Below are 458,035 nucleotides of genomic sequence, written 5' to 3' on the forward strand. Positions count from 1 at the left end.
CGTTCTCCCAGCGCTCGGGGGTCAGATGGGCGACCGTGTCGGCGAGTGTCATACGACGGCCACCGCCCTCTCGAACCGCTCCCGTGTGCAGAAGCTCAGCAACGCCGTCTTCTCCGGCTTCTGTATCTCCCGTGCGGGCACGAACCCGACGGCCTCGTTCAGTGCGTGCACGGCCTTGTTGCGCACGTCCGGCTCGACGACGATCCGGCGGGCCGCCGGGTCCTCGAAGAGATGGGCGACGACGGCCGTGATGACGGCCCTGGTGAAGCCGTGCACGGGCGTGTCGGTGGCGGGGGTGAGGAAGTGCATCCCGACGTCGCCCGGTTCGGGCTCGTACAGCCCGACCAGCTCCCGGTGGGCGGGGTCGTACCGCTCCATGAGGAAGGCGGGCTCACCGTCCTGGCCGAGCCCCAGCAGCGCGTGGTGGTGCTCGTCGGCCGCGATGTCCATGTACGCCCGCTCGACGTCCTCCAGCCTGGCGTCCTGCATCATCCAGAAGGCCGCCTTGGGGTGCGTGACCCAGGAGTGGAGCAGCTCGGCGTCCTTCAGCGGGTCCAGGGGACGGAAGGTGAAGGTCATACCGCGAACTCCTGGAAGGCGATCGTCTTCTCGACCGGGTAGTACTCGGTGCCCAGCAGCTCGCGGATGATGTATGCGTTCCGGTACGGGCCCATGCCCAGGTCGGGGCTGGTGATGCTGTGGGTGTGGACACCGGCGTTCTGCAGGAAGACGCCCCGGCCGGTGACGTCGATCGCGTAGTTGCGGGCGACGTCGAAGTTGCCGTGCGAGTCGTAGCGCAGCCGGTCCTTGACGGGGCTCAGGAACTCGGGCTCGGTGTACTTGTAGCCGGTGGCCAGGACCAGGCCCTGGGTCTCCAGCTCGTAGTCCTTCTCCTGCTCCTCCTGGCGGAGGCCGAGGGTGTAGCTGCCGTTGTCATAACTGGCCGCTTCGAGCAAGGAGTTGGTGAGCAGGCGGGTGGGGACCGGGCCGCCGAGGCTCTTCTGGTAGAGCAGGTCGAAGATCTCGTTGATCAGGTCGCCGTCGATGCCCTTGAAGAGGCCCTTCTGCCCGTCCGTGAGCCGGTAGCGGGTCGCCTCCGGGAGGGCGTGGTAGTAGTCGATGTACTCCGGGCTCGTCATCTCCAGCGTGAGCTTGGTGTATTCGAGCGGGAAGAACCGGGGGGAGCGGGTCACCCAGTTCAGGCGGTAGCCGTGGACGTCGATCTCGCTGAGCAGGTCGTAGTAGATCTCGGCGGCGGACTGGCCGCTGCCGACCAGCGTGATCGACTCCTTCGACTGGAGCGCCTCCTTGTGCCGGAGGTACTGGGAGTTGTGGATGAGATCGCCGCCCAGGCCCCGGCAGGCCTCGGGGATGTGGGGCGGGGTGCCGGTGCCGAGGACGAGGTGACGGGCGCGGTACGACCCGCCGGCGGCCGTCGTCACGACGTATCCGTCGTCCTCGTACCGGACCTCCGTGACCGTCGTGTTGAAGCGGAGGCTGGTGAGTTTGCCGGCCGCCCAGCGGCAGTAGTCGTCGTACTCCACCCGCAGCGGATAGAAGTTCTCCCTGATGTAGAACGAGTACAGCCGGCCCTTCTCCTTCAGGTAGTTGAGGAAGGAGTACGGCGAGGTGGGGTCGGCGAGGGTGACCAGGTCCGACATGAACGGGGTCTGGAGGTGGGCGCCGTCCAGGAACATGCCGGCGTGCCACTCGAAGTCGGGCTTGGAGTCCAGGAAGACGCCGTCCAGTTCGGCGATCGGCTCGGTGAGACAGGCGAGGCCGAGGTTGAAGGGGCCGAGCCCGATCCCGACGAAGTCGTAGGTCTTGTCCGGGGACTCAGGGGCTTCAGGACGCGCGGTCAAGGGACTCTCCCAGGTACTGCTCGGCGTGGCCGGCGATCAGATCGAGGACGGCGGAGACGTCGGCCGTCGTGGTCTCGGGGTTGAGCAGGGTGAACTTGAGGTAGTGGCGGCCGCCGACCTTGGTGCCCGCCACCACCGCGTCGCCGGAGGCGAACAGGGCCTTGCGGGCGTACAGGTTGGCGCGGTCGATCTCGGCCGGGTCGGTGACGGCGGCGGGGATGTAGCGGAAGACGAGGGTGGACAGGGACGGCTCGACGACGACGTCGTAGCGCGGGTCGGCCGCGAGGAGCTGCCAGCCCTCCTGCGCCAGCTCGCAGACCTCGTCGAAGAGTTCGCCGATGCCGTCGGCGCCCATGGTGCGCAGGGTCATCCACAGCTTGAGGGCGTCGAAGCGGCGGGTGGTCTGCAGGGACTTGTCGACCTGGTTGGGGATGCGCTCGGTGACCATCCGGCGCGGGTTGAGGTACTCCGCGTGGTAGGTCGCGTGCCGCAGGGTCGAGGCGTCCCGGACCAGTACGGCGGACGAACTCACCGGCTGGAAGAAGGACTTGTGGTAATCCACGGTGACCGAGTCGGCGCGCTCGATGCCGTCGATGCGGTCCCGGTACTTCAGGGAGGCGAGCAGCCCGCAGCCGTAGGCCGCGTCCACGTGCATCCAGGTGCCGTACTGCTCACACAGCTCGGCGATCTCCGGCAGCGGGTCGATGGACCCGAAGTCGGTGGTGCCGGCGGTGGCGACGACGGCCATGGGGATCAGGCCGTCGCGCCGGCAGCGCTCCAGCTCGTGGGCGAGGGCGACGGTCTGCATCCGCTTGTCGTGGTCGACGGGGATCGCGACCACGGCGTCCTGGCCGAGGCCGAGCAGTTTCGCCGACTTCTTCACGCTGAAGTGGCCGACCTCGGAGGCGAAGATGCGGAGCCCGGCGAGGCCGGCCGCTTGTTCCCGCCCACCCGGCCCTGGCTTGGCTTCCTCCCTCGCCAGCAGCAGCGCCTGGAGGTTGGACTGGGTACCGCCGGAGGTGAACACGCCGTCGGCGGCCTCGCCGAGGCCGATCCGGGCGGTCGTCCAGTCGATCAGTTTCCGCTCGATGAGGGTGCCGCCGGCCGACTGGTCCCAGGTGTCCAGGGAGGAGTTGACGGCGGAGAGCACCGCCTCGCCGAGCACTGCCGGGATGACCACCGGGCAGTTGAGGTGGGCGAGGTAGCGGGGGTGGTGGAAGTAGATCGCGTCCCGGAGGTAGACGTCCTCCAGTTCGTCCAGGACCGCGGTGGTGTCGTACAGCGGCTGGTCGAGATCGATGGTGTCGATGCGAGGGGAGAGGGCGTCGACGGTGACACCCGTGAACGGCCGGTCGGTGGTCGCGAGTTTGGCCGCCACCCGCTCTACTCCTTCGGTCACGGAGCGGCGGTAGTGCTCCGCGGTGAGGTCATTGAGCAGGTGCGAGCGCATGTGGGGGTCCTCCGGGGACGATCCGTGCGGGGGAGCGAACTTAGGTTAGCCTAACCTAAGTTCCATCAGGGAAAACATGCCTCTCCCGTGACTGCCGTCACTTCGGTGGAGGGGGGTTGTCAGGGGGCGAGGGGTGGCTACTCGTCCGCCACCCGAAGCTGTTCCTCCGTCAGACCCTGCCGCCAGTACCCGACGAAGGTGACCCGGCGCCGGTCGATCCCGCGCTCCCCGACGAAGTGCCGGCGCAGCTCCTTCACCCGCCCGGACTCCCCGGCGATCCAGACGTACGGCCGTTCGGCGGACGGGAGTCGGGCCCCGCGGACGGCTTCTGTGGCCGTGTCGCCCACCATCCACTCGATATGGGCGTCGGCGAGGGTGGTCACGTCCTGGATGTCCCCGGCGTGCGGCACCTCCAGCCAGGCGCGCACGCGGGTGGTGGCGGGGAGGGATTCGAGGATGGCGGTGGCGGCGGGTACGGCGGTCTGGTCGCCCCAGATCAGCACGAGGTCCGTGTCCTCCGGGGGCCGGAAGCGGATCGCCCGGTTGTCGGCGAGGGCGGGGCCGAGGAGGAGGACCCTGTCCCCGGCGCAGGCGCGCGCGGCCCACCGCGAAGCGGGCCCGGCCGGAGCGGCCGCACCCGGCTCGACACCGTGCAGTGCGAAGTCGATGTCGATTTCGTCGGGGTTCCGGCGCAGTGCCCGCAGCGTGTACGACCGCATCACGGCCCGTATGCCGTCCGGGAGTTCGCGCCAGGCCTGCCACCAGCCGTCGCCCAACTCGATGGGCACGGCGGGCTCGATCCGGCCCTCGGCCGGGATGAACAGGGAGAGGGACTGGTCGCGCCCCTGGGAGTGGAAGTGCACCAGGTCGTCACCGGCGAAGGTGACCCGGACCAGAGACGGACCGAGCCGCCTCGTCCGTACGACCTGGAGGGAGAAGAAACGGAACGGGGCGGCTACGGCCGTCGTCATATGAGCTCCTGAGATGGGGTCAGGAAGGGTTGTGGACGTCTGCTGGTGGTCAGCTGACCTTCTTGGCCGTCTCCAGCGCCTTGGCGAGGTTCTCGACCATCGCGACGCACTTGTCGTAGGAGAAGATCGGCTCGGGGGAGCGGGCGATGACCTGGCCGGCCTTGACCGCCGGGAGCTTCTTCCAGGTGGCCTGGGTGATGTCGGCGGGCTGGATGGTCGCTGAGCGGTCGTCCATCATGATGATGTCGGCCTTGTACTTGTCGACGTTCTCCCAGCTGAGCGACTCGTACCAGCCGCCGCCCTGCTTCTTGGCGGACTCCGGCGGCTCGACGAAGTTCACGCCGAGGGCCTTGAAGTACTCCAGGTCCACCGAGAGGTTGGTGCCGGAGACGTAGAACAGGTCCTGGGCGGCCGAGCCGGCCATCACCTTGAGGTCGGGGTGTGCCTTGGCGGCGGCGCGCAGCCGGGTGGCCGCCGCCTCGAAGCGCTTCTTGGCATCCGTGACCTTACTGGCAGCCATGTCGGCGCCGAGGGACTCCGCAAGGGCCCAGACGCGCTGCAGCGGGACGGTGAGCTGGCGGTCGTAGGCCGAGATGCCGACGCTCGGGGCGAGCCCCGCGATCTTGTCCTTGGACTCGTCCGGGACGTACCAGAGGGTGCCGGCGCCGTCGAACATCGTGGTGATGAGGACGTCGGGGGCGAGGGCCGCGTACTTCTCGACGTTGAACTGGCCCCACTCGTTGCCGAGGACGGTCAGCTTGCTGATGTCCATGTCGCCGGCCTGGACGTCCGCCTTGCCGGCCTTGGTCTTCGTCGGGCCGAAGACGCCCTTCACGTCGATGCCGTAGTCGTAGAGCGCGGCGGCGACACCGACGAACGCGACGATGTTCGCCGGGGCCTTGTCCAGCTTCACCGTGGTCCCGCGGTCGTCCTTGAACGTCCAGGGGCCGGACTTCGCGGCCGTCGTCTCCTTGCCGGAGGAGCCACTGTTTTTGTCGTCGTCACCGCACGCGGCGAGCACGGCACCGAGACCGAGCGCGCCACCGGCGGCGAGGACGCCACGGCGGGTGGGGCGGGTGACTCTGACGTTGGACATGAGTGTGGCTGCTTTCGGACGTGCGGAAACACCGCCGGACAAGTCGTTGATTAGGTTAGCCTAACCTCAGATCTTGTCCAGGGTCCCGGGCCTGTGAATCCCGCCGCGAGCCGGTTCGAACGCCCCAACACGCCTGTGACGGACCGCCGTTGGCCCGGGGCGGGTCACCGCCTCGCCAGCTCCCGCAGCCATGGATGCCCGGGATGCATGCGCGTCAGCCACCCACTGAGGACTTCGCATCGAGCCCGGCTCAGCAGGGGCAGGACCCCGTCGAAGTCGGCCCGGTCCTTGGGCCGCGGCTCCTTCGCTTTGAACAGCAGCACCAACTCCGGCACCAGGAAGGGGATGCCGTCCACGGTCCGCGCGATGATCGCGTCGTACGGCAGCCGCAGGCTCTCGTCCCGCCGGCAGATCCAGGTCCCGCCCTCGTGCGGCTCGCGGAAGACGTCGAACAGGTACCGTCCGCTCGCCCGGTCCCGCAGCCAGGTCTGGTGCGTGGCCGCGAGCACATCGGTGTCCGCCCCTTCCCAGATCCGTCCCGAGCCCACCGCGTCGAACGCGCACTCCGGGAAACGGTCCCGTACTTCGGCGAACCCCGCCTCGGGCACCGCGATCTCCAGGTCGCCGTGGGGCCGCGACTGCCCTCCGCGGAACAGGTCCAGCGCCCAACCCGCCACCACGCACCAGGGCGTGCCGACCCCGTCCAGCCGCCCCGCGACCTGCTCCGGCCGCCAGGCATCCGCCCACCGGGCGGCCAGTTCGTCCGGGTCGACGACATCGCCACCGGGAGGCATGGGATCGGTCATCCGGCCAACGTACTGCCGCAGACGTTCACCGGCGGCTCGGGAACGGTATGCCGGCCGCCGGTCGCGTGCGGAAATGGTTCGCCGACCACCGGCCGGTCCGGTGAGAATGTGCGGATGATCGCCGCGTCGCCTCGGGAACCCGTCGACTTCCCACGTGCCGTCACCGAGCTCGCGGCCGGGCGGCCGGCGCGGGCCGTGTGGAAGAACGAACTCGGCGGACTGACGTTCCAGATCGGCCTGGGCGACGCACGGCAGTTCGTGAAGTGGGCGCCGGCCGGCAGCGGCCTCGACCTCGCTGCCGAGGTGGCCCGCCTGCGCTGGGCGGCGAGGTTCACCGTGGTGCCTCGCGTGCTTGACGAGGGCGCCGACGACACAGGGTCCTGGATCGTCACACGAGGCCTGCCGGGACGCATGGCGGCGGACGACCACTGGAAGCGCGACCCCGGCACCGCGGTACGCGCGATCGGCGCCGGGCTGCGCGCACTGCATGACTCGCTGCCCGTCGCAAACTGCCCGTTCGACTGGTCCGCCGAAAGGCGTCTGCAGGCAGTGCGATCACGAGCGGCGGCCCAGCGGATCGATCCGGCGGACTGGCACCGGGATCTTCGGCACTTCGGCACCGTCGAGCGCGCGCTCGACGTGCTCGCCGACATCCCGTCGGCCGACCGGCTCGTCGTCTGCCACGGCGACGCCTGCGCTCCCAACACCCTGGTCGGCGACGACGGCACGTGCACGGGACACGTCGACCTCGGCGCGCTCGGTGTCGCCGACCGCTGGGCCGACCTCGCTGTCGCCACCTGGAGCACCCAGTGGAACTACGGCCCGGGCTGGGAAGAGACCCTGCTCGATGCCTACGAAGTCGACCCGGACCGGGAACGGATCACGTACTACCGGCTGCTGTGGGGACTGTCGGACTGACCGCCGCTCGGCACGCGTACGTCGGCGTGATCGCCTCAGCTCACCAGACCCAGCTCCCGGGCGATCAGCATCCGCTGCACCTCGCTCGTGCCCTCGCCGATCTCCAGGATCTTGGAGTCGCGCCACATCCGGGCCACCGGGTACTCGTTCATGAAGCCGTAGCCGCCGTGGATCTGGGTGGCGTCGCGGGCGTTGTCGACGGCGACGGTGGAGGAGTAGAGCTTGGCGAGGGCGGCTTCCTTCTTGAAGGGTTCGCCGGAGACGAGGCGGGAGGCCGCGTCGCGCCAGGCGAGGCGGGCCGTGTGGGCCTTCATCTCCATGTCGGCGACCTTGAACTGGATGGCCTGGTTGGCCCCGATGGGGCGGCCGAAGGCGTGGCGTTCCTTCGCGTACTTGACGGACTCGTCGACGCAGCCCTGGGCCAGGCCGGTCGCCAGCGCCGCGATCGCGATCCGGCCCTCGTCCAGGATGCGCAGGAACTGGGCGTAGCCGCGGCCCTCCTCGCCGAGGAGGTTGGCGGCGGGGACCCGGACGTCCGCGAAGGACAGCTCACGGGTGTCGGAGGCGTTCCAGCCGACCTTGGAGTAGGGGGCGGCGACCGTGAAGCCGGGGGCGCCGGACGGCACGATGATCGCGGAGATCAGCGGCTTGCCGTCGGGCTTGCGGCCGGTGACCGCGGTGACCGTCACCAACCCCGTGATGTCCGTACCCGAGTTGGTGATGAAGCACTTGCTGCCGTTGATCACCCATTCGTCGGTGGCGGGGTCCAGACGGGCCGTGGTGCGGGTGGCGCCCGCGTCGCTGCCGCCGTCGGGCTCGGTGAGGCCGAAGGCACCCAGGATCTCCCCGGCGCAGAGCCTCGGCAGCCACTCCTGCTTCTGCTCCTCGGTGCCGAAGAGGTGGATCGGCATGGCGCCCAGGGAGACCCCGGCTTCGAGGGTGATCGCCACCGACGAGTCGACGCGGGCCAGTTCCTCCAGGGCGATGCCGAGCGCCAGGTAGTCGCCGCCCATTCCGCCGTACTCCTCGGGGAACGGCAGTCCGAACAGGCCCATGCGGCCCATCTCGCGGACGATCTCGTAAGGGAACTCGTGGCGCTCGTAGAAGTCGCCGATCTTCGGCGCCACGACGTCGTGCGCGAACTCCTCCACCGTGCGGCGGAGTTCTTCCAGTTCGGGGGAGAGGCGGTGGTCCATGGTCGTCACTCCTGGTGGGAGAGGGCGCGGACGGTGCGGGACGGGCTGGGTCGGCCCAGTTGTCCGGCCATCCACACGCTGGTGGCGGTGAGACGGCCGAGGTCGACTCCGGTCTCGATGCCGAGGCCCTGGAGCATCCAGACCAGGTCCTCGGTGGCGAGGTTGCCGGTGGCGGACTTGGCGTACGGGCAGCCGCCGAGCCCGCCGGCGGACGCGTCGACCGTCGTCACGCCGTGTTCCAGGGCCGCGTAGGTGTTGGCGAGCGCCTGGCCGTAGGTGTCGTGGAAGTGCACGCCGATGACGTTCGTCGGCACGCCTTCCTCATTGAGCAGGGAGAGCAGTTCGAGGACATGGCCGGGGGTCGCGACGCCGATCGTGTCGCCGAGGCTCAGCTCGTCGCAGCCCATGTCGCGAAGCGCCCTGCAGACCCTGACCACCTGGTGGAGGGGGACGGCGCCCTCCCAGGGGTCGCCGAAGCACATCGAGACATAACCGCGGACGTGGGCGCCGGCGTCCTTCGCCTGCCGGACGACCGGGTCGAAGACGGCCAGGGACTCGTCCAGCGTCCGGTTGAGGTTGGCCTTGGCGAAGGACTCCGTGGCGCTGGCGAAGACGGCGATCCGGCGGGCGCCGAGGGCCAGTGCCCGGTCCAGGCCGCGCTGATTGGGGACCAGGACGGGGAGGGTCACCCCTGGAAGATCGCTGACCTGAGGGAACAGGTCCTCCGCGTCGGCCAGTTGGGGCACCCACTTGGGGTGGACGAAACTGGTCGCCTCGATCGTCGTCAGGCCCGCGTCGGCCAGCCGCCGGATGAACTCGGCCTTGACGTCGGTCGGCACGCTGGACTTCTCGTTCTGCAGTCCGTCGCGGGCGCCGACCTCGTGGATGCGGACCCGGGCGGGGAGGTCCGTCGCCGGTACGACCATGGGGAGCGTCACTGGTCCTCCTCTGCCGGGGCTGCCGTGGCTGCCGGGGTGATCACGGCCAGCACCTGGTCCATGGCGACCGTGCTGCCGGGTGTCACGTCGAGTTCGGCGACCGTGCCGGCGTGCGGGGCGGAGACGACGTGCTCCATCTTCATCGCCTCCACCACCAACAGGCTCTGACCGGCCGTGACTTCGTCCCCGACGGCGACCTTCACGACGGTCACCGTGCCGGGCATCGGCGCGGTGAGGGAGTCGGCGCCGGAGTGCGCGGTGCGGCTCAGCGAGGCGGCGACCGGGTCGTGGTCGCGGACCTGCCAGGCGTCGCCGTCGCGGCCGATCCAGTCGGCGGCGCGGTGGAAGGTGTGCGTGATGTTGTTGAGTCGGAGCGTGAACCGGTGCCTGCCGTCCTGCCGCGGGGGCACACCCACGGACCCCTGGAGGGGTTCCCCGGTTCCGGGGAGGAGCAGTTCCGCCGCTCCGCCCGGGGTGCGGCGCACGCGGACGGTCACCGGCTCGTGGCCCGGCACCTGAAGATGGTGCGAGGTCCAGGCCCGCCGGCCGCCGAGGCGCCAGCCGTCGGCGGTGGCGAACGGGTCCGTCCAGCCGGAGCCGCCGACGGGGGCGATCGCGTCCTGGCGCAGCAGTGCCGCCGCCGCGTACACCTCCGCCGGCACCGTGTCCGACACCAGTCCGTCCGCCTCGCGCTCCACCAGCCCGGTGTCCAGCTCTCCCGCCACCACCGCCGGATGGGCGAGGAGCCGGCGCAGGAACCCGGCGTTGGTCAGCACGCCCAGCGTGACCGTCTCGGCGAGGGCCGCGCGCAGCTTCCGGAGGGCGGTCTCCCGGTCCGGGCCGTACGCGATCACCTTGGACAGCATCGGGTCGTACAGGCTGCCGACCTCGGTGCCCTCGCTGAGCCCGGAGTCGGTGCGGATGCCGTCGCCCTGCGGTTCCCCCAGCAGCAGCACCGTGCCGCCGGTGGGCAGGAAGCCGCGCGCCGGGTCCTCGGCGCAGATCCGTGCCTCGACGGCGTGCCCGGTGAGCGTGATGTCGGCCTGGGCGAAGGCCAGTCGCTCACCCGCCGCCACCCGCAGCTGCCACTCCACCAGGTCGAGGCCGGTGACCAGCTCGGTGACCGGGTGCTCCACCTGGAGCCGGGTGTTCATCTCCATGAAGTAGTACGCCGAAGGGTCGCCGCCCGGCACGATGAACTCCACCGTGCCCGCGCCGACGTAGCCGCACGACCGTGCCGCCTGCACCGCGGCCTCGCCCATCGACGCCCGGGTCTCCTCGTCCAGGAGCACGCTGGGCGCCTCCTCGACGACCTTCTGGTGCCGTCGCTGCAGGGAGCACTCCCGCTCCCCGAGGTGGACGACGTTCCCGTGGCCGTCGGCCAGCACCTGGATCTCGATGTGCCGGGGCCGGTCGATCCACCGTTCGACGAGGAGCGTGTCGTCGCCGAAGGAGGCGCGGGCCTCGCGGCGGGCGGCCGCGATCTCCTCGTCCAGGAGCGCCAGGTCCCGCACCAGCCGCATGCCCTTGCCGCCCCCGCCGGCGGACGGCTTGAGCAGCACAGGTGCGCCCAACTCGGTGGCCGCGTCCACTAGTTCGGGATCACGCCCGCCCGGCACCACCGGTACCCCGGCCGCCGCCACGGTCTCCTTCGCCCGGATCTTGTCGCCCATGAGCGCGATCGCGTCGGCCGGCGGGCCGATGAACACCAGCCCCGCCTTCTCACAGGCCCGCGCGAACCCGGCGTTCTCCGCGAGGAAGCCGTAGCCGGGGTGGACCGCCTGGGCGCCACTCGTAAGAGCCGCATCCAGCAGCCGCTCCACGGACAGATAGCTCTCGCCCGCCGGTGCCGGACCGAGGCGTACCGCCGTGTCGGCCTCCCGGACGTGCCGTGCGTCCGCGTCGGCGTCGGAGTACACGGCCACCGAGCGCACGCCCAGCGACCGCAGCGTACGGATGACCCGGACGGCGATCTCGCCCCGGTTGGCCACGAGTACGGTGTCGAACACGAGTCCCCTCCTCACATCCGGAAGACGCCGAACTGGGGCTCACCCAGCGGCGCGTTGCCACAGGCCGTCAGCGCGAGACCGAGCACCTGCCGGGTGTCGAGGGGGTCGATGACCCCGTCGTCCCAGAGGCGGGCGGTCGCGTAGTAGGCGTTGCCCTGGCGCTCGTACTGGGCGCGGACGGGCGCCTTGAAGGCCTCTTCCTCCTCGGCCGGCCAGTCCTCGCCGCGCGCCTCCAGCTGGTCCCGCTTCACCGTCGCGAGGACCGAGGCCGCCTGCTCGCCGCCCATCACCGAGATCTTGGCGTTGGGCCACATCCACAGGAAGCGGGGCGAGTAGGCCCGGCCGCACATGGAGTAGTTCCCGGCGCCGTACGAACCGCCGACCACCACCGTCAGCTTCGGCACCCGCGTGCAGGCCACGGCCGTGACCATCTTGGCGCCGTGCTTGGCGATGCCGCCGGCCTCGTAGTCCTTGCCGACCATGAAGCCGGAGATGTTCTGCAGGAACACCAGCGGGATCCCGCGCTGGTCGCACAGCTCGATGAAGTGGGCGCCCTTCTGGGCGGACTCGGAGAAGAGGATGCCGTTGTTGGCGACGATGCCGACGGGGTGGCCGTGGATCCGGGCGAAGCCGGTGACCAGGGTCTGCCCGAACTCGCTCTTGAACTCGGCGAACCGGGAGCCGTCGACGACCCGGGCGATGACCTCGCGGACGTCGTAGGGGGTGCGGGAGTCGACGGGGACGGCGCCGTAGAGGCCGTAGGGGTCGGCCTTGGGCTCGACGACCGGGGTGACCTCCCAGGGCAGGGCGCGCCGGGCGGGGAGGGTGGCGACGATGTTCCGGACGATCCGCAGGGCGTGCGCGTCGTCCTCGGCGAGGTGGTCGGTGACCCCGGAGACCCGGGAGTGGACCTCGCCGCCGCCCAGCTCCTCGGCCGTCACCACCTCACCCGTGGCGGCCTTCACCAACGGGGGCCCGCCGAGGAAGATCGTGCCCTGGTTGCGGACGATGACGGCCTCGTCGCTCATGGCCGGGACGTACGCGCCGCCCGCCGTGCACGAGCCGAGGACGGCGGCGATCTGCGGGATCCCCGCGCCCGACATCCGGGCCTGGTTGTAGAAGATCCGCCCGAAGTGGTCGCGGTCCGGGAAGACCTCGTCCTGCATGGGCAGGAAGGCGCCGCCGGAGTCCACGAGGTAGAGACAGGGCAGCCGGTTGTCGAGGGCCACCTCCTGCGCCCGCAGGTGCTTCTTCACGGTCATCGGGTAGTACGTGCCGCCCTTGACGGTCGCGTCGTTGGCGACGATCACGCACTCGCGCCCGCTCACCCGCCCGATCCCGGCGATCACACCGGCGGCCGGAGCCGCTCCGTCGTACATCCCCTCGGCGGCCAGCGGAGCCAGTTCCAGGAACGGGGACCCCGGATCGAGCAGGGTGTCCACCCGGTCCCTCGGCAGCAGCTTCCCGCGCGCCGTGTGCCGGGCGCGTGCCTTCTCGCCGCCGCCCAGTGCGGCCGCGGCCAGCTTGGTGCGCAGCTCCTCCACGAGGGCGCGGTGCGCCTCCTCGTTGGCCCGAAAGGCCTCCGACGCGGGGTCTGCCGCGCTCGTCAGCTCCGGTGCCTGGTCCATGCCGCGATCCCCTCACCTTGTTAATGAGCGTTAACGCATTTCCCTCAGGTTAACGACCGCTAACCTCCCTGTCTAGAATTGCCTTCATGGTCACGAGAACCGACGCCCCGAGCCGTCGCGAGCAGATCCTCAAGGAGGCCGCCCGGCTGTTCGCCGAGCGCGGCTTCCACGGTGTCGGCGTCGACGAGATAGGCGCCGCGGTCGGCATCAGCGGGCCCGGTCTCTACCGGCACTTCGCGGGCAAGGACGCGATGCTCGCGGAGCTGCTGGTGGGGATCAGCGGGCAGCTGCTGACGGGGGCGAAGCGGCGCCTGGCGGAGGCCGACGGGGTCCCCGCCGAGGAGGTCCTCGACTCCCTCATCGAGGGCCATATCGACTTCGCCCTCGACGACCGCCCACTGATCACCCTGCACGACCGGGAGCTGGACCGCTTGCGCGACAGCGACCGGAAACTCGTCCGCCAGCTGCAGCGGCAGTACGTCGAGCTGTGGGTGGAGGTCCTCCGGGAGGTCCACCCGACCCTGTCGGAGCCCGCCGCCCGCTCGGCCGTCCACTCGGTCTTCGGTCTGCTGAACTCGACCCCGCACTTGGGCCGACCGGGTTCCCTGCCGGGCCGCACGGCGACGGCGACCCTGCTGCACCGGATGGCGAAGGGGGCGTTCGGGGCGGCGGCGGGGGAGTGACGAGCGTTACGCCCGTCCTGCCTCCCGCACCCTGGACCCATCCGCCTACCCGCCGGTACGGTGATGTTCTGAGCAAGCGCTTAGACAGATGGACGTGCCTGGAGGTGGCGGCGTGCGCCGTACGTTGTTCAACGAGGATCACGAGGCGTTCCGGGAGACCATCCGCGCCTTCATCGAGGCCGAGGTCGTACCGGTGTACGACGAGTGGTTCGCGGCCGGCCAGGCGCCCCGCGACTTCTACTACAAGCTCGCCGAGCTCGGCGTCTTCGGCATCCGCGTCGACGAGGAGTACGGCGGCGCCGGTATCGACTCCTACAAGTTCGAGGCCGTCCTGTACGAGGAGACCGCCCGTGCGGGCGTCGCCTTCGGCGGCTCCGGTGTGCACGTGCTGCTCGGCCTGCCGTACATCAAGCTGCTGGCGACGGACGAGCAGAAGAAGCGGTACCTGCCGAAGTTCGTCTCCGGCGAGGAGATGTGGGCCATCGCGATGACCGAGCCGGGCACCGGCTCCGACCTCGCGGGCATGAAGACCACCGCCAAGCTCAGCGAGGACGGCACGCACTACGTCCTCAACGGCGCCAAGACCTTCATCACCGGCGGTGTGCACGCCGACCGCATGATCGTCTGCGCCCGCACCTCCGCGCCCTCCGCCGAGGACCGCCGGCACGGCATCTCCCTCTTCGTCGTGGACACCAAGGCCGAGGGCTACTCGGTCGGCCGCAAGCTCGACAAGCTGGGCCTGAAGACCTCCGACACCGCCGAGCTCGCGTTCGTCGACGTCAAGGTCCCCGTCGAGGACCTCCTCGGCGAGGAGAACAAGGGCTTCTACTACCTCGGCCACAACCTCGCCTCCGAGCGCTGGGGCATCGCCTTCGGCGCCTACGCCCAGGCCAAGGCCGCCATACGGTTCGCCAAGCAGTACGTCCAGGACCGCGTCGTCTTCGGCCAGCCCGTCGCCGCCTTCCAGAACACCAAGTTCGAGCTGGCCGCCTGCCAGGCCGAGGTGGACGCGGCCGAGGCCGTCGTCGACCGCGCCACGGAGGCCCTCGACGCCGGTGAGCTGACCCCGGCGGAGGCCGCCAGCGCCAAGCTGTTCACCACCGAGGTCGCCCACCGCGTGATCGACCGCTGCCTCCAGCTGCACGGCGGCTACGGCTTCATGAACGAGTACCCGATCGCCCGCCTGTACGCGGACAACCGTGTCAACCGCATCTACGGTGGCACCAGCGAGATCATGAAGACGATCATCGCGAAGGACATGGGCCTGTAAGGCTCCCGCAATTACCGGCCAGTAGAAAAGGTGCCATGAACCAGGCACTGAACGATCTCCTCGATCTGCTCGACCTGGAGCAGATCGAGGAGAACATCTTCCGCGGCCAGTCCCGGTCCGCCGTCGTCCCGCGTGTCTTCGGCGGGCAGGTCGCGGCCCAGGCGTTGGTCGCCGCCGGGCGTACTGTCCCGGCGGACCGGCACGCCCACTCGCTGCACGCGTACTTCCTGCGCCCCGGCGACCCGGGCGCGCCCATCGTCTACACAGTCGAGCGCATCCGCGACGGCCGCTCCTTCACCACGCGGCGCGCGGTCGCCGTCCAGCACGGCCGGCCGATCTTCGCCCTCTCGGCGTCCTTCCAGACGTTCGAGGAGGGCCTCGACCACCAGGCCCCGATGCCGGCCGCGCCCGACCCGGAGACCCTGCCCACCTCGGCGGAGCGCTTCCACGGGTACGACCACCTGGACCCGGTCGTCGTCGGGAAGTTCCTGGAGGCCCGCGAGGCGATCGACCTGCGGTACGTCGAGGAGCCGCCGTTCGGCAAGTACGGCGAGCCGCGCGAGCCGCACAGCCAGGTCTGGTTCCGCACCAACGGCAAGCTCGACGACGACCCGCTGCTGCACGTCGTCCTCGCCACGTACGTCTCCGACATGACCCTCCTCGACTCCGTGCTGCTCGCGCACGGCCGCGGCGGCTGGGCCGTCGGGGACGTGGTGGGCGCCTCGCTCGACCACGCCATGTGGTTCCACCGGCCGTTCCGCGCCGACGAGTGGCTGCTGTACGACCAGGAGTCCCCGTCGGCCCACGGCGGCCGCGGCCTCGGCCAGGCGCGGATCTACACCCAGGACGGTTCGCTGGCCATTTCCGTGATCCAGGAGGGTGTCGTCCGCGTCCCTCGGGAAAACTGAGGGGCGTGACGGAAGCAGGGATACAGAACGGCGGCGGCGAGAGCACCCTCACGGTGATCGTCGCCGCCGCGGCCAACCTCGGGATCGCCCTCGCCAAGGCGGTCGCCGGGGTGATCAGCGGCTCCAGCGCGATGCTCTCCGAGGCGGCGCACTCGGTCGCCGACACCGTCACCGAGCTCCTGCTGCTCACCGCCCTCAAACGCAGCGAGAAGCCCGCCGACGAGGAGCACCCGCTGGGCTACGGCCCCGAGCGGTACATCTGGGCCATGCTCGCCGCCGTCGCCACCTTCGTCGGCGGCGCGGTCTTCTCCCTCTACGACGGCATCCACACCCTGGTCCAGGGGGAGACACCGGGCGACCCGCTCGTCTCGTACATCGTGCTCGGGGTCGCCTTCGTACTGGAGGGGTACTCGCTGCGGACGGGGCTGAAGCAGGCCCGCGGCGAGGCGGCCCGCTTCAAGGCGCCGTTCAAGCGCTACCTGCGGTACACCCCCGACACGGCGGTGAAGGCCGTGGTGATGGAGGACTCGGCCGCGCTCGTCGGCTTGGTGCTCGCGGCCGGCGGCCTGCTCGGCGGCCAGCTCACCGGCTCCGGAGCCTGGGACGGCCTCGCCTCCCTCCTCATCGGCCTGCTCCTGCTGTACGTCGCCTGGGTGCTGGGCCGGTCCAACGCCGAGCTCCTCATCGGGCGGCCGCTGCCGAAGTCCGTACGGGAGCGGATCCGCGCGGAGCTGCTGGAGTCCGAGCACATCGTGGCCGTACTGGAGCTGACCACGCTGGTGCAGGGGCCGCACGAGGCGCTGGTCGCCGCCAAGGTGGACTTCCGGGACGTGTCGACGGCGGCCGAGATCGAGTGGGCGTGCGAGCGGGCCGAGCAGCGGCTGCGGGCCGCCTTCCCCGCGATCGGACGTGTGTATCTGGACCCGACTCCGGGACCTGTGAGCTCCGGGGATGACACTCGGTGATCGTCCGGGGTGCCGTCCGGCTTGTCCAAGATTAAGCTCTATGAGTGAAATGCCGCACAGTGCATGTGCCGCATAGCGGACGTGCCGCGTAGCGGACGTATGTCCGGCAGAAAGGTATTTCCCATGCGAGTACAGCGCGCGAGGCGTCTCGCCGCGATGTCCGCCGCCGGCCTGCTGCTGGCCGGTGGCGCCGCGATCGGCGCCGCGGGTCCCGCTTCGGCGGCCCCCGCCTCTCACCAGACAGTCGTCACCGGCGGCTTCGGCTGCAACTCCCGGTTCGGCGGGTTCGGCGGGTTCAACAACAACTGCCGCTTCGGCAACTTCGGGTTCGTCCCCGTCGTACCCGTAGTCCCCGTGGTGGTCGTCCCCACCGTCGGCTTCGGCGGCTTCGGTGGGTTCGGCGGCTTCGGTGGCTTCGGAGGGTTCGGCGGCTTCGGCTGAACCGACCGGGTGCGACCAGACCAGGAACTGAAGGGTCTAGGGCCAGGCCACGATGTGCGGCTCCCGCTTCCGGGGGCCGCACATCGGTCCGTCGGGCCGGTCCGACGTACCAGCCCGTCAGGGCAGTCCGTCAGGCCAGTCCCGCCTCGGCCAGCAGATAGGCGGTCAGCGGGTCGTAGTACCGCGGGCTCAGCACATGGTCGTCGAGCGGTACGGCCACCTGGAGGGTGCCCTCCGCCTCGGCGAGGAACAGCGCCGGGTCGTTGCAGTCGGCGTAGCCGACCGAGTCCAGGCCCGCCTGCGCCGCGTACCCCGCCCAGCCGTGGTCGGCGACGACCAGGTCAGGCAGCGGACGGCCCTCGCGCTCCAGCCCGCCGAGGATCGCCTTCATCGGCTCCCCGGAGTGGGTGTGCCACAGCGTCGCCCCGTGCTCCAGCACCGCCACGTCGGCGAACTGCATGACGTACCTCTCGTCCGTCTGCAGCCCGTCCGGGATGACCACGATCTCGCAGCCCGCGGTGCGCAGCGCGGCCGCCGTCGCCCGGTGCACATCCAGCAGCCCGCCCGGGTGACCGGTCGCGAACAGCACCCGCTGCCGCCCCTCGGCCGCCTTGCGCAGCCGCGCCGCCAGCCGCTCCAGACCGTCCACGGTCAGCTCGGGGTCGATGGTGTCCTGGCCGTACCGGTACTCGGCGTCGTCGTTCACCCCGACCCGCTCGGCCATCACGGCCAGTACGTCCTGCTCGTCGCTCCAGCGGTCGCCGAGTTCCAGTCCCAGCCACCAGTTGCGCTCGCCGTTGGCCAGCTTGCGGTAGTGGAGCAGGTTGTTCTCGCGGGGCGTGGCGACATCGCCCGCGATACGGGTCTTCACAAGGTGCTCGACGAGCTCGGCGCGGCTGGGTGTCCCGGGTATCGGCATGGCTCCATTGTGGGGCAGGGCGCTGTGCGATTCCCCTGCGTATCGCGCGCTGGGACGTGGGTCACTCACTCCTGACGGAGTGCGAACCACAGCTCCATCCGCACGTCCGGGTCGTCGAGTTCGGCGCCGAGGAGTGCCGCGCAGCGGGCGATGCGCTGCCGCACGGTGTTGCGGTGCACGGCCAGCGCGACCGCCGTGCGGTCCCAACTGCCGTGCAGGGAGAGCCAGGTGCGCAGGGTCTCGGTGAGGGCGGGGTGTTCGGCGAGGGGGGCGAGCAGGGTGCGGGCGTGCGCCTGGGCCTCCCGGCGGGGGACCAGGTCGGTGAGGGCGGGGCGGGTCCCGTGCCGGAGCAGGGGTTCGCGGGTGGCGCGGGCGCGGGCCAGGGTGCGGGCCGCGTGGGTGTCGGCGAGCGCCAACTGCTCCGGGGGGACTGCGTCGCTGACGCCGAGGGTCCAGCCGGGGTGCGGTTCGGGTTCGCGGTCGGCGGGGAGCAGGATGCGGACGACTTCCCCTACGGGGTCGATGAGAGTCGAGCCCAGTGAGGCGCCCAGTGCGGTGGCGGCGAGGAGGTCGGGCGGGTGCGGGTGGTTCGTGGCCGGTCGCGCCCCGCGGCGGAGCCGCATATCGACAGGGCCCCGCGCCCCTGGAAGGTCGGCATGCTCCCGTTGGTCATTCCGGCGGGCGTGTACGACGAACCAGCTGTCTCCCTTGCCGAGCAGCGGGGCCACCTCCTCCGGTGTGCCGCCCAGCAGCAGTCGTACCAGGGCGCTGGTGCGGGCCGCGCCCGAGCCGCTCTGCTGCTCCCCTGTGAGGAGGGTGAGCAGGACCGCCGCCACCGAGGCGATCGTGTGGTCGCCCGGTTCGCGGGCCGGGGTGGCCACCCCGAGGGCGAAGCCGGTGCCGAGGGCGTAGGCCGCGAGGTGGGTGCCTGCGGTGGCGTGGGTGGCGGAGGTGGGGGTGCCGGGGCCAGAGGGGCGTAGGACCTCCGCCAGCTCGGTCAGGGCGCCGCGCACCGGTGCCTCCGGCTCGCGGCCCGCCGACGCGATCTCCGTGCCCTCCGGGCCGTACAGCGCCGTCCAGCCGCCGAGGCGGGCGGCCAGCTGGCGCAGGACCGAGGGGACCGGGTCGGGACGGGCGGCGGCTGCCGCGAGGCTCTGCTGGGCCTCGGTGACCCGACGCAGCTCGGCCGTGCGGGCCTGGGCCAGCAGCTGCCAGACCGCCCGGGCGACGGCGGAGAACTTGGTCTGCGGCGGGACCTCGATCAGCGGGAGGTCGTAGGTGTCGCAGGCGGCGACCAGGGCGCGCGGGACCGTGTCGTGCACGGGCGCGACGCCGAAGCCGAGGGCGGCGCCGCCCGCCGCCACGATCCGGGAGACGTAGTCGTCGAAGTACGTCCCGGAGCCGGCCGCCTCCGGGATGTGCACCCCGGCCGTCAGCAGCAGCTCGCCGCCCAGCAGATACGGATACGGGTCGGCCATCTCCGAGGTGTGCGCCGCGTGGATCACCAGGGAGGGATCGGAGGGCCCGGCGATCTGGCGCAGGGCGAGGTCCTCGCGGGCCAGGAGAGCCGCGAGGGGCACGGCGGGTGTCGGGGGCGTGGGGGGAACAGCGGGTTCCGGCATGGTGTGCGTTTCCTTCATCCCGCATGGATCGAATGGATGAAACGTACACTTCGCAGTTGCCTTCCGGCCACCTAGTGTCGGTGTCCGTCACCCGCCGGCGACTCCGATTCATTCGAGTGAGGGAGGTCCTATGGCCGTCGACTACACCGTGATCGTCCTCTATCTCGCCGGCATGCTGGCGATGGGCTGGTTCGGCATGCGCCGCGCCAGGTCGAAGAGCGACTTCCTGGTGGCCGGGCGCCGGCTCGGGCCCGCCATGTACTCCGGCACCATGGCCGCGATCGTCCTCGGCGGCGCGTCCACCATCGGTGGCGTGGGACTGGGGTACCAGTACGGGCTGTCCGGCGCATGGATGGTCTTCACCATCGGCCTGGGGCTGCTCGCCCTCTCCGTCTTCTTCTCCGCCCGCATCGCCCGCCTCAAGGTCTACACCGTCTCCGAGATGCTCGACCTGCGCTACGGCGGCCGGGCCGGGGTCATCTCCGGCGTGGTCATGTGGGCGTACACGCTCATGCTCGCCGTCACCTCGACCATTGCGTACGCCACGATCTTCGACGTCCTCTTCGACATGAACCGGACCCTCGCGATCGTCCTCGGCGGTTCGATCGTCGTCGCCTACTCGACGCTCGGCGGCATGTGGTCGATCACCCTGACGGACATGGTCCAGTTCGTGGTGAAGACGATCGGCGTGCTGCTGCTCCTGCTCCCGATCGCGGTGGTGAAGGCGGGCGGCTTCGCCGCGATGAAGGCGAAGCTGCCGACGTCCTACTTCGACCCGCTGGGCATCGGCGGCGAGACGATCTTCACCTACGTCCTCATCTACACGTTCGGCATGCTCATCGGCCAGGACATCTGGCAGCGCGTCTTCACCGCGCGCGGCGACCGGACGGCGAAGTGGGGCGGCACGGTCGCGGGCACCTACTGCCTGGTCTACGCCCTCGCCGGTGCGGTGATCGGTACCGCGGCCAAGGTGCTGTACCCGAAGCTGGGCAGCCCGGACGACGCCTTCGCGACCATCGTCAAGGACGAACTCCCGGTCGGTGTGCGGGGGCTGGTGCTGGCGGCCGCCCTGGCCGCCGTGATGTCGACGTCCTCGGGCGCGCTGATCGCCTGCGCGACCGTCGCCAACAACGACATCTGGTCGCGACTGCGCGGGAAGGTCACGTCCGAGGACGCCTCCGGCGACCACGACGAGGTCCGGGGCAACCGCGCCTTCATCCTGATCATGGGGATCGGTGTGATCGGTACGGCCATCGCCCTCAACGACGTCGTCGAGGCGCTGACCGTCGCGTACAACCTGCTCGTCGGCGGTCTCCTGGTCCCGATCCTCGGCGGACTGCTCTGGAAGCGCGGCACGGTCCAGGGCGCCCTCGCCTCCGTGACCGTCGGCGGCCTCGCGGTGATCGGCCTGATGGCGGGGTACGGCATCCTCGCCAACGAGCCCGTCTACTACGGCCTCCTCTCCTCCCTCGTCGCCTATGTCGTCGTCTCCCTGGCGACGAAGCCGACCGACGCGGCCGTGCTGGCGAACTGGCGCGAGCGGCTCGCCGGCCGGGGCACTCCCGAACTCGTGTCCGAGCCGGTCCCGGCCCACCAGTAAAGTCGTAGCCAGAAGCAGTACATACGCGATGAAGCGTAGGAAAGAAGGCATTCCCTCATGAGCAGCAACGAGACACCCCGCGGCCCCGTCGACTCCTCCCGCATCCCCCGGTACGCGGGTCCCGCGACCTTCGCCCGGCTGCCCCGCCTCGACGAGGTCGGCACCGCCGATGTCGCCGTCGTCGGCGTGCCGTTCGACTCCGGTGTCTCGTACCGGCCGGGCGCCCGCTTCGGCGGCAACGCCATCCGCGAGGCGTCCCGGCTGCTGCGCCCCTACAACCCCGCGCAGGACGCGTCCCCCTTCGCCCTGGCCCAGGTGGCGGACGGCGGCGACATCGCGGTCAACCCCTTCAACATCAACGAGGCCGTCGAGACCATCGAGGCGGCCGCGGACGATCTCCTCGGCACCGGCGCCCGGCTGATGACCCTGGGCGGCGACCACACCATCGCGCTCCCGTTGCTGCGCAGCGTCGCGAAGAAGCACGGCCCGGTCGCGCTCCTCCACTTCGACGCGCACCTCGACACCTGGGACACCTACTTCGGCGCCGAGTACACGCACGGCACCCCGTTCCGGCGCGCGGTCGAGGAGGGCATCCTGGACACCTCCGCCCTCTCCCACGTGGGCACCCGCGGGCCGCTGTACGGCAAGCAGGACCTCACCGACGACGAGAAGATGGGCTTCGGCATCGTCACCTCGGCGGACATCTACCGCCGTGGTGCCGACGAGGTGGCCGACCAGCTGCGCCAGCGCATCGGCGACCGCCCCCTCTACATCTCCATCGACATCGACTGCCTGGACCCGGCGCACGCCCCCGGCACCGGGACGCCGGAGGCCGGTGGTATGACGTCCAGGGAGCTCCTGGAGATCCTGCGCGGCCTGGCGTCCTGCAACCTGGTCTCGGCGGACGTCGTCGAGGTGGCCCCCGCGTACGACCACGCCGAGATCACGTCGGTGGCGGCCTCGCACACGGCGTACGAACTGACCACGATCATGACTCGACAGATTGCCGAGGCGCGTTCGAAGTGACCCACGACCACGACCTGGTGCTCCGCCCGACCGAGGCGCAGACGGCCGCAGCCCTCCACCCGCCCGCCGGGCGCAACGGCGGAGACCTGGTCGTGGAGACCCTGGCCGGGCTCGGCGCGACGACGGTCTTCGGCCTCCCCGGCCAGCACGCCCTTGGCATGTTCGACGCCCTGCGCCGCTCGGACCTGCGGTACATCGGGCTGCGGGTGGAGAACAACGCGGGCTTCGCGGCGGACGCCTACGGCAGGATCACCGGCGAGGCGGCCCCGCTGCTGCTGTCGACGGGCCCGGGCGCACTGACGTCCCTGGCCGCGCTGCAGGAGGCGGCCGCCGCCTCCGCCCCGGTGCTGGCGATCAGCAGCCAGATCCCGACCGCGGGGCTGGGCGGCGGCAGGCACGGGTATCTGCACGAACTCCCGGACCAGTCCGCCTCGTTCCGGGGTGTGGTGAAGTCGGTCCACACCGTCCGCACCCAGTCGCAGATCCCGTCGGCGATCGCGGCGGCCTGGAAGTCGGCGCTGACGGTTCCGCACGGCCCGGTGTGGGTGGAGATCCCGCAGGACGTGCTCCTCGCGGAGACGGCGATCCCGGTGGTGACCGCGGTGGACGCCACCCCGGACGAACTGCCGCCGCGCCCCGAACTCACCGCCGTGGCGGCCGACCTGCTGTCGCGCGCGGCCCGTCCGGCGATCATCGCGGGCGGGGGAGTGGTACGGGCGGACGCGTCGAAGAAGCTGCGCCGGCTGGCGGAGACGCTCCAGGCGCCGGTCGTCACGACCCCCGGCGGCAAGGGCGCGTTCCCCTGGACGCACCCCCTGTCCCTCCAGTCCTGGCTGGAGGACCGCCACACCACGGACCTCCTGGAGGACGCGGACGTCCTGCTGGTGGTCGGCTCGGGCCTCGGTGAACTCTCCTCGAACTACCACACGTTCAAGCCGCGCGGCCGGGTCGTGCAGATCGAGGCGGACCTCGGCAAGCTGGAGTCCAACCACCCGGCGCTGGGCATCCACGCGGACGCCCGCCTCGCTCTCCAGGCCCTGCTGGAGACGGTGACGCCCAGGGAGGACCCCGAGGCCCCGGCCCGCGTACGGACCCTGCTGTCGAAGGTCGCCGAGCGCATCGCCGCCCAGGAACTCACCCTGGAACAGGACCTGTTGGCGTCGATCCGCAGGGCCCTCCCGGCGGACTCCCCGTCCTTCTGGGACATGACGATCCTCGCCTACTGGGCCTGGTCGGCCTTCGACGCCAAGGGCCCCAACCACCTGCACTCGGCCCAGGGCGCCGGCGGCCTCGGCTACGGCTTCCCGGCGGCGCTGGGCGGGGCGGCCGCCGACCCGACCCGCCCGGTGCTTGCGGTGTCGGGAGACGGCGGAGCCCTCTACTCCATCGCGGAACTGGCGACGGCGAAGCAGTACGGACTGAACGTCACCTGGCTGATCGTCGACGACGGCGGCTACGGCATCCTGCGCGAGTACATGACCGACGCCTTCGGCCAGGCCACGGCGACGGAACTGACCCGCCCGGACTACGTGGCGCTCGCTGAGTCCTTCGGGGTCCCCGGGGTTCGTACGACCCCGGAGAACCTGGAGACCGACCTGGCGAAGGCCCTCGCCACACCGGGCCCCTCCGTGGTCGTACTCCCGGCCCTGCTACGGATGTTCGCGCCGACGCATCTGGACTAGGGCGGCTGTCAGAGGGGGCAACTACCGTGCCCGTATGACTCATTGGATACGCCGACCCCTGCCGCCCTACGAGGAGATCAACGTCGTCTTCTTCCGGGGGATGCCGTTGGACACCCTCGTCCGGGGGCTCCTCGCCGGTCGGCGCCTGCCCCTCGCGTACGGCAAGGGCGCCGACTGGGGAGTGGTCCTGCACGACATGCTGGGCTGGAGCAGCGGCGACTACGACCTGGTCGACTACGGGCGGCTGTGCCGGGGAGGCGGTGAGCTCGCCGTCTTCGTGACGGAGCCGTGCATCGCCAAGGGGCACCGCCCCGAGTTCGACTACTACCGCGACGGACGTCTGGTCACCGGCCTCAGCTTCGAGACCCCGTCCTACGGGGTGGGCGCGCGGCCCGACCTGCTGGCACCCGCCCTCACCGCGGCGAACCTGGCCGGGCCGCATGCGGAATACGACGAGGACAGCGACACGCGGATCGCGCAGTCGATCGCCGCCCACTTCGCACTGCCCGAACTGGATCTGCCCGGACTCGACCTGCCGTGATTCAGCAGGCCCCCGGGCTCACCCCGTCCATGCGGCCGCCGAAGTCGCCGCCGTACTGGGAGCGCCAGTCGCCGTTGTAGACGTCGCGCTTCTCCTGCGGGTCCCAGTTGACGAAGCAGGCGCGGGTGGAGGCGACGAAGGAACCGACGTTGTCGTGGAGGTTCGGCGGCAGGTCGCGGTAGCCGCTGCGGGACGTCCACTCCCAGTAGTCCCCGCCGAAGCCCTCACCGCTCCAGAAGCACACCGAGCCGTCGGGACAGGAGGGCGCGGCGGCCGCGTGTGCGGAGGCGCTCTGCACGGGAACGACGAGTGACATGGACATGAGGACGTGCAGGTAAACGGGACGTAAAAAGAGGCCCCCGACCGAGTAGGCGGGGGCCTCTGAGAGGGTGGGACTACGTCAGCTCACGTCCGACGGGTCCAGTTGGTAGAGGGTCGAAGTGCTGCTCTGCGAGGAGGAGTCCGAGGACTTCGAGGACGTCGAGTTCGACTTGGACTTCGAGGTCGAGTTCGAAGTCGAGCCGCTCGTCGTGCTCTTGCTGTACGCGCTCTCCTTCACCGCCGTGCCGTGCTTCTCCACCCACGCGGTCACCGCGGAGCTGACGCTGTTGCCACCGCCCATGCCACCGCCCATCCCGCTGCCGCCGACCTGGATGTAGTGCAGCTTGCCCGCCTTCACCAGTTCCTTCAGCTTGGCGACGGTCATCGCGTCGTCGGATCCGGTGAAGCCCCACATGGAGATCACGGGCTCCTGCGAGCTCAGCTCGATCTGCGCCGCGGACGACGAGTTGGCGACGGCCAGCAGCCAGGTGGCGCCGTCCATGTGCTTCTTGAGGTAGGCGATCAGGTCGCTGGAGACACCGCCGCCCATGCCACCGCCGCCGCCCATGCCGCCGCCGAAGCCGCCGCGCGTGCTGCCGGACCCGGAGCCGGATCCGCCGGGCATCTCGCCGGTGCCGCCGGGCAGTTCGCCGTTGCCGGTGCCGCCGCTCGGCAGTTCGCCGTTACCACCACCGGGGGTCATCTGACCGCCGCCGTTGCTGTTGCCGGTGCCGCCGGGGGCCTGGCCGTTCATGCCGCCGCTCGGGGCCTCGCCGTTCATACCGCCCGGGAAGCCGCCGCCCATCTCGCCGCCGGCCTGGCTGTTCTGGCCACCGCCCTGCTGTGTGCCGCCCGGCATCTCGCCGCCGCCCGGGAAGCCGCCGCTGCCGCCCCGGTTGCCGCCGCCCCCGCCGGGGCCGCCGCCGAAGCCGCTGCCCGTGGAGGGGCCGGCGGTCGGGTTCACCCCGCCCATGCCACCACTGCTGCTGCCGAACGGCACCGAAGCGGCGTAGGCCGTCGGACCCGCGAGGGCCGCGATCACGGCCGCCGCCAGGGAGGCCGTCAGCAGCCGGGCCTTGTTGCCCGAGCGGAAGAGGATCATGCCCGCGACGCCGGCCACGGTCAGCACGCCGATCGTCGGCCACAGCCAGGTGTTCCAGCCGGACGCCCGACGGAGCAGGACGATCGCCCAGATACCGGTGACGCCGAAGGCGGCCGGGAGGACCCAGATCCACCGCTTGTCGTTGCGGAACGCGTCCAGCAGCATCACACCACCGCCGGCGCACAGCACCGCGATGCCGGGGGCGAGCGCGGTCGTGTAGTACGGGTGCATGGTGCCCTGCGCGGTCGCGAAGATCACGTAGTGGAGCAGGGTCCAGCCGCCCCACAGGACCAGCGCCATGCGCCGGAGGTCGGTGCGGGGGGCGCGCCCGCACAACACCAGACCGCCGATCAGGGCGATCGCGGAGAAGGGGAGCAGCCAGGAGATCTGGCCGCCGAGGATGTCGTTGAACATCCGGCCGAGGCCCGAGGAGCCGGAGAAGCCGCCGCCTCCGCCACCGCCGCCTCCGCCATTGCCCTCGCCGCCGAAGACGCGGCCGAGACCGTCGTAACCCATGATCAGGTCCCAGGCGGAGCCGTCCGTAGAGCCGCCGATGTACGGGCGGTCGGAGGCCGGTACCAGGGAGACGGCGATCGCCCACCAGAAGCTGGAGACGGCGAGCACGACCGCGGCGAGAGCGAGGTTGACGGCCCGCTTCGCCCACGACGCCCTCGATGCGTAGAGGTAGAGCGCGAAGGCGGCCGGGAGCGCGATCCAGCCCGCGAGCAGCTTGGTGTTGAAGGCGAGACCGAAGCACGCGGCCGAGCCGAGCAGCGACAGCAGCCTCTCGTCACGGGTCGCCCGGAACGCGAGCGCCGCGCCCGACACCATGAGGAAGACCAGGAGGGTGTCGGGGTTGTTGTCGCGGTTGATCGCCACGGTGATCGGGGTCAGCGCCAGCACCAGCGCGGCGACGGTCGCCGCGCCGTGTCCCCACACCCGCTTCACGGTGGAGTGCAGGATGTAGATCGTGGCGAGCGCCAGCACGATCACCGGCGCCGCCATCTGCCAGGTGCCGAAGCCGAAGATCCGGCTCGACAGGCCCATGACCATGGTCGAGAGCGGCGGTTTGTCGACGGTCAGGAAGTTGCCCGGGTCCAGCGAACCGAAGAACCAGGCCTTCCAGCTCTTCGTGGCGGCCCAGACGGCTCCGCTGTAGAAGGTGTTCATGCTGGAACCGGAGAGGTTCCAGGAGTAGAGCACCGCCGCCAGGATCAGGATCGCGATCAGCGCGGGCAGCGACCAGCGCGGTGCCCTGTCCGGCAGGGTGCCCGCGGGAGTCGCCGTGGGCGGGGCCCAGTCGGGGGACACGGTCGTGTGGGGGGTGGGATCGGTGGCAGATGTCACCACCCCAACATGCAGCGGCGCCATGAGGGAGCGCTGTGCTGATCCTGGGAGCAGCCTGTGCGTGGATGAGATGTCGGTAAGAAGGGCCCCGGGCCGACTCCGCCGGCCATCACGCCGCTTCCGCCGACAATTAAATGGTGAATCCTTGGCCAAAGCTATAGGGTCCCTGTGATCGATCAGACCGCTCGATCAGAGACTTCCGGGGGGAATGTCCATGCGCGCGATCACGCGCCTCGCCCTGTTCAGCACCAGCGCTGCACTTGTCGCCACGGCGACCGGTGCCACCGTCGCCCAGGCGGACGACGGCGGAGCGGGCAACATCACGATCGACAAGGTCGTCGTCAACGGCGGCAAGCCGGTCGTGGTCGGTACCACCAAGACGGTGTCCGCCAAGGTCTCCGTGACCGCCTCGGACGATTCGGGCATCGCCGAGACCTCGTACATCTACGCCGTCGGCCCGAACCCGAACTTCGCGCAGATCTGGTACGACGACGGCGACATCACCTGTGTCAAGGTGAGCGCCACCACGTCGACCTGCACGGGCACGCTGACGTTCGACCCGCAGGCGGCGGTGGGCTTCGTCGGCAACAGCGCGGCGGCCACCTGGAACCTCCGCACGCTGGTCACCGCCAACGACCACGACTACATCCACCGGGACGCGGCCGCCACGTTCAAGGTGCAACGCCAGTCGTCGCTGACGGTCAACGCCTCGCCGGAGCCGGTGAAGAAGGGCAAGGCCATCACGGTCACCGGCAAGCTCGCCCGGGCCAGCTGGGACGACAACAAGAACCACGGCTATGCCGGCCAGCCGGTGAAGCTGCAGTTCCGCAAGAAGGGCAGCAGCACCTACACCACGGTGAAGACCATCAGGACCAACTCGACGGGCAACCTGAAGACGACGGTCACCGCCTCCCGCGACGGCTGGTTCCGCTACGTCTTCGCGGGCACGGCGTCGACCGCGCCGTCCACCGCGGCCGGCGACTACGTGGACGTCCGCTAGCCGCAGGGCGAGCGTGGCACCGGGGGCCGTTTCCGTTGATGGCGGGAGCGGCCCCCGGTGGCGTGTCGGCCGGTCAGTGCACGCGGACCGACAGCCGGTAGAAGCGGGTCGTCTGGGCGGCGTTCTGGTTGTCGTCGCTGACCAGGAGGACCTTGTAACGGCCCTTCTCGCGGCCGGTGACCACCATGCCTTCGATGTTGTCGAGGAGCGGGTTGGGCTGCGGCTGCCTGGCCGTGGCGCCCAGGGACGGGCAGGTCGCGATGTCCGTGAGCAGCGTCTTCCTGATCAGGTGGACGTCCGCCTGGCCCGTCAGGTTCTCGATGCCGCTGGTGTCCGTGGCGTGCCGCGGGTCGGCCAGGAAGAGGCGGACGGTGTTGCCGACGCCGGAGGTGAAGCCGCGCTCCAGGACGAGCAGCCGGCCGTCGGGCAGCGCCTGCACCTCGGGGACGCCGAGGGCCGGGTCGTCGGTGCGGTAGGCGTACTGGGCCGACAGCCTGAAGTGGTCGCCCTTGGTGCGCTGCCAGGTCTGGAAGCGGACGATTCCGGGGGTGTCGCCGGAGATCGCGTCCTCCATGGAGGCCAGCAGGGTGCGGCCGCCGTTCAGGAGGGTCAGGCCCTCGAAGGTCTGGTTGCCCGTCGCCCGTCCGGCGGGGGACACCAGCAGCGAGGCCGGCACCGGGAGCCGGTCCAGGATCCTGCCGTCCACCGAGTAGCGGCGGATGGACGGCTCGGTCTCGGAGGTGACGAGCCGGGTGCCGTCCCGGTCCACGACCAGGCCCTCGGAGTCGAGCGCCGCGCCCTTCTCGTCGGCGAGTCCCACGACGGACTTCGGTGCGAGCGTCTTCGCGTCCAGGTCGAAGAGGTAGGACCGGTCGGCGAGGGCGGCGATGGAGCCGTCCTTGTCCACGGCGAGCGCGGAGAGGTTGCCGACGAAGTAACCGCCGAAGGCCGTCTTGTCGAGGGCGTCGGAGAAGCCGTCGATGGAGACCGAGGACGAACAGGCGTGGGCGTCGGCCGTGTTGGCGGTGACCGCGTCGGCGGCCCCGGCGGCGGACAGACAGGTGGCCGCCGCCGCCAGGCCGGCGGTGACGGTGGCGAGTACGGTTCGCAGGCGCATGCAGGTCACCGTAGGACGCGACGGTGACGGGCGGGAGGCCCGTTCATGAAGGCTCAGCTCGCGGCGAGGTCCTTGTGAATGACCTTCGCGACGGCCTGGATCGTGTTGATGCCGTACTGCATCGTGCTGTTGTCCTGCGTCAGCACGGTCATCTGGTAGTCGTGCCCGCCGCCGCTGAAGGTGCCGAGGCTGTGCACCCGCCAGCCGTGCGTGGAGCGCTGCAGCCAGCCGTTCTTGACGTGCACGGAGACGCCGGACGGGACGCCGTACGGAGTGCCCCACCGCTGGGACGAGATGACCTGCCCCATCAGCTTGAGGATGTAGGCCCGCGAATTGTCGCTCAGCACGGTGTTCTTGGCGGTGACGAGCGCGAGCAGCTTCTGCTCGTCGTGCACGTCGATCTGGGTCAGCCCCCAGTAGTTGTTCGCGCCCGGGGTCGTCTGGGTCATCCCGGCGGCGGCCAGGAAGCCCTTGATCTTCGTCAGGCCGAGCTGCTTCCACAGTTTCGAGGTCGCGTCGGTGTCCGACTTGGTGATCATGGCCTTGGCGAGCGACTGCTCGGTGGTCGTGAGGTAGCGGTTGTGCTTCTTCGCGTCCCACAGCAGCGTGGCGAGGACGGTCACCTTGACCGTGCTGGCCGAGTCGTAGTGCGTGGTGGAGCGGAGCGTGCAGGTCGTCTTCGTCGACCGGTCGTACAGTCCGACGGCGACGGTTCCCTTGCGGTTCGCCAGGGCCGCCGTGATGTCCGTCTTCAACTTCGCGGCGAGGCCTGCCTTCGCGGACGTACAGCTGACGGTCGGTGTGGCGGCGGAGGCGGGCGCGGCGGCCACGCCCGCGGCGAGCGCGGCCCCGCCGACGACCGCTGCCAGCGCTCTGGCGCGTCTGGGTATCCGGTGAGTCATGCCGGGAATGACTCACCAGTTCGCCTGAAAGGTTGTACGAGCGTTGGTGATTTTGACGAGTCATTTGCCTGCCGTCACCGGGAACACCCGTGGGCCCGCCCCTCGTTACCGCGGGTATGACGACGAACCTGCCACGGCCCGAGGTGCTGCGCTACACAGCTTTCTCCGGTGTCCCCGAAGGCGGCAACCCCGCCGGTGTCGTTCTGGACGCGACCGGTCTGGACGACGACGACATGCTGGCCATCGCCGCCGACCTCGGATACTCGGAGTCCGCGTTCCTCACCGCGCCGCCGGAGGGCCTCGGCGGCACGGACGGACGGGCGTACACCATCCGTTACTTCAGCCCGAAGGCCGAGGTGCCGTTCTGCGGGCACGCCACCGTGGCGACGGCCGTCGCGCTCGCCGAGCGGATCGGCCCCGGGGAGCTGGTGTTCGCGACGCGCGCGGGCACCGTGCCGGTGGTGGTGGCCGAGGAGGGCGGGACGGTCACGGCCACGCTCACCAGTGTCGAGCCGCACATCGAGGAGATCGCCGACGCGGACCTCGCTCAGGCGCTGGCCGCGCTCGGCTGGCCGGCCGACGACCTCGACGCGGCCTTCCCGCCCCGTATCGCGTTCGCCGGCGCCCGCCACCTCGTGCTCGCGGCGGCGACCCGCGCCCGACTCGCCGACCTCGCCTACGACTTCGCGCGCCTCGAAGCCCTGATGCACCGACTGGACCTCACCACGGTCCAGTTGGTGTGGCGGGAGTCCGCCACCGTCTTCCACGTCCGTGACCCGTTCCCCGTCGGCGGGGTCGTCGAGGACCCGGCGACCGGCGCGGCGGCCGCGGCGTTCGGCGCGTACGCCCGTGAGCTGGGTCTGGTCCCCGAGGCCGCCGTCCTCACCCTCCACCAGGGCGAGGACCTGGGCCGCCCCGGCGAACTCACGGTGACCCTGCACCAGGGCGACCCCCGCGTTCGGGTGGCCGGCACGGGGGCCCGTATCGGCTGAGCGCTCCGCCGGATGTGCCGTGCGGCGCCGTCGCTCGTCTTTGCGGCGCCGCCTGGCTGGTCGCGCGGTTTCTCCCCCAGCCTTCGGCCGGGGTACCCCCAGCGCCCCTTCAGAGCGCGGCTGACCGACCGGCCCTAGAGATCGAGGACGACCTCGGTGGTGGGTGTGCTGCAGCAGACCAGGACGCTGCCGGGCCCGGGGAGCTCGAGGGGCGGGGTGGTGTAGGCGATGTCGCCGGTCACGAGGGGGGTGACGCAGGTGTGGCAGACGCCGGTGCGGCAGGACCAGCGGGTGGGGATGTCGCAGGCTTCGGCGAGTTCGAGGAGTGAGGCACGGGCGGGCGACCACGGGGTGGTGATGCCGCTGCGAGCGAAGGTGATGAGGGGGCCGGTGCCCGGGGGACCGGACGGCTGGTGCGGCCTGACCGCGGCGGTGGGGGTGACACCGGGGTTGACGGCGGCGAGCGCGCTGAACCGCTCCGTGTGGATCCGCTCGGGACGCAGACCGTGACCTCGAACTCGGCCTCGCCGACGCGGTACCGGTCGCCGATGCACACCTCGTCGTCGGGCAGGCCGTCGACGGTGAAGTTCTCCCCGAAGATCCCGAAGGTCAGGTCGTCGCGCCCGAGCTGCTTCCGCCAGTACTCGTAGGACTGCGCCTGGTAGACGAGAACGGCCCGGATCTCGCCGCCGTGTCCGGCAAGATCGCCCTGGCCGTCTCCCTCGACGTTCAGCCGCCGCACCATACGACGGCCGGACACCGGGGACTTCCACGCTCCGGTGCGGACGGTCCTCCCCTGCCAGGGGACGTCCTTGGGCATCCCCACATTGACGGAAAGCAGCGTCGACATGGCGACCTCCTGGGGGCGGCCGGTGCCGTCACAGCCCCCTTGCGATGAATTCTGCTGCCTCGGCCGACCCACCGCGAACCGTCAGCCCAGGAAGTCCGTCAGCCGGTCGTTCAGCTGCTCCGGCGCGGTGAGGGGCAGGGAGTGATGGGTGGCTCGGGGGAGCAGGGTCAACTCGCCCTGCGGAAGTGTCCGGCGGACCCTGTCGGCGACCTTGTCGGCGTGGTGGGCGCGGCTGTGCTCCGCGAGCAGGACCAGGACCGGCATGCGGAGCTCGGCGGCCCGGGGACGGCCGCCGGCGACGATCTTGCGGCCGGGAGCGGCGCTGGCCAGCGCGTAGAGGCGTTGCCAGGTCTCGTCCGGGTGGCTGCCCGCCGTCTCCCAGGCCAGGAAGGCGCGGGCGCGGGCCTCGCTCGGGCGGATCAGGCTGGGCAGCGCGCGCATCAGGTAGCCGGGGCGGAACCCGGCGAAGACCTGGGTGGGGTCGACAAGCGCGAGGCGTTCGACCCGCTGGGGAGCGTGCAGCGCGTACCGGACGGCCAGCCAGGCGCCGTACGAGTGGCCGCACAGGTGGGTACGGGCGAGTCCGAGCCCGTCCAGCAGCGCATCCAGCCAGGCCATGAGATCGTCGGCGCTCTTCAGCGGGGTGCCCCTGCGCTCGGTACGGCCGGCGTCGCCCAGCAGGTCGACCGCATGGACCCGGTGTCGCGCGCCGAGGGCGGGTGCGTTGGCGAACCAGACCAGGCCGGTGGCGGAGCCGCCGGGCAGCAGTACCAGCGGACGGCCGTCCGCCGGGCCGTAGACATGGACCCGGGTGGGTCCGTACGGCGTGGCGACGTCCCGCTCCTCGGTGGACTCGGGCCAACGGGCACGCAGCTCGTCGTAGGCGCGGTCGAAGGCGGACAAGGACACGGGCATTCCTCTCGCCGAGCGATAATCTCGTTGAGCGAGATATTAGGCGAGGAGCCTAAGGATCCGAGAGGTTCCGAGGGATCCGAGGGGTCCGAGGAGGGTGCATGGACGAGCAGAGCCCGGCGATGCGGCTGGTTCACCTGCTGCGCGCGGTCACCGTGGAGTTCGACCTGCTCGGCGCCGAGTTCGCCGCGCGTCACGGGCTGCATCCCACGGATGTGCGGGCGCTGATCCACCTGCTGGACGCGGCGCGGGCCGGTACCCGTGCCACGCCCGGGTGGCTCGGCGGGCAGCTGCGCCTGAACTCGGCCGGGACCACCGCCCTCGTGGACCGGCTGGAGCGGCTCGGACTGGTCCGGCGCAGCAGGGACACGGCCGACCGGCGCCGCGTGCTCCTGGAGGTGGAGGAGAAGGCCACGGAACTCGGCTGGGCCTTCTTCGGGCCGGTGATCGGCGAGGTGGTGGCGGCCGCGGAGGGTTTCGAGGCGGGCGAGCTGGAGACGGTACGCCGCTTTCTGGCCGCGGTACTGGAGTCCGCCGGGCGGGCGCGTTCGGTCTGACCCGGCCCGTCACATGGGGAGCGAGAACAGCCGTACCGGCCCCGAGGGCCACCGGGCGTCGTCGCGCAGGGGCGTCACCATGGTCCGTAGCGGCATGGTCACCAGACGGCCCTCGGGCTGCTCGACAAGCACATCCGTGTCCAGCGGGTGCCATCCGAGGCGCCGGTAGAGCGGCACGAGGGGAGGGCGGCAGAACAGGAGCGCGTGCCGGGGACCCATCGTGCGGGCGTGCTCCAGCGCGGCCGTCACGACGAGCCGCGCCAGCCCCTGCCCCTGCACGCTGGGTGCGACGGCCACCCCGCCGACACCCACCACCTCCGTCTCGGCGCCGCCGATCGCGATCGGCAGCCGCAGCAGGCCGGTGTGTGCCACGAGCCGGCCGCCGTGTCTGACACCGAAATGTTCGTCCTTCGGCAGCCAGGTCAGACCGGCCGAGTCCACACCGAAGGGATCGTCACCGGTGCCGAGAATCTCCTCCTGGTCCGCCTTCGTGTACCGGGGGAGTCGCACCACGGTCGGAGCCGCAAAGGTTCGGTCTTCAGACATTCCCTCATGATGATCTCCTGCAGGGTGTCGGCCAAGCGATTACCGGCGGGCGGCTGCCGGGCCATGGGAGGGGCGGCCACGCGGATCTCCGGGCGCACCCCTCCGACACCACCGGGCGCCGCGAGCTGCTCTGCTCTCGGCAGAGGCCGCTGTGCCTCCTGCGGCCTCTGCGGCACGATCGTCGTATGCAGCCGGTCTTCGTACTCGTGCACAGTCCGTCCGTGGGTCCCTCGACCTGGCACCCCGTGGCCGAGCACCTGACGGCGGCGGGACACCGGGTCCGGGTGCCGTCGCTCCTGCACATCGGCGACGGCGCCCCGCCCTTCTGGCCCCGTGTGGTGGACGCCGTCCGTGACGAGCTGCGGCAGGTGCCGGCGGGCAGTCCGGTCACGCTGGTGGGACACAGCAACGCGGGCTTGTTCCTCCCGGTGATCCGTGCGGGCCTCGACCACCCGGTGACCGGTTCGGTCTTCGTCGACGCCGCACTGCCGGCCCGGCGCGGACCGACCCCGGTCGCCGCCCCCGAGCTGCTGGAGTTCCTCCGCCCCATGGCCGCGAACGGCAGGCTGCCACGGTGGACCGACTGGTGGGACGAGGCGGACGTTGCCCCGATGTTCCCCGGTCCGGTGCTGCGGCGGACCGTCGTCGAGGAGCAGCCCACCCTGCCGCTGTCCTACTACGAGCAGCGGATCCCGGTCCCCGACGGCTGGGACGGCCATCCCTGTTCCTACCTGCTGTTCGGGCCGCCGTACGACGGCCTCGCCGCCGAGGCGCGGGCGCGCGGCTGGCGGGTGGCCCATCTGCCGGGCGAGCACCTGCACCAGATCGTCGACCCGGCCGGCACCGCCCGGCACCTCGTCGAACTGGCCGACCCGACCTGATCCATCGCCGCCCCGGGGCCTACGCCCAAGGACCGACCCCCTCCGCCTTCCGCCCGAGTTTTGTTGCGGAGGGATGAAATCCGGTTCCGTTCGTGTTGTGACCATGCGGAAGACCAGGGCGAACGGAGGGCTACCGCGTGGCAGCGCAACAGGGGGAGCAGCAGGGCTGGGCGCGCAGGCTGGCGGGGTATGCCTGGCGGCACCCCAGGGACGTCGTGCTGGCGCTCGGCTCTTCGCTGGCCGGCATGGCCGTACTGGCCGTCGTACCCCTCATCACCAAGGTGATCATCGACGATGTGATCGGTGACCACAGCCGGTCCATGGGACCGTGGGCCGGGGCCCTGATCGCGGCCGCCGTCCTCGTCTACGCCGCCACCTACGTCCGCCGCTACTACGGCGGCCGGCTCGCCCTCGACGTCCAGCAGGACCTGCGGACGGAGATGTACGACACCATCACCCGGCTCGACGGACGGCGGCAGGACGAGCTGTCCACGGGCCAGGTGGTCGGCCGGGCCACCAGCGACCTCCAGCTCATCCAGGGGCTCCTTTTCATGCTGCCGATGACCATCGGCAACGTCCTCCTCTTCCTGCTCTCCCTTGCGATCATGGCCTGGCTGTCGCCGCCGCTCACCCTGGTCGCCCTCGCCGTCGCCCCGGCCCTGTACTGGATCGCCAAGCGCAGCCGCAGCAAGCTCCACCCGGCCACCTGGTACGCCCAGGCCCAGGCCGCCGCCGTGGCCGGCGTGGTCGACGGCGCCGTCAGCGGTGTGCGGGTGGTCAAGGGGTTCGGGCAGGAGGAGCAGGAGACCGGGAAGCTGCGGGAGGTCGGGCGGAAGCTGTTCGCCGGGCGCCTGCGGACGATTCGGCTGAACAGCAGGTTCACCCCGGCGCTGCAGGCCGTCCCGGCCCTCGGGCAGGTCGCCATGCTGGCGCTGGGCGGCTGGCTGGCCGTCCGCGGTCACATCACCCTCGGCACCTTCGTCGCCTTCTCCTCCTACCTCGCCCAGCTGGTCGGCCCGGTCCGGATGCTCGCCGTGGTCCTCACCGTCGGCCAGCAGGCCCGCGCCGGCACGGAACGCGTCCTGGAGCTGATCGACACCCGCCCGACCATGCAGGAGGGCACCAAGGTCCTGCCCGCCGACGCACCCGCGACGGTCGAGTTCGACGACGTGTCCTTCGGGTACGACCATGAGCGTCCGGTCCTCCAAGGGCTGAGCTTCGAGATACGCCCCGGCGAGACCCTCGCCGTCGTCGGCTCCTCCGGCTCCGGCAAGTCCACGGTCTCCCTGCTGCTGCCCCGCTTCTACGACGTCACCCACGGCGCCGTCCTGATCGGCGGCCACGACGTGCGCGAGCTGACCCTCGACTCGCTGCGCGCCGCGATCGGCCTGGTCCCCGAGGACTCGTTCCTCTTCTCGGACACGGTCCGGAACAACATCGCCTACGGCCGCCCGGACGCGACCGAGGACGAGATCCTCGCCGCCGCCCGCGCCGCCCAGGCCGACCGCTTCATCTCCGAGCTGCCCGACGGCTACGACACCACCGTCGGCGAACACGGCCTCACCCTCTCCGGCGGCCAGCGCCAGCGCGTCGCCCTCGCCCGCGCCCTGCTCACCGACCCCCGCCTGCTCGTCCTCGACGACGCCACCTCGGCGGTCGACGCCCGTGTCGAGCACGAGATCCACGAGGCGCTCAAACACGTCATGCGGGGCCGTACGACCCTGCTCATCGCGCACCGCCGCTCCACCCTCAACCTCGCCGACCGCATCGCCGTCCTCGACGGCGGCCGGCTCGCCGACATCGGCACCCACGACGAACTCCAGGAGCGGTCCGCCCTGTACCGGCGGCTGCTCACCGACCCCGACGAGCTCGGCGGGGTCTCCCCGGGACACGCGCTGCCCGCCGTCCCGCCCGAGGACACGTCCGTACGGGACGAGCTGGACGCCGAGTTCGACGCCGAGCGCGGGGTGACCCCGCGGCTGTGGACCGGTGACCGCACCCCCCGGGACCCCGCCCTTTCCGGCACCCCGGCCACCCCGGAACTCCTCGCCCAGGTCGACGCGCTGCCCCCGGCCACCGACACCCCCGACATCGACGAGGCGCGTGCCGTACGGCCCGAGGACTCCTACGGTCTGCGCCGCCTGCTGCGCGGCTTCGGTCTGCCCCTCCTCGCCAGCCTCGGCCTCGTCGCCGTCGACGCCGGTATGGGCCTGCTCCTGCCGATCCTGATCCGGCACGGCATCGACCAGGGCGTCAGCAAGATGGCGCTCGGCGCGGTCTGGGCGGCCTCGCTGCTGGCGCTGGTCGCGGTGTTCGCCCAGTGGGCGGCGCAGATCGGCGAGACCCGGATGACCGGCCGCACCGGCGAGCGGGTCCTCTACTCGCTGCGCCTGAAGATCTTCGCCCAGCTCCAGCGGCTCGGGCTCGACTACTACGAGCGTGAGCTGACCGGCCGGATCATGACGAGGATGACGACCGACGTCGACGCCCTCTCGACCTTCCTGCAGACGGGGCTGGTCACCGCCTTCGTCTCGGTGGTCACCTTCTTCGGCATCATGGTCGTCCTGCTGGTGATCGACGTACAGCTCGCGCTCGTCGTCTTCACCACCCTGCCCCCGCTGATCGTCGCGACCTTCTTCTTCCGCCGGGCCAGCGTGAAGGCGTACGAGCTCGCCCGTGAGCGGGTGTCGGTGGTCAACGCCGACCTCCAGGAGTCGGTGTCGGGGCTCCGGATCGTGCAGGCCTTCCGCCGGGAGCGGGACGGCTCCCGGCGCTTCGCGGAGCGCAGCGAGAGCTACCGCAAGGCTCGTATCCGGGGCCAGTGGCTGATATCGGTCTACTTCCCGTTCGTCCAGCTGCTGTCCTCGGTCGCCGCGGCGAGCGTCCTGATCGCGGGCGCGCACCGGGTCGAGGCGGCCACCCTCACCACCGGCGCCCTGGTCGCGTACCTCCTCTACATCGACCTGTTCTTCGCGCCCGTCCAGCAGCTCTCCCAGGTCTTCGACGGCTACCAGCAGGCGACCGTCTCGCTGGGCCGCATCCAGGAGCTGCTGCGCGAGCCGACGTCGACGCAGGCCGCCGACCAGCCCCGCGAGGTCCCGTCCCTGCGCGGCGAGATCGCCTTCGAGGACGTGCACTTCGCGTACGGCAACGACGAGGAGGCCCTGGGCGGGATCGACCTGGCCATCCCGGCCGGGCAGACGGTCGCCTTCGTCGGCGAGACGGGCGCCGGGAAGTCGACCCTCGTCAAGCTGGTCGCGCGGTTCTACGACCCGACGGGCGGCCGGGTCACGGTCGACGGCACCGACCTGCGCACCCTCGAACTCACCGAGTACCGGCACCGGCTCGGGGTCGTCCCGCAGGAGGCGTACCTCTTCCCGGGGACCGTCCGGGACGCCATCGCCTACGGGCGGCCGGAGGCCACCGACGCCGAGGTGGAGGCGGCGGCCCGCACGGTCGGCGCCCACGAGATGATCGCCACCCTCGACGGCGGCTACCTCCACGAGGTGGCCGAGCGCGGCCGCAACCTCTCGGCGGGCCAGCGCCAGCTGATCGCCCTCGCCCGCGCCGAACTCGTCGACCCCGACGTCCTCCTCCTCGACGAGGCGACGGCGGCCCTGGACCTGGCGACGGAGGCCCAGGTCAACCTGGCCACCGACCGCCTCGCGGGCCGCCGTACGACGCTCGTGGTCGCCCACCGGCTCACCACGGCCGCCCGCGCCGACCGGGTCGTGGTCATGGACCACGGCCGGGTCGTGGAGGACGGCACGCACGACGAGCTGCTGGCCCGCGACGGCCGGTACGCCGAGCTGTGGCGCACCTTCATCGGCCAGGCCCAGGAGCCGGAGGAGCCGGTGGGCGTGGCCGGCTGAGGGGCCCGGCTCAGCGGCCGGCCGTGCGTACGGCGGTGAGGACCAGCGCGGTGCAGCGCATGGTGACGCCGCCCCCCATCGCGTCCACGACCTCGCCGATGCCGGCGAGCAGCGACTCGCGCCTGTCCGGTCTTGCTGACGGTCGTGCAACCATCCGACATACGTTCTGCGTCCGTACATCAGTACGTCCATGGATGGTGCACAACTGCGGTACGGGAGGGGACGACTGTGGACAATGGTGTTGTACGTCGGTGGCTGGCGCTCGGCGCGGCCGCGCTGGCCGCCTCCGGGGCGCTCACCCTCGTGGCACCGGCCGAGGCCCAGGCCGCGACGGCCGGCAGCTGCGCCGGGCGCGAGGTGTGGACGATGCCCTTCGCCACCGGCATCGTGCACGTCTACCGGCAGGGCGGCTACGTCTGTGCGATCACCCTTGCCGGCGGCTCCGACGCCCAGCGCCCCATGTCGGTCAGCGTCCAGGCCCGCGGCAACCGGCCGGTCGTCGACAAGGGCCAGTTCCGCCATCGCGCGGGTCCGGTGACGGTGCACGCCGGGCACCGGTGTGTGTGGGTGAAGGGCTCGGTGGGGCGCAGTTCGGTGAGCTCGGGCTGGATCCTGTGCTGAGGCGCGGATCGGGCCGGGGCTGACTTCGGACGTTCACACCGGGCGGGCGCAGCCCACCGGCCGTTCCCCGCCGAGCTGGACGTACAGGGCCGTCGATACCGGGCAGCCGGCCCGGGAGGTCACCGCCCGTACCACCTTGTACTGCGGTTTCCGCTTCCCCGAGCCGTCGCAGGCGGTCTCGCGGACCTGGCCGCGGCCCGAGCCGTACACACAGTCACCGACGATGGTGCGCGGTCCACCGCCCCCACCGGGGTCGCCGGGGTGCGGCGGCTCCAGGTTGCGCATACAGGCGTAGCCCCGCGGGATCGTTCCGGCGCCGGTTCCGCCACCGGTGCGCTGGGCGCTGATGTGCAGCACGAAGTCGGTGGTGCCCGGGCACAGCGGCCCGTCGGCGATGCTGCCGTCGTACCGGGCCACGACCCGGGCCGCCGCCCGCTCGCTGGTGCAGGGCACCTCGGTGAAGCCGGCGGTCCCGAAGGAGCTGCACTCGTCGACCGCGAGGAACCGCTCGCCGTACCCGGACACCGGTGGATCTGTTGTCGACCGGGCGCTGCCCGCCGGCTCCCCGGACGAGGTCAGCCGGCATCCGGCGAGCAGCAGGGCGGCCGCGAGTGCCAGCGGCACCCTCACAGAACGTCTCGCACGCATGCCAATCCCCCCGGGCCGGCCCCTCAGCCAGCGTGGCCCGCGACCACGGTCCACGCCAGCTGTGCGGGAGGCTTTCCGCCCATTGAGGGCGTTACGCCCGGTCCGTTACGTACGTCTGGTACGTCAGCCCATGGCCGATGGGATACAGCACCTGCGCCGGAACGTCCGCCCGCTGCACCGGCACCGGCAGCTTTCCGCGCGGCGCGACCCGGCCCGCGATCACCCGGGCGGCGGCACGCAGTTCGACGTCGGTCCAGGAGTACGAGGCCAGGAAGGCCTTGACGGCGGGCAGTTGGGCCACGTCGTACGGATTGCGCACGGCCACCGCCACCACCGGCCGCCCGGTGGCGAGGAGTTGCTCCACGAGCCGCTGCTGTCCGCTGCCCGCCGTCACGTTGTACGTGCCGACGACGACCGCGTCCACCCCCCGCGCCGCCGCGACCGCCTTGTCCACGGCCTCGGCGGAAGGTTCCGTACCGGTGGACAACGCGCTCGCGGAGAAGCCGAGTTCGGTGAGGGCGGCGGCGAGCACGCCGGTGGGCGGGCCCGTCGTACCGGACGGGGAGACCGGGTCGGCGCCGACGACCAGCACCTTGCCGTGGGTACGGCGGGAGAGGGGGAGCAGGCCGCCCTCGTTCACCAGCAGGGTCGTCGTCCGCTCGGCGATACGGTCGGCGGCCGCGAGGTGCTGCGCCGTGCCGACCACCCGGCCGACGTCCTTGGCATGGACGTACGGCCGGTCCAGCAGCCCCAGCCGGGACTTCAGCCGCAGGATCCGGAGGATCGATTCGTCCAGCCGGGACTCGGTCAGCTCCCCGCCCTGTACGGCCTTCAGGACGGCGTTCCAGGCGACGTCCGGGGCGGGCGGGTCGAGGAGCTGGTCGACGCCGGCCTTGAGGGCGAGCACGGGCACCCGGTCGTCGCCGTACTTGGTCCGTACGCCCGCCATGCCCAGCGAGTCGGTCACCACGACCCCGTCGTAGCCGAGTTCGCCGCGCAGGATGCCGGTGACGACCGGGTGGGAGAGGGTGGCCGGGTCGCCCGAGTCGTCCAGGGCCGGGAACTGGATGTGCGCGGTCATGACCGAGTCGATACCGGCCTCGACCGCCGCCCGGAACGGCACCGCGTCCAGCTTCTCCCACAGCTCCCGGCTGTGTGTGATGACCGGGAAACCGGTGTGGCTGTCCACGGCGGTGTCGCCGTGCCCCGGGAAGTGCTTGGCGGTCGCCGCGACCCCCGCGGCCCGGTACCCCGCCACCTCGGCGGCCACCAGCGCGCCGACCGCCTCCGGATCGGCGCCGAACGACCGCACGCCGATGATCGGGTTGGCCGGGTTCACGTTGACGTCGGCGTCGGGGGAGTAGTCCTGCAGGACACCCATCGCCCGCAGTTCCGTGCCGGAGATCCGGCCCACGGTGCGGGCGTCGGCATGCGAGCCGCCCGCCCCGATCGCCATCGCGCCCGGGAAGAGGGCCGCGGGCCTGCCGATCCGGCAGACGGCGCCGTGCTCCTGGTCGGTGGCGATGAGGACGGGCAGACCGCGCGGCTGCTCCAGCGACGCCCTCTGGATCCCGTTGGAGAGATCGGCGATCTGCCGCGGATTGCGGGTGTTGTGCGTCCAGGTGAAGTAGATGATCCCGCCGACCCGGTACTTCGCGATCAGCTCGGCGGCGGTGCGGACGCCGATCTCCTTGAGGTTGGCGTCGATGTCGGCCTGGTCGGGTTCGGTGGCCGAGTGGCCGTAGAACCGCATCACGAACAGCTGGCCGACCTTCTCCTCAAGGCTCATCCGGGAGATGAGGGAGCGGAGCTTCGTGTCGTCGGAGCCGAGGGCGTACGCGCCGGCGCCGACGGCCAGTCCCGCGGTGACGCCCGCGGTCGCGGCCAGAACGGTGCGTCTGGAGGGCATATGCGCTCCTTTTGGTGGGGAACCGCTGAAACGCACGTTAACGGGAAAGGGGCCGCCATCGGCGCATTGGAGGGGGGCACGTCGATGGCGGCGGGCCGGCGGCCGTGGTGCGGCGGAGAGGGTAGGTCAGCGATCGCAGCCAGCAGCGAGGGCCGACACCACACCACGGAGACTCTTCCGACAGCCTGGGCTTTGGACGGGAGGAGGAAGGGGTGGGTTCCCGGCAGGGGGCGGATTTTCGTAATTCGGTGCCGGGGGGATTCAAGAGGCTCCAGGGACAGCGCCCCTTTCAGGGGCGCTGGGGGTACCCCCGGCCGAAGGCTGGGGGAGGAACTGCGCGATCAACCCCCACCGGCCGGCACGCATCGAACCACGCGTTCCACCCTCCGGAACGCCCGGACGCCGCACCCCTTATCCGGCGATCATGGGCGGATGCCCCTCGTCGAGATCCCCGGTTCCAAGTCCGTCACCGCCCGCGCCCTCTTCCTCGCGGCCGCCGCCGACGGAGTCACCACCCTCGTCCGCCCCCTCCGCTCCGACGACACCGAGGGCTTCGCCGAGGGCCTCGCCCGGCTCGGCTACCGCGTCGGCCGCACCCCGGACACCTGGCAGGTGGACGGCCGCCCGCAGGGCCCAGCACTGCCCGAGGCCGAGGTCTACTGCCGGGACGGCGCCACCACCGCCCGCTTCCTGCCCACCCTCGCCGCGGCCGGCCACGGCAGCTACCGCTTCGACGCCTCCGAGCAGATGCGCCGCCGCCCCCTCGCCCCGCTCACCCGCGCCCTGCGCGACCTCGGTGTCGACCTGCGCCACGAGGAGACGGAGGGGCACCACCCGCTGCGCATCGAGGCGGCCGGGGTGGAGGGCGGCGAGGTGACGCTCGACGCCGGGCAGTCCTCGCAGTACCTGACCGCGCTGCTCCTGCTCGGCCCGCTCACCCGCAAGGGCCTGCGGATCCGGGTGACGGACCTGGTCTCGGCGCCGTACGTGGAGATCACGATCGCGATGATGCGGTCGTTCGGGGTGGAGGTGGCACGGGAGGGCGAGGTCTTCGTCGTCCGGGCCGGCGGCTACCGGGCCACGACCTACGCGATCGAGCCCGACGCCTCCACTGCCAGCTACTTCTTCGCCGCGGCGGCGGTGACCGGGCAGGAGGTCACCGTCCCGGGGCTCGGACGCGGCGCGCTCCAGGGCGACCTGGGCTTCGTCGACGTGCTGCGGCGGATGGGCGCGGACGTGGAGATCGCCGAGGACCGTACGACCGTCCGCGGCACCGGCGGACTCCGGGGCCTGACCGTCAACATGCGGGACATCTCCGACACCATGCCCACCCTCGCGGCGATCGCCCCCTTCGCGGACGGTCCGGTCCGGATCGAGGACGTGGCCAACACCCGGGTGAAGGAGTGCGACCGGCTCGACGCCTGCGCGGAGAACCTGCGCCGGCTGGGCGTCGGGGTCAGCACGGGCGACGACTGGATCGAGATCCGGCCCGGCACCCCCGCCCCGGCCGAGATCAAGACCTTCGGCGACCACCGCGTCGTGATGTCCTTCGCGGTGACCGGCCTGCGCACGCCCGGCATCTCCTTCGACGACCCCGGATGCGTGAGGAAGACGTTCCCGGGCTTCCACGAGGCGTTCGGGGAGCTGGCCGCCGGGTGGGGAATTCCGTTCGACGGCGCATGACCGGGTCGGCGAGACTCCGGGCGTGACCTACATCTTGCAAGGGCCGGTGCTGGAGGGCGGGTTGGTGCGCCTGGAGCCGCTGGAGCACCGGCACACGGATGATCTGGCGGTGGCGGCGGAGGAGAACCGCGGGACCTACGACTTCACCTGGGTCCCCCGGGCCGGGGAGGTCGGCGGCTACATCGACGCCCAGCTCGCCCGCGCGGCGACCGGACGGCTCGCGCCGTACGCGCAGGTGTCCCTGGCGACCGGGCGGGCCGTCGGCGCGACGGCGTTCTGGGATCCCCGGTGCTGGCTCGGTGAGGACCGGCTGGACGCGGTGGAGATCGGGTTCACCTGGCTGGCCCGCTCCGCGCAGGGCACCGGGGTGAACGCCGAGGCCAAGTACCTGCTCTTCCGGCACGCCTTCGAGGTCTGGGGTGTCTCCCGCGTCGACCTCAAGACCGACGCCCGCAACGAGCGCTCCCGTGCCGCCATCGCCGCCGCCGGCGCCCGCTTCGAGGGCGTGCTGCGCAACTGGTCCCGCTCCTGGGCGCCGGGCGAGGACGGCCGGCTGCGGGACTCCGCGATCTTCTCGGTCACGGCGGCGGAGTGGCCCGGGTGCCGGGAACGGCTGGCGGAGCGGATCGCGGGGTACGACGCCGTACGGCCACGGCCTGTGTGAGGCCCGTCCTCACGCCGACTCGTTGAGCAGCCGGGCCAGATGCTCCCGGCCCGCCGCCAGCAGGTCCGGCAGCGGGGCCGCTGCCTCGTACCAGCGTTTCTCGTACTCCCAGCACAGCCAGCCGTCCCAGCCGTGCCGGGACAGCACCTCCACGCACTCGGAGAGCGGCAGGATCCCGGCGCCGAGCGGCAGCGGGGTGGTGTCCTCGGCCGAGGCGATGTCCTTGACCTGGACATAGCCGAGGTACGGCGCGAGGGCCGCGTAGCTCTCGGCGGGCTGCTCGCCGCCCAGCCAGGTGTGCATCACGTCCCAGAGCGAGCCGACCTGCCGGTGGCCGACCGGGCCCAGCACCCGGATCGCGTCGGCGCCGGTGCGGTGCGAGTCATGGGTCTCCAGCAGGACCCGGACACCGAGTGCGGAGGCGTCCTCGGCGACCGTGCCCAGCCGCCCGGCGGCGATCGCGTCGGACTCGGCCGCGGGCAGCGCGGGGTCGGCGCCGGGGAAGACCCGGACGAAGGACGCGCCCAGGTCGTGGGCCAGCTGGAGGAGCCCGCGCATCTCGTCGAGGACCGGGCCGTCCGCGCCGGGCGCCGCGACGCGCGCGTACCCGGCGACGCCCAGGACCTCGACCCCGCAGGACTTGAACTCGGCAGCGACATCGGCCCGTTGGGCCGGGCCGAGGCCGGGATGCACAGGTTCCTCCGGGTGGGCGCGCAGCTCTACGCCGTGGTAGCCGTGGGCCGTGGCGAGCGCAAGCACGTCCGTCACCGGCAGACCGGGAACTCCGAGGGTGGAGAAGGCGAACCTCATACCCACCAACCTACTTCTCAGCCGCCGGTCCCGTGCAGGTCCAGCCGCCAGTCCTGGCCGACCAGGTCGTTGCCGAAGGAGCGGTGCGGTTTCTCGGCGGTGAGGACGAAGCCGTGCCGCTGGTAGATGCGGCGGGCGGCGGACAGGATGTCGTTGGTCCACAGGACCAGGTCGCGGTAGCCGACCCCGCGCGCGAACTCGATCACGGCGCCGACCAGCCGGTCGCCGATGCCGAGCCCCCGGGCCTCCGGTTCGACGAGCAGCAGCCGCAGCCGTGCGGTGCCGGGGGCGTCGTCCCGTACGCACATCACGCAGCCCATGGGCCGCCCGGCCCACTCGGCGATCCAGACCCGCTCCAGGTGCGGGTCGTGGTCCTCGGCGAAGTCGGCGACGATCCGGGCCACCAGCCCCTCGTAGTCGGCGTTGAAGCCGTACTCGGCCGCGTACAGCGCGGCGTTGCGCTGCACGATCCAGCCGAGGTCGCCGGGGTGCGGCTCGCGCAGGACGACCTCGCCGGCGCCCTCGGGGGTGTGCCCGTCGCCGAGGATCGTACGGATGGTGCGCATGGCCTCGGCGAGGCGTGGCCGCTCGCCGGGGTCGACGGCGCCCAGCAGCGAGCCGACCGAGTCCCGGGCCCGCTCGTCGAGCAGCTCGGCGGCGGCCCGGCCGCCCGCGGTGAGGGACACGCGCCGGCGCCGGGGGTCCTTCTCCGAGGGGGAGCGCTCGACCAGCCCGGCCTCCTCGAACTTGTTGAGGATCCGGCTCAAGTACCCGGCGTCGAGTGCGAGATCCGACCGCAGGTCGGCCGCGTCGGTATCGGTGGAGTGCGCGAGCTCGTACAGCACGCGGGCCTCGGTGAGGGTGTACGGGGCGTAGAGGTGGCGGCCGTAGTCGAGGGCGCCGATGAGGTTGGTGTAGAAGCGGTTGAAGGCGCGGATGTCCTGGACGGTCATGGCTGGGCCTCGATGGTTGACTGAGTCAGAGATACCGTCCTCCGAGGCTATCCCGGCACCCTGTCCGGCTGGAAGGTGTCGGCCCGAACAGCGGCTCTGCAGGCTTTACTTGTTCTTTTTGCCTAGGCCTGGTCCTGCTTTTGACTTCGTCGCATCCGAGTCGTAGGTTTATACACGAACGTCACTTATGTCCGTTTCAACTTCGGGCGTTGACGTGGTCCGCCGGAGAGCCCGGGGCGGTGCGGAAACCGACATCGCGGGCGGCGGACGCGCTCAGAGCTGCGCGCAGGCTCTGGAGTGCACGCAAGGCGGCCCCTGACGGGTCGTCGGTAACACAACTACACCCTCTGAGAGGGGCGAATCATGCGCGCGCACAGCACTCGGATCAGGAGAGTCGCCATCGCTGCCATTTCGGCACCGATCCTGGCGCTCGCGGCCGGAGCCGGCGTTGCCAGCGCGGCCACCCACTCCGCACCGGACCACGTTGTCACCTACCAGGAGCACGGCGGAGGCGGCGGTGGTGGCGGAGGTCACGGCGGCGGTGGCGGTCACGGTGGTGGCGGCTACGGCGGCGGAGGCCACGGTGGCGGAGGTTACGGCGGAGGCCACGGCGGCGGAGGTTACGGCGGCGGCCACGGCGGCCACGGCGGCTACGGCGGTGGCGGCTACGGCGGCGGCTGGTGGGGCGGCGACGATGACTACGGCTATGGCGGCTACGGCGGTCACGGCGGTGGCGGTCACGGTGGCGGTGGCTACGGCGGTGGCGGCTATGGCGGCGGTGGCTACGGCGGCGGCGGTCACGGTGGTGGCGGCTACGGCGGCGGTGGCCACGGCGGCGGTGGCTACGGCGGCGGCGGTGGCGGCGGCCACGGCGGCGGTGGCGGCGGTCGCTGATCAGACCCTTGTGACCGACACTGCCTGACGGCAGATCAAAGGATGGATCCGGGTGCCCGAGCCGCGGGCACCCGGATCTGTGCGCGCAGAACCCGCACGGGCCCCGGCCCCGTGGCCGTGGAGGCGGTGACCGGGTGAGGACCGTCCGCGGGGGCGGAGGCCCGGGGCGGGCCCTGCCCGGCGGCCGCCGGCCGGCAGCGTCCGCTGCCGGCCGGTCCGCGTCTTCGGGACGGCGAGGATGTTCGGGGGCACCTGAGCCGCGTCCCTCGACCTCCTCACCGCGGTGCCCGGACCGCGGCGTACCCGCACATCAGGCTCGCGGCACGCCCGAGGAGCCCCGCACCATCAGCTCCCCCCGGACCGTGGCGATCCCGCCCGGCGGCGGCTCCTCGCGGCCCATGGCGATACGGCCGGCCCGCGCCCCCGCCTCCGCCAGCGGCAGCCGTACCGTCGTCAGCGAAGGCACCGCGTCGATGCTGAACGGCAGGTCGTCGAAGCCGGCCACCGACACGTCCGCCGGGATCCGCAGCCCCGACTCCCGCAGCGCCGCGCACGCACCCAGCGCGACGGAGTCGTTCGCCGCCACCACCGCCGTAAGCGTCGGGTCCCGGCGCAGCAGCTCCAGCGTCGCCTCGTACCCGGCCCGCCGGTCGTACCGCCCGTGCACGGTCCAGCGCGGGTCCTCCTCGATCCCGGCCGCGGCCAGCGCCGCCCGGTGCCCTTCGAGGCGGTGCCGGGTGGTCGTCCGCTCCTCCGGTCCCGCGATGTAGCCGAGCCGCCGGTGCCCGAGCTCGATGAGGTGCTCGGTCAGCTGTTTGCCGCCCCCGCGGTTGTCGAAGGTCAGCGCCACCGCGTCCGTGTCCGGCGCCGGCGGCCGCCCGCACAGCACCACCCGGGTCCCCGCGTCCGCCAGCTTCCGCAGCTTCGCCGCCACCGCCGCCGCGTGCGGCACGTTCTCCACGGCCCCGCCGGTCAGGATCACCGCCGCCGCCCGCTGCCGCTGCAGCAGGGTCAGATAGGTCAGTTCGCGCTCCGGTGACCCCCCGGTGTTGCAGGTCACAGCCAGTCGCTCGCCGCCCGCGCGCCCGCCCGGACCGCCGATCTCGCCCTGGATCGCGCTCGCCATGATCCCGAAGAACGGGTCCGCGATGTCGTTGACGAGGATGCCGACCAGGTCGGACGTGGCCGCCGCGAGCGCGCTCGCCGGCCCGTTCAGGACGTAGTCCAGCTCGTCCACCGCCCGCAGCACCCGCTCGCGTGTGGTCGCCGCCACCGGGTAGTTGCCGTTCAGTACGCGCGACACCGTCGCGGGCGAGACCTGGGCGCGGGCCGCCACGTCCGCCAGGGTCACCGTCATCTCGTCGTCCTCCGGTCGCGCATCTCGTCGTACACCGTCGTACACAGCCTGATCAAAGGAAGCCCCCTTGCCGAGCAGACCATAAGGCCAATCACCCCGGTCGTTCGCCCCCTCGAACAACTCGACCCCATCACGGTCTTGTACAGACCACCGCTGAAAGGCTAGCTTCAGACTGTATAGAAAGCGCTTGCTGCGTTGCTGAGACGCACGCGGACGAAGGGAAACACGTGACACGCAAGACGGTGCGTATCGCCATGAACGGCGTGACCGGACGCATGGGCTACCGCCAGCACCTCGTCCGCTCGATCCTCGCCCTGCGCGAGCAGGGCGGTCTCGACCTCGGCGACGGCACCGTGCTGTGGCCGGAACCGATCCTCGTCGGCCGCCGCGAGCACGCGCTCCGCGAGATCGCCGACCGGCACGGCCTGTCGGACGAGCACATCTCCACGGACCTGTCGGCCGTCCTCGCCGACCCCACCATCGACATCTACTTCGACTCCCAGGTCACCTCCGCCCGCGAGGAGGCCATCAAGCAGGCCATCGCGGCCGGAAAGCACATCTACACCGAGAAGCCGACCGCGACCGGCCTGGACGGCGCCCTGGAGCTGGCCCGGCTCGCCTCCGCGAAGGGCATCAAGCACGGCGTCGTCCAGGACAAGCTCTTCCTTCCCGGCCTGCTCAAGCTGAAGCGGCTCATCGACGGCGGCTTCTTCGGCCGGATCCTGTCGGTGCGCGGCGAGTTCGGCTACTGGGTCTTCGAGGGTGACTGGCAGACCGCCCAGCGCCCGTCCTGGAACTACCGCGCGGAGGACGGCGGCGGCATCGTCGTCGACATGTTCCCGCACTGGGAGTACGTGCTGCACGAGCTGTTCGGCCGGGTGAAGTCCGTCCAGGCCCTCACGGCCACCCACATCCCGCAGCGCTGGGACGAGGGCGGCAAGCCCTACGACGCCACCGCCGACGACGCCGCCTACGGCATCTTCGAGCTCGACGGCGGGGCCATCGCCCAGATCAACTCCTCCTGGGCGGTCCGCGTCAACCGCGACGAACTGGTCGAGTTCCAGGTGGACGGCACCGAAGGCTCAGCGGTCGCCGGCCTGCGCAACTGCCGTGTCCAGCACCGCAGCGCGACCCCCATGCCGGTCTGGAACCCGGACATCCCGGCCACCTACGCCTTCCGCGAGCAGTGGCAGGAGATCCCGGACAACGGAGAGTTCGACAACGGCTTCAAGGCCCAGTGGGAGCTGTTCCTCAAGCACGTCTACGCCGACGCGCCCTACCACTGGGACCTGCTGGCCGGCGCCCGCGGTGTGCAGCTCGCCGAGCTGGGCCTGAAGTCCTCGGCCGAGGGCCGCCGTATCGACGTTCCGGAGGTCGCGCTGTGACCATCCAGCTTCCCGACCCCGACGGGGGACTGCGGGCGTACGAGCCGCGCAGCGAGCCGCTCGCCGTCACCCCCGGCACCCCGTTCACCTCCCGCACGGTCTTCTCGGCGGCGCACGTCGTCGCCGACCCCTTCGCGGACACGAGCCCCGACTCGCCCGCCGCCGTCGACTGGGACGCCACCCTCGCCTTCCGCCGCCACCTGTGGTCGCACGGCCTGGGCGTCGCCGAGGCGATGGACACCGCCCAGCGCGGCATGGGCCTGGACTGGGCGGGTGCGGCCGAGCTGATCCGCCGCAGCGCCGCCGAGGCCAAGGCGGTCGGCGGCCGGATCGCCTGCGGCGTCGGCACCGACCAGATCACCGGCCCGGCGACCCTCGCCGAGGTCCGGGCCGCCTACGAGGAACAGCTCGCCCTCGTCGAGGAGACCGGCGCCCAGGCCATCCTGATGGCCTCCCGGGCGCTCGCCGCGGCCGCCTCCGGACCCGAGGACTACCTCGACGTCTACGGCCACCTGCTCCGCCAGGCCACCGAACCGGTCGTCCTGCACTGGCTCGGCCCGATGTTCGACCCGGCTCTGGAGGGCTACTGGGGCTCGTCCGACCTGGACGCGGCCACCGGCACCTTCCTGGAGGTCATCGCCGCCCACCCCGACAAGGTCGACGGCATCAAGGTGTCGCTGCTGGAAGCCGGCCGCGAGATCGACATCCGCCGCCGTCTCCCGCAGGGCGTCCGCTGCTACACCGGCGACGACTTCAACTACCCCGAGCTGATCGCGGGCGACGAGCAGGGCTTCAGCCACGCCCTGCTCGGCATCTTCGACCCGCTGGGCCCGCTGGCGGCCGAGGCGGTCCGGGTCCTGGACACGGGGGACCGGAACGGCTTCCGGGCACTGCTCGACCCGACCGTCGAACTCTCCCGCCACCTCTTCCAGACCCCTACCCGCTTCTACAAGACGGGCGTGGTCTTCCTGGCCTGGCTGGCCGGCCACCAGTCGCACTTCACCATGGTCGGCGGCCTCCAGTCGGCCCGCTCCCTCCCGCACTTCGCCCGCGCCTACGAACTCGCCGACGGCCTCGGCCTGTTCCCGGACCCGAAGCTGGCGGAGGAGCGGATGAAGACCCTGCTCGCCCTGTACGGAGTCAACCAGTGACCGGCGACCTGTCCCGCTTCTCCATCAACCAGATGACCGTCAAGCAGCTGTCGATGCCCGAGCTGGTCGAGGCCTGTCTGGACCTGGGCGTGCCGGGCGTCGGCCTGTGGCGCGAGCCGGTGCAGTCGTACGGCGTCGAGGCGACCGCCAAGCTGGTCCGCGAGGCGGGCCTGGCGGTCACCACGCTCTGCCGGGGCGGCTTCTTCACGGCCGTCGACCCGGACGAGCGCGCCGCCGCCCTGGCCGACAACCGGCGGGCGATCGAGGAGGCGGCGACCCTCGGCACGGACACCCTCGTGCTGGTCTCCGGCGGCCTGCCGACGGGCTCCAAGGACCTGCACGGCGCCCGGGAGCGGATCGCCGACGCGCTGGCCGAGCTGGGCCCGTACGCCGAGCGGCACGGCGTCCGGCTGGCCATCGAGCCGCTGCACCCAATGTACGCGTCCGACCGCTGCGTGGTCTCCACCCTCACCCAGGCGCTGGACCTCGCGGAACGCTTCCCGGCCCACCAGGTCGGGGTCACGGTCGACACGTACCACATCTGGTGGGACGACCAGGCACCCGCGCAGATCGCCCGGGCGGGCGCGGGCGGCCGCATCCACACCTTCCAACTCGCCGACTGGACCACCCCGTTGCCGGAGGGCGTCCTCAACGGCCGCGGCCAGATCGGCGACGGTGCGATCGACATGCGGGAGTGGAAGGGCTACGTGGAGGCGGCCGGCTACACCGGTCCCATCGAGGTCGAGCTGTTCAACGACGGGCTGTGGGCGAGGGACGGCCGCGAGGTGCTGGCGGAGACGGCGAACCGGTTCGTGGAGCACACGGCGGACTGACGGATCCTTGGCCTGCCCGCTTCCCGCGCTGACGGGCAGGCCACGGCCCTAAGATCGGGTGCGACACCCGAATGAACGGACGCCGACGCCCATGTACGTCAGCCGGATCATCGTGAAGGACATCAAGTCCTTCCACGGTCCCCGCGAAGTCGACCTCACCCTGACCCGCCCCGACGGCAGTCACGCCGGGTGGACGGTGCTCGCCGGGCGCAACGGCTCGGGCAAGACGACGCTGCTGCGGGCCATGGCGCTGGCGCTCAGCGGGCCGGGGGTGGCCCGCAGTCTGGTGCCGGTGTTCGAGAACTGGGTGACCGAACAGAGCACGACGGGCCAGGTCGAGGTCGAGATCATCCGGGACACACGTCACGACCGGTTCTCGCAGGGCCGCCCGCCCGCCGGTGTCTTGCGGGCCGGACTCAGCTGGAAGACGCCCCGCGAGGGCTTCGCCGGCCGGGTTCCGGTCCGCCGGGGCGCCCTGCCCGGGCTCGACGAGATCAGATACACCAAGGCGCAGACCAGTGTCGCCCGCCGTGGTCCGTGGGCGGACAATCCCGCGGGCTGGTTCTCCGCGGCCTACGGGCCGTTCCGGCGGATGGCCGGCGGCTCGGGCGAGGTGCAACGGCTGATGCTGGCGTCCGGGCCCGTGGCCAGGCACACGAGTCTCTTCCACGAGGACGCCTCACTCGCCGAAGGCGTCGCCTGGCTGATCGAGCAGCACTTGCGCGCGCTGGAGGGCAGAGGGGGCGCCCAGGGGCTGAAGGCGTTCGCGCTGGCCCTGCTCGGCGACGGACTGCTGCCGGACGGGTACCGGATCAACGACGTCGACTCCGAGGGCCTGTGGGTCGAGCGGCACGGCAGCCGCTTCCCACTGAGGGAGATGAGCGACGGGTTCCGTACGGTGGCGGCGCTCGTCGTCGACATCCTCAAACAGCTGCACGACGTCTTCGGCGAGCACCTGTGGGAGTCCGACTGGCAGGGCAGGGACGACGAGTCGATCGCGTTGATGACACCCGGCGTCGTCATCATCGACGAGATCGACGCCCATCTGCATGTCTCCTGGCAGCGCCGGATCGGCCCCTGGCTGACCGACCACTTCCCCCGCATCCAGTTCATCGTCACCACGCACAGCCCCTACATCTGCCAGGCGGCGGATCCCGGCGGCCTCATCAGACTGCCCGGCGTGGACGAGGCGCGCCCGCCCGAGGTCATCGACCAGGACCTGTACGACCGGGTGGTGTACGGCAGCGGCGACGACGCCGTGCTCTCCGACCTATTCGGTCTCGACACGCCCTACTCCGAGCGGGCCGAGCAGGTGAGGGCCGAGTTCGTGGAGCTGGAGGCGGAGATCTACGACGGTGCCTCATCGCGGGAGTCGCTCGCCCGCTACCGGGAGCTCAAGGAGCGGCTTGCCAGCTCGCCGTCGGCCCGTGTGGACGAGATGAGCGCGCACCTCCAACGGATCGCGGAGGAGATCAAGGACGAAGCGGAGTGATCCGGCTTCGGCGCGCAGTCCTGCCGGCGGCAACGGCGGAACGACTGAGGGACTACACCGACGACATCCGGCAGCACGCCACGGAGAAGGAACGCAAGGACAGGGCGAAGGAACTCTGGGAGAGTCGCCGGCGGGTCCGCCCCGCACTTCTCAGGGGGCTCGCGGAGATGGCTCCGGGCCACGAACGCTGCATGTACTGCGGTGACGGCCAGGGCACGGACATCGACCACTTCGAGCCGAAGAGCCTCGCTCCGCTGCGTACCTTCGACTGGCTCAACCATCTGCTCGCCTGCTCGTTCTGCAACAGCAACCAGAAGCGGAACCTCTTCCCCACCGAGGCCGACGGCAGCCCTCTGCTCGTCGACCCGACAGCCGAGGACCCCTTGGACCACCTACGACTGGTGCTCCCGCTCGGCGTGTACCGGGGCCTGACCGCCCGGGGGCGGGCCTGCATCGAGGTGTTCGGCCTCAACGCCAGAGCGGTCCTGGTCAAGGGACGCGTGGACGCCTACGCGACTGCCAGGCACTCCATCGAACTGTGGCGCATAGCCATGGACAAAGGGCAACGCGACAAGGCGACCGAGATCGTCCGGGTCGCCTGGAACCGTCCCCTCATCGATGTACTGGAAGCCATGTTCCACCAGTCCGGCCATCCGGCGGCCGATGCCCTGTTCGCGGGTGAGGAGGAGACCCTCGACCTCCTCCGCGATTCCGAACTGCGGACCGCTTTCCTGCACTTCCGGGGCGTCAGCTACTGATACACCCGTCCCGCACTGCCCCTACGAACGCTGCCCAGCCGTCGGACGAGAAGACCAACGCCGGGCCGGTGGGCCCCGCTTTGCTGTCACGGACGGGTACGACGGCGTGGCCACGGGCGATCTCCAGGCAGTCGTCGTTGGTGCCACCGCTGTAGCTGGACTTGTACCACCCGGTGAAAGCGGACGAGTTGGAGACGGTGTGTTCATTGCTCGCCATGTGCGTGATCCTCCGCTGCCGCTCTGACGACGGCAAGTGACTGCTGATGCGACAACGCGTCGCTCAAGGCCAGAGCGTAGGCCGTCTGGCTGGCGGTCACCAGCGCCGGATCGTCCATCAAGTTGCCCGTGAGAAAGCCTTCGACGTAGGCCACGGGGCGGAGTCCTCGAAACTCATGAGGGTGAGATAGCTCTGCAGGAGAGCGTGTGCTCCGACACCGTACGGAAGCACGTGGAGCCGCAGTCGTCCTGCTTCGTCCATGTCTGCGATCTTGTGCGGCTGTACTGCCATGACCTGGGAGCCGCCGACGCGGCGCCGCAGCACCGACTCGTCGAGCAGCGTCCACACGACCGGCTGCTGGGGGCCGTCGAGGATGCGGCGGCGTTTTGTTCGGTTGACGAGGAACCCGTCAAGCTCCTCAGCCGTGTAGGTCGGCCGGTACGCACGGAAGAGTGCACTCGCGTAGTCCTCGGTCTGGAACAAGCCGGGAACCAACGACAGCGCGAACTGTTGGATGAGCGTGGCCTGTTTCTCCAGTTCGGCCACAGCAGCGAAGTAGTCGTTGTACTTCGAGTCCAGGTCCTCCAGCCACCGCTCGAAGAACCCGTCCGTCTTGAGGGCCCGGTCGATCCGTCGTGCGTCGTCGGACTTCGGCAGCCGCCTCCCCGCCTCGAAGTGGCTGATCAGTGTGGGCGAGCACACGACCAACTCGCCCAGTTCCCCTTGAGTCAGACCGGCCGCCATCCGCCGCAGCCTCAGCTCCTCTCCGTACTTCTCCCGTTGCGTCCGAGGCTTCTGGCGCTCGCTCATGCGGCCAACTCCCGTTCCTGACAAAGGCTCTGTCAAGTCCACACCCCTGGAAGCGTAGCCAGTCCCGACCTCACTCTGTGAGGGAGTCACCACACAACGAAGTCACCGCAGGTGAGAAAGCAGGTCGGCATGACACATCTCCTGGCCCGGCTGGTCGAGCCGTTGCTCCGGTTCTTCCTGCCCGCTCGCGGGCGACGGCGCCGTAGGCCGGTCGTACCGCTCGCGTACACGTATCCGTACTCGTGCCCGTACGTCGGCCGCCCGACGGCGTACCGCAGGGGCGAAGCTCCCTTGCGCGGCGAGGACAACCCGCTCGTCCGTCCCTATCTCGACCATGTGGAGACCTACGCGTGAGCGGGCGCCTGCTTCCGTGGACCGGTGCGGACGGCAAACCCTGTTACCTCGTGGGCGACGGCACGGGTCATGTCTCCCGTCTCGCGGACCAGATCGAGAGCCTGCACCTCGGCATGGCGGGCGACCTGCTCGACCACACGGCCGAACTCCTCGCCGAGCAGCGGCTGACCGGTGAGGAACTTCGCTACCTCGCCCGGCGACTGAGCGAATCGCTGAGGGACGTCAAGCGCGTCGCCGAGAGCAGGGGTGCGCGGCCAGGTTGACCCTCGACCTTGTGCAGGGCCCAGAGTGCCGGTGTGGAGAACGACATGCGCAGCATCGGCGAGATGGCCCGCGACAGCGGCCTGGGCGTGAGCGCCCTGCGGTTCTACGACCGGGCCGGTGTGCTGGTGCCTGCCTGGGTGGATCCGGTGAGCGGTTACCGCTGGTACGAACCCGGGCAGGTGGAGGAGGCCCGGGTGCTGGCCCGCCTGCGTCGGGCCGGGATGCCGCTGGCGGACATCCGGCTGGTGCTGGCCGGCTGGTCCGGCCCGGACACCGATCTGGTCCGGAAACTGTTCAAGGCGCACCTGCGCCGTCTCGAACAGGGGCTGGTCGATGCCCGCATCGAGTTCTCCGCGCTCCGAGCGCTACTCGATCACCGGGAGAATGTCATGACCTCGCTCCGCACCGCCACCGTCCGGCTGTCCGTCGCCGCGCCGGAGCTTGCAGCCGCGCTGGACACGGTTCGTTTCGCGGCGAGCACCGACCCCGAGCTGCCGATGCTCGGCGGGGTTCTGTTCGACATCGAGGGCGAGAGCCTGCGCGCGGTGGCCACCGACCGGTACCGGATGGCGGTCGCGCGGGCCGGGGTCGCCGGGCATGACGGGGGCCGGGTGCAGGTCATCGTGCCCACTCCGCTCGCCGACGCGATGCGTGCGCTGTCGGACGGCGAGGGACCTGTGCGACTCTCTCTTGACGGTGACCGCGTGACACTGGAGGCCGGGGACCGGCAGGCGGCCGGTCGGTGCCTCGACCACGACTTCCCCGACTACCGTCGTCTCCTGCCCCGGGCCGGCGGACGCCGCACCGTCGTCGAGGTGGCGGCCTTCCGGCACGCTCTGGAGACGGGTCCTGTCCGTTCCGGAGAGGCCGGGGCGCCCGACCTCAGCGTGCTCAGGGTGGAGGACGGCGGCACGGTGACCCTCTGCGCCGACGGCGACGGAGCCGATGCAGACGAAGACCCGAACCGCGTCGCCGTCAACCGTGAGTTCCTGTTGGCCGCGCTGGCTGCCGGGGCCCGTGACCGACTGATTTTGGAGCTCGGCGCGCCCACAGCGCCGATCGCGATCCGCCGGCCCGACGACGAGGACGCCTTCTCGCTCCTGATGCCGGTCCGCCTGGATCACTGACGGCATGTTCACCCTGATCCGGCCCGCTCGAACCCCTCGGCCGGAGCCGGATCGCTGGTGCGGGAACCTGTGCGAGAACCTCTTCGCACAGGTTCTTTCTATATTCCCTGTTCGCGCAGACCATTTGTTTTGAACGGCTGTGCTCAGACTGTAGGTTCGCGATTCATAAGGCCTTGGGAACTGCATTCGTTCTGCTTGTGTCTATACGATTCGATTCAGCCGCAAGGGTGAGTTGGGGACTCGGAATTGCGGCGGAAAACAGGCCATTCAAAGCCAAGGAGTTTCTTGTGAACGTGCGTATCGCCATTGTTTCCGCAGTTTCCGCCGTGCTCCTCGCCGCCGGTGCCACGGCCGCCGTCGCGGCCCCCGCCCCGGCCCTCAGCATCAAGGCCAGCGCCGCCCACGTCCAGCTGGGCGACCCCGTCACCCTCACCGGCAGGGCCACCGGCATCAAGGACGGCAGCAAGGTGACCCTCCAGATCAAGAACGGCAAGAAGTGGCAGACCCTCCCCGAGACGGCGAAGGTCAAGAAGGGCGCCTACAAGTTCGCCGAGAAGCTCGACGACAAGGGCGTCGCGGTGCTGCGCGTGAAGGACGGCAAGACGGTCTCCAAGTCGGTCTCCGTCGACGTCCGCTGATCACGGCGGTCACCCCTGACCGACCCGGCTGAGATCCTGCCCCACCCCGTCCGATCCGGGGTGGGGCAGGTGCCGTCGGGGCGTGAGCGCTCCTTGTGGGTCCGAGGATCCCACGGTGGGCCGCTGCTCCGGGCACCTGCCCGGGCTCGCGGAAAATTTCCGGGACCCCCGTACAACCCTCCCCCCACCCTGCCGGTCATACCTGGCATCGGAGCTTTCGGAGGGGGATCCGGGGGGATCGCGGGGGTTCTGATACGGAGGGGAAAGCCGAGGGGGTTCGGTCGACGGACCGGGCCCCCTCGAAGCATGTTCACGGCTGATTCCTGAGTTGTTCCCGGGGGCCGGGTGCCCCAGGCTGCTCCCTGGGCGGGACGACTGTTCGACTCGGGGGGTCTCGTGCTGCGCATCCACTTCACGCCTGAGGACCTGGGCCGGGTCCGGGTGGCCGGCGCCCCCGATCCGCTCTGGGAGATCACCTTCAGCCTGCACCGCCTACAGACCTCGCGGGGCCGCTGGGCGTACGCCGACTGGTACCGCGAGACCCGGACCGTCCTGGCCGGCACCCCGCTCGGCGCCGCCGTCCGCCGGCTCCTGGTCCCGGTGCTGCCCAGGGCCCGCTACCTGCCCGACTTCCTCACCCCGCACGAGGCCGCCGACGGCCTGGACCCCGGGCTCGCGGCGATCGTCGACACCCCGCCCGTCCGGGTCGCCCACGAGATACGCACACTGGACCGGCTCACCGGCGCCCCGGACTGGGCGCCCCGGCTGGTGGAACGCGAGGCCCGGGAGGATCTGGCCGGACTCCTGCGCGCCTACCACGAAGCGGTCATCGCCCCCCACGAGAGCCGCATTCACGCCAAGGTCGCCTCGGAGTGCGCCCTGCGGGGCCGGGACACCCTCGCGGCGGGGCTCGACGGGCTGCTCGCCGGTCTGTCCCCCGCCATCCGCTGGCATCCGCCGGTCCTCCTTGTCGACTACGTCATCGACCGCGACCTGTACCTCGAGGGCCGCGGACTGCGCCTGGTCCCCTCGTACTTCTGCTGGCAGTCACCGGTCTCCCTGGCCGACGACACCCTCCGGCCCGTCCTGGTCTACCCCGTGCAGGGCGATCGCCGCGCCGTCCCCGGCCGACCGCCCGACGCCTCGCTCGCCGCGCTGCTCGGCCGGACCCGGGCGGCCGCGCTGCGGTCCCTCGCGCTCGGCGCGACCACCTCTGAACTGGCCCGGTTCCTGGGGGTGTCGGTGCCGACGGCCACCCACCACACCACCGTGCTGCGCGACGCCGGCCTGGTCATGAGCCACCGCCACCACAACACCGTGCTGCACACCCTCACCCCGCTGGGCGCCGCGCTGCTCGGACCCGCGCCGGCCCGCCCCGGGGCCCTGGACCGCGCGGACGGCTCCCCCGCCGCCCCGGGCAGCTGAACGCTCGCGCGCGGCGCACACCCGCGCCCGGTTCGTCATCCGAGTGGGCCGAGCAGGGCCGCCGCCCGCGTCAGGGCCTGTCGCCGGTGCTGCCAGACCTCCTCCAGGCGGGTCCGCGTCCCGGCCGGCTGCCGGCCAAGGAAGACGTCCCGCTCGGTGGCGCCCGCGCGACGCAGACCGCTCGCGTCGTCGCAGTGCTGATCGGCCGTCGCGGCCGCGCGCTGCTCGCGCGCCAGCTTCGCGGCGCTCGCCCCCTGGACCGCCTCGGCCTGCAGCGACTGGATCAGCGCGGCGGGCGTCTTCGCCCTACGGCCGGCGTCGGCCATGCAGCGCTGCCACCGTTGCAGGGCCTTCTGGTAGGCGGGGGCGGTGGCCAGGTACCGCTCCAGGAGCTGGTCGACGTCCTGCGGTACGAGCGTGTCCTCCAGGGCCGCCCGTACCGTGCCGTACAGTCCGGCCCGGGCCCGCGCCGTGCAGCCGCCCGTGGCATAGGTCCCGCTGGACCCGCTGGGCAGGGTCAGCGGGGCGGTCCGGCCGGCGGGGCCGTCGAGTACCGCCGTGTAGCGGGCCGCTGCGGCGGTGGACAGGGAGCGCACATACCGGTCCTGGGCCGTGCCGCCGCCGTTCAGGCTGCCCAGCGCGGTGGAGACGCCGTAGCCGGGTGCCGAGCGGGAACCGATCGACTCGGCCGTGGTCGCCCCGGCCGGTGGCTGCGGGCCCGCGCTCGTGATCAGGTAGCGCAGTCCGTGCTCGCGCATGCAGCGCTGGGTGAGGATCTGCAGGGCGCCGAAGAGCCGCCAGCGCTGGCGCTGGGCGGTGGCGTCGTGGGTGAGGACGGCGGCGGCGTGACCGGACTCCCGCGCCGACGGCGCCGCCTCGGCGGATGCGGCCGTGCTCGGCCCGGTGCACGCGGTCGCGGCGGCACAGACCAGGGTCACGGTCAGGATCAGCAGGGGCAGCAGGCGTACGGGTGCGCGCCTGGTACGGCGGCGCGAGAGCTCTGTCATGGGTGGTCGCCCGTCATCCGTGGGCCGGAGCAGGCCCGGTCAGCAGTTGGAGGTCCAGAAGTTGCTGCTGATCGAGTCGTTGAAGCTGGTGTCGGTGTCCGGCCAGACGAGTTGCGAGAAGTCGTTGTGGGACCAGTCCTTGGGCAGGCACGCGGACAGCCCGGTGTAGCTCGTGCCGCTCCACACCTCGACGCCCAGACCGCTGGTGCCGTGGTTGTACCCGGAGGAAGCGCAGTCGCTCCACGTCCCGTTGGCACAGCCGCTGTGCGAGTAGGCGCCCCAGTTGGTGTTGTTGCCGGAGAACTTGCCCGGCGTGCCGGGGTAGCCGGCGTCCTGCCAGAAGCAGAAGTAGGTGCTCGGGCAGTCGGACTTCGCCTGCGGGGAGAGCTCGTCGGAAGCGGAAACGCTCCCCTGCACCGCCTGCGGGGCGGCGGCGGCCGGCCTGCTGTGCCCGTCCGCGGCGGCGGCGCTGCCGGACAGGGAGAGGCCGAGCGCGGCGGCCAGGGCGAGGGCGGCGAGTGCCGCGGCTAAGCGGAAGAATCTCATGCGGGATTCCCTCATCTCGGGCTGTTCGTACCTGGGTTCTCCGGACGCGTTGCGGGCCAGGCACGGCGGAGTCCGCCCCGCGGCGTACATGGGGCGATTTGCAACGCTGTCGAGTGATATTGCCAACCAGGACAGAGGGCGGCCATCACGTTTCAACAGGATGAAAAGTCCCAGGTGCGGCCCGGGAACCGGGTGCTCCGCATGCACCCGCCCTAGAAGAACACCCCGCACCGCAGCAGTACGTTCGCGTAAGGCCGGGCCTCGCCCGTGCGGACCACCAGATGCGCGTTTGCCGACAGCTCCTTCAGCGTCTCGTGCGGGACCAGGGCCAGGTCGGCGAAGTGTCCGTCCAGCAGCTTCGCGGCGGCCGGGTTGGCCCGGCGGACCTCGGCCGCCGCCGTCGCGCCCTCCACGACCAGCTCGCCCAGCAGCCCCTCCAGCACCTGAGCGAAGGACGGCACCCCGGCCCGGAACGCGAGGTCCACGACCCGCGGCCCCTTCGGGATCGGCATGCCCGCGTCGCACACCAGCACCGTGTGCCCGTGCCCCAACTCCGCCAGCGCGCCAGCGAGATGACGGTTGAGGATTCCCGCCCGCTTCACAGCGCGTCGACCTCCGCCGCCGTCGGGTACGACTCCTGCGCGCCCCGCCTCGTCACCGCCGCCGCCCCGACCCGGGCCGCGTACGCCGCCGCCCCGGCGAGCGACTCGCCCGCCCCGAGCCGTACCGCGAGGGCCGCCGTGAAAGCGTCCCCGGCGCCCGTGGTGTCCACCGCGTCCACCTTCACGGACGGCACCGACTCCACCCCCTGGCCGTCGGCGACCAGCGCGCCCTGCGCGCCCAGCGTCACCACCACCGACTTCGGGCCCTTCGCCAGCAGGAGCCGCGCCCAGTCGGCCGGTTCCTCGCTCACGCACGCCTCGCCCAGGATCACCTTCGCCTCGTGCTCGTTCACGATCAGCGGGTCGCAGGCCGCCAGCACCTCACCCGGAAGGGGCTGCGGCGGGGAGGGGTTGAGGACGAATCGGCTGCCCGGGGCCACGCTCCGGACGACCTCCAGCACCGTCTCCGACGGGATCTCCAGCTGCGTGGAGACCACCCGGGAGGCCTGGAAGAGGCTGCCCGCGGCCCGGACGTCCGCCGGGGTGAGCCGGCTGTTCGCGCCCGGGGACACCACGATGCTGTTGTCGCCCGAGGGGTCCACCGTGATCAGCGCGACGCCCGTCGGTGCCCCGCCCACCAGCACACCCACCGTGTCCACACCGGCCGCCCGCTGCGAGTCGAGCAGCAGCCTGCCGTGCGCGTCGTCGCCGACCCGGGCCAGCAGGGCGGTACGGGCACCGAGCCGGCCGGCCGCGACCGCCTGGTTGGCGCCCTTGCCGCCGGGGTGCGTGGCGAGGTCGCCGCCGAGCACCGTCTCACCGGCGGCCGGACGCCGTTCGACGTCTATGACCAGGTCGGCGTTGGCCGATCCCACGACCAGGAGGTCGTAGTCGTACATCAAAGACTCCCTAAGAGAATGGATCGAGGCGGCCGGGCGTCCATTGAACCGCCCGGCCGCCTCCTCGGTGGCTCAGCCCGTGAACCCGTCCACGTTCTCCTTCGTGATCACCTTCACCGGCACCTTGATCGTCGGGTCGATCTTCTCGTCCTTGATCGCCTTGAGCGCGTTGTCCACGGCGATCTTCCCGAGCTCGGACGGCTGCTGGGCGACCGAGGCGTACAGCGTGCCGTTCTTGACCGCCGTCAGTCCGTCCGGGGTGCCGTCGAAGCCGACCACCGAGACCGACGTGCCGGCCTTGGAACCCAGCGCCTTGATCGCGCCGAGCGCCATCTCGTCGTTGGCGGCGATGACGCCCTGGACGTCCGGGTGGGCCTGCAGCAGGTTCGACATCACGTCGAGGCCCTTGGTGCGGTCGAAGTCGGCCGGCTGCTGGGCCACCACCTGGATCCCGGGGTAGGCCTTGAGGCCTTGGGCGAAGCCCTGCGCGCGCTCCCGGGCGGCGGAGGTGCCGGCCTGGCCCTGCAGGATCACGATCTTGCCGTGGCCGCCGAGCTTCTCCGCGATCGTCTTCGCGGCCAGCTCACCGCCCTTGACGTTGTCGGAGGCGACCAGCGTATCGGTCTTCGCGTTGTTGACGCCCCGGTCGACGGCGATGACGGGGATGTCCGCCTTGTCGGCGGCCTTCACGGAGTTGCTCGCCGCGTCCGAGTCCACCGGGTTGACGATGATCGCGCCCAGTCCCGAACTGGTGAAGTTCTGCAGCTGGTTGGCCTGCTGCGAGGCGTCGTTCTGGGCGTCCGTGACGGTCAGGTCCACACCCAGCTTCTTCGCCTCGCTCTCGGCACCGGACCGGATCTGCACGAAGAACGGGTTGTTCAGGGTGGACAGGGACAGCCCGACCCGCGGGGTGGCGGAGGCGGAGCCCGTGTGCAGGAGGGAGGTCGCCGCCGCCAGCGCCACCGTGATGACCGCCGCGAGTACGTACGTCCCGGCCTGTTTGCCCTTGCTCCCGCCGATCCGGGGGGCCGCCGGGGTGGCCCCGGCCTTGCGGCGCACGGTGTCGAGGAGCACCGCCAGGGCGATCACCACACCGATGACGACCTGCTGCCAGAAGGCCGACACGTTCAGCAGGTTGAGGCCGTTGCGCAGCACCGCCAGGATCAGCGCGCCGATCAGCGTCCCGGACGCCTTGCCCGTGCCGCCGGCCAGCGACGCGCCGCCGATCACGACCGCGGCGATGGCGTCCAGCTCGTAGCCGTTGGCCGCCTGCGGCTGCGCGGAGGCCAGCCGGGCCGCCAGCACGATGCCCGCGACGGCCGCGAACAGACCGGTCAGCGCGTAGATGGCGAGCTTCTGCCGCGACACCCGCAGTCCGGACAGCCGGGCGGCCTCCTCGTTGCCGCCGATCGCGTACATGGAGCGTCCGATGTACGTCCGGCCCAGCACGAAGGCCGCGACGAGCCCCATGACGATCATGACCAGCACCGGCACCGGCAGCCAGCCGCCCAGCGTGTCACCGAGGTGCGAGACCGAGTCCGGGAAGGCGATCGGGGAGCCGCCGGAGATCACCAGCGACAGACCGCGCGCCACCGACAGCATCGCGAGTGTCGCGATGAACGACGGCAGCTTGCCGTACGCGATCAGGAAGCCGTTGACGAGACCGGCCGCGATGCCGGTCAGGACCGCCAGCACCACCGCGACGAAGACCGGGACCCCGTGCTGGGTCGCGCTCCACGCCAGCACGGTCGCCGACAGCGCCGCCACCGAGCCCACCGACAGGTCGATGCCCGCCGACACGATCACGAAGGTCGCGCCGAAGGCGAGGATGGCCGTCACGGCCGCCTGGACACCGACGTTCAGCAGGTTGTCGGTGCTCAGGAAGTCCCCCGACAGCGCCGACATGGCGATGACGAGGACGATCAGCGCGCTCAGCGCGCCGTTGTCGAGGAACAGTCTGCGCACGGCCGCGGCGCCACCGGCGCCCGATGCCTTGCCCTTGAGCGTGTCAGTGGCCACGAGCGGCCTCCTTGTCGGTCGTGGTGGGATTGCTGACGGCGAGCGCCATCACGGAGTCCTGGGTGGCCTCGGCGGCGGACAGCTCGCCCGCGATCCGTCCCTGGGCCATCACCAGCACCCGGTCGCTCATGCCGAGGACCTCGGGCAGATCGCTGGAGATCATCAGTACCGCGGCTCCGGCGGCCGTGAGCTCATTGATGAGCTGGTAGATCTCGACCTTGGCGCCGACGTCGATACCGCGCGTCGGCTCGTCGAGGATCAGCACCTTCGTGTCGGCGAGCAGCCACTTGCCGATGACGACCTTCTGCTGGTTGCCGCCGGAGAGCGTGCGCACCTGCTGCCCGAGGCCCGCCATCCGGACGCCCAGTTGCAGGGCGATCCGCTCGGCGGCGGCGTGCTGCGCCTTGAGATCGACGATCCCGGCCCGGGTGGCTTTCCGCAAGGTCACCAGGCCGAGGTTCTCCTCGACCGAGGCGTCCAGGACCAGCCCCTGCCCCTTGCGGTCCTCGGGGACCAGCCCGATCCCGGCGGTCATGGCCGCGTTGACGTCATGGCCCCGCAGAGCGGTGCCGGAGACCTTCACCGCCCCCTTGTCGTACCGGTCGGCGCCGAAGACGGCCCGGACCACCTCCGTACGGCCGGCACCCACAAGGCCCGCGATCCCCACGACTTCCCCCGCGTGCACCTCGAAGCTCACGTCGTGGAAGACCCCGTCCCGGGTGAGCCCCTCGACGGAGAGCAGCGCGGCGCCCTTCTCGCCCCGCTCCCGCGGGTACTGCTGCTCGATGGACCGTCCCACCATGAGCCGTACCAGCTCGGCCTCCGGGGTGGCGGCGGGCACCTGTCCGACGGACTTCCCGTCGCGGATCACCGTCACCCGGTCCCCCAGAGCGGCGATCTCCTCCAGGTGATGCGTGATGAAGACGATCCCGACGCCGTCCTCGCGCAGCTGCCGCACGATCGCGAAGAGCTTCTCGACCTCCTCCGAGGTGAGCACGGCGGTCGGCTCGTCCATGATCAGCACGCGCGCGTCCAGGCTGAGCGCCTTCGCGATCTCGACCATCTGGAGACGGGCGATACCGAGCTCACGCACGTGCGCGTCGGGCGGCACGGCGACCCCGACCCGCTTCAGCAGGACCTCGGCGTCGGCCTCCATCCGCTTCCGGTCGATCATCCCGAAGCGGCGCGGCTGGCGGCCCAGGAAGATGTTCTCGGCGACCGTGAGATCGGGTACGAGGTTGAACTCCTGGTAGATGGTCGCGATCCCGAGGCGCTCGGAGTCCTGCGCACCGTGGATGCGCACCTCCTCGCCGCCGGCCAGGATCCGCCCCTCGTCGGGCGTGTAGGCGCCGGAGAGCATCTTGATGAGGGTGCTCTTGCCCGCGCCGTTCTCACCGAGGAGTACGTGGACCTCGCCCCGGCGCAGATCGAAGTCGACGCCGTCGAGCGCGACCACGCCGGGGAAGGACTTCCGTATGCCCTCGATGCGCAGCAACTCGTCCGGGTTGCTCACGACGTGCTCCTTTGCACAGGGGTCTGGTTGTCGTCGCGGTTGTCGTTGGCGCGGCCCTCGCCGCACGAGCGGCGGGCGACGAGCCGGGCGGGGAGGGTGACGGACTGCGGAGGCCGGCCCTCGATGCGGTCGACCAGCGCGCGCACGGCGGCGCGGCCCAGCTCGCCGGTGGGCTGGGCGATGGCGGTGATGGGCGGGTCGGTGTGTACGAACCAGGGGATGTCGTCGAAGGCCGCCAGTGCCATGTCACGTGGCACCTGGAGCCCGCGCGCCCGGATCGCGTCCAGCGCGCCGAGCGCCATCAGGTTGTCCGTGGCGAACACGGCCTCGGGCGGCTCGGGCAGGTCGAGGAAGCCCTCGGTGACCCGCCGGCCGCTCTCGGCCTGGAAGTCGCCCTGGCCTATGTAGGCGTCGGGGAGGGGGGCGCCGTACTCGGCGAGCGCCTCCCGGAAGGCCTCGACGCGCTCGCTGCCGGTCGTGGTGGCGGCGGGCCCGGCGATGATCGCGAGCCGCCGGTGTCCCAGCCGGTGCAGATGCGCGACGAGGTCGCGGATGGCGGCCCGGCCGTCGGCGCGTACGACGGGGACGTCGAGGCCCGGGATCCACCGGTCGACGAACACCATCGGCGTCCCGGCCCGTGCCGCCTCCAGCATCAGCGGCGAGCCGCCTTCGGCGGGGGAGACCAGCAGCCCGTCGATCCGCCGGTCGAGCAGCGTCCGTACGTGATGGTCCTGGAGGTCGGGCCGCTCGTCGGCGTTGCCGATGATCACGCTGTAGCCGAGCGCGCGGGCCTCTTCCTCGACCGAGCGGGCCAGTTCCGTGAAGTACGGGTTGAGTACGTCGCTGATGACCAGGCCGAGGGTGCGGGTCTGGTCGGTGCGCAGGGAGCGGGCGACGGCGTTCGGGCGGTAGCCCAGCGTCTCGACGGCGGCCAGGACCCGGGTGCGGGCGTCGTCGCTGACCGACGGATGGTCGTTCAGGACACGGGACACCGTGGCGACGGACACGCCGGCCGCGGCTGCGACGTCCTTGATGCTCGCCATCGTCGCTCCACCTCCTCGTGGAACTCGGGACTCCATGGAGTCCGTGGAATCGATTACACGCTGTCGTGTACCGAGGATTGGAATCGATTACACGGGGGTGTGGCAAGGGGGTGGCGGTGGCTGAAATCCAATCGTGACCGATGTGGTGTGGGCGACATGGCCGAGTGGGGGTGTGTGCCGGTGGCCGGGCGTGTCGTGACCTCGGCCGGGTTGCGGTGCGGCCGGGTACGTGCCTGATATATGTGGTGTGGGCTGGTTGCGTGCGCACGATCCGGACCTGGCGGCGACCCGGCGGGCCGCACGGACCGCGCTGGTGATGCCCGCCCTGTTCGCGCTGTGCGGTCAGGTGTTCCGCTCCCCGACGATGGCGAGCTTCGCCGCGTTCGGCTCCTTCTCGATGCTGCTGCTGGTCGATTTCACCGGCCCGATGGTCGAACGGCTGCGGGCGCAGGCGGGGCTCGCGGCGGCTTGGCTGGTTCTGATCAGCGTGGGCACGCTGGTGGCGCGCCCGCTGTGGCTCGCCGTGTCCGTGACCGTGCTGGTCGGCTTCGCCGTGCTGTTCTCCGGAGTCGTCAGTTCGGTGCTGGCCGGGAGCGCGACGGCGCTGCTGCTGGGCTTCGTCCTGCCCGTGGCGTCACCGGCACCCCTGTCCGAACTGCCGGCCCGGCTCGCGGGGGCCGGCCTCGCGGCGGCGGCGGCGCTGCCGGCGGTCTGCCTGCTGTGGCCGCGCCCGGTCGCCGACCCGCTCGGCACACCGGCGGCGCGAGCATGCCGAGCGGCGGCGGAGGACCTACGGGCCGACGCGTCGGGGTTGGCGGGGCGGGGCCCGGTTCCTTCGGGGGCCCAGACCGCGGATGCGGCGCGGCGGCGGTTTGCTGCGGAGTGCACTGCTGGTGCCAGTGCGGAGTTGCGGGCCGCGTTCGATGCCACGCCGTACCGGCCCACCGGGCTGTCCGCGACCTCGCGTGCCCTGGTGCGGCTGGTCGACGAGCTGACCTGGCTGTGCGGCATCCTGGCCGACCGGCCCTTCCGTACCGACCCCGCCCCGGCCTGCGATCCGGCCGCCCGGACCGTGCGTCTGCTGGCCGCCGACGTCCTCGACCACGCGGCCGATCTGCTCACGGACCTGTGCAACGGCGACACCGGACCGCTGTGCACGGCCGCCGACGAGCTGGATGCGGCTCTGCACGGCATGGAGCGCAGTTCCACGGCCCGGCTGCCCGCCGACCATCCCGTCGGCGCCTGCGAGGCCGACGTCTACGGATTCCTCGCCGTCCTCGACCTGTCCTTCCGCGCCCAGGAACTCGGCTTCGCCGTCCTGCAGATCGCCGGCAACGTGCGGCTCGCGGCCGCCGCCGAGCAGCGGCACTGGTCCGACCGGCTCCTCGGCCGCGACCCGGACGCGTCGGCCGCCGCGCTGACCTCGGCCCGTGAACGCGCCGTCGCGCATCTGGGGCGGGGCTCGGTGTGGCTGCACAACAGCCTGCGCGGTGCCGTGGGACTGGGCATCGCGGTGCTGCTGGCCGGCGTGACCGACGTACAGCACTCCTTCTGGGTGCTGCTCGGCACCCTGTCCGTGCTGCGGTCCAACGCGCTCAACACGGGCCAGAAAGCCCTGCGCGCGGTCGCCGGCACGGTCGTGGGCTCGATCCTGGGCGCCGGGCTGCTGCACCTGATCGGGCACCACGGCACCGCCCTGTGGTTCGTCCTCCCGGCCGCCATCCTGATGGCCGGGATCGCGCCCGCCGCCGTCTCCTTCGCGGCGGGGCAGGCCGCGTTCACCGTGACCCTGGTCGTGCTCTTCAACATCGGCCACGACCCCGACTTCCACATCGCCCTGCTGCGCGTCCAGGACATCGCCCTGGGCTGCGCGGTCAGCATCGTCGTCGCCCTGTTCTTCTGGCCCCGGGGCGCCGCGGCCGCCGTCCACCGGGCGCTCGCCGCGGCCTACACCGACAGCGCCGGCTACCTCGCCGACGCCGTGGCACACGCCCTCGGCCACCCCGCGGCCGCGGCGGACACGGCCGGTCGCGAGGCCGCGGCCGCCGCCCGCCGCCTCGACGACGCCTTCCGCACCTTCCTGGCCGAACGGGGCGCCAAGCCGGCGTCCCTGGCCGACATGTCCACGCTGGTCACGGGGGTGGTCGCGCTGCGGCTGGCCGCGGACGCGGTGGTGTCGCTGTGGCGGGAGGCGGGGGCGGCCGGAGAGAGGGGCGACGGGCAGACCGAGGCCCATCGGGCCGTCCTCGGGGCCGCGGACCGGGTCGCGGGCTGGTACCGGTCGCTGGCGGTGTGCCTGGACGCCGGTACGGTGGCCCCCGCGCCCCTCCACCGCCGCCCCGAGGTCGCCGCACGGCTCGTCAAGTCCATCCGCACGGACCTCGTCGACGGCACGGGCCGGGCCACCGGTACCGCCGTCCGCGTCATCTGGACCGGCGACCATGTCGACGTCGCCCGCCGACTGCAGCCCGGCCTCGCCACGGCGGCGAAGGGGAGCGCGGGGGGCGGGTAGGGGAGGTGCCGGTGGTCGGCCGTCTGCTGTATGCAGGGGGCATGACTCGTGGCGAGATACGCGAAGGCCTGCTCCTGCTGTTCGTCGCGTTCATGGAAGGCTCCCTGATCGTCGGCGGGAAACTCCCTCCTGCCTGGGCGACCGGGGTGACCGTCCTCTATGCGGTGTTCCTGCTGGCCTATCTGCGGGGGCTGGTCCGCCGTCGGCGGTTCGGCGATGCCGAATGACCGTCACCAGCGCACCGCGGTGAAGTCCACCGGGCGGGGTCGGAGTTCCCGGGTACGGGCTGCCAAGTGCTGTAGCCGGGAGGCCATTTCGTCCTCGGGCAGGCGGCGGCGGTCGCCGTGGCCCGGCAGCAGCCACTCGAAGCGGAGTCGGCCTGCGGCCCGGGTCAGCGAGGCGGCCAACTCCTGGACGGAGTACCAGGTGACGCTCTCGGCCACCTCCAGGTCCGCCGTCGTACGCGACCAGTAGAAGCTGTCGCCACTGAAGCAGTACCGCTCGTCCGCGAGGTAGAGCACGCTTCCCCGGGTGTGCCCGGGGAAGGGGAGGGCGAGCACGCCGTCGGTGATCTCGGTCGGCTCGGTGCCGCGCAGCACCCGGTCGGCGTCCGGGGCCGCGTCGAGGTCGCCCTCGTGGATCCAGAGCCGGGCGCCGAAGCGGTCGGCGTACCGGCGGCCGTGCGCCGCGTGGTCGCGGTGGGTGAGCAGGAGGTCGGTCACCGGGCCCAGTGCCTCATGGCGCGCGGCGAGGGCCGGGCTCCAGCGCGGGGTGTCCACCATCAGCGACGTGCCGTCGGGGCGGTGGAGGAGATAGGAGTTGGCCCCGGCGGTGTGCGGGGAGTTGTGCCCGCACAGCCGCACGGTGTCGTCCAGGGCCAGGGGAAAGGGGTCCTGCGCCGCGTCGAGCCGCCCGCCCGGGGGACGGACGGAGCGGGTGGGGCAGGCGTGCGCGGCCGCGTGTAAGAGCCCCGTCTCCGCCGCGTCGCGCGGCTGGCGCAGCACGGCGGAACGTCCGCCGACCTCGCCGATCAGCCCCGGTGCGAGCTGCCGCGCGACATCGCAGTTCGTACAGCGCCCGTCCACCTGCCAGCCGTGCTCGGCCTGTTCCGTTCCCATGGCTCCGCTCCCCTTCCGCTTTCCGTACTGCCGGTCACCTCAGGTCACCTCAGGGGTATCCCGAGCCGCGCCGAAAGAGGAAGGGGGTCCGGATCTGGTGCTTACGGCAGAGGGTTGCTCTCTCGGCTCAAGCTCATCGGCTCAAGCTCATCGGCTCAGTCCATCGACTCAGCCCATCGGCTTCGGCTTGAAGGCCGCGAAGACCGCGCCCTGCGGGTCGGCGACCACGGCCATCCGGCCGGCCATCATGTCGAACGGCGGTGCGAGCACCGTGCCGTTCCGCTTGACCAGCGCGTCCACGGTGGAGTCGACGTCGTCCACGGCGAAGTACGTCAGCCAGTGCGGCGGGGTGTCGGGCCGTTCGTTGCCGAGCCGGGCGGCGCCGCCGACGCCCTTGCCGCCGACGTTCAGCGACCAGTAGTTGCCGCCGGCGCCCTCCATCGGCTGGATCTCGATGCCGAAGGCCTCGCCGTAGAAGCCGGTGGCGCCGGGTACGTCGCTGGTGTTCAGCTCGTTCCAGATCAGCGCGCCGGGCTCGTTGACCAGCCCCGCGCCATGGAACTCGACCGGCTGCCACACCCCGAACACCGCGCCCTGCGGGTCGGCGGCGATCAGCATCCGGCCGATCGTGCCGACGTCCATCACGGGCGCGATCAGGGTGCCGCCCGCCGAGACGATCGCGTCCTGCGTGGCCTGCGCGTCGGTGCTGGCCAGATAGGTGGTCCAGACGGTCGGCGGCTCCGGCTGCCCCTCGGGGGCCATGGCCGCACCGATGCCGGCCACCGGCTTGCCGTGCAGGGTGCAGACGGCGTACCCGCCGAAGTCGGCCCCGCCGACCTCGCCCTGCCAGCCGAACAGGTCACGGTAGAAGTCCAGCGCCGCCTGCTGGTCCTGCGCCATCAGATCGACCCAGCACGGAGTGCCGGTCGCGTACGGAGTGGTGATCTCGGGCATCTGCAAGTTCTCCCTGCGCGCGATGAAGTCCTCCGCCGCCCACCTTCACCGCCCCCGCCCCATCCCGCCACCCGAGTCGGCGGGTATTACCGTCGGCTCACCGGCAGCCACGGCAGCCACGGCAGCCACGGCAGCCACGGCAGCCACGGCAGCCACGGTGGCCACGGTGGCCACGGCAGCCACGGCGGCCACGGCAGCCCCGACCGCCTTGGTGGCCCCGGCGGCCCTGACCACCCCTGCCGTCCCGGCCGCCCCCCATCGCCCCGGCCGTCCCGATCGCCCCGACGGCCCCGGCCGTCCTCGGGGTACCGCCAAAATTGTTCATATGTGCGTCGGGCGTGTGTGCGATGATCCGCTCTCATGTTCGAGAGGAATGTGACTCCATGTCATCGCACAGACGTCACCTCTGCGTGTCGGTAGTCGTCGCCGGGGCAGTGGCCGTCGCCGGGACAGTTGCGTCCGTCCCCGCCGCCTCGGCCGCTTCCGGCGTGACGACCTCACTGCCGGCACGGAACACCTCCGCGCCGTCGGCCGACGAGGTGTCCGGGTCGGGACGGGCGGTCGTCTGGGAGCAGAAGACCTCCGCCGACCGGCTGCCGCACGGCTGGCTCTCCGTCTCCGGAGGCACCCCACAGAATCTGGGGGCGCTGGCCGACAACAGCGAGGGGGTCTCCGTCCGCACGGTCTCGGTCCAGAACTCGGTGGTGGCCATCGCCACTTCGACGAATCCGAACGGCGCCCTGGCCGACCATGTGACCCTGCGGCACCTCGACACCGACCAGCAGGAGACCCTGGCCGTCGCGTACGACAGCTCGGGCGCGGCGGGCGACGAGCGGTACCGGGCCCAGGCCGGTGACGGCATCCTCGTACAGCAGAGCTATTACGACGCCGATTCGGCGTACCGGGTGCGCCTCGTGCTGCGCACCTCCCAGGGCGACCGTGTGCTGTTCTCCGACGACGAGCAGTACGAGGTGCTGGCCTCGGACGCCGAGGGCGCACTGGTGCTGCGGCGGACCGCTCCCGGCTGGGGCTACCGGATCGACTACGTCGACTTCGCCAGCGGCGCGAGCGTCACCGTCGCCGAGCCCGACACCGGCGAGCTGCCTCAGGGCCTGGAGTTCACCCCCTCCCACTTCGGGGCGATCGACGGTGCCACCCTGACCGAGTGGCGGCGGTCCGCGCCCGGCGAGGGTCCGGCGACCGTCACCCTGCCCACCGACAAGGCCCGCTGGATCAGCGACGACACCCTGGCCTGGTACGCGTGGAGCGCTGACGGCAACGAGCTGTACGCGATGTCCCGGGACGGCTCCACCCCGGCCGCCGACCTCGACGGCACGTTCGGTGACATCTCCGTGGGCGACGACGGCAGGATGCGCGCGGCGCTGTACCGGCCCGACGTGGACGCCGCCGTCCAGACCCTGACCGACGGCAGGGTCTCCACCGCCGACGGCGACGCCTCCGCCATCCCGGCCGGCCTCGCCCGCCTGGACGCCCTGGCACTGTCCGGCGGAACCCTCTACACCGCCGACGACTCCTCCCGCCGTACCGGCGTGCTGCTCTCCTCCGCTCTGACGGTCGGTCCGTCCGGTGCGTCGGCCACCGCGCCGTCACGCGTCCTGGCCTACTCGACCGGCACCGTGCACCAGACGCTGGCCGCCGCCGGGAACCGGGTGCTCGTCGAGCAGGGCGGCGCCTACGAGGTCTATGACAAGGGGACGCCGACCGGTGTACCGCTCCAGCCGAGCGACATCTCGGCCGACCAGGTCGTGGACTTCGACGGCGGCCACCTCCTGCTGTCGGACAAGACCACCGTCTACAACGGCACGCTCCTGCTGTACACCGTGGCCACCGGTGCGAGCGAACGGGTGCCCACAGGCTCGGCCCTGTACGGCGGTGCCCTCTACACCTCGGTGAAGGACGCCACCTCCAGCTGGTCGATCCGGCGCACCGATCTGACCACCGGAACCACGTCCACGGTCACCACGGTGGACTGCCTGCCGGGAGGCCTCCAGGTGCGCGGCTCCTGGATCCTGCTGACCACCTGCGGAGCCGCCTCCACCCAGGGCCTGCTCCTGAAGACGGGGACCACCACCCGTACGACGGTGGACTCCTCCGTGGAAGCACCGATCCTCGGCACCGGCGTCCTGTACACGTTCACCAAGGACGCTGCCGCGGGCATCACGCTGAACGCTCAGGTCCTGGGCGTGAACGGAGCCACGGCGCAGGCCCTGTTCGCCCTTCCCGGCAGGGCCGACACCGCTGCCGCGCAGCGGTGGGCGGTGGACCGCGAGGCGCCCTGGGCGGCGTGGATGGGCGACGACGGCGTCACCCACGCGGTGTGGGCCGGGGCTCCCTCGACCGTCTCCGCCTCCGTCTCCGTCCCGGCCGGGTTCAGCCCCAACGGCGACGGCTCGTCCGACACCTGGGCGCCGGTCTGGACGTACAACCGGCCGGTGACCTGGACGCTCACCCTCAAGTCCGGTAGCGCGCAGGTGCGTACCCTGACGGCGACGGCCTCCTCCGGCAGCGTCGCTCCGGTCTGGAACGGCAGGAACGACGCGGGCGGCACGGCCGCGGAAGGCACCTACACCTGGACCCTGGCCGTCAAGGACGCGGCCACCGGCGTGCCGGCGGCCGACATCAGCGGCAAGGTCGCCCTGCGCAGGACCGTCCCCGCCGCGTCCGTCACCGCACCGGCCCTGGCCAGCGACGCCTCGACCCGCGCCGTGATCCCGGTGAGCTGGGCGGCGAAGACGGCGGGCGTGACGTCGTACGACGTCGGCTGGCGGGTCGCCACCCGCAGCGGCACGGGTGCCTGGACGCTCGGACCGCTCAAGACCTGGCGCAGCGGCACCACGACGAAGTCCGGCAGCTTCGGCTCCTTGGGCAGCCCGGCGACTCCGCAGCCGGGTCTGACGTACCGCTTCTACGCACGCGCCCACGACGACGCCGGACAGACCGGAGCCTGGACAGCGGCCGTCACCAGCGGCGTCCCGGTCGACGACCGGTCCTCGGCGCTGTCCTTCCGCGGCACCTGGGCGTCCTCGTCGGTGGCTTCCGCCTGGTCCGGGACGGAGCGGGTCTCCGCCACGAAGGGGGCCACGGTGTCCTTCACGGCGGACGGCACCAAGCTGCGGATCGTCGCGACCCGCAAGTCCGACGGCGGCCGTTTCGCGGTCGTGGTGGACGGGGTCACGGTGGGCACGGTGAACACCTACGCCTCGACCACGGCATACCGGAAGGCGGTGTTCACGTACACGCTCGGTACGAAGATCACCACGCACAAGGCGCAGTTGAAGGTGCTGGCCGGCAGCGCGCGGGGCCGCTCCACCGTGCACCTGGACGCGGTCATGGTCACCCGCTGACCGGTTCCCCGCCGGAGAACGTCCGCATCAGGACGACGTGACGCGCCGCTCGGACCCTGGTCCGGGCGGCGCGGTGCTTGCAGCATGGTCAGCAGGTCCCGATGGAGCGACAATGCCGGGATGTGGCGCGGAGCGGGGGGCCGGTGGGGGCGGCGGCGCACTCCGGAGACGGACGGAGCCGAAGCGGAGCTCACGCGGTTCGGCGAACGGCTGGCGGCGCATCCCTTCAGCCCGAGCAGCTCCCGTGCGACCGGCGAGATGATCGCGGACTACGCCGCGGCCCTGGACGCCTACGAGCTGGCAGGCCGCCGCGTGCGCCGGGACGCGCAGGGCACCCTTCGGGCCCTGGACGACGGGGAGCGCGCGCTGGCTCGGCTGGACGCCCGCCTCGCCGGCGGCCCTCTCCCCGTACTGGGTCCGCTGTGCTTCTTCGATCCCCGCCACGGCCGTTCGGTCCGCGAGGTGTCCTGGACTCCCGACGGCGGAACGGCACGCATGGTGCCCGTCTGCGCGGCCGACGCCGTACGGCTCACCGAGGGGAACCCGCCGATCCGAACCGGCCGGCCGCCCGTCCCCGCCCCGCGAGAGGCACCGACCGCCACCGCTCCTGCTGCCGGACCCCGCCTGCGGGACAGGTACCCCACCCGGCAGTTGCTGCTGTGGGGCGCGTTGGGCGCCAGTGCCGGCTGTCTCGCGGTGCCGGTCGCGCTCGGCGAGGCATGGCTGGCGCTGACGGGCCTGGTCCTCCTGGCCACCATAGGCTCCCTCCCCTTGCCGCTCGGCCTGGTCGTACGTGATACGTCGGTCGCCCTCCGGGCGCTGATCCGCCGCGGACACCTGGTGACGGCGCACCACACGAGGACTCTGCCCCCGGACGTCCTGGCTTCGCGGAAGGGCTGGAGACACGAGTACGCCCACACCACCGACGACGGCTCACAGCTGACCTGGGATCGCGCGGCCTGGGACGGCACCGTGCAGCCGTTGCCCCGTCGGCGCCTGTGGTACGTCGCCGGGCACAACCCCGGGCAGGACGAACTCCACGGACCGTCCTATCCGTTCGGCCTCGGCGCGGCACTGCTCGTCAGCCTCCCGGTCTTCCTCGCCGGAGTGGCGGCCGATCTCGCGGTCTGCCCCGGACTGCTGATCTGGGCGCTCGTACACTGAGGCGGCCGACGTCAGTTCGTGTTGCCGATGGTGCCGCGGGCCGCGAGCCGGAAGTCCCTGACCGCCCGGTAGAGGATGCGCTCCCGATCGGCGGCGAGGGCGGTGTCCCCGGCTTTGCGGGTGGTGTCTCCCGCGTGGGCGTTCTCCGCCATCCGCCGCATGACCTCGGACAGTTCGCGCGAGGCACGGGTGACGCGGTCGGCCACTTCCGCGAGGGAGGCCGGTCCTTCGAGGACGACGACCTCGGCAGCGCGGTGCACCTCGCGGGCCAGGGCGACGAAGTGACGTATCTTCTCGTCGACGTCGGACAGGTCGGGTTCGTCGGGACCCAGCGCGTCGAGGATCGCGTCCATGGCGATGTCGCGGTCGTGGAGGGCGCTGAGGTAGCCCGCGTAGGCGTCACGGCGGTGTTGACGGCGCCACTGATCGTGTTGCGTTCGGGCCTGTGCCCGTCCGCTCACGACCGCGGCGCCGAGGGTGGACAGGGAACCGACGGTGGCGCCCAGCAGGGCTGCAATACCTGCGTCCATGGGGCCAGTCTGCCGGGCCGCGGAGCCTGGGCCGCGGCCGGTTCGCGCCACACGTACGCGCCCCGGTTGTCGAGGCCGTTCCGGCCGTTCCGGGTGTTCCGGGCGGGCGATGCGCGGCGGGCGCAGCGCACACACCGTGCGCTGCGCCCGCCGCGGTCGGTTCAGCTCAGCGTGCTGTCGACCGAGGACAGCGGTACGGAGTACAGCAGCCGCTGCGGGCGCGCGTTGTCGGTGCCCGACCATTTGGCGTTGATGTCGGCCGCCCACTCGGTGACCGTCCACAGCCGGCCGGTGTTCCACCAGTAGGACATGCCCTCCGTGTGCATGCCCCAGCAGGCGTAGGTGATGTCGCCACCGCAGTTGGCGGCCGCGCCGGCATTGTCGGTGAGGTTCTGCCGCCACAGGATGCCGTGCTGGTCGACGCCGCCGCGCGCGTCGTCGACGTAGAAGTCCGGTGTGCCCCCCTGGGTCTTGCTGTGCGACAGCACGCCCTGCAGACCGACGGCCTTCGTCTCGTAGATCTTGCCGTCGGCCTCCACGTAGCCGTTGCTGTCCTTGGCGAGGTAGCCCGGGTCGTTTCCGTCGAAGTTGTAGCGCCAGATGCGGGCCGGCTGGGAGCCGCCGGAGGAGAACCACTCGGTGGCGACCAGGCTGTCCGGCACGCTGCTGCGGTCGAGCGAGATGGAGGCGAAGCACGGGAAGGAGTCGTCGCTGCTGGAGACGCAGCCCCCGCCGGTGAGGCTGTAGGAGCCGATCGCCGGCATCACGTACTGGTAGCCGTCGGCGGACCAGCCGTTGCTCACCTTGCCGACCACGGAACTGTTGACGGTCGCCTGCAGGATCCGGCTCATGTCGAAGATGTACAGCTGGTTGTGATCGGCATCCCCCTCGTAGGAGGTGACGATCAGCTTGTCCTGGTACCAGACCATGCCGCCGATGTGGGACTTCAGGGCGCGGTAGTCGGTGCCGCCGTTGAGGGGGATGACGGGCAGGACCCAGCGGTACTTGAAGTTGCCCGGGTCGTTGGCGTCGATGAAGGCGATGCGGGCCATGTGGTCGCTGGTGGTGGAGCCGTTCTGGCCCCAGCCGGACAGGATCACCTTGTTGGTGCCCCACATGCCGTCGTTGTCGGCGTCGCCGCTGGACGTCACCGACTGCGGCAGCCAGTCCTGGGTCTTGTCGTCACCGGAGTCCCAGCAGTAGTAGGACTCGGCCGCCGGCTTCAGCGGCAGCGCGCTCTTCTCCATGCTGGAGCAGTCCGCCGCGTTGCGCATCGGGTGGTTGGCGCTGGCGAGCACCTGGTCGACCCCGCGGGCGGTGCCCATCTCACTGGCCAGGTTGTCCAGTGAGGAGGTCGGGACCCGGTGCTCCTGGAGTTCCAGCTTCGCGTACTCCGACGAGGAGGTGAGGGTGGTCAGTTTGCCGGGGTTGTCGCCGGGAGCCGCCTGCGCGGGGCCCGTCGGTACGATGACGAGGGCCACCGCGGAGAACGCGGCGGCCACCCCAAGTCTCAGACGGTTACCGAATATTTCAGAAGTCTTCACTCGGTAGATGCTAGGGCGCTTGTCGTGTCATGATCAATGCGGCGTGGATTCAACTGTCTTATGAAGGACGGGAGTTTACGGCCCGACCGACTCTCGGCCGCCCGCCGGCCGTGCGAACTCGGGCTGGTCGAGCAGACGCAGCCAGCTGCCGTCGGGCTGGCGCCTGACGACCTGCGCCCGTGCCCCGGTCCCGTCCTTCGGCGGGGTCGACGTGAGGGCGATGTCTCCGCTGACCAGCGTCGGCAGCGGCTGCTCCGGCTCGAAGCGGGGACCGCCGGCCAGCACCTTCTCCCACAGTGCCCGGATCGCCTCCCGACCCACCGTCAGCTCGCCGGGCGGGTATGCCAGCACTGCCTCCTCCTCGTAGAGCGCGGCGACCCCGGCCGCGTCACCGGCGTTGGACCGCTCGACGAACAAGCGGGTGATGTCCTCGGGCCGCATGGCCTTCTCGTACTCCGGCATGGCTGCCTCCTGGTGTCGGGCTCCGGTACATCCCAGCCTGGTAGCGCACCGATCAGAAGTCCAACAGATGCATCTTCTGCACACTAGAATCAGGAGTCATGGATCTGAGGCAGCTCGAATACTTCGTCGCGGTGGCCGAGGAGCGCAACTTCACCCGGGCCGCCGAGCGGGTGCACATCAGCCAGTCCGGCGTCAGCGCCCAGATCCGCCAGCTCGAACGCGAGCTCGGCGCCGAGCTGTTCGACCGGTCCGCACGCACCGTCACGCTCACCGTCGCGGGAAAGGCGGCGCTCGAACACGCCCGTGCCACGCTTGCCGCGGCCGGGGCGGTCGGCCGCGCGGTGGACGAGGTGACCGGCCTGGTCCGGGGCAGGCTCACCGTCGGGATGGTCATCGGCTGCACGCTCACCCCGCTGTTCGACGCCCTCGCGGCGTTTCACGAGGAGCATCCCAGCGTCGAGATCCTGCTGCTGGAGGACAGCTCCGACCGGCTCGTCGAAGGGGTGCGCAACGGCGCCCTCGACCTGGCGCTCGTCGGAGCCGCGGCAACCACCCCCGACGGACTGGACGCGCTGACCATCGTCAGTGAACGGCTCGTCGCGGCGGTCCCGGCCGGCCACCCGCTGGCGGAACGGCGACGGGTCACCCTGCCCGACCTGATGGGCCATCCGATCGTGTGCATGCCGACCGGCACCGGCCTGCGCACGGTGTTCGACGAGGCCTGCGCCGCACAGGGGCTCCGGCCCGCGATCGCGTTGCAGGCCAGCGCCGCGGACGCCATCGCCGACCTCGCCGCCCGCGGGCTCGGTGTGGCGGTCCTCAGCGAATCGATGGCCGTGAACCACCGTGACCGGCTCACCGCCCACACCATCGCCGACGTCGAGACACCGGCGCTGCTCGCCCTGGTCTGGAAGAGCGCGCACCAGCCCGCGGTGCGCGAGCTGCTTGTGCACAGCCGGCGGGCGTTCGCCTAGTCAGGCCGCGGCCAGCTCGCACCACACGCACTTGCCCCGGTTGCCGTATCTGGACAGCGGCTGCCAGCCCCACAGGTCCGAACAGGCCCGTACGAGCGCCAGCCCCCGCCCCTCCTCCGACTCGGCGACCTGCCCCAACGGCAAGGGAGGCTCCGGAGGTTCGGGGTCGGCATCCCGCGCCCCGATCCTGAGAGTGCCGGGAGGTGACCAGCGCACGCGCAGCGCGGCGGGGCCCTTCGTGTGCCGTACGGCGTTGGACACCAGCTCGGTGGCGAGGAGTTCGGCGACGTCCAGGAAGCGGGCGAGTCCGTGTGCGGTGAGGACGAGTCTGAGGGTGTGACGGCTGACGGCGACGGCCCGGAGGTCGTTGGGGATGGTGAGCGTGTACTCCCAGGCTTCGGGCATGCGTCATCAACTCCGCTACGTGTGGGGGAGATTCACGCACGGTGGCATTGCCGCAGCCGTCATGGCAGGAGGGAGCGGTGCGCTTCCGTAGCGTGTCCGTTGCGTCACCGACGGTAGGGGTAACATGTGTGCTCGGGCAAGCCGATCGCGTAGTAAGCCCCCGAACGAGGAGCAGTTGATGACTCTGAGGCGCGAAGCAACCGCACGTCAGATGCGCTTGGGCGTCGAACTGCGCAGACTTCGTGAGGCCGCGGGGCTCACCGCCATTGAGGCGGCAGCGCTGCTCGGGGCGAATCGCGCGCAGATGAGCCACATCGAATCAGGATTCGCGGGTGTGAGCGAGGAGAGGCTACGACGTCTCGCATCCCACTACGCCTGCACGGACGAGGAGTTCATCGACGCCTTGGTCGCCCTGTCCACCGACCGGACGCATGGCTGGTGGGAGGAGTACCGGGGACTGCTGCCCACTTCGTTCCTGGACCTCTCCGAGCTGAACCATCATGCGTCCTTCCGGCGCGACGTCGCGATCCTGTACGTACCGGGACTGTTGCAGACGGAGGAGTACGCCCGTGCCGTCTTCTCCGGCAGGGTGCCCGAACTTACCCATGAGGAGCTTGAGTTGCGTGTCCGCCACCGTATGGCGGGCCAGGAGATCAGCATCCCGTACGAGCTGGTGATCCACGAGTCGGCTCTACGGATCAGGGTCGGCGACCGTACGGCCTCCCGTGCGCAACTCGTCAAGCTCCTGGAGCTCTCCGAAGAGGAGAACACCAGCGTGCGGGTCATTCCCTTCGACCTGGACGGCTTCTCCAGAGCCGCCAGCACCATGACGTACGTGGGTGGTGCCGTACCGAAACTGGACACGGTTGTGCGTGACGTACCGCATGGGTCGGCGTTCATCGATTCCGAATCACAGCTCATCGCCTTTCGAACGCGCTTCCGTAAAGTGGAAGCCGTATCGCTCGATCCCGAACGATCGCGTGACTTCATCAACCGGCTGGCGAAAGAGCTGTGAGGCACCTCATGGACAACTGGCGGAAGTCGTCCTACTCGGGCCCGGACGACGGCAACGAGTGCGTGGAAATAACCACCACCCCCACCCACATAGCCGTCCGTGACTCCAAGGCCCCGGCCCGCGCCATTCTGACCGTCCCGGCCGGAGCCTTCACCGCGTTCATCGAGGACCTCAAAAAGGCAGGCTGGCGGAAGTCGTCCTACTCGGGCCCGGACGACGGCAACAACTGCGTGGAGATAGCAACCACCCCCACCCGTACAGCCGTCCGCGACTCCAAAACCCCCACCCGAGCCACCCTCACCTTCCCCACCCCCACCTTCAACCTCTTCCTCGAAGCCCTCAAGACCTCCCCGTCGGCGTCTCCTCGATAAGGCCGGCGTACGCACGGCAGCGCCGGCCACCGAATCGTGGCCGGCGCTGCCGTGCGGTCGGTTACTCCCCGATCGGGTTGAGGTAGGTGGCCGGGTGGGTGGCGCCGTCCTGCTTGAGGATCTGGCCGCCGAAGGGCCACTTCAGGGTGAAGGACTTCGTCTCGTTCGGCGGGGTGACGACGAACTTCGCCGGGACGAACTTCTGCTTCTTCGGCGTGGACTTGGCCACCGGGGCCAGGTTGATGCTGAAGTCCACCGTGTCCCCCTTGTGCAGGGTGATCTTGTGGGTCCTCTTGGCGGAGCGCACCAGCGACCAGGTGCCGTCGGTCGACTGGGCGCCGACCATGTCGACACCGGCGAAGCCGGACAGCGTGCAGGTGCGGTTGCTCTTGTTGGTGAACCAGATGAACGCCTGGGTCTGGTGGCGGGTCTGGTTCATTTCCGGCGCCGCGTCGCCCCCCGTGGCGAAGCCGGCCTTCAGGTCGGCCGTGTGGCAGCGGGTCGGCTGGGCCGTGGCGGCCGAGGCCGGGATGGCGGTGGCGGCGGTACCGGCGGCGGCGACGGTCGCGATGAGCACGGCGATCAGCTTGTTCTTCATGGTGTTTCGGGTTCCCCTCGGATACGGAAGTCGCGGATACGAAAGTCGCGTGGCACCGGTCGTTGTGCATCACGCTGTCCGACGACCACAACCTTGCAGCGTGATCCGTTCCAGCTGCCACACCGCCGGGGATTACGGGACGCTGGAACGCTCGCATCCACCCTGACCTGCGCAAACGGCACGTCCTTGGAACGCCCGCCGGGACGGGGGGACGACTGTCAGTCCGTGCCAGTACCGTCGGATCATGGCCAATCAGGAGGGGGCGGGGACCCCCACGGGCGAACGGCGGCTCGCCACCGTCGAAGGCGTGCTCGAACGCATCACCTACGCCAACGAGGAGAACGGCTACACCGTCGCCCGTGTCGACACCGGCAGAGGCGCCGGCGACCTGCTCACGGTCGTCGGGGCGCTGCTCGGTGCCCAGGTGGGGGAGTCGCTGCGGATGGAGGGGCGCTGGGGGTCGCATCCGCAGTACGGGAAGCAGTTCACCGTCGAGAACTACACGACCGTGCTGCCGGCCACCGTCCAGGGGATACGGCGTTACCTGGGGTCGGGGCTGGTCAAGGGCATCGGGCCGGTCTTCGCCGATCGCATCACCCAGCACTTCGGGATGGACACCCTCCGGATCATCGAGGAGGAGCCGAAGCGGCTGATCGAGGTGCCGGGGCTGGGGCCGAAGCGGACGAAGAAGATCGCCGACGCCTGGGAGGAGCAGAAGGCGATCAAGGAGGTCATGCTCTTCCTCCAGACCGTCGAGGTGTCGACGTCGATCGCCGTGCGGATCTACAAGAAGTACGGGGACGCCTCGATCTCCGTCGTGAAGAACCAGCCCTACCGGCTCGCCGCCGACGTCTGGGGCATCGGGTTCCTGACCGCCGACAAGATCGCCCAGTCCGTGGGGATCCCGCACGACAGTCCGGAGCGGGTGAAGGCGGGGCTGCAGTACGCGCTGTCCCAGTCCGCCGACCAGGGGAACTGCTACCTCCCCGAGGAACGGCTCATCGCCGATGCCGTGAAACTCCTCCAGGTCGACACCGGTCTTGTCATCGACTGCCTCGCCGAGCTGGCCGCGGAGCCGGAGGAGGGGGAGGACCCGGGTGTCGTACGAGAGAAGCTCCCCGGCCCCACCCCCGACGCCGAATCCGTCACGGCCGTCTACCTCGTCCCCTTCCACCGGGCCGAAGTGGCCCTCGCCGCACAGCTGTTGCGGCTGCTGCGGACGGGCGACGACCGTATGCCCGGTTTTCATGACGTGGACTGGGACAAGGCGCTCGCCTGGCTGAAGGACCGTACGGGGGCGGACCTCGCCCCGGAGCAGGAGGCCGCCGTCAAGCTGGCGTTGACGGAGAAGGTCGCCGTGCTGACCGGTGGGCCGGGCTGTGGCAAGTCGTTCACCGTCAGGTCCATCGTGGAGCTGGCGCGTGCGAAGAAGGCCAAGGTGGTGCTCGCGGCCCCCACCGGGCGTGCCGCGAAGCGGCTCGCCGAGCTGACCGGCGCCGAGGCCTCCACCGTGCACCGGCTGTTGGAGCTGAAACCGGGTGGCGACGCGGCCTACGACCGGGACCGGCCGCTCGACGCCGACCTGGTCGTGGTCGACGAGGCGTCGATGCTGGACCTGCTGCTCGCCAACAAGCTCGTCAAGGCCGTGGCGCCCGGCGCGCACATCCTCTTCGTCGGCGACGTCGACCAGTTGCCCAGCGTCGGGGCCGGTGAAGTGCTCCGGGACATGCTCGCCGACGACAGTCCCGTCCCGGCCGTCCGGCTCACCAAGGTCTTCCGGCAGGCCCAGCAGTCGGGTGTGGTGACCAACGCGCACCGCATCAACGCGGGGCAGCACCCCGTCACCGACGGCATGAAGGACTTCTTCCTCTTCGTCGAGGACGAGACCGAGGAGGCCGGACGGCTCGCCGTCGATGTCGCCTCCCGGCGTATTCCCGCCAAGTTCGGGCTGGATGCCCGGCGGGATGTGCAGGTGCTCGCGCCCATGCACCGGGGGCCGGCCGGCGCCGGTGTGCTCAACGGTCTGTTGCAGCAGGCCATCACCCCCGGCCGCCCCGACCTCGCCGAGAAGCGGTTCGGCGGGCGGGTCTTCCGTGTCGGCGACAAGGTCACCCAGATCCGCAACAATTACGACAAGGGCAAGAACGGTGTCTTCAACGGCACCGTGGGCGTGGTCACCTCGCTCGACCCGGTCGACCAGCGCCTCACGGTGCTGACGGACGAGGACGAGGAGGTCCCGTACGAATTCGACGAACTGGACGAACTCGCCCATGCCTACGCGGTGACCATCCACCGTTCGCAGGGGAGTGAATATCCCGCCGTGGTGATTCCGGTCACCACGGGAGCGTGGATGATGCTTCAGCGGAACCTGCTCTACACGGCGGTCACCCGGGCCAAGAGGCTGGTCGTCCTGGTCGGTTCACGCAAGGCGATCGGGCAGGCGGTGCGCACGGTGTCGGCAGGTCGGCGCTGTACGGCGCTGGACTTCAGGCTCGCCCGCGGCGGCATCACGAAAAATGATCGATCAAATGAGTCGTGAAGGTCACAGAGCACTTCCGGTTGGGGAAACAAGGGGGCAGGATGAGCAGGTTGGCGGCACTGAGTGCCGCCGATGGGCCCAATGGTCGACCCCGAGTGCACTCTCCTGCGCCAAATGGGGGATGGTAGAGACAGTCAGGGCACCTCGAAGAAGAGGCACAACGTCGGTGAGGGATGACGTGAGCGACAACTCTGTAGTACTGCGGTACGGCGACGGCGAGTACACCTACCCGGTGGTTGACAGCACCGTCGGCGACAAGGGCTTCGACATCGGGAAGCTCCGCGCCCAGACCGGTCTCGTGACCCTGGACAGCGGCTACGGCAACACCGCCGCCTATAAATCCGCCATCACCTACCTCGACGGCGAGGCCGGCATCCTCCGGTACCGCGGCTACCCGATCGAGCAGCTGGCGGAGCGCTCCACCTTCCTTGAGGTGGCGTACCTGCTGATCAACGGTGAGCTGCCGACGGTGGACGAGCTCACCGTGTTCAAGAACGAGATCACGCGGCACACCCTGCTCCACGAGGACGTCAAGAACTTCTACCGGGGCTTCCCGCGCGACGCGCACCCGATGGCCATGCTGTCGTCGGTCGTCTCGGCGCTGTCCACCTTCTACCAGGACAGCCACAACCCGTTCGACGCGAAGCAGCGCGACCTCTCCACGATCCGGCTGCTCGCCAAGCTTCCGACGATCGCCGCGTACGCGTACAAGAAGTCGGTCGGCCACCCGTTCGTCTACCCGCGCAACGACCTCTCCTACGTGGAGAACTTCCTGCGCATGACGTTCTCGGTGCCGGCGCAGGACTACGAGCTGGACCCGGTCGTCGTCTCGGCCCTGGACAAGCTGCTGATCCTGCACGCGGACCACGAGCAGAACTGTTCGACGTCGACGGTCCGTCTGGTCGGCTCGTCGCAGGCGAACATGTTCGCGTCGATCTCCGCCGGCATCTCCGCGCTCTGGGGCCCGCTGCACGGCGGCGCCAACCAGTCCGTGCTGGAGATGCTGGAGGGCATCCAGGCCAACGGCGGCGATGTCGACTCCTTCATCCGCAAGGTGAAGAACAAGGAGGACGGCGTCCGCCTGATGGGCTTCGGCCACCGGGTCTACAAGTCCTTCGACCCGCGCGCCAAGATCATCAAGTCGGCCGCGCACGACGTCCTCTCCGCTCTCGGCAAGTCCGACGAGCTGCTGGACATCGCGCTCAAGCTGGAGGAGCACGCGCTCTCCGACGACTACTTCGTCTCGCGCAACCTCTACCCGAACGTGGACTTCTACACCGGCCTGATCTACCGCGCCATGGGCTTCCCGACCGAGATGTTCACGGTCCTGTTCGCCCTCGGCCGGCTGCCGGGCTGGATCGCCCAGTGGCAGGAAATGATCAAGGAGCCGGGTTCCCGTATCGGCCGCCCGCGCCAGATCTACACGGGCGTCGTCGAGCGCGACTTCGTGCCCGTCGAGGAGCGCTGACACCTGTCGGCCAGGGGGGCGCCGTGCTGATCGGTGCCCCCGTCGTGCGGACGTAGCGCGTACGGACGTAGCACGCGCCGACATACGCGTACGGACGTACGCGTACGGACGTACGCGTACGGGCATAGCAGAAGGCGCCCTGGAGCACCGGTCCCCCCACGGGCCGGCGACCAGGGCGCCTTCCCGTGTCCCGGTGCGGATTCCCCCCACGGGATCCGGCCGGGCGCTCGGTACGGCAGCGCCTGAATCGCTGCTTTGAGCACAACGAGCAGAACTCGCCGTACTACTGCATCCAGTGATGCGGTGCGATCTGCCGGGACCCGTACAGCACGGGAGGGCCGCTCAAAGCTTCCCGTCGTACGTGCCCCGGCAACGCATCTCTGAGGAAGTCCCCCAAGACATCCCCAGATGCCAGGTCAGCGCCCCCCAAGACGCTTCTCTGACATCGCCAACTTAGACCTTCGAAGCCCTTCGATGGTTACGTTCACATCACTGTGATCTGCGTCTCTTGCATCTGTCCTATAGATGCGCAAGAGCCCCGATATGGCGATCGGAGCTCAAGCGTAAGGATGATGCGCGAGCCTTGTGAAGAGCTTATGTGAGGTGCGCGTTGGACTCTAGGGGGACCGTGACATCCGATGGGTCGAACCGTCGGTAACTTTCAGCGGAAGGTACGCAACCGCAGACTGTTGGTCACCACGAACACCGACGAGAAGGCCATTGCGGCCCCCGCGATCATCGGGTTCAGCAGCCCGGCGGCGGCCAGTGGGAGCGCGGCCACGTTGTAGCCGAAGGCCCACACCAGGTTGCCCTTGATGGTGGCGAGGGTCCGCCGGGACAGCCGGATCGCGTCCGCCGCCACCCGCAGATCGCCGCGCACCAGGGTCAGATCGCCGGCCTCGATCGCCGCGTCCGTCCCCGTGCCCATCGCGAGCCCCAGATCGGCGGTGGCCAGCGCCGCCGCGTCGTTGACGCCGTCACCGACCATGGCGACGCTCCGCCCCTCGCCCTGCAGCCGTCGTACGACGTCGACCTTGTCCTCGGGCAGCACCTCGGCGATCACGTGCTCGGAGTCGATGCCGACCGCCCGCGCGACCGCCTCGGCCACCGCCCGGTTGTCCCCGGTCAGCAGTACCGGCGTGAGCCCGAGCGCGCGCAGTTCGCGCACCGCCTCGGCGCTGGACTCCTTGACCGTGTCGGCGACGGCGAGCACACCCCGCGCCGCCCCGTCCCACCCGACCAGGACGGCCGTACGACCCTCCTGCTCGGCCCGGGAACGCGCCAGTGCCAGCTCCTCCGGCACGGTCTCGAAGAGGCGCCCCACGGTCACCTCGCGGCCCGCCACGCGCCCGCGTACGCCCCGTCCCGGGATGTTCTCGAAGTGCTCGACCGCGGGCAGCTTCCCGACCCGGTCCTCGGCCCCCGCGGCGATCGCCCGGGCTACGGGATGCTCGGAGGCGTGTTCGAGGGCGCCCGCGAGCCGCAGCACCTCGGCCTCGTCGGTGCCCTCGGCGGCGTACACCTCCTGAAGGCTCATCCGCCCGGTGGTCACCGTCCCCGTCTTGTCCAGGACGACGGTGTCGACCCGGCGGGTGGACTCCAGCACCTCGGGGCCCTTGATGAGGATGCCGAGCTGCGCGCCCCGCCCGGTGCCGACCATCAGGGCGGTCGGCGTGGCCAGGCCCAGGGCGCACGGGCAGGCGATGATCAGCACGGCCACGGCGGCCGTGAACGCGGCGGCCGTGTCACCGGTGACGCCCAGCCAGACCCCGAAGGTGGCGAGCGCGATCACGATGACGACCGGGACGAACACGGCGGAGATCCGGTCGGCGAGGCGCTGCACCTCGGCCTTGCCGTTCTGCGCGTCCTCCACCAGCCTCGCCATCCGCGCCAGCTGGGTGTCGGCGCCGACCCGGGCGGCCTCGACGACCAGCCGGCCCCCCGCGTTGACGGTCGCGCCCGTGACGGCGTCGCCGACGGCCACGTCCACCGGCACCGACTCGCCGGTCAGCATCGACGCGTCCACCGCCGACGCGCCCTCCACCACGGTCCCGTCGGTGGCGATCTTCTCCCCGGGCCGTACGACGAACCGGTCGCCGACGGCCAGGGACGCCACCGGAACCCGCACCTCACGGCCGCCCCGCAGGACGGCCACGTCCTTGGCGCCCAGCTCCATCAGGGCCTTGAGGGCCGCGCCCGCCCGGCGCTTGGAGCGCGCCTCCAGATAGCGGCCGAGCAGGATCAGCGCGACGACCCCGGCCGCCACCTCCAGATAGATCGTCGACGCGCTGTCCATCCGCGAGACGGTGAACCGGAACTCGTCGTGCATCCCGGCCATGCCCGCGTCGCCGAAGAACAGCGCCCACAGCGACCAGCCGAACGCGGCCAGCGTGCCGACCGAGACCAGGGTGTCCATGGTGGCCGCACCGTGCCGGGCGTTGGTCCAGGCGGCCCGGTGGAACTGCCAGCCGCCCCAGACGACGACGGGAGCGGCGAGGGTCAGGGACAGCCACTGCCAGTTGTCGAACTGCAGGGCCGGAACCATGGCGAGCAGCACCACCGGCGCCGCGAGCAGGACGGAGACGAGGAGACGGTGGCGCAGGGCGGCGAGTTCGGGATCCCGGTCGGGCCCGGCTTCCTGCGAGGGCTGCGGCTGTGGCGGCGCGGGTTCCTCGGCCGTGTACCCGGTCTTCACCACCGTGGCGATCAGGTCGGCGACCTGAACCCCCCCGGGGTATGTGACCTTCGCCTTCTCGGTTGCGTAGTTCACGGTGGCGGTGACGCCGTCCATACGGTTGAGCTTCTTCTCGACCCGGGCGGCACAGGAGGCGCAGGTCATGCCGCCGATGAGCAGCTCGACCTCGGAGGTCCCGGCCGGCGGTGGCGGGGCTATCGGTGTCTCGGCGGTGGTGGTGCTGGTCATGTCCGGACTCCAGACATCGGACCGGGCCGCACGGATCCAGTATCAGCTGGTCGGCGCGGCCCGGCGGAGAGATACGTGTCAGTCGTACGTACTGCTCGTACTGCTGGTGTTGCTCGTGCGGTGGATCTCAGGCGCGGCCGACGAGCTCGTAGCCGGCCTCGTCGACGGCGGTGCGCACGGCCTCCTCGTCGAGCGGGGTCTCGGAGACCACCGTGACCTCGCCGGTGGCCGCGACGGCCTTGACCGACGTGACGCCCGGGAGCTCGGAGAGCTCGGCGGAGATGGAACCCTCGCAGTGTCCGCAGCTCATTCCGGTCACCTTGTAGACGGCGGTCACGGAGCCCGGGGCGTCGGTCTGGGCGGTCATGTCGTTCTCCTCGTCGAGGCGTGTGGGGCCGATGGGGCCGATGGGGCTCACGAGGGAGCTCCACTGTTTCCCAAACACTATACCCCTAGGGGGTATTTCTCCAAGAGGGGTCGCGGCGCGCCAGCGAATTCACCCAGGCGATGCCGAGCAGCGAGACGAGCACCAGCAGACCGACCGAGAACAGGGTGAAGAGATGTTCCTGTTCGGCCGTGGGGCGCGGGATGTATCCCTCGGCGAACAGCTGCCGCTCCGGTCCGCCGCCGGCCAGCTGTCCCACCAGCCAGATCGCCACGCCGTGCGTGGAGTCCCACAGAGCGTGCAGCAGGGTGACGCCGAGACAGGTGGCGAAGGCCGGAGCGGTGAACCGGAAGCGCCCGTTCGGGCGGCGGTACGACAGCAGGACGCCGCCCGCGATCGCCGTCCACAGACCGTGCCCGAAGGGGGTCAGCACCCCGCGCAGGATCTCCGTCTCGATCAGCGCCCGCAGGTCGATGCCCTCGGTGGAGACCGCCGCGTTGAAGGCGTACCCCGAGCTCTCCAGGGCCGCGAAGCCGAAGCCGACGGCGGCGCCGAGCACCAGACCGGCCCGTATGCCCCGGATCCCGGGCAGCCGGCGCAGCACGAACACCAGCGCGGCGAGCTTCACCGCCTCCTCGATCAGGCCGACGGACACGAACATCCCCCAGGACGGGTGGACGAGGTAGAACTCCATCACCGAGGCGCCCAGCACCCCGAGCGTGCCGCCGGTCAGGAAACAGCCGAGGATCGCGCTGACGCCCAGGTCGCGGCCGTGCCGCTCGTACGCCCACAGCACGAAGGCGACCGGCACGAGAAAGCTGCCGAGCAGGATCAGGGTCGGCAGCAGCGTGGTGTTCCGCGTCGCGTACGTGACCATCGCGGTCAGCACCCACAGGGCGAGCCCGCCGCCGAGGCAGCGCTTCCACAGGCCCGCGCCGATACGAGGGTACGGCGGTGGCGGCTGCTGCGGACCGGGGATACGGGCCTGCGGCCGGCCGGGGTACGAGTGGGTCACGGCGGGGTCCCCCTGGTGCTCCTGCGGGTGCGCACGGCTGTATATGAAAATGGGGCGATTCAGTCGAACTTTAGGCATTCGCATCGCATGTCGCAGTTCGAAGAACCCGGGGGAGTGGCCGTTCGGCGCCCGCGTGGCCCAACCCGGTCGACGTGCCGGCGCCGGGCGCGTGTCTCTGCGATGCACTTCACGCGCGTGACATCGAACTTCGCAGCCTCCCCGCGGATCTTGTATGCGCCGGCCTTCGCCCTGCGAGACCTGTCCACCCGGTTGCGGCGACCGGCCCCCGTACCCACGAAAAGCGACCTCTGTGATCCACGAGACGGCCCAGCCCGACAGCACGGCGTTCCCGCGGCCCCAGGCGGGAGCAGGCCGGTGAGAGTCAGCATCGTGGGCGGGGCATCGCGGGTCTGGTGTGCGCCCTGAGCCTGCACGCCGTGGGCTTGATGGGCATGAACGGCGGCTCCCGGTCCGTCGTCGACGGCCGGGTGCCGGCCTGGTGCCTGGCCCGGGACGACGACCCGGTGGCCGCGATGCGCCATTACGACGAGATGCGCCGCCCCGCGGTCAACGCGATCGTGCTGGGCAACCGGGAACCCGGGCCGGAAGCGATCACCGCCCGAGCCGCGGAACACGGCGGCCCCCTGCCCCACGGCGAGGCCGAGAGGATCCCGCACCGCTACAAGGAACTGGCCGGTGCGACCGCGACCCAGGTGAACGACCATCCGTCATGGAGCCGACCGACACCCGGAGAACGGGGCACGGACCTCGATCGCAGCGCCTAACCTTCCCGGAGTCGTCCGAAGGGAATGTGCATGCGAGCCGTCGTCTTCGAGCACTACGCCACGCCCGCCGAGGTGCGGGACGTCCCCGACCCCCGTCCCGCGCCTCACGGCGTGGTGGTCCGCGTCGAGGCCACCGGGCTCTGCCGGAGCGACTGGCACGGCTGGATGGGTCACGACCCGGACATCACCCTCCCGCACGTCCCCGGTCATGAACTCGCCGGTGTCGTCGAGTCCGTCGGCGCCGGGGTGACCGGCCGGCGCCCCGGCGACCGGGTCACGGTCCCCTTCGTCTGCGCCTGCGGCAGCTGCCCGTCCTGTGCGGCCGGTGACCAGCAGGTCTGTGAACGCCAGACCCAGCCCGGCTTCACCCACTGGGGCTCCTTCGCCCAGTACGTGGCCCTGGACCACGCGGACGTGAACCTGGTGGCCATCCCTGACGACATGTCATACGGCACCGCCGCCTCCCTGGGCTGCCGCTTCGCGACCGCCTTCCGCGCGGTGGTGCAGCAGGGCGGGGTCGCGGCGGGGGAGTGGGTGTCGGTGTACGGCTGCGGGGGTGTGGGCCTGTCGGCGGTGATGATCGCGGCCGCGTCGGGGGCGCGGGTGGTGGCGGTCGACGTGTCGCCCCAGGCCCTGGAGCTGGCAAGGAAGTTCGGTGCGGTCCACGGTGTGGACGCGAGGGACACCGACGACCCGGCGGCGGCGGTCCGCGACCTCACCGCCGGCGGCAGCCACCTCTCCCTGGACGCCCTCGGCTCACCGGCCACCGCCGCCGCGTCGGTCAACTCCCTGCGCCGCCGCGGCCGTCACGTCCAGGTGGGTCTGCTCCCGTCCCCGGACGGCAACACCCCGCTGCCGATGGCCCGCGTCATCGCCCTGGAACTCCGACTCCTCGGCAGCCACGGCATGGCCGCCCACACCTACCCCGCCATGCTGGAACTGGTCCGCGCCGGCATCCTGCGCCCCGACCGCCTCGTGACCTCCACGATCACCCTGGACGCGGTCCCGGCGGCCCTGGCGGCGATGGGCACGGCCCCGGGGGCGGGGGTGACGGTCGTCGAACCGTGGGCCTGACGCGTTCGCCGCCCCGCCCCCCCGGCGGGCGGGGCGGGGCGGCTCAGGCCTCTCTGCGGCCCCTGTTGCCCGGCCGGGAGGCGACCCAGGCGCGCACCGTGTCGGCGTACCAGTAGGGCTTGCCGCGCTCGACATGGTCGGGGGGCGGGAGGAGACCGTGTTTGCGGTACGAACGGACGGTGTCGGGCTGCACCCGGATGTGTGCCGCGATCTCCTTGTAGGACCAGAGCCTTCGGTCGGTCATGAGATGCACCTCCCTGCGCGCACCGCGGCGGCGACCGGGGAGGTCGGCGGGGGAGCCGGGCGCTGCGCTGGCGATCACAAAGCCTGTGCCCGGTGAACGACGGAGAGTGACTGCGCGCTAGGGGCTGTGGACCAGGTGTGACCAAGAGCCCGCGTAGGTGTGACATGTGTGACACAAGGAGGGTGTTTGTGACACGACTGAGGCACTCGCGCATCCACCCGTCAACGTGAACGACTCTCATCCTCTCGTCCGAATGTCCAGACAAACCATTGACAGCACTCCCGCTGCGGGGCTACAAACCGGGGGAGAGCCGTGACGAAGGGAAGCCGATGGCGTACGACCTGATCACCATGGGGCGGATCGGGGTGGACCTCTATCCACTCCAGACCGGCGTCCCGCTCGCCCAGGTGTCGTCCTTCGGCAAGTTCCTCGGTGGATCGGCGACGAACGTGGCCGTCGCTGCCGCCCGGCTCGGTCACAGCACCGCCGTCATCACCCGCACCGGCGAGGACGCCTTCGGCGCCTATCTGCACGAGGCCCTCCAGGGCTTCGGCGTCGACGACCGCTGGGTCACCTCCGTACCCGGCCTCAACACCCCCGTCACGTTCTGCGAGATCTTCCCGCCGGACGACTTCCCGCTGTACTTCTACCGGCAGCCCAAGGCCCCGGACCTGGAGATCGACGCCCACGAACTGGACCTCGACGCCATCCGCGACACCCGGATCTTCTGGATCACCGGCACCGGCCTGAGCGAGGAGCCCAGCCGCACGGCGACTTTCGCGGCCCTCGCCCACCGCGCCAAGTCGGGTACGACGGTCTTCGACCTGGACTGGCGGCCGATGTTCTGGAAGGACCCGGCCTCGGCCCGCCCGTTCTACGCGGAGGCGCTGAAGCACACCACCGTCGCCGTCGGCAATCTCGACGAGGTCGAGATCGCGACCGGCGTGCGCGAGCCGCAGGCCGCCGCGCAGGCGCTGCTGGACGCCGGTGTCGAGATCGCCGTGGTCAAGCAGGGCCCCAAGGGCGTCCTCGCCGTCCACCGGAACGGCGACTCCGCCGAGGTGCCGCCTCTGCCTGTGAACGTTCTCAACGGCCTCGGCGCCGGAGACGCCTTCGGCGGCTCCCTCTGCCACGGCCTCCTCGAAGGCTGGGACCTGGAGAAGATCATGCGGCACGCCAACGCGGCCGGCGCCATCGTCGCCTCGCGACTGGAGTGCTCCTCCGCGATGCCGACCCCGGACGAGATCGACGCCGCGCTCGCCGCCGGAGCGGTGCTGTGAGGGCCGGCCGCGTCGCGGGCGCGCACTCCGACGGCGGCGCCGGTGCCCCCGCCAAGCAGCCGAGCGTGGACATCCCGGCGCTCGTCCGCACCCGCACCCACCACCCCGAGGCCATCGCCGAGGCGGCCACCCGACGCGCCCGCCGTCCGCTCCTCAACGAGGACGGCAAGCTGATGATCGTCGCCGCCGACCACCCGGCCCGCGGCGCCCTCGGCGTGGGCGGCGACAAGCTCGCCATGGCCAACCGCGCCGACCTGCTGGAGCGGCTGTGCCTGGCGCTGTCCCGGCCGGGCGTCGACGGTGTCCTCGCCACCGCCGACATCCTCGACGACCTGCTCCTGCTCGGCGTCCTCGACAACAAGGTCGTCATGGGTTCGATGAACCGGGGCGGCCTGCAGGGCGCCTCCTTCGAGCTCGACGACCGGTTCACCGGCCACCGTGCCGAGGACATACAGCGTCTCGGGTTCGACGCCGGCAAGCTGCTGCTCCGTATCGACTACGACGACCCGGGGTCCTTGACGACCCTGGAGTCCACCGCCCGCGCCATCGACGACATGGCCGCGCGCCGACTGCCCGTCTTCGTCGAGCCGTTCATCAGCCGCCGCACCCCCGAGGGCAAGGTCAGGAACGACCTGTCCCCGGAGGCGGTCACCAAGTCCATCGCCATCGCCTCGGGCCTGGGCGGGAGTTCGGCCTACACCTGGCTCAAGGTGCCGGTGACGGACAACCCCGACGACATGGCCCAGGTCATGGAGACGTCCACGCTCCCCGCCGTGCTGCTCGGCGGTGAGGTCGGCGACGATCAGGACGGGGCGTACGAGAAGTGGCGCAGCGCCCTGCGACTCCCCACCGTGCGCGGCCTGGTGGTCGGCCGCTCGCTGCTCTACCCGGCGGACGGCGACGTGGCCGCCGCCGTCGACACCGCCGTAGGACTTCTGTGAGGCCCTGATGACGACCAACGAGCTGCACCTGAGCAAGGGTTCGACCGCGAACGCCCAGTACACGCTCGACATCGACCCCAAGCGGGCCGGTTGGGCGCACAGCAGCCTGAGGATCGTCGAACTGCCCCCGGGCGGTACGCATTTGTTCACCACCGGGGACAGTGAGTGGATCGTGCTTCCGCTGCAGGGCGGATGTACCGTGCGAACAGAGGGACAAGAGTTCCAGATCCTGGGCCGGGAGAGCGTGTTCAGCGGAGTCTCGGACTTCGTGTACGTGCCCCGGGACGCCCAGGCCCAGATCGCCTCCGGCGCGGGAGGCCGCTTCGCCCTGGCAGGAGCGAAGTGCGAGCGACGACTCCCCGCCCGCTACGGCCCCGCGCCGGAGGTCCCCGTCGAAGACCGCGGCAGCGGCACCAGCGCCCGGCAGGTGCGCAACTTCGCCTCCGCCGCCGCCTTCGACTGCGACAAGCTGATCGCCGTGGAGGTGATCACGCCCGGCGGCAACTGGTCCTCGTACCCGCCGCACAAGCACGACGAGCACCGGCCCGGCGAGGAGTCGGAGCTGGAGGAGATCTACTACTTCGAGATCGACGGACCGAACGGTATCGGGTATCAGCGCGTATTCCCCTCCCGTGAGGGCGGTACCGACGTCCTCGCCGAGGTCCGCTCCGGCGACGCCGTGCTGGTCCCCGACGGATGGCACGGCCCGTCGATCGCGCAGCCCGGGCACGACATGTACTACCTGAACGTCATGGCGGGGCCGGGTGAGACGCGGGAGTGGCGGATCTGCTTCCACCCGGCCCACGTTGAAAGCACAGGGGGTTACCGATGACGATTCGGTTGACCGTCGCGCAGGCGCTCGTCCGCTTCCTCGCCGTCCAGTACAGCGAGCGGGACGGCGAGCGCCGCCGCCTCATCGCCGCCACCTGGGGAATCTTCGGCCACGGCAACGTGGCCGGGCTCGGCCAGGCACTCCTCCAGCACATGGACGAGATGCCGTACCACCAGGGCCGTAACGAACAGTCCATGGTGCACGCGGCAGTGGGCTACGCGCGTCAATCGAACCGTCTCTCCGCACACGCCGTCACCACCTCCATCGGCCCCGGCGCCACCAACCTGGTCACCGGCGCCGCCCTCGCCACCGTCAACCACCTCCCGGTCCTGCTCCTGCCCGGCGACGTCTTCGCCACCCGCCCCGCCGACCCGGTCCTCCAGCAGCTCGAAGTCCCGTACGCGGCCGACGTCTCCGTCAACGACTGCCTGCGCCCGGTGTCCAGGTTCTTCGACCGGATCACCCGCCCCGAGCAGCTGATCCCCTCCGCCCTCGCCGCCATGCGGGTCCTCACCGACCCCGTCGAGACCGGCGCCGTGACCCTCGCTCTCCCGCAGGACGTCCAGGCCGAGGCGTACGACTGGCCGGAGGAGTTCTTCGCGGACCGGGTGTGGACCGTACGACGGCCGGGCGCCGACCCCGCCGAACTCGCCGCCGCGGTACGGGCGATCAGGAACGCCCGGCGGCCCGTGGTCATCGCCGGCGGCGGGGTCCACCACAGCCGCGCCGAGGCCGTCCTCGCCGAGTTCGCCGAGGCCACCCACATTCCCGTCGCCTCCACCCAGGCCGGCAAGGGCTCGCTGCGCTGGGACCACCCGCAGGACGTCGGCGGCGTCGGACACACCGGCACCGCCACCGCCGACGAACTCGCCCGCACCGCCGACCTGGTGATAGGCGTGGGGACGAGGTACACCGACTTCACCACGGCCTCCGGCACCCTCTTCGAGAACCCGGACGTCCGTTTCCTCAACCTCAACATCGCGCCCTACGACGGCCACAAGCTCGCCGGGCTGCCCCTGATCGCCGACGCCCGCAGCGGCCTCGCCGAACTGACCGAGGCGCTGGTGATGCACGACCACACGGTGGCCGACCCGTACGTCACCGAGTACACCGAGGACAAGGAGCGCTGGGAGCAGCGCGTCGACGCCTGCTACGAGGCCGACGAGCCCGACATCCGGCCGACCCAGCCCCAGGTCCTCGGCGTCCTGGACGCCCTCGCCGACGAGTCCGACGTGATCGTCAACGCGGCCGGCTCCCTCCCCGGCGACCTGCACAGGCTGTGGCGGGCGCGGTCGTACGACCAGTACCACCTGGAGTACGGCTACTCGTGCATGGGCTACGAGATCCCCGCCGCCATCGGGGTGAAACTCGCCGCGCCCGAGCGGAACGTGTGGGCGCTGGTCGGCGACGGCACGTATCTGATGATGCCCACCGAGATAGTCACCGCCGTACAGGAGGGGATAGCCATCAAGGTGCTGCTGGTGCAGAACCACGGCTACGCCTCCATCGGCGGCCTGTCCGAGTCCGTGGGCGGAGAGCGGTTCGGCACCGCCTACCGCTACCCCTCGGACGACGGCACCTTCACGGGTGCCCCGCTGCCCGTCGACCTGGCCGCCAACGCGGCCAGTCTGGGTATGCGCGTCCTGCGTGCGAAGACCGTCCGCGACCTGCGCACGGCGCTCGCCGAGGCACGGGACGCCGACACTCCCACATGTGTCTACGTGGAGACCGAAACCGCAGACACAGTGTCGGGCCCGCCTCCGGCGCAGGCCTGGTGGGATGTACCTGTGGCCGCGACCGCGACCCGATCCGCCGCGGTCAAGGCACGTGAGCTCTACGAACGGCACGTCTCGACCCGACGCCGCCATCTGTGAAGGAGTAACCGGTCATGACGAAGATCGTCAACCACTGGATCGGCGGCAAGTCCGTCGAAGGCACGTCGGGCAACTTCGGGCCGGTCACCGACCCGGCCACCGGCGCGGTCACCACCAAGGTCGCGTTCGCCTCGGTCGACGAGGTCGACGCCGCGGTCCAGACGGCCAAGGACGCCTACGTGACCTGGGGCCAGTCCTCGCTGGCCAAGCGCACGGAGATCCTCTTCAGGTTCCGCGCGCTGCTCGACGCCAACCGGGACGCGATCGCCGAGCTGATCACCGCCGAGCACGGCAAGGTGCACAGCGACGCGCTCGGCGAGGTCGCCCGCGGCCTGGAGATCGTCGACCTGGCCTGCGGTATCAGCGTGCAGCTGAAGGGCGAGCTGTCCACGCAGGTCGCGACCCGTGTGGACGTCTCCTCGATCCGCCAGCCGCTCGGTGTCGTCGCGGGCATCACGCCGTTCAACTTCCCGGCGATGGTCCCGATGTGGATGTTCCCGATGGCCATCGCGTGCGGCAACACGTTCGTGCTGAAGCCGTCCGAGAAGGACCCGTCGGCCTCCATCAAGATCGCCGAGCTGCTGGCCGAGGCCGGCCTGCCCGACGGCGTCTTCAACGTCGTGCACGGCGACAAGGTGGCCGTGGACCGACTCCTGGAGCACCCGGACGTCAAGGCGGTCTCCTTCGTCGGCTCGACCCCGATCGCCCGCTACATCCACACCACCGCCGCCGCCAACCACAAGCGCGTACAGGCGCTCGGCGGCGCCAAGAACCACATGCTGGTCCTGCCGGACGCCGACCTGGACGCGGCGGCCGACGCGGCCGTGAGCGCGGCCTACGGTTCGGCCGGCGAGCGCTGCATGGCCATCTCCGCGGTCGTCGCCGTCGGCTCGGTCGGCGACGTGCTGGTGGAGAAGATCCGCGAGCGCGCCGAGAAGATCAAGATCGGTCCCGGCAACGACCCGACGTCCGAGATGGGCCCGCTGATCACGGCCGTGCACCGCGACAAGGTGGCGTCCTACGTCACCGGCGCCGCCGCCGAGGGCTGCGAGGTCGTCCTGGACGGCACCGGCTACACGGTCGAGGGCTTCGAGGACGGCCACTGGATCGGCATCTCGCTGCTGGACAAGGTGCCGACCACCGCGAAGGCGTACACGGACGAGATCTTCGGCCCGGTCCTGTGCGTCCTGCGCGTGGACACGTACGAGGAGGGCGTCGCCCTCATCAACAGCTCGCCGTTCGGCAACGGCACCGCGATCTTCACCCGGGACGGCGGCGCCGCCCGCCGCTTCCAGCTGGAGATCGAGGCCGGCATGGTCGGCATCAACGTCCCGATCCCGGTCCCCGTCGGCTACCACAGCTTCGGCGGCTGGAAGGACTCCCTCTTCGGCGACCACCACATCTACGGCAACGACGGCACGCACTTCTACACCCGCGGCAAGGTCACCACCACCCGCTGGCCCGACCCGTCCGAGGCCCCGGCGGGCGTCGACCTGGGCTTCCCGCGCAACCACTGAGTGCGAGCGCTCCACCCCGTTGAGGCCGTCCGATATTCGGATGGCCTCAACTTTTTTTGTCACCGCACCTTCGGTTCTCGTTTCCATGGGATGAAACGGGTGACTTAAGTTCTTTGCGTTTATGACCTTCGAAAGCAAGGTCATGCTGGCAGTGGTCTTGATGATTGCCTTACTGGGGCGTTCGGCCCTACGAAAGCGATGCGAGACCCGTCGCTTTAAGAGTGCGGAATCCGAAGGTAAACGGCCATTGACGCAGCGGTTTTCGTCGGGGTTCCATGCAGCACAGCCCAACCGCCGGAGGCATCCGCACAAGCCGATCGGAACCGCCGCATGACCGACACGCTCCGCCCTGTCGAGACCGCCGTTGCAGAGGCGTCCGACACCCCCAAGACGCTCAAGCGCTCCATCGGAGTGGTAGGCGGCACCCTACTGACCCTCTCCTGCGTCACCCCGGCCTCCACGCTCTTCGTGGTCGTCCCCGATCTGTTCGGCTCCCTCGGCACCGCCACGGCCCTCACGATCGCCATCGGCTCCCTCCTCTGTATCGCCGTGGCGTTCTGCTACTCCGAGCTCGGCACGCTCATCCCGAGCGCGGGCGGCGAGTACGCGATGGTGTCCACGATGGCGGGCCGCCTGGCCGGCTGGCTGGTCTTCGTCCTCTCCCTCCTGGTCGTCATGATCGTGCCGCCGGTGATCGCGATGGGTACGGCCGACTACCTGGCCCCGATCGTCCATCTCGACCCGGCCATGACCGGCGCCGGCGTGATGCTCCTCGCGACCCTGGCCGGCCTTCTGGACCTGCGCGCGAACGCCTGGATCACCGGCATCTTCCTGGTCCTGGAGGTCATCGCGGCGGGCGTGGTGGCGGTGCTGGGCTTCTCCCACAGCCACCGGGGAGTAGGCAGCCTCACCTCGATGCAGGTCGCGGACACGGGCGGCCACGCCACGACCGTCACCGCGATGCTCGTCGTCTCCGGCCTGGCCATCGCCCTCTTCGTCACCCAGGGCTTCTCGACCGCTGTCTACCTCTCCGAGGAACTGGAGGACCCGCGCCGCAACGTGGCCCGCACCGTCCTCGCCACCCTCGCGATCTCCACGGTGATCATCCTGGTCCCGGTCGCCGCGATCACCATGGGCGCGACCGACCTCAAGGCCCTCACCGGCGGCGACATCAGCTCCATGGTCACCGCCTGGTCCAACTCCGCGGTCGGCACGTTCGTCAGCCTCTGCGTGGCCCTCGCGATCATCAACGCGGGCATCGTCATGGTCATCCAGAACTCCCGCGTCCTGTTCGCCTCGGCCCGCGACAAGGCGTGGCCGGCCCCGGTCAACAGCGCGCTCTCCCGCCTCGGCCGCTTCGGCTCCCCCTGGGTCGCCACGCTCGCCGTCGGCGTCCCCGGTGCCCTCCTCTGCTTCGTCAACCTCGACACCCTCTACGGCGTGACGGGCGTCTCGGTGACCGGCATGTACCTCCTCGTCGCCGTCGCGGCCCTCCTCTCCCGCCGCGGCCACCACAAGCACACCCCGGCGTGGCGGATGCCGCTCTGGCCGACGATGCCGATCCTCCTCATCGCAGTCCTGGCCTACATCCTCACCCAGCAGGAGACGACCTACCTCCTCTGGACCGGCGGCATCACAGCAGTGGCCACCCTCTACTGGGCCTTCTACCTCCGCCCCCGCAAGGAGACCCACTGGGTGGTGTCGATCCCGGAAGACGCCCAGGCGTAAAACGCCCGGTCGGGGGCCCGGCGGTGCGTCGTGAGTGCCGGGCGGGCAGCCGCCCCAGGGGCGCGGGGAACTACGCGACCGGCCCCCACCGGCCCGCAGGTGCCCACGACCCGGTTCGGCACCGCCGTAATCCGCCGTCCTGGCTGATCGCCGCCGCGGCGGGAATCGGGGGACCGGCAGTGTTCTGGGGCCGACGGTGTTCTGCGGGACCGGCGGTGTTCTGGGGGCGGCGGTGTTTTGAGGGCGGTTCGTTGTACCGCGCTCGAAGTATGTGGTGACACCTCCGTACTCCCGAGGGATGGGCCGGGGTTCACCCCTCCGTCGGCATCGGACGTCGGTCCCGCACCGTACCGTTGAAGCATGGATCTTCGACCCCCCGGCCTGCGAGGGTTGCTCGGGCGGCCGCGGCGGCTTCTGGCCGCCGCGGCCGCCGTCGTCGTGCTCGCCGGTGCCGGTACCTGGACGGCCGTCGCCGCCTCCGACGACGCACCGGCCGTCCACCGCACCGACAAGGTCATGGCGGTGGACGGGGTACGTCTGGACACCTCGTTCTTCACCACGCCCGGCACCGGCCGGCGCCCCGCGGTCCTCCTCGCCCACGGCTTCGGCGGCAGCAAGGACGACATGCGCACGGAGGCCGAGGACCTCGCCCGCGACGGCTACGCGGTCCTCACCTGGTCCGCGCGCGGCTTCGGGAAGTCCACCGGGAAGATCGGCCTCAACGACCCGAAGGGCGAGGTCGCCGACGTCTCCCGGCTCATCGACTGGCTCGCGAAGCAGCCGCAGGTGCAGCTGGACAAGACCGGTGACCCGCGCGTCGGCATGGCGGGCGGCTCGTACGGCGGTGCCATCTCGCTCCTCGCCGCCGCCTACGACAGCCGGGTCGACGCGATCGCCCCGTCGATCACCTACTGGAACCTCGCGGACGCCCTGTTCCCGAACGGCGTCTTCAAGAAGCTGTGGGCCGGGATCTTCTTCAACACCGGCGGCGGCTGCGCGAAGTTCGACCCGGCACTGTGCGCGATGTACGACCGGGTCGCCGAGTCGGGCAAACCGGACGCAGCCGCGGTCGAGCTCCTCGAAGAGCGGTCACCGTCGGCCGTCGGCACCCGCATCAAGGTGCCGACCCTCCTCTTCCAGGGTCAGACAGACTCCCTCTTCACGCTCTCCCAGTCCGACGCGGCCGCGAAGGCGATCAAGGCCAACGGCGCCCCCGTCGACGTCGACTGGATCGCCGGCGGCCACGACGGCGGCGACCTGGAGACCAGCCGTGTCGAGGGCCGGGTGACCTCCTGGTTCGACCGCTACCTGAAGGGCGACAAGGCCGCCGGCACCGGCCCGGCGTTCCGGATCACCCGCACCGGAGGCGTCGACTCCACCGACGGCGCCGCCCAGTTGCGGGGCGCCGACGCGGACAGCTACCCCGGGCTGGAGAACGACCGGAAGTCCATCGCCCTCAAGGGCGGCACCCAGCACGTCGAGAACCCGGCCGGCGCCTCGCCGCCCGGCGTCTCCGCCCTGCCCGGCCTCGGCGCCGCAGCCGGCCTCTCCCAGCTCTCCTCCCTCGGCATCGGCGTCTCCCTGGACTTCCCCGGCCAGTACGCCCGCTTCGACTCGGCCCCCGTCACCGACAACCTGCAGATCACCGGCGCACCCACCGCCACCGTCCACATCACCTCGACCAGTGACGACGTCGTCCTCTTCGGCAAGGTGTACGACGTCGGCCCGGACGGCACCCAACAGGTGCTGCCCTCCCAGCTGGTCGCCCCGATCCGCATCGAGGGAGCCAAGGCCGGCAAGGACGTCACGATCACCCTCCCGGCCATCGACCACGAGGTCCAGAAGGGCCACCGCCTCCGTCTGGTCCTCGCCTCCACCGACCTCGGCTACGCCTCCCCGGCCGCCCCGGCGACCTACACGGTCTCCCTCAAGGGCGCCCTGAGCGTGCCGACGGCACCCGGCGTGGACACGGCCGCCGCCGCCCTGCCCTCCTGGGTGTGGTGGCTGCCGCTGGCCGGTGCGGTCGCCGCGCTGGCCCTGCTGCTCACCGGCCGCCGCCGTACCGCCGGCCCGGCCCCCGCCCCGGAGCTGGCCGAGGTCCCCCTCCAGATAACGGACCTGAGCAAGCGCTACGCGGGCTCGACGGACCGGTACGCGGTCCGGGAGCTGTCCTTCCGCGTCGAGCAGGGCCAGGTCCTCGGCCTTCTCGGCCCCAACGGCGCGGGCAAGACCACCACACTCCGCATGCTGATGGGCCTGATCACACCGGACGACGGCGAGATCCGGGTCTTCGGCCACGCCATCCGCCCGGGCGCGCCCGTCCTCTCCCGGGTCGGTGCCTTCGTGGAGGGCGCGGGCTTCCTGCCGCACCTGTCCGGCCGGGAGAACCTGGAGCTGTACTGGGCGGCGACCGGCCGCCCGACGGAGGACTCCCACATCGAGGAGGCCCTGGAGATCGCCGGCCTCGGGGACGCGCTGGCCCGCGCGGTCCGCACGTACTCGCAGGGCATGCGGCAGCGCCTCGCCATCGCCCAGGCCATGCTCGGCCTGCCGGACCTGCTCATCCTCGACGAACCGACCAACGGCCTCGACCCGCCGCAGATCCGCGAGATGCGCGAGGTGATGATCCGCTACGCGGCCGCCGGCCGCACGGTGATCGTCTCCAGCCATCTCCTGGCCGAGGTCGAACAGTCCTGCACCCACCTCGTGGTGATGGACCACGGCCGGCTGATACAGGCCGGCCCCGTCGGCCAGATCGTCGGCTCCGGCGACACCCTCCTCGTCGGCACGGAGACACCCGTGGAGGAGCCGGTCGTGGAGAAGGTCGCCGCGCTGCCCGGCGTCGCCTCCGTGACCAGTACGGACGACGGACTGCTCGTCCGCCTCGATCCCGGCGGCAGCGCACCACGCCTGGTCGCCGAACTGGTACGGCTCGACGTACCCGTGGCGTCGGTGGGCCCCCACCGCCGTCTGGAAGACGCCTTCCTGACCCTGATCGGAGGTTCCGCATGAGCACGCTCACCGAGGGGGCCGCGGTCGCCTCCGGTTACCGGGCGGGCCGCACCCTGCCGCTGCGCGTCGAACTGGTCCGCCAGCTCAAACGCCGCCGCACCCTGCTGATGGGCGGGATCCTGGCCGCACTGCCGTTCGTCCTGCTGATCGCGTTCGCGATCGGCGGCCAGCCGGGCGAACGGAACGGCCAGGTCACCCTCCTGGACACGGCCACCGCGTCCGGCGCCAACTTCGCCGCGGTGAACCTGTTCGTGTCGGCGGGCTTCCTGCTGGTCATCCCCGTCGCCCTGTTCTGCGGGGACACCGTGGCCTCGGAGGCCAACTGGTCCTCGCTGCGCTACCTGCTGGCGGCACCCGTGCCCCGGGCCCGCCTGCTGTGGTCCAAGCTGGTCGTCGCGCTCGGCCTCAGCCTGGCCGCGATGATCCTGCTGCCGCTGATCGCCCTGGCCGTCGGCACGGCCGCCTACGGCTGGGGCCCGCTCCAGATCCCGACCGGCGGCGCGCTCGACACCGGCACGGCGACCCAGCGCCTGGCCGTCGTCGTGACGTACATCTTCCTGTCCCAACTGGTCACCGCGGGCCTCGCGTTCTGGCTCTCCACGAAGACCGACGCACCCCTCGGCGCGGTCGGCGGCGCGGTCGGCCTGACCATCGTCGGCAACGTCCTGGACGCGGTGACGGCCCTCGGCCACTGGCGCGACTTCCTGCCCGCGCACTGGCAGTTCGCCTGGGCGGACGCGGTACAGCCGCATCCCGAGTGGTCCGGCATGATCCAGGGCACCGCGATTTCCATAACGTACGCCCTGGTGCTGTTCGCCCTGGCCTTCCGGGGTTTCGCCCGCAAGGACGTGGTTTCCTAGGTCACCGGACGATCTCCCTCCGGCCTCGACGCCCCTGGTCCGTGGCCGCTTCGAGATTCATCCGCAACGCATCGGGGCGCACGTTCCAGCCCCCCGTGCCGTCAGAGTCGGCAGAAAGTCAGGAAGCCGACTCCGACCGGCACAGGGGGCACATGCGATGGAACGGCACCGGACCCGACGAGGCACGTGCAGGGCACTCCTCGCCCTCACCACCACAGGCGCCCTGCTCCTGGCAGGCTGCGGCGCCGACGACGAGTACAACGGCCCGAACTACACCGGCCTCCCGGCCCCCCCCGCACCCTCCCAGGCCCAGCGCAACGAAGCCCCCGAAGCCACCCCCTCCGCCCCTTCCTCCGACGACGACCTCTCCACCTTCGCCCTTGACGTCGAGAGCGCCTCCTGCGGCTACGGCCGCCGCACCTTCGACGACGGCGGACGCTCTGGCCCCCCGGCCATCCGCGCCGAGGGGTTTGCAACAGCTTCCGCCAGGACTACCGCACCGTTCCTTGGCAGTGAGCGGGAGCGAGTCCCTTCACTGGCACGCCCCGAACGGTCTTGAGCGCACTGGTCCCTGGCGTTCTCGTCCCCGGGGCGGCGACACGCATCCAGTGCGTGGTCCGATCCCGGGAGGCCAGTTCCCTCACGACCTGGCCAGTTGGGTGGGCCAGAGGCGACGGGGAGGCCCTGAATCATCACTCTGGTGGAGCAGGGGCCCCGCACGCCGACGCCGCACCCGGTGTCCCAGATCGCGCCGCTTACGCTATCCCGGCACCTGCAGAGTACTGCTGTCCGCGAGCCCACCATCACACGATCGAGTTAAATCAACCTCGCATAAGCTCCCAGGCGAGCAGCTCCAACCTCGAGGGCGTCGCGACCGGCTACGCCACCGCCGTCCAGGGCCTGCGCAAGAACGCCACCAACCGTGTCGTCCTGATCTCCGACGGCCTCGCCAACGACGGCGAGACCGACCCGGACGCCATCCTCGAACGCATCGACGGCGACCGCCGCGAGTACGGCATCACCCTGTTCGGCGTGGGAGTGGGCAGCGACTACGGCGACGCGCTGATGGAACGCCTGGCCGACAAGGGTGACGGCCACACGGTGTACGTCGCCGACACCGCGACCGCCGCCGACGTCTTCTGCCGCCAACTCCCGCAGAACATCGACCTGGTGGCCCGCGACGCCAAGGCGCAGGTGGCCTTCGACCCGCACACGGTCGCCGAGTTCCACCTCATCGGCTACCAGGACCGCAAGGTCGCCGACGAGGACTTCCGCAACGACCGGGTCGACGGTGGCGAGGTCGGCCCCGGCCACACGGTCACCGCCCTCTACGCCGTGCGCACCAACCCCGGCACGGACGGCCACCTGGCGACGGCCACGGTCCGCTGGCTGGACCCCGACACCCGCACCCCGCACGAGAACACGGGCGCCATGGAAACGGGCTCCCTGCACGGCTCGGTCTGGACGGCGTCCCCACGCTTCCAAGTGACGGCGGTGGCGGCATACTTCGCGGACGCGCTGGCGGGGGGGCGACTACGACATCCCGGGAGCGCCGAGTCTGACCAAGCTCCAGTCGCGCGCAGCGACCCTCGCAAAGGTGACTGAGGACAAGGACGTAGCCGACCTGGCGACAGCCATTCGGGAGGCAGCGCCCCGATAGGGGCGCTGGGGGTGCCCCCGGCCGAAGGCTGGGGGAGGAACTGCGCGACCAGCCACGACGCACCCGCACCCGGCAGACGGCCGCAATCCCTACGGCGAGAGCCATTGACCAACCCTTACTTATGAGTAAGTTGACGCCCCATGGGCGTACGCAAGGACCTCAAGCGGGCAAGACGACGTACCGACCTGGCCGACCGAGGCAAGGTCGAAGTCACCAAGGACGCGGACGGTGTCGTACGCGAGGTGCACCGGGAGCGCCTCGCCCCGCCCCTCACCACCGGCTCCCTCGCCGACCTCCCCTACACCAACGCGGCCGAGGCTCCCGACGCCACGGCCTTCCGGCGCAGCGAGGGCACCGTCACCGCAGCCGACTTCGCCGACCAGGTGACCTCCGTCGCCAAGGGCCTCATCGGCGCCGGCCTCGCCGCAGGCGACCGCGTCGCCGTCATGTCCCGCACCCGCTACGAGTGGACCGTCCTCGACTTCGCCATCTGGGCGGCCGGCGGGGTGACCGTCCCGATCTACCCCACCTCCTCCGCCGAGCAGGTGGAGTGGATCGTCAGGGACTCCGGCGCCCGGCACGTCGTCACCGAGACCCCGGAGAACACCGCCACCGTCACCACCGGCACCGCCGCCCACCCCGAACCCCCGCGCATCTGGGAGCTGGACGCAGGCGCGGTCACCGACCTGACCACCCTCGGCCGGGACACCCCGGACGACGAGGTGACCAAGCGCCGTGGCACCCTCACCCCCGACTCCACGGCCACGGTCTGCTACACCTCCGGTACCACCGGCCGCCCCAAGGGCTGTGTTCTCACCCATGCCAACCTGCACGCCGAGGCGGCCAACACGGTCGAGCTGCTGCACCCCGTCTTCCAGGCGGTCACCGGCCAGACCGCCTCCACCCTGCTGTTCCTCCCGCTCGCCCACATCCTGGGCCGCACGCTCCAGCTCGCGTGTCTGCTGGGCCGGATCGAGATGGGCCACTTCCCGAGCGTGAAGCCGGACGAACTACGGCCCGCGCTCCGGGAGTTCCGGCCGACGTTCCTGGTCGGGGTGCCGTACCTCTTCGAGAAGATCCATGACACCGGGCGGGCGACGGCCGAGAAGATCGGGCGCGCCGCCTCCTTCGACCGGGCCGAGCGGATCGGGGTGCGGTTCGCCGAGGCCTATCTCGGCAAGTTCCTCGGCACGGGGAAGGGCCCCGGACCCGGTCTGTACGCGGCCTGGGCGCTGTACGACCTGCTGGTCTACCGCCGGGTCCGCAAGGAGCTCGGCGGCCGGATGCGGTACGCCATCAGCGGCGGTTCGCCGCTCGACCGCGACCTCAACCTGTTCTTCCAGGCGGCCGGGATCGTCGTCTACGAGGGCTACGGCCTGACCGAGACGACCGCGGCCGCCACCGTCGTACCGCCGCTGGCCCCGCGCCCCGGCACGGTCGGGCAGCCCGTCCCCGGGACGGCCGTCCGCATCGCCGACGACGGCGAGGTGCTGATCAGGGGGCCGGTGGTCTTCGGGTCGTACTGGAAGAACCCCGCCGCGACCGCCGAAGTCCTCGCGGACGACGGCTGGTTCGCGACCGGCGACCTCGGGGCGCTGGACGAGGACGGCTACCTCACCATCACCGGCCGCAAGAAGGACATCCTGGTCACCTCGGGCGGCAAGAACGTCTCCCCGGCCGTCCTGGAGGACCGGCTGCGCAGCCGGTCGCCCGTCGGCCAGTGCCTGGTCGTCGGTGACAACCGGCCGTTCGTCGCCGCGCTGGTCACCCTCGACCCGGAGGCGGTCGCCCACTGGCTGTCCGTACGGAAGCTGCCACCGGACACCCCGCTGTCCGAGCTGGTGCGCGACGACCGGATGCGGGCCGAGGTCCAGAAGGCGGTCGACTACACCAACGAGGCCGTCTCCCGTGCCGAGTCGATCCGCTCCTTCGCCCTGGTCGAGGGCGAGTTCACCGAGGACAACGGGCTGCTCACCCCGTCCCTGAAGCTCAAACGGCATGCGGTGACGGCCCGGTACGCCGACGAGATCGAGGCGCTGTACCGCAGGTGAGCAAAACAACGGCGGCGGGCCACCGGCAGAACCGGTGACCCGCCGCCCGCGGAGCGTCTCGCTCAGCTGTTGTGGGCGCCGTTGGCCGACAGCACGGCGATGTCGTCCAGGATGTGCGACAGCGGCTCGTCGCCCTTGGCCTGGGTGGAGTTCTCGACGCACTGCTGGTTCTGCGGCGCGGAGAGGATCGGCACGTCCTGCAGGATGCCGATGGGGGCCGCACCGGCGACGCTCTGGATGTTCAGCTTCGCCGGGAGGCCGATGCACGGCTTGTTCAGCGAGCCCTGGACCAGCGAGAGCTGCGGGCTCATGTCACCGAACGTGGCCGAGTTGCCGAACTCCGACTTGGCGCCGTTGCCGCTGGCCGACGTGGTGCCGTGGTCGTTGCCCGTGGCCAGGGCCTGGGGGGCGGCCGTGACGGCGAGGCCGGCGACGGTGGCGGCGACGGCCGCGGTTACCCACAGCTTCTTCATGTTGGTTCCCTTTCGAAAGGCGGACTCCGGGGAGGAGCTGCGTGATCGTCAACTGTGAAATCTTGCACTGGGTTGCGTGATTTGCCCCGATTGGCGTAGCGCAGTCCGACCAAGCGACAAACGCTCCGCCGGGGCGGGTGCGCCGGGCGCCACACAGGCCGACGGGCCGCCGGGAAGTCGGCGGCCCGTCGGCCGAGGGGTCCGCGAAAGAAGCCCGCGAGGATCTGGACTACCGGTTCTTGACGCCGTTGGCCGCGAGCACGGCGATGTCGTCCAGGATGTGCGACAGCGGCTCGTCGCCCTTGGCCTGGGTGGAGTTCTCGACGCACTGCTGGTTCTGCGGCGCGGAGAGGATCGGCACGTCCTGCAGGATGCCGATGGGGGCGACACCGGCGACGCTCTGGACGTTCAGCTTCGCCGGGAGGCCGATGCACGGCTTGTTGAACGAGCCCTGGATGAGCGCCATCTGGGGGCTCATGTTGCCGTACGTCGCGGAGTTGCCGAACGCCTGGTACGCGCCGTTGCCACTGGCCGAGGTGGTGCCGTGGTCGTTGCCGGTGGCCAGGGCCGGGGCGGCGGTCGCTGCCGAGACGCCGACGACGGAGGCTGCCACAGCGGCGGAGGTCAGAATCCTCTTGATCACTTGTCAATTCCCTTCTGAAGACACCCCGTCCACCGGAGCGCTCTGGTCAACTCCCCGCGATCCGGTTGGTTGCTCCCCTTCACCCCAATGGCCCAAGGCCCGGCGCGCCCCGATTCCGTCGTCGGCCCAGTGTTCACGGGGAATTCCGGTCGGGCCGCCGGTCCGATCGGGTGACGTGCCGCGCCCGTGCCGCAACCATTCCGGACGTGGGCGGTTGATGCCGGGCAGGAACGTCCGTCTTGGCTCAAAGCCGGGAAAGGAAAAGCGAAATGCTGAAGAAGGCAATGGCCGCGGCGGCGGTCGCCGTGTCCGTCGTAGGTGTGTCGGCGGCGGCAGCCCCTCTGGCGCTTGCCACCGGCAACGACCACGGCACCACCTCCGCCAGCGGTAACGGCGCCCATGAGGCGTTCGGCAACGCGGTGACCAAGGGCAACATGAGCCCGCAGGCCACCCTGGTCGGGGGCTCGCTGAACAAGCTGTGTATCGGCCTCCCACTCAAGGCCAACGTGCAGACCGTCGCCGGTGCCGTCCCCGTCGGCGTGCTGCAGGACGTGCCGATCCTCTCCGCGCCGCAGAACCAGCAGTGCGCCGAGAACTCCACCCAGGCCAAGGGCGACGAGCCGCTGTCGCACTTGGTGGACGACATCGCCGTGCTGTCTGCGAACGGCGTCGCCAACCAGTGACCCCGGTCCGGTGAGATCCGCTCGGGCGGTGCGTTTTCACGCGCCGCCCGAGCGGTTTTCGCTTTAATTCCCTTTTCCCTGTCCGACGGCTTTCCGGAGAAGCGTTTCCTCTCGGGATCGTCAATTCTGGGACAGCGTTCGAGTGAATTGTCCGAAGGTGCGCGTTCCGTAGTTTCCTTCGTCGTCTATTCCTCGTTCTACAGCCTGCCGGTCATGGTGCGAGCCGTCCATGCTGTGCTCGCTCGGTTTCGGCCGGCACACGGGCATGACCGCAGAGAAGGGACAGTTTATGAAGAAGACCGCAGCTGTCGTCACCGGCGCGATCCTGGCCCTGGGCGGTGCCGTCCCCGCCTTCGCGGACGCCGGTGCGCACGGCGCCGCCGTCGGTTCCCCGGGTGTTCTCTCCGGCAACCTGATCCAGGTCCCGATCCACGTGCCGATCAACATCTGCGGCAACAGCGTCGATGCCCTGGGGCTGCTGAACCCCGCGTTCGGCAACATCTGCGTCAACCACTGACGAAGTCGGCGCAGCGCTGCAGCCTCCCGGCTGTGTCACGGCCGGCCCCGGACCGTCGATCCTTCGCATCCGCGCTCCGAGGCCGGCCTTCCCCCTTCTTCAAGCAGGAAGACAACGAGATTGCGACCGACCCTCAGCAGGGGAATGTTCGCGGCCGCCGCCGCGACGAGCATTCTGTCCCTGTACGGCAGTCCCGCGTTCGCCGACGCGGACGCGACCGGCGCCACCGGCGGCTCGCCGGGCGTCCTGTCCGGCAACAACGTCCAGGCCCCGGTGAACGTGCCGGTCAACATTTGCGGCAACTCGGTCGACGCGGCCGCCGCGTTGAACCCGGCGTTCGGCAACTCCTGTGCCAACGAGTCACATGAGCACCGGCATGCCGACAGCCGCTCGCACGAGATGCCCTACGGAGACCACGAGAACCCGGGCTACGGCGACTCGGGTCACGGTGGCCCGGGCTATGACAACCCGGGCTACGGCGACTCGGACCACGGACACGGGACGCCCCCCTCGTACGGGGACACGGCCCCGCCCCCGTACGGCGACAAGAGCTCTCCCCCCTGCACCGATACTCCGCCCCCGAGTTCCACCCCGCCCGGGCACACGTCCCCTCCGCGGGCCACGCATCCGCCGACGTCGCCGCCGCCGACCACGCGTCCCCCGACGTCACCGCCGCCGGTCCGGAGCTCGCCCCCGCCGAGCCAGACCCCGCCCGGCCACACGCCGCCGCCCGGTGGCGGGCAGCACGCGGGGCCGCCGCCGACCCTGCCGCACACCGGCAGCGACAGGGAGGCCATGCTCGTGACCTCGGCCGCCAGCGCCGTACTGATCGCGGGCGGGACGATCCTGTACCGACGGGGCCGAGCCGCGACCCGTCGGTCGTAGTCCGCGTTCCGGCGGACGCCGGGTGCCGGGCGCCCCAATCGTCCGGCACCCGGCGTCCGTCAGCTGCGCACCGCGTCCGGAGCCGGCTCCGGCTCCCGGCGCCCCGCCGGCACACCCCAGCCGGCCGGGCCCGAGCGCAGCCGCCGCCGCACCCCGTGCACCAGCGTGTCCGCGGTGAACGTGGCGCCGTGCACGAAGCGCATCGCCGGGCCGAAACCCGCGGCCGTGATCAGACCGGCCAGGAACAGCCCGGGGTACGACGACTCGAAGTCCCGGCCGACCTCCGGCGCCCCGTCGGCCCCCGTCACCAGCGTCGACCGCACCTCGCCGGTGAGCAGCCCGAGCCGCTCCCGGGTCGCCTTGAACCCCGTGGCCGCGATGACGTGTCCGGTCTCCAGGGTGCCCAGCCCGCCGCCCGGGCCCGCGGTGTCCAGGCGCACCCCGCCCGCCGTCGCACGGGCCGCCGTCACCTCCCGGCCGAGCAGTACCTCCACCCCGGACTCCACCCGCTCCCGGACCCACCAGGCACCGGCCGGACCGAGCGCCGTGGCCGCGATCCGGGCCCGGGTCGGCTCCGGGAGCCGCCGGTACAGGCCCGGCCGCTCGGAGTAGAACCAGTTGCGCCAGCCGGGGCCGAGGCCGCTGTGCGGGGAGCGGACCGACTGCCACCAGGGCCGCTCCCAGGGCGGTGGCACCTCGTTCCAGTACAGGCGGTCCGCGCGCACCAGCACCCGTACCCGGCTGCCCTGTTCGGCGAGGATCGCGGCCGTCTCCAGGGCTGCCTGGCCGCCGCCGATCACGGTGACGTCCCGGTCCTTGAAACGGTCCAGGTCGGCGTGGTGGCTGCTGTGCGAGACCAGGTCGGGGGAGAGGCCGCGCAGGGCGGCCGGGATCTCGACGAACGGCAGCACACCGACGGCCAGGGCGACGGTCCGGCCCTGCACGGTCTCGCCGTCCTCCGTCGTCGCCACGAAGCCGCCGGTGCGGGGCGCGACCCGGGTGACCGTGCGCTCGTCGACGGGCGGGGCGGCGTTGCGGGCGAACCACAGGCCGTACTCGCTGAACATGTCCAGTGGGATCGGCCGCCCGTGCCCGGCCGCCACGCCCCGGCTCGCACAGTAGGCGCCGAGCCCCCAACGGCCCTCCGGATCGGACAGGTTGGAGGCCCAGGGCTCGGACTTGAGGAACATCCCGCGGGGCATGTGGTCGCGCCAGGACGCCATCGGGCGGCCGAAGACCCGCACGTTCAGGCCCGCCGCCGCGGCGTGGGACGCGATGGACAGGCCGTACGGGCCCGCGCCCACCACCAGCAGGTCGTACATCAGCAGCTGCTCGCTTTCTCGTCGTCGGACATCTCGGACCGGTCGGTCAGACCGGAGAGTTCCTCGTCCAGGCCGGTCAGGACGGGCTCCGCGGTCCGTTCCGTGGTCCGTTCTCCCGCCGGTTCCCCGGCCTGGCGGACCACGGCGGACCGCGGCGGCGGGGCCGGGGCGGTCGCGGCGTGGCTCAGCCGGTCCAGCAGCCGGCCCGCCACATGCCGGGACCACAGCGCCCACATCGCGAGGCCCGGCCCCCGGTCGTCCGGCGCGCTCCAGGCCAGCTCCCGCCCGCGCGGGGCCGGCAGCAGCGCGCACAGCGGTGCGTAGTTCTCCACCACGAACGCCCGCCCGGCCAGCGGCACCCCGGCGGGCAGCGGACGCTGGGTCAGATCCAGATGCAGGGCGCGTACGACGTCCAGGCCCGCGCCGTCGGCGAACAGCCGGAACTGGGCGCCCGGACGCGGGTTGAAGTCGAGCAGGTGGTACCGGCCTGTGGTACCGCAGCGCCGGAAGTCCAGGTCGAAGATGCCCCGGAAGCCCAGCTCACCGGTGATCCGCTCGGCCAGCGCCTGGACCTGCGGGTTGGGCGTCCACAGGCCGACCGCCGTCAGGCCCGCCCCGCGCGGCCAGGCCCGCTGCTTGCGGCCGGGGCCGCCCGCGCGCACCGCCCCGGTGCGGTCGGCGTAGCCGTGGAAGAACCAGTCCCGGTCCGGGCCGGGCGGCAGGAACTCCTGCAACAGCAGCCTGCTGCCCGCCTCCTGGGCCCGCAGGAACAGCTCCCGCGCCTCCCGCGCAGAGCGCACCACGACCGTGCTGCGCAGCCCGGACCCGGCCGGCACCAGCCAGGGCCGGCTCCACTTGGCGACCACCGGAAGCCCCAGCCGCCAGGCGGCGCCGGCGGCCTGCTCGGCGCTGTCCGGGACGAGCGTCTGCGGGTGCGGGATCCCGACCGCGGCGCACACCTCGGCCAACTCCGCCTTGTCGGCGACCTGTTCGGGCAGCGTGCCGGGCTGCTGCGGAAGCAGATAGGCAGGGGCGAGGTCCGCGCGGAGCCGGCCCACGGCGATCGCGCTCGCGTCGTCCATCGGGATCAGCACCGCCGGACGGCCGACCCGCGCCGCCACGCCCTGCAGCACGGCCGCGATCTCGGCGGTCGACGCGCCAGGCGCCGGCGGTGGATGCAGTTGCCTGACGAAGCGGGACCTGCGGACCGGACTTCCGGTGGAGTCGGCGACCACATGGACCTCCACGCCGGCTCTGCCGAGCGAGCGCACGGCCCCCAAGGTGCCGTGGTGAAAGGGATTCCGGTCGATCCGCAGCAGAACCGCGGGAACCCGGATGTCTAGCAGCGACACGGACCTTTTTTCCTTTGCGTCGGTTCACCCGTGCGGGCGGTCGGGGCACCCGAAAGCCGCAATCGCACTGGCGGAATTCATATTGATATGACTGAGTGTCAGTAACCGGCAGATACTCGGTGAATGTGCGAAAGCAGCCGTCCGTCGAACGAGAACTGGTGGAGAGAGGAGCAGGTATGGCTCCACAGCGGCGAAAGCGGCCGAGGTCCCGGTCGCGCCGGTCGGCCGTCGTCGCGGCGGCGGTCGTCGTCATGTCGGCGACCCTGGCGACCGGTCCGGGATTCGCGGCGGGTGCGGACCCCACACCGGCTCCGACCCCCACGACGTCCGTCCCGGCGTCGGCGGCTCCCCTGCCGGTACCGACCCGTCCCACACCCGTACCGGTGAGTCCCACACCTGCGTCGGCCAGTCCCGCACCCGCCTCGGCGCGTCCCACACCCTCGTCGGTCGGTCCCACACCCGTGCCAGTCACGTCCGCGCCCGTCAAGGTGGTGCCCCCGGCCTTCGGGGCCTTCCTCGATTCCGGTCCGATGGGCGTGGCACGCATGGCCCAGCTGAGCAGCTGGCTCGGCGGCGCGGAGCTCAAGGTCGCGCACACCTACCTGCCCGGCGACCGGTGGAGCGACATCGAGGGCGCCCCCGGCTTCCTCGACGTCTGGGCGCAGTGGCGACGGGACAAGGACGACCGGATGCTCGTCCTGAACGTGCCCATGCAGGAGCACAACGAGGAGGGTATCGGCGACGCCGAGGTCCGCGAACTGCTGGCGCAGGGCGCCGCCGGGCAGTTCGATCACCACTTCCGGGCCTTGGCCGAGCGACTGGTGGAGCTGAAGGTGCCGGACACGGTCATCGTGCTCGGCTGGGAGATGAACGGCACTACCTACACCCATCGTTGCGGGCCGGACCCGGAGGCCTGGAAGAAATACTGGAACAGGATCGTCACCGCCATGCGTGCGGTGCCGGGCCAGAAATTCCGGTTCGACTTCACGCCGAGCCGGGGACACGACGCCGTACCGTGGACGGAGTGTTATCCCGGGGACGACACGGTCGACATCATCGGCATGGACGCGTACGACCAGCCGACCGGTCTTTCCTTCGACCAACAGGTGCGGGAGCCTTATGGACTTCAGCAGCACGTCGATTTCGCGAAGGCCCACGGGAAGCCCATTTCCTATCCGGAATGGGGTCTCTTCCGCAACGGTGACAACTCCGAGTACATGCGGCGGATGCTCGCCTGGCTGGACGAGCACAAGCCGCTGTACAACACGCTGACCGACTACTGCCCGCACGGCGTCTGGCAGTGCTCGGCCAACCCGCTCTCGGCGAGGGTCTACCGCTCCGAACTCTCCGACCACACGGAGACCGCGACACCGACGCCGACCGTGACGCCGACACCGAAGCCGACAGCGGCGCCGACTCCGAAGCCGGCACCGACTCCGAAGCCGACATCCACACCGACACCCGCGCCGGGGATCTCGCCCCCCGCCCCCAGGCCGGTCGCCAAGCCGCCGGACAACTGCGTGCGCCTGGACCTGGGCGACTGGGTCGAGCGCCGGCTCGGCGGGAAGGTCTGCATCCGCCTCGACTGGTGGTCCCGCGCGAGCTAGTCCTGCCGGTGTTCCTTCCATCGCTGCAGCACCTCCTTGACCCGCTGCCGGGCGGCGACGTCGCACAGTGCCGCCGTCAGCAGCGGGGCGGTACGCCGCCGGGCCAGCAACAGCCGCTGGTTGACGACCGGCTGGGGCCGCCAGTGGTGCTTGTACGGCTCGTTCCCGCGCAGCAGGCTGAGCGCGCCGCGCTCGCTGGTGCCGGTGTGCTGGGCGCAGGCGTCCAGGAGCATCACCGCCACGTCCGCCTTGCGCTCCCGCAGCCCCGGATGCGCCCCGTACAGATAGCCGCCGGCCAGGCTGGGCGACAGCAGGGTCAGGTCGACGGCGACCACCTCGTCGTCGAGCCGGAACTCGGTGACCACCGCGTCCCCGGAGCGCACCATCGGACCCACCGAGCGCACCAGATGCTCCCGGAACCGCGGCTGGAGATGCTCGGTGGTCACCTTCCGCCCCTGCCACTGGAGCCGGTGCAGATCGAGGAGCCGGTGCAGCGCCGCGTCGACCCCGTCGGGCGGTACGACGTCCCGGCGCACCCCGAGCGAGCCCAGCTTGCGCAGCTTGGCGCGCACCCGCTGGGCCTTGTTCGAGGGCAGCCGGGCGACCAGTTCGTCCATCGACACGGCGGGCAGTTCCAGGCACAGCGAGTCGGGCACCTTCCGGCACGGCCCGGTCCAGCGGTCGTAGACCCGCTCCACCGCACCGCCGGGCCGCACCTCGCGGAAGTCGATCAGCGCCGTCCGGGCCACGGCCGCGAGCCCCTGGGTGAGCGCGCCCGCCGCCCGGCCGTCGTCGGCGTCGGCGAGCAGCACGTCCGCGTAGTCCGAGATCGCCCCGCCGAGCGGCACCAGTGTGGGCAGCGGCCGGCGCACCAGCATCAGCGGGGCCGCGGCGACCAGCTCACTGCCGTAGCGCACCAGGACGAGGCGGAGCCGGCCGGGAATCCCGTACGAGCGCCACCAGGAGTGCAGCCAGGCGTGGCTCTGGAACGGGGTGGCCGTGCCGCACCGCTGGTAGAGGCGGCCCCAGGCGGGGGCCAGCTCGGCGAAGGCGCGCTCGTCGGTGACGAGTTCGGTGGCGTACGCGGCGAGCGTAGGGTTGGCCGTCGCCGTCACAGCTGTCCGTGTACGTCGGCGGCCATGGCCGGACCGGGCACGGAGGCCTGTACGGCGGTCTCCTCGCGGCGCCGGGGCCGCACCAGCAGGACCAGGCCGCCCAGCAGCCCGCCCGCGCTCGCCCCCACCAGACCGGTGATCTTCGGGGATGCCGAGGTCGGTGCGGTCGGCTTCAACGCGCGGGAGAACTGCAGGAGTTCGACATGGGTGTCGGCCTTGGTCTCGTTGGCGTGCCGGGTGAGCGAGCGGGCCACCGCGTTCGCCATGTCGGCGGCCTGGAGGGCGTGCGGCGAGGTGGCCGAGACGGCGACCATCGGCGCGTCCGGCGAGGTCTCCGTCTGCACGCTGTTGCGCAGGGTGTTCGCCGGCACCCCGGCCCACAGCTGCGCGTCCCCGAGCACCGCGAGCTGGGTGGCGACCCGGCCGTAGGCCTGCGCGAAGCCCTGCGCGGACGCGGTGTCGGACCTGTCGGTGGGGACGGCGATGACATAGCTGGTCGCCGTGTAGGTGCGGGGCTTGAGCACTCCGTAGGCGCCGCCCAGCGCTCCGCCGGCGACGACCCCGGCCGCCAGCAGCGCCCAGGGCCGTACCGCGCGGACGAACGGGCGTGGTGCTCGGACGGTGTTCTCTGTCATGGCGTACTGACTCCCTGAGGTGTGGTGGCGAGTGCGGCCGCGTAGACGTCCATGAGCTGGGCGGCGCTGCGGGTGATGCAGTAGCGGCGGGCGGCCTCCGGCGCGGTGCGCGGGCCTGGTCCGGCGGCGCGGACGGCGGCCAGCGCCTCGGCGTAGGCGCCGGCACCGCCCTCGACACGGCGGGCGCCCGGAGCGGCGGCGGGCGGCAGGTCCTCGACGGCCGGGCAGGAGCTGTAGAGCACAGGCAGCCCTGCGGCCAGCGCCTCGACGACCGCGAGCCCGAACGCCTCCTCCGCCGACGGTGAGGCGAGCACGTCCATGGCGGAGGTGAGCGAGGGCAGGTCGGGATCACGTGAGCTGTCGGAGGCGTACGGCCGTTCACCGGCGAACAGCACCCGGCCGGCGACCCCGGCCTCGTGCACGGCGCGGCGCAGCGCGCTCTCCTCCGTGCCCCCGCCCACCAGCAACAACCGACAATCGGAGGGGAGTTGAGCCAGCGCCCGGATCAGTACGTCGAACCGCTTGCCGGCTGCGAGCCGTCCGATGCCACCGATGACATAGGCGTCCTCGGGGAGCCCGAGGCGGGCCCGGGTGCGCCGCCGCACGGCCGGGTCGAACCGGAAACGCTCCAGGTCGATGCCGTTCGGTACGACGTCGATGCGCGGCCCCGGCACCCCCCACCGGCGCAGCCGGTCGGCGACGGTGGGGGTGACGGCGACGGTGGACCGGCCGAGCCGCTCGCCCGCGAGGTACAACGCCCGTACCCCGGAGGTCAGTTCGCGGCCCTCCAGCTGTGTGTCGCCGAGGGAGTGCTCGGTGGCGACGACGGCCCGGACCCCCGCCAGCCGCGCGGCGACCCGGCCGTACAGACAGGCCCGGTAGAGATGGGTGTGGACGAGGTCGTAGCGTCCCCGGCGGATGACCCGGACCAGCCGGGGCAGCGCGGCCAGGTCCCGGTTCCCGGCCATCCCGAGATGGACCACCCGCACCCCGTCGGCGGCCAGCCCGCGCGCCACCGGCCCGGGGTTGGTGAGCGTGACGACATCGCAGGAGACGGGCAGGTGGCGGAGCAGCAGCCGGAGCTGCTGCTCCGCCCCGCCCACTCCGAGGCCGGTGATGACGTGCAGGGCCCTCATCTCACAGCCCCTCGACGGGACGGCGGCGCAGCCGGTGCAGCCGGTACTTCAGGAAGAGGCGTACGGCGTGGTCGTTCTCGCCGATGTGCACCCGGGGCAGGGCGTGCACGCCGTTCAGGTCGCCGGGGTCGATGGCGCAGGCGTAGCCGTAACCGGCGTCCCGCACGGCGTCGACGGCACGCCGGTCGACGGTGCCGTAGGGGTAGCAGAAACCGTCGACCGGGGACTGGATCAGGTCTTGCAGCAGGCTGCGGCTCTCCGCGGTCTCCGCCCCGAGCGTGTCCGCGTCCGCCTTCGTCAGATCGACATGGGTCAGCCCGTGCGCACCGATCTCCACCCCGCCGGCCGCCGCCCGCCGGATCCCGTCCGCGGTGAGCAGCGGCTTGCGGGGGCCGAGCGGATCCCAGGCGTTGTCGCCGCCCAGCCTGCCCGGCAGCACGAACAGGGTGGCGCCGCAGCCCCAGCGGTCGAGCAGCGGCAGCGCGTGGTCGAGGAAGTCGGCGTACCCGTCGTCGAAGGTGAGCCCCACCAGCCGCCGCCCCTCGCCCCGGGCCCGGGCGGCGAGCAACTCGGCGACCGACACCCCGCGCAGCCCCCGCCGGCGCAGCCAGCGGAGCTGTTTCTCCAGCCGCCCGGGGGTGACGGTGACGCGATACGGATCGTCGGAGCAGTCCCCCACCGAGTGGTACATGGCGACCCAGGGGACCGGGCCGGTGAGACGTCCGGCCTTCTCGGCGGACTCAATGGAGGACGGCATGCGCGAGCCTTCGGGTGACGGTGCCTACGAAACGGAGTGCGGGTGCGAAGCCCTGGGCGTCCAGGGCCCAGCCGAGCAGGACGAAGACGAACGTGACGGTCGCGGCCCCGGCGGCCAGACCGGTGAGCGGATCCGCCGGACGCCCCGCGACCAACGTCCCGACGACGGTCGCGACCACGGCGGCCCGCACCGGCCGGCTCAGCTCGGCCAGCACCCGCCGGGTGCGGATCGGGACGCTGCGCCTGCCCATGCCGGCCAGCAGGAGCGCGGCGGTCGCGGTGATACCGGTGGCGTTGGCGGCGGCGATGCCGACGACACCGTACGGGCCGACCGTCAGGACGCCGATCCAGGAGGTCACCACGATCCCGGAGGCCATGGCGCCGACCGGGTACCAGGTGGCGCGGCCCGCCGAGAAGTAGGAGCGGACCAGCACACCGACCAGGGTCTGCCCGAGCAGCCCGAGCGCGTAGACACGCATCACGCCGGCCGTGGCGCCGGTGTCGGCCGGGGTGAACGCGCCGCGCTGGAACAGGATGCGGATGACCTGCGGCGCACAGGCCACGACCACGGCGGTGCCGAACAGTACGACGCTCGCGGCCACCGACAGGTCCCGCTCCACCCGGTTCCGGGCCCGCTCGGTGTCGCCCTCGGCCAGCGCCCGGGCCACCACCGGGAAGGTGACCGTGCACAGCATCATCGACATCGTCATCGGGATCTGCGCGACCTTCTGCGCGTAGTTCAGGTACGAGATCGCCCCGGAGTGCAGATGCGAGGCGAGGAACCGCTCGATCAGCACCTGCGACTGCCGGCACAGCGCGAACAGCAGCACGGTGGCCATCAGCCCCACGTTCATGGGCTTCGCCTCGGCGACGACGGTCCCGGTGGCCGGCCGTTGCACCTTCCGCCGCAACTGACCGAGCAGGGCCGGAAGCTGTACGGCGACCATCAGGCCACCGCCGGCCGCGACCCCGAGCGCGGCCGACCGCACCCCCCAGTGCCCGCCGAGGGCGAACATCGCGGTGATGATGCCGGCGTTGTAGGCGACGTAGATCGCGGCCGGCGCGAGAAAACGCCGGTGGGCACGGAGGGCGGCACTGCAGTACCCGGCGAGCCCGAAGGTCAGCACACAGGTCGCGGTGAGCCGGGTGCAGTCCACGGCGAGCCCCGGGTTCCGGAGCCCCGGTGCGAGCACCTCGACGAGCTGCGGGGCACCGCCGACGAGCAGGGCACCGACCGCGGTGAACGCGAGCGCGAGCTTGGGGAGCGTGCCGGCGACCAGCGCCCGGACGGGGTCGCCGGGCGCCCCCTGCGCCCTTCGTGCGAGGGCCAGACTGAAGGCGGGGATGAGCGCGAACGCCAGCCCGTCCTCGATGAGCAGGGTGGCGGCGAACTCGGGAACGGTCCAGGCGACGAGAAACGCGTCGGTGTCCTGCCCGGCCCCGAAGAGCCGCGCGAGCGACTGATCCCGCACCAGCCCGAGAACCGACCCGAGAACAGAGAAGACAGCGGTGACCAGGGCGGCCTTGGCGAGGAATCCACGAGTAGGCGGTGCCTCGTCAACTCCGGCGGCGGCAGTGCCCTGCTTGGGGGCGCGGGGCCCTGACATGTGCGGCTCCGCCGCGTGGGCGCGCTCAGCCCCCACCGGCCCGCAGTCGACATCCGACCCATGCACACCCGGTGTCACACTCATCCCGCCCGCTCCGCCCCCACCAACGCCCACCAGGCCACCACCCCGAAGACCACGGCCGTGAGCACGGTCGACGGCCCTCCGATGTCCGCGTACGCGAAGTCCACGAGCTGCCAGATCAGCAGCCCGCAGGCCACCAGCGCACAGTCGAGCCCGTCGCCGCCGCGCACCCGCCACAGCCCCCGCAGCCCGCACACCAGCAACGCCAGCCAGCTCCCCGCCAGCGCCAGCAGCCCGATCAGCCCCTGCTCGCTGAGCACCAGCAGATACATGTCGTGCGGCGACAGCAGCGGCTGCTTCCGGTACGCCGACCCCGCCCCCTCCGTGTCGCTCCCGGAGGACAGCGCCAGCGACGCATGCCCGTCCCGGTACTCCGGAAAGTTCTTCAACCCGACCCCGTCGACGGGGTGCTGGCGCCAGATCCCGGTCGCCGCCGCCCACAGCGTGTACCGGTCGACCACCGACTGGTCCGGCGCGTCCGTGACCTGCCCGATGCTGCTGAGCCGCTCCTGGAGCATCGCCGTACCGACCCCGAAGCCGCCCACCAGCACCACACCCGCCGCGACCGCGACCGCGGCCACCTTGAGCGCCCGCCGCAGCCCGGCCAGGGACAGCTGCACACCGCAGGTCAGCACCGTCGCGATCCAGGCGCCCCGGCTGAAGGACACGGCCAGCGGCAGCAGCAGCCCGAGCGCGCAGGCGCCCGCCGCCGCCCGCTGCCGAACCGGCGACCGGCCGAGCGCCAGTCCGAGCGCGCACACGAGCCCGAAGGATACGACCGTCGCCATGCCCATCACGTCCTGCGGCCCGAACGTGCCGACCGCGCGGACCATCTCACCCTGGTACGACGCCCCGGTCCCGGTGACGTACTGGTGCACGCCGACCGCGCCCTCCCACCCCGCGAACCCCACGAAGGACCAGGCCAGCAGCCGGAAGTCGGCGCGGTTGCGGACCAGCAGCAGCACGGCGGCGGGAACCAGGACGAACACCTGGAGATAGCGGCCGAGGCCGGTCAGCCCCGCCCCCGGCGAGGACGCGCCCGTCGCGGCGACGGCCAGGCCCACGACCGGCATGGCCAGCACCACCGCGGCCGTGGCCGACAGCGGTCGCCGCCGCTCCCGTACCGTCCGCAGCGCGGCGTACAGCACGACCAGCCCGGACACCGCGTCGGCCGGTCCGGCCCCGCTGTCCCCGCCGCCCGGCGCCAGCGGCAGCGCGAGCACCGCCAGCACGCCGACCACGGCCAGCACCGGCGGCAGCCGCAGCGACCTGGTCGGCGACAGTGCGAAGCTCATCGTCAGCTCCCCGTCGAGCGCACGAGCGAGGCCGCGGTGCGCAGCAGGATGCAGACGTCCTGCCACAGCGACCAGTTGTCGATGTAGGCGTTGTCGAAGCGGGCGCGGTCCTCGATGGAGGTGTCACCGCGCAGCCCGTGGATCTGGGCGAGCCCGGTGATGCCGGTCCGCATCCGGTGGCGGGCCGCGTAGCCCGGGTAGGACTGGCTGAACTGGCCCACGAAGTACGGCCGTTCGGGGCGCGGCCCGACCAGGCTCATATCGCCCCACAGCACGTTCCACAGCTGGAGCAGCTCGTCCAGGGAGGTCTGCCGCAGGAAGCGGCAGAAGCGGCTCATCCGGACCTCGCCCGCGACGCTCCACCGGGTGGCCGCCTCGTGCTCGTCGACCGGGCGGTGGGTGCGCAGCTTCAGCAGGGTGAAGGGACGGCCGCCCTCGCCGATGCGCTCCTGCCGGAAGACCACACCGGGTCCGTCGGTGAGCCGGAGCACCGTCGCGCAGACCAGGAGCAGCGGGCTGACCAGTACGAGCGCCGTCCCGGAGACGGCGATGTCGAGGATCCGCTTGCCGATGCTGCCGCGCCGCCGCGAGCCCATCTCCAGACGGCGGCAGGAGAACCCGGCGAGCTGGTCGCGCATCTCGTACGCCGGTGAGTCCGCGTCGACCTCCCACACCACGCAGCCCGACTCGGCCAGCGCCCGCAGCAGCGGGCCCTGTTCGGTGCGGACTCCGGGGTGGACGGTGAGGACGGCCCGGACCCCGTTCTGGATGAGGGCGCGCTCGACCTGCAGGCCGGTGGTCAGCACGGGCAGCCCGTCGGGGCCCTCTGGGTGCTCGGCGACGACACCGACCGGCCGTACCCCGCAGCCGGGGTGGCGCAGTACGGCGGCGGCGACCCGCTGGGCGGTGGCGGCGGGGCCGATGACCAGGGCGGCACGGGGGCGGCGCAGCAGGGCGCGGCGGCGGCGCCAGTGCACCAGGCCGCGGCCGGCACAGGCCGTCGCCGTGTGCAGGGCGAAGCCCAGCAGCAGGGCGCGGGCGGACAGCGCATGGTCCGGGTCCCAGGTGGCGACGGTGGCGGTGAGGCCCAGCCAGACCACGGCGATCCGGCCGCAGACGGCGGGCAGTTCGTCGAGAACTCCCGCCATCCGTCTGGGCGCGGGCGGGCGCAGCAGTATCGCCCCGCACACCAGCAGTGCGAGCAGGGCGGGCCGGCGCACGGCCTCGTCGAGCGCGGCCGCGCCGAGCAGCACGGCGCACAGGTCGGCGGCGAGCAGCGGCACCGGGGAAGTCGGCCGGGCGGGCGGCCGCCGCAACGGGAACCGGAAGCCGCCGGCGGTGCGCGCCGGCAGGACCGAGACGGGGGAGAGTCCGTGGTCCCGTGCCTGCGGGCCGGGGGAGGGGACGGTGCTTTCCGCGGTCACGAGTGGATGGACTCCCTGGACTCGAAGGACACCAGCGGCCGCTCGCCGAGGAGTTCGCGGTACAGCCCCGCGACCGCCTCCGCCGTGCGCCGCACATCGTGCGTGGACAGGACGTGCCGACGTCCCCGGTCGCCGAGCGACAGGCGCAGCTGCGGGGCGAGCAGGAGATGGGCGACGGCCTCGGCCAGCACGCCCGGCCGCTCCGGCGGCACCAGGCAGTGCGCGGCATGAGCGGGCGGCAGGCTCTCGCGGGCGCCGTCGACATCGGTGACCAGCACCGGCCGCCCGCAGGCCATCGCCTCCAGCGGAGCCAGTGCCATGCCCTCCCAGCGGGAGGGCAGCACGACCAGGTCGGCGGCCCGGTACCAGGGGCGGGCGTCGTCGACGGCGCCCACGAACTCGACGGAATCGGGGGCGAGCCGACGGAGCGCGTCGCGGTCGGGTCCGTCGCCGACCAGCGCCAGCCGGGCGGTCGGCACCCGCCGCAGCACCTCGGGCCAGGCCCGCAGCAGCAGGTCCTGGCCCTTCTGCCGGCACAGCCGGCCGACGCAGACCACCAGAGGGGCCCTGTGCTCCGAGGGGCCGGGGGTGAAGTACTCGGTGTCGATGCCGTTCGGAACGACGGCGTACCGGGCGTGAACACCGGCGCGTACGCCGGTCGCACGTTCCGCCTCGCTGACGCACAGCACCCGGTGCGCCCAGCGGGCGCCCCACCGCTCCCAGCGCAGCGCCAGCGCGGCGGTGGCGCCGTCGACGGCCTCGAAGGACCAGGCGTGCGGCTGGAACAGGGTCGGGACGCGGCCGCGCACGGCGAGCCGTCCGGCGAGGCCCGCCTTGGCGCTGTGGGCGTGCACCAGTTCGGGCCGTACCTCGTCGAGCAGGTGGGCGAGCCCTCGTACCTCGTCCCGGAGACCGGCGCCCGGGGAGCGGTCGGCGCGCCACCGGCGCACTTCGGCGCCCAGTTCCCGCGCGCGGACGGCCAGTTCACCACCGGGGCAGGCCACCGTGACCCGCAGACCGGCCGTGAGCTGGGCCTTCGCCAGATCCAGGACCACCCGGGCCACCCCGCCCTCGACGGGTTGCGTCAGGTGGAGGACCCGTCGCCGAGGGTCGGTTGCTGATCGGTGCATTCGCGGGATTCCTCGCTCACGGGGGGCGCTCGGGACTGCGGGCGGGAACGCGCCGCACTACTGCACGTCCACGGCGGCGAAGAGCGCGCCCGCCCACGCCGCGTCGCGCTGGGAAACGAGCCGGAAGGTCGGCTGGTCACCGCCCTGCGCGAGACCGGTACCTAGATCGAACACATCCGAGTCGTAGCCGAGCGTGTTGGCGTACGCGGGCTCACGCCGGGCGCGTACCGGGCCTGGGTCGTTGATCGTGGAGTTGAGTACGTCGTCGGCAGGGTCGGCGGAGTCGCCGAGGGGGAGGGGGGTGCGGCCGCGTGTGCTGAGCGTGAGCGAGTCTCCGGTGCCGCCCCGGTCGCCGTTGTAGGCCACCAGGCCCGCCCGGCCGGTGGCGCCACGCCGGACGTGTACCCCGTTCAGCCGTACCTCGGCCGGTCGGTCGAGGGAGTCGAAGCCGTCCCAGAGGGAGAGCGCGCGCAGCGGTTGCGCCGGGTCCTCGTACGCCGTGACCAGCGTCCAGCCGCCCCAGGTGCCGGACCGCGACTTCCCCATGGCCACGTCCACCTGGCCGACCGTCCACAGACCCGCTCCGCTCGACCGGACCAGGTCGGTGACGTCCGCCGAGGCCTGGAAGGCGTCCGCGCCGTGCGCGACCCGGTGCCCCACGACCGTGTCGGCGAGCAACTCCTTGTACCGGCCGCCGGGTTCGGCGACCAGTACCCGTCCGGCGTCCCTGGCCGGCTTCTGCTCACCGGCCCGCAGGTTGCCGCCCCAGTACAGGCGCGCGTACGTCACCCGGGCGCCCGCCGGCAGTCGCAACTCGGCGCGGGAGGAGTTGTAGGTGTCGGGGTCGCTGTCGACGTCCACGTAGAACATGTCGAAGTTCCCGTTCACCGCCGGGACCCGGCCCTCCCGAGCCGCCGTGCAGGGGGGCTCGGACGGCCGGACCGCCGTCGTACGGCAGCTGACGGACGCGTTGGCCGCGCGGACGAACCCGCCGTGTTGCACCGCGTGGTAGCGCTCGGCGAAGGGGATACGCGCGGACTCCGGGGCTGCCTCGGCGGACGGAGCGGGCGGGGCGGTCGCCCGGGCGGTGCCCGGTACCCAGATCACGGCTAGGGCGAGCGCGCTCACCGACGCGCGGCGCAACAGCGGGCCCAGGGGATGACGCATGACCGGCTTCGCCCTTTCGGCATGAAGGGGAGAGGTGCGATGGGATGTCAATACGGGTAAGTCCACAGATATACAACTCTAGTCGCGATCCGTACTTATCCGTCGAAACCGTGCAAGTGTGTCGGAATCGTGAAGGCGGCCTCTCGGGAGATCACCCCATTGGCGGCACAACCCGGGCCGGTGCAGCGCGTTGACACAGCGCTGGGCATCCGCCCGGATGTTTGTTTCGACCCCAAGGAGTACCTCTCCATGTCGCGTATCGCGAAGGGCCTGGTCCTGTCCACCGCCGCCGTCGCGGCCGTCGCCGGCGGCGCCGGTGTGGCTGCCGCCGACAGCGGCGCGAACGGCGTCGCCGCGCACTCCCCGGGTGTGCTGTCCGGCAATGTGATCCAGGTTCCGATCCACATTCCGATCAACCTCTGCGGCAACACCCTCGACGCGGCCGGCCTGCTGAACCCCGCGTTCGGCAACACCTGCGTCAACCACTGACGCTGCGGCTGTTCCCTTCGGCCGGCCGTCCGCCCGCGCACCCCGCGGACGGACGGCCGGTTCGTGTGTCCGAGCAACCACCGCCGCCCGCACACCGGCCGGGACCGCACAGGTGATTCCGGGATCTCATATGTCTTCCGGACGCGGGGTTTCCGGCTTGCCCGGACGTCGTTGGACACAGCGTCAGATCTGCCGCCGGTGGCTTGCGTTGCCGGAAGTCGCCGAAGAAAGGAATCCGATGAAGTCCCTGAAGGCTGCCGCCGTCGTTGCCGGTTCCGTGGCCCTCGCCGGCGTCGCCGCGCCCGCGTTCGCCTACACCACCGCCGACCTCACGCCCACCAGCCTCAACGGCGCCGTCAACACGCTCACCAAGGGTCCGCTGACCCTGGACCAGGCGATGCCGCTGCAGCACCAGTCGGACGCTCTCGACACCGAGAACAAGAACTCCGTGCTCAGCACGGTCAAGGGCGCGACCGCCTCCCTGAACCAGCACAACCCGCTGCTGGGCGGTCTGCCGCTGCAGAGCTGAGGCGATACCGCCGGGACGTCGCAGGGCCGTTCGAGGGGCACCGTTCACGCCGTTCGAGGGGCGTCGAGAGGCGTCCCTCGTTCGTGTGGCGGAGCCCGCCAGGCGTCCGCCGGTCGGGTGAGCGGGCGCCCGGCCGCCCCGCGGCCCGTCGATAGGGTCGCGCGGTGACCTCAACCCCAAGCGCAACCCGCCCCTTCCGCCTCGCCGACCTCGGCACCCTCGTCGTACTGGCCTGGAGCGGCGAAACCCCCGACGGCAGTGACATGCCCTACCTGCTGGCCTACTCCCTCGGCGACGCCGAGGGCGGCCCGGAGGCCACCGCGGCCGCGATCGAGGCGCTGCTGGAGAACAACGGACTGCCGGTCGGCGGCGACCTCGTCGACGGCACCGCCCGGCCCAGCCTGCCCGTCACCCTGCTCGTCGAGGCCGGCCAGGCCGTCCTCAACCTGGCCCCGCTCAACGCCCAGTGCCCCGCGCCCGCGGAGTGGCTCGCCGCGGTCGGCGAACGCGGTTACGCCTACCTGGTGTTCACCACCCGTCCCTGGCCCGACGCCGAGCCCGGCAGGCCCGTCACCCCCGAGGCGCTGAAGGACTTCGCCGGGGCAGAGGAGACCCTGACGGCCGCCGCCCACGTCGTGCTGCCGGCCCGCAGTCTGCGCAGCTGATGACCAGGACCGCGGGCGCCGGGCGGGGGTTCGCGCTGCTGACGGTGATCGCGGGGGCGGCCGGACTGCTGGCCTCCTGGGTCATCACCCTCGACAAGTTCAAGCTGCTGGAGAACCCGCACTTCGTCCCCGGGTGCAGCCTGAACCCGGTGGTGTCCTGCGGCAGCGTGATGAAGAGCCACCAGGCCTCGGTGTTCGGGTTCCCCAACCCGATGCTGGGCCTGGTCGCCTACGGCATCGTGATCTGCGTCGGCATGAGCCTGCTGGCCGGCGCCGGCTTCCCCGCCTGGTACTGGCTCACCTTCGACGCCGGCTGCGCCTTCGGCGTCGGCTTCGTGTCCTGGCTGCAGTTCCAGTCGCTGTACCGGATCAACGCGCTGTGCCTGTGGTGCTGCCTGGCCTGGGTCGCCACCATTCTGCTGTTCTGGTACGTCACCTCCTTCGCCGTACGCCATCGCTTCCTGCCCGCTCCGCAGTGGCTGCGCGCGTTTCTCGACGAGTTCACCTGGGTGCTGCCGCTGCTGCACATCGGGGTCGTCGGCATGCTGATCCTGACCCGATGGTGGGACTTCTGGACCAGCTGAACAGCCGATTTCGGGACAAGCGGATGAGTGAACAGCCTACTAATGCTGCACCCGGGCGAATTGTGAACTGATGCCGTTTTCCGGCTCGTTACGCGGTACGGACGTCGCTCCCCCCGGATCCCGAAAGGCCCGTACCTGAGATGAAGCCGACCACCCGAGGAACCCTCGCCGCCGTCGTCACGGGCGTCGCGGCCGCGGCAGCCGCCGTGGGCGCCGCCGCCACGCCCGCCGCCGCGGCCGGCACGATCCCCGTGACCGTGCCCCTGGACGGCGTCTCGGAGTCCCTCGACACGGAGATGCCCAGGCTCGGCATGGAGCTGCCGTTGCTGACGCCCGGCGCCCCCGACGGACCGCGCTACGTCGAGGGCCGGCTCCTCCCGGACCGGGCGCTGCCGCAGGTGCCGGTCAGCGGCGGACTGCCCGGCCTGGATCTGCGCGCCCCGCTCCCGCACGTCCTCGGCGACCGCTTCGACCACGCCGGTGTCGACGCCCCCGCCGCCGGCCTGCGCACCCTCGCCCCCGGCCTGTCGGCGGACGCCCCGCTCACCGCGCCCGACCCGCGGAACTTCGGCCTGCCGGGCCCGAAGCTGCCTCAGGCCGGCGTGCTCGCCCCGGTTCTGCAGACGGTCGCCGGCGGCGAGCTGGGCACCGGACCCGGCCTCTGACTTCCCGCGCGGTGCGGCCACTTCGGGCCGGTCGTGTGCACCGGACGGCGGCGCGGCGGTGACCGGGCAGCCCCTCGGACGGTTACCGGTATCGACACAGATCGGTGAACCGTACGAGGAGTGAGCATGGTCGTCGGAGTCGGTGGCGTGACGGTGGGCGCGGAGCCGGGAGCCGGGCAGCCGGACAGAGCCGGGACGGGCAGAGTCACGCGGCGCGAGATGACGAGGGGACTGCTCGCCTCCGCGGCCGCGCTGGCACTCGCCCCGCTCGTGGCGGCCTCCCGGCCGGTGCCGTCGACGGGCATGCCGACGGGCACCTCCTTCGACGAGACCTACCGGGGCCGCCGTATCCACGGCGTACTGGTGCCGACGGAGGGGCGGGCCGTCGGCGGGGGCGAGTGGCAGGTCACCGTGGACGGCCGGCCGCTGCATCTGATGCGGCGGGCCGACGGCACCTGGCTGAGCATGGTCGACCACTACAGCTCCTACGCGACCCCGCTGGCGGCGGCCCGGGCGGCCGTCGACGAGATCGGGCCCGGGCAGCGGCTGCGCGACCTGGCCCCTGGACCGATGGGCGGGGGACACATGCACATGGGGGGCGGCCATGGCGTACGTGCGTAAGAACGTCGGCAGGCTGACGGCCGGTGAGCGAAAACGGCTGGTGAAGGCCTTCCTGGAGATCAAACGGCGGGGCGAGTACGACGAATTCGTGCGGATGCACATCGACTACTACACCCCCGACGGCGACGACGGGCTGCGCACCGCCCACATGGCGCCCTCCTTCCTGCCCTGGCACCGACGCTTCCTGCTGGACCTGGAGCGCGCCCTGCGCAGGGTGGACTCCTCGGTGACCGTGCCGTACTGGGACTGGACCAGGGACCGTACGCGGTCCTCCGTCCCCTGGACGAAGGACCTGCTCGGCGGGAACGGCCGGGCCCGGGACCAGCAGGTGATGACCGGGCCGTTCGCGTACTCCGCCGGGCACTGGACCATCAAGGAGGGCATCACCGACGGGCAGTTCCTCGCCCGGGACCTCGGACGCGCCCGCGACCCGATCGAGTTGCCCACCAGCGCTGAGCTGAACCGGGCGCTGGACGACCCCACGTACGACGCCCCGCCCTGGGACTCGACCGTCACCCGCGGCTTCCGCAACAAGCTGGAGGGCTGGGGGACCGGCAGCGGCAGCGCGTCCTGGCACAACCACAACCGGGTGCACCGCTGGGTCGGCGGCGCGATGCTCGGCGGGGCTTCCGTCAACGACCCGGTCTTCTGGTTCCACCACGCCTTCATCGACCTGCAGTGGGAGCGCTGGCAGGCCCGGCACCGCGGGCAGCGCTATCTGCCGGCGAACCCGCCGGGCCTCACGGACCCGCAGCACGAACGGATCGTCGCCCGCGGCGAGAAGCTGCCGCCCTGGGGCGTCACCCCGCAGTCGCTGGAGGACGTGAGCCGGATCTACCGGTACGCCTGAGGCGCCCCGGAGACGGGATGAGCCCCGGTGCCGAGGGCACCGGGGCTCATCCGTATGCGGTGGCTCAGTGGCCGTAGCCGCCGCCCTTGTTGTCGCCGTCCTTGTGGTGGTGGCCGCCGTCGTTGACGCAGGTGTTGCCGAAGGCCGGGTTCAGCAGGCCGGCCGCGCTGACGGTGTTGCCGCACACGTTGACCGGGATGTTGACCGGCACCTGGATGACGTTCCCGGACAGCACGCCGGGCGAGCCGACGGCCTCGCCGTTGGCGCCCGCGTCGGCCAGGGCCAGGCCGGCCCCGCCGATCACCACAGCGCCGGTGCCGAGGGCGACGACCGCGGCCTTCGCGATGCGAGACATCACGTTCTCCTTCTTGTTGCTTGGGGAGTGCGGCGGCAGGACCAGCCGCCGCACTCCCCGTTCAACGCCCCGACCTGCGGCTGGTCACGCCGATCGGCGGACGATCACCCCAAGGGCCGGGATCAGGGCAGCCGCCGTAGCGGGGAGCCCGTCAGGAAGGAGGTGATGTTCTCCACCGCCTGGCCGTAGTACGTCCGGTAGTTGGCGTAGGAGACATAGCCGAGGTGCGGGGTGGCCAGGAGCCGGGGCGCGGTGCGCAGCGGGTGGGCGGCGGGGAGCGGTTCGATGTCGAAGACGTCGACTCCGGCGCCCGCGATACGGCCCTCGTGCAGCGCGGCGAGCAGGGCGTCCTGGTCGACGAGGGCCGCCCGGGAGGTGTTGACGAGGTAGGCGGTGGGCTTGAGGAGGGCGAGTTCGGCGGCGCCGAGCAGACCGCGGGTGCGGTCGCCGAGCGCCAGGTGGACGGAGACGAAGTCGCTGCCGGCCAGCAGTTCCTCCTTGCTCGGGGCGAGTTCGACGCCCACCTCCTCGGCGCGCTTCTCGGTGAGGTTCTGGCTCCAGGCGCTCACCCGCATCCCGAAGGCGAGCCCGACCTGCGCGACCCTGCTCCCGATCTTCCCGAGCCCCAGCAGCCCGAGCCGCCGCCCGTGCAGATCGGCGCCGACCGTGGACTGCCAGGGGCCGCCGGCGCGCATCGCCGCGCTCTCCTCGACCAGCCCCCGGGCCAGCCCCAGCAGCAGCGCCCAGGTCAGCTCGACGGGAGGGGTCGAGGAACTCTCCGTACCGCACACCGTGACCCCGTTCGCCTCGGCGGCGGCGTAGTCGATGACGCTGTTGCGCATCCCGGAGGCGATCAGGAGGCGGAGCCGGGGAAGCCGGTCGAGGAGGGAGGCGGGGAAGGGGACGCGCTCGCGGAGGGTGACGACGATGTCGAAGTCGGCGAGGACGGCGGCCAGTTCGTCCTCGTCCGTGAGGTGGTCGCGGAGGGCGACGACATCGACATCGTCGGCGAGGGCCGACCAGTCGGCGCACTCCAGGGCCACGCCCTGGTAGTCGTCCAGCAGCGCACAGCGAAGACGCATCAGTAACTCCCCGGCAGGCAGTGTGCGGTGCAGCAGCCTACTCAGGGGCCCGCGCATGGGGCGGCGCCGCCCGACAGGCGGACGGCGCCGGTGCACGTGGTGGTGTGCGCGTGCTTACTTGAAGGCGTGGATGTTGCGCTCGGCCCAGCCCGCGAAGGAGCCGGCCGGGCGGCCGAGGATCTTCTCCACGTCGGGGCTGACCCGCTGCTCGGCGGGGAGCGGCGTGCCGATGATGTCGAGCGTGCCGTCGATCACCGGCTCGGGCATGAACCGCGCCATGTGCTCGCGGGCCTGCTCACGGGTGAGCTCCACGAATCCCACCTCCTCGCCGAGCGCCGCGGCGAACGCGGCGGCCTGCTCGCGCGGGGTGACGGCGGCCGGCCCGGTCAGCTCGTAGGTCTGCCCGGAGTGGCCCTCCTCGCGCAGCACGGCGGCGGCGACCTCGGCGATGTCCGCCGGGTCCACCACCGGCAGCGCCACGTCGGCGAACGGGGCGATCACGGCCCGCTGGGTGCGGACCGCCTCGGCCCAGCCGTAGGCGTTGGACGCGAAGCCGCCGGGCCGCAGGATCGTCCAGTCGAGGCCCGAGGAGCGCACGGCCTCCTCGAACTCGCGGAGCCGGCCGTGCGAGAGCACGTCCGGGCGGGTGCCGTTGATCTGCGAGGACAGCAGCACCACGCGCCGTACACCGCCCGCCGCGGCGGCCGCCACCACCTCGGTGGCCGGGGCTCCGCCGCCGAGCAGGTCGCCGGCCAGCAGGATGAAGAGGGCGTCCGCGCCGTCCACGGCGGGGCGCAGCGTATCGGGTTCGGCGAGGTCGGCCCGGACATGCCGGGCGCCCTCCGGGAGGTCGTAGGAGAGGGGACTGCGCGAGACGGCGGTGACCTTCGCGCCCGCCGCGGCGAGTGCCTCGACGAGCGGACGGCCGACGTTTCCGGAAGCTCCGGTGACAACGATCACGATGACTCCAAAGAGGGTGTTGTAAAGGGGAGTTGGTTGATGTCCACGACGCTAGCATCCTTCAGATAGTAGGTACCTAGAGGAAAGTGGCTATGCCGCCGCCGTGTGGGTGACGGACGCCTCCCGCGGTCCGTCGTACTGCTCGGTGAGGGCGCGGCCGAGGCGGGCCAGGTGTTCGCGGGCCAGGGGCGGCCCGACCACCTCGACGCGGGTGCCGAGGCCTGCCAGCTGCGCGGCCAGCACCTCCACCGACGGGCCGGCGGCCTCGATCTCCCGGCGGCCGTCCGGCAGCAGCCGGCCGATGCCCAGCCGCCCGCCGAACAGCTGCTGGAGCAGGGACAGGGCGTCCGGTTCCGCCCGGGCCTGGACGGTCGCCGCGAACAGCCGGTCCTCCAGCTGGGTGACCAGGGTGCGCCAGGCGGCCGCGAGGTCGAAGTCGGCGGGGCGGCTCACGGGTTCGCCGGTCGGTTCGACCGAGGTGACGCGGCCCAGCCGGAAGGAGCGCAGCCCGTGGTCGGTGCCGGCCACGAGGTACCAGTGGCCCGCCTTGAGGACCAGGCCGAGCGGGTCCACCGTGCGGTCGCTCGGCGTGCGGTCGCTCGGCGTGCGGCCCGGGCGGGCGTAGCCGAGCCGCACCCGTACCCCGTCAAGCACCGCGCGCTCCAGCGCCCTGTGGTGCGTGCCGCCGGTCATCATCGCCGTGCGCGACCAGTCCAGGTCGTCGACCATCCGGGCCCGGGACGCCGCCTCCGCGTGCGGGCGCAGCGGTTCCGGGATCGCGCGCAGTAACTTGCGTAGTGCCGCCCGCAGTTCGGGAGAGGCCGCCGACGAGCCCGCAGCCAGGAACAGGGCCTGGATCTCCGGTGAGGTGAGCCCGGTCAGATCGGTCCGGGCGCCGCCGACCAGCCGCCAGCCGCCGCCCCGGCCGCGCTGCGCATAGACCGGTACGCCGGAGGCGGTCAGGGCCTCCAGGTCGCGCCGCGCGGTGCGTTCGGAGACCTCCAGCTCGGCGGCGAGCTCCGCGGCGGTCACCCGGCCCCGCGCCTGGAGGAAGAGAAGAGCGGCCACCAATCGGTCAGCTCGCATCAGAGATCAGCCTTTCGTGGAAAGTGGCCGGAGGGTGGCCTGTTTGGTCGGGAGACTCGATGACATGACCGACACCACGAAGCCCGCAGACCCCCGCGACGGACTGCTGAAGGCCGTCGACCTGGCCGGCTCCGTCCTCGCCGCGCTGCGGCCCGAGGACTACGACGCCACCACCCCGTGCCCCGACTACTCGGTGCGCCAACTGTCCAATCACCTTGTCTCCGTGGTCCGCAGGGTTGCCGTGATCGGCGCCGGCGGACAGTTCTTCTCCGTTCCGCACTTCGCCGAGGACGTCGCCGACGGCGACTGGGCCAAGGCCTGGGCGGCCGGCGCCGAGGAGCTCCGTTCCGTCTGGTCGGACCCCGCGATCCTGGGCCGGGAGATCGGCCTGCCCTGGGGGCCGGTCCCCGGCGCCGCCGCCGCGGTCATCTACACCAACGAGTTCGTCCTGCACACCTGGGACCTGGCCAAGGCGACCGGCCAGGAGCCGGAGTGGGACGACACCGTGCTGGCCGCCCCGCTCGCCGCCATGCAGCGCGCCGTCCCCCGCGAACCGCGCGGCGGCCAGGTGCCGTTCGGCCCCGTCGTCGACGTCCCGGAGGACGCCCCCGCCATCGACCGCCTGGTCGGCTGGTACGGCCGCAGGCCCTGAGCCCGCGACGCGCGAGCGTTCGGGAACCGCTTCGAGAGGCCGCCGGACTGCGTTGTCCGGCGGCCTCTCGTGTGTGCCCGCCAAGTTCCTGCGGGTGCCCGGGGGATGTGGCGCCGGGAACCTGGCGGGCGGTCCGGGGAGGTGCGGTCAGACGGTGCCTATGGCCTGCGGGAAGCAGAAGAAGCGGTACGGGTCGTACTTGGCCTTGACGCGGGCCAGCCGGGAGTAGTTCTCCGCGTAGTACGACGCCTTCCAGGCCTTCAGCGACGGGTCCATCCAGTTCTGGTAGGTCTCGCCGTTCGACAGCGGGTCGATCGTCGCGAAGCCGTTGCCCACCCAGGAGTTGGCGACCGCCTTGGCCTCGTCGGTCACCTGGGCCGGGTCGTTGATGAAGACCCGGTAGTTGACCGAGAAGAGCGAGTCGCGGTGCACATACGCGGTGTCGGTGCGCGCCGGGGTGTTGGCCTCGCCGCCGAAGAAGTGGAAGTCCAGGTAACGGGACTGGCCCGTCCTGCGGTTGGCGTCGAACGCGGTCATCACGTCCGCCCAGCCGCTCGCCGGGTACGGGCTGCTGCCCAGGCGGGTCCGCTCCACGCCGTAGGCCGGGCGGGACAGCGTGCCCTGCGGGGTCTTCCCGGAGCGCTGGCACTGCGCCTCGGTGAGGTTGGAGCAGCCGAAGATCATCATCATGAGCTGCTGGTACGTCATGACGCCGCTCTGCTGCTGCAGGGGAGCCCCCGTCAGGGCGGTCAGCCGGGCGGCCTCACCGGCCAGTTCGGTCGGCGTACCGCGCGAGGCGAGGAAGACGTTGGCCTGCGGCACCGAACCGGGCGCCGCGTCGGGCTGCACCACATAGGCGCCGCCGCCGATGGTGTGCGGGGCGTCCACCAGCCAGCGGGCCACCCCGTCCAGCACGTCGGCCATGCTGTCGTAGGGGAAGATCAGGTTGCTGAAGGCCATCTGGTCGCCGCTGTGCGGGGTGACCGTGAACTTGGTGACGATGCCGAAGTTCCCGCCGCCGCCGCCGCGGATCGCCCAGAACAGGTCCGGGTACTGGGTCGCCGACGCGGTCACCGTGGAGCCGTCGGCCAGCACCAGGTCGGCGGACGTGATCGCGTCGCACGCCATGCCGGTCGGCCGGGTCAGGAAGCCGAAGCCGCCGCCCTGCAGGAAGCCGCCGGCGCACACCGTCGGACAGCCGCCCTCGCTGACCACCAGGCTGTGCGGGGCCAGCGCGTTGAGGATGTTGACGTTCTGCGCGCCCGGACCGATCTCCACGGACGAACTGCTGTTCACCGTGACGGCGTTGAGCCGGGACACGTCGATGATCAGGCCGGGGGTCGTCGACCAGCCGCCGTAGTTGTGGCCGCCGCTGCGCACGGCGGTCCGCACGCCCTGGTCCTGCGCGAAGCGCACACAGGCCGCGACGTCCGCCGGGCTCTGGCAGTACGCGACCGCCTGCGGGTTCACGGCGTCGAACTGCGCGAGTTCCACCTGCCGGGCGATGGTGTAGTAGGAGTCGGTGGGCAGCACGAGCGTGCCCGAGAGCCGGTTCGCCAGCGAGCTCCACGGCGTCGAGGAAGCGGTCGACGAGACGGTCGACGAGGTTTCGGCGGCGACCGGGGCGGCGGGCAGGAGGGCGAGGCCGGCAGCGGTCGACCCGGCGCCGAGCAGAGTTCTACGACTGATCACACGGTGTCCCATGGTTGATGCGGGTGTGGTGGAGAAATGGCTGGTGGGGGAAGCGGCCCGCGCGGGGAGCGGAGAGTGGGTGGCACCGCACCCCGCGCGGGCCCGTCGGTGGGGCGCGGTCAGGAGACCTTCTTGCCGCGCGCGGCGGACTTGACGACGCCCTTGAGCATCGAGCGGCCGAGGTCGCGCATCTCCTTGGGCCCGTTGGTGCTCGCCCACCACATGAACTTGATCATCGTGGGGGTGGTGGCCCGGTAGAAGCGGTGGTCCTCGCCGTCCTTCCAGCCGAAGGGCGTGTTGACCGACTCGCAGTCGTTGATGGCCTGGAAGACGATGTCCGCGGCCTTGTCGCCGTCGATCTCGCCCGCCTCGTACCGCTCACAGGTCTCGTGGGTCACGTCGAGCAGGTGCTTGAAGGCGTGGCTGTCCGGCCACCACAGGCCCGGGTAGGGGGCGTTCTCCATCTCCCGGAAGTGCCGGTCGTCGCCGTCCAGCTGGTACTCCTGGCGGGCCTGGATCTGCCGCATGGTGGCCGGCGTGGTGAAGCAGGCCCAGACCCGGAACACCGCGTTCCAGAGCCGGAAGTGGGAGAAGGCGATGTACGAGCTGTTGACGATCATGTCGTTGTAGGTGAGCAGCCCCTGCTCCAGGCGCTCGACGTACTCGAAGCGCTTCGCGGAGAAGTCGTCGTCGCGCAGCGCCTCCAGGAGGCGGTAACACAGCGCGTCCACCACCTCGAAGGTGTTGGACAGACCGCGCGAGTACAGCGGGTCGACGAACCCGGCCGCGTGCGACATCAGGCACCAACGGTCGCCGATCGTCTGCTTCGACGAGTACTGGATGCGGTCCGGCGTCGACACCCACTCGCGCACCCGGCGCGCACCCTCGAACTGGCGCTTCACGGCCGGGTACTTGTCGAGGTAGTGGTTGAACTCCTCGTCGGGGGTCATGTCCTTGGGCTGCGGGTACAGCCGCTCGTCGAAGGTGAGGCCGACGCTGCACATCGGGTTGCGGGAGTCCTCGTAGTTGTCGAACGGGATGATCCAGAACCAGCCGCGCTCGATCAGGTGGTGCAGGGTGCCGCCGTGGAACGGGGACTCGGCCGGGGGCCGCAGCGCCTCGGGGTAGTTGCACACGTCGTCGTACGGCTTGATGCCGACGTAGTGCGTGAAGAGCGACCGCGCGTGGTGCTTGATGCGGGACGGCTTCTCGCGCAGGTCGAACTTCTGGGCGAGCGGGGAGCGGAAACCGCTGGCGTCGATGAGGTACTTGGCGCGGAACACCTCGCCGTTCTGCCCGGTGACCGTCACCCCCTCGTCGTCGAAGTCGAGGTCGGTGGCGCGCCAGTTCTGCCGCAGGGTGCAGCCGTATTTGGCGGCCACGTTGAAGTAGTAGGTGTCGGTGTCCTGGCGGAACATGTGCGTTGCTTCGGTCAGCATCTTCGGGATGACGAACATCGTCGCCTCGCGCGGGTCCGGCTCCCGGTCCGGGACGTGCCGGACGAAACCGAAGCTCTGCTTCCTGCCGTGGTGGGCACCGATGTACTTGGTGACCGCCTTGACGTCGAGCAGGTGCTTGAGCTCGGGCACGTCGTAGCGCACGGCGAGGATGTGGAGCCACTCCACGAGCTGCGGGTTCTGGGACTCGCCGACCGCGAACCGCGGGTGCTGGCCGGCGTCGACGAGCACGACCTTCGCGCCCTGCCGGGCCAGGATCGCGCCGGTGATCGAGCCGCCGATCCCGGCACCCAGGATGACGACGTCGCACTCGGTCCACTGGTCGGCCGCGGGGGCCCTCTTCTCCGCCGGGGTCTTGGCGGGTATCTCTGTCTCGGCCTTGCCGGTCAACTCGGAACTCCTCTTCTGACGAGGCGTCGGCGCGGGTGGTCGACGCCGACCGGGCGTGCGGTCAGCTGTCGGTGGGGGCGCCGAACCAGCGCTCCAGGGCGGCGGTCAGACCCTCGGCGGAGCCGTCGGGGGAGACCCAGGCGATGTAGCCGTCGGGGCGGACCAGCAGGTCGGCGGCCGGGGCCTCGGGGTCGGGCCGGGAGGCGGTGACGACGTCGACGCGGCCGGCCCAGCCGGCGGCGGCCGCGGTGAGGGCGTCGCCGCCCCGCAGGTTCAGCAGCAGCGCGCGGCCCCGGGTGAGCAGTTCGTAGGTGGTCGTCTTCTCGTCGCCGACGATCAGCTCCTGGTCGGGCAGCCGGTGGCCGAGCAGCGGGTGGCCGCCCTCGCCCATGTCGTAGGTGATGTCCAGGCCGGTGACCAGGCCGACGAGGTGGCGGCGGACCGCCTCGATGCCGACCAGTTCGCCGAAGAGCTCGCGCAGCGGCTGCATCTCGGGGCCGCCGAGGTACAGGGAGCGCTGCACCAGGGTGTTGGCGACGATCCGGCCGCCGACCGGGTGGCGCTCGGTGTGGTACGTGTCCAGCAGGCCCTCGGGGGCGTGGCCGTCCAGTGCGGCGGCCAGCTTCCAGCCGAGGTTCACCACGTCGCCGACGCCGGCGCTGATGCCCTGCGCGCCGATGGGCAGGTGGATGTGGGCGGCGTCGCCGGCCAGGAAGACCCGGCCCGCCCGGTAGGCGGCGGCCTGGCGGCTGGCGTCGGTGAAGTAGCTGGTCCACAGCGGCCGGTAGCCGTGGATGTCCTCGCCGGTGACGCGCTGGAAGGCGTCCGCGACCTCCGGGAAGCTGGGCGCCTCCTGGGTCGGGCGGACGCCGGCGCCGCGCTCGAAGACGACGACCCGGGTGGCCTGCGGGCCCAGCGGGAGGACCACGACCATGCCGGACCCGCCGACCTCGCCGGTCGGGCGGATGCGCAGCTCGTTGGTGGCGACGTCGGCCATCAGCATCTCGATGGTGGCGCTGTTGCCGGGGAAGTCGATGTCGGCGAGCCGGCGCACGGTCGAGCGGGCGCCGTCGCAGCCCACCAGATAGGCGGCGCGCAGCCGTTCCACGCCGTCGGCGGTGGCCACCTCCACCTCGACACCGGTGTCGTCCTGGGCCGTGCCGATGACCTCGTGCCCGCGCCGGATCTCGGCGCCGAGACCGGTCGCCCAGGCATTCAGAATGGCCTCGGTACGGGACTGCGGAACACCGCGGACACCGAAATTTCCGCCCTCGATGATGCGGTAGTCGATGGGCAGTCCACCGAAATGACCGAAGGGTATCGTCTCGAGTTCACCGAATTTTTCGAGAAGTCCGCGCTGTCCGAACTCCTCGATGGTACGGGCCGAGAACCCCAGCGCCCGGGACTGCTGCATGGGCTCGGTCAGCCGGTCGAGCACGATCACCGAGCGCCCTGCCAGGCGGAGTTCACCGGCGAGCATGAGTCCGGCCGGGCCGGCTCCGGCGACAATTACGTCGGCATGAAAATCGTCCATGTTTCCTCTCCCAACTGGACTTTTCTCCAGTATTCCGGGGGAGCCCGAGAAGCTGAACGGCCACAAGTACAGGTCTCTGACAATTTTCGTCAGAGGATTTCCAGCTGTGTCAGGTGCCGGAAACGGGCGGGGGTGCCGGGAGAAACGCGCGAGGGTGCCGGCGGGAAATCTCCGGCACCCTCGGTCGGCCTCGCTGTGGGTCCTTGCTGTGGGTCCTTGCTGTGGGTCAGAGCAGGCCCAGCACCCGGTCGACCCGGATCTCGATCACCACCAGGCCCGGCGGCTCCGGCGGCGGCGACCAGTAGCGCTTGGCGTACTGGCGTACCCCCTCCTGGATCCGTAACGGGTCCTCGCTGACGGTGCCGGTGCCCTCCAGGGTGACCCAGTGCGGGCCCACCGTCTGGCAGAGGGAGACCCGGCTGCCGGGGGCGGCCAGCAGGTTCCTGGCCTTACGCCGTGTCACCGCGGTCATGACCCGGGCCAGGCCCGCCTCGCCGTCCCAGGTGAACCGCACGGGGGTCACATGGGGCGAGCCGTCGGGGCGGATCGTGGTGAAGGTGCACAGATGGTTCTCGGCGAGGAAGGCCTCGGCCGCGGGCGACAACCGCAGTGACGTCGGCATACCGGCTCCGTTCTCAGGCCTTGGCGGGGGCGGCGGCCGGCTGGTGCGACGCCTTGGTGAGCGGCATCAGGATCAGGGTCAGCAGCAGACCGGCGGCGGCGAAGCAGGCGCCCGAGATGAACGCGTCGTGGAAGACCTCGGTGCGGGCGTGGTCCACCCGCGCCGGGTCACCGTGCGCCCAGGCGGTCAGCTCCGCGACCCGGCGGAAGGCGTAGGTGGCGGCCACGGCCAGACCGAGGGCGCCGCCGACCTCCTGCGCGGTGTTGATGAGACCGGCGGACAGACCCGACTCGTCCTCCTGGGTGCCGCTGAACGCGGAGACCTGCACCGGCACGAACGACAGGCCGAGGCCCAGTCCGGAGAGCAGGAACGCGGGCAGCAGGTCGACCAGGTAGGAGGCGTCGGACGGGGCCCGCCACAGCAGGAACATGCCCACGCTGGTCAGGGTCAGACCGGTCATCAGCACCGGCTTGGCGGCGACCTTCGTCACCAGCTGGGAGGCGACGCCGGCGCCGACCGCGACGATCACCGCGAGCGGCACGTACGCCAGACCGGTCTTCAGGGCCGACCAGCCGAGGACCTGCTGCATGAAGAGGCTGGCGAAGAAGAACAGGGTGACGCAGGTGCCGAGCAGCAGGATGGCGACCACGTTGGCGGCCGTCAGCGACCTGCGCTTGAAGACGCTGAACGGGATCAGCGGGGCCGCGGTGCGCTGCTCGATCACCACGAAGGCGATCAGCAGCAGGGCGGAGAGGGTGAAGCCGCCGTAGACCCGGGCGGTCGGGACGTGGGAGTCGGAGACGGTCTGGCCGAGGCTGAAGATGAGCAGCACCAGACCGGCGGTCAGCGTGACGGCACCGGCGACGTCGAAGGAACGGCGGGGACCCTCGGCGCGGCTCTCGCCGACGACCCGGGGAGCGATCACCGCGCACAGCAGACCGATCGGCACGTTGATGAAGAAGATCCAGCGCCAGCCCGGCCCGTCGGTGAGCAGACCGCCCAGGGTGACACCGGCGACGGCGGCGATACCGCTGAGCGCGCCCCAGGCCCCGAGCGCCTTGTTGCGCTCGGCGCCCTCCTTGAAGTTGTTGGCGAGCAGGGACAGCGCGGCGGTCGCGATGAACGCGGCACCGAGACCCTGGGCACCGCGCGCCACGATCAGCATGGGCGCGTTCTGCCCGAACCCGGCGAGCAGCGAGGCGCCGGAGAAGAGCAGCAGGCCCGTCTGCAGCATCCGGCGGCGGCCGAAGGCGTCGGCGAGCCGGCCGGTCAGCAGCAGGAAGCCGCCGAGCAGCATGCCGTACGTGGTGACGATGTACTGCAGGGACGTCTGCGAGATGTGCAGTTCCTTCTCGATCGTCGGCAACGCGACGTTGACGATCGACACGTCGAGGAAGGTCATGAAGCCGGCCAGGCAGAGGAACGCCAGGATGAGTCCGGGGCGTTGGGGCGGGGCCGAGTCCGAGCTGGTGGGGGGACGGCGCAACGACTCTTGGGTCGACATGTCGCTCCTAGTGGATGTGACGGGGTGTGAGGGGCGGGTGTTCCGTAGGGACGGGGAAGAGAAACGGAGAAGCGAAAGGCTGGGCGCCGGCGGGGAGTTGGCTGCGCTCACCCGTCTTCCGGGAAGCTAGCATCCTGGGTAAAGTAGGTACCTAGAGGAAAGTGACTTCCTGGGAGGGTCCGAATGGGCAGCATGGCCGCCGACGCGCAGGGCGCACGGGTCGAATCCGAGCTGGCGTGCCCGGTGTCGCCGGTGCTCGACATCGTTTTCAGCCGCTGGACGACGCCGATCCTGTGGACGCTGAACGAGTACGGCCGGCAGCGCTTCGTCGAGCTGCAGCGCAACATCGCCACCATCACGCCGAAGGTGCTCACCCAGCGGCTGCGGCAGATGGCGCGCGACGGCCTGGTGGTGCGCACGTACTACCCCGAGGTGCCGCCCCGGGTGGAGTACGAGATCAGCGAGCTCGGCCGCAGCCTCGCGCCGATCTTCGCCCACCTCGCCGACTGGTCCGCGGAGAACCTGCGCAAGGTCGAGCGCGCCAGGCAGGAGTTCGACGCGGCGGACGAACCGGTGGCGGTGTCGCTGCGCTGACGTGTCCTCGGTCAAAGCCATGGAACCCCCTGAGCTTCTGTCGCGCCCCGAAGGGGCGCGGGGCTGTATCGATGTGCGGCTCCGCCGCGTGGGCGCGACCAGCCACGACGGAGCCGCAGCCGGACGACGGCCAAGTACGGTGTCTCCAGCGGAGCGCCTAACCGTCGGCCGGTGTCGCGCCGGCGCCGTGCAGCGCACGCATCGAACCCCGGTAGAAGACCAGCGGATCGGTCTCCTCGGCGTGTGTGCCGAGGCCGGTGACCTCGCCGAGCAGGATCGCGTGGTCACCGCCGTCGTACTCGTCGGCGAGCCGGCACTCCAGGTACGCCAGCGCGTCGCTGAGCACCGGCAGCCCGCCCGGGGACCTGTGGTGCGGTACCTCGGTCAGACGCGCCGACTCACGGCCCGCGAACTTCCAGGCGAGCCGCTCCTGGGTATGCGTCAGGAAGTTGACCACGAAGCCCCCGGACTCCTGCAGGACAGGGCGGAGCCGGGACTGCCGGTGCAGGCAGAACAGCACCAGCGGCGGCTCCAGCGAGACGGAGGTGAAGGAGTTCACCGTGGTGGCGGAGCCGCTGCGCTCGTCGCCGGTGGTGATGACGGTGACGCCGGTGGCGAAGTTGCCGCACACCGTGCGCAGCGCGCGGCCGTCGACCGGCGGCGGCAGATGTCGGTTGTCCGGGTACTGGGTCGGCGGCTGGACGGGTATCACTTGAGCCCCCTCGTCAGGTGTGCGGAGCCGTGGCGTCCGCGACAGGTGTACGAGCCTTCTGGGTGCCGCCGGCCGTGAGCTGCTCGCGCGGGGACAGCAGCGGGGCCGCCATCGCCGTCGTCACGAGGGCCATGATCACCAGCATGGTGAACATCCGGCCGTCCAGGACTCCGAGGCTCACGGCGGCGTTGAGGATGATGAGTTCGGTCAGACCGCGGGTGTTCATCAGCACGCCCAGGTCCTTGGCCTCGCGCCAGGACAGACCGGACAGCCGGGCCGGGACGATGGCGCCGAGCAGCTTGCCCGCGCAGGCCACGCCGATGACCAGGACCAGGGCCAGGCAGTCGGTGGCGGTCAGCGCACCGAGGTCGACCCCGAGACCCGTGACGATGAAGAACACCGGGAGCAGCACGAGACTGGCGTTGTCCAGCGGCCGGCGCAGATGCGCGGCGAGCACCCGGCGGGGCTCACGCGGCATCACGAAGCCGAACAGGAACGCGCCGAAGATCTGGTGGATGCCGATCCACGAGGTCAGCCACGACGAGGCGAACACGCCCGCGCACAACACGGCCAGCAGCAGGTTCCAGCGCTCCATGGCGGCCCACCGCCACACCAGCCGGGCCACCAGCGGCCGTACCACCAGGAACATCAGCGCGATGTAGCCGACGCTGTACATCCCGATCCGGGCCAGCCCGCCCAGGTCGCCGTCCGAGGTGACCAGGGCCGACACATACGCCAGCAGACACCAGGCCAGCACGTCGTCGATGGCGGCACTGCCCAGTGACAGCGAGCCCAGCCGGGTCTCCGTCAGCCCGTTCTCGGTCAGGATCCGGGCCAGCACCGGGAACGCCGTGATCGACATGGCGGTGCCCAGGAAGGTGGCGAAGGCGACGAAGGAGATGTGGTGTCCGGCCACGGTGTCGTGGCTCGGGTACAGCACGACCGCCGCGGCCACGCCCAGCCCGAAGGCGAGCGCGATCGACGACAGCGAGACAGCGGCCGCCAGGCGCGCGTACGGCCGGATCAGCTGCCGTTCGAACTCCCAGCCGACCACGAACATGAACAGCACCAGGCCGACCTGGGAGACCGCCGACAGGAACGGCCGCACGTCGGTGGGGAACAGATGCTGTGTCAGGTGTCCGGGGAAGAGACCGAGGACACTGGGTCCGAGCACGATGCCGGCCAGGATCTCGCCGATCACCTTGGGCTGGCCCAGCCTGCGGGCGAGCGCGCCGAGCAGGGCGCCGACCAGCAGGATCACGCCGATGTCGAGCAGCATGGTGGCGATCTGCCGGTCCTGCACCCCGGCCGCGAGGACGGTCGGCCCGGTCATCGGGTCCCCCTCGGCCGCGGTGGGGTACCGGTCGACCAGACCGCCCGGAACGACAGCTCCGTCAGCCGCCAGCCCCGCTCGGTGCGCCGGGCCTCGCCACGGGCGAGGGTGCCGGCCACGAACAGCGGATCGCCGGGGGCGTCCGGGTGGTGTACGTGGGTGGAGACCAGGTTCGCGCGCAGCACCGCCCGCTCCCCGTCGACCAGGTCGACGACGGCGGGGGAGTTGAGGTGCTGGGTGCGCGCGAAGGCGTCGAGGGCCTGCCGGTGCCAGGCGGCGAGCCCCTCGATGCCCTCGTGCCGGCTCATCGGGAACTCGACGCGGGCGTCGGCGCTGAACAGCGCGTCCGCCCAGGCGTCGTCCAGTTTGTCGTCGTCAAGGCCCATCAGATATCGGTCCAGCAGGACACCGATTTCGGCTGAGGCCGCGTCTGAATTCATTACCCGAGCATCGCGCGCGGGCCAATTGGCACCCAAGTGCAGTTGTCGAAGACCTGACGCAGTTGCCGAAGATCTGACGCAGGCGGGGAAGACCTGACAATCCGCGCGCAGTCCTGAACACGGCGGACTTCAGACAGGCGTGCGACCTTGCCATGCTGGCTCAGGAGGCACCGGCCAGGGAAATCCCGCCCGGTGCCCCATCCCTGAGATTCATCCCTGTCCCTCATCCGTGTCTTACCTCTACCGGAAGAGAAGAGAGAATGCCGAAGATCGCAGCCGACGGTAAGAACCTGACCGTGCTCAACCTGTTCTCCACCGATTCCGCCGAGAAGCAGGACAGCCTGCTCGCCGCGATGCGTGAGATCGTCGACGCCGCCACCTACGAGGGGTGGATGTCCAGCACCGTGCACAGCGGCCAGACCAAGTTCGGTACGGCCAACTTCATCCAGTGGCGCTCCACCGAGGACCTCGAGACCCGGTACGCCGGCGAGGAGTTCAAGCACCGCACCCTGCCGCTGTTCGGTGAGATCACCACCGCGATACGGCTGCTGCAGAACGAGGTCGTCTTCGCCCAGCAGAAGTCGGGCGTCGAGGAGACCGAGATCGGTCCGTCCCGTGACGACTACACGGTCATCGACCTGTACGGCGTCATGGAGCCCACCCAGGACGCCCTGGTCGACGCGCTCGGTGTGTCCCAGAAGTGGCTCCAGGACGTGCCCGGCTACCGCAGCCACACCGTCCTGCGCGGCCTGCGCGGGCGCGGCATCGAGGGCAAGTGGGTCGTCGTCTACTCGCAGTGGGACAGCAAGGAGGCGTACGACGCCTTCCGCGACCAGCCGGCCGGGGAGCGCTCGGCCGACCGGCAGAAGACCGACGCCCAGGTGGACGCGCTCGCCGTCTGGCGGGACTCCAACACCTACCGCGTGGTGCACACCCGGTCGGCGGGCGAATGACCGTCCGGGCCGCGGCCCGGGGGCGTCCGGCGTCACCGGGGAGCGGCCCGGCGTGGAGTGGTCCGGCGTGGAGTGGACATGCGCGTACTAGTGATCGATCCGGATGACGGGACCGCCGAGCCGCTGGTCTGCCGCCTGGTGCGCAACGGCCACCAGGTCCGGCGGGCCCGCACCGGGCGGGCCGCGCTCGAACAGTGGGAGCAGGCCGAAGTAGTCCTGCTCGACCTGGAGTTGCCGGATCTCGACGGGCTGCGGGTGTGCGCCGAGATCCGGGCCCGGGGCAGTACGCCACTGATCACCTTCACCAGCCGGGACACCGAGATGGACCGGGTGCTGAGCCTGCGGTCGGGTGCGGACGACTGCCTGGTGAAGCCGTACGGGTTCCGGGAGCTGATCGCCCGGATGAACGCGGTGGCGCGCCGGGTCGCCCCCGGCGGGGACGCGGCCGGCGTGTCCTGCGGGGCGCTGCGGCTGGACCCCGGAGCACGTGCGGCATGGGTCGGCGACCTCCCGCTGGAGCTGACCCGCAAGGAGTTCGACATCCTGCTGCTCCTGGCCTCGGCACCGGAGACCGTGGTCTCCCGCCGGGACCTGATCGCCAGGGTGTGGACGGACGAGTGGGCCATCTCCACCCGTACCGTCGACACACATGTCAGCGCCCTGCGCGCCAAGCTGGGCGACGGCTGGATCGTCACGGTCCGCGGCGTCGGCTACCGCCTGGAGGACGCCGCCCCGACCCACGCGGGCACCGGCGGACTGGACACCACCTGACCCGCACCCCCCGGGCGCGACGACGGGCCCGGGCGGCGGGCGCTCGTGCGGTGGGGTGGGCGTTCGGGTGGTCGGGGTGTCGTCGGGTGAGTGGCCGTCGGGTGAACCGGGCGACGGGGACGGGTGTTCGGCTTTGTGCGCAGTGGAACCGCGGCCTGAAGTCGCCCCTGTTCCGGGTGTACCGGGAGCAGACCGGGGTGCCGGTTTCGAGAGCCGTGCGAAACCGGCACCGGGTCAGGCGGAGCTGTCCTCCCCCTCCGGGACGGCTCCGTTCCCCGCTTCCGTAGCGCCCGCTCCTGTCGTGCCCTCCGCGAAGACGCCGGCCTCCGGCAGCGCGTCGGTCTCCGAGATGCCCCCGCTCCCCTCGTCGAGCGGCTCCGGCTGCCCGTCGAGCACCGCGTCACGGGAGGCCAGCAGGCGTTCCGCCCGGTCCGGGGCGAGGTCGAGCGTGGGCAGTATCTGCGGCATCGCGATGCTGGGCAGCAGATGCCGGAACATGACGATCGCCCGGCGCATCAGGTCCTTGCGCTCGCACAGGACCTGGGACGTCCACTGGATGCCGGTGAAGGAGCCCGCGAGCAGCTCCGCCGTCTCCGCCGGGTCGACGTGCGGCAGCAACTCCCCCCGGTCGCGCGCCTCGACGAGAACCTCGGTCAGCCGGTCCGCCCAGGACTGGAACGGCGTGCCGTGGAACGGGTTGTCGCTGTCCACCCCTTCGTTCCACTGGTCCATCGCCAGACCCACGCTCGCTCGGGTCAGCGGGTCGTTCTGCAGCAGGTAGGCGAAGAGCAGCCCCTGGTCGGCGAGTTCCTGCAGTCTCGTCCGCTGTGCGGGCAGCGGCCCGAGGTCCAGCTGCGCCGCTATGACTCCATGGGCGAGCTCCTCCTTGGAGGAGAAGTGGAAGTACAGGGCCCCCTTCGTGACGCCGGCTCGGGCGATGATCTCCGTGATGGTCGCCGTGGTGTAGCCGCGTTCGTCGAACACCGCGGCGGCGGCCAGCAGGATCGACTCGCGGGTCTGGATTGCTCGTGCTTGTCGTGCCATGGCCTCGGTGCCTGTTTCTATGTCAGAGCTTGGTCAGGTCGCCCCACAAAGAGAACCGGACTGCCAGTCTTTTGTCGAGAGGGGGAACGATCCCCGCACTCATCGACCCTGGGGGCAAACCATGTCTGACTGTGACATACGTGTAATGGACCGGTTAGTCGCTACTCATGGTGGTACGGAACCGGCTCCGAGCCGGCCCGACTCCCCTGCCACGGCCGCTGCGGCGACCCTGACGGCACCCGCATCATCGCAGCTCAACACCATTGAACCGGCATCCGGCACCGCTTCTGTCGGGACCCTGGAACACCACGACGGACCGAGCTGTCGCAACAACGGGCAGAGTTCCCCGATCAACGGGCAGAGCGGTCCGATCAAAGGCCAGAACCTGCTGCTCGACGCCGCGAACATCGCTTCCCCGCCCGGTTTCCGGACCGACGCGCCGGTTCTGATACCGGACCATGACACCCCAGTCCACCGGCCCGGCCCCGCCGCACCGTGTCACCCCGCCGAGGGCAGGGCCACACCCGAGCTGTGTCACCGCCCGTACGTCGAGGACCGCTTCCCGGTGGAGTGGCTGCGGCTCTCCGAACACCGCTTCCTCGTCTCGGTGGAGTGGCCCGTCGCGCACCGCTTCTTCGCTCCGCTGCCCGACGGCCGCCAGGACCCGATGCTGGTGGCCGAGACCACCCGGCAGGCGACGATGATGCTCGCGCACGCGGCGTTCGGGGTGCCGGTCGGCGACCAGTTCGTGATGCGCGAGATCGGATACACGCTGGAGACACCCGACTTCACCGTCGCGGGCGCCTCGGGCCCGATCGAGGTCGTGGTCGACTGCTCCGACGTCCGGCTGCGCGCCGGACGCCTCGTCAGCATGCGGGTCGACCTGCGCTTCCAGCGCCTGGGCCGGCTGCTCGCCACCAGCATCGGCGTCCTCGTCGTCACCTCGGCTCGCGTCTACGGCAGACTGCGGGGCGAGCGGATGTCCGCCGTCGGCCGTCCGGTGCCGTTGCTGCCGGCCGTGCCGCCGCACGAGGCGGGCCGTACCGACCGCAGGGACGTCGTCCTCGCCCTCTCCAAGCACCGCCCCGGCTGGCGGCTGCGCCTGGACACCACGCACCCCACCCTCTTCGCCCGCGCCAACGACCACGTCCCCGGGATGGTGCTCCTCGAAGCCGCCCGGCAGGCGGCCGCCGTACTCACACCCGGGCATGTCTTCCACCCGGTGTCGCTGCGGGTCACCTTCCAGAAGTACTGCGAACTGACCGAACCCTGCTGGATTCTGGCCCGGCACGACAGCTGCCCGGAGCAGGGGGCCGTGCTGCGGGTGGAGGGGCTGCAGCAGGGGCCGCAAGGGGACGAACCCGTCTTCGCCGCGACGCTGGGCGGCACGGTGCGGGGCAGAAGGTGAGCCCGCTCGTCCTGGTGACGGGATCCGGCGGATTCGTCGGCGGTCATGCGGCGGCCGCGGCCCACGTCGCGGGGGACGTCCGGTTGCGGCTGCTGGTCCGCAAGCCGCCGCCCGGAACCGGCACACCGGTCGGCCACGGCCGAGGGGACCGGACCGGCCATGTACGGCGGGACCGGACCGACTACGTACGGGGGGACCTCACCGACCCCGCCTCGCTCCGTGGCGTCTGCGACGGCGTGGACGCGGTCGTTCACTGCGCCTCCCAGGTCGGCGGCGATCCCGGGCAGTTGCGCAGGGTCAACGACCTGGGTACCCGCGCGCTGGTCGAGGAGGCCCGGCGGGCCGGAGTCGGGCGGTTCGTGTACCTGAGCACGGCGGCCGTGCTCGGGCGGGGTCCGTTCCACGGGGTCCGTCCCGGGGAGGTGCCGATCGCGCCGCTCTCGGACACCAGCCGCACCCGGGCGGCAGCCGAGCGGCACGTCCTCGCGGCGGGCGGCACCGTGCTGCGGCCCCATCTGGTGTACGGGGTCGGGGACCGCTGGGTGGTTCCCGGACTGCTGGCGCTGTTAAGGCAGTTGGGGGCGCGCCCGCACGGCTGGGGCGGCCGGCAGTCGATGATCGACGCCGGGACCCTGGGGCGCGTGCTGATGGCGGCCGCGCTCTCGCCGACGGCGCTCGCCGGCCGGGTCCGCTTCGTCAACCACCCGGATCCGGTGCCGGGTTCACTGCTGGTGTCGTCGGTGGCCGACCTGTACGGCCTCCTTCCGGCGGCCGTGCCCGGCATCCCGGCCGAGACCGCGTCGGCCCGGGTCCGCGCCGACCGGACGGCCCGCCACCACCTGGAACTGCTGGCGGCGGACCACTGGTTCGCCGACGACCGGGTCTGGACCGACCTGGGCTGCGACCCCGGCGCGGGGTTCGCCGAGCGGCTGCCCCGGTACGCCGACTGGTACCGGAGCCGACGGCCGGTCCCGGATCACAGCGGCCCCTTGGCCGCCGTCTCCACGCCGGCCGCCTCGGCCGGTTCGTAGGGCAGGTAACGGGACGCGGTCACCGCGTAGTCCACCAGATCGGTGGTTCCGCCGGGGTTCAGCTCGCCGAGCACGTGCGGCGCGGCGAGCCCCGGCAGGAAGCCCTGCCAGAACCCGGTGAAGGCTCCCCGGGTCTGCTCTCCGGTACGTCCCTTGATGAGCACTCCCATACCGGTCGTGGCCGCGACGATGGCACAGGTCAGCGGCTGCGGCTGGATCTGCTCCCGGAGCGAGCCCCGTTCTTCCGCGCGGTCCAGCAGCCGCCGCAGACAGGCGTGCCAGGCGTGGATGAACTGCTGCCGCCCGCCGCGCGGCCACTCCGTGTCCAGCCTGAACCCGGACCGGGCCACCACGTCCCAGGACAGCAACTGGCCGAGCGTGTGCGATATGTCGACGAGTGACTGCAGCGGCTCGCCGTTCTTCTCGTACGGGATCAGGGCGGCGCGCCACAGGATCCCGCGCGCCTCGTTCACGACCGTCCGGGCCAGGTCCTCCTTGTTGGCGAAGTGGAAGTGCAGCGCCCCGGTGCTCATTCTGGCGTGGGCGCTGATGTCCGCCAGCCTGGCCGACGCGTAGCCCTCGCGGTCGAAGACCTCCGCCGCCGACTTCAGCATCAGTCGGCGGGTGCGGGTCGCCCTCTCCTGTTGGTGTCCCACCTGCCTGCATCCTTCCATCCCGCGATCCAGAGAACAGACTTGACGGTCTGTTTATAGCGGCTCCGTGTCCAGCTCGCGTCGGGAGGGTCTGTTCGACCCGGAACCCGCGCTGTCGACACTCCGTCAATACTGCCCAGAAGATCACGCTTTTCCACATCTTGGCCAGAGTGAATGCCGGGTGGAAGCGGGGAATCGGACAGTCAAAAACGTTTCGGAAGGTCTACCAACGCCTGCGGCGCCGCGCAACGCATATACGCATGGTCGTGCCGGCGCATGCCGGGCGATCAAGGCGAGTTGGTTGACGCCAAGAACAAACCGCCGCCCCCGTCAGTGGCCTCAGAAACGGAACTCGCGATCCCAAGTCTGCAGTTGGCAAGATCCCTAAGAGTGATGTTGATTACGTTTTGACATGGATCTCGAACCAGGACTCGTGCCTAACTACCGTAAACCGGACTGAGGATGTGACGGAGTGTAAGTTTACTCAGTCTTTTTTTGACAAACCGAGAGGTAGGTTTTTAAGCTCGGGACGTCAGGCGCTCGAGCGTGAACGACATGTTCAGGGGGAGAGCAAGTGAGCCAAGGCGCAACGAGCAGCACCCTGGAAGCAAGGAAGTCCCTCGCAGCTCAGATCCGCAGGCCCTCGGCGAGTTGGCGGGTTCTGGTCGTCGAGAACGACCAGAGTGACATGGACACCCTGGCCGCCGGACTGCGACGGCACGGACACCAGGTCGAAGGAGTGGGCACGGGAAGCGCCGCTCTGCAGGCCTACCAGGTGTCGGACATCGTCCTGCTGGATCTGGAACTGCCCGACCTGGACGGACTGGAGGTGTGTCGCTCGATCCGGTCGCTCAGCGACGTGCCCCTCATCGCCGTCACCGGATGGGGTACGGAACTCGACCGCGTCCTCGGCCTCCAGGCCGGCGCGGACGACTACCTCGTCAAGCCGTACGGCTTCCGGGAGTTGATGGCCCGGATGGACGCCGTCATGCGCCGTGCCCGGCCGCAGTCGGTCACCGCGCGAGTGGTCTCGTGCGGACCGCTGCGTATCGACGCCTCGTCACGCGAGGTCAGTCTTCACGGTGAGGCGGTGGAGGTGACCCGCAAGGAGTTCGACCTGCTCTTCCTCCTCGCGGCGCATCCGGGGACGGTGATCACGCGCAAGCGCATCATGCAGCAGGTCTGGGGCGGTTCCTGGTCCCGGCGCACCGTGGACACCCACGTCAGCAGCCTTCGCGGGAAGCTCGGAGGCAGCGACTGGATCGTCACGGTCCGCGGCGTGGGGTTCCGCTTCGGAACGGTCTGACATCCCTCCGGCGGGACGTCACGGCATCTCCACAGATCATTGAACGCGGATTTCTTGCACACGGATTTCTCGTACACGGATTTCCTGCACGCAGATCATCCAACGCAGATCCTTCAACGTCCTTCAACGCAGATCCTTCAGCGCAGATTCTCGAACAGGGCGGGCTCCGGACGGCGGAGCCCGCCCTTTCGTATGCCGGCCGCGCCACGTTCCCCGGCATCCGCGTATTCGGCCGACGGCCAACTGTTCGCCACCCGAGGACGGTTCGGCGCCGCTTCTGACAATTCTCTGACACTGGCCTGGCAGTGTGCCAACAAAGTCGTAGCCCACCTGCAGATCTGGTCTGAAGGCTTAATGGTTGGCTGTTGAACGCACCGATGTGCCGCGCCGACGATGGACAGGTATTCGGGCGACTGCCCGGGAGCGGGATTCCCCCGGACACGCTTGATCATCCCAGAATTCCTGCCGAATGAGGAGAGGGCCCGTCGTGCGCAAGGTGCTCATCGCCAACCGTGGCGAAATCGCTGTCCGCGTGGCCCGGGCCTGCCGGGACGCCGGGATCGGGAGCGTGGCCGTCTACGCGGACCCGGACCGGGACGCTCTGCATGTCCGCGCCGCGGATGAGGCGTTCGCCCTGGGCGGTGACACCCCCGCCACCAGCTACCTGGACATCCAGAAGGTGCTCAACGCCGCCCGTGAGGCCGGGGCGGACGCCGTCCATCCGGGCTACGGCTTCCTCTCGGAGAACGCGGAGTTCGCGCAGGCGGTCCTGGACGCGGGCCTGACCTGGATCGGCCCGCCCCCGCAGGCCATCCGTGACCTGGGCGACAAGGTGGCGGCCCGTCACATCGCCCAGCGTGCCGGTGCCCCGCTGGTCGCCGGCACCCCGGACCCGGTCGCGGGCGCGGACGAGGTGGTGGCGTTCGCCGAGGAGCACGGCCTGCCGATCGCGATCAAGGCGGCCTTCGGCGGTGGCGGACGCGGTCTGAAGGTCGCCCGCACCCTGGAGGAGGTCCCGGAGCTGTACGAGTCGGCGGTGCGTGAGGCGGTGGCCGCGTTCGGCCGCGGCGAGTGCTTCGTCGAGCGCTACCTGGACCGCCCCCGGCACGTGGAGACCCAGTGCCTGGCCGACACCCACGGCAACGTGGTCGTCGTCTCCACGCGTGACTGCTCGCTCCAGCGCCGCCACCAGAAACTCGTCGAGGAGGCCCCCGCACCCTTCCTGACACAGGAACAGACCGCTCAGCTCTACCAGGCGTCCAAGGCGATCCTGGCCGAGGCCGGCTACGTCGGTGCGGGTACCTGTGAGTTCCTGGTCGGGCAGGACGGCACGATCTCGTTCCTGGAGGTCAACACCCGTCTGCAGGTCGAGCACCCGGTGACCGAGGAGGTCGCCGGTATCGACCTGGTCCGTGAGATGTTCCGGATCGCCGACGGCGAGGCCCTCGGCTACGGCGACCCGGAGCTGCGCGGTCATTCGTTCGAGTTCCGGATCAACGGTGAGGACCCGGGCCGCAACTTCCTGCCCGCCCCGGGCACCGTCACCCGCTTCGACGCGCCCTCCGGCCCCGGTGTCCGCCTGGACGCCGGTGTCGAGGCCGGCAGTGTGATCGGCCCGGCGTGGGACTCCCTGCTCGCCAAGCTGATCGTCACCGGCCGCACCCGCGCCGAGGCCCTCCAGCGGGCCGCCCGGGCCCTGGACGAGTTCCAGGTCGAGGGCATGGCCACCGCCATCCCCTTCCACCGGGCGGTGGTCAGGGACCCGGCCTTCGCCCCTGCCGAGGGCCCTTTCGCGGTCCACACGCGCTGGATCGAGACCGAGTTCGTCAACGAGATCAAGCCCTTCACCGCCCCGGCCGACGCCGAGGCCGAGGAGGAGAACGGCCGTGAGACGGTCGTCGTCGAGGTCGGCGGCAAGCGCCTGGAGGTCTCGCTGCCCGCCTCGCTCGGCATGACCCTGGCCCGCACCGGCCTGGCCGCCGGAGCCAAGCCCCGGCGCCGGACGGTGCGGAAGTCCGGCCCGGCCGCCTCCGGCGACACCCTCGCCTCGCCCATGCAGGGCACGATCGTCAAGGTCGCGGTCGAGGAGGGCCAGGAGGTCAAGGAAGGCGATCTGATCGTCGTCCTGGAGGCCATGAAGATGGAGCAGCCGCTCAACGCGCACAAGGCCGGCACCGTCAAGGGCCTCGCCGCCGAGGTCGGCGCCTCCCTCACCTCCGGCGCCCTGATCTGCGAGATCAAGGACTGACCACATCCCGGCGAGGCGCGATCCAGACGTACGCGGAATACGACCTATTTCCGCTCCCCCTGTCCCACGCACCATCACAAGGAGAGAGCTTCATGCACAGCACCTTGATCGTGGCACGCATGGAACCGGGCTCGGCAGCCGACGTCGCCAGGCTGTTCGGCGCGTTCGACGAGTCCGAGATGCCGCATCTCATGGGTACCCGGCGCCGCCAGCTGTTCCAGTACCGGGGCCTCTACTTCCATCTGCAGGACTTCGACGCGGACAACGGCGGCCGGCTCATCGAGGGGGCCAAGTCCGACGAGCGGTTCGTCCGCATCAGCGAGGACCTGAAGCCCTTCATCGAGGCATACGACCCGGCCACCTGGCGGTCGCCCGCCGACGCGATGGCCACCCGCTTCTACAACTGGGAGGCCTCCGCATGACCGGCCGTCGAGTCGTCGTCACGGGCATCGAGGTCCTCGCCCCCGGTGGCGTCGGCAAGGACAGTTTCTGGGAGCTGCTGAGCGAGGGTCGTACCGCGACCCGGCGGATCTCCTTCTTCGACCCCGGTCCGTTCCGCTCGCAGGTCGCAGCCGAGATGGACTTCGACCCCGAGCGGCACGGCCTCGCTCCGCAGGAGGCCCGCCGGATGGACCGGGCCGCCCAGTTCGCGGTGGTCGCCGCGCGCGGCGCGGTCGCCGACAGCGGGATCGACCTCGCCGCCCACGAACCGCACCGGGTGGGCGTCACCATCGGCAGCGCGGTCGGCGCGACGACCGGTCTGGACGAGGAGTACCGGATCGTCAGTGACGGCGGTCGGCTGCACCTGGTCGACCACGAGTACGCCGTACCGCATCTGTACAACTACTTCGTCCCGAGCTCCTTCTCCGCCGAGGTCGCCTGGGCGGTCGGGGCCGAGGGCCCGAACACGGTGGTGTCCACCGGCTGCACCTCCGGCATCGACTCGGTCGGCTACGCCGTCGAGCTGATCCGCGAGGGCTCGGCCGACGTGATGATCGCCGGTTCGTCCGACGCGCCGATCTCGCCGATCACCATGGCCTGCTTCGACGCCATCAAGGCGACGACCCCGCGCCGGGAGGACCCGGCGCAGGCCTCCCGGCCCTTCGACGGCACCCGCAACGGCTTCGTGCTCGGCGAGGGCTGCGCGGTGTTCGTCCTGGAGGAGCTGGAGAGCGCCCGCCGCCGCGGCGCGCACATCTACGCCGAGATCGCCGGCTACGCCACCCGCAGCAACGCGTACCACATGACCGGCCTCAGGCCCGACGGCGCGGAGATGGCCGAGGCCATCACGGTGGCGCTGGGCGAGGCCCGGATGAACGTCGACTCGATCGACTACATCAACGCCCATGGCTCCGGCACCAAGCAGAACGACCGGCACGAGACGGCCGCCTTCAAGAAGAGCCTCGGCGAACACGCCTACCGCACGCCCGTCAGCTCCATCAAGTCCATGGTCGGGCACTCGCTCGGTGCCATCGGCTCGATCGAGATCGCGGCGTCCGCGCTGGCCATGGAGCACAACGTGGTGCCCCCCACGGCCAACCTGCACACCCCCGACCCGGAGTGCGACCTGGACTACGTGCCGGTCACCGCCCGCGAGCAGCTGACCGACGCGGTGCTGACGGTGGGCAGCGGGTTCGGCGGCTTCCAGAGCGCGATGGTGCTCGCCCGTCCCGAGAGGAGCATGGCATGACCGCGGTGGTGGTGACGGGCCTCGGCGTCACGGCGCCCAACGGCCTGGGTGTCCAGGACTACTGGGAGGCGACCCTCGCCGGGAAGAGCGGCATCGGCCGCATCACCCGCTTCGACCCGGCGCAGTACCCGGCCCGGCTGGCCGGTGAGATACCCGGCTTCGTGGCCGAGGAGCACCTGCCGAGCAGGCTGCTGCCGCAGACCGACCGGATGACCCGGCTTGCCCTGGTCGCCGCCGACTGGGCCCTTGAGGACGCCGGGATCCGGCCGCGCGACCTGCCCGAGTTCGGCATGGGCGTGGTCACGGCCAGCTCCTCCGGCGGCTTCGAGTTCGGCCAGGGCGAGCTGCAGGCCCTGTGGAGCCGGGGCAGCCAGTACGTCAGCGCGTACCAGTCGTTCGCCTGGTTCTACGCCGTCAACAGCGGCCAGATCTCCATCCGGCACGGGATGAAGGGCCCCAGCAGCGTGGTCGTCAGCGACCAGGCCGGCGGTCTGGACGCGGTGGCCCAGGCCCGCCGCCAGATCCGCAAGGGTACGGGCCTGGTGGTCTCCGGGGCCGTGGACGCCTCCATCTGCCCGTGGGGCTGGGTCGCCCAGCTCGCCGCGCAGGGACTGACCACGAGCGACGAGCCCAGCCGGGCCTATCTGCCCTTCGACGAGGCGGCCGACGGGTACGTGCCGGGCGAGGGCGGCGCGCTGCTGGTCATGGAGTCCGAGGAGACGGCACGCTCCCGCGGCGCGCGGATCTACGGCGAGGTCGCCGGATACGCCGCGACGTTCGACCCCAAGCCGGGCAGCGGACGCCCGCCGGCGCTGCGCCGGGCCATCGAACTCGCCCTGGACGACGCCGGGGTGGCGGCCGACGCGGTGGACGTGGTGTTCGCGGACGCGGCGGCCGACCCCGAGCTCGACCGGATCGAGGCGGCCGCGCTCACCGCGGTGTTCGGCCCGGCGGCCGTCCCGGTCACCGCCCCCAAGACGATGACGGGCCGCCTGTACTCCGGTGCCGCGCCCCTCGACCTGGCCGCCGCTTTCCTGGCGATCCGGGACGGCGTGATCCCGCCGACGGTACATGTCAGCCCGTCCCCCGAGCACAACCTCGACCTCGTGACCGACCGCCCCCGCGAGGCCCGTATCCGCACCGCCCTGGTGGTGGCCCGCGGCCACGGCGGCTTCAACTCGGCGGCGGTGGTACGGGCCCTGTCCTGACCCCCGCCGCTCCGACCGGACAACTGACCCGAAAGGAACAGCACGTGGACAAGCACGAGTTCACCCTCGACGACCTCAAGCGCATCCTGATCGAGGGCGCCGGCGCCGAGGAGTCCGTCGACCTCGACGGCGACATCCTCGACGAGGACTTCGAGCACCTCGGCTACGAGTCGCTGGCGCTCCTGGAGACCGGCGGCCGTATCGAGCGCGAGTACGGCATCGTCCTGGACGACGACGTCCTGACGGAGAGCAACACGCCCCGCGCCCTCATCGACGCGGTCAACTCCCAGCTGGGGGAGACCGCCAGCGCCGCCTGACGTTCCGTCCCCCCGACTCTGTCGAGCCGCCGTCGGCCACCCGCGGTCGGCGGCGGCACCCCCCCACCAAGCAGCCCCCCACCAAGCAGCCCTCCATTCAAGGGAGTTGAAAGAGCATGCCCGAACAGACGCAGCGGGTCGCCCTGATCACCGGGGCCACCAGCGGAATCGGACTGGCGGTGGCCAGGCAGCTGGGCGCCGCCGGGCACAAGGTCTTCATCGGGGCGCGCAACGCCGACAACGTGGCCGCGACGGTCAAGCAGCTCCAGGAGGAGGGCGTCGAGGCCGACGGCGCCGCCGTGGACGTCCGCTCGGCGCAGGCCGTCCAGGACTTCGTGCAGTCGGCCGTCGACCGCTTCGGCGCCGTCGACATCCTGGTGAACAACGCCGGCCGCAGCGGCGGCGGAGTGACCGCCGACATCGCGGACGAGCTCTGGGACGACGTCATCGACACCAACCTCAACAGCGTCTTCCGGCTGACCCGCGAGGTGCTCAACACCGGCGGCATGCGCGGCCGCAGCTGGGGCCGGATCGTCAACATCGCCTCCACCGCGGGCAAGCAGGGCGTGGTGCTCGGCGCCCCGTACTCCGCCTCCAAGCACGGCGTCGTCGGCTTCACCAAGGCCCTCGGCAACGAACTCGCGCCGACCGGCATCACCGTCAACGCCGTCTGCCCCGGGTACGTCGAGACGCCCATGGCCCAGCGCGTCCGGCAGGGCTACGCCGCCGCCTACGACACCACCGAGGGCGCGATCCTCGAGAAGTTCCAGGCCAAGATCCCGCTCGGCCGCTACTCCACACCGGAGGAGGTCGCGGGGATGGTCGGCTACCTCGCCTCCGACACCGCCGCGTCCGTCACCGCCCAGGCGATCAACGTCTGCGGCGGCCTGGGCAACTTCTGACCCGCCACGAACCAGCGGAACACGGACAGGAAGAAGAGGACGAGGACGTGACCACGACGGACGCAACGACCACTCGCCAGGTAGCCCACGAGATCACCGTCTCGGCCCCCGCCGACGCCGTCTACCGGCTGATCGCGGAGGTGCAGAACTGGCCGCAGATCTTCCCCCCGACCATCCACGTCGACCACGTGGAGAAGGACGAGCGCGAGGAGCGCATCCGGATCTGGGCCACCGCCAACGGCGAGGCCAAGAACTGGACCTCGCGGCGCACCCTGGACCCGGACGGCCGCCGGATCACCTTCCGCCAGGAGGTCTCCGCGCCCCCGGTCGCCGCGATGGGCGGCGCCTGGGAGATCGAGGAGCGGGGCGGCGAGTCGCTCGTACGGCTGCTGCACGACTACCGGGCCGTCGACGACGACCCCGAGAGCCTCGCCTGGATCGACGAGGCGGTCGACCGCAACTCCCGCTCGGAGCTGGCCGCCCTGAAGGAGAACGTCGAACGCGTCCACTCGGCACGTGAGTTGACCTTCTCCTTCGAGGACACGGTGCTGATCGAGGGTTCGGCCAAGGACGTCTACGACTTCATCAACGACGCCCACCTGTGGGTGGACCGGCTGCCACACGTGGCCCGCGTCGGGTTCGAGGAGCCGACGCCCGGACTGCAGGTCCTGGAGATGGACACCAGGGCCAAGGACGGCTCGACGCACACCACCAAGTCGTACCGGGTGACCTTCCCGCACCGCGCGATCGCCTACAAGCAGGTGACCCTGCCGGCCCTGATGACCCTGCACACCGGGCTGTGGACGTTCGAGGAGTACCCGCGCGGCGTCGCCGCGACCTCGCAGCACACGGTCGTGCTCAACCCGGACAACATCGCGCGGATCCTCGGTGCGCACGCGACGGTCGAGGACGCCCGCGAGTACGTCCAGGGCGCGCTGAGCACCAACAGCCGTGCCACGCTGCGGCACGCCAAGGACTACGCGGAGAAGAGCCGCTGACCATGGCCACCGACAGCTCCCCGGCCCGGCCCCGCACGGGCCCGGCGGACACCCGTGTGATCGTGGTGGGGGCCGGGCCCGTGGGCCTGTTCCTGGCCGGTGAACTCCGGCTGGGCGGCGCCGACGTGGTCGTCCTGGAACGGCTGCGTACCCCCACCACGGAGTCCCGCGCCTCCACCCTGCACGCCCGCACCGTGGAACTGTTCGACTGCCGCGGGCTGCTGGCCGCACTCGGCGATCCGTCGCGCGAACCGCGCGGCCACTTCGGCGGCGTGCCCATGGACCTGACCATGCCCAGCCCGCACTCCGGCCAGTGGAAGGTGCCCCAGACCCGGACCGAGGAGCTGCTCCAGGAGTGGGCCGGATCCCTCGGGGCGGATGTGCGCCGCGGCTGGGAGGTGCGCGGCCTCACCCAGCGCGACGGGCACGTGGACGTCGTCGCCGAGACCCCGGACGGGCCGCGGCGGCTGCGGGCGGCGTACCTCGTCGCCTGCGACGGCGAGGACAGCACCGTGCGCCGGCTGACCGGGGCGGACTTCCCCGGCACCCCGGCCGGGCGGGAGCTGCTGCGGGCGGACATCGCCGGCATCGACATCCCGAACCGGCGCTTCGAACGCCTTGAGCGCGGCCTCGCCATCGCGGCCCGGATGCCCGGCGGGACCACCCGGGTGATGGTGCACGAGTTCGGCACCCCGGCCCCCGAGCGGACCGGCCCGCCCGCCTTCGCCGAGGTCGTCGGCGCCTGGCGGCGGGTCACCGGCGAGGACCTGGGTGGCGGACGCCCGGTCTGGCTCAACGCCTTCGGCGACGCCAACCAGCAGCTCACCCAGTACCGGCACGGGCGGGTGCTGTTCGCCGGGGACGCCGCCCACCGCCAGATGCCCAGCGGCGGCCAGGCCCTCAACCTCGGACTGCAGGACGCCGCCAACCTCGGCTGGAAACTGGCCGCGGTGGTCTGCGGCCGGGCCTCGCAGGGACTGCTCGACACCTACCACGACGAACGGCACGAGGTCGGGCGCCGGGTGCTGGCCAACATCCGGGCCCAGGCACTGCTGCTGCTCGGCGACCGGGCGGTGGAACCGGCGCGCACCCTGCTCGGCGAGCTGATCGCCGCGGGACCCGCACGACAGCACCTCGCCGCCATGATCACCGGGCTCGACATCCGGCACCCCGTGGGCGGCGGCAGCCACCCGCTGCTCGGCGCGCGGCTGCCGCTCGGCACCCTGCCCACGCCGGACGGCCCGGTGGAGGTGGCCGCACTGTTGCGCACCGGACGCGGGCTGCTGCTCGTCTCCGAGTCCGCGCGGGCCGAACTGCGCTGGCTCGGCAAGGTCTGGTCGGACCGGGTCACCCCGGTCGCGGTGCTGCCGGACGCCACCGGTCCGCTGCACGACACCGAGGGGCGGCCGTACGACGCCAGGTCGCCGCTGCACGACGCCGACGGGCTGCTCGTCCGCCCGGACGGCCATGTCGCCTGGGCCGGCTCGGACCCCTGGGCGGCGACCGCGGCGATCCGGCACTGGTTCGGCCGTCCGGACCCCGGGCTGTGAACCCGGTTCAGCCGATTCATCAGATCAGAGAGGAAGCGCTGTGGACACGGATGTGATCGTCGTCGGCGCGGGGCCCACGGGCCTCATGCTGGCCGGGGAACTGCGGCTGGGCGGCGCCCGGGTCGTCGTCGTGGAGAAACTGGCGGCACCGACCGGGCAGTCCCGCGGGCTGGGGTTCACGGCCCGCGCCATGGAGGTGTTCGACCAGCGCGGGCTGCTGCCCCGCTTCGGACAGCTGGAGAAGAGCCCGATGGGCCACTTCGGCGGTGTGCAGTTCGACTACACCGTCCTGGAGGACGCCCACTTCGGGGCCCGCGGTGTCCCGCAGTCGCAGACCGAGGCCGTCCTGGAGGACTGGGCCGGGGAGCTGGGCGCGGACATCCGCCGGGGCTGGGAGCTGACCAAGCTGGCCGAGGACGCCGACGGCGTCGAGATCGTCGCGCAGGCGCCCGACGGCGAACAGCGGCTGCGCGCCGGGTACCTCGTGGGCTGCGACGGCGGTCAGAGCGTGGTGCGCCGGGCGGCCGGGTTCGACTTCCCCGGCCTGCCGGCCACCCGCCGGATGTACCTGGCCGACGTCACCGGCTGCGAGATCCGCCCGCGCTTCCTCGGCGAGCGGCTGGAGCACGGCATGGTGATGGCCGCGCCGCTGGCGCCGGGCGTGGACCGGATCATCGTGTGCGAGCACGGCACCCCGGCCGGGGACCGGCCCGAGGACGTGCGGTTCGACGAGGTCGCCGCCGCCTGGGAGCGCATCACCGGAGAGTCGCTGGCCGGCGGCGGCGCCGACTGGGTCAGCTCCTTCACGGACGCCACCCGCCAGGTCTCCGCCTACCGCAAGGGCCGGGTGCTGCTCGCCGGGGACGCCGCGCACGTCCATCTCCCGGCCGGTGGCCAGGGGTTGAGCACGGGCGTGCAGGACGCGGCCAACCTCGGCTGGAAACTGGCCGCGGTGGTCCGGGGCGGGGCGCCGGAGGGCCTGCTCGACACCTACCACGGCGAACGGCACCCCGTCGGCGCGCGGTTGCTGATGAACACCCGGGCCCAGGGCATGATCTTCCTCGGCGGTCCCGAGGCCGACCCGCTGCGCGCCCTGTTCACCGAACTGATGGGGCTGCAGGAGGTGCGCCGCCGTCTCGCCGGCGTCGTCAGCCACCTCGACGTCAGCTACGACCTGGGCCCCGGCACCCACCCCCTGCTCGGCCGCCGCCTGCCGCCGCGCCCGCTGCACCTGCCCGACGGCACGGCCACCACCACGACGGCCCTGCTGCACCCGGCCCACGGCGTCCTCCTGGACCTGACCGACAACCCCGCCCTGCGCGAGGCCGCGGCCCCGTGGGCGGACCGGGTCACGGTCGTCCGCGCCGCCCCGGACCACCTCGGCGTCTTCGCCGGCGCGACGGCCCTCCTGATCCGCCCCGACGGCCACGTGGCCTGGACAACGGGCGGCGGCCCTCTGCCGACCGGCCCCCAGCCCGCCCTGGCCACGACCGGCCCCGGCTCCCTCACCGACGCCACCACCCGTCCCATCTCCGACCCCGAATCCCGAGCGGAGGCTGCTTTGTCAGGCACTGACACAGCCGATCCCCGCGCTGGGGCCGCCTTGTCGGGCACCGGCGCAGTCGATCTCCGTACGGCGGCTGCCTTGTCCGGCGCCGGTACAGCCGATCCTCGTGCGGAGGCCGTCCTGTCCGGCACCGGCGCACCCGATCCCCGTACGGCGGCCGCCCCGACAGCCCCCCGGCCCACGGGCGCCGCCTCCGACCCCGCTTCCGCCACGCCCGCCCCCGCGTCCACCCGCACGGACCTCGCCACCTCCGTGGACGCCCTGGTCGTCGCCCTCCACCACTGGTTCGGTTCCCCGGAGGTGGGGTGATCCCATGGGCACCGCGTCCCTGTCCGTCGGCCCGCGGGTGCGGCGGATCACGCTCGACGCCGCCGGGCACACCCTGTCGGCCCTGCTGAGCGCACCCGAGGGCCCGCCGCGGGCCACCGTGGTCGCCCTGCACGGTGCCGGTATGAGCGCGGGGTACTTCGACGGCGGGGCGCAGCCCGATGCCTCCCTCTGCGCACTGGGGGCGCATCTGGGGTTCGCGGTCCTCGCCGTCGACCGGCCCGGTTACGGCGACTCCGCGACCGGGCTCCCCGAGGGCCTGGACCTGGCCGGGCAGGCCCGCGTGCTGCGGGCCGCGCTCGACCGCTTCGGCGCCGAGTACGACATCGGCGGTGGAACGTTCCTGCTCGCGCACTCCTTCGGCGGCAAACTCGCCCTGACCCTGGCCGCCGAAGCCCCGCCGGCCGGACTCCTCGGCCTGGACATCTCCGGCTGCGGCCACCGCTACGCCCCGCGCTCCGCGGAACTGCTCGCCGGACCCGAGCGGGCCCGCTGGAAGTACAACTGGGGCCGGCTGGCCCTGTATCCGCCGGCCACCTTCCAGCACAGTGCCACCCTGGTGAAGCCCATCCCCGAGCGGGAGCTGAGTGCCGCGTCGGACTGGCCGGGGGTGTTCGACGCGCTCGCCCCGCACATCCGCGTCCCGGTACGGCTCACCTTCGCCGAGCACGAGCTGTGGTGGCGGCACGACGCCGACGCCCTCGACGACCTGCGGGCCCGGCTCAGCGCCGCGCCCCGGGTGGTCGTCGACCGGCAGCCCGACGCCGGGCACAACATCAGCCTGGGCCGCACCGCCCGCTCCTACCATCTGCGCGCGCTCGCCTTCTTCGAGGAGTGCCTGCCGGAGCGGGACGGGCCATGACACGTGACATGACACGGGCCATGGCCGAAGGACCGGCCCGCCGGCTGCTGACCGGCAGCCTGCGCTCGCTGACCGTGCGGAACTTCCGGCTCTTCGCGGCCGGCCAGGTCGTCTCCGCCACCGGCACCTGGATGATGGTCGTCGCCCAGGACTGGCTCGTCCTCGACCTGTCCGGCGGCTCCGGGACCGCACTCGCCACCGTCACCGCGCTGCAGTTCACACCGATGCTGCTGCTGACCCTGTACGGCGGCCGGCTCGCCGACCGCCACGACAAGCGCGCCCTGCTGACCGGAGCCAACGTCGTCTCCGGGGTGTTCGCGCTGGCCCTCGGCCTGCTGGTGGTGTCCGGCGGCGCCCGGCTCTGGCAGGTCTGCGTGTTCGCCGCGGCCCTCGGCGTCGCGGGCGCCGTCGAGGTGCCCGCCCGGCTGTCCTTCATCGCCGAGCTCGTCGGACCCGACCTGGTGCCCAACGCCTCCGCGCTCAGCGGCGCCTACTTCAACATCGCGCGGGTGCTGGGCCCGTCCCTGGCCGGGCTGCTGATCGCGGCCACCGGCACCGGCACCGTGATGCTCCTCAACGCGGTGAGCTACGCGGCCACCGTGGCCGGGCTGCGCGCCATGCGGCCGGAGGAGCTGCACCGCCCGCCCCGCCCGGCCGCCGGCCCCGCCCGGGTCGTCGAGGGCCTGGCCGAACTCCGCTCGCGCCCCGACCTGGTGGCCACCCTGTCCCTGGTCGCGGCGGTGGCCCTGTTCGGCCTGAACCTCCAGCTCACCCTGCCGCTCATGGCACGCACCGTGTTCCATACGGACGCCGCGTCCTTCGGCCTGCTCACCGCCGCGCTCGCCGCCGGTTCGCTGCTGGCCGCCTTCGCCGGCACCCTGCGCCGCAGCCGCCCCTCGGCCCGCCTGGTCACCGGCTGGGCCTGCGCCTTCGGCGCGCTCGCCGCGGCCACCGGCTGGGCGCCGAACCTGCCGACGGCACTGGTGCTGCTCGTACCGACCGGCTTCGCGTCCCTGTACTTCGCCCAGGCCGCCAACCACCGCGTCCAGCTGGGCAGCGACCCCGCCCACCGGGGCCGTGTCATGGCCGTCTACACCCTGATCCTCCAGGGCACCGCACCGCTCGGCGCCGTCTTCGTCGGCGCCGCCACCCACTACCTGGGAACCCGCTCCGCCCTCTGGGCGGGCGGCCTGATCTCACTGGCCGCCGCGCTCGTCGCGGCCGCCGCCGACCGCGGCGACGCGCCCGCCGGGCGATCCCCGGCCGTGCGGACGCCGGCCCACACCACCGGAACCGGGAGCCGCCCGTGAACCTCCCCGTCGTACCGAACGCCCCGCGCTCCACCCTGGAAGTGGGCGCGTCGGACCTGCACATCTGGCTGCTGCCGCCGCCCGCCTCGGAACGTGACGTACCGGTCGTCGAACTCGACATCGAGGAGCGACGGCGGGCCGCGGCCTACCGCCGGCAAGAAGACCGGCAGATGTACGCCGCCGCCCATGTGGGGCTGCGCCGGGTGCTGTCGGTCTACACCGGTGTCGCGCCGCAGCGGCTGCCCCTCGGCCGGGAGTGGTGCGAGGAGTGCGAGGAGCGGCACGGCCGCCCGGTCCTGGTCGACCTGCCGGGTGCCCCCGAGTTCTCCCTCTCGCACAGCCACGGTCTGGCCATGGTCGCGATCGCGCGCACCCGGGTCGGCGTCGACGTCCAGGTCCTGCCGTCACCGTCCACCGTGGAGGCCTGTCTGTCCTCGCTGCACCCGGCCGAACAGCAGGAGATCACCCGGCTGTCGGAGGACCGGCGGCAGATGGCCTTCGCCCGGCTGTGGTCCCGCAAGGAGGCCTATCTGAAGGGGCTCGGCACCGGCCTCGCCCGTGCCGCCGACATCGACTACCTCGGCGAGGCGGCCGAGTCCTGGCGTCCGACCGGCTGGGCGGTGCGCAACGTACCGCTGTGCGACGGCCATGTCGGCGCCGCGGCCGCGGCCGGCGACAAGGACTGGCGGGTCTCCATGTACTCCGTGCCCGCCGAGTGGCTCTACGCCCGGGACGCCGTCGAGCGGATCGCCACCGTCGAACCGGGCCTGCGCACCGTGCTGCGCGCCCACAACCCGTCCTCCGTCCAGACGCACGCCCTCATCGACACCAGGAACAGGAAGGAAAGGGCCCAGGCATCATGACCGTCACCGATCCCGAAAGTCCCGTGCTGGAGACCGCCCCGGACACCCCGGACGCCTGCGAGGTCGACCGGCTGACCGAACTGCAGACCATCAAGGACCTGGCCCGCACGGGCCACGACCCCAAGGCCACCGAGCGCCAGCACGCCAAGGGCAAGCTGACCGCCCACGAACGCATCGAACTGCTCCTGGACCCGGGCTCGTTCACCGAGGTCGAGCAGTTGCGCCGGCACCGCGCCACCGGCTTCGGCCTGGAGAAGAAGCGCCCCTACACCGACGGCGTGATCACCGGCTGGGGCACGGTCCACGGCCGTACCGTCTTCGTGTACGCCCACGACTTCCGGATCTTCGGCGGCGCCCTCGGCGAGGCCCACGCCCAGAAGATCCACAAGATCATGGACATGGCCGTGGCGGCGGGGGCCCCGCTCGTGTCCCTGAACGACGGCGCCGGCGCCCGGATCCAGGAGGGCGTCTCCGCGCTCGCCGGCTACGGCGGCATCTTCCAGCGCAACACCCGCGCCTCCGGGGTGATCCCGCAGATCAGCGTGATGCTCGGCCCCTGCGCGGGCGGCGCCGCCTACTCGCCCGCCCTGACCGACTTCGTCTTCATGGTCCGCGACATCGCCCAGATGTTCATCACCGGACCCGACGTGGTCAAGGCGGTCACCGGCGAGGAGATCACCCAGAACGACCTCGGCGGCGCCGACGTGCACGCCAGCGCCTCGGGCGTGGCCCACTTCGCCTACGACGACGTCCGCAGCTGCATGGAGGACGTACGGCACCTGCTGTCGCTGCTGCCGTCCAACAACCGCGAGCTGCCGCCCCGGACGCCCGCCACGGACCCGGCCGACCGGCGCACCGACCGGGTCCTGGAACTGGTCCCCGGGGACCCCGGCCGGGTCTACGACATCCGTACCGTCATCGAGGAGATCGTCGACGACGGCGACTACTTCGAGATCCACGCCGACTGGGCGACCAACGTGGTGTGCGCGCTGTCCCGGCTGGACGGCGAGGTCGTCGGGATCGTCGCCAGCCAGCCGGCCTCCTTCGCCGGTGTCCTGGACATCGACGCCAGTGAAAAGGCCGCGCGGTTCGTGCAGTTCTGCGACGCCTTCAACATCCCGCTGGTCACCCTGATCGACGTACCGGGTTTCCTGCCCGGCGTGGCCCAGGAGCACAACGGCATCATCCGCCGCGGGGCCAAGCTCCTCTACGCCTACTGCAACGCCACCGTCCCCCGGATCTCCCTGGTCCTGCGCAAAGCCTACGGCGGCGCGTACATAGTCATGGACTCCCGCTCGATCGGCACCGACCTGGCCCTCGCCTGGCCCACCAACGAGATCGCGGTGATGGGCGCCGAGGGCGCGGCGAACGTGATCTTCCGCCGGGAGATCGCGGCGGCGGACGACCCGGAGGCCACCCGCGCCCAGAAGATCAAGGAGTACCAGTCGGAGCTGATGCACCCCTACTACGCGGCCGAGCGCGGGCTGATCGACGACGTCATCGACCCGCGGGCGACCCGCTCCACCCTCATCCGCGCCCTTGCGATGCTCCGCAGCAAGCAGGCCGACCTGCCGTCGCGCAAGCACGGCAACCCGCCGCAGTGAGCGCGGCGGAGGGCGCGGACGGCGCCCTGGTCATCAAGGTGGTGAAGGGCGAGGCGAGCCCCGCCGAGCTCGCCGCCCTGACCACCGTCCTGCTCGCCCGCGCGGCCGCCCTGGCCGCCGCGGACCCCAGCCCCCTGGCACCCCGCCCGGTGGCCGGCTGGCACCGCCCGGAACGCCTCGCGATCCACCGCGACCCCCGCGGCTGGCACATCGCGGGCGCCCGCGCGGCGTGATGCCGGTCCCCGGCTCGGTACCCGGCCACACCCACCCCGGACGAAAGGACGACGAGACCGTGTCAGTCATACCGACGACGAGCGCGCTGAACCTGGGCGCGCTGCGGGAGACCCCCGACGACGACCGCCGGCAGGTGTTCGAACTGTTCCTCTGCCGGAACCTGGCCCGGCACCTGGACATCCCCCCGGCCCACCGCATCGCCCGCGACCGCCCCCTGCACACCCAGGGCCTCGACTCCCTCACGGCCCTGACCCTCCAGCGCACCCTGGAGTCGGCCCTGAACATCCCGGTCCCGGCCCACCACCTCCTGCGCGAGCAGTCGGTCGGCGAACTGGCCGCGACCCTGAGCGAGTTGGTCGACCGGTCCTGAACCTCCGGCACAACCGCGGCCCCGCGGTGGCTCACTCCCTCGTACCCGCCGACTTCACGGCCCCCCGGCGCAGGGCGACCGCGGCGGGTACGACGGAGGAGACCACCGCGAGCACCGCACAGGCGCCGACGGTCGTGCCGAGAGCCGGCCAGGGCAGCGCGACCGTTGTCCGCACCGACAGCAGCCCCAGGGCACCCCACATGCCCGCCAGATCGGCCGCGGCGACGAGCAGCCCCAGTAGCGCGCCGACCGCCACGACCGTCAGGGCCTCGGCGCCCGCCAGCCGCAGCACCTGCCACCGGGTGGCCCCGGCCAGCCGCAGCACCGCCAGGTCGCGCACCCGGTCGGAGGTCGCCATGACCATGGTGTTGGCCACGGAGATGCCGGTGTACAGGAGCGCGATGCCGAGGACCAGCAGGAAGCCGGTCCGGGTCGTCCTGTTCGTCTCCGGGCGACCGGCCCGCACCCACTGGTCCCCGGAGCGGACCTGCCCGCCCCCGGGGCCCACCGCGGCCCGCAGCCCCGCGGCCACGGCGCCCGGGCCGGCGCCGTCGACGAGCGCCACGTCGACCCGGTCGACGGGCGCGCCGGCGGCGTTGCGCGGGGTGAGATAGACGCCGTTGCCGCCGGTCCCGGCGGCCATCACCGCGACGATCCGCAGCGTCCTGCGCGTACCGTCGCCGACCCACACCCGTACCCGCTGCCCGAGGGTGTGCTGCCGCCACTCCTCGTTGACGACGATCGAACCGTCGTCGAGATCGCCCGCCCTCCCGGCCACGACCGGCAGCCGGGTGGTGGCGGCGAGCGCACCGGGGTCCGCCGCGCGGGCCTCGTCCCTGACGAGCGCAACACCGTCCTCCAGGCGGTAGACGGCGCTCGACGAGGTGGCGGACACGACGGCGCCCGGCACCTCGCGCAGCCTGTGCAGGGTCGCCGCGTCGAAGCCCGCCGCACCCGCCGGGGTGGAAGGGTGCTGGCGGTCCTCGCCTACCTCCGCGCGTGACACCGGCAGGGCGGCGCGATGTTGGCACGCCCTGGTGGTGGCGCGACGTGGGCACGCCCTCGTGGCAGCGCGTCGTGGGCAGGCCCTGGTGGTGGCGCGGCCATCTCCCGCGGGGCGGTGCCTAGTTGCACCTCCCGGGTTTCATATGCACACTGACTATAAGTGCACATATGATTTTGGGGGTAGGCGGTATGTGGGAGTTCGAGCACGCTGTCGAGGCCGATGTCACCCCGGCCCAGGTCTGGGCGCGTTACGCGGATGTCGCGACCTGGCCCGAGTGGGACACGGGGATCGTGCAGGTGACCCTGGACGGGGCGTTCACGGCGGGCACGACCGGGACGATGACGCCGGAGGGGCAGGACCCGCTGCCCTTCACCATCACGGAAGCCGTGCCGGGGGAGGGCTTCACCGATGAGACGGTGATCCCGGACGCGGTCACGCTGCGGTTCGTCCACCGGCTGGTCGCCCTGCCGGAGGGCGGGACGCGTATCACGCACCGGCTGGAGATCGAGGGGCCGGCCGCCGCGGCGCTGGGGCCCGAGCTCGGCCCGCAGATAACCGAGGACTTCCCTGAGGCCATGGAGGCCCTGGCCAAGGCCGCCGGGCAGCGCGGATGACTCCTCGCGAGCCGCGGGAGCAGGGACCCTGGAGCAACCCGGGGTTCCTGCTCTGGCGCGTCACACTCAGGTGGCAGCGGGCCGTCGCGGGCGTGCTGCGTCCCCTGGGACTGACCCATCCGCAGTTCGTCGTGCTGGCCAGCACCTGGTGGCTCGGCCGTGACGGACAGCCGCCCAGCCAGCGCGAACTCGCCGAGCACACCGACATGGACGCCATGACCGCCTCCCAGGTCGCCCGTGCTCTGGAGGCCAAGCGGCTCATCAGGCGCGAGCAGGATCCGTACGACACCCGCATCAAGCGCCTGTACGTCACCGAGGAGGGACTGGCACTCGCCCGGAAGGCCATCGAGGCCGTCGAGTCCGTCGACGGCGCGTACTTCGAGCCGGCGCCGGACGGGGCCGCCTTCGTCGAGGCGCTGCTGGCCCTCGCGCCCCCGCCCGGCTCGGCTGCGGCCCACCCCTCGACGCCGGTGGTCGCGGGCGCGGGAGGCGAGCACCGCGCAGGTCGCGCCGACGACCGCGAGGAGTGAGAAGAGCACCAGGCGGCAGAAGGCAGCGGCAGACACGCCTCCAGGACGAACAGCGGGGCGTCCGCCGGCAGCAGGGCCGCCGGTACCGGGGACACGGTGTGGACGAGCGGGAGTTCGAACGTCTGACTGCGTACTACGGCCAGTGGCAGGGCTACTGGGGTCACCACCTGCGTGTCGGCGGGTGACGTCCCTGTAACCCTTGAGCGGAGATCGGCCAAGTTCCAGGTGTTCCCGCAGGGCTCGCCCCGGTGGCCGGCCGCTCGCGCTTCACGCTCTGGGGGAGAGGCTGTGACCTGCGGCGATTCCCGGACGGTGCGGACCGCGGGTGGCGCCCCCGGCAGGACTCGAACCTGCGGCCAAGCGCTTAGAAGGCGCCTGCTCTATCCACTGAGCTACGGGGGCCGGTAGTGCTGGCCTCGTACGCACTGCCCTGGTGTGGGCGGGTCCGCCACGCTGCCGGGGACAAGGATAGAACTCCCCGATCCTCGTCCCTGCTGCTTCGCCTCCGTGGCTCAATGTGGAGGTTCGGTGAAGCGGTCCTGATAATCGCAGGCAGGTACGAATCGTGCACCGCTTTTGGTGTCTGACGCACCGGGTGTTGTGCACTCGTTATGCCTGGACTGTGCCTCCGTCCCAGTAGTCCCTTCCGCCCGTTGTGTCCTGTCGGCACGCAGACATGTCTATATGCTTCAGAATTCCCCTAAAATTGGGCATTCTTCGCATGTGGTGACCTTGGACGTACGGCCCCAGCTGCTCGACACACTTTCCGCCCTGCGCGACCGTGTCGCCGCCGCACGCTTCCCGCTGCCCCTGGCGGGGGCTCCACGCGCGCGTGCCAACCGCGACGAACTGCTCGCACAGCTCGACAACTATCTGGTGCCCCGCCTCAGAGAGCCCGACGCACCGCTGCTGGCGGTCGTGGGCGGATCCACCGGCGCCGGCAAGTCGACCCTCGTCAACTCCCTGGTGGGCCGCCGCGTCAGTGAGGCGGGCGTGTTGCGGCCGACCACCCGCACACCGGTGCTGGTCTGCCATCCGGAAGATCATCACTGGTTCAGCGGCATGCGCGTGCTGCCCGACCTCACACGCGTTTGGGTACCGAACCGTGACCCCGGCGACGACCTCCTCCTGCCCGGCGAGAACCCCGGGCGCGTACTCCGCGTCGAGACCGCCGACAGCCTCCCGCGCGGCCTCGCCCTCCTCGACGCCCCCGACATCGACTCCTTGATCGTCGACAACCGCGTCCTCGCCGCAGAGCTCATGTGCGCCGCCGACGTCTGGGTGATGGTGACCACCGCCGCCCGCTACGCCGACGCCGTCCCCTGGCACCTGCTGCGCACCGCCAAGGAGTACAAGGCCGCTCTGGTGACGGTCCTCGACCGGGTCCCCCACCAGGTCGTCTCCGAGGTCGCCCGGCAGTACGGCGCCCTCCTCACCAAGGCCGGACTCGGCGACCTACCCCGGTTCACGGTGCCCGAGCTGCCCGAGTCGGCGTGGGGCGGCGGGCTGCTCCCGGCCACCGCCGTGGCCCCGCTGCGGGCCTGGCTCGTGCACCAGGCGCAGGACCCCGGCGCCCGCACCCACATCCTGGCCCGCACCGCCCACGGCGTCCTCGACTCCCTCAAGGCCCGCATGCCCGAACTGGCCGGGGCGGCCGCCGCCCAGCACGCCGCCGCGCTGCGCCTGACCTCCGCCGTCGACTCGGCGTACGACAGCGAGCACGCGCGCGTGCGAAGCAGGCTGCAGAGCGGGGCCGTGCTCGCCGGCGACGCCCTCAAACGCTGGCGCGCCTACCCCCTCGACTGCGCCGCCGGCGAACTCCTCGACGCCCTGGTGGAGAGCCTCGCCGCGCTGCTGCTGTGCGCCGTCACCGCCGCCGACGAGCGCGTCGACGACGCCTGGCGCCGCGAGCCCGCGTCCGCTGCTCCCGGGCTCAGCGGCCGCGACCCCTCCCTGGAGAGCGCCGAGCACCGCATCGGCCTCGCCGTCCGGCGCTGGCGGCGCGAACTGGAGGAGTACGCCGAGGACGAGGTGCGCGAGCTCGACCGCAGCGTCGCGCCCGACTCCGAGTCCGTCGCCGCCCTCGTGGCCACCGCGCTCCTGGGCGGCCGCCGCACCAAGGAGGCGGGGGAGCGGCTCGCCGAGCGTGTCGGCGCCCACGGTGCGCTACGGCTGCGTGACCGCGCGGGACGGCTGCTCACCGAACACGTGGACCGCGTCGTGCACACCGAACGCGAACGCCGCCTGGCCCCGCTCGACGCCCTCGACGTCCACCCCGAACCCCAAGCCGAGCTCATCGCCGCCCTGTCCGTCCTCCAGAAGGAGAGGTGACCGGTGACCGCCGTCACTGACCACGACCACACGGATCACATGGAACGCCTGGATCACACCGGTGAGTACGCCGGTGACTACACCAGTGGCTTCGACAGCGGTCTGACCGCGGCGGACTCCGCGCCGGACGCCGTACCGGAGCCCGCACACGCCCCGGTACACGCCCCCGCACCCGGCGCCGCGCCGGACTCCGCAGGGGACGCGGCGCAGGGCCGGGACGGGACCGAGGGCGAGCCGCCCGCAGACCTTGCGCACCCCGCCGCCGAGACCGAGAACGTCCCGCACGCACGCGTGCGGGAGCAACGAGAGCCGGCCGACGGCGACCCGGCCACCGCCGAGGACGCCTGGGACGACGGACTCATCGCCCGCCGGGTCACCGAGACCTCCAAACCCGCCGTCCCCGTCCTGGAGACCCGCGGCCCGGGCGCCCCGGCCCCCGTCCCGCTGGCGTACGACGGCCCGCTGCGCTCCCGCCTCGACGCCCTGCGCGAACTCGTCGGCCTCTCCCGCACCCGCCTCGACAGCCACACCCTGGCCGAGGCCGGCCGGGTCCTGGACGAGGCGGCCGCCCGGCGCAGGCTCTCCGGACAGCACACCGTCGTCGCCATCGCCGGCGCCACCGGCAGCGGCAAGTCCCAGCTGTTCAACGCGCTCGCCGGAGTCGCCATCTCGGAGACCGGCGTACGGCGCCCCACCACCGCCGCGCCCATCGCGTGCACCTGGAGCGACGGCGGCGCGGCCCTCGTCGACCGGCTCGGCATCCCGGGCCGGCTGCGCCGGCGCCCCGTGCACAACCCGGAGGCGGACGCGCAACTGCGCGGACTGGTCCTCATCGACCTGCCCGACCACGACTCGGCGGCCGTCCAGCACCGCGAACACGTCGACCGGATCCTGAAACTGGTCGACGCGGTGATCTGGGTCGTCGACCCGGAGAAGTACGCCGACGCCGTCCTCCACGAGCGCTATCTGCGGCCCATGGCCGGCCACGCGGAGGTCATGTTCGTCATCCTCAACCAGACCGACCGGCTCCCCGGCGACGCCGCCGACCTGGTCCTGCACGATCTGCGCCGGCTGCTCGACGACGACGGCGTCGCGCTCGGCGAGTTTGGGGAACCGGGCGCCACCGTGCTCGCGCTGTCCGCGCTCACCGGCGACGGCGTCGGCGAACTGCGCGAGATGCTCGGCCAGTTCGTGGCCGAACGGGGCGCGGCGGCCCGGCGGATCGCCGCCGACGTGGACGCCGCCGCGGACCGGCTGCGCCCCGTCTACGCCACCGGACGGCGCGCCGGGCTCAGCGAGGAGGCACGCGACGAGTTCGCCGCGCGGCTCGCGGACGCGGTGGGCGCCACCGCCGCCGGCGAGGCCGCCGAGCGGGCCTGGCTGCGCAACGCCAACCGGGCCTGCGGCACGCCCTGGCTGCGGCTGTGGCGCTGGCACCAGAAGCGCGCGGACGCGCCCACCGGACGCCTGCAGAGGCCCCAGCCGGAGGAGGAGGCCACCGCCCGGCAGCGTGTCGAACAGGCGGTGCGCACGGTCTCCGACCGGGCCTCGGCCGGACTGCCCGCGCCCTGGGCGCAGGCGGTGCGCGAGGCGGCCGTACGCGGCTCGCAGGGCCTTTCGGAGGCGCTCGACGAACTCGCCGCACAGGCCGGGCTGCCACCGGGGCGCCCGCCGCGCCCCGGCTGGTGGCCGGTGGCGGTGTTCGCCCAGGCCGCCATGACGCTCCTCCAGGTGGTGGGAGGGCTGTGGCTGGTGGGGCAGATCGCCGGGTTCATGGCACCCAACCTGGGCATTCCGGTGCTGCTGATGATCGCCGGGATCGTCGGCGGACCGCTGGTCGAGTGGGGATGCCGGATGGCGGCACGGGGGCCGGCCCGGCGGTACGGCCTGGAGGCGGAGCGCCGACTGCGGGAGGCGGCGGCCGGCTGCGGCCGGGCCCGGGTGCTGGACCCGGTGGCTGCGGAGCTGCTGCGGTACCGGGAGGTGCGCGAGCAGTACGGGCGGGTGACGCGGGCGGGGGCCGGGGTGGGGTGATCTCTCCGACGTGATCCGACATGACCCGATGCGGCTTGGCGTGTTCCGGCGCGTTCCGGGGGACGCGCCCCCGTGGGCGTACGGGGTTCACTCGCGCGGGTGACGGAGTTCTCCACAGCCCCGAGGGCCGTCCACAGCCCGCAGCGGGCCCGGCCCGGCGGCGGCAGTCTGGTCCCGCGGCGATCACCACGAGCGCGGCGGACGCACTCGGCACATCACGAGCGCGGACGTACTCGACGTACCCGGTCGCCGCGGTGGACACAGCCGTACGGGACGGCCCGTACGTGGATCCGCCCGGTCCCGGCGGCCGGGTGAGGGAGGGGTTCGTGATGAACGAGACGATGGTCTGCGCGGTGGGCAACGTGGCGACGCAGCCGGTCTTCCGGGAGCTGGCGGCGGGTCCGTCGGCCCGGTTCCGGCTGGCGGTGACCTCGCGCTACTGGGACCGCGAGAAGAGCACCTGGACGGACGGCCACACCAACTTCTTCACGGTGTGGGCCAACCGGCAGCTCGCCACCAACGCGGCCACCTCGCTGTCGGTCGGCGACCCGGTCGTCGTACAGGGGCGGCTGAAGGTGCGCACCGAGACCCGGGAGGGCCAGCAGCGGGCCTCCGCCGACATCGACGCGGTGGCGATCGGCCACGACCTGGCACGCGGTACGGCGGCCTTCCGGCGGACCGGCAGGCCGGAGACGGCGGCACCGGCGCCGCCCCGCCCGGAACCGGACTGGGAGACACCGGCGGAGTCCCCCGACGCCGCCCGACAGCAGCCGGAACCGGTGGCGGTGACGTGACGTCGGCCCGCAAGCCCGCCCGCAAGCCCGCCCGCAAGTCGGCCCGTGCCACGCACCGTTCGCCATGGACCTGCCGAACTGCGGGCGAATGACCGCTCATTGACGGCTTATCGGCGAATGCGCTCAGAAGTGCCTGCCAGGACGACCCGGCGGATTTGTCGATAAGCCCTGACCGCCCGAGGCTCCGCGATAACGATTGCGGATCGGATCGCTCATCCGACCATCTCACCGCGAAGGGCCGGTCCGGCTGATCCATAGGATGCCGGGCATGGCCCCTGGGGCCGCTGATTCTGCTGGTGGGACTGCCCTGCGGCCAACGGGTCCTGCTCGAAGGGGAATTCTGTGCTCGCTGCGTTCTCTGGTTCCTCGGCGGCCCGCGCGTCCGCCAGGCACTCCGGTACGGCCGTGCCCGCGAGAGGCGTCGCCCGCCTCGCCGCCGGGACACTGGCGTCCGGCCTGGTGGCCGCCGTCGTGCTGACCGGCGCCGGCCGGGCGGCGGCGGACGACGGGACCGCCCAGAGCCAGGGCGGGGCGACAGCGACCATAAGCGGCCTGAAGACCTACGGCGAGGCCGTGGTCCACGGCGACAGCGGCGACGAGCAGGTCGCCGCGGGCCTGTTCGAGATGTCCGTGGACGGCGGCGGCACACTCCAGACGTACTGCGTCGACCTGCACAACCCCACCCAGCGGGACGCCAAGTACCACGAGACGGCCTGGAGCGGCACCTCGCTGGGCGCCAACAAGAACGCCGGCCGGATCCGCTGGATCCTGCAGAACTCCTACCCGCAGGTCAACGACCTCGCCGCGCTGGCCCGCAAGGCCGGGGCCGGCAGCCTCACCGAGCAGGACGCGGCGGCCGGCACCCAGGTGGCGATCTGGCGCTACTCGGACGGCGCGGACGTCGACGCGGTCGACCCGCAGGCCGAGAAGCTCGCCGCCTACCTGGAGAAGAGCGCCCGCGACCAGCCGGAGCCGCAGGCCTCCCTGATCCTCGACCCGCCGGCCGTGTCGGGCCGCCCGGGCGGCCTGCTGGGCCCGGTGACGGTCCACACCAACGCCCGCACGGTTACCGTGATCCCGCCGTCCGACGCGGCCCTCAGCGGCGTGAAGATCGCCGACAAGACGGGTAAGCCCGTCACCACCGTGCAGGACGGCAGCCGCCTGTACTTCAAGGTGCCCGACGACGACACGACCGGGGGCACCACCCACACGGCCGGCAGTGAAGCGGGCTCCGCCGAACTGTCGGTCCAGGCGTCCACCACCGTCCCGGTCGGCCGCGCCTTCACCTCCGAGAGCCGCAGCCAGACGCAGATCCTGGCCGGTTCCAGCGAGTCCACGGTCACCGCGACCGCGAACGCGACCTGGGCGGACGAGGGCGCGATACCGGCACTGTCGGCGGAGAAGAACTGCGCCAGGGGCGGCGTGGACATCACGGCGGCCAACACCGGGGACAAGCCGTTCACCTTCGAGCTGATGGGCACCAAGCACACCATCCCGGCGAACGCCTCGCGGACGGTGACCATCCCGCTCCAGGAGGACCAGCCCTACGACTTCACGATCACCGCCCCGAACGGTCTGGAACGCCGCTTCACCGGCGTCCTCGACTGCAAGACCCAGGGGACCGACGCCGACCTCACCACCCAGACCCTCAGCGAGCCCAGCCCCGCCTCGGTGGGCGGCACCACCGGCGCCGTCAACCTGGCCGCCACCGGAGGCGACTCCGCGACCGGCGTGATCACGGGCGTGGCCATCGGCCTGGTGGTGATCGGCGGCGCGGTCCTGGTGATCCTCCGTCAGCGGGAGAACCCGACGAACGACTGACCAGGTCCCCTGTGACTGCCTGAAACTCACCGGCACCGACACGTGGTCCCCACCTACACTCCTCCGGTGGACAACATGCGGTGCACCCAGTGCGGTCATGTCGGGCTTGAGCAGGGCTTTGTCGGCGACACCGGTCAAGGCGCCCGCGGGGATGCGCGTTGGTTCGGAAGCCTCATCGACCGGGGCCTGATGGGCATAGCCAGGACGCGGGGCCTGCCGCAATGGCAGATCGATGCCTTCCGCTGCCCGAACTGCGCGCACCTGGAACTGTTCGCCGCCGTGCCGTTGAACCGTCATGCGAAACGCGCCGACGGTTTTTGATCAAGGTGACCGTGACACTGGCGCGTTCGGGCGCCCTTGCGCCTTCTTGACGGGGTGACGGAAGCCAGGGGCCTTGCCTCACCCATGCCTGACGCCGGGTCACCACCGCTGCCCGCCGGTCCGGGCACCCTGAATTCCCATCCGTCACGGCACGTACCGAGGAGCGCTTCCATGACCGCCCGATTCAAGGACAAGGTCGTCGTCGTCACCGGGGCCGGAGCCGGTATCGGCCGGGCCAGCGCCAGGGCCTTCGCCCGTGAGGGTGCCGCTGTGGTCGCCGCCGGAGCCCGGCCGGACTCCATCGAGGAGACCGTGCGGCTCGTCGGCGAGGACGGCGGCACCGCGAGCGCCGTGGTCGCCGACGTCACGCGGCCCGAGGACATGCAGCGCCTGGTGCGCACCACGGTGGAGCGCCACGGCGGCCTGCACGTCGCGCACAACAACGCGGGTGTGTTCGGCAGGCCCGCCCCGGTCGGCGACCTGGACCTGGCCGCGTGGCAGGCCGTGCTGGACGTCAACCTGACCGGCGTCCTGCTCAGCATGCAGCAGGAGATCGTGCACATGCGGGCGCACGGCGGTGGCGTCATCGTCAACACCGCGTCCAACATCGGCTACCACGGGCGCCGCCCCGGCATGGCCGCCTACGCCGCCTCCAAGGCCGCCGTGAGCACCCTCACCCGGGTCGCCGCCCTGGACCACATCAAGGACAACGTGCGCATCAACGCGGTGAGCCCCGGCGCCACGGACACCGGCATGTCGCTGCGTCCCGGGGAGACCGACGCCGATCGCGCGGCCCGGCTCGCCACGACGGTGCCGATCGGCCGCGTCGCGACCACGGAGGAGATCGTCAACGCGGTGCTGTGGCTGGCGTCCGACGAGTCGAGCTTCGTCGTCGGCCACGACCTCGTCGTCGACGGCGGCGTCACCAGCTGACACCGGGGCCGACGGCGGGCGTTCGGAGCGCCCGCCGAGCCACCCGGGTACGGACGCGCAGGGAACAGCCCCCTCGGAACAACTCCGAGGGGGCTGTCGTGGCCCAGGGCAGGGACGGCGTCCACCGTCGCCACCTCGACCGGGCTCTCAGGGAGCCGGGGCGGTGTTCAGTACTGCTCGGTCTCCACGAACCCCGAGCCCCCGTTGTCGTCCGCGTCGAAGGCGGCAGCGGTGGGGTCGAATCCGGGCGGGCTGTCCTTGAGGGCCAGGCCCATGCCGGCCAGCTTCGCCTTGACCTCGTCGATGGACTTCGCACCGAAGTTGCGGATGTCCAGGAGGTCCGCCTCGGAGCGTGCCAGGAGCTCACCCACCGAGTGCACTCCCTCACGCTTGAGGCAGTTGTAGGAGCGGACCGTGAGCTCCAGCTCCTCGATCGGCAGTGCCAGGTCGGCGGCGAGGGCGGCGTCCGTCGGGGACGGGCCCATGTCGATGCCCTCGGCGTCGATGTTCAGCTCGCGCGCGAGACCGAACAGCTCGACCAGGGTCTTGCCGGCCGAGGCCATGGCGTCACGCGGACGCATCGCCTGCTTCGTCTCGACGTCGACGATCAGCTTGTCGAAGTCGGTGCGCTGCTCGACACGGGTCGCCTCGACCTTGTACGTGACCTTCAGCACCGGGCTGTAGATGGAGTCGACCGGGACCCGGCCGATCTCCTGGCCCACCTGCTTGTTCTGCACGGCCGAGACATAACCGCGGCCACGCTCGACCGTCAGCTCCATCTCCAGCTTGCCCTTGCCGTTGAGCGTGGCGAGGACCAGGTCGGGGTTGTGCACCTCGACACCGGCCGGCGGCGCGATGTCGGCGGCGGTGACCAGACCCGGACCCTGCTTGCGCAGGTACATCACAACCGGCTCGTCGTGCTCCGAGGAGACGACCAGCTGCTTGATGTTGAGGATCAGGTCGGTGACGTCCTCCTTGACGCCCGGCACGGTGGTGAACTCGTGCAGCACGCCGTCGATCCGGATCGACGTGACAGCCGCGCCGGGGATCGAGGACAGGAGGGTACGGCGAAGGGAGTTGCCGAGGGTGTAGCCGAAGCCCGGCTCCAGCGGCTCGATCACGAACCGGGAGCGGAACTCATCGACGACCTCTTCGGTCAACGAGGGACGCTGAGCAATCAGCACGGGGTATTGCCTCCAGTGTTTGGCGCCCGCTATGTGACGCCGTAGTCCCCGAAGGGTACGGGCGGTTCGGCCGTCTTTGAAGCCGAACCGCCCGACCCGGCCCGTCTGCCGACCGGTCGGCGGGCGCAGCATCCGCCGGATCGGGGTCCGATGATCGGTTGTCCGGCCTGTGAGACTCGGCCACGAGTGCGGCTCGTTGGCGCATACTGAGGGCAATGACAAAGCCTGTTGCACCGAAGCGTCATCTGCCCACCAGCCCCTTCAAGGCTCCGGTCACCCCGGCTCTCAAGCACTTCGCCGTCGGTGACCAGGTCACACACGACATGTACGGCCTCGGCCGGGTGATCGGCGTCGAGGACGGAATCGCGGCACTCGTGGATTTCGGCTCGGCCCAGATGCGGATCCTGAGCCCGTACGCCAAAATGACCAAGCTGTAGGACCGCTGTGCCCGGTCACGGCACGCCAGGCCCCCTCGGGGACCTGTAACGAAAGCGAGACCTCCCATCGATCCCACGTCGCTGTTCTCCGCCCTGGAAGGGCAGTCCCGCCGCGCCACCGCGGCGTCGCCGCCTCCGGCGACAAACCCCTTCCAGGCCCCGGACTTCGGGGAAGACATGACCTTCCTGCCTGAGGAGGGACAGGCGCTCGCCCCGGGCATACCTGACGCGCGCTCCGAGGCGGCTTAGCAGGATCCGATGTCACCGTGACGTCGAACTCACGATGACAGCGCCACCACGACGGCCTTCCAGACCATCGATATGGCCGGTCCCCGACTTCCCCGCTTCCACGACACCGCGCCCGATGTCCGCCTCCGGCATGGAGACGCCGCTGGAGGAGCAAGGCAGCCTCGCCGGGGACCGCCACGGCCCCAGTTGTCGGCCGACAGCCGTTCGGCGTCTTCCTCCTCTTCGACGGCGTGCCGAACGCGGTCGGACTCGCCGAGATCACCGCCATGCCCCACCGCATGGAACTGGCCGCCCTGGGCGCTACCGGCACCGGCGAGGTGATCTGGCACGCGGACCACAACCGCCGGCTGAAGATCCGCCTCGACGAATGGCAGGCACCCGGCTGACCGCCCCCGCACGGTCCCGTCTGGTCCTACTTCCTGGACGGCGGGCCGGACACTGGAGGAGATCCGCAAGGTCTCCGGTGACCAGGAGGCCGGACCCCTCGACACCGACCGCGTCGTGACGGGCCGGCCGGCACAGAGCGAGCAGCTCCGCCCCGAGATCGTCCTGGGATTCCACGGGCTCTGTCTGGTGAAAGCCGTCAACGACGAAGACTGGTACACGGGCAGCCTGAACGAGGACGGCAGCGTCACCTGCTGGAGCATCTACGGCAGCCTTTACGAGGCACTTGGCGGCCTGTAGGCCGACCAGGATGAGGGGGGTGGGGATCCACGGCATGCGACATGGGTCCCGAGGTGGCTCCCGGGGACCTTTGTGCCCACCCCCCCTTGACCGCGGACCTCGAAGGTTCTCTGACCGGTCTCACTCCGCCAGGAAAGCTACCAAGCGCCACTGACAACGGCCCGGGGGAGCGACAGAGCCCGCTGCGGTACAGCAACGACGCCGGACCAGCGCATGGGCCACGGACGCACAAGGGCCGACCAGGGCCCCTGCGGGGTGCCGGTCCCTTGACCGTGAACACGCGTGGGAGGAGGATCCTCCTCCCGATAAAGGAGTGGTGATGCTGCGGTTCATGGACTGGTCCGTGGTCGCGATGGGGTGCGCACTGGTCCTTATGAGTCTCGGCACCCGGTGGTGGGAGCGGACCGAGGTTCGGAAGGGAAAGAGCCCCGATCACAGCATGCGATTCTTTTGGGCATGGCTCCCCCTCCTCATGGGCCTGGAGCTGATCGGAGCCAGGATGCCGAGCTTGTTGCGCGCGTCCCACTCCGTCGTCATGATCACGGACACTCTCAACGGCGCGCTGGCGGTCACGGTGCTGATCTTGGTGCTACGGGCGGCGCATCACGTCTTTCGGGCGCGGAGTCCTCGCACTTGAACCGCGCTGGACGGTGCTGACGCGGACGACGCCCTCCGATACGGTCCCGAGCCATGGCGAACGGCGGCGATGTGCCGGAGAAGGTGGCGTGGATCCTGGTTCGGGACGACCGGGTGCTGGTGACGCGTAGTCACGGCAGAGATCGCTTCTACTTGCCGGGCGGTCATCGTGAGCCGGGCGAGTCCGACGACGAGACCCTGGTGCGGGAGATCGACGAGGAACTGCGGGCGGCGATCGACCCCGCCTCCATGGTGCACTTCGGCACTTTCGAGATCGGCGAGGGTCATCCTGATCACGGCCCTTTCCGGATGATCTGTTACACCGCCGATCACCGCGGTGAGCTGACCCCGTCGAGGGAGATCGCCGAGAAGGCGTGGTTCCGCCATGCCGACCGGGATCGGGTCTCGGCCGTCGACGAGCTGGCTTTCGACGCGCTTCACGAGGCCGGGCGGCTTTCCTGATCCCGTGACCGCTGTACGGCGCGTGACGGCTGCCTCCTGGGCCGTCCGAGGCTCCACGAGGTCACTCGGCGGCGACCCACAGTGACAGACAGGTCACCGTGGGCGGCTGTGAAACCCCAGGTCACAGCCCCCGGACCAAACGGGTTAACACCCAAGGCTGGACGTCAGGCAAGATGGGGTGTATCTGCCCACTGCCAGATTTCAAGCTGCCGGACGGTTTCTCTTGGCTGAGTTCATTTACACCATGCGCAAGACGCGCAAGGCGCACGGCGACAAGGTGATTCTTGATGACGTCACCCTGAACTTCCTGCCCGGGGCCAAGATCGGCGTCGTCGGTCCGAACGGTGCCGGTAAGTCGACCGTGCTGAAGATCATGGCGGGGATCGAGCAGCCGTCCAACGGCGACGCCTTCATCTCGCCCGGGTACAGCGTCGGCATCCTGATGCAGGAGCCCACGCTCAACGAGGACAAGAACGTCCTGGAGAACGTCCAGGAGGGTGTCGCCGAGGTCAAGGCGAAGCTCGACCGGTTCAACGAGATCGCCGAGCTCATGGCCACCGACTACTCCGACGCCCTGCTCGACGAGATGGGCAAGCTGCAGGAGGAGCTCGACCACGCCAACGCGTGGGACCTCGACGCTCAGCTGGAGCAGGCCATGGACGCGCTGGAGTGCCCGCCCGGCGACTGGCCCGTCACCACCCTCTCCGGTGGTGAGAGGCGGCGTGTGGCGCTGTGCAAGCTGCTGCTGGAGGCCCCCGACCTGCTGCTCCTCGACGAGCCCACCAACCACCTCGACGCCGAGTCGGTGAACTGGCTGGAGCAGCACCTCGCCAAGTACGAGGGCACCGTCGTCGCCATCACCCACGACCGGTACTTCCTCGACAACGTCGCCGAGTGGATCCTCGAGCTCGACCGCGGGCGCGCCTACCCGTACGAGGGCAACTACTCCACCTACCTGGAGACCAAGGCCACCCGTCTCAAGGTCGAGGGCCAGAAGGACGCCAAGCGGCAGAAGCGGCTCAAGGAAGAGCTGGAGTGGGTGCGGTCGAACGCCAAGGGGCGCCAGGCCAAGTCCAAGGCCCGTCTCGCGCGGTACGAGGAGATGGCCGCCGAAGCCGACAAGATGCGGAAGCTGGACTTCGAGGAGATCCAGATCCCGCCGGGCCCGCGGCTCGGCAACATCGTCGTCGAGGTCGACAAGCTGAACAAGGCCTTCGGCGAGAAGGTCCTCGTCGACGGGCTGTCGTTCACGCTGCCGCGTAACGGCATCGTCGGCGTCATCGGCCCGAACGGCGCCGGCAAGACCACCCTGTTCAAGATGATCCAGGGTTTTGAGACGCCGGACTCCGGTGACATCAAGGTCGGCGAGACCGTCAAGATCTCGTACGTCGACCAGGGCCGCGCCAACATCGACCCGAAGAAGACGCTGTGGGAGGTCGTGTCCGACGGGCTCGACTACATCAACGTCGGCCAGGTCGAGATGCCGTCGCGCGCGTACGTGTCCGCCTTCGGGTTCAAGGGTCCGGACCAGCAGAAGCCGGCCGGGATCCTCTCCGGCGGTGAGCGCAACCGCCTGAACCTCGCGCTCACCCTCAAGCAGGGCGGCAACCTGCTGCTCCTCGACGAGCCCACCAACGACCTGGACGTCGAGACCCTCAGCAGCCTGGAGAACGCGCTGCTGGAGTTCCCCGGCTGCGCCGTGGTCGTCTCCCACGACCGGTGGTTCCTCGACCGGGTCGCCACCCACATCCTCGCCTACGAGGGCGAGTCCAAGTGGTTCTGGTTCGAGGGCAACTTCGAGTCGTACGAGAAGAACAAGATCGAGCGGCTCGGCCCGGACGCCGCCCGTCCGCACCGTGCCACCTACAAGAAGCTGACCCGGGGCTGATCGATCTTGCGCCACATCTACCGCTGCCCCCTGCGCTGGTCCGACATGGACGCGTACGGCCATGTCAACAACGCGGTCTTCGTCCGCTATCTGGAAGAGGCCCGGATCGACTGGCTGTTCCGTCCGGACAAGGACTTCAAGCAGGGGTCGGTCGTGGCGCGCCACGAGATCGACTACAAGCGGCAGCTCGTCCACCGGCACCACCCGGTCGACATCGAGCTGTGGGTCACCGAGATCAGGGCCGCGTCCTTCACCGTCACCTACGAGGTGAAGGACGACGACCTGGTCTACGTACGCGCATCGACGGTGGTCGTGCCGTTCGACTTCGAGACCGAACGGCCCCGACGGCTCACCGCCGAGGAACGGGACTTCCTCTCGGAGTACCGGGACGACGACAAGGACGAGGCCGTCGCCGCATGACGGTGCTCCATCTGGCCGACGACGGGGAGGCGGCGGATCTCGCGGCCTTCCTCTCCCGGCTGCTCCGCTACGACCGTTCGGCCGCGGTGCGTCTGCAGGCGGCCGGAACCGCGCTCGCCGTCTTCGGGCGCCCGCCCTCCTTCGAGGTGCTGGCGATCCGCGCGGTACGGCTGGCGAAACCGTACGAGGACGGGCTCGACGTCACCCTCGACGTGACCGTGTCGGCGGGAGAGCTGCTGGAGTCGGTGGACGAGTCGGCCGCCACCGCCGCCGTGCCGGGCGCGGTGACCGGGCCGCCGTGGGCCGGTGTGCTGCCGCCGCGCGGTGGCTGGCAGCCGGAGCCGGGCCTGCCCGTGCCGCAGGCGCTGCGGGCGACGGTGGCCGCCGCGATCGGTGAATTCCGGGCCCGTACCGAGGAGTTGGGGCCGGACGGCCGTACCCGCGCCGAACTCGACCGGATCGGGCGGGACATCTGGTCCCGGACCGTCGCCGGGACCCCGTTGCCGGTACGGGCCGTGCACGCGGCCCAGTCGCTGGGCTTCCTGCGGCCGGAAGGCGGGGGCGAGGCCGAGGCCGAGGCTGTGCTGCTGTCCGCGGGGGCGTGGCTGCGGCTGCGCACGCCGTTCGGGTCGATCGCCGTACGGCGGGCGGGACTCGGCGCGTTCGGCGTCACCGTGCGCTGAAGGTCCTCACGTCTCCCCGCTGTCGTCGGGCCATACGCCGATGTGGTCCGGCTCCAGTTCCAGGGCCACCCGGTCGCGCATGCCGAGCGCCTCGGTGTACTCCGCGGGCAGCTGCAGCCGGCCCGCCCGGTCCAGCATCGCGTACTCGCGGGCGACCACCGTCTCATGGCCGGTCGTGGCGTCGACCTCGCTGCGGCGCAGCACCTCCGTGGAGGTACGGCCGTCACGGATGGCGACCGTGCGGCGGACCTCGCCGGCCACCGCCTGGTCGTGGGTGACGATCACCACGGTCGTGCCGAGCTGCTCGTTCGCCGTGCGGAACGCGTCGAAGATCCGGGCGGCGGTGTGGGAGTCCAGTTCGCCGGTCGGCTCGTCGGCGAGCAGTACCGCGGGGGCGTTGGCGAGGGCCACCGCGATCGCGACGCGCTGCTGCTGGCCGCCGGACAGCTGCTGCGGGTGCCGGTCACGGCAGTCCGCCACCTCCAGCAACTCCAGGAGTTCCCGGGCTCGGCCGGCGCGCCCGCTGCGCTTGCCGGAGCCGGCGAGCTGCATGGGCAGGGCGACGTTCTGGGCGGCGGTGAGGTAGGGGAGGAGGTTGCGGGCGGTCTGCTGCCAGACGAAGCCGACGGTTTCACGGCGGTAGGCGAGGCGGTCCTTCGCGGTCATCGCGAGCAGGTCGTGCCCGGCGACGCGGGCCGCTCCCGCGGTGGGGGTGTCGAGGCCGGCGAGGATGTTCATGAGGGTGGACTTGCCGCTGCCGGAGGCGCCGACCAGAGCCATCAACTCGCCCTCGCGGACGAGGAGGTCGAGGCCCTGGAGGGCCTGCACCTCGACGCCGTCGGCGGAGAAGATACGGACCAGGCGGTCGCAGGAGATGAGGGCGTCGTGGCCGTAGGCGGGGCGGGTGCGGGATGCGGTGAGGCGGGTGGTGAGGTCGGTGAGGGTGGGGGGCGCGTCGGGATCCGTGGTCATGGGGTCTCCTGGGTGGCTGGCCGGGGTGGAGGCTGGGTGGGGGTGGGGACGCTTACCGGCGCCGGCAGGGTGCCGCTGCGCCCACCCGTGCCGCCCCAGGCGGCACGCATGCCCGCAGCTGAGACATGTCTCTTGAGGGGCGCGGGGAACTGCGCGGCCAGCCCCCACCGGCCCGCAGCCGGACTCATCTGCCGTCCCCCGCTCTCAGTTCCGTCGTCGATCTTCTCCGTCCCGTCCACCACGCCTGAACTCCCGCCACACCCGCCGTCGTCGCCACCACAGCCACGGCCGGGGCCGTCAGCGACCACGTGTTCATGTGCAACTCGGCCTGAACCAGCGCCGGTTGTGCGGTCGGCAGGGCGATGGTCGTCAGCTCGATCCCCGGTGACAGAAGCCGGATCGTCGCCCAGCCGGTCAGCGTGCCACCGGCCGCCGCCAGGACCGACTGGGGGAGCGATTCGAGGAGCAGCAGGCGGCGGCCCGCGGCCCTCGTGAGGCCCATCGTGCGGAGGCGGGCCAGCAGGGCCGTGCGCTCGGGGGCCGCGCGGAGGAGGGCGAGGAACAGGGCCAGCACGGCGTACCCCGCGCCCGCCGCCACCGCCGCCGCGTACACCCGCTCCGCACCGGACTGGAGGGGCGAGTCGGTGTAGGCCGCCCGTTCCTCGGATCGCACCCGGACACTGGCCGTCACGCCGCCCCCGCCCCCGCCCCCGGCCCCGGTCGTGGCCGCGCGCAGCGCCCCCGCGTCCACCCCGCCCCCGGTGATCAGCAGCGACGTCGGCCGGCCCGCCGCCGCGTCCAGTCCCGTCCGGTCCACGACCAGGAAATCCGCACCGGGCACGGCAGGCGTGCGCTGCCGGACGAGTGCGATCCGTACGGTGATCTCGCCGCCGTCCTCCAGACGCACCCGGAAGGGCCCGGTGCCGTACGTCGTCGCGACCGAGGGGGACGCCAGCGCGGGCAGGACCCCGTTGCCCGGGGCGCGGCTCAACTCCCTTACGGGGAAGGGGCCGAGGTCCGTTCCCGCCGCCAACTCCCCGTATGCGCCCGGGTCCACGCCCACCAGAGGCACCGAGTCCTGCCCGTCCCCGGGCTTCGCCTCGTACGCGATGCTCACCGCCGCCACCCCACGCACCCCGCCCAGGACGCGCACCCGTTCGGCGAGACCCGTCGGCAGTGGCGAGGCCGCGTCGACGCGGGCGTCCGCACCCACCGTGAGGAGGGCCGCGCGATCGCGGGCGTCGGCGACCCCGGCCAGTACCGAGCCGCCGAAGGCCGCCGTGGTGAGCGCGGTCAGCAGGGCCAGCAGGGGGAGTACGGAGGAGGCCGACGGGGCGCGTCCGGCACGGGCCAGGGAGAGCGGGGCGACAAGGCCGCGGAGGCGGGCGGCCGGGCGGGAGGCGGCACGGAGCAGGACCGGGTACACGCGGACCAGGACCAGCGCCGCGATCAACCCCACCGACACCGGAGCCGCCGAGACCAGCCGGCCCGCCGACGTGCCCTGCCGGCGCAGCGCCTCCACCGCGGCCGCCGCCAGCACCAGCAGGGTCACTTCCGCGACCGTACGGCGCCGGGACGGTCGTAGCCCCGTCACGTCCTCGCGCGGGGCCGTGACCCGCACCGTGCGGTGGCCGAGCGCGGCACGCAGGGGGAGCGCGGCACAGGCGGTGGCGGTGACCGCCACGGCGGCGGTGACCGCGTACGCCGTACGGCCCTCGGGGAGCGCGAGGAGCGCGGCCGCCAGACCCAGTGTGCCCGCCGGCACGGCGACCACGGCCGTCTCGGCGCACAGCCGGCCCGCGAGGCCGCGCAGGGAGGCGCCGCGGGCGCGCAGCAGGGCCAGTTCGGTACGCCGGCGGTCGGCGGCCAGCCCGCCTGCCATGAGCAGGACGACCACGGCGACCGTCCCGGCGCCCACGACGGCCACCGCCACCAGCGAACCGATCCCCGAACGCAGCCGGGCGAAGGAGCCGAACACCTCGTCGAGGTCGGTGGTGATCTCGGTACCGGCGTCGGTGAGGTCGCGGGCGCGTTGCAGTGCCGGTCCGGCTTCGAGGGCCGCGACCGCCGAGGTGAGAGCGCCGAGCTCGTGGGCGCGCAGCCGGTCCGTGTCGGGGGCGACGAACCAGGTGCGGACCGGGTCGCCGCGCGTGCCGAGCAGCGCGGGGGCCGCCTCGGGGGCCAGCAGCAGGGCGCCCAGCCAGTACGTCTCCGGGTCCGGGCCCGGCGTCGGCAGCCGCATCAGCGCCGGGGTGCGCAGCAGCGGCTGGGTCGACCAGTAGGCGCCCGCCGGGTCGCGCGGGGCGAGGATGCCGGTGATCCGGACGGCGAGCGGCGCGCGGGCCACGGCCGGCACATGGATCACCGAACCCACCTCGATGTGCAGGCTCTCGGCGGTGGCGGCGGTGACCGCGGCCTCCACCCCGGCCGTCGTCGCCTCGACGTCGGCGCCGGCCCGGGGCAGCCGGCCCGCGCGGACGGCGGCATGCGCGCCGACCCCGCTCTGTGCGACCAGCGCCACCCGCGCGGGCAGCCCGCTCGGACGCGGCAGCCAGGGGTCGGGGACGGCCAGGTTGTCGGTGGTGCGGACGCCGTACGCGGACTGGGCGCGGTCGACGGGGAGGGCGCGCGGCACGGTCTTCAGCAGCCGCTCGTACTGCTGCCCGAGCGGCCCGGGGCGCAGGGCCGCCGAGCGTCGGTCGGAGGCGAGGGCGAAGTCCGGCTGCGGCGCGGTGATCTGGAGGGTGGTGCGGTCGGGGCGGGCCTGGCGGACGGCGTGCAGCAGGCCCGCGTCCTCGTAACGGTCGACCGCCCGCGGCACGGCGGCGGCCAGACAGGCGGTGAGCGCGACGAGTACGGCGAGGGCCGCGGCGGCCGCGGGGGCGGCCCGCAGACGGGTGCGGACCCAGGGGGCCGGGACGGGGGCGTTCACTTCACTCGGCTCCCTGGTCACGCAGCGCGCTCGCCGGGTTCGCTCCGCGTCGGCTCAGGGCGACCGTCACCGCCAGCGGTGCGGCGGCGACCGCGACGAGCAGCAGGGCGACCTGGCCCGGCGGGAGGCCGACCCGCAGTTCGGGGACCGGGCGGGTGGCCCGCGAGGTCAGCACGATCAACGGCAGGACGGCACGCGTCAGTACGGTCCCCAGGGCGACGCCGACCACCAGGGCCAGGCCCACCAGCACGCCCAGCTCGGCGGCCACCGCCCGGGCCAGCCGGCGGCGCGGGGCGCCCAGGGCCCGCAGCACCGCGAACTCCGCGTCCCGCTCTCGCAGCGACCCGGCCGCGCTCACCGCGAAGCCGACCGCGGCGAGCGCGGCCGCCACCACGGCCGCCGCGACGAAAGCCGCCTGCGGACCGGCGCCGAAGGGATCGTCCCGCAACCGGGCGTCGATCTCGTCGCGTACGACGACCTCCCCCGGGTCCACGTCCGGCAGCGCCCGCACTGCGGCCGCCGTCCGGGCCTGCGCGGAAGTGCCGAGCCACCACTCGGTCGGTTCGGCGCCCTGCCCGTAGCGGGCCGCCAACTGCCGGTTCACGGCTCGCAGATCGAGCAGCAGGGCCCCGCCGTCGTCACCGGTGGTCGGCAGCGCCCGTACGGCCGCCGTGATCCGTACGGGCAGGGTCTCGCCGCCGATCGTCACATCGACGCGTTCGCCGGGGCGGGCGTTCGCCGAGTCCAGGAAGCGGTCGGTGGCGAGGGCGGTGAGCTCGGGCGGCGCGGGCTGGGTGACGTACAGCCGGATGGTCACGGTGGCGATCGTCCAGATGTCCGCGTCGGGGAGGTAGCCGGTGCCGTAGTCGACGGTGAGGGGGCGGGTGGAGGTGATGCGCGGCCGGCCCGGGCTGGTGACGGCGGTGGCCACGGCGGCGCCGCCGGTGAGCGCGGACGCGGTCCAGGGGGCGGGGAGCGGCAGGCGGGTCGCCGTTCCGTCCGTGCCGGTGGCGGTCAACCCGGTGATCCGCAGGCGGTGTTGCTCGGCGCGGTAGGCCGGCTGCGCCATGTCCAGCTGGAGTCCGGTGAGGGTGGCGGGGCCGGGTGCGGCGGTGAGGTCCAGGGTGAGGGCGTGCGGGCGGCCGTCGGTGGGGAGCCGGCCGAACGGGAGCCGGTAGGGGACGCCGTAGCTGTTCTCCAGGGTGACCGTGACGTCGATGGACGTGCCCGGGCCGGTGGAGCTGCGCACGGACGCGGTCAGGTCGAGGCGGGCCGTGTGCGCGGGGATCCGCGCCCCGGCCGTGCCGCCCTCGGCGGCGAGGCCGGACAGCAGCGGGCGTACCGGCCGGTCCGCCAGGTCGCGGCGCATCAGCACGGTGTCCGCCGCGTGTGCCGTGTCCAGGGCCAGCACGGTCGCCGTGCGGTCGCCGGAGAGGGGCAGCGTGGTGCGCACGGCGGGGGCCGCGGCGCGTACGCCGGGGAGGGCGGCGTAGATGTCGGTACGGCCGAGCCCGCCGTCCCCGGCGGCCAGTACGCGCACGGGGGCGCCCGCGGCGAAGTCGGCCTGGTCGTCCTGGGAGCGGGTCCAGGAGGTGGCCTGGCCGATGGCCAGCATGCCGAGCGCCACCGCGAGGACGAGCAGCAGGACGGGGGGTGCGTTGCGTGCCGGGCGCCTGCCGAACTGCCAGGCGGCGAGCGCCGACGACAGGCCCCGGCCGGCCGCGGCCCGGCGTTCGGCGAGACGGGCGAGGGGCGGGAGCAGACGGAGGGTGAGGACGGTGCCGGCGAGGAGGGCGAGGGCGGGGGCGGCGATGAGGAGGGGGTCCAGGTCGGTGGCTCCGGCGGGGTGCCGGCGGAGTTGCCAGTAGGCGACGGCGGCGAGGGTGAGGAGGCCGAGGTCGGCGCCGGCCTTGGCGGAAGAGGCGAGGGTAGGGGGGCGGACGGTCCGGAGTGTGCCTGCGGCCGAGTGGGGGCTGGTCGCGCCGTTCCCCGCGCCCGTTACGGGGCGTCGTACAGCCGCATGCCGAAACAGTTCTGTGCCTCCGAAAGAAGCGCGTTGTGCCAGCGTGACCGCCAGCGCACAGGTCAGGGAGCTTGCCGCCGCCACCAGCCACACCGTCCCCCGCCCTCCCGCCGGAACCTCCAGGCGCAGGTCGATCCGCGCCAGCGCCCCCTCCCCGGCGAGCCACCGCGTCAACGGCCCCGCCAGCAACGGCGCGCACACCGCCGCGGGCAGCGCCAGCAGCGCGGCCTCCGCCGCCGCGAGCCCCGCGATCCGCATCCCCGACGCACCCCTCGCCCGCAACAGGCGTGTCTCCTCCCGCCGTTCCGCGCTCAGCAGGCGGGCCACCAGCAGCAGTGCGTAGCCGGCCAGCAGGGTCAGCTGGAGGGTGACGATCAGGAGGGTCGAGCGGGCGACCCGGAGGGAGCGGTCGACGCGGTCCAGGACGTCCGGGAGGGACGTCGTCGACGCCGTCATGCCGGTCAGCGCGGGGTCCTTGCGCAGGGCCGCGACCCCCGACCGGGCCGCCCTGCGCAGCGTGTCCGTGTGCCCGGTGGTCACCGCGGCGAAGTCGGCCGACGCCAGCCACGCCGACGTCCCCGCGCTGACCCGGCGCCCGCCGAGCACCGCGGGGTCGGCGAGCAGCGGGCCGTACGTCGTGAAGCCGGACTTCTTGATGCCCCGGCCCAGGAGGTCGTCGAGCTGCCAGTAGGGCGCGGTGACGTCGGCCGGGCGGTACAGGCCGGTGACGCGTACGCGCACCGCGGGGCCGTCGAGCCGGTCGGTGAGGGTGAGGCGGGCGCCCGGCCGCAGCCGGAGCTGCCGGGCGGCCGTCTGCGGGAGCGCCACCTCCACGTCCGTCCCGGCGGCGGGCCCCGGCATCCGGCCGGACACCAGCCGGACCTGGCCGGTGTCCAGCGCCGCGAAGAAGGTGAGGTCGGGGTCGCCGGACCCGTCGGTCCGTCCGGGCAGCGCGTACGGGCCCGACCTGGTCAGCGTCCGTACGGTGAGCGGCAGCCCGTCGAAGACCCGCCGCGCTCCCTTCCGTACGGCGCTGTCCGCGGCCGTACGGCCCTCGTACGGAACTTCGGCCTTGACGACCAGGGAGGTGTCGGCGGCGTTGCGCGGGTCGTCCAGGGAGTGACGCAGGGCCGCGTCGCCGATCGCGCCGGAGTAGGCGGTCAGGGCCGCCAGCACCGCCGTCGTCAGCAGGACGGTGAGCAGCGCGGCGGCGAGCAGCAGGCGGTGCGCCCGCACCCGCGCCAGGACGAACCCCGTCACCCGACCCCCCGGTTGTCCGGACCTCCCGGTCGTCCGGACCTCCGGGCGATGCTGTCAGAGGGGACCGAGCGCGGGTAAGCGTTTGTGGACCGGACGTGACCGGATCGTGACCGGTCGGCCGAGGGCCGTCAGTCGGGGGTGTTGACCATCGACGCGGCCGCGTACGTGAGGTAGTTCCAGAGCTGTTCCCGGTGTTCCTCGGAGAGACCGAGTTCGTCCACGGCCACCCGCATGTGCCGCAGCCAGGCGTCGTGCGCCGCCCGGTCCACCGTGAACGGGGCGTGCCGCATGCGCAGCCGCGGGTGGCCGCGGTTGTCGCTGTACGTCGTGGGGCCGCCCCAGTACTGGATCAGGAACAGGGTGAGCCGCTCCTCGGCCGGACCCAGGTCCTCCTCCGGGTACATCGGCCGCAGGAACGGGTCCTCGGCGACGCCCTCGTAGAAACGGTGGACCAGCCGGCGGAACGTCTCCTCTCCGCCGACCTGCTCGTAGAAGGTCTTCTCCTGAAGCGTGCCGCGCCGAATCTCTCTCACCCGTACATGGTCTCAGACGGGGTGACCCAGGACGTAAGGCTTAGGACCCGCAGCGGGGCCGCGGTCCTAGGGTGGACGCATGAGCGCCTACGACTCGGACATCGAGGGGCTCGCCGCCGTGGCGCGGGGCGAGCTGGTGCGGGAGATCGACGCGGAGGGGGTCTGGGCCGGGGAACCGGTCTGGCGGGAGGCGTTCGAGGCGGTGCCCCGGCATCTGTTCGTGCCCTACTACTACGTCGCCGGGGAGCGGGGGTACGAGCGCCGGTGGGGCGAGAGCCCCGACCGCGCGGCCCGGGAACGGTGGGTGCGGGGTGCGTACGAGGACGTTCCGCTGGCCACCCGGCTGCGCGACGGCGAACTGCTGTCCTCCAGCAGCCAGCCTTCGCTGATGGCGCGGATGCTGGTCGAGCTGCGGGTGGGCGACGGGGACCGGGTGCTGGAGATCGGTGCGGGGACCGGTTACAACGCGGCGCTGCTGGCCCGCCGGCTGGGCGACGACGATCTCGTCACCACCGTCGACGTGGAACCGGAGATCGTCGAGTCCGCGCGGCGGCATCTGGCCGTGGCGGGGTACCGGCCGGTGGTGGTCACCGGGGACGGGGCGCGGGGGGTGCCCGAGCGGGCGCCGTTCGACCGGATCATCGCGACGTGCGCGGTGCCGGGGGTGCCGCGGGCGTGGGTCGGACAGTGCGCGGAGGGGGCGCGGATTCTCACGCCGGCGTCCACGGGGTTGCTGGCGCTGACCGTGCGAGGCGGGTGCGCCGAGGGGAGGTTTCTGCCGTCGGCGGCGTTCTTCGTGCCGTTGCGGGGGATGGGAAGGGCGACGGAGACCGTGGATCTGGGCGGGGTGCCGTCACGCGCTCTCGAGGACGAGTTGTTCCGGTTCCTGCTGGAGCTGACCCAGGGGGTGCTCACTGCGCGCGAGGCGTACGCGGTGTGGGTGCGTGAAGGGATGCCCGGGCGGGAGCGGTACGGGGTGAGCGTCGAGAAAGACAGGGAGTGGGTGTGGCTGGACGACCGCGAGGGGCCGTGTGTCTGGCCTCTCCCGGTCTGAGGTGCGTTTTCGGCTCCGCCGCGTGGGGGCTGGTCGCGCCCACGCGGCGGAGCCGCACATCGTTACAGTCCCGCGCCCCTGAGCAGGGATGTTCACCCTCGTCGGACGGTGATCGTCGTCCAGGCGCCTACGTGCACCCGGTCCCCGTCCTGCAGCGGTACCGGGACGAACGGCTGGATCGGCTCCTCGCCGCCGTTCACCGTCGTGCCGTTCGTCGAGTTCTGGTCGACGACCGCCCAGTTGCCGTCCGGCTGCTGGACCAGGACCGCGTGCTGGTGCGAGACGCCCGGGTCCTCCGGCGGTACCGACAGGTCGATGTCGGGGGTGTCGCCGGTGGAGTGCCGGCGGCGGCCGATGGTGACCTGGTTGCCGGTGAGCGTGCGCTGCTGCTCGGGGGAGTACGCGGGCAGGTTGAGGCCGGCCGCCTCCGGGCCCGAGCGCTGCATCATCGCCATGAAGTACTCGCGGTCCGGGCCGATCGTCGCCGTCCAGGTCGCCGGGCCCTGCGGGGCCTGTGGGAAGCCGGGGCCGGGCGGGGCCTGGGTGGCGCCGGGCTGCGGGTAGCCGTAGCCGCCGGGCCGGGCGGGCGCGCCGGGGCCTGCCGGACCCCCGGCCGGGCCGGGCGGGGAGATCACCCAGTCGTCGTCACCCCCGCCGAAGGACGGGCCGCCGGCCGGCGGCCTGGTGGTCTCCTGCGGGAATCCGGGCGGGGCCGACTGCTGGAAGGCGCCGGGAGCGCCACCGGTGGTCGCGCCGGGACCGCCGGGCGGCGGCGGAACCGGCGGCCGGGACGGGTCCCCGCCGCCGAAGGGGTCGCGGGTGTAGGGGCCGGAGGCCTGGCCGGTGCCGGTGCCCTGGCCGGGAGCGCCGCCGAAGGCGGACGGGCCGCCGGCGTTCTGGCCGGGGGCGCCACCGAACTGCGGGGGCGGCGCCGAGGGGCCGCGCTCGCCGCCGAAGGGGGGCGGGCCGGACTGGCCGCGGTCACCGCCGAAGGGCGGCGGAGAAGACTGGCCGCGCTCGCCACCGAAGGGCGGCGGGCCGGACTGGCCACGGTCGCCGCCGAAGGCCGGAGAGCCCGACGGACCGCGCTCGTCACCGAAGGCCGGCGGGCCGGACTGGCCACGGTCACCGCCGAAGGGCGGCGGCCCCGACGGACCGCGCTCGTTGCCGAAGGCCGGCGGGCCGGACTGGCCCCGGTCACCGCCGAAGGGGGGCGGGCCGGACTGGCCGCGGTCGCCGCCGAACGCGGGCGGTGCCGGGGGGCCCGACGGGCCGCCGCGCTCGCCCGCGAACGGCGTCGGGCCCGAGGGCTCGCTGCCGAACGACGGGATCGGCTCGGCCGGACGGTTCACCTGCGAGGGACGCGAGCCCTGGTACTCGAACGAGTCGCCGCCACCGCCGTAGGACGGCGGGCCGGGCGGCTGGAAGCGCGGCGCGGCCGGGCCGGCGCCGCCCGCCGGCGGGCGCGGGGCGGCCGGGGTGTACGAGGTGGCCGTGTTGGTGAGGAAGTTCCAGCGGCACTCCTCGCAGAACGGCGCACCGCCCTCCCGGGGCGTACGGCACTGCGGGCACAGCTCCGGCTCGCCCGAGTTGGGCACGGCGGACAGATGGCGGCCGCCGCCGGGGCCGCCGGCCGGGGCGCCGGGCGCGGGCGGCGGGAAGCCGTAGCCGCCGGAGGCCGGCGGGGGCGGCGGAGGTACGGCACCGGCCATGCGGTGACCGCACACCTCGCACCAGTCGTCGGAACCCGACTGGTGTCCGTTCGGGCAGGTCGGCATGTCGGCGCTTCCCTCTCTGTCAGGTTCGTCCTGAGCCTGTCTGGGTGTCCTGCGTGTACTGCTAGGTCACTTCTTTACACGAACAGTCTTTGTGGACCTTGTCTCGAGAGTCATCTCGTCGGCCTCCGCAACCTTCGCTTTCAATCGCACAGTACCTGTCGCGGCGTCGACCACGTCCACCACCTTCGCAAGCAGTTTCGCAGTATCCGCGTTCCCGGAGGCACTGGCGAGCTGAACGGCTCGGCCCAGTTTGGCGGTTGCTCCGTCCATATCGCCCGATTTGCGTAGATCGAGACCCTGTTGGATGGCTTGTGCCAGTTCGGCCTGACCGGTGTAATGGGCGACCTGGGGGTTGATGGAGGTCGAGGCGACCATGTCGTCCGTCCATACGGCCCTGATCAGCCCCTGTGCGCCCAGGTTCTGGACGCTGCCGTCGGGCTGCGGGACGATCAACGAGACGCGGGCCGCGAGCATTTCCTGGCCGAGGCCGGCCGTCGGGACCTCCACGCATACGTGGTAGTCACGGGACTCGTCGCCCCAGGAGCCGGTCGGATAGTCCCCGGCCCGCGGCCCCGCCTCGGTGCGCCGGCCGGTCAACTCCTCGACCGTGGGCGCCACTTGCTTGACGAACTTGATGGTGGTGCCGACCGGGGTCCACAGCCGCAGCGCGACGTCCGCGACCTCCTTGCCCATCGCCGTCTCCATCATCTGCGTGAAGTCGGCGGCCAGACCGGTGGGATCGGCGACGATGTCGGCGGTGCCGAGCAGCGCCGAGGCTATCCCTGTGACTTCTTTCACTTCCCAGTCGGTACCCACGCCCCGCGCGTCACAGGTGAACCGTCCGGCGCAGGAGTCCAGGGCGGCCTTCAGGTCCTCCGGCGCCTCGTGTTCGTTACGGCCGTCGGTGAGCAGGATGCCGTGCCGGATGCCGACGTCCGCCGAGGACAGCAGCCGGTCGGCGAGCCGCAGCCAGGTGCCGATCGCCGTGCCGCCGCCCGCGCTCAGCTTCCGCAGCGCCTGCTTGGCCTGCTCCCGGGTGGTGCGGTCGGCCACCGCGAGCCGCCCGCCGCCCGGGAAGACCTCCTTGGCGACGTGGGTGCCGCCGATCACCGCGAAGTGGGTGCCGTCGCGCAGGGTGTCGATCGCGGCCGCCGTGGCGTCCCGGGCGTTGCGCATCTTGGTGGGCGGGTAGTCCATCGAACCCGAGCAGTCGACCATGATCGCCACCCCGGCCGACGGACCCTGCCCGGGTGCGTACGACGCGCCGACCGCGGTCCCGACGGTGCCGCCGCCGGTCGCCGTGACCGTGACGATCGCGTTGACCTCGCGGCCGCCGTCCGGCAGGTACTCGTTCTGGTACACGTCGACCGAGAACTGCGGCACGTTCGACTTCGAGAAATTGGCCATGACTGCTCTGGTCCCCCTCCACCCACGCATGGGTGCTGACGGTGTGCGGACCGGTCCCCTCCGGTCCGCGGGTGCTGCTCAGTGTGTGACTCAGGTGTGAGTCGTGTGACTGTCGTCGATTCCCGTGGTGTCACTATCCCGTTTACGGCCGTTTTGAGGCGGCCTCAGGCGGATCCTGCCCCCTGCGGCGGCGCGGGGAACGGGAGCAGCGCCACTGTTACGTTGTCGTGGCCCCCGCCGTCCAGGGCGTGACCGACCAGGACCCGGGCCGCGTGCAGCGGTCGCTGGACGGCGTCGGCGGGCACCACCTCGGACATCTCCTCGGCCGTCTCCGCGTAGTTCCACAGGCCGTCCGTGCACACCACCACCACACCGGGCCGGTCCGGCTTGAAGGAAGCGGTGTGCGGCTCCAGTTCGTAGGCGTCCGCGCCGAGCCAGCCGGTGATCGCGTGGGCGCGCTCGTCGGCGTACGCCTCCGCCTCGCTCATCAGCCCCGCGGCCACCATCTGCGCGGCCCAGGAGTCGTCCTCGGTGAGCCGGACCGCCGGGGTGCCGGGGTCCACCGGCACCCAGTAGGCGCGGCTGTCGCCGACCCAGCCGACGACCAGCAGGCCCGAGGTGACGATCGAGCCGACGATCGTGCACGCCGGGGCGTTCTGGTGCGGGGCGTGCTCACGGGCCGAAGGGGGCTCCTCGGCAAGGGCGTTGACGGCCTGGGAGGCGGCGACGATCGCCTCGTGCAGCGCGGCCTGCGGATGCGTGCCCTGGGGCAGCGCGGCCAGCAGCGCCTCGCTCGCGGCCCGGGAGGCGGCCATGGAGGCCTCGTCGGGGCGGGTCGCCGAGGAGACGCCGTCGCAGACGATCGCGAGCAGGGCCGGGGTGCCGTCGGGCAGCACGGCCCGGCCGACGGTGAACGCGTCCTCGTTGCGGTGGTGGCGCAGCCCGCGGTCGCTGACGGCGGCCACCGGGCCCGACTCCTGCTCCATGTGGTCGCGTTCGCGGGGCTGGGCGTGCCCGCAGTTCTCGCAGTAGCCGTCGTCGTCGACCCGGCCCGCCCGGCAGGCCACGCACACCTTCGCCGGCCCGGCGGACTCCACGGACCCGGAGGCCCCGGCGGACTCGGCGCTCTCGGCGGCGGAGGCGGCCACCCGCGGGTCCGGCGCCTGCAGCGCGTAGTCCTCGTCCGGCTCCGGCGTCCGGTCGAACCGCACCCCGGAGGCCGGCGACACCGGCGAGCCGTGCGGCGGCGAGCCCGGCAGCGGCCTGCCGCCCGAGTCGGTGCCGGGCAGGTCGGTCGGCAGATGCGGGGCAGCGGGCGTCTCGGAGCTCTCCGGCTCGGGCGGGGGCCAGTCCACACCGGAGGGTCCCACACCGGAGGCGCCCATGGTGAGGGTCGGGTGATCCTGGGGCGCGGCGGGCACGGCCGACAGGTCGTACCCGCACGCACCGCAGAACAGGTCACCCGATTCGAGCGGCTCCGCGCAGCTCGGGCACTTCGCCGGTGCGGCCTGCTGGGGCATCTGCGACATCAACTACACCCACGTCCGGGGGCGGTAACGGTTGGCCCGTTCCACCAGGTCGATCCTCTCCTCACCGCCGGTCGCCAGTCTGGCCAGCGTGCGGTACGAGCGTTCCAGGCCGAAGCGGAGGCCCCGCTCGTCCAGACCACTGCCGAGCAGCACCCGGCCGCCGGTCGCGGGCTGTACGCCCTGGCCCCCGGAGAGTATCCAGTCCAGCGCGCAGCCGAGGACTTCCGCCGACAACTGCTCACGCCGGGCCGGGTCCAGACCGTACGCGTCCAGCGCCTCGATCTGCCCGGCGGCGGCCGTCAGATCGTCCAGGAACGGCGTGTCGTCGGCCGCCGCGGTCCGGTGCCGCAGCCGCGCCCGTACGGCCGCCACCCGGGCCGCCGTGTAGTGGATGGAGGCCTCCGGCACCGACTCCAGCGTCCGTACGGCACCGCGCCGGTCCCCCGCCGCCAGCTTCACCCGGCCCAGGCCGAACGCGGAGCTCACGAATCCCGGGTCGGTCGCCCACACCAGCCGGTAGTACTCGGCCGCGTTGTCCAGCTGGCCGAGCACCTCCGCGCACAGGCCGAGCGCCAGCTTGGGCGCGCTCTCGCCGGGGAAGGCGTCGTAGATCGCGTCGAAGGACAGCGCGGCGCCCTCGAAGTCGCCGGTGACCAGGGCCCCCACGCCCCGGTACCAGACCACCCGCCAGTCCTCCGGGTGCTCCTCCTCCAGCTCGCCCAGCTCGGTCAGGGCGGCCTGGTGGTCGCCGCTCTCCAGCCGGGCGCGGATCTGGCGCAGCCGGGTCTCCACGGTCCGCGCCGGCGCGGCGGCCAGCGCCCCGAGCAGCTCGCCCGCCGAGGAGGTCATCATCAGGCCCGCCAGGAAACCGGCGTTGGGGTCGTTCGGGTCGACCAGCGGGACCGGCAGGGCGAGGGCGGCGGCCGGGGTGGCTATCGGCCTGACGAGAGCGGGGGCGGGGCCGTTCGCGGCCGCCTCCACCCCCGGCGGTTCCAGCGCGAGGGTTCTGGAGGCGACCGCCCGCGCGCCCAGCCGGGACACGTCCCCGGCCAGCTTCGGGAACAGCTCCGTGTCCGTGACCTTCACCTCGGGCCCGAACAGCGTCGACAGGGCGGGCCGGGCCGTGCCGGTCTGCACCGACACGACCTCGCGCAGCACCCCGGTCAGCTGCTCGGCCATCTCCTGCGCAGAGGCGAACCGGCGGGCCGGGTCCGGGTCGGTGGCCCGGACCAGCAGCCGGTAGAAGGACTCGTACTGCCGGAAGACCTCGATGTTGTCCGGGTCGGGCAGCGAGTCCACGAAGACGGTCGTGTAGCCCTGGAAGTCGAAGGTGAGGACCGCGAGGGTACGGCCGACCGTGTACAGGTCGGAGGCGACCGACGGGCCGACCTCGGCGACCTCCGGGGCCTGGTAGCCGATCGTGCCGTAGATGGCCGACTCGTCGTCGTCCATCCGGCGCACCGCGCCCATGTCGATCAGCTTGAGCTGGTCCTCGGTCTGGATGGCGTTGTCGACCTTGAAGTCGCAGTACAGCAGGTTGCGGCTGTGCAGGTGGCCCAGGGCTTCCAGGGCCTCGATACCGTACGCGCACGCCTGCTCCACCGGCAGCGGGTCGCGGCGGCCCTCCGGGGTGCGGCGGGCGTTGGCGATCTCCTTGAGGGACTTGCCGCCGACGTACTCCATGACGATGTAGCCGTCGAGGGAGCCGGTGCGCTGGTCGAGGTGCTCCACGAAGTTGTAGATCCGCACGATGTTGGCGTGCTCGATCTCCGCGAGGAACCGCCGCTCGGAGATCGCGGCCGCCATCGCGTCCTGGTCGCCGGTGTCGAGCAGACCCTTGAGCACCACCCAGCGGTCGGCGACGGCCCGGTCCACGGCCAGGTAGATCCAGCCCAGACCGCCGTGCGCCAGACAGCCCGCGACCTCGTACTGGCCGTGCACCACATCGCCGGACTTCAGCTTGGGCACGAACGAGTAGGGGTTGCCGCACTTGGTGCAGAACCCCTCGGTCCGGCCCGGCTGGTCACCGCGTGCACGCCCGACCGGCGCCCCGCAGTCGGAGCGCGAGCAGAACCGCTTCCGCTCGGGCACCTCGGGGTTCTCCAGGACCATCTCGCGCGGATCCGGCTTCGGCACCTGCGGCACCGCGACCAGGCCCGCGCCCAGCCGGCTGCGCCCGGACCCGCTCGTCGCCGAACCGGAGCTGCGCACCGACACCGAACGGCCCGTCGACTTCCCCGACAGGGAGCGCGAGAGCCGCCCCGATACCGAGCGCCGTGACTTCGACGACTGCGACGACGTACGCGAGGTGCTACGGCTGCTGCGGCCGCTGGAGCGCGAACTCCCGCTGCCCGCCGAGTCCTTGCCGCCCGCTGTCAGCCCGGTGGCCGGCGAGCCGACCATCCCCTTGGCCGAGACGACCGGGGCCAGACCGCAGGTGTCGCAGTACAGCTCACCGCCGCCCATGTCCTCGTACGACCCCTCACAGCCCGGCCGCTGGCACGACTGTCCCGCCTGACTCACCGTCACTCCCCCCTCCGGTCCTCGGGTCCGCTCTGCTGCGGCACGCGCGGGGCGCCCAGCGCCTCCGCCGCCGCCTGCTGGTAGCGCAGCACCGCCTGCCCCGCGACCCGCAGGTCGCAGGGCGCGCTCCACAGCATCCGCCGGGCCGCGTCGTACCGCTCGATCAGGAACGGGTCCTCCGCCAGCCCGTGCCGGGCCATCTTCGCCTTGTACGCGTCCAGCCGGCCGCGCAGCTCCGCGCGCACCGCCAGCGGCGCGGTGACCGCCGTCAATGACTCACGGGCCCTAAGCAGTTCGTCCTCGGCCTTCTGCTCCAGGGACTCCAGGAGCGGTGAGAGCCGGTGCCACTGGGCCTGCCTGCGGTACTCGGCGGCCGTCGCCAGCTGCTCCTGCAGCACGGTCGGCGGGCCGCTCACCACCGGCACCTCGGTCGCCGCGATCTTCGCCAGCACCTCGCCGCGCGCGGTGCGCGCCTCGGCGAGGGTGCGGTCCGCGCGGGACAGCACGTCCCGCAGCTTGATCAGCCGGGCCTCGGCGTCCTGCCGTACCGTCAGCACGGCGTCGATCTCCCGCCGCACCTCCTCCAGCGCCCGCGCCTGACGGTCGTACACCGTGGTGTCCGGACGGCCGCCGCCCGGCGCCGAACTCCCCGGCGCCGGAACCCAGAAGGCCAGCGGGTCCGAGACCACGTCCTCGCGCAGCTTCGTCAGTATGCGGGTGATCCGTTCCAGGTCGTCGCCCGCCGGGTGCTCGCCGGGACGCACCCCGACCGAGTGCGCCAGCTTGCGGGTGCGCTGCAGCTCCGCGGCGAGTAAATCGATCCGCGCGGGCAGCGCCGACCACACCGCGTCGGCGGTGACGACCATGTCCAGCGAGGTCGCGTACAGCTCGTTCATCCGGTCGACCAGGGCTGCCAGCGAGAAACGCTCGCTGAGCCGGCCCGCCGCCGACAGCAGCGTCGGCGCGTTCGCCGTGGCCGTCGCGCTGCCCGCCACGGTGATCGAGTCGCCGCGCAGCAGCTCGGTCAGCTCCACCAGGTCCTCACGGCTGGACCAGCGGCGCCGGGCCCGGATCTCCCGGGCGGTGTGCAACGCGTCCGTGTAGGCGTCGAAGTACGCCCACAGCAGGGTGATCGATGCCTCCGCGGCCGTCCACCGCTCCCGGGTCGTCCCCGTGAGCTCGGCGCCTTCGAGGAGTCTGCGGCCCGCGTGGTCCTGCAGGGCGAGGAGCGAGGTCTCGATCGCCTCGTGCTCCGCGCCGAGCCGCGCCAGCGCACGGTCCACCTCGTCCCGGTCCATCACCGGCCCGGCGGGGTCCGTGACGCCCATCGATCACCTCTCGCTTCGCTTGTCGGGGCTGGGCTCGCGGATGCGGGTCAGCTCTTGCGCAGGTACTGCGGCGCGGGCGGTTTCGACGCCGACGAGTCCGTTCCCAGTGTCGCCGACAGCCATCGGTCGTACGACGCCTGCCAGCCGTCGGCCCGGTAGTCGACCAGAATCTGATTGACCCGACGCACCAGGTCCTGTGCCGACTTGTTCATCGCCACGCCGTAGTACTCGGTGGTGACCGCCGGGCCCTCCAGCTTGAGCGTCGGATCCTGGGCGGCCTGGCTGGCGGCGAGCGCGCCGTCGGTGATCACCGCGTCGACCTCGCCGAGCTGCAACCGCACCAGGCAGTCCAGCTGGTTGGGAACGGTGACGACCTTGACGGAGGAGGGCAGCTTCCCGGAGGCCTTGTCGGCGGTCACCTTCTTGAACGCCGTCGAAGTGTCCGCCGTGCACACCGTCTTGTGCGCCAGGGTCGCGTCGTATCCCCTGATCGACGAGGACCTGGGCGCCAGCACCTGCTGGCCGGTCTTGAAGTACGGCGCGGAGAACGCGACATCGGCGAGCCGCTCGCAGTTGATGGTCATGGTGCGCACCACCATGTCGACCTGCTTGTCCTCGACCGCCGGTATCCGCTGGCTCGTCGGGATCGCCTTGAAGATCACGGCGTTCGCGTCGCCGAGGATGTCCCGGGCGATCTGGTGCACCAGGTCGATGTCGAACCCCTCCAGATCCGCATCGGAGTTGTTCGGGTTGCGGTAGCCCCAGCGGTAGCTGTTCTGGTCGACGCCGACGATCAGCTTCCGGGCGTCGCCCTTACGGGCCTTGATGGCCTCGATGGTCGGGCCGTCGGCGCTCGACGGCGACCAGGTGTCGTTCTGCGCCTCGGACTCCTGGCAGGAGCCGGCCTTCGCCTGGCTGCCGTTGGCGAGGCCCTGCCCGCCGAGCGTGCCGCCGTCGCCGCCCTCGCCGTGGGACTGGGTCAGAGGCAGCAGCAGGACGAACGCCAGTGCCAGGACACACCCGACGGCCATCGCACCCACCCCGCCCCAGCCGCGCAGGGAGGACCTCAACCTTCGCACGAACACCGCCACGCCCCCTCTCACCGGTACTCCGAAAGCCTGCGCCCGATGCCGAACAGCGCGCCGGACGCGGCCGCGACTCCCAGCATGGCGGCACCGATCGGCAGTCCGGTCATCGCGTCCCGCCCGTCGGTGGCCCGCTGCTGGAACTCGTGCTTCTCCAGCGTCAACGCGGTGTTCAGGTTCTTGTCGACGCTTTCGAAGCACTCGGCGGTCGCGTCCTTCGTGCCGATCACCTCGTCCAGCGCCGTCTGGTAGTCGCCGTTCTCGTCCGCCTGACGGGCGGCCGAGTGCCGCTGCTTCCACGCCTTCATGTTCGCCTCGGCCGCCACGACGGGCTTGCTGTCCGCCGGGCCGTCCGCGAGCTTCGCGGCCTGTGCGAGGCCGTCGCCGAGGGCGGCCATCTCCTGGTCGAAGTGGTAGTAGTACGTGTCGTAGCTCTTGCCGTCGACCTCGATGGTCTCGGCACCCCGGGACACCAGGCTCAGGTTCTCGTTCCCGCGCGCCTTCAGGGAGGCGATCCGGGCGTCGTGCAGCACGGTCAGCGAGCGGACGCCGTGCTCGTAGGAACCCTCCAGGCCGGAGCGGGCGACGGCATGGCCGACGACCAGCCACAGCAGCGTGACGACGGTCGCCCCGGAAGCCGCGACCAGGCCGTGGTTCAGCAGGCGGTTGGTACGGCGGTAGTGGCGCAGCTGGGCCCAGGCGAGCGCGGCGAGGGCGACGACGCCGAGGGCCATCGCCGCCCACGGGTACGGGGTCGCGTCCGCGTAGTCGGACGACAGCCGCGTGTTCTCCGTCTCGTAGAGGTCCTGCGCCGTCGGAAGCATGTCCTGCTGCATCTTGTCGTTCGCGTACCGCAGGTAGGCGCCGCCGACCGGGTAGCCCTGCCGGTTGTACACCCTGGCCCGCTCGACGAGCCCCTTGTACTCCGGCAGCAGCGTGTTCAGCTTCGTCACGGCCTTGTCGGCGGGCGAGCCGGGTTCCGCGTTGGAGGCGGCGGTGACCAGCAGCGTGGCGGCGTTCCGGATGTCCGACTCGTACAGCTCGCGGGATGCGTCCGTCTCCTGACCGCCCGCCAGGAAGGCGCTGGACGCGGCCGTGTTGGCGTCCGCCAGCGAACGGTAGATCTCGGCCGCGTCGGAGCTGAGCGGCTGGCTGTGGTGCAGCACGTCGTCGGCCGCGTTCGCGCGGGCGGTCATCTGCCAGGCGGTGACGGCACCGAAGGCGACGATCAGGAGGGCGAGGACGGCGCCGATGAGACGGAGCCGGCCGGGCTCCGTCGTCGCCGCGGTGCGCAACTGGTCGATGCCCTCTGCGAATGCGGTGCGCCGAGGGGGTGGCGGGGTGGGCAGGGCGGAGCCTGCTCCTGGCGGTGCCGCGCTGCTGATCGGCGGGTGTGTCACTCGACCTCCCCCATGGCCATCCGGTCGCCGACCAGTATCGCCGCCCGGACTGACATTCGGCACCGGCCGTCACTGGATCTTGATCGGATCGCAGTGGAACCCCTGCCCATGAACACGCCGGGGGAATCGGTTCGGTTCCGGAGGGGTGGTGCGGAAGCGCGCGTTCCGGGGCGGGGGCCGGGGGCGTGGGGTTGGCTGGGCGCCGTCCTCGGCTGCGGGTCGGTGGGGGCTGGTCGCGCAGTTCCTCCCCCAGCCTTCGGCCGGGGGTACCCCCAGCGCCCCTGACGGGGCGCTGCAGTCGCGTCAGTCACATAGCTGCGGGCAGGCGTGCCGCAGGGCGGCACGGGTGGGCGCAGCGGCACCCTGCCAGCGCCGGTAAGCGACACCCCCCGCCCCAGCCCCCACCCCCGTCACCCCTCGAAGTACCCCCGCACCCTCCCCTGCACGTCGGCCCCCGCCCCCACCGCGTCCAGTCCCAGCAGGGCCGCCCCCAGCACCGGTCGCGCCGTCACCACCCTCGGGACCGCCTTCGGGGCGCGGGCCGCCAGCAGTTCGCGTACCCCGTCGTCGAGTTGGGGATGGCCCCCCGCCAGTACCCCGCCCCCCAGCAGCACCGGTGTCTCCTCGTCCAGCAGTTCCAGGCGGGTCAGCGCGACCATGGCCATGGTCACCACCTCCTCCGCCAGCCGGTCCACGATCGTGCGGGCCACCGGGTCGCCGTCGGCCGCCGTGGCGAACAGCACCGGCGTCAGCTCGTGGCGGCGGACCGGATCGACCTCCTCCACGTGCAGCGCCTCGATCAGCGCGAGCATGGTGCCGTACCCGAAGTGCGCGGGCAGGGTGCGGGCGAGGGCCGTGCTCTCCCCGCGGCCGTCCTCCGCGCGCGCCGCGTGCCACATGGCCTCCTCCGCGAGTCCCCAGCCGCCGCCCCAGTCACCGGAGATACGGCCGAGCGCGGGGAAGCGGGCGGTGCGGCCGTCGGGGCGCATGCCGACGCAGTTGATGCCGGCGCCGCAGACGACGGCGACTCCGCGCGGCTCGGTCGCGCCGGCCCGCAGGATCGCGAAGGTGTCGTTGCGGACCTCGACCGTCGCACCCCACCCGCGGGTGTGCAACGCGGCGGCCAACTGCCGTTCCTCGAAGGGGAAGTCGGCGTTGGCGAGGCAGGCCGAGACATGTGCGACCGAGGTGACCCCGGCGGCGTCGTACGCCTCGGCGACCGCCGCCGCCACCTCGTCCACGGCCTGTTCCACGCCCACCACCGGCGGCCGGAACCCCCCGCCGCGGGCGGTGGCGAGGACGGTGCCGTCCGCCGCCACCACCGCGACGTCGGTCTTGCTGTTGCCCGCGTCGATGGCGAGGACACTTGCGGTCAGGCCCACGCGAGGTGCTCCCGGTTGTGCGCGATCAGTCGGTCGGTCAGGCCGTCGGCGTACTCGTACTGGCCGACCAGGGGGTGGGCGAGCAGCGCCCTGAAGACGCGGTCCCGGCCGCCGCGCAGCGCCGCCTCCAGGGCCAGTTCCTCGTACGCCGTCACGTTCGCCACCAGGCCCGCGAACAGCGGGTCGACGTCCGCCACGGCCAGCGGCAGGGCGCCGGACGGGCCCACCGCCGCCTGCACCTCGATCACCGCGTCGTCGGGGAGGAAGGGCAGCGTGCCGCCGTTGTAGGTGTTCACCACCTGGTAGGGGTTCCCGGTGCTGCCGAGCAGGGCCGCGGCCAGGTCCACCGCCGCCTCGGAGTAGTAGGCGCCGCCCCGCCTGGCGAGCAGCTCCGGCTTCTCGTCGAGGGCAGGGTCGCCGTACATCTCCAGCAACTGCTGCTCCATTGCCGCGACTTCGGCGGCCCGGGAGGGCTTGGTGCCCAGCTCGCGCACCACTTCGTCGTGCGCGTAGTAGTAGCGCAGGTAGTAGGAGGGGATGACGCCGCCCAGGCGGTCGAGGAGGGCCGGGGGCAGCTTCAGGTCCGCGGCGATCGTCTCGCCGTGCTCCGCGAGCAGCTTGGGCAGGACGTTGTCGCCCTCGGGGCCGCCGAGGCGGACCGCCGTCTCCCAGGTGAGGTGGTTGAGGCCGATGTGTTCGAGGTGGACCTCGGACGGGGTGGTGCCGAGCAGGTTCGCGAACTTCCGCTGGAAGCCGATCGCCACGTTGCACAGCCCGACCGCCTTGTGGCCGGCCTGGAGCAGGGCGCGGGTCACGATCCCCACCGGGTTGGTGAAGTCGATGATCCAGGCGTTCGGGTTGGTGCGGCGGACGCGTTCGGCGATGTCCAGGACGACCGGGACCGTGCGCAGGGCTTTCGCCAGGCCGCCCGCGCCGGTCGTCTCCTGGCCGATGCAGCCGCACTCCAGCGGCCAGGTCTCGTCCTGCTGGCGGGCCGCCTGGCCGCCGACGCGCAGTTGCAGCAGCACCGCGTCGGCGCCCTCGACGCCCGCGTCCAGGTCGGAGGTGGTGACGATACGGCCGTCATGGCCCTGCCTGGCGAAGATGCGGCGGGCCAGTCCGCCGACCAGTTCAAGGCGTTCGGCGGCCGGGTCGACCAGGACCAGTTCCTCGACGGGCAGGGTGTCCCGGAGCCGTGCGAAGCCGTCGATGAGTTCGGGGGTGTAGGTCGAGCCTCCGCCGACCACGGTGAGTTTCATGCTTGGTTAACCCTTCACTCCGGTGAGCGTGACGCCCTCGACGAACGCCTTCTGGGCGAAGAAGAAGACGAGGATCACGGGGGCCATGACCAGCACGGTCGCGGCCATGGTCAGGTTCCAGTCGGTGTGGTGCATGCCCTTGAACGACTCCAGGCCGTAGGAGAGGGTCCAGGCGCCCGGGTTCTCCGAGGCGTAGATCTGGGGGCCGAAATAGTCGTTCCAGGCGTTGAAGAACTGGAAGAGGGCCACCGCCGCGATGCCCGGCTTCGCCATCGGGACGACGACCGTGAGCAGGGTCCGCAGGTCGCCGCAGCCGTCCACCCGCGCCGCGTCCAGGTACTCGTTCGGAATGGTCATCAGGAACTGGCGCAGCAGGAAGATGGAGAACGCGTCACCGAACGCCAGCGGGACGATCAGCGGCCACAGGGTGCCGGAGAGGTCGAGCTGCTTCGCCCAGAACAGGTACATCGGGATGACGACCACCTGCGGCGGCAGCATCATCATCGAGATCACCAGCATCAGGGAGAGATTGCGGCCCCGGAAGCGGAACTTGGCGAGCGCGTACGCCACCGGCAGCGAGGAGACGACGGTCAGGACGGTGCCGAGGCCGGCGTAGAGCAGGGTGTTCTTCCACCAGGTCAGAAAGCCCGGGGTGTCGAAGACCCGACGGTAGTTGCCCCATTCCCAGGTGTGCGGGATCAGGTCCCGGCTCAGTGCCTGGCTGTCACTCATCAGCGAGGTCAGGAAGACGAACACGAAGGGGAGCGTGAAGAACAGGGCGGCGGCGACGCCGAGGGAGTGCACCGCCACCCAGTTGAGCAGGGCCTTGCGGCGGGCCGAGCGTTCGGCCGCGGACACCGGCTGGGGCGTCAGCTGCGCCGGCCGGTCCAGCACTTGGGTCATCGTCAGTCACCTGCCTGGATGAGACCGCCCCGGCGCCGCATCAGGAACGCGGTGAACACCATGGACAGGGCGAAGAGGACGAGGGCGACGACACACGCGGAGCCGTAGTCGAAGCGCTGGAAACCGAGGTTGTAGATGAGCTGGGGGAGGGTGAGGGTCGACTTCTCCGGGTAGCCGGGCTCGAACTGGGTACCCGCGCCCTGGATCACGCCCGAGGCGACCTTTCCGGCGATCAGGGGCTGGGTGTAGCACTGCATGGCCGCGATCACGCCGGTGACGACGGCGAACATGATGATCGGCGAGATGTTGGGGAGGGTGACGAACCGGAACCGCTGCCACCCCGAGGCGCCGTCCAGCTCGGCCGCCTCGTACTGCTCCTTGGGCACGTCCAGGAGCGCGGCCATGAAGATCACCATCAGGTCGCCGACGCCCCACAGGAACAGCAGGGTGAGGGCGGGCTTGGACCACGCCGGGTCGTTGAACCAGCCCGGTGCCGGGATGCCGATCTTCTCCAGGATCGAGTTGACCGGTCCCGTCCCGGGGTTGAGGAGGAACGCGAAGGCCATGGTGGCCGCCACCGGCGGGGCCAGGTAGGGCAGATAGAAGAGGGTGCGGAAGACACCCGTACCCGTCTTGATCTTCGTGATGAGCAGGCCGATGGCGAGCCCGAACAGGACCCGGAGCGTGACGGTCACCAGGACCAGCCAGAGCGTGTTGCGCAGTGCGGGCCAGAAGTAGGGGTAGTGCTCGAAGACGTACGTCCAGTTCTTCGTGCCGCTCCACGTCGGCGGTCTGAAACCGTCGTAGTGCATGAACGAGAAGTAGACCGTGGAGAGCATCGGATACGCGAAGAAGACCGAGAACCCGATCAGCCAGGGCGACATGAAGGCGGCCGTCCGAAGCGCCGACCTGCGGCGCTTCGACGCCAACGTGATGGTGCTCATCGCTACTTCGCCTGCGCGATGTCCGTGTCGATCTGCTGGGCCGTGGCCTCCAGACCGGACTTCAGGTTCTTGACCTTGCCGCTCTCGTAGTCGTATCCGAAGTTCTGGATCGTCGCCAGGTACACACCGCCGTTGATGGAGGCGGGGGACGTCGTGGAGTTCGGGTTCGCGGCGATGTCCAGGAAGGTCTTGAAGCGCGGGTCGTACTTCAGCTTCGGCGACTTCAGGGCGGCCAGCGTCGAGGGCACGTTGTGGATGGCGTTGGAGAAGTTCACCACCGCGTCCGTGTCCGTGGTGATGTACTTGACGAACTCCCAGGCCGCGTTCTGCTTCTTGCTGGTGGCGGCGATACCGGCGATGGTGCCGGTGATGTAGCCCTTGCCGTACTGCGCGACCTGGTCGTCGGGCACGGGCAGCGGGGCGACGCCGATGTCGAACTTCGGCTTGGTCGCGAGGGCCATGCCGAGCCGCCACTCGCCGTCGAGCTGCATGGCGACCTGGCCGGTCTGGAAGGGGTGCTTGTCGCCCCACTCGTCGCCGAGCGTCGCCCGGTACTTCTCCAGCTTCTGGAACCCGCCGAGGCCGTCGACGAGGTTCTTCTGCAGCGTGAACGCCTCGGTGAAGGCGGGGTCCTTGGCGATGTTCGACTTGCCGTCGGAGGTGAAGTACGTCGGCGAGAACTGCGCCGCGTAGTGCTCGGTCGTGGTCTCCCAGCCGTGGTAGTCCGGCATGAAACCGAGCTGCTTGTAGCCGTCGCCCTGGGTGATGGTCAGTTTCTTGGCGTCCGCCTGGAATTCGGTCCAGGTCTTCGGCGGGCTGGTGATGCCGGCCTTCTTGAACGCCGTCTTGTTGTAGTAGAGGCCGTACGCGTCACCGAGCAGCGGAGCCGTGCAGCGGTTGCCGTCGTACTGGGTGTACTCGTTCATCGCCTTCGGGAACGTCGTCTCCGGGTCGATGCCGGACTTCTTGAAGAACGGGTTCAGGTCGACCAGCGCGCCCGAGGAGCAGAACTTGCCGACGTTGTTGGTGGTGAACGACGAGATGACGTCCGGGGCCTTGTCGCCGCCGCTCCGCAGCGCCTGGTTGATCTTGTCGTCGGTCATGTTGGAGACGACGTTGACGTGGATGTTGGGGTGCGCCTTCTCGAAGCCGGCGATCAGCGCGTTGACCGCCTTCACCTCGTTCGGGGCGCTCCAGGCGTGCCAGAAGTTGATGGTGGTGTTCGCGGAGGCGTCGTCGGAGGCGCCGGAGGAGGACTGGCCGGTACAGGCGGTGGTGAGCAGGGCCAGCGAACTGGTCAGCACAGTCAGGGCAAAAGCCGTCTTTCGGGCAGCGAAGGGTATGGGCATGGCGGGATCTCCCAGGGGCGGGCGGAACAGAGAAGGACCGGTGCGGAGCGGGAAAGGGCCTGTGCGGGGGTCTGTTGCGGGTGCGGGTGCGGGTGCGGGTGCGGGGGCGGGTCAGCGTGAGGTGTCGAAGACCTCGTCGCGGGTGGTCGCGAGCGCGCTCTCCAGCGCGCCGCGCAGCACGGGGTGTTCACGGACGTCGCCGACGACGAGCCGCGGCCGGGCGGCCGCCAGCTCCTCCAGCTCGGCCTGGACGAGGGCGCGAAGCACCTCGCCGCCGGCGGTGAGGACGGTGCCGCTGAGGACGACGAGTTCGGGGTCGAGGACGGAGACGAGGGAGGCGAGACCGGTGGCGAGCCGGGTCGCGTAGGTCCGCAGGAGTTCGTGGTGCGGTCCGGTGCCGTGATCGGCGGCGCGGCCGACGAGTTCGGCGGCGACCTCGGAGTGCGAGCCGGTGGGCAGGTCCTCGATACCCAGCTCGCGGGCGAGCCGGGGCACCGCCTGCGAACCGGCGAGCTCCTGGTAACCGCCGCTGTTGGCCTTGGTGACCTGGCGCACCAGCGGGGTGCCCGGCACCGGCAGGAAGCCGACCTCGCCGGCGCCGCCGGTCCAGCCGCGGTGCAGCCGGCCGCCGAGGACCAGGGCGGCGCCGAGGCCCTCCTCGTTCCAGAGCAGCACGAAGTCGCCGTGCCCGCGGGCCGCGCCGAGCCGCTGTTCCGCGATGGCGGCGAGGTTGACGTCGTTCTCGTACTCGACGGGCATCGGCAGCGCGGCGGCGAGTTCGTCGAGCAGCGCGGGGGAGTGCCAGCCGGGCAGGTGCGAGGCGTAGCGCAGCCGGCCGGTGTTGGGGTCGAAGGCGCCGGGGGTGCCGATGACGACCCGGCGGATGTCGTCGCGGGCCAGCCCGGCCGCCTTCACGGCGCCGTCGAGGGCGTCGGTGACCTGCCGTACGACGGACTGCGCGGGGCGCCTGCCCGGGGTCGGCAGCTCGAACTCGCCGACGGTACGGCCGGTGACATCGGCGACGGCGGCGCGGATCCGGGCGGGGTTGACGTCGAGCCCGGCGGCATGGGCGGCGGCGGGGTTGACCGAGTAGAGCTGGGCGTTGGGCCCCGGGCGGCCCTCGCTGGTGCCGGTCGCCAGCACCAGCCCGGCCGCCTCCAGGCGGGCCAGCAGCTGGGACGCGGTCGGCTTGGAGAGGCCGGTGAGCTTGCCGATCCGGGTGCGCGACAGCGGGCCGTGCTCCAGCAGCAGGTCCAGTGCGGCGCGGTCGTTCATGGCGCGCAGCACGCGAGGGGTGCCCGGCGTACCGGCGGTTCCTGCCATGTGGTTCGACACCTGCCTTTCCAGCCGCTCAGTTTCCCAGTGACCTGGGTGATCGGTCCACCCGGGAGACCCGTCGGAGTCGTTCGTCCTTGATCACTGTTAGGAAAGTTTCCTGTTGGCTGGAAAACGTAGGCCGCCGGAAGGGGGGCGTCAATAGCCCGCCGGCGCGGCAATGCAGTCGTTACCTGGGCTTGAACGGGCACGGACATGCGAAAGGCCCGCCCGGGAGACCGGGCGGGCCCTGTGGCGAGGGGGTCGAAGGTGCTAGTTCACCTTGATGTAGTCGCCCGCGGCCTTCGTCGCCGCGGTGGTCGCCGTACCGGCGAAGACATAGCGGTAGTAGCCGCTCTTCGACGCCTTCACGGTCGTGGACAGCGCGCCGCCCGTGCCGGAGGTGATGGTCTTGACGGTGGTGTACGTCGTGCTGCTCGCGGGGCGGAACTGCAGGACGGCCTGCTGCCCCGAGTAGCCCTTGTACGCGGCGGCGTTCCAGTCGGCCCGGGTCAGCTTGCCCTTGACGGTGATCGTCCTGCCCTTGGCCACCGGCTCCGGCGAGGCGTCGGCGGTCAGCTTGGCCGCGCGCTGCAGCTTCGCCGTGCCCAGGTTGCCCCAGACCGCGGTGCCGGAGTTGAAGCTCAGGAAGTCGTCCGAGCTGGTGCCGTCGGTGTAGGAGTAGAGGCCACCGGCCTTCCAGGTGGTCGCGTCGGCGGCCTCGGACAGGTCGCCCTGCGGGTCGATGACGATCTTCTCGGTGCAGCTGGCGGTGACGGTCGTGTCCGTCGTCGCCGTCGTCGTGCAGGTGGGCACGTCGTCGGGGCCGACCATGTTCTGCAGCGACTTCAGGGTGCCGCGGTACAGGATCACCCCGGCGAACGTCGTGTCGCCGTCGATGTTCACGTCCACCGGCCGGGTCAGGGTGTACGTCACCGGCACGCTCACCGTCTTGGTGGTGCCGACGACGATGGCCTTGCCGTTGTTCACCGTCACGCCGGTGAACTTCAGGTCGGGCGTGCTCGTGGCCGCGGAGGCGGCGGGCGCCGCGATACCGGCCAGGGCCAGGGCACCCGACAGGGCGGCGCCTATGGCGAGCTTTCTCATGTATCCCCACATTCGGAACGGGTCCCCGGGCGACGTCGCGCTCCAGAACAAGGACCCGTGGTGGGGTGACCCTAGATCATCGCGGTGCGCGCCGATAATGCGGGGGAGCTGTGAAGGTCATCTGAATCCGGCCGGATGGCGGGTGAGGGTCACGGCTCCGTCACGATCTTCGTTGTGCCTGGTCAACAGGCCTCTTCATAGAGCTTCCTGTCTCTTGATCCCGACACCGGCCAGGAGAGCGCGAAGATCATGACCCCTCGAAGACGGCTGTTCGTACGGCTGCTGCTGAGCGCCTTCGCCGACTTCGTGCCGCTGATGCTGACGATGTGCGTCATGGACTTCGTCGACGACGGCATCGCCTGGTCGGCCTTCGGCCGGTTGGCGGGGATCCCGGTGGCCTGGGCGCTGCTTGCCCTGCCGTGGGCCGCCTGGCGGACCGGTGTGCTGGTGCGCGCGGCGCGCGGGCTGGGCATCGAGGCCTCCGAGAACGCCCTGGACCACACTCAGACATACGTCCTCACCGGCATCCCGCTCGCCCTCGTCCGTGCCGAACTGGGCTCGGCCCGGCGGGCGTTCGAGGTCGGCGAGGGCAATCCGGTGGACTTCCGCTGGCGCCCGCTGCGGGGCAGGGCGTCCGCCGACGGGACGGTCACCTTCGACGAGTCCTCGGGGGAGGCCCGTGTCGAGGTCCGCGCAGGCAAGGGCCTCAAGAGCGACGTCCTCCTCTTCCAGGGCGCCGTCTTCATCGCGCTCTGTCAGATATTGCGCACGCTGCAGCCGACGAAGCGGGCAGGGTGAGATCCGGTCAGTCCTCGAGGAACGGGGCCGTGTCCAGGGTGGGGTAGGGGGCCGGGAGGGGGAGGGGCTCGCCGAGGTCGACCTTGACGTCGGTGTTGTAGTAGGCCTCGGTGGGGTCGTCGCCGGGGAGGACGGGGTCCGAGTAGCAGTGGGCCGTCTTGGTGCGGCGGTCGATGAGCACGTAGACGGGGATGCCGACGGCGGCGTAGGTGCGGAACTTGGGCCCGGTGTCGGTCTCGTGGTTGCTTGAGGTGACCTCGCCGACGAGAGCGATCATGTCCACGGGGTACCAGCCCTTGTGCGCTTTGCGATACGACTCGTCGAGTTCGGTCGCCCTGCGTCGGCGGATGTAGAAGTCGGGGACGAACAGCGTCATCGTCTTGCCGTCCTCGTGGGCGGCTCGATAGCCGTTGCCCATGCCCACGAGTCGGAAGCCGGCTGAGCGGAACTGGAAACTCAGCTCGAACGCGCCGTCGTTGTGGTTGTCGTTCGCCGTCGGCGGCACGATGGCCATCCCCTCGATGTACTCGGGCCGAATCGGCGCCACCGACGCCTCTTCGATCGCGATCAACAGATCGATGGGGTCCTGCTCCGTCATGATTTTCTCCATGATCGGCTCGGCGCTCATCCCTGGTTCTCCTCACGCTGATGCCAGGCTAAGCCCGCGCTGGGCGCCCCGGCAGAACGATGGGGCACCCCGGGCGCTGTAAGACGCCGGAATGCCCCACCCTTCACTCGAACGAGCGTGCTGAACCGTTCCGCTACTTCCCGGGCGTCGCCGGCCGCTGCGAGGCGATCGGCGCCGTAGCCGCCACCTGCGGCGAGTCCGAGTCGGAGAAGACGGACGGGGCCGCCACCACCGCCACCGGGTCCGCGGCCTCCTCGTCCAGCAGTACGGCCGATTCGCCGCCGACGATCCGGATGTGCGCCGCGTCGAAGGCCCGCTTGATCCGCCAGCGCAGCTCGCGCTCCACGGTCACCGCCTTGCCCGGCATGGTCTTGGCGGAGAGGCGGACCACCATCGAGTCGATGAGGACGGAGTCCAGGCCGAGGATCTGGATCGGGCCCCATAGGAGCTCGTTCCAGGGCTCCTCCTTGCTCATCTTCTCGGCGACCTCGTCGAGGGTGGCCCGGACCCGGTCCAGGTCCTCGGTGGGCCGGACGGTGACGTCCACCCCGGCCGTGGCCCAGCCCTGCGAGAGGTTGCCGATGCGCTTGATCTCTCCGTTGCGGACGTACCAGATCTCGCCGTTCGCGCCGCGCAGCTTGGTCACCCGCAGGCCGACCTCGACCACCTCGCCGGAGGCCACCCCGGCGTCGATCGAGTCGCCGACGCCGTACTGGTCCTCCAGGATCATGAACACGCCGGAGAGGAAGTCCGTGACCAGGTTGCGGGCGCCGAAGCCGATCGCGACACCGGCGACACCGGCCGAGGCCAGCAGTGGCGCGAGGTTGATCTGGAAGGCGGACAGCGCCATCAGCGCTGCCGTGCCCAGGATCAGGAAGCTCGCCACCGACCGCAGCACCGACCCGATCGCCTGCGAGCGCTGCCGCCGCCGTTCGGCGTTGACCAGCAGTCCGCCGAGGGTCGTGCCCTCCGCCGACTCGGCCGTCCGGTTCATGCGGTCGATGAGCTTGGTGATCGCCCGCAGCACGACGTTTCTGAGCACCACCGCGATCACCAGGATCAGCAGCACCTTCAGACCGATCGCGAGCCAGGTCGACCAGTTCTGCTCGACCCAGCTCGCGGCGTTCGTGGCGCTCTCCTGGGCGTCCTGGAGCGTGGGCACCGCCGGGGTCGACGACTCCGAGGGAGTCGGCGACGGTGACGAACCGGCGGCCAGTAGGACGGCGGGCAAGGACACGGCGGGTACCTCCAGGCGGTGCGGTACTGCCCTCCGGTACGGCGTTCCGGGTCAGGTACGGCGGTCAAGGTCACGAAAAGGTCACCGGACGGGCAGGACAACCACACTAACGGGGCACTGGGTGTGCGCCCCACCGATACAAGAAGGAGAGACTGTGCTCACCCCGCCTGAACAGGCCCGCTTGAAGAGGCGGGCAACCGGGGGATGAATGCGGTGTGGTCGAAAACACTCCCAGCCCGTTACCGGGACATGGTGGCGCGTCCACCAGGCAAGAGGGGAGACTGGCCACAGATCGTCCCGGCGCGAGCCACGCGCCGCCGACGCCCAAGGAGGCACCCGTGCCGCATGTCCTGGTCCTCAACGCGTCGTACGAGCCGCTCGGCGTCGTACCGCTCCGCCGCGCGCTCATCCTCGTCCTGGAGAACAAGGCAGTCGCCTTGGAGGAATCCGGCGCCTATATGCACAGCGCAACCGTCACAGTCCCCGCACCCAGCGTGGTCCGGCTCAAGCGATTCGTACGGGTTCCCTACCGGGGGCCCGTTCCTCTCACTCGAAGGGCGCTCTTCGCGCGCGACGGGGGCCGGTGCATGTACTGCGGTGGCGTCGCAACCAGCGTCGACCACGTCATCCCGCGCAGTCGCGGGGGTCAGCACGTCTGGGACAACGTGGTGGCGTCCTGCCGCCGCTGCAACCACGTCAAGGCCGACCGCCATCTCTTCGAGATCGGCTGGCGGCTGCGGCACAAACCAGCCCCACCCACCGGCCTGGCCTGGCGCATCATCGGCACCGGCCATAGGGACCCGCGCTGGCTGCCGTACCTGCAGCCGTACGGCGCGGACGACGCCCTGGCCCGGATCGACGGCATCTCCGCCTGACGATCCGGGCTTTCGCGTACCCCGTGGCTGCGGGTCCGGCCACGGGGCCCTACGGCGTGGACGGGGTGTCTCAGCCGAACCAGCTCACCTGGACGATCACGATGCGCTCACCTCGCACGTCGGTCAGATAGGTGAGCATCAGCAGCCCCCGGCTCTCGTCGCGCACACCGGGACCGGGTCCGGTATAGGCGGCCCCCTCCAGGAAGACCATGGACTCGCGCACGGCGATCTCATTCGCCAGTCGCTCCGTCTCGGCGCGGGCCGCATCCGGAAGTCCGTCCAGCAGGTCGTCCTGGAACAGCTCCCAGCGCCAGTCAGCCACCACCCGCGACCTTGCGATGCGCGGCGCGCACGATCTCCCCGGCGGCACGGATGGCCTGTTCACGTACGGCCGGGTCGGGGCTGTTGACGGCCTGCTCGGCGGCGTGCAGCCGACGCGCTGTCCCGGGGTGGCGCTCGATCTCGACCACGACACCCCACTGCCGGTAGAACATCCGGATCGGTACGACACTGTCCTCGTCGCCGGCCCGTACGAACGCCTTCTGGAGGTCCTCGAAGAACTCGGGGAGGCGGGACGGCGCGACGGTGGCCACGGCCTGCCGGAGTGCGGGAAGCTTCAGTTCGGGCATGGGAATGAGCGGAGCGTCCTCGTCCGCGTACGGCATCGTCATCGGCCGCCCCTTCCGCTCGTCGAGCACCTTTCCGGCACGGGCCCACGCTAGCGCCATTCCCGTCACTCCTCCGGCCGCGCGAGCGGATCCGTACCGCAGAGGGTGAGAGCGAGGCTCCACTCCGCCCAGACGGTCTTGCCCACACCGGCCCGCGGCCCCACGCCCCGGTCGTCCGCGAGTGCTCCGACCAGCAGTAACCCTCGCCCGAACTGATCCTCTCCGGTTACGCCACGCATACAGGGCAGCCGTTCACCGCGGGGGTCGCTCACCTCGACGCGGAGTGCAGCGGGTGTGGTGGCGCAACTCTCGCTCGTTCCCGGCCTGTTCCAGACTGCCGAGTACGCCCGTTCGCTGGCCATCAGCGAAGGCGCGGGGGTGTGGGAGGACCCCGATGAGATCGAGCGCCTCGTCGAGATCCGCATGCGCCGACAGGAACGCCTCCATGAGGAGCGCCCGCTTCAGGTGTACGCCATCGTCTGGGAGGCCGCGCTACGGCAGTTGGTCGGTGGGCCCGACACGATGCGCGCGCAGTTGGAACACCTGCTGGAAGTGGCCAAGCTGCCGAACGTACGACTCCAGGTGCTGCCCTTCCACGCGGGTGGACATCCGTGTATCCCGGGGGCGTTCACGATCATCTCGTTCGCCGAAGCCGCTGCGGTGGACGTGGTCCACGCTGACACCATCGCGTCTACTGTGTGGGTGGAGAGTGAGGCCGAAAGCACCGCGTACAGCGCGTTTTTCGAACGTACTGCGAGGCTGAGCCTCGCCCAGCACGACTCGGCTCTGCTGATCGATGCCATTCGCCAGGAGATGTGACCTCATGCATGAGTTCGACTTCGCCAAATCCAGCTACAGCAGTACCGCCGGCGAATGCCTCGAAGTAGCCCGCAACATCCCCCGAACCGTCGCCGTGCGCGACTCCAAAACCCCCGACGGCCCGATACTCCGCCTCGCCCCGAAGGCCTGGGCGGAGTTCGTCGCGTCGCAACGCTGATCGGTCAGCCGCCGCTGCGTGGGCCCTCGGGACGCGCGCCGTGTACGACGTACAGTCCGCCGCCCACCGCGAACGCGCCCAGCGCCGCCGCCCAGGCGGCCGGCTGTGCCCCGGGTTGCACGGGCCACGCCCACAGAGCCGTCCAGCGACCGTGCGGCCCCGCTGAGGCAAGGTACACGGCACCGACATAAGCGAAGGGCGGCAGCCAGCTCAGCCGGGCGCCGAGCAGTACGGCGGCCGCCGCCGTGACACCCGTACAGCCCAGGGTGTTGCGGATCACGGTCGGCGGCCCGAAGACCTCCGGATGCCCCAGCACGGCCAGTGGCAGCAGCACGGCCGCGAGCGCGGTGAGCCCGGTCAGCGCTTTTGCGTACCCGGGCACGTGCGTGCTCCGGTCCCGGGGGCCCCTGCGCCTCCGGGACCGGACGCTCGTCCGGCGGTCACGCGTAGCGCAGCTCCGCCGGGTGCACCGAGCGGCGCAGCAGGGGCAGCGAGGTGGCCGCGGCGAGCAGGCAGCAGACGTACACGACCACCGGGACCAGCAGCGCCCCGTACGGCACCGCCGAGGCGGTGTGCTCTGTGGCGAGCGCCGCGTACCAGACGCCGATCGCCATCCCGCCCGCGCCCGCCACCGTGACCGCGGGCAGCAGCGGCAGCGCGGTCTCCAGGAGCAGCGCCCGGGCCAGCACCCCGCGCGGCACCCCGGCCGCGGTCTGAGCCGCCAGGCCCCGGCGCCGGGTGGCCAGGGACTCCGCGGTGCCCACGACGAGAGCGGACAGGACGATCACCAGGGCGACGAGGAGCGCGGCGGCCGTCAGGTCGATCCCCGTCGTGTAGAAGGCCATGTCCGTGCCGAGCGAGCCGTCGCGGCGCATGGCGTGCAGATCGGCGAGCAGCACCTGCCGTACACCGGCGAAGCCCGTGCCCACGAGCGTCACCAGCAGCACGGCCGCGTTCGTGCGGGCCGCCGCCCAGGGGTCGTCGCGCAGCCGTTCCGCCGCGATGAGCAGCGCCGGCCGGCTCGCGCGGACCGCGACCACCCGGCCGAGCAGCCCGGACCACCAGCCCGGCAGCCACACCACCGCGACGCCGACCAGCACGATCAGCGCGAAGACCGACAGTCGGGCGGGTGAGGAGGCGAGACGGTCGCCGTTGTCGGGGGTCAGCACGGTCAGCAGCACCAACACCGTGCACAGGGCGCTCACCACCAGGAACACCCGCCCAGGAGGCCGAGTGGGCCGCACCCGGCGTACCCGGCCGAGCGGCGAGGCCACCACCCGGCGCAGCGCCAGCGCACTCACCGCCGCGCCCAGCACCGGCACGCCCACGGGCACCAGGACGATCCCGGCCCAGGCCAGGACGGCCGGCCGCGACCAGAGGGACAGCAGGACCGGAATCGCGACCGCGGTGGCGAGCCCGGAGCCCAGCAGGCAGGCAAGGCCCGTCTCCAGTGCCGCGATCCGTCGTACCTGGCCCGGTGCGGCCCCCGCGAGCCGCAGCGCGGCCAGCCGGCGGTCCCGGTGCACCGCGCCGATCCGCGCGCACTGTCCGAGGAACCCGAACACCGGGACGAGCAGCAGCATCAGTGCGACGACCACTCCGTCGCGCGTTCCGGGCTGGTCCAGGAGCCCGGAGCCGACCGCCACGCTGTACTGGCCGTCCAGCGACAGGAGGACGGCGACCGCCAGCCCGAGACCGGTCGCGAGGCCGGCCCCGGCCGCGGTCAGCGCGACCCGCCACCACTCCCGCCGGTCCGACCCCCGGGTCAGCAGCCAGGCGAGCCGCAGATCGGCCCTCATGCGGCCACCTCCGCCGGCCGCACGGCCCCGTCACCCATCCGCACTTCGCGGTCCGCGTACGCCGCCACCTGGGCGTCGTGCGTGATCAGCAGGACGGCCGTGCCCGCCTCCCGGGCCGTGTGCACCAGGGCGGTCATCACCTGCTCGCTCGCCAGCGAGTCCAGCGCCCCGGTCGGCTCGTCCGCGAAGACCACCTTCGGGCCGGTCACCAGCGCCCGGGCCAGCGCGGCCCGCTGGGCCTGCCCGCCGCTCATCGAGCCCGGCCGCAGTTCCCCCTGCCCGCGCACCCCGAACCGCTCCAGCCACTCGCCGGCCCGCGCCCGGGCGTCCGTACGCGTCGCCCCCGCGAGCATCAGCGGCAGCGCCACGTTGTCCAGCGCCGTGAGCTCCGGGATCAGCTGCCCGAACTGGAAGACCACCCCGAAGTCGGTCCGCCGCAGCTCGCTCAGCCGCTTCTCCGGCAGCCGGTCCAGCCGCTCCCCGGCGTACGTCACCGAGCCCGCGTCCGGCCGGACGATCCCGGCGAGGCAGTGCAGCAGCGTGGATTTCCCGCTGCCGCTGGCGCCGGTCACGGCGAGGATCTCGCCCGCGCGCAGCTCGACCGAGGCGCCGCGCAGGGCCTCGGTCCTGCCGTGCGCCCTGGCCAGGTCCCGGCCCGCCAGCAGCGGTGGTGGGGTGCCCCCGTTGTCGGTCATGCTGAGTCGACCTCCGCGGTCAGAGTGGTGAGCCGGTCCGCCGTCGTGTTCATCCAGCGGAGGTCGGCGTCGAGGTGGTTGAGGGCGAAGTCCGCCGAGAGCACGGTCGTCAGATCGGCGTTCCGCGCCGTCTTGAGAGCGGTGAGCTCCCGCATCCGCTCCATGTGTGCGGCGCGCTGGTCGCGCAGGTAGGCGGCCGGGTCACCGCCGGCGAGGATCGACACCACGACCTTGGCGAAGATCTCGTTCGTCACGAACGGTGCCGGCGGGGAGATCGCACCCGCCCACCGGGCCAGTTCCTGCGCGCCCGCCTCCGTCGAGCGGTAGCGGGTCCGCTCCGGTCCGCCGTCGGCGTCGGTGCCGTCCACCGCCGCCAGGCCGTCTCGGACCAGGCGCTGCAGGGTCGTGTAGGCCTGCCCGTAGGCCAGCGGGCGGGCCTGCGGGAAGCGCTCGTCGTGGCGCCGCTTGAGGTCGTAGCCATGACTCGGCCCGGCCTCGAGCAGCCCCAGGAGGATGTGCCGGGTGCTCATGGAGATCAATATACACCCGCTACATGTACTGAGTGAATAGTGCGCCGGTCCGGTGCGCTCCGGCGCCCGTCGAGAGTGCCGTCCCGTTCACGGGGTAGGCCTGCTCTGACCCGGCGAACGCCCCCACCCGACGGCATGACGAGGAGGCCACCGTGGCCGCAACGGTTCACCATCCGATCCCGGCCCAGTTCAAACCCCCGGCGGAGACCGAGCAGGAGCCCCATCTGTGTGTGTTCAGCGCCGAGGGCGCCTGCGCACAGGCGCCGCTGACCAGTGAGCCGCCGCTGCCCGACGCCGAGCCCCTCACCAGCGAACCGCCGCTCGCCGACGCGGCGCCGCTGACCAGCGAGCCGGGGTTGTAGATGAGCGAAGCCGCTCCTCTCGACGGGGAGCTGTCCCGGCTGGCGGAGCTGCACGGCGTCGCCACCTCCTACAGCCCGTCCCCGGACCGTACGGTCGCCGCCTCCGCCACCGCGGTGATCGCCGCCCTCGGCGCCCTGGGCGTCGACGCGAGCGGTCCCGAGGCCGTCCGCACCGCCCTCGCCGACCGGGAGCGAGACCTCGCCGAACGGCTGCTGCCGCCGACCGTCGTGCACTGGACGGGCGCCGGCGAGATCGCCCTCGGCCTGCCCGCCGGCACCCGTCTGGAGCTGCGGACGGAGGACGGGGAGACACACGACGACGTACGGGACCTGCCGCTCGGCGTCCATCTGCTGACCGCCACCGCCCCCGACGGCCGTACCGCCCGCACCCACCTCGTCGTCGCCCCCGACCGGCTGCCCACCCCCGCCACCCGCTCGTACGGACTCCTCGTCCAGCTCTACTCGCTGCTGTCCCGCCGCTCCTGGGGCATGGGCGACCTCGGCGACCTCGCCGACCTCGCCGACTGGGCCGCACGCACCGCGGGGGCCGGATTCGTGCAGGTCAACCCGCTGCACGCGGCCGTGCCCGGCGCCCCGACCGACCCGTCCCCGTACCGCCCCTCCTCCCGCCGCTTCCCCGACCCGGTGCATCTGCGCCTCGAGTCCGTCCCGGAGTACACCGCCGTGGACTCCTTCGCGGAACGCGCCGAACGGCTGCGGTCCGCCGTCCTCGACAAGGGCGCCCTCATCGACCGGGACGCGGTGTGGGAGCTGAAGCGGGAGGCGCTGGAGACGGTGGCCGCCGCAGCGCTCACCCCGGCACGGCAGGCCGAGTACGACGCCTTCCTCGTGGAGCAGGGCGAGGCGCTGGAGGACCACGCCACCTGGTACGCACTCGCCGAGAAGTACGGCTCCGACTGGCACCGCTGGCCCCAGGCCCTCCAGGACCCCCGCTCACCGGAGACCGCCCGGGCCCGCGCCGAGCTGGGCGACCGCGTCGCCTTCCACTCCCGGCTCGCCTGGCTCACCGACACCCAGCTCATCGCCGCCCAGCGCACCGCCCGGGAGGCCGGGATGCCGGTCGGGATCGTCCACGATCTCGCCGTCGGCGTGCACCCCCAGGGTGCGGACGCCTGGGCGCAGCGCGACGTCTTCGCCGCGGGGATGTCCGTCGGCGCCCCGCCCGACGCCTTCAACGCCCGCGGCCAGGACTGGGGCCTGCCGCCCTGGCGCCCCGACCGCCTGGCCGCCTCCGGCCACGCCCCCTTCCGCCGGCTCCTGCGCGCCCTGTTCCGCTACGCCGGCGCCCTGCGCATCGACCATGTGATGGGTCTGTTCCGGCTGTGGTGGGTGCCGGAGGGACGGCCGCCGACGGAGGGCACCTACGTCCGTTACGACGCCGAGGCCATGCTCGCGCTGCTGGCCCTGGAGGCCGGCCGGGCGGGAGCCGTGGTGATCGGGGAGGACCTGGGCACCGTGGAGCCGGGGGTGCGCGAGACGCTCCAGCGGCGCGGGGTGCTCGGCACGTCGGTGCTCTGGTTCGAACGGGACTGGGAGGGCGACGGCCGGCCCCTCCTCCCGGACCGCTGGCGTGCCGACTGCCTCGCCACCGCCACCACCCACGACCTGCCGCCCACCGCCGCCCGCCTCACCGGCGAACACGTCGAACTCCGCGACCGGCTGGGCCTGCTGACCCGCCCGCTGGAGGTGGAACGGGCCGAGGCGGCGGCCGACACCGCCGAGTGGCTGGCGCTGCTGACCCGGCTGGGCCTGCTCGCCGCGTCCGACGCCGGTGACGAGGAGGCCGAGATCCGGGCCGTCCACCGCTTCCTGCTGCGCACCCCCGCCCGCATGACCGGCGTCTGGCTCCCGGACGCCATCGGCGACCGCCGCCCGCAGAACCTGCCCGGCACCTGGGACCAGTACCCGAACTGGCGCCTGCCGATCGCGGACGCGGAGGGCCGCCCGGTGACACTGGAGGAGCTGACGGGGTCGGGGAGGGTGCGGGCGCTGCTGGAGGTCTTCCAGGACCGCACCGGCCCGTAGGGGTACCCCGGACGCGCGCCACTCGAATGGGCCAGCTAACTTGGGACCGTGGACAAGAAGAACGCCCTGCGCGCCGGCGCCCTGGCTGCCGGTACGACGCTGATGATGCTGCTCATGTCGTCCCCCGCGCTCGCGCTCACGCGTGACGACGGCGACGACCCCGGCCCGGGCCTGAGTGTCATCCAGACGCTGGGTCTCTACGTCCTGACCCCGCTCGTGCTGTTCGCGGTCATCGCGGGTCTCGTGATGGTGCTGGACAAGTCCAAGATCCGGGTCGTCAAGCCGAAGACCAAGGCCTGACCCCCGCTTCTCCACTTCTTCACCGAGGGCGCCGATCGCCTTCCCTGCGTACCCCGAGGGGACGTGGAGAGGCCGACCGGCGCCCTCGGCGCGTTTCAGGGGCTCGGCGCGGACAGATACCGCTGCAGGGTCGGTCCGAGCCAGGCCAGGATCTCCTCCCGCGCCAGCTCCGCCGCGGGCGGCAGCCGTAGTACGTACCGGGTGAGCGCCAGCCCCATCAGCTGCGAGGCGCACAGTGCCGCCCGCGCCGGTACCTGTTCGGGGTCGGGGCACACCTGCTGCGCCACCGGCACCACCTGCTCCCGGAAGATGCCCTGCAGCCGCTCGGCCCCCGCCTTGTTGGTGACGGCGACCCGCAGTACGGCGGTGAGCTCCTCGTTCTCCTCCCAGATGTTCAGGAAGTGGGCCACCAGCGCCCGCCCGACCTCGGTGCGCGGCGACCGGGACAGGTCGGGCATCCGCAGATCGAGCGCGACGGCGGCCGCGAACAGGCCGTCCTTGTTGCCGAAGTAGCGCATCACCATGGACGGGTCGATGTGCGCGTCCTTGGCGATGGCGCGGATGGTGGCGCGCTCGTAGCCGTCGGTGGCGAAGCGTTCGCGGGCGGCGGCCAGGATGGCGGAGCGGCTGGCGTCGGAGCGGCGCGCCGCGGAGCCGTTCGCGGAATCTGTGCTTCTACTGGGGGTGCCGGTCATGCCAACGAGCGTAGGCCAACATTTGTGGGCCAACAAGCGTTGACTGCCGTGTGCGTCCTGCCCTACCCTTGCCAACAAGCGTTGACCAACAAGCGTTGGCCAACAGGTGTTGGCTTCCCTGGGAGGCTCCCATGAACGGCACGACCGGCCCCACCCCCGCCGCCCCCCGAGTGATCGTCGTCGGCTCCGGCCCCACCGGTCTGCTCCTGGCCGGTGACCTCGCCACCGCCGGCGTCCCGGTCACCCTCCTCGAAAAGCGCCCCCACAAGATCAGCAACCTCTCCCGCGCCTTCGTCCTGCACGCCCGCGCCCTGGAGCAGCTCGACGCGCGCGGTCTCGCCGACGACCTGGAGGCCGTCGGCCGGCCCGTCACCCGGCTCAACCTCTTCGACGGGCTCACCCTCGACCTCGGCACCCTCCCCTCCCGCTTCCACCACGTCCTCGTCCTGCCGCAGTACGAGGTCGAGAAGGTGCTGGAGCGCCGGGCGGTCGAGGCCGGCGTCGACTTCCGCCACGACTCCGAGGTCACCGGAGTGACCCAGGACGCCGACGGCGTCACCGTCCACGTCAAGGGCGCCGAGAGCCTGCGCGCCGCGTACGCCGTCGGCGCCGACGGGATGCGCAGCGCCGTCCGGGAGGCCGCCGGGCTGCCGTTCCCGGGGCGGTCGGCGATCAAGTCCGTCGTCCTCGCCGACGTGCTGCTCGCCGAGCAGCCCGAGACCCTGATCACGGCCGCCGCGGTCGGCGACGCGTTCGCCTTCCTCGTCCCCTTCGGCGACGGCTACCACCGCGTCATCTGCTGGCACCGCGGCCGCGACGTCCCCGATCACGAGCCGGTCGACCTCGCGGAGGTCAAGGAGATCACCCGGGAGGCCCTGGGCCGGGACTACGGGATGCACGACGCCCGCTGGATGTCCCGCTTCCACAGCGACGAACGCCAGGTGCCCAGCTACCGGGCCGGCCGGCTCTTCCTGGCCGGCGACGCGGCGCATGTGCACACCCCGGCCGGCGGCCAGGGCATGAACACCGGCCTGCAGGACGCGGCCAACCTGAGCTGGAAGCTCGCCGCCGTGCTGCACGGCCACGCGTCCCCCGACCTGCTCGACACCTACCAGAGCGAACGCCACCCCGTCGGCAGGACGGTCCTGCGCAGCAGCGGCGCCATCGTCCGCCTCGCCATGGCCAAGGGCTGGCAGCTGCCCGTGCGTGCCGCGCTCGCCACCGTCCTCGGCCGGCTGGCCCCCGCCCGCCGCCGGGTGCTCGGCCAGATCACCGGCGTCGGCTACCGCTACCCCGCTCCGAGGGGCGCCCACCGTCTCACCGGCGCCCGCGTCCCCGACCTCGCCCTGGGCGGCGGCGGCCGCCTCTACGAGGCCCTGCGCGGCGGCCGGTTCGTCCTCGTGACCCCGGGCTCCCACGACCTGGGCGCGGGCCGCGCGGACCGGCTGGCCGTGGCGCACTGGGCGAGCGGCCGCCGTACCACCCTGCTGGTGCGCCCCGACGGATACGTGGCCTGGGCGGCCGAGAACGCCCGGCACGCGGACATCGACAGGGCGCTCGCCGCCCACCTCGGCTGACCGGGACCCGTGCGGCCCGTGCGGCGGACCGGTCCCCACAGCCACCCTTGACAGGTGCTGCCCCGGGAGTTCCCATGGGAAAGCTCAGGCTCAACGTCCTTACTGAAATGGGGAGTTGAAATGGCAACCAAGATCGAGATTCGCCCGTTGGACAAGAAGGAGACCACCGGGGACAGCAACTCTCAAGGCGCCTGATCGGAGGGCCCGCGTGCGGACATCGTCGTCCCGGCGCCCGCTCTACCCGGGCGTCGATGAACTGGAGCGGCAGGCCCGCACGCTGGCCGCCTTCGCACCGAAGGTCCTGCGGCTGCGCGAGGCCGGGCGCAGCAGGGCCGGACGGCCCCTCCACGTACTCTCCGCCGGGCACGGGCAGCACCAGCTCCTGACCGTCGCGGGAGCGCACGCCAACGAACCCGTCGGCGGCGCCTCCGCGCTCCGCCTCGCCCGGCTCCTCGCCCACCGGCCCGAACTGCTCCGCGGGCTCGACTGCACCTGGCACTTCCTGCTCTGTCTCGACCCGGACGGCGCCCGCCTCGCGCACGGCTGGCAGCCCGAGGAGCCCACCCCGTCCCCGGAGGAGTGCCACCGGCACTTCTACCGGCCCGAGTTCGCCTGCCAGCCCGAGTCACCGCCCGCCCCCGGCACCGGCCGGGAGCCGCTGCCCGAGTCCACGGCGCTCGTACGGCTCCTCGACGAACTGCGCCCGACGGCCCAGTTCACCCTGCACGGCATCGAGATCGGCGGCGCCTTCACCATGCAGACCCGGGAAGTCCCCGGAGCCGCGCGGGCCTTCCGCGAGACCGCCGCCCGGCTGCGCATCCCGGTCGACGACCACCCCTGCGACGGCCCCGACTGGCGGCCGGACCCGCCCGGTGTACTGCGGCTCCCGCCCGCCAGCGGCAGCAGCGAACGCGACCCCAGCGGCTTCGTCGCCAAGAGCACCTGGCTGCACCCCCGCCGGTACGGCACGCTCACCGCCCTCGTCGAGGCACCGGCCTGGGCCGTCCCGGCGGTGAGCGACTCCCGGCCCGAACCCGACCCGCGGCGCGCGGTCGGTGCCGCCTGCGACCTGCTGCTGGCCAGGACCCGGGAACTCGGCACCCTGCTGGAGCCGGTCCGCTCCGACGCCGTGCCGCACGAGCTGCTGCCCCTGCACACCGCCGCCGCGGAACTGCTGCGCGTCGCCCCGTCGCTCGCGGTCGGCTGGGCGGAACAGGAACACACCGGCTCCCGCGGCCACTTCGCGACTCTCGGCGTCTCCGCCCGCCGTATCCCGCTGCGCGTGGCGGCCATGGCACGCCGGGCCGTCGCCCGTACCGCGCCCGCGACCGCCGACGTCCTCGCCGACCTGGTACGCGAATGGTGCCGGGAACTCGACAAGACCTACGAGCCGCGCTGGATCCCGGTGTCCGCACAGACCGGGCTGCATGTACGGACGATGCTGGATCTCGCCGGCCGGCTGTGCGCGTAGCGGGGAAAGCCGCGCCGTAGCGGAAAAAAAGGGGGCGCCCGGTATGTCACCGGGCGCCCCCACCGTCGTACCGGCTACTGGGCCGCCGCGTCCGCGGCCTGTGCCTTCAGCGCGCGCTCGACGCCCGCGCGGGACTCCGAGACGAGGCGGGCCAGGGCCGCGTTCGGCTGGGCCGCGGCCAGCCAGGTGTCCGTCCTGGTCAGGGTCTCCTGGGAGACCTGGAGGGACGGGTAGAGGCCGATCGCGATCTGCTGGGCGATCTCGTGCGAGCGGGAGTCCCAGACCGACTTCAGGACCTCGAAGTACTTGTCCGTGTACGGCGCCAGCAGCTCACGCTGGTCGGTCTGGACGAAGCCGCCGATCACCGCCTCCTGCACGGCGTTCGGCAGCTTGTCGGAGTCGATGACCGACGCCCAGGCCTCCGCCTTCGCCTCCTCGGTCGGACGGGCGGCGCGGGCGGTGGCCGCGTGCCGCTCACCGGCGGCTGTCTTGTCCCGCTCGTACTCGCCCGCGATCTCCGCCTCGTCGAAGCGGCCGACCGCCGCCAGCCGTTCCACGAACGCCCAGCGCAGCTCGGTGTCGACGGCCAGGCCCTCGATGGTGTGGGTGCCCTGCAGCAGGCTGTCCAGGAGGTCCAGCTGCTCCGGGGTGCGGGCGGTGGCCGCGAAGGCACGGGCCCAGGCCAGCTGGTGGTCGCTCGCCGGCGCGGCGGAGCGCAGATGGGCCAGCGTGGCGTCGGTCCAGCGGGTGAGCAGGGCCTCGCGGGCGGTCGGGTCGGCGTACAGCTCGACGGCGAGCTTCACCTGGCGGTGCAGGGACTGCACGACACCGATGTCGGACTCCTTGCCGATGCCGGACAGCACCAGCGACAGGTACTCGCGGGTCGGCAGTTCGGCGTCGCGGGTCATGTCCCAGGCCGACGCCCAGCACAGGGCGCGCGGGAGGGAGGACTCGAAGTCGCCCAGGTGCTCGGTGACGAAGTGCAGGGACTTCTCGTCCAGGCGGACCTTGGCGTACGACAGGTCGTCGTCGTTGAGCAGGAACACCGCCGGGCGGCGGCGGCCGGTCAGCTGCGGTACGGCCGTCAGCTCGCCGTCCACGTCCAGTTCGATGCGGTCGGTGCGGACCAGCTTGCCGGTCGCCTCGTCGAGGTCGTACAGGCCGATCGCGATCCGGTGCGGACGCAGCGTCGGCTCGCCCTTGGCACCGGCCGGCAGCGCCGGGGCCTCCTGGCGGATGGCGAAGGAGGTGACGACACCGGCCCCTCCTTCGCCGTCTGTCTCCACCTCCGGACGCAGGATGTTGATGCCCGCCGTCTGCAGCCACTTCTTCGACCAGGTGCTCAGGTCACGCCCGGAGGTCTCCTCCAGGGCGCCCAGCAGGTCCGACAGGCGTGTGTTGCCGTACGCGTGCCGCTTGAAGTACGCCTGCACACCGGCGAAGAACTCGTCCATGCCGACGTACGCGACGAGCTGCTTCAGGACGGACGCGCCCTTGGCGTACGTGATGCCGTCGAAGTTGACGAGCACGTCGTCCAGGTCGCGGATCTCCGCCATGATCGGGTGCGTGGAGGGCAGCTGGTCCTGCCGGTACGCCCAGGTCTTCATGGAGTTGGCGAACGTCGTCCACGAGTGCGGCCAGCGCGAGCCGGGCGCGTACGCCTGGCAGGCGATGGAGGTGTACGTGGCGAACGACTCGTTCAGCCACAGGTCGTTCCACCACTCCATGGTGACCAGGTCGCCGAACCACATGTGGGCCAGCTCGTGCAGGATGGTCTCGGCCCGCGTCTCGTACGCCGCGTCGGTCACCTTGGACCGGAAGACGTACTGGTCGCGGATGGTCACCGCGCCCGCGTTCTCCATCGCGCCCGCGTTGAACTCCGGCACGAACAGCTGGTCGTACTTCTTGAACGGGTAGTCGTAGTCGAACTTCTCCTGGAACCAGTCGAAGCCCTGCCGGGTCACCTCGAAGATCGCGTCCGAGTCCAGGAACTCGGCCAGCGACGGACGGCAGTAGATGCCCAGCGGCACGCTCTGCCCGTCCTTCTCGTACACGCTGTGCACGGAGTGGTACGGGCCGACGATCAGGGCGGTGATGTACGACGAGATACGCGGCGTCGGCTCGAAGACCCAGGTGTCGTCCTTGGGCTCGGGCGTCGGCGAGTTGGAGATCACGGTCCAGCCGGTCGGAGCCTTCACCGTGAACTGGAAGGTCGCCTTCAGGTCCGGCTGCTCGAAGGAGGCGAAGACCCGGCGGGCGTCCGGCACCTCGAACTGGGTGTACAGGTACGCCTGCTCGTCGACCGGGTCGACGAACCGGTGCAGACCCTCACCCGTGTTGGTGTACGCGCAGTCCGCGACCACGCGGAGCACGTTGCGGCCCGCCAGCAGGCCCGGCAGTGCGATCCGGGAGTCCGCGAAGACCTCGGCCGCGTCGAGCGCGTCGCCGTTCAGGGTGACCTCGTGGACCGCCGGGGCGACCAGATCGATGAAGGACGCGGCGCCGGATTCGGCGACGTCGAAGCGCACCGTGGTCACGGACCGGTAGGTACCGCCCTCCTGCGCGCCGGAGAGGTCGAGATCGATCTCGTACGAGTCAACGGTGAGCAGCTTCGCCCGCTGCTGTGCCTCTTCGCGAGTCAGGTTTGTGCCAGGCACGCGGTCATCTCCTCGTTATGTGTGGGTTGCGCCATCCTTCCATGGGACAGTGCCCGGGACGTCGAGGGAAAACCCGAGAGATTGCAGTGCCCCGTAAGGGGCGCGGGGAACTGCGCGACCAGCCACGACGGTGCCGCAGTCGCACGACGGCAGACCGCGGCACCCCTGAGGCGCTTGAGACCCCCTTACTTCGACAGCTCCACCGCCACCAGCTCCGCGATCTGCACGGCGTTCAGCGCAGCGCCCTTGCGGAGGTTGTCGTTGGAGACGAACAGCGCGAGACCGTTGTCCACCGTCTCGTCGCGGCGGATCCGGCCGACGTACGACGGGTCCTGGCCGGCCGCCTGCAGCGGGGTCGGGATGTCGGAGAGCTCGACACCCGGCGCCTCGGCGAGCAGCTCGGTCGCCCGTTCGGGGCTGATCGGGCGGGCGAACCGGGCGTTCAGCTGGAGGGAGTGCCCGGAGAACACCGGGACGCGCACACAGGTGCCGGAGACCTTCAGCTCGGGGAGCTCCAGGATCTTGCGGGACTCGTTGCGCAGCTTCTGCTCCTCGTCGGTCTCGTTCAGACCGTCGTCGACGAGGTTGCCGGCGAACGGCAGCACGTTGAAGGCGATGGGCCGCTTGTAGACCTGCGGCTCGGGGAAGTCGACCGCCGAGCCGTCGTGGGTCAGCTTCTCCGCGTCGGCGGCCACCTTCTGCACCTGGCCGTGCAGTTCGGCGACGCCCGCGAGACCGGAGCCGGAGACCGCCTGGTAGGTGGTCGCGACCAGCGCCTGAAGGCCCGCCTCCCGGTCCAGCACCTTCAGGACCGGCATCGCGGCCATCGTGGTGCAGTTCGGGTTGGCGATGATGCCCTTGGGGCGGTCCGCGATCGCGTGCGGGTTGACCTCGGAGACGACCAGCGGGACCTCGGGGTCCTTGCGCCAGGCGGAGGAGTTGTCGATCACGACGGCACCCTGTGAGGCGACCTTCTCGGCCAGCGCCTTCGAGGTGGCCCCGCCCGCCGAGAACAGCACGATGTCCAGGCCGGTGTAGTCGGCGGTCGCCGCGTCCTCCACCGTCACACCGTCGAGCACGGTCCCGGCCGAGCGGGCCGAGGCGAACAGGCGCAGCTCCGTGGCCGGGAAGTTGCGCTCCGTGAGGATCCTGCGCATGACCGTGCCGACCTGACCGGTGGCTCCGACGATTCCGACCCTCACGGTGACTCCCTCTGCGTACGTTGACGTGTGTCTGCGGCCTTTCCATCATGCGGCCGACCCGGGTCAGCCTGTCCAATTCTTTGCGCGCCACGCCCACCGACTGGACCAGCCGCCCCGTGGAACTCCCGCTCGCACCCGCGCTGAGCTGCAGAAATTACCTCTCCGTGGCCGTCGCGCCGCAAGCTGTGCTGCGCCGGGCGCCGGTGTGACGTACGCCTCGGAAAAGATTTCGGCGCCCCGGCCGAACGTTTCCGGGGGCTGCGGCGTCGTAGGGGAAACGCAGTGAGGGGGGTGGGTCGTGCTGCGCAGAAAGGCCCGCCGCGCCCAGGAGGACCAACAAGGGGATCCTCTGGACGCGGACCAGGAGCGCAGGGTGCGGGCGGTGCTCGCGCTGGGCGGCGTACCGCAGGCGGACCTGCCGGACGGGGTACAGCAGGTACGCCTGCGGTTGCTGGAGCGGACCGCGAACGGCCAGGAGGCCCCGCGGGACGTCTCGGCGTGGGCGGCGGTCGTCGCCTCCCGCCTCGCCATGGACTGGCACCGCGCCAAACGCCGCCAGGAACGCCTCGGCGAACGGCTGGCCTCCCTCCGCCAGCCCGACCACGCCCTCGGCGAGGACCGCAGCCTGCTCTCCGTCGCCGTCGCCCGCGGCCTGGACGACCTGACGGACGCCCAGCGCCAGATCCTCGTCCTGCGTTTCTACGCCGACCTGCCGGTACGCGGGATAGCCGAGGAACTCGGCATCCCCGAGGGCACGGTCAAGAGCCGGCTGCACACGGCGGTACGGGCCCTGCGCGCCCGCCTGCACGAGGACGAGGTGGTGTGAGCATGACCGCCGAACACGAGAACAACGCCGGTGGGCCGGGGAATGCCGTTGGGCCGGGCGAGGTCGATGCCCTGCTCGCCGTCCTCATGGACGAGCCGCTCTCCGCCGAGCAGCGGGCCGATCCCGCCTTCATGGCCGAGCACCGGGCCGCGACCGCCGACGTGGCGCTGCTGCGCGAGCAACTCGGGATCATCGGGGCCACCCTCGCCGGGCCACCCCCTGCGGCAGTCCGCCCCCGTCCGCATCCCGGTCCCCGCCCCCGCCCGGCCGGGCGCCGCCGCCCCTGGCAGCACCCCGGCGTGCGGGCCGTCGGACTCGCCGGTGCCCTCGCGGCCGCGTTCGCCTCGGTCGTGCTCGGCATCGGCTGGCTCGCGGCGAACGGCGGCTCGAGCTCCATGTCGAACGGCAGCGCCGACAAGGCCGCCGCCGGCGGCCGCGCGTCGGACGCGGAGTCCGCCGGCGGCCCCGGCTACCTCGCCTGCGCCCGGCTCGTCGTCGAGGGCACGGTGACCGGCGTGCACCGGATCCCGCACACCGGCGAGGAACGGGTCACCCTGAAGGTGACCCGCGCCTACAAACCGGCGAAGACCGCCGCCGAGGTCGACGTCCTCTTCGAGTCCGGCGCCGACGACCGGATCCGCGCGGGCGCCCGTCTCCTGGTCGGTGTCACGGCCGGGCAGCAGATCCCCGACCGGTACGCGGTGGGGGAGTCGGACATCGCGCCGGAGCGCGCCCGGATCGTCCACGACCTGCCCGAGTCGCGCACCCTGACCTGCCGGAAGTGAACCGCAAGTGAAAGGGGCGGGCGCCCCGCAGGACGCCCGCCCCCCAGCACCGCAATCGCTTACGGCGTGACCTTCTCGATCTTCACGCTGCCGGTGCCCGCGACCGTGCCGAGCGCGTCGACCAGCTGGACCTGGCCGAAGAACTCACGTCCCTCGGGGGCCGCCGCGGCCGCCGTGGCCTGCCCGGTCACCGTGGCCGACGCACCCGTGCCGAGCTGCACCGGCGTCGAGCCGTCGACGGTGACGCTGCCGAGCGCGGCGGAGAAGAACACGTCGCTGTAGTCGTAGTCGGTGGTGCCCGACGGGACCGAGTAGCCGACGACCTTGACGGTGTAGATGCCGGCGGCCGGCTTGGCGATGGACACCGCCTCCTCCGAGTCGCCGTCGGCGGACTGCGCGACCTGCTTGCCGGACGCGTCGTACACGGTCAGGTCGAGGTCGGCGGCCGTGTCGGAGACCTTCCCGATGGCCACGTCCAGCGAGGTCGCGCCCTCGGGCACGGTCACCGTGGTGGTCTGGGTCTCGCCCTCCTTGATCGACGGGCGGGCCGTCTTCGAGGAGCCGAGCGGGCCGCCGACCAGCCTGCCGTCGAGGGCGGCGAACTTGTTCGTCACCTTCCAGGAGGCGGTGACCGGGGTGCCGACCTGGGCCTCGGGCACGGTCACGGTCTCCGGGTCGAAGGCCGCGCCGAGCACGGTGACGTCCAGCTCGTAGGGGTTGTCGAGCAGCGGCGAGGTACGGCGCGCCTCGACCTCGATCTCCCAGACGCCGGCCTGCGGGGCTGCGTACGAACGCACGTCGGGCTTGCAGCCGTTGCCGTTCAGGTAGTTGTTGTAGCAGTACGGGGTACCGGTGTTGTCGACCGGAGTGCCGTACGGGTGGATGGCGATGAACCGGGTCTGGCTCTTGTCGGCGAGCCCGCTCATCGCGACCTCGAGGGAGGTGGCACCCTCGGGCACGGTCACGAAGTACGACGTGGAGCTGTTGCGCTGCACCGAACTCGACGCGGAGTAGGTGTAGTCGACCGGAGCGGACACCACGACGGTCGTCAGGATCTGCTTGTCGACGCCCTCGGTCCGCGGGTCGTCGACGTCCAGGATCGCGGACTTGATGCCGGAACTCCTGGGCTGCGCCTGCACCTTGACCGTCACCGGCTGGTTCAGCGGCAGCTTCACCTCGTCCGGACCGAGGATCTTGAAGGTGTGCCCGGCGTTGTTCTCGAAGTACAGCTCGTGCCGGATCGCCTTGTCCGTGCCGGAGGTCCGGGTGATCGTGACGTCGTACGTCTTCTTCTGCCCGGCCTTCAGGCCGCCTTCACGGTCGTACAGGCCCGTGCCGAAGCCCGGGGTCTTCAGCGCGTAGTCGAGCGCGGTGTCGACGGGGGCCTTGACGGTGTAGTCGTGCGCGGTGGCGTGGTCGCGGATCGCGTCCCAGGCGTCGACGATGTCGATCCGGCCCGCGCCCTCCTCGTACGCCTGAACACCCTTGATGTGGTGGGCCGTCGAGGTCAGCGCCGTGCGCAGGTCGGCGGGGGAGAGGGCGATGCCCTTCTGCTTGGCGGCCGAAAGCAGCAGCGCACTCGCGCCCGCCGCCTGCGGGGACGCCATCGAGGTGCCCTGGAGCATCGAGTAGCCGGCCGGGAGGGAGTAGCCGGCCTCGGCGACCGGGGAGCCCGGCAGCCAGGTCTGGGTGGTGTTGATCGCGGCGCCGGGTGCGACGAGCGTCGGCGTGAAGCCGCCGTCCTCCCGCGGACCGCGCGAGGAGAAGGGGAGCAGCTGGTACTTCTTCGTCACCTGGGAGCCGTAGTTGGCGGCCCAGGTCTCCTTGGAGACGGCCGCGCCGACCGAGATCACCTTGTCGGCCAGACCCGGGTCGCCGATCGTGTTGGCGCCCGGCCCGGAGTTGCCGGCCGAGATCACCAGCTGCACGCCGTAGGTGTCGATGAGCCGCGTGTACAGCTCCGCGCGGGCGTTGTTGCCGTCGTTCAGCGCCGGGAGGCCGCCGATCGACATGTTCACGATGTTCACGCCCCGGTTGGCGACCAGGTCGATCATGCCCTCGGTGAGGGCGACGTTGGTGCAGCCGCCGGTCCAGGTGCAGGCGCGGGAGGACACGATCTTCGCGCCGGGGGCCGCGCCGTTCATCTTCCCGCCGAACAGGCCGTTGGCGGCGGTGATGCCGGCGACGTGCGTGCCGTGCTCGGACTCGATGACACCGATGTTGACGAAGTCGGCCTTCTTGCCGACCCAGTCCCCGCCGTACGGGTCCATCGGGACGTCCTTGCGGATCTGCACGACGAACGGCTGCCGCTCGACGACGTCGGTCGCCGGGTTGTCGGTGCCGAAGTAGCCGATCTGATAGCCGTCTTTGTACGGCTTCATCGGTGTGTCGTCGGAGAAGTCGTCGTTGTTGTTCAGGTCGACCGTGACCGTGCCGGCCGCCGGGTCGTAGAGCACGCCCCAGCTGTCGGTGGTGTCGCCGTCGCGGTTGGCGTCACCGGCCGCGTCACCGCCCGCGGTGTACGACTCCTTGAAGGTGCTGATCTCGTACGATCCGGCGGGTGCCGTCCAGGTCTTGCCCGCGTAGCCGAAGCTCGGACCGGACACGGCCGTGACCATCGGCCGCCAGGTCTGGTCGCTGTCGACGATCGGGTCGGTCGCGGTCACCCAGTCGACGATCTTCCGCTCGCCGGTGGTGGTCTTCTGCAGCGCCGGGTGGCCGAGGTCCACACCGGAGTCCAGGATGCCAATGGTCACGCCCCGGCCGTCCGCCTTCGGGTGCTCCTTGACGAAGTCGACGGCGCCCGTCTCGAAGGAGGGGTTGTACGGGTTCGCGGCGGGGGTGTTCTTGTCCGGCCCCGAGTAGGCCGTCCCGGAGTAACCGCCCTTGGCGGTCCTGGCGTTGCCGTCCGGGACCGTCGGGTCGTCGAGCTGGATCTCCTGGCGCAGGTCGATCGCGTGCACCGAGGACAGCTTCGCGGCGGCGGCGATCGCGGAGTCCGCCCGGCCGGTGGGGACGGTCGCCCGGACGTAACCGAGCTTGTCGTACGTACGGCCCACCGAGCCGCCCTTGACCGCGTCCAGTTCCTCGGCGACCTGCTCGGTCCGCCCGGGCGCGGTCGCGATCATCATCGTGACGTTCTTGGTGCCGTCGGCCTTGGCGTCGGCGAGCAGTGCGGCATCGTCCGAACCGAGCTTGTCGTGGGCCGACTTGGCGCCGGGGTCCGCGGCGGTGACCGCGGGGGAGGAGGTCGCGGCGGCGGCCAGGGGGATCGGCCCGGCGGCGGAGAGCGCGGCCACGACACCGACGGCGACGGCGATCCGGCCCAGGCGTCTGTGGCCCGGTATCGGGTCGTGCTGCGGGGTGAGGGTCATCTGCATCCCTTGTAAGTAAAGGAACGAGCATGGAACGACCGGACATGGTCACGTCCGGCGCCTAGGCGCACAGCTTTCCCCAAGGGAACGTTCTTTTGGGAACGTTGACCGAAACGATATGAACGTATGGGGAAAACCCCCGGTCTGTGTCCTGGCCGGGCGCGGAAATCTCGTTGTCCGCCGCCGTTTCCGCGCCCTACCGTGCCGATGTGCGCGAGAAGCTGAGGGTGGCGGCCTACGCCGTGTGCGTCCGTGACGGACAGATCCTGCTGGCCCGGTCGCCCGCCCCCGACGGCGCCCCGGAGTGGGTCCTGCCCGGCGGCGGCATGGAGCACGGCGAGGACCCGTACGACACGGTCCGCCGCGAGCTCATGGAGGAGACCGGCTACCGCATCGAGGTGACCGGGCTGCTCGGCATCGACTCCTTCCACCGCCGCTTCTCCCGCGAGGGGCTGCGGCGCCCCGCCACCGACCACCACGGCGTGCGGATCATCTACACCGGCGAGGTCGTCGGCGGCGAACTGCGCAACGAGGTGAACGGCTCCACCGATCTGGCCGCCTGGCACGACCTGGACGCGGTACCGGACCTGAGGCACATCCGGCTGATCGACGTGGCCCTCAGGCTGTGGCGGGAGCGGCCGGCCGCGGGACGGTTTGCAGAAGAGCAGTCGTAAGCGCCGGAGACCCTCCCCTACCCCGGCAGATGAACGCGGAGTGGCCGGTCCCCGGCCTGCCGAAATCCGCTCCATGACCGGTCCTCACCTCGCCTGATCCACGTACGGTGATCGGTGCTGCGCGTTGCCGCCGCGTTCACGCGCAGGTCACTCCCGGTGCCAACGATCCAGAGTGAGCGGGAAGTTCGCGGAAGCGATCGCCCGCGACCACTGCCGGACGCGTTCGTACTCGGGGAGATCGCGCCATGTCGCGCATACGCTCTGTCGCCACCTCCGCGGCCCAGAAGGGCCGCGAGGCACTGGAGATCAACCGCCGTTCCGTGCTCGCCGCCGCCGGAGCCGTCTCGCTCTCCGCGGGCGTCGGCTACGCCCTGCGCCCCACCGACAGCCAGGCGGCCCCCGCCGCGACCGAGGAGCAGCAGCCGGTCGCCGAGAGCCGCAAGGCCCCCGCGGCGCCCCTCGCCCCCTACACCAAGGGCACCACCCTCGCCTCCGTCGCCGCACCCCGGAACAGCTCCGGGTACCGCCGCCTCGGCGACGGCGCCGGCTGGAAGCGCGTGCTGCGCTCCGACCTGGCCGCCGCCAAGTCCGGCCGGGAGAACCGCCGTACCGCCCTCGCCGCGTTCGTGCAGTTCACCGACCTGCACCTGATGGACGTCCAGCACCCGCTGCGCCTGGAGTACGTGCGCGTCCACGACCGGCACGCCTGGCGTCCGCACGAGGCGCTCACCGTGCCCGGCGCGATCTCGCTCGTCGAGCGGGTGAACGCGCTGCGCGGCGCCCCGGTCACCGGCTCCCCGCTGCACTTCGTGATGACGACCGGCGACAACACCGACAACAACGCCCACTCCGAACTGGAGTGGTTCATGAAGGTGATGAGCGGCGGCCGGATGAGCCCCAACACCGGGGACCCGAAGCACTACCAGGGCGTGCAGAACAGCGGCCTCAAGCTGTTCTGGCAGCCCGACTCCACCGTCCGCGACGCCGACAAGGCGCTCGGCTTCCCGCACCTCGCGGGCTTTCTCGCCGCCGCGATCCGCGAGGTCCGCAGCCCCGGCCTCAACCTGCCCTGGTACTCCACCGTCGGCAACCACGACGCCCTGCCGCTGGGCTGCTTCGGCGCCCACGCCGACCCCTACCTCGCCGCGGCCGCGATCGGCGGCAAGAAGCTGATGTCGGTGACCGACGCCGACGCGAAGAAGCTCCAGGACTCCATCCGCAAGGCCCAGGACCCGAAGGGCAGCGGCTACCGCGACTTCCTCAAGGCCCACGCCCGGTCCATGCGCTCGGTGACGCCGGACGAGAAGCGCGCCCCGTACACCCCCGCCGACTACCTGAAGGCCCACCTGGACCCGGCCTACCAGGGCCTGGGCCCGGTGGGGCACGGCTACTCCTCCGCCAACGTGGACGCGGGCACCCAGTACTACGCCTTCCGTATCTCCGACGACGTCATCGGCATCAGCCTCGACACGACGGACGCGGGCGGCCACTACGACGGCTCCATCGGCACGGCCCAGCTGAACTGGCTGGACAAGACCCTGACGGAGAACAAGGACTCCTACGCCGTCGTCTTCAGCCACCACACCAGCCAGACGATGACCAACACCCGCCCCGACCCGGCCCACCCGGGCGAGCGCCGTCACACGGGCGCCGAGGTGGTCACCCTCCTCAACCGCCACGCCAATGTGCTGGCCTGGGTGAACGGCCACATCCACCGCAACCTCATCACCCCGCACACCGCCTCGAACGGCCGCTCCTTCTGGGAGATCACCACGGCGTCCCACGTCGACTACCCCCACCTGGCCCGGATCGTCGAGCTGGTGGACAACAAGGACGGCACGATCTCCCTCTTCACGACTCTGATCGAATCGGCCGCCCCGCACCGCACCGACTTCTCCGACCTCTCCCAGACCGGCCTCGCGGCCCTCTACCGCGAACTCGCCTTCAACGCCCCCGGCGCCAGCAAGGCCCTGGCCGGCGACCCGGTGGACCGGAACACGGAACTGGTCCTGAAGAAGGGCTGAGACTCGCTCAACCGGCGTAGGCCGAGGCAACCGCCCCGATCACGGCGAAGTCCCATCTCCCGACCGCGTCAGACGACTCAGTTGGGGGATGGGACATGTCCGTACGTACGACGCTGGTGGCGGCCACCGCACTGGCCCTGTCGGCAGCACTGGCGGCACCGGCACTGGCGGCACCCGCGGCCGGCCACTCGGCCACCCGCAAGGCGGTGGAGGCGGCGGTCGCGGCCGGCGTGACCGGGGTGACGGCGACGGCCCGGGACGCGCACGGCACCTGGTCGACCACGGCAGGGGTGGGCAACACCCGTACCGGCGCCCCGCGTTCCCCGGACGACCGCTTCCGGGTCGGCAGCATCACGAAGACCTTCGTGGCCACCGTGCTCCTCCAACTGGAGGCGGAGGGACGCCTGTCGCTCGACGACACGGTGGACAAGTGGCTGCCGGGCGTGGTGACCGGCAACGGCAACGACGGCCGCCGCATCACCGTCCGCCGGCTCCTCAACCACACCAGCGGCATCTTCAACTACACGGCGGACGACGACTTCGGCCGCACGTACTTCCTCGCGGACGGCTTCTTCAAGCACCGCTACGACACCCTGACGCCGGCCGCACTCGTGGCAATCGCGATGAAGCACAAGCCGGCCTTCGCACCGGGCACGAGCTGGGCGTACTCCAACACGAACTACGTCCTGGCGGGCATGGTCATCAAGGCGGTGACCGGCCGCTCCTACGCCGAGGAGATCACGAACCGCCTGATCAGGCCCCTCCGCCTCACCGGCACGTCCCTCCCCGGCACCCGTACCACCGTCCCCCGGCCGAGCAGCCGCGCCTACTCGAAACTGGCGGCGACGACCACGGGCCCGACGTCACCGCCCTCAACCGTCTCTAGAGACTGAGCGGGAGTGAGTCCTGTTGCCAGGATTCGTGCTCAGCCGAGCGCCCCGGACGGTGTTGGGCGTTCTGGTCGACCGCGTTCGCTCCGCGTCCGGGCGGCACGGATCGTGTCCGTGGTCCGGGGATGCGGGGGCGGTGTCCCTCACGCCCTGGGGTACTCGGTCTGGCCTGGACGGTCCGATGCCCGCATCCATCGCTCTGGTGGGTGCGGGGCGGTGCCGTCCGACGCCTGATCGGGTGCCCCAGGGCGCGCCTTCCGATCGCCACGGCTGCCGCGTCGTGGCGGGTGGTCTTACGCGTAGTGGTGGTGAGGGGTTTCTGCCAGTGCTGGGCGCCCCACCGGGAGGTGTAGGCGGGGTCGACGGCGATGACGGGGATGCCGAGTTCGGCCGCCATGCTGACGAGCCGGGCCCGCAGCCTGGCCACGGGCATGCCAGAGATCAGCTTCCGGAACCACTTCTTGCGGCCGTGTTTCTCCCGGGTCTTCTCCGCGGTGAAGTCGAGGTCCTCGACGGCGATCGCGAGGCCGTGTCGCCGGGCCCAGTGCAGCAGCCGGATCAGGGCATGCCTCACCTGGGCGTCACGGTGACCGGCGGTGCCGGTGAGGTCGTAGCCGAAGCGGAGAGGTGCGCCGACAGGGTTTCCGTGGACGTCCGGGCGCCAGGCGGCCAGGTGGTCGGCGTTGGTGTCCACGCCGACCAGACCTCTCGCGCGGGCCGCCTCCAGCGGGATCGTCCGGACGGTCGGGAGGGTCCAGGAGGCGGTGAGGTACCAGCGGCCCCGGCCCACGTCTTCGTGGATGCGGTAGGCGACGGCCCGGTTGGCGGTGACGCGGTCGGCCCACTGCTCGCCCCGGTGCGCGAACGACACACGGGCAGCCAGGACATAGCGGCCGTGCGGGGCGTTCGCCAGGTGCGCCAGCGGCGCAGGGAGCTTGATCGAGACCTCGCCGTCGGGGGAGACGCGGAGGGTCTCGTTGCCGTACCGCTTGCCGGACTCGCCATCCGCCTGGAGGAAGCGGCGCCCGGCCCGCCACCGCCGACGCCACTCCTCTTCGGTCAACTGCGCCTGTTCCAGGTGATGCCGGCTGTTCAGCAGCTGCTTCCCGCCGCGCACCACGTGTACGACTCCGGTCTGCCAGTCGGCCTGTGCCGCCTGAAGCCGGTCTTCGAGAACGTGCAGGCGGCGGGATTTGGCAAACCACTCCTGTTTGCTGCGGTAGCCGCCGGGCGCGTGCTTGGAGCCCTTCTCGCCCGGGGGCAGGGACAGCCGGTGTGTGATCGTGCGCACGCCTGCCTGAAGGCTGTGGATGTGCGCGAGCCGGCCGCGCCGGGCCAGCGCCCACTGATCATGACTGGCCTTCGTGATACTGCCCGCCCAGCGGGAGGAGGACTCTCCGGTCAGAACCTGCTTGCGCCGCGCCCACTGCTCACCGTCGTGGTCCAGCTCGGCCGCGCACCTGGCCTTCAGATCACGGGAGGCCAGCGACCCGAGATGGTCACCGACCAGGCGCAGCGCCTCCTCGTCCCTGCCGGTCAGGTGTTTGAGCCGCGACCGGATCGCGACCCCGGACGGGCCGGGCACCATGAACGGTGTCGCGACCTCCCGCAGCCCGCCCACCCCTTCACCCCCGGTCCGGTGTCACGCAAATCCGTCACCACCTCCAACGACCACCACCGGTAAAGGTCACGCATTCGACGCAGGAACTCCCGTTCCCCACCTAGAATCCACCCGCGGGTGCCTGGAAAAACTCACTCACGCACGCCAGAACGCGTTCAAGCACTGTCGATCGCCAACTGTTCACAACCCCTCCATCGCCTCCTCCGCGGGCGAGATGATCTCCACCTCCGCCGACCTGACCCGCTTCTACGAGACCCTGCTGCGCGGCAGCCTCCTCCCTCCCCACCAGCTCAAGGAAATGAAGACCACCACCCCCGTCCCCGGCGCCCCCAACACCGCCTACGGCCTCGGCCTGATCGACCACACCCTCTCCTGCGGCCGCCACGTCTGGGGCCACGACGGCGGCATCCACGGCTCCACCTCCACCGCCGCCACCACAGCAGACGGCCGCCACGCCCTGGCCCTGAACTTCAACGCGGACTGGACGGGAGACCCGGAGACGGTGATGGAGGCGGAGTTCTGCGGGGAGTGAGCCCGGCGTCGATCATCCGACGGCCTACACCGGCGTCCGTTCAGCCGACTCGCTTGCCACTCTTTTTGCCGTCGGCTCTGCTGTCGTCGAGTGCGTGGAGGCGCTCGTGGGTCGCGTAAAAGCGCAGGTCAGGAGGATGGGTAGGATGACGGTCGGGTGATGTTGGGAGTGCGGGGTCCGGCGCTCGCCATGTAAACGCAGCCGACTCCGGGCCGAGACATTCCGTTCATCCGAATGAAACGTCTGTACCGCCTCATATCGGCTAACCCGCGGTTCCCGGGGATGGCTCGATATGGTGCAAGGCTGGTGATCGTGTGGGCGCTCGGCTCGGACTTCGTGTGCTCTCGGTCTACGAGGGATTTTTCTCCGGGGGAGCCCGGATCGTGCACAGCGATGTGCTGCTCGGCCTGGTAGAGGGCGGGCAACAGTGGCATCGCGTGCTGAGTGTGCACGGTGAGGTCTACCGGGAAGCCACCACACAACGCATGGAGGACGACGCCTGCTACCGCGCCCTTACGGCCGGTGGTATCGACGTCACCTCCCTCGGCCGTACCGCCGGGCTCGTCGACGGCACCGTCGCCGCCTCGGTCTTCAGCGGGCCCGAACTGGCCGACACGGCCCGGGCCATGGCCGGCGCGGATGTGATCCTGTCGCTGAAGGAGCAGCCGCTGGCGCTGCTCAACCAGGGCGGGCTGCCGCGTCGGCCCGTCGTGGTGTGCCTGCACCGGTCCGACCCGGAGAACCAGGGCCCGGCGCTGGACGAGCTCAAGGCCGCCATCGCGGACGGGACGGTTGTGGCGTGCGTCTGCTGCGCCGAGTCGACGCGGGACGCGTACGAGGCCGCCGGGATCCCCGGTGAGCTGCTGCACGTGATCCCCAACGGGGTCGACCTGCTCCGGTTCCGGCCGGATGCCGCGGTGCGGCTCGCCTTCCGGGAGTCCCTCGGGATTCCCGCCACGGCCCCCGTCGTCGTCTTCGCCGCCCGGTACGCCGGTATGAAGAACGTCCCGCTCTTCCTGCGGGCGGCCAGGGCGTGGCTGGCCCGCGAAGGGGGCGGCCACGTGATCATGTGCGGTGCGGGGATGACCGACGAGAACCCCGCCCTCTGGGCGGACATCGAGGTCGCCTTCGGCGCCGACCGTGCCGCCCTCGGCGACCGTGTGCACCTGCTCGGCGTACGGCACGACATGGAGGCCGTCTACGCCGGATCCGACGTCGTCGCCCTCACCTCCGCCTCGGGCGAGGCGGCGCCGCTCTGCCTCATCGAGGGCATGATGTGCGGCGCCGTACCCGTCACCACGGACGTCGGCGACAGCGCGTCGATCGTCGAGGGGCATGGCTTTGTGACGCCCTTCGATCCGGATGCCATCGCCTTCGCCTGGTCCGCGGCCGTCGCCGAGCGGCAGACCTTCGCACCGGCGCTGGACGCGAGTCGCGAGCGGTTCAGCCGTACGCGGATGATCGCCGCGTATGCCGACCTGCTCGGCCGCGTCGTCGGCGACGTACGCGACGAACTGCGTCCAGGCGTCAGCGGGCAGTAGGAGAGCGGGGCCGACGGGGTTCCAGGAGAGCCGGCACCGGAAGCCGGAGAGTCACCCGGGCAGCGGGTCGTCGCGGAGGACGCCGTAGAGGACGCCGTCGCGCCAGTGGCCGTCCCGGAACACGACGCCGCGCATCACGCCTTCGCGGGTGAACCCCGCCTTTTCCAGGGCGCGTTGCTCTGCAATGTTCTCCAGGTCGGTGTCGGCCTGGATGCGTTGCACCGGCGTGTGGGCGAACAGGTAACGGACGAGGAGAAGTTGCGCGCGTGTACCGACGCCTCGGCCACGCGCCTCCGGTGCCAGTGCGATGCCCATGCTCCAGCAGTACGACGTGGGGCCCGTCCTCAGCTTGTGCCAGGAGACGAAGCCGAGCGGAGCGTCCGCGTCGGAAGTGTCGACGACCAACTGGCCGTCGTCCGGGCCGAGCAGACCGTTCTCCGCGAAACGGCGCCGGAAGCGGTCGGGGTCCCGCCAGCCGAACCACTGGAAGGAACTGGCCGCTTCGGGGTCGAAGAGGAACCGCTCCAGCAGAGGGAGGTCGTCCTCACGGGCGGGGCGCAGTATCACGGAGGCGTCATCGCTCATCCCGGTCACGTTAGCCCCTGGCGACGCGCGGGATTAATGGTTTGACGGCGGTGCCCGGCGTCGCGGATCGTTCCGCGCGATGACAGAGACACGTACGGACACGCCTCCCGCCTGGGATGAGCGCACCCAGTTGACCACGTTCCTCGACTACGTCCGGGACACCGCCCGCGCCAAGTGCGAGGGGGTTTCCGCGGAGGACGCGCGCCGGGCCCCGCTGCCGGGGTCCCCGCTGATGACCATCTCCGGGCTGATCAACCATCTCCGGTGGGTCGAGTACTACTGGTTCCAGGTCGTCTTCCTCGGGGAGGAGGACCAGGGGCCCTGGACCGAGGAGGACCCCGACCGCGAGATGCGGATCGCCGTCGACTTCCCGCTGGAGCAGCTGCTGGCGGAGTACGAGGAGCAGAGCGCCCGGTACCGGGAACTGGTCGCCTCGGCCGGCCTCGACGCGGAGGCCAGGACCCCGATCCGCGACGGCCGGCGTCCCGACCTGCGCTGGATCCTCCTCCATCTGACCGAGGAGACGGCCCGCCACAACGGCCACCTCGACATCATCAGGGAGATCGTCGACGGCCGTACCGGCGTGTGAGCCGGCGGCGGTTCGCACCGGACACCGTCCTGACGGCATGCGGAGGGGCCGTCGGTCCCCCTCCGAACCGGCGGCCCCTCCGCTCCCCTCCTGCTGCCGCGATCCCCCTTATCGGGGCAGCACCACGACATACGCGGCCGGATCGCGGTCGCCGGCCGCCATCAGGGCCGTCCGGACCACCGCCGCCTGCTGCTCCATCGAGTCGCGCAGCTTCTGCGGCGTGATGTGGACGACCGTGATGCCCAGCCGCTCCAAGTGCTCCCGCTTGCGGGCGTATTCGGACCACTGGGCGTCCTCGTCCTGCCGGTGGCCCTGGTGCGGGGCGCGGGTGTCCAGTTCGACGCCGACCGCGTGGTCGGGCCAGTAGGCGTCCAGACCGCCCAGGTGCGGGCCGCCAGGCAGCCGCAGGTCCACGTTCCAGACCGGGTCGGGCAGGCCGTACTCGTGGACCATGCGGTAGAGGCGGTCCTCCGCGAGCGCCCGGCCCTCGGCGACCAGGGAGTCCACCGCGTCCACCACGTGCGGGCGCGAGAGCAGCTTCGCCTGGGTCAACTCCCGTACCACAGCTGCCGGTTCGCAGTGGCGGCCGCGTACCGCCTCGGTCAGCAGCCGCCGTACCGCCGCCGCGTCGGCCAGTTCCGCCACCGCGTCCGCGAGGGCGCGGGGGACCGGGGCCACCGGGAGGCCGGTCACCGGCTCGGGGGCCGGCAGGGCCGAGGTGCGGATCACGCGGACGTAGGAGGTCGAGCGCAGCCGGCGCAGGCGGGGGACCAGGACGTCCACGTGGTCCAGGGACAGGAGCGGCGGGGTGGACGAGAAGCCGTGGAGGGTCAGTGCCGCCAGGCCCGTGATCATCGCCTCCGGGTAGACCGAGCGGTGCGGGGAGTCCGGGGTCGGCTGGGCGGGGACGCCCGGGGTGGACTCGCGGGCCGCGAACAGCAGGGCCCCGTGCAGGCGTTCCTCGCTGGTGGCCGGGCCGGGGTGGAGCAGGATCACGCCCGGCAGGAGCTGCTGCCAGGGGCCACCCGGCCGGCTCTGCTCGGCGATCTCGTTGGCCGAGACGCCGTGGGAGCGGAGCTGGGCCGTCGTCAGCACCCGGCGGTGGACGTGGGAGAGGTGGCGGAGGGGGCGGGGGGAGAGCGGGGTGTTGTGGGTCATGGCCGGGAGATTCCCGTGTCCGGTCCGCCCCGTAACCGGTGTTACGTGTTCGTCGAAGAATACGGACAAGACCGGACTAAAGGACGGGTGTTCGGATGCCGAGTAGGCGGCGAAAACCCCTGGTCCGATCGGGTGCGGACCAGGGGTTACGGTCATGATTGACTGAATTGCGTAACGGTCACCCGGCGGGATACCTCAGGCCAAAGGTCAACCGGTGATTGCCGCCGCGTCGCACTCCTGGCCGCGCAGCGCCCGCGCCAGATCGTCCCGCGCCTCCAGCACCAGCCGACGCAGCGCGGGGGGCGCGTCGGTGTGCGCCGCCAGCCAGGCGTCGGTCGCCTCCAGCGTCTGCGGACTGTCCTGGTACGACGGATACAGACCGCGGACCACATCCATGCCGATCTGGATCGAGCGGTCCTCCCAGACGCGCGCGATCACCTCGAAGTACTTCTCCGCGTACGGGGTCAGCAGGTCCCGCTGGGACGGCTGGGCGAAGCCCGCGATCGTCGCCTCGACCAGCGCGTTGGACAGCGCCTCCGACTCCACGACCTGCGCCCACGCCTGCGCCTTCACGGCCGCCGAGGGGCGGGCGGCCAGGCAGCGCACCTGGTGGCGCTTGCCGGACGCCGTGTCGTCCCGGGCCAGTTCGGCCGCCAGCGCGGACTCGTCGGCCGCGCCGTGGGCCGCCAGGGGTTCCAGGAACGCCCAGCGCAGCTCCTGGTCGACGTCCAGGCCGTCGATCGTCGTCGTGCCCGCCAGCAGCTCCTGGAGCAGCTGGAAGTCGGACCCGTCCGATGCCGTCGACGCGAAGAACCGCGCCCAGGCCAGCTGGTGCTCACTGCCCGGCTCCGCCTGCCGCAGCTCCCGCAGGGCGCCCTCGGAGAGCAGCCGCTCGGCCGTCTCCCGCCACGCCGGTGCCACATAGTGCACCAGCGCCGACTCCGCCCACGCCTGGAGCATCTGCAGCACACCGATGTCCGACTCGCGGCCCGCGAACCGCAGCACCAGGCCGACGAAGTCCCGGGCCGGCAGCAGCGCGTCCCGGGTCAGGTTCCACAGCGCCGACCAGCACAGGGCCCGGGCCAGCGGATCGGTCAGGGCGCCCAGGTGGTCCCGGAGGGTCGCCAGCGACGTGTCGTCGAAGCGGATCTTGCAGTAGGTGAGGTCGTCGTCGTTGACCAGGACCAGTTCCGGCGCCTCGGCCCCGGCCAGCTCCGCGATCACCGTGCGCGGGCCGTCGACGTCCGCCTCCACGCGCGCGTACCGCTCCAGCGCGCCGTCGGCCGTACGGCCGTAGAGGCCGATCGCGACCCGGTGCGGGCGCAGCTCGGGGTGCGACTCAGCCGCCTCCTGCACCACCGCCAGCTCGGCGATCCGGCCGTCCGCGGCCAGCAGCACCTGCGGGGTCAGCGAGTTCACCCCGGCCGTCTGCAGCCACTTCCGCGCCCATGCGCTCATGTCCCGGCCACTGGTCTCCGCGAGTACCGACAGCAGGTCACCGAGCCGGGTGTTGCCGTACGCGTTGCGCTTGAAGTAGCGGCGGGCACCCTCCAGGAACGCGTCCTGGCCCACGTACGCCACGAGCTGCTTCAGCACGCTCGCGCCCTTCGCGTACGTGATGCCGTCGAAGTTGAGCTTGGCGTCCTGCAGGTCGCGGATGTCGGCCGTGATCGGGTGCGTGGACGGCAGCTGGTCGGCGCGGTACGCCCACGCCTTGCGCCGGTTGGCGAAGGTGGTCCAGGCGTTCTCGAAGCGGGTCGCGCCGACGTTCGCGAACGTGCCCATGAAGTCCGCGAAGGACTCCTTCAGCCACAGGTCGTCCCACCACACCATGGTGACCAGGTCGCCGAACCACATGTGCGCCATCTCGTGCAGGATGACGTTGGCCCGCGCCTCGTACGACGCCTGTGTCACCTTGCCGCGGAAGATGTACTCCTCGCGGAAGGTCACCAGACCCGGGTTCTCCATCGCGCCGAGGTTGTACTCGGGCACGAACGCCTGGTCGTACTTCCCGAACGGGTACGGGTAGTCGAAGTGCTCGTGGAAGAAGTCCAGGCCCTGCTTGGTGACCAGGAAGACGTCGTCGGCGTCGAAGTAGGGGGCCAGGCCCTTGCGGCACATCGCGCCGAGGGGGATGTCGAGCGTCGTCCCGTCGGGGAACGTCCGGGAGTAGGAGTCCGTCACATAGTGGTACGGCCCCGCCACCACGCAGGTGATGTACGTCGAGATCGGCTTCGTCTCCGCGAACCGCCAGACACCGTCGGTCTGCTCACCGGCGCCGTTGCTCCACACCGTCCAGCCCTCCGGCGCCCGCACCTCGAAGCGGAACGGCGCCTTGAGGTCCGGCTGCTCGAAGTTGGCGAACACCCGGCGGGAGTCGGCGGGCTCGTACTGCGTGTAGAGGTAGACCTCGCCGTCCTCGGGGTCGACGAAGCGGTGCAGGCCCTCGCCGGTGCGGGAGTAGGCGCACTGCGCGTCCACCACCAGCTCGTTCTCCGCGGCCAGGTCCTCCAGGGCGATCCGGGTGCCGTCGAAGACCTCGCCCGGGTCCAGATCCTTGCCGTTGAGGGTGACGGCGGTCACGCCCGGTGCGATCAGGTCGGCGAAGCTCGACGCGCCCGGCTCGCTGCACCGGAAGCGGATCGTGGTGACCGAACGGAAGGTCCGCGGCCCGCCCTCGCCCTCGCCGACGGCGGACCGCACGTCCAGCGACACGTCGTAGCCGTCGACCGACAGCAGGGCGGCCCGCTCCCGGGCCTCGTCGCGGGACAGATTCTCACCGGGCACGGGCGGCACTCCCTTGTCGTCGATACGCGTCGTTGTCGGTACGCCGGAACAGCACCGATCCTCCCATGTGCACCTGACAGCGGGTAGCGGGAATGGGGTGGCCGGTGCCGGTGTTGCCGCAGGAAAACGGCCGTATTACCGAGGAGAACCATGTCCGAGACCGTGACCGGCTCCGGCAAGACCCCCGTCGACTTCTGGTTCGACCCGCTGTGCCCCTGGGCCTGGATGACCTCCCGGTGGGTCCTGGAAGTGGAGAAGGTCCGGGACATCGAGGTCCGCTGGCACATCATGAGCCTGGGCGTGCTCAACGAGAACCGGCTCGACGAGCTCCCCGAGGAGTACCGCGAGCTGCTGGAGACCAAGGCGTGGAAGCCGATCCGCGTGGTCACCGCGGCCTGGCAGAAGCACGGCGCGGACGTCCTCGGCCCGCTCTACACCGCGCTCGGCACCCGCATCCACAACAACGGCGAGGGTCCGACCCTGGAGGCCATCGCCGGCGCGCTCGCCGACGTCGGCCTGCCGGCCGACCTGATCGACTACGCCGAGCAGACCGACTTCGAGTTCGACGCCGAGCTGCGCGCCTCCCACAAGGAGGGCATCGACAAGGTCGGCCAGGACGTCGGCACCCCGGTCATCGCGGTGCCCGGCGCCGACGGCGAGCAGATCGCCTTCTTCGGCCCGGTCGTCACTCCCGCCCCCAAGGGCGAGGATGCGGCCCGACTGTGGGACGGCACCCTCGCGGTCGCCTCCGTCCCCGGCTTCTACGAGATCAAGCGGACCCGTACCAAGGGTCCCGACTTCAGCAACCTGTGACCGTGCCGGTCAGCTGAAGGAGACGGGCAGGGAGAAGCCGTCCGACCGGTTGAAGCGGGGCTGCACCCACAGGCACTGGCCCAGCGAGGTCTTGCCCTCGCACCGCCAGAAGCCGTGCGCGCCCTTCTTCTCGTAGACCGACGCGATGTGCTTCTCCTCCTCCGCGGTGACCCGGCGGAACGGATGCAGCTTCTCGCCGGGGCAGTTGGGGCAGTGCAGCATGTCGGACACGCGAGCCTCCCGGATCGGTCCGGCGAAACGGCCGGAACCGGGAGCATAGGTGCGCCGCCCTTTCTCGCATGAGCCCGGAATCCGCCCTGCCGGGGCGGATTCCGGACGCCGTCGGATGACCGTCACTTCCGCAGGCCGGCGGTGCCGTCTCGATCCGCGGCCGGGCTGAACCGGGGCATCCTCGCCCAGGGCTGGGGCCTGCTGAGGCGACGCACCGAGCAGAAGGCGCCGGGCCGGGTCGAGGACGTTCCCGCACCCACGTGGCCATTACAGCTGCCCTGTCCGACGGCCGGAAGCTGAACTGTCCGCAGCTCACGGTCAAGGAGCGCGCGCCGATCCGCAAGCATCAGCGGCGCGCCGCCCGCGCCCCGAAGGGCAGTGAGGCCAAGGCCGCCGGGCATGCGAAGGTCGCCCGGTTGAAGGCGCGCGAGGTGAACCGGCCGCGGGCGTTGCTGGCTGCGGCGAAGTCCTTCAGGGCCTGCTGCCGCACGTCCGCGTTCCCCGCGGCCAGCCACTCGTTCACCTGTCGGGCTTCGGTGAGCCGGCGGCACTGCTCCGTAAAGGCCGGGGCGGACCTGCGACCGGGCCGCCAGTGCGCGTGCTGCTCCGCCGCCAGGTTCCACACGTACCGGGCGTGCGCGCAGTGCAGCAGCATCTGCTGCTCCTGCGCGGGCGTCGGGTACATCCGGAAACGTGACATGGCTACGAACCTGGCCACCACGTTCTCCTGTCGCGGATGTCTTCGATCGACATCACCCGCGCGAGTGACCCACACGCCCTGCCTTCCAGGGCACCCCCGACCACAAGTCCCCCTGCCCCGCTCCGCGGGAGGCCGCATTCACCCCGGCCCTGAAAGACCGGGCACCCTGCGCGAAAGACAGGGAAGGCCCGAGAGAGAGCCTGCGCCTGTGCGGCTCATGGAGTCACCACCCGAGCTACGGGCGGTAGTCAATGCACGAGATGGGCAAAAACGCCCACGGTGGGGGCGGCCTCTCCGCTCGGAGGGAGAAGCCGCCCACTGTCCGGACGCGTCCGGTGCGCGCAGTGACTACGCCGCTACGGGGGTGTAGTGCGAGGCGTCACCCTGGATCGAGTAGCTCTCCTTGCCCTCGATGCCGACCGGGATGTCACCGGCGAGGGTCACCCGGTGCAGCCGGCGCGGTCGGCCGTCGTAGTTGTCGATGGCGTAGTGCTGGGTGATCCGGTTGTCGAAGACGACCAGCTGGTTCTCGGACCAGCGGTGACGCAGGATGTTCTCCGGGCGGGCGACGTACGCCTGGAGCAGGTCGAGGATCCGGCGGGACTCGGACGGCGAGAGGCCGACGATGCGCTGCGCGAACCCGCCGATGTACAGGCCGCGTTCACCGGTCAGCGGGTGCACGCGGACGACCGGGTGGACCGTGCGGTACTTGATCGACGTGAACTGGGCGCGCTGGGCGGCCTGCTGCTCGTCGATCTCCTCGTCGGGGACGGCGTAGTCGTAGTCGTTGGTGTGCTCCGCCCACAGGGTGTCCGCCAACTGGCGCAGCGGCTCGGGCAGTTGACGGTAGGCGGCGGCCGAGCTGGCGATCAGGGTCTCGCCGCCGTACGGCGGGACCGTGATCGAGCGCAGGGTGGTGGCCTGGGGCGGGTTGAGGACGAAGGTCACGTCGGTGTGCCAGTGGTTGGCGGCCCGGCCGCGCTCGCTGTCCACCGGGAGGACGTTCGGGACGCCGTCGACCGAGGAGACCGTCGGGTGCGCGGTGGTGACCTCGCCGAAGGTGCGGACGAACGCCTGGTGGGTGTCGTCGTCGAGGTTCACGTCGTCGAAGACGAGCGCCTTGTGCGTGTTGAGGGCCTCGCGGACGGCGGCAGCCGTCTCCGTGTCGAGGGGGCGGGAGATGTCGACGCCCAAGACCCGGGCGCCGATGTTCGCGGTGATCTTGCTGATCTGGAGGGACATGGCGTTTCCTTTCAGGCGAACACAGGGCTGGCGGTGTACTGGTTGGCGGGGCGCGGGAGGCCGTAGCGCTCCCGCAGGGTCCGGCGCGGGCCGTACTCCTCGCGCAGCAGGCCGCGGGCGCGCAGGATCGGTACGACGTGGTCGACGAAGGTCTCCAGACCGGAGGGCAGCACGGGCGGCATGATGTTGAAGCCGTCGGCGGCGCCCTGGGTGAACCAGGTCTCGATCGCGTCGGCGACCTGGTCGGGTGTCCCGGCGAAGGTCAGATGGCCGCGGCCGCCGCCGAGCCGCCCGATCAGCTGCCGTACGGTCAGCCGCTCGCGGCGGGCCAGCTCGACGACCAGCGTGTAACGGCTCTTGGCACCCTCGATGGCGTCCTCGGACGGCAGCTCGGCGGGCAGCTCCCGGTCCAACTCCAGGGTTCCCTCGGGGAGATGGAGGAGCCGTTCCAGGTTGGCCACGCCGTGCCGGTGCACGATGTGGTCCTCCAGGAGCTGTTCGTGCGCCCGCGCCTCGGCCTCCGTCGAGCCGATCACCGGGACGATGCCGGGCAGCACCTTGATGTGGTCGGGATCGCGGCCGGCCGCGACCGTACGCGCCTTGAGGTCGGCGTAGAAGGAACGCGCGTCCTCGATGGTCTGCTGCGCGGTGAACACCGCCTCCGCGTACCGTGCCGCGAACGCCTTGCCGTCCTCGCTGGACCCCGCCTGCACCAGCAACGGGTAACCCTGCGGGGAACGGGGCACGTTGAGCGCGCCCTCGACACTGAAGTACGGCCCCTGGTGCCGGGGCGGGTGGATCTTCGCGTCGTCGCCCCAGACCCCGGAGGCCTTGTCGGCGACGATCGCGTCGTCCTCCCAGCTGTCCCAGAGCTTCAGCGCCACGTCGAGGAACTCGGCGGCCCGCGCGTACCGCTCGGCGTGGGCGGGCTCCTCGGTGATCCCGAAGTTGCGGGCCGCCTCCGCGCCCGCCGTGGTGACGATGTTCCAGCCGGCCCGGCCGCCGCTGATGATGTCGAGCGAGGCGAACTTACGGGCCAGGTTGTAGGGGGAGTTGTAGGAGGTGGAGGCGGTGGCGATCAGCCCGATGTGCTCGGTGGCCGTCGCCAGCGCGGTGAGCAGGGTGAGCGGCTCCAGGGCCCCGGCGGGCCGCTGGGCGACGCTGCCCCACAGATGAGGGCCGTCGGCGAGGAAGAGCGAGTCGAAGGTGCCACGCTCGGCGGTCCGGGCCAGCCGGACGTAGTGCGCGAGATCGACATGCGCGTGCGGGTCGCTCTCCGGGAGACGCCAGGACGCCTCGTGGTGACCGGTGTTCATGAGGAAGGCGTTGAGGTGGAGCTTGCGGGTCATGCGGGGGTCCTTTGCTTGACGACGCCGGCGGGGAAAATCAGCCCGTCTGGGGGTCCCCCTCTGGGGGAGTTTGAGGACGAGGCCGTTCAGGCCGAAGCGGGGGTCCGGGGGCGGCAGCCCCGGGACGGCCACCGCGACCGACGGTCACGCGACGTCCTCCGTGACGCCCAGCGCCGCCAGCAGCCGGCTTCGGTACCCGCCGCGCGGGTGCTCGTGGTCGATGGTCAGGTCGAGGCCGACCCGGCCCTTCTCCAGGACCAGGACGCGGTCGGCGAGGACGATCGCCTCGTCGACGTCGTGGGTGACGAGCAGGACCGACGGGCGGTGCCGTTTCCACAGCTCGCGCAGCAGGTGGTGCATCTTGATGCGGGTGAGCGCGTCCAGCGCGCCGAACGGCTCGTCGGCGAGCAGCAGTTCGGGCTCGCGGACCAGGGAGCGGGCCAGCGCGGCCCGCTGCGCCTCGCCGCCGGACAGCTCGCCCGGCCAGGCCCGCTCCCGGCCGCCGAGGCCGACCTCTTCGAGCGCGGCCCGGCCCCGGTCGTACGCGTCCTTGCCGTCCAGGCCCAGCACCACGTTGTCCAGCACCCGGCGCCAGGGCAGCAGCCGGGAGTCCTGGAAGACCACCGACACCCGCTCAGGAGCGGTGAGCTGCCCGCTGCCGGCGACGCCGTGGTCGAGTCCCGCGACCGCCCGCAGCAGCGTGCTCTTGCCGGAGCCGCTGTGCCCCAGCAATGCGGTGAACTGCCCGGCCGGCACATCGAGGTCGATGCCGTCGAGGACCGTACGGTCACCGAACGACCGGGTCAGTCCCCGGAGTCGGACGGCGGGGCGGGTCAGCTGCTCAGTGTGCGGCGCCATGACAGCACCCTCCGTTCGATGACGCGGACCACGGTGTCGGAGACGAGACCGAAGACGCCGTAGATCAGCAGACCGACGAGGATGATGTCGCTGCGCCCGTAGTTCTGGGCCTGGAACATCATGTAGCCGAGGCCGCTGGTGGCGTTGATCTGCTCCAGGACGACCAGGCCCAGCCACGACCCGGTGACGCCCAGCCGGAGTCCCACGAAGAATCCGGGCAGCGCGCCGGGGATCACGATCTGCCGGATGAACTGGAGCCTCGACAGGCCCAGTACCTCAGCGAGTTCGACGTACCGGCTGTCGATGGCGGCCAGCGCGGCGTGGGTGTTGAGGTAGATCGGGATGTAGACGACGATCGCGATGATGGCGATCTTGAAGGTCTCGCCGATGCCCAGCCAGAGGATGAACAGCGGGATCAGGCCGAGGGTGGGTATCGCCCGGTTGATCTGCACGGTCCCGTCGATCAGGGCCTCGCCGGTCCGGGTGAGCCCGGAGGCCAGGGCCAGCAGGACCCCGGCGGTCAGTCCGATCGCGAAGCCGTACCCGGCCCGCTCCACGGAGGTCAGGATGTCGGTGCGCAGCGTCCCGGCGGTCCACAGGCGGACGGCGGTGTCCAGGACGGTCCAGGGCGCCGGGATCGCGTTCGGGTCGAGCTGTCCGGCGGCGGAGGCGATCGCCCAGGCGGCCAGGAAGACCAGGGGACCGGCCAGCCGGGCGGCGGGCAGCCGCCTGCCGGGGGAGAGGCGGCGACGCGGGCGGACCCGGTGGCTCTCCTCGGCGGCGACCGGCGCGGTGCCGGTGGTCGCGGTGGTCACGGCGGTCATTTGCGGTACTCCTCGGGTACGGACTTCGCGGCGATGCCCTCGAAGCGGTGGTCGAAGAGCGAGGTGACGTCGGTCTTCTTCACGAAGCCGCCCTCCGCCAGCAGATCGGCGGTCTCCTGCTCCCACTTGATCGCCTCGTCCCAGCTCGGCGGGAACAGCGGCTTGTTGGCGAGCTTGGTGATGCCCTGGGCCTGGGCGAGGGTCAGGTTCTGGGTCTTGACGTAGAACTCCTCGTTCCAGGTGTCCGGGTTCTCCCACTGCCAGACCAGGCCCCTGGCCCACTGCGGGATGTACGCGGCGATCGCGGCCGCCTTCGCCGGGTCGTTGAGGACCGCCTGCGGTGCCCACAGCAGGTTGAGCAGGTCGACCACGTCGGTGGTGATGGTGCGGGCGCCCTTCGAGCCGTACTGCTGGAGGTAGGCCGGCACCTGGGTGTTGGCCAGCGGCGCCACGTCCACCTGGCCGGACTGCAGGGCGGTGAGGAACTGGTTGCTGGTCAGCTGCACCAGCTTCACGTCGTCGTAGGCGAGCCCGGCCTTCTTCAACGCCCGGAGCAGGACGACCCCTTGGGCCTGCCCCTGGGAGAAGGCGAGCTTCTTGCCCTTGAAATCGGCGACCGTGTGGATGTCGCTGCCGGGCTTGGTGGCGAACAGGTAGTTCGGCTTACGGGTGATGTCGATCGCCACGATCTTCGCCGCGAAACCCTGGAACTGCGCCTGGATCGGCGGAATTCCCGCGTTGTTCGCGAGGTCCAGGGACTTGGCGCGGAAGGCGTTGATGACATCGGGACCGGCTCCGATGTTCAGCCAGCTCGACACCGTGAAAGGCAACGTGGGCAGCTTCGCCAGTTTGAACTGCAGCTGCTGCTGGCCCAGATAGGAGGCGATCTTCAGGCTGGTGCCGGACGGGACCTTGGCGGCCAGCGGAGCGGTGGAGGCGCCCGCGGTGTCGGCGGCGGCGCTGCCGCCTGCGCAGCCGCTCAGCCCGGCCACGGCCGCCGAGGCGCCGAGCAGTGAGGTGAGGAAGAGCCGGCGGTCGATGCCGGAAGGGTACGCAGAAGGCATGGGAGGGCTCCCGGGAGTGAAGCAGCGGAAAGGCAGAGCGAATTACCGGCGACGGAGGGCCGGAAAGAGAGGTCTCACAGAGGGAGATCTCATGCACGGCATGCGGATGCAGACACAGATGCGGATGCGGAGCATGCGGAGAAACGCGCGCCTTGGGCGCGCCAAGACGTCAGCAACAAAGAGTGCGACAGGTCATGAGAAAGATGTTCCTTGTCGTGCGCGACGACTGTCAATATTCCGAGTTTCTGAATTAAATAAGCTCTGGTGACGCGCTCAACGGGTCCCGGTACAGCACGTCCAGGGCCACCGAACCGCCCGCCACCGCCAGCACGGAGGCTCCGAAACTGGTGGGCAGCACGGGCGCCCGCTCCGGCCCGACCGCCTCCCGCAGTGCGGCGAGACAGTCCTCGCGGTGCAGCACGCCCACCTCGGTGACGACCACGCTCTCCGGGTTGAGGACGTCGAGCAGCAGCCCGGCCGCCCGCCCGGTCATACGCGCCCGTTCCACCAGCAGCCGTACGGCCACCGGGTCACCGGCCCGCGCTGCCGCGAGGACGTCCATCGGGTTGGACCCCTCGACGGCCCCGGCCGCCCGGGCCCGCCGTACCAGCGTCCGTTCGCTCAGCTCCGCCTGGAGGCAGCCCGTACGACCGCAGCCACAGGGCTCGGTGCCGCCCGGCACCGGGAGATGGGCGATCGTGCCCGCCTGGGAGCGCGGCCCGTGGTGCACCTCGTCGCCGGTGGCGAAGGCCGCGTCGACCACGTTCCCGACGAACAGATGCAGCACGCTCCGGCTGCCCCGGGCCCGTCCGAACAGCCGCTCCCCGTTGACCAGCGCCCGCGCGTGCCCGTCCACATGGACCGGCAGCCCGGTGTGCGCGCCGAGCAGTTCCCGCACCGGTACCTCCCGCCAGCCCAGCAGCGGGTGCTCCACGACGGTCCCGGAGTCCCGGTCCACCCAGCCGCCGACGGCGACCCCGATGCCCAGCGGACGGCTGCCCGGCACCTCGGCGAGCAGCGCGGCCAGCCCGGCGGCGGCCCGCGCCAGCACGGCGAGCGGATCGACGGCGCCCGAGTGCTTCAACTCCCGCCGCAGCACCACCCGTCCACGCAGATCGAGCAGCGCGACCGTGGTGTACGGCACGGCCACATGCACCCCGCCGACCACGAACCGCGAGTCGTCGAGATCGACGGGAACGTGCGGCCGGCCCACGCCCTTCAGCCGGCGCGGCGCCTCCGCCTCCCGGATCAGACCGAGTTCGGTGAACCGGGCGCAGTAGTCGGTGACCGATGCCGGGGACAGCCCGGTCAGCCGGGCGATGGTGGAGCGGGCCACCGGCCCGTGCTCCAGGACCGAGCGCAGGACCACACTGGCGCTGGTCCGCCGCCGGTCGGTGGGGGGAGGGGTGGTGAGCGGGGGTGCCGCGGTACGGGGCATGGGAAACCGTCCTCGGGAACGGGGCCGACACGTCTCGTCTCGGAGATCGAGGCGCGCCCGGACCGGCTCCCGCCGTCCCGCCGCGCGGCCTCAGGCTGTACGGCGACAGGTGGCAGCCCCTTGCCGTCGCAGGTCGACATAGCGACGCGACGTGAGGTTCAGGGACTGGGCTGCCATGTCCGAAAGCGTAGGCCAGGAACCTTGAATCCCACCAGACCGCTAGGGTTCGGTTGGCGGAACTCCACAGAGCTGTTCAACGCCGTTGACGTGAGCGAAACATCTCTGCCTCAGTGATCGGCATCACCCTGTACCGCGTGTAACCCACATCCTTTGTGGGGAGCCCACCAAGCGTCACTTCCGGCCTTTGTCGACCGCTGACGTGTTCGGCTCAGATGGGCCCGGGATAGCGTCACGATGTCCCTTCTTGTCCGCCCACCCTCACCCTCGCGGAGTCCCCATGAGCACCGCCACCGCGTCCGCCCGTCCCGGCACCGTCCTCGCCGACCTCCTGCCCGCGTCCCGGGTACGCGATGCCGCACTCGTGCTGGGCGGCGCCGCGCTCACCGGCCTCGCCGCCCAGATCGCCGTACCGGTGCCCGGCTCCCCGGTCCCGGTGACCGGCCAGACCTTCGCGGCCCTGCTCGTCGGCACCAGCCTGGGCGCCCGCCGCGGTGTCGCCTCGCTCGCCCTGTACGCACTGGCGGGCCTGATGGGCGTGCCGTGGTTCGCGAGCGGCACCTCCGGCCTCTCCGTCTCCTTCGGCTACATCCTCGGCATGATTCTCGCCTCCGCCGCCGTCGGCGCCCTGGCCCGGCGCGGCGCCGACCGGGGCGCGCTGCGCATGGCGGGCACGATGGTGCTCGGCGAGGCGATCATCTACGCGATCGGCGTGCCGTACCTCGCCTACACCGCCCACCTGTCGGCGTCCGCGGCGATCGCCGCCGGCCTCACCCCCTTCCTCATCGGCGACGCGCTGAAGGCGGCCCTGGCGATGGGCGCGACGCCCACGGCGTGGAAGCTGGTCGGCAAGCGCTGACGCGACGGCGGCATACATCCGCGAAGCGGGCCCGAGGCGCAGAACGCGCCTCGGGCCCGCTTCGCATGCACGGGCGCCCGTCAGTCCGTCCGCCGCTGCGACCACCACACGCCCGCCGCCCCGGCCGCGATCAGCGCCGCACCGGCCGCGCCCAGCGGCAGCACGTCACTTCCCGCCCCGGTCTTCGGCAACTGGTCGCCGCCCGGCCCCACCGGCTTGTTGTCGGTGCCGAGCAGCAGCGGCGTGGCCGGGGCGTTCGGCGACGGGTTCGTCGTACCGAACGGCACCGGGCCCTGCTGCCAGAAGGTCTTCTTCCCGTCCGCGCTCTGCACCGGCAGACAGATCTTCCCGGTCCTGCCCAGATCGAACGTGGCGTCGACCGCGTACGACTTCGACCTGCCCGCGCCGAGCGCACCGACGGGACAACTGAAGGCGCTGTTCGAACCGGCCGGCAGATCCTTCTTCGCGACGGCGTCGCAGCCCTGGACGCCATTGACCTTCAGGCCGTCGAAACCGACCACCAAAAGCCTGATGTCGCCGCTGTCCTTCGTCCCCTCGTTCTTGACGGTGGCGGTGATCGCCGTTTTCTGTGAACTGTTGTCGACCGAGATCTTCTCGGGCAACGTGGTCGTCAGCTTCACACCCGCCGGTGCCTGGTCGACCGCCTTTCCCCCCTTGTCGCTTCCCGGTCCCTGGTCATCGGCGGCGGCCGTGAACGGCAGGATCATCACGGCCGAGAAAGATGCCGTGACCAGCGATCCCGTGACGACGGCCAGTCGCCGGGCCATACGACGAGAACTCATGTTCGTCCCCCTTGCAACCCCCTGGACCGCGCCTGAATTCGCGGTCACTTGAAGAGGTACCACAAGATTTCTCCGCACTATGCTGGTACGGCCGTAAGTGTGACCATTGCGTGTCGGCAGAGGCGGTCGTTGAGGGGGTGCGGCGAATTGCCGGAGAATTCAGGGAGTTCAGGGAATCCAGGGAATTCAGAGGGGCCGGGGAATTCGGAGAGCACGGGGCGCGGTGGTGCCCCGGGGCTGCTGGTGACGGGTCGCTACCGGCTGGCCGAGAGTATCGGGCAGGGGGGAATGGGCCGGGTGTGGCGGGCCGCCGACGAGACACTCGACCGGCAGGTCGCCGTCAAGGAGATGCGGATCGACGGCCTCGACGCCGAGGACACCCGCACCCGCCGGGAACGCACCCTGCGCGAGGCCAGGGCCACCGCCCGAATCGACCACCCCAACGTGGTGCGGGTCTACGACGTCGTCGACGAGGGCGAACGCCTGTGGATCGTCATGGAGCTGGTCAACGGCCGTTCCCTGGAACGCATCATGGCCGAGGAGGGCGCGCTCGGCCCGCGTGAGGCGGCCCGGATCGGCCTCGGCCTGGTCGCGGCGCTGAGCCAGGTGCACGCCGGGGGAGTGCTGCACCGTGACATCAAACCCGGGAACGTCCTGGTCGAGAACGTCGGCGCCAGGGTCGTCCTCACCGACTTCGGCATCGCGGCCATCCAGGACGCCAAGGCGCTCACCATGGTCGGGATGCTGGTCGGCTCCCCCGACTACATGGCACCCGAGCGGATCGCCGGCCGCCCGCAGGGCCCGCCGTCCGACGTCTGGTCGCTCGGCGCGACCCTGTGCGCGGCCCTCGGCGGCCGCTCCCCCTTCACCCGCGACACCACCCTGGCCACCCTGCACGCGGTCCTCTACGAGGAGCCCGAACTCCCGTCCGCGGCAGGCCCGTTGCGCGACCTGCTGGCAGCGCTCCTGGAGAAGGAACCGACGGTCAGGCCGGACCTGGCGGAGGTGGAACAGGCGCTGCGCCCGGTGGCGTACCCGACGCAGACACCCACGGAGACGTATCCGGCGCCGCTTCCGGTACCGGTTCCCGCAGAACGCCCGACACCGGCGTACGTGGACCTCACGAAGCTGCGCCTGCCGGCGCCGGAGGACGAACGCCCGCGGCCGCTCAGCGCGTCGACGGAGGCGGCCTCGGAACGCTCGGAGGTACGTTCCGAAACCCCGTCGGGCAATTCCGCAGACCCCGCACTGCAGCGCCCCGCCAGGGGCGCGGGGCTGCATCCTTCAGCGGCTCCGCCGCCATGGGGGTCCCCCCGCTCGAGCGAAGCCGAGAGTGGGGGAGCGACCCGCCACAACGCACCCGCAACGACCCACCACCGCAAGGCCCCCCGACGCACGACTCTCCTCGCCGTACTGGGAGCAGCGGCCGTCGCGACCGCCATCGCCGTCCTCCTCGCCACAACGGACGGAGGCGACAGCGCCACAGCGAGCGGCACCCCCTCAGCCGCTAAGCCCACTTCGTCGGCGCCCACGGTCGAGGGCACCACCCGCCCCCGCACTCTCCCGCCCGGCACCCACGAGGAGGCCGGCGGCTTCGCCTGGGCGCCGCCCACCGGCTGGCGAAGGGACGTGAAGACCGGCGCCGAGGTCCACTACACCTCCCCCGACGGCCGCCAGGAACTCGTCGCCAAGTCCTCCCTCGCCCGCGGCAGCCTCCTGGACACCTGGACGGCCTCCGAGCGCAGCGCCCACCAGGGCCAGGACTACGCCAAGATCAAGCTCGCCGGGACGACCTTCCGCGGCTACCCGGCGGTGGTCTGGGAGTACACCTTCACCCTCAAGGGCACCCCCTGGCACGCACGGCTGCTGGGCTTCGACGCCGACGGGAAGTCGTACCAGATCAACACCTGGTACCAGCCGGCGATCGAAGTCCAGGCCGTGCGGACGTACGAACAGGTGAAGGAGGGCTTCACCCTGCTGTGAGCGTCAGCCGACGGACACCTGGTCGGCGGGCTCGTCGGCCCCGGCGACCGCCGGCGCCGTACGGCCGCCGCCCGTCACCTTCTGCTTCACCAGGGCGACCACGACCACCGCCGCCGCGACCAGCAGCGACAGCAGCACGGTCGTACGACCGCTGCTCTCGCCCTCAGTGTCGGTCAGCATGTAACCCAGGACGAACACGATCAGACCGGCCGTCGCCCAGGTCAGATACGGGTACAGCCACATCTTCACGACGAGCTTCTCCGGCGCCTCTGCCTGGATGATCTTCCGCATCCGCAGCTGCGAGAAGCAGATGACCAGCCAGACGAACAGGGCGATCGCGCCGGAGGAGTTGACGAGGAAGAGGAAGACCGAGTCGGGGAACTCGTAGTTGAAGAAGACGGCGACGAAACCGAAGACGACGGAGGCGACGATCGCGGCCATCGGCACACCACGCGAGGTGGTCTGTGCGAACGCCTTCGGGGCGTCACCCCGCTGCCCGAGCGAGAACGCCATCCGGGAGGCCGTGTACAGACCGGAGTTGAGACAGGACAGCACGGACGTCAGCACGATGAAGTTCATGATCTGGCCGGCGTGCGCGATACCGAGGGAGTCGAGGGCGGCGACGTACGAGCCCTTCTCCTTGATCGACGGGTCGTTCCACGGCAGCAGCGAGACCACGATGAGGATCGAGCCGAGGTAGAAGACGCCGATCCGCCAGATGATGCTGTTGGTGGACTTGGTGACGGCGCGCTGCGGGTTCTCCGACTCACCGGCCGCCAGGGTGGCGATCTCGCTGCCCATGAAGGAGAAGACCACCAGCAGCACACCGGTGAGGATCGCGCCGGGACCGTGCGGCAGGAAGCCGCCGTGGGCGGTGAGGTTGGAGAAGGACGCCTTGTCGTCGTGCACGCCGGGCAGCACACCGAGCACGGCCAGCAGGCCCACGACGATGAACGCGCCGATCGCGACGACCTTGATCCCGGCGAACCAGAACTCGAACTCGCCGTACGAGCCGACGGAGACCAGGTTGGTGGCGGTGAGCACCGTCATCACGATGAGCGCCCAGCCCCACTGCGGTACGGCGGGGATCCAGCCCTCCAGGATCTTGGCACCGGCGGTGGCCTCCACCGCCAGCACCACGACCCAGAAGAACCAGTACAGCCAGCCGATGGAGAACCCGGCCCAGCGGCCGAGCGCACGGTCCGCGTGCGCGGAGAAGGAGCCGGAGGTCGGATTGGCGGCGGACATCTCGCCGAGCATCCGCATCACCAGCACCACGAGGGTGCCGACGAGCGCGTACGACAGCAGGATGCCGGGTCCTGCGGTGGCGATTCCGGAACTGGAACCGACGAAGAGGCCGGCGCCGATGACACCGCCGATGGCGATCATCGACAGATGGCGGTTCTTGAGTCCTGCGTGGAGACCGTTGCCGGGATCGCCGGCCTGGGGCGGGGCAGTCGTAGTCGGCTGCGAAGTCATGGGGGAATTCCTTTGCGCCGGGTGAGCGGGCTCCCGTACGAGCGGCGTACGAGTTGGTCCAGTGAAACGGAGGTGGACTGATTCCTGAACCTTTGAATCCATATTGTTACTTGAGGTTTTCTTGAGGTTCTGTAGTTCTACTCACATTTCCGGGTTGTGTCCCGGGTCGCGGTCCGGGATGCGGCCCCGCCCCCGTCCGGCGTTCACACCCATGTCACACTCGTCACATGCGCGTGTATCTCGGCTCCGACCATGCGGGCTTCGAACTCAAGAACCACCTCGTCGAGTGGCTGAAGGCGGCGGGTCACGACCCCGTCGACTGCGGCCCCCACATCTACGACGCCCAGGACGACTACCCGCCCTTCTGTCTCCGCGCGGCCGAGCGGACGGCGGCGGACCCCGAGTCCCTCGGCATCGTCATCGGCGGCTCCGGCAACGGTGAGCAGATCGCCGCGAACAAGGTGAAGGGCGTGCGCGCGGCGCTCGCCTGGAGCGAGGAGACCGCGTCGCTCGGCCGGCAGCACAACAACGCGAACGTCGTCGCAGTGGGCGCACGCATGCACACGGAGGACGAGGCGACGAAGTTCGTCGAGGCGTTCCTGAACACGCCGTTCTCCGAGGACGAGCGGCACATCCGCCGCATCGACATGCTGGCGGCGTACGAGACGACGGGCGACCTCCCGCCGATCCCGGCGCACCACCCCCAGCCGTAGGCTGCCCGCCCGACCACCCGACTCGGCCGGCCGAGAGGCGAGGCCAGGGGTGGTTGGGGCCGCGGACGTGAAAGGGGACCGTGGCTTCACTTGGGTTTCCTCCCCTCGACGTTCACTCCTCCACCGGCCGAGTCGGGTGGGTGGGTGGGAAAGGAAGCACGTCAGTGCCAGAGGGGCACACGATCCACCGGCTCGCGCTGGAGTACCGGCGGCTCACCGGACCCGTACGGGTCACCAGCCCGCAGGGCAAGTTCTCCGACGCCGCCGCGTTGATCGACGGCGCCCGCCTCACCCGCACCGAGGCCCACGGCAAGCACCTCTTCCTCGGCTTCCGCGACAGCGACTGGGTCCATATCCACCTCGGCCTCTTCGGCAAGGTCGGTTTCGGTGACGCCCCGGCGCCCCCGGCCACCGACACCGTCCGGCTCCGCCTCGCCGACGCCACCTCCTACGTCGACCTGCGCGGCCCCACCACCTGCGCCCTGATCACCGATGAGGAGAAGGACGCCGTACACGCCCGGCTCGGCCCGGATCCGCTCCGCGCCGACGCCGACCCGGGCGCGGCGTACCGGAGGATCTCCCGCAGCCGTACGACGGTCGCCGCCCTGCTCATGGACCAGAAGGTCATCGCCGGCGTCGGCAACGTCTACCGTGCCGAGGTCCTCTTCCGGCACGGCATCGATCCCTATCGCGCGGGCAAGGACCTCACTCCCGCCGAATGGGACGCCGTCTGGGCCGACCTCGTCGAGCTGATGCACGAGGGCGTCCGGAACAACCGGATCGACACCGTCCGGCCCGAGCACACCCCGGAGGCGATGGGCCGCCCGCCGCGCGTCGACGACCACGGCGGCGAGGTGTACGTCTACCGCCGCGCCACCCTGCCCTGCCACATCTGCGGCAGCGAGATCCGCACCGCCGACCTCGCCGCCCGCAACCTCTTCTGGTGCCCCGCCTGCCAGCAGCGCTGACCGCTCGCTAGAAGCCGTGCGGCGGCCACGGCGGCACCGGTGACCCGAACGCCACCGACGCCTCCGTCAGCGCCCCGGGTCGTAGTTCGGCCACCCGGCCGGCCCGCGCCAGCGACAGCAGAGACACCCCGCCGAGGTAGGCCGCCCCCAACTCCCGTACGGACAGCGAGAGATCGGCCGCATCCGTCGTACGCTCGCAGGACGCGCCCTTGGTGTCCCCGGTCAGCCGCCAACGCCCCGTGTTCCACGGGCAGAAGGCGTCGTCCACGTCCAACACGACGTCCACCGGCGTCTGGTAGGTCCGTGCGGCGAGTGCCGTACCGACGTCGACGGGACGGACGTACACCGAATCCCGCAGCTGGGTCCGGCAGCGGCGGATGTCGGAGACCAGGTACTGCCAGGCGTCGTCGACCGGCCGCCTCCGTACCGTCAGCGTCGTCATCAGGTCGATGCCGAACAGGAACCGCCACAGCGCCGCGTCGGTCGCGGGGTCCAGCGCGACCAGCTCCTCCAGCGTCACCGTGCCGTCGTGCCCGCTCTGCGACCAGCCCATCTTCGTACGGAACCGGGCCCACCCGGTGACCCGCCCGTCCAGCTCCGCGACCACGCACTGCAGCGCCGACGCCCCGCCCCGCTCGCTCTCCGGGTCGAGCAGCCCCGCCTGCTCCCAGCCGGGCCGGCGGGCCAGCATCCCGGGCCGCCGCGGCACCAGCTCCGCGTACACCCCCTCGCACACGTCGAGCACCTCGGCGGGCTTGGCGTACCGCAGCCGTATGTCGTCGGTGCCGGCCGGTACGGCGAGGGTCACCCGGCTCGTGTCGATCTCGGCCAGCAGCTGGAAGGCCGCGGCCCCGTACCCGAAGCGGCCGTAGATCGCCGGCTCGGACGCGTACAGCGCGGCCAGCGGCTCGCCCAGCGCGTGGCTGTCGTCCAGCAGCCGCCGCATCATCGAGGTCAGCACCCCGCGCCGCCGGTGCGTCGCGGACACGCTCACCATGGTGATGCCCGCGGTGGGCACCACGGCCCCGCCCGGCACGCTCATCCGGAAGCTGAACGCCCCTGATGTCCCCACGAGTTCGCCGCCGTCCAGAGCGGCCAGCGAACGCTCGTACTCCGTGAGGGACCGGTCCAGTTCGCGCTCCTCGGCGGGCGCCGGACCGGCGCCGAAGGCCCGCACCAGGTGGTCCCACCACTCGTCGAACTCCTCGGGCCGCAGCACCTTCAGCTCGGTCGTCGTACGGTCAGTCGCCATGAGCCATCCCTATCAGGGGCATTGTGGGACGAGCGAACGAATTTCTCCCGGATGCCGACGCGACGGCTCCGGGTGAAGTTCACTGTGAAGTTGCACTCCAAGTCGAGCCTCGGACGGGGGACAAGTGGGACCTCCCGTGCCAAGAAGCTGGTCCGATGGATAGGGTCCCGAACTAATGGCAGCAGACGGAGAGCGGCGCGGGAAGGCCGAGACGTTGACGGCCCGGTGGAAGATGCAGTGGCACCGGGCCCGCGTCGGCGTGCGCAGAAGCGCCGTGGACTACTTCCGCGGCGACGGTTCCGACTGGATCGCGCTGGCCGGCCTGCTCCTCACCATCCCGGTCCTCGCGGCCATGACCCTCGCCGACTCGGTGTGGTTCTCCCCGGCCACACTGGTCCTCCCGATCATCGCCGGCGGCCTGCTGCTGCGGCCGGCGAGCCTGCTCGGCCTGTACGCGGCGGCGGCGACGGCCCTGATCGTGGAGTCCGTACGGCTCGGCCCCTATACGGAGGGCCCCTCCCGGGTCACCCCGGGCGTGGTCCTGGTCGTCGCGGCCTGCGGTTTCTTCGGTCTCCTCACCGCACAGTTCAGAAGCCGCGTCGGCGTCCCCTGGCGGCGCGGCGGCACCATGCTCTTCGACCTGCGCGAACGCATCCGGGTGCAGAGCAAGCTGCCGAAGCTGCCGCTGGGCTGGCACCGCGAGATGGCCCTGCGGCCGGCCGGCGGGCAGTCCTTCTCCGGGGACTTCGTGGTCGCGGCCCGTACGAACAACGGCCGCACGATGGAGGTCGTCCTCACCGACGTCTCCGGCAAGGGCATGGACGCGGCGTCCCGCGCACTGCTCCTGTCCGGCGCGTTCGGCGGCCTCCTCGGCTCCCTCCCGCCGCACGCCTTCCTCACGGCCGCCAACGGCTACCTCCTCCGCCAGGACTGGGACGAGGGCTTCGCGACCTCCATCCACCTGGTCCTGGACCTGGACTCCGGCGACTACGAGCTGTACTCGGCCGGCCACCCGCCCGGCCTCCAGCTCAGCGCGGGCAGCGGCCGCTGGGAGGAGAAGGCCGCGGAGGGACCCCTGCTGGGCGTGTACGACGGCGCGCAGTTCGACCCGGTCAAGGGCTCCCTGCGCCCCGGGGACGTCCTGATGCTGTTCACCGACGGCCTGGTGGAGACGTCCGACCGGGACATCGTGGAGGGCATCGACCGCCTGACGGGCGAGGCGGACCGCTATGTGGCCGGCGGCTTCCACGGGGCGGCCTGGCACCTGATCGAGGCGGTGGCGAAGGACGTCAACGACGACCGGGCGTTGCTGCTGATCTGCCGGGAGGCGGCGAGGTGAGGTAGCGGACGGGGGCGCCGCACAGCAGTGGCGCATACTCGCACCGTGACCCACCTTTCCCTGGCCGAAGTCGAGGAACTCGCCCGAGCCGCCCACGCCGGGCAGACCGACAAGGCGGGCCGCCCCTACGCCGAGCACCTCGCCGCCGTGGCCGAGGGCGTCCGTGCCCGCGGCGGAGACCCCGACCAGATCGCCGCCGCCTGGCTGCACGACTCCGTGGAGGACCACGCCCTCACCGAGGAGTGGCTGGACGCGGCCGCCCTGAGCCCCCGGACCAAGGCCGTCGTCCGTGCCGTGACCAAGCGCCCCGGCGAGCCTCCCGCGTCGTACGCCGAGCGCATCCTCACGACCCCCGGCGCCCTGCTCGTGAAACAGGCCGACCTCGCGCACAACGCCGACCCCGGCCGGCTCGCCGTTCTGGACGAGGGCACGAGAGAACGGCTGACCGAGAAGTACGCCCGGATGCGCGCCCTTCTCGGCCTCACCGAGTAGACGTCTCCGCGTGAACGTCTCCGTATGAACGTCTCCGCGGGAGCGGCTACGCGCCGGCCATCGCCCGGCTCCGCCGTTCCCGCTCCCGGGCCAGTTCCGCCGCGTCCTGCCGGAACGCCCACTCCATCTCCGGCTCCATGGCGAACCGGAACACCCGCCGGACGGGGCGCGTGCACAGCAGCGTGACGCCGGCGCCCGCGACCGCGGTGACGAGGATCTCGCCGAGCGGCCCGTGCAGCCACTTAGGGTCGAACCAGCCCGCGTGGACGCCGTACTTCACCACGAAGCCGTGCAACAGATAGCCGTACAGCGTGCCCGCGCCGAGCGTCGTGAACCACATCCTCCGGCCCGGTACCCAGGAGAAGAAGGCGGCCGTCAGCAGCATCGAGCAGCCGAACATGGCGAGCACCATCACCGGCCCGCACCACCACGGCGCACCCAGCTCCTGCGCGGCGTCACGGTGGTAGAACCACGCGGGGTTCATCCGCGGCGCCGCCCACCAGGCGAACACCAGCGCGGCCGCGAACACCGGCACCGCGGCGATCCGTACCGGCCACCGGCGCACCAGCCGGAAGTGCTCGGGCCTCAGGCACAGGCCGAGCACGAAGTACGGCAGGAACTGCAGGACCCGCTGCAGGTCCAGGTCGTCACCGATGGACGGGGACACGGACGCCAGCATCGCGATGAGGAAGGCGACGGGAAGGGGGTGGCGGAGGGCCTTCCAGATCGGCGTGGTCAGGCGCCAGACGAACAGCGCGCACAGGAACCAGGTCAGGTACCAGGGGTCGAGCAAGCTGATGTCCTGGCCGGGGGAGTGGTTCACGAACCGCTGGAACACCGAGTACGCGGTCTCGAACAGGACATACGGCACGACGACACCGGTGACCAGCCGCTTCAGCCGGTCCGGGCGCATGTCGAAACTCCGGGAGAAGTAGCCGGAGATGATGATGAACGCCGGCATGTGGAAGGCGTACACGACGGAGTACATCGCCTCCAGGACGCGGCTGTCGCCCTTCAGCGGCTCCCAGGAGTGACCCATCGCGACGAGCACGATCGCCAGGTACTTGGCGTTGTCGAAGAACGCGTCGCGCTGTCTGTCCGCCGGCGGACGGGCCGGGGGACGGGGTGTTCGGTTCTGGCCGGGGGACGTGGCGGCGTCAAACATCTGAGGCACCCTAGCGTTGCCTGTGGGAATTCGTAAAACCGCCGTTGTGATTCCTGGATATGACTCGTGATCGTTTGTGAATCGACCGCGGATTTACGGAAGTCGATGTCTCTGGCAATGCCGTTCCATGCGGCACTTACACCCATGATGTCCCCATTCATCCCGACTAATTGGGGCATAACGTTCGCATGCGGCCCGGCCTTGCGGTACCTGTGTCCTCAATTCGAATTAGCTGCGCACGTGTTGTGTGGACACTGAAACCAAGGCCGCCAATTACCTTGGGCCTAGGGGCGGGTGGACCCTCGAATTACTGTGCGGGCGATGGTCGGTGCGCGCTGCACTGTCGACGTTGTGTCACGGGCCGCATAGTGCGGCCGGGTTGGTGGCACGATGGTTCTGGCGGGGGTGCGGGGTCGTACCCCTGGGCCGGGAGAGCGGAACCGACCGAGGGTGTGATCAGTTGTGGCCATTTCACTGTCTGTGGTGCTGCTGTTGGCGATCATCCTGGTAGTGCTGATCAGAGGGGGGAACATCAAGGCCGGCCCCGCGATCGTCGCGGTCCTCTTCGGCTTCTTCCTCGCCTCGACCGGGATGGCCCCGTCGATCCAGCGGTTCCTCGACTCGATAGCGCAGACCATCAACTCGATCAGCTTCTGACCGCGCGGGGAAGCCGGACGACGGAACGCGGGGCGGTACTGCGGTACCGCTACGGCGCTGCGCGACTCCGGCCGGTGGAGACGGCGGCCACCGCGTCCGGGACCGCCCGGGGCGGCGGTGGCATGGGCATGGCCTGCCCGACCGTCCTCGATCGCCGGCGCGCCTCGCCGCTCCTGCTGCCGCCTCGATCGGCGCAGGCAACCTCCCGCACCACCTTCACCCGCATGGGTGACTCTCGCTACGCCCCCTGTGGCATCCGTTGATCGCCCGGCCCGCCCGCCGTACAGCGGACGGGTGACACGGTCCCCGGCCCCGGCCCCCGGACTGACGCCAGGGAACGACGAAGGCCCGGGCGGGGGGTAAATACCCTCTGACCTGGGCCTTCGGCTGTTCAGAGCGGGCGACGGGAATCGAACCCGCGTAGCTAGTTTGGAAGACTAGTGCTCTACCATTGAGCTACGCCCGCACAACATGCGCCGCAGGTCGGTGACCGCGGCACAGGAGGCATCGTAGCGGGTCGTCCGCCGCCTAGGCCAACGCGTTGGGCTGCGCGGATACGCGATGCGTATGCAGGTGAACAAAGCGAACGACGCACACGGCCCGGGCATGTACCCTACGTGTCGCACCGAAACGGGGTGTGGCGCAGCTTGGTAGCGCGTCCGCTTTGGGAGCGGAAGGCCGTGGGTTCAAATCCCGCCACCCCGACCACCACCTGACGGCGTCCGCCCTGATCGCCTTTTGGGGCGCTGAGCGGCTGCGGTTACTATGCAAGCTGCGCGCCCGTGTGTCCCAGCCCGCCAGACGGCGGCCTACGAACTCCTCCGGGCGGCGAAACTCCGCCGGGCCCCTCTGGGCACCGGCAGAACCCAAGAAGTCAGCCACAAGGAGACCGAACCGTGAAGAGCGCCGTGGAGACCCTGAACCCGACCCGGGTTCGGCTCACTGTCGAGGTGCCCTTCGAGGAGCTCAAGGACAGCCTCGACGCGGCGTACCAGAAGATCAACCAGCAGGTCACGGTGAAGGGCTTCCGCAAGGGCAAGATCCCGGCCCGGGTCATCGACCAGCGGTTCGGTCGCGGTGCGGTGCTGGAGGAGGCCGTCAACGACGCGCTCCCGAAGTTCTACACCGAGGCGGTCAACGAGGCCGAGCTCAGCCCGCTCGGCCAGCCCGACGTCGACATCACCGAGCTGAAGGACGGCGAGACGCTGAACTTCACCGCCGAGGTCGACGTCCGCCCCGCCCTCGAGATCCCGGACTACACCGGCATCGAGGTCGAGGTCGACGCCGTCGAGGTGACGGACGAGGACGTCGAGAAGTCCGTGGAGCAGCTGCGTGAGCGCTTCGCGTCGACCTCTCCCGTCGAGCGTGCCGCCGAGGACGGCGACGTCGTCACCGTCGACCTGGAGGCCAAGGTCGACGGCGAGGTGCTGGAGGACGGCATCGCCAGCGGTGTCTCCTACACCATCGGCTCCGGCGAGCTGCTGGACGGCATCGACGACGCCGTGAAGGGCCTGGAGGCCGGTGGCGAGGCCACCTTCACCTCCGAGCTCAAGGGCGGTTCCGCGGCCGGCAAGGAGGCCGAGGTCACCGTCAAGGTCACCCAGGTCGCCGCGCGTGAACTCCCCGAGCTGGACGACGAGTTCGCGCAGCTCGCCTCCGAGTTCGACACCCTGGACGAGCTCAAGGAGGACAGCCGCAAGCGCCTCGCCAACATGAAGACGTACGACCAGGCCACGCAGGCCCAGGAGCGCGTCCTCGAGAAGCTCCTGGAGCTCGTCGAGGTGCCCGTCCCCGAGAAGCTCCTCGAGGACGAGATCAACACCCGCAAGCACAACCTGGAGCACCACCAGCTCGGCCAGATGGGCCTCGACCTCGACAAGTACCTGGAGATCCAGGGCAAGACCGCCGAGGAGTTCGACACCGAGACACGCGAGGCCGCGGTCAAGGGCATCAAGACCCAGTTCGTCCTCGACGAGCTGGTCAAGAAGGAGAACCTCAACGTCAACCAGGAGGAGCTCACCGAGCACCTCATGCGGCGTGCGGCCTCCTCCGGCATGTCCCCCGACCAGTTCGCCCAGGCCGTCGTCGAGGGTGGCCAGGTGCCGCTCCTGGTCGGCGAGGTCGCCCGCGGCAAGGCCCTGGCCGTCGTGGTCGAGGCCGCCACGGTGAAGGACACCAACGGCGAGATCGTCGACCTGGACGACGAGGACGAGGACGAGACGGAGGCCCCTGAGGCCGCCGCCGAGGCCACGGACGCCGCCGACGAGGAGAAGGCCGAGGGCTGACCCTCCGGCGCCCGTAACGGCGTACAAGGGGCTCCTGGGACTGTTCCCGGGGGCCCCTTTGTCATACACGCCAGGGGCAGCGCCCCGTCAGGGGCGCGGACAACTGCGCGACAAGCCCCCACGCACCCGCACGCGCCCACGCACCTCCACACGCACGGCGAAGAGCGGTCGGCCCATCCCCGCAGCCGCTACGCCCCCGGCGAACAGCCCTGTTACCGGGATTCCCCGAAGGGACCATCGCGTTAGGGTCCATGAGTACGAGGGCAGCCAAGCCCCCGGCTACGGAAACGTGAGACGGCCCGGCGCCGTCGTAAAGACGAGCAGGTGGATACGTGACGAATCTGATGCCCTCCGCCGCCGACGGGCCTTCCATCGGTGGTGGCCTCGGAGACCAGGTCTACAACCGGCTGCTCGGCGAGCGGATCGTCTTCCTGGGCCAGCAGGTGGACGACGACATCGCGAACAAGATCACCGCGCAGCTGCTGCTGCTCGCGGCCGAGCCCAACAAGGACATCTTCCTCTACATCAACAGCCCCGGCGGCTCGGTGACGGCCGGCATGGCGATCTACGACACCATGCAGTTCATCCCGAACGACGTGGTCACCATCGCCATGGGCATGGCGGCCTCGATGGGCCAGTTCCTGCTCACCGGCGGTACCGCCGGCAAGCGCTTCGCCCTGCCGCACACGGACATCATGATGCACCAGGGCTCCGCGGGCCTGGGCGGTACGGTCTCGGACATCAAGATCCAGGCCCAGTACCTGCTGCGGACCAAGAAGACGATGTCCGAGCTGACCGCCCTGCACTCCGGCCAGACCGTCGAGACGATCATCCGCGACGGCGACCGCGACCGCTGGTTCACCCCGGAAGAGGCCAAGGAGTACGGTCTGATTGACGGGATCATCACGCATGCCTCCGGTGTTCCGGGAGGCGGCGGCACCGGCGCCTCCTGAGCGTGGCCACGCCACGCTCCGCCGAGACTCCAGCCCCCCGAACGCCACCAGGACGGTGAACACCCTCATGAGCAACTTCCACGGCGCCGCCGACGCCCGTTACGACGGTCCCCGGCCCGACGCCCGCTATGTCATCCCGCGCTTCGTGGAGCGCACCTCCCAGGGCATCCGCGAGTACGACCCGTACGCGAAGCTCTTCGAGGAGCGCGTGATCTTCCTCGGCGTCCAGATCGACGACGCCTCCGCCAACGACGTCATGGCGCAGCTGCTGTGCCTGGAGTCGATGGACCCGGACCGGGACATCTCGATCTACATCAACAGCCCGGGCGGCGACATGACCGCCCTCACGGCGATCTACGACACGATGCAGTTCGTCAAGCCCGACATCCAGACGGTCTGCATGGGCCAGGCGGCCTCCGCCGCGGCGATCCTGCTGGCGGCCGGTACGCCCGGCAAGCGCATGGCGCTGCCGAACTCCCGTGTGCTGATCCACCAGCCGGCCGGTTCCACCGGCCGCGGCCAGCTCTCCGACCTGGAGATCATCGCCAACGAGTTCACGCGGATGCGTGAGCAGCTGGAGAACATGCTGGCCAAGCACTCCAACCGGCCGATCGAGCAGGTCCGTGAGGACATCGAGCGCGACAAGATCCTCACGGCCGAGGAAGCACTCGCGTACGGCATCGTGGACCAGATCATCTCCACCCGGAAGATGAACAACGCGGACGTCCGCTGACAGAGGATGTATTCTCTGCCGCCCTTGGCGTGGTTTGACCACGTGCTCGGCAAGGTGCACGTCAAAGTGAACCGTGCCAAGGGGGGCCCGTACGGGGGTCCCGGCAAGGTACCGTCGACATAAGGCAGCACCAGGAGCCGCTGGATTCGAAAGAGTCCAGGCGTCTCCCAGGCGAAGGGGAAGCACACCGTGGCACGCATCGGTGACGGCGGCGATCTGCTCAAGTGCTCGTTCTGCGGCAAGAGCCAGAAGCAGGTCAAGAAGCTCATCGCAGGGCCCGGTGTGTACATCTGCGACGAGTGCATCGATCTCTGCAACGAGATCATCGAGGAGGAGCTCGCCGAGACGAGCGAGGTGCGCTGGGAGGAACTCCCCAAGCCCCGCGAGATCTACGAGTTCCTGGAGGGCTATGTGGTGGGCCAGGAGCCCGCCAAGAAGGCCCTCTCGGTCGCGGTGTACAACCACTACAAGCGCGTCCAGGCCGGCGAGAACGGCGGCGCCCAAGGCCGCGACGACGCCATCGAGTTGGCGAAGTCCAACATCCTGCTGCTAGGGCCCACGGGCTCCGGCAAGACGCTCCTCGCACAGACCCTGGCCCGCATGCTGAACGTCCCGTTCGCGATCGCCGACGCGACCGCGCTGACGGAGGCCGGCTATGTGGGCGAGGACGTGGAGAACATCCTCCTCAAGCTGATCCAGGCGGCCGACTACGACGTCAAGAAGGCCGAGACCGGGATCATCTACATCGACGAGATCGACAAGGTCGCGCGGAAGAGTGAAAATCCGTCGATCACCCGGGACGTCTCCGGCGAGGGTGTCCAGCAGGCCCTGCTGAAGATCCTCGAAGGCACCACGGCCTCCGTCCCGCCGCAGGGCGGCCGCAAGCACCCGCACCAGGAGTTCATCCAGATCGACACGACGAACGTCCTGTTCATCGTGGGCGGTGCGTTCGCCGGCCTGGAGAAGATCATCGAGTCCCGGGCGGGCGCCAAGGGCATCGGCTTCGGCGCCACCATCCGCTCCAAGCGCGAGCTGGAGGCCAAGGACCAGTTCGAGGACGTCATGCCCGAGGACCTGGTCAAGTTCGGCATGATCCCCGAGTTCATCGGCCGGCTGCCCGTCATCACGAGCGTCCACAACCTGGACCGCGAGGCCCTGCTCCAGATCCTCGTCGAGCCGCGCAACGCGCTCGTCAAGCAGTACCAGCGCCTCTTCGAACTCGACGGCGTGGAGCTGGACTTCGAGCGCGAGGCCCTGGAGGCCATCGCCGACCAGGCCATCCTCCGCCAGACCGGCGCGCGCGGCCTGCGCGCCATCATGGAGGAAGTCCTGATGTCCGTGATGTACGAGGTCCCGTCCCGCAAGGACGTCGCCCGCGTGGTCATCACGGCCGACGTCGTCCACTCCAACGTCAACCCGACCCTGATCCCGCGCGAGGCCCGCGGCCGGGGCGCCGGGGAGCAGAAGTCGGCGTAACCGCCGTACGACGAACGACGGAAGGGGCCCCGGTCGGCATGACCGGGGCCCCTTCCGTCGTGACCTGTGGGCGTTCGCCGGAGCGTGACGCCGACGTCACCGGAGTTCGACGTCGCCGGAGCGTGGCTGGCGTCGCTAGAGCTTGACGCGGACGTCGTTCCGCAGCTTGGCCGCGATCTCCGCGTTGTCGGCGACCAGGTTGCCGTCGCTCCCGGCCAGACTGGCGAAGCTGAACGCGGTGACGACGGCGACGGTGCTGTGGTCGCCCCAGATGCACATGGGCGACTTGAGGGTCTTCGGCTCACCCGCGGAGGCAGCGGAACTGTTGTCGACCTGTATCACCTGGCACTTCATGACGCCGTTGGCGAAGCCCGCCGGACTGACCGTCTCGGGGCTGCCGACCAGCTTGCTCTTCTCCGACGAACTGCTCTTCTCCGACTCGGACTTGACCTTGGCGAACATGGCGTCGACGACGGCCTCCGGGTCGTCGATCGTCCCGTACACCCCGGCGAACGAGAGGCTCTTCGCCGTCAGGCCCGAGCCGTTCCCGTATCCGGCGCTGACGGCCTTCGGGTTCTTCACGCCCATCTTCTCGAAGTCCGAGACGTCGGAGTCGGTCAGCCCGTCCGAGGAGCCGGAGCCGTCCGACTTCTTGTACGTCCCGTTGATGACCGTCGCCGGCGTCGTCAGCTTGTGTGCGCCGTCGTCCTTGATGCCGCCGGCGCTGTTGTTCCCGGCGAGCACGAAGTACGCGCCCACCGCGACCGCGGCGACCACCGCCACCGCCCCGATGACCAGGCCCGTCTTCTTCTTCCCGCCGCCCGGCGCCGGCGGCTGCGGGACGCCGTAGGGCTGCTGGCCGTACGGAGGCTGGCCGTAGGGCGGCTGCTGGCCGTAAGGGTTCTGCTGCGGCGCGCCCGGGGCGCCCTGCTGCGGATAGCCGTAGCCCGGCTGCGGGGGCTGCTGGCCGTACGGACCCGGCTGCGGCGGGGCCGCCGGCGGGGCCTGCTGGGGGTAGCCGTAGCCGGGCTGGGGCGCCTGCGGCGGCTGGCCGTACGGACCCGGCTGCTGTCCGTACGGTCCCGGCTGCTGCGGCGGCGGCGGCCCGCCGTACGGGCCCGGCTGGTTGTAGCTCATCTCTGGGTTCCCCTCCAGATGCTTATGTGTTCCTGACATCCTGGCGCAGTCACAGGGGGCTCATGGCGTGGGGGTGCCCGCCGTTACAGAACAAACGCGTTTCGGGACACGCCCGGGACACCTCTAAACTGAGCCCCGTGACCGAGAATGCTCAGCAGCAGCCCACAGCGCCCAGCACCGAACTGCCGACCCAGTACGCGCCGGCCGACGTAGAGGGGACGCTGTACGAGCGCTGGGTAGAGCGCGGTTACTTCGCGGCCGACGCCAAGAGCGACAAGCCCGCGTACACCATCGTCATCCCCCCGCCGAACGTCACCGGCTCCCTGCACCTGGGCCACGCCTTCCAGCACACGCTCATGGACGCCCTCACGCGCCGCAAGCGCATGCAGGGCTTCGAGTCGCTGTGGCTGCCCGGCATGGACCACGCCGGTATCGCCACCCAGAACAAGGTCGAGCAGCAGCTCGCCGAGGAGGGCAAGTCCCGCCAGGACCTCGGCCGCGAGGAGTTCGTCGAGCGGGTCTGGCAGTGGAAGGAAGAGTACGGCGGCAAGATCCTCGGCCAGATGCGCCGCCTCGGCGACGGCGTCGACTGGGACCGTGAGCGCTTCACCATGGACGAGGGCCTGTCCAAGGCCGTCCAGACCATCTTCAAGAAGCTCTACGACGACGAGCTGATCTACCGCGCCGAGCGCATCATCAACTGGTGCCCGCGCTGTCTGACGGCCATCTCGGACATCGAGGTGGAGTACCAGGAGGACGACGGCGAGCTGGTCTCCATCAAGTACGGCGAGGGTGACGAGACGCTGGTCGTCGCCACCACGCGTGCCGAGACGATGCTCGGTGACACGGCCGTCGCCGTCCACCCCGACGACGAGCGCTACAAGCACCTGGTCGGCAAGCGCATCAAGCTCCCGCTGACCGACCGCACGATCCCCGTCGTCGCGGACACGCACGTCGACCCGGAGTTCGGCACGGGCGCCGTCAAGGTCACCCCGGCCCACGACCCGAACGACTTCGCGATCGGCCAGCGCCACGGCCTGGAGTCCATCACCGTGATGGACGAGCGGGCGGTCATCACCGTCCACGGCCCCTTCGAGGGCCTGGACCGCTTCGAGGCGCGCTCCGCGATCGTCGCGGCGCTGCGCTCCCAGGGCCGGATCGTCGCCGAGAAGCGGCCCTACGTCCACAGCGTCGGCCACTGCTCGCGCTGCAAGACCACCATCGAGCCGCGCCTGTCCATGCAGTGGTGGGTCAAGGTCGGCCCGCTCGCCAAGGCCGCCGGTGACGCGGTCCGCGACGGCCGGGTGAAGATCCACCCCGAGGACATGTCGAAGCGGTACTTCGACTGGGTCGACAACATGCACGACTGGTGCATCTCGCGCCAGCTGTGGTGGGGCCACCGCATCCCGGTCTGGTACGGCCCCGAGGGCCAGGTCGTCTGCGTCGGCCCCGACGAGCAGCCGCCCGGCACCGAGGCGGAGGGCTGGAAGCAGGACACCGACGTCCTGGACACCTGGTTCTCCTCCGGCCTGTGGCCGTTCTCCACCCTCGGCTGGCCCGAACAGACCGCGGACCTGCGGAAGTTCTACCCGACCGACGTCCTGCTCACCGGCCACGACATCATCTTCTTCTGGGTCGCCCGGATGATGATGTTCGGCCTCTACGCCATGGACGGCGAGGTCCCCTTCAAGACCATCGCGCTGACCGGCCTGGTCCGTGACGAGCGCGGCAAGAAGATGTCGAAGTCCTTCGGCAACGTCGTCGACCCGCTGGACTGGATGGACAAGTACGGCTCCGACGCCGTCCGCTTCACCCTGGCCCGCGGCGCCAACCCCGGCACCGACGTGCCGATCGGCGAGGAGTGGGTCCAGGCGTCCCGCAACTTCGCCAACAAGGTCTGGAACGCCACCCGCTTCGCGCTGATGAACGGCGCGACGCTCGACGGCCCGCTCCCGGACCCGTCGGAGATGTCGGCGACGGACCGCTGGATCCTCTCCCGTCTCAACAAGACGGTCGCCGAGGTCGACGCGTTCTACGACGACTTCCAGTTCGCGAAGCTCTCCGACTCGCTCTTCCACTACGCGTGGGACGAGGTCTTCGACTGGTACGTCGAGCTGTCCAAGTCCACCTTCCAGGCGGGCGGCCGGGGCGCCGAGGTCTCCCAGCGCGTCCTCGGCGAGGTCCTGGACGTCACCCTGAAGCTCCTCCACCCGGTGATCCCGTTCGTCACGGACACCCTGTGGACGACGCTGACCGGCGGCGAGTCGGTCGTCATCGCCGACTGGCCGTCCGACAGCGGCTTCCGTGACGAGGCGGCGGAGAAGGAGATCGAGGCCCTCCAGTCCGTCATCACCGAGGTCCGCCGCTTCCGCGCCGAGCAGGGCCTGCAGGACGGCCAGCGGGTCCCGGCCCGCCTCACGCTCGACGGCACGGCCCTCGCCCCGCACGAGGCGGCCATCCGGCAGCTGCTGCGCCTCCAGCCGGAGGGCGACGCCTTCGCGGCGACGGCCACCCTCCCGATCGCCGGCGCCACGGTCGCCCTCGACCTCTCCGGCACGATCGACATCGCCGCCGAGCGCAAGCGCCTCGCCAAGGACCTGGCGGCGGCCGAGAAGGAGAAGGCCCAGGCGACGGCCAAGCTGGGCAACGAGGCGTTCCTGGCGAAGGCCCCGGACAACGTGGTGGACAAGATCCGCGGCCGCCTGGCCAAGGCGGACGAGGACATCGCCCGCATCCAGACCCAGTTGGACCGCCTCCCGCAGGCATAACAGTCCCGAGCGTCCCCGAAGGCGTCCGGCAGCCCGTTCCACAGGGCTGCCGGACGCCTTCGCGCTTCCCCCGGGTCACCAAGCGCGGACCCGTCAGCGCCCTACTGTCCAAAAGCAGGAACATGACCTTAATGTTCGTGATGTTCCATTTTGGCGCTTTGTGATGGAGGGGACGCCAGCATGCTGCGCAGGGGCCGAGCGAAACCACCTCCGCAAGGGGGCCTGGTTCCGCTCACGGCTGTCGCGGGCGCCCTGCTCGCCGTGCTCATCGGCCTCGTCTTCCTGACGCTGCTGTGGGCGATCCAGGACGCGCACGGCTCCCTGCTGTCGGCCCGGAGCGGCAGACCGGCCCTGGACCAGGTCGGAGTGGTCGAGAAGACCGTCCTGGACCTGGAGGGCCGGCAGGAGAGCTACCTCTTCACCCGGCATGACCAGTTCCTCAGGTCGTGGCAGGCCGCACGGGCCGTGTTCCCCGTGCAGGCGCAACGCCTCGTGGAGGTCAGCACGTCCCCCGCCCAGCGGCAGCTCGCCCGGCAGATCCGGCAGGCCGGGCAGTCCTTCATCGACGACTACTCGGCCCCGCTCGTCGACGCGGCCCGGCGCGACGCTCCCATGGCCAGCAGCGCGGCGCGGACGTTGGAGGGCGAGCGACGCGTCGACGCGCTGCGGAACCAGTTCTCCCGCTACCTCGCCGCCCAGCGCGCCGCCACCGACAGGCGTGAGCACGCCCTGGAGAGCCGGATGGACAGGCTGATGGTCGCGGCGTCCATCGGGGTGGCAGGGGCGGTCCTCCTGATCGCCGGCTACTGCGCCTATGTGACCCGGGTGATCGTCTGGCCGCTGCGCCGGATGGCCGGCTTCGCGACCCGGCTGGCCGCCGGGGACCTGAGCGCACGGGTGCCGCCCTTCGGCCGCCGGGAGATCGGGCAGCTGGAGACGGCGTTCAACACGATGGCCGACTCGCTGGAGAGGAGTCACCGGCGGCTCAGACTGCTGTACGACGCCGGTACGGCCGTCGGCAACACCCTCGATGTGGGCCGGACCGCCGAAGAGCTGGTGCGCGTGGCCGTACCGCGCTTCGCCGACTTCGTCACCGTCGACCTGGAGGACGCCGTGCTGCAGGGCGCGGAGCCGACGGCCGCGGAGAGCGCCCTGCGGCGCGTCGCCAGGGGCGGTATCCGGGAGGATTCCCCGCTGGCACCGACAGGTGCGCTCATCGGAGTGACCGCGCCGCCCGGGTCCGCCCCCGGCGCCGTCCCGGACGCAGCCCTCGTACTCGACCTGTGTGCCGTCCGGCCGGGGGTCATTCCCGACACCCAGCAGACGGACCGGCTCCTCGCGTACGGCATGGGCTCGCTGATCACCGCACCGCTGTCGGCACAGGGCGTCCTCATGGGGGTGATCGTCTTCTGGCGGACCCGGGACTCCCCGCCGTTCGAGGAGGACGACCTGTCCGACGCCGAGGAACTGGCCGCGAAGTCCGCACGCGCCATCGACAACGCCCGCCGCTACACCCGGGAACGCGAGACCGCACTGGCACTCCAGCGCAGCCTGCTGCCGCACGGCCTGCCCGAGCGGCCCACCGTCGACTTCGCCTACCGCTACCTCCCGACCGGCACCAGCGCCGGGGTCGGCGGCGACTGGCTCGACGTGATCCCCCTGTCGGGCACCCGAGTCGCCCTGGTCGTCGGCGACGTCGTCGGCCACGGCATCCACGCCTCCGCCGCCATGGGCCGGCTGCGCACGGCGGTCCGGACCCTCGCTGACGTCGACCTGCCGCCCGACGAACTCCTCACCCACCTCGACGACCTGGTCATCCACCTCGACGACGGCGGCGGGGAGCCGACCGGCGAAGTGGGTTCGACCTGTCTGTACGCCGTCTACGACCCGGTCTCCCGGCGCTGCGCCCTCGCCAGCGCAGGCCATCCGCTGCCCTTCGTGATCACCCCCGAGGGCGCGGTGGAGCAGGCCCCCGGCCAGGCCGGACCCCCGCTCGGGCTCGGCGGGCTGCCGTTCGAGACGACCGAACTGGCTCTCGCCCAGGGCACCACCCTCGCACTGTTCAGCAACGGCCTGGTGCACTCCCGCAACCTCGACATGAACCAGGGCCTGGAGCGGCTGCGCCGCGCGCTGGCGACGCCGGGGGAGCCGCTGGAGGCGGTCTGCGACCAGGTGGTGGCCACGCTGCGCACCGGCGAACCCACCGACGACGTCACCCTGCTGCTGGCCCGGACCCACGCCCTGCCTGCCGACCAGGTGGCCACCTGGGAGGTCCCCGCGGACCCCGAACACGTCGCCCGGGCCCGGACCCTGGCCACCGGCCGGCTCGACGCCTGGCACCTGGAGGAGCTGTCGTTCACCACCGAACTGGTGGTCAGCGAGCTCGTCACCAACGCCATCCGCTACGGCGGCACCCCGATCCGGCTGCGGCTCATCCGCGACACCACCATGCTGATCTGCGAGGTCTCCGACGGCAGCAGCACCGCCCCCCACCTGCGGCGGGCCCGCGTCTTCGACGAGGGCGGCCGGGGCCTGCTGCTGGTGGCCCAGCTCACCCAGCGGTGGGGCACCCGGCAGACCTCCGCCGGCAAGACGATCTGGTGCGAACAGGCGCTTCCGACGGCCGACGCGTCCGGGCCCCCGGGAGGCTCCTAGACTGGTCCCGTGAGTGATCTGCCCCCGCGCGACCCCAATGAGAGCTTCGACGACTTCGACGAGATCATCGAGGCCGAGACGGACCGCGACCCCGATCTCGCGCTGATCGAGGCCGGCAGCCGGACCCTGCGCACCCAGGGCGGCCCGCAGCAGGCCGACGTACCCGCCCGCCCCGAGGACCCCGAGGTCGACAAGGCCCTGCGCGAGGTCGAGGCGGAGCTCGCCACCCGCTGGGGCGAGACCAAGCTGGAGCCCTCGGTCACCAGGATCGCCGCACTCATGGACGTCCTGGGCGAGCCGCAGCGGTCGTACCCCTCGATCCACATCACGGGCACCAACGGCAAGACCTCCACCGCCCGCATGATCGAGTCCCTGCTCGGCGCCTTCGACCTGCGCACCGGCCGCTACACCAGCCCCCATGTGCAGTCGGTCACCGAGCGCATCAGCCTCGACGGCGCCCCCGTCTCCGCCGAGCGGTTCATCGAGACGTACCAGGACATCAAGCCGTACGTCGAGATGACCGACTCCCAGCAGGAGTACCGGCTCTCCTTCTTCGAGGTGCTCACCGCGATGGCGTACGCGGCCTTCGCGGACGCCCCCGTGGACGTCGCGGTCGTCGAGGTCGGCATGGGCGGCTCCTGGGACGCCACCAACGTCATCGACGGTGACGTCGCCGTGGTCACCCCCATCGACCTCGACCACACCGACCGGCTCGGCGAGACCACCGCGGCGATCGCCGCCGAGAAGGCCGGGATCATCAAGCAGGACGCGACCGTCATCCTGGCCCAGCAGCCGGTGGACGCGGCCCAGGTGCTGCTGAAGAAGGCCGTGGAGGTCGACGCGACCGTGGCCCGCGAGGGCCTGGAGTTCGGCGTCGTCGCCCGCCAGGTCGCCGTCGGCGGCCAGCTGCTCACCCTGCGCGGCCTGGGCGGCGAGTACGACCAGGTCTACCTCCCCCTGCACGGCCCCTACCAGGCGCACAACGCGGCCGTCGCGCTCGCCGCCGTCGAGGCGTTCTTCGGCGTCGGCTCCCAGCGCCCCGAACCCCTCGACATCGACACGGTCCGCAAAGCCTTCGCGGCCGTCTCCTCGCCGGGCCGCCTCGAAGTCGTACGACGCTCCCCGACCGTCGTCCTCGACGCCGCCCACAACCCGGCCGGCGCCCGCGCCACCGCCGAGGCGGTCGGCGAGGCCTTCGACTTCAGCCGGCTGATCGGCGTGGTCGGGGCCAGTGCCGACAAAAACGTACGAGGGCTCCTGGAGGCCTTCGAGCCGATCTTCGCCGAGGTCGTCGTCACCCAGAACTCCAGCCACCGCGCCATGGACGCGGACGAGCTGGCCGCGATCGCCGTCGAGGTGTTCGGCGACGACCGCGTCCAGGTCGAACCGCGGCTGCCCGACGCCCTGGAGGCCGCGATCACGCTGGCCGAGGAGGAGGGCGAGTTCGCCGGCGGCGGGGTGCTGGTCACCGGCTCCGTCATCACCGTGGGCGAGGCCCGGCTGCTCCTGGGGAGGCGCTGACCATGCGGACGCTCTGCTCCTCCACCCTGATCGGCGAGTTCTTCGTCATCGGCTTCGCCGCGCTGGTCGCCATGAAGGACCCCGGCCTGGCCGCCTCGACGGTGTGGCTGGTCAGCGGCATCGCGATGTTCCTGTGCGTGGCCCTGTGCGGGGTCATCACCCGGCCGGGAGGCACCGCCCTCGGCTGGGCCCTGCAGATCGCGCTGATCGCCTCCGGGATCTACGTCCCGACCATGTACTTCATGGGCGCGATCTTCGCGGGCCTGTGGTGGGCCTCGGTGCACTACGGCCGGAAGATCGACGAGGCCAAGGCCCGCTTCGCGGCGCAGGCGGCGCAGTCCGCGACCCCGGGGGCTGACGCTGCGTGACGGGTGCCCGGACACGCCCTGTAGCCTCTCCTCACCGCACCTGCCAGTACCGCGAAGGAGCCCCCTAGTGAGCCAGCGCACCCTCGTCCTGCTCAAGCCCGACGCCGTCCGTCGTGGCCTGACCGGCGAGATCATCAGCCGAATCGAGCGCAAGGCCGGCTGGCAGATCACCGCGCTGGAACTGCGCACCCTGGAGCGGGCGACGCTGGAGCAGCACTACGGCGAGCACGTCGGCAAGCCGTTCTACGAGCCGCTCGTCGAGTTCATGGCCTCCGGCCCGGTCGTCGCCCTGATCGTCGAGGGCGAGCGGGTCATCGAGGGCGTCCGCGCGCTCGCCGGCCCGACCGACCCGATCGCCGCCGCGCCCGGCTCCATCCGCGGCGACTTCGGCGTGATCGTCCGCGAGAACCTGATCCACGCGTCCGACTCCGAGGAGTCCGCCGAGCGCGAGGTCAAGATCTTCTTCCCGGGCCGCGCATAACCCCGCCGGGGGCGAACGCGCCCCGGTACGGAGTTTTCGTGGAAGTTTTTGACGAGGCGTCAGCCCGTTGATCTGCACACCCTGGGACGGCCGAACGATTTCGGCCGTCCCTCGGCATATGCGTGCCGATCGGGGGAACGAGTGGCCCCGTCGGACCGTCTCCAGAAGCGAGGCGGCCCCGTACGTGCTGACAATGGCGAAGACCCTCGCGCAGTGTTCGTGCAGGCGCGTCTACGATGTAAGCCTTCACGTCACAGCACCCGCTTCGCCGACCTGAAATGCCCTCAAAAGCTCCCGGGAAGGCCAGACGAATCCTGATGGGGAACTCAATGTCGTTCATCGGCCGTGACATGGCTGTCGACCTCGGGACCGCCAACACGCTGGTGTACGTCAGGGGTCGCGGGATCGTACTCAACGAGCCGTCCGTCGTCGCGATCAACACGAACACCGGTGGAATTCTTGCGGTCGGCGCGGAGGCGAAGAAGATGATCGGGCGCACGCCCGGCAACATCGTCGCCGTCCGCCCGTTGAAGGACGGCGTGATCGCCGACTTCGAGATCACCGAGCGGATGCTCCGCTACTTCATCCTGAAGATCCACAAGCGGCGCTATCTCGCCCGCCCGCGCGTGGTCGTCTGCGTGCCCTCCGGCATCACCGGCGTCGAGCGCCGCGCCGTCATCGAGGCGTCGTCGCAGGCCGGTGCCCGCCAGGTGCACATCATCGAGGAGCCCATGGCCGCGGCCATCGGCTCCGGCCTGCCGGTCCACGAGGCCACCGGCAACATGGTGGTGGACATCGGCGGCGGCACCACCGAGGTCGCGGTCATCTCGCTCGGCGGCATCGTCACCGCCCAGTCCATCCGGGTCGCGGGCGACGAGCTCGACAACGCGATCATCCAGCACATCAAGAAGGAGTACAGCCTCCTTCTCGGTGAGCGGACCGCCGAACAGATCAAGATCACGATCGGTTCGGCGTACGACCTCGACGACGACCAGCACACCGAGATCCGCGGCCGGGATCTGGTCTCCGGCCTGCCGAAGACCGTCGTCATCTCGGCCGCCGAGGTCCGCAAGGCGATCGAGGAACCCGTCAACGCGATCGTCGACGCCGTGAAGACCACCCTCGACAAGTGCCCGCCGGAGCTGTCCGGCGACATCATGGACAGGGGAATCGTTCTGACCGGCGGCGGAGCACTGCTGCGCGGTCTGGACGAGCGGCTGCGCCGGGAGACCGGCATGCCCATCCACATCGCCGAGGACCCGCTGGACAGCGTGGCGCTCGGCTCCGGCAAGTGCGTCGAGGAGTTCGAGGCGCTCCAGCAGGTCCTGGACGCCCAGCCGCGCAGATGACGTAACTCTTCGATTCCGCCGTACGAGATCATCCCCTCTCGTGCGGCGGATCGTTGATATGGAGGCATAAACTCGCCCAAGGCGAGCTCCACCCCACAAGCCTCCGCAACCCCCCACATGCTTCACAAGCTTCCGCAACCAAGCCCCGCAGGTTCCTATTTGAGGAAGGCACGGCCGCCGCACGTGAGGGACACGAAAGAGAGCCGGCTGCTCCTGGTGCTGCTGATCGCCATCGCGTTCGCGCTGATCACGGTGGACATCCGAGGTGGCAGGAACTCCCCGGTCGACGGCGCCCGGCAGGCCGCGGCAGCGGTCTTCGGCCCGATCGAGAACGGCATGTCGACGGTGGTGGACCCGGTCGGCAACGCCGTCTCCGCCGTCCGTGACTCCGGCGCACGACACGACCGGCTGGCCCGGCTGGAGACCCAGAACGCGGCCCTGAAGGCGAAGCTCGGCAGCAGCGACCGCAACCGCAGCCGCCTGGCGCAGCTCGACAAGATGCTGAACATCGCCGCCGAGGGCCAGTACGGCATCAAGGGCGCCCAGGTCATCGGGATAGGAGCGGCCCAGGGCTTCTCCTGGACCGTCACCATCGACGTCGGCGCCAACGACGGCATCAAGCGCGACATGACCGTCCTCAACGGCAACGGCCTCGTCGGCCGCGTCACCACCGTCGGCCCCGACGCCTCCACCGTGCTGCTCGCCAACGACCCCGACTTCACCGTCGGCACCCGCATGGAGGGCAGCGACGAACTCGGCTTCGCCTCCGGACAGGGCGACCGCCCGCTGCGCGTCGAACTCCTCAACGGCCAGGCCGAGGTGAAGAAGGGCGACCGGCTCGTCACCTTCGGCTCCCAGGGCGACCGGCCCTTCGTGCCCGGCGTCCCGGTCGGCACGGTCACCGGCATCGACCCCTCCAACGGCGGCCTCACCCGCACCCTGTACGTCACGCCGTTCGTGTCCTTCACCAAGCTCGACATCGTCGGCGTGGTCGTCGAGGCACCGAAGAAGGACCCGCGCGACGAGGTGCTCCCGGCCAAGCCGAAACCCACCCCGATCCCCACGGTGACCGTCACGGTCACCCCGTCCGCGGACGCGAGCGCGAGCGCCGGCGCGTCCGACACCAGCAGCCCGCAGCGGTAGGAGCTGAATCCCCATGCGTGTCAACCGGATCCTGCTCTCCTCCGCCCTGGTCGTCGTCGCCCTGGTGATCCAGGTGAGCGTCCTCGCCCGCCTCCACCTCCCGGGCGCCGTCCCCGACCTGCTGCTGCTCACCGTCCTCGGCCTCGCCATGGTCTACGGCCATGTGGGCGGCGCCCTCGTCGGCTTCGGCGCCGGACTCCTCGCCGACCTCGCCCCGCCCGCCGACCACGCGGCCGGCCGCTACGCCCTGGTGCTGTGCGTGGTCGGCTACTTCGCCGGCCTCATCAAGCCGGAGAACGGCCGCCTCAAGTCCGCGACCGGCCCGATGGTCGTCGTGGTCGCCGCCGCCATCGGCTCCACCCTGCTCTACGCGGGCGTCGGCGCCCTCGTCGGCGACACCGCCGCCCGGCACGTCGGCATGACGAGCCTGCTGATCACGGCCGCCCTGTACGACCTGCTGCTCGCCCCGTTCGTGGTCCCCGGCATCATCGCCCTGGCCCGCCGCGCCGACAACGACCCGCTGACCGAGGCCAACTCCGGCACCAAGGGGGGCGACATCTCCTCCGGCTGGATCTCCTCCGGCACCGGAATGCGCATCGGCGGCCAGCGCGGCGGCCTCGGCGGCCTGAAGGCCAGGGCCCGCACCCGCAACGTCCGCGTCGGCCGTATCAAGGGGGTCAAGCGCCTGTGAACGCGGCGGAGTTCACCCGAACGGGTACACCGGGGCGGAACGCGGCCTCACAGGTAGATCGTTCATCATCCGTACGCGCACGCGCATTTGTGCAGGGAAAGGGGGAGGCAGCCCAGTGACCAACATTCCCGAGACCGGTCGGACCCCACGCGTCCAGATCCGTCTCGTCGTCATCCAGATCCTGGTCCTCTCCCTGCTCGGCACCCTCGGCGGCCGGCTGTGGTACCTGCAGATCCGCGAGGGCGCCGCGTACCAGAAGGAAGCCTCCGGCAACCACGTCCAGCAGGTCGTCGCACCCGCCGTGCGCGGCTCGATCCTGGACGCCCGCGGAGTCCCGATCGCGGACAACGAGACCCGGCTCGTCGTCTCCGCCTCCCGCACCGACCTGCTCAAGCAGAAGGACGACGGCAAGGCGGTCCTGACCAAGCTCGCCGGCGTCCTCGGGATGAAGCCCGCGGACGTCATGCAGAAGGTCCGCCTCTGCGACGCCAAGACCCCGCAGCCCTGCTGGAACGGCTCGCCGTACCAGCCGATCCCGATCACCGACAAGGCCACCGCCAAGCAGGCCCTGCAGATCCGCGAGCGCTCCGAGGACTTCCCCGGCATCACCGCCGAGCCCGAGGCCGTGCGCCGCTACCCGGCCCCCGGCAAGTCCAACACCGCGCAGGTCCTCGGCTACCTCTCGCCGGTCACCGACGACGAGATCGAGCAGGCCAAGGACACCAACTCGCCCTACCTGCGCTCCGACATGGTCGGCCGCTCCGGCCTGGAGCGGGAGTACGACAAGGAACTGCGCGGCAAGGCCGGCGTCACCCGCTACGAGGTCGACAACCTCGGCCGCGTCATCGGCAAGGCCAAGTCCGACGCCGCCGAGCCCGGTTCGAACCTCGTCACCAGCATCGACTCCCGCGTCCAGCGCGTCGCCGAGTACGAGCTGGAGAACGCGATGAAGGTCGCCCGCCAGCAGTACGACAAGATCACCCAGGAGAACTACAAGGCCGACTCCGGCGCTGTCGTCGTGATGGAGGCCAAGACCGGCCGGATCGTCGCCATGGCCTCCGCGCCGAACTACGACCCGAACGTCTGGGTCGGCGGCATCTCCGCCAAGGACTACAAGGCCCTCACCGGCAAGAACTCCGACTACCCGCTGCTCAACAGGGCCATACAGGGTCAGGCGGCCCCCGGTTCGACGTTCAAGGTGGTCTCCACGGCCGCCGCGGTCCAGGCCGGCTACGTGTGGGACGGCGGCTACCCCTGCACCAGCTCCTACTCGGTCGGCGGCCAGGTCTTCAAGAACTTCGAGGGCGAGAACTTCGGCCCGATCTCGCTCGGCCGCGCTCTGGAGGTCTCCTGCGACACCGTCTTCTACGGCCTCGCCGACCGCGAGTGGAAGAAGGACGGCGGCATCAACCCGAAGAAGGGCGAACCCAAGGACTGGTTCTTCAAGACCGCCCACCAGTTCGGCCTCGGCAAGGAGACCGGCATTGACCTGCCCAACGAGGTCACCGGCCGCGTCCCCGACCGCCAGTGGAAGCTCGACTACTGGAAGGCCAACAAGGACGCCTGGTGCAAGTCCGGGAAGAAGGACGGCACCTACGTCGAGAAGATCGAGTACGAGAACTGCCTCGAAGGCAACAAGATGCGCGAGGGCGACGAGATCAACTACTCCATCGGCCAGGGCGACACCCTCGTCACGCCGATACAGGAGGCGATGATCTACGGCGCCGTGGCCAACGGCGGCACCGAGTACCAGCCGACCATCGGCAAGGCGGTCATCAGCGCCGACGGCAAGACCGTTCAGGAGATCAAGCCCAAGGTGCTGCGCAAGCTGCCCGTCAGCCAGGCCACCCTCAAGGGCATGGACGAGGCCTTCGCGGGCGTCATCACCCGCGGTACGGCCGCCTGGAAGTTCGGCGGCTGGCCGCAGGACAAGATCGCCCTGCACGGCAAGACCGGTACCGCCGAGGTCTACGGCAAGCAGACCACGTCCTGGCTCGCCACCTACAGCAAGGACTACACGGTCATCATGACCATCGCCCAGGCCGGTACCGGTTCCGGTGCCTCCGGTGAGGCGGTCCGCAACATCTACAGCGCGCTCTACGGCGTCCAGGCCGACGGCTCCGTCGACAAGTCCAAGGCGCTGCTCTACACCCCGCAGCAGGGCCTGCCGAAGGTCCGCACGGACGGCACCATCGCCTCCCCGAAGGTATCCAAGGACCCGGCGAAGGACTTCCAGGCCTCCCAGCAGGACAAGAACAACACCGACAACGGCCAGACCCCGGCCGCCACCACGGCCTCACCGTCGACCGGCAACCGCACCACCCGAAGGCGGCCGCGCAAGAGGGGAAGCCGGAGGATGCTCACATGACCGGCGTCAACAGCTTCTCCGTCTCCGGCTACGGCCCGGCACGCGCCGGCTGGACCCGGATCTTCGCCCGCGACTCGCTGGCCCGCCGCCTGGACTGGCCGATGATGCTGGCCGCCCTCGCGCTGTCGCTGCTCGGCTCGCTCCTCGTCTACTCGGCGACCCGCAACCGCACCGAGATCAACCAGGGCGACCAGTACTACTTCCTGATCCGGCATCTGATGAACACCGGCATCGGGCTCGCCCTGATGATCGGCACGGTCTGGGTCGGCCACCGCCAGCTGCGCAACGCGGTGCCGATCCTCTACGGCCTCTCGGTGCTCGGCATCCTCGCGGTGCTCACCCCGCTGGGCGCCACCATCAACGGCAGCCGCAACTGGATCGTCTTCGGCGGCGGCTTCTCGCTGCAGCCCGCCGAGTTCGTGAAGATCACGATCATCCTGGGCATGGCGATGATACTGGCGGCCCGGGTGGACGCCGGTGACAAGCCGTACCCGGACCACCGCACCGTCCTGCAGTCCCTGGGCCTGGCCGCGGTCCCGATCCTGGTCGTGCTGCTCATGCCCGACCTCGGCACGGTCCTGGTCCTGGTGACCATCATCCTCGGCGTACTGCTCGCCTCCGGCGCCTCCAACCGCTGGATCTTCGGCCTGCTCACCGCCGGTGTGCTCGGCTGTGTCGCCATCTGGCAGCTGCACATCCTGGACCAGTACCAGATCAACCGCTTCGCCGCCTTCGCCAACCCCAGCCTCGACCCGGCCGGCGTCGGCTACAACACCAACCAGGCCCGGATCGCCATCGGCTCCGGCGGTCTGACCGGCGCGGGCCTGTTCCACGGCTCGCAGACCACCGGCCAGTTCGTCCCCGAGCAGCAGACCGACTTCGTCTTCACGGTCGCGGGGGAGGAGCTGGGCTTCGTCGGCGCGGGCCTGATCATCCTGCTGCTCGGTGTCGTCCTGTGGCGCGCCTGCCGTATCGCCCGCGAGACGACCGAGCTGTACGGCACCATCGTCGCGGCGGGCATCGTGGCGTGGTTCGCCTTCCAGGCGTTCGAGAACATCGGCATGACCCTCGGCATCATGCCGGTCACCGGCCTGCCCCTGCCCTTCGTTTCGTACGGCGGCTCGTCGATGTTCGCGGTGTGGGTCGCCGTGGGGCTGCTGCAGTCGATCAGGGTGCAGCGCCCGATGTCGGCGTAGCCGCGCGGCGGACAGCGACGAGGGCGAGGGCCAGGACAAGAACGAGGGCGAGGGCGAGGTGAACGCGCCGTTTCCGGTGTGTTCACCTCGTCCTCATTTTTATTCTTCCTCCGATTTACCCTCTTCGGCCGCTGTCCTTGGGGCGCCCGCACTACTAGATTCGGTTCATGGCGGATACGAAGCGTGAAATCGAGCGCAAGTACGAATCCGATGACAGTGGGCTGCCCGACCTGACCGGCGTCGCCGGGGTGGCGAACGTCCTGGACAAGGGCACCGCCGAACTCGACGCGACCTACCACGACACCTCCGACCTGCGTCTGGCCTCGGCGAGAGTCACCCTGCGCCATCGCACCGGCGGCAGCGACGCGGGCTGGCACCTCAAACTCCCGGTGGCCCCGGGCATCCGCGACGAGATCCACGCCCCGCTCTCCGACACGCTCCCCGACGAACTGGCCGCCCTGGCCCGCTCCAGGGTCCGCGAGGGCCGGCTGATCCCGGTGATCCGGCTGCGCACCACCCGCGAGATCCAGCACCTCGTCGACGCCGACGGGAAACTGCTCGCCGAGCTGAGCGTGGACCGCGTCCGCGCCGAGCGGCTCTTCGGCGGCACGGGCACGGCACAGTGGACCGAGATCGAGGTGGAACTGGCCGAGGGCGGTGACCCGGCCTTCCTCGACAAGGTGGAGAAACGGTTGGGCAAGGCGGGCGTGCGCCCCTCGAAGTCCGCGTCCAAGCTGGCCCGGGCCCTGTCCGAGACCAAGGGCGGCAAGCCGCGACCGAAAAAGAAGGCCGCGGGCAAAGCGGGGACGGCCGGCAGACCGGCTGCCACGGCCGGCGAACCGGCGGTGGCAGCAGGCAAACCGGTCACGGCCGGCGACCACGTCATGGCCTACGCCCGCGCCCAGCGGGACGCGATCGTCGAGCTCGACCCGGCCGTACGCCTGGACACCGAGGAGGGCGTGCACGACATGCGCGTCGCCACCCGCCGGCTGCGCAGCACGTTCCGCACCTTCGGCAAAGTGCTCGACCGGACGGTCACCGACCCGATCGCCGACGAGCTGAAATGGCTGGCCGGTGAGCTGGGCGTGGGCCGCGACCAGGAAGTCCTCGCCGAACGCCTGCTCGCGGCCCTCGCCGACCTGCCCGACACCCTCGTCACCGGCCCCGTCCACGACCGCATGCGGAGCTGGGCCGATGAGAGCGAGCGTGGCTCCCGGGGCCGGCTGCTGGGCGTTCTGGACTCCGAGCGCTACCTCGCCCTGCTGGACACGCTCGACGCCTTCGTCGCCGGCCCGCCCCTGCTGAAGGCGGCGGCCGGCGACCCGGAGAAGGTGCTCGCCAAGGCCGTGCACAAGGACTTCGCGAAGGTCGCCGACCTGATCGAGACGGGCATGGCACAGCCTCCCGGCCATGACCGCGACCTCGGCCTGCACGAGGCCCGCAAGAAGGCCAAGCGCACCCGCTACGCCGCCGAGGTCGCCCAGCCGGCCCTCGGCAAGCCTGCCAAGACCCTGCTCAAGTCCATGAAGTCCCTCCAGACCCTGCTCGGCGAGCACCAGGACAGCGTGATGGCCCGCGCAACCCTGCGCGAACTGTCCGCGGTGGCGCACGCGGCGGGCGAGAGCGCCTTCACCTACGGGCTGCTTCATGGCCGCGAGGAGCAGCGGGCGGCGGCGGTCGAGGCCGGACTGCCGGAGCAGTGGCAGGCGGTCAAGACCGGGGCGCCCCTCTGATCGGAGCGTACGGGGGAGGCCGCCGACCGGGTTAGGCTAGATGGTCCCCCTGTCAGCTCACGAAGGTCCGGTCCGCGAGATGCCTGCCGAAGCCGCCGCTCAGGTCGCCGAGTCTGTGTTCCCGCAGCTCGAAGCTCTGCTCCCGCATGTGCAGAAGCCGATCCAGTACGTGGGGGGAGAGCTCAACTCCACGGTCAAGCCGTGGGAGGCCTGTGACGTCCGCTGGGCGCTCATGTACCCGGACGCGTACGAGGTCGGCCTGCCCAACCAGGGCGTCATGATCCTCTACGAGGTCCTCAACGAGCAGGAGGGCGTCCTCGCCGAGCGCACGTACAGCGTGTGGCCGGACCTGGAGGCGCTGATGCGCGAGCACCGGGTCCCGCAGTTCACGGTGGACAGCCACCGCCCGGTGAAGGCCTTCGACGTGTTCGGCCTGTCCTTCTCCACGGAGCTGGGCTACACGAACATGCTCACGGCGCTGGACCTGGCGGGCATCCCCCTGGAGTCCAAGGACCGCACCCTCGACGACCCGATCGTCCTCGCGGGCGGCCACGCGGCCTTCAACCCCGAGCCGATCGCGGACTTCATCGACGCGGCGATCATCGGCGACGGCGAGCAGGCCGTCCTCGACATGACGAAGATCATCCGCGAGTGGAAGGCGGAGGGCCGCCCCGGCGGCCGCGAGGAGGTCCTCTTCCGCCTCGCCAAGACCGGCTCCGTCTACATCCCGGCGTTCTACGACGTCGAGTACCTCCCCGACGGCCGTATCGCCCGCGTGGTCCCCAACAAGTCGGGCGTCCCGTGGCGCGTCTCCAAGCACACGGTCATGGACCTCGACGAGTGGCCGTACCCCAAGCAGCCGCTGGTCCCGCTCGCCGAGACGGTCCACGAGCGCATGTCCGTCGAGATCTTCCGCGGCTGCACGCGAGGCTGCCGCTTCTGCCAGGCCGGCATGATCACCCGCCCGGTCCGCGAGCGCTCGATCACCGGCATCGGCGAGATGGTCGACAAGGGCCTCAAGGCGACGGGCTTCGAGGAGGTGGGCCTCCTCTCCCTCTCCTCCGCCGACCACTCCGAGATCGGCGACATCGCGAAGGGCCTGGCCGACCGCTACACCGAGGACAAGATCGGCCTGTCCCTCCCCTCCACCCGCGTCGACGCCTTCAACATCGACCTGGCCAACGAACTGACGCGCAACGGCCGCCGCTCGGGCCTCACCTTCGCCCCGGAGGGCGGCTCGGAACGCATCCGCAAGGTCATCAACAAGATGGTCTCCGAGGACGACCTCATCCGCACGGTCTCGACGGCCTACGGCAACGGCTGGCGCCAGGTGAAGCTGTACTTCATGTGCGGCCTGCCCACCGAGACCGACGACGACGTCCTCCAGATCGCCGACATGGCGACCAAGGTGATCGCCAAGGGCCGCGAGGTCTCCCGCTCCAACGACATCCGCTGCACGGTGTCGATCGGCGGCTTCGTCCCCAAGCCCCACACCCCCTTCCAGTGGGCCCCGCAGCTCTCCGCGGAGGAGACGGACGCCCGCCTCGAAAAGCTCCGGGACAAGATCCGCGGCGACAAGAAGTACGGCCGCTCGATCGGCTTCCGCTACCACGACGGCAAGCCCGGCATCGTGGAAGGCCTGTTGTCGAGGGGCGACCGCCGCATCGGCGCCGTCATCCGCGCCGTCTACGAGGACGGCGGCCGCTTCGACGGCTGGCGCGAGCACTTCTCCTACGACCGCTGGATGGCCTGCGCCGACAAGTCCCTCGCGCCCTTCGGCGTGGACGTCGACTGGTACACCACCCGCGAGCGCACCTACGAGGAGGTCCTCCCCTGGGACCACCTCGACTCGGGCCTCGACAAGGACTGGCTCTGGGAGGACTGGCAGGACGCCCTCGACGAGACAGAGGTCGAGGACTGCCGCTGGACCCCTTGCTTCGACTGCGGGGTGTGCCCGCAGATGGACACCCACATCCAGATCGGCCCGACCGGCAAGAAGTTGCTGCCTCTGACGGTCAAGAACTCCGGCCCGACGCCGGCGCCGAGCGGTCACACGCACTGACGTGAGCGAGACACTCGATCGGGTGGTTGAGGCGGGGGTGAGTGAGGAGGAGGTGGCGGCTGCGGTCGGAGCTTCGAGCTCTCGTCCGTCGGCGCCACTGGTCTGAGTCCGACATCAGGATTGTCGGCACCGAAGAATTCGCGCTTTCCTGCACCTTCTCGAATCCGGTCGGACCGGATGACAACGGGGAATTGGCACAGCGGGGCACGTGCGTGCTGCCCGACGGGGAATCGATTTCGTTGCTGGTGAACGACGAGCGGGGCGGCGAGGGCCACGGCGTGCGCTGCTACGCAGGGCTGCGGCTGGATCCCTTCTTCATGGACGTGGCCAAGGAGGTGGAGACGCGGACGCGTCGACGGCTCGCCTTCCTGCCAAAAGGCACCAACACCCTGGAGGGCACCGACGTCCTGGCCGTCGTGGCGGAACTTGACGTTGTCAGGGTGTTCGGGGCGGCCTCGGGGAGTGTCTTCGCCGTTGCGGCGGAAACCGTCACGGTCGGACCGTATCCCGAACGCCTCGGACGCCCCGAGGTCAAGAACAATCTCCTGTCGGACAACGGGGTCGACGCCGCCAACAGGGTCGTTGACCTGCGTGATCTCTACAACGAGGAAGACCCGTTCCGGCTTGGTCCGAGATATGCGGACGCCTGTCGCGCACGTCTTAACGCCAACCTGGTCTTCTTCGACGGTCTCGACGGCAAGGCGGACTGGACGACGCAGCCGGACGGGACGCATCTGCTGACGGAACTGCTGCTCGCGGACTTCCTGGTCGTGGACATTGCCAAGCCGTATGACGAGGACAGCTATTTCGAGATCGAGGAACACCTTCCCTGAGGAGTTCCGGCAGGGCATGGCGGCGCGCGCCGAATTCATCGGTGACACCGGGGAGAGCGCGCCCGCACGCTGGGAGCCGCCCTTCGGCACCGGCCAGGTACACGTCGTGCTGTCCCTGCTGGCCGCCGACCAGGAGTCGTTGGCGGTCGTCCTCGAACGTGCGCGCAAGGCCCACGCGCAGCTTCCCGGTGCTCAGGTCGTCCATCGGCAGGACTTCTACCAGCTGTCCACCGGGCGCACCAGCTTCGGCTACAAGGACGGCATCGGCAACCCCACGATCGAAGGCAGCGGTGCCGAGACTCCTCCCGGTGACGGTTCCGTGCTCAAGGCGGGCGAGTCCGTGCTCGGCTGTCCCGACGAGACCGGAAACCTGCCGCCGATGCCGCAGCCGGCCGAACTGGGGCGCAACGGCACCTTCGTGGCCTGGCGGAAGCTGCACACGCGCGTCGCGGCGTTCCGCCGGTATCTGCACGACAACTCCGGCAGCCCGGAGGAAGAGTCGCTGCTCGCAGCCAAGATCGTGGGCCGCTGGCAGAGCGGCGCCCCGCTGGTCCTGGCTCCTGAACACGACGACCCGGCCCTGGGAGCGGACGACCAGCGCAACAACGACTTCCGCTACGCGTCCGATCCGGGTGGCGCGAATTGCCCCCACGGCGCCCACGCCAGGCGAGCCAACCCGCGCGACTCGGAGATCATCGGCGACATCCGCCTGCACCACATGATCCGGCGGGGCACCAACTACGGCCCTCCGCTGCCGGCCGGTGTCCTGGACGACGACGGCGCCGACCGCGGCATCGTCTTCGTCTTCATCGGCTCACACCTTGACCGCCAGTTCGAGTTCGTGAAGTCGCAATGGCTGAACGACGGCCATTTCACCGGACTCGACCAGGAGAAGGATCTGCTCACGGGCGACAACGACGGCACGGGCGTCTTCACGATCCCGCAGCACCCCATCCGGCGCCGTCTGCACGGCGTAGAGCGTTTTGTCATCTCCCGCGGCGGAGAGTACTTCTTCCTGCCGAGCCTCAGCGCGCTGCGTTGGCTGGCGAACGCCGGCGCTTGAGCCGGCTTGGCGATCGCCGTTGAGGCGCATCGCGGATGTACTGGCGGGGGCGACGGAGGATGAGGTTGTCGCTGTGATGGAAGCGGTACGCGTACCGACCGGACGGCGGCAGTCTCCCCGAGGTGTCCCGGCACCACGCTTGAGGGTGGCTGACGGCTTGCCGGGGCCTCCTCGCAGTGCCTCAGCTCCGGCAGCCGCAGCCTGATGCGGCCTTGGCGTCTGTGACCGTGACGGCCGGGTCGGTGGAGGTCTCGGCCGGGGTGCAACAGGCGTTCACACCGCAGCAGGCGTCCGCGGGCTCGGCCGCTTCGGCCGTGGCCGCTGCGGTGGGCTTGGTGGCGCGCACGATCGCCGAGTGCATCCCGTCGGCCACGCCGTGGGTCGGGGTGATCTCGACGCCGGTGAAGCCTGCCGCTGCGAGGCCTTCGCGGTACTCGCTGAAGGATAGGGCGCCGGCGATGCAGCCGACGTGGTCGCCGCGTTCGGCTCGCTGCGCGGGTGTCAGGGAGTCGTCTGCGACGACGTCGGACACGCCGAGACGGCCGCCGGGCTTCAGAACGCGGAACGTCTCCTTGAACACCGCCGCCTTGTCCGTGGACAGGTTGATCACGCAGTTGGAGATCACGACGTCGATGGTGTTCGCGGGCAGGGGGACGGCCTCGATGGTGCCCTTGAGGAACTCGACGTTCGTGGCGCCCGCCTTCGCGGCGTTGGCCAGGGCCAGGGAGAGCATTTCCTCGGTCATGTCGAGTCCGTAGGCCTTGCCCGTCCGCCCGATGCGTCGGGCGCAGAGCAGGACGTCGATGCCGCCTCCCGAACCGAGGTCGAGGACACGGTCCCCTTCGTGCAGCTCGGCCACAGCGGTGGGGTTGCCGCAGCCGAGAGAGGCGGCCAGGGCTTCGGCGGGGAGCGTGTCGCGCTCGTCGGCCGCGTAGAGGGCGGAGCCGAAGTTCGCGTCGGTCTCGACGGGCTCCGGCCCGCAGCAGGCGGTGCTGCCTTCGGCGACCTTGACGGCCGCTGCCGCGTAACGCCGGCGGACGGTCTCACGCAGGTCTGTGGACTTCTCGGGCATGAGTCACTCCTGGGTGACGGGGCACGGCGGTGCCCCGGAACGGCTTGTATTGACGTTCATTGATGCAACCTTGCGCCTTGGATCGAAGGACGTCAACATAGAGGTATGGCGAATCAAGAGCTGAAGATCCTCGGCCAGGACGGCGATGACGTCTGCTGCGAGGGGCTGGCCACGGCACCTCTGGACGAAGAACAGGCGGCCGATCTGGCGAAGATCTTCAAAGCCCTGGGCGACCCGGTGCGTCTGCGGCTGATGTCGATGATCGCTTCGCGGGAGGGCGGCGAGGTCTGTGTCTGTGAGCTGACCCCTGCCTTCGAGCTGTCGCAGCCCACGATCTCGCACCATCTGAAGCTGCTCCGGCAGGCGGGGCTCATCGACTGTGAGCGACGCGGTACCTGGGTCTACTACTGGATCCTGCCGACGGCCCTCGACCGCCTGGCGGGCTTCCTGGCCGTGCCGCGGGCAGCAAAGGCATCTGTGTGAAGGCGCCCCTCGGCCGTCGCATCGCTGCCGAAGCGGTGGGCACCGCTGCCTTGGTGGCCGTGGTCGTCGGCTCCGGGATCCAGGCCACCGAACTCTCACATGACGTGGGCGTCCAACTGCTCGCCAACTCGATTTCCACGGTCTTCGGCCTGGGCGTGTTGATCGCGCTCCTCGGGCCCGTCTCAGGTGCGCACTTCAACCCGGCTGTCACCCTCGCGGCCTGGTTCACCGACCGGAGGAGCGGCAGCGGGCTGAGCCTGCTGGACGTGACCGCATACGTGACGGCGCAGATCACGGGAGCCGTCGCCGGTGCGGTCCTGGCCGACGCCATGTTCGCCGAACCACTGGTGAAGTGGTCCACGCATGACCGCTTCGCAGGACACCTGTGGCTGGGGGAAGTCGTGGCGACCGCCGGGCTGGTTCTGCTGGTCTTCGGTCTGAACCGGACGGGCCGCGGACGTTTCGCTCCGGGGGCTGTGGCGTCCTTCATCGGGGCCGCCTACTGGTTCACCTCTTCCACCTCGTTCGCGAACCCGGCGGTGACCATCGGCCGGACGTTCACCGACACCTTCGCCGGGATCGCCCCAACCTCCGTCCCGCCGTTCATCGCGGCACAACTGGTGGGCGCCGCTGCCGGCCTGGGGCTGGTGGCGTTGGTCTTCGGACCCGCCGCTCCCGCAGAAACCGATGCCGTCATGCCGCAAGGCGACACCGAACTCGCTGTCTTTCCTGCCCGCTGAGCCCCGTCCAAGGAACCTCCGTCATGAGCGACTCCACTCCGCGCCCCTCCGTGCTGTTCGTCTGCGTGCACAACGCCGGACGCTCCCAGATGGCCGCCGCCTTCCTCACCCACCTCGCCGGAGAGAAGGTGGAGGTCCGCTCGGCCGGCTCCGCCCCCGCCGACACGGTCAATCCGGCCGTGGTGGCAGCGATGAACGAAGTCGGCATCGACATCTCCGCCGAGACCCCGAAGATCCTCACCGCGGAAGCCGTGCAGGCGTCCGACGTCGTCATCACGATGGGATGCGGAGACACCTGTCCCGTCTTCCCGGGCAAGCGATACCTCGACTGGCAACTCGACGATCCGGCCGGCCAGGGCGTCGATGCCGTCCGCCCGATCCGGGACGACATCGAACACCGCATCCGCGCCTTGGTGAACGACCTGACCGGCTGAACAACGTGCCGCTCGGCAGTTCCCGTCCCGTCGGGCAAGTTGAGCGACAACGGCACCGGCGCGGCGATAGGTGCGATTACCTGAGTCGAACGGTGGATCTGGCATGGGACAACGCCCGGCCGGCTGACCCCGGTCGGTAGGAAGCGGGCGAGGCCGAGGCGGGCGTCTGCGCAGCCGTCGGCGGACGGCGAACTGGAAGCGGCCGGCCGCTGCGCCTCCCGCAAGCTGGCAGCGGGCCGATTCAGCCCGAGGAGGGGTGGGCCTGGCGATCTCTGCGTGAGAGCCTTTGCGGTATGGGGGATGCGTCGGCCGGACAGGCCGTCCGGAGGTTTCTGGCGACGATTCAGGTCGGTGACGTCTGTCACGGGACGATCGCTGCGGTTTCCCGGTCTGGGATATCGGTGGTCCTGGACGGCTTCACCGACCGGCCGCTCGGGACGGTGCGGCCGTTGGACGACTTCTGGCATCGGTGCCTTGCCGAGACCGCTGTGGTCGGGCAGCGGGTCAGCGGCGAAGTGGTCGCCGTGGATGTGGACGCGGGCCGGGTGCGGCTGTCGACGGCGGCGACCGAGAAGCCGGAACTCTGGACGTTCCTCAAGGGGCTTCGTCCTGGGGAGGTCCTGGACGGCACGGTCGCGGCGATCGAGCGGTTCGGTGTCTTCGTGGCGTTGGACGAGGGCCCGGAGCATCCGGTGTTTCCCGGCGTCGGCTTCATCACGTTTCCCGAGCTGTCCTGGCGTCATTTCGACGCGGCATCCGACGTCGTGGCGATCGGGCAGCGGGTGTCATGCGAGTTCCTGCAGTTCGACACGTGGAACGGGGAGGCCCGGCTGTCCCTGCGGGCGATGGAGCCGGACCCCTTCCTGGTGTTCGTCGAAGGCATCGCGGTGGGACAGAGGCTGAGCGGGCGGGTGACGAAACTGGTCCCGTTCGGTGTCTTCGTGGAGGTCGCCGACGGCATCGCGGGCCTGGTCCGGCTGTCCGAGCTGAGCTCGGTGCCCGTGGCGGCGCCGGAGGACGTCGTACAGGTCGGCGACCGGCTGACGGTCGTCGTCACGGACGTCGACCGAGAGCGACGCCGGCTGTCGCTCTCCCGGCGACAGACCTGAGCGGCCGCGGTTCGGGCCGTGCCCGCCCCACGCCCGCCATCGCCCCCGGCCGGGCCAAGCCTGGCGGATGTGGCGGACGGCGTCCGGGCCGGACGGTGTACGACACCGTCCGGCCCGGCGCGACGGACGCCCTTCTACCAGGTCACCGGCAGCTCCAGCGGAAAACGCCTGATGGTCTCCGTGTCCCACCGCAGCTCCTCCGGTGGCACCGCGAGCCGCAGGCCCGGGAACCTCTCCACAAGACGGCCGATGGCCACTTCGAGCTCCGCCATGGCCAACGGCATCGCGATGCACCGGTGTCCGCCCCAGCCGAAGGTCATGTGCGGAGCGCTGGGGCGGTCCACGTCGATGACGTGCGGGTCCAGGTAGCGTTCCGGGTCACGGTTGGCCGTCAGGTACGACACGTGCACGAAGTCGCCCGCCTTGATCCGCGCACCGTCCAGTTCCACGTCCTCGAGAGCCACGCGCGGGATGCCGACCCCCTTGCGGAAGGGGATGCAGCGGAGCAGTTCGTGCACGACGTCGGTCAGGGTCTCGGGCCGCCGCGCGACGTGCCGCATCAGCTCGGGACGGGTCAGGAGCAGGTACACGATGTTGCTGATCTCGCAGGTCGCCGTGTCCTGGCCGCTGAGCGCCAGCGTCAGCGCCATGACCGCCAGCTCCCTGTCGTCGAGCTGTTCCTCGCCCTCCCGCGCCGCGGCCATCGCACTGATGAGGTCCGGGCCGGGTGAGTCCCGGCGCTGTTTGACGAGTTCGCCGAAGTAGGCCGTCAGATCAGCCTTGGCGGCCGCCGCGGCCTCCTTGCTGCCCGCGCCGACGACGAGCAGCCGGTGCACGTACTCCTGGAGCTTCGGCCATTCCTCCGGCTCGACACCGAGGAGATCCAGGACGGTGTGCTGGGGGAGCGGGTCGGAGAGGTGCTGGACCAGGTCCACCGGCCCACCCTCCTTCTCCATGTTGTCCAGCAGACGGTCCGCGAGCCAGCTGATCCGGTCCCGCATGCCGTCGACCCGCTGCTGAGTGAAGGCCTGCGAGGCCAGGTGGCGGACGCGGCTGCTGTGCGGCGGGTCCATCACGTTGATCGATTCCGGCGAGACGATGGGCTCCGGAGTCATCCGGGGGTAGTCGTGACCGATGATGCCCGCCCTGCTGAACCGGGCGTCGGTGGTCACCTGCTTGACGGCGTCGAAGCCGGTGACCAGCCAGGCATCCGCACTGCCGTACGGGAGCCGGATGCGCGCGGGGGAACGGCGCTCCATCAGGTCGGCGAGAGAGGGGTCGAAGTCGAGTGCTTCGCTGAAGTCGAACGGGCAGGTGATTGTCTCGTTGTCGGCGGCCATCAGCCGGCACCTCCAGGCATGGGTACGACGTTGGTGACGTCCACGGCCCGGCGAGCGGCCTCGGTGGGTCTGACGGGATCGCCGACAGCCCGGTAGTGGACGAAGAACAGGTGTGGTTCGTCGGACAGGTCGTGGTGGTGTGCTTCGACGAGTTCGGCCCCACCGCGGCGCACGGCCACGAGGACGGGGCGGACCTCGTTGGCGACCACGGCGTCACCCGTCAGGAGCGTGCCGTGGTCCCCGTGCCGGACGAAGGACATGAATCGCTTCATGCCACCGGGCCGGCCGGCTATGGCCGCAGGGGCGACCGCCGCCCGCACATGACGCCGGGACGCGGTGATTCGGGAGCGGGTGTCCTGCTGTCTCTCGTCAGTCATGCCATGGGCCTCCTTGCAGGATGCAAGCATGCGAGACCGCCCGGACCGCTGACCGGCACAGTTACACCCGTCCAGGTGGGCTAACCGCGGGCGTGACGGACCCGCGGACGGCGGCGGCGCCGCGCTCCGGGACACCTGCGAAGGCGCTCCGCGAACGGGCGCACGCGCCGCTCGTGGTCATCGAGGCCGGTACGCGGTGACCAGCACGGAGACGGTGACCTGGTCGGGCAGGACACCGTCTCCGTCCGGTGCTGCGGGGCCCAGATGGCGCGCACTCGGTGTCATCCGGAGCAGGTTCAGGGCCTCCGGCCCGGTCAGGAACGTGCGGTACTCCACCTGCCCGGTGGCGGCGGCCTCGAAGAACGGGTGCAGCGCCCGGTGGAGGCGCCGTTCCTTGGCCGGATCGACCGTGACCATCCCAGGCACTCGGCCGCGCAGTTCGGCCAGGTGCCGTCCGGTCGGACGTACCACGATCAGCCGGCCGCCCGGGCGGAGCACCCGGCGGAACTCGGCGGGGTTGCGCGGGGCGAACACGTCCAGCACCACGTCGGCCACGGCGTCGGCCAGCGGGAAGGGACGGAAGACGTCCCAGGCCGCCGCGGCGGCGCGCGGATGGGCTCGGGCCGCCGAGCGCAGCGCGCGCACCGAACTGTCCAGCCCCAGCCCGCGGGCGGCGGGCAACCGGTCGAGTACCCCGGCGAGGTAGTGGCCCGTGCCGCACCCGGAGTCCACGACCGTCCCGTGCCCGGAAACGGCGTCGGCCGCCAGCTGGGCCACGGCCTGCCGGATGGGCAGATACCCGCCGCCGGCCAGGAACCGCTCCCTCGCCCGGACCATGGCCGCGTCGTCGCCGCTGGTGGCGCGGGCGCCCGTCAGCAGGCCGACGTAGCCCTGCCGGCCGATGTCGAAGGCATGCCCTGCCGGGCAGCGCAGTGAGCCGCGGTCCGGGTGCAGGCGGCGCGTGCGGCACGCCGGGCAGCGCAGCAGGTCCAGGGCGAGTTCGAGGGCAGGGGGAAGCAACGCGGGCACTTGGCACTCCTGGCAGGGTGAACGGACGGGGCCGTGCCCGCAGGCGCGTCCGGTGGGCCACTGCTTCAGGAGGGAAGGGGCGGTGCCGGAAAGACGGTTCACGCGGCGGGCACACCGAGGAGGGCGACGCCGGCCGGCCTCGCCCTCAACGGCCTCCGGTCACAGGAAGCAGCAGTGCGGGGTGCTCATGAATGCCACGCCAGGAGTCTACGAGCAACGGCTCATCGACTACGGGCGGAGCACGATCTTGCCGTGGGTGTGCCCGCGTTCCAGTTCCCGGAACGCGTCCCGTACCCGCTCCAGCGGGTAGGTGCGGGCGATCGGCACCTCCAGCTCGCCCCGCGCGGCGAGCCGGGCCAGTTCGCCGACGACGACCGCGCACGCCGCCGAGCCCTCTCCGTACGTCCGCGCGCCGACCTTCGCCGCGGCCTGCCAGTCGCGGATCGTGTTGATCCGCTCGGGCCGTACGCCCAACTCCACCGCCAGCTCCACATAGCCGTCGCCGAACGTGTCGACGAACGCGTCCACGCTCCCGCCGGAGGCCTGCCGGATCCGCTCGGCCGCGCCCTCCCCGTACTCGACCGGGAGAACACCGCGGTCCTTCAGCCAGGCATGGTTCCGCTCGCTCGCCAGCCCGATCACCGTGGCGCCGCGCCGCCGCGCGAGCTGCACGGCGAGCGAGCCGACGCCGCCCGCCGCACCGGACACCACGACCGTGTCGGCCGGGCCGGGATCCACCGCGAACACGCAGGCGTAGGCGGTCGTACCGGCCACGTACAACGACCCGGCCACGTCCCAGGACAGCCCCTGGGGACGGGTGACCACGTTCACGTCGTCGACCACGACGAACTCCGCATGGCTCGCCCTGTCGTGGGTGAAGCCCAGGACCTCGTCGCCCACCGCGAAGCCACGCACCTCGGGGCCCGTCTCCGCCACGACACCGGCCACGTCACTGCCCTGCCCGGAGGGGAACGTCGCCGGCCAGCGGCCGTGCCGCGCGCCCGCACGGATCATCACCTCGCCGGGCTGCACACCGGCGGCGCGCACCTCGACCAGCAGCTGCCCGGGGCCGGGCACCGGCCGCGCCACCTCCTCCACCCGCAGTACGTCGATCCCGCCGTACTCGTGGAACCGCACCGCCCTCATCGCGTGCTCACCGCGCCTCCTCGCCAGGCCACGCACATCGATCGTGTCGGCGCGTTCAACAGCCCCGGATCGAAGGCGTATTCCGCCGAGGCGCGAAATCCGAGATCCGAACTTCCCTGAAGAACAACGGTGTTGACCGGAGAGCAACGGCGCTGACACCGTGCGCGGCAGGGTCACATGCGTTCCTCGTCGCGCTGCGCGAAGTGGTGCTCCAGCCGGCCGAGGAGGGCCGCGAAGGCCGGGGACATGTCGGTGTCCGACCGGGTGAGTACGGTCGTACGGCCGCCGTCCTCCACCGTGATCGTGTAGCTCATGGCGTCCGGGGCGCGGTCCGGCGGCCGTTCCCTCCCGGCTTCCGGGAGGACCGCCGTGACCAGGCGGGTGAGCTCCGCCGCGGCGTCCCCGGGCAGGGCGTCGGTGTCCAGCACCCTGGGCGGGAGGCGGAGGTTGATTCCCGCCGCCTGCCCGCCGTGCGTCGCCAGGGTCACCTTCATCGTCGTCGGACCGTCCGCGTCACCCGCCGGCGGTCGGTCACCTGCTCGCCTTCAGCGCGTTCACCTCGTTGGACAGACCCGTCACCTGGGCGGCCAGGGCGCCGATCTGCCTGCTCAGGGCGGCCAGGCCGTCCTCCCGGCCGGCCACGCCGTCGCGGGCGCCCCCGAGGCTCCGGGCCCGGGCGACCGCGGTGGGGACCCCGCTGATCTGGATGCCCACGTCCTGCCAGGCCGTCAGCACGGCCAACTGTTCGGCGCTGCCAGCCCCGTACAGTTCCCCGGCCTTCTGGTAGGTGGTGTCCGCGAAGTCCTGGAACTGGGTGTCCGGGCTGGACGCCTTCAGCGACTCGTACCAGATGAGTCCGGCGGCCTCGAACGCGAATCCGCCGATGCCGGTCGCCACCAGGTAGAACGCCTTGTTCGGAATACCGGAGTTGATGTGCACCCCGCCGAAGTCGCCGTTCTCGGTGTCGGGCAGGTTGACGTACTTGCTCATGTGGTCGGGCTGGGGATCCTTGCCGAGCAGGGCGTTGTCGTACGCGTGCCCCGGGTCCCTCATCGAGCGCAGGGCGTCGCCTTCGATGCCCGGGGTGAAGACCTCGGACCCGATCATCCAGTCCGCCTCGTCGGCCGACTGCTTCAGCGACCACTGCTTGACCAGTGACCCGAAGACATCGGACACCGACTCGTTCAGCGCCCCGGACTGGTTGTGGTAAGCGAGGCCCGCGGTGTTCTCGGTGACTCCGTGCGTCAACTCGTGGGCGATGACGGTGAGGGATCCGGTGAAGTCGGTGAAGATCCTTCCGTCCCCGTCACCGAACACCATCTGCTGCCCGTCCCAGAACGCGTTGTTGTAATGCGTGCTGAAGTGGACGTACCCGTCCAGTCGCATTCCCTGGTCGTCGATCGAATCGCGGTTGAACACATCGCGGTAGAAGTCGCGCGTCGCACCCAGCCCGTCGAACGCCCGGTTGACGGAATCGTCCGTGGACGGCGCCCCGTCCTCCGTCCGGACCAGCGTGGCGAGGGGCAGCAGCCTGTCGTTCTGGCAGTCGAAGACGGTCCGCCGGCCGTTGCCGGGGGTGGCGATACCGGCGAAGGACGCCCGGATCGTTCGCTCGCCGCGCAAGGAGGCGGTGGTCAGCAAGGTGGCCAGGGCGGCCTTGTGCACTTCGGCGTCGTCACTGCGCAGGAGCTTTTCGAGAAGATGCGGTGGAACGATGCAGTTGGGGCGGCAGGTCCTGGTCATGGGAATACCTCGAGTGCAAGAGGAGCGGTGCAAGAGGAGCGGTGCCGGAACACAGCCCTGCTCGTCCGGCCCGGGCGCCTTGACGGCGGCGGCGCGCCGCAGGCGTTGATCACCGGGGGCGGCTCCTGCGCGCGGGCGAAGTGCCGTCAGGCACGCAGGCCGAGCCGTGTGGCGAGCGGTTCCGCCGTCTGTGCCGTACCGCCAGGTCGGACGCATGACTGAGGAGGCGAAAACCGTGTCTGCTTCGATTATCCGCTCGACCGTGCCGAGCCGCACCCCGAGCGTCAACTGCGCCGGACACGCGGTCGGTTCGGGACCGGCGCCGGGGCAACGCCACGCGCGCGCCCGTCAGTTGCCTTGCATGATCCGGCGCGCTCGGCTCCGGCCGGCCGTGCGCGTCGGTGACCTGCTGTGATGTGTCACACGGACCCTTGTCGCGGCCGCGGCGCATGCCTAAATTCGGTCATATGTCCACTTCTGATGCCGCCCTTCCCGCCGAGCCGGCCGACTTCGTCGTCGATCTCGCCGGGCACGAAATGACCCGCCGTGCCCATGTCATGGAGGCGCTCGGCGCCGACTGGGACCCCGTCGAGATGGTGCGGGGCGAGGAGGAGGCGTACGACATGCTCTACTCCGGACTCGACGAGGAGCAGCAGCGGATATACGACTCGCTCGTCGCGGCCGGTGTGCTGCCGCGGCGTGGCGGGGGCGACGCCTCCGCCTGACACCGGGGAGTACCTGGGAGCACAGGTGAGCGCGGGGGAGCGCGCGGAGCCCGGGGGCGTACGAGGGCGTACGGCGCTGTCGTGGTGCGCCGTGTGCGGGTGCCGGGGGTGACGTGCCGGTTCGGTGCTGGATTCCGGGGCGGGTGATGGCCACCGTGGTCGGGTGATCCTCGTTCCGGGCCGGCTGTGGCGCTGGGGGCCGGTGGGCCGGGCCGTCGGCGCGGGCCTCGGCGCCGGTGTCCTCTTCGGGGCCTTCGTTCTCGTGGAGTCGGCGGCGTGGGCGGGCGCCGGGGTGGTCTTCGTGGTGCTGGGCGTGTACTACGGGATCCGGGTGGCCCGCCGGATGGACCGGCTCTGGCCTGCGGCCAGGGGCATGAAGGGCGCCGACCGCGCCGCCGTCGTACGTGCCGCCCGCGGTGGCGGGACCGTAGCCGATCCCCGGCTGATGCCCGTGGTCGTCGAGTACGCCGGCGCTCTGCACCGGGCCGCCGAAGAGGACCGGCAGCGCCGCTGGGTCGTCGTCTCCGTCACCGTCTTCGCGGCCGCTCTCGCCGTCCACGACACCTTGACCGGCTCCATCGGCGAGACCGTCGCCTCATGGCTGGTGGTCGCGCTCTTCCTCGGCGACCTGCTGTGGTGGCCCCGCAGCCGGGCCCGGCTGCTGGCCCGTGCCGACCGGGCGGCGGCGTCGGCCCGCCGGGCGACGGACGCGGGCCGCCCGGCAGACGGCCCCTGAGCGATACGTCGCCGTCCGTGACCGGGGCGGCCGGCCCGTCCCACCCGGCACAGCCCACGGCCGGAGATCCCACGGGAGTTCGCCGATGAGTCCCGTTCCGTCCGGTCCCGGGCCGTACCGGCGCGCACGCGGCGGCCGTGCCCAGGGCGCCGGAACCACCCGGCAAGGGTGAGGCACGCTCCGCCGCCCGGCCGGATGCTGCCGGAGAGAGGCTGTCGGCCTCCGGAGCGGTGGCGTGGTGGTGCGGTGGTGCGGTGGGTGCGGGCCGATGGACGGGCGAACGGAAGGGCGAGCGGGCGATGGGCGACGAGAGAGCCGAGCGCATAGCGGAGTTCATCGAGCCTCTGCGGGTCGAGCCCGGGAGCAAGGTGCGGCTGGCCAAGGACTTCGACCCCGGTTACAGGGCCGGCATCAGCAAGAAGAAGGAAGGCGTCGAACTGCTCCGCAACGGCATCGAACTCCTCGCCGACTACCAGCGGCGGCTGGCCGCCCAGGACACCTACGGGGTGCTGCTGTGCCTGCAGGCCCTGGACGCCGGAGGCAAGGACGGCACCATCCGCCATGTCATGAGCGGTGTGAATCCGCAGGGTGTGCGCGTCTCCGGCTTCAAGGTGCCCTCGAGCGAGGAACTCGACCACGACTACCTGTGGCGCTACACCCGCGAGCTGCCCCGGCGCGGAGAGATCGGCATCTTCAACCGCTCCCACTACGAGGAAGTGCTCGTGGTCCGGGTCCATCCGGAGAACCTGCGCCGCCAGAAACTGCCCGACACGGCACGCGGTCCGGACGTGTGGGAGCGGCGCTACCGGGAGATCAACGACTGGGAGCACTATCTGAGCGACAACGGCTTCAGGATCGTGAAACTGTTCCTGAACCTGTCGAAGGATGAACAGCGCATCCGTTTCCTCAAGCGCATCGACGTCCCGGAGCGGAACTGGAAGTTCTCGTCGGCCGACGTGCGTGAGCGGGCCTACTGGGACGACTACCAGCGGGCGTTCTCGCAGATGCTCTCCGCCACCAGTACGGAATGGGCGCCCTGGTACGTCATCCCCGCCGACCACAAGTGGTTCGCGCGAGTGTGCGCGGCCGCCGTGCTGGCGCACACCCTGATCGATATCGACCCCCGGTATCCGCAGGTCAGCGACGAGACCCGCAGCGAGCTGGCCGAGGTCAGGCGGGAGCTGGAGGCGGAGGCACCCGAAGGGGCGGCTCCGGACCCCTACGCGGCGCAGGCCGGACGGGCGGCGGCCCCACCCGTGGCGAAGGAGCGGCAGAGGAAACGGAAGAAGAAGCACCACAGGCACAGCTGACCGAGGGGGTGTGAGGGGCGGGGCCGGGATCGGAGGCACCTTCATGACCGCGCAGACAGACGCCTCGCAGGACCGGGACCGCGATCGGGACCGGGCGGCCGACGGCCGGACGTGGTACACGCGGCCGCCTCAGGAGGTGGCCGCGGCGTTCGAGGTGGACCCGGCCGCCGGACTGTCCACCGCACGCGCCGCGGAACTGCTGCGTACGCACGGCCCGAACGCGCTGCCCGAGGAGAAGCCGCTGCCGGGCTGGCGCCGCTACCTCGCCCAGTACCGCAGTTACATGCAGCTGGTCCTGGTGGGCGCCGCCGTCGTCTCGCTCGTCATCAAGGAGTGGAGCACCGGTGTCCTGCTGCTCGTCCTGACCGTCGTCAACGCGGTCGCCGGGATGCGCCAGGAGGGCAAGGCGGACAGCGCCATGAACGCGCTGAAGTCGATGATGAAGGCGACCGCCCGGGTGCGCAGGGACGGCACCGAGTCGCAGATCCCGGCCGAGCAGGTCGTCCCGGGCGACGTGGTGCTGCTCGCGGCGGGCGACGAGGTGCCGGCGGACGGCCGTATCGTCCTGGCGAACGCCCTGCAGATCGACGAGTCGGCGCTGACCGGCGAGAGCGTGCCGGCGGCGAAGGAGTCGGACCCCCTCACCGACGCCGGCCTGCCGCCCGGCGAACGCCACAACATGGCGTTCATGAACACCCCCGTCACCCACGGCAGCGGCACCGTCGTCGTCACGGCCACCGGCGCGGACACCGAACTCGGCCGTATCTCGGGCATGTTGTCGAGCACCCCGCGGGAGGCCTCGCCGCTGACCCGGGAGATGGACCGGCTCACCCTGTGGATCACGGCGACGGCCGGGGTGACGATGATCCTGATGTTCGTGCTCGGCCGCAGCCGGGGTACGGCGTGGGACGCGCTGTTCGTCAGCGCCGTCTCGCTGGCGATCGCCGCCATCCCGGAGGCCCTGCCGACCGTGTCCCAGACGATCCTGTCCATCGGCGCCGTCGACCTGTCCCGGCGCCAGGCGATCGTGAAGGACCTTCCGTCGGTGGAGGCGCTGGGGTTCACCTCGGCGATCAACTCCGACAAGACCGGCACGCTCACCATGAACCAGATGACCGCGGTCGAGGTCATCGACCCCGGTGACCGCTACACCGTCTCCGGCACCGGCTACAGCCTGGAGGGCAGGATCCGGCATCCCGTCGGCAGCGCCCCCGACATGACGGACGCGATCCTGCCCTACCTGGTCGCCAACGACGCCCGGCTGGTGGACGGCAAGGTCGTCGGCGACCCCACGGAGGGCGCCCTGCTGGTCCTCGGCCACAAGGCCGGCCTGGACGTCGAGACCACCCGGGAACGGCTGCCCCGGCTGGCCGTACTGCCCTTCGACCCGTCCTACAAGCTGATGGCCACCTTCAACCGGGCCACCGACGCCGACGGCCGCCCGGTCGTGCGCTGCTTCGTGAAGGGCGCGGCGCCCGCCATGATGGCCCGCGCGGCCACGGCACTGCGGCAGGGCGAGTCCGTCCCCTGGGACGACGCCCTACGGCAGCGGGCGCAGGAGCACGTCGAGCGGATGGGCGGCGAGGGACTCAGGGTGATGGCCGCCGCCCGCCGCGACCTCGACCCGGCCGGCTTCGACCCGGACGGCGACCTGCTCGGCTATGTCACCGACCTGCAGATGACCAGCCTGGTCGGGATGGTCGACCCGCCGCGCGCCGAGTCGAAGGCCGCCGTCGCCGACGCGCAGGCCGCGCACATCAGGGTCCGCATGGTCACCGGCGACGACGTCGTCACCGGCGCCGCCATCGCCCGGCAGCTCGGCATCGAGGGCGAGGCCATGCTCGGCGCGGACTTCGCCGCCCTCCCGGAGAGCGAACGGCTGGCCAGGATCGACGGCATCGGCGTCGTCGGCCGGGTCGCCCCCGAGCACAAGGTGCTGCTCGCCGAGACCCTGAAGAAGAAGGGCCGCGTGGTGGCCATGACCGGCGACGGCGTCAACGACGCGCCTGCCATCAAAGCGGCCGACGTCGGCATCGCCATGGGTTCCGGCACCGAGGTCGCCAAGAACGCCGGCCGTATGGTGCTCGCCGACGACAACTTCGCCACGATCGTCTTCGCCGTCGAGCAGGGCCGCAAGATCTACGACAACCTCACCAAGTACATCCGGTTCGTGCTCGTCCTGCTCGTGGTGTTCGTGCTGACGTTCCTCGGCGCGACCCTGTTCGACATCGCCGCCGGGGAGCCGTTCACCCCGGCGCAGGTGCTGTGGATCCACTTCTTCGTCAACGCTGCGTTCGGCTTCGCACTCGGCTTCGACCGGCAGAGCCCCGGCCTGATGGCCCGCCGGCCGCGACCGCGCGGGGCGCATGTGCTCACCCGGGGCGTCATGCTCACCGTCGGACTGTCCGGCCTGGTGATCACCATCGGCCTGCTCTGCCTCATCGACCTCGGCAGGTCCCGCTACGGCAGTGTCGCGATCGGTCAGTCGATGGCGTTCACGTCCTTCGCGCTCTGCCTGATCGTGGCCGCGCTGGAGTGCCGCAGCGAACGGGACAGCGTCCTCACCACCGCCAGCTTCGACAGCAAGCAGATGAACCGGGCCATGCTGATCGAGTTCGTCCTCGCGGTCCTGGTCACCCAGATGGATGCCTTCCGCCGGCTGCTCGGGACGACCGAACTGAACCTGGCCCAGTTCGCCTGGACGCTCGTCCCGGCACTCGCGCTGCTGGCGCTGTGGGAGCTCGGCAAGTTCCTCGCCCGCTGGAACGGCAGGCCTGTCGCACGGACGTGACGCGCCCAGGGCGGCACTCGGGGCGGAGGGACGGCGGCCCATGACGAGCGGTCAGCTCGCGGCGCTGAGGCGGCGGCTCGCCCGGTCCGTTCCCGGAGTCCGCGCCGTGTCGTCGTGCCTCACCGCGTTCCGCGGCCGGACCGGCGCACGCTGGACGGCCGGGCCAGGCCGGGCCTCGCAGCCGGACAGCAGCCGGCCCGCACCGTGGCGCCGCCGACGGGTCGTGACGGCGTCGAAGGGCCCGGCGCCGCCGTCCGTGGCGCGGCACTCAGCGGTCGTCCGGTGTCCGGCCGGTGCGCCGCCACGGAGGCGTCAGCGCCAGACGGGTCACCCGACGCCAGTCGGCCCGGGGCCGGTTCGGCGGGGTGCCCGGCCGGTGCCGGGGGACACGGACCCGCAGCGCGCCGGGGACCACCCGGCAGACCACCGGCGCGGGCAGCAGGACGGACTCGCCGTCGATCCCGGCCGGGACGGTCGGCACGGCCGGGATGTCCTTGCCCCCGCCCGAACCTGTTTCGGTGCCGGTGCCGGTGCCGGTGCCTGGTTCGGTGCCGGTGCTCAGGTCGGCCGGCGGGTCGGTGTCGGCTCCCGGGTCCGCGTCGACCACGACCTCGCGGGCCGTCAGCCGGGTCACGGCCGTCGATCTACGGTCACCGGTCAGCGCCAGGGCCGCCTGCGCCGAGTTCTCGACGCGCAGGCCCAGCACTCCGAGCCGCCCGGAGTCCAGGCTCTCCCGCAGTCCGGGAGCGGCCGGGTCGATCACGGCCCGGTAGGGGTTGTTGCTGACGAGTACCGCGTGGAGGCCCTCGGCGTGCCGGCGACCGGCGCGCATCCGCAGCCGGGGTGCGTTCGGACCGGTGAGCAGGCCGGGCAGCGCCTGCAGGGTCGTGCGCAGTTTCGCGTTCCGGTAGGCGGGATCGCCGACCACGGCCGCGTACGTCCCGAACGACGCGTTGTTGACGAACACCCGGCCCGCCGCGAACCCCAGGTCGACACGGAACTCGACGGCGTCGGTGAACGCCTCCAGGCCGGCGGCCGGGTCGTCGCGGTCGAGCCCCAGATCGAGCGCGAAGTGGTTGCGGGTCCCCGCCGGGATCACCACGAACGGCACGTCGTGCCCGGCCGCGACCTCGGCGACCAGCGCCTGGGTACCGTCCCCGCCGGCCACCGCGAGCAGGTCGGCCCCGTCCGCCAGCGCACGCCGGGCCAGCTCCGCCACGTCCTGGTGGCGGTCCGGATCCAGCACGACGACCCGGACGCCGGCCGCCCGTGCCTTCTCGGCCAGCCGGAAGCGCTCCACCTTGCCGCCGCCGGAGCGCGGGTTCATCACCACCCAGGGCCGTTGCGCCGCGGGCACCGGGACGGGCTCGTTGCCCTGACCGGCGGTACGCCGGGCAGGGGTCGTCGAGATCCGCGCGGCCGCCAGCGCCAGCAGCCACAGGGCCAGGGACAGCAGAGCGGGGGCCAGCACGCCGTGCGTGACGAACAACGCCAGGACCGCGACGAGTGCCGCCGGTGCCAGCAGGGCCCCGGTGACCCGCAGCCATCCGGAGTGCGCGAGCGCCCACCATGTGCCGACGGCCGCCACGGCCACTGCGGCCATGGCGACCAGCATCCACAGCAGGCTTCTCAGCCCGGCGCTGACCAGCAGGACCAGCACGCTGCCGAGCAGGGAGAGCAGGGCGAGGCGCGCCCACGAGACGACCGTGAGACGGTCAGGAGCCGCCACGGTCGCCGCTCAGGACCAGTTGCTTCGCGCGGGTGAACTCCTCCTCCGTGATGTCGCCGTGCGCACGCAGCTCGGCGAGCCTGGCGAGTTCGTCGGCCCGGCCGGGGCGGGAGCCGGCCGCGGTCTCGCGGACGTAGGCGTCCAGTTCCCGGCGCCGCGCCTGCGCCTGCGCCACTTCACGCCGGCCCATGTCCTTGCCCCGGGCGATCAGATAGACCAGGACGCCCAGGAAGGGCAGCACGATGACGAAGAGGGCCCAGCAGGCCTTGCCCCAGCCGCCCAGGTCCTCGTCCCGGAAGATGTCGAAGACGACCCTGAACAACAGGAAGAACCAGAGGAACCACAGGCCGATCCAGAGGATGGTCCAGAACGCGCTGAGCAGCGGGTAGTCGTATGCCAGGTAGATCTGCGAGCTCATGGCCGTCCCTTCGACGCGACTGCCGAGACCGGATTCCGGCCATGCCCACGCTGCGCCCGGTCCGCACCGGGCCGCTTCACCCGGCGCGGGTGAGGACGGGCGGGACGGGCGGCACGCCCGGGGCGCGTGCGGGACGCCCGGGGACGAGCGTGGAACGTCCGAGGAACGTCCGTGCCCGTCGGTCGGGGGCGCGGCACGCCTCCCGGAGGACCGCTCGGCTGCCGCTCCCTCTCCCGCCCTCGGCCGCGGGAAGTGAGGCCTGTCAGTCGACCGAGTCCATGAAGGCGAGCATGCGGCGGTTGACCTCGTTCGGGTGGTCGATCTGCGGGCTGTGCCCGCTGGCGGCGACGATCTCGGCCCGCGCGCCCGGTATCAGCCGGGGTACGCGCTCGACCTGGTGCCGCGGGTGCAGGAGCAGGCCGCGCTTGCCGAGGACCAGGTAGAGCGGGGTGCGAACGGTGGACAGCTCGGCCTCGGACAGGGGGAGCCGGGCCGGCGGATGCGGTACGCGCGCACGGACAGGTGGATCATCCTGCGCAGCTCCTCCACGACGAGCACCGGCTGCTTCAGCCAGGCCGCCAGGCGTGCCCGCAGCGCCCTGGGCGCGAACGTCGCGAACAGTCTGACCCAGATCCAGGCGAAGAAGCGCAGCCCGACCTTCTCCAGGCCGCCCGGGTCGAGCAGGGTCACCGAGGCGAGCCGCTCGGGCCTGCGGTGCGCCTGGTACGGGCTGCAGCGGCTGACCGAGCGGTTCGGGGAGCGGGTCGCCGCCCTGGTCCGGGACGCCGGGGCGGCCCCGCCGCCGCGCGCGCTGGTCGGGGCCCTGCTCATGGCGGCGCTGCCGACCGGCGCGGAGAGCCGCACCTTCCACCTGCTGTGCACCTCGTACGCCGTGCTGGCCGTGACCGACCCGGCTCTGGCCGCGCAGCCCTTCCTCAAGGACCCCGACGCCGCCGAACGCACGCTGGCCGGACTCCTCCGGCAGGCCCGGGAGCCGGGCCTCACCCACCCCGGCGTCGCCCCGGAACTGGAGGCGGTCGGCCTCCTCGCCATGTCCGCGGGCCTCGGCAGCAGCGTCCTCGCCGGCCAGCGCAGCCTCGAATCCGCCGTCGCCGTTCTGGCGCACCACCTGGACCGAATCTTCCGGGCGGCAGGGAAACCGTGACACTCCCGCCATGGAAGGCGGGCCGGACCGGCCGCACAATCGGGGAGACCGAAGGCGTGCGAGCGGCGGGGGAGTCGGCGGACATGGGACTGGAACTGGAACTGGGCTACGACCTGCTGGGCGGCCGGCTCCGCTCCATCGGGGACGTCCAGCTCACCTACGGCGGTTGGGGCGGCAGGCCCCGGGCGCTCGGATCGCTTTCGCTGGAGTACGACCTGCTCGGGAGCCGGCTGCGGTGGATCGGCGACACCGAGATCACCTATGGCCGCCTGGGCAGTGTCCCGAGAACGTTCGGCACCTGGGACGTCGACTGCACCGCCTGGGCCGGGATTCCGCGCCGCATCGGCCCCTACCCCGTGGAACACCCCAGGCTCAGCGGCCGGGTGAGTGCGATCGGCCCGATCGGGGTCTCGTACGGCCTCCTGGGCGGCCGCCCCCGCCGTGTCGTCCTCCCCGAAGGCTGGACGGCCCTTCCCGACGACGTCCTCCGCGTCCTCTTCCTGGTCCTGCACCTCCAGGCCGAACGCAACAGAGGCTCGTCCTCCGCCGCATAGGCCGAAGGCCCGCGGGACGGATCCGGCGGGCCTTCGGGGTGAGGCAGGGTCAGACGGCGGCCGCGTGCTTCGGGTTGGCGCCGTACTGGTTGTCCTCCGGCTTGCCGTCGGAGGCGAGCCAGACCAGCAGGATGATGGAACCGACCAGCGGGATGATGCCGATCAGGATCGCCCAGCCGGAACGGCCGGTGTCGTGCAGCCTGCGGACCGCGACGCCGAGGCCGGGCAGCAGGACCGCGAGGCTGTAGATCGCGACGAGGGCGGGGAACCCGATGACCCGCCCGACGATCGCCAGCACGATGGTGGCGATGATGTTGAACAGCGCGAACATCCAGTATTCCTGCCGACGCGCACGGCCGCTGAACACCGCGTACTTCTTCAGTACATCGACGTACCAGTTCATTACTCGTCCCCCCGGGGATCAAGGCTTGATTTGACCCACAGCAAATCAAGCCGTGGTGGCCGGTTCCATTCATATTGGCGTGTGCGGGACAACCGTTACCGTGTCGCTGCCATTCGGTGATCAAGGGTGCTGGACCGCATCCGCGCGGCCCGCGATAGCGTCTATTCGGCCATGGACATGCAGAAACAGCCGCAGCGGCAGCCGCAGACACAGCACCCCGAAGGATGCCTCGTCGTGGCGATCAGAATCCCCGTGCGCATCTTCGTGTTCCTGGTGGTGCTGCCGATACGCCTGCTCTGGGACGCGCTCGCCGCCGTCGCACGGTTTCTGGGGCGATACGTCCTCGCCCCGGTGGTACGCGCGATCGGCCGGATCCTGCACCTGCTCCTCGTGGTCCCCCTGATCTGGCTGTACCGCCACCTGCTCACCCCCCTCGGCCACGCCCTCGCGTGGCTCTACGCGCGCGTGCTCATCCCGATCGGCCACGCTCTCGGGTGGCTCTACGCGCGCGTGCTCATCCCGATCGGCCACGCTCTCGGGTGGCTCTACGCGCGCGTGCTCACCCCGATCGGCCATGCGCTCGTGTGGCTCCTCACGCCCGTCGCGAAGGGCGTCGCCTGGGCGTTCGACATGCTCGGCACCGCCCTGTACTGGACCGCGCGTGTGCTCCTCGTCCTGCCCGCCCTCGCCCTGTGGCGCTGGATCCTCGCCCCGGCCGGTCGCATTCTCGGCATCGTCCTCAAGGAGATCGGGGAGGCCCTCGGCCACGCCTGGCGGGCCGCCGGGTACGTCGTACGGGCCGCCGGACGGGTTCTCGGGACCCTCTTCCGGTGGATCTTCCGGGAACCCGCACGCTGGGTGTACCGGACCGTTCTCACCCCGGTCGGACACGTCGTACGCGGCCTCGTACTGCACCCGGCGGCCGAGGCCGCACGCGCGATCGGCCGCGCCGTACGCCAGGCCCGCGCCGACCTGCGGCGCGCCCTCTTCGGCGAGCCGAGCCGGCCCGCGCCCGTGGACCGCCGGGAACCCAGGGGCCGCGGCACACGTACTCTTGATGGATAGCAGTACACAGCCGTACGGCCGACAGCGGTACGGCCCTCGCACGAGAACCACGAAGGACTGACGACACTGGGCAAGCGACAGCCCGAAGGCCCGCCGCCCGCACCCGCGGTGCAGCGCATCCGACTGCGCTACACCAAGCGCGGCCGCCTCCGGTTCACCAGCCACCGTGACTTCCAGCGCGCCTTCGAGCGTGCGCTGCGCCGCGCCGAGGTGCCCATGGCCTACTCGGCGGGGTTCACACCGCACCCGAAGGTGTCGTACGCCAATGCCGCACCCACCGGCACGGGCAGCGAGGCCGAGTACCTGGAGATCGCGCTCGCCGCACACCGCGACCCGGAGCGGCTGCGCGCACTCCTCGACGAGTCCCTGCCCACCGGGCTCGACATCGTCGATGCGGTCGAGGCACGCACGTCCGGACTGGCCGACCGGCTCACCGCCTCCGTGTGGGAGCTGCGGCTGCCCGGCGTGGACCCTGCGGAGGCCGAACAGGCCGTCGCCGCGTTCAACACCGCCGAGTCCGTCGAGGTCCGGCGCACCACCAAGAACGGCATCCGCACCTTCGACGCCCGCCCCGCGGTCGTGCAACTTGAAACACAGAGTGAAACGGCTGATAGGCCGACCGACCAGCCCTGTGCGATACTGCGGCTGGTTGTTCGGCACGTGACGCCTGCCGTACGACCCGACGACGTCCTGTCCGGTCTCCGCGCCGTGGCCGACCTGGCGCCGCCGGTCCCCGCAGCGGTGACCAGGCTGGCGCAGGGGCTGTTCGATGAAGAGACCGGCACGGTGACCGACCCGCTCGCGCCCGACCGCGAGGCAGCTCAGGCCCTTTCCAAGGCCGATCCCGCTGCCGCCGCGACGGCGTCGGCGTAAGGAAGGCACCGCGAAGGACGGACGTCGAAGCGCCGCCCTCGTACTCGGGAGCCACCTGGGTCGGGCAGCGCACCGACCAGAAGACTTTCGCCAGGCCGTCCGCGACAAGGCGTACGGAACCGGCGAGACAGGACACAGAAAGCTCCTGTGCGGCGCCCGCGCCCCACACGGCGGCACCGCGCACCGCGCGAGCCGCGGACGTCACCGGCGATCGCTCGACCGATCGACGCCGGACCAGGCGCGGCGCCCGGGAGCCTGACGGGAGAAACGCCCGCATGCTCGAACCGACCGAGCCCACCGAGGGCTCCGAACTGAACACCCCCAGCGACACCCTGCCGCCGCGCAGGCGTCGCCGTGCCGCGTCCCGCCCCGCGGGACCGCCCGCCGAGGCCGTGGCCGAGAGCACCGCGCCGGCCATACCGGCCGCCGAGACCGCAGAGCCGGCAGAGGCAGCAGCCGAGACGGTCGAGACCGTCGAGGCTGTCGAAGAGGCCGCGCCGGCTCCGCGTACGCGTCGTCGCGCCACCCGCCGGGCGTCCGCGCCCGCCGGTGCTCCGGCTGCCGCCGAGGCCGTGGAGACGGCTGAGCCCGCCGCTGCTGCCGCAGTCACCGAGCCGGCCGAGGCCACGGTTGCCGCCGAGACCGTCGAGGTCGTCGAGGAGGCTGCGCCCGCTCCGCGGACGCGTCGCCGTGCCACCCGTCGGGCGTCCGCGCCCGTCGGTGCTCCGGCTGAGGCCGTGGAGGAGGCTGTGGTCACGACCGCTGCACCCGTTGCCGCGGAGGCCGTGGAAGAGGCCGCGCCGGAGGCTGCCGAGGTCACCGAGACCGTCGAGGTCGTCGAGGAGGCTGCGCCCGCTCCGCGGACGCGTCGCCGTGCCACCCGTCGGGCGTCCGCGCCCGTCGGTGCTCCGGCTGAGGCCGTGGAGGAGGCTGTGGTCACGACCGCTGCACCCGTTGCCGCGGAGGCCGTGGAAGAGGCCGCGCCGGAGGCTGCCGAGGTCACCGAGACCGTCGAGGTCGTCGAGGAGGCTGCGCCCGCTCCGCGGACGCGTCGCCGTGCCACCCGTCGGGCGTCCGCGCCCGTCGGTGCTCCGGCTGAGGCCGTGGAGGAGGCTGTGGTCACGACCGCTGCACCCGTTGCCGCGGAGGCCGTGGAAGAGGCCGCGCCGGAGGCTGCCGAGGTCACCGAGACCGTCGAGGTCGTCGAGGAGGCTGCGCCCGCTCCGCGGACGCGTCGCCGTGCCACCCGCCGGGTGACCGCGCCCTCGGGCGCGTCCGAGGCCGGTGCCGCACAGACCGCCGTCGCCGAGGAGCCGAAGGCCGAGGCCGTCGAGACCCCGGCTGCAGAGCCCGCCGAGACCGAGGCGCCGCGTCGCCGGCGCCGGGTCGTGCGGCAGGCCGCCATCGGGTTCTCCGAGCCCGCCGCCCCGGCCGCCACCGAGGAGGAGGAACCGCAGCGCCGCCCGGCCCGGCCCGCCGTGGCCGTGTTCCAGGCGCCCGTGTTCACCGAGCCGAGGTTCCAGACCCCGCAGCGCGCCGCCGCCGAAGCGGCCGCCGAGGCCGCCGTGGCCAGGGCGACCGAGGAGTCCGAGGCGTCCGAGGAGTCGGGCAAGCCCGAAGAGTCCGCGGCGTTCGCTGCGGAGCCCGCCGAGCAGGCCGAGTCCGGTTCGCGCCGCCGGCGCCGCCGTCGGGGCGCCGTCGAGGAGGCCCCGGTCGTCGAGGCCGCCGAGGACGAGACCGAGGAGCCGGAGGAGTCCGTCGAGGACGCCGCCGAGGGCGACGACGAGAACGAGGAGTCGGGCTCCCGCCGACGCCGCCGCCGGGGTGGCCGTCGCCGCCGCCGCGGTGACGCCGGTGACGGCGAGGGCGCTGACGCCGAGAGCGACGAGCTCGCCGCCGAGCAGGCCGAGCAGGACGCCGAGGACACCGCCGAGCAGGAGGAAGAGGACGACGACGAGGCCCGTGACGAGGCCGGCGGCTCCTCCAGCAGCCGTCGCCGCCGTCGCCGCCGCCGTCGCACCGGGGACACCTCCGTCGACACCGAGCCCGGCGAGGGCGACCCGGAGCGCACGGTCGTCAAGGTCCGCGAGCCCCGCAAGCCGTCCGAGCCGTCCGACGAGGTGCAGTCCATCAAGGGCTCCACGCGTCTGGAGGCCAAGAAGCAGCGCCGCCGCGAAGGCCGCGAGCAGGGCCGCCGCCGCGTCCCGATCATCACCGAGGCCGAGTTCCTCGCCCGCCGCGAGGCCGTCGAGCGTGTGATGGTCGTCCGCCAGTACGGCGAGCGCACTCAGATCGGCGTCCTGGAGGACGGCGTGCTCGTGGAGCACTACGTCAACAAGGAGCAGGCCACCTCGTACGTCGGCAACGTCTACCTGGGCAAGGTCCAGAACGTGCTGCCCTCGATGGAGGCCGCCTTCATCGACATCGGCAAGGGCCGCAACGCCGTCCTGTACGCCGGCGAGGTCAACTTCGAGGCGCTGGGCATGGCCAACGGCCCGCGGCGCATCGAGTCCGCCCTGAAGTCCGGCCAGTCAGTCCTCGTCCAGGTGACGAAGGACCCGATCGGTCACAAGGGCGCCCGCCTCACCAGCCAGGTCTCCCTCCCGGGCCGCTACCTCGTGTACGTCCCCGAGGGCTCCATGACCGGCATCAGCCGCAAGCTGCCCGACACCGAGCGCGCCCGGCTGAAGACCATCCTCAAGAAGATCGTCCCCGAGGACGCGGGCGTCATCGTGCGCACCGCCGCCGAGGGCGCGAGCGAGGACGAGCTGCGCCGCGACGTCGAACGCCTGCAGGCGCAGTGGGAGGACATCCAGAAGAAGTCGAAGAACGGCAACGCCCCGACGCTGCTGTACGGCGAGCCGGACATGACCGTCCGGGTCGTCCGCGACATCTTCAACGAGGACTTCTCCAAGGTCGTCGTCAGCGGCGACGAAGCCTGGGACACCGTCCACGGCTATGTCTCGCACGTCGCCCCCGACCTCGCCGGCCGGCTGTCGAAGTGGACCTCCGAGGTCGACGTCTTCGCCACCTACCGGATCGACGAGCAGCTCGCCAAGGCCCTGGACCGCAAGGTCTGGCTGCCCAGCGGCGGTTCGCTGGTCATCGACCGGACCGAGGCGATGGTCGTCGTCGACGTCAACACCGGCAAGTTCACCGGCCAGGGCGGCAACCTGGAAGAGACCGTCACCAGGAACAACCTGGAGGCGGCCGAGGAGATCGTCCGCCAGCTGCGGCTGCGCGACCTCGGCGGCATCATCGTCATCGACTTCATCGACATGGTCCTGGAGTCCAACCGGGACCTGGTGCTGCGGCGCCTCCTGGAGTGCCTGGGCCGGGACCGGACCAAGCACCAGGTGGCCGAGGTGACCTCGCTGGGGCTCGTCCAGATGACCCGCAAGCGGGTCGGACAGGGCCTGCTGGAGTCGTTCTCCGAGACCTGCGTGCACTGCAACGGCCGCGGTGTCATCGTCCACATGGAGCAGCCCAGCTCCGGTGGCGGCGGCAAGCGCAAGAAGCGCGGGCGCGGTGGCGACGGCCACGAGCACGACCACGAGGTGCACGAGACGCACGAGGTCGTGGCCGACGGGGTCGTCGAGCACGCCGAGGCCGTCCAGGCGGTCGAGGAGACGGCGGCGGAGGTCGCGGCCGAGGCCGCGGTGCCCGTCGCGCTGCCCGCGCCCGACTTCGCGCCGGACGAGGAGCTGTACAGCAGCGTCGCCGAGGCGGAGGCCGCGGCCGGCCGCCACCGCACCCGCCGCCGGACGAGCCGCCGGGCCTCGGCTCCGGCCGGTGCGCCCAAGGAGCGCGCGGGCCGGCCGGAGGCCGCGGTGACCGAGGCGCCGGCCGTCGCCGAGGTGCACGCCGAGCCCGTCGCCGTCGAGGCCCCGGTGGCCGAGGCCCCCGTGGTCGAGGCCCCGGCTGCCGAGGAGGCCGCGCCCAAGGGCCGTACGCGTCGGCGTGCGACCCGGAAGGTGTCGGCGCCCGCCGGTTCCCCCGCGGGGGCCGAGGCGGCCGTGGTGACCGTCGTCGCCGAGAGCGCGCCGGCCGCCGTCGAGGAGCCCGAGACCGTGGCCGAGGCGGCCGCGCCCGCCGAGAGCGCCGCTCCGGCCCGCCCGCGCCGTCGTGCGGTCCGCAAGGCCACCGCGCCGACCGCGTCCGAGGAGGCGGCCGTCGTGGTCGTACCGTCCGCGGAGGAGTCGGGGGCCGAGGAGGCTCCCGCTCCCGCCGAGGCGCCCGCTGCCGAGGAGACCGTCGAGGAGGCCGCCCCGGCCAAGAAGACGGCCCGTAAGACGGCCGCAAAGAAGACCGCCGCAAAGAAGACCGCCGCCAAGAAGACGGCCGCAAAGAAGACCGCTGCCAAGAAGACGGCCGCGAAGAAGACGACGACGGCCAAGAAGGCGGTCAAGACCGCCAAGACGGCCGCCGCCAAGTCGACGGCGAAGAAGACCACCACGGTCGCCACCGCCACCGACGAGGGCTGACGAACCAGCCTGCGCACATACCATCGGCTCCCGGTCCCACGACCGGGAGCCGATGGTATTCGGACGAGGAGAAGACGCCTCGCATCCAGGGCACCACCGGCCGTACCGAGCACGGCGAACGCGTCCTGCACACCGCCGAGCCTCCACGCGAGCCCTTTGCCGACGCTGCTCGCCACACAGCGTGACCGATCGGACGAAGAGGGTGGCCGAGACGCCGCCGAAGAAGCTCTTCCCATCAGAAGCTTCACAAGAAACACTTAGTGAATCGACGGGAAAGTTCACGCCCACGCCTGTCAACGAGTAACTTCACCGGGAACCCGAACAGCGGAAAATACGACGAGAGGCCGCTTCTGTGAACCGTCATGAACTGCTGCGTGGACTGCACCGTGTCTACCACCCGCGCAACTATCTCGAGATCGGCGTCAATGACGGTCGTAGCCTGGCGCTCTCACGTGTGGCGTCCGTCGCCATCGACCCGGCCTTCAAGGTCGTGACGTCGATCAGCTGCGATGTCCACCTGGTCCAGTCGACCAGCGACGACTTCTTCGCCCGCAAAGACCCGCTGGTGCACCTGCGGCGAGGCCGCAACCCCTTCCGCGCCCTCGCCCGCCGCGACCCGCTCGGGGTGCTCGGAGGCGACCCCACGCTGGAACTGTCCTTCATCGACGGCATGCACCTCTTCGAGTACGCGCTGCGCGACTTCATGAACGTCGAACGCCACTCGCGCTGGTCGAGCGTGATCGTGCTCGACGACATGCTGCCCCGCGACGTCGACGAGGCGGCGCGCGACCGGCACACCAAGTACTGGACGGGCGACGTCTACAAACTGGTGACGGTCCTGCGCAAGTACCGCCCCGATCTGGTGGTCCTGGAGGTCGACACCGCGCCGACCGGTGTCGCCGTCGTCTTCGGCGCCGATCCGCAGAACACGGTGCTCAAGGAGGCGTACGACGACATCATCGAGGAGTACGTCACCCCGGATCCGCAGGCGGTCCCCGACGAGGTGCTGGTGCGCAAGCACGCCGCACGGCCGGAGGCGCTGCTGGCGGCGGACTTCTGGCCGGCCCTGATCCGGGCCCGCAACCTGCGCCGGCCGCGCGCGGGCTTCGAGCGGCTGCGCGGGCAGATCGCCGCGCTGGGCGGCTGAGCGACAGGAAGACGACACGAAGGACGAGGGGCCTCGCGGACGGATCCGCGAGGCCCCTCGTCATACCGCTCTCAGGCGCGCAGCTGCGCCAGATAGGCCTGGCACGCGTCGTACGACGGCAGCAGGCCCGCCGCCTCGGCCTCGGCCAGCGTCGGCGCCGCGGAGTCCTTCTCGGACAGCACGGGCGTCAGCCCCGACGGCCACTCGATACCCAGATCCGGGTCGAGCGGGTGGATGCCGTGCTCGCGCTGCGGGGCGTACCCCTCGGAGCACAGGTACACCACGGTGGCGTCGTCGGTCAGCGCCATGAAGGCGTGCCCGAGCCCCTCCGAGAGGTAGACGGAGTGGTGGTCCACGTCGTCCAGCCGCACGGCCTCCCACTGCTTGTACGTGGGCGAGCCCGTACGGATGTCGACGATGACGTCCAGCACGGCGCCGCGCACGCACTTGACGTACTTGGCCTGGCTGGGCGGAACGTCGGCGAAGTGGATGCCGCGCAGGGTGCCGCGGCTGGAGACCGAGCAGTTGGCCTGCGCCAGATTCAGCCGATGGCCGGTGGCCTCGGTGAAGTCCGGTCCCTTGAACCACTCGTGGAAGCTCCCGCGGGCGTCCGGAAAGACCTTCGGTTCGTGGATCCAGGCGCCGGCTATGCCGAGCTCCCGCATGGTGATCACATCCTTGTTGTGGTGCGTGTCCGTGACGTGTGGCGGTGGATCAGCCGGTCAGCTTCGACGCCAGCCGGCGCAGCTTCTTGCGCGCCGAGGCGGGAAGCCTGCGCGCGACCGGGCCGGCGACGACGCGCAGCCTGCGCTCCAGGGCCGCCTTGCGCCGCTTGGCCAGTATCGCGCGTACCAGCTCGGGTGCCACGACGGCGAAGCCGTCGTCCAGCCGCAGCTGGCCGCCCGCCCCGACCGTGACCGTGCCCAGCGACAGGGCCGGGTTCTTCTCCCCGTCCAGCCGTGCGGAGAGGTCCCAGCGGCCGGCGGGGACCGGCTTGGCGCGCCCGGGGAGGGCGATGTGCGCACGGCCGGCCACATCGCGGACCTTGACAGGCAGCAGGTGCGTACGGCCGTCCGGGGCGCTCAGGACCAGCTGAGTCGTCATCGGCGCGGTCACGGAGCGGGTGAACACGTCGAGCCGGAGCTCCGGCCGGCTGCCGGGCATCCGCAGCACAGGACGGTTCTCGAGGTACGGCACCAGCTTCTTGCCGCGGCGGGCGACGTCGAGGGTGAGGTTGCCGTGCGGGTCCGTGAAGTACGGGATGACCGGGCGGGCCGGGGAGCCCAGCAGCGCGGGGCGCACATCGTCGTCGACATGGGCCGCGCGGTCGGCGCCGACCCGGGCCTTGCGGACCAGACCGAGGCCGCGCACCGAGACCCAGATGTCCCAGAAGCCCTTGGAGACCGGACCGCGCCCCTTGGCACCCTGGGTGCTCACCACGCCGCTGCCGCGCAGGACGACCTCGCAGGCCTCGTCGCCCAGGTCCTCGACGTGCCGGGTGAACTCGGAGGGGCACGGCCACTCGACGGCCGTCTCCCGGTTGCGCAGCGACATCTCGGCCTTGAACTGGTCCAGCTCGTCCGTGATGTCGATCAGCTCGCCGTCCTCGAGCACACCCTTGGTCAGCTCGGGGTGCACGAAGAACCGGCCGTCGCGGCGCAGCAGCCTGATCGGCTCGCCGTCGTCGCCGTGGACCAGCCGGGCGCTGACGGTGACGGCCATCTTGCCGTCGGGCCGCCACTCGGCATGCTCCAGCCGGGTCGTGCCCTTGACCGACTTGGCGAAGCGGGCGAACTGCACCAGCCCCTGCCGGTCGTCGCGGCGCAGCAGGGTGGAGCGGACACGGGTGAGGGCACCGAGCCCGTTGTGCACGCCGTCGTTCATGAAGTCGTCGGCCAGCGGCCGAATGGCGTCGCACATCTCGTCGAGGTAGGCCTCGTCGTAATTCAGCACGGAAGGCTCGCTGAGCCGGCCGAGCATCTCCACCCGGTAGAAACGGCGGAGCAGCAGGTCCCGGAAGTCTCCCGGCTCGGTGTTGGCGACGACGACGTCGAGAACCTCACGGAGGTTTCCGTAATAGCCCGACGGGACGATCCTGGCCGAACCCGCGTTCTTCCCGTCGTCACGCTTCGAGTAGTAGTAGCAGGTGTAGCTGCCGAGAATGGAGACGACCTTGGCGGGGAAATACGCCTCCATCATGTACAGCTGGTCCTCGAGGCGCCGCTTGCCCTCGGGGTAGGCGATCTTGTTCTCGCGAAGGAATTCGGTGCGGAACATCTTGTGCGGCGTGAGGCTGTCGTACAGCGGCGCGTCCTGGAGGGTGCACTTCTCCCGGTCCACCCGGAAGACACCGTGCGGCACGCCCCGGAAGTTGCTGGCCACCTTGCCGATGACGATGTCGGAGCCGTTGCGGTGCCCCATCTCGTACAGCCGGCGCAGCGCGTCGGAGGCGAGGTAGTCGTCCTGGTCGACGAATTGGACGTACTCGCCCTTCGCCTCACCGACGCCGATGTTCCTCGGCTTTCCGGGCCAACCCGAGTTCGGTATGTGAATCACCCGGAAATGCGGGTGCTCCTCGGCGAGGGCGTCCAGTTCGGCGGGACTGTCGTCGGTCGAACCGTCGTCGACGAACAGCACCTCGAACTCGTTCGCGGGAAGCGTCTGCCTCAACAGGGAGTCGATGCAGGGCTGGATGTACTTTCCCGGGTTGTAGACCGGGATGATGACGCTCACCTTGATCGACATCTCTGTTACCTGCCTCCTGTTACAGGAAGTCCCCCGTGGGACGTGTCTGGTGGGTGTACAGCCGGTGACCAAGCAATGGATGACTGGGGTCACAGGGTAACTGCAGCCGGTTCGGGCAGCCGACCAAGACCAGGGGGTGCGGTGGAGATCGTGACCAGCCTGGTTTGACCCCCTCCGTACGGCCCCGTACTGTTGACCGTCGGCGTGTCCTTGGATATGGGCGCGCCACATCCCCGTAAACCTCGTCCTCCGAAGCGCTCGGTGCCCTGCACCGGCCGACTTGGAGAGGCCGACCGCGTGCCGGACGGCTGGACTGCGGGGGTGCCGTTCCCGAGCGAGAGAGTGAGATCCGCGTGTACGCCATCGTGCGCAGCGGTGGTCGCCAGCACAAGGTTGCTGTCGGCGACATCGTTGAGGTTGACAAGATTTCCACCGCCAAGGTTGGCGACACGGTCGAGCTCTCGACCCTGCTCGTCGTCGACGGCGACGCCGTGACCAGCGACCCGTGGGTGCTGGCCGGTATCAAGGTCCAGGCCGAGGTCGTGGACCACCACAAGGGCCAGAAGATCGACATTCTGCGCTACAAGAACAAGACCGGTTACCGTCGTCGTCAGGGCCACCGCCAGCAGTACACGGCGATCAAGGTCACTGAGATCCCCGCGGCTGCGAAGTAAGGGACTGAGGAGAGATGGCACACAAGAAGGGCGCATCGTCCACCCGTAACGGTCGTGACTCCAACGCTCAGCGCCTCGGCGTGAAGCGCTTCGGCGGTCAGGTCGTCAACGCGGGCGAGATCCTGGTCCGCCAGCGCGGCACCCACTTCCACCCGGGTGCGGGCGTCGGCCGCGGCGGCGACGACACGCTGTTCGCCCTGCAGGCCGGTTCGGTGCAGTTCGGCACCCACCGTGGCCGCAAGGTCGTGAACATCGTTCCGGTCGCCTGAGTCTGCTGACTGCACGACTCAGACCGAACGTCTCGCGAGGCGGACCTCACTTCCCGATCGGGAAGGCGGGTCCGCCTTTCGCGTGTTGACATCGGTGACACCCGTACGCGTCCGCGTAGGGCGTGTTCCGTTCGTTCTGTTTATTCTGCTTGTCCTGTTTGTTCATATTGTTCGTTTCTGGAGGCACTGCACCATGACCACCTTCGTGGACCGCGTCGAGCTGCACATCGCCGCGGGTAACGGAGGCCACGGCTGTGCCTCCGTACACCGGGAGAAGTTCAAGCCGCTCGGCGGCCCCGACGGCGGCAACGGCGGCCGCGGCGGCGACGTCATCCTGACCGTCGACCAGTCGGTGACCACGCTCCTCGACTACCACCACTCCCCGCACCGCAAGGCCACCAACGGCAAGCCCGGCGAGGGCGGCAACCGGGCCGGCAAGGACGGCCAGGACCTGATCCTCCCGGTCCCGGACGGCACCGTCGTCCTCGACAAGGCGGGCAACGTCCTCGCCGACCTCGTCGGCCACGGCACCTCCTACGTCGCCGCCCAGGGCGGCCGCGGCGGCCTCGGCAACGCGGCGCTGGCCTCCGCCCGCCGCAAGGCCCCCGGCTTCGCGCTGCTCGGCGAGCCCGGCGACCTCCAGGACATCGTCCTGGAGCTGAAGACCGTCGCGGACGTGGCCCTGGTCGGCTACCCGAGCGCCGGCAAGTCCTCCCTGATCTCGGTGCTGTCCGCCGCCAAGCCGAAGATCGCCGACTACCCGTTCACCACCCTGGTGCCCAACCTCGGCGTGGTGACCGCCGGATCCACCGTCTACACCATCGCCGACGTCCCCGGCCTCATCCCCGGCGCCAGCCAGGGCAAGGGCCTCGGCCTCGAGTTCCTGCGCCACGTCGAACGGTGCAGTGTCCTCGTGCACGTCCTCGACACCGCCACCCTGGAGTCCGAGCGCGACCCCGTCTCCGACCTCGACATCATCGAGGAGGAGCTCAAGCAGTACGGCGGCCTCGACAACCGGCCCCGGATCGTCGTCCTCAACAAGATCGACGTCCCGGACGGCAAGGACCTCGCGGAAATGGTCCGCCCCGACCTGGAGGCCCGCGGCTACCGCGTCTTCGAGGTGTCGGCGGTCGCCCACATGGGCCTGCGCGAGCTGACGTTCGCACTCGGCGAGCTGGTCGGCAAGGCACGCGCCGCGAAGCCCAAGGAAGAGGCGACCCGCATCGTCATCCGGCCCAAGGCCGTGGACGACGCCGGCTTCACCGTCACCCAGGAGGACGACGGCCTCTACCGGGTCCGCGGCGAGAAGCCCGAACGCTGGGTCCGGCAGACCGACTTCAACAACGACGAAGCCGTCGGCTACCTCGCCGACCGCCTCAACCGCCTCGGTGTGGAGGAGCAGCTGATGAAGGCGGGCGCCCGCGGCGGCGACGGCGTCGCCATCGGCCCCGAGGAGAACGCTGTCGTCTTCGACTGGGAGCCGTCCATGATGTCCGGCGCCGAAATGCTCGGCCGCCGCGGCGAGGACCACCGCTTCGAGGAGCAGCGGCCCGCCGTACAGCGCCGCCGCGACCGGCAGGCGGAGCGGGACGAGGCACTGGGCGAGTACGACGAGTTCGACCCGTTCGAGTAACAGCGCCGTCGGCCCGGCGTACGCGTGGTGAGACCCGCGAACCGGGTGCCGTGAACGTCAAGTCCGTGTAACTGGAGCCTGGGACTCATCTGTGTCCCAGGCTCCTCTCAGGTGAACCTAAGGTAAACGTCTTACCTTTCATTAACCATGGAGACGGACTGCACGAGAGGCGAAGCCCCGGTGAATAACGCCCCGATAGGCCCCATCGGTCCCATTGCCGCCCTGCCCGCCGGCACCCGCCTGCTGCACATAGGCCCGCACAAAACCGGGACCACGGCCATCCAGGGCGCTCTGTTCGCCGCCAAGGACAAGCTGCCCGAGCACGGTGTGGAGTTCCCCGCGGCCACCCGGCACCCGATGGAGGCAGCCCTCGCCGCCTGCGCCCGGCCCGCGATGATCGGCGACGCTGTGCCCACCGAGAAGCACTGGACGCGGCTGATCGAGCAGGTCGAGGCCACCGGTACCCGTACGTCGGTGATCAGCAGCGAGTTCTTCGCCGACGCCCCCGACGACGAGATCATCGCCCGCATCGTCCGGCAACTGGGCGGCGACCGTGTCCACATCCTCGTCACGCTGCGCCCCATCGCCAAGATCATGCCCTCGCAGTGGCAGCAGTACGTGCAGAACGGGCTGCGCATGGGCTACGAGAACTGGCTGGAGCACATGCTCCGCAAGGCGCCCTACGAGAAGCCCAACCCCAGCTTCTGGCGCCGCCACCGGCACGACCGGCTCGTCGAACGCTGGGTCCGCGCGGTCGGCGCCGACCGGGTCACCGTCGTCGTGGTCGACGACAGCGACCGCGACGGCCTGATGCGCACCTTCGAAGAGCTCCTCGGCCTGCCCGAAAACCTGCTCCAGGCCGTCCCGGACACGGCGAACCGTTCCCTCACCCTCGCCGAGACCGAAATGCTGCGAAAGCTCAACGTGGAATTCCGCGGCAATGGACTGCCCGACGAGCTCTATTCCAAGCTCGTCCGCAACGGTGCCGTCATGCATATGAAGAACACGTGCAGCCCCACCGGCAAGGACGTGAAGATCTCCACCCCCGCCTGGGCCGTCGAGGCCGCCGGCCGCATCGGCGCCGAGATCGTCGAACGCATCGACACCATGGGCGTCCGCGTCATCGGCGACCCGGCATTGCTCTGCTCCCTGCCCGCCATACCCACACAGTCCGGACCGCCCGCCGTCGAGGCCCGGATCGCACCGGAGGTCGCCGCCCAGGCCCTGTACGGCGCTCTCGCCGCAGCGGCCGCCGCCCCGGTCCGCCACACCGCCGAGGCGAAGTCCCGCACGGTGCACCAGACGTCGTCGAAGGAGCTCGTACGGATACTGGGGCACCGATGTCTCAAGAAGCTGCGAAGGCGCTGAGAGGCCGCGCCAGGGATGACGGCTTAGCTGTGCTGAGACGTCGAAGCCGGACGGCGCAGCCCTGCTAAGTCGTCCGAACGGGACGGCTCAGCACTCCCGAGGCGTGCACCATGTCACGCACAGCAATCGGAATAGCCTGTGCAGTTACTCACAGCAAATTCACGGAACTTCCCCCGACGTCCGACAGGCGACGCCCGTCACCAGCGATGCAAGGTGAATGAAAGGTTGCGGGCACATATGCACTGGAGGGCGCTCACCTTGCACAGCGGTAACCGGAAGTGGGACCATTTCCTGGTTCCCTGATGCCCCAAGGTAGGTCACCTGTGTCCCAGCACATAGCCAAGCCCCGAACCACCGCAGTGATCCTGGCCGGTGGCACCGGTCAGCGGGTGGGTCTGTCGATCCCCAAGCAGCTGCTGAAGATCGCCGGCAAGGCAGTCATCGAGCACACCCTGACCACCTTCGAGAACGCCGACACGATCGACGACATCATCGTCCTGATGGCGCCGGGCTACGTCCCGGACATCGAGAAGATCGTCGCCAAGGCCGGGTTCACCAAGGTCAAGAAGATCATCGAGGGCGGCAGCACGCGGAACGAGACCACCGAGCGCGCCATCGAGGCACTCGGCGAGGGCCTGGCCGAGGGCGAGGACCTCAACGTCCTCTTCCACGACGCCGTACGTCCCCTGCTGTCGCGGCGCGTCATCGACGACTGCGTGGCCGCACTGGAGCGCTACCAGGCCGTCGACGTCGCCATCCCCTCCGCCGACACCATCATCGTCACCCGCACGCACGGCGAGGACGGCGAGTTCATCACCGAGATCCCGGACCGCTCCCGCCTGCGCCGCGGCCAGACCCCGCAGGCGTTCAAGCTGTCCACGATCAAGCGGGCCTACGAGGTCGCCGCCGGCGACCCCAACTTCCAGGCCACCGACGACTGCTCCGTCGTGCTCAAGTACCTGCCGGACGTGCCGATCCACGTCGTCGCGGGCGACGAGTACAACATGAAGGTCACCCAGCCCGTCGACGTCTTCATCGCCGACAAGCTCTTCCAGCTCGCCTCCACGGCCGCGCCCGAGCAGAACGGCGAGGAGGCCTACCGCGAGCTGCTCACCGGCAAGACCGTGGTGATCTTCGGCGGCTCGTACGGCATCGGCAAGGACATCGCCGAACTCGCCGAGTCCTACGGCGCGAGCGTCTACGCCCTGGGCCGCTCCACCACCGGCACCCACGTGGAGAACCCGGAGGAGGTCGACGACGCGCTGTCCAAGGCGTACGCCGAGACCGGCCGGATCGACTACGTCGTCAACACGGCCGGCGTGCTGCGCATCGGCAAGCTCGCCGAGACCGACAACGCCACCATCGAAGAGGCGCTGAAGGTCAACTACCTCGCCCCGGTGCAGATCGCCCGCTCCAGCTACAAGTACCTCGCCGAGACCAAGGGCCAGCTGCTGCTCTACACCTCCAGCAGCTACACCCGCGGCCGCGCCGAGTACAGCCTCTACTCCTCGACCAAGGCCGCCATGGTGAACCTCACCCAGGCCCTGTCCGACGAGTGGGCCGGCGACTCCATCCGGGTCAACTGCATCAACCCCGAGCGCACCGCCACCCCGATGCGCACCAAGGCCTTCGGCCAGGAGCCCACGGGCTCGCTGCTCTCCTCCGAGGCCGTCGCCCGCACCTCCCTCGACGTGCTGCTCTCCGAGCTCACCGGCCATGTCATCGACGTCCGCCAGCAGGACCCGACGGCGGCCGCCGGCCAGGCCTCCGGCTTCGAGCAGGCACTGGCCAGTGTCCTGGACCGACAGGACGGCGTGGCATAATCGGCCTCCATTAGTCATCTGTTATTCAGGCCTCTGTGGTTGCGCGTTCGTGGACAGCATTCACAGGGGCCTGAACCCGTAAAAACCCAGATCGACTACCACATCAGATCGTCCGCAAGGTCAAATACAGGCCTTTTTGTCAGCAAAAGGTTCTCCGTGATATCCACCGCTATTCGCGTCGCCCGGGTGGGCAGCGCGGCCGAGCTGGCCGCGGCGGCACTCATGATGCTGGGCTTCCCGGTGCTCATGATCGCCGCGCTCGTCCCGAGCGTTTACGCCTTCGCGGCCGCGGCCGCCGTCACGTACCTGGCGGACCACTACCTGCACCGCAGGGGCAGCTACCTCATCAGCCGCCTGAGCAAGGTCCGGGCCGGTCTGTCGATCCGCTTCCTGATCCGGCAGCTGCTGCTGATCCTGCTGCTGGCCCGCATGGATCTCTCGAACCACCTGATCTTCTACGGCGCGATCGCCTGCTTCATCGCCTTCTACGGCCTTCAGGCCCCGCACGGCGCACTGGTCACACTCATCCGCAACCGCCGCCGGATGCCGGTCGCCACCCGCAACGTCGACCTGAAGTCCCGCATCAACATCCCGGACGCCCCGCCGCTGAGCCTGCTCGACCGCTCCGCCGAGAAGATGCTCCACCTCGACCTCGCGGCCGTCGTGGGCCTGCTGGTCTCGGCGACGACGGACAGCGCAGTCGCCGGATTCATCGGCATCGCCCTCACCCTCGGCCTCGGCTCCCTCTACGTGCTGGTACTGATGCCGTACGTCCGCGGCCGCAAGACCCCGCCGGACGCGGACACCGTGCTGGCCGCAGTCGACGACTGGCTGGGCGAGTACAAGCCCGAGACCGTCCTGTACTTCTCCGGCTCCAAGGACTCCGCCTACCAGGTCAACATGTGGCTGGAGACCATGGAACAGCTGGACTCCCGTCCGCTGGTCCTGCTGCGCGAGCGGGTCATCCTGCAGAGCCTCGCCCCGACCACGGCCCCCGTCATCTGCGTGCCCGGCGGTGTGCACCTGATGAACATGGACCTCTCCACGGTCCGCGTCGCCCTCTACGCGGCCAACGTCGGCAAGAACATCCACCTGCTGCGCGTCCCCACGATGAAGCACGTCTTCATCGGCCACGGCGACAGCGACAAGCTGGCCAGCGTCAACCCGTTCAGCAAGGCGTACGACGAGGTGTGGACCGCCGGCCGTGCGGGCCGCGACCGCTACGCCATCGCCGACGTCGGCGTCCGCGACGACGACATCGTCGAGGTCGGCCGCCCGCAGCTGGCCCCCATCCAGAGCTGGCACGGCGTCCCCGACGGCCCCGGCCGCGGGGCCGCCGACGGACGATGCCCCACCGTTCTCTACGCGCCCACCTGGGAGGGCTGGGACGGCAACCCCGGCAACACCTCTCTCGTCCTCGCCGGCGAGAACATCGTGAAGAAGCTGATCAAGGCCGACCCGCCGGTCCGGATCCTCTACAAGCCGCACCCCTTCACCGGCACCGTCAGCGCCGAAGCCGCCGCCGCCCACCGGCGTGTCACCGCTCTCGTCGAGAAGGCCGCCGCCCAGCGCGCCACCGACTCCCGCTTCACCGCCGACACGGCCGCACAGGCCGCGGCGAAGGCCGAGCTGACCCGCATCGAGACCCGGCTGGCCGAGCTGACCCGCGCCGGCGACGAGAAGCGCGACGAGGCCGAGGCCAGCCGGGACGACGTCGCCGACCTGAAGAAGCACGAAGAGGTCACCCGGCTGCGCGCCGAGTGGAACGACGCCTACTGGCAGTCCCTGCCGTCGTACCAGCACGCCGTCGTCACCGGTGCCGAACCGCGCCTCTACGACTGCTTCAACATCTCCGACGCGATGGTCTCCGACATCTCCAGTGTCGTCTCCGACTTCATCGCGAGCGGCAAGCCGTACGCCGTCACCGACTCCGCGGGCCTCGGCGTGGAGGAGTTCAAGCGGGCCAACACCGCTGTCCGTGCCGCCGTGATCCTCTCCAACAGCGCCAAGGAACTGGACGGCCTGCTCGACGCCGTACGCGACCCGTCCGCCGATCCGCTGGCCGCGGACCGTGACGAACTCAAGCGCTACCTGCTGGGACCGGACGAGCCGACCTCCATCGAGCAGTTCAACGGCGCCGTCGCCGCACTCGCCCTCAAGGCCGAGGCGCGGAACCTGGGTCAGGAGACCCGGATCGCGGCCGGCGACCCCGAGGGCGCGACCACCGGCTGACGCCGACGACGAACGAACACCGAACGGGCTGGGTCCTGGGGAGAAGTTCTCGGGACCCAGCCCGTTCGGCGTCCGCGCCGGCACCTCTTCTTACCTTTGCCTGGAAAACGACCGCGTCTTTTCTTACCCGCGCTACGCCGTTCACGGTGAGCAGCTCTTACCGCCTGCCCGTACTGTCCGGCGTAACCCGATGTACACCGCCTGGCTGTCTGTGCGCCATGTGAACTGGGCCACTGAAGGCGCTCCGTAAGGCAACCCGCCGTACCGGTCGGCCATCTAAGACCTTGCGTTCGAGACGACTCAGGGGGAACGCACCATTGACTAGGGAGAAACGTGACCGTCGTTGCGCAGCCTGATGTGTCCGTGATCATCGGGGCCTACGAAGCGATGCCGTACCTCGTCGAGTGCCTGGCCTCCGTCGAGGGCCAGACCCTCGACCCGGTACGCATGGAGGTCATCGCGGTCGACGACGGGTCGACCGACGGCACAGGGGAGTGCCTGGAGGAGTTCGCCGCCCGCGCCGCCATGCCGGTGACCGTGATCCGGCAGGAGAACTCCGGCGGCCCCAGTGGCCCCCGCAACGTCGGTCTGGCCAAGGCCGCCGGCCGTTACGTGTTCTTCCTGGACGCCGACGACCGGCTCGGCCCCGAGGCCCTGGAACGCATGGTCGCCATGGCCGACAAGAACAATACGGACGTCGTCCTCGGCAAGGTCGAGGGGGTCAACCGCAAACCCCCGACGACGATGTGGGGTCAGACGCTCGAACGTACCGACATCTTCTCCTCCAACATCAAGTTCACGCTCAGCGCGCAGAAGCTGTTCCGCCGGGCCCTTCTCGAACGGCACGACATGCGTTTCGACGAGTCCCTGTGGACCGGCGAGGACGCGTTGTTCACCATGGAGGCCTATCTGCGGGCCGACGGCGTCTCCGTGATCGCCGACTACCCCTGCTACTACCTGGTCGGCCGCGAGGACGGCAAACACGTCACCAAGACCGGCAGCTACACCCTCCGTTTCGACTCCGCGCGCGCTCTGATGAACCTGATCGCCGACATGGTTCCGGCAGGACCGCGACGCGACGCGCTCATGGTCCGGCCGTTCCTGGTCACTCTGCTCCCGCAGTTCGGCCCCAAGTTCCTCAAGGACGACGACGAAGTGCGGCGGCACAAGCTGGAGCTGGCCGGGCCGCTGATGGACGCCTACTGGAACCCAGAAGTCGCCCGCCGGCTCAGGGTCCACGAACGGCTGCGGCTCCACCTTGTCGCCGTGAAGTGCCCCGAACTTCTTCCCGACGTCATCGAGTTCGTACGGGCGCAGAAACAGCCCGAAGCGATCCTGGAGAAGCGCGGAACCCGCGTCTACCTGGCCTACCCGTACTTCCGCTCCGAGCCGGCCGGCGTTCCCGACCGGATCTACCTCGCCGAACCGCGTGAGGCCCGCGCGGTCGAGGGCTACCGCGAGAGCGCGGCCGACATGTTCCTGCGCCGCGCCGCGCGGAAGGCCCGCCGGATCCTGAGGAGGACGCCGGCCGGTGACGGCCGGACGCCGACACCGGGCGGAACGGCCGCGGCGGCCTGACACGCCGGGTGGCACGCCTGCCCCGCCCGGCCGCCACGCGGGATCCTGCTTTCGGATGCCGCGCCGGTCCGCGTCCTCGGGCCGGCCGGTCGGAGCGTCGGCGAGGAGTGCGGTCCGGGATCCGCGAACGGGCACACGGCCGGTGTCCGGGAACTGGACCGATGTGCGGCGCCGGGTCCTTTTCCCGTAGATTTCCGTGCGGGGCGGCCCGGCCGGTGCGGTAGGGCGGCCCCAATGACGCGAGGGGACGGACGGCAGGGTGGCAAGGGCAAGGCAGGCCGTGAGCGAGGCCCGCAGAATCGTCGTCAAGGTGGGCTCCTCCTCACTGACCACCGCCGCCGGCGGCCTGGACGCCGACCGCGTCGACGCGCTCGTCGACGTCCTCGCCAAGAGCCGCAGCGGCGGGGAGAAGGAGATCGTCCTGGTCTCATCCGGTGCGATCGCGGCCGGTCTCGCCCCGCTCGGGCTGCGCCGCCGCCCGAGGGACCTGGCCCGTCAGCAGGCCGCCGCCAGTGTCGGCCAGGGCCTGCTCGTCGCCCGCTACACCGCCTCATTCGCACGCTACGGCGTCCGCGTCGGACAGGTCCTGCTCACCTCCGACGACATGAGCCGCCGCGCCCACCACCGCAACGCCTCCCGCACCCTCGACAAGCTCCTCGCGATGGGCGCCTTCCCGATCGTCAACGAGAACGACACCGTCGCCACCGACGAGATCCGGTTCGGCGACAACGACCGCCTCGCCGCCCTCGTCGCCCACCTCGTCCACGCCGACCTGCTGGTCCTCCTCTCCGACGTCGACGGCGTCTACGACGGCGACCCCGGCAAGCCCGGCACCTCCCGGATAGCGGAGGTGAAGGGGCCCGAGGACCTCGCGGGCGTCGAGATCGGCAGCGCCGGAAAGGCGGGCGTCGGCACCGGCGGCATGGTCACCAAGGTCGAGGCCGCGCGGATCGCCGCCGCCGCGGGCATCCCGGTGGTCCTCACCAGCGCAGTGCACGCCGCCGACGCGCTCTCCGGCGGGGACACCGGCACCCACTTCCACCCCACCGGCAAACGGTCCGCAGACCGCCTCCTGTGGCTTCAGCACGCCTCCACCCCGCAGGGCTCGCTCACCCTCGACGACGGCGCCGTCCGAGCCGTCGTACAGGGCCGCAAATCGCTGCTGCCGGCCGGAATCGCCGCAGTGGAGGGCGACTTCGGCGCGGGCGACCCGGTCGAGCTGCGCGACACCGAAGGTCGCCCGGTCGCGCGCGGACTGGTCAGTTTCGACGCCAAGGAGATCCCCCAGCTGATCGGGCGTTCGACCAGGGAGCTGGCACGCGAACTGGGCCCGGCGTACGAACGCGAGGTCGTACACAGGGACGACCTGGTGATCCTGCACCCGTAAAACGGGGCGTAACGTCCGACCCCGGTGGGGGACGTTCCGTAAAACCGCCACACGAACCCTTGCGGCCTGCTCAACTTTGTCTCAGGAACACGTTCCGCACGAGCACAGCTGAAGGAGGCCGTCGTGAGACGAGTGCGCCCTGGGGCTGCGGCGTCCCGCGGTGCTCTGACGAGTGTCGCGGCCGGGGACACCTACGAGGAGCCGAAGGACCTGCCCCGCCTGTGGCACGTCACCCTCAGCGTCTGCGGTGCCGAGGTCCCGCTGCCGGAACTGCGCCGCGGACTCGAACAACTGGCCCACGACCACCCGTTCCTCCTCACCAGCCGCTATGCCTGCGACCACGCCGAGATCCGCTACTGGGAAGAGGCCCGCGACCTCCACGACGCCGCCGCCGTCGCCCTGCGCCTGTGGGGCGAGCACCGCCAGACCGCCGGTCTGCCGGCCTGGGAGATCGTCGGTCTCGAGGTCATCGACCGCGCCACCTACCACCAGCGGATCGCCGAGGGCTACGGCCCGCCGCCCGCCACACCGGTCGGCATCCACCCCTTCTGAAGACCCCTTCTGGAGCCGCTTCCCGCGCCGCCTCCGACGCCGTCCACGACACCGGCCGGAATTCACCCGTTTTGATCCACGTCTCGCGGTGTGGGATGACGCGTGGACGGCTCGGCGGGGCGCACTACCCTTCCCTCATGACCACGCTCTCGCCGTACGACGCCATGTCCCCGGTCACCCAGGCCGCCTACCGTGCCAAGGCCGCCGCCGCCGACCTCGCGCCGCTGCCGCGTGCCGTGAAAGACGACGCGCTGCTCGCCATCGCGGACGCCCTGGAGGTCCGTACGAGCGAGATCGTCGAGGCCAACGCCACGGACGTCGCCAAGGCCCGCGAGAACGGCACCAGCGAAGCCATCGTCGACCGGCTCACGCTCACCCCCGAGCGGATCCGTGCCATTGCCTCCGACGTCCGCGACGTCGCGAAACTGCCCGACCCGGTCGGCGAGGTCGTCCGCGGCTCCACCCTCCCCAACGGCATCGACCTGCGCCAGGTCCGAGTCCCCCTCGGCGTCGTCGGCATCATCTACGAGGCCCGCCCGAACGTCACCGTCGACGCCGCCGCCCTCTGCCTCAAGTCCGGCAACGCGGTCCTGCTGCGCGGCTCCGCCTCCGCCTACGAGTCGAACACGGCGCTGGTGAGGGTCCTGCGGGACGCCGTCGGCGGCGCCGGGCTGCCCGCCGACGCCGTTCAGCTGGTGCCCGGCGAGGGCCGTGAGTCCGTCCACGAGCTGATGCGTGCCCGCGGCCTCGTCGACGTCCTCATCCCGCGCGGCGGCGCCTCCCTCATCCAGACCGTCGTCATGGAGTCCAAGGTCCCCGTCATCGAGACCGGCACCGGCAACTGCCACGTCTACGTCGACGCCCACGCCGACATCGACATGGCGATCGACATCCTGATCAACTCCAAGGCGCAGCGGGTCAGCGTCTGCAACGCCGCCGAGACCCTCCTCGTCCACCAGGACATCGCCGCCGAGTTCCTGCCGCGCGCCCTGGACGCCCTCGCCGAGGCCGGCGTCACCGTCCACGCCGACGAACGCGTCCTCGCCTACGCCAAGGACTCCAAGGCCACCGTCGTCGAGGCCGTCCCGGAGGACTGGGAGACCGAGTACCTGTCCTACGACATCGCCGCCGCCGTCGTCGACTCCCTCGACCGGGCCGTGGAGCACATCCGGCTGTGGACCTCCGGACACACCGAGGCGATCGTCACCACCTCCCAGCAGGCCGCCCGCCGCTTCACCCAGCTGGTCGACTCCACCACCGTCGCCGTGAACGCCTCCACCCGCTTCACCGACGGCGGCCAGTTCGGCTTCGGCGCCGAGATCGGCATCTCCACCCAGAAGCTGCACGCCCGCGGCCCCATGGGCCTGCCGGAGCTGACCAGCACCAAGTACATCGTCACCGGAGACGGCCACATCCGCCGCTGACCCCGGTACGGTCCGACCACGGGGACACCGTACGGCGTACGGGCGCACGGAACGGCGTACGCGGCCCCGGGTGGGCGTGAGAGGCGTCTCACCGAGCCTATGAATTTCCATACCGTCTGCCCAAATTGACCCCCCAGGTCTAGTCTGGATCCGTGCCGGAGGACGTGGGGGGCACGCCGTTCCCTGACGGCTGGGAGCCCGACGACGACCATGACCGCGGGGTGTCGGACGAAGAGTTCGACTCCGTGGTCTTCGGCGAGGCCTTCGTGAAGGCGGCCGTGATCCACGAGCCGACCGCGGTCGAACGCCTCCTTGCCGCCGCCCAGGCCAGAGCCGAGGCCTCCGAGGCCGAGGCCCGCCGCGCCCACGCCAGAGGCGAGCGCTACGACGACGGCTACAGCCCCGAATTCGGCTCCGGCGACGACCTCGACGACCTGGACGACGCCGACGTACTCGAAGACCGGTACGGCGCCACGGGGACGTACGGCAGACACGTCCGCTGGCACCGTCCCGTCGCCTGGGTCCTAGCCCTCGTCATGGGCATCGGCATGGTCGCGCTCGCCTTCGCGGCGGTCTACCGCAGCGCCTCCTCCGGCGGCAGCCGAGACGAGGTGCCCAGGCCCCCCTCCACCGGCCTGGAACAGGGCACGGCGGCGGCACCCTCCGTGTCCGCCGACTACTCCCAGCCCGCCAAGCCGGCGGCCTCCGTGGTCCCGCGCACCCCCTGAGCGGCGATTGCCGGTTCTGGTGAGAACCTGTCAGAAGTTGTCGTGTAGCTGGGCGTTTACCTGAGGCTCCCGAGACCTACTCTGAAAGTATGGGCGGGCCAGGAGACCCACCCGAGGGGACACCCGAGGGCGGCCCCGTGGGTGGGGAGGACGAGTACCGATCCGTCGTCTTCGACGAGTCGTTCGTCCGTGCTGCCCGCCTCCAGGAGTCCTCCGCGCGCGAACGCATGACCGACCACGCGCCCGCCGTACGCCGTCGCCCGCCCCTGCGCCGGGGCCTCACCCGGCAGGCCCTGATCCTCGTCCTGCTGATCCTCGTCGCCTTCGGCACCGCCATCTACATGGGCGTCCGCCACCCGTACGGCACACAGGAGGCCCAGCAGCCCGTCGAACCCCTGCGGATGGCCGTCATACCGCTCGCCCCGCAGGGCAAGGTGCCCGGTGCCGCCGACGCCGAGACCCTCTTCGCGCACAGCCCCGCCGCACAGTACGCCGTCGGCGCCGAGGGGATACCGCTGCCGGCGGTCCGCAGCACCGCGCACTTCTCCGACAGCCAGGTCGTCACCGCCCTGACCACGGTCAAGGACTACCTCGTCCGCTCCTCGCTCTACCCCGAGGTCCTCGACAGCAGCCAGGTGCGACCCGCGCGGGCGCTGCTCGACCCCGGCCAGCTCGACCAGTTCGACCAGAGCATCGACCACCCCGCGGCTGACGGCCGGCACGCCCCCACCGGATGGCTGGTCCGCTTCGACCCCACCCGAGCCGAACTCGCCGACCCGAAGATCCGCGTCCAGGGCAACCTGCAGGCCACCGAGACCGACGCGGCCACCCTGGAGGTCACCGCCGACCACACCTTCGTCTACGCACTGCGGCCCACCGGGGCCCGGGCCGGCTCACAGGCCTCCCTGTTCACCGTCCGCCGCGAACTGACATTCCGCTTCGACCGCGACGACCTGCGGCTGCACCAGGCCCAGCTGGTCGTCTCCTACGCCCAGGCGGGCCCCCTGTCCTGCACCGGGGACGCCGCCGACCACCTGAACCCCCTGCTGGCCGGCGAGACCGCCAAGGCGGGCAGCCCGGCGGGCACGAACCCCTTCGCCAGGGACAGCGCAACCGCCCTGTGCGGGACGCTGGCCGCGGCGGCCGAGCCGAAGACCTGACGCAACCCCGGCCTGCTACTCCTCGTCCTGCGGGGGAGCGTCCTGCGACGGGCCGTCCTGCGGCCGCCCGTCCTTCGGCGGCGGCGCGCTCGTGAACCCGTCGAAGCCCCGCTTCACCCGGCCGCCCAGGCCGCCCGCCCCGCCTGCGATGTCCGTGACCAGCTTCATCAGCGGGTCCTTGGAGCTCTTCACGTCGCTCGCGTAGCTCGCCGCCGACTCCTTGAACGAGTCGCCGACCGAGGCGTCCTTGTCCTCGGTACGCCGCGGATAGTGACCGTCCATGATCCGCTGGTAGTCGCGGGACTCCGCCCACTTCTTCAGCTCGGCCGCGCGGACCGTGGTGAAGGGATGAGAGCGCGGCAGCACGTTGAGGATCTTCAGCACCGAGTCGCGCAGGTCACCGCCCGCCTCGTACTCCTCCGCCTGCTGCAGGAACGCGTCCACGTTCATCTCGTGCAGATGGTTGCCGCCCGCTATCTTCATCAGCCCGCGCATCGAGGCCTGCAGATCCTGCCCCACCAGCAGCCCCGCCCGGTCGGCGGACAGCTCCGACTTGCGGAACCACTCCCGCAGAGCCGTCACGAGCGCCAGGACCGCGAGATTGCCCAGCGGGATCCAGGCGACGCGCAGCGCCAGGCTCGTCAGGAACAGCAGGATCGTCCGGTACACCGAATGCCCGGACAGCGCATGCCCCACCTCGTGCCCGACGACCGCCCGCATCTCCTCCTCGTCGAGCAGTTCGACGAGCCCCGTGGTCACGACGATGATCGGCTCGTCCAGACCGATGCACATCGCGTTGGGCTGCGGATCCTGGTTGACATACATCGGCGGGACCTTCTCCAGGTCCAGGATGTAACAGGCGTCCCGCAACATGTCGTTCAGATGCGTGAACTGCTGGTCCGACACCCGCACCGAGTCGGACAGGAACAGCAGCCTCAGGCTCCGCTCCGGAAGCAGCCCGCTGAGCGCCTTGAAGACCGTGTCGAAGCCGCTCAGCCTTCGCAGCGCCACCAGGGCCGAACGGTCGGCCGGATGCTCGTACGCACGCGAGGAGATCCCCGGGAAACGCCTGCGCCGCCTGCTCGGCACGCGCTCGTGCCCGTTCTGCTCGTGGCCGTCGTCGGACATGTCATCCCCCATGTGCGTCAGTGTCTGCCGTGCCCCCGAGACAGGGCCCAGCCTAAGGCGGATATACCGTGGACGGGCAGTACAGCCGAAGGAGTCCCCATGGAGCACAACCCCCCGGCCGCCTGGCTGACCCAGGCCGCGAGCGCCGCCCAGCAACAGGGCTCGGGCGACCTGCTCCGGGTCGTCCTGATCGTCATGTTCCTGGGCTGCGGGCTGACCGCCTGGTTCCTGCTGCGCGGGTACAAACAGAAGGACGACTGAGCCGCCGGGATCGTTCCCGGCCCGGTGTGACGCGGGAGTCGGCCCAACGGAGGAGTCGGCGTGATCGCCGCCGGGCCGCCCGCATACGATGGGCCGAAATCTTTATCCCGTCCACACGCGATAGGTCCTGCCGCAGATGATGAATCTCCACAGCACCGCTGCCCAGTTGGTCACCCTCGCCGCCGAGGGCGAGGGAGGCGGCAACCACGACAGCCTCAACCCGCTCGTCACCGGCGGCAGCGCGTTCATCATCCTGCTGCTCCTGCTGTGGATCACCACCCGTTTCAACCGCGACCGCTGAGTCGGCCGCCGAGCCCGGCACCCGTCCTCCGGACGGGGCCCACGGGCCGGGCCGGTAGGGTCTGCACGCATGGGAGAGCAGGACATGCCTACCGGTCCGGCGAATGACGCGGTCGGCCACGTCGACGGCACGGCGACAACCCCGCGGTACACGCCGGCGGGCCCCGCGCACACCGGCAAACGCCGCCTCGGTGTCATGGGCGGAACGTTCGACCCGATCCACCACGGGCACCTCGTGGCGGCCAGCGAGGTCGCCGCCCAGTTCCACCTCGACGAGGTGGTGTTCGTGCCCACCGGGCAGCCGTGGCAGAAGACCCACCGCGCGGTCTCACTGGCGGAGGACCGCTATCTGATGACGGTCATCGCGACCGCCGAGAACCCGCAGTTCTCCGTCAGCCGCATCGACATCGACCGCGGCGGCCCCACCTACACCGTCGACACCCTGCGCGACCTGCGCGCGCTCAACCCCGACACCGACCTGTTCTTCATCACCGGCGCCGACGCCCTCGGCCAGATCCTCACCTGGCGGGACTCGGAGGAACTCTTCTCCCTGGCCCACTTCATCGGCTGTACCAGGCCCGGGCATCACCTGACCGACCACGGCCTCCCGGAGGGCGGCGTCTCGCTGGTGGAGGTTCCCGCGCTCGCCATCTCCTCCACAGACTGCCGTGCGAGAGTCGCCAAGGGCGACCCCATCTGGTACATGGTGCCGGACGGAGTCGTGCGCTACATCGACAAGCGCGAGCTGTACCGCGGCGAGTGAGCCGAGAGGGGCACCGGTGAACGACCGATACGACGCGGGTTACGGAAGCGACCAGTACGAACTCGTCGGCTACGACGAGTACGGGCAGCCGGTGTACCGCCAGATCCCGGCGCAACAAGAGCAGCAGACGTACGGCCCGTACGCCGGACAGGGGTACGGCTACGACCCGTACGCCGACGGCGGCCAGCAGGCCGCGCCGCCGTACGACACCGGCCAGCAGTCCGCCGTCCACGACATCGGCCGGCAGCCGCCCACGCCCGCCCACGACCCGTACGGCACCGGCGGCCATGCCGTCCACGACCCCTACGGGCAGGCGGCCGGCAGCGGACGGCAGTCCCGGGTCGCCGAACAGACCGCGCACATCCCGCAGCAGCCCGGGCCGGTCGGGGAACCCGTCGGATCCCGGCAGCCCGGGGACGAACGGGACTACCACACCGGACAGTTCGCGTTCGCCGAGGAACCGGACGGTGACTCCGAGGACGTCATCGACTGGCTGAACTTCACCGAGAACCGCACCGAGCGCCGGGAAGAGGCCAAGCGCCGCGCCCGCAGCCGGATGATCGCCCTGGTCGTCGTCCTCGCCCTGGTGGCCGTCGGCGGCGTCGGCTACCTCTGGTACGCCGGAAAGATCCCCGGCCTGTCCTCCTCCGGCGCCAAGGGCGGTACGACGACGTCCGCGGCCGCCCAGAAACGCGACGTGATCGTCGTCCACCTGCACAACACCGGGGGCAGCGGCACCTCGACCGTGCTGCTCGTCGACAACACCACCACCAAGCAGGGCAGCACCGTCCTGCTGCCGAACTCGCTCGCCCTCACCGACGACGACGGCACCACCACGACCCTGGCCAAGTCCGTCGACGACGACGGCTCCTCCGGGACCCGCGACCAGCTCGACACCGTCCTCGGCACCAACATCGAGGGCACCTGGCGTCTCGACACCCCCTACCTGCAGAACCTCGTCGAACTCGTCGGCAACATCGACATCGACACCAACGCCGACGTCCCCGACCCGGACACCAAGAAGAAGGGCGCGGAGCCCCTGGTCAACAAGGGCAAGGACCAGACCCTCGGCGGCAAGGCAGCCGTCGCCTACGCCACCTACCGCGCCACCGGCGAGGCCCAGAACGCCCAGCTGGAGCGGTTCGGGCAGGTCATGCAGGGCGTGCTGCGCAAGATGTCCTCCGACGCGTCGGCCGCCACGACCACGGTGGAGACCCTCGCGCAGATCCTCGACCCCTCGCTCACCGACAAGGACCTCGGCGCCTTCCTCGCCAAGCTCGCCGACCTCGCCAAAGGCGGCGACTACAAGACCGCCCTGCTGCCCGTCCAGAGCGACGGCACCCTGAGCGCCCAGACCAGCTCCAGTGTCGTCAAGGACATCCTCGGCGGCACCGCCAAGAGCCCCAGCGCAGGCTCCGCGGTCCGGGTCTCCGTCCAGAACGCCACCGGCGTCAAGGACAACACCGAGAAGGCCCGCGTGGTCCTCGTCAACGGCGGCTACACCTTCCTGGAAGGCGGTACGGCCTCCGGCACCCAGGCCACCTCCAAGGTGCTGTACTCCGACGCCGCCGGCAAGGAGAACGCCACCGAGGTCGCCAAGACCCTCGGACTCGGCGCGAAGGACGTGGCGAAGGGCACCGTCGGCTCGGGCGCCGACGTCTCGGTCGTCCTCGGACTGGACTACAAACCGTCCTCGTCCTGAGCACGCTCCGCCGCACCCCACGTGACGCAGTAATCACGTGGGGTGCGCTCGGTGGTCCGTGAGACCCTTGGTGTCAAACGACCGCCGACGGAAAGCCAAGTAGTGACCGCCACCGACCGTTCCCTCGAGCTCATCACCGCCGCCGCCCAGGCGGCCGCCGACAAGCTCGCCCACGACGTCATCGCCTACGACGTGAGCGATGTCCTGTCGATCACGGACGCCTTCCTCCTGGCCTCCGCGCCCAACGACCGTCAGGTCAAGTCGATCGTCGACGAGATCGAGGAACGCCTCCAGAAGGAACTCGGCGCCAAGCCGGTGCGCCGCGAGGGCGACCGCGAGTCCCGCTGGATCCTGCTCGACTACGTCGACATCGTCGTCCACGTCCAGCACAGCGAGGAGCGCGTCTTCTACGCCCTGGAGCGGCTGTGGAAGGACTGCCCGGAGATCGAGCTGCCCGCCGACGCCAAGGCCACCCGCGGCAAGGCCGCGGAGCACGCCCGGCTGCAGGCCTCCGAGGACGCCGCAGAACCGGGCGGAGAGTGGTGATGAGCGCCACCGGAGAGGTCACCGACCGCAAGGGCCGAGGCCGCCGGATTATCCTCTGGCGGCACGGCCAGACCCTGTGGAACGTGGAGCGCCGCTTCCAGGGCTCCACCGACGTCGAGCTCACCGAGACCGGCATCGGCCAGGCCCGCCGCGCGGCGCGGCTCCTCGCCTCCCTGGGCCCCGACGCGATCGTCTCCTCGGACCTGCGGCGTGCCGCCGACACGGCCGCCCAGCTCGCCGCCCTCACCGGCCTCGACGTGGTCCATGACGAGGCGCTGCGCGAGACCTACGCGGGCGTGTGGCAGGGCCTCACCCACGAGGAGATCATCGCCCGCCACGGTGACGAGTACGCCGCCTGGAAGCGCGGTGAACCGGTCCGCCGCGGCGGCGGCGAACTGGAGACCGAGGTCGCCGACCGGGCCGCCCCCGTCGTGCTCGGGCACGCCGAGAAACTGCCCGAGGACGGCACCCTCGTGGTCGTCAGCCACGGCGGCACCATCCGCACCACCATCGGCCGCCTCCTCGGCCTGGACTCCCAGCACTGGGAGAGCCTCGGCGGACTCACCAACTGCTGCTGGTCCGTGCTCGGCGAAGGCGCCCGCGGCTGGCGGCTCCTGGAACACAACGCCGGCACCCTCCCGGAGCCCGTCCTCGGCGACGACGACTGAGGATCCTCGGCCGCCGGCCGAGGATCCTGCGGCCACCCGGGCCGCCCCGGGACCCGGATTTCACTTTCCGGCAGGTCGCAGGCTAAAGTTCTTCTTGTTCGCCCCGCCAAGCGGAAAGACGGGAAGAACGCAAGGGGCTATAGCTCAGTTGGTAGAGCGCCTGCATGGCATGCAGGAGGTCAGGAGTTCAATTCTCCTTAGCTCCACAGATCGACACTCCACACACTGTCGAGTTGTCAAAGATCGGTGACGAGAATCCCGTCCTCTTCAGAGGCCGGGATTTTCTGTGTTCCACTCCCGCATGATCTCGGCGGCCTCCTCGTCCGTCACCGGCCACAGCCGCTGCCTGCGCTCCCGCAGCAACGCGACCTTCTCCCGCGTCCGTTCGTCCTCCGGCGTGTAGACCACGATCCGGGACTCCGGCATCCCGTCGATCGACAGCGACTGCGAGGTCATCCGCAGCTCGCCCACCGCCTCATGACGGAACGTCTTCACCCGCGGCCCCGGCTGCGCCACCGCACCGCTCGCCCACAAGCGGGCGAAGTGCGGACTGGACCGGGACAGCGCCCGTATGAAGTCCTCCCAGGCCGGCTCGCCGACATGTCTGCCGTAGCTCGAACGCAGGGTCGCCGCCATCGTCGGCAGTTCACGCTCCCGGTGCACCACCGGGCAGGCCTCCTCCGACACCGTGAACAGCGTCCACAACACGTTCGGCACGCCGATCCGCACCGTCTCCGGCACCAGGAACAGGTCCCGGTAGGCCGCGTTGGTGGCCAGCACGTCGTAGCGCGACGTGTACACCACCGCGGGCAGCGGATCCAGAGCGTCGATGATGCCCTGCACCTCCGCGCCGACCGACCGGGACAACCGCTCAGGCGCCGCCGCGTACGCCACCTCCGCCAGCCGGTACAGATGCTCCCGCTCCGGCGTGTCCAGCCGCAGCGTGCGCGCCACCGCGTCCAGCACCTGCGGCGACGCGTTGATCGGCCGTCCCTGTTCCAGCCACGTGTACCAGGTCACGCCCACGCCCGAGAGCTGGGCGACCTCCTCCCGCCGCAGCCCCGGAGTGCGCCGCCGCAGCCCCGGCGGCATACCGACGTCCGCCGGTGTCACCCGGGCCCGCCTGCTGCGCAGAAAAGCCGCCAGCTCCGGCCTGCGTCGGTGCGCTGCCGCCCCCATGGTCACGCCCCCCGTCGTCATGTCCTCCAGCGTGCGCCCCCGGCCCACCTCCTGCCAGGTGCTGCCAGTACCAGCATCGCCGGGCTCTCGGCACCCGTACCGGCCCGTCGCCACGCTCGGACGCATGACGACGACATCCCGGACGGGACCAGGTCCCGCACCCGCTCCGAGCCCCGTGACAATCGAAACACCCGGCACCGACAACCGGCCCTGGCTGCTCCTCGCGGTCGTCCTCGCGGCCCTGTTCATGGCCGTGCTCGACGTCTTCATCGTGAACGTCGCAGCTCCCACCATGGGTTCCGAACTCCATGCCTCCGGCGCCGACTTGCAACTGATCGTCGCCGGCTACGCCATCACCTACTCGGTGCTGCTGATCACCGGCGCCCGCCTCGGCGACCGGCTCGGCCACGGCCGGGTCCACCTCACCGGACTCGCCCTGTTCACGACGGCCTCACTGGCCTGCGGCCTGGCCCAGGGCGCCACCGAGCTGATCGTGTTCCGGCTGGTGCAGGGCGCCGGTTCGGCGGTGATGATCCCGCAGGTCCTCAGCATCATCCAGCGCGCCTTCACCGGCGAGGCCCGCATCCGGGCGCTCGGCGCCTACTCCGCGGTCCTGGCCGTCGGCGCCGCGGCCGGCCAGGTCGTCGGCGGCGTCCTGGTCAGCGCCGACCTGTTCGGCACCGGCTGGCGGCCGGTGTTCCTCGTCAACGTGCCGGTCGGCGCCGTACTCCTCGTCCTGGGCCGGCGTGTCCTCCCGCCCGGCACCGGATCCGGGGCGGAGCGGACACGCGGCCTGGACCTGCCCGGCCTCGTCCTGCTCGGCGCCGCCGTGTCGCTGCTGACGGTTCCCCTGGTGCTCGGACAGGAGGAGGACTGGCCGCTGTGGTCCTGGCTCTTCCTGGCCGCCTCCGTGCTCCTGCTCGCGCTGTTCTGCGGCTACGAGTCCCGGCTGGCCCGGCGCGGCGGCGCCCCGCTGATCGCACCGCGGGTGCTGCGCCACCCCGGGATGGCGCCGGCCGTCCTCCGCATCCTCGCCGTCATGGCCGTCAACGCCGGTTTCCTGTTCACGCTCACCCTGCACGTCCAGCTCGGCCTCGGCTACAGCGCCCTGCGTGCCGGTCTCACCTTCGCGCCGACCGCCGTCGTTTTCGGCACGGTCGCCCTGACCTGGCGCAGGTGGCCCGCCTCCTGGCAGCGGGCGCTGACCCCGGCCGGATTCGCGCTGACCGCACTGGGCGTGGCCGGCGTCGGAGCGGCCTTCCACGGGGGCGGCGACGGGGGCGCGTGGTTCTATCTGGCGTACGCCGGAGTGGGCGTGGGGCTCGCGCTCGCCTTCAGTCCGACGCTCACCGGCGCGCTCGCAACCGTGCGCCCCGAGGACGCCGCGGACGCCAGCGGTCTCCTGGCCACCGTCACCCAGCTCGGTCAGCTCATCGGGGTCGCCGCGTTCGGCACACTGTTCTTGAACCGGCTTGAGTCACTTGGGGGCCCACGGGCGTATACCTCTGCGGAGGCGCTGTCAGCCTGTGCCTGGGCGCTGGCCGCAACGGCGGCCGTGGGTGCTGTGTCCGGACTGGTACTGAGGCGTCGCTGACCGTATTGGTCCGGCCGTGGCAGAATCAAACGGCCGGAAGGGGGCGCGGCCCGACGGGAGGAGTAGCGATGCCTGCGAGCATCCTTGGGGAGGGCGGCCACCTCCTCGGTGCGGCGTTGATACGGGACACGATCACCCGGCTGCTCTGCCCTTCCTGCGGTTCCGTGCATGTGGCCCAAGTACTGGGCGACAACGGCGGGATCTCCTACGTGTGCACGGCCTGCGGCCACAGCTGGAGCTGATCGATGGGTGCACACAGGCGGAAGTGCGACTGGTGTGGGAGCGGCACTCCGATCGTCCGCGACATGGAGCCGATCAACCCCGACTACCAGTACTGGTGCGAAGAATGCGCGCGGGCGCTGATCATAAAAGGCGACCCGATCGAGACCTACCGTGAGCTGGAGGGCGAGCCGATCTACGGCCGCCTCCTCGAAGAGCACTGCACGCTCAAGAGGTTCTACTCCTTCGTCACGGCCTGAGCTTCGTCGGCCTGGGCTTCGGCATGTCCTGAGCGGGGCGGCCTCGGCGACGATGTCCGGGCGAGCGCCAGGAACAGCACGCCGGTGACCGAGTACAGCGCCGACAGCGTCAAGCCGACGGCGCTCTGGTGCAGTTCGGGCCGTCCCTGCCCGTGTGGAACCCACCACAGCGCGTACGAGCAGAAGACCGTCATCGTGCCCGCGGCCACCGCCCGGTGCCCGTGCGTCCACAGCAGCAGCACCACGGGCACGCACCACACCCAGTGGTGCGACCAGGACACCGGGCTGATCAGCAACGCGGTCACCGCGCACGCGGCCACCGCCCAGCTCCGTCGGCCGTGCAGCTCCGCGGCGACCGCCACAGCGAGTCCCAGGACGGCCGTCAGGGCTGCTGCGGCGGTCCAGACGGATCCCGGCTCCGGAGTGTGCAGCAACCGCGCCAGAACGCCGCGCAGGGCCTGATTCGCGGTCTCCTCGGCCCGCCCCACCCGCCCCGTCCGGAACACCATCGCGGTCCAGAACCGCCACGAGTCGTACGGCAGGGCGGCCACCGCCAGCAGGGTCGCCCCCGCGAAGGTGGCGGCCGCCCCGCGCGCGTGCCGCAGCCAGGGGCCCCCGTCCCGGCCCCCGAGGCGCGCGACCAGGCCTGTGGCGAGCAGGAACACCGCGAACAGGGCCGGCGTCAGCTTGACCGCTGCCGCGAGCCCCACGCCCACCCCCGCCCACCGGTCCGGGCGTTCGGCGGGACGGCGTGACAGATCCCACAGCACCAGCACGGACAGCAGCAGATTCACCTGCCCGTAGCGCACCGTCGTCCACACCGGCTCGCACCACACCGCCGCCGCCGCGACCCACAGCACGCCCTCCACGCGCGCGTGCCCCACAAGCCGCATCGACAGCCCGACGAACACCACCAGAAGGACGAGATTCCCGGCCGTCGCCAGCGTGCGCATGCTCGTGACGTCCAGCAGCGTCAGCGGAGTGAACAGCAGAGCCGCGAACGGCGGGTAGGTGGACGGCAGATGGGCCGCCGTCGTACGCAGCGTGTAGAGATCGCCGCCCGCGCGGACGGTAGTCCCCTCCGCCCGGTAGACCATCAGGTCGATCATCGACACATGCGCGGCCCGCTGCGCCACCCAGAACGCCGTGAACGACAGGACGCACGCCCCCAGAGCCGCCGGCACCCGGCGTCGGGTCCCGGAGAACGCGATCACGGTCATGAAGTCCGACAGTAGCGTCCGTATCCGTACAGAACGGAAACGATTTGGTGGTCCACCCCGTCGACCGTGTAATGTTGGCGTCGCCGCCAGGGAAACCCGGCGGACCAAAACAAGGGGCTATAGCTCAGTTGGTAGAGCGCCTGCATGGCATGCAGGAGGTCAGGAGTTCAATTCTCCTTAGCTCCACAGAAGTCGAAGGCGGACCGTCCGGATGGACGGTCCGCCTTCGACGTTGTTCGGGAACATCAGAAACAGTTCTGCGGAAACACCGGAAACATGTGCCATGTGTAAGGCGGGCCACCCGACCGGGTGGCCCGCCTTACACATGGTGCTCGTCGTTGTGCCGATGCGGTGCGGTCAGCGGCCCAGGGCGCGGCGGCCGCGGCCCTGCGAGAGAACCGGCAGGTTCTTGGCCGGCGCCTGCGAACGCGTGTCCTCCTCGATGCGCAGGGCGAGCGCCGGGCAGCGGCGCACCGCGCGGATCGCCTTGGCCTCCGCGAACCGCGGCACCTTCGCCTGCGCGACCGTCGGGAAGCCGTCGGCGCCCAGCTCGAAGACCTCCGGGAGGATGTCCGCGCACAGACCGTGGCCCCGGCACAGCGTCCAGTCGACGTAGATCTTCTGACGGCTGCCGCCACCGTTGTCCTCGGGCTCTCCGCCGCCCGGGATGCCCGTAGGCATCTTGCCGTCCTCGAAGAGCGGCAGAACGCCCTCCACGGGCCGTCCGCAGCCGTTTCCGAGGACGTGTGCCGCCAGGTCGTCGGTGAACGCCTTGATCGTCGACTCGAGGAACATCGCGGAGCCGTCCGGGTGCGAGCACGCACCGCGCCGTTTCACGTTCTTCGCGACCTGCTTGAGTGCCTCCAGCGCCGCGGGGCCGCCGCCGTTCAGGATGTCCTCCATGCCGCGCGCGGCCGCCGGCAGACCGAGGTAGCAGGGGCCGCACTGCCCCGCGCTCTCCTCCGCCAGCCACTGGGCGACCCGCAGCGACTCGCCCAGGGGGCATGTGTCCTGCGTGATCGGCAGGATCGCGCCCGCGCCGAGCGCACCGCCCACCGCGTCGAGGGAGTTGCGGGAGACGATCGCCTCGTTGACCGTGGCCGCGTCGATCCACCTGCCGTGGTAGCCGCCGGTCAGCACGCCCTGCGGGACCGGCGGGGCGCCGGCCAGCTGCAGGACGTAGCGCAGCGGCACACCCGTGGGGACCTCGATCACCATGGGGCGGGCGACCGCACCGGAGACCGTCAGCATCACGGTGCCCGGCTCGTCGTACAGACCGGTGTTGCCGTAGCGCTCCGGCCCGATACGGGCGGCGATCGCCAGCTGCGCGAACGTCTCGGCGTTCGACAGCAGCGTGGGCGCTCCGCCGACGCCGTTCTGCGAGGCGCTGGTCTTGCGGCCTGGCGGGATCGCCGGGCCGCCGTCGATCGAGCGGATCAGCGACGCGGCGGCGCCGGTGACCATGCGGACCGGGTTGCGCTGCACGAACGCCTTCAGAGCCGAACGGCGGCCGGTGCTCAGACCCCGTTCGGCGAGCGCCTGCTCCATGGAGCGCTGTGTGGACTCCCGGGTGACCCCCACCACGAGCGTGCGGGCACCCAGTGCCTCGGCGCACAGCAGGGCGCCGTCCAGGATCAGGTGCGGAGCACGGTTGATCAGCACCGTGTCCTTGCGGCAGGCCGGCTCGTCCTCGCTGCCGTTGACGACGACCACCGGCCGTATGCCGCGCTTGATCGCGGCTTCGGCGACCGAGCGCAGCTTTTTGTGGAAGGGGAAGCCCGCGCCGCCGCGGCCCTTCAGGTTGATGCGTTCGGAGAGCTGCGCGAGCTGCTCCCCGCCCAGGGGTTCAAGCGGCCCGTGCACCTTGAGGTGCATGGGCAGATCGAGTCTTTCGACAAGGTCGAAGCCCGACGTGAGCTGCGGAAGGCCGACCACGCGGACTTCTGGGACGTCGGGCAGGGCCTCGTTCACCTATAGCCTCCGGAAGGCGTGTTCCAAGGTTCGCCCGAACCCGGTGCGTCGAAGGACGCGCCGGGCGCTGGTTCGTTGGCGGGACCGCTGTTGTACGTGTCATTCGAGTTGTACGTCCCGTAGCGGGCGTTCGTCTCACCGGTGTCGTACACATCACGTCCTCCCGCTCCACCCGCGCCCGAATTGCCGTAGACCGGGATGTTGTATCCGGTGTCCTGGAGCGGGTCGTACGCCGAGGGGGGCGCCTCACCGACCGGCGGCGGGGACGGGATCGGCCAGCTGCCGGAGGTACTGGCGGGGCCGTCCATGCGCGGCATGGCCTGGGTGCCCTGCATGTCCATCCGCTCCATCCGGGCGGTCTGGCCGGCCGCGAACGGCGACTGGGGCTGGCCGGGCGTGGTCGTGGCGCGGTAGGCGGCCGCGAAGCCGGAGGTCGGCTCGGGGGTGGGTGCGGCGGACGGGAACAGCGGGTTCGACTGCGAGGTCGCCGTGTCGGCCCGCGACGGCCTCGGCTCGCGCTCGCGCTCCCGCCCGCCTTCGTAGCCCTGCAGGCCGGACTCGCCGACCCGGGCGCGGCTGGCGTCCAGCTCGTTCAGGCTCGACCGCTCCGAGTCGCCCAGGAGCGTGACCAGCCGGTCGGCGAACTTGCGCTTGAACGGGCGCGGCGCGGCACGCAGCGCGAGGGCCGCGATGATCCCGGCCAGGCACAGCTCGTACGAGATCATGAAGAACGGCTTCGCCGGGCGTCCTGCGAACAGGCCGTGGATCACCGCGAAGCACAGGGCCGGGTAGGCCATCATGTGCATCGCGCGCCAGCGGGCCGCGACCGGTGCGGGGGTGGCGAACTGGTTGCGCAGCGCTCCGGTGATGCCCACGAAGATCATGAGGTAGGCGGCCAGGGAGCCCATGCCGATGAGGGTGGCGCTGCCAGGATTCGCGCCCCCGCTGCCTGTGACGAGCCAGCCGAAGGGGATCAGGGCCGCGATCCAGTCGGCGTGGTCCAGCGCGATCTTGACGCCGATGTGCACGAACAGGAACGCGATCGAGGCGACCGCGGTGACCCGGTGGATGGCCTGCGCCACGATCCGCTGGCGGATGTTGAGGAGAATCCGGTCCTGGGCGACCAGGCCCCAGATGCACGAGCAGGTGAGGCAGACGAGCGCCAGCACGCCCGCACCGAAGTTCAGGAACTGCTGCAGCCAGTTACCTCCGAGCAGGACGATGACGGGTATGAGCAGCAGAACGACAGCGGATGCCACCCCATAGGCCGAGCGGCCTGGCTTGGGGAGCGAGCTGTTACTACGACGAGGGTTCATGGGGGCAACTCCGAGCAGTTCGGGAAAGCGGTCCCGGTGCCGCAGCCTAAGTGGCGCCATACCGATCAGTACGAGGTTTGAGTTATTGCGTTGTTATCAAAGAGCGGTGTGGCCCTTGTGATGTCCCTTAGTGGACGGTACGCGAAGAAAAATTTGAACCTGGTTCAACTCTCGTCCCGATGGTCGCCTTAGACGCACGTGTCAACCGTTGATACGTAAGCGCGTCGCAGCTTGCTCAAGCGCTGCGGTACCCTGACGCCATGCGTGCCGTACGCCTTCTGCTTAGCGGGCCGCGCTGATCAGTCCCGACCGCCGGACGAAACGGCTGGTCGGCATCGGCGCGGCGTCCCCTCCTGTGCGAGGGGATTTTTCGTTTCTAGAAAGTTCGCAGCCGCAGGCAGAGACGACCGATGGAGCTTTGAGGATCATGAGCGAGACGAACCCCGCTGCCGCCGCCACGTCGGCGGAGGCCGCGCCGCACCGCTACACGGCCGCTCTGGCGGCCGACATCGAGGCACGCTGGCAGGACTTCTGGGACGTCGACGGCACGTACGCGGCGCCGAACCCCGAGGGCGACCTGGCGGGCGACCCCGAGCTGGTCGCCAGGCCCAAGAAGTTCATCATGGACATGTTCCCGTACCCGTCCGGTGCGGGCCTGCACGTCGGACACCCCCTGGGCTACATCGCCACCGACGTCTTCGCCCGCTTCCAGCGGATGAACGGCCACAACGTCCTGCACACCCTGGGCTTCGACGCCTTCGGCCTGCCCGCCGAGCAGTACGCCGTGCAGACCGGCACGCATCCGCGCGTGTCCACCGAGGCCAACATCGAGAACATGAAGGCCCAGCTGCGCCGGCTGGGCCTGGGCCACGACAAGCGCCGGTCGTTCGCCACGATCGACCCGGACTACTACAAGTGGACCCAGTGGATCTTCCTGCAGATCTTCAACTCCTGGTACGACGACGAGGCCGACAAGGCCCGCCCGATCACCGAGCTGATCGCCCAGTTCGAGTCCGGCGAGCGCTCCGTACCGGGCCACACGCGCGCGTGGAACGAGCTGACCGCCGCCGAGCGCAGTGACGTCCTGGGCGAGTTCCGGCTGGCCTACGCCTCCGACGCACCGGTCAACTGGTGCCCCGGCCTGGGCACCGTGCTGGCCAACGAGGAAGTCACCGCCGACGGCCGTTCCGAGCGCGGCAACTTCCCGGTCTTCAAGGCCAAGCTGCGCCAGTGGAACATGCGCATCACCGCCTACGCCGACCGGCTGCTGGACGACCTGGAGGCGCTGGACTGGCCCGAGGCCATCAAGCTGCAGCAGCGCAACTGGATCGGCCGCAGCGAGGGCGCCCGCGTCGACTTCCCCATCGACGGCGAGAACATCACGGTCTTCACCACGCGCCCGGACACGCTGTTCGGCGCGACCTACATGGTGCTGGCCCCCGAGCACCCGCTGGTCGACAAGTTCGTCCCGGCCGCCTGGCCCGAGGGCACCCACGACGTGTGGACCGGCGGCCACGCCGGCCCGGCCGAGGCCGTCGCCGCGTACCGCGCACAGGCCGGTGCCAAGTCCGACGTGGAGCGGCAGGCCGAGGCCAAGGACAAGACCGGCGTCTTCACCGGCGCGTACGCGACCAACCCGGTCAACGGCGAAAAGATCCCGGTCTTCATCGCCGACTACGTGCTGATGGGCTACGGCACCGGCGCGATCATGGCCGTCCCGGCCGGCGACCAGCGCGACTTCGAGTTCGCGCGCGCCTTCGAGCTGCCGATCGTCTGCATCGTCGAGCCGACCGACGGCCGCGGCACCGACACCGCGACGTGGGAGGACGCCTTCGGGTCGTACGACGCGAAGATCATCAACTCGTCCAACGACGACATCAAGCTGGACGGTCTGCCGGTCGTCGAGGCCAAGGCCCGCATCACCGAGTGGCTGGCCCGCAAGGGCATCGGCGAGGGCACCGTCAACTTCCGGCTGCGCGACTGGCTGTTCAGCCGCCAGCGGTACTGGGGCGAGCCCTTCCCGATCGTCTACGACGAGGACGGCGTCGCCCACGCGCTGCCCGAGTCGATGCTGCCGCTGGAGCTGCCGGAGGTCGAGGACTACTCGCCGCGCACCTTCGACCCCGAGGACGCCGACACCCAGCCCGAGACGCCGCTGTCGCGCAACGAGGAATGGGTCAACGTCACCCTGGACCTGGGCGACGGGCCGAAGAAGTACCGCCGCGAGACCAACACCATGCCCAACTGGGCAGGTTCCTGCTGGTACGAGCTGCGCTACCTGGACCCGCACAACAGCGAGCAGCTGGTCGACCCGGAGATCGAGCAGTACTGGATGGGCCCGCGCCAGGGCATGCCGCACGGCGGTGTCGACCTGTACGTCGGCGGTGCCGAGCACGCCGTGCTGCACCTGCTGTACGCCCGTTTCTGGTCGAAGGTCCTGTACGACCTGGGGTACGTCTCCTCCGCCGAGCCGTTCCACAAGCTGTTCAACCAGGGAATGATCCAGGCCTACGTCTACCGCGACTCCCGCGGTTTCCCGGTCCCCGCCGCCGATGTCGAGGAGCAGGACGGCGCCTACTTCTACGAGGGCGAGCAGGTCACCCGTCTGCTGGGCAAGATGGGCAAGTCCCTGAAGAACGCGGTGACTCCGGACGAGATCTGCGCCGAGTACGGTGCCGACACGCTGCGTCTGTACGAGATGGCGATGGGTCCGCTGGACGTCTCCCGGCCGTGGGACACGCGCGCGGTGGTCGGCCAGTTCCGGCTGCTGCAGCGGCTGTGGCGCAACATCGTCGACGAGGCGACCGGTGAGATCACCGTCACCGACGCCGAACCCGACGAGGAGACGCTGCGTGCCCTGCACAAGGCGATCGAAGGCGTCCGCCAGGACCTGGAGGGCCTGCGCTTCAACACCGCCATCGCCAAGGTCACCGAGCTGAACAACCACCTGACCAAGGCCGGTGTCGCCGTGCCGCGTACGGTCGCCGAGCCGCTGGTGCTGATGATCGCGCCGCTGGCCCCGCACATCGCCGAGGAGCTGTGGCGCAAGCTGGGCCGCACCGACTCGGTCGTGCACCGGGACTTCCCGGTCGCCGACCCGCAGTACGTCGTCGACGAGACCGTTACCTGCGTCGTCCAGATCAAGGGCAAGGTCAAGGCACGCCTGGAGGTGCCTCCGGCGATCTCCGAGGAGGAACTGGAGAAGGCGGCGCTGGCCGACGAGAAGGTCGTCGCGGCGCTGGGCGGCGCCGACATCCGCAAGGTGATCGTGCGCGCGCCGAAGCTGGTGAACATCGTCACGGCGTAACGCCGCAGGCCGCCTCCGGGTGGTCCCCTACGGGCAGGTTCGGGGTTCTTCCGGAACCCTGGGCCTGCCCTTTGCGTTTACCGTTGAGGGGCGCGGCCACCCACGCCGTGTGCGAGAGCGGTCGGGTGGTCGGGAGCGGAGGAGGAGCACCGTGGAAGCAGTGATCGTCGTATTCGCCCTGCTCTTCCTGCTCTTCGTCGCCGGCGGGGCGTACGTCACGTTCAAGGCGGTCGGCGCCGCCAAGCGTGGTGTGGACCGTACGATCACCCAGGCCCGGCGCACGGTCGAGGATCACACGCTGCGCGCCAGGTCCATGGTCCAGATCGGCCCGGCGGCCGAGATCGCCCAGATGAGGCTCACCCTGCGCACCTCGATGCGGGCCACCCAGGACGCGTTGCACGCGGGCGTCGCCGAGGACGAGTCACTGAAGGAGTCCCTCGGCCTCTTCCAGCGGCTCAGCGCGCACGGACACGAACTCGACGGCGAACTGCGGCGTCTGGAGTCCGAGCCGGACCGCGTCACGCTCGCCGGGCGGCTGCCCGAGCTGCGCCGTCGCACCGAGCGCATCACCGAGTCCGCGGACGCGTTGCGCTGGGCGGCCCGTGACCGGGCCCGCCGGTTCGCCGACGACGATCTGGACACCTTGAGCACACAGATCGGCGTCGAGGCGGACGCCCTGCGGCACTGGACCCGTCCGGCCCCCGCGCCCGACACCCCGCCGTGGCCCGAGGCCGCGGACGGCCCGGGCGACCGCCAGAGCTGGCCGGAGGCACCGAATTCGGCCGCCGCCGAGGAGCCTGTGAAGCCCGCGATCACCCCGCCCGGCCGACGCCAGGTCTACCCCTGGCAGAAGAAGCCCCGCCCGGAGAGCACCACTTGATCCGGCCGGTACCGGTCAGGGGAAGCGGGGGCGGGCTGCCGCCCCTGGGCTACGCCAGGTAACCTCCAGCTCATGTCCCGCCATGTCGCGATCGTCACCGATTCAACGGCCTACCTGCCGCCGCGGACGATGGAGCGCCACGGCATCACCGCGGTACCCCTGACCGTCGTCCTGGGCGACCGGGCCCTCGAAGAGGGCACCGAGATCTCGACGCGTTCCCTGGCACAGGCCTTGCAGAAGCGGCGCCCCGTCACCACCTCCCGGCCCAGCCCCGAGGAGTTCGCCGAAACCTACCGCAGGGTCGCCGAGTCCGGGGCCACCGGCATCGTCTCGCTGCACCTGTCCGCCGAACTGTCCGGCACCTACGACGCGGCGGTCGTCGCGGCCCGCGAAGCACCCGTCCCGGTTCGGGTGGTGGACACCGGGATGGTCGCGATGGCGCTCGGCTTCTGTGCACTCGCCGCGGCCGAGTCCGCCGAGGCGGGCGGCACCGTCGACGAGGCCGTCACGGCGGCGGAGAAGCGCGCCGCGGGCACCTCGGCGTACTTCTACGTCGACACCCTCGACTATCTGCGCCGTGGCGGCCGTATCGGCGCCGCCCAGGCCCTGCTGGGTTCCGCGCTCGCCGTCAAACCCCTGCTCCAGCTGGACGGCGGACGCATCGAACTGCTGGAGAAGGTGCGGACGGCGTCCCGGGCCATCGCCCGTCTCGAGGAGCTCGCGGCCGATCGTGCGGGCAGCGCCGAGGTGGACATCGCCGTTCACCACCTCGCAGCCCCCGACCGTGCCTCGGCCCTCGCCGACCGGCTGCGGGCGCGGGTGCCCGGGCTGGCCGACCTGCATGTGAGCGAGGTCGGCGCGGTCATCGGCGCCCACACCGGACCCGGGCTGCTCGGGGCGGTCGTCTCCCCGCGGTGACCTGCGGATCCGGGGCGGCAGCCGTACCGCGTTCACTCGTGAGGGTGGCGAAGTTGTCCACAACCCGGCCGTGATCCACGGAAATCGGGCAAGATCATCACGATTCGGCGGGAAGCCCCATCCTCGTCGCATGGCACTTCGATCACGCTCACACACGACACATGCGACCAGCGGACCCGGCCGGGGTCCCGCCTCCGACGGCCGCACCCGGCACCGCCGGTCCCCGGTCCCGGTCCGCGCCCGCCACCGCCCGGCCCCGGCCGACGAACTGCGCCGCCGGGCGGAACTCCTCTTCGGCCAACAGGGAGTCACCGGGCCGGAGCCCGGACAAGGACCGCCGCGCGGAGGAACGGTGACCGGCACCGGTCCGGCGACCGGACTGACCGCGGCCACTGCCACGGCCGGGATGCGCGCCGCCGCATCCGGGGTGCGCACCGCCGTGGCCGCACTGTCCACAGCGGCGGCCGTCATGTCCTCGGCCCGCGCCCTGGCCGGCGAGACCACGACCCGGCGCGAGCCGGCGCTTCCCGCGATGCGGGCCCGGCTCGGGCTCGCTGTGCGGGAGCGGATGCCGGTGTGGCTGCAGACCCGCTGCGGGCTGGAACGCCGGGGCGCGGTCGCCCTCGGGGCGGTCCTCGTCGTGGCCGCGGCCCTTGCCGTCCAGCACTTCTGGACAGGCCGGACCGAGTCGGTGAACGCGCCGGAGGTGGTGCGCGCGGAAGCACCGTACGAGAAAAGCGACAAGAGCGAGAAAAGCGGGAAGAGCGAGGAGAAGGCGCCGGCTGGGGGCGCCGGTACCGCCACGGCGCCCGGTGGGACTGGCGCGGCTGTCGGCGAGATCGTCGTGGACGTCACCGGGAAGGTGCGTGAGCCGGGGGTTCACAGCCTGCCGGCCGGGTCCCGGGTGACCGACGCGCTACGGGCGGCGGGCGGGGTACGGCCGGGGACGGACACCGACGGACTCAACCGCGCCCGCTTCCTGGTGGACGGCGAACAGATCGTCGTCGGGGGCGGCCCCGCCCCGCCGGCCGCACCGGGCCAGGCCGCGGGTACCGCGACGGGAGCGGGCCCGGCCGCTCCGCTCTCCCTGAACACCGCGACCGTGGAGCAGCTCGACGCGCTGCCCGGAGTCGGCCCGGTCCTGGCCCAGCACATCGTCGACTACCGCACTCAGCACGTCGGTTTCCGCTCCGTCGACGAACTCCGCCAGGTCAAAGGCATCGGCGACCGCCGCTTCTCCGACCTCCGGGATCTGGTACGGCCATGAGTGCCGTGACCGACGGTGCCCCGCCAGGGCCCGTGACCGTGCGCCGCCGGGCCGTCCCCACCGGCTCGGACGGGAGGCTCGGGACCGCGCACCCACGGCAGGACGGAGCGGCCGACCTGCGGCTGGTGCCGCCCGCGTCGGCCGCCTGGGCGACGGCGGCACTGACGCTGGACGCGGCACCGGGGTGGACGGCCGGGATCGCCGTCGCCTGCCTGGTCGCCGGGGTGATCCTGCTGTGGCGGAGCCGGACGGGTCCTCGACCGGGGACAGAGACCGTCGACACCACGCCTCTCCCGGCGACTTGGCGGAGCGCCTCCGTCGGAGCCCTGCTCCTGTGCGTCGCCGGGGCGGCCGTCTCCGCCGGGCTGCACGGGGCGGACGTGCGCAGGGGGCCGGTGCCCGGGCTGGCCCGCGGGTACACGACCGTGACCGCAGAGGTGGAGCTCACGAGCGACCCCTGGGTCAGCAGGCCGCGGGTGCAGGGGAATCACGCCACTCCGGTCGCGGTCCTGGTACGCGGCGAGGTACGGCGGGTGGAGACGAGCGACGGGACCGCGGTGACGACACGTGCGCCGGTGCTGATGGCCATCGACTCGGGCGTGCGGGCGCCCGTCGGCGGCGGTCGGACGGAGTGGCTCGGCCTGCTGCCCTCCACGCGGCTGCGGGTCAGCGGGCGGCTGGCGCCGGCGACGGCCGGCGGGGACCAGGTCGCGGCGATGCTGCGGGTGCGGGATTCGCCCGCCCCGATGCTGGTGGGGGAACCGAGCGGGCCGCAGCGGCTGGCCGGGCGGCTGCGGGCCGGACTGCGGGAGGCGACCGACGGGCTGCCCGAGGACGCGCGGGCCCTGCTGCCCGGACTGGTCGTCGGGGACACCTCGCGGATCACCCCCGAGCTGGACGAGGCCTTCGAGGAGACCGACCTCGCACACACCCTCGCGGTGTCCGGCAGCAACCTCACCATCCTGCTCGCCCTGTTCATCGGACCGCCGGGGCTGGCCCAGCAGGTCGAGCGGCGCGGCCTCGCCCCGCGCCTCGGACTGTCCCTGCGGGCGACCGCGTTGCTCGCGTCGGCACTCACACTCGGATTCGTCGTCGTGTGCCGTCCGGACCCCAGTGTGCTGCGGGCCGCGGCCTGTGGAGCCGTCGCCCTGCTCGCCCTGGCCACCGGCCGCCGCAGATCCCTGATCCCGGCGCTGGCGACGGCGATTCTGCTGCTGGTGCTGTACGACCCGTGGCTGGCCCGCAGTTACGGCTTCCTGCTCTCCGTACTGGCCACCGGGGCACTGCTGGTACTGGCGCCCGGATGGAGCGAGGCACTGCGGCGGCACGGGGTGCCGGAACGGCTGGCCGAGGGGCTGGGAGCCGCCGCGGCCGCGCAGGCGGTGTGCGCACCGGTGATCGCGGTGCTGTCGGCGCGGGTGAGTCTGGTGGCGGTGCCCTGCAATCTGCTGGCCGAGATCGCGGTCGCGCCGGCCACGGTGCTGGGGTTCGCGGCGCTCGCGGTGGCTCCGGTGGCGATGCCGGTGGCCAAGGCGCTGGCATGGTGCGCGAGTTGGCCGGCCGGATGGATCGCGGGGATCGCCCGGACCGGGGCCGGGCTGCCGGGTGCGGGAGTGGACTGGCCCGGGAGCTGGGCGGGGGCGCTGCTGCTCGCCGGGGTCACCGTGCTCGTCGTACTGCTGGGGCGGCTGCTGCTGCGGCATCCGTGGTGGTGCGGGGTGCTCGGGGTGCTGCTCGTGCTGCTGGTCGTGCGGCCGGTGCCGCTGACCCGGGTGATCACGGGCTGGCCGCCGCCCGGCTGGCGGCTGGCGATGTGCGATGTCGGGCAGGGCGACGCGACCGTGCTCGCGGCGGGTCCGGGAACGGGCGTGGTGGTGGACGCCGGGCCCGATCCGGCGCTGGTCGACCACTGCCTGCGGGAACTCGGCATCACCCGCGTTCCGCTCCTCGTCCTCACCCACTTCCACGCCGACCATGTCGCGGGGCTGCCCGGGGTGCTGCGCGGGCGGACGGTGGCGCAGATCGAGACGACCGGGTTCGAGGAACCGGCGGACCAGGCCGAGTTCGTACGCAGGGAGGCGGCCGAGCACCACGTCCCGCTGACGCGGGCGGTCGCCGGGGAGCGGCGCAGGGCCGGGCCGCTGGACTGGCAGGTGCTGTGGCCGCAGGCTGATCCGGCATCGGTGCCGGACGGCCCGAACGACGCGAGCGTGGCGCTGCTGGTCCGCTCGGCCGGACTGCGGATGCTGCTGCTCGGGGACCTCGAACCCCCGGCCCAGCAGGAACTGCTGAGATCACCGGCGGCTGCCGAACTGGGCCGGGTGGACGTTCTGAAAGTGGCCCATCACGGGTCCGCGTACCAGGATCCGCAGCTGATACGGCTGGTGGCGCCGAGGGTCGCACTCATTTCGTGCGGAACGGACAACCCGTACGGTCACCCGGCACCGGGCACGGTGGCCGAGCTCGAGGGTTTGGGGGCGGTGGTGCTGCGGACCGACCGGGACGGGGCGCTCGCCGTGACCGGTGGCCGTACGGGGCGGGAGACGGGGGAGCTGAGCGTGGCGCGAGACTGAGGGCATGAACTCGGTGAACTCCGCTCGGATCGACGCCTATCTCCGCCGTCTCGGGGCCGCCCGCCCGGCCCGGCCCACCGCAGGGGCCCTGCGTGAGCTGCATCTGCGGCATCTGCGGACCGTGCCCTTCGAGAACCTGTCGATCCACCTCGGCGAGGAGATCGTGCTGGAGGAGAAGCGACTGCTGGACAAGGTGGCGGGCGCGGGCCGGGGCGGGTTCTGCTACGAACTCAACGGTGCCTTCTCGGTGTTGCTGACCGCGCTGGGTTTCGAGGTGACGCCGCTGGCAGGGCGGGTGTACGGGGACGAGGGGCGGCTCGGGATCCCGTACGACCATCTCGCGCTGCGGGTACGGACGGCGGACGGGGACGAGTGGCTCGCCGACGTCGGTTTCGGGGCGCACAGCCACCACCCGCTGGCGTTCGGGGAGCGGGGTGAGCAGGCCGATCCCGGCGGGACGTTCCGGATCACGGCGGCCGGGCCGGACGCGGCGGGGGCGGGGGGAGAGGACGGTGCGGCTGCCCGGGACCTGGATGTGCTGCGCAACGGGAAGCCGGAGTACCGGTTGGAGGTCCGGCCGCGGGTGCTGGGGGACTTCACGGCCGGGGCGTGGTGGCACAGCACCTCGCCGTCGTCCCACTTCACACAGTCGCTGGTCTGCTCCCGGATCGCCGAGGACGGCGGGCGGATCACGCTCGGCGGCCGGACGCTGACGGTGACGGCGGCCGACGGGGCGCGCGAGGCAAGGGAGTTGAAGCGCGACGAGGAGGTGCTGGGGGCCTACCGGGACTGGTTCGGGATCGGGCTGGACCGTGTGCCCACTGTGCGAAATCCGCGGAACGACGACCCGAACGGGTAATTCGGGCTTCACGGGATGAGGTGTTACTACTGGCGCGTAGAGTGCTACTCGTGCGTAGTTCCAGCGTATGTGCTGGATTCCCGTGATGTGAGCCCGTGTTGCCCCGAAAGCCGCATCGGTGATCGAATGTGTCTTCGGCAACGGATGGTGGCGAGGCGTACAGGGGTGGCGTGGATGTTCGGCCGCTTGATGGCAAACCGAACGAACCGGGTGCAACGGACGAGTCCCCTCGCGGCGGTGCGGACTCCGCCCGACGCCGGGGTACTGAGCTGCCGAGCGCTCGACCCGGTCAACGAACCGGTGGCGAACGCGGAGTTCGCGGTCAGCGACGCCATGGGGCGGACGGTGGTCAGCGGTGGAGCGGACCCCTACGGGTCGTTCATGACGACCGTGCCGGCCGGGGAGTACCGGCTGGCGGTGTCCGCCGAAGGGTTCACGCCGTACCGGGCGACCGCACTGGTCGGCGAGAACTGCCTTGCCTCGCTCGGTGACGTGACCCTCCAGGTCGCCCAGCCGCCGGACCTGCCGGCGCCGGGGGACTGGGAGATCGAGCCGACACATTCCTCGATCGCCTTCACCGCGCGGCACATCGGACTGGCCCGGATCCACGGGCGGTTCAACTCGTTCGCGGGTGCGGTGCGGATCGCCGACCCGGTCGAGCGGTCCGCGATGCACATCGTGATCGACGCCGCGACCATCGACACGGGTGTCCGGATGCGGGACGACCATCTGCGGTCGGCGGACTTCCTGGACGTGCAGCGGTTTCCGACACTGGAGTTCTACAGCGACCGGTTCGTGCACAGGGGCGGCACCAAGTGGGCCGTCACCGGGGCGCTGTCGCTGCACGGTGTGACACGCACGGTCACTCTGGACACGGAGTACCTCGGGCTCGGCAACGGCATGGAGGGCGAGACGCGGGCGGCCTGCCGGGCCACGACCGAACTGCACCGGGACGACTTCACCGTGAGCTGGCAGACGATGCTGGCGCGCGGGATCGCGGTCGTCGGGCCGAGCATCCGGGTCGACCTCGATGTGCAGATCGTGCCGAAGGGCTGAGCAGGCCGTTCGGGATCGTTCCGGTTCCTCGCGGTGGTTCGCGGTGTCCGAGAATAGGGCCGTGAGCGATGTGAGACATGTGCTGGTGCTGCCGGACCGGGAAGCGGCCGAGGAGGCCGCCGAGGCGCTCGGGGAGCGGTTCGGGATCGGCGAGGAGCCGCGGCTGGTGCGGGACGCGCTGGCGGGGGAGGACGACGCGGAGGACGCGCAGTGGCTGGTGCTGCTGAAGGATGACGCGAGGCGGTTGGACCCGGCGGAGCTGGACGAGTTCGCCGGGGAATGGGAGGGATGGCGGGAGGAGCCGTGACCTGCCGGTACCGGTGGCCGTGCCGCTGAAGGGCGAGCGGCTGCGCGGACTCGTTGTCAGTGGGCCGTGGGATGCTTGGCGCGATGGCCAAGAAGACTGCTGATGACGATCCGCTCGCCCCGGTGACGCTTGCCGTGGGCCAGGAGGACCTGCTGCTCGATCGGGCCGTGCAGCAGGTGGTGGCCGCTGCCCGCGCCGCCGACGCCGACACTGACGTACGGGACCTGAACCCCGAACAGTTGCAGCCCGGCACCCTTGCGGAGCTGACCAGCCCGTCGCTCTTCGCGGAGCGCAAGGTCGTGGTCGTACGCAATGCGCAGGATCTGTCCGCCGACACGATCAAGGACGTGAAGGCGTATCTCGGGTCGCCCGCCGAGGAGATCACGCTCGTGCTGCTGCACGCCGGCGGGGTCAAGGGCAAGGGGCTGCTGGACGCGGCCCGCAAGGCGGGGGCGCGGGAAGTCGCCTGCCCGAAGATGACCAAGCCTGCGGATCGGCTCGCGTTCGTCAGGAGCGAGTTCCGGGCGCTCGGGCGGTCCGCCACGCCGGAGGCCTGCCAGGCGCTCGTCGACGCCATCGGCAGCGATCTGCGGGAGCTGGCGTCGGCCGCGACCCAGCTCACCGCGGACATCGAGGGGACCATCGACGAGGCCGTCGTCGGGCGGTACTACACCGGGCGGGCCGAGGCGTCGAGCTTCACCGTCGCCGACCGGGCCGTGGAAGGGCGTACGGCGGAGGCGCTGGAGGCGTTGCGCTGGTCGCTGGCGACCGGCGTCGCGCCGGTGATGATCACGAGTGCGCTCGCGCAGGGCGTGCGGGCGATCGGGAAGCTGTCGGGGGCGCGGGGCGGGCGGCCGGCGGATCTGGCGCGGGAGCTGGGCATGCCGCCGTGGAAGATCGACCGGGTGCGGCAGCAGATGCGGGGGTGGACGCCGGACGGGGTCGCGGTGGCTTTGCGGGCCGTCGCCGAGGCGGATGCGGGGGTGAAGGGCGGTGGGGACGATCCCGAGTACGCCCTGGAGAAGGCCGTGGTGACCATTGCGCGGGCGGCGCGGTCGCGAGGGCGGGCATAGGGGCTGGGCCCCCTTCGACCCTCGTGGCCTGCTCCTGGGGGCTGCCGCCCCCCCAGACTCCCGCTTCGGCCTGGACGGCCTCGTCCTCGAACGCCGGACGGGCTGGTGGGGTGCCAACCGGGCTCCGGCCTCCGGCGGTGGACGGGCCTTCGGCATCGGGCAGCGAATGGGCTGTAGGAGTGCCGAAGGCCCCGGCGCCCGCCCTGGGGAAGGGCGAGGTGCCGGGGCCTTCGATTCATGCTCTGAGGAGCCACGCCCGCGTGGCGAACGCAGGCCGCGCGTGGCTCCGGGGTGCCGGTCGGGAGCGGATGAGAGAGGGCCCGCTCTGGGTCCTTCCGGCGGTCAGATCAGAGAAGGGGTTCAGCCCTGGAGGGACGCGACCTTGGAAGCGAGCGCCGACTTCTTGTTGGCGGCCTGGTTCTTGTGGATGACGCCCTTCGAGACGGCCTTGTCGAGCTGACGCGCAGCAGCGCGCTGCAGCTCGGTGGCCTTCTGGACGTCACCCGCGGCAGCGGCCTCACGGGCCTTGCGGATCGCGGTCTTCAGGGAGGACTTGACGGCCTTGTTGCGCAGCCGAGCCTTCTCGTTGGTCTTGATCCGCTTGATCTGGGACTTGATGTTCGCCACGAATGAGCCTTTTCAGGTTCTGGTGCGGGGCCAGGAGTACTCCGTGCAATGAAGACATGGAGAGGTCCGGGTCCCGTGCCGGGTGTTTTCTGATGACGTGCCTCGTGCTGAGAGGGCATGAGACACAGCTGCCCAGAGTAGCAGCGGGGCGGCGGCCAGCCCAAACCGGCCTCGGCAGCCCCTCCGGGGGCAGGCGCTCCGGGCCTCCCGTAGTGGGCCAAAACACCCCCCGGTCCCTCTCCATGGGACCATGGAGACTACGTATAGATCCGACCCGAGGCATAAGGCGCCTCAAGAGACAGGACCCTGCGTGCCCGCGACCCCTAACAATGTGCCCGAGCCGAGCCGTACCGCCCCGGCTCTGATCCGCAATTTCTGCATCATCGCGCACATCGACCACGGCAAGTCCACGCTCGCCGACCGGATGCTCCAGCTGACCGGTGTGGTCGAGCAGCGGCAGATGCGTGCTCAGTACCTCGACCGGATGGACATCGAGCGCGAGCGCGGCATCACGATCAAGTCCCAGGCGGTGCGTCTGCCCTGGGCCCCCACCGAGGGCCCGGACCAGGGCAGCACGCACATCCTCAACATGATCGACACCCCGGGGCACGTCGACTTCACCTACGAGGTCTCGCGGTCGCTGGCGGCCTGCGAAGGGACCATCCTCCTCGTCGACGCCGCCCAGGGCATCGAGGCGCAGACCCTCGCCAACCTCTACCTGGCGATGGAGAACGACCTCACGATCATCCCCGTGCTCAACAAGATCGACCTGCCGGCCGCGCAGCCGGAGAAGTTCGCCGCGGAACTGGCGAACCTGGTCGGCTGCGACCCGGACGACGTGCTGCGGGTCTCCGCCAAGACCGGTGTCGGCGTCGACGCGCTGCTCAACAAGGTCGTCAAGGAGATCCCGGCGCCGGTCGGTGTCGCCGACGCGCCCGCCCGCGCCATGATCTTCGACTCGGTCTACGACTCCTACCGCGGTGTCGTGACATACGTCCGTGTCATCGACGGCCAGCTCAACAAGCGCGAACGCATCAAGATGATGTCGACCGGCGCCACGCACGAGCTGCTGGAGATCGGGACCAACTCGCCGGAGATGCTGTCCGCGGACGGGCTGGGAGTCGGCGAGGTGGGCTACCTGATCACCGGTGTGAAGGACGTCCGGCAGTCCAAGGTCGGTGACACCGTCACCAGCCAGCAGAAGGGCGCGACCGAGGCGCTCGGCGGGTACAAGGACCCGAAGCCGATGGTCTTCTCCGGTCTGTATCCGCTGGACGGCTCCGACTATCCGGAGCTGCGCGAGGCCCTCGACAAGCTGCAGCTCAACGACGCCGCGCTCGTCTACGAGCCGGAGACCTCCGCCGCCCTCGGCTTCGGTTTCCGCGTCGGTTTCCTGGGGCTGCTGCACCTCGACGTGATCCGGGAGCGGCTGGAGCGCGAGTTCGGGCTCGACCTGATCGCGACCGCGCCCAACGTGGTCTACCGCGTGGTCATGGAGGACCGCAGCGAGCACATCGTCACCAACCCGAGCGAGTTCCCCGAGGGGAAGATCGGCGAGGTGTACGAGCCGGTCGTGCGGGCCACCATCCTGGCGCCGACCGAGTTCATCGGCTCGATCATGGAGCTGTGCCAGACCCGGCGCGGCACGCTGCTGGGCATGGACTACCTGTCGGAGGACCGGGTCGAGATCCGGTACACGCTGCCGCTCGCGGAGATCGTCTTCGACTTCTTCGACCAGCTGAAGTCGAAGACGCGCGGCTACGCGTCGCTGGACTACGAGCCCACCGGTGAGCAGACCTCCAGCCTGGTCAAGGTCGACATCCTGCTGCACGGCGACAAGGTGGACGCCTTCTCGGCGATCACCCACAAGGACGCCGCCTACGCCTACGGTGTGCGGCTTGTCGCCAAGCTGCGCGAGCTCATTCCCCGGCAGGCCTTCGAGGTGCCCATCCAGGCCGCCATCGGCTCCCGGGTCATCGCCCGTGAGACCATCCGCGCCATCCGAAAGGACGTCCTCGCCAAGTGCTACGGCGGTGACATCTCCCGTAAGCGCAAGCTCCTGGAGAAGCAGAAGGAAGGCAAGAAGCGGATGAAGATGGTGGGTTCCGTGGAGGTTCCGCAGGAAGCCTTCATCGCGGTCCTGAGCAGCGATGACAGCGCGGGATCGGCCAAGAGCAAGAAGTAACCACGGGTAACGGTCGGTCACGGCCGTAAATCGGGTGCAACGGGGGTCCGTCGTACGAAAGTGTGGCGGGCCCCTACGCGTGCGTAGGGTCGCTCTGCGTGGAACATGCGGGGAAACAGACAGGCCGATGCCCCTTACGCACAGGCCGGTCGCGGCTTACTCTGATCCCTGCTCGATAGTTACTCGCGAGTTAAACAACTAGCGCGAACCCCACCGTGAGTGAACCCCAGCCGCACTGAGCCAGCCGCACCGTCGCGGGCCCCGGAGGATGTCGTGAGCGACACACAGACACTGATCGAGAACCGACCGCCGTCCGTGGCGGCCCTCTTCCTGGATCGCGTGGCGGCCACACCGGACGCCGAGGCCTACCGTTACCCGGTGCCCGCGGCCTCCGGTCAGGGCCCCGACGACTGGAAGTCGCTCAGCTGGGCGCAGGCCGCCGAGCGGGTCTATGCGATCGCGGCCGGTCTCATCGAACTCGGCATCCAGCCCGAGCAGCGTGTCGCCCTCGCCGCCTCCACCCGTGTCGAGTGGATCCTCGCCGACCTCGGCATCCTGTGTGCCGGCGCCGCCACCACGACGGTCTATCCGCAGACCAACGCCGAGGAATCGGCGTTCATCCTCTCCGACTCCGAGAGCCGGGTCCTGATCGCGGAGGACGCGGCGCAGGTCGCCAAGGCCGTCGAGAAGCGCGCCGAGCTGCCCGAGCTCACCCAGGTCGTCGTCATCGACCCGGCAGGCGTGGAGACCGGTGACTGGGTCATCACCCTGGCCGAACTGGAGCAGCGCGGCGCCAAGTACCTGGAGAAGCACCCCGAGCTGATCAAGGAACGGGTCGGCGCGATCACCAAGGACCAGCTCGCCACCCTCATCTACACCTCCGGCACCACGGGCCGCCCCAAGGGCGTGCGGCTGCCGCAGGACAACTGGTCGTACATGGCGAAGGCGATCGCCGCGACCGGGCTGATCAGCAGCGAGGACGTGCAGTACCTGTGGCTGCCGCTCGCCCACGTCTTCGGCAAGGTGCTCACCTCCGGGCAGATCGAGGTCGGTCACGTCACCGCCGTCGACGGCCGCGTCGACAAGATCATCGAGAATCTGCCGGTCGTGCAGCCGACGTACATGGCCGCCGTGCCGCGCATCTTCGAGAAGGTCTACAACGGCGTCGCAGCGAAGGCCCGCGCGGGCGGCGGCGCCAAGTACAAGATCTTCCAGTGGGCGGCCGAGGTCGCCCGCGAGTACGCCAAGGTCACCCAGGACAACTTCCGGCGTACCGGTGCCGCGACCGTGCCGTTCGGGCTCGCCGCCAAGCACAAGGTCGCCGACGGGCTGGTCTACTCCAAGCTGCGGGAGGCCTTCGGCGGACGGCTGCGGGCCTGTGTCTCCGGCTCCGCCGCGCTGGCGCCCGAGATCGGCTACTTCTTCGCCGGCGCCGGTGTGCACATCCTGGAGGGTTACGGCCTCACGGAGTCCTCGGCCGCGTCCTTCGTGAACCCCGGCGAGGCCTACCGCACCGGCACGGTCGGCAAGCCGCTGCCCGGCTGCGAGGTTCGGATCGCCGATGACGGGGAGATCCTGCTCCGCGGCCCCGGCATCATGCAGGGTTACCACGGACTGCCCGAGAAGACGGCGGAGGTCCTGGAGGCCGACGGCTGGTTCCACACCGGTGACATCGGCGAACTGTCCCCCGACGGTTATCTGCGGATCACCGACCGCAAGAAGGACCTCATCAAAACGTCCGGCGGCAAGTACATCGCGCCGGCCGAGGTCGAGGGACAGTTCAAGGCGGTCTGCCCGTACGTCTCCAACATCCTCGTGCACGGCGCCGACCGGAACTTCTGCACCGCCCTGATCGCCCTCGACGAGGTCGCGATCCTGGAATGGGCCAAGGAGAACGGCCTGGACGGCAAGTCCTATGCCGAGGTCGTGGCCGCGGCGGCGACCGTCGAGATGGTCGACGGCTACGTCAAGGAGCTCAACCAAGGGCTGCAGAAGTGGCAGACCATCAAGAAGTTCCGGCTGCTGCCCCGGGACCTCGATGTGGAGCACGGGGAGATCACGCCGAGCCTGAAGCTGAAGAGGCCGGTGGTGGAGCGGGAGTACAAGCACCTCATCGATGAGATGTACGCGGGGACGCGCGAAGCGTAGGAGGCGTTGTCGGGTGCGGGTGCGTGGGGGGCTGTTCGTGCAGTTCCCCGCGCCCGTTCAGTAGGACCGTTCAGCTCTGCTCAACAGTCGACGTAGCTCCCTGGCTTCTTCTCGTAGCGTTGCTACGTCGACGGGTTCCTCGGACAAGTGGTCCTCCAGTACCGCCAACCGCTTGCTCAGCTCGCTGAAATCCGCCTGCTCCCGGGCCAGCAGCGTCTGCAGCTGCTGGTTCTTCCGGTGCAGTTCCAGGAAGACGTTGACCTTCGCCCGCAGCACCCACGGATCGAACGGCTTCGTCAGATAGTCGGCCGCGCCCGTCGCGTAACCGCGGAACGCGTATCCCGCGTCCTCCTCCGCGCCCGTCAGGAAGATGATCGGGACGTCTTTCGTCTGGTCGAGGCGTTTGATGTTCGCGGCTGTCTCGAAGCCGTCCATGCCCGGCATGCGGATGTCGAGGAGGACCACGGCGAAGCGGCGGCGCAGCAGGGCCTTCATCGCCTCCTCGCCGGAACGCGCCCGTACTATCGGCTCGTTCAGCGATCCCAGGACGGCTTCGAGCGCGATCAGGTTGTCCTCCATGTCGTCGACCACGAGGATGCCGGCACGTTCGTCAGCGATCATTGCTCCGTCCGTTCCTCGTCGGCCGTGCCGCCGTCGGCGGGGTTCTCGGGGTCCAGGAGTGCGCAGACGACGGTGAGCAGCCGGTCGACGTCCACCGGCTTGGGCACGTAGTCGTTGGCGCCGCGCGCGATGGACTTCTCCCGGTCGCCGGGCATCGCCTTCGCGGTGAGGGCGACGATCGGCAGGCCGGTCCAGCGGGGGGCGCGGCGGACGGCCGTGATGGTCTCGTAGCCGTCCATCTCCGGCATCATGATGTCCATCAGGACCAGTTCGACGTCCGGGTTGCGTTCGAGGGTCTCGATGCCCTCCCGGCCGTTCTCCGCGTACAGCACCGGCATGCCGACGCGGCCCAGGACGTGGGTGAGCGCGAAGACGTTGCGGATGTCGTCGTCGATGATCAGGACGCGGCGGCCGGGGAGGATCCGGCCCGGGCGGCCGGTCTGCCAGGCCTCCAGCCTGGCCGGCGTCGGCCAGGAGTCCTCGGGGGCGGGGGCGGTGGCCGGGGCGGGGCCGAGGGCCGGCAGGGCGTGGGCCTCCGAAGTCTGGCCCGCCGCCGTGTGGCCGGGGCTGACGACCGGGACGTACAGCGTGAACGTCGAGCCCCTGCCGGGTTCGCTCTCGGCGACGATACGGCCGCCCAGCAGGCCCGCGATCTCCCGGCTGATGGACAGGCCGAGGCCGGTGCCGCCGTACTTGCGGTTCGTGGTGCCGTCGGCCTGCTGGAAGGCCTCGAAGATCACCGGGAGTTTCTCGGCGGCGATCCCGATGCCGGTGTCCGACACCTCGAAGGCGATCACCTCGTCGCTGTCACCGACATAGTGGTGCTCGGGGTCCTTGACCCGGGCCACCCGCAGTTCCACCCGCCCCTTGGCGGTGAACTTGGTCGCGTTGGAGAGCAGGTTGCGCAGGATCTGCTGGAGGCGTTGTTCGTCCGAGTACATCTCGCGCGGTACGTCCTCGCCGACGGTCACCTCGAAGGCCAGGCCCCGGTCCAGGGTGAGCGGGCGGAAGGTCGCGTGGACGTAGTCGAGGAGTTTGATCAGGGGCAGGCGTTTGGGGCGTACGTCCATCCGGCCGGCCTCGATCTTCGACAGGTCCAGGATGTCGTTGATGAGCTGGAGCAGGTCGGAGCCCGAGCGGTGGATCGTCGTCGCGAACTGGACCTCCTGGTCGGAGAGCCGGCCATCCGGGTTGTCGGACAGCAGACGGGCGAGGATCAGCAGGGAGTTCAGCGGGGTGCGCAGTTCGTGGGACATGTTCGCCAGGAACTCCGACTTGTACTGCGAAGACGTCGCCAGCAGGGCCGCTTTCTCCTCCAGTTCCGCGTTCGAGTGCTGCAGTTCCGCCTGTTGTTTCTGGAGTTCGTCCGAACGTTCCTGGAGCTGCATCGCCAGCCGCTGCGACTCGCCGAGCAGGGACTCTGTACGGGAGTTGGCGATGATCGTGTTGATCGCGACGCCGATGGTGTTGACGAACTGGTCGAAGAACGCGAGGTGGACGTCCGAGAAGCGGGAGAAGGAGGCCAGCTCGATCACGCCGAGGAGTTTGTCCTCGAAGAGGATCGGGATGATGACGATCGTCGTCGGGGCCGCTTCACCCAGACCACTGTTGATCTTGATGTAGTCCGGTGGTGCCTCCTCGACGAGGATCCGCTTCTTCTCACGGGCCGCCTGGCGGACCAGGCCGTGCACCGGCAGGCCGCCGGTCTCGACGGTCGCGCCCTGGGCCGAGCCGTAACCGGCGATGAACGCCAGGCCCTTCGCCGGTACGGCGGTGGGCACGGCGGGGCCGTCCTCGTCCGGGTCGGCCAGGAAGAACGCGCCGTACTGGGCGTTCACCAGCGGGGTCAGTTCGCGCAGGATGAGGTCGGCGACCTCCATCAGGTCGCGGTGGCCCTGCATCAGCGCGGCCAGGCGGGCCAGGTTGGACTCCAGCCAGTCCTTCGCGCGGGTGGTCTCGCGAAGGTTGGCCACCATCAGGTTGATGTTGTCCTTCAGCTCGGCGACCTCGCCCTGCGTCTCGACGGTGATCGAGCGGGACATGTCGCCCTGTGCCACGGCGGAGGCGACCTCGGCGATCGCGCGGACCTGGGTGGTGAGGTTGAGCGCGAGTTCGTTCACGTTCGTCGTCAGGCGTTTCCAGGTGCCGTACACGCCCTCCACGCGTGCCTGGCCGCCCAGCCGGCCCTCGGAGCCGACCTCGCGGGCCACCCGGGTCACCTCGGACGAGAACGACGACAGCGTGTCGACCATGGTGTTGATGGTGGTCTTCAGTTCCAGGATCTCGCCGCGCGCGTCCACGTCGATCTTCTTCGACAGGTCGCCCTGCGCCACGGCCGTCGCCACCTGGGCGATGTTCCGCACCTGAGAGGTGAGGTTGTCGGCCATGTAGTTGACGTTGTCGGTCAGGTCCCGCCAGACCCCGGAGACGCCGAGCACCTGGGCCCGGCCGCCCAGCCGGCCGTCGGTGCCGACCTCGCGGGCCACCCGGGTGACCTCGTCGGCGAAGGCCCGCAGCTGTTCCACCATCGTGTTGACGGTGTCTTTCAATTCCAGGATCTCGCCGCGAGCGTCGACGGTGATTTTCTTGGAGAGATCGCCGTTGGCGACGGCCGTCGTCACCTGGGCGATGTTGCGGACCTGGGACGTCAGGTTCAACGCCATGAAGTTGACGTTGTCGGTGAGGTCTTTCCAGACGCCGGAGACGCCTCTGACCTGCGCCTGGCCGCCGAGGTTTCCTTCGGTGCCGACTTCGCGGGCGACGCGGGTGACTTCGTCGGCGAAGGCGGAGAGCTGGTCGACCATCGTGTTGATCGTCGATTTCAGTTCGAGAATCTCGCCCTTCGCCTCCACGGTGATCTTCTTGCCGAGATCGCCCTGGGCGACGGCCGTGGAGACAAGGGCGATGTTGCGGACCTGGGACGTCAGGTTGTCGGCCATGAAGTTGACGTTGTCGGTGAGGTCTTTCCAGACGCCGGAGACGCCTCTGACCTGTGCGCGGCCGCCGAGGTTTCCTTCGGTGCCGACTTCGCGGGCGACGCGGGTGACTTCGTCGGCGAAGGCGGAGAGCTGGTCGACCATCGTGTTGATCGTCGACTTCAGTTCGAGAATCTCGCCCTGGGCGTCGACCATGATTTTCTGCGACAGGTCGCCGTTGGCGACGGCCGTCGTCACCTGGGCGATGTTGCGGACCTGGGACGTCAGGTTCGACGCCATGAAGTTGACGTTGTCGGTGAGGTCCTTCCAGACACCGGAGACGCCCCGCACCTGTGCGCGGCCGCCCAGTTGCCCCTCGGTGCCGACCTCGCGGGCCACGCGGGTGACTTCGTCGGCGAACGCGGACAACTGGTCGACCATGGTGTTGACGGTGAGCTTCAGTTCCAGGAGTTCGCCCGTCGCCTCGACGGTCACCGTGCGGGTCAGGTCGCCGCGGGCCACCGCCGTCGTCACCAGGGCGATGTCGCGGACCTGGGCGGTCAGCCGGGACGCCATGGTGTTGACGGCCTCGGTCACGTCCCGCCAGCTTCCCGACAGACGCTGCACCTTGGCCCGGCCGCCGAGCCGCCCCTCGGTGCCGACCTCGCGCGCGACCCGGGTCACCTCCCCGGTGAACAGGGACAGCTGATCGACCATCTTGTTCACCGTGCTGCCCAGCCGGCGCAGATCACCGCGTAACTGCCGGCTGCCGTCGTGCAGATCGACCCGCTGGGTGAGATCGCCGCCGGCCACCGCGTCCAGTACGCGCGTGGCGTTCGCCGCCGGGGCGACCAGGGCGTCGAGGACCTGGTTGACGTCGTTGACGCGGGACGTCCAGGCGCCCTGGCCGGGACTCGCCGACAGCCGCTCGTCGAGGCGGCCGTGCCGTACCAGCTCCCGTTTCACGCGTTGCACATCGGTGTTGAAGTGCACGCTGCGGTCCATGATCTGGTTGAAGACCGCGGTGAGTTCGGCGACGATCCCCTCTCCGGTGATGCCGGTCTCCGGCACTTTGGTGAAGTCGCCGTCGCGGGCGGCGGTCATCGCGGCGAGCAGAGGGCGCAACTCGGATGCTCGGAGTTGTTCCGGTTTCTGTCCGTCTTCGAGCACACGCGTAGCACTGTTCTCACTCATGGCGGCCCACTTCGGTAACTCGGTGCTTATGGGCGCAGTCAGTCTGTCACTCTGTCCGCATCGATCGGGATGTATTCGTCCGAACTGCTCGGGGAGCTGGACATGGGGGCCATACCCACGCAACGGGAGACCGTCTCCCGGGTCCGTGAGGCGCCTGCGCACGAGAGCACGGGCCCGCGTGCGCAGGGGCGTGCGACCCTGCCCGGGAGCCCCCTCGCGCCGGGTTCCGCCCGCGTGCTGGTGCGCGCCTCCCTCGACGAGTGGGCCGACTGCGGCCTGCTGGACCGGGACCGGCCGGGTCAGGAACGGCTGGACCGGGAACAGGCGCGGATCGCCGAGGAGGTCATGGTCGTCGTCAGCGAACTCGTCACCAACGCCGTCGTCCACGCCGGCACGGACGTCGAGGTCGACTGGTGGCTGGAGGCGGGGGAGGAGACGGCGTTCGTCGTCGAGGTCACCGACCACCATCCCTCCCGCGCCCCGCGCGACCACCCGGGCGAGACGCCGTACGAGACCCCGGAGTACGGGCGCGGGCTGCGTCTGGTCGCCTCGCTCGCCGAGTCCTGGGGCGTGACCTACCGCACCGGCGCGAAGACGGTGTGGGCGCGGCTGACCGGCCGCGGCGGCACGCTCCCCGACGAGCAGGAGCTGAAGGTCGCCGAGATCCTCGCGCCCGAGCCTCCCGCAGGCTCGGACGACCTCGCGCGGGGGTGCCCCCATCGCCCCGAACGGGACCACGACTGGCTCAACCGGGGCGCCCTGTCCTTCCTCGCCGAGGCCTCCGACCTGCTCGCGGGGCAGCTCGACGAGAACCTGGTCGCCGCGCTCACCGGACAGCTGATCGTGCCCAGGCTCGCGGACTGGTGCGCGGTGTGGCTGGAGGACGAGGCGACCGTGCGCGGGGGCGGCTGGAGCGACCCCGCCGGTGCGGGCGGGCCGCGGCTGGCCCGGGTCTGGCACGGCAGCGAGAACCGCATCGAGGAGCTGCGCCGGGTCCTGGAGAAGGATCCGCCGTGTGCGAGGGAGGGCTTACGGTCCGGGCCCGAGCCGTATCCCTGGCCGCGCGCGGCGTTCGGCCCGCAGGGTGCCCACGGCTCGGCGCTCGCCTACCGGCTGATCGCGGGCGGCCGCCCGCTCGGCACACTCGTCATCGGACGTTCCGGCCCCGACGCCTTCCCCGACGAGATCACCGGTCTGGTGGAGGACTTCGGCCGGCGGGTCGCCCTCGCCATCGGTGCGGCCCGCCAGTACGCCCGCCAGGCCACCATCAGCGCCGTACTGCAGCGCGGACTGCTGCCCGGCGCGGTCGCCGAGATCCCGGGGCTGAGCAGCGCGCTCGTCTACGAACCCTGTGACAAGGGCGGACCCAGCGGCGACTTCTACGACCTCTTCCCGGCCGGGGACGGCCGCTGGTGCTTCGCCGTCGGCGACGTCCAGGGCAAGGGCCCCGAGGCCGCCGTCGTCATCGGGCTGGCCCGCCCCTGGCTGCGGCTCCTCGCCCGTGAGGGCTACCGGGTCGCCGACGTCCTCGACCGCCTCAACCAGCTCCTCCTCGACGACGCCACGGAGGCCGCCGACGCGGCAGCCCGCGCCCTGGTCGCCGCCGGCGGCCGGCCGTCGCCGCCCGGCGACGGCCCGCAGACGCGTTTTCTCTCCCTCCTGTACGGCGAGCTCACGCCCCTGGAGGGGGGCGGTGTCCGCTGCACCCTCGCCTCCGCGGGACACCCGCTGCCGCTGCTCCTCGGCCCGGACGGGGAGGTCCGTACCGCCGCCTGTCCCCAGACCCTGCTCGGGGTCGTCGAGGACGAGACGTACATCAGCGAGACCATCGAGCTCGCGCCCGGCGACAGCCTGCTGTGTGTGACCGACGGGGTCACCGAGCGCCGTTCCGGCTCCCGCCAGTTCGACGACGGCGACGGGCTCGCGCAGGCGCTGGCCGGCTGCGCGGGGCTGAGTGCCGAGCTGATCGCCGAGCGGATCAGACGGCTCGTCCACGAGTTCGGCGGCGGCCAGCCGGAGGACGACCTGGCACTGCTGGTGCTCCAGGCCGAGTGAGCGACCGGACGGGTACGGGACGCGGGTGCGGGACAATGGAGGACATGCCTTCCGCACTTCCCGACGGCGAGCCCGTCCCCGACGACGGCGTGCTGCCCGCCTCCGCGCTCGCCGGAGCCGCCGACCGCCCCCTCGGGTTCTACCTGCACGTCCCCTACTGCGCGACCCGCTGCGGCTACTGCGACTTCAACACGTACACGGCGACCGAGCTGCGCGGCACCGGCGGTGTCCTCGCCTCCCGCGACAACTACGCGGACACGCTGATCGACGAGGTCAGGCTGGCGAGGAAGGTTCTCGGCGACGATCCGCGCGAGGTGCGGACCGTGTTCGTCGGGGGCGGTACGCCGACGCTGCTGGCGGCCGGTGATCTCGTACGGATGCTGGGCGCGATCCGTGACGAGTTCGGGCTGGCGGCCGACGCGGAGGTGACAACGGAGGCGAACCCGGAGTCCGTCGACCCGGCCTATCTGGCGACCCTGCGGGAGGGCGGTTTCAACCGGATCTCCTTCGGTATGCAGAGCGCGAAACAGCATGTGCTGCGGGTCCTCGACCGGACCCACACCCCTGGGCGCCCCGAGGCGTGTGTCGCCGAGGCCCGCGCGGCCGGCTTCGAGCATGTCAACCTCGACCTGATCTACGGCACCCCGGGCGAGTCCGACGACGACTGGCGGGCCTCGCTGGACGCGGCGATCGGGGCCGGACCCGACCATGTGTCGGCGTACGCGCTGATCGTCGAGGAGGGCACCCAGCTCGCCCGGCGGATCCGCCGGGGCGAGGTCCCGATGACCGACGACGACGTCCACGCCGACCGCTATCTGATCGCGGAGTCGGTGCTGACGGGGGCGGGCTTCGACTGGTACGAGGTGTCCAACTGGGCGACCTCCCAGGCGGCCCGCTGTCTGCACAACGAGCTGTACTGGCGGGGCGCGGACTGGTGGGGCGCCGGGCCGGGGGCGCACTCTCACGTCGGCGGGGTGCGCTGGTGGAACGTCAAGCATCCGGGGGCGTACGCGGCGGCACTGGCGTCGGGGCGGTCGCCGGGGGCCGGACGCGAGGTCCTGGCGGACGAGGACCGGCGGGTGGAGCGGATCCTGCTGGAGCTGCGGCTGCGGGAGGGGGTGCCGCTGGGGCTCCTGAAGGAGGAGGGGCTCAGGGCGTCGCGCCGGGCACTGTCGGACGGGCTGCTGGTGCCGGAGGCGTACGACGAGGGGCGGGCCGTGCTGACGCTGCGGGGCCGGTTGCTGGCGGACGCGGTGGTGCGGGACCTGGTGGACTGACCGGATTGACCGAGGTCAGGCCCCGCCGCCACCCGTGACGAAGTCGATCAGCTCCTCGACCCGCCCCAGCAGCTCCGGTTCCAGGTCCTTGTAGGAGCCGACGCGCGCGAGGATCGCCTGCCACACCGCGCCCGTGTTGTCGGAGGGCCAGCCGAGGGCCCGGCAGACGCCCGTCTTCCAGTCCTGGCCGTGCGGGACGCGCGGCCATGCCTCGATGCCCAGGGAGGACGGCTTCACAGCCTCCCAGATGTCGATGTACGGGTGGCCGACCACCAGGGCGTGGTCGCTGGTGACCGACCGGGCGATGCGCCATTCCTTCGTGCCGGGGAGCAGGTGGTCGACGAGGACGCCCAGGCGGGCGTCGGGGCCCGGGGCGAATTCGGCCACGATGGAGGGCAGGTCGTCGACGCCCTCCAGGTACTCCACGACCACGCCCTCGATGCGCAGGTCGTCGCCCCAGACCTTCTCGACGAGTTCCGCGTCGTGGCGGCCCTCCACGTAGATGCGGCCCGCGCGGGCGACACGCGCGCGGGCGCCGGGGACGGCGACCGAGCCGGAGGCGGTGCGGGAGGGGCGTACCGGACCCCCGGACGCGGGCCGTACGAGGGTGACGGCCCGGCCCTCGAGGAGGAAGCCGCGCGGCTCCAGCGGGAAGACCCGGTGCTTGCCGAAGCGGTCCTCCAGGGTCACCGTGCCCGCCTCGCAGCGGATCACCGCGCCGCAGAAACCCGTGCCGGGCTCCTCCACCACCAGACCGGGCTCGGCGGCCACCTCCGGCACCGGCTTCGGCTTCTTCCACGGCGGGGTCAGGTCGGCGGAGTACTGGCGCATTCGGATGACGATAGGAGAAGCCCGGCCACTGTCACCGCGACACGCCGAAACGGGCCGCCAGGGTGTCGCGCTGTGCCCGTACGAACGCCGCGTCCACCACCGCTCCGTGACCGGGCACGTACAGGGCGCGATCGCCGCCGAGCGACAGGAGGCGGTCCAGGGCCGCGGGCCATCGGGACGGTACGGCGTCGGGGCCGGCCTGCGGATCGCCGGACTCCTCCACCAGGTCGCCGCAGAACACCACCTCCGGGTCGCCGGGGACGAGGACCGCGAGGTCCTGCGGTGTGTGGCCGGGCCCCACGTTGGCCAGCAGGGCCTGGCGGCCCTCGCCGAGGTCCAGGGTCCACTCGCCGGAGACCAGATGGCGGGGGCGGGGGAGGGCGTCGGCCGCCTCCTCGGCCTCCGGGGCCGGCAGACCGCCCCGGATCGCGTCCAGGCGGAGTTCCTCGCGGTCGTGGGCGAGGACGGCCTCCGTGCCCACCGCCGCGTACAGTTCCGCGCCCGCGAAGGCGGCCGCGCCGAAGACATGGTCGAAGTGCGGATGGGTGAGCGCGAGATGGGTCACACGGCGGTCGGCGAGCGCCTGCGCCTGCGTACGCAACCGCGCGCCCTCCGCCAGACTCGATCCGGCGTCCACCATCAGGGCCGTGCCCGCCCCGAGAACCAGCCCCGCCGTGCAGTCCCAGCCCGGCAGCCGGCAGCGGCCGACCCCTTCGGCCAGCCGCTCCCAGCCCAGCTCTTCCCAAGTCACCGTCATGCCGCGACGCTAGCCGTAGAACGTCACGGGTCCTGACCGGCCTTGCCCAGTCAGTACCCGGCGGCCGTACACTTGGCCGGGGATGCTGGCACTCGGGATCGCAGAGTGCCAGACGAAAGACCCGAAGGACCCGAAAGGCCGCGGGACGACTTTCTGGAGGTGTGGCGCTGGATGCTGAGTGAACGCAGGCTTCAGGTATTGCGCGCCATCGTCCAGGACTATGTCGGAACCGAGGAGCCGGTCGGGTCGAAGGCGCTGACCGAGCGGCACAACCTCGGCGTCTCCCCGGCGACCGTGCGCAACGACATGGCCGCCCTGGAGGACGAGGGGTACATCGCCCAGCCGCACACCAGCGCCGGGCGGATCCCCACCGACAAGGGCTACCGGCTGTTCGTCGACAAGCTGGCCGGCGTCAAGCCGATGAGCGCGCCCGAGCGGCGGGCCATCCAGAACTTCCTCGACGGCGCCGTCGATCTCGACGACGTCGTGGCGCGGACCGTGCGGCTGCTGGCGCAGCTGACGCGGCAGGTCGCGGTCGTGCAATACCCGTCGCTGACGCGGTCCACCGTGCGGCACGTGGAACTGCTCGCGCTGGCTCCGGCCCGGCTGATGCTGGTGCTGATCACCGACACCGGACGGGTCGAGCAGCGGATGGTCGACTGCCCGGCGCCGTTCGGGGAGTCGTCGCTGGCGGATCTGCGGGCGCGGCTGAACAGCCGGGTCGCGGGGCGCCGGTTCTCGGACGTTCCCCGGCTGGTGGAAGACCTGCCGGAGGCTTTCGAGGCCGAGGACCGCGGCACGGTCTCGGCGGTGCTCTCCACGCTGATGGAGACGCTCGTCGAGGAGAACGAGGAGCGGCTGGTGATCGGCGGGACCGCCAATCTCACCCGCTTCGGGCATGACTTTCCCCTCATGATCCGGCCCGTCCTGGAGGCGCTTGAGGAGCATGTCGTGCTCCTCAAGCTCATGGGCGAGGCCGGGGATTCGGGCATGACCGTACGCATCGGTCACGAGAACGCCTATGAGGGGCTCAACTCCACGTCCGTGGTGTCGGTCGGTTACGGTTCGGGCGGCGAGGCACTCGCCAAGCTCGGCGTGGTCGGACCGACCCGCATGGATTACCCGGGAACGATGGGAGCGGTACGAGCGGTGGCACGGTACGTCGGACAGATCCTGGCGGAGTCGTAAGTGGCCACGGACTACTACGCCGTTCTCGGCGTGCGCCGCGACGCGTCGCAGGAAGAGATCAAGAAGGCCTTCCGTCGGCTCGCGCGCGAGCTGCACCCGGACGTCAACCCGGATCCGAAGACCCAGGAGCGGTTCAAGGAGATCAACGCCGCTTACGAGGTGCTCTCCGACCCGCAGAAGAAGCAGGTCTACGATCTCGGCGGCGACCCGCTCTCGCAGAGCGGCGGCGGGGGCGCGGGCGGCTTCGGGGCCGGCGGGTTCGGGAACTTCTCGGACATCATGGACGCGTTCTTCGGTACGGCGTCGCAGCGCGGGCCGCGCTCGCGTACCCGCCGTGGCCAGGACGCCATGATCCGGATCGAGGTCGAGCTCGACGAGGCGGCCTTCGGTACGACCAAGGACATCCAGGTCGACACGGCGATCGTCTGCAACACCTGCAACGGTGAGGGCGCGGCGCCGGGCACCACCGCCCAGACGTGTGACATGTGCCGGGGCCGGGGTGAGGTCTCGCAGGTGACGCGGTCCTTCCTCGGGCAGGTCATGACCTCCCGGCCCTGCCCGCAGTGCCAGGGGTTCGGGACCGTCGTGCCGACGCCGTGCCCCGAGTGCGCGGGTGACGGGCGGGTGCGGTCGCGGCGGACGCTGACCGTGAAGATCCCGGCCGGTGTCGACAACGGCACGCGGATCCAGCTCGCCGGTGAGGGCGAGGTCGGGCCGGGCGGCGGTCCCGCGGGTGACTTGTACGTCGAGATCCACGAGCTGCCGCACTCCACGTTCCAGCGGCGCGGCGACGATCTGCACTGCACGGTGACGATCCCGATGACGGCGGCCTCGCTCGGTACGAAGGTGCCGCTGGAGACACTGGACGGGATGGAGGAGGTCGACATCCGGCCGGGTACCCAGTCCGGGCAGTCGATCCCGCTGCACGGGCGCGGTGTCACGCATCTGCGGGGCGGCGGCCGGGGCGACCTGATCGTGCACGTCGAGGTGCAGACGCCGACGAAGCTGGACCCCGAGCAGGAGCGGTTGCTGCGCGAGCTGGCGAAGCTGCGCGGCGAGGAGCGGCCGACGGGGCAGTTCCAGCCGGGCCAGCAGGGTCTGTTCAGCCGGCTGAAGGACGCGTTCAACGGGCGTTGACGGGTGGCCGCCAGGGGGCTCCGCCCCTGGACACCCGAGGCCTTCGCCCACCCGCCATCCGACTCGGTTCGTTGAAGGGTGAGTCTTCACCCGACTCGGTTCGTCACAAGGCGGGGCTCGGTTCGAAGGTGAGGCCTTCGACCCCGATATATCTGGCATGTGCCAAGGCGGCGGCCCGATTCGGACTTGTTCGGAGGACGTGACAACATGCCGTCATGTCCTCCGCGCTGACCGATCTCTTCCCTCTTCCGATCGTGCAGGCCCCCATGGCGGGCGGGGTCTCCGTGCCGCAGCTCGCCGCCGCCGTGTCCGAGGCGGGCGGGCTGGGGTTCCTCGCCGCCGGGTACAAGACCGCCGACGGGATGTACCAGGAGATCAAGCAGTTGCGGGGGCTGACCGGCCGCCCCTTCGGTGTGAACCTCTTCATGCCGCAGCCCGAGTACGCCGAGTCGGGTGCCGTCGAGGTCTATGCGCATCAGCTGGCCGGCGAGGCAGCCTGGTACGAGACCGAGCTCGGCGACCCGGACAGCGGCCGGGACGACGGGTACGAGGCCAAGCTGGCCGTGCTGCTCGACAACCCGGTGGCCGCGGCCTCGTTCCACTTCGGTGTCCCGAGCCCGGAGGTCCTCGACTCCCTGCGCCGCGCGGGCACCCTGACCCTCGTCACCGCGACCACCGCCGAGGAGGCCCTCGCCGTCGAGCGGGCCGGGGCGGACGCGGTGATCGCCCAGGGGGTGGAGGCCGGGGGACACCAGGGCACACACCGGGATGTGCAGGAGAACGACGGGTCCGGGATCGGGCTGCTGTCGTTGATCGCCCAGATACGGGAGACGGTGGGTATCCCCGTCGTCGCCGCCGGCGGCATCATGCGCGGCAGCCAGATCGCCGCCGTGCTGGCCGCAGGGGCGAGCGCCGCCCAGCTGGGTACGGCCTTCCTCGCCACTCCCGAGTCCGGCGCCACCGAGCTGCACAAGCAGGCGCTGACCAACCCGCTGTTCACCCGGACCGAACTGACCCGGGCGTTCTCCGGGCGGCCCGCCCGGGGTCTCGTCAACCGCTTCATGCGTGAGCACGGCCCGTACGCGCCCGCCGCCTACCCGGAGGTCCACCACCTCACCTCCCCGTTGCGCAAGGCCGCCGCCAGGGCCGGGGACGCGCAGGGCATGGCGCTGTGGGCCGGGCAGGGGCATCGGATGGCCCGGGAGCTGCCCGCCGGACAGCTGGTGGAGATCCTCGCCGAGGAACTCGCCGCCGCGTCGACAGCGTTGTCCACCAAGGAGGGGGAGGAGCGATGACCGCCCCCGTCTTCGTCGTCGACCACTTCCGTGCGGACGGCGGCGGACAGTACGTCCTGGACGGGCCCGAGGGCCGGCACGCGGTCTCCGTGAAGCGGCTCCAGCCCGGCGAGGAGGTCGTCCTCACCGACGGCGCCGGCCGCTACGCGGTCTGCGACGTGGTCGCCGCCGAGGGCAAGGACCGGCTGGTCGTCCATATGACGTCGGTCTCGGAGGAGCCGGAGCCGTCTCCCCGTATCACCGTCGTCCAGGCCCTCCCCAAGGGCGACCGCGGTGAGGTCGCCGTGGAGACCATGACCGAGGTCGGCGTCGACGTCATCGTGCCCTGGCAGGCCGCCCGCTGCATCACCCAGTGGAAGGGCGACCGGGGCCTCAGGTCGCTCGCGAAGTGGCGGGGCACCGCCCGCGAGGCCGGCAAGCAGTCCCGCCGGGTGCGGTTCCCGGAGGTCACGGACGCGGCGACGACCAAGCAGGTTGCCGCACTTCTCGCCGAAGCCGACCTCGCCGCCGTCCTCCACTCCGACTTCGAGCACGAAAGCCTGCCGCTGGCCACCGCCCAACTGCCCGCCGAGGGCGAGATCGTGCTGGTCGTCGGGCCCGAAGGGGGCGTCGCCCGGGACGAGTTGGCGCTCTTCGAGGAGGCGGGTGCGAAGGCCTACACCCTGGGGCCTACCGTGATGCGCACATCGACCGCGGGGACGGCGGCCGCGGCCCTGCTCCTGGGCCGCACCGGCCGGTGGTCCTGAACCGCACGACACTCCGGGGGAACACACCGTGGAACTCGCCCAGATCCGGCTTCTGGTCACCGACTTCGCCGCCTGCTACCGCTTCTACTGCGAGGTGCTCGGGCTGAAGCCGCAGTCGGGCGCGAGCGAAGGGCCGTACGAGAAGTTCAGCCCGCACGCCGGGTCCGCGGGGATCGCCCTGCAGGACCGGGCGATGATGGCCGAGATACTGGGCGAGCTGGGGGATTCCGCCACCGGGCACCGGTCGCTGGTGGTGCTGCGCGTCGACGACCTCGACACCTACTGCGAGCAGATCACCGCGCGGGGCGCCGTCCTGGTGCACGGCCCGGCGCCGATGACGGAACGCATGCGCGTCGCCCACCTCAAGGACCCGGAGGGCAACCTGGTGGAGCTGCAGGAGTGGCTGCTGCTCCGCACCTGACGACGGTCCCGGGCGCTACGGCGCGCAGGACCGGTTCCCCCAGGGGGACATGACCGAACACGTGAGTGGCCGTATGCCCCCTACCGTCACGGGCCCGGCGGTGGCAGGCTGCCCTCCATGGGGGCATTGAGACGGATTTGGCGTCGGCCGCGCGCAGCCAGGGTGGCGGCTGTGGCGGGCCTTGCCGCGGTGGGCGTGGGCGGCATGGCGGCCTGCCAGCCCAGCGACCTGAACACCGCGACGGTCGCCTACACCACCGACCAGACCGCCACCGCCGAGCTGAAACGGCAGCACGTCGACGTCAGTTGGCTCACCTGCACCGGCAACTACGGCTCCTCGGCGAAGGCGACGAAGACGGCGCAGGCCACCAGGACGCCGTCTCCCTCCGGGACCACCGTCGTCTCCGTCGACTGCAAGGGGAAGACGAAGGACGGCCGGGCCATCACCGTGACCGGGCGGGTCACCAAGGCGGTCAGCGGGGCCTGTGTGCGCGGTGACCTCGTGGCCAAGGTCGGCGGCAAGGAGTGGTTCCATGTGAAGGGGCTGGGCAACTGCGATGCCACGCCCGGACCGTCGTACAGCTACCGGCCGCCCACGTACGGGCGGCAGCCCGGTCCGACCGTCACGGTCACCAAGACCATCTGGTGCCAGGGCGACCCCAAGTGCTGGCCCGTGCAGGGAAAGTGATCGAAACCGGCCGCCGGGAACACGCCGTGGTGCATAGGCTGAGCGGGTGACTCAGGGTGCAGCGACAGGACCGCGGTCCTACCTCCGATTTCCCCATGTCCACGGCGACCTGATCGCCTTCACCGCCGAGGACGACGTGTGGCTCGCGCCCCTCGACGGCGGCCGGGCCTGGCGGGTCAGCGCCGACAACATGCCGGTGACCCTGCCCCGTATCTCCCCCGACGGGACCACGGTCGCCTGGACCTCCACCCGCGACGGCGCCCCGGAGATCCACATCGCCCCCGTCGACGGCGGCCCCTCGACCCGGCTGACGCACTGGGGGAGTGCGCGCACCCAGGTGCGCGGCTGGACCGACGACGGGCAGGTCCTGGCGATCACCACCTACGGTCAGGCCAGCCTCCGGCGCAGCTGGGCCCGTACCGTCCCGCTCGACGGCGGACCGTCCACCGTCCTGCCGTACGGCCCGGTCGGCCATGTCGCCCACGGGCCGCACACCGTGCTGCTGTCCGCGCCGATGGGCCGCGAGGCGGCCTGGTGGAAGCGGTACCGGGGCGGTACGGCCGGGAAGCTGTGGATCGACCGGGCCGGGGACGGCGAGTTCGTACGGCTGCACGAGGAACTCGACGGGAACCTGGAGTACCCCGTGTGGGCCGGGGAGAGGATCGCGTTCCTCTCCGACCACGAGGGCACCGGGGCGCTGTACTCCTCCCTCGCCGACGGCTCCGACCTGCGCCGGCACACCCCTCTCGACGGTTTCTACGCCCGGCACGCGGCGAGCGACGGCACCCGGGTCGTCTACGCCTCCGCCGGTGAACTCTGGCTCCTCGACGACCTGGAGGGCGCCGAGCCGCGCCGGCTGGACGTCCGGCTCGGCGGGCCCCGCGTCGACCGGCAGCCGTACCCGGTCAACGCGGCCCGCTGGTTCGGCTCCGCCTCGCCCGACCACACCGCGCGCGGCAGCGCCGTCCTGGTGCGCGGCGGCGTGCACTGGGTGACCCACCGGTCCGGCCCGGCGCGCGCCCTCGCCGCCCAGCCCGGGGTACGTGCCCGACGGCCCGTCACCTTCCGCGCGGACGCCGAGGAGTGGGTGGTGTGGGTGACGGACGCCGAGGGCGAGGACGCCCTGGAGTTCGCCCCCGCCACCGGTCTCGCGCCCGGCTCCACCCCGCGCCGGCTCGCCGCCGGACAGCTCGGCCGGGTCCTGGGGCTCGCCGTCGCCCCGGACGGCAGCCGGGTCGCCGTCGCCTCCCACGACGGACGCCTGCTCCTCGTCGAACGGGAGACGGGCGAGGTCAGGGAGGTGGACCGCAGTGAGGACGGCGACGTCTCCGGCCTCACCTTCTCGCCCGACTCGGGCTGGCTCGCCTGGTCGCACCCCGGCGCCGGCGGACTGTCCCAGCTCCGTATCGCCCACACCACCGACCTCACGGTCACCGAGGCGACCCCGCTGCGTTTCCAGGACTACGACCCCGCCTTCACCCGCGACGGCAAACACCTGGCGTTCCTCTCCACCCGCTCCTTCGACCCGGTCTACGACGAGCACGTCTTCGACCTGGCCTTCGTGGTCGGCGACCGCCCGCACCTGATCACCCTCGCCGCCACCACCCCCTCGCCGTTCGGCCCGCAGCGGCACGGCCGCCCCTTCGAGACCCCCGACAAGGACGAGACCCCGGACGCCGAGGGCACCCCCGCCACCCGGATCGACCTGGAGGGCCTCGCCGATCGGATCGTGCCCTTCCCCGTCGAGGCCGGCCGCTACTCCGGCCTGCGCGCCGCCAAGGACGGCGTCCTGTGGCTGCGCCACCCGGTGCGCGGCGTGCTCGGCGCCTCCCGTGCCCACCCCGAGGACCCCGAGCCCAAGACCGAGCTGGAGCGTTACGACCTCGCCCAGCAGCGCATCGAGTACCTCGCCTCCGACGCCGACCACTTCGAGGTCAGCGGCGACGGCAAACGCGTCCTGCTGTGGGCCGACGGCAAGCTCAAGGTCGTACCCAGCGACCGCCGCGCCTCGGGCGACGACGACAGCGACACCAACATCACCGTCGACCTGTCCCGGGTACGGCAGACCGTCGACCCGGCCGCCGAGTGGCGGCAGATGTTCGACGAGACCGGCCGCATCATGCGCGACCAGTTCTGGCGCCCCGACCTCGGCGGCGTCGACTGGGACGGCGTCCTGGACCGCTACCGCCCGCTCGTCGACCGCTGCGCCACCCATGACGACCTCGTCGACCTGCTCTGGGAGGTGCAGGGTGAACTCGGCACCTCGCACGCCTATGTCACCCCGCGCGGCGGCCACGGCGGCGGCGCCCGCCAGGGCCTGCTCGGCGCCGACATCTCCCGGCACGCGGACGGCAGCTGGCGCATCGACCGGATCCTGCCCGCCGAGACCTCCGACCCCGGCGCCCGCTCCCCGCTCGCCGCACCCGGCGTCGCGGTCCGCGCAGGCGACGCGATCGTGGCCGTCGCCGGCCGCCCCGTCGACCCGGTCACCGGCCCCGGCCCCCTTCTCGTCGGCACGGCGGGCAAGGCGATCGAACTGACCGTGTCCCCGGCCGGCGGCGGCGAGCTGCGGCACCCGGTCGTCGTGCCGGTCGCGGACGAGGAACCCCTGCGCTACCACGCCTGGGTCGCCGACCGCCGGGCCCACGTCCACACGGCGTCCGGCGGCCGCCTCGGCTACCTCCACGTCCCCGACATGCAGGCGCCCGGCTGGGCCCAGATCCACCGCGACCTGAGCGTGGAGATGGCCCGCGAGGGCATCGTCGTCGACGTCCGCGAGAACCGCGGCGGGCACACCTCCCAGCTCGTGGTGGAGAAACTGGCCCGGCGGATCGTCGGCTGGGACCTGCCGCGCGGCATGCGGCCCCACAGCTACCCGATGGACGCGCCCCGGGGACCGGTGGTCGTCGTCGCGAACGAGTTCTCCGGCTCCGACGGCGACATCGTCAACGCGGCGATCAAGGCGCTCGGCATCGGCCCGGTGGTCGGCACCCGCACCTGGGGCGGCGTGATCGGCATCGACAGCCGCTACCGCCTGGTCGACGGCACGCTGGTCACCCAGCCGAAGTACGCGTTCTGGCTGGAGGGCTACGGCTGGGGCGTGGAGAACCACGGCGTCGACCCGGACGTGGAGGTCGTACAGACCCCGCAGGACTGGGCAGCGGGGCAGGATCCCCAGCTGGACGAGGCCATCAGACTTGCGCTGGAGGCCTTGGAGACGGCTCCTGCGAAGACTCCGCCCACTCTGCCCACCTAAGGGGCGCGGGGAACTGCGCGCTCAGCCCCCACCGAGCGCGCACCCGACGACGATACGATGCCCCGGAAGATCGATCACGGTGCCCAGGAAGGAAGCCGCATGGCAGGGGAACCCCAGGACGACTGCCTCTTCTGCAAGATCGTCGCAGGCCACGTCCCCGCGACGATCGTCCGTGAGACGGACACCACCGTTGCCTTCCGGGACATCAACCCCCAGGCGCCCACCCACGTCCTGGTGATCCCCAAGGTCCACTACAAGAACGCGGCCGAGCTCGCCGCAGGCGAACCCGCCGTCGCCGCCGACATACTGCGCGAGGCGCAGACCGTCGCCGACGAGGACAAGCTGGAGAGCTACCGCGTCGTCTTCAACACCGGCAGTGGCGCCGGCCAGACCGTCTGGCACGCCCACGCACACGTCCTCGGCGGCCGCGGCCTGCAGTGGCCGCCCGGATAACTCGCCATGTCCGTACGTGAACTGGTGGTCCTCGGCACCGCCAGCCAGGTCCCCACCCGGCACCGCAACCACAACGGCTACCTGCTCCGCTGGGACGGCGAGGGCATCCTCTTCGACCCCGGCGAGGGCACCCAGCGGCAGATGCTGCGGGCCGGCGTCGCCGCGCACGACCTCAACCGGATCTGCGTCACCCACTTCCACGGCGACCACTCCCTCGGCCTCGCCGGCGTCATCCAGCGGATCAACCTCGACAAGGTCCCGCACCCGGTCACCGCCCACTACCCGAGGTCCGGGCAGCGCTTCTTCGACCGGCTCCGCTATGCCACCGCCTACCGCGAGACCGTCGGCATCACCGAGGCCCCGGTCGACGCGGACGGCGACCTCGCCGCCACCAGGTCGTACACGCTGGACGCCCGAAAGCTGTCCCACCCCGTCGAGTCGTACGGCTACCGGCTCGTCGAACCCGACGGCCGCCGCATGCTGCCCGAACGGCTCGCCGCGCACGGGATCACGGGACCGGATGTCGGCCGGATCCAGCGCGCCGGCGTCCTCGGGGACGTCACGCTCGACGAGGTCAGCGAGGTGCGGCGCGGCCAGCGGTTCGCGTTCGTGATGGACACCCGGCTGTGCGACGGCGTGCACGCCCTCGCCAAGGGCTGCGACCTGCTCGTCATCGAGTCCACGTTCCTCGACGAGGACGCCGGACTCGCCGAGGAACACGGCCACCTGACCGCCGGTCAGGCGGCGGCCGTCGCCCGGGACGCGGGCGTACGGCACCTCGTGCTGACCCACTTCAGCCAGCGCTACTCGGAACCCGAGGAGTTCGAGCGGCAGGCGCGGGCCGCCGGATACGAGGGCGAGCTGACCGTGGCGCGGGATCTGCTCCGTGTGCCGGTTCCGAAGCGCAGGTGAAGCGGCCGTACCATGCTTTGATGCCCCTCCCCAAAGCTGAACTGCACCTCCACATCGAAGGCACCCTGGAGCCCGAACTGGCGTTCCGGCTCGCCGAGCGCAACGGCGTCGAACTGCCGTACGCGGACACCGAAGCGCTGCGCAAGGCGTACCAGTTCGAGGACCTGCAGTCCTTCCTGAACCTGTACTACGAGCTGATGGCCGTCCTGCGTACCGAGCAGGACTTCGAGGACCTCGCGAACGCCTACCTCGCCCGCGCCGCCGAGCAGGGCGTACGGCACGCCGAGATCTTCTTCGACCCGCAGGCGCACATCGCCCGGGGAGTGCCCATGGGCACGGTCGTCGAGGGACTGTGGCGGGCGCTCGGCCACAGCGTCGAGAACCACGGCATCTCCACCCGGCTGATCATGTGCTTCCTGCGGGACGAGTCCGCCGAGTCCGCGATGGCGACACTGGAGGCCGCGAAGCCCTACCTCGACCGGATCACCGGTATCGGGCTCGACTCGGCCGAGGTCGGGCATCCGCCGGTCAAGTTCCGCGAGGTGTACGAGGCGGCGGCCGCGCTCGGGCTGCGGCGCGTGGCCCACGCCGGTGAGGAGGGGCCGCCGCAGTACATCACCGACTCGCTGGACCTGCTCGGCGTGGAGCGCATCGACCACGGGCTGCGCTGCATGGAGGACCCGACGCTGGTGGAGCGGCTGGTGCGGGAGCGGATCCCGCTGACGCTGTGCCCGCTGTCGAACGTCCGGCTCCGCGCCGTCGACGTGCTGGCCGAGCATCCGCTTCCGGCCATGATCGAGGCCGGGCTGCTGTGCACGGTCAACTCCGACGACCCGGCCTACTTCGGCGGGTACGTCGCCGACAACTACCACGCCGTGCGCGACGCGCTGGGCCTGTCCAGGGAGCAGATGCGGGAACTGGCCCGCAACTCCTTCGTCGCGTCCTTCCTGGAGGACGACGAGGAACTGCGGGCGCGGTACATCGCCGAGGTGGAGGCCTTCGAGTTCGGCCCCCACCGGCCCTAGGCCTCCAGGCCTCCAGGCCTTTAGGCCTTCAGGCCGCGACGTCCAGCCGTACCGCCGTCTCGTCGGTGAGTGCCGGGCGGGTCGCGACGGTGGTGGTCCTGCGCCGCAGCGCCACCGCCGTCAGCGGGACCGCGACCGCCAGCAGGCCCACCGCCAGGATCGTCCCCATCGCCGGGAAACCGGCCCGGGCCGACAGCAGGCTGCCGATCACCGGGCCGGTGGCCGTGCCGAGCGACGACGCCGAGCCGACCAGCACCGCCCAGCGGCCCCGCGGGTCGAGGGAGGCGGCCAGGCCGATGACGTACGACAGGACGACCGGGTAGAGGACGTTCCAGGCGATCTCGCCGGTCGCGAAGGACGCCAGGTCGGTGGCGGACGCGCTGAGCGCGACGCAGCCCGCGATGAGAACCGTGCCCAGGCCGATGGGCAGCGCCCGGCCGAGCCGCGGGCCCAGGGCGCCCGCCCCGACCACGCCCAGCAGACCGGCGCCGAGCGCCACGGCGAACACCCCGCCGACGGTCACCTCGCTGAGATGGGCCTGGGTCAGGCCGATCCGGCCGCTCACACCCCAGAGCGAGTTCTGCACGGCCGACCAGCACGGCATCGCGGCGGCCAGCAGCAGACCCGAGCGGAGGTGGGGGAGTCGGGAGCCGCCGGTGGCGGTGGCGGTGGCGGTGCGGGGGAGGGCCGGGGTGGTACGGGGGGAGAGCCGGCCGGTGACCGGCCAGACGGCGAGGGCGGTGAGCGCCATCGCGGCGAGCGGCTGCGCATGGCCCGGGCCGAGGTGCGGGACCGTCAGATAGACGGCACCGGCGAGGGCGGAGACGCCGAGCAGGCCGAGGGTGGTGACGCGGTGCGGGTCGCGCTGTGCGGCGAACCCGGTGGCGGCGACGGCGGTGAGCGTGCCGGAGCCGAAGCCGCCGACGACCGCGCCGGCTATGACCGCCGGGACATGGGTGGTGAGGGCGGCGCCGCCGTAGCCGAGCACGGCGAGGAGCAGGCCGGTCCGGGCGAGGGTACGGGGGCCGATGCGGTACACGCGGGAGGCGAGCAGGAAGCCGGCCACCGCCGAACTCAGCAGCAGCGCACTGCCGACGGCGCCCGCCTGGGTGGCGGAGAGGGGCAGCCCCGACTCCAGTCTGCCGACGGTGGTCGGGAGGAGGTACGGGGCGAGGTACCCGGCCGTGAACAGGGCGACGAGAGGCCAGGGGGTGGTGCGGGCGGACACGGGCGTTCCCAGGGCATGCGAAAGGAGCGGTGGAGAGAGGGGGTTGGGCGCAGGCCGTCGAGGGACAGGAACGCGCGGGCAATTTGTATCAAGGGAGGGAGAGCGGAAGAAGGGCGGGGGGTGTGATGTGGAGCACGGTGGTGTTTGGAGGGTGGGCAGAGGGGTAGGAGCGCCGCGCGCCGTGGGGAGCGGTGGGGTGGCGGGTGCGGGTCGAGTGTGGCCGGTCGCGCCCACGCGGCGGAGCCGCACATCCGGTACAGCCCCGCGCCCCTGGGTCGGCTGCGGTTCGGGTGCGGGAAGGGCGGCCATGCCGGTCGCGTCCACGCGGCTCAGCCGCACATTGATGCGGCCCCGCGCCCCTTGGCGGGCGGCTCAGCCGCACATCGACAGGGCACCGCGCCCCTCGGCCGGTGGTTCGGCTGTGCATCGGCAGGGAGCCGGGTCCCGGAACGCGTGGCCGGTCAGCGCCAGTTGACCGTGCCGCCCGTTGTCGCCGACTCGATCCTCGTGCGGGTTTCCTCCATCACCGCGACGATCTCCTCCTCGTGCTCCGGTGTCAGGCGGGCCACCGGTACCGAGCAGCTGATCGCGTCCTGGGCCGGGGTGTCGTAGCGCAGGGCGAAGCCGAAGCCGGCGATGCCGAGGACGCCTTCCTCGCGGTCGATCGAGTAGCCGCGGCGGCGGACCTCGGCGAGATCCGCCGTGAGGGAGTCCCTGGTGGTGTGGGTGTTGGGGGTCAGCGCCCAGTACGGGCCCTCGGGCAGGGCGGTGTCCGAGCGCTCGGCCAGGAGCGCCTTGCCCAGGGCGCCCACATGGGCCGGCAGGCGTCGGCCCACCCTGCTGATCGTGCGCAGGTACTCGTGGGACTCCCGGGTTGCCAGGTAGGCCACGTTCGTGCCGTCCAGCCGGGCGAGGTGGACCGTCTCGCCCAGTGCCTGGGACGCCTCGTCCAGGTACGGGCGTACGAGGCGGACGCGCGGGTCGGAGTCCAGATAGCTCGTGCCGGTCAGCAGGGTGCGGATGCCGATGCCGTAGAGGGAACCGGTCGTGTCCGTACGCACCCAGCCCCGGGTGATCAGCGTCTGCAGCAGGGCGTACATCGAGCTGCGCGGGACGCCGAGCTCGTCCGCCAGTTCCTGGAGCCGGGCCGGGCGGTCGCCGCGGGCCGCGAGGAGTTCCAGCAGCTCCACCGTGCGCGCCGCGGACTTCACCTCGCGGACGCCTGCTGTCTCGGACATGTGCTGATCGTAGAGGGGCGGGGGCGGGGTGTGCCGTTGACGGGGGTGCGTTCGCATATCTACTCTCTGTCTTCATACGTGGATGTCATCTACATGGGGAGATGAATACGGTGGGTGGAGAGCCGGAGAGCGTGGTGCGCAGGCTGCGGGACGGGATGGCGGGCGGGGTGCTGTCCTTCCCGCTGACCTCCTTCCATGCCGACGGGTCCCTCGACGTCGACGGGTTCCGGGCGTACGCCGGCGCGCAGCTGGCCACCGCGCCCGGCGCGCTCTTCCCGGCCTGCGGGACGGGAGAGTTCTTCTCGCTGGACGAGGACGAGTACCGGCAGGTCGTGACCGTGGCGGTCGAGGAGGCCGGCGGCCGGGTGCCCGTGGTCGCCGGGGTGGGGTACGGCTGGGCGCAGGCCGCCCGCTTCGCGCGCATCGCCGAGGAGGCGGGGGCCGACGCCCTGCTGGTCCTGCCGCACTACCTCGTCGCCGCCCCGCAGGACGGACTGGTCGCCCAGCTGGAGCAGCTCGCGGCCCGGACGTCCCTTCCGCTCATCGCCTACCAGCGCGGTCAAGTCGCCTACACGGCCGCCTCGTTGACGCGTATCGCCCGGATCCCCGGCGTCATCGGGCTCAAGGACGGGCACAGCGACCTCGACCGGCTCCAGCGGCTCACCCTCGCCGCCCCGGAGGGCTTCCTCTTCTTCAACGGCGCCGCCACCGCCGAGATCCAGGCCCGTGCCTACGCGACCGTCGGCGTCCCCGCCTACTCCTCCGCCGTGCACGCCTTCGCCCCCGAGATCGCGGACGCCTTCTTCGCCGCCCTGCAGGGCGGCGACCACGGCACGGTCGACAAGCTGCTGCGCGACTTCTACGTCCCGCTCGTCGAACTCCGCGACCGCGTCCCCGGATACGCCGTGTCGCTGGTCAAGGCGGCGGCCCGGCTGCGCGGCCGGCCGGTGGGCCCGGTGCGCGCCCCGCTCACCGACCCCTCGCCCACCGACCTCGCCGGCCTCCGGGCCTTGCTCACCACCGGACTCGACCTCGTAGGAGCGTCCCTGTGAACCTCACGATCACCGATGTCCGCCTCACCCCGATCCTGGTCGCCGACCCGCCGCTGCTGAACACACAGGGCGTGCACCAGCCGTACACCCCCCGGCTGATCGTGGAGGTGGAGACCGCCGACGGGGTGGTCGGCGTCGGCGAGACCTACGGCGACACCAAGTACCTGGAGCTGGCCCGGCCGTTCGCCGAGCGGCTGCACGGGCGCCAGGTCAGCGACCTGAACGGGCTGTTCACGGTCGCCGACGAGGTGGCCGTGGACGCTGCCCGGATCTCCGGGCAGGTCGACGTCGGCGGGCTGCGAGGCGTCCAGACCGCCGACAAGCTGCGGCTGTCGGTCGTCTCCGGCTTCGAGGTCGCCTGCCTCGACGCCCTCGGCAAGGCGCTCGGGCTGCCCGTGCACACGCTGCTCGGCGGCAAGGTGCGCGACTCGGTCGAGTTCAGCGCGTACCTGTTCTACAAGTGGGCCGCGCATCCGGCGGGCGCCCCGGCGGAGGCCGACGACTGGGGCGCCGCGCTCGACCCGGCCGGGGTCGTGGCACAGGCCCGCAGGTTCAAGGACCGTTACGGCTTCACCTCCTTCAAGCTCAAGGGCGGGGTCTTCCCGCCCGACGAGGAGATCGCGGCCGTACGCGCGCTGGCCGAGGCGTTCCCCGGGCACCCGCTGCGCCTCGACCCGAACGGCGCATGGTCGGTCGAGACCTCGCTGAAGGTCGCGAAGGAACTCGGGGACGTCCTCGAATACCTGGAGGATCCGGCGCTCGGCACCCCGGCGATGGCGGCGGTGGCCGCGGGCACGGACGTGCCGCTCGCGACCAACATGTGCGTCACGACCTTCGGCGAGATCCGGGAGGCGTTCACCCGGGGCGCCGTCCAGGTCGTGCTCTCCGACCACCACTACTGGGGCGGGCTGCGCAACACCCGGGAACTGGCCGCCGTCTGCCGGACCTTCGGCGTCGGCGTCTCCATGCACTCCAACACCCACCTCGGGATCAGCCTCGCCGCGATGACCCACGTCGCCGCGACCGTCCCGGACCTTCACCACGCCTGCGACTCCCACTACCCCTGGCAGTCCGAGGACGTCCTCACCGAACGGCTCACCTTCGACGCCGGCCGGGTCACCGTCTCCGACAAGCCCGGCCTCGGCGTCGAACTCGACCACGAGCGGCTACGACGGCTGCACCGGCGCTGGCTGGACGACGACGGGACGCTCCGCGACCGCGACGACGCGGCCGCGATGCGGGTGGCCGAGCCGGGGTGGACGACACCGGCGGTACCGCGCTGGTAGCGGCGCCGGAAGGGATGCTCGTCCGGGCGGTCGTACGGCGGGAGCGGCCGCCTCTGCCGTGACATGGTGCACACTTGCCGGATCCGCACCACGTCAGGGAGCGCACCGTGACCGCGTCCAACGCGTTCGCCGGAGAGGAACCGGAGTACCTCGACGACGACAGGAGAGCAACAACACCGCACTGCCCGGCCCAGGTCGACCCGCTGGCCGGCCTGCGCACGCCGGACGATCCGCCCTGGGACGTCTACCTCACCGGCACCGTCTTCCTCGACATCATCTTCACCGGCCTCGGCTCCGCGCCGGTGCGCGGCACCGAGTCCTGGGCCCGGGGCATGGGCTCCAGCCCCGGCGGCATCGCCAACATGGCCACCGCCCTCGCCCGCCTGGGGCTGAAGACCTCCCTCGCGGCGGCCTTCGGCGACGACCACTACGGCGAGTACTGCTGGGACGCGCTCGCCCAGGGCGAGGGCATCGACCTCTCCCCGTCGCGGACGGTACGCGGCTGGCACTCCCCGGTCACCGTCTCCATGGCCTACGAGGGAGAGCGGACGATGGTGTCGCACGGGCACGAGCCGCCCGCCGACACGCTGTTCCGCCAGCAGAACGCGCCCGGGCACCCCGCCCGGGCCCGCGCCGCGGTCGCCTCCCTCACGCCCGGCAAACGCAACCCGTGGATCGCCAAGGCCGCCGCCGAGGGAACCCGGATCTTCGGCGACGTCGGCTGGGACGACACCGGGGCGTGGGATCTGGCCGGCCTCGCCGACCTCGAACACTGCGAGGCGTTCCTGCCGAACGCCGCGGAGGCGATGCGGTACACCCGCTCCGACTGCCCGCGCGCCGCGGCCCACGCCCTCGCCGAGTACGTGCCCCTCGCCGTCGTCACCCTCGGGGCGGACGGGGCGTACGCGGTCGACGGCCGCACCGGCGAGTCCGCGGAGGTCCCGGCGATCGCGGTGGAGGCCCTCGACCCGACCGGGGCGGGCGATGTCTTCGTCGCCGGTTTCGTCACCGGCACGCTCGCCGACTGGCCACTCGCCGACCGCCTGGCCTTCGCCGGCCTCACCGCGGCGCTCTCGGTGCAGGAGTTCGGCGGCTCCCTGTCCGCTCCCGGGTGGTCGGAGATCGGGGCGTGGTGGCGCAAGGTCCAGTCGGTGGAGGGCCAGGATCCGGCGGCGCTGCGGCGGTACGCGTTCCTGGAAGGCCTGGTTCCGGGGGAGGAACAGGTACGGCCGTGGCCACTGAGGAGGGCGGTACCGACGATCGGCTTCGGCCGGGCGGGGTGAGGGTGCGTGGGGTTGTGCGGGTGGACGGGTGCTGGGGTGGAGGCGGGGACGCTTACCGGCGCTTGCAGGGTGCCGCCCGCGCCCACCCGTGCCGCCCATGCGGCACGACTGCCCGCGGCTGGAGAAAAAGGCGGCGGCTGGGAAGAAGCGGCGACTGCAGCGCCCCTTCAGGGGCGCGGGGAACTGCGCGACCAGCCCCCACCGGGCCGCGGCCGACGACGGACCGACACCACCCCTGCCTACTCCCCGAGCACCCCGGCAACCTGCTCCCGCACCAGTTCCCGCCCCGCCTCCGACACCCCGGACAACGCCCCGGCGAACAGTTCCTCCAGCCCACCCCCGTCGGCGCCCACCTCACCGCCGCTCACCGCATACCCCTCCCGCACCGCGACCCGCAGCACACCCTCCGTGTCCACCGCCGCCGCGGCGATCGTCGGGACCTCTCCGCCCGCCGGGCCGGCGACCTTCACGTAGGCGCCCTTCACCGGATCCCGCCAGCGCAGCGCCAGCAGCACCGGCGACTTGGCCTGCACCTCGGTCAGGTCCACCTCGTACACGCCGTCCGCCGTGAGCACATCGGCCCGCGCGTCCAGCACGATCGCCGCCGGCAGCAGATCCCGCAGGGCCGACCCGGCGATGTTCCCGCCCACCGTCGCCGCGCGGCGCACCGCACCCGTACCGACGCCCTTCGCCGCCTTCCGCAGCAGCTCCGGAACACGCTCGTCGACCTGGTGGAGCAGCACCGCGCCGCCCAGCACCCCGTCCCCGATCACCGTCGCCTCCGGCACCCCCCGCAGGGACACCGCCTGCTCCGGGAAGCCGTCCCGCTGCCACGCGGCCCACACGAGGGTCGCCCCGCCGACGGGTATCGCCCCCTCGGCCAGACATTCCCGGGCCTCGGACACCGACCTGGGCAGACGCAGTTGCACGGCTACCTGCTTTCTGTACGGACAGGCGGCGTGGAGCGGACGCGGCCCCTCCGGCCACGTGATGGCAGTGACGGCCCGGATTCTGCCCCGGCGTGCGGGAGCGCATGCAGGGCTCACCGTTTCACCGGGGGCGCCCTTCCACTGCGAAAAGGCCTACGGCGTTGTCAGTCCCGCGTCGTACGCTTGATACCGCGAGGCCGCCCTCAGCTACGCGGCCGTGAAGAGGAGGAACTGCAGGCCTTAAGCGCCGGCCCATGACTCAGACACCCACAGCTCACTCTCCCGCGCAGCAGCAGGCCCGAGCTCAGTTCGAGGTTCCCGCCCAGCACCCCATGGTCACCGTGCTGGGATCCGGCGACTCCCTGCTGCGCGTGATCGAGAAGGCCTTCCCGGCGGCCGACATACACGTCCGGGGCAATGAGATCAGCGCGGTCGGCGATGCGCATGAAGTCGCCCTCGTCCAGCGCCTGTTCGACGAGATGATGCTGGTGCTCCGCACCGGACAGCCGATGACGGAGGACGCAGTGGAACGCTCGATCGCCATGCTGCGGGCGAGTGAGAACGGGGAGGGCGCGGAGGAGACCCCGGCCCAGGTTCTGACCCAGAACATCCTGTCCTCGCGCGGCCGCACCATCCGCCCCAAGACCCTGAACCAGAAGCGGTACGTCGACGCGATCGACAAGCACACGATCGTCTTCGGCATCGGCCCCGCCGGCACCGGAAAGACGTATCTGGCCATGGCCAAGGCGGTGCAGGCCCTGCAGTCCAAGCAGGTCAACCGCATCATCCTGACCCGGCCGGCCGTGGAGGCGGGCGAGCGGCTGGGCTTCCTGCCCGGCACGCTCTACGAGAAGATCGACCCCTACCTGCGGCCGTTGTACGACGCGCTGCACGACATGCTCGACCCGGACTCGATCCCGCGCCTGATGGCGGCCGGGACGATCGAGGTGGCCCCCCTCGCCTACATGCGAGGCCGCACCCTCAACGACGCCTTCATCATTCTCGACGAGGCCCAGAACACCTCGCCCGAGCAGATGAAGATGTTCCTCACCCGGCTCGGCTTCGAATCGAAGATCGTGATCACGGGTGACGTCACCCAGGTCGACCTGCCGGGCGGGACCAAGTCCGGTCTGCGCCAGGTGCAGGACATCCTGGAGGGCCTGGAGGACGTGCACTTCTCCCGTCTCACGTCCCACGATGTCGTACGGCACAAGCTGGTGGGCCGTATCGTCGACGCGTACGAGATGTACGACAGCAAGCACGGCACGGAGAACGGCGCGCACCAGGGCGGCCGCTCGAAGTCCGGGCACAAGGGGAAGTAGACAAGCACAGCGCCATGTCGATCGACGTCAACAACGAGTCCGGAACCGAGGTCGACGAGCAGGCGATCCTCGACATCGCCCGCTACGCACTCGCACGGATGCGCATCCACCCGCTCTCCGAGCTCTCGGTGATCGTCGTGGACGCCGACGCCATGGAGCAGCTGCACATCCAGTGGATGGACCTGCCGGGTCCGACCGATGTGATGTCCTTCCCGATGGACGAGCTGCGGCCGCCGTCGAAGGACGAGGAGGAGCCCCCGCAGGGGCTGCTCGGCGACATCGTGCTCTGCCCGGAGGTCGCCGCCAAGCAGGGCGCCGAGGCCGAGACCCAGCACTCCATGGACGAGGAGCTCCAGCTGCTCACCGTCCATGGTGTGCTGCACCTGCTCGGCTACGACCACGAGGAGCCCGACGAGAAGGCCGAGATGTTCGGCCTTCAGGCGGCCATCGTGGACGGCTGGCGGTCGGAGCAGGGCCTGACCGGCCCGTCGCCGGCGCCGACGGTCTCGTAAGCGGGTCGTTCCGTATGAGTCCGCAGATCGTCGTCGGCGCGATCGTGCTGGTCGTCGTGGGCTGGCTGGCCGCCTGCGCCGAGGCCGGTATCGCGCGCGTCTCCAGCTTCCGCGCCGAGGAGGCCGTGAAGTCCGGGCGGCGCGGCAGCGCCAAGCTCGCCCAGGTCGCCGCCGACCCCACCCGCTACCTCAATGTGGCGCTGCTGGTCCGCGTCGCCTGCGAGATGGCCGCCGCGGCCCTGGTCACCTATGCCTGCCTGGAGGAGATCCCCACCACCTGGCAGGCGCTGCTCGCCGCGATCGGCGTGATGGTGCTCGTGTCGTACGTCGCCGTCGGCGTCTCCCCGCGCACCATCGGCCGCCAGCACCCGCTGAACACGGCCACGGCCGCCGCGTACGTGCTGCTGCCGCTGGCCCGCATCATGGGTCCGATCCCCTATCTCCTCATCCTCCTCGGCAACGCGCTCACCCCGGGCAAGGGCTTCCGCCGCGGTCCGTTCGCCTCCGAGGCCGAACTGCGGGCCCTGGTCGACCTCGCCGAGCAGGAGTCGCTGATCGAGGACGAGGAGCGCCGCATGGTGCACTCGGTCTTCGAGCTGGGCGACACGCTGGTCCGGGAGGTCATGGTCCCGCGCACCGACCTCGTCGTCATCGAGCGCTACAAGACCATCCGCCAGGCCCTCACCCTCGCCCTCCGCTCGGGTTTCTCGCGGATACCGGTCGCAGGGGAGAGCGAGGACGACATCGTCGGGATCGTGTATCTGAAGGACCTGGTCCGCAAGACGCACATCAGCCGGGACGCCGAGTCCGACCTGGTCTCCACCGCCATGCGGCCCGCGTTCTTCGTGCCCGACACCAAGAACGCCGGCGACCTGCTGCGGGAGATGCAGAAGGAGCACAACCACGTCGCCGTCGTCATCGACGAGTACGGCGGCACGGCCGGGATCGTCACCATCGAGGACATCCTGGAGGAGATCGTCGGCGAGATCACCGACGAGTACGACCGTGAGCTGCCGCCGGTCACCGACCTCGGTGACGACCGCTACCGGGTCACCGCCCGCCTCGACATCACGGACCTCGGCGAGCTGTACGGCTTGGAGGAGTACGACGACGAGGACGTGGAGACCGTCGGCGGACTGCTCGCCAAGGCGCTCGGCCGGGTGCCCATCGCCGGTGCCTCCGCGCAGGTGGAACTCCCGGACGGCCGCAAGCTGGCGCTGACCGCCGAGGCGGCCGCCGGACGCCGGAACAAGATCGTGACGGTGCTGGTGGAGCCGGTGCCCGCGGCCGAGGACCCGGAGGAGACCTCCGAGTGACCCCGGCCCAGCTCCGCGCCTTCTGCCTCTCCTTCAACGCGGCCGAGGAGGACTTCCCCTTCAACCCGGACATCTCCGTCTTCAAGGTGCTCGGCAAGATGTTCGCGCTGAGCTGGATGGACGGGAGGCCCCTCAAGGTCAACCTCAAGTGCGACCCCGAGGACGCGGTGCGGCTCCGTGGCGAGCACGAGGGGCTGATCGCGCCGGGGTATCACATGAACAAGCGGCACTGGAACACCGTGACCGTGGACGGCGACCTCCCCGACCGGCTGGTGAGAGAGCTGATCGAGGACTCGTACGACCTCGTCGTCGCCGGTCTGCCGAGAGCGGAGCGACTGCGGCTGGACCGGCCGTGAACCGGATTGACCGAGTCAAGCGCGGGGTTCGTATGCTCGGGGTATGACCGACAGCAACGCGCTTGATCCCGAGGACCGCAAGATCGTCACCCTGGCTCGCTCGGCCCGGGCCCGCAACGGGGTGCCCGAGGGGGCTGCCGTACGGGACTCGACGGGCCGTACGTATGTGGCGGGGACCGTCGAACTGGCTTCGCTGAAGCTGAGCGCGCTGCGGACGGCGGTGGCGATGGCGGTGGCGTCGGGGGCGGAGTCGCTGGAGGCGGCGGCGGTCGTGACGGGGGCCGACGGGGTTTGTGCGGAGGATGTCGCCGCGGTGCGGGATCTTGGGGGGCCGGGGACGCCGGTGCTGCTGGCGGGGCCGGACGGCGAAGTGCGGCTCACTGTCCCCGCCTGACTTCTCTGCCCACCCGCCCACCCGACTCGGTCGCCCGAGAGGCGAGGGATTGATTGACTCCGTCGGGTGAGGGGCGGGGGTTCGTTGACTTGGGTGGGCGGGGGTGGATGGCAGTCGCTTCACCGCTGCAACCACCCCTCCGCCGGGCGCCCCGACCCGCACCCGTCGTCGAGCCCGGCCGCATCGACCCCCTCGGCCAGGCGTCGCAGACAGTAGGCCGGAATTCAACCTTGTCGGTCTGCGCCTCTCACGCATCAATGGGACCGTGCAATCCGACGGGCCGTCAGATTCTGATGGTTCGTCGGTTCCAGCGCCCCGCGGTGTGCCCGCATCCACCCGGACCGGGGCCGTCATCCCCACATGGCATTCCCACGTAACGGGAAGGGAGACAGATCCCCATGAAACGAATCGCCACCGGTGCGGCACTCGCGGCGGGAGCCCTCGCCGCCACGGCGCTGGCCTTCGCGCCCTCGGCCGCCGCCGTCACCCCGACCACCGCGACCGTCACCGCCAGCTGCGGCATCTTCGGCGGCGGCGCGGCCACCCTCACCGCGACCCAGAGCGGTACCTCGTCCACCATCACCCTCACCTCCTCCGCCATCACCGCCCCCCTCGCGCTGTCGGCGAACTCCATCACCTCCACGCTCACCATGGCCAACTCCACCGGTTCCGCCCGCGTCTTCAGCGGCACCGTGAACCCGGCCATGGCCGCGGGCGACCCGGTCACCGTCGGTCCGCTCCCCGGCACCGTGGCCTCCGGCGACAGCCTCGACTTCCACGGCGGCTCGCTGAAGATGGTCATCTTCGGTATCACCGTCACCTGTACGTCGAGCGCCGCTCAGTCGCCCGGACCGTTCGTCATGAGCTGAGCCCCCTGACGGGCTCGTTCCGGATGCCGCAGAAGCTGATGAACCGTCAGGTTTCTGCGGCATCTCCATTGACTTCTCACGCGCCCTCCACATCAATGGCCCCCTGTCGGCGCAGAGGAGCCGCTGCGCCCGCAACCCTCAGGAGGGGGCTTCCATGGGTTCACCCCCAAGATCACGAAGATCCCGACGGTGGCGCTTGATCTCACTGTTCGGGGCGACCGCGCTCGCGGTCACGGCGGGCGGCGCGCTGGCCTGTCCGGCCGGTGCCGCCGGGACGAACGTCGACTTCGCCACGCACTGCATCCCGCCCGCCGTCGCGGGCCTCCCGCCGATCGACGGCACCACCACCGCCAACATCTCGGTGGACAACACCACCCCGAAGGTCGGCGACACGGTCACCGTGACCTACACCGTGGTCACACCCGCCGCCAACAACCCCACCGCCCTCGCCCTGCCGGCCGACATCATGACGCCGACGGGGAAGGTGACGCTGGGTGGCGCGCAGACCGGGGACGTCACGGTCGCCGGGCCGAAGAAGAACGATCCGGTGCCGGGGTACGGGACCTTCCCGTCGTTCTCGATGACCGGGACGTTCACCGTCACCTCGCCGGGTGCCATCACGCTCTCGCCCGGTGACTACAACATCCACACCAGCTACATCCTGGAGCTGGACACCCCCTGCACGGTCACCAACCCGCCCGCACCGGTGTCGGAGACCGTCACGGCGACCGCCACCACGCCGGTCAACAACCGTGCCATCAGCCTGAGTTCGGCCTCCGGGAACCCCGGTGACAGCGTGACCGTCAGCGGCCAGAACTTCACGCCGGGCGCGACCGTGACGCTGGCCGGGCGGTCGGGCAGCAGCCAGACCGCGGACACGGCGACCGCCACCGCGGGCACCGACGGCTCCTTCAGCGCTCCGATCACCGTCAACGACAAGACGACGACCGGGATCGTGGCGTACGAGGGGAGTGCGTGGAGCGACTCCCTGGGGGCCGGGCCCGCCTCGTACGTTGTGAACGACACGACCCCCGTGCCGGCCGGGAGCCAGAAGCTGACCACCACCGTCAAGGCGGGGACCCTGTCCATGTCCCAGGCCGGGGACTCCGTCGCGCTGTCGGCGGTCGACTTCGGCCGGGGCGGGGCGTCCACGGGCAATCTGCAGACCGTCACCGTCAAGGACTTCCGTGGCGGGCCGGCCGGCTGGTCGCTCACCGGCAAGGTCACCGACTTCACCGGACCCGGCGCCAAGATCGACGCGGGCAGGCTCAGCTGGACCCCCGCCTGCGCGACCAAGGCGGGCAGCCCGAGCACCTGCGCGGCCGGCTCCGCGGGCACCGTCGGCAGTTCCGGAGCGACCCTCGCGTCGACCCCGGACTCCACGCTCACCGGCGGTCAGTTCACCGTCAACGCCGGACTCTCCCTGGACGTACCGGCGTTCACGCCTCCGGGGTCGTACTCCGGAGTCCTCACCCTGACGCTCACCTGAGCCGACTCCGCCGTGGTGGCCGGGCGTTCACGCGACCGGCCACCACACGACCGCTTCCGCCCGCTTCCGACCGGGGGTCCGCACCCATGCGTCGTCGCGCCAAGCCGTATGTCCTCCTCCTGAGCCTGCTCCTCGGCGCCCTGCTCACGGCGTCCCCCGCGCGCGCCGCCGACAACGGCAGCTGGTCCGTCTACCCGGTCGCCTCGAAGATCGCGGCGCGGCCGTACTTCTATCTCTCCCTCGACCCCGGGCAGACGATCACCGACAAGGTGGCCGTCGCCAACAAGACCGGCACCCCGCTGACCTTCCGGCTGTACGCGGCCGACGCCTACAACACCGCACGGGACGGTGGCTTCGCCGTCCGGACGGTGAAGGAGCGGATGCGGGGGGTGGGGGCCTGGGCGAAGCTCGCGAAGGCGCGGGTCACCGTGCCCGCCCACAGGACGGTGACTGTTCCCTTCACCCTGCATGTGCCCCAGGGGGCCGAACCCGGTGACCATCCCGGGGCGATCGTCGCGCTGGACGAGAAGGTCGATCCGGGGGCGGGGCCCCTGGCACTCGGTGTGCAGCGGGCCGTCGGCGCCCGGGTCTATCTGCGGGTGAGCGGGCCGACGCTCCCGGCCATCGCCGTCGAGCACGTGCACATCACCCACCACCAGCCCTGGGTGCCCGGCCTCGGCAACAGCACCGCCACCGTCTCCTACACCCTGCACAACACCGGGAACGTGACCCTCGACCCGAAGGTGCAACTGCGCGCGGAGGGCCTCTTCGGGCGGACGCTGCTCAGCCGGGACCTCACCGGGATCCCCTCCGAACTGCTGCCGGGGGAGAGCGTCCGGCTCACCGCGCCCTGGCGGGGCGCACCCCAGCTCGACTGGGGGGACGTGACGTTGACGGCCAGCGCGACCGGCACCAAGGAGTCGGCGAGCGCGTCGTTCCTCGCGCTGCCCTGGCTGGTGGTGGCGCTGACCTTCGTCGCCGGGGTGGCCGGCGGCGCGCTGTTCGCCAGGATGCGCCGGGGCCGCGGCCTGCCGTCGCCGGGGAGGGCCCTCAGAGCGCGTCGGGGCCGCGTTCGCCCGTCCGCACCCGTACGACCGTCTCCACCGGCAGCGCCCACACCTTCCCGTCCCCGATCTTCCCCGTCTGCGCGGCCTTGACGATCGTGTCGATCACGGCCTCGGAGTCGGCGTCCTCGACGACGACCTCGATCCGGACCTTGGGGACCAGGTCGACCTGGTACTCGGCGCCCCGGTACACCTCGGTGTGGCCGCGCTGCCGGCCGTAGCCGCTGGCCTCGGTCACGGTCAGGCCGTGCACCCCGATCTCCTGCAGGGCGGTCTTCACCGCGTCGAGACGGTAGGGCTTGACGATCGCGGTGATGAGCTTCATGCCTGGCTCTTGACCTTCTGGGCGGAGGGGACGACGGAGGAGCTGACCGGGGCGCCATGGCCGAGGACCCCGTGATCGTAAGCCGTCTCGGCGTGCACCGTAAGGTCCAGGCCGGTGTGCTCCTGGTCCTCGTCCGCCCGGAAGCCCAGCGTCCTGTCGATCAGCTTGCCGATGCCGTACGTCACGGCGAAGGCGTACGCCGCGACGACCACGACCGCCACCGTCTGCTTGCCGAGCTGGGCGAGCCCGCCGCCGTAGAAGAGGCCCTCGGTGGAGCCGGTCATGGCCTTCTCGGCGAACAGGCCGATGAGCAGGGTGCCGATGACACCGCCGACCAGGTGGACGCCGACGACGTCGAGCGAGTCGTCGTAGTTCAGCTTGAACTTCCAGCTCACGGCGTACGAGCAGACCGCGCCCGCGGCGAGGCCCACGACCAGGGCGCCGAGCAGGGAGACCGAGCCGCAGGACGGGGTGATCGCGACCAGGCCCGCGACCGCGCCGGAGGCCGCACCCAGGGTGGTGGGGTGGCCGTCGCGCTTCTGCTCGACGAAGAGCCAGCCCAGCAGGCCGGTGCAGCCGGCGGCGAGGGTGTTCAGGAAGACGGCGGCGGCCAGGCCGCCCGCGCCCATCGCCGAGCCGGCGTTGAAGCCGAACCAGCCGAACCAGAGCAGACCGGCGCCCAGGATGACCATCGGGAGGTTGTGCGGACGCATCGCGTCCTTCTTGAAGCCGAGGCGCGGGCCGAGGACCAGGCACAGCGCCAGACCGGAGGCGCCGGAGGTGATCTCGACGGGCAGTCCGCCGGCGAAGTCCAGGGCGCCGAGGTGGTGCAGGATCCAGCCACCGGGACCCCACACCCAGTGTGCGACGGGAACGTATACGAGCAGCGCCCACACCGGCACGAACACCAGCCAGGCCCCGAACTTCGCCCGGTCCGCGATCGCGCCGCTGATCAGCGCGGCGGTGACGATCGCGAAGGTGAGCTGGAAGGTGGCGAAGAGCAGGGTCGGGACGGTGCCCTGGACGCTGTCCGGGCCGAGGCCGTGCATACCGGCCTGCGCGAGGCCGCCGATCAGTCCGGCGCCGGTGTCCGTCCCGAAGGCGAGCGAGTACCCGCCCGCCAGCCACACCACCGTGACCAGAGCGATCGACACGAAGCTCATCATCAGCATGTTGAGGACGCTCTTCGTGCGGACCATACCGCCGTAGAACAGGGCCAGCCCGGGGGTCATCAGCAGGACCAGGGCGGTGGCGGCGAGCAGCCAGGCGGTGTCACCGGTGTCGGCGTGCGCGGCGGCGTTCGCGGCGGTGAGGATCACGGGCGTCTCCAACGTCATGGGGGCTCGTCAGAGGGTCACCGTTTCCCGTTTCCGATTCCGTACGGGTGTGTTTCCGTGACGTTTCGTTGCCTTGGGGTTACCGAAATCTCACGGTGCGGCGGGGCGTCGTGGATCAGGGAGAATGGGGGCCATGAGCGTTCGCAGCCAGTCAACCGAGCCGTCGGAATCGTCGGAGACCGTCCACCGGGCGGGCTTCGCCTGTTTCGTCGGGCGCCCCAACGCGGGCAAGTCCACCCTCACGAACGCTCTGGTCGGGCAGAAGGTTGCGATCACCGCGAACCAGCCGCAGACCACGCGGCACACGGTCCGGGGGATCGTGCACCGGGAGGACGCCCAGCTGATCCTCGTGGACACCCCTGGCCTGCACAAACCGCGGACACTGCTCGGCGAGCGGCTGAACGACGTGGTGCGCACCACCTGGGCCGAGGTCGACGTGATCGGCTTCTGCCTGCCGGCGAACGAGAAGATCGGCCCCGGCGACCGTTTCATCGCGAAGGAACTCGCGGGGATCAGGAAGACCCCCAAGGTCGCCGTCGTCACCAAGACCGACCTCGTCGACTCCAAGACCCTCGCCGAGCAGCTGATCGCGATCGACCAGCTCGGCAAGGAGCTGGGCTTCGAGTGGGCGGAGATCGTCCCGGTGTCGGCGGTCGGCGACAAGCAGGTGAGCCTGCTGGCCGACCTGCTCGTGCCGCTCCTGCCGGAGGGCCCGGCTCTCTACCCGGAGGGCGACCTCACCGACGAGCCCGAGCAGGTCATGATCGCGGAGCTGATCCGCGAGGCGGCCCTCGAAGGCGTCCGCGACGAGCTCCCGCACTCCATCGCGGTCGTCGTCGAGGAGATGCTCCCGCGCGAGGACCGCCCCGCCGACAAGCCCCTCCTGGACATCCACGCCAACCTGTTCATCGAGCGCCCCAGCCAGAAGGGCATCATCATCGGCCCCAAGGGCAAGCGCCTGAAGGAGGTCGGCATCAAGAGCCGCAAGCAGATCGAGGCGCTGCTCGGCACACCGGTCTTCCTGGACCTGCACGTGAAGGTGGCGAAGGACTGGCAGCGCGACCCGAAGCAGCTGCGGCGGCTGGGCTTCTAGAGGCGTCCGGTCCGCGTCCGTTCTCGGCCCCACACGCCGGGACCGAGCGCGGCCGCGACGAAACCGTCCCCCGTCGTCACGGCCAGGTCCGGCTGCCCGACGCGAAGGACGATGTTCTCGCGGTCGAACTCCCGGAACTCCAGGACGAAGTGTTCGGCGACGCCCGTGTGTGCGGTCCGAGAGCCTCTCAGTCGTCCCAAGGAGTGCGCAGCGGTCTGCGGTACCACCGACCGGGAAGCCGCGCGTGCTCCTTCGTCGGCCGTATCCAGGGGTGCAGTGACCCCGCCGGGTCGGGGACGCTCGCCGCGTGGAAGCGGGCGTCCAGATCGGCCAGCAGGGTGCCGAGGGTGCCTTCACGTGCCGCCGCGGGCAGGGTGTTCATCACCTCGTCCAGGCTGTCCCTGGAGTCGAGGTCATTGCCGTAGGCGCTGATCGGACAGAAGCTGTCGTCGCCTTCCGGCCGGCCGGTCTCCATGCGGCGCACCAGGCGTTCCCAGGACGCGAAGCGGTCCGCGACCGAGTACACGGGCTTCACGATCCGCTCCCGCAGACGAGGTGCGACCCGCGCCCGTTCCACCTCCAGCCGCTCCGCGTCACACCGTCCGACCGCCTCCAGCACCGGCCCCGGCAGCGCCTCCCACACGGCCCTGCTCTCCGGAGCGGACGAGAACACGTCACCCACCGCTCATGCACTCCTTCAACCGCCTGAGGAAGTGGCCGCGGCCACCGTCGGGCTGCATGCAAGGTATCCGGTGGGTCAAGTGCGGCTCGGGCTCATGTCCTGCAGCCCCACCACCCTCAGCAGCTGCAGGCGTTCGTACGACTCCGTGCCCGGGCGGGCCGTGTGGATGACGAGGTGTTGACGGGTGTCGGCGTTGAGGAGGACCTCGCAGTCCAGTTCCAGGAGGCCGACGGACGGGTGCAGGAAGCGTTTCGTGGACGCGCGGCGTACCGCCACCTCGTGTTCGGACCAGAGGCGGGCGAACTCCTCGCTTCCTGCCAGGAGTTCGGCGACCAGGGCGGCGGGGACCGGGTCGGCGGGGCGGGCGGCCGCCACCGCGCGCAGGTTCGCCACCTGTTCGCGGGCCCGTTGCGGCCGGTCCTCCGCAGGGAAGAGGTCGCGGGCGGCCGGGTCCAGGAAGAAGCGGCGGACCAGGTTGCGCTCACGCGGCGGCCGGGCCAGGACGTCGCCGCTGAGCGCACGCGACAGCGCGTTCTGGGCCAGGACCTCGCCGCAGTCCGTCGTCACCAGCGCCGGGGTGTCGTGCAGCCGGTCCAGGACCAGGAGGAGGCCGGGGCGGACATGGCTGCTCGTCGCCTCCCGGCGCGGGGGTTCCTCGCCGGCCAGGTGGAACAGGTGGTCCCGTTCGTCCTCCGTCAGGCGCAGCGCGCGCGCCAGCGCCGTCAGCATCTGGCGGGACGGGCGCGGGCCCCGGGACTGTTCGAGGCGTGTGTAGTAGTCGGCCGACATACCGGCCAGCGACGCCACCTCCTCGCGCCGCAGCCCGGGGGTGCGCCGCCGGGCGCCGGGTGCCAGGCCCACGTCGGCGGGGTCCAGGCGGGTGCGGGCGTGGCGCAGGAAGTCGGCGAGTTCGGGGCGGTTCACCTCTCCAGGGTGGCGCGGGCCGTCCGGGTTATCCAGGGAGTGCCGATCCCCTGATCGGGAGGTCTCTCCCGGTCGTACCGGGCGGCGGCGAGGGTGGTGGCACCAGAGCGAAGGAGACGGTCATGATCACTCTTGTCACCGGTACGACGGGACAGGTCGGGCGGCGGTTCGTACCGCGGCTGCTCGCGCAGGCCCGGTCCGACGAGCGGGTGAGGGTCCTCGTGCGGGACGCGGCCCGCGGGGAGCCGTTCGCCGGACTGGGCGCAGAGGTCGTCGTCGGGGACCTGCGGGACGAGGAGGCGCTCGGCAAGGCCGTCGCGGGGGCGGACGCGGTGGTGAACGTCGCCGCCTCTTTCCGCGGGGTGCCCGACGACGAGGCCTGGGCCGTCAACCGGGACGCGGCGGTGGCCTTGGGGAAGGCCGCGGTCTCCGCCGGGGTGCGGCGGTTCGTGCAGGTCAGCACCGGAGTCGTGTACGGCACCGGACGCGGCCGCCCGCTCACCGAGGACGACGAGAGCCGGCCCGGCGGGGAGATGTGGGGCGCCTACCCGGAGTCCAAGGCGGCCGCCGAGCGCGAGTTGCTCGCGCTGGAGGGCGGCATGGAGGTACGGATCGGGCGGCTGCCCTTCGTCTACGGCGAGGGGGACCCGCATCTCGCCAACTCCCTGCACTGGGCCGCGCACTGGGCCCCAGCCCAGCGGCTCCAGATGGCCCACCACGCCGACGTCGGGCAGGGGCTGATGCGGCTGCTGTACGCCCCGGCCGTCAGCGGTCCCCTCTACAACATCGCCGACGACGCTCCCGTCACCGCCGTGGAACTGCACCAGCTCAACGGCGTCGGGGTGCCGGCCGGCATGGGCGGCCGTACCGACCGCGATCCCTGGTTCGGGATCATGTCCAACCAGAAGATCCGGCGCGATCTGGGCTTCCGGCCCATCTACCCCAGCGTCTGGTCGGCCCGGGACGCCGGGGCCCTTTGAGAACCCGCAGGCCTGCCACCGGGGAAGTCGCCATCACGAACGCCCTGGCGGAGCACCACAGGGCGCCGTCCAGCTGCTGGTGGCCGCCGCGGCGGCCGGGCACCCGCAGGCGCGCAGTGCCCTGCGGCTGTGGCGTGCCGACCGGGCGGGGAAGGGCCGGGTCGAGGGAGCCGGCCGCAAGCAGGGGGTGTCGCAGGAGGACCAGAAGATCTCGCTCACCTTGCAGCGGCTGGTGCCCGAACACCCGGAACTGCTGGACGAGCTATTCGCCCGCGGCACCATCGACCCGTCTGGACCCGGGCTGGCTGAACGAGGCGCTGGGGCGGCCCGGAGCCGGTGTCGACCGGCGGCTGACCGCCGCGCTGCGCCGTCACGCCGACACCCTCGAAGTGCTCTGCGACGCCACCTGGACCGGCGCGTTCGGTGCGACGAACGCCAAGCGGTCCTTCCTGCTGCGCGGCAAACTCGTCACCCGGAAGGTCCTTGACCCCCCGAGCGCCCGGCGTCTCGACGAGATCCTCGCCGGGGGCGGCCACCCGCACCAGGTCCGGGCCGCGCTCATGCTGGTCGAGACAGTCATCGACCACAGCCGGAACGGCTCGCTCGACACCCTGGAGTGGCGGCACCTGGAGGAGACCCTGCGCGGTTTCACGTCCGCCGCCCGCGCACCGGGGCCGAACAGGGCGGGCCGGGGTCGGCACGAGGACATCGAGGCGGTGGCCCGCCGCTGCCTGACCGGACTGGTGTGCCGCCACCACCCGTTGCACACGCCCCGGCAGATCGCCCGCGCCTGTGCGCATGCGCGCGGCCACCTGGCAAGGGCCACCGAGGCGGACGACGTGACGGTGCTGGGGCGGTTCGTCGAGCGGCTCACCGAGGTGTCGCGACGCCGTCGCCGTGGTCAACGCGGCCGCCGGGACGCTGCGCGCGCTGGCGCGGGGGCAGGTGATGTCACTGGCCCAGCGCTGGTACCGCCCGCTCTCCCGGCTCGCCGAACGGGCCACGCCGGACCAGTGGAAGGAACTCGTCGAAGGCTCCTGGGAAGGTCCCCAGGAGATCCTGCGGGTGCTGATCCGGGCCGGTATCCGCAAGCGCACCGACGATCCGTCGCCCCATCTGCTGGCGATCGCGGACCGCAGCGCCTGGCCGGACATGATCCGGGAGACGGTGCGCGTCGGCACCCTCCTGCACACGGAGGGCAGCCGGCAGCGTTGGTTCCCCGCCCCGTAGCCCGCTTCCGGTCCCCCTAGCCCCCCGCCCGGCCCCCTAGTCCACGCCCCGTATCCGCCCCACAAGACCCGCCCCCGCCAGTCCGATCACCGCCGCCACCAGGTAGAGCACCTGGTAGCCGCCCAGGTAGGTCACGATCGGCGCGGCGAGGGCGGGCGCCGCGACCTGGGGCAGGGCGTTGGCCACGTTGATGACGCCGAGGTCCTTGCCGCGGTCCAGGGCCTTCGGCAGGACGTCCGTCATCAGGGCGAAGTCGACCGAGGTGAACACGCCGAAGCCGATGCCCAGGAAGGCCGACGCGGCGATCGCCCCCGGCCAGGTCTGCCATGCCGCCAGCAGCGCCGTCGCCGCGGCCATCAGCATCCCCGACCAGACCACGAACGGCTTGCGGCGGCCCACCCGGTCCGACCACACCCCGCCGACCACGACCGTCGCCATCAGCGTCAGCCCGTTGATGGCCGTAAGAATCAGCACGCCCTGGTCGGGGTCGTGGTGGTGGAGGCGGTCGCGGAGGTAATAGAGCAGATACAGCAGCACCAGTGAATTGCTCAGGTTGATCAGGAAGCGGGTCAGCCAGGCCCAGCCCAGGTCCGGGTAGTGGCGCGGGCTCAGCCAGAAGCCCGCGAGGAAGGCCCGCCAGGACCACGGCGGGCGGTCCTTGAGGGTCAGGCGCAGGTCCGGGTGGCGCAGGACGTACGGGAGCACGCCCAGCGCCGTGAACACCGCGCAGGCCACATAGCCCGCCCCGACGCCCCCGGCTACCGTGGCCAGGCCGGTGCCGCCGACCACGCCGAGGATCTGCGCGGCCCCCAGCCAGCCGCCCACCGACCCCCGTTGGAGCCTCGGCACCCGGTCCGGCACCGCCGCCGTCACCGCCGCGAAGGCCGCGTTCAGGGTCAGCTGGACCAGGGCCCAGCCCAGCATCATCGTCCACATGCCCCCGGCGCCCGCGAGGAGCAGCAGGGACAGCGCCCCGCCCGCCGTGCCGGCGACGATCCACGGTGTACGGCGGCCCCACCGGGACGTCGTGCGGTCCGACAGCGCGCCGAAGACCGGGTTCGCCGCCAGCGACACCACCGCGCCGACGCCGGTCACCCACGCCAGCATCGTCTCCTTGGACATCCCGGAGCCGGGCGCGAAGTCCTTGGCCTGGGAGGCCAGGAGGATCTGCAGCGGGCCGTACCAGCCCACCCAGATGGCCCCGTTGGCGAGGGACAGCGCCGACGTCCAGCCGCGGCCGACCTTCTCGACCGGTTCCGCCAGGGCGGCCGGCTCTCCGGCCGGTTCGCGCGTCGTCGTCATCTCTGTGCCCGCAGCACGTCCCGGAACCAGTCGTACGACGACTTCGGTGTCCGCTTCTGGGTCGCGTAGTCGACGTGGACCAGGCCGAAGCGGCGCTCGTACCCCTCCGCCCACTCGAAGTTGTCGAGCAGCGACCAGACGAAGTAGCCGCGCACGTCCACCCCGGCCTCGACCGCCTTGTGCAGCGCCCGGATGTGGCCGTCCAGGTAGGCGATGCGGTCCTGGTCGTCGACGCCCTCGTACGAGCAGCCGTTCTCGGTGATGACGATCGGCGGGAGCCGGTCGCCGTAGCGGTCGCGGAAGCCGGTGAGGAGTTCGGTGAGGCCCTCCGGGACCACCGGCCAGCCGAAGTCCGTCACCGGGACGCCCTCGATGTCCTGGACGGAGAAGGGGAGTTCGGCGGGGAGGGTGAGCCCGCCGAACTCGATCTCGGTGCCCTGCGGGGCGCCGACCTTGGTGGGGGAGTAGTAGTTGATGCCGTACCAGTCCAGCGGCTCGGCGATCACCTTCAGGTCGGCCGCGACGTCGCCGGGCATCAGGTCGCCCATGCCGTCCGGGTATTCGCCGAGCAGGACCGGCTCGGCGAACAGGCGGTTGAGGAGGAGGTCGTAGAAGGCGGCCGCCTCCAGGTCGGGCTGCTCCTGCGAGGCCGGCCAGGTCGGGCCGTGGGAGTTGGCGATGCCGATGTCGCGGGCGCCGGCCGCGCGCAGCGCCTGGACGGCCAGGCCGTGGGCGAGGAGCTGGTGGTGGGCGACCGGGAGCGCGTCGAACATCAGCTGCCTGCCGGGGGCGTGGGCGCCCAGCGCATGGCCGAACAGGGTGTGTTCGGCGGGCTCGTTGAGGGTGATCCACTTCTGGACGCGGTCGCCGAGCCGGTCGGCGACCGTGGCGACGTGGTCCGCGAAGCGGGACGCCGTGTCCCGCTCCAGCCAGTCCTCCGTGACCGGCAGGTCCCAGTGGAAGAGGGTGGGGACCGGCCGTACGCCGGCCGCGCACAGCTCGTCCACCAGACGGTCGTAGAAGTCCAGGCCGCCCGTCGAGCGCACCCTCGGCCAGGAGACCGAGAAGCGGTACGCGTCCACGCCGAGGCCGGCCAGCAGCGCCACGTCCTCGCCGTGGCGGTGGACGTGGTCGCAGGCCACCGCCGCCGTCGAGCCGTCCTTGATCCGGCCCGGTTCCGCCTCGAAGACGTCCCACACGGACGGCTCGCGCTCGTCGGCCGCGCCCTCGATCTGGTGGGCCGAGGTCGACACACCCCAGAGGAAACCGTCGGGGAATCGAGGGAACGGGGGTATCGGATGGACCGCGTCAGTCGCCATGGCCGGGATCATCCTTACCCCTGGTAACAGAAGTCAACGCCCGGACGGGAACTACCCGTTACGCGCCTTCTTTCAACACCTTCGAGATCAGTTCGCGTTGCTCGTCGGTCAGCCGCGGGTCGGCCGCGTACACCGTCCGGCCGTCCACCGTGATCTCGTACGCGAAGCCGTCCGGCACCCCGGGCGGCGGGGAGCCCCGGCCGGCCGCGAGCGCGTGCTCGGCCAGGGCCTGCCACTCGGGGGCGTCGGGCCGGCCCGAGGTGTCCACCTCGGCCCGGCGCTCGATGCCCGCGAACCCGCCCGTGCGCCTCACCTGAATACGCATGGGTCCCTGTGTAGTACAGGATCAGGCCGTGTGCACCCCCACCTGGGACCAGGCCTTGAGGACCGCCTCGGTCTCCTCGCCCTCGTTGTAGCGGGCCTTGGCCGCGGCCACCGTGAGCTTCGCGAAGTCCGCGAACTTCGCGGTCGCCTGCAGTTCGCCGCCGGTGAGCACGTCGTACCAGATCTGCCCGGCCTTCTCCCAGGCGTTGCCGCCGAGGGCGGTGGCCAGCAGGTAGAAGGCGTGGTTGGGGATGCCGGAGTTGATGTGCACACCGCCGTTGTCCCGGTTGGTCTTGACGTAGTCCGCCATGGTCGCGGGCTGCGGATCCTTGCCGAGGCGGGGGTCGTCGTACGCCGTGCCCGGGGCCTTCATGGAGCGCAGGGCGACCCCGTGGACGCCCGGGGCGAGCAGGCCCTCGCCGATCAGCCAGTCGGCCTGGTCGGCGGTCTGCCCGAGGGAGTACTGCTTGATCAGCGAGCCGAAGACATCGGAGACCGACTCGTTGAGGGCGCCGGACTGGCCGTAGTACTCCAGGTTGGCGGTGTACTGGGTGACGCCGTGGGTGAGCTCGTGGCCGATGACGTCGACGGAGCTGGTGAAGTCGGTGAAGATCACGCCGTCGCCGTCGCCGAACACCATCTGCTCGCCGTTCCAGAAGGCGTTGTCATAGTTCACGTCGTAGTGCACGCTCGCGTTCAGCGGCAGTCCGTCGCCGTCGATGGAGTTGCGCTCGTACGCCTTCAGATACAGCTCGAAGGTGGCGCCGAGGCCGGCGTAGGCGCGGTTGACGGTGGCGTCCTGGCCGGGCTCGGAGCCCTCCGCGCGGACCTCGGTGCCGGGCAGGTCGGTGCCGTGCCCGGCGTCGTAGATCGTGCGGTGCGGGGCGCTGTCGGGGGCCGCCGGGGCGGTGACGGCGGCGGCCACGGTACGGACCGCGGTGATCCGGCGGCGGGTACGGGCGGCGGAGTCGTGCTGCAGGGTGCGCAGCGCGGAGTCGGAGAGCGCCTGGTCCTCGTGCTGGGCCAGGTGGTCGAGGATGTGCGGCGGCACGATCCCGCAGAAAACGGGCGTGCAGGAGACGGGCTCAAAGCCCCCGTTGGTCGTCATGCACCGCACCATTGCACTGAGTCACGCGAGTGTCACTACCCGCAACCATGATTGGTGAAATACCGCGACAATTGACCACCCTCTGTGAGGAGGAGTGGTATGGCGCACTTTTTGTCCTATTTCGAACGGTGGTCCCGCATACTGATACGGCGCCCCGCGTCCGAAGGGCCTCGGCTAGCATGCTTCGCATCATGCGTTTCGGGCTGCTTCTTCTTAGCTGCCGCGGCGAGGGCCTGTAGTCCAGGTCGACTCCCTCCCCGCGGAGCTTCGCGTTGCGTCGTCGGCCGTCCTTCCGGACACCCACTAGGAGCCCCGCAATCATGGCGAACCGCCAGCAGCCCAGCAGCATGCCGATCCACAAGTACGGCCGCTACGAGCAGGTCGACATCCCGGACCGCACCTGGCCGGGCAAGCGGATCACCGAAGCCCCCCGCTGGCTCTCCACCGACCTGCGCGACGGCAACCAGGCCCTGATCGACCCGATGTCGCCCGAGCGCAAGCGCCGGATGTTCGACCAGCTGGTCAAGATGGGCTACAAGGAGATCGAGGTCGGCTTCCCCGCCTCCGGCCAGACCGACTTCGACTTCGTGCGCTCGATCATCGAGGAAGAGGGCGCGATCCCGGACGACGTGACGATCTCCGTACTGACCCAGGCCCGCGAGGACCTGATCGAGCGGACCGTCGAGTCGCTGAAGGGCGCCAAGCGGGCCACCGTCCACCTGTACAACGCCACCGCGCCGGTCTTCCGCCGGGTGGTCTTCCGCGGCTCCAAGGACGACATCAAGCAGATCGCCGTCGACGGCACCCGCCTGGTGATGGAGTACGCCGAGAAGCTGCTGGGCCCCGAGACCGAGTTCGGCTACCAGTACAGCCCGGAGATCTTCACCGACACCGAGCTGGACTTCGCGCTGGAGGTCTGCGAGGCGGTCATGGACGTATACCAGCCCGGCCCGGGCCGCGAGATCATCCTCAACCTGCCCGCCACGGTGGAGCGTTCGACCCCCTCCACGCACGCCGACCGCTTCGAGTGGATGGGCCGCAACCTCACCCGCCGCGAGCACGTCGTCCTGTCGGTCCACCCGCACAACGACCGCGGCACGGCCGTCGCCGCCGCCGAGCTGGCGCTGATGGCCGGCGCCGACCGCGTCGAGGGCTGCCTGTTCGGGCAGGGCGAGCGCACCGGCAACGTCGACCTGGTCACCCTGGGCATGAACCTGTTCTCGCAGGGCGTCGACCCGCAGATCGACTTCTCCGACATCGACGAGATCCGTCGCACGTGGGAGTACTGCAACCAGATGGAGGTCCACCCGCGCCACCCGTACGTGGGCGACCTGGTCTACACGTCCTTCTCCGGCTCCCACCAGGACGCCATCAAGAAGGGCTTCGACGCCATGGAGGCCGACGCCGCCGCGAAGGGCGTCACCGTCGACGACATCGAGTGGGCGGTGCCGTACCTGCCGATCGACCCGAAGGACGTGGGCCGCTCCTACGAGGCGGTCATCCGGGTCAACTCGCAGTCCGGCAAGGGCGGTATCGCCTACGTCCTGAAGAACGACCACAAGCTGGACCTGCCGCGCCGGATGCAGATCGAGTTCTCGAAGATCATCCAGGCCAAGACGGACGCCGAGGGCGGCGAGGTCACCGGCTCGGACATCTGGGCGGTCTTCCAGGACGAGTACCTGCCGAACCCGGACAACGCGTGGGGCCGCGTCCAGGTGAAGACCGGTCAGTCGACCACCGACACCGACGGCGTGGACACCCTCACCGTCGAGGCGACCGTCGACGGCGAGGACACCGTCCTGACCGGCTCCGGCAACGGCCCGATCTCCGCCTTCTTCGACGCGCTGCAGAGCCTGGGCATCGACGTACGCCTCCTGGACTACCAGGAGCACACGATGAGCGAGGGCGCCTCCGCGCAGGCCGCCTCCTACATCGAATGCGCGATCGACGGCAAGATCCTCTGGGGAATCGGCATCGACGCGAACACGACGCGTGCGTCGCTGAAGGCGGTCGTCTCCGCCGTCAACCGCGCGGCGCGATAACCCCTCTGACCGGCGGTTCAAGGGGCCTGATCACCGATTACGGTGATCAGGCCCCGTCGTTTCCCGGCCATCCGGCCATGAAGATCACGGAAAGGTCTCGTACGCGGTACTGACTGCACGTCCTCCATGTGGCTAACATCACGCCAGCGGTGGCGATGTTGCCACGGCGTTACGGAGGTGCGACGTGCTGCCAGTACGGGGACGAGACGGCCGGACCACCGGGCCTGCCCGCATCCTGGGCACCCGCACCGCATGGACGCCCGTCGGCGACGGCCAGTTCTTCTGCCCCGGCTGCGGAGGCGACCGCAACTACCAGCGGCTCACCGGCCGCCGCCGCTTCACCCTGCTCGGCGTGCCCGTGCTGCCGCGCGGCACCACCGGGCCGGTCGTGGAGTGCGCCGCCTGCCGTCACCACTACGGCACCGACGTCCTCGACCACCCCACCACCACCCGCTTCTCGGCGATGCTCCGCGACGCCGTGCACACCGTCGCCCTCGCCGTCCTCGCGGCCGGCGGCACCTGTGCGCGTACGTCCCTGGAGGCGGCGGCGGTCGCCGTCCGCGCGGCCGGCTTCGAGGACGCCACGGAGGAACAGCTCGGCGCCCTCGTCGACGCGCTCGCCGCCGACACCGGCCGGGTGTTCGAGCAGCCGGGCGGTGCGAGCCTCGCCATAGAGCTGCACGAGGCCCTGGAGCCGCTGGCCCCGCACCTCGCCCCCGCCGGCCGCGAGTCCCTGCTCCTCCAGGCCGCCCGGATCGCGCTCGCCGACGGCCCCTACACCAACGCCGAACGCGAGGCCCTCGGTACGGTCGGCGCGGCCCTGACCATCTGCGCCGACGACGTGAGCCGGCTGCTGGCGGCGGCCCGCACACCGTCCTGACCCGCCGGCGGAACTGACGGAGCGCCAGACTCCGTGACCCGTTCGGCTGTTGCAGGAGTGCGGTGCGGGCGGCCGGGAGAAACATGGAAGAGTGAGCCATGTGTCTCCTGTGACCCGCGTCAGCCGGATCTCCGTGACCGCCGCCCTGATCCTCGGCGCGTTCGCGGTCGAGCCCAAGGCCTGGGCGACGGCCACCTGCGAATCCTCCGTGCCCTATGTCTCCGGCGAGGGCGGTTACGCCCAGTACCGCATCCCGGCCGTCGTCCGCACCTGGCGCGGCACCCTGCTGGCCTTCGCCGAGGGCCGGCACAGCACCACCGGGGACAGCGGTGACATCGATGTCGTGCTGAGACGTTCCACCGACGGCGGCTGCAGATGGGGCCCGCTCCAGGTGGTGGCCGACGGCAAGGGGGACACCCGGGGCAACCCGGCGCCGATGGTGGACCCGAGGAGCGGCCAGGTCGTCCTGGTGACCTCGTACAACGACGGCTCGGTGAGCGAGTCGCAGATCATGCGCGGCCAGGTCACCAAGGAGCAGAGCCGCCGGGTCTTCGTGCAGCGCAGCCCGGACGACGGCCGCCACTTCACGAAGCCGCACGAGATCACCGCCCAGGTGAAACCCGCCGGCTGGCGCTGGTACGCCACCGGTCCCGGCCATGCCGTCGCGCTCACCCGGGGACCGCACCGCGGCCGCCTGGTCGTGGCCTGCGACCACTCCGCCGCCCCGCGTCCCGGCTCCTCCGACACCGGGCGCGAGGCCAAGTACTACGGCGGGCACGCGATCTACAGCGACGACGGCGGCCACAGCTGGCACCTCGGCTTCGTCGGCGACTCCTACACCGGCCACGACAACGCCAACGAGACGACCGCCGCCCAACTCCCCGACGGCCGCCTCTACTTCAACGCCCGCGACCAGGACGGCTCCAGCCCCGGCAACCGCCTCGACGCCTGGTCGAGCGACGGCGGCGAGACCCTGGACGCCGTCTACACCGTCCAGCCGACGCTCGGCGAGGTCCCCGTGGTCGAGGGCTCCGCCCTCCAACTCCAGGGTCCCGAGGCCCCGTTGCTCTTCTCGGGCCCGTCCGTCCCGACCGCGCGCAGGGCCATGGCCCTGTGGACCAGCACGGACGAGGGGATCACCTTCGGCAGACTCCGCACCCTCTCCGACCTGAAGGCGGCCTACTCGGACCTGGTGCAGGTGGACGGGAACACGGTGGGGGTGCTGTACGAGACGGGGACGAAGACGGCGTACGACACGATCGAGTTCCGGCGCCTCCCCGCTCCCTGAGGCAACTTCCGCACGGCCGGGCAACCGAACCCGGGCGACCGGTGGTCTGGAGGGCGAGGGGGTGGCCGATGCAGGCCGAACTAGAGGCCCAGTTCCAGGAATTCGTCAGAGCGAGGTGGACCCATCTCGTACGGACCGCCTATCTGCTCACCGGCGACCCGCACCACGCGGAGGATCTCACGCAGACCGCGCTGGCCAAGGCGTACCGGTCGTGGCGCCGCGTCTCACGGGCCGACCACCCGGAGGCGTACGTCCGCCGCATGCTGGTCAGCTGCAACAGCGACCGGTTCCGCAAACGCCGGGTCCCGGAGGCGCTGACCGCCGCACCGCCGGAGCGCGCGGGGTACGACGACGCCGTGACCCGGGCGGACGAGCGCGGCACACTGCTCGCCGCCCTGGCGGGACTGCCGCCCAAGCAGCGCGCGGTGGTGGTGCTGCGGTACTGGGAGGACCTGTCCGAGGCGGAGGTCGCCGACGTGCTCGGCTGCTCCCCGGGCACGGTCAAGAGCCAGGCCTCCAAGGGCCTGGCGAAGTTGCGTACGTTTCCGGGGCTCGCCCAGGCCATGAGCCACGCGGGGCCCGGACAGGGAGGCACCAGGTGAGCGGGGAGCAGCGGGACACGGGAGCCGAGCCGGACTTCGAAGCCCGGGTCAGGGAACTGTTGGCGGGGGACGCGTCGACGATCCGGCCGTCGCCGGTGCCGTACCCGGAGATCCGCCGGCGGGGCGTGCTGGAGCGGCGGCGGCGTCTCGCGGTGAGCGGGGCGGCGCTGGCGGCCCTGGCGGCGGTGCCGGTCGGCGCGTACGCGATGGGCGGCAGCACCACGACCGGCCCGGCCGGGCCGAGCCCCTCCGTGCACACCAGCGCGCGCCCGACGCCGGCACCGACCCCGTCGGTCACCCCGTCCGGGCCCGCCCGGCCCATGTCCGCGCACCAGCTCCTCGACGGGATCACCTTCGAGCAGGCCGCCGACGGACTCGGCAGGTGCCTCGACAACAACAAGGCGAACCGGCCGGCCAACGACCCGGCCCACCTCGATCTGGGCGACCCCGCCGGGTACCGGATCATCCTGGCGATGAAGAGCACCGGCGACTCCAACACCCCCGGCGACGGCTACTTCGTGGTCGCGGTCCGCGAGAAGCCGACGCCGGTCCGGCTGATCTGCACCATCAAGGACGGCGAGGCCTCCGGGCTGAACACCAGCGCGGGGAACCCCTACGGCGACTCGAAGCAGCCCGTGGTCCCGGACATGAACAGCGGCAAGCTGTACCAGCAGTCGTTCATCGACAAGGGCAACTGGAAGCTGCCGTTCAGGTGGGGGATCATCGGCGGCTACCGCGGCTCGGTGGCCCGGATGACCGCCTCCTACGGCGGCAGCACGGGCGAGGTGGTCCTCGACCACGGCTGGTTCGTCGCCACCGGCACCCTGCACCGTCAGGTCACCAAGGCCCCGCACCTCAAGGGCTACGACGCGACGGGCAAGCTCGTCTACGACTCCGACCAGGACACGTCGTACGAGAAGACGCTGCCCTAGGGCCCCTAGGGGGCCTAGGTGAGGTCCGGGGCGCGCATCACGTACGGGTCTCCCGGAGCAGCTCCTGGGGGCTGGAGAAGTAGCGGTAGGCGGTGGCCGTCGGGACCTGCGCCGCCTCCGCCGCGTCCGCGATGGTGACCGTACGCCCCTCGCGCAGCAGCTCGGCGGGCCGCCGGATCAGCTTCCGGATCCTGCATGTCTTCGAGTTCCGTGACGGCAGGATCTCCCGGGAGAACGTGTGGCTGGACGGCGCCTCGGTGGCGGCCCGGCTCACCGCTCCCGCGTAGCACCCCGGCGCCGGCCGCCGACCCGCCGGCCGGCGCCAACTCCCTTCGAACCGCGGTGCCATTGGTCCGACCTATGACGGTTTACGCCATTCGCGTGCGTTGCCTTGACCGTCCCCTAACCCCCTCTTATGGTCGCGCTAACACAGGACGTCCGACGTCTCCGTTCCCCCACGCTGGAGGCACCGTGCGCGACGAGGCGACCCACGGCCGCAGGACGTTCCTGACCCGCACCGGCGTGCTGGGCGCGGCCGCCTCGCTGGCCTCACTGACCTCGCTGACGGCCTGCGGCCCCAAGTCCACGATCGACCTCGGCGGCAGCGGCTCCGGCCGCACCCTGACGGCCGTGATCGGCTACGGCAACGACGGCAGCTGGGACCCGACCCAGACCGCGTCCGCGTTCGCGATGGCCGCCAACAACCACATCTACGAGGGCCTCGCCGACACCGACCCGATCACCCGCGCCCCCTACCCGGCGCTGGCCACCCGGCTGCCCGCCGACCCGGACGCGACCACCTGGCGGTTCACCCTCCGCCAGGGGGCCACCTTCCACGACGGGAAGCCGGTCACCGCCGACGACGTCGTCTTCGTCTTCGACCGGATCCTCGACCCGCACACCCGGACCCTCGCCCAGGGCTTCTTCGCGAGCTGGCTGAAGGAGGCCCGGAAGGTCGACGCCCGGACCGTCGACCTGGTCCTCAGGTTCCCCTTCCCTGACGGCATCGCCCGGCTCACCCTCGCCAAGGTCATGCCGGCGCACGTGTTCTCCCGGCCGGGCGCCTGGGACGACGCGATCAGGGGACTCGCGGTCGGTTCGGGGCCGTACCGGCAGACCGGCCACCACCCGAAGTCGAACACCACCTTCGCCGCGCACGACCGCTACAACGGCCCCCGCAGACCCGCCTTCGAGCGCATGAACTGGCTGACGATCGTCGACGCGGCCTCGCGCGTGGCGCGGATCTCCGGGGTCGACGCGGGCGCGCAGATCTCCGACAACATCCCGTACGCCAACATCCCCCGCCTCGAACAGGGCGGGCTGTCGGTCGGCGGCGGTGCCGGGATGAACAACGCGTTCCTGATGTTCAACACCCGGCACAAGCCCTTCGACGACGTCCGCGTCCGGCAGGCCCTGCACCACGCCATCGACAAGGCGAAGATCGTCGAGGTCGCCCTCAAGGGCCGCGGAAAACCAGCGAGTTCGTTCCTGAACGAGACCAACCCCACCTACCGCAGGGCGAAGACGGTCTACGACTACGACCCTGACAAGGCGAAGGCGCTCCTGAAGGCCGCCGGAGTCAGCGGGCTGCACATCGACATCCTCGCGGTCGACGTGAGCTGGCTCGTCGACTGCCTGCCCACCATCAAGTCGTCCTGGGACGCGATCGGCGTCCCGACGACCCTGTCCCCGCAGGAGACCACGGCCGTGTTCACCAAGATGGACCAGAAACAGGACTACCAGGTCGTCGCCGCGGTCTCGAACCCCAACCAGTTCGGCCTCGACGCCGACCTGATCATGCACTACAACTACGGCCCCGGGAACCTCTGGATGGGCTACGCCCGCTGGGCCGACAACGCGGTCGCGAAGCGGCTCTTCAAGGACATGGACGCGGCCACCCGCGAACCGGACCCGGACAAGAAGAAGACGATGATCCAGGACTACATCGACATCGTCGCCGAACAGGCGGTCCTCTACCCGGTGGTCCACAACGAGCTGATCACCGCCTGGGACCCGCGCAGGCTCACCGGCATAAGGGCCCAGCCCTACCCGGGCATCAACGTCCTCACCGCCAAGTGGGCCTGACCCCATGGCCGCCGTCCTGCGCATCCTGCTGCGCCGCGTCGCCCTGCTGGTGCCGCTGCTGCTCGGCATCGTCCTGTTCGTGTTCCTGGTGATGCGCTTCTCCGACGTCGACCCGGCGTCCGCGTTCTTCCAGGGCGCCAACCCCACCCCGCAGCAACTCCACGCCTTCCGGGAGCGCAACGGCCTCCTCGACCCGCTCCCCGTCCGCTACGTCCACTTCGTCGGCGACCTGCTCCACGGCGACCTCGGCACCAGCGCCCTCACCCGCACCCCGGTCCTCGACCAGGTCCTCACCGCGCTCCCGCTCACCCTCCAGCTGACCTTCCTGGGCCTGGGGATCGCTGTCGTCCTGTCGCTGCTCGGAGGTGTGACGGCGGCCATCCACCGCGACCGCTGGCCCGACCAGGTCATCCGCGCGCTCTCCCTCGTCGGGGTCGCCGCCCCGGCCTTCTGGCTCGCCCTGCTGATGATCCAGTACCTCGCCGTCGACCGCGGTTGGTTCCCCTCCGGCGGCTACATCAACCCGGAGGACTCCGTCACCGGCTGGCTGAGGACCATGGCCCTGCCCGCCCTCGCGCTCTCCCTCCCGGTCGCCGCCCAGCTCACCCGGATCGTCCGCACCTCGGTGGTCGAGGAACTCGACAAGGACTACGTCCGCACCGCGATCGGCAGCGGCCTGCCACCCCATGTCGTGGTCGGCCGCAACGTGCTCCGCAACGCGCTGGTGAACCCCCTGACCGTGCTCGGCCTGCGCGTCGGCTACCTCCTCGGCGGCGCGGTCGTCATCGAGACCGTCTTCGCTCTGCCCGGCATGGGCAAGCTGATGATCGACGCCGTCCAGAACGGCGACCCCGCCGTCGTCCAGGGCGTGGTCCTCACCACCGCGACCGGCTTCGTCGTCGTCAACCTCGTCATCGACATCCTCTATCTGCTGGTCAACCCGCGTCTGAGGGAGGCGACATGACGACGTCCACCCGCGCGGCCCGCACCGCCGCCCTCGCCCGTCCGGGCGTACGGCTGCGCAGGCTGTCGCCCTTGTCGAGGACGGCCCTCGCCTTCCTGGCCCTGGTCGTCCTGGTGGCGGTGTTCGCCCCCCTTCTCGCCCCCGACGACCCGCTCGCGCAGCAGACCCCCGTCGACGGCACCGGGCACCCCTGCGCGGACCACTGGATGGGCCAGGACAGCCTCGGCCGGGACATCCTCAGCCGGCTGATGTACGGCGCCCGCTGGTCCCTCGCCATCGGCCTCGGCGCGACCGGCCTCGCCCTGCTCGCCGGGGCGCTCCTCGGGGCCCTGGCCGCCACCTCCCGCAAGACCGTCGACGAGACGCTGATGCGCTGCCTGGACGTGGTGATGGCGTTCCCCGGCATCGCGCTCGCCGCCGTGCTGGTCGCCGTCTTCGGCGGCGGCATCACCGTCCTGATCTGCGCGATCGCCTTCCTGTTCACCCCGCCGGTGGCACGGGTCGTACGCGCGAACGTCCTCGACCAGTACGGCGAGGACTACGTCACGGCGGAACGCGTGATCGGCGCCCGCACCCCGCACATCGTCGTACGCCACGTGGCGGTCAACTGTCTCGCCCCCATCCTGGTCTTCTGCACGGTCCAGGTCGCCGAGGCCATCGTCTTCGAGGCGTCCCTGTCCTTCATCGGCGCGGGCGTCCGTCCCCCGGACCCGTCCTGGGGCAGCGTCATCGCGGACGGCAAGAACATGGTGCTGACGGGAGGCTGGTGGGCGACGGTCTTCCCCGGTCTGCTGATCCTCCTCACCGTCCTCTCCCTGAACATCCTCTCCGAGGGCGTCTCGGACGCGTGGGCGGCACCGGCACCGAGGGGGACGGAGCCGGCGGAGGCCGACCCGGTGGAGGCCGTCGAGCGAGGAGAGGTCCTGCAGTTGCCCGGCCTGACGGAGGCGGGCGAGCGGCTCCGAGCCAGGGCCCGCCCACTGCCCTCCCGGGAGGGCCCACCGGTGCTGTCCGTGCAGAACCTCGCCATCGGCTTCGACGACCGCCACCGGGGCGTGAACATCGTCGACGGCATCGGCTTCGACATCCACCCGGGCGAAGTCCTGGGCCTGGTGGGGGAGTCGGGCTGCGGCAAATCCCTGACCGCGCTGACGATCACGGGCCTGCAGCCGAAGTCGGCCAGGGTGACGGGCCGAATCGAGTTCCACGCCGGTGAAAGAACGCGCCCCAAAGGGGCGCGGGGCAGTGTCGAATATGCGGCTACCGCCGCGCGGGCGCGACCAGCCCCCACCCACCCGCAGCCGCCCACGGACCTGACCACCCCCCACCGCCGCCTCCTGGGCCACGAACTGGCGATGGTCCACCAAGACGCCCTCTCATCCCTCAACCCCTCCATGACCATCAACGCCCAGCTCAAGCAACTCACACGACGCGGCGGCCACCGCACCCCGGCCGAGCTCCTCGCCCTCGTCGGCCTGGACCCCGGTGGCACGCTCCGCCGCTACCCCCACGAACTCTCCGGCGGCCAACGCCAGCGCGTCCTGATCGCGATGGCCCTCTCCCGCGACCCCCGCCTGATCATCGCCGACGAACCCACCACCGCCCTGGACGTCACCGTCCAGGCCCAGGTGATGGAACTCCTCCTCCGCCTCCGCGAGGAACTCGGCTTCGCGCTGATCCTCGTCTCCCACGACCTCGCCCTGGTCGCCGACGTCACCGACCGGGTCGTGGTGATGTACGGCGGCCAGATCGTCGAGACCGGCGTCACCGCCGAACTGGTCGCCGCCCCCACCCACCACTACACGCGCGGCCTGCTCGGCAGCGTGCTGTCGCTGGAGTCAGGGGCCGAGCGGCTGACCCAGATCCGGGGTGTGGTGCCGTCCCCGGCGGACTTCCCGGCCGGGTGCCGGTTCAGCGACCGCTGCCCCGCGGCGACCGAGGTCTGCCGCACGACACCACCGGACCTCGTCGGCACCCGTACCCACACCGCGGCCTGCCACCACCCGGCCGTCGACCCGGCGAGCACGGAGGCCGTGACATGAGCGCGGTGGAACTGTCCGGCGTGCACGTGATCCACAAGGCCCGCGGCTCAGGCCTGTTCGGCCGGGACCGGGTGTACGCCCTGACCGGCGCCGACCTCACCGTGGCGGCCGGTGAGACGGTCGGGGTCGTCGGCGAGTCGGGGTGCGGGAAGTCGACGCTGGCGAAGGTGCTCGTGGGCATCCAGCGGCCGACCGCGGGCACGGTCACCTTCCACGGCCGGGATCTGTGGTCGATGCCGGCGGCCGAGCGGCGGTCCACGGTCGGCGCGAGCACCGGCCTGGTCTTCCAGGACCCGTCGACGGCCCTGAACCGCCGGCTGCCCGTACGCCGGATCCTGCGCGACCCGCTGGACGTCCACGAGCGCGGCACCAGGGCCGGACGGGAGGACCGGGTAAGGGAGTTGATGGGCCTGGTCGGCCTGCCGAGGGCGCTCGCCGAGGCGCTGCCCGGTCAGCTCTCCGGCGGTCAGCGCCAGCGCGTCGCGATCGCCCGCGCACTCGCGCTCGACCCCGACCTGGTGGTGGCGGACGAACCGACCAGCGCGCTGGACGTCTCGGTCCGCGCCCAGATCCTGAACCTCCTCCTCGACCTGCGCGAACGCCTGGGCCTCGCGCTGGTCTTCGTCTCCCACGACATCCAGACGGTACGGCGGATGAGCGACCGGGTGATCACCATGTACCTGGGCCGGATCGTCGAGGAGACCCCGGCCGCCGAGACCTCCGGCCAGGCCCGGCACCCGTACACCCGGGCCCTGTTCTCGGCCACCCCCGGCCTGCTGAACCCCGTCGACCCCATCCCCCTGACCGGCCCGGTCCCCTCGGCCACCCGCCCGCCGTCCGGGTGCCCGTTCCGCACCCGCTGCTGGCGGGCGGACGACGAGTGTGCCCTCCGCATGCCTGACTTCACGGCCGCGTCACGGCCCGGTCACCGCTACCGCTGTCACCACCCTGTTCATCCTGTGGAGGAGGACCAGCCGAGCCGCAACCTGCCCCGGGAGCCGTGATGACCCTGCCCACCCCGCTGACCGGAGTCGTACCGCCCGTCTGCACGCCCCTGACACCGGACCGCGAGGTGGACGTCCTCTCCCTGCGCAGGCTCGTCGACCATCTGACGGCGGCCGGGGTGGACGGCCTGTTCGTGCTCGGCTCGACCTCGGAGGCCGCGTACCTGACGGACCGGCAGCGCCGGCTGGTCACGGAGACGGTGGTGTCCCAGGCGGCCGGCCGGCTCCCTGTCCTGGCGGGGGTGATCGACATGACGACGCCCCGGGTCCTGGACCATGTCGCGGCCGTCACCGCCGCCGGCGCGGACGGCATCGTCGTCACCGCACCCTTCTACACCCGCACCCACCCCGCGGAGATCGCCCGCCACTTCCGCCTGGTCGCCGACCGGTCGCCCGTCCCCGTGATCGCCTACGACATCCCGGTCGCCGTCCACACCAAGCTCCCCGCCGGCCTGGTGCTCGAACTGGCCGCCGACGGAGTGCTGGCCGGGCTGAAGGACTCCAGCGGCGACCTGGCGGGCTTCCGCGAGGTCGTCACGGGCGCCCGTTCGCTGCCCGGCTTCAGCGCACTGACGGGCTCCGAGCTGACGGCCGACTCGGCTCTCGCGCTGGGCGCCGACGGGGTGGTGCCGGGACTCGCCAACGTCGACCCGGACGGTTACGTCCGCCTCCACCGCCTCTGCCGCACCGGGGACCGGGACCGGGCCCGGGCGGAACAGGAGCGGCTGTGCGCCCTCTTCCGGATGACCGGCGTCGGCGACCCGGCCCGGATGGGCGGCAGTTCGGCGGCGCTCGGGGCGTTCAAGGCGGCGCTGTACCTGCGCGGGATCATCGACTGTCCCGCCACGGCCGAGCCCCAGGTGCCGCTGTCGGAGGCGGAGATCGAGTGCGTCGGAAAGTTCCTGGCAGGGGCGGGCCTGATGTAGGGGCCGCGTGGTCGACCGCCACCGCGGCGACGGGCCCGGACGGCGGGACAGGGCGGGGCAGGGCGGGGCAGGGACAGACTCCGGCCGAGTCTAGGCACGCAGCGCCACCTCGGTGATGCGAAGCGTGAAACTTCCAGTGGCGGGGGAGCCAGGTGAGGTGAACGCGAAGAACCTGCCCGTCGGCTCCTGCGCCGTCGACACCCGCACCGGGCGGCTGGGCATCGTCATGGGGCACGAAGGTCCTTACGTGCAGCTGCGGCCGTACGGAGGAGGACGGGAGTGGGACGCCCACCCGGACGCCGTCCGCGCCGCGACCCAGGCCGAACGGACCGGCGCGACCGCTGCCCACGCCGACGCCCGCAGCCGCGGCGAGGTCCCTTGAAGGTTCCGTTCCGGAACGGCCCCCTTCCGCGGCAGGGCAGAATGGGGCCATGAGCCTGTTCCGCGACGACGGCATCGTGCTGCGCACCCAGAAGCTGGGTGAAGCGGACCGGATCATCACGCTGCTCACGCGGGGGCACGGCCGGGTGCGGGCCGTCGCCCGGGGCGTCCGGCGGACCAAGTCCAAGTTCGGGGCCCGTCTCGAACCCTTCTCCCATGTCGACGTGCAGTTCTTCGCGCGGGGGAGCGAGCTGATCGGGCGCGGGCTGCCGCTGTGCACCCAGAGCGAGACCATCGCGCCGTACGGCGGCGGGATCGTCGCCGACTACGCCCGGTACACCGCCGGGACCGCCATGCTGGAGACCGCCGAGCGGTTCACCGACCACGAGGGCGAGCCGGCCGTGCAGCAGTACCTGCTGCTGGTGGGCGCGCTCAGGACACTCGCCCGCGGGGAGCACGCCCCCCACCTCGTCCTCGACGCCTTCCTGCTGCGCTCCCTCGCCGTCAACGGCTACGCACCCAGCTTCGACGCCTGCGCCAAGTGCGGAATGCCCGGCCCGAACCGTTTCTTCTCGGTCGGCTCCGGCGGCAGCGTCTGCGTCGACTGCCGGGTGCCCGGCAGCGTCGTACCCTCGCCGCAGACCCTGGTACTGCTCGGCGCGCTGCTTACGGGAGACTGGGAGACGGCGGACGCGGCCGAGGCACGGTACGTCCGGGAGGGCAGCGGGCTGGTGTCCGCCTATCTGCACTGGCATCTGGAGCGCGGGCTGCGCTCGCTCAGGTATGTAGAGAAGAGCTAGAGGGAGACGAGAAGCACATGGTCGTACGCGGGATCCTGGGGCGCCAGCGGCGTGAGTACCAGGCGCCGGAGCCGCACCCGTCCGGCGCCCGCCCGCCCAAGCTCCCGGGCGAGCTGGTCCCGGACCATGTGGCCATCGTCATGGACGGCAACGGCCGCTGGGCGAAGGAGCGCGGGCTGCCGCGCACCGAGGGTCACAAGGTCGGCGCCGAGCAGGTGCTGGACGTGCTGCAGGGCGCGATCGAGATCGGCGTCCGCAACATCTCGCTGTACGCCTTCTCCACCGAGAACTGGAAGCGCTCGCCCGAAGAGGTCCGCTTCCTGATGAACTTCAACCGCGACTTCATCCGCAAGTCCCGCGACCAGCTCGACGGGCTCGGCGTCCGGGTGCGCTGGGCGGGCCGGATGCCCCGGCTGTGGAAGTCGGTCGCCAAGGAGCTGCAGGTCGCCCAGGAGCAGACCAAGGACAACGACCGGCTCACCCTGTACTTCTGCATGAACTACGGCGGCCGTGCCGAGATCACCGACGCGGTGCAGGCGATCGCCGAGGAGGTGAAGGCGGGCCGCCTCGACCCGTCGAAGATCACCGAGAAGACGCTGCAGAAGCACATGTACTACGGGGACATGCCGGACGTGGACATGTTCCTGCGGCCCAGCGGCGAGCAGCGCACCTCCAACTACCTGATCTGGCAGAGCGCTTACGCCGAGATGGTCTTCCAGGACGTGCTGTGGCCCGACTTCGACCGCCGTGACCTGTGGCGGGCGTGCCTCGAATTCGCCTCCCGGGACCGGCGGTTCGGCGGGGCGATCCCCAACGAGGAACTGCTGGCCATGGAGGGCCGTACGGAAGAGGACCCGACGGGCATCTGACGGCCATCCGCCGTTCATGAGGGCCGCCGAGGACGCGGAAGATCCATCCCCGCCCCCCGGTCTCCCGTCTCTGGAGCGGTCCTCATGAAGCGCGTCATCCCCGTCCTCTCCCTCGGCGCCCTGCTCCTCGGCGCGCTGCCCGCGCACGCCACGGACACCGGGCTCACCCACCGCGACAGCTACGGCACCAAGGCCGTCTACGCCCCGGGGCAGAACCCGCGCACCTACCAGCAGCCCCCCGCCGGCTACAGCGCCGTCTTCACCGAGAACGTCTCCCGGCACGGCTCCCGCTCCGCAACCGACGGCGAGGACGGCGACACGGGCCTCGCGCTCTGGAACCAGGCGCAGGCCGACGGCCAGCTCACCCCGCTCGGCGAGAAGATCGGCCCGGATGTGCAGGCCCTCGAAGCGGTCATGAGCGCGGTCGGATACGGCAACCTCAGCGGCCGCGGCAAGGACGAACTCCGCGCCACGGCGGTCCGCCTGGAGAAGCGCCTGCCGCAACTCTTCTGGCCTCCAACATCCAGTGGGACGTCTTCAGGAAGGGCGACGACTACCTGGTGCGGATGCTCTACAACGAGAAGGAGATCCCCTTCAAGGCTGGCTGCAAGCCCATTTCCAAGGGCAGCAAGTTCTACGACCTGAACGAACTGGAGCGCTGCTTCGACAGAAGCTGAGCCGGGGCTGGGCGGGGGTGGGGACGCTTACCGGCGCTTGCAGGGTGCCGCCCGCGCCCACCCGTGCCGCCTGGGGGTCCCCCTCTGGGGGAGGCACGACTGCCCGCGGCTGGAGAAAAAGGCGGCGACTGGAAACAAGCCTCGGCTGAAGCGCCCCGTCAGGGGCGCTGGGGGTACCCCCGGCCGAAGGCTGGGGGAGGAACTGCGCGGCCAGCCCCCACTCACCCGCACCCGAACGCGTCGGCTCAACCCGCGGCGCACCCCGCACAGTCCGCGCACGTGCCGAAGATCTCCACGGTGTGGGCCACATTCACGTACCCGTGCTCGGCGGCAATCGCCTCCGCCCACTTCTCGACGGCCGGGCCCTCGACCTCCACGGCCTTGCCGCACACCCGGCAGACCAGGTGATGGTGGTGCTCCCCCGTGGAGCACCGCCGGTACACCGACTCGCCCTCGGACGTGCGCAGGACGTCGACCTCGCCGGCGTCGGCCAGTGACTGCAGCGTGCGGTACACCGTGGTGAGGCCCACCGAGTCACCCTTGTGCTTGAGCATGTCGTGCAGTTCCTGCGCGCTGCGGAACTCCTCGACCTCGTCCAGGCACGCCGCCACGGCTGCCCGCTGGCGGGTCGAGCGGCCCTTCACGGGCGGTCCAGCGGTCGTCACCGGTTGCCTCCTCACGTCACTGCTTCTGCCGGGCCATTGTGCCAGCCCTGGCTGAGGGCGGTCAGACGCCGACCTCGTCCGCGGCCCCCCGCGTGGCCGGAATCGCGCACTCCGCCGGGTCCCCGGCGGGCCGCCCCGCGGCGGCCGCGCGGGCGCGTCGGCGGGCCAGCGGCGCGGCCAGCACGCTCAGCGCGATGAACGCGGCGATGGTCAGCAGCACGATCGTCGCACCCGGCGGTACGTACTGGTAGTACGACGTGATCGTGCCCCCGATCGTCACCGTCACACCGATGGCCACGGCGATCGCGAAGGTGGCGGCGAAGCTGCGGCTCAGCTGCTGGGCGGCGGCGACGGGGACGACCATGAGCGCGGAGACCAGCAGCAGGCCCACCACCCGCATCGCGACCGTCACGGTCACGGCCGCGGTGATCGCCGTGAGCAGGTTCAGCGCGCGTACCGGCAGGCCGGTCACCCGGGCGAACTCCTCGTCCTGGCTGACGGCGAACAGCTGCCGGCGCAGACCGAGGGTGACCAGGAGGACGAAGGCGGCCAGCAGACAGATCGCGGTGACGTCCGACTCCGACACCGTCGACAGCGAGCCGAAGAGGTACGACATCAGGTTGGCGTTGGAGCCGCCCGGCGCGAGGTTGATCAGCATGACACCGCCGGCCATACCGCCGTAGAAGAGCATCGCGAGGGCGATGTCGCCGCGGGTACGGCCGTACCAGCGGATCAGTTCCATCACGACGGCGCCCAGGACGGAGACCGCCGTCGCCATCCACACGGGGGAGGTCGAGAGCAGGAAGCCGAGGCCGACGCCCGTCATCGCGACGTGGCCGATGCCGTCGCCCATCAGGGCCTGGCGGCGCTGGACGAGGTAGATGCCGACGGCGGGGGCGGTGATGCCGACCAGGACGGCGGCGAGCAGGGCCCGCTGCATGAAGGCGTAGTTCAGGAAGTCCATCAGCTCAGCAGTCCCGTGCGCAGTGGTGTGTGCTCGTCGTGGGGGTGGACGTGGTCGTGGCCCGGCAGGGCATGCTGGCCCACCGCGCGCGGCGGCGGGCCGTCGTGCAGGACACAGCCGTCGCGCAGGACGACCGCGCGGTCGATCAGCGGCTCCAGCGGGCCCAGTTCGTGCAGGACGAGGAGGACCGTGGTGCCCTGTGCGACCTGCTCGCGGAGCGTGTGCGCGAGGATCTCCTGGCTGGCCAGGTCGACGCCCGCCATCGGCTCGTCCATGATCAGCAGCTCGGGTTCGGCGACCAGGGCGCGGGCGATCAGCACCCGCTGGTGCTGGCCGCCGGAGAGCGCCTCGACGTTGTCCTTGGCCCGGTCCGCCATGCCGACCAGGCCGAGGGCGTGCCGTACGGCCGTGTGGTCGGCCTTGTGGAAGAGGCCGAAGCGGGTGCGGGAGAGCCGGCCGGAGGAGACGACCTCGGTGACGGTGGCGGGGACGCCGCCCGCGGCGGTGGTGCGCTGCGGGACGTAGCCGATCCGGGACCAGTCGCGGAAGGTCCGGCGCGGGGTGCCGAACAGGGATATCTCGCCGCCGCTCACCGGCACCTGGCCGACGATCGTGCGGATCGCGGTGGACTTGCCGGAGCCGTTCGCGCCGAGCAGCGCGACGACCTCGCCGCGGTGCACGGTCAGGTCGATACCGCGCAGGACCGGGCGTGAGCCCAGTTCGGCGGTGACCCCGCGCAGGGATATGACGGGCTCGCCGGTCATCTCGTCTCCCGTCATTTGGTGCCCAGCGCCTGCTGGAGCGCCTTGAGGTTGGCTTCCTGGACCGCGAAGTAGTCCCTGCCGCGGGACTTGGCGGTGATGCCCTCGACCGGGTCGAGGACGTCCGTCTTCAGTCCGGCGTCGGAGGCGATGGTCTTCGCGGTCTTGTCGCTGACGAGCGTCTCGTAGAACACGGTGGTGACGCCGTCGGCCCTGGCCATGGTCTCCAGGTCCTTGACACGGGCCGCGCTCGGCTCCGACTCGGGGTCGAGGCCGTTGATGGCCTCCTCGGTCAGGCCGTAGCGCTCGGCGAGGTAGCCGAAGGCGGCGTGGGTGGTGATGAAGACCTTGGTCCTCGTGTTCGCGAGGCCGTCCTTGAACTGCGTGTTCAGGTCGTCCAGCTTCTTGACCAGGGCTGCGGTGTTCTTCTTGTAGTCGGCGGCGTGCTTCGGGTCGGCCTTCTCGAAGGCCTTGCCGACGCCCTCGGCGACCTGGGCGTAGCGCACCGGGTCCAGCCAGATGTGCGGGTCGAGGCCGGTCAGCTCCTCGTTCTTGGAGGTGTCGTGCGAGGCCGCGTGCCCGCCGACCTCGTTGCCGTGCTGCTCCAGCGTGGTCAGGGAGGCCGCGTCGACCTTCGTCCCGACGGACGACTGGGCGACCGCGTCGTCGACGGAGGGCTGGAGGTTCTTGAGGTAGAGGACCGCGTCGGACTTCTCCAGCTGGACGATCTGCTTGGGGCTGATCTCCAGGTCGTGCGGTTCCTGGCCGGGCGATGTGAGACTGGTGACGTGGACGTGGCTGCCGCCGATCCGATCGGCGAGGAAGGCCATCGGATAGAACGACGCGACGACGTCGAACTTGCCGGTCTGGGCCGCCGTGGCGTCGCCGCCGCAGGCGGTGAGGGTCGCCATGCCGAGTGCGGTGACGGTGGCCGCGGTGGCCGCGGGTATGAGGCGGCGTCGTACGTTCATGAGAGTCATTTTCAACAAACATGGAAACCGTTGTCAACAAGCCTGAGTGAGAGGCCGGTAAGCGATACCGATTTGGTCGAGGGGGATCCCCCGCCGGTAACCTGAGGCATTCGCTCTGAAGCACGCTCCGACAGACACCTTCGAGGAGCCGCTTCGTCGCCCGTCGTCGTAATGAAGAGAGCACCGTGGCCGCCGACAAGATCGACACCATCGTCAGCCTGAGCAAGCGCCGTGGCTTCGTATTCCCTTGCAGTGAGATCTACGGTGGCCAGAAGGCCGCCTGGGACTACGGGCCGCTGGGTGTCGAGCTCAAGGAGAACCTGAAGCGCCAGTGGTGGCGCTACATGGTGACGTCGCGCGAGGACGTGGTCGGTCTCGACTCGTCCGTCATCCTGGCCCCGGAGGTCTGGGTGGCCTCCGGCCACGTCGCCACCTTCACGGACCCGCTGACCGAGTGCACCGCCTGCCACAAGCGGTTCCGTGCGGACCACCTCGAGGAGCACTACGAGGCCAAGCGCGGCCGCCTCCCGGAGAACGGCCTGGCGGACGTGAACTGCCCGAACTGCGGCAACAAGGGCCAGTTCACCGAGCCCAAGCAGTTCTCGGGTCTGCTCTCCACCCACCTCGGCCCGACCCAGGACAGCGGCTCCGTCGCCTACCTGCGTCCCGAGACGGCCCAGGGCATCTTCACCAACTTCGCCCAGGTGCAGATCGCCTCGCGCCGCAAGCCGCCGTTCGGCATCGCGCAGATGGGCAAGTCCTTCCGCAACGAGATCACGCCCGGCAACTTCATCTTCCGCACCCGCGAGTTCGAGCAGATGGAGATGGAGTTCTTCGTCAAGCCGGGCGAGGACGAGAAGTGGCAGGAGTACTGGATGGAGCAGCGCTGGAACTGGTACACGGGCCTCGGCCTGCGCGAGGAGAACATGCGGTGGTACGAGCACCCGAAGGAGAAGCTCTCCCACTACTCCAAGCGCACCGCTGACATCGAGTACCGCTTCCAGTTCGGCGGCAACGAGTGGGGCGAGCTGGAGGGTGTCGCCAACCGCACCGACTACGACCTGAACGCCCACTCCAAGGCCTCCGGCCAGGACCTCTCCTACTTCGACCAGGAGGCCCAGGAGCGCTGGACGCCGTACGTCATCGAGCCGGCGGCCGGTGTCGGCCGCGCGATGCTCGCGTTCCTGCTGGACGCGTACGTCGAGGACGAGGCGCCGAACGCCAAGGGCAAGCTGGAGAAGCGCACGGTGCTGCGCCTGGACCACCGCCTGGCCCCGGTCAAGGTCGCGGTCCTTCCGCTGTCCCGTAACGCCGACCTGTCCCCGAAGGCCAAGGGGCTCGCCCAGGCGCTGCGGCAGAACTGGAACATCGAGTTCGACGACGCCGGTGCGATCGGGCGCCGCTACCGCCGCCAGGACGAGATCGGTACGCCGTACTGCGTGACCGTCGACTTCGACACGCTCGAGGACAACGCGGTGACGGTGCGCGAGCGTGACTCGATGAAGCAGGAGCGGGTGTCGCTCGACCAGATCGAGGGGTACCTCGCCGGGCGTCTCATCGGGTGCTAGGCGGTTGAGCGGGTCGGCTTCCGCCCGGCTCGTGCCGTGGGCCGGCTGCAGGTAGGTCGCTGGCTGGTCGCGCAGTTCCCCGCGCCCCTACGGGGCTCGGGGAACTCGGCGTTCACAGGTCCAGGTCCACGTACAGCGCCGCGTGGTCGGAGGCCTCCGTCAGTTTCGACTTCACCGTGTCGAAGGACTTGATGCCGGGCGCGAAGATGCCGCGGGTCTCCAGGCCCACGTGCTGCACCTCGTGCCACAGCGGTGGCGGGAGCAGCAGGTAGTCGATCTTGTCCTGGAGCCGGGTGCACGGCTCGTGGGTGCCGGGCTCCCCGTGGTAGGAGGGGTGGCTCATCACGTCGCGCACACCGGTGACCAGCAGCTCCGCGAGCGCGTCGCTCTCCGGGTCGTCGTTGAGGTCCCCGGCGACCAGGACGTGCGGGGTGCGTTCCGCCGCCGCCCGGTAGATCTCCGCGACCCGCTTCGCCTGCGCCAGCCGCAGCTCCGGGTCGTCCAGGTACTTGCTCTTCAAGTGGTTGCCGAGGATCACCAGCGGCGATCCGTCGAGCTGGATCTCGAACTCGGGGCAGTCCCGGCTGAACAGCCGGTCGGCGGGGTTGTCGGGGTCGGTGTCGAAGATGTGGGACCTGACCGACGTGATCGGATGCTTGCTGAGGATCCCGATGTCGATGCCCCGGGGGTCGTTGCCGTCGATCAGCAGGTTGTACGGGTAGGGCCGTCTGCCCAGCGCCTCCGCGAGGACGTCGTTGTTGAAGCGCTCCAGGGTGAGCCGGTCCTCGACCTCCACCGTCAGCATGATGTCCGCGTCGACCTCCGCGACCACCCGGCCGGTGTTCCGCACCATGGTCATGTCGAGGTCGTCCTGCCCGAGTTCGGCCCATCCGGTCCACGAGCCCCGGCCGGTGGCGGTGATGTCCTGGGGGGTCTTCGGCGGCCTGGCCGTGTCGAAGAGCCCGGTGCGCTTCCCCGGGCGGGACTGGTTGATGACGATCGGCGGCGGCCCCTTCGGGTCGGGGTGCTTCGGGTCGTAGATCTCGTACGCCCGGTACGCCGTGACGATCCGGAGGATCTCCGCCTTGTCGGTGTCCGTGTACGTCGGCTTGTCGAGGACGGCGACCAACTTGGCGAAGTCGGCCAGGACTTGATCGCGGTCGGCCGGGTTCTCCAGACGGAAGGCAGCGGGCCGGCGGAAGAGGTTCTCCATGTTGAAGGTGGCGATCCGGATGGTCATGGCGGCCTCCTCGGCGACGCGAGAGCACCGCACAAAACGGCCGGTGGCAGGCGCCGCCGGTGACTGCGCGCCGGCAGTTCCATTCTCGGAGCCGGGGCGGGGTCTGTCGAACGGAGGGCCGGCTCGGCTTCCGCCGTCCCTCCCGCACCCCGCCCGCCCCGGTGTCGGCCGGGCTCAACGGCCCTGAAGCGCCTTCACGTTGTCGCCGAACGTCCAGTTCTTCGACCCGTCCCAGTTGATCGACCAGGTCATCAGGCCCTTGAGCGAGGTGCCGTAGTGCTTCCAGGCCTGGGAGACGAGGGCCGGTGTCATGTAGCCGCCGCCCGCGCCCGACTGCGCGGGCAGGCCCGGGACCTGTTTGTCGTACGGCACCTTGACGGTCGTACCCTGCACGACCAGGCCCTTGTTGAGGCAGTCGGTCTGCGCGGTGAAGCCGGCGACCGTGCCCGCCGGGTACGAGTCGCCGGAGCAGCCGTACATGCTGCCGTTGTAGTACTGCATGTTGAGCCACCACAGGCGGCCGTTGTCGGCGTACTTCTTGACGATCGGCAGGTAGGCGCCCCAGATCGAGCCGTAGGTGATGCTGCCTCCGGTGACGTACGCCGTCTCCGGGGCCATCGTGAGCCCGAAGCCGGACGGCATCTGCGCGAGGATCCCGTCGATGATGCGGACCAGGTTGGCCTGGGACGTGGAGAGTTGGCCGATCGACCCGCTGCCCACCAGGCCGGTCTCGATGTCGATGTCGATGCCGTCGAAGTTGTACTTCTTCAGGATCGGGACGATCGTCGAGACGAACCTGTCGGCCACGGTGCTGGAGTTGAGGTCGATGCCCGCGGCCGCGCCGCCGATCGACAGCAGGATGGTCTGGCCGGACGCCTTCGCGGCACACATCTCGGCGGGCGTCGCCACCTTCACGCCCGAGTCCATGCCGTCCTCCCAGAGGGCCGTTCCGTCGGAACGGATCACCGGGAAGGCTGCGTTGATCACGTTGTAGCCGTGGGCGGCGATCCGGGAGTCGGTGATCGGGGTCCAGCCGAACGGCGGGTGGACGCCGTTGGCCGAGCCGTCCCAGTTCTCCCAGTAGCCCTGCAGCACCTTGCCGGCGGGCCGGGACTTGACCGCGCAGGTGTCGGCGGCGGACGCGGCGGTGGCCGCGGGGAGCTGGGCGAGACAGGCGGTCGCCAGGGCGGCGGCGAGCAGGCTGAGCGCGCGGCGGAACATGCGGGGCCTCCCGGTGGGGGTCGGGGGTGGAGATACGCACGGATACGCACGGACACGCACGGGTGTCGTAGGCATGACAGTGCTCGTGGTCCAGACCTCTCGTCAATAGGTCTGGACCAGAAAGCGGGGATGCGAGTATGGAATGACAGATATTGAAATCTGTCAGTTGTCATGCCAAGGTGGAGCCATGACGATGCACACCCGCCCCCTCGGATCCACCGGCCCCCAGGTCTCCGCCCTCGCTCTCGGCTGCATGGGCATGTCCGCGCTGTACGGCGAGGCGGACCGCGCCGAGTCGATCGCCACGATCCACGCCGCCCTCGACGCCGGCGTGAACCTGCTCGACACCGGCGACTTCTACGCCATGGGCCACAACGAGATGCTGATCGGCGAGGCCCTGCGCACCGCCCCCGCCGCCCACCGCGAACAGGCCCTGGTCAGCGTCAAGTTCGGCGCCCTGCGCGGCCCGGAGGGCAGCTGGCTCGGCTACGACGGCCGCCCCGCCGCGGTCAAGAACTTCGCCGCCTACTCCCTCCAGCGCCTCGGCGTCGACCACATCGACGTCTACCGGATCGCCCGCGTCGACCCGGACGTCCCGATCGAGGAGACGGTCGGCGCCATCAAGGAACTGGTCGAGCAGGGATACGTCCGGCACATCGGCCTCAGCGAGGCGAGCGTGGACAACATCCGGCGGGCCGCCGCCACCGCGCCCATCACCGACCTGCAGGTCGAGTACTCGCTGATCACCCGGGACATCGAGCGTGAGGTCCTGCCGGCCACCCGTGAACTGGGCATCGCCGTCACCGCGTACGGCGTGCTCTCCCGGGGCCTGATCTCCGGCCACTTCACCCGCGACCGGCAGCTCGGCGCGGGCGACTTCCGGGCCCACTCGCCCCGCTTCCAGGGCGAGAACCTCCAGCACAACCTCGACCTCGTCGAAGCGCTGCGCAAGATCGCCGACGAGAAGGGCGTGTCGGTCGCGCAGATCGCCATCGCCTGGGTCCTGTCCCGGGGCTCGCAGCACAACGACGACATCGTGCCGCTCATCGGCGCCCGCACCCGCGAGCGGCTCTCCGAGTCGCTGGGCGCGCTGGACGTCACCCTGGACGCGGCCGAGCTGGCGGCGATCGAGGAGGCCGTCCCGGCGGACGCGGCGGCGGGCACCCGCTACCCGGCCGTGCAGATGGCGTCCCTCGGCACCGAGCAGTGATCATGGCGCACCGGGCGGTGATCACGGCCCCGGGCAGCGTGAACCGCCGTCCGGGTACCGTCTAGGCCATGGCAGCGACGTCCCCGCCCCCGACCCTGACCGCCGAGCGCATCCTCGAGGCGACCGAGGAGGTGCTGCGCCGCCACGGCCCGGCCAAGGCCACCGTGGTGGACGTGGCCCGCGCGCTCGGGGTCAGCCACGGCAGTGTCTACCGGCACTTCCGGACCAAGGCGGCGCTGCGCGAGGCGGTGACCAAGCGGTGGCTGGACCGCACCTCGGCGGCGTTGTCCGGCATCGTGGCCGAGGACCGGGACGCCGAGGCGCGGCTGCGGGCCTGGCTGCGGGCGCTGTTCGAGGCCAAGCGGCGCAAGGCGGGCGCCGACCCGGAGCTGTTCGCCACCTACATGGTGCTGGTCGACGAGAACGGCCCGGCGGTCACCGAGCACATCGCCGACCTGACCGGCCAGCTGACCGCGATCATCCGGGACGGGGCCGGGTCGGGCGCCTTCACCGCGCCCGACCCGGCCGCCGCGGCCCGCACCGTCTTCCAGGCCACCGGCCGCTTCCACGACCCGGGCTATGCCCGCGAGTGGGAGCGGCCGGAGGCCGACGAGGACTTCGCGTCGCTGGTGGAGCTGCTGGTGCGCGGCCTCAGGTGACGTCGACCGTCACGGTCGGGGAGTAGACCTTCTTGCCGACCGCCGCGACCCGCAGGTGCTCGGTTCCCTTCGTCTTGAACGCGGTGGTCAGTGCGTAGGAACTACCGTTCTTGATCTTCGTTTTCACCTTGAGCGGGACCCACTTGCCGCCGCTCGTCCGGTGCTGGAGCACCAGGGGCCAGCCCACCTTCAGCCCCGCGGTGCGACCGGTGAAGGTCACCGGCTCATTGGTCATGACCGAGGGCTTGCTGGCCTTGACCGTGATCGAGGACATGGGGGACGGGGACATCGGAGACGGGGACGGCTTCGGCTTGGTCTCGGCGGCGAAGGCCCCGGCGCTGCCGGCCGACAGCAGGGCCAGGGAGAGGGCGCCGGCGGCGAGGGCACGGGACATCTGACGCTGAGTGGTGTGCATGGAGTGCTCCTGTCGAGTGACGAGAGGACGCCTCCAGGCTTGGCCGGGGCGCCCGCGGCGGCGACCCGGGAGGTTCGGGAAGCGGTGACGGCCGCCCTTCGGTTCCGTAAGGTCCGCAGGTGGCGACATGTGTGCTGACCTCGGGACTCTTACCTCCACTGTCACCCGAATGCCGTAACGGCGGGGCTACGCCGTGACCCGCCAGAACTCCCGCATCAGCGGTGTCGGCACCGGGCCCGTCATCGCCACCTGGGTCAGCAGGACCGTGACCGTACCCGTGGCCGGGACGATGTGCGCGGTGGTGCCGGTGCCGCCGACCCAGCCGTAGCGGCCCGGCACGTTCCAGGGATCGACCGGGGTGACGTCGACCTGGCCGCCGTAGCCCCAGCCCTGGCCCTCCAGGAAGAGCGTGGCGTTCTCGCGCTGGGCCGCAGTCAGGTGATTGGTGGTCATCCGGCTGACCGAGGTGGGGGAGAGGATCCGGCGGCCGTCCGCGGTGGCGCCCGCGTTCAGGAGCAGGCGGCCGAAGGCCAGCCAGTCGTCGGCCGTGGAGACCAGACCGCCACCGCCCGAGGGGAAGCGCGGCAGGCCGCTCCACTCGCCGTCCGGGGTGTCCAGGAGCCGCAGGGTGCCGTCCTCGGCGGGGGCGTAGGACGTGGTGAAGCGGTGCCGTTTCGCCGCGGGCACCTCGAACGCCGTGTCCCGCATGCCCAGCGGCTCGAAGATCCGCTCCGCCAGGAAGTCCGGGAACGTACCGCCCGACGCGCGCGCGACCAGGATGCCCTGGAGGGCCGACGAGGTGCCGTACAGCCAGGCCTCGCCCGGCTGGTGCAGCATCGGCACCTCGGCGAGCCGGGACAGCCAGGTGTCCGGGTCCGGCCAGTCCCGGAAGGGGAGGTCGTGCCGCTGTACCGTGAGCAGGGCCTGTGCGGCGGGCAGGGAGAAGTCGTCGGGCAGGCCCCAGCCGGTGCGGAAGCTGAGCAGGTCCTCGACGGTGACCGGGCGGTCGGCCGGCACGACGTCGTCCACGGGGCTCGCGGGGGTACGGACCACCATCGGCTTCGCGAGCTCCGGGAGCCACTCCGTCACCGGGTCGCCGAGCCCGATCCGGCCCTCGTCCACCAGCAGCAGCACGGCCGCCGCGGTGACCGGCTTGGTGATCGACGCGATCCGGAAGACCGAGTCCCGGGCCATCGGGGCGGAGCCCTCGGCGTCCATGGCCCCGACGGTCACGACCTCGACGTCGTCACCCCGGGCGACGAGCCCGACGGCTCCGGGGACCGTGCCGTCCTCGACACGGCGGCGCAGGGCGGCATGGAGCGGGGTCGCGGTCATCGGTCGTCCCTCCGGTGCAGTGCGGTCGTGTGTACGACTCCCACGCGGGCGGAAAGTCATCGGGACGCCGTCGGCGAGTCGTGAGTCACCGGGACGGCTGGGCCCCCGCCGGGTCCACCGTGGCCTGGTGCGCCTCGGCCAGGTGCTCCTCCGCCTTCAGCCAGGGCAGGAACTGCGCGCCCTGCTTCCAGCCGCAGGTGTCACACCTGATCGTGCGCTGGATGCCGGTGCGCTGCACCCGCACCGTGTGTTCCCGGCCGTGCTGGTCCCAGCGGCTGACCTTGCTCGAGTCGGTCTGCGACATAACGCCTCCGGAGTCAGTGCCCGATCTGCCGTTCGGCACGTCTCGACGGGAGGAGTGTGCAGCAAGACCAACATCAACGGGGATTTCTTCACGGTGAGTTGGCCAAGCCGTGTCCTGGGGTACGGCTCCGGCAGATCAGCGGGCCGTTCCGGGTGCAGGTGCCAACCTCCGGACCGGGAGCCGGATTTGGTGTACCGGCGGAAACCCTGGACACGGCATTGACCAAGGCTCAAGATGAAAGCGACCTTGTGAAACGGCCACCGGCACGGAGAGGCGATGCTGCCGGATCCTCAACGTTTTCTGGCCGTCTCCGGCCGTCGGATCGCTCGTGCCGAGGGCACGGCCCAGGTCGTCAGGGAGTTGTGCCTGACGGCAGTGCCGGACCTGTCGGACGCGGTGTTCGTGTACCTCGCGGACCGTCGGCAGGACCGGTCCCAGCCGCTCGGGCTGCGGTTGGACGGAGTGCCGGCCGAACTCGGCGCCGTCATGGGAGGAGTTCCCGCGTCCTCTGCCGCCGTGCTGCCCGACAGCGTGCTGGCCGGCTTCCTGCGGTGCGGCAGAACGCGCGGCCGGGGTTCGGACGACGTCGAGGAGGCCCTTCGCGAGCTCCTGGGGGCGGCACCCCGGCTCCCGCAGGGAAACCGTGTCCTGCTCGCTCCGCTGCGCGCGCCCGACACCGTTGTCGGCGTGGCGGTGTTCCTGCGGAGACCGGACCGGGAGGACTTCGTGGAGGACGACATCGCCCTGGCCGACGCGCTGTCGACACAGGCCGCGCTCGGCGTGAGCGAGGACACCGCGACCCCGCAGGCCAGATCCGCCGCCACGCCCAAGGCCCCGGACGAGGACCGCCTCCGCTACGTCGGCGCCGCCACCCGGCGGATCGCCCGCGGCTTCGACACCGACGAGATCGTGCTCGGCCTGTGCCGGGCCGCCGTACCGACGTACTCGGACGCGGCCCTGGTCTATCTGCGCGACCCGCTCCCGGTCGGCGACGAACGCCCCACCGGCCCCGACACGCTGCGGCTGCGCCGCACCGACCGGATCAAGGGCCCCGCCGCCGAGGGCCTGGTCTGGCCGGCCGAGACCGTGGACGACGAGCAGGACGACCTGGACGCGGTCGACTGGAGCGAGGTGGTGCCCGGCGGTGCGCTCGCCGAGGTGCTGCGCGGGGTCCGGCCGGTGTTCGCCGACGACCCGGCGACCCGCGCCGCGCTCAGCGAACTCGTCGGCGAGGGAAGCGCGTTGAACGGCTGGGCCGGGTCGCACGCGATCCTCGCCCCGCTGCGCGGCCGCCGCCGGGTGACCGGCGCGGTGGTCTTCCTGCGCCGCCCCGAGCGCCCGGCGTTCGAGCCCGCCGACCTCCTGGTCGCCGCCCAGCTGGCCACCCACACCGCGCTCGGCGTCGACAAGGCCGTGCTGTACAGCCGCGAGGCCTTCATCGCCGACCGGCTGCAGCGCGCGATGCTGCCGCAGACCCTGCCCAAGCCGCCCGGTGTCCGGCTGGCGTTCCGCTACCTGCCCGCCGCCGAGACCGCGCGCGTCGGCGGCGACTGGTACGACGCCATCCCGCTGCCCGGCAGCCGGGTCGCCCTCGTCGTCGGCGACGTCATGGGGCACTCCATGACCTCGGCCGCCGTCATGGGCCAGCTGCGCACCACCGCGGTGACCCTGGCCGGCCTCGACCTGCCCCCGCAGGAGGTCCTGCACCACCTCGACGAACAGGCCCAGCGCCTCGGCACCGACCGCATGGCGACCTGCCTCTACGTCGTCTACGACCCGGTCTCGCACCGCATCACCGTCGCCAACGCCGGTCATCCGCCGCCCATCCTGCTCCACCCGGGCGGCAAGACCGAGGTCCTCACGGTGCCGCCGGGCGCCCCGATCGGTGTCGGCGGCATCGACTTCGAGGCGGTCGAACTGGACGCGCCCGCAGGCGCGACCCTGCTCCTCTACACCGACGGCCTGGTCGAGTCCCGGCTGCGCGACGTGTGGACCGGCATCGAGCAGCTGCGTGAAAAGCTCGCCGCCACCGCCCAGTTGACCGGCCCGGACCGGCCGCCGCCGCTGGAGGCGCTGTGCGACGAGGTGCTCGACATGCTCGGCCCGGGCGACCGGGACGACGACATCGCGCTGCTCGCCGCCCGCTTCGACGGCATCGCGCCCAGCGACGTGGCGTACTGGACCCTGGACCCGGAGCCGAGCGCCCCGGGCCGGGCCCGCCGGCTCACCCGGCAGGCCCTGGCCGGCTGGGGGCTGGAGGAACTCACCGACACCGCCGAGCTGTTGGTCAGCGAGATCGTCACCAACGCGGTACGGCACGCCTCCCGGCCGATCAGCCTGCGACTGCTGCGCACGGACGTGCTGCGCTGCGAGGTCGGCGACGACGTGCCGCAACTGCCGCGGCTGCGCCGGGCCCTGCCCAGCGAGGAGCACGGGCGCGGCCTGTACCTGGTGAACAGGCTGGCCCGGCGCTGGGGCACGACCCGGCTGGGCACCGGCAAGATCGTCTGGTTCGAACTGGGCGGTCCCGCGAGCTGAGGGCCGCTCGGCGCACGGTCCGCGACGGTGAGGCCGGCTCGCCGTCGCCCGGTCACCCCACCGTCCGGGGCAGCCGCAGGCTGAGCAGCCCCGTCAGCACCACCAGGCCCAGTTGCACCAGCAGGGTGGTGACCAGGGCGTCCCGCACGCCCTGGTGCGGGATCAGGGAGAGGAACAGGGTGCCCAGGGTGGCCACGCCCAGGGCCAGCGCGGACTGCTGGGTGGTGACCATCACGCCGCTGCCCACGCCGGCCCGCGCGGGCGGCACCTCCGACATCACCAGGCGCAGCACGTTGGGGAGCTGGAGGGCCTGTCCGGCACCGGCGACCGCGACCCCGGGCAGCAGCCCGCCGAAGTCCAGGTGCGGCCAGTCCCGCCGGGCGGCGAGGACGATGAGGACGATGCCGATCCCCTGGATCACCGACCCGGCAGACACCACCCGGCTGCCGTACCGGGCGATCAGCCGCGGCCCGGCGAGCGAGACGAACAGGAAGACGACGGCCATCGGCGCGAGCGCCATCCCGGCCGCGACGGGGCCCAGGTGCTCCCCGCTCTGCAGGGCCACGGCGATCACGAACATGAACCCGCTGAAGCCGACGGAGAACGGCAGCATCAGCACCAGACCCCGGCGCAGCGAGGCGAGTTCGAACAGGCTCGGCGGGACCAGCGGTGTCCGCCCCGCCCGGTCGGCGCGCCGCTCCACGGCGTAGAAGGCGGCGGCCACGCCCGGGAACGCGGCCAGCGACAGCCAGGTCCACAGCGGCCAGCCCGCCGCCCGGCCCTCGGTGAGCGGGGCGAGCAGGGTGAGCAGGGAGAGGGCGAGCAGCACGGTGCCCGTCCCGTCGACGGGCTCGGGCCGCTGCGACCTCGTCTCCGGCACGAACCGGGCGGCGAGCACCAGCCCGACGGCCACGACCGGCACATTGACGAGGAACACGGAACGCCAGCCGGTGCCCCAGATGTCGGCGGCGACCAGCACCCCGCCGAGAATCTGCCCGGCCACCATGGAGAGGCCGGCGGTGGCGCCGTACAGGCTCATGGCCTTCGCGCGGCGGCCGCCGCTGGTGGCGGCCTGGATGGTGGCGAGGACCTGCGGGAGCATCGCGGCGGACGCGGCGCCCTGGGCGACCCGGGCGGCCACCAGCGACCAGGCGCCGGGCGCGAGTCCGCAGGCCAGCGAGGTCAGCCCGAACGCGGCCATGCCGCCGAGGAAGAGCCGGCGGCGCCCGAACAGGTCGCCGAGCCGGCCGCCGAGCACCAGCAGCACGGCGTAGGCGACGCCGTACCCGGCGACGACGAGTTCCAGGACCGCCTCGCCCGCGTGCAGGTCCGTCCCGATGGTGGGCAGGGCGACGTTGACGATGAAGAAGTCGATGAGGGGCAGGGCCGCGGCCAGCAGCACGGTGAACAGGCCGGGCCCGCCGAGCGCCGGTGGCGCGGACGGGGACCTCAAGGTCCGGGCGGTGACGGTTTCGGTCATGACACCGAGCCTGCTGGGCCGCTCAGCCTGGTACCAGAGTCTTCTTGTCCTGGTAGAAGAAGTACCTGGCAACAGGATCCGCCAGGCGGCAGTCTGGAGGCATGACGACCACGACCGGTGCGACGGCGGCCCCTCACACGGCCAGGGGCGCGGCCGTCCGCCGCCATGAACTGGCCGCGTTCCTGCGCAGCCGCCGTGAGCGGATCACCCCCGAGCAGGTGGGCCTGCCGCGCGGCATCCGCCGCCGTACCCCCGGCCTGCGCCGCGAGGAGGTGGCGCAGCTCTCCGCGGTCGGCGTCACCTGGTACACGTGGTTGGAACAGGCCCGGGACATCCAGGTCTCCGTCCAGGTCCTGGACGCCCTCGCCCGCACCCTCCGGCTCGACGTGAGCGAACGCGCCCACCTCTTCCAGCTGGCCGCCGCCGTCGACCCGACCCCGGCCTCCCGCTGCCCGAGCATCACCCCGGCCCTGTCCGAGATGCTCCGCGCCCTGGAACCCGTCCCGGCCTGCATCCAGAACAGCCGCTACGACATCCTCGCCCACAACCGCACCTACGGCCGGCTGATGGGCGATCTGGACGCGGTGCCGCCGGAGGACCGCAACTCCCTGATCCTCGTCTACACCCACCCCGAGTGGCGCCGGTCCATCGTCCACCTGGAGGAGACCCGGCGCTTCATGGCCGCCAAACTCCGCGCCGCCATGGCCGGCCACCTCGGCGAGCCGGCCTGGAAGATGCTGGTCAAACGCCTGATGGCGGAATCCCCCGAGTTCCGCGACATCTGGGAGCGGTACGAGGTGATGGGCGTGCCCAACACCAAGACCAAGCAGTTCCTCAACCCGTACGTCGGCCTGCTCACCATGGACCACACCGACCTGTGGCTGAACCCGGAGTACGGGGCCCGGATGGTCACCTACGTGCCGGTGAACGAGGAGTCACGGGAACGGCTGGCGAAGCTGGACGCGCTGACGGCCGCCGTCGAACACGGTTGAGTACGGGTACTCAGGACAGGGCACGGCCGTTCGAACCACCATGCTGGCAGGAAGCACGACCGACGACCGGCCCCAGGGGGACGACCGATGACAACCGGCCCTGCCCGCACCGTAGTCCGCCTGATGGTCGGCAACCGTGTCTCGGCGGCCTACCTCGCACTGGTCGTCCTCGTCATGGCCAAGGCGACCTTCGACTCGGTGTGGGCGGAGGACCCCGACCCCGACTACGCCTGGCTCTGGCCGCCCCTGGTCACCTTCCCCGCCTTCCTGTTCGTCTCGACGCTCGGCAGGACGGCCTGGGGCACGGACCTGCCGAACTGGCTCTTCATCACCACGATCGCCGTGTCGGCCCTGCTGCAGGCCCTGGCCCTGGGGGCGGTCCGGCAGGCGATCCAGGCACGCCACCGGCGGGCGACCCAGGCCAACTAGGCCGTCGGCAGCACGTACCGGAACGGGTGAACCGGGTCGATCGCGGGGATACCCAAGTCCTCTTGCCCGGGCGCACCATGGGCGCCCTGCCCCGGCAACGGGTGGTTCTGGAGGCCGACATGCCGCCGTGGGACGTCTTCATCAGTTACGCGAGCGAGGACAAGGACGAGGTCGCCCTGCCGCTGTCCGCCGCGCTGCGCCGTGCGGGGCTGCGGGTCTGGCTGGACCGGCAGGAAATCCGCGTGGGCGACAGCCTGAACGACAAGATCAACGAGGGGCTGGCGAACAGAGCCCGCCGTTCTCCTACCTCCTGGAAGAGATCGTGAGCAACCCCCGCGAACCCCGCGGCAGGCAGCAGTGGGCCGAGCGGGCCCTGGAATTCCTCGACCGGCTCGGTGAGGGCGATCCGCAGCTCAGGCCCGACTCCCTGCTCGACAACCCGCTCTTCGTCTGGGGCGGAGCTGCCCTCGCCGGATACTTCACCAAGGCCGAACTGCCGGTCGCCGCGTCCGCGGCCCTGGAACAGTTCGACACGTTCGAGGAGGAACAGCGGTACGCCTTCGCACATCAGATGGCGATCCTGGTCGACCTGCTGACCCAGATCGTGGGGAACAGCCTGAGACTGCGCCTGTTCTGCGACGCGACAGGTCTCTTCGGGCGGCAGTACACCACGGCGGAGGAACGCTCCGAGCCCGACCGCTTCATGCAGGTCACCCGCGAGGGGCTGTGACGCCCGGCCGGTGCGCGGTCCCCCTAGACCCGCTCCCCGGCCCCCACCACCTGCCGGATCTCCGCCGACTCCAGGCGCTGCGCCGCGCGCTCGGCCGTCGTGCGGGCCCAGCGGCCGTTCGTCAGGGCGCCCAGGACCAGGACCGCGAGGCCGCAGCCCGCGAGGACCCACCAGCCGGGGCGAGCGGCCGTCACGAAGGACTGGCGGTACGGCGACGAGCCGATCCCCGAGGCGAGGACCGCGCCGATGACCGCCACGCCCAGGGTCTGGCCCAGCTGCCTGCTGGTCGAGGCGACCGCGGCCGCGACACCCGCCTGGGACCTCGGCATCCCGGAGACCGCGGTGTTGGTGATCGGGGCGTTCACGAAGCCGAAGCCGATGCCGAACAGGACGTAGCCCGGGACGAGGGTGGCGTTGGACGTCTCCGCCTCGAACGCCGCGAACAGCACCGCGCTCGCCGTCATCGCCACCCCGGCGATCACCAGCGGCAGCCGGGGGCCGCGGCTCGCGACCAGCCGGCCCGACAGCGGGGCGCACAGGAACATCGGCACCGCCATCGGCAGCATCCACAGACCGGCGTGCAGGGCGTCGAGGCCGCGCACGTTCTGCAGGTACAGCGTGGACAGGAACAGGAAGCCGCCGAGCGACGCGAACGCGCTGATCGCGATCACGGTGGCCCCGCTGAACGGCGCCGAGCGGAAGAACCGCAGGTCGATGAGGGGCTCGTCGCGCCTCGGCTCGTACCAGAGCAGTCCGGTCAGGGCGGCGAGGGCCACCGCGGCGAACGGCAGCACCGTGCCCGTCCCCGCCGTCGGCGCCTCGATGATCGCGTAGGTCAGGGAGCCGAACAGGGCGATGACCAGCACCTGCCCGAGCGGGTCGGGGCGGCGGGCCCTGGGCGCCCGGGACTCCGGCACGAAGCGCAGCGTCAGCAGGACCGCCGCCAGCCCCACCGGGATGTTGACCCAGAAGATCGCGCGCCAGCCGACCGATTCCACCAGCAGGCCGCCGACCAGCGGGCCGGCGGCCATGGATATGCCGACCACCGCACCCCACACCCCGATCGCCCGGGCCCGCTCGCGCGGCTCGGTGAAGGTGTTGGTGATGATCGACATGGCCACCGGGTTGAGCATCGAGCCACCCACCGCCTGGACCATGCGGAACGCGATCAGCGACTCCAGGTTCGGCGCGAGCGAGCACAGCAGCGAGCCGATCGAGAAGACCACCAGGCCGGTCATGAAGACCTTCTTGCGGCCGATCCGGTCGCCGGTCGACCCCGCGAGCATCAGCAGCGAGGCCAGGACCAGCGTGTACGCGTCGATGGTCCACTGGAGGCCCGCCGTGGTCGCGTGCAGTTCGCGCTGCATGGACGGCAGGCCGACATTGAGGGCGGTCGTGTCGAGACTCACGATCAGCAGGCTCATACAGCAGATCGCGAGCACGAGCATGCGGCGGCGGGGACTCAGCTCGGGCATGCGTCGCATCGTACGCCCATTTCGATAGTGCGTCTAACTAATGAGTGTTGCATGATCGTGGCGGAGCGTGTCCGCGGGCGGTTGCCCACAGGGCCGGACGAGCATCGCGCGCCGTACGCGACAATGGAGGAATGCCCGAGCCCACGTCGCCCCTCCAGATCGGCCCCCACACCGTCCGGCCGCCGGTCGTCCTGGCCCCCATGGCCGGGATCACCAACGCGCCCTTCCGGACCCTGTGCCGGGAGTTCAGCGGCGGCAAGGGCCTGTTCGTCAGCGAGATGATCACGACCCGGGCGCTGGTCGAGCGCAACGAGAAGACCATGCAGCTGATCCACTTCGACGCGACCGAGAAGCCGCGCTCGATCCAGCTGTACGGCGTCGACCCGGCCACCGTCGGCAAGGCCGTCCGCATGATCGCGGAAGAGGACCTGGCCGACCACATCGACCTGAACTTCGGCTGCCCGGTCCCCAAGGTGACGCGGAAGGGCGGCGGCTCGGCCCTCCCGTACAAGCGCAACCTGCTCCGCGCGATCCTCCGCGAGGCCGTCTCCGGCGCCGGGGACCTCCCGGTCACCATGAAGATGCGCAAGGGCATCGACGACGACCACATCACCTTCCTCGACGCCGGCCGGATCGCCGTCGAGGAGGGCGTCACCTCGATCGCCCTGCACGGCCGCACCGCCGCCCAGCACTACGGCGGAACCGCCGACTGGGAGGCCATCGCCCGCCTCAAGGAACACGTCCCGGAGATCCCGGTCCTCGGCAACGGCGACATCTGGTCGGCCGAGGACGCGCTCAGGATGGTCCGCGAGACGGGCTGCGACGGAGTCGTGGTCGGGCGCGGGTGCCTGGGGCGGCCGTGGCTGTTCGCGGACCTGGTCGCCGCCTTCGAGGGCCGCGAACAGGAGATCCGGAAGCCGGCGCTCCGCGAGGTCGCCGACATCATGGTCCGGCACGCCACCCTGCTCGGCGAGTGGATCGGCGACGAGTCCAAGGGCGTCGTCGACTTCCGCAAGCATGTCGCCTGGTACCTGAAGGGCTTCGCCGTCGGCAGCGAGATGCGGGGGCGCCTCGCGATTACGTCGTCGCTGGCGGAACTCCGCGCGGGCCTCGACGAGCTGGACCTCGACCAGCCCTGGCCCACGGGCGCCGACGGGCCCCGCGGCCGTACGTCCGGCAACAACCGGGTGGTGTTGCCGGACGGCTGGCTGAAGGACCCCTACGACTGCGCCGGGATCGGCGAGGACGCCGAACTCGACACCTCCGGCGGCTGAGAAACCGCCGGTTCCACTTCGGCCGGTTCTTCCTCGGCTAGTTCTTCTTCGGGTGCGGGGTGGAGCCGTAGGCCGCGAGGAACTTGTCGCGGAACGCGCTCATCTTCCACACCGGGGCGTTGTGCGCCGGGCGCAGACCGTCGGTCCAGTTCCAGGAGTCGATCGCGTCCAGCACCTTCGGGTCCTTGGCGACGATCGAGATCGGCACATCACGGCTGGCGTGGTTGCCGCTGACCCGGGCGATCGGCTGGTGGTCGCCGAGGAAGACCAGGACCGTGTTGTCGTTGCCGTAGCGCTGCAGCCACTGGGTGAGCGCGGTCACCGTGTACTGCACCGACTTGCCGTACTCCTGGCGGGACTTGGTGGTGTCGGCGATGACGTCGGACGCCTTGTTGCCGGCCTTCTGGATCGCGTTGAAGACCGAGCCGTCGCCCAGCTGGTCCCACGGCACCATCTTCGGGATCGGCGCCCACGGCTGGTGGCTGGAGGTCAGGATCAGGAACGACATCCGCGACTTGCCGTCGGCCGGCTTCTTGCTGTGCACCCGCTCCTGGAACTGCTGCAGCGCGTACTGGTCGGGCATCGTCGACCAGCTGAACTTCGGTCCCTTGTAGCCGAGCTGGAAGGCGTTGTAGACCTTGTCGAGGCCGTAGAAGCTCTGCTCCGGCCAGCCCTTCTGGATACCCGGCATCACACCGACCGTGTCGAAGTCACCGGTCTTCTTGAACGCCTTGGTCAGACTGAGGTGGTCGCTGGCCATGACGGTCCGGTAGCGCTGCTGGTTGCTGACCCACAGCCCGGACATCGTCGTGGAGTGGCCGAGCCAGCTGCTGCCGCCGTACGTCGCCGACGTCAGCCAGCCGCTCTTCGCGGCGTAACCGGCCTTCTTCAGCATCGCCGTCTGCGCGTCCAGCGTCTTGTCGACACCGGGCGCCTCGATCGGGTCCTCGATCGCGCTGCGGCCGTAGCTCTCGATGAACGTGAAGATCATGTCCTTGCCGCGCAGGGCCGGCACCAGCTGTGAGCCCGGGGTGTTCCCGAAGGCGTCCACCTTGGCGACCTTCTGGAAGTCCGCCTCGTCGCGCAGCGTCGCCCGGACGGTCTGCACCTGCGTCTTGAGAACGGCGGTCGCCTTCTGCGAGGCGAGCGGCGCGCCGGTGAGCGACAGTCCGAGCGCGTTGCAGGTGATCCACACCGTGCCGACGATCAACGTGCCCCGGGTCGCCCGGCCGCGGCTGCGCGCCAGCTGGTTGGCGAGGCGCACGGCGGCCAGTGCGACGAGCCCGATCACCAGGAAGACCAGCAGCACCGCACCGACCGTGATCGCCAGCTCGGTGGTCGTGCCGAGGGTGTCCTGCAGATAGCCGCGGGCGTCGGGGAGCAGCGACCAGTCCAGGATGATGTTGAAGGGCCGGCCGAGATACTCCAGGAACCCGATGTTGAAGACGTCCACGATGGCCAGTGCCCCCACCACCGCGCCGCCCAGCGCCGCCAGCACCAGCCGGGGCCGGCGCGGCAGGCTCAGCAGCACGACCGCCCCGATGATCGCCTCGGCCGGAATCCGCACGAACATCGCCGGCTTCAGCCCGCCGATCGTGTTCGGCATCACCAGGCAGGCGTAGACGAGGAGGGCGGAGAGGATGGTGAGCGCGAGGGAGAAGGCACGCGCGGCGGAGGGGTGTTCGCTGCGCCGGCGCTGCCATATTCGGGGGCGCCGGGCCGGGGCGGATCCGGAACCGGCGGGGTCGGGGGCGGCGGGTTCGGGGGCGGCCTCCGCCTCCGGGGCGGCGGCTTCGTCGCCGACGGCCGCTTCGGCAGTGGCTTCGCCAGCGGCGTCGGCAGGGGCTTCCGAAGCCGCTTCGGCCACCGCTTCGGCGACGGTGGCCTCATCGGATGCGACGACTTCACCGGGTCCGGCTTCCGGGGCCGTGGCCTTTTCGGCTACGGCGGCCTCTTCGGGTACGTCTCCGGGAGCGACCGTTTCTTCGGGTGCGGCCTTCTCGCCTTCGGCCTCGGCCTGGGCGGCCTCGACCGGGGCCTCGGCCGCCGTACCCTCGACCTCTTCCGCCTTCTCGGCTTCCGTGGTCGTCGCGACCTCAGCCTCGGTCTCCCCGGCCGTACTGGATGACTGGCGTGTGCTCGTGTGCTGAGGCAACCCGGAGGTCCTTCCGTGCGAGACCCGTAAACGGAACCGGCGGGTCAACGCTGGGGAGGTCTGGACCCGTCGACCTCCCGTACGGCCTGCACATAACCCATGTTCAGGCTTTTCGGCAAACACCGGGCAAACACAGCGGCCGACGGTGTTCACGCAACGCTACGCACCCCCGACAGCGGTCAACAGTGCCAGGGGAGCCGCCGCCGACCGCGATTCCCGCACACACGCATGCGGATAGGGCACCGGCTCCGGATGCGTGTCCCTCCCGTACCCGGCCAGCACCTCCGGCAGCCGGTGCCCGCCGGCGGTCGCCGCGTCCACCAGCCCGTGCGCCACGGCCCGGGCCTCGTCATGCAGCCCGTACCGCGCCAGCCCCAACGCGATCAGCGCGTTGTCATGCGGCCACACCGACCCCCGGTGATACGACAACGGGTGGTACGCGGCCTGCCCCGCGGCCAGCGTCCGCACCCCCCACCCCGAGAAGAAGTCCGGCTCCAGCAGCCGTCGGCCCACCTCCTCCCCGTACTCCTTGTCCAGCAACCCGGACCACAACAGGTGCCCCGCGTCCGAGGCGAGCGCGTCGACCTGCCGCCCCTCCCCGTCCAGGGCCAGCGCGGGAAAGGACGACTCCCGCATCCAGAAGTCCTGTTGGAAGCGGTCCCGCAGATCAGCGGCGGCCTGTTCGAGGAGCGCCGCGTACGTCTCGTCGGCCCACACCGTCCGCGCCACCCACGCGGTCCGCCGCAACGCGTCGTACGCGTACCCCTGCGCCCCCGCCGCCATCACGGTCCCCATCGGCCGGCTGCCGTCGGCGGAGCAGATCGCGCCGGGGGAGTCCTTCCAGTTCTGGTTGGCGAGCCCGCCCTTGTCCGCGCGGTAGACGAGATAGCCGCGCGAGGTCAGACCGCCGTGGTCGAGCATCCATCCGACGGCCGCGCGGGCGTTGCGTTCGAGGCGGCGGGCCGTCGCCAGGTCCCCGGTCTGTTCCACGTACGCGCCGAACAGGATCAGGAACAACGGCGTCGCGTCGACCGAGCCGTAGTAACGCCCGTACGGCACCTGCCCGAAGTGCGCCAGCTCCCCGTGCCGCACCTCGTGCACGATCTTCCCGGGCTGGGCCACGGCGTTCGCGCCGGCCTCGGTCGCCTGGGTGGCGGCGAGCGCCGGGAGGGTGGCGGCGGCCAGCTGGGGGCGGTAGGGGAGGGCGAAGAGTGAGGTGAGCAGGGCGTCGCGGCCGAGCAGGGTGAGGAACCAAGGGGCGCCCGCGGCGGGGACCTTGAGCTTCTCGCCGTCCGGACCGGTGGCCGGCACCTGGAGCGAGGCGAGGTCGGCGAGGCCGCGGGCGCAGGCCGCCGCCAGCTCCGGCCAGCCGGTGGGGAAGGCGACGCCCTCCACGAACTCGCCTTCCATGGCCAGGAGTTGCTCGTTGAGCGCGGCCGGGTCGCGGGGCACGCGCAGGGCCCGCCGGTCGCCGTGCGGGCGTCCGATCACCCGGAGGACCAGCTCGGTCGTGCCGTGCGGTTCCAGCTCCAGCGTCCACACCAGCCGCCGGGCGCCGGTCCCGGTCTCCTCGACGCCGTCCGGTGCGGGCTCGGTGGTGATGGTCGTACAGGACCGCCACTCGCCCCGGCGGTAGCCGAACTCCAGCCCGTCGTCGAGGACCTGCCGGGAGCGTACGGCCCCGGACTTCACGTAGGTGCGGTGGTCGGCGCGGAGTTCGAACTGGTCGGTGAAGTCGGCGTCGGCGGTGATCGCGAGGCGGATCGTGGTCGGCACCGGACGGTTGCTGGTGACCCGCAGGGACTCCACGAACGAGCCGTCGCCGACCGCCTGTTCACGGAAGAGCGTGTGCGCGGGCGGTTCCTGGCGGCCGCCGCGCGGGACCAGGACGCAGCGCGCGCCGTCCCCGTCGGCGACCGGGGTGAGCACCTCCGGCAGCGCCCCGTCGACCGTCAGCTGCCAGCGGCTGAGATGCCGGGCGTCCCGTACGAATAACCCGTCCGGGGAACCGCCGCCCCGGACGCCGCTGATGTCGCCGCGGTCGTCAACGGCGGCGAACGTCGCGCCGTGCACGAGCAGATGATGCCGGTCCGTCATCCCCGGTCCCCTCCTTTGTCTTCAGTTCGAACGTGCCGGTGTCCATGGGGACACGTGGTTTTGTCAGCTCTTGCCCAGGTTTTGGCGTTCGTCGTGTGGCGCACCGTGCGGCCCGGAGTGTGGTTCGCCGTGCGGTTCGCTGTGCGGCCCGGAGTGTGGTTCGTCGTGTGGCGCACCGTGCGGCCCGGAGTGTGGTTCGCCGTGCGGTTCGCTGTGCGGCCCGGAGTGTGGTTCGCCGTGCGGTGCCTGCCGCTGGTGGTGCAGGTCGAGCGCCAGCGCCGCCGTCCAGCTGAATCCGGCCGCTCCGCACGCCTCGCCCGTGTACGGGTCGACGTACTCGGCGAACCCGCTCGCGTCGGCCGTCCGTACGAGCGCCTCGCACAGCGCGTCGGCCCGCTCCCGCTCGCCGTGCTCGCGCAGCCCGCGCTCCAGCAGCCAGCCGGTGTTGAACCAGGCGGGCCCGCGCCAGTAGCGGTGCGGGTCGAAGGCCTCGCCGAGCAGGTCGTAACTGGGGACGAGACGGGTGCCGGTGCCGAAGTGCGGGCCGCCCAGTGTGCGCACGAGCGCGGCGGCGATCTCGCGCGGCAGCTCGGGCAGGATCAGCGGGACCAGTCCGGAGACGCTGCGCTCGGGGATCGGGCCGCCACCTCGCAGGTCCCGGCAGAGGAAGATCTCCTTCTCCGGATCCCACAGCCGGTCCACCAGCGCCGCCGTCAGCCGCTCCGCCCGTGCGTGCCGGGCCGTGCCGGTCGCCCCCAGCTCCCGCGCGATCCGGGCGAGGGCGTGCTCGGAGGCGATGAGCAGCGCGTTGAAGGCGGGGTCCTCGACGGCGAACTCCCTGGTACGGTCCGCGTATCCGGCGTCCCGGTAGTCCGTCGCCAGCCGCACGTACCGCCCGTAGTCCAGATCCGTCGGCCGGTCCTCGGCGGCACCGTGGTCGAGGTCGGCACGCCGGAAGGAGCGCGCGGGCGCCGGGGTGACCCGGGCGAGGGGGGCGTCCCAGCAGGGGCTGTTGTCCATCCCCTGCTCCCAGGGGTGTACGACGGAGGCCAGACCGCCGCCGCCCAGGTCGCGCCGGTGCAGCAGATAGCGGTGCCAGGCGGCCAGGCGCGGGTAGACGTTCGCCAGGAAGCCGCGCGCCCGTGAGAGCCCCGGGTCGGCGCGGTGCACCAGCCAGGCCGCCAGCGCGTGCACCGGTGGCTGCACGATCCCGGAGGTCTGTACGGTGCGCGGGGCGCCCGCAGCGCGCCCCGCGGTCGAGGAGCGCCAGAAGTCGGGGCTCGGGAAGTACGCGTCGAGGGGCACGGAGGGGTTGAACACGATGTGCGGGATCCGCCCGTCGGCCCACTGGGCGGCCAGCAGCGTCTCCAGCTCCGTCTGCGCGCGCAGCGGCGACAGATGCCTGAGCCCGATCGCGATGAACGCCGAGTCCCACGACCACTGGTGCGGATACAGGCTCCGGGAGGGCACGGTCGAGGTGCCGGTCCAGTTGTCGTCGAGCACACGTGCGGCTCTGACGTGCAGGGACCGTGATCCGGCGGCAGGGGCGGACAGCGGATCGTATGCAATCTCGCGATCGAGCGCATGGGCTGTGAGCTGGGCAGTGCGATCCACTCGGGGCTCCCCGAAGACGTCCGGCCGGCCGGGTTTGGCTGTGGCTACCGTAGGGTTACGTCTATTTAACACGCAA

Annotated in this window: 404 protein-coding genes, 5 tRNA genes and 9 pseudogenes (1 of these 418 running past the window's edge); 242 read left to right on the forward strand and 176 right to left on the reverse strand. The window is 71.2% G+C overall.

All coding sequences use genetic code 11. The features are described from left to right. The 7 genes from EDD90_RS34400 to EDD90_RS34430 form a co-directional block, all read right to left on the reverse strand. A protein-coding gene (locus tag EDD90_RS34400) for an IucA/IucC family siderophore biosynthesis protein (RefSeq protein ID WP_123976772.1) crosses the window boundary here: on the reverse strand, window positions 1–52 show its 5' end (the start). Its footprint begins 1,718 nt before the window's first position; only the first 52 of its 1,770 coding nucleotides appear in the window; the start codon lies at window positions 50–52; the stop codon falls past the left edge of the window. Continuing rightward, the gene (locus tag EDD90_RS34405; RefSeq protein ID WP_123976773.1) at window positions 49–579 is read right to left on the reverse strand and encodes a GNAT family N-acetyltransferase; all 531 of its coding nucleotides are present in this window, start codon (window positions 577–579) and stop codon (window positions 49–51) included. Before EDD90_RS34405 ends, EDD90_RS34400 begins: the two co-directional genes overlap by 4 nt. Next, a complete protein-coding gene (locus EDD90_RS34410; RefSeq protein ID WP_123976774.1) occupies window positions 576–1,862 on the reverse strand; it encodes a lysine N(6)-hydroxylase/L-ornithine N(5)-oxygenase family protein in 1,287 nt (428 codons plus the stop codon). Before EDD90_RS34410 ends, EDD90_RS34405 begins: the two co-directional genes overlap by 4 nt. Next, entirely contained in the window at window positions 1,846–3,312 is a 1,467-nt protein-coding gene (desA, locus tag EDD90_RS34415; protein WP_123976775.1) for a lysine decarboxylase DesA, read from the reverse strand. The genes EDD90_RS34410 and desA overlap by 17 nt, the downstream gene beginning before the upstream one ends. Before the next feature lie 137 nt (window positions 3,313–3,449). After that, entirely contained in the window at window positions 3,450–4,283 is an 834-nt protein-coding gene (locus EDD90_RS34420; RefSeq protein ID WP_123976776.1) for a siderophore-interacting protein, read from the reverse strand. 49 nt (window positions 4,284–4,332) lie between these two features. Next, a complete protein-coding gene (locus tag EDD90_RS34425; protein WP_123976777.1) occupies window positions 4,333–5,379 on the reverse strand; it encodes an ABC transporter substrate-binding protein in 1,047 nt (348 codons plus the stop codon). A 164-nt stretch (window positions 5,380–5,543) separates the two neighbouring features. Next, entirely contained in the window at window positions 5,544–6,185 is a 642-nt protein-coding gene (locus tag EDD90_RS34430; protein WP_123976778.1) for a nucleotidyltransferase domain-containing protein, read from the reverse strand. A gap of 114 nt (window positions 6,186–6,299) precedes the next feature. On the opposite strand from EDD90_RS34430, the gene EDD90_RS34435 reads away from it, so the two are divergent. Next, a complete protein-coding gene (locus EDD90_RS34435) occupies window positions 6,300–7,103 on the forward strand; it encodes an aminoglycoside 3'-phosphotransferase (RefSeq protein ID WP_123976779.1) in 804 nt (267 codons plus the stop codon). A 35-nt stretch (window positions 7,104–7,138) separates the two neighbouring features. On the opposite strand, the gene EDD90_RS34440 is transcribed toward EDD90_RS34435, so the two are convergent. The 4 genes from EDD90_RS34440 to EDD90_RS34455 are packed head-to-tail and all read right to left on the reverse strand — an operon-like array spanning window position 7,139 to window position 12,874. Next, complete coding sequence (locus EDD90_RS34440) at window positions 7,139–8,299, reverse strand: acyl-CoA dehydrogenase family protein (protein ID WP_123976780.1); 1,161 nt, start codon at window positions 8,297–8,299, stop codon at window positions 7,139–7,141. A 5-nt stretch (window positions 8,300–8,304) separates the two neighbouring features. After that, a complete protein-coding gene (locus EDD90_RS34445) occupies window positions 8,305–9,225 on the reverse strand; it encodes a hydroxymethylglutaryl-CoA lyase (RefSeq protein ID WP_123981955.1) in 921 nt (306 codons plus the stop codon). A gap of 8 nt (window positions 9,226–9,233) precedes the next feature. Further along, window positions 9,234–11,246: an acetyl/propionyl/methylcrotonyl-CoA carboxylase subunit alpha gene (locus EDD90_RS34450; RefSeq protein WP_123976781.1), complete on the reverse strand. Its 2,013-nt coding sequence runs from the start codon at window positions 11,244–11,246 to the stop codon at window positions 9,234–9,236. Window positions 11,247–11,257: 11 nt separating this feature from the next. Further along, entirely contained in the window at window positions 11,258–12,874 is a 1,617-nt protein-coding gene (locus EDD90_RS34455; protein WP_123976782.1) for a carboxyl transferase domain-containing protein, read from the reverse strand. Between the two features lie 86 nt (window positions 12,875–12,960). Between EDD90_RS34455 and EDD90_RS34460 the strand changes: the two genes are divergently transcribed. The 5 genes from EDD90_RS34460 (at window position 12,961) to EDD90_RS34480 (ending at window position 17,141) form a co-directional block, all read left to right on the forward strand. After that, a complete protein-coding gene (locus EDD90_RS34460) occupies window positions 12,961–13,557 on the forward strand; it encodes a TetR/AcrR family transcriptional regulator (protein WP_123976783.1) in 597 nt (198 codons plus the stop codon). 112 nt (window positions 13,558–13,669) lie between these two features. Then, the gene (locus EDD90_RS34465) at window positions 13,670–14,827 is read left to right on the forward strand and encodes an acyl-CoA dehydrogenase family protein (protein WP_123976784.1); all 1,158 of its coding nucleotides are present in this window, start codon (window positions 13,670–13,672) and stop codon (window positions 14,825–14,827) included. 35 nt (window positions 14,828–14,862) lie between these two features. Continuing rightward, window positions 14,863–15,735 (forward strand): acyl-CoA thioesterase II, encoded by an 873-nt coding sequence (locus tag EDD90_RS34470; protein ID WP_123976785.1) that lies wholly within the window; start codon window positions 14,863–14,865, stop codon window positions 15,733–15,735. Between the two features lie 5 nt (window positions 15,736–15,740). Then, window positions 15,741–16,700 carry a cation diffusion facilitator family transporter gene (locus EDD90_RS34475; RefSeq protein ID WP_185149320.1) on the forward strand — a complete coding sequence of 320 codons (960 nt, stop codon included), beginning with the start codon at window positions 15,741–15,743 and terminating at the stop codon, window positions 16,698–16,700. Window positions 16,701–16,823: 123 nt separating this feature from the next. Next, window positions 16,824–17,141 carry a hypothetical protein gene (locus tag EDD90_RS34480; protein WP_123976786.1) on the forward strand — a complete coding sequence of 106 codons (318 nt, stop codon included), beginning with the start codon at window positions 16,824–16,826 and terminating at the stop codon, window positions 17,139–17,141. A gap of 130 nt (window positions 17,142–17,271) precedes the next feature. On the opposite strand, the gene EDD90_RS34485 is transcribed toward EDD90_RS34480, so the two are convergent. Together EDD90_RS34485 and EDD90_RS34490 are read right to left on the reverse strand one after the other, a co-directional pair. Then, on the reverse strand, window positions 17,272–18,060 hold the full coding sequence (locus EDD90_RS34485) for a phosphatase (protein ID WP_123976787.1): 789 nt from the start codon (window positions 18,058–18,060) through the stop codon (window positions 17,272–17,274). 65 nt (window positions 18,061–18,125) lie between these two features. After that, window positions 18,126–19,682: a PucR family transcriptional regulator gene (locus EDD90_RS34490; RefSeq protein WP_185149321.1), complete on the reverse strand. Its 1,557-nt coding sequence runs from the start codon at window positions 19,680–19,682 to the stop codon at window positions 18,126–18,128. A gap of 130 nt (window positions 19,683–19,812) precedes the next feature. Between EDD90_RS34490 and EDD90_RS34495 the strand changes: the two genes are divergently transcribed. From EDD90_RS34495 to EDD90_RS34510, 4 genes are read left to right on the forward strand one after another with little or no spacing between them, the layout of a single operon-like run. Beyond that, on the forward strand, window positions 19,813–21,282 hold the full coding sequence (locus EDD90_RS34495) for a sodium:solute symporter (protein ID WP_123976789.1): 1,470 nt from the start codon (window positions 19,813–19,815) through the stop codon (window positions 21,280–21,282). A gap of 57 nt (window positions 21,283–21,339) precedes the next feature. Further along, window positions 21,340–22,308, forward strand: coding sequence for an agmatinase (gene speB, locus EDD90_RS34500; RefSeq protein ID WP_123976790.1), 969 nt, complete (start codon window positions 21,340–21,342; stop codon window positions 22,306–22,308). Next, a complete protein-coding gene (locus EDD90_RS34505; protein WP_123976791.1) occupies window positions 22,305–23,990 on the forward strand; it encodes a thiamine pyrophosphate-binding protein in 1,686 nt (561 codons plus the stop codon). The genes speB and EDD90_RS34505 overlap by 4 nt, the downstream gene beginning before the upstream one ends. Window positions 23,991–24,024: 34 nt before the next feature. Further along, window positions 24,025–24,531 (forward strand): hypothetical protein, encoded by a 507-nt coding sequence (locus EDD90_RS34510; RefSeq protein ID WP_123976792.1) that lies wholly within the window; start codon window positions 24,025–24,027, stop codon window positions 24,529–24,531. A 1-nt stretch (window position 24,532) separates the two neighbouring features. Here EDD90_RS34510 and EDD90_RS34515 read toward each other — a convergent pair whose 3' ends face one another. Together EDD90_RS34515 and EDD90_RS34520 are read right to left on the reverse strand one after the other, a co-directional pair. Then, window positions 24,533–24,847 (reverse strand): peptidase inhibitor family I36 protein, encoded by a 315-nt coding sequence (locus EDD90_RS34515; protein ID WP_260328298.1) that lies wholly within the window; start codon window positions 24,845–24,847, stop codon window positions 24,533–24,535. 84 nt (window positions 24,848–24,931) lie between these two features. After that, complete coding sequence (locus EDD90_RS34520) at window positions 24,932–27,301, reverse strand: glycosyltransferase family 39 protein (RefSeq protein ID WP_123976794.1); 2,370 nt, start codon at window positions 27,299–27,301, stop codon at window positions 24,932–24,934. Between the two features lie 214 nt (window positions 27,302–27,515). Here EDD90_RS34520 and EDD90_RS34525 point away from each other — a divergent pair, with 214 nt between their 5' ends. Then, on the forward strand, window positions 27,516–28,301 hold the full coding sequence (locus tag EDD90_RS34525; RefSeq protein ID WP_123976795.1) for a calcium-binding protein: 786 nt from the start codon (window positions 27,516–27,518) through the stop codon (window positions 28,299–28,301). 73 nt (window positions 28,302–28,374) lie between these two features. Here EDD90_RS34525 and EDD90_RS34530 read toward each other — a convergent pair whose 3' ends face one another. Further along, window positions 28,375–29,418 (reverse strand): esterase-like activity of phytase family protein, encoded by a 1,044-nt coding sequence (locus tag EDD90_RS34530; RefSeq protein ID WP_123976796.1) that lies wholly within the window; start codon window positions 29,416–29,418, stop codon window positions 28,375–28,377. Window positions 29,419–29,471: 53 nt separating this feature from the next. Beyond that, entirely contained in the window at window positions 29,472–30,320 is an 849-nt protein-coding gene (locus EDD90_RS34535) for a serine hydrolase (RefSeq protein ID WP_123976797.1), read from the reverse strand. Between the two features lie 116 nt (window positions 30,321–30,436). Here EDD90_RS34535 and EDD90_RS34540 point away from each other — a divergent pair, with 116 nt between their 5' ends. After that, a complete protein-coding gene (locus tag EDD90_RS34540) occupies window positions 30,437–31,312 on the forward strand; it encodes a PhzF family phenazine biosynthesis isomerase (protein WP_123976798.1) in 876 nt (291 codons plus the stop codon). A gap of 134 nt (window positions 31,313–31,446) precedes the next feature. Here EDD90_RS34540 and EDD90_RS57755 read toward each other — a convergent pair whose 3' ends face one another. The 3 genes and pseudogenes from EDD90_RS57755 to EDD90_RS34550 form a co-directional block, all read right to left on the reverse strand. Further along, a complete protein-coding gene (locus EDD90_RS57755; protein WP_260328300.1) occupies window positions 31,447–31,866 on the reverse strand; it encodes a 2Fe-2S iron-sulfur cluster-binding protein in 420 nt (139 codons plus the stop codon). A gap of 11 nt (window positions 31,867–31,877) precedes the next feature. After that, window positions 31,878–32,162: pseudogene (locus EDD90_RS58660) on the reverse strand (MOSC domain-containing protein); the annotation flags it as partial. Window positions 32,163–32,243: 81 nt separating this feature from the next. Further along, entirely contained in the window at window positions 32,244–33,077 is an 834-nt protein-coding gene (locus EDD90_RS34550) for an alpha/beta fold hydrolase (RefSeq protein ID WP_123976799.1), read from the reverse strand. A 98-nt stretch (window positions 33,078–33,175) separates the two neighbouring features. Between EDD90_RS34550 and EDD90_RS34555 the strand changes: the two genes are divergently transcribed. Further along, complete coding sequence (locus EDD90_RS34555) at window positions 33,176–33,631, forward strand: MarR family winged helix-turn-helix transcriptional regulator (RefSeq protein ID WP_123976800.1); 456 nt, start codon at window positions 33,176–33,178, stop codon at window positions 33,629–33,631. A 9-nt stretch (window positions 33,632–33,640) separates the two neighbouring features. On the opposite strand, the gene EDD90_RS34560 is transcribed toward EDD90_RS34555, so the two are convergent. Next, window positions 33,641–34,177 (reverse strand): GNAT family N-acetyltransferase, encoded by a 537-nt coding sequence (locus tag EDD90_RS34560; protein WP_123976801.1) that lies wholly within the window; start codon window positions 34,175–34,177, stop codon window positions 33,641–33,643. A 185-nt stretch (window positions 34,178–34,362) separates the two neighbouring features. Between EDD90_RS34560 and EDD90_RS34565 the strand changes: the two genes are divergently transcribed. Together EDD90_RS34565 and EDD90_RS34570 are read left to right on the forward strand one after the other, a co-directional pair. Further along, window positions 34,363–35,058: an alpha/beta hydrolase gene (locus EDD90_RS34565; protein WP_123976802.1), complete on the forward strand. Its 696-nt coding sequence runs from the start codon at window positions 34,363–34,365 to the stop codon at window positions 35,056–35,058. A gap of 137 nt (window positions 35,059–35,195) precedes the next feature. Next, complete coding sequence (locus EDD90_RS34570) at window positions 35,196–38,930, forward strand: ABC transporter ATP-binding protein (RefSeq protein ID WP_123976803.1); 3,735 nt, start codon at window positions 35,196–35,198, stop codon at window positions 38,928–38,930. Between the two features lie 10 nt (window positions 38,931–38,940). Here the strand turns inward: EDD90_RS34570 and EDD90_RS55790 are convergent, their stop codons facing one another. After that, window positions 38,941–39,084, reverse strand: coding sequence for a hypothetical protein (locus EDD90_RS55790; protein WP_185149322.1), 144 nt, complete (start codon window positions 39,082–39,084; stop codon window positions 38,941–38,943). Between the two features lie 74 nt (window positions 39,085–39,158). Between EDD90_RS55790 and EDD90_RS34575 the strand changes: the two genes are divergently transcribed. Further along, window positions 39,159–39,551: a hypothetical protein gene (locus EDD90_RS34575; RefSeq protein WP_123976804.1), complete on the forward strand. Its 393-nt coding sequence runs from the start codon at window positions 39,159–39,161 to the stop codon at window positions 39,549–39,551. 33 nt (window positions 39,552–39,584) lie between these two features. On the opposite strand, the gene EDD90_RS34580 is transcribed toward EDD90_RS34575, so the two are convergent. Together EDD90_RS34580 and EDD90_RS34585 are read right to left on the reverse strand one after the other, a co-directional pair. Continuing rightward, the gene (locus EDD90_RS34580) at window positions 39,585–40,199 is read right to left on the reverse strand and encodes a hypothetical protein (protein ID WP_123976805.1); all 615 of its coding nucleotides are present in this window, start codon (window positions 40,197–40,199) and stop codon (window positions 39,585–39,587) included. Between the two features lie 91 nt (window positions 40,200–40,290). Beyond that, complete coding sequence (locus tag EDD90_RS34585; protein WP_123976806.1) at window positions 40,291–42,108, reverse strand: glycoside hydrolase family 3 protein; 1,818 nt, start codon at window positions 42,106–42,108, stop codon at window positions 40,291–40,293. A 432-nt stretch (window positions 42,109–42,540) separates the two neighbouring features. Here EDD90_RS34585 and aroA point away from each other — a divergent pair, with 432 nt between their 5' ends. Both aroA and EDD90_RS34595 read left to right on the forward strand, forming a co-directional pair. After that, on the forward strand, window positions 42,541–43,791 hold the full coding sequence (aroA, locus tag EDD90_RS34590; RefSeq protein WP_123976807.1) for a 3-phosphoshikimate 1-carboxyvinyltransferase: 1,251 nt from the start codon (window positions 42,541–42,543) through the stop codon (window positions 43,789–43,791). A 22-nt stretch (window positions 43,792–43,813) separates the two neighbouring features. After that, window positions 43,814–44,455, forward strand: a complete 642-nt coding sequence (locus EDD90_RS34595) for a GNAT family N-acetyltransferase (protein ID WP_123976808.1) — start codon at window positions 43,814–43,816, stop codon at window positions 44,453–44,455. A 9-nt stretch (window positions 44,456–44,464) separates the two neighbouring features. Here EDD90_RS34595 and EDD90_RS34600 read toward each other — a convergent pair whose 3' ends face one another. Both EDD90_RS34600 and EDD90_RS34605 read right to left on the reverse strand, forming a co-directional pair. After that, window positions 44,465–45,265, reverse strand: coding sequence for a sugar phosphate isomerase/epimerase (locus tag EDD90_RS34600; protein WP_123976809.1), 801 nt, complete (start codon window positions 45,263–45,265; stop codon window positions 44,465–44,467). A gap of 17 nt (window positions 45,266–45,282) precedes the next feature. Next, the gene (locus tag EDD90_RS34605; protein ID WP_123976810.1) at window positions 45,283–46,218 is read right to left on the reverse strand and encodes a bifunctional helix-turn-helix transcriptional regulator/GNAT family N-acetyltransferase; all 936 of its coding nucleotides are present in this window, start codon (window positions 46,216–46,218) and stop codon (window positions 45,283–45,285) included. Between the two features lie 363 nt (window positions 46,219–46,581). Between EDD90_RS34605 and EDD90_RS55795 the strand changes: the two genes are divergently transcribed. Continuing rightward, a complete protein-coding gene (locus EDD90_RS55795; RefSeq protein WP_185149323.1) occupies window positions 46,582–47,112 on the forward strand; it encodes a hypothetical protein in 531 nt (176 codons plus the stop codon). A 310-nt stretch (window positions 47,113–47,422) separates the two neighbouring features. Here EDD90_RS55795 and EDD90_RS34615 read toward each other — a convergent pair whose 3' ends face one another. Further along, window positions 47,423–48,469, reverse strand: a complete 1,047-nt coding sequence (locus tag EDD90_RS34615; RefSeq protein ID WP_123976811.1) for a LacI family DNA-binding transcriptional regulator — start codon at window positions 48,467–48,469, stop codon at window positions 47,423–47,425. Window positions 48,470–48,696: 227 nt separating this feature from the next. Between EDD90_RS34615 and EDD90_RS34620 the strand changes: the two genes are divergently transcribed. The 5 genes from EDD90_RS34620 (at window position 48,697) to EDD90_RS34640 (ending at window position 54,088) form a co-directional block, all read left to right on the forward strand. Next, window positions 48,697–49,854: a Gfo/Idh/MocA family protein gene (locus EDD90_RS34620; protein WP_123976812.1), complete on the forward strand. Its 1,158-nt coding sequence runs from the start codon at window positions 48,697–48,699 to the stop codon at window positions 49,852–49,854. Further along, window positions 49,851–51,005, forward strand: a complete 1,155-nt coding sequence (locus EDD90_RS34625; RefSeq protein WP_123976813.1) for a dihydrodipicolinate synthase family protein — start codon at window positions 49,851–49,853, stop codon at window positions 51,003–51,005. Before EDD90_RS34620 ends, EDD90_RS34625 begins: the two co-directional genes overlap by 4 nt. A 32-nt stretch (window positions 51,006–51,037) precedes the next feature. Continuing rightward, window positions 51,038–51,838, forward strand: a complete 801-nt coding sequence (locus EDD90_RS34630) for a sugar phosphate isomerase/epimerase (RefSeq protein ID WP_123981958.1) — start codon at window positions 51,038–51,040, stop codon at window positions 51,836–51,838. A 91-nt stretch (window positions 51,839–51,929) separates the two neighbouring features. Further along, complete coding sequence (locus EDD90_RS34635; RefSeq protein ID WP_123976814.1) at window positions 51,930–53,330, forward strand: AAA family ATPase; 1,401 nt, start codon at window positions 51,930–51,932, stop codon at window positions 53,328–53,330. Beyond that, entirely contained in the window at window positions 53,327–54,088 is a 762-nt protein-coding gene (locus EDD90_RS34640) for an HNH endonuclease (protein WP_260328304.1), read from the forward strand. Before EDD90_RS34635 ends, EDD90_RS34640 begins: the two co-directional genes overlap by 4 nt. On the opposite strand, the gene EDD90_RS34645 is transcribed toward EDD90_RS34640, so the two are convergent. Together EDD90_RS34645 and EDD90_RS34650 are read right to left on the reverse strand one after the other, a co-directional pair. Beyond that, window positions 54,078–54,305: a DUF397 domain-containing protein gene (locus tag EDD90_RS34645; RefSeq protein WP_123976815.1), complete on the reverse strand. Its 228-nt coding sequence runs from the start codon at window positions 54,303–54,305 to the stop codon at window positions 54,078–54,080. The genes EDD90_RS34640 and EDD90_RS34645 overlap by 11 nt on opposite strands. Continuing rightward, a pseudogene (locus EDD90_RS34650) lies at window positions 54,292–55,115 on the reverse strand (Scr1 family TA system antitoxin-like transcriptional regulator). Before EDD90_RS34650 ends, EDD90_RS34645 begins: the two are co-directional and overlap by 14 nt. A 129-nt stretch (window positions 55,116–55,244) precedes the next feature. Here EDD90_RS34650 and EDD90_RS34655 point away from each other — a divergent pair. From EDD90_RS34655 to EDD90_RS34675, 5 genes are all read left to right on the forward strand, one after another. Beyond that, window positions 55,245–55,469, forward strand: coding sequence for a hypothetical protein (locus EDD90_RS34655; protein WP_123976816.1), 225 nt, complete (start codon window positions 55,245–55,247; stop codon window positions 55,467–55,469). Then, window positions 55,466–55,732: a hypothetical protein gene (locus tag EDD90_RS34660; protein ID WP_123976817.1), complete on the forward strand. Its 267-nt coding sequence runs from the start codon at window positions 55,466–55,468 to the stop codon at window positions 55,730–55,732. The genes EDD90_RS34655 and EDD90_RS34660 overlap by 4 nt, the downstream gene beginning before the upstream one ends. A gap of 45 nt (window positions 55,733–55,777) precedes the next feature. Further along, window positions 55,778–56,860: a MerR family transcriptional regulator gene (locus EDD90_RS34665; protein WP_123976818.1), complete on the forward strand. Its 1,083-nt coding sequence runs from the start codon at window positions 55,778–55,780 to the stop codon at window positions 56,858–56,860. 287 nt (window positions 56,861–57,147) lie between these two features. Further along, window positions 57,148–57,498 carry a DUF4369 domain-containing protein gene (locus EDD90_RS34670; protein WP_123976819.1) on the forward strand — a complete coding sequence of 117 codons (351 nt, stop codon included), beginning with the start codon at window positions 57,148–57,150 and terminating at the stop codon, window positions 57,496–57,498. 396 nt (window positions 57,499–57,894) lie between these two features. After that, on the forward strand, window positions 57,895–58,923 hold the full coding sequence (locus EDD90_RS34675; RefSeq protein ID WP_123981962.1) for a DUF5937 family protein: 1,029 nt from the start codon (window positions 57,895–57,897) through the stop codon (window positions 58,921–58,923). Between the two features lie 35 nt (window positions 58,924–58,958). Here the strand turns inward: EDD90_RS34675 and EDD90_RS34680 are convergent, their stop codons facing one another. The 7 genes from EDD90_RS34680 to EDD90_RS34715 all read right to left on the reverse strand — a co-directional run bounded on the left by EDD90_RS34680 (window position 58,959) and on the right by EDD90_RS34715 (window position 66,552). Further along, window positions 58,959–59,930, reverse strand: coding sequence for a hypothetical protein (locus tag EDD90_RS34680; RefSeq protein ID WP_185149325.1), 972 nt, complete (start codon window positions 59,928–59,930; stop codon window positions 58,959–58,961). A 39-nt stretch (window positions 59,931–59,969) separates the two neighbouring features. Then, the gene (locus EDD90_RS34690; protein ID WP_185149326.1) at window positions 59,970–60,476 is read right to left on the reverse strand and encodes a peptidase inhibitor family I36 protein; all 507 of its coding nucleotides are present in this window, start codon (window positions 60,474–60,476) and stop codon (window positions 59,970–59,972) included. A 212-nt stretch (window positions 60,477–60,688) separates the two neighbouring features. After that, window positions 60,689–61,078, reverse strand: a complete 390-nt coding sequence (gene rbsD, locus EDD90_RS34695) for a D-ribose pyranase (RefSeq protein WP_123976823.1) — start codon at window positions 61,076–61,078, stop codon at window positions 60,689–60,691. Next, the gene (locus EDD90_RS34700) at window positions 61,075–61,977 is read right to left on the reverse strand and encodes a ribokinase (protein ID WP_123976824.1); all 903 of its coding nucleotides are present in this window, start codon (window positions 61,975–61,977) and stop codon (window positions 61,075–61,077) included. Before EDD90_RS34700 ends, rbsD begins: the two co-directional genes overlap by 4 nt. Window positions 61,978–62,049: 72 nt before the next feature. Beyond that, on the reverse strand, window positions 62,050–63,996 hold the full coding sequence (locus EDD90_RS34705) for a substrate-binding domain-containing protein (protein ID WP_123976825.1): 1,947 nt from the start codon (window positions 63,994–63,996) through the stop codon (window positions 62,050–62,052). Continuing rightward, entirely contained in the window at window positions 63,986–65,509 is a 1,524-nt protein-coding gene (locus tag EDD90_RS34710; RefSeq protein WP_123976826.1) for a sugar ABC transporter ATP-binding protein, read from the reverse strand. The genes EDD90_RS34705 and EDD90_RS34710 overlap by 11 nt, the downstream gene beginning before the upstream one ends. Continuing rightward, on the reverse strand, window positions 65,506–66,552 hold the full coding sequence (locus EDD90_RS34715) for a LacI family DNA-binding transcriptional regulator (RefSeq protein ID WP_123976827.1): 1,047 nt from the start codon (window positions 66,550–66,552) through the stop codon (window positions 65,506–65,508). Before EDD90_RS34715 ends, EDD90_RS34710 begins: the two co-directional genes overlap by 4 nt. Window positions 66,553–66,799: 247 nt before the next feature. On the opposite strand from EDD90_RS34715, the gene EDD90_RS34720 reads away from it, so the two are divergent. Further along, window positions 66,800–69,064: an FUSC family protein gene (locus EDD90_RS34720; protein ID WP_260328305.1), complete on the forward strand. Its 2,265-nt coding sequence runs from the start codon at window positions 66,800–66,802 to the stop codon at window positions 69,062–69,064. 41 nt (window positions 69,065–69,105) lie between these two features. Then, entirely contained in the window at window positions 69,106–69,291 is a 186-nt protein-coding gene (locus EDD90_RS34725; protein ID WP_123976828.1) for a hypothetical protein, read from the forward strand. A 3-nt stretch (window positions 69,292–69,294) separates the two neighbouring features. Here EDD90_RS34725 and EDD90_RS34730 read toward each other — a convergent pair whose 3' ends face one another. After that, entirely contained in the window at window positions 69,295–70,182 is an 888-nt protein-coding gene (locus EDD90_RS34730) for a 4Fe-4S domain-containing protein (RefSeq protein ID WP_123976829.1), read from the reverse strand. Window positions 70,183–70,350: 168 nt separating this feature from the next. Then, window positions 70,351–71,136: a VOC family protein gene (locus EDD90_RS34735; protein ID WP_123976830.1), complete on the reverse strand. Its 786-nt coding sequence runs from the start codon at window positions 71,134–71,136 to the stop codon at window positions 70,351–70,353. Between the two features lie 488 nt (window positions 71,137–71,624). Between EDD90_RS34735 and EDD90_RS34745 the strand changes: the two genes are divergently transcribed. Together EDD90_RS34745 and EDD90_RS34750 are read left to right on the forward strand one after the other, a co-directional pair. Next, the gene (locus EDD90_RS34745; RefSeq protein WP_123976831.1) at window positions 71,625–74,501 is read left to right on the forward strand and encodes a hypothetical protein; all 2,877 of its coding nucleotides are present in this window, start codon (window positions 71,625–71,627) and stop codon (window positions 74,499–74,501) included. A 120-nt stretch (window positions 74,502–74,621) separates the two neighbouring features. Next, window positions 74,622–75,665, forward strand: coding sequence for a hypothetical protein (locus EDD90_RS34750; protein WP_123976832.1), 1,044 nt, complete (start codon window positions 74,622–74,624; stop codon window positions 75,663–75,665). Window positions 75,666–75,676: 11 nt separating this feature from the next. Here EDD90_RS34750 and EDD90_RS34755 read toward each other — a convergent pair whose 3' ends face one another. The 3 genes from EDD90_RS34755 to EDD90_RS34765 all read right to left on the reverse strand — a co-directional run bounded on the left by EDD90_RS34755 (window position 75,677) and on the right by EDD90_RS34765 (window position 78,201). Beyond that, window positions 75,677–76,195: a proline dehydrogenase gene (locus tag EDD90_RS34755; protein WP_123976833.1), complete on the reverse strand. Its 519-nt coding sequence runs from the start codon at window positions 76,193–76,195 to the stop codon at window positions 75,677–75,679. Window positions 76,196–76,356: 161 nt separating this feature from the next. Beyond that, complete coding sequence (locus EDD90_RS34760; protein ID WP_260328306.1) at window positions 76,357–77,739, reverse strand: hypothetical protein; 1,383 nt, start codon at window positions 77,737–77,739, stop codon at window positions 76,357–76,359. Between the two features lie 75 nt (window positions 77,740–77,814). Continuing rightward, window positions 77,815–78,201: a nuclear transport factor 2 family protein gene (locus tag EDD90_RS34765; protein WP_123976834.1), complete on the reverse strand. Its 387-nt coding sequence runs from the start codon at window positions 78,199–78,201 to the stop codon at window positions 77,815–77,817. A gap of 98 nt (window positions 78,202–78,299) precedes the next feature. Between EDD90_RS34765 and EDD90_RS34770 the strand changes: the two genes are divergently transcribed. After that, window positions 78,300–79,175: a LysR family transcriptional regulator gene (locus tag EDD90_RS34770; RefSeq protein ID WP_123976835.1), complete on the forward strand. Its 876-nt coding sequence runs from the start codon at window positions 78,300–78,302 to the stop codon at window positions 79,173–79,175. Here the strand turns inward: EDD90_RS34770 and EDD90_RS34775 are convergent, their stop codons facing one another. Next, on the reverse strand, window positions 79,176–79,580 hold the full coding sequence (locus EDD90_RS34775; RefSeq protein WP_123976836.1) for an ATP-binding protein: 405 nt from the start codon (window positions 79,578–79,580) through the stop codon (window positions 79,176–79,178). It abuts the gene before it with no gap. A 178-nt stretch (window positions 79,581–79,758) separates the two neighbouring features. Between EDD90_RS34775 and EDD90_RS34780 the strand changes: the two genes are divergently transcribed. From EDD90_RS34780 to EDD90_RS57770, 3 genes and pseudogenes are all read left to right on the forward strand, one after another. After that, the gene (locus tag EDD90_RS34780; protein ID WP_123976837.1) at window positions 79,759–80,595 is read left to right on the forward strand and encodes a helix-turn-helix transcriptional regulator; all 837 of its coding nucleotides are present in this window, start codon (window positions 79,759–79,761) and stop codon (window positions 80,593–80,595) included. An 8-nt stretch (window positions 80,596–80,603) separates the two neighbouring features. Beyond that, window positions 80,604–80,759 (forward strand): annotated as a pseudogene (locus EDD90_RS57765) (DUF397 domain-containing protein); the annotation flags it as partial. Beyond that, window positions 80,757–80,966: a DUF397 domain-containing protein gene (locus EDD90_RS57770; protein ID WP_260328779.1), complete on the forward strand. Its 210-nt coding sequence runs from the start codon at window positions 80,757–80,759 to the stop codon at window positions 80,964–80,966. The pseudogene EDD90_RS57765 and the gene EDD90_RS57770, both read left to right, overlap by 3 nt. A 61-nt stretch (window positions 80,967–81,027) precedes the next feature. On the opposite strand, the gene EDD90_RS34790 is transcribed toward EDD90_RS57770, so the two are convergent. Then, a complete protein-coding gene (locus EDD90_RS34790) occupies window positions 81,028–81,564 on the reverse strand; it encodes a DUF4232 domain-containing protein (protein ID WP_123976839.1) in 537 nt (178 codons plus the stop codon). Between the two features lie 244 nt (window positions 81,565–81,808). Here EDD90_RS34790 and EDD90_RS34795 point away from each other — a divergent pair, with 244 nt between their 5' ends. Further along, on the forward strand, window positions 81,809–84,103 hold the full coding sequence (locus EDD90_RS34795) for an ATP-dependent RecD-like DNA helicase (protein WP_123976840.1): 2,295 nt from the start codon (window positions 81,809–81,811) through the stop codon (window positions 84,101–84,103). Window positions 84,104–84,281: 178 nt separating this feature from the next. After that, a complete protein-coding gene (locus EDD90_RS34800; protein WP_123976841.1) occupies window positions 84,282–85,571 on the forward strand; it encodes a citrate synthase in 1,290 nt (429 codons plus the stop codon). 661 nt (window positions 85,572–86,232) lie between these two features. Here EDD90_RS34800 and EDD90_RS34805 read toward each other — a convergent pair. From EDD90_RS34805 to EDD90_RS34815, 3 genes are all read right to left on the reverse strand, one after another. Further along, window positions 86,233–88,494: a cation-translocating P-type ATPase gene (locus EDD90_RS34805; protein ID WP_123976842.1), complete on the reverse strand. Its 2,262-nt coding sequence runs from the start codon at window positions 88,492–88,494 to the stop codon at window positions 86,233–86,235. Window positions 88,495–88,621: 127 nt separating this feature from the next. Further along, entirely contained in the window at window positions 88,622–88,861 is a 240-nt protein-coding gene (locus tag EDD90_RS34810; protein ID WP_123981968.1) for a heavy-metal-associated domain-containing protein, read from the reverse strand. An 85-nt stretch (window positions 88,862–88,946) separates the two neighbouring features. Beyond that, window positions 88,947–89,894 (reverse strand): PrsW family intramembrane metalloprotease, encoded by a 948-nt coding sequence (locus tag EDD90_RS34815; protein WP_123976843.1) that lies wholly within the window; start codon window positions 89,892–89,894, stop codon window positions 88,947–88,949. A gap of 437 nt (window positions 89,895–90,331) precedes the next feature. Between EDD90_RS34815 and EDD90_RS34820 the strand changes: the two genes are divergently transcribed. Next, on the forward strand, window positions 90,332–90,679 hold the full coding sequence (locus tag EDD90_RS34820; RefSeq protein WP_260328307.1) for a hypothetical protein: 348 nt from the start codon (window positions 90,332–90,334) through the stop codon (window positions 90,677–90,679). Window positions 90,680–90,709: 30 nt separating this feature from the next. Then, entirely contained in the window at window positions 90,710–91,753 is a 1,044-nt protein-coding gene (locus tag EDD90_RS34825; protein ID WP_123976844.1) for a zinc-dependent alcohol dehydrogenase family protein, read from the forward strand. 43 nt (window positions 91,754–91,796) lie between these two features. Here the strand turns inward: EDD90_RS34825 and EDD90_RS34830 are convergent, their stop codons facing one another. Then, the gene (locus EDD90_RS34830; protein WP_123976845.1) at window positions 91,797–91,997 is read right to left on the reverse strand and encodes an AlpA family transcriptional regulator; all 201 of its coding nucleotides are present in this window, start codon (window positions 91,995–91,997) and stop codon (window positions 91,797–91,799) included. A 329-nt stretch (window positions 91,998–92,326) separates the two neighbouring features. On the opposite strand from EDD90_RS34830, the gene iolC reads away from it, so the two are divergent. The 10 genes and pseudogenes from iolC to EDD90_RS34885 all read left to right on the forward strand — a co-directional run bounded on the left by iolC (window position 92,327) and on the right by EDD90_RS34885 (window position 107,752). Beyond that, window positions 92,327–93,277: a 5-dehydro-2-deoxygluconokinase gene (gene iolC / locus EDD90_RS34835; RefSeq protein ID WP_123976846.1), complete on the forward strand. Its 951-nt coding sequence runs from the start codon at window positions 92,327–92,329 to the stop codon at window positions 93,275–93,277. Between the two features lie 65 nt (window positions 93,278–93,342). Continuing rightward, complete coding sequence (locus EDD90_RS34840) at window positions 93,343–94,218, forward strand: deoxyribose-phosphate aldolase (protein ID WP_260328780.1); 876 nt, start codon at window positions 93,343–93,345, stop codon at window positions 94,216–94,218. A gap of 7 nt (window positions 94,219–94,225) precedes the next feature. After that, window positions 94,226–95,050: a 5-deoxy-glucuronate isomerase gene (iolB, locus tag EDD90_RS34845; RefSeq protein ID WP_123976847.1), complete on the forward strand. Its 825-nt coding sequence runs from the start codon at window positions 94,226–94,228 to the stop codon at window positions 95,048–95,050. Beyond that, window positions 95,047–96,924, forward strand: coding sequence for a 3D-(3,5/4)-trihydroxycyclohexane-1,2-dione acylhydrolase (decyclizing) (gene iolD / locus EDD90_RS34850; protein ID WP_123976848.1), 1,878 nt, complete (start codon window positions 95,047–95,049; stop codon window positions 96,922–96,924). Before iolB ends, iolD begins: the two co-directional genes overlap by 4 nt. 14 nt (window positions 96,925–96,938) lie before the next feature. Further along, window positions 96,939–98,441 (forward strand): CoA-acylating methylmalonate-semialdehyde dehydrogenase, encoded by a 1,503-nt coding sequence (mmsA, locus tag EDD90_RS34855; protein ID WP_123976849.1) that lies wholly within the window; start codon window positions 96,939–96,941, stop codon window positions 98,439–98,441. A 330-nt stretch (window positions 98,442–98,771) separates the two neighbouring features. After that, entirely contained in the window at window positions 98,772–100,169 is a 1,398-nt protein-coding gene (locus EDD90_RS34860; RefSeq protein WP_123976850.1) for an APC family permease, read from the forward strand. Window positions 100,170–100,529: 360 nt separating this feature from the next. Continuing rightward, window positions 100,530–103,181 carry a CocE/NonD family hydrolase gene (locus EDD90_RS34865; protein WP_123976851.1) on the forward strand — a complete coding sequence of 884 codons (2,652 nt, stop codon included), beginning with the start codon at window positions 100,530–100,532 and terminating at the stop codon, window positions 103,179–103,181. After that, window positions 103,178–104,041, forward strand: coding sequence for an ABC transporter permease (locus EDD90_RS34870; RefSeq protein WP_123976852.1), 864 nt, complete (start codon window positions 103,178–103,180; stop codon window positions 104,039–104,041). The genes EDD90_RS34865 and EDD90_RS34870 overlap by 4 nt, the downstream gene beginning before the upstream one ends. Before the next feature lie 157 nt (window positions 104,042–104,198). Further along, window positions 104,199–105,701, forward strand: a pseudogene (locus EDD90_RS59130) (von Willebrand factor type A domain-containing protein). A gap of 140 nt (window positions 105,702–105,841) precedes the next feature. Next, entirely contained in the window at window positions 105,842–107,752 is a 1,911-nt protein-coding gene (locus tag EDD90_RS34885; protein WP_123976853.1) for a long-chain fatty acid--CoA ligase, read from the forward strand. A gap of 62 nt (window positions 107,753–107,814) precedes the next feature. On the opposite strand, the gene EDD90_RS34890 is transcribed toward EDD90_RS34885, so the two are convergent. Further along, window positions 107,815–108,225, reverse strand: a complete 411-nt coding sequence (locus EDD90_RS34890; protein WP_123976854.1) for a rodlin — start codon at window positions 108,223–108,225, stop codon at window positions 107,815–107,817. Between the two features lie 229 nt (window positions 108,226–108,454). Then, window positions 108,455–108,868: a rodlin gene (locus tag EDD90_RS34895; RefSeq protein ID WP_123976855.1), complete on the reverse strand. Its 414-nt coding sequence runs from the start codon at window positions 108,866–108,868 to the stop codon at window positions 108,455–108,457. A 269-nt stretch (window positions 108,869–109,137) separates the two neighbouring features. On the opposite strand from EDD90_RS34895, the gene EDD90_RS34900 reads away from it, so the two are divergent. From EDD90_RS34900 to EDD90_RS58665, 3 genes are all read left to right on the forward strand, one after another. Beyond that, window positions 109,138–109,551 (forward strand): rodlin, encoded by a 414-nt coding sequence (locus EDD90_RS34900; protein WP_123976856.1) that lies wholly within the window; start codon window positions 109,138–109,140, stop codon window positions 109,549–109,551. 265 nt (window positions 109,552–109,816) lie between these two features. Then, entirely contained in the window at window positions 109,817–110,068 is a 252-nt protein-coding gene (locus EDD90_RS34905; protein ID WP_123976857.1) for a chaplin, read from the forward strand. A 120-nt stretch (window positions 110,069–110,188) separates the two neighbouring features. Beyond that, on the forward strand, window positions 110,189–110,953 hold the full coding sequence (locus tag EDD90_RS58665) for a chaplin (RefSeq protein WP_123976858.1): 765 nt from the start codon (window positions 110,189–110,191) through the stop codon (window positions 110,951–110,953). A 59-nt stretch (window positions 110,954–111,012) separates the two neighbouring features. Here EDD90_RS58665 and EDD90_RS34915 read toward each other — a convergent pair whose 3' ends face one another. Then, window positions 111,013–112,275, reverse strand: coding sequence for an FAD-dependent oxidoreductase (locus tag EDD90_RS34915; RefSeq protein WP_123976859.1), 1,263 nt, complete (start codon window positions 112,273–112,275; stop codon window positions 111,013–111,015). Beyond that, entirely contained in the window at window positions 112,275–113,627 is a 1,353-nt protein-coding gene (locus tag EDD90_RS34920; RefSeq protein ID WP_123976860.1) for an ATP-grasp domain-containing protein, read from the reverse strand. The genes EDD90_RS34915 and EDD90_RS34920 overlap by 1 nt, the downstream gene beginning before the upstream one ends. Before the next feature lie 176 nt (window positions 113,628–113,803). Here EDD90_RS34920 and EDD90_RS34925 point away from each other — a divergent pair, with 176 nt between their 5' ends. Next, complete coding sequence (locus tag EDD90_RS34925) at window positions 113,804–115,234, forward strand: glycoside hydrolase family 26 protein (protein WP_123976861.1); 1,431 nt, start codon at window positions 113,804–113,806, stop codon at window positions 115,232–115,234. On the opposite strand, the gene EDD90_RS34930 is transcribed toward EDD90_RS34925, so the two are convergent. The 9 genes from EDD90_RS34930 to EDD90_RS34970 all read right to left on the reverse strand — a co-directional run bounded on the left by EDD90_RS34930 (window position 115,231) and on the right by EDD90_RS34970 (window position 125,580). Beyond that, entirely contained in the window at window positions 115,231–116,349 is a 1,119-nt protein-coding gene (locus tag EDD90_RS34930) for a GNAT family N-acetyltransferase (RefSeq protein WP_123976862.1), read from the reverse strand. The two genes, EDD90_RS34925 and EDD90_RS34930, sit on opposite strands and share 4 nt — an antisense overlap. Then, entirely contained in the window at window positions 116,346–116,984 is a 639-nt protein-coding gene (locus tag EDD90_RS34935) for a lipopolysaccharide biosynthesis protein (protein ID WP_123976863.1), read from the reverse strand. Before EDD90_RS34935 ends, EDD90_RS34930 begins: the two co-directional genes overlap by 4 nt. Beyond that, the gene (locus EDD90_RS34940; RefSeq protein ID WP_123976864.1) at window positions 116,981–118,120 is read right to left on the reverse strand and encodes a glycosyltransferase; all 1,140 of its coding nucleotides are present in this window, start codon (window positions 118,118–118,120) and stop codon (window positions 116,981–116,983) included. The genes EDD90_RS34935 and EDD90_RS34940 overlap by 4 nt, the downstream gene beginning before the upstream one ends. Window position 118,121: 1 nt before the next feature. Then, window positions 118,122–118,877 (reverse strand): polysaccharide deacetylase family protein, encoded by a 756-nt coding sequence (locus EDD90_RS34945; RefSeq protein WP_185149328.1) that lies wholly within the window; start codon window positions 118,875–118,877, stop codon window positions 118,122–118,124. Next, window positions 118,861–120,483 carry a murein biosynthesis integral membrane protein MurJ gene (gene murJ, locus EDD90_RS34950; RefSeq protein ID WP_123976865.1) on the reverse strand — a complete coding sequence of 541 codons (1,623 nt, stop codon included), beginning with the start codon at window positions 120,481–120,483 and terminating at the stop codon, window positions 118,861–118,863. Before murJ ends, EDD90_RS34945 begins: the two co-directional genes overlap by 17 nt. 80 nt (window positions 120,484–120,563) lie before the next feature. Then, entirely contained in the window at window positions 120,564–121,859 is a 1,296-nt protein-coding gene (locus EDD90_RS34955) for an O-antigen ligase (RefSeq protein ID WP_123976866.1), read from the reverse strand. 2 nt (window positions 121,860–121,861) lie between these two features. Further along, window positions 121,862–123,283 carry an exopolysaccharide biosynthesis polyprenyl glycosylphosphotransferase gene (locus tag EDD90_RS34960; RefSeq protein ID WP_123976867.1) on the reverse strand — a complete coding sequence of 474 codons (1,422 nt, stop codon included), beginning with the start codon at window positions 123,281–123,283 and terminating at the stop codon, window positions 121,862–121,864. After that, window positions 123,280–124,413: a glycosyltransferase gene (locus EDD90_RS34965; protein ID WP_123976868.1), complete on the reverse strand. Its 1,134-nt coding sequence runs from the start codon at window positions 124,411–124,413 to the stop codon at window positions 123,280–123,282. The genes EDD90_RS34960 and EDD90_RS34965 overlap by 4 nt, the downstream gene beginning before the upstream one ends. Before the next feature lie 57 nt (window positions 124,414–124,470). Then, window positions 124,471–125,580, reverse strand: coding sequence for a DUF3344 domain-containing protein (locus EDD90_RS34970; protein ID WP_123976869.1), 1,110 nt, complete (start codon window positions 125,578–125,580; stop codon window positions 124,471–124,473). A 249-nt stretch (window positions 125,581–125,829) separates the two neighbouring features. Between EDD90_RS34970 and EDD90_RS34975 the strand changes: the two genes are divergently transcribed. From EDD90_RS34975 to EDD90_RS35005, 7 genes are all read left to right on the forward strand, one after another. Beyond that, a complete protein-coding gene (locus EDD90_RS34975) occupies window positions 125,830–126,069 on the forward strand; it encodes a chaplin (protein ID WP_123976870.1) in 240 nt (79 codons plus the stop codon). Window positions 126,070–126,307: 238 nt separating this feature from the next. Next, complete coding sequence (locus EDD90_RS34980; protein WP_123976871.1) at window positions 126,308–126,598, forward strand: hypothetical protein; 291 nt, start codon at window positions 126,308–126,310, stop codon at window positions 126,596–126,598. Between the two features lie 164 nt (window positions 126,599–126,762). Next, a complete protein-coding gene (locus EDD90_RS34985) occupies window positions 126,763–127,263 on the forward strand; it encodes a DUF5949 family protein (RefSeq protein ID WP_123976872.1) in 501 nt (166 codons plus the stop codon). Next, window positions 127,263–127,847, forward strand: coding sequence for a vitamin K epoxide reductase family protein (locus EDD90_RS34990; protein WP_123976873.1), 585 nt, complete (start codon window positions 127,263–127,265; stop codon window positions 127,845–127,847). The genes EDD90_RS34985 and EDD90_RS34990 overlap by 1 nt, the downstream gene beginning before the upstream one ends. A 140-nt stretch (window positions 127,848–127,987) precedes the next feature. After that, window positions 127,988–128,512 carry a hypothetical protein gene (locus EDD90_RS34995; RefSeq protein WP_123976874.1) on the forward strand — a complete coding sequence of 175 codons (525 nt, stop codon included), beginning with the start codon at window positions 127,988–127,990 and terminating at the stop codon, window positions 128,510–128,512. Between the two features lie 126 nt (window positions 128,513–128,638). Then, window positions 128,639–129,133, forward strand: coding sequence for a tyrosinase cofactor (locus EDD90_RS35000; protein WP_123976875.1), 495 nt, complete (start codon window positions 128,639–128,641; stop codon window positions 129,131–129,133). Next, the gene (locus EDD90_RS35005) at window positions 129,117–129,983 is read left to right on the forward strand and encodes a tyrosinase family protein (protein WP_185149330.1); all 867 of its coding nucleotides are present in this window, start codon (window positions 129,117–129,119) and stop codon (window positions 129,981–129,983) included. Before EDD90_RS35000 ends, EDD90_RS35005 begins: the two co-directional genes overlap by 17 nt. Window positions 129,984–130,047: 64 nt before the next feature. Here EDD90_RS35005 and EDD90_RS35010 read toward each other — a convergent pair whose 3' ends face one another. The 4 genes from EDD90_RS35010 to EDD90_RS35025 form a co-directional block, all read right to left on the reverse strand. Continuing rightward, window positions 130,048–130,338 (reverse strand): chaplin, encoded by a 291-nt coding sequence (locus EDD90_RS35010; protein WP_185149331.1) that lies wholly within the window; start codon window positions 130,336–130,338, stop codon window positions 130,048–130,050. A gap of 122 nt (window positions 130,339–130,460) precedes the next feature. Then, window positions 130,461–131,420: a D-2-hydroxyacid dehydrogenase family protein gene (locus tag EDD90_RS35015; protein WP_123976877.1), complete on the reverse strand. Its 960-nt coding sequence runs from the start codon at window positions 131,418–131,420 to the stop codon at window positions 130,461–130,463. 114 nt (window positions 131,421–131,534) lie between these two features. Next, complete coding sequence (locus EDD90_RS35020) at window positions 131,535–132,380, reverse strand: SDR family oxidoreductase (RefSeq protein WP_123976878.1); 846 nt, start codon at window positions 132,378–132,380, stop codon at window positions 131,535–131,537. A 90-nt stretch (window positions 132,381–132,470) separates the two neighbouring features. Beyond that, window positions 132,471–133,466, reverse strand: coding sequence for a YafY family protein (locus EDD90_RS35025; protein ID WP_123976879.1), 996 nt, complete (start codon window positions 133,464–133,466; stop codon window positions 132,471–132,473). 64 nt (window positions 133,467–133,530) lie between these two features. Between EDD90_RS35025 and EDD90_RS35030 the strand changes: the two genes are divergently transcribed. Next, on the forward strand, window positions 133,531–134,118 hold the full coding sequence (locus EDD90_RS35030; protein WP_123976880.1) for a TIGR03086 family metal-binding protein: 588 nt from the start codon (window positions 133,531–133,533) through the stop codon (window positions 134,116–134,118). A gap of 147 nt (window positions 134,119–134,265) precedes the next feature. Here EDD90_RS35030 and EDD90_RS35035 read toward each other — a convergent pair whose 3' ends face one another. From EDD90_RS35035 to EDD90_RS35055, 5 genes are all read right to left on the reverse strand, one after another. Then, the gene (locus EDD90_RS35035; RefSeq protein ID WP_185149332.1) at window positions 134,266–135,810 is read right to left on the reverse strand and encodes an FAD-binding oxidoreductase; all 1,545 of its coding nucleotides are present in this window, start codon (window positions 135,808–135,810) and stop codon (window positions 134,266–134,268) included. A gap of 119 nt (window positions 135,811–135,929) precedes the next feature. Next, window positions 135,930–137,657 (reverse strand): NAD(P)/FAD-dependent oxidoreductase, encoded by a 1,728-nt coding sequence (locus EDD90_RS35040; RefSeq protein WP_311737236.1) that lies wholly within the window; start codon window positions 137,655–137,657, stop codon window positions 135,930–135,932. A gap of 61 nt (window positions 137,658–137,718) precedes the next feature. Next, entirely contained in the window at window positions 137,719–139,191 is a 1,473-nt protein-coding gene (locus tag EDD90_RS35045) for an FAD-dependent monooxygenase (RefSeq protein WP_123976882.1), read from the reverse strand. Window positions 139,192–139,417: 226 nt separating this feature from the next. After that, on the reverse strand, window positions 139,418–139,813 hold the full coding sequence (locus EDD90_RS35050; RefSeq protein WP_123976883.1) for a pyridoxamine 5'-phosphate oxidase family protein: 396 nt from the start codon (window positions 139,811–139,813) through the stop codon (window positions 139,418–139,420). Window positions 139,814–139,826: 13 nt separating this feature from the next. Then, window positions 139,827–141,317 carry an MFS transporter gene (locus EDD90_RS35055; protein ID WP_123976884.1) on the reverse strand — a complete coding sequence of 497 codons (1,491 nt, stop codon included), beginning with the start codon at window positions 141,315–141,317 and terminating at the stop codon, window positions 139,827–139,829. Between the two features lie 192 nt (window positions 141,318–141,509). On the opposite strand from EDD90_RS35055, the gene EDD90_RS35060 reads away from it, so the two are divergent. Further along, window positions 141,510–141,911: a winged helix-turn-helix transcriptional regulator gene (locus EDD90_RS35060; protein WP_398928670.1), complete on the forward strand. Its 402-nt coding sequence runs from the start codon at window positions 141,510–141,512 to the stop codon at window positions 141,909–141,911. Window positions 141,912–142,068: 157 nt separating this feature from the next. On the opposite strand, the gene EDD90_RS35065 is transcribed toward EDD90_RS35060, so the two are convergent. Genes EDD90_RS35065 through EDD90_RS35075 form a run of 3 tightly spaced genes read right to left on the reverse strand, consistent with a single transcriptional unit; the run spans window position 142,069 to window position 144,396 of the window. After that, window positions 142,069–142,623, reverse strand: a complete 555-nt coding sequence (locus tag EDD90_RS35065; protein ID WP_123976886.1) for a flavin reductase family protein — start codon at window positions 142,621–142,623, stop codon at window positions 142,069–142,071. 13 nt (window positions 142,624–142,636) lie between these two features. After that, complete coding sequence (locus tag EDD90_RS35070; RefSeq protein ID WP_123976887.1) at window positions 142,637–143,956, reverse strand: cation:proton antiporter; 1,320 nt, start codon at window positions 143,954–143,956, stop codon at window positions 142,637–142,639. Beyond that, window positions 143,953–144,396 (reverse strand): nuclear transport factor 2 family protein, encoded by a 444-nt coding sequence (locus EDD90_RS35075; RefSeq protein WP_185149333.1) that lies wholly within the window; start codon window positions 144,394–144,396, stop codon window positions 143,953–143,955. The genes EDD90_RS35070 and EDD90_RS35075 overlap by 4 nt, the downstream gene beginning before the upstream one ends. Before the next feature lie 260 nt (window positions 144,397–144,656). On the opposite strand from EDD90_RS35075, the gene EDD90_RS35080 reads away from it, so the two are divergent. Both EDD90_RS35080 and EDD90_RS35085 read left to right on the forward strand, forming a co-directional pair. Beyond that, window positions 144,657–145,349 carry an antibiotic biosynthesis monooxygenase gene (locus EDD90_RS35080; protein ID WP_123976889.1) on the forward strand — a complete coding sequence of 231 codons (693 nt, stop codon included), beginning with the start codon at window positions 144,657–144,659 and terminating at the stop codon, window positions 145,347–145,349. 78 nt (window positions 145,350–145,427) lie between these two features. Next, complete coding sequence (locus EDD90_RS35085) at window positions 145,428–146,120, forward strand: response regulator transcription factor (RefSeq protein WP_260328310.1); 693 nt, start codon at window positions 145,428–145,430, stop codon at window positions 146,118–146,120. A 234-nt stretch (window positions 146,121–146,354) separates the two neighbouring features. Here EDD90_RS35085 and EDD90_RS35090 read toward each other — a convergent pair whose 3' ends face one another. Then, on the reverse strand, window positions 146,355–147,164 hold the full coding sequence (locus EDD90_RS35090; protein ID WP_123976891.1) for a ScbR family autoregulator-binding transcription factor: 810 nt from the start codon (window positions 147,162–147,164) through the stop codon (window positions 146,355–146,357). Between the two features lie 529 nt (window positions 147,165–147,693). On the opposite strand from EDD90_RS35090, the gene EDD90_RS35095 reads away from it, so the two are divergent. Next, window positions 147,694–148,572 carry a ScbA/BarX family gamma-butyrolactone biosynthesis protein gene (locus EDD90_RS35095; RefSeq protein ID WP_394365617.1) on the forward strand — a complete coding sequence of 293 codons (879 nt, stop codon included), beginning with the start codon at window positions 147,694–147,696 and terminating at the stop codon, window positions 148,570–148,572. Further along, window positions 148,569–149,603: an NAD(P)-dependent oxidoreductase gene (locus EDD90_RS35100; protein ID WP_123976893.1), complete on the forward strand. Its 1,035-nt coding sequence runs from the start codon at window positions 148,569–148,571 to the stop codon at window positions 149,601–149,603. Before EDD90_RS35095 ends, EDD90_RS35100 begins: the two co-directional genes overlap by 4 nt. Here EDD90_RS35100 and EDD90_RS35105 read toward each other — a convergent pair. Next, on the reverse strand, window positions 149,549–150,259 hold the full coding sequence (locus EDD90_RS35105; protein WP_185149334.1) for a ScbR family autoregulator-binding transcription factor: 711 nt from the start codon (window positions 150,257–150,259) through the stop codon (window positions 149,549–149,551). The two genes, EDD90_RS35100 and EDD90_RS35105, sit on opposite strands and share 55 nt — an antisense overlap. Before the next feature lie 685 nt (window positions 150,260–150,944). Here EDD90_RS35105 and EDD90_RS35110 point away from each other — a divergent pair. The 16 genes and pseudogenes from EDD90_RS35110 (at window position 150,945) to EDD90_RS35185 (ending at window position 167,612) form a co-directional block, all read left to right on the forward strand. Beyond that, window positions 150,945–151,562 (forward strand): response regulator transcription factor, encoded by a 618-nt coding sequence (locus tag EDD90_RS35110; protein ID WP_123981978.1) that lies wholly within the window; start codon window positions 150,945–150,947, stop codon window positions 151,560–151,562. 487 nt (window positions 151,563–152,049) lie between these two features. Then, window positions 152,050–153,810, forward strand: coding sequence for a biotin carboxylase N-terminal domain-containing protein (locus EDD90_RS35115; protein WP_123976895.1), 1,761 nt, complete (start codon window positions 152,050–152,052; stop codon window positions 153,808–153,810). 92 nt (window positions 153,811–153,902) lie between these two features. Continuing rightward, the gene (locus EDD90_RS35120; protein WP_123976896.1) at window positions 153,903–154,232 is read left to right on the forward strand and encodes a TcmI family type II polyketide cyclase; all 330 of its coding nucleotides are present in this window, start codon (window positions 153,903–153,905) and stop codon (window positions 154,230–154,232) included. After that, a complete protein-coding gene (locus EDD90_RS35125; RefSeq protein ID WP_123976897.1) occupies window positions 154,229–155,500 on the forward strand; it encodes a beta-ketoacyl synthase in 1,272 nt (423 codons plus the stop codon). The genes EDD90_RS35120 and EDD90_RS35125 overlap by 4 nt, the downstream gene beginning before the upstream one ends. Further along, a complete protein-coding gene (locus EDD90_RS35130; RefSeq protein WP_123976898.1) occupies window positions 155,497–156,708 on the forward strand; it encodes a ketosynthase chain-length factor in 1,212 nt (403 codons plus the stop codon). Before EDD90_RS35125 ends, EDD90_RS35130 begins: the two co-directional genes overlap by 4 nt. Window positions 156,709–156,752: 44 nt before the next feature. After that, complete coding sequence (locus EDD90_RS35135; RefSeq protein WP_123976899.1) at window positions 156,753–157,025, forward strand: acyl carrier protein; 273 nt, start codon at window positions 156,753–156,755, stop codon at window positions 157,023–157,025. A 116-nt stretch (window positions 157,026–157,141) separates the two neighbouring features. Further along, window positions 157,142–157,927 carry a 3-oxoacyl-ACP reductase FabG gene (gene fabG / locus EDD90_RS35140; protein ID WP_123976900.1) on the forward strand — a complete coding sequence of 262 codons (786 nt, stop codon included), beginning with the start codon at window positions 157,142–157,144 and terminating at the stop codon, window positions 157,925–157,927. Window positions 157,928–157,974: 47 nt separating this feature from the next. Beyond that, window positions 157,975–158,925, forward strand: coding sequence for an aromatase/cyclase (locus tag EDD90_RS35145; RefSeq protein ID WP_123976901.1), 951 nt, complete (start codon window positions 157,975–157,977; stop codon window positions 158,923–158,925). Between the two features lie 2 nt (window positions 158,926–158,927). Continuing rightward, complete coding sequence (locus EDD90_RS35150; protein ID WP_185149335.1) at window positions 158,928–160,475, forward strand: FAD-dependent monooxygenase; 1,548 nt, start codon at window positions 158,928–158,930, stop codon at window positions 160,473–160,475. Between the two features lie 40 nt (window positions 160,476–160,515). Continuing rightward, window positions 160,516–161,958 (forward strand): annotated as a pseudogene (locus tag EDD90_RS35155) (FAD-dependent monooxygenase); the annotation flags it as partial. A 397-nt stretch (window positions 161,959–162,355) separates the two neighbouring features. After that, entirely contained in the window at window positions 162,356–163,231 is an 876-nt protein-coding gene (locus tag EDD90_RS35160) for an alpha/beta hydrolase (protein ID WP_185149336.1), read from the forward strand. Continuing rightward, complete coding sequence (locus EDD90_RS35165; RefSeq protein ID WP_260328313.1) at window positions 163,228–164,541, forward strand: MFS transporter; 1,314 nt, start codon at window positions 163,228–163,230, stop codon at window positions 164,539–164,541. The genes EDD90_RS35160 and EDD90_RS35165 overlap by 4 nt, the downstream gene beginning before the upstream one ends. Continuing rightward, on the forward strand, window positions 164,538–165,404 hold the full coding sequence (locus tag EDD90_RS35170; RefSeq protein ID WP_123976902.1) for a 4'-phosphopantetheinyl transferase superfamily protein: 867 nt from the start codon (window positions 164,538–164,540) through the stop codon (window positions 165,402–165,404). Before EDD90_RS35165 ends, EDD90_RS35170 begins: the two co-directional genes overlap by 4 nt. Continuing rightward, a complete protein-coding gene (locus tag EDD90_RS35175) occupies window positions 165,401–167,008 on the forward strand; it encodes an acyl-CoA carboxylase subunit beta (RefSeq protein ID WP_123976903.1) in 1,608 nt (535 codons plus the stop codon). The genes EDD90_RS35170 and EDD90_RS35175 overlap by 4 nt, the downstream gene beginning before the upstream one ends. After that, the gene (locus EDD90_RS35180; RefSeq protein ID WP_123976904.1) at window positions 167,005–167,241 is read left to right on the forward strand and encodes an acyl-CoA carboxylase epsilon subunit; all 237 of its coding nucleotides are present in this window, start codon (window positions 167,005–167,007) and stop codon (window positions 167,239–167,241) included. The genes EDD90_RS35175 and EDD90_RS35180 overlap by 4 nt, the downstream gene beginning before the upstream one ends. A 59-nt stretch (window positions 167,242–167,300) precedes the next feature. Beyond that, on the forward strand, window positions 167,301–167,612 hold the full coding sequence (locus EDD90_RS35185; protein WP_185149337.1) for an acyl carrier protein: 312 nt from the start codon (window positions 167,301–167,303) through the stop codon (window positions 167,610–167,612). A 31-nt stretch (window positions 167,613–167,643) separates the two neighbouring features. Here EDD90_RS35185 and EDD90_RS35190 read toward each other — a convergent pair. Further along, a pseudogene (locus EDD90_RS35190) lies at window positions 167,644–168,576 on the reverse strand (FtsX-like permease family protein); the annotation flags it as partial. A 209-nt stretch (window positions 168,577–168,785) separates the two neighbouring features. Here EDD90_RS35190 and EDD90_RS35195 point away from each other — a divergent pair. The 3 genes from EDD90_RS35195 to EDD90_RS56460 are packed head-to-tail and all read left to right on the forward strand — an operon-like array spanning window position 168,786 to window position 169,947. Further along, window positions 168,786–169,232, forward strand: coding sequence for an SRPBCC family protein (locus EDD90_RS35195; protein WP_260328314.1), 447 nt, complete (start codon window positions 168,786–168,788; stop codon window positions 169,230–169,232). Beyond that, on the forward strand, window positions 169,229–169,762 hold the full coding sequence (locus EDD90_RS35200; RefSeq protein ID WP_123976907.1) for a MarR family winged helix-turn-helix transcriptional regulator: 534 nt from the start codon (window positions 169,229–169,231) through the stop codon (window positions 169,760–169,762). Before EDD90_RS35195 ends, EDD90_RS35200 begins: the two co-directional genes overlap by 4 nt. Beyond that, window positions 169,759–169,947 carry a hypothetical protein gene (locus EDD90_RS56460; protein WP_123976908.1) on the forward strand — a complete coding sequence of 63 codons (189 nt, stop codon included), beginning with the start codon at window positions 169,759–169,761 and terminating at the stop codon, window positions 169,945–169,947. Before EDD90_RS35200 ends, EDD90_RS56460 begins: the two co-directional genes overlap by 4 nt. A gap of 141 nt (window positions 169,948–170,088) precedes the next feature. On the opposite strand, the gene EDD90_RS35210 is transcribed toward EDD90_RS56460, so the two are convergent. Next, a tRNA-Arg gene (locus EDD90_RS35210) sits at window positions 170,089–170,164 on the reverse strand. Window positions 170,165–170,485: 321 nt separating this feature from the next. Here EDD90_RS35210 and EDD90_RS35215 point away from each other — a divergent pair. The 6 genes from EDD90_RS35215 (at window position 170,486) to EDD90_RS35240 (ending at window position 177,996) form a co-directional block, all read left to right on the forward strand. Then, window positions 170,486–172,093 (forward strand): dynamin family protein, encoded by a 1,608-nt coding sequence (locus EDD90_RS35215; RefSeq protein ID WP_123976909.1) that lies wholly within the window; start codon window positions 170,486–170,488, stop codon window positions 172,091–172,093. Window positions 172,094–172,132: 39 nt separating this feature from the next. Beyond that, the gene (locus tag EDD90_RS35220; protein WP_398928675.1) at window positions 172,133–174,127 is read left to right on the forward strand and encodes a GTPase; all 1,995 of its coding nucleotides are present in this window, start codon (window positions 172,133–172,135) and stop codon (window positions 174,125–174,127) included. A gap of 329 nt (window positions 174,128–174,456) precedes the next feature. Further along, on the forward strand, window positions 174,457–174,921 hold the full coding sequence (locus tag EDD90_RS35225) for a single-stranded DNA-binding protein (protein WP_123976911.1): 465 nt from the start codon (window positions 174,457–174,459) through the stop codon (window positions 174,919–174,921). A 405-nt stretch (window positions 174,922–175,326) separates the two neighbouring features. Then, entirely contained in the window at window positions 175,327–176,742 is a 1,416-nt protein-coding gene (locus EDD90_RS35230) for a Cys-Gln thioester bond-forming surface protein (protein WP_123976912.1), read from the forward strand. A 75-nt stretch (window positions 176,743–176,817) separates the two neighbouring features. Next, window positions 176,818–177,063, forward strand: coding sequence for a hypothetical protein (locus EDD90_RS35235; protein ID WP_123981987.1), 246 nt, complete (start codon window positions 176,818–176,820; stop codon window positions 177,061–177,063). A 171-nt stretch (window positions 177,064–177,234) separates the two neighbouring features. After that, entirely contained in the window at window positions 177,235–177,996 is a 762-nt protein-coding gene (locus EDD90_RS35240) for a glucose 1-dehydrogenase (protein ID WP_123976913.1), read from the forward strand. A gap of 167 nt (window positions 177,997–178,163) precedes the next feature. Here EDD90_RS35240 and EDD90_RS35245 read toward each other — a convergent pair whose 3' ends face one another. Beyond that, complete coding sequence (locus EDD90_RS35245; RefSeq protein WP_123976914.1) at window positions 178,164–179,180, reverse strand: DNA-directed RNA polymerase subunit alpha; 1,017 nt, start codon at window positions 179,178–179,180, stop codon at window positions 178,164–178,166. 215 nt (window positions 179,181–179,395) lie between these two features. Here EDD90_RS35245 and EDD90_RS35250 point away from each other — a divergent pair, with 215 nt between their 5' ends. The 7 genes from EDD90_RS35250 to EDD90_RS35275 all read left to right on the forward strand — a co-directional run bounded on the left by EDD90_RS35250 (window position 179,396) and on the right by EDD90_RS35275 (window position 184,639). Further along, window positions 179,396–179,617 (forward strand): hypothetical protein, encoded by a 222-nt coding sequence (locus tag EDD90_RS35250; protein WP_123976915.1) that lies wholly within the window; start codon window positions 179,396–179,398, stop codon window positions 179,615–179,617. 479 nt (window positions 179,618–180,096) lie between these two features. Beyond that, window positions 180,097–180,252, forward strand: a complete 156-nt coding sequence (locus EDD90_RS55805; RefSeq protein ID WP_185149338.1) for a hypothetical protein — start codon at window positions 180,097–180,099, stop codon at window positions 180,250–180,252. Window positions 180,253–180,367: 115 nt separating this feature from the next. Next, a complete protein-coding gene (locus tag EDD90_RS35255) occupies window positions 180,368–180,550 on the forward strand; it encodes a hypothetical protein (protein WP_260328316.1) in 183 nt (60 codons plus the stop codon). 690 nt (window positions 180,551–181,240) lie between these two features. Further along, entirely contained in the window at window positions 181,241–181,648 is a 408-nt protein-coding gene (locus EDD90_RS35260; protein ID WP_123976917.1) for an NUDIX domain-containing protein, read from the forward strand. Between the two features lie 223 nt (window positions 181,649–181,871). After that, entirely contained in the window at window positions 181,872–183,536 is a 1,665-nt protein-coding gene (ettA, locus tag EDD90_RS35265) for an energy-dependent translational throttle protein EttA (protein WP_123976918.1), read from the forward strand. Between the two features lie 6 nt (window positions 183,537–183,542). Beyond that, on the forward strand, window positions 183,543–183,956 hold the full coding sequence (locus tag EDD90_RS35270; protein ID WP_123976919.1) for a thioesterase family protein: 414 nt from the start codon (window positions 183,543–183,545) through the stop codon (window positions 183,954–183,956). Beyond that, window positions 183,953–184,639 (forward strand): hypothetical protein, encoded by a 687-nt coding sequence (locus EDD90_RS35275; RefSeq protein ID WP_123976920.1) that lies wholly within the window; start codon window positions 183,953–183,955, stop codon window positions 184,637–184,639. The genes EDD90_RS35270 and EDD90_RS35275 overlap by 4 nt, the downstream gene beginning before the upstream one ends. Before the next feature lie 6 nt (window positions 184,640–184,645). Here EDD90_RS35275 and EDD90_RS35280 read toward each other — a convergent pair whose 3' ends face one another. From EDD90_RS35280 to EDD90_RS35295, 4 genes are all read right to left on the reverse strand, one after another. Continuing rightward, window positions 184,646–185,611 carry an ABC transporter ATP-binding protein gene (locus EDD90_RS35280; protein WP_123976921.1) on the reverse strand — a complete coding sequence of 322 codons (966 nt, stop codon included), beginning with the start codon at window positions 185,609–185,611 and terminating at the stop codon, window positions 184,646–184,648. Between the two features lie 184 nt (window positions 185,612–185,795). Continuing rightward, window positions 185,796–188,543, reverse strand: a complete 2,748-nt coding sequence (locus EDD90_RS35285) for an FtsX-like permease family protein (protein ID WP_123976922.1) — start codon at window positions 188,541–188,543, stop codon at window positions 185,796–185,798. 1 nt (window position 188,544) lies between these two features. Continuing rightward, on the reverse strand, window positions 188,545–191,826 hold the full coding sequence (locus tag EDD90_RS35290; protein WP_123976923.1) for an FtsX-like permease family protein: 3,282 nt from the start codon (window positions 191,824–191,826) through the stop codon (window positions 188,545–188,547). Window positions 191,827–191,954: 128 nt separating this feature from the next. Continuing rightward, complete coding sequence (locus tag EDD90_RS35295) at window positions 191,955–192,359, reverse strand: globin (protein WP_123976924.1); 405 nt, start codon at window positions 192,357–192,359, stop codon at window positions 191,955–191,957. Window positions 192,360–192,438: 79 nt separating this feature from the next. Between EDD90_RS35295 and EDD90_RS35300 the strand changes: the two genes are divergently transcribed. After that, window positions 192,439–193,413 (forward strand): methyltransferase domain-containing protein, encoded by a 975-nt coding sequence (locus tag EDD90_RS35300; protein ID WP_123976925.1) that lies wholly within the window; start codon window positions 192,439–192,441, stop codon window positions 193,411–193,413. A gap of 92 nt (window positions 193,414–193,505) precedes the next feature. Here the strand turns inward: EDD90_RS35300 and EDD90_RS35305 are convergent, their stop codons facing one another. From EDD90_RS35305 to EDD90_RS35370, 14 genes are all read right to left on the reverse strand, one after another. Next, complete coding sequence (locus EDD90_RS35305; protein WP_123976926.1) at window positions 193,506–195,191, reverse strand: FHA domain-containing protein; 1,686 nt, start codon at window positions 195,189–195,191, stop codon at window positions 193,506–193,508. A 66-nt stretch (window positions 195,192–195,257) separates the two neighbouring features. Continuing rightward, window positions 195,258–196,598 carry a VWA domain-containing protein gene (locus EDD90_RS35310; RefSeq protein WP_123976927.1) on the reverse strand — a complete coding sequence of 447 codons (1,341 nt, stop codon included), beginning with the start codon at window positions 196,596–196,598 and terminating at the stop codon, window positions 195,258–195,260. Window positions 196,599–196,762: 164 nt separating this feature from the next. Further along, window positions 196,763–198,127 carry a PP2C family serine/threonine-protein phosphatase gene (locus EDD90_RS35315; RefSeq protein WP_123976928.1) on the reverse strand — a complete coding sequence of 455 codons (1,365 nt, stop codon included), beginning with the start codon at window positions 198,125–198,127 and terminating at the stop codon, window positions 196,763–196,765. A 3-nt stretch (window positions 198,128–198,130) separates the two neighbouring features. Next, window positions 198,131–200,650: a serine/threonine-protein kinase gene (locus tag EDD90_RS35320; protein ID WP_185149339.1), complete on the reverse strand. Its 2,520-nt coding sequence runs from the start codon at window positions 200,648–200,650 to the stop codon at window positions 198,131–198,133. 2 nt (window positions 200,651–200,652) lie between these two features. Beyond that, entirely contained in the window at window positions 200,653–201,978 is a 1,326-nt protein-coding gene (locus EDD90_RS35325) for a hypothetical protein (RefSeq protein ID WP_123976929.1), read from the reverse strand. A 47-nt stretch (window positions 201,979–202,025) separates the two neighbouring features. After that, the gene (locus tag EDD90_RS35330; RefSeq protein WP_398926465.1) at window positions 202,026–203,063 is read right to left on the reverse strand and encodes a glutamate ABC transporter substrate-binding protein; all 1,038 of its coding nucleotides are present in this window, start codon (window positions 203,061–203,063) and stop codon (window positions 202,026–202,028) included. Between the two features lie 14 nt (window positions 203,064–203,077). Continuing rightward, window positions 203,078–204,463, reverse strand: a complete 1,386-nt coding sequence (locus tag EDD90_RS35335; RefSeq protein ID WP_398926468.1) for a hypothetical protein — start codon at window positions 204,461–204,463, stop codon at window positions 203,078–203,080. 410 nt (window positions 204,464–204,873) lie between these two features. Next, window positions 204,874–205,845: an N-acetylglucosamine kinase gene (locus EDD90_RS35340; protein WP_123976930.1), complete on the reverse strand. Its 972-nt coding sequence runs from the start codon at window positions 205,843–205,845 to the stop codon at window positions 204,874–204,876. Further along, complete coding sequence (locus tag EDD90_RS35345) at window positions 205,836–207,104, reverse strand: 6-phospho-beta-glucosidase (protein WP_123976931.1); 1,269 nt, start codon at window positions 207,102–207,104, stop codon at window positions 205,836–205,838. Before EDD90_RS35345 ends, EDD90_RS35340 begins: the two co-directional genes overlap by 10 nt. A 6-nt stretch (window positions 207,105–207,110) precedes the next feature. Then, complete coding sequence (locus tag EDD90_RS35350) at window positions 207,111–208,007, reverse strand: carbohydrate ABC transporter permease (RefSeq protein ID WP_123976932.1); 897 nt, start codon at window positions 208,005–208,007, stop codon at window positions 207,111–207,113. A gap of 2 nt (window positions 208,008–208,009) precedes the next feature. Next, on the reverse strand, window positions 208,010–208,951 hold the full coding sequence (locus EDD90_RS35355; protein WP_123976933.1) for a carbohydrate ABC transporter permease: 942 nt from the start codon (window positions 208,949–208,951) through the stop codon (window positions 208,010–208,012). Between the two features lie 2 nt (window positions 208,952–208,953). Further along, on the reverse strand, window positions 208,954–210,300 hold the full coding sequence (locus tag EDD90_RS35360) for an ABC transporter substrate-binding protein (protein WP_123976934.1): 1,347 nt from the start codon (window positions 210,298–210,300) through the stop codon (window positions 208,954–208,956). A 111-nt stretch (window positions 210,301–210,411) separates the two neighbouring features. After that, window positions 210,412–211,623 (reverse strand): ROK family transcriptional regulator, encoded by a 1,212-nt coding sequence (locus EDD90_RS35365; RefSeq protein ID WP_123976935.1) that lies wholly within the window; start codon window positions 211,621–211,623, stop codon window positions 210,412–210,414. 264 nt (window positions 211,624–211,887) lie between these two features. Continuing rightward, window positions 211,888–212,721: a hypothetical protein gene (locus EDD90_RS35370; RefSeq protein WP_123976936.1), complete on the reverse strand. Its 834-nt coding sequence runs from the start codon at window positions 212,719–212,721 to the stop codon at window positions 211,888–211,890. A gap of 249 nt (window positions 212,722–212,970) precedes the next feature. On the opposite strand from EDD90_RS35370, the gene EDD90_RS35375 reads away from it, so the two are divergent. Then, window positions 212,971–213,519, forward strand: coding sequence for a hypothetical protein (locus EDD90_RS35375; RefSeq protein ID WP_123976937.1), 549 nt, complete (start codon window positions 212,971–212,973; stop codon window positions 213,517–213,519). A gap of 7 nt (window positions 213,520–213,526) precedes the next feature. Here the strand turns inward: EDD90_RS35375 and EDD90_RS35380 are convergent, their stop codons facing one another. Next, window positions 213,527–214,147: a Uma2 family endonuclease gene (locus EDD90_RS35380; RefSeq protein WP_123976938.1), complete on the reverse strand. Its 621-nt coding sequence runs from the start codon at window positions 214,145–214,147 to the stop codon at window positions 213,527–213,529. Between the two features lie 133 nt (window positions 214,148–214,280). Continuing rightward, window positions 214,281–215,384 (reverse strand): mechanosensitive ion channel family protein, encoded by a 1,104-nt coding sequence (locus tag EDD90_RS35385; RefSeq protein WP_123976939.1) that lies wholly within the window; start codon window positions 215,382–215,384, stop codon window positions 214,281–214,283. Between the two features lie 338 nt (window positions 215,385–215,722). Here EDD90_RS35385 and EDD90_RS35390 point away from each other — a divergent pair, with 338 nt between their 5' ends. Beyond that, window positions 215,723–216,259 carry an HNH endonuclease gene (locus EDD90_RS35390; protein WP_093502957.1) on the forward strand — a complete coding sequence of 179 codons (537 nt, stop codon included), beginning with the start codon at window positions 215,723–215,725 and terminating at the stop codon, window positions 216,257–216,259. 70 nt (window positions 216,260–216,329) lie between these two features. Here the strand turns inward: EDD90_RS35390 and EDD90_RS35395 are convergent, their stop codons facing one another. Genes EDD90_RS35395 through EDD90_RS35405 form a run of 3 tightly spaced genes read right to left on the reverse strand, consistent with a single transcriptional unit; the run spans window position 216,330 to window position 217,166 of the window. Continuing rightward, window positions 216,330–216,581 carry a hypothetical protein gene (locus EDD90_RS35395; RefSeq protein ID WP_123976940.1) on the reverse strand — a complete coding sequence of 84 codons (252 nt, stop codon included), beginning with the start codon at window positions 216,579–216,581 and terminating at the stop codon, window positions 216,330–216,332. Continuing rightward, entirely contained in the window at window positions 216,574–216,987 is a 414-nt protein-coding gene (locus EDD90_RS35400; RefSeq protein WP_123976941.1) for a hypothetical protein, read from the reverse strand. Before EDD90_RS35400 ends, EDD90_RS35395 begins: the two co-directional genes overlap by 8 nt. Before the next feature lie 5 nt (window positions 216,988–216,992). Continuing rightward, complete coding sequence (locus EDD90_RS35405) at window positions 216,993–217,166, reverse strand: hypothetical protein (RefSeq protein ID WP_185149340.1); 174 nt, start codon at window positions 217,164–217,166, stop codon at window positions 216,993–216,995. A gap of 55 nt (window positions 217,167–217,221) precedes the next feature. Between EDD90_RS35405 and EDD90_RS35410 the strand changes: the two genes are divergently transcribed. After that, window positions 217,222–217,746 (forward strand): DUF5753 domain-containing protein, encoded by a 525-nt coding sequence (locus EDD90_RS35410; RefSeq protein WP_185149341.1) that lies wholly within the window; start codon window positions 217,222–217,224, stop codon window positions 217,744–217,746. Window positions 217,747–217,750: 4 nt separating this feature from the next. Continuing rightward, entirely contained in the window at window positions 217,751–217,924 is a 174-nt protein-coding gene (locus EDD90_RS35415) for a DUF397 domain-containing protein (RefSeq protein WP_123976943.1), read from the forward strand. A gap of 4 nt (window positions 217,925–217,928) precedes the next feature. Here EDD90_RS35415 and EDD90_RS35420 read toward each other — a convergent pair whose 3' ends face one another. The 4 genes from EDD90_RS35420 to EDD90_RS35435 are packed head-to-tail and all read right to left on the reverse strand — an operon-like array spanning window position 217,929 to window position 220,948. Next, window positions 217,929–218,306, reverse strand: coding sequence for a hypothetical protein (locus EDD90_RS35420; RefSeq protein WP_260328323.1), 378 nt, complete (start codon window positions 218,304–218,306; stop codon window positions 217,929–217,931). 58 nt (window positions 218,307–218,364) lie between these two features. Continuing rightward, window positions 218,365–219,723: an ABC transporter permease gene (locus EDD90_RS35425; protein ID WP_123976944.1), complete on the reverse strand. Its 1,359-nt coding sequence runs from the start codon at window positions 219,721–219,723 to the stop codon at window positions 218,365–218,367. Next, complete coding sequence (locus tag EDD90_RS35430; protein ID WP_123976945.1) at window positions 219,720–220,418, reverse strand: ABC transporter ATP-binding protein; 699 nt, start codon at window positions 220,416–220,418, stop codon at window positions 219,720–219,722. The genes EDD90_RS35425 and EDD90_RS35430 overlap by 4 nt, the downstream gene beginning before the upstream one ends. Next, entirely contained in the window at window positions 220,415–220,948 is a 534-nt protein-coding gene (locus tag EDD90_RS35435) for a PadR family transcriptional regulator (RefSeq protein WP_123976946.1), read from the reverse strand. The genes EDD90_RS35430 and EDD90_RS35435 overlap by 4 nt, the downstream gene beginning before the upstream one ends. Before the next feature lie 152 nt (window positions 220,949–221,100). Here EDD90_RS35435 and EDD90_RS35440 point away from each other — a divergent pair, with 152 nt between their 5' ends. Genes EDD90_RS35440 through EDD90_RS35450 form a run of 3 tightly spaced genes read left to right on the forward strand, consistent with a single transcriptional unit; the run spans window position 221,101 to window position 223,656 of the window. Then, on the forward strand, window positions 221,101–221,310 hold the full coding sequence (locus tag EDD90_RS35440; RefSeq protein ID WP_123976947.1) for a hypothetical protein: 210 nt from the start codon (window positions 221,101–221,103) through the stop codon (window positions 221,308–221,310). Then, the gene (gene malQ / locus EDD90_RS35445) at window positions 221,311–223,356 is read left to right on the forward strand and encodes a 4-alpha-glucanotransferase (protein WP_123976948.1); all 2,046 of its coding nucleotides are present in this window, start codon (window positions 221,311–221,313) and stop codon (window positions 223,354–223,356) included. A 48-nt stretch (window positions 223,357–223,404) separates the two neighbouring features. Then, complete coding sequence (locus EDD90_RS35450) at window positions 223,405–223,656, forward strand: hypothetical protein (RefSeq protein WP_123976949.1); 252 nt, start codon at window positions 223,405–223,407, stop codon at window positions 223,654–223,656. Between the two features lie 95 nt (window positions 223,657–223,751). Here EDD90_RS35450 and EDD90_RS35455 read toward each other — a convergent pair whose 3' ends face one another. After that, window positions 223,752–224,351 (reverse strand): TetR family transcriptional regulator, encoded by a 600-nt coding sequence (locus EDD90_RS35455; protein ID WP_123976950.1) that lies wholly within the window; start codon window positions 224,349–224,351, stop codon window positions 223,752–223,754. A gap of 131 nt (window positions 224,352–224,482) precedes the next feature. Here EDD90_RS35455 and EDD90_RS35460 point away from each other — a divergent pair, with 131 nt between their 5' ends. After that, window positions 224,483–225,928: an FAD-dependent monooxygenase gene (locus tag EDD90_RS35460; RefSeq protein WP_123976951.1), complete on the forward strand. Its 1,446-nt coding sequence runs from the start codon at window positions 224,483–224,485 to the stop codon at window positions 225,926–225,928. A 208-nt stretch (window positions 225,929–226,136) separates the two neighbouring features. Then, window positions 226,137–227,399 carry a M14 family zinc carboxypeptidase gene (locus tag EDD90_RS35465; protein WP_260328326.1) on the forward strand — a complete coding sequence of 421 codons (1,263 nt, stop codon included), beginning with the start codon at window positions 226,137–226,139 and terminating at the stop codon, window positions 227,397–227,399. Window positions 227,400–227,473: 74 nt separating this feature from the next. Here the strand turns inward: EDD90_RS35465 and pepN (EDD90_RS35470) are convergent, their stop codons facing one another. Continuing rightward, window positions 227,474–230,056 (reverse strand): aminopeptidase N, encoded by a 2,583-nt coding sequence (pepN, locus tag EDD90_RS35470; protein WP_123976952.1) that lies wholly within the window; start codon window positions 230,054–230,056, stop codon window positions 227,474–227,476. Between the two features lie 185 nt (window positions 230,057–230,241). Then, window positions 230,242–231,258 (reverse strand): aspartate-semialdehyde dehydrogenase, encoded by a 1,017-nt coding sequence (locus EDD90_RS35475; RefSeq protein ID WP_123976953.1) that lies wholly within the window; start codon window positions 231,256–231,258, stop codon window positions 230,242–230,244. Window positions 231,259–231,556: 298 nt separating this feature from the next. Between EDD90_RS35475 and EDD90_RS35480 the strand changes: the two genes are divergently transcribed. Next, window positions 231,557–232,084 carry an RNA polymerase sigma factor gene (locus EDD90_RS35480; RefSeq protein ID WP_123976954.1) on the forward strand — a complete coding sequence of 176 codons (528 nt, stop codon included), beginning with the start codon at window positions 231,557–231,559 and terminating at the stop codon, window positions 232,082–232,084. 2 nt (window positions 232,085–232,086) lie between these two features. Beyond that, window positions 232,087–232,869: a hypothetical protein gene (locus EDD90_RS35485; RefSeq protein WP_123976955.1), complete on the forward strand. Its 783-nt coding sequence runs from the start codon at window positions 232,087–232,089 to the stop codon at window positions 232,867–232,869. A gap of 59 nt (window positions 232,870–232,928) precedes the next feature. On the opposite strand, the gene EDD90_RS35490 is transcribed toward EDD90_RS35485, so the two are convergent. Then, window positions 232,929–236,243: a S8 family serine peptidase gene (locus EDD90_RS35490; protein WP_123976956.1), complete on the reverse strand. Its 3,315-nt coding sequence runs from the start codon at window positions 236,241–236,243 to the stop codon at window positions 232,929–232,931. 209 nt (window positions 236,244–236,452) lie between these two features. Here EDD90_RS35490 and EDD90_RS35495 point away from each other — a divergent pair, with 209 nt between their 5' ends. The 3 genes and pseudogenes from EDD90_RS35495 to EDD90_RS35505 form a co-directional block, all read left to right on the forward strand. Then, on the forward strand, window positions 236,453–236,917 hold the full coding sequence (locus tag EDD90_RS35495) for an NUDIX hydrolase (RefSeq protein WP_260328328.1): 465 nt from the start codon (window positions 236,453–236,455) through the stop codon (window positions 236,915–236,917). Window positions 236,918–237,162: 245 nt separating this feature from the next. Next, window positions 237,163–238,941, forward strand: coding sequence for a TIGR03767 family metallophosphoesterase (locus EDD90_RS35500; protein ID WP_123976957.1), 1,779 nt, complete (start codon window positions 237,163–237,165; stop codon window positions 238,939–238,941). 95 nt (window positions 238,942–239,036) lie between these two features. Then, window positions 239,037–239,804, forward strand: a pseudogene (locus tag EDD90_RS35505) (serine hydrolase domain-containing protein); the annotation flags it as partial. A gap of 19 nt (window positions 239,805–239,823) precedes the next feature. Here EDD90_RS35505 and EDD90_RS35510 read toward each other — a convergent pair. Beyond that, on the reverse strand, window positions 239,824–241,452 hold the full coding sequence (locus EDD90_RS35510; RefSeq protein ID WP_123976959.1) for an IS200/IS605 family accessory protein TnpB-related protein: 1,629 nt from the start codon (window positions 241,450–241,452) through the stop codon (window positions 239,824–239,826). Between EDD90_RS35510 and EDD90_RS57780 the strand changes: the two genes are divergently transcribed. Next, window positions 241,418–241,984, forward strand: coding sequence for a serine hydrolase (locus tag EDD90_RS57780; RefSeq protein ID WP_260328329.1), 567 nt, complete (start codon window positions 241,418–241,420; stop codon window positions 241,982–241,984). The two genes, EDD90_RS35510 and EDD90_RS57780, sit on opposite strands and share 35 nt — an antisense overlap. A 338-nt stretch (window positions 241,985–242,322) precedes the next feature. Beyond that, window positions 242,323–243,525, forward strand: a complete 1,203-nt coding sequence (locus EDD90_RS35520; protein ID WP_123981999.1) for a glycosyltransferase — start codon at window positions 242,323–242,325, stop codon at window positions 243,523–243,525. 51 nt (window positions 243,526–243,576) lie between these two features. On the opposite strand, the gene EDD90_RS35525 is transcribed toward EDD90_RS35520, so the two are convergent. Beyond that, complete coding sequence (locus EDD90_RS35525) at window positions 243,577–244,110, reverse strand: GNAT family N-acetyltransferase (RefSeq protein ID WP_123976960.1); 534 nt, start codon at window positions 244,108–244,110, stop codon at window positions 243,577–243,579. A gap of 79 nt (window positions 244,111–244,189) precedes the next feature. Between EDD90_RS35525 and EDD90_RS35530 the strand changes: the two genes are divergently transcribed. Then, window positions 244,190–244,699 carry a DinB family protein gene (locus EDD90_RS35530; protein ID WP_123976961.1) on the forward strand — a complete coding sequence of 170 codons (510 nt, stop codon included), beginning with the start codon at window positions 244,190–244,192 and terminating at the stop codon, window positions 244,697–244,699. Between the two features lie 108 nt (window positions 244,700–244,807). Here EDD90_RS35530 and EDD90_RS35535 read toward each other — a convergent pair whose 3' ends face one another. Both EDD90_RS35535 and pepN (EDD90_RS35540) read right to left on the reverse strand, forming a co-directional pair. Continuing rightward, a complete protein-coding gene (locus EDD90_RS35535) occupies window positions 244,808–245,857 on the reverse strand; it encodes a hypothetical protein (RefSeq protein WP_123976962.1) in 1,050 nt (349 codons plus the stop codon). Window positions 245,858–246,064: 207 nt separating this feature from the next. Next, window positions 246,065–248,644 carry an aminopeptidase N gene (gene pepN / locus EDD90_RS35540; protein ID WP_123976963.1) on the reverse strand — a complete coding sequence of 860 codons (2,580 nt, stop codon included), beginning with the start codon at window positions 248,642–248,644 and terminating at the stop codon, window positions 246,065–246,067. Window positions 248,645–248,794: 150 nt separating this feature from the next. Here pepN (EDD90_RS35540) and EDD90_RS35545 point away from each other — a divergent pair, with 150 nt between their 5' ends. Continuing rightward, complete coding sequence (locus EDD90_RS35545) at window positions 248,795–249,457, forward strand: DsbA family protein (RefSeq protein ID WP_123976964.1); 663 nt, start codon at window positions 248,795–248,797, stop codon at window positions 249,455–249,457. Between the two features lie 9 nt (window positions 249,458–249,466). On the opposite strand, the gene EDD90_RS35550 is transcribed toward EDD90_RS35545, so the two are convergent. The 8 genes from EDD90_RS35550 to EDD90_RS35590 all read right to left on the reverse strand — a co-directional run bounded on the left by EDD90_RS35550 (window position 249,467) and on the right by EDD90_RS35590 (window position 257,163). Further along, window positions 249,467–249,688 (reverse strand): hypothetical protein, encoded by a 222-nt coding sequence (locus EDD90_RS35550; protein ID WP_123976965.1) that lies wholly within the window; start codon window positions 249,686–249,688, stop codon window positions 249,467–249,469. A 346-nt stretch (window positions 249,689–250,034) separates the two neighbouring features. Further along, window positions 250,035–250,388 carry a helix-turn-helix domain-containing protein gene (locus tag EDD90_RS35560; protein WP_260328330.1) on the reverse strand — a complete coding sequence of 118 codons (354 nt, stop codon included), beginning with the start codon at window positions 250,386–250,388 and terminating at the stop codon, window positions 250,035–250,037. Window positions 250,389–250,736: 348 nt separating this feature from the next. Further along, window positions 250,737–251,630 carry a TauD/TfdA family dioxygenase gene (locus EDD90_RS35565; RefSeq protein WP_123976966.1) on the reverse strand — a complete coding sequence of 298 codons (894 nt, stop codon included), beginning with the start codon at window positions 251,628–251,630 and terminating at the stop codon, window positions 250,737–250,739. Window positions 251,631–251,641: 11 nt separating this feature from the next. Then, complete coding sequence (locus tag EDD90_RS35570; protein ID WP_123976967.1) at window positions 251,642–252,979, reverse strand: LLM class flavin-dependent oxidoreductase; 1,338 nt, start codon at window positions 252,977–252,979, stop codon at window positions 251,642–251,644. A gap of 144 nt (window positions 252,980–253,123) precedes the next feature. Next, window positions 253,124–253,837 carry an ABC transporter ATP-binding protein gene (locus EDD90_RS35575; RefSeq protein ID WP_123976968.1) on the reverse strand — a complete coding sequence of 238 codons (714 nt, stop codon included), beginning with the start codon at window positions 253,835–253,837 and terminating at the stop codon, window positions 253,124–253,126. After that, entirely contained in the window at window positions 253,813–254,661 is an 849-nt protein-coding gene (locus tag EDD90_RS35580) for an ABC transporter permease (RefSeq protein ID WP_123976969.1), read from the reverse strand. The genes EDD90_RS35575 and EDD90_RS35580 overlap by 25 nt, the downstream gene beginning before the upstream one ends. Then, entirely contained in the window at window positions 254,658–255,725 is a 1,068-nt protein-coding gene (locus EDD90_RS35585; RefSeq protein ID WP_123976970.1) for an ABC transporter substrate-binding protein, read from the reverse strand. The genes EDD90_RS35580 and EDD90_RS35585 overlap by 4 nt, the downstream gene beginning before the upstream one ends. Window positions 255,726–255,975: 250 nt before the next feature. Then, a complete protein-coding gene (locus EDD90_RS35590) occupies window positions 255,976–257,163 on the reverse strand; it encodes an ROK family protein (protein ID WP_123976971.1) in 1,188 nt (395 codons plus the stop codon). Window positions 257,164–257,620: 457 nt separating this feature from the next. Here EDD90_RS35590 and EDD90_RS35595 point away from each other — a divergent pair, with 457 nt between their 5' ends. Continuing rightward, window positions 257,621–258,199, forward strand: coding sequence for a biotin transporter BioY (locus EDD90_RS35595; protein ID WP_123976972.1), 579 nt, complete (start codon window positions 257,621–257,623; stop codon window positions 258,197–258,199). A gap of 80 nt (window positions 258,200–258,279) precedes the next feature. On the opposite strand, the gene EDD90_RS35600 is transcribed toward EDD90_RS35595, so the two are convergent. Then, complete coding sequence (locus EDD90_RS35600) at window positions 258,280–258,927, reverse strand: LPXTG cell wall anchor domain-containing protein (protein WP_123982000.1); 648 nt, start codon at window positions 258,925–258,927, stop codon at window positions 258,280–258,282. Window positions 258,928–259,290: 363 nt separating this feature from the next. On the opposite strand from EDD90_RS35600, the gene EDD90_RS35605 reads away from it, so the two are divergent. Continuing rightward, on the forward strand, window positions 259,291–260,985 hold the full coding sequence (locus EDD90_RS35605) for a protein kinase domain-containing protein (RefSeq protein WP_398928680.1): 1,695 nt from the start codon (window positions 259,291–259,293) through the stop codon (window positions 260,983–260,985). Between the two features lie 3 nt (window positions 260,986–260,988). Here the strand turns inward: EDD90_RS35605 and EDD90_RS35610 are convergent, their stop codons facing one another. Then, entirely contained in the window at window positions 260,989–262,464 is a 1,476-nt protein-coding gene (locus tag EDD90_RS35610; protein WP_123976974.1) for an amino acid permease, read from the reverse strand. Window positions 262,465–262,691: 227 nt separating this feature from the next. Between EDD90_RS35610 and EDD90_RS35615 the strand changes: the two genes are divergently transcribed. Continuing rightward, the gene (locus tag EDD90_RS35615; RefSeq protein ID WP_123976975.1) at window positions 262,692–263,177 is read left to right on the forward strand and encodes a ribose-5-phosphate isomerase; all 486 of its coding nucleotides are present in this window, start codon (window positions 262,692–262,694) and stop codon (window positions 263,175–263,177) included. A gap of 164 nt (window positions 263,178–263,341) precedes the next feature. After that, on the forward strand, window positions 263,342–264,145 hold the full coding sequence (locus EDD90_RS35620) for an Fpg/Nei family DNA glycosylase (protein WP_123976976.1): 804 nt from the start codon (window positions 263,342–263,344) through the stop codon (window positions 264,143–264,145). Window positions 264,146–264,152: 7 nt separating this feature from the next. Here the strand turns inward: EDD90_RS35620 and EDD90_RS35625 are convergent, their stop codons facing one another. Beyond that, window positions 264,153–265,397, reverse strand: coding sequence for a GNAT family N-acetyltransferase (locus EDD90_RS35625; protein WP_123976977.1), 1,245 nt, complete (start codon window positions 265,395–265,397; stop codon window positions 264,153–264,155). Between the two features lie 175 nt (window positions 265,398–265,572). Between EDD90_RS35625 and EDD90_RS35630 the strand changes: the two genes are divergently transcribed. Continuing rightward, complete coding sequence (locus tag EDD90_RS35630; protein WP_123976978.1) at window positions 265,573–266,736, forward strand: PP2C family protein-serine/threonine phosphatase; 1,164 nt, start codon at window positions 265,573–265,575, stop codon at window positions 266,734–266,736. A gap of 45 nt (window positions 266,737–266,781) precedes the next feature. Then, the gene (locus EDD90_RS35635; RefSeq protein WP_123976979.1) at window positions 266,782–267,228 is read left to right on the forward strand and encodes an HD domain-containing protein; all 447 of its coding nucleotides are present in this window, start codon (window positions 266,782–266,784) and stop codon (window positions 267,226–267,228) included. Between the two features lie 46 nt (window positions 267,229–267,274). Here the strand turns inward: EDD90_RS35635 and EDD90_RS35640 are convergent, their stop codons facing one another. Beyond that, window positions 267,275–268,393: an acyltransferase family protein gene (locus EDD90_RS35640; protein WP_123976980.1), complete on the reverse strand. Its 1,119-nt coding sequence runs from the start codon at window positions 268,391–268,393 to the stop codon at window positions 267,275–267,277. Between the two features lie 462 nt (window positions 268,394–268,855). Here EDD90_RS35640 and EDD90_RS35645 point away from each other — a divergent pair, with 462 nt between their 5' ends. Further along, on the forward strand, window positions 268,856–269,050 hold the full coding sequence (locus EDD90_RS35645; RefSeq protein ID WP_123976981.1) for a hypothetical protein: 195 nt from the start codon (window positions 268,856–268,858) through the stop codon (window positions 269,048–269,050). A gap of 395 nt (window positions 269,051–269,445) precedes the next feature. Here EDD90_RS35645 and EDD90_RS35650 read toward each other — a convergent pair. Next, window positions 269,446–269,516 (reverse strand) — tRNA-Gly (locus EDD90_RS35650). A gap of 165 nt (window positions 269,517–269,681) precedes the next feature. Here EDD90_RS35650 and EDD90_RS35655 point away from each other — a divergent pair. From EDD90_RS35655 to clpX, 5 genes are all read left to right on the forward strand, one after another. Then, window positions 269,682–269,758 (forward strand) — tRNA-Pro (locus EDD90_RS35655). 188 nt (window positions 269,759–269,946) lie between these two features. Further along, complete coding sequence (tig, locus tag EDD90_RS35660; protein WP_123976982.1) at window positions 269,947–271,335, forward strand: trigger factor; 1,389 nt, start codon at window positions 269,947–269,949, stop codon at window positions 271,333–271,335. 344 nt (window positions 271,336–271,679) lie between these two features. Then, window positions 271,680–272,288: an ATP-dependent Clp protease proteolytic subunit gene (locus EDD90_RS35665; RefSeq protein ID WP_123982002.1), complete on the forward strand. Its 609-nt coding sequence runs from the start codon at window positions 271,680–271,682 to the stop codon at window positions 272,286–272,288. Between the two features lie 67 nt (window positions 272,289–272,355). Then, on the forward strand, window positions 272,356–273,021 hold the full coding sequence (locus EDD90_RS35670; protein WP_123976983.1) for an ATP-dependent Clp protease proteolytic subunit: 666 nt from the start codon (window positions 272,356–272,358) through the stop codon (window positions 273,019–273,021). 189 nt (window positions 273,022–273,210) lie between these two features. Next, window positions 273,211–274,497, forward strand: coding sequence for an ATP-dependent Clp protease ATP-binding subunit ClpX (clpX, locus tag EDD90_RS35675; protein ID WP_123976984.1), 1,287 nt, complete (start codon window positions 273,211–273,213; stop codon window positions 274,495–274,497). A gap of 135 nt (window positions 274,498–274,632) precedes the next feature. On the opposite strand, the gene EDD90_RS35680 is transcribed toward clpX, so the two are convergent. Beyond that, complete coding sequence (locus tag EDD90_RS35680) at window positions 274,633–275,634, reverse strand: hypothetical protein (RefSeq protein WP_123976985.1); 1,002 nt, start codon at window positions 275,632–275,634, stop codon at window positions 274,633–274,635. 137 nt (window positions 275,635–275,771) lie between these two features. On the opposite strand from EDD90_RS35680, the gene EDD90_RS35685 reads away from it, so the two are divergent. From EDD90_RS35685 to EDD90_RS35750, 14 genes are all read left to right on the forward strand, one after another. Beyond that, entirely contained in the window at window positions 275,772–278,402 is a 2,631-nt protein-coding gene (locus EDD90_RS35685) for a valine--tRNA ligase (protein ID WP_123976986.1), read from the forward strand. A 180-nt stretch (window positions 278,403–278,582) separates the two neighbouring features. Then, the gene (locus EDD90_RS35690; RefSeq protein WP_123976987.1) at window positions 278,583–281,057 is read left to right on the forward strand and encodes a SpoIIE family protein phosphatase; all 2,475 of its coding nucleotides are present in this window, start codon (window positions 278,583–278,585) and stop codon (window positions 281,055–281,057) included. A gap of 9 nt (window positions 281,058–281,066) precedes the next feature. Next, a complete protein-coding gene (locus EDD90_RS35695; RefSeq protein ID WP_260328331.1) occupies window positions 281,067–282,578 on the forward strand; it encodes a folylpolyglutamate synthase/dihydrofolate synthase family protein in 1,512 nt (503 codons plus the stop codon). A 2-nt stretch (window positions 282,579–282,580) separates the two neighbouring features. Next, window positions 282,581–282,946 (forward strand): DUF4233 domain-containing protein, encoded by a 366-nt coding sequence (locus tag EDD90_RS35700; protein ID WP_123976988.1) that lies wholly within the window; start codon window positions 282,581–282,583, stop codon window positions 282,944–282,946. 67 nt (window positions 282,947–283,013) lie between these two features. Further along, complete coding sequence (gene ndk / locus EDD90_RS35705) at window positions 283,014–283,427, forward strand: nucleoside-diphosphate kinase (protein WP_123976989.1); 414 nt, start codon at window positions 283,014–283,016, stop codon at window positions 283,425–283,427. 329 nt (window positions 283,428–283,756) lie between these two features. After that, entirely contained in the window at window positions 283,757–284,776 is a 1,020-nt protein-coding gene (locus EDD90_RS35710) for a rod shape-determining protein (protein ID WP_099928866.1), read from the forward strand. 183 nt (window positions 284,777–284,959) lie between these two features. After that, window positions 284,960–285,919, forward strand: a complete 960-nt coding sequence (mreC, locus tag EDD90_RS35715) for a rod shape-determining protein MreC (protein ID WP_123976990.1) — start codon at window positions 284,960–284,962, stop codon at window positions 285,917–285,919. 13 nt (window positions 285,920–285,932) lie between these two features. Next, entirely contained in the window at window positions 285,933–286,610 is a 678-nt protein-coding gene (mreD, locus tag EDD90_RS35720; protein WP_123976991.1) for a rod shape-determining protein MreD, read from the forward strand. 115 nt (window positions 286,611–286,725) lie between these two features. Then, window positions 286,726–288,978 carry a penicillin-binding protein 2 gene (gene mrdA, locus EDD90_RS35725; protein ID WP_123976992.1) on the forward strand — a complete coding sequence of 751 codons (2,253 nt, stop codon included), beginning with the start codon at window positions 286,726–286,728 and terminating at the stop codon, window positions 288,976–288,978. Further along, window positions 288,975–290,174 (forward strand): rod shape-determining protein RodA, encoded by a 1,200-nt coding sequence (gene rodA / locus EDD90_RS35730; RefSeq protein ID WP_123976993.1) that lies wholly within the window; start codon window positions 288,975–288,977, stop codon window positions 290,172–290,174. Before mrdA ends, rodA begins: the two co-directional genes overlap by 4 nt. 167 nt (window positions 290,175–290,341) lie before the next feature. Beyond that, a complete protein-coding gene (locus EDD90_RS35735) occupies window positions 290,342–291,907 on the forward strand; it encodes a CYTH and CHAD domain-containing protein (RefSeq protein WP_123976994.1) in 1,566 nt (521 codons plus the stop codon). Window positions 291,908–291,986: 79 nt separating this feature from the next. Beyond that, window positions 291,987–293,969, forward strand: coding sequence for a TIGR03960 family B12-binding radical SAM protein (locus EDD90_RS35740; RefSeq protein ID WP_123976995.1), 1,983 nt, complete (start codon window positions 291,987–291,989; stop codon window positions 293,967–293,969). Window positions 293,970–294,181: 212 nt separating this feature from the next. Further along, window positions 294,182–294,802, forward strand: coding sequence for a hypothetical protein (locus EDD90_RS35745; RefSeq protein WP_123976996.1), 621 nt, complete (start codon window positions 294,182–294,184; stop codon window positions 294,800–294,802). Between the two features lie 16 nt (window positions 294,803–294,818). Further along, the gene (locus EDD90_RS35750; protein WP_123976997.1) at window positions 294,819–295,865 is read left to right on the forward strand and encodes a Dyp-type peroxidase; all 1,047 of its coding nucleotides are present in this window, start codon (window positions 294,819–294,821) and stop codon (window positions 295,863–295,865) included. Between the two features lie 181 nt (window positions 295,866–296,046). Here the strand turns inward: EDD90_RS35750 and arsM are convergent, their stop codons facing one another. Next, the gene (gene arsM, locus EDD90_RS35755; protein WP_123976998.1) at window positions 296,047–296,937 is read right to left on the reverse strand and encodes an arsenite methyltransferase; all 891 of its coding nucleotides are present in this window, start codon (window positions 296,935–296,937) and stop codon (window positions 296,047–296,049) included. A 105-nt stretch (window positions 296,938–297,042) separates the two neighbouring features. Between arsM and EDD90_RS35760 the strand changes: the two genes are divergently transcribed. The 4 genes from EDD90_RS35760 (at window position 297,043) to EDD90_RS35775 (ending at window position 299,703) form a co-directional block, all read left to right on the forward strand. Next, window positions 297,043–297,420 carry a helix-turn-helix transcriptional regulator gene (locus tag EDD90_RS35760; protein ID WP_123976999.1) on the forward strand — a complete coding sequence of 126 codons (378 nt, stop codon included), beginning with the start codon at window positions 297,043–297,045 and terminating at the stop codon, window positions 297,418–297,420. Next, window positions 297,411–298,160: an MIP/aquaporin family protein gene (locus EDD90_RS35765; RefSeq protein WP_260328784.1), complete on the forward strand. Its 750-nt coding sequence runs from the start codon at window positions 297,411–297,413 to the stop codon at window positions 298,158–298,160. The genes EDD90_RS35760 and EDD90_RS35765 overlap by 10 nt, the downstream gene beginning before the upstream one ends. A gap of 23 nt (window positions 298,161–298,183) precedes the next feature. Then, window positions 298,184–298,594 (forward strand): arsenate reductase ArsC, encoded by a 411-nt coding sequence (locus EDD90_RS35770; protein ID WP_123977001.1) that lies wholly within the window; start codon window positions 298,184–298,186, stop codon window positions 298,592–298,594. Between the two features lie 293 nt (window positions 298,595–298,887). Then, the gene (locus tag EDD90_RS35775) at window positions 298,888–299,703 is read left to right on the forward strand and encodes a S1 RNA-binding domain-containing protein (protein WP_123977002.1); all 816 of its coding nucleotides are present in this window, start codon (window positions 298,888–298,890) and stop codon (window positions 299,701–299,703) included. A gap of 134 nt (window positions 299,704–299,837) precedes the next feature. On the opposite strand, the gene EDD90_RS35780 is transcribed toward EDD90_RS35775, so the two are convergent. The 6 genes from EDD90_RS35780 to EDD90_RS35805 form a co-directional block, all read right to left on the reverse strand. Beyond that, window positions 299,838–301,043: a cytochrome P450 gene (locus tag EDD90_RS35780; RefSeq protein ID WP_123977003.1), complete on the reverse strand. Its 1,206-nt coding sequence runs from the start codon at window positions 301,041–301,043 to the stop codon at window positions 299,838–299,840. Beyond that, window positions 301,043–301,420, reverse strand: a complete 378-nt coding sequence (locus EDD90_RS35785; RefSeq protein ID WP_185149344.1) for a DUF1259 domain-containing protein — start codon at window positions 301,418–301,420, stop codon at window positions 301,043–301,045. Before EDD90_RS35785 ends, EDD90_RS35780 begins: the two co-directional genes overlap by 1 nt. Window positions 301,421–301,597: 177 nt before the next feature. Next, a complete protein-coding gene (locus EDD90_RS35790; protein ID WP_123977005.1) occupies window positions 301,598–302,449 on the reverse strand; it encodes a putative RNA methyltransferase in 852 nt (283 codons plus the stop codon). Window positions 302,450–302,677: 228 nt separating this feature from the next. Further along, a complete protein-coding gene (locus EDD90_RS35795) occupies window positions 302,678–303,595 on the reverse strand; it encodes an NADP-dependent oxidoreductase (protein WP_123977006.1) in 918 nt (305 codons plus the stop codon). A gap of 173 nt (window positions 303,596–303,768) precedes the next feature. Continuing rightward, window positions 303,769–304,089, reverse strand: coding sequence for a protealysin inhibitor emfourin (locus tag EDD90_RS35800; protein WP_123977007.1), 321 nt, complete (start codon window positions 304,087–304,089; stop codon window positions 303,769–303,771). A 37-nt stretch (window positions 304,090–304,126) separates the two neighbouring features. Then, window positions 304,127–305,338, reverse strand: coding sequence for a M4 family metallopeptidase (locus EDD90_RS35805; RefSeq protein WP_123977008.1), 1,212 nt, complete (start codon window positions 305,336–305,338; stop codon window positions 304,127–304,129). 467 nt (window positions 305,339–305,805) lie between these two features. Between EDD90_RS35805 and EDD90_RS35810 the strand changes: the two genes are divergently transcribed. The 4 genes from EDD90_RS35810 to EDD90_RS35825 all read left to right on the forward strand — a co-directional run bounded on the left by EDD90_RS35810 (window position 305,806) and on the right by EDD90_RS35825 (window position 310,900). After that, window positions 305,806–306,063, forward strand: a complete 258-nt coding sequence (locus EDD90_RS35810; RefSeq protein ID WP_123977009.1) for a DUF6400 family protein — start codon at window positions 305,806–305,808, stop codon at window positions 306,061–306,063. Window positions 306,064–306,226: 163 nt separating this feature from the next. After that, the gene (locus EDD90_RS35815; RefSeq protein WP_123977010.1) at window positions 306,227–306,799 is read left to right on the forward strand and encodes a hypothetical protein; all 573 of its coding nucleotides are present in this window, start codon (window positions 306,227–306,229) and stop codon (window positions 306,797–306,799) included. A gap of 299 nt (window positions 306,800–307,098) precedes the next feature. Next, window positions 307,099–308,109, forward strand: a complete 1,011-nt coding sequence (locus EDD90_RS35820; RefSeq protein WP_123977011.1) for a polyphosphate kinase 2 family protein — start codon at window positions 307,099–307,101, stop codon at window positions 308,107–308,109. A 43-nt stretch (window positions 308,110–308,152) separates the two neighbouring features. After that, window positions 308,153–310,900 carry an HAD-IC family P-type ATPase gene (locus EDD90_RS35825; RefSeq protein WP_123977012.1) on the forward strand — a complete coding sequence of 916 codons (2,748 nt, stop codon included), beginning with the start codon at window positions 308,153–308,155 and terminating at the stop codon, window positions 310,898–310,900. A 268-nt stretch (window positions 310,901–311,168) separates the two neighbouring features. Here EDD90_RS35825 and EDD90_RS35835 read toward each other — a convergent pair whose 3' ends face one another. The 3 genes and pseudogenes from EDD90_RS35835 to EDD90_RS57785 form a co-directional block, all read right to left on the reverse strand. Further along, window positions 311,169–312,515, reverse strand: coding sequence for a diacylglycerol/lipid kinase family protein (locus EDD90_RS35835; protein WP_398928685.1), 1,347 nt, complete (start codon window positions 312,513–312,515; stop codon window positions 311,169–311,171). A 100-nt stretch (window positions 312,516–312,615) separates the two neighbouring features. After that, a complete protein-coding gene (locus EDD90_RS35840) occupies window positions 312,616–313,047 on the reverse strand; it encodes an SHOCT domain-containing protein (RefSeq protein ID WP_123977013.1) in 432 nt (143 codons plus the stop codon). A 262-nt stretch (window positions 313,048–313,309) separates the two neighbouring features. Continuing rightward, window positions 313,310–313,770: pseudogene (locus EDD90_RS57785) on the reverse strand (alpha/beta fold hydrolase); the annotation flags it as partial. A gap of 1 nt (window position 313,771) precedes the next feature. Between EDD90_RS57785 and EDD90_RS35845 the strand changes: the two are divergent. Both EDD90_RS35845 and EDD90_RS35850 read left to right on the forward strand, forming a co-directional pair. Next, window positions 313,772–314,212, forward strand: a pseudogene (locus tag EDD90_RS35845) (TetR family transcriptional regulator C-terminal domain-containing protein); the annotation flags it as partial. Window positions 314,213–314,295: 83 nt separating this feature from the next. Further along, window positions 314,296–314,766 (forward strand): hypothetical protein, encoded by a 471-nt coding sequence (locus EDD90_RS35850; protein ID WP_123977014.1) that lies wholly within the window; start codon window positions 314,296–314,298, stop codon window positions 314,764–314,766. A gap of 49 nt (window positions 314,767–314,815) precedes the next feature. Here EDD90_RS35850 and EDD90_RS35855 read toward each other — a convergent pair whose 3' ends face one another. Then, window positions 314,816–315,169 (reverse strand): DUF805 domain-containing protein, encoded by a 354-nt coding sequence (locus tag EDD90_RS35855; RefSeq protein ID WP_123977015.1) that lies wholly within the window; start codon window positions 315,167–315,169, stop codon window positions 314,816–314,818. A gap of 171 nt (window positions 315,170–315,340) precedes the next feature. Here EDD90_RS35855 and EDD90_RS35860 point away from each other — a divergent pair, with 171 nt between their 5' ends. From EDD90_RS35860 to EDD90_RS35875, 4 genes are all read left to right on the forward strand, one after another. Then, window positions 315,341–316,234, forward strand: coding sequence for a hypothetical protein (locus tag EDD90_RS35860; RefSeq protein WP_123977016.1), 894 nt, complete (start codon window positions 315,341–315,343; stop codon window positions 316,232–316,234). A gap of 108 nt (window positions 316,235–316,342) precedes the next feature. Then, complete coding sequence (locus tag EDD90_RS35865; RefSeq protein WP_123977017.1) at window positions 316,343–317,107, forward strand: TIGR03936 family radical SAM-associated protein; 765 nt, start codon at window positions 316,343–316,345, stop codon at window positions 317,105–317,107. A 275-nt stretch (window positions 317,108–317,382) separates the two neighbouring features. Beyond that, the gene (locus tag EDD90_RS35870) at window positions 317,383–321,591 is read left to right on the forward strand and encodes an Rne/Rng family ribonuclease (RefSeq protein ID WP_123977018.1); all 4,209 of its coding nucleotides are present in this window, start codon (window positions 317,383–317,385) and stop codon (window positions 321,589–321,591) included. Window positions 321,592–321,943: 352 nt separating this feature from the next. Next, window positions 321,944–322,738: a class I SAM-dependent methyltransferase gene (locus EDD90_RS35875; protein ID WP_123977019.1), complete on the forward strand. Its 795-nt coding sequence runs from the start codon at window positions 321,944–321,946 to the stop codon at window positions 322,736–322,738. A gap of 71 nt (window positions 322,739–322,809) precedes the next feature. Here the strand turns inward: EDD90_RS35875 and rfbC are convergent, their stop codons facing one another. Then, the gene (rfbC, locus tag EDD90_RS35880; RefSeq protein WP_123977020.1) at window positions 322,810–323,403 is read right to left on the reverse strand and encodes a dTDP-4-dehydrorhamnose 3,5-epimerase; all 594 of its coding nucleotides are present in this window, start codon (window positions 323,401–323,403) and stop codon (window positions 322,810–322,812) included. 49 nt (window positions 323,404–323,452) lie between these two features. Then, window positions 323,453–325,483 carry a glycosyltransferase family 2 protein gene (locus EDD90_RS35885; RefSeq protein ID WP_123977021.1) on the reverse strand — a complete coding sequence of 677 codons (2,031 nt, stop codon included), beginning with the start codon at window positions 325,481–325,483 and terminating at the stop codon, window positions 323,453–323,455. 353 nt (window positions 325,484–325,836) lie between these two features. On the opposite strand from EDD90_RS35885, the gene rplU reads away from it, so the two are divergent. From rplU to EDD90_RS35945, 12 genes are all read left to right on the forward strand, one after another. After that, window positions 325,837–326,157, forward strand: coding sequence for a 50S ribosomal protein L21 (gene rplU / locus EDD90_RS35890; protein WP_004931419.1), 321 nt, complete (start codon window positions 325,837–325,839; stop codon window positions 326,155–326,157). 14 nt (window positions 326,158–326,171) lie between these two features. Further along, window positions 326,172–326,426 (forward strand): 50S ribosomal protein L27, encoded by a 255-nt coding sequence (gene rpmA, locus EDD90_RS35895; RefSeq protein ID WP_010041940.1) that lies wholly within the window; start codon window positions 326,172–326,174, stop codon window positions 326,424–326,426. Between the two features lie 193 nt (window positions 326,427–326,619). Further along, window positions 326,620–328,059, forward strand: coding sequence for a GTPase ObgE (obgE, locus tag EDD90_RS35900; RefSeq protein WP_123977022.1), 1,440 nt, complete (start codon window positions 326,620–326,622; stop codon window positions 328,057–328,059). A gap of 147 nt (window positions 328,060–328,206) precedes the next feature. Further along, window positions 328,207–329,427: a hypothetical protein gene (locus tag EDD90_RS35905; RefSeq protein ID WP_123977023.1), complete on the forward strand. Its 1,221-nt coding sequence runs from the start codon at window positions 328,207–328,209 to the stop codon at window positions 329,425–329,427. Window positions 329,428–329,750: 323 nt separating this feature from the next. Then, window positions 329,751–331,250 (forward strand): bifunctional cytidylyltransferase/SDR family oxidoreductase, encoded by a 1,500-nt coding sequence (locus EDD90_RS35910; RefSeq protein WP_123977024.1) that lies wholly within the window; start codon window positions 329,751–329,753, stop codon window positions 331,248–331,250. Window positions 331,251–331,406: 156 nt separating this feature from the next. Continuing rightward, entirely contained in the window at window positions 331,407–333,482 is a 2,076-nt protein-coding gene (locus EDD90_RS35915; RefSeq protein ID WP_260328339.1) for a hypothetical protein, read from the forward strand. Window positions 333,483–333,815: 333 nt separating this feature from the next. Then, the gene (locus tag EDD90_RS35920) at window positions 333,816–335,060 is read left to right on the forward strand and encodes a glycosyltransferase family 2 protein (RefSeq protein WP_398926537.1); all 1,245 of its coding nucleotides are present in this window, start codon (window positions 333,816–333,818) and stop codon (window positions 335,058–335,060) included. Window positions 335,061–335,340: 280 nt separating this feature from the next. Continuing rightward, window positions 335,341–336,447, forward strand: a complete 1,107-nt coding sequence (gene proB / locus EDD90_RS35925) for a glutamate 5-kinase (protein ID WP_123977025.1) — start codon at window positions 335,341–335,343, stop codon at window positions 336,445–336,447. 123 nt (window positions 336,448–336,570) lie between these two features. Continuing rightward, entirely contained in the window at window positions 336,571–336,999 is a 429-nt protein-coding gene (locus tag EDD90_RS35930; RefSeq protein ID WP_046733220.1) for a hypothetical protein, read from the forward strand. A gap of 137 nt (window positions 337,000–337,136) precedes the next feature. Then, window positions 337,137–338,423 (forward strand): glutamate-5-semialdehyde dehydrogenase, encoded by a 1,287-nt coding sequence (locus EDD90_RS35935; RefSeq protein WP_123977026.1) that lies wholly within the window; start codon window positions 337,137–337,139, stop codon window positions 338,421–338,423. Window positions 338,424–338,575: 152 nt separating this feature from the next. Beyond that, entirely contained in the window at window positions 338,576–339,151 is a 576-nt protein-coding gene (locus EDD90_RS35940; protein WP_123977027.1) for a hypothetical protein, read from the forward strand. Between the two features lie 89 nt (window positions 339,152–339,240). After that, window positions 339,241–340,311 (forward strand): hypothetical protein, encoded by a 1,071-nt coding sequence (locus tag EDD90_RS35945; protein WP_123977028.1) that lies wholly within the window; start codon window positions 339,241–339,243, stop codon window positions 340,309–340,311. Window positions 340,312–340,326: 15 nt separating this feature from the next. Here EDD90_RS35945 and EDD90_RS35950 read toward each other — a convergent pair whose 3' ends face one another. Beyond that, window positions 340,327–341,439 carry a M48 family metallopeptidase gene (locus EDD90_RS35950; protein ID WP_123982012.1) on the reverse strand — a complete coding sequence of 371 codons (1,113 nt, stop codon included), beginning with the start codon at window positions 341,437–341,439 and terminating at the stop codon, window positions 340,327–340,329. Window positions 341,440–341,538: 99 nt separating this feature from the next. Here EDD90_RS35950 and EDD90_RS55810 point away from each other — a divergent pair, with 99 nt between their 5' ends. The 7 genes from EDD90_RS55810 (at window position 341,539) to EDD90_RS35975 (ending at window position 345,885) form a co-directional block, all read left to right on the forward strand. After that, a complete protein-coding gene (locus EDD90_RS55810) occupies window positions 341,539–341,700 on the forward strand; it encodes a hypothetical protein (RefSeq protein WP_185149345.1) in 162 nt (53 codons plus the stop codon). A 136-nt stretch (window positions 341,701–341,836) separates the two neighbouring features. Further along, window positions 341,837–342,001, forward strand: a complete 165-nt coding sequence (locus EDD90_RS55815; RefSeq protein ID WP_185149708.1) for a hypothetical protein — start codon at window positions 341,837–341,839, stop codon at window positions 341,999–342,001. 69 nt (window positions 342,002–342,070) lie between these two features. After that, window positions 342,071–342,763 carry a nicotinate-nucleotide adenylyltransferase gene (gene nadD, locus EDD90_RS35955; RefSeq protein WP_123977029.1) on the forward strand — a complete coding sequence of 231 codons (693 nt, stop codon included), beginning with the start codon at window positions 342,071–342,073 and terminating at the stop codon, window positions 342,761–342,763. Between the two features lie 16 nt (window positions 342,764–342,779). Continuing rightward, window positions 342,780–344,465 (forward strand): LCP family protein, encoded by a 1,686-nt coding sequence (locus tag EDD90_RS35960; protein WP_123977030.1) that lies wholly within the window; start codon window positions 342,780–342,782, stop codon window positions 344,463–344,465. 102 nt (window positions 344,466–344,567) lie between these two features. Continuing rightward, on the forward strand, window positions 344,568–345,011 hold the full coding sequence (gene rsfS, locus EDD90_RS35965; protein ID WP_123977031.1) for a ribosome silencing factor: 444 nt from the start codon (window positions 344,568–344,570) through the stop codon (window positions 345,009–345,011). Then, a complete protein-coding gene (locus EDD90_RS35970; protein WP_123977032.1) occupies window positions 345,011–345,679 on the forward strand; it encodes a histidine phosphatase family protein in 669 nt (222 codons plus the stop codon). The genes rsfS and EDD90_RS35970 overlap by 1 nt, the downstream gene beginning before the upstream one ends. Window positions 345,680–345,812: 133 nt before the next feature. Next, window positions 345,813–345,885 (forward strand) — tRNA-Ala (locus tag EDD90_RS35975). Between the two features lie 61 nt (window positions 345,886–345,946). Here EDD90_RS35975 and EDD90_RS35980 read toward each other — a convergent pair. Then, window positions 345,947–346,879, reverse strand: a complete 933-nt coding sequence (locus EDD90_RS35980) for a helix-turn-helix transcriptional regulator (protein ID WP_123977033.1) — start codon at window positions 346,877–346,879, stop codon at window positions 345,947–345,949. A 226-nt stretch (window positions 346,880–347,105) separates the two neighbouring features. Between EDD90_RS35980 and EDD90_RS35985 the strand changes: the two genes are divergently transcribed. The 3 genes from EDD90_RS35985 (at window position 347,106) to EDD90_RS35995 (ending at window position 348,931) form a co-directional block, all read left to right on the forward strand. Further along, a complete protein-coding gene (locus tag EDD90_RS35985) occupies window positions 347,106–348,452 on the forward strand; it encodes an MFS transporter (RefSeq protein ID WP_398928688.1) in 1,347 nt (448 codons plus the stop codon). 68 nt (window positions 348,453–348,520) lie between these two features. Continuing rightward, a complete protein-coding gene (locus tag EDD90_RS35990; RefSeq protein WP_123977035.1) occupies window positions 348,521–348,694 on the forward strand; it encodes a hypothetical protein in 174 nt (57 codons plus the stop codon). A 3-nt stretch (window positions 348,695–348,697) separates the two neighbouring features. Continuing rightward, complete coding sequence (locus tag EDD90_RS35995) at window positions 348,698–348,931, forward strand: hypothetical protein (protein WP_006136074.1); 234 nt, start codon at window positions 348,698–348,700, stop codon at window positions 348,929–348,931. Here EDD90_RS35995 and EDD90_RS36000 read toward each other — a convergent pair. Continuing rightward, entirely contained in the window at window positions 348,910–350,151 is a 1,242-nt protein-coding gene (locus EDD90_RS36000) for a glycosyltransferase 87 family protein (protein ID WP_123977036.1), read from the reverse strand. The two genes, EDD90_RS35995 and EDD90_RS36000, sit on opposite strands and share 22 nt — an antisense overlap. A 113-nt stretch (window positions 350,152–350,264) precedes the next feature. On the opposite strand from EDD90_RS36000, the gene EDD90_RS36005 reads away from it, so the two are divergent. Beyond that, a tRNA-Ala gene (locus EDD90_RS36005) sits at window positions 350,265–350,337 on the forward strand. A gap of 171 nt (window positions 350,338–350,508) precedes the next feature. On the opposite strand, the gene EDD90_RS36010 is transcribed toward EDD90_RS36005, so the two are convergent. Both EDD90_RS36010 and EDD90_RS36015 read right to left on the reverse strand, forming a co-directional pair. Next, a complete protein-coding gene (locus EDD90_RS36010) occupies window positions 350,509–352,122 on the reverse strand; it encodes an NADH-quinone oxidoreductase subunit NuoF family protein (protein ID WP_123977037.1) in 1,614 nt (537 codons plus the stop codon). Beyond that, the gene (locus EDD90_RS36015) at window positions 352,119–353,438 is read right to left on the reverse strand and encodes a ferric reductase-like transmembrane domain-containing protein (protein WP_185149346.1); all 1,320 of its coding nucleotides are present in this window, start codon (window positions 353,436–353,438) and stop codon (window positions 352,119–352,121) included. The genes EDD90_RS36010 and EDD90_RS36015 overlap by 4 nt, the downstream gene beginning before the upstream one ends. 427 nt (window positions 353,439–353,865) lie before the next feature. Here EDD90_RS36015 and leuS point away from each other — a divergent pair, with 427 nt between their 5' ends. The 9 genes from leuS to holA all read left to right on the forward strand — a co-directional run bounded on the left by leuS (window position 353,866) and on the right by holA (window position 365,678). Next, window positions 353,866–356,745: a leucine--tRNA ligase gene (gene leuS, locus EDD90_RS36025; protein WP_123977039.1), complete on the forward strand. Its 2,880-nt coding sequence runs from the start codon at window positions 353,866–353,868 to the stop codon at window positions 356,743–356,745. A 151-nt stretch (window positions 356,746–356,896) separates the two neighbouring features. Further along, window positions 356,897–357,625 (forward strand): hypothetical protein, encoded by a 729-nt coding sequence (locus EDD90_RS36030; protein ID WP_123977040.1) that lies wholly within the window; start codon window positions 356,897–356,899, stop codon window positions 357,623–357,625. Window positions 357,626–357,697: 72 nt separating this feature from the next. Next, complete coding sequence (locus EDD90_RS36035) at window positions 357,698–358,543, forward strand: DegV family protein (protein ID WP_123977041.1); 846 nt, start codon at window positions 357,698–357,700, stop codon at window positions 358,541–358,543. Between the two features lie 130 nt (window positions 358,544–358,673). Further along, the gene (locus tag EDD90_RS36040) at window positions 358,674–359,810 is read left to right on the forward strand and encodes a ComEA family DNA-binding protein (protein ID WP_123977042.1); all 1,137 of its coding nucleotides are present in this window, start codon (window positions 358,674–358,676) and stop codon (window positions 359,808–359,810) included. Further along, window positions 359,807–362,383, forward strand: a complete 2,577-nt coding sequence (locus EDD90_RS36045) for a ComEC/Rec2 family competence protein (RefSeq protein ID WP_123977043.1) — start codon at window positions 359,807–359,809, stop codon at window positions 362,381–362,383. Before EDD90_RS36040 ends, EDD90_RS36045 begins: the two co-directional genes overlap by 4 nt. 4 nt (window positions 362,384–362,387) lie before the next feature. Next, window positions 362,388–363,242, forward strand: a complete 855-nt coding sequence (locus EDD90_RS36050) for an arylamine N-acetyltransferase (protein ID WP_398926552.1) — start codon at window positions 362,388–362,390, stop codon at window positions 363,240–363,242. A 174-nt stretch (window positions 363,243–363,416) separates the two neighbouring features. Then, window positions 363,417–364,298, forward strand: coding sequence for a YceI family protein (locus EDD90_RS36055; RefSeq protein WP_123977044.1), 882 nt, complete (start codon window positions 363,417–363,419; stop codon window positions 364,296–364,298). Between the two features lie 61 nt (window positions 364,299–364,359). Next, window positions 364,360–364,605 carry a hypothetical protein gene (locus tag EDD90_RS36060; RefSeq protein WP_123977045.1) on the forward strand — a complete coding sequence of 82 codons (246 nt, stop codon included), beginning with the start codon at window positions 364,360–364,362 and terminating at the stop codon, window positions 364,603–364,605. An 83-nt stretch (window positions 364,606–364,688) separates the two neighbouring features. Further along, window positions 364,689–365,678 (forward strand): DNA polymerase III subunit delta, encoded by a 990-nt coding sequence (holA, locus tag EDD90_RS36065; RefSeq protein WP_185149347.1) that lies wholly within the window; start codon window positions 364,689–364,691, stop codon window positions 365,676–365,678. Between the two features lie 360 nt (window positions 365,679–366,038). Here the strand turns inward: holA and rpsT are convergent, their stop codons facing one another. Beyond that, window positions 366,039–366,305, reverse strand: coding sequence for a 30S ribosomal protein S20 (gene rpsT, locus EDD90_RS36070; RefSeq protein ID WP_046733201.1), 267 nt, complete (start codon window positions 366,303–366,305; stop codon window positions 366,039–366,041). Between the two features lie 310 nt (window positions 366,306–366,615). Here rpsT and lepA point away from each other — a divergent pair, with 310 nt between their 5' ends. Beyond that, window positions 366,616–368,490 carry a translation elongation factor 4 gene (lepA, locus tag EDD90_RS36080; protein WP_123977047.1) on the forward strand — a complete coding sequence of 625 codons (1,875 nt, stop codon included), beginning with the start codon at window positions 366,616–366,618 and terminating at the stop codon, window positions 368,488–368,490. 273 nt (window positions 368,491–368,763) lie between these two features. Next, window positions 368,764–370,638 (forward strand): long-chain fatty acid--CoA ligase, encoded by a 1,875-nt coding sequence (locus EDD90_RS36085; RefSeq protein ID WP_123977048.1) that lies wholly within the window; start codon window positions 368,764–368,766, stop codon window positions 370,636–370,638. A 57-nt stretch (window positions 370,639–370,695) separates the two neighbouring features. Here the strand turns inward: EDD90_RS36085 and EDD90_RS36090 are convergent, their stop codons facing one another. Both EDD90_RS36090 and EDD90_RS36095 read right to left on the reverse strand, forming a co-directional pair. Further along, a complete protein-coding gene (locus EDD90_RS36090; protein WP_123977049.1) occupies window positions 370,696–371,259 on the reverse strand; it encodes a two-component system response regulator in 564 nt (187 codons plus the stop codon). Further along, window positions 371,256–375,368, reverse strand: a complete 4,113-nt coding sequence (locus tag EDD90_RS36095) for a HAMP domain-containing protein (RefSeq protein ID WP_185149348.1) — start codon at window positions 375,366–375,368, stop codon at window positions 371,256–371,258. The genes EDD90_RS36090 and EDD90_RS36095 overlap by 4 nt, the downstream gene beginning before the upstream one ends. 102 nt (window positions 375,369–375,470) lie before the next feature. Between EDD90_RS36095 and EDD90_RS36100 the strand changes: the two genes are divergently transcribed. Together EDD90_RS36100 and hemW are read left to right on the forward strand one after the other, a co-directional pair. Beyond that, on the forward strand, window positions 375,471–377,423 hold the full coding sequence (locus EDD90_RS36100) for a SpoIIE family protein phosphatase (protein WP_185149349.1): 1,953 nt from the start codon (window positions 375,471–375,473) through the stop codon (window positions 377,421–377,423). 44 nt (window positions 377,424–377,467) lie between these two features. Next, window positions 377,468–378,700 (forward strand): radical SAM family heme chaperone HemW, encoded by a 1,233-nt coding sequence (hemW, locus tag EDD90_RS36105; protein WP_123977052.1) that lies wholly within the window; start codon window positions 377,468–377,470, stop codon window positions 378,698–378,700. A gap of 15 nt (window positions 378,701–378,715) precedes the next feature. Here hemW and EDD90_RS36110 read toward each other — a convergent pair whose 3' ends face one another. Then, window positions 378,716–379,531, reverse strand: coding sequence for a DUF3097 domain-containing protein (locus EDD90_RS36110; RefSeq protein WP_123977053.1), 816 nt, complete (start codon window positions 379,529–379,531; stop codon window positions 378,716–378,718). A 31-nt stretch (window positions 379,532–379,562) separates the two neighbouring features. Then, entirely contained in the window at window positions 379,563–380,288 is a 726-nt protein-coding gene (locus tag EDD90_RS36115) for an MBL fold metallo-hydrolase (protein ID WP_123977054.1), read from the reverse strand. Between the two features lie 171 nt (window positions 380,289–380,459). Here EDD90_RS36115 and hrcA point away from each other — a divergent pair, with 171 nt between their 5' ends. The 10 genes from hrcA (at window position 380,460) to EDD90_RS36165 (ending at window position 391,408) form a co-directional block, all read left to right on the forward strand. Beyond that, complete coding sequence (gene hrcA / locus EDD90_RS36120) at window positions 380,460–381,476, forward strand: heat-inducible transcriptional repressor HrcA (RefSeq protein ID WP_123977055.1); 1,017 nt, start codon at window positions 380,460–380,462, stop codon at window positions 381,474–381,476. Next, entirely contained in the window at window positions 381,477–382,613 is a 1,137-nt protein-coding gene (gene dnaJ / locus EDD90_RS36125; protein WP_123977056.1) for a molecular chaperone DnaJ, read from the forward strand. A 215-nt stretch (window positions 382,614–382,828) separates the two neighbouring features. After that, window positions 382,829–383,908 carry a nitronate monooxygenase gene (locus tag EDD90_RS36130; RefSeq protein WP_123977057.1) on the forward strand — a complete coding sequence of 360 codons (1,080 nt, stop codon included), beginning with the start codon at window positions 382,829–382,831 and terminating at the stop codon, window positions 383,906–383,908. Then, window positions 383,905–384,654, forward strand: a complete 750-nt coding sequence (locus EDD90_RS36135; protein WP_123977058.1) for a 16S rRNA (uracil(1498)-N(3))-methyltransferase — start codon at window positions 383,905–383,907, stop codon at window positions 384,652–384,654. Before EDD90_RS36130 ends, EDD90_RS36135 begins: the two co-directional genes overlap by 4 nt. 28 nt (window positions 384,655–384,682) lie before the next feature. Further along, entirely contained in the window at window positions 384,683–385,075 is a 393-nt protein-coding gene (locus EDD90_RS36140) for a VOC family protein (RefSeq protein WP_123977059.1), read from the forward strand. Between the two features lie 117 nt (window positions 385,076–385,192). Further along, the gene (locus tag EDD90_RS36145; RefSeq protein ID WP_185149350.1) at window positions 385,193–385,762 is read left to right on the forward strand and encodes a hypothetical protein; all 570 of its coding nucleotides are present in this window, start codon (window positions 385,193–385,195) and stop codon (window positions 385,760–385,762) included. A 46-nt stretch (window positions 385,763–385,808) separates the two neighbouring features. Continuing rightward, window positions 385,809–389,018, forward strand: coding sequence for a S41 family peptidase (locus EDD90_RS36150; RefSeq protein ID WP_123977061.1), 3,210 nt, complete (start codon window positions 385,809–385,811; stop codon window positions 389,016–389,018). 99 nt (window positions 389,019–389,117) lie between these two features. Beyond that, entirely contained in the window at window positions 389,118–389,471 is a 354-nt protein-coding gene (locus EDD90_RS36155; protein WP_123977062.1) for a histidine triad nucleotide-binding protein, read from the forward strand. 6 nt (window positions 389,472–389,477) lie between these two features. Further along, a complete protein-coding gene (locus EDD90_RS36160) occupies window positions 389,478–390,383 on the forward strand; it encodes a ribonuclease Z (RefSeq protein ID WP_123977063.1) in 906 nt (301 codons plus the stop codon). Window positions 390,384–390,403: 20 nt separating this feature from the next. After that, entirely contained in the window at window positions 390,404–391,408 is a 1,005-nt protein-coding gene (locus EDD90_RS36165) for an adenosine deaminase (protein ID WP_185149351.1), read from the forward strand. Between the two features lie 28 nt (window positions 391,409–391,436). Here EDD90_RS36165 and EDD90_RS36170 read toward each other — a convergent pair whose 3' ends face one another. Both EDD90_RS36170 and EDD90_RS36175 read right to left on the reverse strand, forming a co-directional pair. Next, entirely contained in the window at window positions 391,437–392,636 is a 1,200-nt protein-coding gene (locus EDD90_RS36170; RefSeq protein WP_260328343.1) for an MFS transporter, read from the reverse strand. Between the two features lie 461 nt (window positions 392,637–393,097). After that, window positions 393,098–393,874 (reverse strand): IclR family transcriptional regulator, encoded by a 777-nt coding sequence (locus EDD90_RS36175; protein ID WP_123977065.1) that lies wholly within the window; start codon window positions 393,872–393,874, stop codon window positions 393,098–393,100. Window positions 393,875–393,975: 101 nt separating this feature from the next. On the opposite strand from EDD90_RS36175, the gene EDD90_RS36180 reads away from it, so the two are divergent. The 3 genes from EDD90_RS36180 (at window position 393,976) to EDD90_RS36190 (ending at window position 397,495) form a co-directional block, all read left to right on the forward strand. Further along, complete coding sequence (locus EDD90_RS36180; RefSeq protein WP_123977066.1) at window positions 393,976–394,926, forward strand: 5-dehydro-4-deoxyglucarate dehydratase; 951 nt, start codon at window positions 393,976–393,978, stop codon at window positions 394,924–394,926. Further along, the gene (locus EDD90_RS36185; RefSeq protein WP_123977067.1) at window positions 394,923–396,212 is read left to right on the forward strand and encodes a glucarate dehydratase family protein; all 1,290 of its coding nucleotides are present in this window, start codon (window positions 394,923–394,925) and stop codon (window positions 396,210–396,212) included. Before EDD90_RS36180 ends, EDD90_RS36185 begins: the two co-directional genes overlap by 4 nt. A 107-nt stretch (window positions 396,213–396,319) precedes the next feature. Continuing rightward, a complete protein-coding gene (locus EDD90_RS36190; RefSeq protein ID WP_123977068.1) occupies window positions 396,320–397,495 on the forward strand; it encodes a carbohydrate kinase family protein in 1,176 nt (391 codons plus the stop codon). 239 nt (window positions 397,496–397,734) lie between these two features. Here the strand turns inward: EDD90_RS36190 and EDD90_RS36195 are convergent, their stop codons facing one another. Next, window positions 397,735–398,424: an FAD binding domain-containing protein gene (locus tag EDD90_RS36195; protein WP_123977069.1), complete on the reverse strand. Its 690-nt coding sequence runs from the start codon at window positions 398,422–398,424 to the stop codon at window positions 397,735–397,737. Window positions 398,425–398,678: 254 nt separating this feature from the next. Between EDD90_RS36195 and EDD90_RS36200 the strand changes: the two genes are divergently transcribed. From EDD90_RS36200 to EDD90_RS36235, 8 genes are all read left to right on the forward strand, one after another. Beyond that, window positions 398,679–399,746 (forward strand): PhoH family protein, encoded by a 1,068-nt coding sequence (locus tag EDD90_RS36200; RefSeq protein ID WP_123977070.1) that lies wholly within the window; start codon window positions 398,679–398,681, stop codon window positions 399,744–399,746. Window positions 399,747–399,760: 14 nt separating this feature from the next. Next, the gene (gene ybeY, locus EDD90_RS36205; RefSeq protein WP_123977071.1) at window positions 399,761–400,258 is read left to right on the forward strand and encodes an rRNA maturation RNase YbeY; all 498 of its coding nucleotides are present in this window, start codon (window positions 399,761–399,763) and stop codon (window positions 400,256–400,258) included. 14 nt (window positions 400,259–400,272) lie between these two features. Continuing rightward, complete coding sequence (locus EDD90_RS36210) at window positions 400,273–401,574, forward strand: hemolysin family protein (protein ID WP_123977072.1); 1,302 nt, start codon at window positions 400,273–400,275, stop codon at window positions 401,572–401,574. Next, a complete protein-coding gene (locus EDD90_RS36215; protein ID WP_123977073.1) occupies window positions 401,571–401,930 on the forward strand; it encodes an MmcQ/YjbR family DNA-binding protein in 360 nt (119 codons plus the stop codon). The genes EDD90_RS36210 and EDD90_RS36215 overlap by 4 nt, the downstream gene beginning before the upstream one ends. 43 nt (window positions 401,931–401,973) lie before the next feature. Beyond that, window positions 401,974–402,324, forward strand: a complete 351-nt coding sequence (locus tag EDD90_RS36220) for a cytidine deaminase (RefSeq protein ID WP_123977074.1) — start codon at window positions 401,974–401,976, stop codon at window positions 402,322–402,324. 398 nt (window positions 402,325–402,722) lie between these two features. Continuing rightward, window positions 402,723–403,193, forward strand: a complete 471-nt coding sequence (locus EDD90_RS36225) for a hypothetical protein (protein WP_394365574.1) — start codon at window positions 402,723–402,725, stop codon at window positions 403,191–403,193. Between the two features lie 154 nt (window positions 403,194–403,347). After that, window positions 403,348–404,682: a beta-xylosidase gene (locus EDD90_RS36230; RefSeq protein WP_185149352.1), complete on the forward strand. Its 1,335-nt coding sequence runs from the start codon at window positions 403,348–403,350 to the stop codon at window positions 404,680–404,682. An 86-nt stretch (window positions 404,683–404,768) separates the two neighbouring features. Then, entirely contained in the window at window positions 404,769–405,839 is a 1,071-nt protein-coding gene (locus tag EDD90_RS36235) for a WxL protein peptidoglycan domain-containing protein (RefSeq protein WP_123977076.1), read from the forward strand. Here EDD90_RS36235 and EDD90_RS36240 read toward each other — a convergent pair. Together EDD90_RS36240 and EDD90_RS36245 are read right to left on the reverse strand one after the other, a co-directional pair. Next, window positions 405,733–406,071 carry a P-II family nitrogen regulator gene (locus EDD90_RS36240; RefSeq protein ID WP_123977077.1) on the reverse strand — a complete coding sequence of 113 codons (339 nt, stop codon included), beginning with the start codon at window positions 406,069–406,071 and terminating at the stop codon, window positions 405,733–405,735. The genes EDD90_RS36235 and EDD90_RS36240 overlap by 107 nt on opposite strands. Further along, window positions 406,068–407,408 (reverse strand): ammonium transporter, encoded by a 1,341-nt coding sequence (locus EDD90_RS36245; protein WP_123977078.1) that lies wholly within the window; start codon window positions 407,406–407,408, stop codon window positions 406,068–406,070. The genes EDD90_RS36240 and EDD90_RS36245 overlap by 4 nt, the downstream gene beginning before the upstream one ends. A gap of 133 nt (window positions 407,409–407,541) precedes the next feature. On the opposite strand from EDD90_RS36245, the gene era reads away from it, so the two are divergent. Beyond that, window positions 407,542–408,501 (forward strand): GTPase Era, encoded by a 960-nt coding sequence (gene era / locus EDD90_RS36250; RefSeq protein WP_123977079.1) that lies wholly within the window; start codon window positions 407,542–407,544, stop codon window positions 408,499–408,501. On the opposite strand, the gene EDD90_RS36255 is transcribed toward era, so the two are convergent. The 3 genes from EDD90_RS36255 to EDD90_RS36265 form a co-directional block, all read right to left on the reverse strand. Further along, window positions 408,498–408,701: a hypothetical protein gene (locus tag EDD90_RS36255; RefSeq protein WP_123977080.1), complete on the reverse strand. Its 204-nt coding sequence runs from the start codon at window positions 408,699–408,701 to the stop codon at window positions 408,498–408,500. The two genes, era and EDD90_RS36255, sit on opposite strands and share 4 nt — an antisense overlap. Beyond that, a complete protein-coding gene (locus EDD90_RS36260; RefSeq protein ID WP_123977081.1) occupies window positions 408,689–409,183 on the reverse strand; it encodes a hypothetical protein in 495 nt (164 codons plus the stop codon). Before EDD90_RS36260 ends, EDD90_RS36255 begins: the two co-directional genes overlap by 13 nt. Before the next feature lie 75 nt (window positions 409,184–409,258). Next, complete coding sequence (locus EDD90_RS36265; protein WP_123977082.1) at window positions 409,259–410,107, reverse strand: helix-turn-helix transcriptional regulator; 849 nt, start codon at window positions 410,105–410,107, stop codon at window positions 409,259–409,261. Between the two features lie 122 nt (window positions 410,108–410,229). Between EDD90_RS36265 and EDD90_RS36270 the strand changes: the two genes are divergently transcribed. Then, window positions 410,230–411,087: an NAD(P)-dependent oxidoreductase gene (locus tag EDD90_RS36270; protein ID WP_123977083.1), complete on the forward strand. Its 858-nt coding sequence runs from the start codon at window positions 410,230–410,232 to the stop codon at window positions 411,085–411,087. An 897-nt stretch (window positions 411,088–411,984) separates the two neighbouring features. Next, window positions 411,985–412,317, forward strand: coding sequence for a hypothetical protein (locus EDD90_RS36275; protein WP_123977084.1), 333 nt, complete (start codon window positions 411,985–411,987; stop codon window positions 412,315–412,317). Window positions 412,318–412,353: 36 nt separating this feature from the next. Here the strand turns inward: EDD90_RS36275 and EDD90_RS36280 are convergent, their stop codons facing one another. From EDD90_RS36280 to EDD90_RS36295, 4 genes are read right to left on the reverse strand one after another with little or no spacing between them, the layout of a single operon-like run. After that, a complete protein-coding gene (locus EDD90_RS36280; protein ID WP_123977085.1) occupies window positions 412,354–413,619 on the reverse strand; it encodes an MFS transporter in 1,266 nt (421 codons plus the stop codon). Beyond that, window positions 413,616–414,950 (reverse strand): GH1 family beta-glucosidase, encoded by a 1,335-nt coding sequence (locus EDD90_RS36285; protein ID WP_398926580.1) that lies wholly within the window; start codon window positions 414,948–414,950, stop codon window positions 413,616–413,618. The genes EDD90_RS36280 and EDD90_RS36285 overlap by 4 nt, the downstream gene beginning before the upstream one ends. Window positions 414,951–414,996: 46 nt before the next feature. Further along, window positions 414,997–415,263, reverse strand: a complete 267-nt coding sequence (locus tag EDD90_RS36290) for a protealysin inhibitor emfourin (RefSeq protein ID WP_123977087.1) — start codon at window positions 415,261–415,263, stop codon at window positions 414,997–414,999. 21 nt (window positions 415,264–415,284) lie between these two features. Next, complete coding sequence (locus EDD90_RS36295; RefSeq protein ID WP_123977088.1) at window positions 415,285–416,370, reverse strand: M4 family metallopeptidase; 1,086 nt, start codon at window positions 416,368–416,370, stop codon at window positions 415,285–415,287. Between the two features lie 320 nt (window positions 416,371–416,690). Between EDD90_RS36295 and leuA the strand changes: the two genes are divergently transcribed. The 5 genes from leuA to EDD90_RS36325 all read left to right on the forward strand — a co-directional run bounded on the left by leuA (window position 416,691) and on the right by EDD90_RS36325 (window position 422,114). Further along, window positions 416,691–418,412 carry a 2-isopropylmalate synthase gene (leuA, locus tag EDD90_RS36305; RefSeq protein ID WP_123977089.1) on the forward strand — a complete coding sequence of 574 codons (1,722 nt, stop codon included), beginning with the start codon at window positions 416,691–416,693 and terminating at the stop codon, window positions 418,410–418,412. Window positions 418,413–418,596: 184 nt separating this feature from the next. Beyond that, entirely contained in the window at window positions 418,597–419,292 is a 696-nt protein-coding gene (locus EDD90_RS36310; RefSeq protein ID WP_123977090.1) for a TerB family tellurite resistance protein, read from the forward strand. A 109-nt stretch (window positions 419,293–419,401) separates the two neighbouring features. After that, complete coding sequence (locus EDD90_RS36315) at window positions 419,402–420,580, forward strand: exo-alpha-sialidase (RefSeq protein WP_123982018.1); 1,179 nt, start codon at window positions 419,402–419,404, stop codon at window positions 420,578–420,580. A gap of 68 nt (window positions 420,581–420,648) precedes the next feature. Next, on the forward strand, window positions 420,649–421,182 hold the full coding sequence (locus EDD90_RS36320) for a SigE family RNA polymerase sigma factor (RefSeq protein ID WP_123977091.1): 534 nt from the start codon (window positions 420,649–420,651) through the stop codon (window positions 421,180–421,182). Continuing rightward, complete coding sequence (locus EDD90_RS36325; protein WP_123977092.1) at window positions 421,179–422,114, forward strand: hypothetical protein; 936 nt, start codon at window positions 421,179–421,181, stop codon at window positions 422,112–422,114. Before EDD90_RS36320 ends, EDD90_RS36325 begins: the two co-directional genes overlap by 4 nt. Before the next feature lie 37 nt (window positions 422,115–422,151). On the opposite strand, the gene EDD90_RS36330 is transcribed toward EDD90_RS36325, so the two are convergent. Further along, window positions 422,152–422,388 carry a TetR/AcrR family transcriptional regulator gene (locus EDD90_RS36330; protein WP_260328346.1) on the reverse strand — a complete coding sequence of 79 codons (237 nt, stop codon included), beginning with the start codon at window positions 422,386–422,388 and terminating at the stop codon, window positions 422,152–422,154. A 197-nt stretch (window positions 422,389–422,585) separates the two neighbouring features. Here EDD90_RS36330 and EDD90_RS36340 point away from each other — a divergent pair, with 197 nt between their 5' ends. The 9 genes from EDD90_RS36340 to EDD90_RS55820 all read left to right on the forward strand — a co-directional run bounded on the left by EDD90_RS36340 (window position 422,586) and on the right by EDD90_RS55820 (window position 431,830). Then, complete coding sequence (locus EDD90_RS36340; protein WP_260328347.1) at window positions 422,586–424,199, forward strand: ABC transporter substrate-binding protein; 1,614 nt, start codon at window positions 422,586–422,588, stop codon at window positions 424,197–424,199. Between the two features lie 4 nt (window positions 424,200–424,203). Then, the gene (locus EDD90_RS36345) at window positions 424,204–425,163 is read left to right on the forward strand and encodes an ABC transporter permease (RefSeq protein ID WP_123977094.1); all 960 of its coding nucleotides are present in this window, start codon (window positions 424,204–424,206) and stop codon (window positions 425,161–425,163) included. Further along, window positions 425,160–427,205, forward strand: a complete 2,046-nt coding sequence (locus tag EDD90_RS36350) for a dipeptide/oligopeptide/nickel ABC transporter permease/ATP-binding protein (protein WP_123977095.1) — start codon at window positions 425,160–425,162, stop codon at window positions 427,203–427,205. Before EDD90_RS36345 ends, EDD90_RS36350 begins: the two co-directional genes overlap by 4 nt. Further along, window positions 427,202–428,209, forward strand: coding sequence for an ABC transporter ATP-binding protein (locus EDD90_RS36355; protein WP_123977096.1), 1,008 nt, complete (start codon window positions 427,202–427,204; stop codon window positions 428,207–428,209). Before EDD90_RS36350 ends, EDD90_RS36355 begins: the two co-directional genes overlap by 4 nt. Then, window positions 428,209–429,135: a dihydrodipicolinate synthase family protein gene (locus tag EDD90_RS36360; protein WP_123977097.1), complete on the forward strand. Its 927-nt coding sequence runs from the start codon at window positions 428,209–428,211 to the stop codon at window positions 429,133–429,135. Before EDD90_RS36355 ends, EDD90_RS36360 begins: the two co-directional genes overlap by 1 nt. 157 nt (window positions 429,136–429,292) lie before the next feature. Further along, complete coding sequence (locus EDD90_RS36365; protein ID WP_260328833.1) at window positions 429,293–429,517, forward strand: hypothetical protein; 225 nt, start codon at window positions 429,293–429,295, stop codon at window positions 429,515–429,517. Window positions 429,518–429,566: 49 nt separating this feature from the next. Continuing rightward, complete coding sequence (recO, locus tag EDD90_RS36370; RefSeq protein ID WP_123977099.1) at window positions 429,567–430,316, forward strand: DNA repair protein RecO; 750 nt, start codon at window positions 429,567–429,569, stop codon at window positions 430,314–430,316. Window positions 430,317–430,333: 17 nt separating this feature from the next. Next, complete coding sequence (locus EDD90_RS36375; protein WP_123977100.1) at window positions 430,334–431,185, forward strand: isoprenyl transferase; 852 nt, start codon at window positions 430,334–430,336, stop codon at window positions 431,183–431,185. Between the two features lie 84 nt (window positions 431,186–431,269). Further along, window positions 431,270–431,830, forward strand: a complete 561-nt coding sequence (locus EDD90_RS55820; protein ID WP_185149353.1) for a hypothetical protein — start codon at window positions 431,270–431,272, stop codon at window positions 431,828–431,830. A 277-nt stretch (window positions 431,831–432,107) separates the two neighbouring features. On the opposite strand, the gene EDD90_RS36385 is transcribed toward EDD90_RS55820, so the two are convergent. The 4 genes from EDD90_RS36385 to EDD90_RS36400 form a co-directional block, all read right to left on the reverse strand. Beyond that, window positions 432,108–432,527 carry a Fur family transcriptional regulator gene (locus tag EDD90_RS36385; RefSeq protein ID WP_123977101.1) on the reverse strand — a complete coding sequence of 140 codons (420 nt, stop codon included), beginning with the start codon at window positions 432,525–432,527 and terminating at the stop codon, window positions 432,108–432,110. Between the two features lie 61 nt (window positions 432,528–432,588). Next, entirely contained in the window at window positions 432,589–433,491 is a 903-nt protein-coding gene (locus EDD90_RS36390; protein ID WP_123977102.1) for a metal ABC transporter permease, read from the reverse strand. Then, the gene (locus EDD90_RS36395; protein ID WP_123977103.1) at window positions 433,491–434,255 is read right to left on the reverse strand and encodes a metal ABC transporter ATP-binding protein; all 765 of its coding nucleotides are present in this window, start codon (window positions 434,253–434,255) and stop codon (window positions 433,491–433,493) included. The genes EDD90_RS36390 and EDD90_RS36395 overlap by 1 nt, the downstream gene beginning before the upstream one ends. A gap of 11 nt (window positions 434,256–434,266) precedes the next feature. Next, window positions 434,267–435,223 (reverse strand): metal ABC transporter substrate-binding protein, encoded by a 957-nt coding sequence (locus EDD90_RS36400; protein WP_123977104.1) that lies wholly within the window; start codon window positions 435,221–435,223, stop codon window positions 434,267–434,269. Window positions 435,224–435,408: 185 nt separating this feature from the next. Here EDD90_RS36400 and EDD90_RS36405 point away from each other — a divergent pair, with 185 nt between their 5' ends. Then, the gene (locus EDD90_RS36405) at window positions 435,409–436,791 is read left to right on the forward strand and encodes a glycine--tRNA ligase (protein ID WP_123977105.1); all 1,383 of its coding nucleotides are present in this window, start codon (window positions 435,409–435,411) and stop codon (window positions 436,789–436,791) included. 112 nt (window positions 436,792–436,903) lie between these two features. Here EDD90_RS36405 and EDD90_RS36410 read toward each other — a convergent pair whose 3' ends face one another. Both EDD90_RS36410 and EDD90_RS36415 read right to left on the reverse strand, forming a co-directional pair. Beyond that, window positions 436,904–438,031 carry an endonuclease/exonuclease/phosphatase family protein gene (locus EDD90_RS36410; protein WP_123977106.1) on the reverse strand — a complete coding sequence of 376 codons (1,128 nt, stop codon included), beginning with the start codon at window positions 438,029–438,031 and terminating at the stop codon, window positions 436,904–436,906. A 174-nt stretch (window positions 438,032–438,205) separates the two neighbouring features. Next, window positions 438,206–439,252 carry a chitinase gene (locus EDD90_RS36415; protein ID WP_123977107.1) on the reverse strand — a complete coding sequence of 349 codons (1,047 nt, stop codon included), beginning with the start codon at window positions 439,250–439,252 and terminating at the stop codon, window positions 438,206–438,208. A gap of 187 nt (window positions 439,253–439,439) precedes the next feature. On the opposite strand from EDD90_RS36415, the gene EDD90_RS36420 reads away from it, so the two are divergent. Together EDD90_RS36420 and EDD90_RS36425 are read left to right on the forward strand one after the other, a co-directional pair. After that, window positions 439,440–440,462 (forward strand): aldo/keto reductase, encoded by a 1,023-nt coding sequence (locus EDD90_RS36420; protein ID WP_123977108.1) that lies wholly within the window; start codon window positions 439,440–439,442, stop codon window positions 440,460–440,462. 68 nt (window positions 440,463–440,530) lie between these two features. Continuing rightward, window positions 440,531–441,121 (forward strand): TetR family transcriptional regulator, encoded by a 591-nt coding sequence (locus EDD90_RS36425; RefSeq protein WP_123977109.1) that lies wholly within the window; start codon window positions 440,531–440,533, stop codon window positions 441,119–441,121. On the opposite strand, the gene EDD90_RS36430 is transcribed toward EDD90_RS36425, so the two are convergent. The 3 genes from EDD90_RS36430 to EDD90_RS36440 form a co-directional block, all read right to left on the reverse strand. Beyond that, the gene (locus EDD90_RS36430; protein ID WP_123977110.1) at window positions 441,114–441,536 is read right to left on the reverse strand and encodes a hypothetical protein; all 423 of its coding nucleotides are present in this window, start codon (window positions 441,534–441,536) and stop codon (window positions 441,114–441,116) included. The genes EDD90_RS36425 and EDD90_RS36430 overlap by 8 nt on opposite strands. 186 nt (window positions 441,537–441,722) lie before the next feature. Continuing rightward, complete coding sequence (locus EDD90_RS36435; protein WP_123977111.1) at window positions 441,723–442,871, reverse strand: serine hydrolase; 1,149 nt, start codon at window positions 442,869–442,871, stop codon at window positions 441,723–441,725. Between the two features lie 85 nt (window positions 442,872–442,956). Then, window positions 442,957–443,175 (reverse strand): hypothetical protein, encoded by a 219-nt coding sequence (locus tag EDD90_RS36440; RefSeq protein ID WP_123977112.1) that lies wholly within the window; start codon window positions 443,173–443,175, stop codon window positions 442,957–442,959. A 276-nt stretch (window positions 443,176–443,451) separates the two neighbouring features. Here EDD90_RS36440 and EDD90_RS36445 point away from each other — a divergent pair, with 276 nt between their 5' ends. Then, window positions 443,452–445,713 carry a SpoIIE family protein phosphatase gene (locus tag EDD90_RS36445; protein WP_260328351.1) on the forward strand — a complete coding sequence of 754 codons (2,262 nt, stop codon included), beginning with the start codon at window positions 443,452–443,454 and terminating at the stop codon, window positions 445,711–445,713. Window positions 445,714–445,765: 52 nt separating this feature from the next. Here the strand turns inward: EDD90_RS36445 and EDD90_RS36450 are convergent, their stop codons facing one another. After that, on the reverse strand, window positions 445,766–447,193 hold the full coding sequence (locus EDD90_RS36450; RefSeq protein ID WP_123977113.1) for an MFS transporter: 1,428 nt from the start codon (window positions 447,191–447,193) through the stop codon (window positions 445,766–445,768). A 101-nt stretch (window positions 447,194–447,294) separates the two neighbouring features. Here EDD90_RS36450 and EDD90_RS36455 point away from each other — a divergent pair, with 101 nt between their 5' ends. The 4 genes from EDD90_RS36455 (at window position 447,295) to EDD90_RS36470 (ending at window position 449,344) form a co-directional block, all read left to right on the forward strand. Further along, complete coding sequence (locus EDD90_RS36455; protein WP_123977114.1) at window positions 447,295–448,185, forward strand: helix-turn-helix transcriptional regulator; 891 nt, start codon at window positions 447,295–447,297, stop codon at window positions 448,183–448,185. An 87-nt stretch (window positions 448,186–448,272) separates the two neighbouring features. Next, complete coding sequence (locus tag EDD90_RS36460; RefSeq protein WP_123977115.1) at window positions 448,273–448,614, forward strand: SCO4225 family membrane protein; 342 nt, start codon at window positions 448,273–448,275, stop codon at window positions 448,612–448,614. 62 nt (window positions 448,615–448,676) lie between these two features. Further along, window positions 448,677–448,940 (forward strand): toll/interleukin-1 receptor domain-containing protein, encoded by a 264-nt coding sequence (locus EDD90_RS36465; protein ID WP_185149355.1) that lies wholly within the window; start codon window positions 448,677–448,679, stop codon window positions 448,938–448,940. After that, on the forward strand, window positions 448,937–449,344 hold the full coding sequence (locus EDD90_RS36470) for a hypothetical protein (RefSeq protein ID WP_123977116.1): 408 nt from the start codon (window positions 448,937–448,939) through the stop codon (window positions 449,342–449,344). The genes EDD90_RS36465 and EDD90_RS36470 overlap by 4 nt, the downstream gene beginning before the upstream one ends. Window positions 449,345–449,367: 23 nt before the next feature. On the opposite strand, the gene EDD90_RS36475 is transcribed toward EDD90_RS36470, so the two are convergent. Next, entirely contained in the window at window positions 449,368–450,819 is a 1,452-nt protein-coding gene (locus EDD90_RS36475; RefSeq protein ID WP_123977117.1) for an MFS transporter, read from the reverse strand. 131 nt (window positions 450,820–450,950) lie between these two features. On the opposite strand from EDD90_RS36475, the gene dusB reads away from it, so the two are divergent. Beyond that, the gene (gene dusB / locus EDD90_RS36480) at window positions 450,951–452,093 is read left to right on the forward strand and encodes a tRNA dihydrouridine synthase DusB (protein ID WP_123977118.1); all 1,143 of its coding nucleotides are present in this window, start codon (window positions 450,951–450,953) and stop codon (window positions 452,091–452,093) included. A 37-nt stretch (window positions 452,094–452,130) separates the two neighbouring features. On the opposite strand, the gene EDD90_RS36485 is transcribed toward dusB, so the two are convergent. From EDD90_RS36485 to EDD90_RS36495, 3 genes are all read right to left on the reverse strand, one after another. Continuing rightward, entirely contained in the window at window positions 452,131–454,248 is a 2,118-nt protein-coding gene (locus EDD90_RS36485) for a sulfatase-like hydrolase/transferase (RefSeq protein ID WP_398926603.1), read from the reverse strand. Between the two features lie 159 nt (window positions 454,249–454,407). Next, complete coding sequence (locus EDD90_RS36490) at window positions 454,408–456,345, reverse strand: glycogen debranching N-terminal domain-containing protein (protein WP_123977119.1); 1,938 nt, start codon at window positions 456,343–456,345, stop codon at window positions 454,408–454,410. A 63-nt stretch (window positions 456,346–456,408) separates the two neighbouring features. Further along, entirely contained in the window at window positions 456,409–457,959 is a 1,551-nt protein-coding gene (locus EDD90_RS36495) for an amylo-alpha-1,6-glucosidase (protein WP_123977120.1), read from the reverse strand. Between the last annotated feature and the right edge of the window lie 76 nt (window positions 457,960–458,035).

The organism is Streptomyces sp. Ag109_O5-1, assembly GCF_003814875.1.
Taxonomy (GTDB): Bacteria; Actinomycetota; Actinomycetes; order Streptomycetales; family Streptomycetaceae; genus Streptomyces; species Streptomyces sasae.

What these genes read in the sequence shown, in the direction of transcription:
- EDD90_RS34405 (WP_123976773.1), bottom strand. Translation starts at nt 579, where the DNA reads ATGACCTTCACCTTCCGTCCCCTGGACCCGCTGAAGGACGCCGAGCTG.
- desA (WP_123976775.1), bottom strand. Translation starts at nt 3,312, where the DNA reads ATGCGCTCGCACCTGCTCAATGACCTCACCGCGGAGCACTACCGCCGC.
- EDD90_RS34420 (WP_123976776.1), bottom strand. Translation starts at nt 4,283, where the DNA reads ATGACGACGGCCGTAGCCGCCCCGTTCCGTTTCTTCTCCCTCCAGGTC.
- EDD90_RS34425 (WP_123976777.1), bottom strand. Translation starts at nt 5,379, where the DNA reads ATGTCCAACGTCAGAGTCACCCGCCCCACCCGCCGTGGCGTCCTCGCC.
- EDD90_RS34430 (WP_123976778.1), bottom strand. Translation starts at nt 6,185, where the DNA reads ATGACCGATCCCATGCCTCCCGGTGGCGATGTCGTCGACCCGGACGAA.
- EDD90_RS34435 (WP_123976779.1), top strand. Translation starts at nt 6,300, where the DNA reads ATGATCGCCGCGTCGCCTCGGGAACCCGTCGACTTCCCACGTGCCGTC.
- EDD90_RS34440 (WP_123976780.1), bottom strand. Translation starts at nt 8,299, where the DNA reads ATGGACCACCGCCTCTCCCCCGAACTGGAAGAACTCCGCCGCACGGTG.
- EDD90_RS34445 (WP_123981955.1), bottom strand. Translation starts at nt 9,225, where the DNA reads ATGGTCGTACCGGCGACGGACCTCCCCGCCCGGGTCCGCATCCACGAG.
- EDD90_RS34455 (WP_123976782.1), bottom strand. Translation starts at nt 12,874, where the DNA reads ATGGACCAGGCACCGGAGCTGACGAGCGCGGCAGACCCCGCGTCGGAG.
- EDD90_RS34460 (WP_123976783.1), top strand. Translation starts at nt 12,961, where the DNA reads ATGGTCACGAGAACCGACGCCCCGAGCCGTCGCGAGCAGATCCTCAAG.
- EDD90_RS34470 (WP_123976785.1), top strand. Translation starts at nt 14,863, where the DNA reads ATGAACCAGGCACTGAACGATCTCCTCGATCTGCTCGACCTGGAGCAG.
- EDD90_RS34480 (WP_123976786.1), top strand. Translation starts at nt 16,824, where the DNA reads ATGCGAGTACAGCGCGCGAGGCGTCTCGCCGCGATGTCCGCCGCCGGC.
- EDD90_RS34485 (WP_123976787.1), bottom strand. Translation starts at nt 18,060, where the DNA reads ATGCCGATACCCGGGACACCCAGCCGCGCCGAGCTCGTCGAGCACCTT.
- EDD90_RS34490 (WP_185149321.1), bottom strand. Translation starts at nt 19,682, where the DNA reads ATGCCGGAACCCGCTGTTCCCCCCACGCCCCCGACACCCGCCGTGCCC.
- EDD90_RS34495 (WP_123976789.1), top strand. Translation starts at nt 19,813, where the DNA reads ATGGCCGTCGACTACACCGTGATCGTCCTCTATCTCGCCGGCATGCTG.
- speB (WP_123976790.1), top strand. Translation starts at nt 21,340, where the DNA reads ATGAGCAGCAACGAGACACCCCGCGGCCCCGTCGACTCCTCCCGCATC.
- EDD90_RS34510 (WP_123976792.1), top strand. Translation starts at nt 24,025, where the DNA reads ATGACTCATTGGATACGCCGACCCCTGCCGCCCTACGAGGAGATCAAC.
- EDD90_RS34515 (WP_260328298.1), bottom strand. Translation starts at nt 24,847, where the DNA reads ATGTCACTCGTCGTTCCCGTGCAGAGCGCCTCCGCACACGCGGCCGCC.
- EDD90_RS34525 (WP_123976795.1), top strand. Translation starts at nt 27,516, where the DNA reads ATGCGCGCGATCACGCGCCTCGCCCTGTTCAGCACCAGCGCTGCACTT.
- EDD90_RS34530 (WP_123976796.1), bottom strand. Translation starts at nt 29,418, where the DNA reads ATGCGCCTGCGAACCGTACTCGCCACCGTCACCGCCGGCCTGGCGGCG.
- EDD90_RS34535 (WP_123976797.1), bottom strand. Translation starts at nt 30,320, where the DNA reads ATGACTCACCGGATACCCAGACGCGCCAGAGCGCTGGCAGCGGTCGTC.
- EDD90_RS34540 (WP_123976798.1), top strand. Translation starts at nt 30,437, where the DNA reads ATGACGACGAACCTGCCACGGCCCGAGGTGCTGCGCTACACAGCTTTC.
- EDD90_RS34550 (WP_123976799.1), bottom strand. Translation starts at nt 33,077, where the DNA reads ATGCCCGTGTCCTTGTCCGCCTTCGACCGCGCCTACGACGAGCTGCGT.
- EDD90_RS34555 (WP_123976800.1), top strand. Translation starts at nt 33,176, where the DNA reads ATGGACGAGCAGAGCCCGGCGATGCGGCTGGTTCACCTGCTGCGCGCG.
- EDD90_RS34560 (WP_123976801.1), bottom strand. Translation starts at nt 34,177, where the DNA reads ATGTCTGAAGACCGAACCTTTGCGGCTCCGACCGTGGTGCGACTCCCC.
- EDD90_RS34565 (WP_123976802.1), top strand. Translation starts at nt 34,363, where the DNA reads ATGCAGCCGGTCTTCGTACTCGTGCACAGTCCGTCCGTGGGTCCCTCG.
- EDD90_RS55790 (WP_185149322.1), bottom strand. Translation starts at nt 39,084, where the DNA reads ATGGTTGCACGACCGTCAGCAAGACCGGACAGGCGCGAGTCGCTGCTC.
- EDD90_RS34580 (WP_123976805.1), bottom strand. Translation starts at nt 40,199, where the DNA reads ATGCGTGCGAGACGTTCTGTGAGGGTGCCGCTGGCACTCGCGGCCGCC.
- EDD90_RS34585 (WP_123976806.1), bottom strand. Translation starts at nt 42,108, where the DNA reads ATGCCCTCCAGACGCACCGTTCTGGCCGCGACCGCGGGCGTCACCGCG.
- aroA (WP_123976807.1), top strand. Translation starts at nt 42,541, where the DNA reads ATGCCCCTCGTCGAGATCCCCGGTTCCAAGTCCGTCACCGCCCGCGCC.
- EDD90_RS34600 (WP_123976809.1), bottom strand. Translation starts at nt 45,265, where the DNA reads ATGAGGTTCGCCTTCTCCACCCTCGGAGTTCCCGGTCTGCCGGTGACG.
- EDD90_RS34605 (WP_123976810.1), bottom strand. Translation starts at nt 46,218, where the DNA reads ATGACCGTCCAGGACATCCGCGCCTTCAACCGCTTCTACACCAACCTC.
- EDD90_RS55795 (WP_185149323.1), top strand. Translation starts at nt 46,582, where the DNA reads ATGCGCGCGCACAGCACTCGGATCAGGAGAGTCGCCATCGCTGCCATT.
- EDD90_RS34615 (WP_123976811.1), bottom strand. Translation starts at nt 48,469, where the DNA reads ATGACGGTGACCCTGGCGGACGTGGCGGCCCGCGCCCAGGTCTCGCCC.
- EDD90_RS34630 (WP_123981958.1), top strand. Translation starts at nt 51,038, where the DNA reads ATGACCGTCAAGCAGCTGTCGATGCCCGAGCTGGTCGAGGCCTGTCTG.
- EDD90_RS34635 (WP_123976814.1), top strand. Translation starts at nt 51,930, where the DNA reads ATGTACGTCAGCCGGATCATCGTGAAGGACATCAAGTCCTTCCACGGT.
- EDD90_RS34645 (WP_123976815.1), bottom strand. Translation starts at nt 54,305, where the DNA reads ATGGCGAGCAATGAACACACCGTCTCCAACTCGTCCGCTTTCACCGGG.
- EDD90_RS34655 (WP_123976816.1), top strand. Translation starts at nt 55,245, where the DNA reads ATGACACATCTCCTGGCCCGGCTGGTCGAGCCGTTGCTCCGGTTCTTC.
- EDD90_RS34665 (WP_123976818.1), top strand. Translation starts at nt 55,778, where the DNA reads ATGCGCAGCATCGGCGAGATGGCCCGCGACAGCGGCCTGGGCGTGAGC.
- EDD90_RS34680 (WP_185149325.1), bottom strand. Translation starts at nt 59,930, where the DNA reads ATGACAGAGCTCTCGCGCCGCCGTACCAGGCGCGCACCCGTACGCCTG.
- EDD90_RS34690 (WP_185149326.1), bottom strand. Translation starts at nt 60,476, where the DNA reads ATGAGATTCTTCCGCTTAGCCGCGGCACTCGCCGCCCTCGCCCTGGCC.
- EDD90_RS34700 (WP_123976824.1), bottom strand. Translation starts at nt 61,977, where the DNA reads ATGTACGACTACGACCTCCTGGTCGTGGGATCGGCCAACGCCGACCTG.
- EDD90_RS34715 (WP_123976827.1), bottom strand. Translation starts at nt 66,552, where the DNA reads ATGGCGAGCATCAAGGACGTCGCAGCCGCGGCCGGCGTGTCCGTCGCC.
- EDD90_RS34725 (WP_123976828.1), top strand. Translation starts at nt 69,106, where the DNA reads ATGACTCGTGGCGAGATACGCGAAGGCCTGCTCCTGCTGTTCGTCGCG.
- EDD90_RS34730 (WP_123976829.1), bottom strand. Translation starts at nt 70,182, where the DNA reads ATGGGAACGGAACAGGCCGAGCACGGCTGGCAGGTGGACGGGCGCTGT.
- EDD90_RS34735 (WP_123976830.1), bottom strand. Translation starts at nt 71,136, where the DNA reads ATGCCCGAGATCACCACTCCGTACGCGACCGGCACTCCGTGCTGGGTC.
- EDD90_RS34750 (WP_123976832.1), top strand. Translation starts at nt 74,622, where the DNA reads ATGTGGCGCGGAGCGGGGGGCCGGTGGGGGCGGCGGCGCACTCCGGAG.
- EDD90_RS34755 (WP_123976833.1), bottom strand. Translation starts at nt 76,195, where the DNA reads ATGGACGCAGGTATTGCAGCCCTGCTGGGCGCCACCGTCGGTTCCCTG.
- EDD90_RS34765 (WP_123976834.1), bottom strand. Translation starts at nt 78,201, where the DNA reads ATGCCGGAGTACGAGAAGGCCATGCGGCCCGAGGACATCACCCGCTTG.
- EDD90_RS34770 (WP_123976835.1), top strand. Translation starts at nt 78,300, where the DNA reads ATGGATCTGAGGCAGCTCGAATACTTCGTCGCGGTGGCCGAGGAGCGC.
- EDD90_RS34775 (WP_123976836.1), bottom strand. Translation starts at nt 79,580, where the DNA reads ATGCCCGAAGCCTGGGAGTACACGCTCACCATCCCCAACGACCTCCGG.
- EDD90_RS34780 (WP_123976837.1), top strand. Translation starts at nt 79,759, where the DNA reads ATGACTCTGAGGCGCGAAGCAACCGCACGTCAGATGCGCTTGGGCGTC.
- EDD90_RS34790 (WP_123976839.1), bottom strand. Translation starts at nt 81,564, where the DNA reads ATGAAGAACAAGCTGATCGCCGTGCTCATCGCGACCGTCGCCGCCGCC.
- EDD90_RS34795 (WP_123976840.1), top strand. Translation starts at nt 81,809, where the DNA reads ATGGCCAATCAGGAGGGGGCGGGGACCCCCACGGGCGAACGGCGGCTC.
- EDD90_RS34805 (WP_123976842.1), bottom strand. Translation starts at nt 88,494, where the DNA reads ATGACCAGCACCACCACCGCCGAGACACCGATAGCCCCGCCACCGCCG.
- EDD90_RS34810 (WP_123981968.1), bottom strand. Translation starts at nt 88,861, where the DNA reads ATGACCGCCCAGACCGACGCCCCGGGCTCCGTGACCGCCGTCTACAAG.
- EDD90_RS34825 (WP_123976844.1), top strand. Translation starts at nt 90,710, where the DNA reads ATGCGAGCCGTCGTCTTCGAGCACTACGCCACGCCCGCCGAGGTGCGG.
- EDD90_RS34830 (WP_123976845.1), bottom strand. Translation starts at nt 91,997, where the DNA reads ATGACCGACCGAAGGCTCTGGTCCTACAAGGAGATCGCGGCACACATC.
- iolC (WP_123976846.1), top strand. Translation starts at nt 92,327, where the DNA reads ATGGCGTACGACCTGATCACCATGGGGCGGATCGGGGTGGACCTCTAT.
- iolB (WP_123976847.1), top strand. Translation starts at nt 94,226, where the DNA reads ATGACGACCAACGAGCTGCACCTGAGCAAGGGTTCGACCGCGAACGCC.
- iolD (WP_123976848.1), top strand. Translation starts at nt 95,047, where the DNA reads ATGACGATTCGGTTGACCGTCGCGCAGGCGCTCGTCCGCTTCCTCGCC.
- mmsA (WP_123976849.1), top strand. Translation starts at nt 96,939, where the DNA reads ATGACGAAGATCGTCAACCACTGGATCGGCGGCAAGTCCGTCGAAGGC.
- EDD90_RS34860 (WP_123976850.1), top strand. Translation starts at nt 98,772, where the DNA reads ATGACCGACACGCTCCGCCCTGTCGAGACCGCCGTTGCAGAGGCGTCC.
- EDD90_RS34865 (WP_123976851.1), top strand. Translation starts at nt 100,530, where the DNA reads ATGGATCTTCGACCCCCCGGCCTGCGAGGGTTGCTCGGGCGGCCGCGG.
- EDD90_RS34870 (WP_123976852.1), top strand. Translation starts at nt 103,178, where the DNA reads ATGAGCACGCTCACCGAGGGGGCCGCGGTCGCCTCCGGTTACCGGGCG.
- EDD90_RS34885 (WP_123976853.1), top strand. Translation starts at nt 105,842, where the DNA reads ATGGGCGTACGCAAGGACCTCAAGCGGGCAAGACGACGTACCGACCTG.
- EDD90_RS34890 (WP_123976854.1), bottom strand. Translation starts at nt 108,225, where the DNA reads ATGAAGAAGCTGTGGGTAACCGCGGCCGTCGCCGCCACCGTCGCCGGC.
- EDD90_RS34900 (WP_123976856.1), top strand. Translation starts at nt 109,138, where the DNA reads ATGCTGAAGAAGGCAATGGCCGCGGCGGCGGTCGCCGTGTCCGTCGTA.
- EDD90_RS34905 (WP_123976857.1), top strand. Translation starts at nt 109,817, where the DNA reads ATGACCGCAGAGAAGGGACAGTTTATGAAGAAGACCGCAGCTGTCGTC.
- EDD90_RS34915 (WP_123976859.1), bottom strand. Translation starts at nt 112,275, where the DNA reads ATGTACGACCTGCTGGTGGTGGGCGCGGGCCCGTACGGCCTGTCCATC.
- EDD90_RS34925 (WP_123976861.1), top strand. Translation starts at nt 113,804, where the DNA reads ATGGCTCCACAGCGGCGAAAGCGGCCGAGGTCCCGGTCGCGCCGGTCG.
- EDD90_RS34935 (WP_123976863.1), bottom strand. Translation starts at nt 116,984, where the DNA reads ATGACAGAGAACACCGTCCGAGCACCACGCCCGTTCGTCCGCGCGGTA.
- EDD90_RS34940 (WP_123976864.1), bottom strand. Translation starts at nt 118,120, where the DNA reads ATGAGGGCCCTGCACGTCATCACCGGCCTCGGAGTGGGCGGGGCGGAG.
- EDD90_RS34945 (WP_185149328.1), bottom strand. Translation starts at nt 118,877, where the DNA reads ATGCCGTCCTCCATTGAGTCCGCCGAGAAGGCCGGACGTCTCACCGGC.
- murJ (WP_123976865.1), bottom strand. Translation starts at nt 120,483, where the DNA reads ATGTCAGGGCCCCGCGCCCCCAAGCAGGGCACTGCCGCCGCCGGAGTT.
- EDD90_RS34955 (WP_123976866.1), bottom strand. Translation starts at nt 121,859, where the DNA reads ATGAGCTTCGCACTGTCGCCGACCAGGTCGCTGCGGCTGCCGCCGGTG.
- EDD90_RS34965 (WP_123976868.1), bottom strand. Translation starts at nt 124,413, where the DNA reads ATGCACCGATCAGCAACCGACCCTCGGCGACGGGTCCTCCACCTGACG.
- EDD90_RS34970 (WP_123976869.1), bottom strand. Translation starts at nt 125,580, where the DNA reads ATGCGTCATCCCCTGGGCCCGCTGTTGCGCCGCGCGTCGGTGAGCGCG.
- EDD90_RS34975 (WP_123976870.1), top strand. Translation starts at nt 125,830, where the DNA reads ATGTCGCGTATCGCGAAGGGCCTGGTCCTGTCCACCGCCGCCGTCGCG.
- EDD90_RS34980 (WP_123976871.1), top strand. Translation starts at nt 126,308, where the DNA reads ATGAAGTCCCTGAAGGCTGCCGCCGTCGTTGCCGGTTCCGTGGCCCTC.
- EDD90_RS34990 (WP_123976873.1), top strand. Translation starts at nt 127,263, where the DNA reads ATGACCAGGACCGCGGGCGCCGGGCGGGGGTTCGCGCTGCTGACGGTG.
- EDD90_RS34995 (WP_123976874.1), top strand. Translation starts at nt 127,988, where the DNA reads ATGAAGCCGACCACCCGAGGAACCCTCGCCGCCGTCGTCACGGGCGTC.
- EDD90_RS35000 (WP_123976875.1), top strand. Translation starts at nt 128,639, where the DNA reads ATGGTCGTCGGAGTCGGTGGCGTGACGGTGGGCGCGGAGCCGGGAGCC.
- EDD90_RS35005 (WP_185149330.1), top strand. Translation starts at nt 129,117, where the DNA reads ATGGCGTACGTGCGTAAGAACGTCGGCAGGCTGACGGCCGGTGAGCGA.
- EDD90_RS35010 (WP_185149331.1), bottom strand. Translation starts at nt 130,338, where the DNA reads ATGTCTCGCATCGCGAAGGCCGCGGTCGTCGCCCTCGGCACCGGCGCT.
- EDD90_RS35015 (WP_123976877.1), bottom strand. Translation starts at nt 131,420, where the DNA reads ATGCGTCTTCGCTGTGCGCTGCTGGACGACTACCAGGGCGTGGCCCTG.
- EDD90_RS35025 (WP_123976879.1), bottom strand. Translation starts at nt 133,466, where the DNA reads ATGCGAGCTGACCGATTGGTGGCCGCTCTTCTCTTCCTCCAGGCGCGG.
- EDD90_RS35030 (WP_123976880.1), top strand. Translation starts at nt 133,531, where the DNA reads ATGACCGACACCACGAAGCCCGCAGACCCCCGCGACGGACTGCTGAAG.
- EDD90_RS35045 (WP_123976882.1), bottom strand. Translation starts at nt 139,191, where the DNA reads ATGGACGATTTTCATGCCGACGTAATTGTCGCCGGAGCCGGCCCGGCC.
- EDD90_RS35050 (WP_123976883.1), bottom strand. Translation starts at nt 139,813, where the DNA reads ATGCCGACGTCACTGCGGTTGTCGCCCGCGGCCGAGGCCTTCCTCGCC.
- EDD90_RS35055 (WP_123976884.1), bottom strand. Translation starts at nt 141,317, where the DNA reads ATGTCGACCCAAGAGTCGTTGCGCCGTCCCCCCACCAGCTCGGACTCG.
- EDD90_RS35060 (WP_398928670.1), top strand. Translation starts at nt 141,510, where the DNA reads ATGGCCGCCGACGCGCAGGGCGCACGGGTCGAATCCGAGCTGGCGTGC.
- EDD90_RS35070 (WP_123976887.1), bottom strand. Translation starts at nt 143,956, where the DNA reads ATGACCGGGCCGACCGTCCTCGCGGCCGGGGTGCAGGACCGGCAGATC.
- EDD90_RS35075 (WP_185149333.1), bottom strand. Translation starts at nt 144,396, where the DNA reads ATGAATTCAGACGCGGCCTCAGCCGAAATCGGTGTCCTGCTGGACCGA.
- EDD90_RS35080 (WP_123976889.1), top strand. Translation starts at nt 144,657, where the DNA reads ATGCCGAAGATCGCAGCCGACGGTAAGAACCTGACCGTGCTCAACCTG.
- EDD90_RS35085 (WP_260328310.1), top strand. Translation starts at nt 145,428, where the DNA reads ATGCGCGTACTAGTGATCGATCCGGATGACGGGACCGCCGAGCCGCTG.
- EDD90_RS35090 (WP_123976891.1), bottom strand. Translation starts at nt 147,164, where the DNA reads ATGGCACGACAAGCACGAGCAATCCAGACCCGCGAGTCGATCCTGCTG.
- EDD90_RS35110 (WP_123981978.1), top strand. Translation starts at nt 150,945, where the DNA reads ATGGACACCCTGGCCGCCGGACTGCGACGGCACGGACACCAGGTCGAA.
- EDD90_RS35120 (WP_123976896.1), top strand. Translation starts at nt 153,903, where the DNA reads ATGCACAGCACCTTGATCGTGGCACGCATGGAACCGGGCTCGGCAGCC.
- EDD90_RS35125 (WP_123976897.1), top strand. Translation starts at nt 154,229, where the DNA reads ATGACCGGCCGTCGAGTCGTCGTCACGGGCATCGAGGTCCTCGCCCCC.
- EDD90_RS35130 (WP_123976898.1), top strand. Translation starts at nt 155,497, where the DNA reads ATGACCGCGGTGGTGGTGACGGGCCTCGGCGTCACGGCGCCCAACGGC.
- fabG (WP_123976900.1), top strand. Translation starts at nt 157,142, where the DNA reads ATGCCCGAACAGACGCAGCGGGTCGCCCTGATCACCGGGGCCACCAGC.
- EDD90_RS35150 (WP_185149335.1), top strand. Translation starts at nt 158,928, where the DNA reads ATGGCCACCGACAGCTCCCCGGCCCGGCCCCGCACGGGCCCGGCGGAC.
- EDD90_RS35160 (WP_185149336.1), top strand. Translation starts at nt 162,356, where the DNA reads ATGGGCACCGCGTCCCTGTCCGTCGGCCCGCGGGTGCGGCGGATCACG.
- EDD90_RS35165 (WP_260328313.1), top strand. Translation starts at nt 163,228, where the DNA reads ATGACACGTGACATGACACGGGCCATGGCCGAAGGACCGGCCCGCCGG.
- EDD90_RS35175 (WP_123976903.1), top strand. Translation starts at nt 165,401, where the DNA reads ATGACCGTCACCGATCCCGAAAGTCCCGTGCTGGAGACCGCCCCGGAC.
- EDD90_RS35195 (WP_260328314.1), top strand. Translation starts at nt 168,786, where the DNA reads ATGATTTTGGGGGTAGGCGGTATGTGGGAGTTCGAGCACGCTGTCGAG.
- EDD90_RS35200 (WP_123976907.1), top strand. Translation starts at nt 169,229, where the DNA reads ATGACTCCTCGCGAGCCGCGGGAGCAGGGACCCTGGAGCAACCCGGGG.
- EDD90_RS35220 (WP_398928675.1), top strand. Translation starts at nt 172,133, where the DNA reads ATGGAACGCCTGGATCACACCGGTGAGTACGCCGGTGACTACACCAGT.
- EDD90_RS35225 (WP_123976911.1), top strand. Translation starts at nt 174,457, where the DNA reads ATGAACGAGACGATGGTCTGCGCGGTGGGCAACGTGGCGACGCAGCCG.
- EDD90_RS35235 (WP_123981987.1), top strand. Translation starts at nt 176,818, where the DNA reads ATGCGGTGCACCCAGTGCGGTCATGTCGGGCTTGAGCAGGGCTTTGTC.
- EDD90_RS35240 (WP_123976913.1), top strand. Translation starts at nt 177,235, where the DNA reads ATGACCGCCCGATTCAAGGACAAGGTCGTCGTCGTCACCGGGGCCGGA.
- EDD90_RS35250 (WP_123976915.1), top strand. Translation starts at nt 179,396, where the DNA reads ATGACAAAGCCTGTTGCACCGAAGCGTCATCTGCCCACCAGCCCCTTC.
- EDD90_RS35260 (WP_123976917.1), top strand. Translation starts at nt 181,241, where the DNA reads ATGGCGAACGGCGGCGATGTGCCGGAGAAGGTGGCGTGGATCCTGGTT.
- EDD90_RS35275 (WP_123976920.1), top strand. Translation starts at nt 183,953, where the DNA reads ATGACGGTGCTCCATCTGGCCGACGACGGGGAGGCGGCGGATCTCGCG.
- EDD90_RS35280 (WP_123976921.1), bottom strand. Translation starts at nt 185,611, where the DNA reads ATGACCACGGATCCCGACGCGCCCCCCACCCTCACCGACCTCACCACC.
- EDD90_RS35300 (WP_123976925.1), top strand. Translation starts at nt 192,439, where the DNA reads ATGAGCGCCTACGACTCGGACATCGAGGGGCTCGCCGCCGTGGCGCGG.
- EDD90_RS35305 (WP_123976926.1), bottom strand. Translation starts at nt 195,191, where the DNA reads ATGCCGACCTGCCCGAACGGACACCAGTCGGGTTCCGACGACTGGTGC.
- EDD90_RS35310 (WP_123976927.1), bottom strand. Translation starts at nt 196,598, where the DNA reads ATGGCCAATTTCTCGAAGTCGAACGTGCCGCAGTTCTCGGTCGACGTG.
- EDD90_RS35315 (WP_123976928.1), bottom strand. Translation starts at nt 198,127, where the DNA reads ATGTCGCAGATGCCCCAGCAGGCCGCACCGGCGAAGTGCCCGAGCTGC.
- EDD90_RS35325 (WP_123976929.1), bottom strand. Translation starts at nt 201,978, where the DNA reads ATGGGCGTCACGGACCCCGCCGGGCCGGTGATGGACCGGGACGAGGTG.
- EDD90_RS35345 (WP_123976931.1), bottom strand. Translation starts at nt 207,104, where the DNA reads ATGAAACTCACCGTGGTCGGCGGAGGCTCGACCTACACCCCCGAACTC.
- EDD90_RS35350 (WP_123976932.1), bottom strand. Translation starts at nt 208,007, where the DNA reads ATGACCCAAGTGCTGGACCGGCCGGCGCAGCTGACGCCCCAGCCGGTG.
- EDD90_RS35355 (WP_123976933.1), bottom strand. Translation starts at nt 208,951, where the DNA reads ATGAGCACCATCACGTTGGCGTCGAAGCGCCGCAGGTCGGCGCTTCGG.
- EDD90_RS35360 (WP_123976934.1), bottom strand. Translation starts at nt 210,300, where the DNA reads ATGCCCATACCCTTCGCTGCCCGAAAGACGGCTTTTGCCCTGACTGTG.
- EDD90_RS35365 (WP_123976935.1), bottom strand. Translation starts at nt 211,623, where the DNA reads ATGGCAGGAACCGCCGGTACGCCGGGCACCCCTCGCGTGCTGCGCGCC.
- EDD90_RS35370 (WP_123976936.1), bottom strand. Translation starts at nt 212,721, where the DNA reads ATGAGAAAGCTCGCCATAGGCGCCGCCCTGTCGGGTGCCCTGGCCCTG.
- EDD90_RS35375 (WP_123976937.1), top strand. Translation starts at nt 212,971, where the DNA reads ATGACCCCTCGAAGACGGCTGTTCGTACGGCTGCTGCTGAGCGCCTTC.
- EDD90_RS35380 (WP_123976938.1), bottom strand. Translation starts at nt 214,147, where the DNA reads ATGAGCGCCGAGCCGATCATGGAGAAAATCATGACGGAGCAGGACCCC.
- EDD90_RS35400 (WP_123976941.1), bottom strand. Translation starts at nt 216,987, where the DNA reads ATGGCGCTAGCGTGGGCCCGTGCCGGAAAGGTGCTCGACGAGCGGAAG.
- EDD90_RS35405 (WP_185149340.1), bottom strand. Translation starts at nt 217,166, where the DNA reads ATGCGTGGCGTAACCGGAGAGGATCAGTTCGGGCGAGGGTTACTGCTG.
- EDD90_RS35415 (WP_123976943.1), top strand. Translation starts at nt 217,751, where the DNA reads ATGCATGAGTTCGACTTCGCCAAATCCAGCTACAGCAGTACCGCCGGC.
- EDD90_RS35425 (WP_123976944.1), bottom strand. Translation starts at nt 219,723, where the DNA reads ATGAGGGCCGATCTGCGGCTCGCCTGGCTGCTGACCCGGGGGTCGGAC.
- EDD90_RS35430 (WP_123976945.1), bottom strand. Translation starts at nt 220,418, where the DNA reads ATGACCGACAACGGGGGCACCCCACCACCGCTGCTGGCGGGCCGGGAC.
- EDD90_RS35435 (WP_123976946.1), bottom strand. Translation starts at nt 220,948, where the DNA reads ATGAGCACCCGGCACATCCTCCTGGGGCTGCTCGAGGCCGGGCCGAGT.
- malQ (WP_123976948.1), top strand. Translation starts at nt 221,311, where the DNA reads ATGAGCGAAGCCGCTCCTCTCGACGGGGAGCTGTCCCGGCTGGCGGAG.
- EDD90_RS35455 (WP_123976950.1), bottom strand. Translation starts at nt 224,351, where the DNA reads ATGACCGGCACCCCCAGTAGAAGCACAGATTCCGCGAACGGCTCCGCG.
- EDD90_RS35460 (WP_123976951.1), top strand. Translation starts at nt 224,483, where the DNA reads ATGAACGGCACGACCGGCCCCACCCCCGCCGCCCCCCGAGTGATCGTC.
- EDD90_RS35485 (WP_123976955.1), top strand. Translation starts at nt 232,087, where the DNA reads ATGACCGCCGAACACGAGAACAACGCCGGTGGGCCGGGGAATGCCGTT.
- EDD90_RS35490 (WP_123976956.1), bottom strand. Translation starts at nt 236,243, where the DNA reads ATGACCCTCACCCCGCAGCACGACCCGATACCGGGCCACAGACGCCTG.
- EDD90_RS35500 (WP_123976957.1), top strand. Translation starts at nt 237,163, where the DNA reads ATGTCGCGCATACGCTCTGTCGCCACCTCCGCGGCCCAGAAGGGCCGC.
- EDD90_RS57780 (WP_260328329.1), top strand. Translation starts at nt 241,418, where the DNA reads ATGAACGGTGTCGCGACCTCCCGCAGCCCGCCCACCCCTTCACCCCCG.
- EDD90_RS35525 (WP_123976960.1), bottom strand. Translation starts at nt 244,110, where the DNA reads ATGAGCGATGACGCCTCCGTGATACTGCGCCCCGCCCGTGAGGACGAC.
- EDD90_RS35530 (WP_123976961.1), top strand. Translation starts at nt 244,190, where the DNA reads ATGACAGAGACACGTACGGACACGCCTCCCGCCTGGGATGAGCGCACC.
- EDD90_RS35535 (WP_123976962.1), bottom strand. Translation starts at nt 245,857, where the DNA reads ATGACCCACAACACCCCGCTCTCCCCCCGCCCCCTCCGCCACCTCTCC.
- EDD90_RS35545 (WP_123976964.1), top strand. Translation starts at nt 248,795, where the DNA reads ATGTCCGAGACCGTGACCGGCTCCGGCAAGACCCCCGTCGACTTCTGG.
- EDD90_RS35560 (WP_260328330.1), bottom strand. Translation starts at nt 250,388, where the DNA reads ATGTCACGTTTCCGGATGTACCCGACGCCCGCGCAGGAGCAGCAGATG.
- EDD90_RS35565 (WP_123976966.1), bottom strand. Translation starts at nt 251,630, where the DNA reads ATGTCCCTCCAGATCAGCAAGATCACCGCGAACATCGGCGCCCGGGTC.
- EDD90_RS35570 (WP_123976967.1), bottom strand. Translation starts at nt 252,979, where the DNA reads ATGACCCGCAAGCTCCACCTCAACGCCTTCCTCATGAACACCGGTCAC.
- EDD90_RS35575 (WP_123976968.1), bottom strand. Translation starts at nt 253,837, where the DNA reads ATGGCGCCGCACACTGAGCAGCTGACCCGCCCCGCCGTCCGACTCCGG.
- EDD90_RS35580 (WP_123976969.1), bottom strand. Translation starts at nt 254,661, where the DNA reads ATGACCGCCGTGACCACCGCGACCACCGGCACCGCGCCGGTCGCCGCC.
- EDD90_RS35585 (WP_123976970.1), bottom strand. Translation starts at nt 255,725, where the DNA reads ATGCCTTCTGCGTACCCTTCCGGCATCGACCGCCGGCTCTTCCTCACC.
- EDD90_RS35590 (WP_123976971.1), bottom strand. Translation starts at nt 257,163, where the DNA reads ATGCCCCGTACCGCGGCACCCCCGCTCACCACCCCTCCCCCCACCGAC.
- EDD90_RS35595 (WP_123976972.1), top strand. Translation starts at nt 257,621, where the DNA reads ATGAGCACCGCCACCGCGTCCGCCCGTCCCGGCACCGTCCTCGCCGAC.
- EDD90_RS35600 (WP_123982000.1), bottom strand. Translation starts at nt 258,927, where the DNA reads ATGATCCTGCCGTTCACGGCCGCCGCCGATGACCAGGGACCGGGAAGC.
- EDD90_RS35605 (WP_398928680.1), top strand. Translation starts at nt 259,291, where the DNA reads ATGGGCCGGGTGTGGCGGGCCGCCGACGAGACACTCGACCGGCAGGTC.
- EDD90_RS35610 (WP_123976974.1), bottom strand. Translation starts at nt 262,464, where the DNA reads ATGACTTCGCAGCCGACTACGACTGCCCCGCCCCAGGCCGGCGATCCC.
- EDD90_RS35615 (WP_123976975.1), top strand. Translation starts at nt 262,692, where the DNA reads ATGCGCGTGTATCTCGGCTCCGACCATGCGGGCTTCGAACTCAAGAAC.
- EDD90_RS35625 (WP_123976977.1), bottom strand. Translation starts at nt 265,397, where the DNA reads ATGGCGACTGACCGTACGACGACCGAGCTGAAGGTGCTGCGGCCCGAG.
- EDD90_RS35630 (WP_123976978.1), top strand. Translation starts at nt 265,573, where the DNA reads ATGGCAGCAGACGGAGAGCGGCGCGGGAAGGCCGAGACGTTGACGGCC.
- EDD90_RS35640 (WP_123976980.1), bottom strand. Translation starts at nt 268,393, where the DNA reads ATGTTTGACGCCGCCACGTCCCCCGGCCAGAACCGAACACCCCGTCCC.
- EDD90_RS35665 (WP_123982002.1), top strand. Translation starts at nt 271,680, where the DNA reads ATGCCCTCCGCCGCCGACGGGCCTTCCATCGGTGGTGGCCTCGGAGAC.
- EDD90_RS35670 (WP_123976983.1), top strand. Translation starts at nt 272,356, where the DNA reads ATGAGCAACTTCCACGGCGCCGCCGACGCCCGTTACGACGGTCCCCGG.
- EDD90_RS35680 (WP_123976985.1), bottom strand. Translation starts at nt 275,634, where the DNA reads ATGAGCTACAACCAGCCGGGCCCGTACGGCGGGCCGCCGCCGCCGCAG.
- EDD90_RS35690 (WP_123976987.1), top strand. Translation starts at nt 278,583, where the DNA reads ATGCTGCGCAGGGGCCGAGCGAAACCACCTCCGCAAGGGGGCCTGGTT.
- EDD90_RS35700 (WP_123976988.1), top strand. Translation starts at nt 282,581, where the DNA reads ATGCGGACGCTCTGCTCCTCCACCCTGATCGGCGAGTTCTTCGTCATC.
- EDD90_RS35710 (WP_099928866.1), top strand. Translation starts at nt 283,757, where the DNA reads ATGTCGTTCATCGGCCGTGACATGGCTGTCGACCTCGGGACCGCCAAC.
- mreD (WP_123976991.1), top strand. Translation starts at nt 285,933, where the DNA reads ATGCGTGTCAACCGGATCCTGCTCTCCTCCGCCCTGGTCGTCGTCGCC.
- rodA (WP_123976993.1), top strand. Translation starts at nt 288,975, where the DNA reads ATGACCGGCGTCAACAGCTTCTCCGTCTCCGGCTACGGCCCGGCACGC.
- EDD90_RS35735 (WP_123976994.1), top strand. Translation starts at nt 290,342, where the DNA reads ATGGCGGATACGAAGCGTGAAATCGAGCGCAAGTACGAATCCGATGAC.
- EDD90_RS35740 (WP_123976995.1), top strand. Translation starts at nt 291,987, where the DNA reads ATGCCTGCCGAAGCCGCCGCTCAGGTCGCCGAGTCTGTGTTCCCGCAG.
- EDD90_RS35750 (WP_123976997.1), top strand. Translation starts at nt 294,819, where the DNA reads ATGGCGGCGCGCGCCGAATTCATCGGTGACACCGGGGAGAGCGCGCCC.
- arsM (WP_123976998.1), bottom strand. Translation starts at nt 296,937, where the DNA reads ATGCCCGAGAAGTCCACAGACCTGCGTGAGACCGTCCGCCGGCGTTAC.
- EDD90_RS35760 (WP_123976999.1), top strand. Translation starts at nt 297,043, where the DNA reads ATGGCGAATCAAGAGCTGAAGATCCTCGGCCAGGACGGCGATGACGTC.
- EDD90_RS35770 (WP_123977001.1), top strand. Translation starts at nt 298,184, where the DNA reads ATGAGCGACTCCACTCCGCGCCCCTCCGTGCTGTTCGTCTGCGTGCAC.
- EDD90_RS35775 (WP_123977002.1), top strand. Translation starts at nt 298,888, where the DNA reads ATGGGGGATGCGTCGGCCGGACAGGCCGTCCGGAGGTTTCTGGCGACG.
- EDD90_RS35780 (WP_123977003.1), bottom strand. Translation starts at nt 301,043, where the DNA reads ATGGCCGCCGACAACGAGACAATCACCTGCCCGTTCGACTTCAGCGAA.
- EDD90_RS35785 (WP_185149344.1), bottom strand. Translation starts at nt 301,420, where the DNA reads ATGACTGACGAGAGACAGCAGGACACCCGCTCCCGAATCACCGCGTCC.
- EDD90_RS35795 (WP_123977006.1), bottom strand. Translation starts at nt 303,595, where the DNA reads ATGAGGGCGGTGCGGTTCCACGAGTACGGCGGGATCGACGTACTGCGG.
- EDD90_RS35800 (WP_123977007.1), bottom strand. Translation starts at nt 304,089, where the DNA reads ATGAAGGTGACCCTGGCGACGCACGGCGGGCAGGCGGCGGGAATCAAC.
- EDD90_RS35805 (WP_123977008.1), bottom strand. Translation starts at nt 305,338, where the DNA reads ATGACCAGGACCTGCCGCCCCAACTGCATCGTTCCACCGCATCTTCTC.
- EDD90_RS35810 (WP_123977009.1), top strand. Translation starts at nt 305,806, where the DNA reads ATGTCCACTTCTGATGCCGCCCTTCCCGCCGAGCCGGCCGACTTCGTC.
- EDD90_RS35820 (WP_123977011.1), top strand. Translation starts at nt 307,099, where the DNA reads ATGGGCGACGAGAGAGCCGAGCGCATAGCGGAGTTCATCGAGCCTCTG.
- EDD90_RS35825 (WP_123977012.1), top strand. Translation starts at nt 308,153, where the DNA reads ATGACCGCGCAGACAGACGCCTCGCAGGACCGGGACCGCGATCGGGAC.
- EDD90_RS35835 (WP_398928685.1), bottom strand. Translation starts at nt 312,515, where the DNA reads ATGCTGGTCGCCATGGCCGCAGTGGCCGTGGCGGCCGTCGGCACATGG.
- EDD90_RS35840 (WP_123977013.1), bottom strand. Translation starts at nt 313,047, where the DNA reads ATGAGCTCGCAGATCTACCTGGCATACGACTACCCGCTGCTCAGCGCG.
- EDD90_RS35850 (WP_123977014.1), top strand. Translation starts at nt 314,296, where the DNA reads ATGGGACTGGAACTGGAACTGGGCTACGACCTGCTGGGCGGCCGGCTC.
- EDD90_RS35855 (WP_123977015.1), bottom strand. Translation starts at nt 315,169, where the DNA reads ATGAACTGGTACGTCGATGTACTGAAGAAGTACGCGGTGTTCAGCGGC.
- EDD90_RS35860 (WP_123977016.1), top strand. Translation starts at nt 315,341, where the DNA reads ATGGACATGCAGAAACAGCCGCAGCGGCAGCCGCAGACACAGCACCCC.
- EDD90_RS35870 (WP_123977018.1), top strand. Translation starts at nt 317,383, where the DNA reads ATGCTCGAACCGACCGAGCCCACCGAGGGCTCCGAACTGAACACCCCC.
- rfbC (WP_123977020.1), bottom strand. Translation starts at nt 323,403, where the DNA reads ATGCGGGAGCTCGGCATAGCCGGCGCCTGGATCCACGAACCGAAGGTC.
- EDD90_RS35885 (WP_123977021.1), bottom strand. Translation starts at nt 325,483, where the DNA reads ATGTCGATCAAGGTGAGCGTCATCATCCCGGTCTACAACCCGGGAAAG.
- rpmA (WP_010041940.1), top strand. Translation starts at nt 326,172, where the DNA reads ATGGCACACAAGAAGGGCGCATCGTCCACCCGTAACGGTCGTGACTCC.
- obgE (WP_123977022.1), top strand. Translation starts at nt 326,620, where the DNA reads ATGACCACCTTCGTGGACCGCGTCGAGCTGCACATCGCCGCGGGTAAC.
- EDD90_RS35905 (WP_123977023.1), top strand. Translation starts at nt 328,207, where the DNA reads ATGGAGACGGACTGCACGAGAGGCGAAGCCCCGGTGAATAACGCCCCG.
- EDD90_RS35935 (WP_123977026.1), top strand. Translation starts at nt 337,137, where the DNA reads ATGACCACGCTCTCGCCGTACGACGCCATGTCCCCGGTCACCCAGGCC.
- EDD90_RS35945 (WP_123977028.1), top strand. Translation starts at nt 339,241, where the DNA reads ATGGGCGGGCCAGGAGACCCACCCGAGGGGACACCCGAGGGCGGCCCC.
- EDD90_RS35950 (WP_123982012.1), bottom strand. Translation starts at nt 341,439, where the DNA reads ATGTCCGACGACGGCCACGAGCAGAACGGGCACGAGCGCGTGCCGAGC.
- EDD90_RS55810 (WP_185149345.1), top strand. Translation starts at nt 341,539, where the DNA reads ATGGAGCACAACCCCCCGGCCGCCTGGCTGACCCAGGCCGCGAGCGCC.
- EDD90_RS55815 (WP_185149708.1), top strand. Translation starts at nt 341,837, where the DNA reads ATGATGAATCTCCACAGCACCGCTGCCCAGTTGGTCACCCTCGCCGCC.
- nadD (WP_123977029.1), top strand. Translation starts at nt 342,071, where the DNA reads ATGGGAGAGCAGGACATGCCTACCGGTCCGGCGAATGACGCGGTCGGC.
- EDD90_RS35970 (WP_123977032.1), top strand. Translation starts at nt 345,011, where the DNA reads ATGAGCGCCACCGGAGAGGTCACCGACCGCAAGGGCCGAGGCCGCCGG.
- EDD90_RS35980 (WP_123977033.1), bottom strand. Translation starts at nt 346,879, where the DNA reads ATGACGACGGGGGGCGTGACCATGGGGGCGGCAGCGCACCGACGCAGG.
- EDD90_RS35985 (WP_398928688.1), top strand. Translation starts at nt 347,106, where the DNA reads ATGGCCGTGCTCGACGTCTTCATCGTGAACGTCGCAGCTCCCACCATG.
- EDD90_RS35990 (WP_123977035.1), top strand. Translation starts at nt 348,521, where the DNA reads ATGCCTGCGAGCATCCTTGGGGAGGGCGGCCACCTCCTCGGTGCGGCG.
- EDD90_RS35995 (WP_006136074.1), top strand. Translation starts at nt 348,698, where the DNA reads ATGGGTGCACACAGGCGGAAGTGCGACTGGTGTGGGAGCGGCACTCCG.
- EDD90_RS36000 (WP_123977036.1), bottom strand. Translation starts at nt 350,151, where the DNA reads ATGACCGTGATCGCGTTCTCCGGGACCCGACGCCGGGTGCCGGCGGCT.
- EDD90_RS36015 (WP_185149346.1), bottom strand. Translation starts at nt 353,438, where the DNA reads ATGAACCCTCGTCGTAGTAACAGCTCGCTCCCCAAGCCAGGCCGCTCG.
- leuS (WP_123977039.1), top strand. Translation starts at nt 353,866, where the DNA reads ATGAGCGAGACGAACCCCGCTGCCGCCGCCACGTCGGCGGAGGCCGCG.
- EDD90_RS36035 (WP_123977041.1), top strand. Translation starts at nt 357,698, where the DNA reads ATGTCCCGCCATGTCGCGATCGTCACCGATTCAACGGCCTACCTGCCG.
- EDD90_RS36040 (WP_123977042.1), top strand. Translation starts at nt 358,674, where the DNA reads ATGGCACTTCGATCACGCTCACACACGACACATGCGACCAGCGGACCC.
- EDD90_RS36045 (WP_123977043.1), top strand. Translation starts at nt 359,807, where the DNA reads ATGAGTGCCGTGACCGACGGTGCCCCGCCAGGGCCCGTGACCGTGCGC.
- EDD90_RS36050 (WP_398926552.1), top strand. Translation starts at nt 362,388, where the DNA reads ATGAACTCGGTGAACTCCGCTCGGATCGACGCCTATCTCCGCCGTCTC.
- EDD90_RS36055 (WP_123977044.1), top strand. Translation starts at nt 363,417, where the DNA reads ATGTTCGGCCGCTTGATGGCAAACCGAACGAACCGGGTGCAACGGACG.
- holA (WP_185149347.1), top strand. Translation starts at nt 364,689, where the DNA reads ATGGCCAAGAAGACTGCTGATGACGATCCGCTCGCCCCGGTGACGCTT.
- EDD90_RS36090 (WP_123977049.1), bottom strand. Translation starts at nt 371,259, where the DNA reads ATGATCGCTGACGAACGTGCCGGCATCCTCGTGGTCGACGACATGGAG.
- EDD90_RS36095 (WP_185149348.1), bottom strand. Translation starts at nt 375,368, where the DNA reads ATGAGTGAGAACAGTGCTACGCGTGTGCTCGAAGACGGACAGAAACCG.
- EDD90_RS36100 (WP_185149349.1), top strand. Translation starts at nt 375,471, where the DNA reads ATGGGGGCCATACCCACGCAACGGGAGACCGTCTCCCGGGTCCGTGAG.
- hemW (WP_123977052.1), top strand. Translation starts at nt 377,468, where the DNA reads ATGCCTTCCGCACTTCCCGACGGCGAGCCCGTCCCCGACGACGGCGTG.
- EDD90_RS36110 (WP_123977053.1), bottom strand. Translation starts at nt 379,531, where the DNA reads ATGCGCCAGTACTCCGCCGACCTGACCCCGCCGTGGAAGAAGCCGAAG.
- EDD90_RS36115 (WP_123977054.1), bottom strand. Translation starts at nt 380,288, where the DNA reads ATGACGGTGACTTGGGAAGAGCTGGGCTGGGAGCGGCTGGCCGAAGGG.
- hrcA (WP_123977055.1), top strand. Translation starts at nt 380,460, where the DNA reads ATGCTGAGTGAACGCAGGCTTCAGGTATTGCGCGCCATCGTCCAGGAC.
- EDD90_RS36130 (WP_123977057.1), top strand. Translation starts at nt 382,829, where the DNA reads ATGTCCTCCGCGCTGACCGATCTCTTCCCTCTTCCGATCGTGCAGGCC.
- EDD90_RS36135 (WP_123977058.1), top strand. Translation starts at nt 383,905, where the DNA reads ATGACCGCCCCCGTCTTCGTCGTCGACCACTTCCGTGCGGACGGCGGC.
- EDD90_RS36145 (WP_185149350.1), top strand. Translation starts at nt 385,193, where the DNA reads ATGGGGGCATTGAGACGGATTTGGCGTCGGCCGCGCGCAGCCAGGGTG.
- EDD90_RS36155 (WP_123977062.1), top strand. Translation starts at nt 389,118, where the DNA reads ATGGCAGGGGAACCCCAGGACGACTGCCTCTTCTGCAAGATCGTCGCA.
- EDD90_RS36160 (WP_123977063.1), top strand. Translation starts at nt 389,478, where the DNA reads ATGTCCGTACGTGAACTGGTGGTCCTCGGCACCGCCAGCCAGGTCCCC.
- EDD90_RS36165 (WP_185149351.1), top strand. Translation starts at nt 390,404, where the DNA reads ATGCCCCTCCCCAAAGCTGAACTGCACCTCCACATCGAAGGCACCCTG.
- EDD90_RS36175 (WP_123977065.1), bottom strand. Translation starts at nt 393,874, where the DNA reads ATGTCCGAGACAGCAGGCGTCCGCGAGGTGAAGTCCGCGGCGCGCACG.
- EDD90_RS36180 (WP_123977066.1), top strand. Translation starts at nt 393,976, where the DNA reads ATGAATACGGTGGGTGGAGAGCCGGAGAGCGTGGTGCGCAGGCTGCGG.
- EDD90_RS36200 (WP_123977070.1), top strand. Translation starts at nt 398,679, where the DNA reads ATGACTCAGACACCCACAGCTCACTCTCCCGCGCAGCAGCAGGCCCGA.
- ybeY (WP_123977071.1), top strand. Translation starts at nt 399,761, where the DNA reads ATGTCGATCGACGTCAACAACGAGTCCGGAACCGAGGTCGACGAGCAG.
- EDD90_RS36210 (WP_123977072.1), top strand. Translation starts at nt 400,273, where the DNA reads ATGAGTCCGCAGATCGTCGTCGGCGCGATCGTGCTGGTCGTCGTGGGC.
- EDD90_RS36220 (WP_123977074.1), top strand. Translation starts at nt 401,974, where the DNA reads ATGACCGACAGCAACGCGCTTGATCCCGAGGACCGCAAGATCGTCACC.
- EDD90_RS36225 (WP_394365574.1), top strand. Translation starts at nt 402,723, where the DNA reads ATGAAACGAATCGCCACCGGTGCGGCACTCGCGGCGGGAGCCCTCGCC.
- EDD90_RS36230 (WP_185149352.1), top strand. Translation starts at nt 403,348, where the DNA reads ATGGGTTCACCCCCAAGATCACGAAGATCCCGACGGTGGCGCTTGATC.
- EDD90_RS36235 (WP_123977076.1), top strand. Translation starts at nt 404,769, where the DNA reads ATGCGTCGTCGCGCCAAGCCGTATGTCCTCCTCCTGAGCCTGCTCCTC.
- EDD90_RS36240 (WP_123977077.1), bottom strand. Translation starts at nt 406,071, where the DNA reads ATGAAGCTCATCACCGCGATCGTCAAGCCCTACCGTCTCGACGCGGTG.
- EDD90_RS36245 (WP_123977078.1), bottom strand. Translation starts at nt 407,408, where the DNA reads ATGACGTTGGAGACGCCCGTGATCCTCACCGCCGCGAACGCCGCCGCG.
- era (WP_123977079.1), top strand. Translation starts at nt 407,542, where the DNA reads ATGAGCGTTCGCAGCCAGTCAACCGAGCCGTCGGAATCGTCGGAGACC.
- EDD90_RS36270 (WP_123977083.1), top strand. Translation starts at nt 410,230, where the DNA reads ATGATCACTCTTGTCACCGGTACGACGGGACAGGTCGGGCGGCGGTTC.
- EDD90_RS36280 (WP_123977085.1), bottom strand. Translation starts at nt 413,619, where the DNA reads ATGACGACGACGCGCGAACCGGCCGGAGAGCCGGCCGCCCTGGCGGAA.
- EDD90_RS36285 (WP_398926580.1), bottom strand. Translation starts at nt 414,950, where the DNA reads ATGATCCCGGCCATGGCGACTGACGCGGTCCATCCGATACCCCCGTTC.
- EDD90_RS36290 (WP_123977087.1), bottom strand. Translation starts at nt 415,263, where the DNA reads ATGCGTATTCAGGTGAGGCGCACGGGCGGGTTCGCGGGCATCGAGCGC.
- EDD90_RS36295 (WP_123977088.1), bottom strand. Translation starts at nt 416,370, where the DNA reads ATGACGACCAACGGGGGCTTTGAGCCCGTCTCCTGCACGCCCGTTTTC.
- leuA (WP_123977089.1), top strand. Translation starts at nt 416,691, where the DNA reads ATGGCGAACCGCCAGCAGCCCAGCAGCATGCCGATCCACAAGTACGGC.
- EDD90_RS36320 (WP_123977091.1), top strand. Translation starts at nt 420,649, where the DNA reads ATGCAGGCCGAACTAGAGGCCCAGTTCCAGGAATTCGTCAGAGCGAGG.
- EDD90_RS36345 (WP_123977094.1), top strand. Translation starts at nt 424,204, where the DNA reads ATGGCCGCCGTCCTGCGCATCCTGCTGCGCCGCGTCGCCCTGCTGGTG.
- EDD90_RS36350 (WP_123977095.1), top strand. Translation starts at nt 425,160, where the DNA reads ATGACGACGTCCACCCGCGCGGCCCGCACCGCCGCCCTCGCCCGTCCG.
- EDD90_RS36355 (WP_123977096.1), top strand. Translation starts at nt 427,202, where the DNA reads ATGAGCGCGGTGGAACTGTCCGGCGTGCACGTGATCCACAAGGCCCGC.
- EDD90_RS36360 (WP_123977097.1), top strand. Translation starts at nt 428,209, where the DNA reads ATGACCCTGCCCACCCCGCTGACCGGAGTCGTACCGCCCGTCTGCACG.
- recO (WP_123977099.1), top strand. Translation starts at nt 429,567, where the DNA reads ATGAGCCTGTTCCGCGACGACGGCATCGTGCTGCGCACCCAGAAGCTG.
- EDD90_RS36375 (WP_123977100.1), top strand. Translation starts at nt 430,334, where the DNA reads ATGGTCGTACGCGGGATCCTGGGGCGCCAGCGGCGTGAGTACCAGGCG.
- EDD90_RS55820 (WP_185149353.1), top strand. Translation starts at nt 431,270, where the DNA reads ATGAAGCGCGTCATCCCCGTCCTCTCCCTCGGCGCCCTGCTCCTCGGC.
- EDD90_RS36390 (WP_123977102.1), bottom strand. Translation starts at nt 433,491, where the DNA reads ATGGACTTCCTGAACTACGCCTTCATGCAGCGGGCCCTGCTCGCCGCC.
- EDD90_RS36395 (WP_123977103.1), bottom strand. Translation starts at nt 434,255, where the DNA reads ATGACCGGCGAGCCCGTCATATCCCTGCGCGGGGTCACCGCCGAACTG.
- EDD90_RS36400 (WP_123977104.1), bottom strand. Translation starts at nt 435,223, where the DNA reads ATGAACGTACGACGCCGCCTCATACCCGCGGCCACCGCGGCCACCGTC.
- EDD90_RS36410 (WP_123977106.1), bottom strand. Translation starts at nt 438,031, where the DNA reads ATGACCATCCGGATCGCCACCTTCAACATGGAGAACCTCTTCCGCCGG.
- EDD90_RS36415 (WP_123977107.1), bottom strand. Translation starts at nt 439,252, where the DNA reads ATGTTCCGCCGCGCGCTCAGCCTGCTCGCCGCCGCCCTGGCGACCGCC.
- EDD90_RS36420 (WP_123977108.1), top strand. Translation starts at nt 439,440, where the DNA reads ATGACGATGCACACCCGCCCCCTCGGATCCACCGGCCCCCAGGTCTCC.
- EDD90_RS36425 (WP_123977109.1), top strand. Translation starts at nt 440,531, where the DNA reads ATGGCAGCGACGTCCCCGCCCCCGACCCTGACCGCCGAGCGCATCCTC.
- EDD90_RS36430 (WP_123977110.1), bottom strand. Translation starts at nt 441,536, where the DNA reads ATGCACACCACTCAGCGTCAGATGTCCCGTGCCCTCGCCGCCGGCGCC.
- EDD90_RS36435 (WP_123977111.1), bottom strand. Translation starts at nt 442,871, where the DNA reads ATGACCGCGACCCCGCTCCATGCCGCCCTGCGCCGCCGTGTCGAGGAC.
- EDD90_RS36440 (WP_123977112.1), bottom strand. Translation starts at nt 443,175, where the DNA reads ATGTCGCAGACCGACTCGAGCAAGGTCAGCCGCTGGGACCAGCACGGC.
- EDD90_RS36445 (WP_260328351.1), top strand. Translation starts at nt 443,452, where the DNA reads ATGCTGCCGGATCCTCAACGTTTTCTGGCCGTCTCCGGCCGTCGGATC.
- EDD90_RS36450 (WP_123977113.1), bottom strand. Translation starts at nt 447,193, where the DNA reads ATGACCGAAACCGTCACCGCCCGGACCTTGAGGTCCCCGTCCGCGCCA.
- EDD90_RS36455 (WP_123977114.1), top strand. Translation starts at nt 447,295, where the DNA reads ATGACGACCACGACCGGTGCGACGGCGGCCCCTCACACGGCCAGGGGC.
- EDD90_RS36460 (WP_123977115.1), top strand. Translation starts at nt 448,273, where the DNA reads ATGACAACCGGCCCTGCCCGCACCGTAGTCCGCCTGATGGTCGGCAAC.
- EDD90_RS36475 (WP_123977117.1), bottom strand. Translation starts at nt 450,819, where the DNA reads ATGCCCGAGCTGAGTCCCCGCCGCCGCATGCTCGTGCTCGCGATCTGC.
- dusB (WP_123977118.1), top strand. Translation starts at nt 450,951, where the DNA reads ATGCCCGAGCCCACGTCGCCCCTCCAGATCGGCCCCCACACCGTCCGG.
- EDD90_RS36490 (WP_123977119.1), bottom strand. Translation starts at nt 456,345, where the DNA reads ATGACGGACCGGCATCATCTGCTCGTGCACGGCGCGACGTTCGCCGCC.